This is a genomic window from Brevundimonas sp. SGAir0440, assembly GCF_005484585.1.
GTDB lineage: Bacteria > Pseudomonadota > Alphaproteobacteria > Caulobacterales > Caulobacteraceae > Brevundimonas.
Genome location: NZ_CP039435.1, coordinates 2,239,316 through 2,694,039 on the forward strand (window position 1 = coordinate 2,239,316; position 454,724 = coordinate 2,694,039).

432 protein-coding genes, 6 tRNA genes, 3 rRNA genes, 1 pseudogene and 1 riboswitch (2 of these 443 running past the window's edge) are annotated in these 454,724 nt (G+C 66.7%); of the genes and pseudogenes, 179 read left to right on the plus strand and 263 right to left on the minus strand.

Going from position 1 to position 454,724, the window contains the following annotated elements; translation table 11 throughout:
• Nucleotides 1-68: the end of a hypothetical protein gene (locus E7T10_RS11070; protein ID WP_137721839.1), read on the plus strand. It extends 385 nt beyond the left edge of the window; the window shows 68 of its 453 coding nt (coding positions 386-453); its start codon lies off the left edge, out of view; it ends in the stop codon at nt 66-68.
• Between the two features lie 71 nt (nt 69-139).
• Here the strand turns inward: E7T10_RS11070 and rsmD are convergent, their stop codons facing one another.
• The 4 genes from rsmD to E7T10_RS11090 are packed head-to-tail and all read right to left on the minus strand — an operon-like array spanning nt 140 to nt 3,379.
• A complete protein-coding gene (gene rsmD / locus E7T10_RS11075) occupies nt 140-715 on the minus strand; it encodes a 16S rRNA (guanine(966)-N(2))-methyltransferase RsmD (RefSeq protein WP_137721840.1) in 576 nt (191 codons plus the stop codon).
• Nucleotides 715-1,362: a TMEM175 family protein gene (locus tag E7T10_RS11080; RefSeq protein WP_168189936.1), complete on the minus strand. Its 648-nt coding sequence runs from the start codon at nt 1,360-1,362 to the stop codon at nt 715-717. The genes rsmD and E7T10_RS11080 overlap by 1 nt, the downstream gene beginning before the upstream one ends.
• 29 nt (nt 1,363-1,391) lie before the next feature.
• The gene (locus E7T10_RS11085) at nt 1,392-1,802 is read right to left on the minus strand and encodes a GFA family protein (RefSeq protein WP_246845991.1); all 411 of its coding nucleotides are present in this window, start codon (nt 1,800-1,802) and stop codon (nt 1,392-1,394) included.
• A 23-nt stretch (nt 1,803-1,825) separates the two neighbouring features.
• On the minus strand, nt 1,826-3,379 hold the full coding sequence (locus E7T10_RS11090; protein WP_137721842.1) for a pseudouridine synthase: 1,554 nt from the start codon (nt 3,377-3,379) through the stop codon (nt 1,826-1,828).
• A 12-nt stretch (nt 3,380-3,391) separates the two neighbouring features.
• Between E7T10_RS11090 and tadA the strand changes: the two genes are divergently transcribed.
• Together tadA and E7T10_RS11100 are read left to right on the plus strand one after the other, a co-directional pair.
• Entirely contained in the window at nt 3,392-3,850 is a 459-nt protein-coding gene (tadA, locus tag E7T10_RS11095; RefSeq protein WP_168189937.1) for a tRNA adenosine(34) deaminase TadA, read from the plus strand.
• A gap of 50 nt (nt 3,851-3,900) precedes the next feature.
• A complete protein-coding gene (locus E7T10_RS11100) occupies nt 3,901-4,326 on the plus strand; it encodes an MliC family protein (protein WP_246845992.1) in 426 nt (141 codons plus the stop codon).
• Here the strand turns inward: E7T10_RS11100 and E7T10_RS11105 are convergent.
• The 3 genes from E7T10_RS11105 to E7T10_RS11115 are packed head-to-tail and all read right to left on the minus strand — an operon-like array spanning nt 4,323 to nt 6,579.
• Nucleotides 4,323-4,910 carry a GNAT family N-acetyltransferase gene (locus E7T10_RS11105; RefSeq protein WP_137722618.1) on the minus strand — a complete coding sequence of 196 codons (588 nt, stop codon included), beginning with the start codon at nt 4,908-4,910 and terminating at the stop codon, nt 4,323-4,325. The two genes, E7T10_RS11100 and E7T10_RS11105, sit on opposite strands and share 4 nt — an antisense overlap.
• Nucleotides 4,910-6,016, minus strand: a complete 1,107-nt coding sequence (aroB, locus tag E7T10_RS11110; protein ID WP_137721844.1) for a 3-dehydroquinate synthase — start codon at nt 6,014-6,016, stop codon at nt 4,910-4,912. The genes E7T10_RS11105 and aroB overlap by 1 nt, the downstream gene beginning before the upstream one ends.
• Complete coding sequence (locus E7T10_RS11115; protein ID WP_137721845.1) at nt 6,013-6,579, minus strand: shikimate kinase; 567 nt, start codon at nt 6,577-6,579, stop codon at nt 6,013-6,015. The genes aroB and E7T10_RS11115 overlap by 4 nt, the downstream gene beginning before the upstream one ends.
• 125 nt (nt 6,580-6,704) lie before the next feature.
• Here E7T10_RS11115 and E7T10_RS11120 point away from each other — a divergent pair, with 125 nt between their 5' ends.
• From E7T10_RS11120 to E7T10_RS11145, 6 genes are all read left to right on the plus strand, one after another.
• Nucleotides 6,705-7,607 (plus strand): site-specific tyrosine recombinase XerD, encoded by a 903-nt coding sequence (locus E7T10_RS11120; RefSeq protein ID WP_137721846.1) that lies wholly within the window; start codon nt 6,705-6,707, stop codon nt 7,605-7,607.
• On the plus strand, nt 7,607-7,849 hold the full coding sequence (locus E7T10_RS11125) for a DUF1902 domain-containing protein (protein WP_246845993.1): 243 nt from the start codon (nt 7,607-7,609) through the stop codon (nt 7,847-7,849). Before E7T10_RS11120 ends, E7T10_RS11125 begins: the two co-directional genes overlap by 1 nt.
• Before the next feature lie 63 nt (nt 7,850-7,912).
• Entirely contained in the window at nt 7,913-8,107 is a 195-nt protein-coding gene (locus E7T10_RS11130) for a type II toxin-antitoxin system HicA family toxin (RefSeq protein WP_137721847.1), read from the plus strand.
• Nucleotides 8,108-8,197: 90 nt separating this feature from the next.
• On the plus strand, nt 8,198-9,145 hold the full coding sequence (locus tag E7T10_RS11135) for an acetyl-CoA carboxylase carboxyltransferase subunit alpha (RefSeq protein ID WP_039247728.1): 948 nt from the start codon (nt 8,198-8,200) through the stop codon (nt 9,143-9,145).
• A 134-nt stretch (nt 9,146-9,279) separates the two neighbouring features.
• Entirely contained in the window at nt 9,280-9,831 is a 552-nt protein-coding gene (locus E7T10_RS11140) for a PleD family two-component system response regulator (RefSeq protein ID WP_137721848.1), read from the plus strand.
• Nucleotides 9,828-10,307, plus strand: a complete 480-nt coding sequence (locus tag E7T10_RS11145; protein ID WP_137721849.1) for a chemotaxis protein CheE — start codon at nt 9,828-9,830, stop codon at nt 10,305-10,307. The genes E7T10_RS11140 and E7T10_RS11145 overlap by 4 nt, the downstream gene beginning before the upstream one ends.
• Here E7T10_RS11145 and E7T10_RS11150 read toward each other — a convergent pair.
• The 7 genes from E7T10_RS11150 to E7T10_RS11180 form a co-directional block, all read right to left on the minus strand.
• Entirely contained in the window at nt 10,292-12,178 is a 1,887-nt protein-coding gene (locus tag E7T10_RS11150; RefSeq protein ID WP_137721850.1) for an ABC transporter ATP-binding protein/permease, read from the minus strand. The genes E7T10_RS11145 and E7T10_RS11150 overlap by 16 nt on opposite strands.
• A 74-nt stretch (nt 12,179-12,252) precedes the next feature.
• A complete protein-coding gene (locus tag E7T10_RS11155; RefSeq protein WP_137721851.1) occupies nt 12,253-13,269 on the minus strand; it encodes a low specificity L-threonine aldolase in 1,017 nt (338 codons plus the stop codon).
• Nucleotides 13,269-14,222: a mechanosensitive ion channel family protein gene (locus E7T10_RS11160; RefSeq protein WP_137721852.1), complete on the minus strand. Its 954-nt coding sequence runs from the start codon at nt 14,220-14,222 to the stop codon at nt 13,269-13,271. The genes E7T10_RS11155 and E7T10_RS11160 overlap by 1 nt, the downstream gene beginning before the upstream one ends.
• A gap of 52 nt (nt 14,223-14,274) precedes the next feature.
• Nucleotides 14,275-15,963, minus strand: a complete 1,689-nt coding sequence (locus tag E7T10_RS11165; protein WP_137721853.1) for a cisplatin damage response ATP-dependent DNA ligase — start codon at nt 15,961-15,963, stop codon at nt 14,275-14,277.
• Nucleotides 15,964-16,061: 98 nt separating this feature from the next.
• Nucleotides 16,062-16,556, minus strand: coding sequence for an RcnB family protein (locus E7T10_RS11170; protein WP_137721854.1), 495 nt, complete (start codon nt 16,554-16,556; stop codon nt 16,062-16,064).
• 124 nt (nt 16,557-16,680) lie between these two features.
• A complete protein-coding gene (locus tag E7T10_RS11175; RefSeq protein WP_137721855.1) occupies nt 16,681-18,498 on the minus strand; it encodes a response regulator in 1,818 nt (605 codons plus the stop codon).
• An 80-nt stretch (nt 18,499-18,578) separates the two neighbouring features.
• Complete coding sequence (locus E7T10_RS11180; protein WP_039247647.1) at nt 18,579-18,875, minus strand: BolA family transcriptional regulator; 297 nt, start codon at nt 18,873-18,875, stop codon at nt 18,579-18,581.
• Between the two features lie 45 nt (nt 18,876-18,920).
• Between E7T10_RS11180 and E7T10_RS11185 the strand changes: the two genes are divergently transcribed.
• The gene (locus tag E7T10_RS11185; protein WP_039247646.1) at nt 18,921-19,589 is read left to right on the plus strand and encodes a J domain-containing protein; all 669 of its coding nucleotides are present in this window, start codon (nt 18,921-18,923) and stop codon (nt 19,587-19,589) included.
• A gap of 4 nt (nt 19,590-19,593) precedes the next feature.
• Here the strand turns inward: E7T10_RS11185 and E7T10_RS11190 are convergent, their stop codons facing one another.
• Nucleotides 19,594-20,271, minus strand: a complete 678-nt coding sequence (locus tag E7T10_RS11190) for an SDR family oxidoreductase (RefSeq protein WP_137721856.1) — start codon at nt 20,269-20,271, stop codon at nt 19,594-19,596.
• Nucleotides 20,272-20,310: 39 nt separating this feature from the next.
• A complete protein-coding gene (locus tag E7T10_RS11195) occupies nt 20,311-21,513 on the minus strand; it encodes an N-acetylmuramoyl-L-alanine amidase (RefSeq protein WP_246845994.1) in 1,203 nt (400 codons plus the stop codon).
• A 481-nt stretch (nt 21,514-21,994) separates the two neighbouring features.
• Here E7T10_RS11195 and E7T10_RS11200 point away from each other — a divergent pair, with 481 nt between their 5' ends.
• From E7T10_RS11200 to E7T10_RS11210, 3 genes are read left to right on the plus strand one after another with little or no spacing between them, the layout of a single operon-like run.
• Nucleotides 21,995-24,709 (plus strand): ribonuclease E/G, encoded by a 2,715-nt coding sequence (locus E7T10_RS11200; RefSeq protein WP_168189938.1) that lies wholly within the window; start codon nt 21,995-21,997, stop codon nt 24,707-24,709.
• Nucleotides 24,710-24,768: 59 nt separating this feature from the next.
• Entirely contained in the window at nt 24,769-26,169 is a 1,401-nt protein-coding gene (locus E7T10_RS11205; protein WP_137721858.1) for a M48 family metalloprotease, read from the plus strand.
• Nucleotides 26,170-26,195: 26 nt separating this feature from the next.
• On the plus strand, nt 26,196-26,975 hold the full coding sequence (locus E7T10_RS11210; protein ID WP_137721859.1) for a thioredoxin domain-containing protein: 780 nt from the start codon (nt 26,196-26,198) through the stop codon (nt 26,973-26,975).
• A 19-nt stretch (nt 26,976-26,994) separates the two neighbouring features.
• On the opposite strand, the gene E7T10_RS11215 is transcribed toward E7T10_RS11210, so the two are convergent.
• Nucleotides 26,995-28,716 (minus strand): hypothetical protein, encoded by a 1,722-nt coding sequence (locus tag E7T10_RS11215; RefSeq protein WP_137721860.1) that lies wholly within the window; start codon nt 28,714-28,716, stop codon nt 26,995-26,997.
• A 60-nt stretch (nt 28,717-28,776) separates the two neighbouring features.
• Entirely contained in the window at nt 28,777-30,015 is a 1,239-nt protein-coding gene (locus E7T10_RS11220) for an ectonucleotide pyrophosphatase/phosphodiesterase (protein WP_137721861.1), read from the minus strand.
• 99 nt (nt 30,016-30,114) lie between these two features.
• On the opposite strand from E7T10_RS11220, the gene E7T10_RS11225 reads away from it, so the two are divergent.
• Nucleotides 30,115-31,026: an ABC transporter ATP-binding protein gene (locus E7T10_RS11225; RefSeq protein WP_137721862.1), complete on the plus strand. Its 912-nt coding sequence runs from the start codon at nt 30,115-30,117 to the stop codon at nt 31,024-31,026.
• Nucleotides 31,016-31,873 (plus strand): ABC transporter permease subunit, encoded by an 858-nt coding sequence (locus E7T10_RS11230; protein ID WP_137721863.1) that lies wholly within the window; start codon nt 31,016-31,018, stop codon nt 31,871-31,873. The genes E7T10_RS11225 and E7T10_RS11230 overlap by 11 nt, the downstream gene beginning before the upstream one ends.
• On the opposite strand, the gene E7T10_RS11235 is transcribed toward E7T10_RS11230, so the two are convergent.
• The 30 genes from E7T10_RS11235 to rpsJ all read right to left on the minus strand — a co-directional run bounded on the left by E7T10_RS11235 (nt 31,845) and on the right by rpsJ (nt 48,519).
• On the minus strand, nt 31,845-32,762 hold the full coding sequence (locus E7T10_RS11235; protein WP_137721864.1) for a LysR substrate-binding domain-containing protein: 918 nt from the start codon (nt 32,760-32,762) through the stop codon (nt 31,845-31,847). The two genes, E7T10_RS11230 and E7T10_RS11235, sit on opposite strands and share 29 nt — an antisense overlap.
• Before the next feature lie 189 nt (nt 32,763-32,951).
• Entirely contained in the window at nt 32,952-33,410 is a 459-nt protein-coding gene (locus E7T10_RS11240; RefSeq protein ID WP_137721865.1) for a GNAT family N-acetyltransferase, read from the minus strand.
• A gap of 89 nt (nt 33,411-33,499) precedes the next feature.
• Nucleotides 33,500-33,919, minus strand: a complete 420-nt coding sequence (rplQ, locus tag E7T10_RS11245) for a 50S ribosomal protein L17 (RefSeq protein ID WP_017506039.1) — start codon at nt 33,917-33,919, stop codon at nt 33,500-33,502.
• A gap of 104 nt (nt 33,920-34,023) precedes the next feature.
• Nucleotides 34,024-35,043, minus strand: a complete 1,020-nt coding sequence (locus E7T10_RS11250) for a DNA-directed RNA polymerase subunit alpha (protein ID WP_039248576.1) — start codon at nt 35,041-35,043, stop codon at nt 34,024-34,026.
• Between the two features lie 93 nt (nt 35,044-35,136).
• Nucleotides 35,137-35,526, minus strand: coding sequence for a 30S ribosomal protein S11 (gene rpsK, locus E7T10_RS11255; protein ID WP_013268944.1), 390 nt, complete (start codon nt 35,524-35,526; stop codon nt 35,137-35,139).
• Between the two features lie 9 nt (nt 35,527-35,535).
• A complete protein-coding gene (gene rpsM / locus E7T10_RS11260; protein ID WP_026108555.1) occupies nt 35,536-35,904 on the minus strand; it encodes a 30S ribosomal protein S13 in 369 nt (122 codons plus the stop codon).
• 138 nt (nt 35,905-36,042) lie between these two features.
• Nucleotides 36,043-36,774: an energy transducer TonB gene (locus tag E7T10_RS11265; protein ID WP_137721866.1), complete on the minus strand. Its 732-nt coding sequence runs from the start codon at nt 36,772-36,774 to the stop codon at nt 36,043-36,045.
• A 27-nt stretch (nt 36,775-36,801) separates the two neighbouring features.
• Nucleotides 36,802-37,362 carry an adenylate kinase gene (locus E7T10_RS11270; RefSeq protein WP_017506042.1) on the minus strand — a complete coding sequence of 187 codons (561 nt, stop codon included), beginning with the start codon at nt 37,360-37,362 and terminating at the stop codon, nt 36,802-36,804.
• Between the two features lie 37 nt (nt 37,363-37,399).
• Nucleotides 37,400-38,779: a preprotein translocase subunit SecY gene (gene secY, locus E7T10_RS11275; RefSeq protein WP_017506043.1), complete on the minus strand. Its 1,380-nt coding sequence runs from the start codon at nt 38,777-38,779 to the stop codon at nt 37,400-37,402.
• 128 nt (nt 38,780-38,907) lie between these two features.
• Nucleotides 38,908-39,501, minus strand: a complete 594-nt coding sequence (gene rplO, locus E7T10_RS11280; protein WP_017506044.1) for a 50S ribosomal protein L15 — start codon at nt 39,499-39,501, stop codon at nt 38,908-38,910.
• 142 nt (nt 39,502-39,643) lie between these two features.
• Nucleotides 39,644-39,832 (minus strand): 50S ribosomal protein L30, encoded by a 189-nt coding sequence (rpmD, locus tag E7T10_RS11285; protein WP_017506045.1) that lies wholly within the window; start codon nt 39,830-39,832, stop codon nt 39,644-39,646.
• Nucleotides 39,833-39,835: 3 nt separating this feature from the next.
• On the minus strand, nt 39,836-40,444 hold the full coding sequence (gene rpsE, locus E7T10_RS11290; protein WP_017506046.1) for a 30S ribosomal protein S5: 609 nt from the start codon (nt 40,442-40,444) through the stop codon (nt 39,836-39,838).
• A gap of 12 nt (nt 40,445-40,456) precedes the next feature.
• Entirely contained in the window at nt 40,457-40,813 is a 357-nt protein-coding gene (rplR, locus tag E7T10_RS11295; RefSeq protein ID WP_008259637.1) for a 50S ribosomal protein L18, read from the minus strand.
• Between the two features lie 3 nt (nt 40,814-40,816).
• On the minus strand, nt 40,817-41,350 hold the full coding sequence (gene rplF, locus E7T10_RS11300) for a 50S ribosomal protein L6 (RefSeq protein ID WP_137721867.1): 534 nt from the start codon (nt 41,348-41,350) through the stop codon (nt 40,817-40,819).
• Nucleotide 41,351: 1 nt separating this feature from the next.
• On the minus strand, nt 41,352-41,750 hold the full coding sequence (gene rpsH / locus E7T10_RS11305) for a 30S ribosomal protein S8 (protein ID WP_008262310.1): 399 nt from the start codon (nt 41,748-41,750) through the stop codon (nt 41,352-41,354).
• 15 nt (nt 41,751-41,765) lie between these two features.
• Nucleotides 41,766-42,071: a 30S ribosomal protein S14 gene (gene rpsN / locus E7T10_RS11310; RefSeq protein ID WP_017506048.1), complete on the minus strand. Its 306-nt coding sequence runs from the start codon at nt 42,069-42,071 to the stop codon at nt 41,766-41,768.
• 19 nt (nt 42,072-42,090) lie between these two features.
• Nucleotides 42,091-42,651, minus strand: a complete 561-nt coding sequence (gene rplE, locus E7T10_RS11315) for a 50S ribosomal protein L5 (RefSeq protein WP_017506049.1) — start codon at nt 42,649-42,651, stop codon at nt 42,091-42,093.
• Nucleotides 42,651-42,959 carry a 50S ribosomal protein L24 gene (rplX, locus tag E7T10_RS11320; RefSeq protein WP_039248554.1) on the minus strand — a complete coding sequence of 103 codons (309 nt, stop codon included), beginning with the start codon at nt 42,957-42,959 and terminating at the stop codon, nt 42,651-42,653. The genes rplE and rplX overlap by 1 nt, the downstream gene beginning before the upstream one ends.
• A 1-nt stretch (nt 42,960) precedes the next feature.
• Nucleotides 42,961-43,329, minus strand: a complete 369-nt coding sequence (gene rplN / locus E7T10_RS11325; protein WP_003164378.1) for a 50S ribosomal protein L14 — start codon at nt 43,327-43,329, stop codon at nt 42,961-42,963.
• Nucleotides 43,330-43,347: 18 nt separating this feature from the next.
• Entirely contained in the window at nt 43,348-43,590 is a 243-nt protein-coding gene (rpsQ, locus tag E7T10_RS11330; RefSeq protein WP_017506051.1) for a 30S ribosomal protein S17, read from the minus strand.
• A 10-nt stretch (nt 43,591-43,600) separates the two neighbouring features.
• The gene (gene rpmC / locus E7T10_RS11335; RefSeq protein ID WP_008263673.1) at nt 43,601-43,798 is read right to left on the minus strand and encodes a 50S ribosomal protein L29; all 198 of its coding nucleotides are present in this window, start codon (nt 43,796-43,798) and stop codon (nt 43,601-43,603) included.
• Complete coding sequence (gene rplP / locus E7T10_RS11340) at nt 43,798-44,238, minus strand: 50S ribosomal protein L16 (RefSeq protein WP_017506052.1); 441 nt, start codon at nt 44,236-44,238, stop codon at nt 43,798-43,800. The genes rpmC and rplP overlap by 1 nt, the downstream gene beginning before the upstream one ends.
• Nucleotides 44,239-44,241: 3 nt before the next feature.
• Nucleotides 44,242-44,997 carry a 30S ribosomal protein S3 gene (gene rpsC / locus E7T10_RS11345; RefSeq protein ID WP_017506053.1) on the minus strand — a complete coding sequence of 252 codons (756 nt, stop codon included), beginning with the start codon at nt 44,995-44,997 and terminating at the stop codon, nt 44,242-44,244.
• On the minus strand, nt 44,997-45,377 hold the full coding sequence (gene rplV, locus E7T10_RS11350) for a 50S ribosomal protein L22 (protein ID WP_017506054.1): 381 nt from the start codon (nt 45,375-45,377) through the stop codon (nt 44,997-44,999). Before rplV ends, rpsC begins: the two co-directional genes overlap by 1 nt.
• A 3-nt stretch (nt 45,378-45,380) precedes the next feature.
• A complete protein-coding gene (gene rpsS / locus E7T10_RS11355; RefSeq protein WP_017506055.1) occupies nt 45,381-45,659 on the minus strand; it encodes a 30S ribosomal protein S19 in 279 nt (92 codons plus the stop codon).
• Between the two features lie 2 nt (nt 45,660-45,661).
• Nucleotides 45,662-46,498 (minus strand): 50S ribosomal protein L2, encoded by an 837-nt coding sequence (gene rplB / locus E7T10_RS11360; protein ID WP_017506056.1) that lies wholly within the window; start codon nt 46,496-46,498, stop codon nt 45,662-45,664.
• A 4-nt stretch (nt 46,499-46,502) separates the two neighbouring features.
• Nucleotides 46,503-46,805, minus strand: a complete 303-nt coding sequence (locus tag E7T10_RS11365; RefSeq protein ID WP_017506057.1) for a 50S ribosomal protein L23 — start codon at nt 46,803-46,805, stop codon at nt 46,503-46,505.
• The gene (gene rplD / locus E7T10_RS11370; RefSeq protein WP_017506058.1) at nt 46,805-47,443 is read right to left on the minus strand and encodes a 50S ribosomal protein L4; all 639 of its coding nucleotides are present in this window, start codon (nt 47,441-47,443) and stop codon (nt 46,805-46,807) included. Before rplD ends, E7T10_RS11365 begins: the two co-directional genes overlap by 1 nt.
• A complete protein-coding gene (gene rplC / locus E7T10_RS11375; RefSeq protein WP_039248546.1) occupies nt 47,443-48,192 on the minus strand; it encodes a 50S ribosomal protein L3 in 750 nt (249 codons plus the stop codon). The genes rplD and rplC overlap by 1 nt, the downstream gene beginning before the upstream one ends.
• Nucleotides 48,193-48,213: 21 nt before the next feature.
• Nucleotides 48,214-48,519 (minus strand): 30S ribosomal protein S10, encoded by a 306-nt coding sequence (gene rpsJ / locus E7T10_RS11380; protein ID WP_003164367.1) that lies wholly within the window; start codon nt 48,517-48,519, stop codon nt 48,214-48,216.
• Between the two features lie 589 nt (nt 48,520-49,108).
• On the opposite strand from rpsJ, the gene E7T10_RS11385 reads away from it, so the two are divergent.
• Nucleotides 49,109-49,861 carry a porin gene (locus tag E7T10_RS11385; RefSeq protein ID WP_137721868.1) on the plus strand — a complete coding sequence of 251 codons (753 nt, stop codon included), beginning with the start codon at nt 49,109-49,111 and terminating at the stop codon, nt 49,859-49,861.
• 117 nt (nt 49,862-49,978) lie between these two features.
• Here the strand turns inward: E7T10_RS11385 and E7T10_RS11390 are convergent, their stop codons facing one another.
• The 3 genes from E7T10_RS11390 to E7T10_RS11400 all read right to left on the minus strand — a co-directional run bounded on the left by E7T10_RS11390 (nt 49,979) and on the right by E7T10_RS11400 (nt 53,050).
• Nucleotides 49,979-50,866 (minus strand): GIN domain-containing protein, encoded by an 888-nt coding sequence (locus E7T10_RS11390; RefSeq protein ID WP_137721869.1) that lies wholly within the window; start codon nt 50,864-50,866, stop codon nt 49,979-49,981.
• A gap of 71 nt (nt 50,867-50,937) precedes the next feature.
• On the minus strand, nt 50,938-51,879 hold the full coding sequence (locus E7T10_RS11395) for a transcriptional regulator (protein ID WP_137721870.1): 942 nt from the start codon (nt 51,877-51,879) through the stop codon (nt 50,938-50,940).
• A gap of 10 nt (nt 51,880-51,889) precedes the next feature.
• Nucleotides 51,890-53,050: a GNAT family N-acetyltransferase gene (locus E7T10_RS11400; protein ID WP_137721871.1), complete on the minus strand. Its 1,161-nt coding sequence runs from the start codon at nt 53,048-53,050 to the stop codon at nt 51,890-51,892.
• A gap of 149 nt (nt 53,051-53,199) precedes the next feature.
• Between E7T10_RS11400 and E7T10_RS15770 the strand changes: the two genes are divergently transcribed.
• Entirely contained in the window at nt 53,200-53,361 is a 162-nt protein-coding gene (locus E7T10_RS15770) for a hypothetical protein (RefSeq protein ID WP_168189939.1), read from the plus strand.
• 38 nt (nt 53,362-53,399) lie between these two features.
• On the plus strand, nt 53,400-54,467 hold the full coding sequence (locus E7T10_RS11405; RefSeq protein WP_137721872.1) for a L,D-transpeptidase family protein: 1,068 nt from the start codon (nt 53,400-53,402) through the stop codon (nt 54,465-54,467).
• Here the strand turns inward: E7T10_RS11405 and E7T10_RS11410 are convergent.
• The 4 genes from E7T10_RS11410 to E7T10_RS11425 all read right to left on the minus strand — a co-directional run bounded on the left by E7T10_RS11410 (nt 54,464) and on the right by E7T10_RS11425 (nt 57,734).
• Nucleotides 54,464-56,059: a carboxylesterase/lipase family protein gene (locus tag E7T10_RS11410; protein ID WP_137721873.1), complete on the minus strand. Its 1,596-nt coding sequence runs from the start codon at nt 56,057-56,059 to the stop codon at nt 54,464-54,466. The two genes, E7T10_RS11405 and E7T10_RS11410, sit on opposite strands and share 4 nt — an antisense overlap.
• Nucleotides 56,060-56,240: 181 nt before the next feature.
• Nucleotides 56,241-57,431 (minus strand): elongation factor Tu, encoded by a 1,191-nt coding sequence (gene tuf / locus E7T10_RS11415; RefSeq protein WP_017506879.1) that lies wholly within the window; start codon nt 57,429-57,431, stop codon nt 56,241-56,243.
• 64 nt (nt 57,432-57,495) lie between these two features.
• A tRNA-Gly gene (locus tag E7T10_RS11420) sits at nt 57,496-57,569 on the minus strand.
• 81 nt (nt 57,570-57,650) lie between these two features.
• Nucleotides 57,651-57,734, minus strand: a tRNA-Tyr gene (locus E7T10_RS11425).
• A gap of 149 nt (nt 57,735-57,883) precedes the next feature.
• Here E7T10_RS11425 and rlmB point away from each other — a divergent pair.
• From rlmB to E7T10_RS11440, 3 genes are read left to right on the plus strand one after another with little or no spacing between them, the layout of a single operon-like run.
• Nucleotides 57,884-58,768, plus strand: coding sequence for a 23S rRNA (guanosine(2251)-2'-O)-methyltransferase RlmB (gene rlmB, locus E7T10_RS11430; RefSeq protein ID WP_137721874.1), 885 nt, complete (start codon nt 57,884-57,886; stop codon nt 58,766-58,768).
• A gap of 31 nt (nt 58,769-58,799) precedes the next feature.
• Nucleotides 58,800-59,606 carry a TerC family protein gene (locus E7T10_RS11435; RefSeq protein ID WP_137721875.1) on the plus strand — a complete coding sequence of 269 codons (807 nt, stop codon included), beginning with the start codon at nt 58,800-58,802 and terminating at the stop codon, nt 59,604-59,606.
• Nucleotides 59,603-59,941: a rhodanese-like domain-containing protein gene (locus E7T10_RS11440; RefSeq protein WP_137721876.1), complete on the plus strand. Its 339-nt coding sequence runs from the start codon at nt 59,603-59,605 to the stop codon at nt 59,939-59,941. Before E7T10_RS11435 ends, E7T10_RS11440 begins: the two co-directional genes overlap by 4 nt.
• On the opposite strand, the gene E7T10_RS11445 is transcribed toward E7T10_RS11440, so the two are convergent.
• The 4 genes from E7T10_RS11445 to E7T10_RS11460 form a co-directional block, all read right to left on the minus strand.
• Nucleotides 59,942-60,655 carry a 2OG-Fe(II) oxygenase family protein gene (locus E7T10_RS11445; protein WP_137721877.1) on the minus strand — a complete coding sequence of 238 codons (714 nt, stop codon included), beginning with the start codon at nt 60,653-60,655 and terminating at the stop codon, nt 59,942-59,944.
• Nucleotides 60,656-60,673: 18 nt separating this feature from the next.
• A complete protein-coding gene (gene metG, locus E7T10_RS11450) occupies nt 60,674-62,377 on the minus strand; it encodes a methionine--tRNA ligase (protein WP_137721878.1) in 1,704 nt (567 codons plus the stop codon).
• A 54-nt stretch (nt 62,378-62,431) separates the two neighbouring features.
• The gene (locus E7T10_RS11455; RefSeq protein ID WP_137722621.1) at nt 62,432-63,778 is read right to left on the minus strand and encodes an MATE family efflux transporter; all 1,347 of its coding nucleotides are present in this window, start codon (nt 63,776-63,778) and stop codon (nt 62,432-62,434) included.
• A gap of 63 nt (nt 63,779-63,841) precedes the next feature.
• Nucleotides 63,842-64,240 (minus strand): DUF1489 family protein, encoded by a 399-nt coding sequence (locus E7T10_RS11460; RefSeq protein ID WP_210416085.1) that lies wholly within the window; start codon nt 64,238-64,240, stop codon nt 63,842-63,844.
• 104 nt (nt 64,241-64,344) lie between these two features.
• Between E7T10_RS11460 and E7T10_RS11465 the strand changes: the two genes are divergently transcribed.
• Entirely contained in the window at nt 64,345-64,635 is a 291-nt protein-coding gene (locus E7T10_RS11465) for an antibiotic biosynthesis monooxygenase family protein (RefSeq protein WP_137721880.1), read from the plus strand.
• Here E7T10_RS11465 and E7T10_RS11470 read toward each other — a convergent pair.
• On the minus strand, nt 64,632-66,593 hold the full coding sequence (locus E7T10_RS11470; RefSeq protein ID WP_137721881.1) for an acetyl/propionyl/methylcrotonyl-CoA carboxylase subunit alpha: 1,962 nt from the start codon (nt 66,591-66,593) through the stop codon (nt 64,632-64,634). The genes E7T10_RS11465 and E7T10_RS11470 overlap by 4 nt on opposite strands.
• An 87-nt stretch (nt 66,594-66,680) precedes the next feature.
• Here E7T10_RS11470 and E7T10_RS11475 point away from each other — a divergent pair, with 87 nt between their 5' ends.
• Nucleotides 66,681-67,292 (plus strand): TIGR02466 family protein, encoded by a 612-nt coding sequence (locus E7T10_RS11475; RefSeq protein WP_137721882.1) that lies wholly within the window; start codon nt 66,681-66,683, stop codon nt 67,290-67,292.
• Nucleotides 67,293-67,327: 35 nt separating this feature from the next.
• Here the strand turns inward: E7T10_RS11475 and E7T10_RS11480 are convergent, their stop codons facing one another.
• Both E7T10_RS11480 and E7T10_RS11485 read right to left on the minus strand, forming a co-directional pair.
• Nucleotides 67,328-68,227 (minus strand): enoyl-CoA hydratase-related protein, encoded by a 900-nt coding sequence (locus tag E7T10_RS11480; protein ID WP_091746162.1) that lies wholly within the window; start codon nt 68,225-68,227, stop codon nt 67,328-67,330.
• Nucleotides 68,228-68,277: 50 nt separating this feature from the next.
• Nucleotides 68,278-69,870: a carboxyl transferase domain-containing protein gene (locus E7T10_RS11485; RefSeq protein ID WP_137721883.1), complete on the minus strand. Its 1,593-nt coding sequence runs from the start codon at nt 69,868-69,870 to the stop codon at nt 68,278-68,280.
• Nucleotides 69,871-70,089: 219 nt separating this feature from the next.
• Between E7T10_RS11485 and rpsF the strand changes: the two genes are divergently transcribed.
• The 8 genes from rpsF (at nt 70,090) to alr (ending at nt 80,120) form a co-directional block, all read left to right on the plus strand.
• Entirely contained in the window at nt 70,090-70,476 is a 387-nt protein-coding gene (gene rpsF / locus E7T10_RS11490; protein WP_026108635.1) for a 30S ribosomal protein S6, read from the plus strand.
• 12 nt (nt 70,477-70,488) lie between these two features.
• On the plus strand, nt 70,489-70,767 hold the full coding sequence (gene rpsR, locus E7T10_RS11495) for a 30S ribosomal protein S18 (protein ID WP_008259463.1): 279 nt from the start codon (nt 70,489-70,491) through the stop codon (nt 70,765-70,767).
• A gap of 1 nt (nt 70,768) precedes the next feature.
• Complete coding sequence (gene rplI, locus E7T10_RS11500) at nt 70,769-71,353, plus strand: 50S ribosomal protein L9 (protein ID WP_017506581.1); 585 nt, start codon at nt 70,769-70,771, stop codon at nt 71,351-71,353.
• A gap of 332 nt (nt 71,354-71,685) precedes the next feature.
• Nucleotides 71,686-74,142, plus strand: a complete 2,457-nt coding sequence (locus tag E7T10_RS11505) for a TonB-dependent siderophore receptor (RefSeq protein ID WP_137721884.1) — start codon at nt 71,686-71,688, stop codon at nt 74,140-74,142.
• Nucleotides 74,143-74,483: 341 nt separating this feature from the next.
• Nucleotides 74,484-76,907 (plus strand): TonB-dependent siderophore receptor, encoded by a 2,424-nt coding sequence (locus E7T10_RS11510; protein ID WP_137721885.1) that lies wholly within the window; start codon nt 74,484-74,486, stop codon nt 76,905-76,907.
• Between the two features lie 160 nt (nt 76,908-77,067).
• Nucleotides 77,068-77,433 (plus strand): hypothetical protein, encoded by a 366-nt coding sequence (locus tag E7T10_RS11515; RefSeq protein WP_137721886.1) that lies wholly within the window; start codon nt 77,068-77,070, stop codon nt 77,431-77,433.
• Nucleotides 77,434-77,544: 111 nt separating this feature from the next.
• Nucleotides 77,545-79,035: a replicative DNA helicase gene (locus E7T10_RS11520; RefSeq protein ID WP_137721887.1), complete on the plus strand. Its 1,491-nt coding sequence runs from the start codon at nt 77,545-77,547 to the stop codon at nt 79,033-79,035.
• Between the two features lie 38 nt (nt 79,036-79,073).
• Entirely contained in the window at nt 79,074-80,120 is a 1,047-nt protein-coding gene (gene alr / locus E7T10_RS11525) for an alanine racemase (protein ID WP_137721888.1), read from the plus strand.
• On the opposite strand, the gene E7T10_RS11530 is transcribed toward alr, so the two are convergent.
• Nucleotides 80,114-80,761 (minus strand): Yip1 family protein, encoded by a 648-nt coding sequence (locus E7T10_RS11530; protein WP_137721889.1) that lies wholly within the window; start codon nt 80,759-80,761, stop codon nt 80,114-80,116. The genes alr and E7T10_RS11530 overlap by 7 nt on opposite strands.
• Nucleotides 80,762-80,933: 172 nt before the next feature.
• Between E7T10_RS11530 and radA the strand changes: the two genes are divergently transcribed.
• The 4 genes from radA to E7T10_RS11550 are packed head-to-tail and all read left to right on the plus strand — an operon-like array spanning nt 80,934 to nt 85,276.
• A complete protein-coding gene (radA, locus tag E7T10_RS11535; RefSeq protein WP_137721890.1) occupies nt 80,934-82,304 on the plus strand; it encodes a DNA repair protein RadA in 1,371 nt (456 codons plus the stop codon).
• A 31-nt stretch (nt 82,305-82,335) separates the two neighbouring features.
• Nucleotides 82,336-82,932, plus strand: a complete 597-nt coding sequence (locus tag E7T10_RS11540) for a CvpA family protein (RefSeq protein ID WP_137721891.1) — start codon at nt 82,336-82,338, stop codon at nt 82,930-82,932.
• Nucleotides 82,933-82,960: 28 nt separating this feature from the next.
• Complete coding sequence (gene purF / locus E7T10_RS11545) at nt 82,961-84,466, plus strand: amidophosphoribosyltransferase (RefSeq protein ID WP_137721892.1); 1,506 nt, start codon at nt 82,961-82,963, stop codon at nt 84,464-84,466.
• Nucleotides 84,467-84,523: 57 nt separating this feature from the next.
• Complete coding sequence (locus tag E7T10_RS11550; protein WP_137721893.1) at nt 84,524-85,276, plus strand: SDR family NAD(P)-dependent oxidoreductase; 753 nt, start codon at nt 84,524-84,526, stop codon at nt 85,274-85,276.
• On the opposite strand, the gene E7T10_RS11555 is transcribed toward E7T10_RS11550, so the two are convergent.
• The 8 genes from E7T10_RS11555 to E7T10_RS11590 form a co-directional block, all read right to left on the minus strand.
• Entirely contained in the window at nt 85,273-85,758 is a 486-nt protein-coding gene (locus tag E7T10_RS11555; protein ID WP_137721894.1) for an NUDIX hydrolase, read from the minus strand. The two genes, E7T10_RS11550 and E7T10_RS11555, sit on opposite strands and share 4 nt — an antisense overlap.
• 4 nt (nt 85,759-85,762) lie before the next feature.
• Complete coding sequence (gene der / locus E7T10_RS11560) at nt 85,763-87,382, minus strand: ribosome biogenesis GTPase Der (RefSeq protein ID WP_045810560.1); 1,620 nt, start codon at nt 87,380-87,382, stop codon at nt 85,763-85,765.
• 31 nt (nt 87,383-87,413) lie between these two features.
• On the minus strand, nt 87,414-88,796 hold the full coding sequence (locus E7T10_RS11565; RefSeq protein ID WP_088582173.1) for a PQQ-binding-like beta-propeller repeat protein: 1,383 nt from the start codon (nt 88,794-88,796) through the stop codon (nt 87,414-87,416).
• Between the two features lie 26 nt (nt 88,797-88,822).
• Entirely contained in the window at nt 88,823-89,653 is an 831-nt protein-coding gene (locus E7T10_RS11570) for a tetratricopeptide repeat protein (RefSeq protein WP_137721895.1), read from the minus strand.
• Nucleotides 89,654-89,732: 79 nt separating this feature from the next.
• A complete protein-coding gene (panB, locus tag E7T10_RS11575) occupies nt 89,733-90,569 on the minus strand; it encodes a 3-methyl-2-oxobutanoate hydroxymethyltransferase (RefSeq protein WP_137721896.1) in 837 nt (278 codons plus the stop codon).
• Nucleotides 90,570-90,638: 69 nt separating this feature from the next.
• Nucleotides 90,639-91,055: a hypothetical protein gene (locus tag E7T10_RS11580; protein ID WP_137721897.1), complete on the minus strand. Its 417-nt coding sequence runs from the start codon at nt 91,053-91,055 to the stop codon at nt 90,639-90,641.
• Nucleotides 91,045-91,602 (minus strand): RNA polymerase sigma factor, encoded by a 558-nt coding sequence (locus E7T10_RS11585; protein WP_039245240.1) that lies wholly within the window; start codon nt 91,600-91,602, stop codon nt 91,045-91,047. The genes E7T10_RS11580 and E7T10_RS11585 overlap by 11 nt, the downstream gene beginning before the upstream one ends.
• Nucleotides 91,603-91,626: 24 nt before the next feature.
• Nucleotides 91,627-92,022 (minus strand): DUF6249 domain-containing protein, encoded by a 396-nt coding sequence (locus tag E7T10_RS11590; RefSeq protein WP_137721898.1) that lies wholly within the window; start codon nt 92,020-92,022, stop codon nt 91,627-91,629.
• A gap of 176 nt (nt 92,023-92,198) precedes the next feature.
• Between E7T10_RS11590 and E7T10_RS11595 the strand changes: the two genes are divergently transcribed.
• Entirely contained in the window at nt 92,199-92,438 is a 240-nt protein-coding gene (locus E7T10_RS11595; RefSeq protein WP_017506104.1) for a DUF2188 domain-containing protein, read from the plus strand.
• A gap of 7 nt (nt 92,439-92,445) precedes the next feature.
• The gene (locus E7T10_RS11600; protein ID WP_137721899.1) at nt 92,446-93,255 is read left to right on the plus strand and encodes an endonuclease/exonuclease/phosphatase family protein; all 810 of its coding nucleotides are present in this window, start codon (nt 92,446-92,448) and stop codon (nt 93,253-93,255) included.
• Here the strand turns inward: E7T10_RS11600 and E7T10_RS11605 are convergent.
• The 5 genes from E7T10_RS11605 to E7T10_RS11625 form a co-directional block, all read right to left on the minus strand.
• Complete coding sequence (locus tag E7T10_RS11605) at nt 93,248-93,595, minus strand: ArsC family reductase (RefSeq protein WP_137721900.1); 348 nt, start codon at nt 93,593-93,595, stop codon at nt 93,248-93,250. The two genes, E7T10_RS11600 and E7T10_RS11605, sit on opposite strands and share 8 nt — an antisense overlap.
• Before the next feature lie 62 nt (nt 93,596-93,657).
• Nucleotides 93,658-94,665 (minus strand): sensor histidine kinase, encoded by a 1,008-nt coding sequence (locus E7T10_RS11610; protein WP_168189940.1) that lies wholly within the window; start codon nt 94,663-94,665, stop codon nt 93,658-93,660.
• A gap of 91 nt (nt 94,666-94,756) precedes the next feature.
• A complete protein-coding gene (locus E7T10_RS11615; protein ID WP_168189941.1) occupies nt 94,757-95,695 on the minus strand; it encodes a hypothetical protein in 939 nt (312 codons plus the stop codon).
• 373 nt (nt 95,696-96,068) lie between these two features.
• On the minus strand, nt 96,069-96,785 hold the full coding sequence (locus tag E7T10_RS11620) for a hypothetical protein (RefSeq protein ID WP_137721903.1): 717 nt from the start codon (nt 96,783-96,785) through the stop codon (nt 96,069-96,071).
• Between the two features lie 68 nt (nt 96,786-96,853).
• Nucleotides 96,854-99,472, minus strand: coding sequence for a TonB-dependent siderophore receptor (locus E7T10_RS11625; protein ID WP_137721904.1), 2,619 nt, complete (start codon nt 99,470-99,472; stop codon nt 96,854-96,856).
• A 173-nt stretch (nt 99,473-99,645) separates the two neighbouring features.
• Here E7T10_RS11625 and E7T10_RS11630 point away from each other — a divergent pair, with 173 nt between their 5' ends.
• Nucleotides 99,646-100,734 carry an ABC transporter ATP-binding protein gene (locus tag E7T10_RS11630; protein WP_137721905.1) on the plus strand — a complete coding sequence of 363 codons (1,089 nt, stop codon included), beginning with the start codon at nt 99,646-99,648 and terminating at the stop codon, nt 100,732-100,734.
• A gap of 24 nt (nt 100,735-100,758) precedes the next feature.
• On the opposite strand, the gene E7T10_RS11635 is transcribed toward E7T10_RS11630, so the two are convergent.
• The 11 genes from E7T10_RS11635 to E7T10_RS11685 all read right to left on the minus strand — a co-directional run bounded on the left by E7T10_RS11635 (nt 100,759) and on the right by E7T10_RS11685 (nt 117,694).
• Nucleotides 100,759-103,974 carry a discoidin domain-containing protein gene (locus E7T10_RS11635; RefSeq protein ID WP_137721906.1) on the minus strand — a complete coding sequence of 1,072 codons (3,216 nt, stop codon included), beginning with the start codon at nt 103,972-103,974 and terminating at the stop codon, nt 100,759-100,761.
• Nucleotides 103,975-103,992: 18 nt separating this feature from the next.
• Nucleotides 103,993-104,808: a carbohydrate ABC transporter permease gene (locus tag E7T10_RS11640; protein WP_017506094.1), complete on the minus strand. Its 816-nt coding sequence runs from the start codon at nt 104,806-104,808 to the stop codon at nt 103,993-103,995.
• On the minus strand, nt 104,805-105,749 hold the full coding sequence (locus E7T10_RS11645) for a carbohydrate ABC transporter permease (protein WP_246845996.1): 945 nt from the start codon (nt 105,747-105,749) through the stop codon (nt 104,805-104,807). Before E7T10_RS11645 ends, E7T10_RS11640 begins: the two co-directional genes overlap by 4 nt.
• Nucleotides 105,746-107,029, minus strand: coding sequence for a sugar ABC transporter substrate-binding protein (locus E7T10_RS11650; RefSeq protein WP_210416086.1), 1,284 nt, complete (start codon nt 107,027-107,029; stop codon nt 105,746-105,748). The genes E7T10_RS11645 and E7T10_RS11650 overlap by 4 nt, the downstream gene beginning before the upstream one ends.
• Complete coding sequence (locus E7T10_RS11655) at nt 107,026-108,492, minus strand: glucoamylase family protein (protein WP_137721907.1); 1,467 nt, start codon at nt 108,490-108,492, stop codon at nt 107,026-107,028. The genes E7T10_RS11650 and E7T10_RS11655 overlap by 4 nt, the downstream gene beginning before the upstream one ends.
• 75 nt (nt 108,493-108,567) lie before the next feature.
• Nucleotides 108,568-111,570, minus strand: coding sequence for a TonB-dependent receptor (locus tag E7T10_RS11660; protein WP_137721908.1), 3,003 nt, complete (start codon nt 111,568-111,570; stop codon nt 108,568-108,570).
• A gap of 49 nt (nt 111,571-111,619) precedes the next feature.
• The gene (locus tag E7T10_RS11665) at nt 111,620-112,690 is read right to left on the minus strand and encodes a LacI family DNA-binding transcriptional regulator (RefSeq protein WP_210416087.1); all 1,071 of its coding nucleotides are present in this window, start codon (nt 112,688-112,690) and stop codon (nt 111,620-111,622) included.
• Between the two features lie 356 nt (nt 112,691-113,046).
• Entirely contained in the window at nt 113,047-113,949 is a 903-nt protein-coding gene (gene mmsB, locus E7T10_RS11670) for a 3-hydroxyisobutyrate dehydrogenase (protein ID WP_137721909.1), read from the minus strand.
• Nucleotides 113,950-114,001: 52 nt separating this feature from the next.
• The gene (locus tag E7T10_RS11675; protein WP_137721910.1) at nt 114,002-115,051 is read right to left on the minus strand and encodes an enoyl-CoA hydratase/isomerase family protein; all 1,050 of its coding nucleotides are present in this window, start codon (nt 115,049-115,051) and stop codon (nt 114,002-114,004) included.
• Nucleotides 115,048-116,184, minus strand: a complete 1,137-nt coding sequence (locus E7T10_RS11680) for an isobutyryl-CoA dehydrogenase (protein WP_137721911.1) — start codon at nt 116,182-116,184, stop codon at nt 115,048-115,050. Before E7T10_RS11680 ends, E7T10_RS11675 begins: the two co-directional genes overlap by 4 nt.
• Nucleotides 116,185-116,191: 7 nt before the next feature.
• On the minus strand, nt 116,192-117,694 hold the full coding sequence (locus E7T10_RS11685) for a CoA-acylating methylmalonate-semialdehyde dehydrogenase (protein ID WP_039245273.1): 1,503 nt from the start codon (nt 117,692-117,694) through the stop codon (nt 116,192-116,194).
• 117 nt (nt 117,695-117,811) lie between these two features.
• Here E7T10_RS11685 and E7T10_RS11690 point away from each other — a divergent pair, with 117 nt between their 5' ends.
• Both E7T10_RS11690 and E7T10_RS11695 read left to right on the plus strand, forming a co-directional pair.
• Nucleotides 117,812-118,687, plus strand: a complete 876-nt coding sequence (locus E7T10_RS11690) for a LysR family transcriptional regulator (protein ID WP_137721912.1) — start codon at nt 117,812-117,814, stop codon at nt 118,685-118,687.
• 110 nt (nt 118,688-118,797) lie between these two features.
• A complete protein-coding gene (locus E7T10_RS11695) occupies nt 118,798-119,139 on the plus strand; it encodes a TonB family protein (protein WP_137721913.1) in 342 nt (113 codons plus the stop codon).
• A gap of 123 nt (nt 119,140-119,262) precedes the next feature.
• Here E7T10_RS11695 and E7T10_RS11700 read toward each other — a convergent pair whose 3' ends face one another.
• From E7T10_RS11700 to E7T10_RS11715, 4 genes are all read right to left on the minus strand, one after another.
• A complete protein-coding gene (locus E7T10_RS11700; protein WP_137721914.1) occupies nt 119,263-120,570 on the minus strand; it encodes a sorbosone dehydrogenase family protein in 1,308 nt (435 codons plus the stop codon).
• Nucleotides 120,567-120,992: a DUF2231 domain-containing protein gene (locus tag E7T10_RS11705; protein WP_137721915.1), complete on the minus strand. Its 426-nt coding sequence runs from the start codon at nt 120,990-120,992 to the stop codon at nt 120,567-120,569. Before E7T10_RS11705 ends, E7T10_RS11700 begins: the two co-directional genes overlap by 4 nt.
• A gap of 184 nt (nt 120,993-121,176) precedes the next feature.
• Nucleotides 121,177-122,484, minus strand: a complete 1,308-nt coding sequence (gene pelA, locus E7T10_RS11710) for a pectate lyase (RefSeq protein ID WP_168189942.1) — start codon at nt 122,482-122,484, stop codon at nt 121,177-121,179.
• A gap of 29 nt (nt 122,485-122,513) precedes the next feature.
• Complete coding sequence (locus tag E7T10_RS11715; protein ID WP_305781733.1) at nt 122,514-123,818, minus strand: glycoside hydrolase family 28 protein; 1,305 nt, start codon at nt 123,816-123,818, stop codon at nt 122,514-122,516.
• 261 nt (nt 123,819-124,079) lie between these two features.
• On the opposite strand from E7T10_RS11715, the gene E7T10_RS11720 reads away from it, so the two are divergent.
• Entirely contained in the window at nt 124,080-126,332 is a 2,253-nt protein-coding gene (locus E7T10_RS11720; RefSeq protein WP_137721918.1) for a glycoside hydrolase family 88 protein, read from the plus strand.
• A 108-nt stretch (nt 126,333-126,440) separates the two neighbouring features.
• Here the strand turns inward: E7T10_RS11720 and E7T10_RS11725 are convergent, their stop codons facing one another.
• The 3 genes from E7T10_RS11725 to E7T10_RS11735 all read right to left on the minus strand — a co-directional run bounded on the left by E7T10_RS11725 (nt 126,441) and on the right by E7T10_RS11735 (nt 131,857).
• Nucleotides 126,441-129,302, minus strand: coding sequence for a TonB-dependent receptor (locus tag E7T10_RS11725; RefSeq protein ID WP_137721919.1), 2,862 nt, complete (start codon nt 129,300-129,302; stop codon nt 126,441-126,443).
• A 573-nt stretch (nt 129,303-129,875) separates the two neighbouring features.
• The gene (locus E7T10_RS11730) at nt 129,876-131,207 is read right to left on the minus strand and encodes an ATP-binding protein (RefSeq protein WP_137721920.1); all 1,332 of its coding nucleotides are present in this window, start codon (nt 131,205-131,207) and stop codon (nt 129,876-129,878) included.
• Nucleotides 131,204-131,857: a response regulator transcription factor gene (locus E7T10_RS11735; protein WP_137721921.1), complete on the minus strand. Its 654-nt coding sequence runs from the start codon at nt 131,855-131,857 to the stop codon at nt 131,204-131,206. Before E7T10_RS11735 ends, E7T10_RS11730 begins: the two co-directional genes overlap by 4 nt.
• Nucleotides 131,858-131,919: 62 nt before the next feature.
• Here E7T10_RS11735 and dsbD point away from each other — a divergent pair, with 62 nt between their 5' ends.
• The 10 genes from dsbD (at nt 131,920) to E7T10_RS11785 (ending at nt 141,935) form a co-directional block, all read left to right on the plus strand.
• The gene (gene dsbD, locus E7T10_RS11740; RefSeq protein WP_246845997.1) at nt 131,920-133,812 is read left to right on the plus strand and encodes a protein-disulfide reductase DsbD; all 1,893 of its coding nucleotides are present in this window, start codon (nt 131,920-131,922) and stop codon (nt 133,810-133,812) included.
• On the plus strand, nt 133,809-134,603 hold the full coding sequence (locus tag E7T10_RS11745; RefSeq protein ID WP_137721923.1) for a TlpA disulfide reductase family protein: 795 nt from the start codon (nt 133,809-133,811) through the stop codon (nt 134,601-134,603). Before dsbD ends, E7T10_RS11745 begins: the two co-directional genes overlap by 4 nt.
• Nucleotides 134,604-134,625: 22 nt before the next feature.
• Nucleotides 134,626-135,300, plus strand: a complete 675-nt coding sequence (locus E7T10_RS11750) for a DsbA family protein (protein ID WP_137721924.1) — start codon at nt 134,626-134,628, stop codon at nt 135,298-135,300.
• A gap of 8 nt (nt 135,301-135,308) precedes the next feature.
• Entirely contained in the window at nt 135,309-136,736 is a 1,428-nt protein-coding gene (locus E7T10_RS11755; protein WP_137721925.1) for a bifunctional UDP-sugar hydrolase/5'-nucleotidase, read from the plus strand.
• Between the two features lie 11 nt (nt 136,737-136,747).
• Complete coding sequence (locus E7T10_RS11760) at nt 136,748-137,365, plus strand: cyclopropane-fatty-acyl-phospholipid synthase family protein (protein ID WP_137721926.1); 618 nt, start codon at nt 136,748-136,750, stop codon at nt 137,363-137,365.
• Between the two features lie 29 nt (nt 137,366-137,394).
• Complete coding sequence (locus E7T10_RS11765; RefSeq protein WP_137721927.1) at nt 137,395-137,919, plus strand: DsrE family protein; 525 nt, start codon at nt 137,395-137,397, stop codon at nt 137,917-137,919.
• Between the two features lie 99 nt (nt 137,920-138,018).
• Nucleotides 138,019-138,669 (plus strand): peroxiredoxin, encoded by a 651-nt coding sequence (locus E7T10_RS11770; RefSeq protein WP_119412811.1) that lies wholly within the window; start codon nt 138,019-138,021, stop codon nt 138,667-138,669.
• A 64-nt stretch (nt 138,670-138,733) separates the two neighbouring features.
• Complete coding sequence (locus E7T10_RS11775) at nt 138,734-139,633, plus strand: MBL fold metallo-hydrolase (RefSeq protein ID WP_137721928.1); 900 nt, start codon at nt 138,734-138,736, stop codon at nt 139,631-139,633.
• Complete coding sequence (locus E7T10_RS11780; protein ID WP_137721929.1) at nt 139,633-140,406, plus strand: substrate-binding domain-containing protein; 774 nt, start codon at nt 139,633-139,635, stop codon at nt 140,404-140,406. The genes E7T10_RS11775 and E7T10_RS11780 overlap by 1 nt, the downstream gene beginning before the upstream one ends.
• A gap of 35 nt (nt 140,407-140,441) precedes the next feature.
• Nucleotides 140,442-141,935, plus strand: coding sequence for a murein L,D-transpeptidase (locus E7T10_RS11785; protein ID WP_137721930.1), 1,494 nt, complete (start codon nt 140,442-140,444; stop codon nt 141,933-141,935).
• Between the two features lie 3 nt (nt 141,936-141,938).
• Here the strand turns inward: E7T10_RS11785 and E7T10_RS11790 are convergent, their stop codons facing one another.
• Genes E7T10_RS11790 through E7T10_RS11800 form a run of 3 tightly spaced genes read right to left on the minus strand, consistent with a single transcriptional unit; the run spans nt 141,939 to nt 143,436 of the window.
• Nucleotides 141,939-142,334: a cupin domain-containing protein gene (locus tag E7T10_RS11790; protein WP_137721931.1), complete on the minus strand. Its 396-nt coding sequence runs from the start codon at nt 142,332-142,334 to the stop codon at nt 141,939-141,941.
• Nucleotides 142,335-142,360: 26 nt separating this feature from the next.
• Entirely contained in the window at nt 142,361-142,780 is a 420-nt protein-coding gene (locus E7T10_RS11795; RefSeq protein WP_137721932.1) for a metalloregulator ArsR/SmtB family transcription factor, read from the minus strand.
• Entirely contained in the window at nt 142,777-143,436 is a 660-nt protein-coding gene (locus E7T10_RS11800) for a peroxiredoxin (protein WP_246845998.1), read from the minus strand. The genes E7T10_RS11795 and E7T10_RS11800 overlap by 4 nt, the downstream gene beginning before the upstream one ends.
• A 104-nt stretch (nt 143,437-143,540) precedes the next feature.
• On the opposite strand from E7T10_RS11800, the gene E7T10_RS11805 reads away from it, so the two are divergent.
• From E7T10_RS11805 to E7T10_RS11850, 10 genes are all read left to right on the plus strand, one after another.
• A complete protein-coding gene (locus E7T10_RS11805; protein WP_137721933.1) occupies nt 143,541-144,482 on the plus strand; it encodes an MBL fold metallo-hydrolase in 942 nt (313 codons plus the stop codon).
• A gap of 12 nt (nt 144,483-144,494) precedes the next feature.
• Nucleotides 144,495-144,929, plus strand: a complete 435-nt coding sequence (locus tag E7T10_RS11810; RefSeq protein ID WP_137721934.1) for a YeeE/YedE family protein — start codon at nt 144,495-144,497, stop codon at nt 144,927-144,929.
• The gene (locus tag E7T10_RS11815) at nt 144,926-145,345 is read left to right on the plus strand and encodes a DUF6691 family protein (RefSeq protein WP_137721935.1); all 420 of its coding nucleotides are present in this window, start codon (nt 144,926-144,928) and stop codon (nt 145,343-145,345) included. The genes E7T10_RS11810 and E7T10_RS11815 overlap by 4 nt, the downstream gene beginning before the upstream one ends.
• Nucleotides 145,346-145,374: 29 nt before the next feature.
• A complete protein-coding gene (locus tag E7T10_RS11820; protein WP_137721936.1) occupies nt 145,375-145,797 on the plus strand; it encodes a TIGR01244 family sulfur transferase in 423 nt (140 codons plus the stop codon).
• Nucleotides 145,794-147,071 carry an FAD/NAD(P)-binding oxidoreductase gene (locus E7T10_RS11825; RefSeq protein ID WP_137721937.1) on the plus strand — a complete coding sequence of 426 codons (1,278 nt, stop codon included), beginning with the start codon at nt 145,794-145,796 and terminating at the stop codon, nt 147,069-147,071. Before E7T10_RS11820 ends, E7T10_RS11825 begins: the two co-directional genes overlap by 4 nt.
• Before the next feature lie 8 nt (nt 147,072-147,079).
• Nucleotides 147,080-147,874 (plus strand): sulfite exporter TauE/SafE family protein, encoded by a 795-nt coding sequence (locus E7T10_RS11830; RefSeq protein WP_137721938.1) that lies wholly within the window; start codon nt 147,080-147,082, stop codon nt 147,872-147,874.
• Nucleotides 147,875-147,883: 9 nt separating this feature from the next.
• A complete protein-coding gene (locus E7T10_RS11835) occupies nt 147,884-149,311 on the plus strand; it encodes a cytochrome ubiquinol oxidase subunit I (protein WP_137721939.1) in 1,428 nt (475 codons plus the stop codon).
• On the plus strand, nt 149,301-150,302 hold the full coding sequence (cydB, locus tag E7T10_RS11840; protein ID WP_137721940.1) for a cytochrome d ubiquinol oxidase subunit II: 1,002 nt from the start codon (nt 149,301-149,303) through the stop codon (nt 150,300-150,302). The genes E7T10_RS11835 and cydB overlap by 11 nt, the downstream gene beginning before the upstream one ends.
• The gene (locus tag E7T10_RS11845; protein WP_137721941.1) at nt 150,302-150,430 is read left to right on the plus strand and encodes a DUF2474 family protein; all 129 of its coding nucleotides are present in this window, start codon (nt 150,302-150,304) and stop codon (nt 150,428-150,430) included. Before cydB ends, E7T10_RS11845 begins: the two co-directional genes overlap by 1 nt.
• A gap of 71 nt (nt 150,431-150,501) precedes the next feature.
• Nucleotides 150,502-150,903 (plus strand): isoprenylcysteine carboxylmethyltransferase family protein, encoded by a 402-nt coding sequence (locus tag E7T10_RS11850; protein ID WP_246845999.1) that lies wholly within the window; start codon nt 150,502-150,504, stop codon nt 150,901-150,903.
• A gap of 393 nt (nt 150,904-151,296) precedes the next feature.
• Here E7T10_RS11850 and E7T10_RS11855 read toward each other — a convergent pair whose 3' ends face one another.
• Nucleotides 151,297-152,061 carry a glutaredoxin family protein gene (locus tag E7T10_RS11855; protein WP_137721943.1) on the minus strand — a complete coding sequence of 255 codons (765 nt, stop codon included), beginning with the start codon at nt 152,059-152,061 and terminating at the stop codon, nt 151,297-151,299.
• A 92-nt stretch (nt 152,062-152,153) separates the two neighbouring features.
• Here E7T10_RS11855 and E7T10_RS11860 point away from each other — a divergent pair, with 92 nt between their 5' ends.
• From E7T10_RS11860 to copD, 5 genes are all read left to right on the plus strand, one after another.
• The gene (locus E7T10_RS11860; protein ID WP_246846001.1) at nt 152,154-152,543 is read left to right on the plus strand and encodes a MerR family DNA-binding protein; all 390 of its coding nucleotides are present in this window, start codon (nt 152,154-152,156) and stop codon (nt 152,541-152,543) included.
• Nucleotides 152,544-152,691: 148 nt separating this feature from the next.
• A complete protein-coding gene (locus E7T10_RS11865; RefSeq protein ID WP_137721945.1) occupies nt 152,692-153,135 on the plus strand; it encodes a DUF305 domain-containing protein in 444 nt (147 codons plus the stop codon).
• Between the two features lie 95 nt (nt 153,136-153,230).
• On the plus strand, nt 153,231-153,677 hold the full coding sequence (locus E7T10_RS11870; protein ID WP_137721946.1) for a DUF305 domain-containing protein: 447 nt from the start codon (nt 153,231-153,233) through the stop codon (nt 153,675-153,677).
• A gap of 199 nt (nt 153,678-153,876) precedes the next feature.
• Nucleotides 153,877-154,239, plus strand: a complete 363-nt coding sequence (gene copC, locus E7T10_RS11875; RefSeq protein WP_137721947.1) for a copper homeostasis periplasmic binding protein CopC — start codon at nt 153,877-153,879, stop codon at nt 154,237-154,239.
• Nucleotides 154,240-154,243: 4 nt separating this feature from the next.
• On the plus strand, nt 154,244-155,158 hold the full coding sequence (gene copD, locus E7T10_RS11880) for a copper homeostasis membrane protein CopD (RefSeq protein WP_137721948.1): 915 nt from the start codon (nt 154,244-154,246) through the stop codon (nt 155,156-155,158).
• A gap of 171 nt (nt 155,159-155,329) precedes the next feature.
• Here copD and E7T10_RS11885 read toward each other — a convergent pair whose 3' ends face one another.
• From E7T10_RS11885 to E7T10_RS11895, 3 genes are read right to left on the minus strand one after another with little or no spacing between them, the layout of a single operon-like run.
• Nucleotides 155,330-155,821 (minus strand): nuclear transport factor 2 family protein, encoded by a 492-nt coding sequence (locus E7T10_RS11885; RefSeq protein ID WP_137721949.1) that lies wholly within the window; start codon nt 155,819-155,821, stop codon nt 155,330-155,332.
• 40 nt (nt 155,822-155,861) lie between these two features.
• On the minus strand, nt 155,862-156,338 hold the full coding sequence (locus E7T10_RS11890) for a DUF411 domain-containing protein (protein ID WP_137721950.1): 477 nt from the start codon (nt 156,336-156,338) through the stop codon (nt 155,862-155,864).
• Nucleotides 156,335-157,486 carry an acyltransferase gene (locus tag E7T10_RS11895; protein ID WP_210416088.1) on the minus strand — a complete coding sequence of 384 codons (1,152 nt, stop codon included), beginning with the start codon at nt 157,484-157,486 and terminating at the stop codon, nt 156,335-156,337. The genes E7T10_RS11890 and E7T10_RS11895 overlap by 4 nt, the downstream gene beginning before the upstream one ends.
• A 128-nt stretch (nt 157,487-157,614) precedes the next feature.
• Here E7T10_RS11895 and E7T10_RS11900 point away from each other — a divergent pair, with 128 nt between their 5' ends.
• From E7T10_RS11900 to E7T10_RS11930, 7 genes are all read left to right on the plus strand, one after another.
• Nucleotides 157,615-157,896: a hypothetical protein gene (locus tag E7T10_RS11900; protein WP_137721951.1), complete on the plus strand. Its 282-nt coding sequence runs from the start codon at nt 157,615-157,617 to the stop codon at nt 157,894-157,896.
• A complete protein-coding gene (locus tag E7T10_RS11905; RefSeq protein ID WP_137721952.1) occupies nt 157,893-158,333 on the plus strand; it encodes a Spy/CpxP family protein refolding chaperone in 441 nt (146 codons plus the stop codon). The genes E7T10_RS11900 and E7T10_RS11905 overlap by 4 nt, the downstream gene beginning before the upstream one ends.
• Before the next feature lie 9 nt (nt 158,334-158,342).
• Entirely contained in the window at nt 158,343-158,903 is a 561-nt protein-coding gene (locus E7T10_RS11910) for an RNA polymerase sigma factor (RefSeq protein ID WP_137721953.1), read from the plus strand.
• A gap of 126 nt (nt 158,904-159,029) precedes the next feature.
• A complete protein-coding gene (locus E7T10_RS11915) occupies nt 159,030-160,832 on the plus strand; it encodes a copper resistance system multicopper oxidase (RefSeq protein WP_137721954.1) in 1,803 nt (600 codons plus the stop codon).
• Nucleotides 160,829-162,025, plus strand: a complete 1,197-nt coding sequence (locus tag E7T10_RS11920; protein ID WP_137721955.1) for a copper resistance protein B — start codon at nt 160,829-160,831, stop codon at nt 162,023-162,025. The genes E7T10_RS11915 and E7T10_RS11920 overlap by 4 nt, the downstream gene beginning before the upstream one ends.
• Before the next feature lie 17 nt (nt 162,026-162,042).
• Nucleotides 162,043-162,432, plus strand: a complete 390-nt coding sequence (locus E7T10_RS11925) for a copper resistance CopC family protein (RefSeq protein WP_137721956.1) — start codon at nt 162,043-162,045, stop codon at nt 162,430-162,432.
• A 10-nt stretch (nt 162,433-162,442) separates the two neighbouring features.
• Entirely contained in the window at nt 162,443-162,670 is a 228-nt protein-coding gene (locus E7T10_RS11930; protein ID WP_017505554.1) for a hypothetical protein, read from the plus strand.
• A 67-nt stretch (nt 162,671-162,737) separates the two neighbouring features.
• Here the strand turns inward: E7T10_RS11930 and E7T10_RS11935 are convergent, their stop codons facing one another.
• Both E7T10_RS11935 and E7T10_RS11940 read right to left on the minus strand, forming a co-directional pair.
• Nucleotides 162,738-163,037, minus strand: coding sequence for a toxin-antitoxin system, antitoxin component (locus tag E7T10_RS11935; RefSeq protein ID WP_137721957.1), 300 nt, complete (start codon nt 163,035-163,037; stop codon nt 162,738-162,740).
• 194 nt (nt 163,038-163,231) lie between these two features.
• Entirely contained in the window at nt 163,232-163,474 is a 243-nt protein-coding gene (locus E7T10_RS11940) for a response regulator transcription factor (protein WP_137721958.1), read from the minus strand.
• A 477-nt stretch (nt 163,475-163,951) separates the two neighbouring features.
• Here E7T10_RS11940 and E7T10_RS11945 point away from each other — a divergent pair, with 477 nt between their 5' ends.
• From E7T10_RS11945 to E7T10_RS11960, 4 genes are all read left to right on the plus strand, one after another.
• Entirely contained in the window at nt 163,952-164,440 is a 489-nt protein-coding gene (locus tag E7T10_RS11945) for an RNA polymerase sigma factor (protein ID WP_066625047.1), read from the plus strand.
• A gap of 10 nt (nt 164,441-164,450) precedes the next feature.
• Entirely contained in the window at nt 164,451-165,440 is a 990-nt protein-coding gene (locus E7T10_RS11950; RefSeq protein ID WP_246846002.1) for a FecR domain-containing protein, read from the plus strand.
• A gap of 91 nt (nt 165,441-165,531) precedes the next feature.
• The gene (locus E7T10_RS11955; protein WP_137721960.1) at nt 165,532-168,483 is read left to right on the plus strand and encodes a TonB-dependent receptor; all 2,952 of its coding nucleotides are present in this window, start codon (nt 165,532-165,534) and stop codon (nt 168,481-168,483) included.
• 6 nt (nt 168,484-168,489) lie between these two features.
• A complete protein-coding gene (locus E7T10_RS11960; RefSeq protein ID WP_137721961.1) occupies nt 168,490-170,871 on the plus strand; it encodes a prolyl oligopeptidase family serine peptidase in 2,382 nt (793 codons plus the stop codon).
• Here E7T10_RS11960 and E7T10_RS11965 read toward each other — a convergent pair.
• From E7T10_RS11965 to E7T10_RS11975, 5 genes are all read right to left on the minus strand, one after another.
• On the minus strand, nt 170,804-172,519 hold the full coding sequence (locus tag E7T10_RS11965) for an asparagine synthase-related protein (protein ID WP_137721962.1): 1,716 nt from the start codon (nt 172,517-172,519) through the stop codon (nt 170,804-170,806). The two genes, E7T10_RS11960 and E7T10_RS11965, sit on opposite strands and share 68 nt — an antisense overlap.
• A 1-nt stretch (nt 172,520) precedes the next feature.
• Nucleotides 172,521-173,177, minus strand: coding sequence for a lasso peptide biosynthesis B2 protein (locus E7T10_RS11970; RefSeq protein WP_137721963.1), 657 nt, complete (start codon nt 173,175-173,177; stop codon nt 172,521-172,523).
• A gap of 91 nt (nt 173,178-173,268) precedes the next feature.
• Nucleotides 173,269-173,394: a hypothetical protein gene (locus E7T10_RS16040; protein WP_256371839.1), complete on the minus strand. Its 126-nt coding sequence runs from the start codon at nt 173,392-173,394 to the stop codon at nt 173,269-173,271.
• Nucleotides 173,395-173,486: 92 nt separating this feature from the next.
• Entirely contained in the window at nt 173,487-173,612 is a 126-nt protein-coding gene (locus tag E7T10_RS16045) for a hypothetical protein (RefSeq protein ID WP_256371840.1), read from the minus strand.
• A 69-nt stretch (nt 173,613-173,681) separates the two neighbouring features.
• On the minus strand, nt 173,682-174,248 hold the full coding sequence (locus E7T10_RS11975) for a GntR family transcriptional regulator (RefSeq protein ID WP_137721964.1): 567 nt from the start codon (nt 174,246-174,248) through the stop codon (nt 173,682-173,684).
• A 235-nt stretch (nt 174,249-174,483) separates the two neighbouring features.
• Here E7T10_RS11975 and E7T10_RS11980 point away from each other — a divergent pair, with 235 nt between their 5' ends.
• The 17 genes from E7T10_RS11980 to E7T10_RS12060 all read left to right on the plus strand — a co-directional run bounded on the left by E7T10_RS11980 (nt 174,484) and on the right by E7T10_RS12060 (nt 187,291).
• On the plus strand, nt 174,484-174,978 hold the full coding sequence (locus tag E7T10_RS11980; RefSeq protein WP_210416089.1) for a helix-turn-helix transcriptional regulator: 495 nt from the start codon (nt 174,484-174,486) through the stop codon (nt 174,976-174,978).
• 82 nt (nt 174,979-175,060) lie between these two features.
• Nucleotides 175,061-175,324 carry a helix-turn-helix transcriptional regulator gene (locus E7T10_RS11985; RefSeq protein WP_137721965.1) on the plus strand — a complete coding sequence of 88 codons (264 nt, stop codon included), beginning with the start codon at nt 175,061-175,063 and terminating at the stop codon, nt 175,322-175,324.
• Between the two features lie 76 nt (nt 175,325-175,400).
• Nucleotides 175,401-176,012, plus strand: a complete 612-nt coding sequence (locus tag E7T10_RS11990; protein ID WP_137721966.1) for a lytic transglycosylase domain-containing protein — start codon at nt 175,401-175,403, stop codon at nt 176,010-176,012.
• Nucleotide 176,013: 1 nt separating this feature from the next.
• Entirely contained in the window at nt 176,014-176,313 is a 300-nt protein-coding gene (locus tag E7T10_RS11995; RefSeq protein ID WP_066624959.1) for a TrbC/VirB2 family protein, read from the plus strand.
• A complete protein-coding gene (locus E7T10_RS12000; protein WP_137721967.1) occupies nt 176,313-176,495 on the plus strand; it encodes a hypothetical protein in 183 nt (60 codons plus the stop codon). The genes E7T10_RS11995 and E7T10_RS12000 overlap by 1 nt, the downstream gene beginning before the upstream one ends.
• The gene (locus E7T10_RS12005; RefSeq protein WP_137721968.1) at nt 176,488-176,823 is read left to right on the plus strand and encodes a type IV secretion system protein VirB3; all 336 of its coding nucleotides are present in this window, start codon (nt 176,488-176,490) and stop codon (nt 176,821-176,823) included. The genes E7T10_RS12000 and E7T10_RS12005 overlap by 8 nt, the downstream gene beginning before the upstream one ends.
• Nucleotides 176,816-179,191, plus strand: coding sequence for a VirB4 family type IV secretion/conjugal transfer ATPase (locus E7T10_RS12010; protein ID WP_137721969.1), 2,376 nt, complete (start codon nt 176,816-176,818; stop codon nt 179,189-179,191). Before E7T10_RS12005 ends, E7T10_RS12010 begins: the two co-directional genes overlap by 8 nt.
• Nucleotides 179,188-179,916, plus strand: a complete 729-nt coding sequence (locus E7T10_RS12015) for a type IV secretion system protein (RefSeq protein WP_246846004.1) — start codon at nt 179,188-179,190, stop codon at nt 179,914-179,916. Before E7T10_RS12010 ends, E7T10_RS12015 begins: the two co-directional genes overlap by 4 nt.
• Nucleotides 179,913-180,128: an EexN family lipoprotein gene (locus E7T10_RS12020; RefSeq protein WP_137721970.1), complete on the plus strand. Its 216-nt coding sequence runs from the start codon at nt 179,913-179,915 to the stop codon at nt 180,126-180,128. Before E7T10_RS12015 ends, E7T10_RS12020 begins: the two co-directional genes overlap by 4 nt.
• Before the next feature lie 11 nt (nt 180,129-180,139).
• Entirely contained in the window at nt 180,140-181,060 is a 921-nt protein-coding gene (locus tag E7T10_RS12025) for a type IV secretion system protein (RefSeq protein WP_137721971.1), read from the plus strand.
• Between the two features lies 1 nt (nt 181,061).
• Nucleotides 181,062-181,280, plus strand: a complete 219-nt coding sequence (locus tag E7T10_RS12030; RefSeq protein WP_137721972.1) for a hypothetical protein — start codon at nt 181,062-181,064, stop codon at nt 181,278-181,280.
• On the plus strand, nt 181,277-181,960 hold the full coding sequence (locus tag E7T10_RS12035; protein ID WP_137721973.1) for a virB8 family protein: 684 nt from the start codon (nt 181,277-181,279) through the stop codon (nt 181,958-181,960). Before E7T10_RS12030 ends, E7T10_RS12035 begins: the two co-directional genes overlap by 4 nt.
• The gene (locus E7T10_RS12040; protein ID WP_137721974.1) at nt 181,957-182,784 is read left to right on the plus strand and encodes a TrbG/VirB9 family P-type conjugative transfer protein; all 828 of its coding nucleotides are present in this window, start codon (nt 181,957-181,959) and stop codon (nt 182,782-182,784) included. The genes E7T10_RS12035 and E7T10_RS12040 overlap by 4 nt, the downstream gene beginning before the upstream one ends.
• Nucleotides 182,781-183,902, plus strand: a complete 1,122-nt coding sequence (gene virB10, locus E7T10_RS12045; RefSeq protein WP_137721975.1) for a type IV secretion system protein VirB10 — start codon at nt 182,781-182,783, stop codon at nt 183,900-183,902. Before E7T10_RS12040 ends, virB10 begins: the two co-directional genes overlap by 4 nt.
• Nucleotides 183,902-184,909 carry a P-type DNA transfer ATPase VirB11 gene (gene virB11 / locus E7T10_RS12050; RefSeq protein WP_137721976.1) on the plus strand — a complete coding sequence of 336 codons (1,008 nt, stop codon included), beginning with the start codon at nt 183,902-183,904 and terminating at the stop codon, nt 184,907-184,909. The genes virB10 and virB11 overlap by 1 nt, the downstream gene beginning before the upstream one ends.
• Nucleotides 184,875-186,692: a type IV secretory system conjugative DNA transfer family protein gene (locus tag E7T10_RS12055; protein WP_137721977.1), complete on the plus strand. Its 1,818-nt coding sequence runs from the start codon at nt 184,875-184,877 to the stop codon at nt 186,690-186,692. Before virB11 ends, E7T10_RS12055 begins: the two co-directional genes overlap by 35 nt.
• Nucleotides 186,689-187,291 carry an LPD7 domain-containing protein gene (locus tag E7T10_RS12060; protein ID WP_137721978.1) on the plus strand — a complete coding sequence of 201 codons (603 nt, stop codon included), beginning with the start codon at nt 186,689-186,691 and terminating at the stop codon, nt 187,289-187,291. The genes E7T10_RS12055 and E7T10_RS12060 overlap by 4 nt, the downstream gene beginning before the upstream one ends.
• A gap of 11 nt (nt 187,292-187,302) precedes the next feature.
• Here E7T10_RS12060 and E7T10_RS12065 read toward each other — a convergent pair whose 3' ends face one another.
• The 7 genes from E7T10_RS12065 to E7T10_RS12090 all read right to left on the minus strand — a co-directional run bounded on the left by E7T10_RS12065 (nt 187,303) and on the right by E7T10_RS12090 (nt 192,071).
• Nucleotides 187,303-188,145 (minus strand): hypothetical protein, encoded by an 843-nt coding sequence (locus tag E7T10_RS12065; protein ID WP_137721979.1) that lies wholly within the window; start codon nt 188,143-188,145, stop codon nt 187,303-187,305.
• Between the two features lie 2 nt (nt 188,146-188,147).
• Nucleotides 188,148-188,876 carry a nucleotidyl transferase AbiEii/AbiGii toxin family protein gene (locus tag E7T10_RS12070; RefSeq protein WP_210416090.1) on the minus strand — a complete coding sequence of 243 codons (729 nt, stop codon included), beginning with the start codon at nt 188,874-188,876 and terminating at the stop codon, nt 188,148-188,150.
• Nucleotides 188,877-188,929: 53 nt separating this feature from the next.
• Complete coding sequence (locus tag E7T10_RS16050) at nt 188,930-189,160, minus strand: nucleotidyl transferase AbiEii/AbiGii toxin family protein (RefSeq protein ID WP_210416091.1); 231 nt, start codon at nt 189,158-189,160, stop codon at nt 188,930-188,932.
• Nucleotides 189,153-189,746 (minus strand): DUF6088 family protein, encoded by a 594-nt coding sequence (locus E7T10_RS12075; RefSeq protein WP_210416092.1) that lies wholly within the window; start codon nt 189,744-189,746, stop codon nt 189,153-189,155. Before E7T10_RS12075 ends, E7T10_RS16050 begins: the two co-directional genes overlap by 8 nt.
• A gap of 75 nt (nt 189,747-189,821) precedes the next feature.
• Nucleotides 189,822-190,817 carry a relaxase/mobilization nuclease domain-containing protein gene (locus tag E7T10_RS12080; RefSeq protein ID WP_246846006.1) on the minus strand — a complete coding sequence of 332 codons (996 nt, stop codon included), beginning with the start codon at nt 190,815-190,817 and terminating at the stop codon, nt 189,822-189,824.
• On the minus strand, nt 190,814-191,335 hold the full coding sequence (locus tag E7T10_RS12085) for a MobC family plasmid mobilization relaxosome protein (protein ID WP_137721982.1): 522 nt from the start codon (nt 191,333-191,335) through the stop codon (nt 190,814-190,816). The genes E7T10_RS12080 and E7T10_RS12085 overlap by 4 nt, the downstream gene beginning before the upstream one ends.
• A gap of 175 nt (nt 191,336-191,510) precedes the next feature.
• A complete protein-coding gene (locus E7T10_RS12090; RefSeq protein WP_137721983.1) occupies nt 191,511-192,071 on the minus strand; it encodes a hypothetical protein in 561 nt (186 codons plus the stop codon).
• Between the two features lie 199 nt (nt 192,072-192,270).
• Between E7T10_RS12090 and E7T10_RS12095 the strand changes: the two genes are divergently transcribed.
• Nucleotides 192,271-193,173, plus strand: coding sequence for a hypothetical protein (locus tag E7T10_RS12095; protein ID WP_210416093.1), 903 nt, complete (start codon nt 192,271-192,273; stop codon nt 193,171-193,173).
• Here E7T10_RS12095 and E7T10_RS12100 read toward each other — a convergent pair.
• The 4 genes from E7T10_RS12100 to E7T10_RS12115 all read right to left on the minus strand — a co-directional run bounded on the left by E7T10_RS12100 (nt 193,170) and on the right by E7T10_RS12115 (nt 197,950).
• Nucleotides 193,170-193,466, minus strand: a complete 297-nt coding sequence (locus tag E7T10_RS12100) for a DUF736 domain-containing protein (protein WP_017505563.1) — start codon at nt 193,464-193,466, stop codon at nt 193,170-193,172. The two genes, E7T10_RS12095 and E7T10_RS12100, sit on opposite strands and share 4 nt — an antisense overlap.
• A 1,027-nt stretch (nt 193,467-194,493) precedes the next feature.
• Complete coding sequence (locus E7T10_RS12105) at nt 194,494-195,927, minus strand: HEPN domain-containing protein (protein WP_137721985.1); 1,434 nt, start codon at nt 195,925-195,927, stop codon at nt 194,494-194,496.
• A 99-nt stretch (nt 195,928-196,026) separates the two neighbouring features.
• Nucleotides 196,027-197,073: a hypothetical protein gene (locus E7T10_RS12110; protein ID WP_017505566.1), complete on the minus strand. Its 1,047-nt coding sequence runs from the start codon at nt 197,071-197,073 to the stop codon at nt 196,027-196,029.
• Between the two features lie 16 nt (nt 197,074-197,089).
• Nucleotides 197,090-197,950, minus strand: a complete 861-nt coding sequence (locus E7T10_RS12115) for a nucleotidyltransferase and HEPN domain-containing protein (protein WP_246846008.1) — start codon at nt 197,948-197,950, stop codon at nt 197,090-197,092.
• A 322-nt stretch (nt 197,951-198,272) separates the two neighbouring features.
• Between E7T10_RS12115 and E7T10_RS12120 the strand changes: the two genes are divergently transcribed.
• Entirely contained in the window at nt 198,273-200,003 is a 1,731-nt protein-coding gene (locus E7T10_RS12120) for an SIR2 family protein (protein ID WP_137721986.1), read from the plus strand.
• Entirely contained in the window at nt 200,000-201,421 is a 1,422-nt protein-coding gene (locus tag E7T10_RS12125) for a Piwi domain-containing protein (protein WP_137721987.1), read from the plus strand. Before E7T10_RS12120 ends, E7T10_RS12125 begins: the two co-directional genes overlap by 4 nt.
• 67 nt (nt 201,422-201,488) lie before the next feature.
• Here the strand turns inward: E7T10_RS12125 and E7T10_RS12130 are convergent, their stop codons facing one another.
• The 5 genes from E7T10_RS12130 to E7T10_RS12150 all read right to left on the minus strand — a co-directional run bounded on the left by E7T10_RS12130 (nt 201,489) and on the right by E7T10_RS12150 (nt 207,851).
• A complete protein-coding gene (locus E7T10_RS12130) occupies nt 201,489-202,292 on the minus strand; it encodes a hypothetical protein (protein ID WP_137721988.1) in 804 nt (267 codons plus the stop codon).
• A gap of 1 nt (nt 202,293) precedes the next feature.
• Entirely contained in the window at nt 202,294-202,809 is a 516-nt protein-coding gene (locus tag E7T10_RS12135) for a helix-turn-helix domain-containing protein (RefSeq protein ID WP_137721989.1), read from the minus strand.
• Nucleotides 202,810-203,122: 313 nt separating this feature from the next.
• On the minus strand, nt 203,123-205,132 hold the full coding sequence (locus E7T10_RS12140; protein ID WP_137721990.1) for a ParB/RepB/Spo0J family partition protein: 2,010 nt from the start codon (nt 205,130-205,132) through the stop codon (nt 203,123-203,125).
• 236 nt (nt 205,133-205,368) lie between these two features.
• The gene (locus tag E7T10_RS12145; protein WP_017505573.1) at nt 205,369-206,346 is read right to left on the minus strand and encodes an SEC-C domain-containing protein; all 978 of its coding nucleotides are present in this window, start codon (nt 206,344-206,346) and stop codon (nt 205,369-205,371) included.
• On the minus strand, nt 206,346-207,851 hold the full coding sequence (locus E7T10_RS12150) for a hypothetical protein (protein ID WP_137721991.1): 1,506 nt from the start codon (nt 207,849-207,851) through the stop codon (nt 206,346-206,348). The genes E7T10_RS12145 and E7T10_RS12150 overlap by 1 nt, the downstream gene beginning before the upstream one ends.
• A gap of 81 nt (nt 207,852-207,932) precedes the next feature.
• On the opposite strand from E7T10_RS12150, the gene E7T10_RS12155 reads away from it, so the two are divergent.
• Nucleotides 207,933-209,084 carry a hypothetical protein gene (locus E7T10_RS12155; protein ID WP_017505575.1) on the plus strand — a complete coding sequence of 384 codons (1,152 nt, stop codon included), beginning with the start codon at nt 207,933-207,935 and terminating at the stop codon, nt 209,082-209,084.
• Nucleotides 209,085-209,276: 192 nt separating this feature from the next.
• Here E7T10_RS12155 and E7T10_RS12160 read toward each other — a convergent pair whose 3' ends face one another.
• The 10 genes from E7T10_RS12160 to E7T10_RS12205 form a co-directional block, all read right to left on the minus strand.
• A complete protein-coding gene (locus E7T10_RS12160; protein WP_210416094.1) occupies nt 209,277-210,407 on the minus strand; it encodes an acyltransferase in 1,131 nt (376 codons plus the stop codon).
• Nucleotides 210,404-210,814 carry a hypothetical protein gene (locus E7T10_RS12165; protein WP_137721992.1) on the minus strand — a complete coding sequence of 137 codons (411 nt, stop codon included), beginning with the start codon at nt 210,812-210,814 and terminating at the stop codon, nt 210,404-210,406. Before E7T10_RS12165 ends, E7T10_RS12160 begins: the two co-directional genes overlap by 4 nt.
• Nucleotides 210,815-210,818: 4 nt before the next feature.
• Nucleotides 210,819-211,262 carry a DUF305 domain-containing protein gene (locus E7T10_RS12170; RefSeq protein WP_017505578.1) on the minus strand — a complete coding sequence of 148 codons (444 nt, stop codon included), beginning with the start codon at nt 211,260-211,262 and terminating at the stop codon, nt 210,819-210,821.
• Nucleotides 211,263-211,344: 82 nt separating this feature from the next.
• Nucleotides 211,345-212,256, minus strand: coding sequence for a cation diffusion facilitator family transporter (locus E7T10_RS12175; RefSeq protein WP_137721993.1), 912 nt, complete (start codon nt 212,254-212,256; stop codon nt 211,345-211,347).
• The gene (locus E7T10_RS12180) at nt 212,253-212,855 is read right to left on the minus strand and encodes a cation transporter (RefSeq protein ID WP_137721994.1); all 603 of its coding nucleotides are present in this window, start codon (nt 212,853-212,855) and stop codon (nt 212,253-212,255) included. Before E7T10_RS12180 ends, E7T10_RS12175 begins: the two co-directional genes overlap by 4 nt.
• A complete protein-coding gene (locus E7T10_RS12185; protein ID WP_137721995.1) occupies nt 212,855-216,076 on the minus strand; it encodes an efflux RND transporter permease subunit in 3,222 nt (1,073 codons plus the stop codon). The genes E7T10_RS12180 and E7T10_RS12185 overlap by 1 nt, the downstream gene beginning before the upstream one ends.
• 12 nt (nt 216,077-216,088) lie before the next feature.
• Entirely contained in the window at nt 216,089-217,288 is a 1,200-nt protein-coding gene (locus E7T10_RS12190) for an efflux RND transporter periplasmic adaptor subunit (protein ID WP_137721996.1), read from the minus strand.
• Complete coding sequence (locus tag E7T10_RS12195) at nt 217,288-218,541, minus strand: TolC family protein (RefSeq protein WP_137721997.1); 1,254 nt, start codon at nt 218,539-218,541, stop codon at nt 217,288-217,290. Before E7T10_RS12195 ends, E7T10_RS12190 begins: the two co-directional genes overlap by 1 nt.
• A 58-nt stretch (nt 218,542-218,599) precedes the next feature.
• Nucleotides 218,600-218,953, minus strand: coding sequence for a hypothetical protein (locus E7T10_RS12200; RefSeq protein WP_137721998.1), 354 nt, complete (start codon nt 218,951-218,953; stop codon nt 218,600-218,602).
• Between the two features lie 130 nt (nt 218,954-219,083).
• Nucleotides 219,084-219,761, minus strand: coding sequence for a cation transporter (locus E7T10_RS12205; protein ID WP_137721999.1), 678 nt, complete (start codon nt 219,759-219,761; stop codon nt 219,084-219,086).
• Between the two features lie 54 nt (nt 219,762-219,815).
• Here E7T10_RS12205 and E7T10_RS12210 point away from each other — a divergent pair, with 54 nt between their 5' ends.
• The gene (locus tag E7T10_RS12210; RefSeq protein WP_137722000.1) at nt 219,816-220,241 is read left to right on the plus strand and encodes a helix-turn-helix domain-containing protein; all 426 of its coding nucleotides are present in this window, start codon (nt 219,816-219,818) and stop codon (nt 220,239-220,241) included.
• A gap of 12 nt (nt 220,242-220,253) precedes the next feature.
• Here E7T10_RS12210 and arsH read toward each other — a convergent pair whose 3' ends face one another.
• From arsH to E7T10_RS12235, 5 genes are read right to left on the minus strand one after another with little or no spacing between them, the layout of a single operon-like run.
• On the minus strand, nt 220,254-221,021 hold the full coding sequence (arsH, locus tag E7T10_RS12215; protein WP_137722001.1) for an arsenical resistance protein ArsH: 768 nt from the start codon (nt 221,019-221,021) through the stop codon (nt 220,254-220,256).
• Nucleotides 221,021-221,428, minus strand: a complete 408-nt coding sequence (locus tag E7T10_RS12220) for a GNAT family N-acetyltransferase (RefSeq protein WP_246846010.1) — start codon at nt 221,426-221,428, stop codon at nt 221,021-221,023. Before E7T10_RS12220 ends, arsH begins: the two co-directional genes overlap by 1 nt.
• An 8-nt stretch (nt 221,429-221,436) precedes the next feature.
• Nucleotides 221,437-222,516 carry an ACR3 family arsenite efflux transporter gene (arsB, locus tag E7T10_RS12225; RefSeq protein WP_137722003.1) on the minus strand — a complete coding sequence of 360 codons (1,080 nt, stop codon included), beginning with the start codon at nt 222,514-222,516 and terminating at the stop codon, nt 221,437-221,439.
• Entirely contained in the window at nt 222,513-222,938 is a 426-nt protein-coding gene (arsC, locus tag E7T10_RS12230; protein ID WP_137722004.1) for an arsenate reductase (glutaredoxin), read from the minus strand. The genes arsB and arsC (E7T10_RS12230) overlap by 4 nt, the downstream gene beginning before the upstream one ends.
• A 7-nt stretch (nt 222,939-222,945) precedes the next feature.
• Nucleotides 222,946-223,281, minus strand: coding sequence for a helix-turn-helix transcriptional regulator (locus E7T10_RS12235; RefSeq protein WP_137722005.1), 336 nt, complete (start codon nt 223,279-223,281; stop codon nt 222,946-222,948).
• 136 nt (nt 223,282-223,417) lie between these two features.
• On the opposite strand from E7T10_RS12235, the gene E7T10_RS12240 reads away from it, so the two are divergent.
• Nucleotides 223,418-223,708 carry an AlpA family transcriptional regulator gene (locus tag E7T10_RS12240; protein ID WP_137722006.1) on the plus strand — a complete coding sequence of 97 codons (291 nt, stop codon included), beginning with the start codon at nt 223,418-223,420 and terminating at the stop codon, nt 223,706-223,708.
• Here the strand turns inward: E7T10_RS12240 and E7T10_RS12245 are convergent.
• From E7T10_RS12245 to guaB, 6 genes are all read right to left on the minus strand, one after another.
• Nucleotides 223,665-224,918, minus strand: coding sequence for a tyrosine-type recombinase/integrase (locus E7T10_RS12245; protein WP_137722007.1), 1,254 nt, complete (start codon nt 224,916-224,918; stop codon nt 223,665-223,667). The genes E7T10_RS12240 and E7T10_RS12245 overlap by 44 nt on opposite strands.
• Before the next feature lie 289 nt (nt 224,919-225,207).
• Nucleotides 225,208-226,770 (minus strand): glutamine-hydrolyzing GMP synthase, encoded by a 1,563-nt coding sequence (gene guaA, locus E7T10_RS12250; protein WP_137722008.1) that lies wholly within the window; start codon nt 226,768-226,770, stop codon nt 225,208-225,210.
• The gene (locus tag E7T10_RS12255; RefSeq protein ID WP_137722009.1) at nt 226,767-227,480 is read right to left on the minus strand and encodes a 5'-methylthioadenosine/S-adenosylhomocysteine nucleosidase; all 714 of its coding nucleotides are present in this window, start codon (nt 227,478-227,480) and stop codon (nt 226,767-226,769) included. The genes guaA and E7T10_RS12255 overlap by 4 nt, the downstream gene beginning before the upstream one ends.
• Nucleotides 227,477-228,778, minus strand: coding sequence for an RsmB/NOP family class I SAM-dependent RNA methyltransferase (locus E7T10_RS12260; protein WP_137722010.1), 1,302 nt, complete (start codon nt 228,776-228,778; stop codon nt 227,477-227,479). Before E7T10_RS12260 ends, E7T10_RS12255 begins: the two co-directional genes overlap by 4 nt.
• A gap of 9 nt (nt 228,779-228,787) precedes the next feature.
• Nucleotides 228,788-229,183, minus strand: coding sequence for an MAPEG family protein (locus E7T10_RS12265; RefSeq protein WP_137722011.1), 396 nt, complete (start codon nt 229,181-229,183; stop codon nt 228,788-228,790).
• A 6-nt stretch (nt 229,184-229,189) separates the two neighbouring features.
• The gene (gene guaB / locus E7T10_RS12270) at nt 229,190-230,647 is read right to left on the minus strand and encodes an IMP dehydrogenase (RefSeq protein ID WP_137722012.1); all 1,458 of its coding nucleotides are present in this window, start codon (nt 230,645-230,647) and stop codon (nt 229,190-229,192) included.
• Between the two features lie 127 nt (nt 230,648-230,774).
• On the opposite strand from guaB, the gene E7T10_RS12275 reads away from it, so the two are divergent.
• Complete coding sequence (locus E7T10_RS12275; protein ID WP_137722013.1) at nt 230,775-231,320, plus strand: DUF2061 domain-containing protein; 546 nt, start codon at nt 230,775-230,777, stop codon at nt 231,318-231,320.
• Between the two features lie 4 nt (nt 231,321-231,324).
• On the opposite strand, the gene E7T10_RS12280 is transcribed toward E7T10_RS12275, so the two are convergent.
• The gene (locus E7T10_RS12280; protein WP_137722014.1) at nt 231,325-232,050 is read right to left on the minus strand and encodes an RlmE family RNA methyltransferase; all 726 of its coding nucleotides are present in this window, start codon (nt 232,048-232,050) and stop codon (nt 231,325-231,327) included.
• A gap of 72 nt (nt 232,051-232,122) precedes the next feature.
• On the opposite strand from E7T10_RS12280, the gene E7T10_RS12285 reads away from it, so the two are divergent.
• From E7T10_RS12285 to E7T10_RS12295, 3 genes are all read left to right on the plus strand, one after another.
• Nucleotides 232,123-232,584, plus strand: a complete 462-nt coding sequence (locus tag E7T10_RS12285) for a peptidylprolyl isomerase (protein WP_137722015.1) — start codon at nt 232,123-232,125, stop codon at nt 232,582-232,584.
• Nucleotides 232,585-232,712: 128 nt separating this feature from the next.
• Nucleotides 232,713-233,810 carry a glycosyltransferase family 4 protein gene (locus tag E7T10_RS12290; RefSeq protein WP_137722016.1) on the plus strand — a complete coding sequence of 366 codons (1,098 nt, stop codon included), beginning with the start codon at nt 232,713-232,715 and terminating at the stop codon, nt 233,808-233,810.
• The gene (locus E7T10_RS12295) at nt 233,803-234,858 is read left to right on the plus strand and encodes a glycosyltransferase family 1 protein (protein WP_210416095.1); all 1,056 of its coding nucleotides are present in this window, start codon (nt 233,803-233,805) and stop codon (nt 234,856-234,858) included. Before E7T10_RS12290 ends, E7T10_RS12295 begins: the two co-directional genes overlap by 8 nt.
• Here E7T10_RS12295 and E7T10_RS12300 read toward each other — a convergent pair.
• From E7T10_RS12300 to E7T10_RS12330, 7 genes are all read right to left on the minus strand, one after another.
• Nucleotides 234,804-236,015, minus strand: coding sequence for a glycosyltransferase (locus E7T10_RS12300; protein ID WP_168189944.1), 1,212 nt, complete (start codon nt 236,013-236,015; stop codon nt 234,804-234,806). The genes E7T10_RS12295 and E7T10_RS12300 overlap by 55 nt on opposite strands.
• Nucleotides 236,012-237,172 carry an O-antigen ligase gene (locus E7T10_RS12305; protein ID WP_137722018.1) on the minus strand — a complete coding sequence of 387 codons (1,161 nt, stop codon included), beginning with the start codon at nt 237,170-237,172 and terminating at the stop codon, nt 236,012-236,014. Before E7T10_RS12305 ends, E7T10_RS12300 begins: the two co-directional genes overlap by 4 nt.
• Nucleotides 237,173-237,234: 62 nt before the next feature.
• Complete coding sequence (locus E7T10_RS12310) at nt 237,235-238,149, minus strand: glycosyltransferase (protein ID WP_137722019.1); 915 nt, start codon at nt 238,147-238,149, stop codon at nt 237,235-237,237.
• Nucleotides 238,146-239,294 carry a UDP-galactopyranose mutase gene (glf, locus tag E7T10_RS12315; protein WP_137722020.1) on the minus strand — a complete coding sequence of 383 codons (1,149 nt, stop codon included), beginning with the start codon at nt 239,292-239,294 and terminating at the stop codon, nt 238,146-238,148. The genes E7T10_RS12310 and glf overlap by 4 nt, the downstream gene beginning before the upstream one ends.
• Nucleotides 239,278-240,531 carry an oligosaccharide flippase family protein gene (locus E7T10_RS12320; protein WP_210416096.1) on the minus strand — a complete coding sequence of 418 codons (1,254 nt, stop codon included), beginning with the start codon at nt 240,529-240,531 and terminating at the stop codon, nt 239,278-239,280. The genes glf and E7T10_RS12320 overlap by 17 nt, the downstream gene beginning before the upstream one ends.
• A gap of 101 nt (nt 240,532-240,632) precedes the next feature.
• Complete coding sequence (locus E7T10_RS12325) at nt 240,633-241,046, minus strand: DUF2177 family protein (protein WP_066626091.1); 414 nt, start codon at nt 241,044-241,046, stop codon at nt 240,633-240,635.
• A gap of 11 nt (nt 241,047-241,057) precedes the next feature.
• Complete coding sequence (locus E7T10_RS12330) at nt 241,058-242,083, minus strand: cyclopropane-fatty-acyl-phospholipid synthase family protein (RefSeq protein WP_137722022.1); 1,026 nt, start codon at nt 242,081-242,083, stop codon at nt 241,058-241,060.
• 343 nt (nt 242,084-242,426) lie between these two features.
• Here E7T10_RS12330 and E7T10_RS12335 point away from each other — a divergent pair, with 343 nt between their 5' ends.
• Nucleotides 242,427-243,152, plus strand: a complete 726-nt coding sequence (locus E7T10_RS12335; RefSeq protein ID WP_137722023.1) for a CoA transferase subunit A — start codon at nt 242,427-242,429, stop codon at nt 243,150-243,152.
• Between the two features lie 2 nt (nt 243,153-243,154).
• Complete coding sequence (locus tag E7T10_RS12340) at nt 243,155-243,811, plus strand: 3-oxoacid CoA-transferase subunit B (protein ID WP_137722024.1); 657 nt, start codon at nt 243,155-243,157, stop codon at nt 243,809-243,811.
• Here the strand turns inward: E7T10_RS12340 and E7T10_RS12345 are convergent.
• Both E7T10_RS12345 and E7T10_RS12350 read right to left on the minus strand, forming a co-directional pair.
• Nucleotides 243,798-244,385: a hypothetical protein gene (locus E7T10_RS12345; RefSeq protein WP_137722025.1), complete on the minus strand. Its 588-nt coding sequence runs from the start codon at nt 244,383-244,385 to the stop codon at nt 243,798-243,800. The two genes, E7T10_RS12340 and E7T10_RS12345, sit on opposite strands and share 14 nt — an antisense overlap.
• Nucleotides 244,386-244,478: 93 nt before the next feature.
• Complete coding sequence (locus tag E7T10_RS12350) at nt 244,479-245,246, minus strand: hypothetical protein (RefSeq protein ID WP_137722026.1); 768 nt, start codon at nt 245,244-245,246, stop codon at nt 244,479-244,481.
• Nucleotides 245,247-245,322: 76 nt separating this feature from the next.
• Here E7T10_RS12350 and trmFO point away from each other — a divergent pair, with 76 nt between their 5' ends.
• A complete protein-coding gene (gene trmFO / locus E7T10_RS12355) occupies nt 245,323-246,717 on the plus strand; it encodes a methylenetetrahydrofolate--tRNA-(uracil(54)-C(5))-methyltransferase (FADH(2)-oxidizing) TrmFO (RefSeq protein ID WP_137722027.1) in 1,395 nt (464 codons plus the stop codon).
• An 18-nt stretch (nt 246,718-246,735) separates the two neighbouring features.
• On the opposite strand, the gene E7T10_RS12360 is transcribed toward trmFO, so the two are convergent.
• Entirely contained in the window at nt 246,736-247,941 is a 1,206-nt protein-coding gene (locus E7T10_RS12360) for an MFS transporter (RefSeq protein ID WP_137722028.1), read from the minus strand.
• 66 nt (nt 247,942-248,007) lie between these two features.
• On the opposite strand from E7T10_RS12360, the gene E7T10_RS12365 reads away from it, so the two are divergent.
• Nucleotides 248,008-248,499 (plus strand): MarR family winged helix-turn-helix transcriptional regulator, encoded by a 492-nt coding sequence (locus E7T10_RS12365; protein ID WP_137722029.1) that lies wholly within the window; start codon nt 248,008-248,010, stop codon nt 248,497-248,499.
• 1 nt (nt 248,500) lies between these two features.
• On the opposite strand, the gene E7T10_RS12370 is transcribed toward E7T10_RS12365, so the two are convergent.
• A complete protein-coding gene (locus E7T10_RS12370) occupies nt 248,501-249,136 on the minus strand; it encodes a squalene/phytoene synthase family protein (RefSeq protein WP_137722030.1) in 636 nt (211 codons plus the stop codon).
• Nucleotides 249,133-250,074 (minus strand): polyprenyl synthetase family protein, encoded by a 942-nt coding sequence (locus tag E7T10_RS12375; protein WP_055753370.1) that lies wholly within the window; start codon nt 250,072-250,074, stop codon nt 249,133-249,135. Before E7T10_RS12375 ends, E7T10_RS12370 begins: the two co-directional genes overlap by 4 nt.
• A 198-nt stretch (nt 250,075-250,272) precedes the next feature.
• Here E7T10_RS12375 and E7T10_RS12380 point away from each other — a divergent pair, with 198 nt between their 5' ends.
• The 3 genes from E7T10_RS12380 to tgt all read left to right on the plus strand — a co-directional run bounded on the left by E7T10_RS12380 (nt 250,273) and on the right by tgt (nt 252,681).
• The gene (locus E7T10_RS12380) at nt 250,273-251,031 is read left to right on the plus strand and encodes a tRNA1(Val) (adenine(37)-N6)-methyltransferase (RefSeq protein WP_137722031.1); all 759 of its coding nucleotides are present in this window, start codon (nt 250,273-250,275) and stop codon (nt 251,029-251,031) included.
• Between the two features lie 63 nt (nt 251,032-251,094).
• On the plus strand, nt 251,095-251,568 hold the full coding sequence (locus tag E7T10_RS12385) for a hypothetical protein (protein WP_137722032.1): 474 nt from the start codon (nt 251,095-251,097) through the stop codon (nt 251,566-251,568).
• Entirely contained in the window at nt 251,569-252,681 is a 1,113-nt protein-coding gene (tgt, locus tag E7T10_RS12390) for a tRNA guanosine(34) transglycosylase Tgt (protein ID WP_137722033.1), read from the plus strand.
• 3 nt (nt 252,682-252,684) lie between these two features.
• On the opposite strand, the gene E7T10_RS12395 is transcribed toward tgt, so the two are convergent.
• Nucleotides 252,685-253,224 carry a hypothetical protein gene (locus E7T10_RS12395; RefSeq protein ID WP_137722034.1) on the minus strand — a complete coding sequence of 180 codons (540 nt, stop codon included), beginning with the start codon at nt 253,222-253,224 and terminating at the stop codon, nt 252,685-252,687.
• Between the two features lie 112 nt (nt 253,225-253,336).
• On the opposite strand from E7T10_RS12395, the gene E7T10_RS12400 reads away from it, so the two are divergent.
• On the plus strand, nt 253,337-255,766 hold the full coding sequence (locus E7T10_RS12400) for a PAS domain-containing protein (protein WP_137722035.1): 2,430 nt from the start codon (nt 253,337-253,339) through the stop codon (nt 255,764-255,766).
• Nucleotides 255,767-255,811: 45 nt separating this feature from the next.
• Here E7T10_RS12400 and E7T10_RS12405 read toward each other — a convergent pair.
• Nucleotides 255,812-255,888 (minus strand) — tRNA-Lys (locus tag E7T10_RS12405).
• Nucleotides 255,889-255,976: 88 nt separating this feature from the next.
• On the opposite strand from E7T10_RS12405, the gene E7T10_RS12410 reads away from it, so the two are divergent.
• From E7T10_RS12410 to E7T10_RS12425, 4 genes are all read left to right on the plus strand, one after another.
• A complete protein-coding gene (locus E7T10_RS12410; protein ID WP_210416097.1) occupies nt 255,977-257,065 on the plus strand; it encodes a CaiB/BaiF CoA-transferase family protein in 1,089 nt (362 codons plus the stop codon).
• A gap of 94 nt (nt 257,066-257,159) precedes the next feature.
• Nucleotides 257,160-257,402 carry a hypothetical protein gene (locus tag E7T10_RS12415; RefSeq protein WP_246846011.1) on the plus strand — a complete coding sequence of 81 codons (243 nt, stop codon included), beginning with the start codon at nt 257,160-257,162 and terminating at the stop codon, nt 257,400-257,402.
• Nucleotides 257,403-257,452: 50 nt separating this feature from the next.
• Entirely contained in the window at nt 257,453-259,243 is a 1,791-nt protein-coding gene (locus E7T10_RS12420) for an autotransporter assembly complex family protein (protein ID WP_137722038.1), read from the plus strand.
• Nucleotides 259,240-263,478, plus strand: a complete 4,239-nt coding sequence (locus E7T10_RS12425; RefSeq protein ID WP_137722039.1) for a translocation/assembly module TamB domain-containing protein — start codon at nt 259,240-259,242, stop codon at nt 263,476-263,478. The genes E7T10_RS12420 and E7T10_RS12425 overlap by 4 nt, the downstream gene beginning before the upstream one ends.
• Before the next feature lie 21 nt (nt 263,479-263,499).
• Here E7T10_RS12425 and arsC (E7T10_RS12430) read toward each other — a convergent pair whose 3' ends face one another.
• Both arsC (E7T10_RS12430) and E7T10_RS12435 read right to left on the minus strand, forming a co-directional pair.
• Complete coding sequence (gene arsC, locus E7T10_RS12430) at nt 263,500-263,841, minus strand: arsenate reductase (glutaredoxin) (RefSeq protein WP_137722040.1); 342 nt, start codon at nt 263,839-263,841, stop codon at nt 263,500-263,502.
• A complete protein-coding gene (locus E7T10_RS12435; RefSeq protein ID WP_137722041.1) occupies nt 263,841-264,383 on the minus strand; it encodes a hypothetical protein in 543 nt (180 codons plus the stop codon). Before E7T10_RS12435 ends, arsC (E7T10_RS12430) begins: the two co-directional genes overlap by 1 nt.
• Before the next feature lie 97 nt (nt 264,384-264,480).
• On the opposite strand from E7T10_RS12435, the gene E7T10_RS12440 reads away from it, so the two are divergent.
• Genes E7T10_RS12440 through E7T10_RS12460 form a run of 5 tightly spaced genes read left to right on the plus strand, consistent with a single transcriptional unit; the run spans nt 264,481 to nt 270,780 of the window.
• Nucleotides 264,481-265,731, plus strand: coding sequence for a hydrolase (locus tag E7T10_RS12440; RefSeq protein WP_137722042.1), 1,251 nt, complete (start codon nt 264,481-264,483; stop codon nt 265,729-265,731).
• Nucleotide 265,732: 1 nt separating this feature from the next.
• Nucleotides 265,733-266,740 (plus strand): arginine N-succinyltransferase, encoded by a 1,008-nt coding sequence (locus tag E7T10_RS12445; protein WP_137722043.1) that lies wholly within the window; start codon nt 265,733-265,735, stop codon nt 266,738-266,740.
• On the plus strand, nt 266,737-268,152 hold the full coding sequence (gene astD / locus E7T10_RS12450; RefSeq protein ID WP_137722044.1) for a succinylglutamate-semialdehyde dehydrogenase: 1,416 nt from the start codon (nt 266,737-266,739) through the stop codon (nt 268,150-268,152). The genes E7T10_RS12445 and astD overlap by 4 nt, the downstream gene beginning before the upstream one ends.
• The gene (gene astB, locus E7T10_RS12455) at nt 268,149-269,486 is read left to right on the plus strand and encodes an N-succinylarginine dihydrolase (RefSeq protein ID WP_137722045.1); all 1,338 of its coding nucleotides are present in this window, start codon (nt 268,149-268,151) and stop codon (nt 269,484-269,486) included. Before astD ends, astB begins: the two co-directional genes overlap by 4 nt.
• A gap of 7 nt (nt 269,487-269,493) precedes the next feature.
• Nucleotides 269,494-270,780, plus strand: a complete 1,287-nt coding sequence (locus E7T10_RS12460) for an MFS transporter (RefSeq protein ID WP_137722046.1) — start codon at nt 269,494-269,496, stop codon at nt 270,778-270,780.
• Nucleotides 270,781-270,786: 6 nt separating this feature from the next.
• Here E7T10_RS12460 and phhA read toward each other — a convergent pair whose 3' ends face one another.
• A complete protein-coding gene (phhA, locus tag E7T10_RS12465; protein WP_137722047.1) occupies nt 270,787-271,662 on the minus strand; it encodes a phenylalanine 4-monooxygenase in 876 nt (291 codons plus the stop codon).
• 55 nt (nt 271,663-271,717) lie between these two features.
• On the minus strand, nt 271,718-272,026 hold the full coding sequence (gene hspQ / locus E7T10_RS12470; RefSeq protein WP_137722048.1) for a heat shock protein HspQ: 309 nt from the start codon (nt 272,024-272,026) through the stop codon (nt 271,718-271,720).
• Between the two features lie 145 nt (nt 272,027-272,171).
• On the opposite strand from hspQ, the gene E7T10_RS12475 reads away from it, so the two are divergent.
• Nucleotides 272,172-273,272 carry a Ppx/GppA phosphatase family protein gene (locus tag E7T10_RS12475; RefSeq protein ID WP_137722049.1) on the plus strand — a complete coding sequence of 367 codons (1,101 nt, stop codon included), beginning with the start codon at nt 272,172-272,174 and terminating at the stop codon, nt 273,270-273,272.
• Here the strand turns inward: E7T10_RS12475 and E7T10_RS12480 are convergent, their stop codons facing one another.
• The 5 genes from E7T10_RS12480 to gyrA all read right to left on the minus strand — a co-directional run bounded on the left by E7T10_RS12480 (nt 273,273) and on the right by gyrA (nt 279,335).
• The gene (locus E7T10_RS12480) at nt 273,273-274,148 is read right to left on the minus strand and encodes a peptidylprolyl isomerase (protein ID WP_210416098.1); all 876 of its coding nucleotides are present in this window, start codon (nt 274,146-274,148) and stop codon (nt 273,273-273,275) included. It abuts the gene before it with no gap.
• A gap of 26 nt (nt 274,149-274,174) precedes the next feature.
• Nucleotides 274,175-275,038, minus strand: a complete 864-nt coding sequence (locus tag E7T10_RS12485) for a peptidylprolyl isomerase (protein WP_137722050.1) — start codon at nt 275,036-275,038, stop codon at nt 274,175-274,177.
• 13 nt (nt 275,039-275,051) lie between these two features.
• The gene (gene coaD / locus E7T10_RS12490) at nt 275,052-275,537 is read right to left on the minus strand and encodes a pantetheine-phosphate adenylyltransferase (RefSeq protein ID WP_137722051.1); all 486 of its coding nucleotides are present in this window, start codon (nt 275,535-275,537) and stop codon (nt 275,052-275,054) included.
• Nucleotides 275,538-275,590: 53 nt separating this feature from the next.
• Nucleotides 275,591-276,424, minus strand: a complete 834-nt coding sequence (locus E7T10_RS12495; RefSeq protein ID WP_246846155.1) for an aminotransferase class IV — start codon at nt 276,422-276,424, stop codon at nt 275,591-275,593.
• Between the two features lie 136 nt (nt 276,425-276,560).
• Nucleotides 276,561-279,335: a DNA gyrase subunit A gene (gene gyrA, locus E7T10_RS12500; RefSeq protein WP_137722053.1), complete on the minus strand. Its 2,775-nt coding sequence runs from the start codon at nt 279,333-279,335 to the stop codon at nt 276,561-276,563.
• 122 nt (nt 279,336-279,457) lie between these two features.
• Between gyrA and E7T10_RS12505 the strand changes: the two genes are divergently transcribed.
• The gene (locus tag E7T10_RS12505; protein ID WP_137722054.1) at nt 279,458-280,033 is read left to right on the plus strand and encodes a superoxide dismutase family protein; all 576 of its coding nucleotides are present in this window, start codon (nt 279,458-279,460) and stop codon (nt 280,031-280,033) included.
• A gap of 39 nt (nt 280,034-280,072) precedes the next feature.
• Here E7T10_RS12505 and E7T10_RS12510 read toward each other — a convergent pair whose 3' ends face one another.
• From E7T10_RS12510 to E7T10_RS12590, 18 genes are all read right to left on the minus strand, one after another.
• Complete coding sequence (locus E7T10_RS12510; RefSeq protein ID WP_137722055.1) at nt 280,073-280,606, minus strand: DUF1003 domain-containing protein; 534 nt, start codon at nt 280,604-280,606, stop codon at nt 280,073-280,075.
• Nucleotides 280,607-280,635: 29 nt separating this feature from the next.
• Nucleotides 280,636-281,574 carry a DMT family transporter gene (locus tag E7T10_RS12515; protein WP_137722056.1) on the minus strand — a complete coding sequence of 313 codons (939 nt, stop codon included), beginning with the start codon at nt 281,572-281,574 and terminating at the stop codon, nt 280,636-280,638.
• Between the two features lie 114 nt (nt 281,575-281,688).
• Complete coding sequence (ssb, locus tag E7T10_RS12520; RefSeq protein WP_137722057.1) at nt 281,689-282,201, minus strand: single-stranded DNA-binding protein; 513 nt, start codon at nt 282,199-282,201, stop codon at nt 281,689-281,691.
• Nucleotides 282,202-282,369: 168 nt separating this feature from the next.
• A complete protein-coding gene (locus E7T10_RS12525; protein WP_137722058.1) occupies nt 282,370-282,792 on the minus strand; it encodes a hypothetical protein in 423 nt (140 codons plus the stop codon).
• Nucleotides 282,792-283,463 carry a hypothetical protein gene (locus tag E7T10_RS12530; protein WP_137722059.1) on the minus strand — a complete coding sequence of 224 codons (672 nt, stop codon included), beginning with the start codon at nt 283,461-283,463 and terminating at the stop codon, nt 282,792-282,794. Before E7T10_RS12530 ends, E7T10_RS12525 begins: the two co-directional genes overlap by 1 nt.
• An 81-nt stretch (nt 283,464-283,544) precedes the next feature.
• The gene (locus tag E7T10_RS12535; RefSeq protein WP_137722060.1) at nt 283,545-286,253 is read right to left on the minus strand and encodes a transcriptional regulator; all 2,709 of its coding nucleotides are present in this window, start codon (nt 286,251-286,253) and stop codon (nt 283,545-283,547) included.
• Nucleotides 286,254-286,313: 60 nt separating this feature from the next.
• Complete coding sequence (locus tag E7T10_RS12540) at nt 286,314-287,192, minus strand: flagellin (protein WP_137722061.1); 879 nt, start codon at nt 287,190-287,192, stop codon at nt 286,314-286,316.
• 135 nt (nt 287,193-287,327) lie between these two features.
• Entirely contained in the window at nt 287,328-287,609 is a 282-nt protein-coding gene (locus tag E7T10_RS12545) for a hypothetical protein (RefSeq protein ID WP_210416099.1), read from the minus strand.
• 84 nt (nt 287,610-287,693) lie between these two features.
• Nucleotides 287,694-288,515, minus strand: coding sequence for a flagellin (locus E7T10_RS12550; RefSeq protein ID WP_137722062.1), 822 nt, complete (start codon nt 288,513-288,515; stop codon nt 287,694-287,696).
• Between the two features lie 106 nt (nt 288,516-288,621).
• On the minus strand, nt 288,622-289,515 hold the full coding sequence (locus E7T10_RS12555; protein ID WP_137722063.1) for a flagellin: 894 nt from the start codon (nt 289,513-289,515) through the stop codon (nt 288,622-288,624).
• Between the two features lie 236 nt (nt 289,516-289,751).
• On the minus strand, nt 289,752-290,687 hold the full coding sequence (locus E7T10_RS12560; protein WP_137722064.1) for a flagellin: 936 nt from the start codon (nt 290,685-290,687) through the stop codon (nt 289,752-289,754).
• Between the two features lie 218 nt (nt 290,688-290,905).
• Complete coding sequence (locus tag E7T10_RS12565) at nt 290,906-291,064, minus strand: hypothetical protein (protein ID WP_210416262.1); 159 nt, start codon at nt 291,062-291,064, stop codon at nt 290,906-290,908.
• A complete protein-coding gene (locus E7T10_RS12570; RefSeq protein WP_137722066.1) occupies nt 291,048-291,527 on the minus strand; it encodes a hypothetical protein in 480 nt (159 codons plus the stop codon). Before E7T10_RS12570 ends, E7T10_RS12565 begins: the two co-directional genes overlap by 17 nt.
• Nucleotides 291,524-291,907 carry a M15 family metallopeptidase gene (locus E7T10_RS12575; RefSeq protein WP_137722067.1) on the minus strand — a complete coding sequence of 128 codons (384 nt, stop codon included), beginning with the start codon at nt 291,905-291,907 and terminating at the stop codon, nt 291,524-291,526. The genes E7T10_RS12570 and E7T10_RS12575 overlap by 4 nt, the downstream gene beginning before the upstream one ends.
• Nucleotides 291,904-292,173 (minus strand): hypothetical protein, encoded by a 270-nt coding sequence (locus E7T10_RS12580; RefSeq protein WP_168189945.1) that lies wholly within the window; start codon nt 292,171-292,173, stop codon nt 291,904-291,906. Before E7T10_RS12580 ends, E7T10_RS12575 begins: the two co-directional genes overlap by 4 nt.
• Nucleotides 292,170-292,325 (minus strand): hypothetical protein, encoded by a 156-nt coding sequence (locus E7T10_RS15775; RefSeq protein ID WP_017504138.1) that lies wholly within the window; start codon nt 292,323-292,325, stop codon nt 292,170-292,172. The genes E7T10_RS12580 and E7T10_RS15775 overlap by 4 nt, the downstream gene beginning before the upstream one ends.
• Nucleotides 292,322-293,758: a DUF2793 domain-containing protein gene (locus tag E7T10_RS16080; protein WP_137722068.1), complete on the minus strand. Its 1,437-nt coding sequence runs from the start codon at nt 293,756-293,758 to the stop codon at nt 292,322-292,324. The genes E7T10_RS15775 and E7T10_RS16080 overlap by 4 nt, the downstream gene beginning before the upstream one ends.
• A 143-nt stretch (nt 293,759-293,901) precedes the next feature.
• Nucleotides 293,902-294,363: a DUF4112 domain-containing protein gene (locus E7T10_RS12590; RefSeq protein ID WP_137722069.1), complete on the minus strand. Its 462-nt coding sequence runs from the start codon at nt 294,361-294,363 to the stop codon at nt 293,902-293,904.
• Between the two features lie 68 nt (nt 294,364-294,431).
• Here E7T10_RS12590 and E7T10_RS12595 point away from each other — a divergent pair, with 68 nt between their 5' ends.
• A complete protein-coding gene (locus E7T10_RS12595; RefSeq protein ID WP_137722070.1) occupies nt 294,432-295,388 on the plus strand; it encodes an endonuclease/exonuclease/phosphatase family protein in 957 nt (318 codons plus the stop codon).
• Here the strand turns inward: E7T10_RS12595 and E7T10_RS12600 are convergent.
• From E7T10_RS12600 to E7T10_RS12625, 6 genes are read right to left on the minus strand one after another with little or no spacing between them, the layout of a single operon-like run.
• Nucleotides 295,363-296,577, minus strand: a complete 1,215-nt coding sequence (locus tag E7T10_RS12600) for a CCA tRNA nucleotidyltransferase (RefSeq protein WP_137722071.1) — start codon at nt 296,575-296,577, stop codon at nt 295,363-295,365. The genes E7T10_RS12595 and E7T10_RS12600 overlap by 26 nt on opposite strands.
• Nucleotides 296,562-297,236 (minus strand): CoA pyrophosphatase, encoded by a 675-nt coding sequence (locus E7T10_RS12605; RefSeq protein ID WP_137722072.1) that lies wholly within the window; start codon nt 297,234-297,236, stop codon nt 296,562-296,564. The genes E7T10_RS12600 and E7T10_RS12605 overlap by 16 nt, the downstream gene beginning before the upstream one ends.
• The gene (locus E7T10_RS12610; protein WP_137722073.1) at nt 297,233-297,778 is read right to left on the minus strand and encodes a DUF1285 domain-containing protein; all 546 of its coding nucleotides are present in this window, start codon (nt 297,776-297,778) and stop codon (nt 297,233-297,235) included. Before E7T10_RS12610 ends, E7T10_RS12605 begins: the two co-directional genes overlap by 4 nt.
• Before the next feature lie 38 nt (nt 297,779-297,816).
• Entirely contained in the window at nt 297,817-298,311 is a 495-nt protein-coding gene (locus E7T10_RS12615) for a GNAT family N-acetyltransferase (protein ID WP_137722074.1), read from the minus strand.
• A 60-nt stretch (nt 298,312-298,371) separates the two neighbouring features.
• Nucleotides 298,372-299,145, minus strand: a complete 774-nt coding sequence (locus E7T10_RS12620; protein WP_137722075.1) for an enoyl-CoA hydratase — start codon at nt 299,143-299,145, stop codon at nt 298,372-298,374.
• Nucleotides 299,142-300,227, minus strand: coding sequence for an MBL fold metallo-hydrolase (locus E7T10_RS12625; protein ID WP_137722076.1), 1,086 nt, complete (start codon nt 300,225-300,227; stop codon nt 299,142-299,144). The genes E7T10_RS12620 and E7T10_RS12625 overlap by 4 nt, the downstream gene beginning before the upstream one ends.
• A gap of 126 nt (nt 300,228-300,353) precedes the next feature.
• Between E7T10_RS12625 and E7T10_RS12630 the strand changes: the two genes are divergently transcribed.
• The 4 genes from E7T10_RS12630 (at nt 300,354) to E7T10_RS12645 (ending at nt 303,695) form a co-directional block, all read left to right on the plus strand.
• Nucleotides 300,354-301,292: a hypothetical protein gene (locus E7T10_RS12630; protein ID WP_210416101.1), complete on the plus strand. Its 939-nt coding sequence runs from the start codon at nt 300,354-300,356 to the stop codon at nt 301,290-301,292.
• Nucleotides 301,293-301,394: 102 nt separating this feature from the next.
• The gene (gene xth / locus E7T10_RS12635) at nt 301,395-302,180 is read left to right on the plus strand and encodes an exodeoxyribonuclease III (protein ID WP_137722077.1); all 786 of its coding nucleotides are present in this window, start codon (nt 301,395-301,397) and stop codon (nt 302,178-302,180) included.
• Nucleotides 302,181-302,185: 5 nt separating this feature from the next.
• On the plus strand, nt 302,186-302,701 hold the full coding sequence (locus E7T10_RS12640) for a hypothetical protein (protein ID WP_137722078.1): 516 nt from the start codon (nt 302,186-302,188) through the stop codon (nt 302,699-302,701).
• A gap of 88 nt (nt 302,702-302,789) precedes the next feature.
• Nucleotides 302,790-303,695, plus strand: coding sequence for a cobalamin biosynthesis protein CbiG (locus E7T10_RS12645; protein WP_137722079.1), 906 nt, complete (start codon nt 302,790-302,792; stop codon nt 303,693-303,695).
• Between the two features lie 9 nt (nt 303,696-303,704).
• Here the strand turns inward: E7T10_RS12645 and recN are convergent, their stop codons facing one another.
• Both recN and E7T10_RS12655 read right to left on the minus strand, forming a co-directional pair.
• Nucleotides 303,705-305,402 (minus strand): DNA repair protein RecN, encoded by a 1,698-nt coding sequence (gene recN, locus E7T10_RS12650; RefSeq protein WP_137722080.1) that lies wholly within the window; start codon nt 305,400-305,402, stop codon nt 303,705-303,707.
• A gap of 76 nt (nt 305,403-305,478) precedes the next feature.
• Nucleotides 305,479-306,333 (minus strand): outer membrane protein assembly factor BamD, encoded by an 855-nt coding sequence (locus E7T10_RS12655; protein ID WP_137722081.1) that lies wholly within the window; start codon nt 306,331-306,333, stop codon nt 305,479-305,481.
• Nucleotides 306,334-306,523: 190 nt separating this feature from the next.
• On the opposite strand from E7T10_RS12655, the gene E7T10_RS12660 reads away from it, so the two are divergent.
• The gene (locus E7T10_RS12660; protein WP_017504159.1) at nt 306,524-307,459 is read left to right on the plus strand and encodes a ribose-phosphate pyrophosphokinase; all 936 of its coding nucleotides are present in this window, start codon (nt 306,524-306,526) and stop codon (nt 307,457-307,459) included.
• 82 nt (nt 307,460-307,541) lie between these two features.
• Nucleotides 307,542-308,675: a hypothetical protein gene (locus E7T10_RS12665; protein ID WP_137722082.1), complete on the plus strand. Its 1,134-nt coding sequence runs from the start codon at nt 307,542-307,544 to the stop codon at nt 308,673-308,675.
• A gap of 71 nt (nt 308,676-308,746) precedes the next feature.
• Here E7T10_RS12665 and E7T10_RS12670 read toward each other — a convergent pair whose 3' ends face one another.
• Both E7T10_RS12670 and aceA read right to left on the minus strand, forming a co-directional pair.
• Complete coding sequence (locus E7T10_RS12670) at nt 308,747-308,956, minus strand: hypothetical protein (protein ID WP_137722083.1); 210 nt, start codon at nt 308,954-308,956, stop codon at nt 308,747-308,749.
• Between the two features lie 19 nt (nt 308,957-308,975).
• Nucleotides 308,976-310,256 (minus strand): isocitrate lyase, encoded by a 1,281-nt coding sequence (gene aceA, locus E7T10_RS12675; RefSeq protein ID WP_137722084.1) that lies wholly within the window; start codon nt 310,254-310,256, stop codon nt 308,976-308,978.
• 156 nt (nt 310,257-310,412) lie between these two features.
• On the opposite strand from aceA, the gene E7T10_RS12680 reads away from it, so the two are divergent.
• Nucleotides 310,413-311,843 carry a short-chain fatty acyl-CoA regulator family protein gene (locus tag E7T10_RS12680; protein WP_137722085.1) on the plus strand — a complete coding sequence of 477 codons (1,431 nt, stop codon included), beginning with the start codon at nt 310,413-310,415 and terminating at the stop codon, nt 311,841-311,843.
• 3 nt (nt 311,844-311,846) lie between these two features.
• Here the strand turns inward: E7T10_RS12680 and E7T10_RS12685 are convergent, their stop codons facing one another.
• The 5 genes from E7T10_RS12685 to petA all read right to left on the minus strand — a co-directional run bounded on the left by E7T10_RS12685 (nt 311,847) and on the right by petA (nt 318,143).
• Nucleotides 311,847-313,490, minus strand: a complete 1,644-nt coding sequence (locus E7T10_RS12685; RefSeq protein ID WP_137722086.1) for a M28 family peptidase — start codon at nt 313,488-313,490, stop codon at nt 311,847-311,849.
• 73 nt (nt 313,491-313,563) lie between these two features.
• Nucleotides 313,564-315,231, minus strand: coding sequence for a M28 family metallopeptidase (locus E7T10_RS12690; protein ID WP_137722087.1), 1,668 nt, complete (start codon nt 315,229-315,231; stop codon nt 313,564-313,566).
• 152 nt (nt 315,232-315,383) lie between these two features.
• Nucleotides 315,384-316,247: a cytochrome c1 gene (locus tag E7T10_RS12695; protein ID WP_210416102.1), complete on the minus strand. Its 864-nt coding sequence runs from the start codon at nt 316,245-316,247 to the stop codon at nt 315,384-315,386.
• 17 nt (nt 316,248-316,264) lie between these two features.
• The gene (locus E7T10_RS12700; RefSeq protein ID WP_039245598.1) at nt 316,265-317,569 is read right to left on the minus strand and encodes a cytochrome b N-terminal domain-containing protein; all 1,305 of its coding nucleotides are present in this window, start codon (nt 317,567-317,569) and stop codon (nt 316,265-316,267) included.
• 16 nt (nt 317,570-317,585) lie between these two features.
• Nucleotides 317,586-318,143 (minus strand): ubiquinol-cytochrome c reductase iron-sulfur subunit, encoded by a 558-nt coding sequence (gene petA / locus E7T10_RS12705; protein WP_137722088.1) that lies wholly within the window; start codon nt 318,141-318,143, stop codon nt 317,586-317,588.
• 194 nt (nt 318,144-318,337) lie between these two features.
• On the opposite strand from petA, the gene E7T10_RS12710 reads away from it, so the two are divergent.
• A complete protein-coding gene (locus tag E7T10_RS12710) occupies nt 318,338-318,793 on the plus strand; it encodes a tRNA (cytidine(34)-2'-O)-methyltransferase (protein WP_137722089.1) in 456 nt (151 codons plus the stop codon).
• On the opposite strand, the gene E7T10_RS12715 is transcribed toward E7T10_RS12710, so the two are convergent.
• The gene (locus E7T10_RS12715; RefSeq protein WP_137722090.1) at nt 318,784-320,043 is read right to left on the minus strand and encodes a dipeptidase; all 1,260 of its coding nucleotides are present in this window, start codon (nt 320,041-320,043) and stop codon (nt 318,784-318,786) included. The genes E7T10_RS12710 and E7T10_RS12715 overlap by 10 nt on opposite strands.
• Before the next feature lie 103 nt (nt 320,044-320,146).
• Between E7T10_RS12715 and hemF the strand changes: the two genes are divergently transcribed.
• On the plus strand, nt 320,147-321,028 hold the full coding sequence (hemF, locus tag E7T10_RS12720) for an oxygen-dependent coproporphyrinogen oxidase (protein ID WP_137722635.1): 882 nt from the start codon (nt 320,147-320,149) through the stop codon (nt 321,026-321,028).
• Here hemF and E7T10_RS12725 read toward each other — a convergent pair.
• On the minus strand, nt 321,025-321,900 hold the full coding sequence (locus E7T10_RS12725; protein ID WP_137722091.1) for a LysR family transcriptional regulator: 876 nt from the start codon (nt 321,898-321,900) through the stop codon (nt 321,025-321,027). The genes hemF and E7T10_RS12725 overlap by 4 nt on opposite strands.
• 79 nt (nt 321,901-321,979) lie before the next feature.
• On the opposite strand from E7T10_RS12725, the gene E7T10_RS12730 reads away from it, so the two are divergent.
• Nucleotides 321,980-323,038 carry a YeiH family protein gene (locus E7T10_RS12730; RefSeq protein WP_246846156.1) on the plus strand — a complete coding sequence of 353 codons (1,059 nt, stop codon included), beginning with the start codon at nt 321,980-321,982 and terminating at the stop codon, nt 323,036-323,038.
• On the opposite strand, the gene E7T10_RS12735 is transcribed toward E7T10_RS12730, so the two are convergent.
• Nucleotides 323,035-323,766, minus strand: a complete 732-nt coding sequence (locus E7T10_RS12735; protein ID WP_137722092.1) for a type 1 glutamine amidotransferase — start codon at nt 323,764-323,766, stop codon at nt 323,035-323,037. The two genes, E7T10_RS12730 and E7T10_RS12735, sit on opposite strands and share 4 nt — an antisense overlap.
• A gap of 22 nt (nt 323,767-323,788) precedes the next feature.
• Nucleotides 323,789-324,604, minus strand: a complete 816-nt coding sequence (rlmJ, locus tag E7T10_RS12740) for a 23S rRNA (adenine(2030)-N(6))-methyltransferase RlmJ (RefSeq protein WP_137722093.1) — start codon at nt 324,602-324,604, stop codon at nt 323,789-323,791.
• Nucleotides 324,605-324,695: 91 nt separating this feature from the next.
• Here rlmJ and E7T10_RS12745 point away from each other — a divergent pair, with 91 nt between their 5' ends.
• The gene (locus tag E7T10_RS12745; protein ID WP_137722094.1) at nt 324,696-325,040 is read left to right on the plus strand and encodes a hypothetical protein; all 345 of its coding nucleotides are present in this window, start codon (nt 324,696-324,698) and stop codon (nt 325,038-325,040) included.
• Nucleotides 325,040-326,062, plus strand: a complete 1,023-nt coding sequence (locus tag E7T10_RS12750; protein ID WP_137722095.1) for a DNA topoisomerase IB — start codon at nt 325,040-325,042, stop codon at nt 326,060-326,062. Before E7T10_RS12745 ends, E7T10_RS12750 begins: the two co-directional genes overlap by 1 nt.
• Nucleotides 326,063-326,079: 17 nt before the next feature.
• On the opposite strand, the gene tdh is transcribed toward E7T10_RS12750, so the two are convergent.
• The 8 genes from tdh to E7T10_RS12790 all read right to left on the minus strand — a co-directional run bounded on the left by tdh (nt 326,080) and on the right by E7T10_RS12790 (nt 336,918).
• Nucleotides 326,080-327,120, minus strand: a complete 1,041-nt coding sequence (tdh, locus tag E7T10_RS12755; RefSeq protein WP_205196164.1) for an L-threonine 3-dehydrogenase — start codon at nt 327,118-327,120, stop codon at nt 326,080-326,082.
• Between the two features lie 117 nt (nt 327,121-327,237).
• Complete coding sequence (locus tag E7T10_RS12760) at nt 327,238-328,428, minus strand: glycine C-acetyltransferase (protein WP_137722096.1); 1,191 nt, start codon at nt 328,426-328,428, stop codon at nt 327,238-327,240.
• Nucleotides 328,429-328,470: 42 nt separating this feature from the next.
• The gene (locus E7T10_RS12765) at nt 328,471-329,385 is read right to left on the minus strand and encodes a DUF4232 domain-containing protein (RefSeq protein ID WP_137722097.1); all 915 of its coding nucleotides are present in this window, start codon (nt 329,383-329,385) and stop codon (nt 328,471-328,473) included.
• A gap of 52 nt (nt 329,386-329,437) precedes the next feature.
• Nucleotides 329,438-329,860 carry a methylmalonyl-CoA epimerase gene (mce, locus tag E7T10_RS12770; RefSeq protein WP_137722098.1) on the minus strand — a complete coding sequence of 141 codons (423 nt, stop codon included), beginning with the start codon at nt 329,858-329,860 and terminating at the stop codon, nt 329,438-329,440.
• The gene (gene scpA / locus E7T10_RS12775; RefSeq protein WP_137722099.1) at nt 329,857-332,016 is read right to left on the minus strand and encodes a methylmalonyl-CoA mutase; all 2,160 of its coding nucleotides are present in this window, start codon (nt 332,014-332,016) and stop codon (nt 329,857-329,859) included. Before scpA ends, mce begins: the two co-directional genes overlap by 4 nt.
• Nucleotides 332,013-333,395 (minus strand): methylmalonyl-CoA mutase family protein, encoded by a 1,383-nt coding sequence (locus tag E7T10_RS12780; RefSeq protein ID WP_137722100.1) that lies wholly within the window; start codon nt 333,393-333,395, stop codon nt 332,013-332,015. The genes scpA and E7T10_RS12780 overlap by 4 nt, the downstream gene beginning before the upstream one ends.
• Nucleotides 333,395-335,374 carry an acetyl/propionyl/methylcrotonyl-CoA carboxylase subunit alpha gene (locus E7T10_RS12785; RefSeq protein ID WP_137722101.1) on the minus strand — a complete coding sequence of 660 codons (1,980 nt, stop codon included), beginning with the start codon at nt 335,372-335,374 and terminating at the stop codon, nt 333,395-333,397. The genes E7T10_RS12780 and E7T10_RS12785 overlap by 1 nt, the downstream gene beginning before the upstream one ends.
• 8 nt (nt 335,375-335,382) lie before the next feature.
• Complete coding sequence (locus tag E7T10_RS12790) at nt 335,383-336,918, minus strand: acyl-CoA carboxylase subunit beta (RefSeq protein WP_137722102.1); 1,536 nt, start codon at nt 336,916-336,918, stop codon at nt 335,383-335,385.
• Between E7T10_RS12790 and E7T10_RS15780 the strand changes: the two genes are divergently transcribed.
• Genes E7T10_RS15780 through E7T10_RS12800 form a run of 3 tightly spaced genes read left to right on the plus strand, consistent with a single transcriptional unit; the run spans nt 336,917 to nt 339,516 of the window.
• Nucleotides 336,917-337,054, plus strand: a complete 138-nt coding sequence (locus E7T10_RS15780) for a hypothetical protein (RefSeq protein WP_153923009.1) — start codon at nt 336,917-336,919, stop codon at nt 337,052-337,054. The genes E7T10_RS12790 and E7T10_RS15780 overlap by 2 nt on opposite strands.
• Nucleotides 337,047-338,471: a short-chain fatty acyl-CoA regulator family protein gene (locus E7T10_RS12795; protein ID WP_137722103.1), complete on the plus strand. Its 1,425-nt coding sequence runs from the start codon at nt 337,047-337,049 to the stop codon at nt 338,469-338,471. The genes E7T10_RS15780 and E7T10_RS12795 overlap by 8 nt, the downstream gene beginning before the upstream one ends.
• Before the next feature lie 7 nt (nt 338,472-338,478).
• Nucleotides 338,479-339,516: an oxidoreductase gene (locus tag E7T10_RS12800; protein ID WP_137722104.1), complete on the plus strand. Its 1,038-nt coding sequence runs from the start codon at nt 338,479-338,481 to the stop codon at nt 339,514-339,516.
• On the opposite strand, the gene pyk is transcribed toward E7T10_RS12800, so the two are convergent.
• From pyk to E7T10_RS12825, 5 genes are all read right to left on the minus strand, one after another.
• Nucleotides 339,513-340,958 (minus strand): pyruvate kinase, encoded by a 1,446-nt coding sequence (pyk, locus tag E7T10_RS12805; protein ID WP_137722105.1) that lies wholly within the window; start codon nt 340,956-340,958, stop codon nt 339,513-339,515. The genes E7T10_RS12800 and pyk overlap by 4 nt on opposite strands.
• A 136-nt stretch (nt 340,959-341,094) precedes the next feature.
• Complete coding sequence (locus E7T10_RS12810; protein ID WP_137722106.1) at nt 341,095-342,798, minus strand: alkaline phosphatase family protein; 1,704 nt, start codon at nt 342,796-342,798, stop codon at nt 341,095-341,097.
• 72 nt (nt 342,799-342,870) lie between these two features.
• A complete protein-coding gene (locus tag E7T10_RS12815) occupies nt 342,871-343,815 on the minus strand; it encodes a DUF808 domain-containing protein (protein ID WP_137722107.1) in 945 nt (314 codons plus the stop codon).
• A 2-nt stretch (nt 343,816-343,817) separates the two neighbouring features.
• On the minus strand, nt 343,818-345,026 hold the full coding sequence (locus E7T10_RS12820) for an LL-diaminopimelate aminotransferase (RefSeq protein ID WP_137722108.1): 1,209 nt from the start codon (nt 345,024-345,026) through the stop codon (nt 343,818-343,820).
• A gap of 163 nt (nt 345,027-345,189) precedes the next feature.
• The gene (locus E7T10_RS12825) at nt 345,190-347,223 is read right to left on the minus strand and encodes a TonB-dependent receptor (protein WP_137722109.1); all 2,034 of its coding nucleotides are present in this window, start codon (nt 347,221-347,223) and stop codon (nt 345,190-345,192) included.
• Between the two features lie 124 nt (nt 347,224-347,347).
• Here E7T10_RS12825 and E7T10_RS12830 point away from each other — a divergent pair, with 124 nt between their 5' ends.
• The gene (locus tag E7T10_RS12830; RefSeq protein WP_246846013.1) at nt 347,348-347,938 is read left to right on the plus strand and encodes a bifunctional 2-polyprenyl-6-hydroxyphenol methylase/3-demethylubiquinol 3-O-methyltransferase UbiG; all 591 of its coding nucleotides are present in this window, start codon (nt 347,348-347,350) and stop codon (nt 347,936-347,938) included.
• 16 nt (nt 347,939-347,954) lie between these two features.
• Here E7T10_RS12830 and E7T10_RS12835 read toward each other — a convergent pair whose 3' ends face one another.
• On the minus strand, nt 347,955-349,106 hold the full coding sequence (locus tag E7T10_RS12835; RefSeq protein WP_137722110.1) for a glycosyltransferase family 4 protein: 1,152 nt from the start codon (nt 349,104-349,106) through the stop codon (nt 347,955-347,957).
• Between the two features lie 3 nt (nt 349,107-349,109).
• Nucleotides 349,110-350,075 carry a hypothetical protein gene (locus tag E7T10_RS12840; RefSeq protein ID WP_137722111.1) on the minus strand — a complete coding sequence of 322 codons (966 nt, stop codon included), beginning with the start codon at nt 350,073-350,075 and terminating at the stop codon, nt 349,110-349,112.
• 198 nt (nt 350,076-350,273) lie between these two features.
• On the opposite strand from E7T10_RS12840, the gene E7T10_RS12845 reads away from it, so the two are divergent.
• The 3 genes from E7T10_RS12845 (at nt 350,274) to E7T10_RS12855 (ending at nt 354,328) form a co-directional block, all read left to right on the plus strand.
• On the plus strand, nt 350,274-350,801 hold the full coding sequence (locus E7T10_RS12845) for an RNA polymerase sigma factor (RefSeq protein ID WP_246846014.1): 528 nt from the start codon (nt 350,274-350,276) through the stop codon (nt 350,799-350,801).
• Between the two features lie 109 nt (nt 350,802-350,910).
• A complete protein-coding gene (locus E7T10_RS12850) occupies nt 350,911-351,867 on the plus strand; it encodes a FecR domain-containing protein (RefSeq protein ID WP_137722112.1) in 957 nt (318 codons plus the stop codon).
• A complete protein-coding gene (locus tag E7T10_RS12855; protein WP_137722113.1) occupies nt 351,854-354,328 on the plus strand; it encodes a TonB-dependent receptor in 2,475 nt (824 codons plus the stop codon). The genes E7T10_RS12850 and E7T10_RS12855 overlap by 14 nt, the downstream gene beginning before the upstream one ends.
• 30 nt (nt 354,329-354,358) lie before the next feature.
• Here E7T10_RS12855 and E7T10_RS12860 read toward each other — a convergent pair whose 3' ends face one another.
• From E7T10_RS12860 to E7T10_RS12870, 3 genes are read right to left on the minus strand one after another with little or no spacing between them, the layout of a single operon-like run.
• Nucleotides 354,359-356,686, minus strand: a complete 2,328-nt coding sequence (locus E7T10_RS12860; protein WP_246846016.1) for an ABC transporter permease — start codon at nt 356,684-356,686, stop codon at nt 354,359-354,361.
• On the minus strand, nt 356,671-357,732 hold the full coding sequence (locus E7T10_RS12865; RefSeq protein ID WP_246846017.1) for an HlyD family secretion protein: 1,062 nt from the start codon (nt 357,730-357,732) through the stop codon (nt 356,671-356,673). The genes E7T10_RS12860 and E7T10_RS12865 overlap by 16 nt, the downstream gene beginning before the upstream one ends.
• Nucleotides 357,729-359,252: a TolC family protein gene (locus E7T10_RS12870; protein WP_137722114.1), complete on the minus strand. Its 1,524-nt coding sequence runs from the start codon at nt 359,250-359,252 to the stop codon at nt 357,729-357,731. The genes E7T10_RS12865 and E7T10_RS12870 overlap by 4 nt, the downstream gene beginning before the upstream one ends.
• A 94-nt stretch (nt 359,253-359,346) precedes the next feature.
• On the opposite strand from E7T10_RS12870, the gene E7T10_RS12875 reads away from it, so the two are divergent.
• From E7T10_RS12875 to E7T10_RS12885, 3 genes are read left to right on the plus strand one after another with little or no spacing between them, the layout of a single operon-like run.
• Nucleotides 359,347-360,537 carry an SDR family oxidoreductase gene (locus E7T10_RS12875; protein ID WP_210416105.1) on the plus strand — a complete coding sequence of 397 codons (1,191 nt, stop codon included), beginning with the start codon at nt 359,347-359,349 and terminating at the stop codon, nt 360,535-360,537.
• Nucleotides 360,534-362,381, plus strand: a complete 1,848-nt coding sequence (locus E7T10_RS12880; RefSeq protein WP_137722116.1) for a glycoside hydrolase family 15 protein — start codon at nt 360,534-360,536, stop codon at nt 362,379-362,381. The genes E7T10_RS12875 and E7T10_RS12880 overlap by 4 nt, the downstream gene beginning before the upstream one ends.
• Nucleotides 362,374-363,267, plus strand: a complete 894-nt coding sequence (locus E7T10_RS12885; protein ID WP_137722117.1) for an SDR family oxidoreductase — start codon at nt 362,374-362,376, stop codon at nt 363,265-363,267. The genes E7T10_RS12880 and E7T10_RS12885 overlap by 8 nt, the downstream gene beginning before the upstream one ends.
• Before the next feature lie 59 nt (nt 363,268-363,326).
• Here E7T10_RS12885 and E7T10_RS12890 read toward each other — a convergent pair whose 3' ends face one another.
• The 4 genes from E7T10_RS12890 to E7T10_RS12905 form a co-directional block, all read right to left on the minus strand.
• On the minus strand, nt 363,327-364,130 hold the full coding sequence (locus tag E7T10_RS12890) for an SDR family NAD(P)-dependent oxidoreductase (protein ID WP_137722118.1): 804 nt from the start codon (nt 364,128-364,130) through the stop codon (nt 363,327-363,329).
• Nucleotides 364,130-365,674: a GMC family oxidoreductase gene (locus E7T10_RS12895; protein WP_137722119.1), complete on the minus strand. Its 1,545-nt coding sequence runs from the start codon at nt 365,672-365,674 to the stop codon at nt 364,130-364,132. The genes E7T10_RS12890 and E7T10_RS12895 overlap by 1 nt, the downstream gene beginning before the upstream one ends.
• On the minus strand, nt 365,671-367,029 hold the full coding sequence (locus E7T10_RS12900; RefSeq protein WP_137722120.1) for an alpha/beta hydrolase: 1,359 nt from the start codon (nt 367,027-367,029) through the stop codon (nt 365,671-365,673). The genes E7T10_RS12895 and E7T10_RS12900 overlap by 4 nt, the downstream gene beginning before the upstream one ends.
• Before the next feature lie 134 nt (nt 367,030-367,163).
• Entirely contained in the window at nt 367,164-370,469 is a 3,306-nt protein-coding gene (locus tag E7T10_RS12905) for a helicase-related protein (RefSeq protein WP_137722121.1), read from the minus strand.
• A gap of 914 nt (nt 370,470-371,383) precedes the next feature.
• Nucleotides 371,384-371,592: riboswitch (cobalamin riboswitch) on the plus strand.
• 107 nt (nt 371,593-371,699) lie between these two features.
• Between E7T10_RS12905 and E7T10_RS12915 the strand changes: the two genes are divergently transcribed.
• The 7 genes from E7T10_RS12915 to E7T10_RS12945 all read left to right on the plus strand — a co-directional run bounded on the left by E7T10_RS12915 (nt 371,700) and on the right by E7T10_RS12945 (nt 381,276).
• Nucleotides 371,700-372,686 carry a DUF1852 domain-containing protein gene (locus tag E7T10_RS12915; RefSeq protein WP_137722122.1) on the plus strand — a complete coding sequence of 329 codons (987 nt, stop codon included), beginning with the start codon at nt 371,700-371,702 and terminating at the stop codon, nt 372,684-372,686.
• Nucleotides 372,687-372,715: 29 nt separating this feature from the next.
• Entirely contained in the window at nt 372,716-373,777 is a 1,062-nt protein-coding gene (locus E7T10_RS12920) for a methionine synthase (RefSeq protein ID WP_137722123.1), read from the plus strand.
• Nucleotides 373,774-374,565, plus strand: coding sequence for an acyl-CoA thioesterase (locus tag E7T10_RS12925; protein ID WP_246846019.1), 792 nt, complete (start codon nt 373,774-373,776; stop codon nt 374,563-374,565). The genes E7T10_RS12920 and E7T10_RS12925 overlap by 4 nt, the downstream gene beginning before the upstream one ends.
• A 298-nt stretch (nt 374,566-374,863) precedes the next feature.
• Nucleotides 374,864-378,481 carry a hydantoinase B/oxoprolinase family protein gene (locus E7T10_RS12930; RefSeq protein WP_137722124.1) on the plus strand — a complete coding sequence of 1,206 codons (3,618 nt, stop codon included), beginning with the start codon at nt 374,864-374,866 and terminating at the stop codon, nt 378,479-378,481.
• A gap of 52 nt (nt 378,482-378,533) precedes the next feature.
• Complete coding sequence (locus E7T10_RS12935; protein ID WP_137722125.1) at nt 378,534-379,268, plus strand: DUF969 domain-containing protein; 735 nt, start codon at nt 378,534-378,536, stop codon at nt 379,266-379,268.
• Nucleotides 379,265-380,230, plus strand: a complete 966-nt coding sequence (locus E7T10_RS12940) for a DUF979 domain-containing protein (protein WP_137722126.1) — start codon at nt 379,265-379,267, stop codon at nt 380,228-380,230. Before E7T10_RS12935 ends, E7T10_RS12940 begins: the two co-directional genes overlap by 4 nt.
• Nucleotides 380,231-380,232: 2 nt before the next feature.
• Nucleotides 380,233-381,276 (plus strand): DUF2891 domain-containing protein, encoded by a 1,044-nt coding sequence (locus tag E7T10_RS12945; protein WP_137722127.1) that lies wholly within the window; start codon nt 380,233-380,235, stop codon nt 381,274-381,276.
• Nucleotides 381,277-381,464: 188 nt separating this feature from the next.
• Here the strand turns inward: E7T10_RS12945 and E7T10_RS12950 are convergent, their stop codons facing one another.
• The 4 genes from E7T10_RS12950 to E7T10_RS12965 form a co-directional block, all read right to left on the minus strand.
• Nucleotides 381,465-381,845 carry a hypothetical protein gene (locus E7T10_RS12950; RefSeq protein ID WP_137722128.1) on the minus strand — a complete coding sequence of 127 codons (381 nt, stop codon included), beginning with the start codon at nt 381,843-381,845 and terminating at the stop codon, nt 381,465-381,467.
• Between the two features lie 78 nt (nt 381,846-381,923).
• The gene (locus E7T10_RS12955; RefSeq protein WP_246846021.1) at nt 381,924-382,118 is read right to left on the minus strand and encodes an integrase; all 195 of its coding nucleotides are present in this window, start codon (nt 382,116-382,118) and stop codon (nt 381,924-381,926) included.
• A 360-nt stretch (nt 382,119-382,478) separates the two neighbouring features.
• Nucleotides 382,479-382,754, minus strand: a complete 276-nt coding sequence (locus tag E7T10_RS12960; protein WP_246846023.1) for a hypothetical protein — start codon at nt 382,752-382,754, stop codon at nt 382,479-382,481.
• 42 nt (nt 382,755-382,796) lie between these two features.
• A complete protein-coding gene (locus E7T10_RS12965; RefSeq protein WP_246846025.1) occupies nt 382,797-383,381 on the minus strand; it encodes an arylesterase in 585 nt (194 codons plus the stop codon).
• 192 nt (nt 383,382-383,573) lie between these two features.
• Between E7T10_RS12965 and E7T10_RS12970 the strand changes: the two genes are divergently transcribed.
• Together E7T10_RS12970 and E7T10_RS12975 are read left to right on the plus strand one after the other, a co-directional pair.
• Nucleotides 383,574-384,266, plus strand: coding sequence for an ABC transporter ATP-binding protein (locus E7T10_RS12970; protein ID WP_137722130.1), 693 nt, complete (start codon nt 383,574-383,576; stop codon nt 384,264-384,266).
• Nucleotides 384,263-386,776 (plus strand): ABC transporter permease, encoded by a 2,514-nt coding sequence (locus E7T10_RS12975; protein WP_137722131.1) that lies wholly within the window; start codon nt 384,263-384,265, stop codon nt 386,774-386,776. Before E7T10_RS12970 ends, E7T10_RS12975 begins: the two co-directional genes overlap by 4 nt.
• A 64-nt stretch (nt 386,777-386,840) precedes the next feature.
• On the opposite strand, the gene E7T10_RS12980 is transcribed toward E7T10_RS12975, so the two are convergent.
• From E7T10_RS12980 to E7T10_RS13000, 5 genes are all read right to left on the minus strand, one after another.
• Complete coding sequence (locus E7T10_RS12980; RefSeq protein WP_137722132.1) at nt 386,841-387,953, minus strand: pectinesterase family protein; 1,113 nt, start codon at nt 387,951-387,953, stop codon at nt 386,841-386,843.
• 78 nt (nt 387,954-388,031) lie between these two features.
• A complete protein-coding gene (locus E7T10_RS12985; protein ID WP_246846027.1) occupies nt 388,032-391,022 on the minus strand; it encodes a TonB-dependent receptor in 2,991 nt (996 codons plus the stop codon).
• 145 nt (nt 391,023-391,167) lie between these two features.
• Entirely contained in the window at nt 391,168-392,112 is a 945-nt protein-coding gene (locus E7T10_RS12990) for a FecR family protein (protein WP_137722134.1), read from the minus strand.
• On the minus strand, nt 392,109-392,681 hold the full coding sequence (locus E7T10_RS12995) for an RNA polymerase sigma factor (RefSeq protein ID WP_137722643.1): 573 nt from the start codon (nt 392,679-392,681) through the stop codon (nt 392,109-392,111). Before E7T10_RS12995 ends, E7T10_RS12990 begins: the two co-directional genes overlap by 4 nt.
• Nucleotides 392,682-392,959: 278 nt before the next feature.
• On the minus strand, nt 392,960-394,204 hold the full coding sequence (locus E7T10_RS13000) for an MFS transporter (protein WP_137722135.1): 1,245 nt from the start codon (nt 394,202-394,204) through the stop codon (nt 392,960-392,962).
• A gap of 207 nt (nt 394,205-394,411) precedes the next feature.
• Here E7T10_RS13000 and E7T10_RS13005 point away from each other — a divergent pair, with 207 nt between their 5' ends.
• Nucleotides 394,412-396,268, plus strand: coding sequence for a glycoside hydrolase family 9 protein (locus tag E7T10_RS13005; RefSeq protein ID WP_210416106.1), 1,857 nt, complete (start codon nt 394,412-394,414; stop codon nt 396,266-396,268).
• A gap of 62 nt (nt 396,269-396,330) precedes the next feature.
• Here the strand turns inward: E7T10_RS13005 and E7T10_RS13010 are convergent, their stop codons facing one another.
• From E7T10_RS13010 to E7T10_RS13025, 4 genes are all read right to left on the minus strand, one after another.
• Nucleotides 396,331-397,761 (minus strand): sugar porter family MFS transporter, encoded by a 1,431-nt coding sequence (locus E7T10_RS13010; protein WP_137722136.1) that lies wholly within the window; start codon nt 397,759-397,761, stop codon nt 396,331-396,333.
• Between the two features lie 47 nt (nt 397,762-397,808).
• A complete protein-coding gene (locus E7T10_RS13015; RefSeq protein ID WP_137722137.1) occupies nt 397,809-399,122 on the minus strand; it encodes a cation:proton antiporter in 1,314 nt (437 codons plus the stop codon).
• A 32-nt stretch (nt 399,123-399,154) separates the two neighbouring features.
• A complete protein-coding gene (locus E7T10_RS13020; RefSeq protein WP_137722138.1) occupies nt 399,155-401,680 on the minus strand; it encodes an exo 1,3/1,4-beta-D-glucan glucohydrolase in 2,526 nt (841 codons plus the stop codon).
• A 152-nt stretch (nt 401,681-401,832) separates the two neighbouring features.
• The gene (locus E7T10_RS13025; RefSeq protein WP_246846158.1) at nt 401,833-402,876 is read right to left on the minus strand and encodes a LacI family DNA-binding transcriptional regulator; all 1,044 of its coding nucleotides are present in this window, start codon (nt 402,874-402,876) and stop codon (nt 401,833-401,835) included.
• Nucleotides 402,877-403,013: 137 nt separating this feature from the next.
• Between E7T10_RS13025 and E7T10_RS13030 the strand changes: the two genes are divergently transcribed.
• Nucleotides 403,014-404,540, plus strand: coding sequence for a tryptophan halogenase family protein (locus E7T10_RS13030; RefSeq protein WP_137722140.1), 1,527 nt, complete (start codon nt 403,014-403,016; stop codon nt 404,538-404,540).
• Nucleotides 404,537-405,943 carry a tryptophan 7-halogenase gene (locus E7T10_RS13035; protein ID WP_137722141.1) on the plus strand — a complete coding sequence of 469 codons (1,407 nt, stop codon included), beginning with the start codon at nt 404,537-404,539 and terminating at the stop codon, nt 405,941-405,943. Before E7T10_RS13030 ends, E7T10_RS13035 begins: the two co-directional genes overlap by 4 nt.
• 64 nt (nt 405,944-406,007) lie before the next feature.
• On the opposite strand, the gene E7T10_RS13040 is transcribed toward E7T10_RS13035, so the two are convergent.
• The 3 genes from E7T10_RS13040 to E7T10_RS13050 all read right to left on the minus strand — a co-directional run bounded on the left by E7T10_RS13040 (nt 406,008) and on the right by E7T10_RS13050 (nt 411,365).
• Nucleotides 406,008-409,091, minus strand: a complete 3,084-nt coding sequence (locus tag E7T10_RS13040; RefSeq protein ID WP_137722142.1) for a TonB-dependent receptor — start codon at nt 409,089-409,091, stop codon at nt 406,008-406,010.
• Nucleotides 409,092-409,315: 224 nt separating this feature from the next.
• Nucleotides 409,316-410,812 (minus strand): tryptophan halogenase family protein, encoded by a 1,497-nt coding sequence (locus E7T10_RS13045; RefSeq protein WP_137722143.1) that lies wholly within the window; start codon nt 410,810-410,812, stop codon nt 409,316-409,318.
• Between the two features lie 313 nt (nt 410,813-411,125).
• The gene (locus tag E7T10_RS13050) at nt 411,126-411,365 is read right to left on the minus strand and encodes a hypothetical protein (RefSeq protein WP_137722144.1); all 240 of its coding nucleotides are present in this window, start codon (nt 411,363-411,365) and stop codon (nt 411,126-411,128) included.
• A 544-nt stretch (nt 411,366-411,909) separates the two neighbouring features.
• On the opposite strand from E7T10_RS13050, the gene E7T10_RS13055 reads away from it, so the two are divergent.
• Nucleotides 411,910-412,311, plus strand: a complete 402-nt coding sequence (locus E7T10_RS13055) for a hypothetical protein (protein ID WP_137722145.1) — start codon at nt 411,910-411,912, stop codon at nt 412,309-412,311.
• A gap of 1,005 nt (nt 412,312-413,316) precedes the next feature.
• Here E7T10_RS13055 and E7T10_RS13060 read toward each other — a convergent pair.
• The 8 genes from E7T10_RS13060 to E7T10_RS13095 form a co-directional block, all read right to left on the minus strand.
• A tRNA-Met gene (locus tag E7T10_RS13060) sits at nt 413,317-413,393 on the minus strand.
• An 87-nt stretch (nt 413,394-413,480) separates the two neighbouring features.
• Nucleotides 413,481-413,595 (minus strand): 5S ribosomal RNA (gene rrf / locus E7T10_RS13065).
• Between the two features lie 85 nt (nt 413,596-413,680).
• Nucleotides 413,681-416,459, minus strand: a 23S ribosomal RNA gene (locus tag E7T10_RS13070).
• A gap of 200 nt (nt 416,460-416,659) precedes the next feature.
• A tRNA-Ala gene (locus E7T10_RS13075) sits at nt 416,660-416,735 on the minus strand.
• A 62-nt stretch (nt 416,736-416,797) separates the two neighbouring features.
• Nucleotides 416,798-416,874, minus strand: a tRNA-Ile gene (locus E7T10_RS13080).
• A gap of 181 nt (nt 416,875-417,055) precedes the next feature.
• Nucleotides 417,056-418,516: ribosomal RNA gene (locus E7T10_RS13085) — 16S ribosomal RNA — on the minus strand.
• Together the 16S, 23S and 5S rRNA genes with 3 tRNA genes alongside form the textbook arrangement of a ribosomal RNA operon.
• 630 nt (nt 418,517-419,146) lie before the next feature.
• Complete coding sequence (locus E7T10_RS13090; RefSeq protein WP_137722146.1) at nt 419,147-419,572, minus strand: CBS domain-containing protein; 426 nt, start codon at nt 419,570-419,572, stop codon at nt 419,147-419,149.
• Between the two features lie 102 nt (nt 419,573-419,674).
• On the minus strand, nt 419,675-420,346 hold the full coding sequence (locus tag E7T10_RS13095) for a rhomboid family intramembrane serine protease (protein WP_210416107.1): 672 nt from the start codon (nt 420,344-420,346) through the stop codon (nt 419,675-419,677).
• 119 nt (nt 420,347-420,465) lie between these two features.
• Here E7T10_RS13095 and hfaA point away from each other — a divergent pair, with 119 nt between their 5' ends.
• The 4 genes from hfaA to E7T10_RS13115 all read left to right on the plus strand — a co-directional run bounded on the left by hfaA (nt 420,466) and on the right by E7T10_RS13115 (nt 426,101).
• A complete protein-coding gene (hfaA, locus tag E7T10_RS13100; RefSeq protein ID WP_039247052.1) occupies nt 420,466-420,906 on the plus strand; it encodes a holdfast anchoring protein HfaA in 441 nt (146 codons plus the stop codon).
• Complete coding sequence (gene hfaB, locus E7T10_RS13105) at nt 420,903-421,919, plus strand: holdfast anchoring protein HfaB (protein WP_039247049.1); 1,017 nt, start codon at nt 420,903-420,905, stop codon at nt 421,917-421,919. The genes hfaA and hfaB overlap by 4 nt, the downstream gene beginning before the upstream one ends.
• On the plus strand, nt 421,846-423,105 hold the full coding sequence (gene hfaD, locus E7T10_RS13110; RefSeq protein ID WP_246846029.1) for a holdfast anchor protein HfaD: 1,260 nt from the start codon (nt 421,846-421,848) through the stop codon (nt 423,103-423,105). The genes hfaB and hfaD overlap by 74 nt, the downstream gene beginning before the upstream one ends.
• Before the next feature lie 110 nt (nt 423,106-423,215).
• A complete protein-coding gene (locus E7T10_RS13115; RefSeq protein ID WP_137722147.1) occupies nt 423,216-426,101 on the plus strand; it encodes a pitrilysin family protein in 2,886 nt (961 codons plus the stop codon).
• Nucleotides 426,102-426,230: 129 nt separating this feature from the next.
• Here E7T10_RS13115 and E7T10_RS13120 read toward each other — a convergent pair whose 3' ends face one another.
• Nucleotides 426,231-427,139, minus strand: coding sequence for a hypothetical protein (locus tag E7T10_RS13120; RefSeq protein ID WP_246846030.1), 909 nt, complete (start codon nt 427,137-427,139; stop codon nt 426,231-426,233).
• Between the two features lie 315 nt (nt 427,140-427,454).
• On the opposite strand from E7T10_RS13120, the gene ileS reads away from it, so the two are divergent.
• The 5 genes from ileS to E7T10_RS13145 all read left to right on the plus strand — a co-directional run bounded on the left by ileS (nt 427,455) and on the right by E7T10_RS13145 (nt 434,076).
• Nucleotides 427,455-430,397, plus strand: a complete 2,943-nt coding sequence (gene ileS, locus E7T10_RS13125; protein ID WP_137722148.1) for an isoleucine--tRNA ligase — start codon at nt 427,455-427,457, stop codon at nt 430,395-430,397.
• Nucleotides 430,398-431,154: 757 nt separating this feature from the next.
• Nucleotides 431,155-432,408, plus strand: coding sequence for a cation:proton antiporter (locus E7T10_RS13130; protein WP_137722149.1), 1,254 nt, complete (start codon nt 431,155-431,157; stop codon nt 432,406-432,408).
• Between the two features lie 40 nt (nt 432,409-432,448).
• Nucleotides 432,449-432,649, plus strand: a complete 201-nt coding sequence (locus E7T10_RS13135) for a DUF2093 domain-containing protein (RefSeq protein WP_039247108.1) — start codon at nt 432,449-432,451, stop codon at nt 432,647-432,649.
• Entirely contained in the window at nt 432,646-433,503 is an 858-nt protein-coding gene (locus E7T10_RS13140) for a M23 family metallopeptidase (RefSeq protein WP_137722150.1), read from the plus strand. Before E7T10_RS13135 ends, E7T10_RS13140 begins: the two co-directional genes overlap by 4 nt.
• 66 nt (nt 433,504-433,569) lie before the next feature.
• Nucleotides 433,570-434,076: a response regulator gene (locus E7T10_RS13145; protein WP_055805557.1), complete on the plus strand. Its 507-nt coding sequence runs from the start codon at nt 433,570-433,572 to the stop codon at nt 434,074-434,076.
• Here E7T10_RS13145 and E7T10_RS13150 read toward each other — a convergent pair.
• Nucleotides 434,034-434,948 (minus strand): lysophospholipid acyltransferase family protein, encoded by a 915-nt coding sequence (locus E7T10_RS13150; RefSeq protein ID WP_137722151.1) that lies wholly within the window; start codon nt 434,946-434,948, stop codon nt 434,034-434,036. The genes E7T10_RS13145 and E7T10_RS13150 overlap by 43 nt on opposite strands.
• Nucleotides 434,949-434,991: 43 nt before the next feature.
• Nucleotides 434,992-435,762: an SDR family NAD(P)-dependent oxidoreductase gene (locus E7T10_RS13155; RefSeq protein ID WP_137722152.1), complete on the minus strand. Its 771-nt coding sequence runs from the start codon at nt 435,760-435,762 to the stop codon at nt 434,992-434,994.
• A gap of 109 nt (nt 435,763-435,871) precedes the next feature.
• Between E7T10_RS13155 and E7T10_RS13160 the strand changes: the two genes are divergently transcribed.
• The 4 genes from E7T10_RS13160 to E7T10_RS13175 are packed head-to-tail and all read left to right on the plus strand — an operon-like array spanning nt 435,872 to nt 439,488.
• Nucleotides 435,872-437,146 (plus strand): EAL domain-containing protein, encoded by a 1,275-nt coding sequence (locus E7T10_RS13160; RefSeq protein WP_137722153.1) that lies wholly within the window; start codon nt 435,872-435,874, stop codon nt 437,144-437,146.
• A gap of 39 nt (nt 437,147-437,185) precedes the next feature.
• On the plus strand, nt 437,186-438,055 hold the full coding sequence (locus E7T10_RS13165; protein WP_137722154.1) for a TIGR01459 family HAD-type hydrolase: 870 nt from the start codon (nt 437,186-437,188) through the stop codon (nt 438,053-438,055).
• Between the two features lie 39 nt (nt 438,056-438,094).
• Nucleotides 438,095-438,556 carry a MaoC family dehydratase gene (locus E7T10_RS13170; protein ID WP_017506733.1) on the plus strand — a complete coding sequence of 154 codons (462 nt, stop codon included), beginning with the start codon at nt 438,095-438,097 and terminating at the stop codon, nt 438,554-438,556.
• Nucleotides 438,556-439,488, plus strand: a complete 933-nt coding sequence (locus E7T10_RS13175; RefSeq protein WP_137722155.1) for a bifunctional riboflavin kinase/FAD synthetase — start codon at nt 438,556-438,558, stop codon at nt 439,486-439,488. Before E7T10_RS13170 ends, E7T10_RS13175 begins: the two co-directional genes overlap by 1 nt.
• Here the strand turns inward: E7T10_RS13175 and E7T10_RS13180 are convergent.
• On the minus strand, nt 439,483-440,010 hold the full coding sequence (locus tag E7T10_RS13180; RefSeq protein ID WP_137722156.1) for a gamma carbonic anhydrase family protein: 528 nt from the start codon (nt 440,008-440,010) through the stop codon (nt 439,483-439,485). The two genes, E7T10_RS13175 and E7T10_RS13180, sit on opposite strands and share 6 nt — an antisense overlap.
• Before the next feature lie 310 nt (nt 440,011-440,320).
• Between E7T10_RS13180 and E7T10_RS13185 the strand changes: the two genes are divergently transcribed.
• The 5 genes from E7T10_RS13185 to E7T10_RS13205 all read left to right on the plus strand — a co-directional run bounded on the left by E7T10_RS13185 (nt 440,321) and on the right by E7T10_RS13205 (nt 447,113).
• Nucleotides 440,321-441,112, plus strand: coding sequence for a PhoH family protein (locus E7T10_RS13185; RefSeq protein WP_137722648.1), 792 nt, complete (start codon nt 440,321-440,323; stop codon nt 441,110-441,112).
• 125 nt (nt 441,113-441,237) lie between these two features.
• Nucleotides 441,238-442,560, plus strand: coding sequence for a UDP-glucose/GDP-mannose dehydrogenase family protein (locus tag E7T10_RS13190; protein WP_137722157.1), 1,323 nt, complete (start codon nt 441,238-441,240; stop codon nt 442,558-442,560).
• A complete protein-coding gene (locus tag E7T10_RS13195) occupies nt 442,557-443,534 on the plus strand; it encodes an SDR family NAD(P)-dependent oxidoreductase (protein WP_137722649.1) in 978 nt (325 codons plus the stop codon). The genes E7T10_RS13190 and E7T10_RS13195 overlap by 4 nt, the downstream gene beginning before the upstream one ends.
• Nucleotides 443,535-443,555: 21 nt before the next feature.
• On the plus strand, nt 443,556-444,839 hold the full coding sequence (locus E7T10_RS13200) for an outer membrane beta-barrel protein (protein WP_137722158.1): 1,284 nt from the start codon (nt 443,556-443,558) through the stop codon (nt 444,837-444,839).
• An 81-nt stretch (nt 444,840-444,920) separates the two neighbouring features.
• On the plus strand, nt 444,921-447,113 hold the full coding sequence (locus E7T10_RS13205) for a polysaccharide biosynthesis tyrosine autokinase (protein WP_137722159.1): 2,193 nt from the start codon (nt 444,921-444,923) through the stop codon (nt 447,111-447,113).
• A 32-nt stretch (nt 447,114-447,145) separates the two neighbouring features.
• On the opposite strand, the gene E7T10_RS13210 is transcribed toward E7T10_RS13205, so the two are convergent.
• From E7T10_RS13210 to E7T10_RS13225, 4 genes are read right to left on the minus strand one after another with little or no spacing between them, the layout of a single operon-like run.
• Complete coding sequence (locus E7T10_RS13210) at nt 447,146-447,457, minus strand: hypothetical protein (protein ID WP_137722160.1); 312 nt, start codon at nt 447,455-447,457, stop codon at nt 447,146-447,148.
• On the minus strand, nt 447,454-450,000 hold the full coding sequence (locus E7T10_RS13215) for a cbb3-type cytochrome c oxidase subunit I (RefSeq protein ID WP_137722161.1): 2,547 nt from the start codon (nt 449,998-450,000) through the stop codon (nt 447,454-447,456). Before E7T10_RS13215 ends, E7T10_RS13210 begins: the two co-directional genes overlap by 4 nt.
• Nucleotides 449,997-450,974, minus strand: coding sequence for a cytochrome c oxidase subunit II (gene coxB, locus E7T10_RS13220; protein WP_137722162.1), 978 nt, complete (start codon nt 450,972-450,974; stop codon nt 449,997-449,999). Before coxB ends, E7T10_RS13215 begins: the two co-directional genes overlap by 4 nt.
• On the minus strand, nt 450,964-451,362 hold the full coding sequence (locus tag E7T10_RS13225) for a cytochrome c family protein (RefSeq protein ID WP_137722163.1): 399 nt from the start codon (nt 451,360-451,362) through the stop codon (nt 450,964-450,966). The genes coxB and E7T10_RS13225 overlap by 11 nt, the downstream gene beginning before the upstream one ends.
• Nucleotides 451,363-451,588: 226 nt before the next feature.
• On the opposite strand from E7T10_RS13225, the pseudogene E7T10_RS15965 reads away from it, so the two are divergent.
• A pseudogene (locus tag E7T10_RS15965) lies at nt 451,589-452,053 on the plus strand (cytochrome c); the annotation flags it as partial.
• A gap of 7 nt (nt 452,054-452,060) precedes the next feature.
• On the opposite strand, the gene E7T10_RS15970 reads toward E7T10_RS15965, so the two are convergent.
• The 3 genes from E7T10_RS15970 to E7T10_RS13245 all read right to left on the minus strand — a co-directional run bounded on the left by E7T10_RS15970 (nt 452,061) and on the right by E7T10_RS13245 (nt 454,556).
• Nucleotides 452,061-452,780, minus strand: a complete 720-nt coding sequence (locus E7T10_RS15970; protein WP_137722165.1) for a cytochrome b — start codon at nt 452,778-452,780, stop codon at nt 452,061-452,063.
• The gene (locus tag E7T10_RS13240) at nt 452,777-453,418 is read right to left on the minus strand and encodes a cytochrome c oxidase assembly protein (protein ID WP_246846032.1); all 642 of its coding nucleotides are present in this window, start codon (nt 453,416-453,418) and stop codon (nt 452,777-452,779) included. Before E7T10_RS13240 ends, E7T10_RS15970 begins: the two co-directional genes overlap by 4 nt.
• A gap of 175 nt (nt 453,419-453,593) precedes the next feature.
• On the minus strand, nt 453,594-454,556 hold the full coding sequence (locus E7T10_RS13245; RefSeq protein WP_137722166.1) for a LysR substrate-binding domain-containing protein: 963 nt from the start codon (nt 454,554-454,556) through the stop codon (nt 453,594-453,596).
• Between the two features lie 92 nt (nt 454,557-454,648).
• Here E7T10_RS13245 and E7T10_RS13250 point away from each other — a divergent pair, with 92 nt between their 5' ends.
• Nucleotides 454,649-454,724 carry the 5' end (the start) of an MFS transporter gene (locus E7T10_RS13250; RefSeq protein WP_137722167.1) on the plus strand. 1,088 nt of this gene lie beyond the right edge of the window, so only the first 76 of its 1,164 coding nucleotides appear in the window; it begins with the start codon at nt 454,649-454,651; its stop codon lies off the right edge, out of view.

The window sequence follows — 454,724 nt, forward strand, 5'->3', positions numbered from 1 at the left end:
TGGAGAACATGCGGCGCGAGATCGAGGATGAAGACGAGGCCCTGCTGGGGCCGCCGCCCGAGGACTGAGACGGTTGCGACCCGCTCGCAAAAATCTGCACGAAAGTGCACTGTAAAAACGCGCAGTAGACATTTTCCGCTCAGGCGGCGGAGTCCGCCACCTTCAGGAACAGCACCCTGGCTGCGCCATAATCGCGCGCATCCAGACGCTGATAGCCGGGGGTGTCGATCTCCGGCTCGTCCGACCCGCGCTCGAACACCACCAGGGCGCCGGGCTTGAGCCAGCTTCCATCGATCAGCCGCGCCAGCGTCTGTTCCCCCAGCCCCTTGCCATAGGGCGGGTCCAGAAACGCCAGGTCAAACGCCTCGGCGATCGGGCCGGGCCGCACGCCCAGGTCCGTCGCGCTTCGGCGATGCACCCGCGTGCGTCCCATCAGCCCATAGGCGTCGGCGTTCTCGCGGATCGCGCCGCGCGCCCCGTCGTCCGTCTCGACGAACAGGCAGAAGCCCGCGCCCCGGCTGACCGCCTCGAACCCCAGGGCGCCCGAACCGGCGTACAGGTCGATGACCCGCAGGTCTTGCAGGCTCTCGCCCCAGGCGGCGTGCTCCAGCACGTTGAACACGGCCTGGCGCGCGCGGTCCGAGGTCGGGCGCGTGCCCTGCCCCTCCGGCGCGACGATGGCCCGCCCCTTCAGGCTTCCGGCGACGATCCGCATCAGGCGGCTCCGCCGAAGCGGCGTCCGACCCACACCCGGCCGGCGATCAGCAGCCCCAGCGCCAGCGCCGTCACGGCCGCCAGCAGCCCGACGCCTCTCGCCATCAGGAAGAAGCTCAGCGCGCAGGCCAGCCCCGGCATCAGGGCATGGGTCACGACCACCGTGGCGCGCACCGCCCAATGCGGCCGCGGCCGGATCGCATCGGTGACGAAGGCGGCCCAGCCATAGGCGCCGGCGTGCATCACGCCGACCAGGGCCACCAGGCTCAGATAGATCCAGGCCCCCTCTCCGTTGCGCGGCTGTTCGTAGAGCAGGGTCGTGGCGAACGGCATCAGCACCACCCCGGCCAGGGCCAACATGTTGAAGATCATGACCCCGTTGCTGAAGCCGATCATGCGGGCGAACACTCGCCGGTGCGTGTTCCAGAAGACGCCGATGATGGCGAAGCTCAGCGCAAAGGCCGTGAACATCGGCCACCGCTCGGCCCACAGGCTGGCCCACTGTCCGTTCCAGCCTTCGGGCACATGCAGTTCGATGGCCAGCAGGGTGATGGCGATGGCGAACACCCCGTCCGAGAACAGCAGCAGCCGCTCCAGGCTGTGATCGCCCTTCGCCGGGCTCAGGTCCGCTGTCGTCGTCGTCGTCATCGCCATTCCCCCTGTCGCAACCCTTGCCGTCAATCCCGCGACGGCGCGAACTGCGCCCATAGCTCGTCCGTCGTCAGGCGCGGCCGTTCGCCCGCCAGCGCATAGGTCGCCGGCTTGCTCTCGATGCAGAACTCGTCCTCAAGGACAAAGGCCGCCGGATCGTCGAACGCCTGGGCCGAGACCATGGTGATCGCCCCGTCGTTTGAGCGCCAGAACAGGCCGGTCCCGCAGGCGGGGCAGAACTGCCGCGTCGCCCACTCGGACGAGACATAGGTCGCCACCTCGCCCGTGACCGCGACGCTGTCGCCGCAGTCGACGCTGAACAGGATGCCGCCCGACTGCCGCCGGCAGGTCGGGCAGTGGCAGGCGTGCATCCCGCCGTTCGGCGTCGCAGTGAAGGTGACGGCGCCGCACAGGCACCGCCCTGTCGAAATCGTCATCGCTCAGTCCCCGGCGGCGATCCTCAGCGCGGCGTGCGCGGCTTGCCGCCGGGTCCGCGTCCGCTGGTTCCAGACGGACCGGCCGGCTTGCCGCCGCCCGTGCGAGGCTTGAAGTCGCGGCCGCCGCTCGGCTTGCCGCCAAGGCCCCCGGCGCGAGGGCCGGAACCGGCGCGTCCCGTCGGCTTGGCGCCGGGCTTGCCGCGCCGATCGTCGATGAACTGGTCTTCGCGCGGCTTGAAGGCGCGCTTGGGCCGATCTCCATCCCTCACGGAGTTGGCCTCACGCGCCGGGCGGTCGCCGGCGGGCGCGGTGCGTTCGCGCGGCTTGAAGGTCTTGGAATGCTCGAACTTGGGCGCGGCCTTGGCCCAGCCTTCCTTCTTGGGAGGACGCTCGCGGCGCTCGACCGCAACCGCCTGGGCCGTCTCGGCGGCGCGGACGCGGCTAGGCTTGCGCGACGGATCCGACATGGCCGAACCCGACCGGCCCTTGACGATGGGCGTCGAGACCCGACGGCCGGGGATGGGCGCGGGCGTCTCGACCGTATTGCCGGTCGGCAGGTTCTCGGGCCGGATGTAGTCGGCCAGCAGCTCGCGGATCACGCGCGGCCCGACCTCTTCCACCGACCCGACCGGCAGCACGTCCAGGCGGAATGGGCCGTAGGCAAGGCGGATCAGCCGGTTGACCGTCAGGCCGACGGACTCCAGCACCTTCCTGACCTCGCGGTTCTTGCCCTCGGTGATCGACACCGAGATCCACAGGTTCGCCGGCGCCTTGCCGTCTTCGGACTTGGACTCCTTGGCCTTGTCCAGCTTGGCCTCGATGGGGCCATAGGAGACGCCGTCCACGACCACGCCGTCCTTCAGCGCGTCCAACTGCTCCTGGGTGATCTTGCCCCGCGCCCGCGCCCGGTACTGACGCACCAGCGAGGTCGAGGGCAGCTCAAGCGCCCGGCTCAGCTCGCCGTCGTTGGTCAGCAGCAGCAGGCCTTCGGTCGCCAGGTCCAGCCGCCCGACCGAAATCACGCGCGGCAGACCGGCCGGCAGGGCGTCGAACACCGTCGGGCGACCCGTCGGATCGCTGTGGCTGGTCAACAGGCCCGCCGGCTTGTGATAGCGCCAGACACGCGTCGCCTGCGCCCCGCCGATCGGCTTGCCGTCCACGGTGATGACGTCGTCGCGCGTCACCAGCGTCGCGGGCGTATCCAGGATGCGGCCGTTGACCGCCACCTTGCCCAGACCGATCAGCCGTTCGACCTCGCGGCGCGAGGCGATGCCGGCGCGGGCCATGGTCTTGGCGATTCGCTCGGCGCGCAGAGGCGTCTCAGGCGTCTTGGACTTGCCGTCCTTGCCGCCCTTATCGGTGCGGGGCCGGTCGCTGCGCGGCTTGTCGCTGCGGGGGCGGTCGGCCTTGTCGCCGAACCGCTTGGCGCCGTCTTCGCGAGGGCCGCGCGGCTTGTCGCCGAATGATCTCGTCCCGTCGCCGCTCTTGCGGGGACCGGAGGATTTAAAGGGCCGGGGCGACCGTTCGTCTTGACGGGCGCGGGGCTTCTTGTCGTTGTCGTCTGTATGGCGGACCATGATGAGCGGTTCATGCGCATGGCGCTGGACCAAGCGCAAGCGGCGGCGGACGCAGGAGAGGTGCCCGTGGGCGCAATTCTTGTCGATCCTGCCTCAGGTAAGGTAATTTCGACCGGCGCGAACGGTCCGATTGCGGCTCGCGACCCCACCGCCCATGCCGAGATCGTCGCCATGCGGCGCGCGGCGACGGCGCTGGACAACTACCGCCTGACCGGCCTGACCCTGTATGTGACGCTGGAGCCCTGCGCCATGTGCGCCGGCGCCATCAGCCACGCCCGCATCGGCCGCGTCGTCTGGGCCGCCGACGATCCCAAGGGCGGCGCCGTCATCCATGGCCCGCGCCTGTTCGAACAACCCACCTGCCACTGGCGTCCCAGCACGGACTCAGGCCTTCTGGCGGACGAGGCGTCGTCGCTGCTGAAATCCTTCTTCCGTCAAAGACGGGGAACGGCGACAGGCGGCGCACGTTAAAACGCCGCGAAAAGCTGCGCCGTTGGGCGGGGCCGTGGAGGGAGAAGACCTTGTTCAAGCCGGATCTGCCGCAGCCGATCGTGTTCAGCGGCCTGGCCGCCCTGGCCCTCCTCACCGCCTGCGGCGCCGACCCCGACAAGGCGCCGCGCACCGGCGACGAGGTCAAAGAACGCGCCATCCAGGCCCAGTCCGCCCGCCAGCGCACCGGCGCCGAAATCCAGGACCGCACCCTGAACCGCGTCGTCCACACCGTCTATCTTTGCGACAACGGCGAGCGCCTGTCGGTCGACTTCGACAACCCGCGCCAGATGGCCACCATCCGCAACTCGTCCGGCGAGGCCATCGACCTGTATCAGGAGCGCGCCGCCGACGGCATCTGGTACCGCGCCTCCAACGTCGAGCTGCGCGGCAAGGGCGTCCTCGCCACCTGGTCGGTCGAAGGCCGTCAGCCAACGGAATGCCGGGCGGTAGACTAAGCGAAGGCCGCTAATCGGCGGTCCAGTCTCTCGCGCACCTCGGCCCAGTCGTCGTCGATGACGGCGAACATGGCGGTGTCGCGCGCCCGGCCGGTCCAGGTGATCTTGTGCTTCCTCAGCACGCCTTCGGCCTTGGCGCCCAGCTTCAGGATGGCGGCCTGGCTGTGGGGGTTGACGGCGTCGGTGATGATCTCGACCCGCACAGCGCCCGCGTCGAAGGCATGCCCCAGCAACAGCCGCTTGCAGGCCGGGTTGATCACCCCGCCCCGCGCCTCGGGCCGATAGAAGGTCGAGCCGATCTCGCAGCGGCGATAGGCCGGGTTGATCTCATACAGGCTGGTCGTCCCGACCACCGCCCCGTCCGAGCGTCGCCGCACCGCATAGGCGATCCGCGTCTGCGCCTGCATCGCCGCCAGCGCAGCCTTCCACCAGGCCTCGAAATGATCGCCATGGGCAGGGGCGACCATGATATCCCAGGCCTCGGGATCGCAATCCAGCGCGGCCTTGACGTCGGCTTCCAGTCCTTCCTCGAACGGCTCCAGCCGCACGAAGCGATCCTCCAGAGCAACCGAGGCGATTCGCATCACGCGGTCGCGCCTTCCTTGGTCAGGAAGGCCCGCACCTTGGCCGCATCGACGCCCTTGGCGACGAAGGCCTGGCCGATGCCGCGCGTCAGGATCAGGGTCAGCGCCCCGCCCTCGGCCTTTTTGTCGCCCGCCATCAGGGCCAGCAGACGGTCGGCCGAGAACGATCCCGCCTGATCCAGCCGGGTGGGCAGCCCAGCCGCCGCGACCACCGCCTCGACCCGTTCGACATCGTCTGCCGAACACAGCTCCTCGGCCGCCGAATATCGGAAGGCCATGCAGCAGCCGAGCGCCACCGCCTCGCCGTGCGCCAGCGCCCCTTCGTCGAAGCCGACCTCGGTCTCGATCGCATGGCCGAAGGTGTGACCCAGGTTCAGCAGGGCGCGCAGCCCCGCCTCCTTCTCGTCCTCGCCGACCACCGCGCTCTTGATCTCGACCGAGCGGATCACCGCCCGTTCCAGCGCAGCCGGATCGCCTTTGGCGCCCGCAGCCCCCTCGCCCGCCAGCCAATCGAAGAAGGCCGCGTCGCAGATCAGCCCGTGTTTCAGCACCTCGGCCCAGCCGGACCTCACCTGACGTTCCGGCAGCGTCGCCAGCACGTCGATATCCGCCAGCACCAGACGCGGCTGATGAAAGGCGCCGACCAAGTTCTTGCCACGCGGCGTATCGATGGCCGTCTTGCCGCCGACGGACGAGTCGACCTGGGCCAGCAGGGTCGTCGGAATCTGCACGAAGTCTATGCCGCGCATGAACAGGGCCGCCGCCAGACCGGCCAGATCGCCGACGACCCCGCCGCCCAAGGCGATGACCACATCCTTGCGATCCAGACCGATCTCCAGCAGCCGGTCCAGCACGCGTTCCAGCTCGGCGAAGGACTTGGAGCCCTCGCCCGCCGGCACCGCCACGATTTCGCTGGTCACGCCCGCCGCCGTCAGCGACGCGGTCAGGGTATCGGCGTGGATGCCCGCAACCGTCTCGTCGGTGACGATGACCGTCCGCCCGTTGGCCAACGGCGTGATGTGTGCGCCAGCCTGCGCCAGCAGCCCGCGTCTCACAACGACGTCATAGGCGGCAAAGGCCCCGCCGCTGACCGGAATGATCGTCATTGCGGGGTCTCCGTGCGTCGTCTTTGGCGCCAGTGTCGGCGCAGGTTCTTGTGAATGGCGTCCACTGCCTGGCCGTGCGAGCCCTGCCCGACGTCCACGGCAACATCGGCCTCGCCATAGATGGGATAGCGCGCCTCGGCCAAGCCGGTCAGCACCTCCAGCGGATCCTTGCCGCGCAGCAGGGGCCGCGTGTCGCGGCGCGCCACCCGTTCCGCGATGACCGCCAGATCGGCCCTCAGCCAGACGGTGTCGGCCTTGGACTTCAGCAGCGCCCGCGTCTCCGGGTTCATCATCGCCCCGCCGCCGGTCGCCAGCACGATGGGCGGCCCCTCCAGCAGCCGGCGGATCACCCGCGCCTCGCCCGCGCGGAACTCGGCCTCGCCCAGGGCGGCGAAGATTTCTGACACCGTCATCCCGGCCGCCGCCTCGATCTCTACATCCCCGTCCGCAAACGGCAGTCGCAGCCGATTGGCCAGCCGACGACCGACCGACGATTTGCCCACCCCCATCAGGCCGACCAGGGCTATGGTGCGGGTCGGACCCGGATTCGCGCGCCGCCTCATCCGGCGGCTCCGGCGGAACTGTCGGTCGAGAGGAAGGCGAAGGCAGCGGCGCGGGCAGGCATGATCCAGAAAACCTCTACACCAAGCCTGACCCTGCGCCAGTCGTTCAGGCTGCGGATCGCCGCATGACGCCCCAGATCGAGGCCTTTCTGGAGATGATGGCGGTCGAACGCGACGCCTCGCCCCATACGCTGTCCGCCTATGGCCGCGATCTGGCGGACGCGGAGATGGCGCTGTCGGACGCCGGCGGACTGATGAAGGCCGACGCCGAAGCGGTCGAGGCTTGGTTCGCGGACCTGTCGCGGCGCGGTCTATCCGCCGCCACCGCCGCCCGTCGCCGCTCCTCCGCGCGCCAGTTCTACCGCTTCGCCCTGGCCGAGGGGTGGCGCACCGACGACCCTTCGCGCCGCCTCGACGCCCCCAAACAGGGCCGGTCCCTGCCCAAGGTGTTGAGCCGCGCCGAGATCGGCGCCCTGCTGGCCGCCTCGGCCGCCCGTGACGCGGCGGCGGGCCTGCGCCTGGTCGCCCTGGTCGAGATGGCCTACGCCTCCGGCCTGCGCGTGTCCGAACTGCTGGGGCTGAAAGTCGAGGCCGTTCGGCGCGACCCCGCCTATCTGATCGTGCGCGGCAAGGGCGGCAAGGATCGGCTCGCCCCCCTCAACGCCGCCGCCCGCGAAGCGATCAAGGCCTGGCTCGTCGCGCGCGACGCCAGACGCAAGCCTGAGGCCCCCGACAGTCCCTGGCTGTTCCCCTCCTCCGGCCGCACGGGCCACTTAACCCCACGCCGTTTCGCTCAACTGCTGGACGAGGCGGCGATCACGGCCGGCATCGACCCCGCCCGCGTCAGCCCCCACGTCCTGCGCCACGCCTTCGCCACCCACCTGCTTGAAGGCGGCGCCGACCTACGCGTCGTCCAGACCCTGCTGGGCCACGTCGATATCGCCACGACCCAGATCTACACCCACGTCGCCACCGACCGCCTGGCTCAGGTCGTCCACCAAAACCACCCCTTGGCGCGCGACGACTGATGGCGCATATTCCGGCTATGGCTGAAGAGTTCTACGTCAAGGCGATCTGGGATCCCGAGGCAGGAGTCTGGTGCAGCGAGTCGAATATCGTCGGGCTGGTGCTGGAAACGGCGACACTCGGTGAGTTCGAGAACCTCGCTCGCCATTTCGCGCCTGAGCTTCTGGCGGAAAATCTCGGCATTCATGGCGCTGTCCCAGTGCGGTTCGAAGCGGCTGGTGGATTTGACGTGATCGCTGCGTGACCGTGCGTTGAGCCGGAAATGTCGGCGGCGATGATGCGCGATCTGCCCTGATCGGAAGCCGCCATGCCGAAAGACTTCTACCCCGAACTGACCGCCCTTCTCTTCGCCGCCGGCTGGCATCGTGTCGTGAACGCCAAGGGCAGCCATGAGAAATGGCGGCATCCCGACCGACCGCATGCCGTCATCGTGCCGCGCTCGAAGAGCCGCCACACCGCCAACTCAGTCCTTAAACAGGCTGGTTTACCCAAGGCCTTCTGAACCCCCGCTTGCCCGGCGGCGTTGACCTCTCTAGGTTCGCGCGCCTTCCCCAAGGGCGCTTTCGCCCGTTTGCAGTTCCCGGACGCCTTGATGGCCACGCACTATCTCGACTTCGAAAAGCCGATCGCCGATCTGGAAGCCAAGATCGAGGAGCTGTCGCTGCTGGCCGACACCTCGGGCGACATCGACCATGAGATCGAGGGCCTGCGCAAAAAGGCCGACCAACTGCGCAAGAAGACCTACGCCGGCCTCGACCCCTGGATGAAGACCCAGGTCGCGCGTCATCCGCAGCGCCCGCACTTCATCGATTATGTCCAGAGCCTGTTCACCGACTGGAACGAGCTGCACGGCGACCGTCAGTTCGGCGACGACCAGGCCATCCTGGGCGGTCTGGCCCGGTTCCGCGGCCGGCCCGTCGTCATCATGGGCCACGAAAAGGGCCACGACACCGCGACCCGCATCACCCACAACTTCGGCATGGCGCGACCCGAGGGCTATCGCAAGGCTGTGCGCCTGATGGACATGGCCGAGCAGTTCGGCCTGCCGGTCCTCAGCTTCATCGACACCGCCGGCGCCTATCCGGGCCTGGGCGCCGAGGAGCGCGGCCAGGCCGAGGCCATCGCCCGCTCGACCGAGCGCTGCCTGACCCTGGGCGTGCCCTCCATCGCCACCATCACGGGCGAAGGCGGCTCGGGCGGCGCCATCGCCATCGCCGCAGCCAGCCGCGTGCTGATGCTGGAACACTCCATCTATTCGGTCATCTCGCCCGAGGGCGCCGCCGGCATCCTGTGGCGCGACGGCGCGCGGGCCAAGGACGCGGCCATGGCGATGAAGATCACCGGCCCGGACCTGATGCAGCTGAAGATCGTTGACCGCCTGATCGACGAGCCTGTCGGCGGGGCCCATACCGATCGCGACACGGCCATGGCCAATGTCGGCGACGTGCTGGCCGAAGAGCTGAAGGGCTTCGACGGCCTGACGCCGCAGCAGATCAAGAAGCGTCGCGCGGATCGCTTCTACGCCATCGGCGCCCTCTGACGCCCGGTCGCTCCGGCGACCAGCGTTAACGCAGCATCCACCCTCGTCTGCCAAGCTCGGCGCTTCGTTCAGGGGCATCGGGGTTTGCGACCGGCCATGAGTTCAGCGGCGCGACAGACGGGGGCCTTTGCGCCATGAGCGGCGGCGAGTCCCTGCGTGAAAGCGCCGTCTTCAACCTGGCCGGGGCGATCACGATGATCGTCGACGATTCGCCGTTCTCCCTGACCCTGACGTCCAACGCCCTGACCGGTTTCGGCATCCGACCCACCTATGCGTGCGGCACGGGTATGGAAGCCAAGAAGCTGCTGACCGACAAGCCCGTCGATCTGCTGGTCGTCGATACCGACATGCCCGACATCGACGGGTTCGAACTGGTGCGCTGGCTGCGCCGCTCCGGCCCCAATCCCAACGCCTTCACCCCCGTCATCATGACCGCCAGCCACATTCGTCGCGGGCGCGTCGCCGAGGCGCGAGACTGCGGCGCCAACTTCGTCGTCACCAAGCCCTTCAGCCCGGCGCTTCTGCTGGAGCGCATCCTGTGGGTGGCGCGCGACAGCCGGCCCTTCCTGGAGGTCGGCGACTATCTGGGGCCGGATCGCCGGTTCCGACACACCGGCTATGAAGGCGTGGAACGCCGCGCCGACATGATACGCAAGGCGAAGGGGATGGAGAGTCTGACCCTATGACCGTCATCACCCACACTCAGCGCAAGTCGCGTCTGGCAGAGATGCTGGATCGCCCCGGCGGCGTCAGCGTCGGGGTCGCCCTGGCCCATGCCCGCGCCAATCTGGACGGACTTCAGGATCAGGCCCGCGCCATCATCGGCGACAATATCGCGGCTCTGCTGGCCAAGCCCGACCCGAACCTGATTGAGCCGATGCGGCTGGACCTGGCCTATTCCGCCTCCAGCCAGATCATCGATGCGGCCAGCCCGTTCGAGATGGACGACCTGTGCACGGCGGCCAAGGGCCTGTGCGACCTGCTGGACGCCGCGCCGCGTCAGGGCGGTTTCGACTGGCGCATCGCCACGGTCCATGCCCAGGCGATGAAGCTGTTGCTGGCGCTGCCGCCGCAAGAGCAGGCCGCGCGGACCGCCATCCTGACGAACCTGCACGAGGTTCTGAGAAAGAAGCTCCCGACCGCCGATCAGTCGGCCATCTGAGGCGTCTTGCCGCCGCGCGTCTGTTTGCGCCACAGCGCCGCGTATTCCCCGCCTTGTCGGGCCACCAGTTCGTGGTGACCGCCGCGTTCGACGATCCGCCCGGCCTTCAGCACCAGAATCTGGTCCGCGTCCGCCACGGTCGACAGCCGGTGTGCGACCACTAGGGTCGTGCGGCCGTTCCTGGCCTTGCGCAGGGTCTTCTGGATCGCCGCCTCGGTTCGGCTGTCCAGCGCGCTGGTCGCCTCGTCCAGGATCAGGATGCACGGATCGGCCAGCAGGGCCCGGGCGATGCCCACCCGCTGACGTTCGCCGCCCGACAGCTTCAGCCCCCGTTCGCCGACCTTGGTCTGCATCCCGTCCGGCAAGCCGCGAATGAAGTCGGCCAGTTCCGCCGCCTCCGCGGCCGCCCATACCTGCGCCTCATCCGCCTCGGGCCGGGCGAAGGCGATATTGGCGGCCAGGGTGTCGTTGAACAGCGCCACATCCTGAGGAACCAACGCCACCGCCGATCGCAGCGAGGCCTGGGTCACCTCGCGCGCATCATGGCCGTCGATCAGCACGCGCCCTTCCTGCGGATCGAGCAGGCGTAGCGCCAGTTTGACGATGGTGGACTTGCCAGCGCCGGAGGGCCCGACCAGCGCCGTCGTCGTGCCCGGCGCGGCGTAGAAGCTGACGTCCTCCAGCCCATTGGCCCGCGCGTCGTGGCGAAAGCCGACGGCCTCGAACGCCACCGACGCCCCGCGCGCATCGACCGGCCGCGGCAGGGCGACGGCGTTCGGCGCATCCGCGACCTGCGGCGTCTGTCGCGTCACCTTCAGCATCTCCTCCATGTCGATGAAGGACTGACGAATTTCCCGATAGGCGAAGCCCAGGATGTTCAGCGGCGCATACAGCGAGATCATGATCAGCACCGCCGCCGTCACGTCGCCCGGCCCCATCCGTCCGGCCGCCGCCTCGAAGCCGGCCATCACCGCCATGACGCCCAGGCCCAGGTTCATCACCAGGGCCTGCATCCCGTTCAGCATGTTCAGCGAACTGTTGGCCTTCAGCGACGCCTCGGCATAATCGCCCAGCGCGCGGTCATAGGTCTGGGCCGCGCGCGTCTCGGCCCCGAACGACTTGACCGTCTCATAGTTCAGCAAGGCGTCGATCGAGACGCCGGCGGCCTCGGAGTCGGCCGCATTCATGATCCGGCGATGCTCCAGCCGCCAGTTGGACATGGCGAAGGTGGCGGCGGTGTAGATGACGACCACGACCACCGCGACGGCGGCGAAACGCCAGTCGTATTTGGCGCCCAGCACGCCGGCCGCCAGCACCAGCTCCACCCCGGTCGGAACCAGGTTGAAGGCCAGGATGCGCAGCAGGAAGTCCACCGCGCGCGATCCCCGGTCCATCGTCCGCGACAGGGCGCCCGAGCGTTTGGTCTGGTGGAAGTCCAGCGACAGGCTCAGCGCATGAGCGAAGGCCTCGGCCGCCGTCGCGCGCTGGGCGGCGGCGCGGACGGGCGCGAACACCACGTCCGACACCAGTGGCGAGGCCGCCGACAGAAACCGCACGAGGGCCCAGCCGATGGCGAAGGCTGCAAAGCCCAGGCCGACGGCGGTCGCCGCACCCTGCCCCGCCGCCAGACGGTTGACCGCCGCGCCCAGCACCAGCGGCGCCAGAACGCCCAGCCCCTTGCCCGCCAGCGTCAGCAGGATGGCCGAGATCAGCCGCAGTTTCAGGTGCGGCGCGCCCGATCGGGCCACCAGCCGCGCAAGGTCCGCCAGCGCCGTCAGCGTCGGGGGTCCGTCCGTCTTGTCCTGTGGGCTCCCTGCCTGCTGCGCCTTGACCATCGGGTCACGCCTGCCGCCGGAGCGTTCGCCTCGCATCGCCATGATCCGCATATGGAAAGCCAATGCGACCGGGGAAAGGCCACGCTGGCGCGCAAGCAGGGATTAATGGCTCAGCCCAGACCGGCGACCGCCTCGATCAGCTCGTCCACGGCCGCTTCCTGCGTCGCCCACGAACAGACGAAGCGCACCGAACCGTCATCGAAGGCGTAGCAGGCCCAGCCCATTTCGTTCAGGCGGGCGTGCGCCTCTGGCGGCATCCGCACGAAGACGGCGTTCGCCTCCACCGGATGGGCCAGGACGAAGGGCGACCGCCCCGCAATGCCGGCCGCCAAGCGCTGCGCCATCAGATTGGCGTGGGCGCCGCCCGATTCCCAATCGCCGCTTTCCAGCAAGCCCAGCATCGGACCCGACAACAAACGCGTCTTGGACGACGTCTGGCCCGCCTGTTTCAGACGGTTGTCCAGTCGCCGCGCCAGGCTCTTGTCGAACAGCACGATCGCCTCGGCGCAGTTGGCGCCCGCCTTGGCCCCGCCGAACACCAGCACGTCCACGCCCAAGCGCGGAATGTCCTTCAGGTCGAAACCGGCGGCGACCGCATTGGTCAGGCGCGCGCCGTCCATGTGAACGCCGTAGCGCAGCGCCTTGGCCGGTTCGATCAGATGGCGCAGTTCTTCCTCGGTATAGACCGAGCCATATTCGGTGGCCTGTGTCAGCGACAGGGCGGCGGGCGGCTGACGATGCCCGACTTCGGGTTCGCCCAACTGCGCCTGCAGCGCCAATGGATCGATCTTGCCCGAGAAGCCCGGCAGCCCGATCAGGCCGACGCCGTGACCGAAGAAGCCCGGCGCCCCCGTCTCGTCGGTGCAGATGTGCGCCGCATGGTGAGCCAGCACAGCCTCATAGGGTTGGGCCAGCATCGACAGGGCGATGGCGTTGGCCGCCGTCCCACTGAATACAAAACGCACCTCGGCGTCGGCGTCCAGACGCTGACGAATCTGGTCGGCGGCGCGGGCTGTGACCTCGTCTGCGCCATAGGCGCGGGCGAATCCCTTGTTGGCGCGCACCAGGCCTTCGATGGCGCTCAGCGCCATGCCGGCGGTGTTGTCGGAGCCGAAATCGTAACGCATCAACGGTTCGTCGCCTTCAAGTCGGCAGTATCGTCATCGACCGTGCGAACGCGCACGACCGGGACCACATCCTCATCGCCATAGGGCACGGCAACCTGATGCGGGAACGGAATCTCGATCCCGGCGGCGTCCAGCGCCTCCTTGCCGCCCTGCATCAGATCGGCCTGGGTCTGCCACCAGTCGCCGACCTTCACCCAGGCGTGCAGCGTCACCTGCACCGAACTGTCCAGCAGGCCCGTCACGCCGGTCCACGGATGGGGATCGTGCAGCACCTTGTCGTGTGCGGCGGCCATATCCGCCAGCACGCAGCGCGCCTGGTTCAGATCGTCGCCATAGCCGACCGTGAAGTTGATTTCGATCCGGCGCGTCTGCTGGCCGGTCAGATTGGTCAGCGGATCGCTCAGCACCTTGGAGTTCGGAATGACGATCTTGTGGTTGTTGGCGTTGGACAGCTGGGTCGTGAACAGGTCCAGTCGCTGCACCGTGCCGCTCATCCCGCCGACATCGACCACGTCGCCGACCCGGTAGGGCCGCAGCACCAGCAGCATGATCCCCGACGCCACGTTCGACAGCGTGCCCTGCAACGCCAGGCCCACCGCCAAGGACGCGGCACCCAGCACGGCGATGATCGAGGTCGTCTGAACGCCCAGCCGCTGCAGCACGGCGATCATGCCGATGATGATCACCACAACCCGCACCACCTGCACCGCAAAACTCAGGACGGTCGGGTCATGTCGGAAGCCGCGCACTCGCGACAGGGTTCTGCGTGCTGCGCCCGCCGCCCACTTCGCCACAAACAGAGTGGCGACGAAGATCAGGATGGCGATGGTCAGGTTGATCGCGAAATCGCCCGCCATGTCGGTCAGCTTGGCGATCATGGCGGCGTCGATCGAAACGGCCTTACGGCCTGCGGCCACCGCGTCGGCGACTTCGTTGGAAAGAGGCAGAGACATGAGGTCGGGTCTAACGCCTGACGCGACGATTGGAACCCCCGAGTGCCCGATTTCAGGCCTTTGCGATCCGCCCGCCGCCGCTTTCAATGGCGTCCAGCAGGTCCATCACATCGTCGATGGTGTTGGCCTCTCGCGCCGGCTTGTCCCAGCGAATGCGGCTGACGCGCGGGAAGCGCATGGCCACGCCCGACTTGTGCCGCGTCGAGCGGTTCAGCCCCTCGAAGGCGATCTCCAGCACCAGGCCGAAATCCCGCTCGGCCCGCACCGAACGCACCGGCCCGAACCGGTCGATGGTGTGATCGCGCACGAACTTGTCGAGCTGCTTCAACTCTTCGTCGGTGAAGCCGAAATAGGCCTTGCCTACCGGCGTCAGCGCCCCTTCCGGCGTCCAGACGCCGAAGGTGTAGTCGGAATAGAAGCTGGAGCGTTTGCCGTGCCCCCGCTGAGCGTACATCAGGACGGCGTCGATGACGTGCGGGTCACGCTTCCATTTGAACCACGGCCCCTTGGGTCGCCCCGCCAGATAGGGGCTGTCCCAGCGTTTCAGCATCAGCCCCTCTGCCGCCGCACCAACCGGCGGGTCGGCGCGCAACCGCGCCAACTGATCCCAATCGGCGTAATCGACCACCGGCGACAGGTGCAGTTGCTCGCCGGTATGACCATTGACCAGGGCCTCCAGGCGCGCCCGACGCTCTCGCAGCGGCAGGCTGCGCAGGTCCTCGCCGTCCTGGGCCAGCAGGTCATAGGCGACGACCGCCGCCGGAAAGGCCTGCATCGCCTTGGCGTCGACCGACTTTCGGTTCAGCCGCTGCTGAAGCTCCCCGAACGGCGCGACCGCCCCGTCGCGCCAGACAATCAGCTCGCCATCGATCGCGCCTTCGAACGCCAGGGCGTCCATCACATCGGGAAAGGAGCCCGAAATCTCGTCGCCGGTGCGCGAATAGAGTTTGCGGACCTCGCCCTCCAGCACCGCCTGAACCCGGATGCCGTCCCATTTCCACTCGGCGGCGTAGTCGGCGGGCGACAGTTTGGGCAGATCGACCGCTTCATCGATGGCGACGGCCAGCATCACGGGTCGGAACCGGCCGGGCGCATCCGGGCTGGGCCGCTCCGCCCTGCCCTCCAGCCAGGCGAACAGATCGGCGTAGGGCGGCTCGACCGCGTGCCAGACCTCCTCGATGGCCGAGGCGTCGAGCGCCTCCAGCGTCGTCTGCGCCTCGTCTCCGTCCGGCGAAGGCGGCGCCATCACCGCATCTGGGCGCATCATCGCCGCCGCCGTCTTGGCCAGCCGCGCCGACAAGCCGACGCGCAAGGCCCCGGTCATCAGCTTCAGCAGCGCCCAGCGCCCCTTCGGCTCCAGCGCATCCAGCCAGCCTTCCAGAAGGCCGCGCACCTCGGTCCGCGTGGCGGTTCTCAACGCCTCGACCACCTCGGCCAGTTCGGGCTCTCGGTTCGGCCGGTGGTCCGGCGTCACCGGCCAGATCAGGGCCACCGTCTCCGCCAGATCGCCCACATAGTCGTAGGACCAGCCGAACAGCACGCTGTCGACCCGGCCTTCGACCGCCTTTCGGATCATGGCCGGCTTGGCCGCGTCGAACGTCAGGTCGCCGGTCAGGGCCGCCAGCGCCCAACCCCGATCCGGATCGGGCGTCGCTCTCAGATAGTCGCGCACCAGCACCAGCTTCGCATTGCGCGAAGCCGTCAGGGACAGGCGGTCCAGAAGCTCGGCGAAGGCGCGCATCGTGATCCATCTTGGGCGCCGGAAGCGTCGCCGTCCTCTTTAGAACGAAAAACGCCCCGGAGGTTTCCCTCCGGGGCGCATCTCAAATCCTTGACGGATCAGTTGAACAGGCCGGCGATCACGGCGGTGATCAAACCACCGGCGACGGCGGCGAGCACCACGTCATTGCCGCTGCGGACATATTGATAGCCACGGGGCGGCGCGCGCAGGCCATAGCGGCTATAGTCGTTCACCACATAGGCATTGGTGCGGTAATAGGACGGCATCCGTTGACCATAGCTCCAGGTCCGAACCGCATAGCCGCGCGGCGGGACATAGCGCGGGGCGTTGTAACGACGTTCCGCACGCTGCCAGCGTTCATAGGCCCGTTGCTGCTGGCGATAGTCGCGACGATCCTCGCGCAGCTCGCGGCGATAGTCGCGGCGATCCTGGCGGTAGTCCCGACGATCGTAGTGGTCAGGACCCGGACCGTGACGAGCGGCGGGACCATGCGGGCCGTGCGGCGGTACGGGCTGAGCCGAGGCTGCGCCAGCGGCGCCCAGCGCGCCGGCGGCCATGACCGAAGCGATTGCGGTGGTCAGGATCTTTTTCATGATCGTGTCTCCATCTGCGCCGAAGATCATCGGCTTGGAGGCGGTTATGGAGCACGGCGACTGAGGCGCGCCTGAACCGGCGTCCTCGGGCTAGGTTCATGTCGGGAACACAGGATCGCCGCAATCAGGCGGCGACGGAAGCCTCAGACGACGGCAGCGCCATCTGCGCGACCGCGTGGCGACCGCCGCTGACGCGCCCCATCAGAGCGGCCAAAGCGCCGAAATCGATCGGCTTGTTCAGATAGGCGTCGGCGCCCGCCTGAAGACCGGCTTCGTGATCCTCATGACGCGCCGAGGCCGACAGGACCACGATCGGGGTGCCGGCGTTCTGGCCGCCCTCGCGGATCATGCGGGTCGCGGTCAGTCCGTCCATCACCGGCATGTTCACATCCATGATGATCAGGTCGAACTGTTGATCCTTGGCAATATCCACCGCGACCTGACCGTTCTCGGCCGTCGAGGTGATGTGGCTGGCCGAGCTCATCCAGGCCTCCAGGATCATGCGGTTCACCGGGTGGTCCTCGACCACCAGGACACGCAGCGATTCGCCGCCTTCGATCTCGGCATGAACCTCGGCCGCCGCGACGGGCTTGGCCCACTCCACGACCTCGGCCTCGATTTCCAGGGTGAAGCACGAGCCCTCGGCGAGCTTGGACGTCACGGTGATGTCGCCGCCCATGATGTTGGCCATGCGCCGCGCGATGGTCAGGCCCAGACCCGTCCCGCCAAAGCGCCGCGTCGACGAGGTGTCGACTTGGGTGAAGGGCATGAACAGCCGCTCCAGATCGGCCGCCGCAATCCCTGCGCCGCTGTCCTGGACCACGAATTCGAACCGCACGCGCTGATCCGATACGCGGTGTCCGCGCACAAGATAGTGGATCTCGCCGGCCTCGGTGAACTTGACCGCATTGGACAGCAGGTTCTGTACGACCTGACAGACGCGCAGCGGATCGCCGCGCACCACCGTCGGAATCTCGCCCTCCACGGTCGTAACGAACGTCAGGCCCTTGGCTTCGGCCTGCGCTTCGAAGGGACCGGTGATGCGCTTGTTCAAACCGTCGATGACGATGTCGACGACCTCGAAGTTCATCTTGCCGGCCTCGATCTTGGTCATGTCGAGGATGTCGTTCAGCAGCGACAACAGATTGTCGCCGGAGTTGCGGATGATCGACAGATACTCGCGCTGCGTCGTCTCCAGTCGCGTTGCGCTGAGCAGTTGGGCCGCGCCCAATACGCCGTTCATGGGCGTGCGCAGTTCGTGCGAGATCACGCCCAGGAAGTTCGACTTGGCATCATTGGCGGCGTTGGCCTTGTCGCGGGCCGCTTCCAGCTCCTCGATCAGATGCGCCTGATGCGACTGGAAGGCCCGAATGCGGTCTTCGCGCAGCAGGGTCATGGTCACCAGCACGAACAGACCCGCCGCCGTGAACGGCAGGACCGCGAGCATCGACCAGAAGGCGTTTGTGCCCCACAGGCTAAACAGAATGATCGTCGCGGCCGCGCCGTAGGGCGAAGAGATGATCAGGGCCTGACGCGGCGAGCTGCGAAGCTGGGCGAACACCAGCACATAGCCGGAAATCAGCAGGGCGAGGGCCAGGGGCCGTCCGAACTCGGTGGGGGAGAACCACGCCATCAGAGGCGCGACGGCCCAGGCGCCGGTCGTCACCGTGGCCACGATCGGGAAGATTACGCCCCAGTTGGTGCCGACGCGATGACTCAGGCGATGTTCGACGATTCCCCGCAGCGACCCGGCCGCCAGGGTGCCGCCGAACCACAGAAGCGCGGGCCATAAGCCGACAGTGCCCAGAAGACCCACGCCCCACGAGGCGATGATCATGTAGCGGAGATACTGCGTCTGCAGGATGGCGGTCAGCGCCTGGGCCGCGTCTCCGGCGCGTTGCTCGCCTTCGAGCGCCTTCGCGACGCCGTCTGATTCCACCATAAGCCCAGATCCCCACGTTCTGTTTGGTCGCATGACGCTAAGACGAAGGTTCTAAGACGATGTGAACGCAGTTCTTTCGCTCAGCCAGCCTCCTCCGGCGTCAGCGCCTTGATCGAAAGGGCGTGGACCGGTCCGGCCATCTCGTCCTTCAACAAGGCGTTGACCGCGCGCTGTCGCGCCAGCCGCGATTGCCCCTGGAAAGCAGCGGACACGATCACCAAATTGAAGTGGCTTTCGCCGCCAGGCTTGGCGTCCATTCCGCCTTCATGATGATGACCGGCGTGGCGCCAGCTGTCGTCCTCGACCTCCAGACGCAGGGGCGACAGCCCTGCCGTCAGTTTTGCACGAATAATCGTCGCCACCGGGCCTTCAGACATGATCGATTCCTTGATGCTGTCCCAATCGGGCTTACACTTCGGCTGATGTCCGCCTCCTTTCAATACAAGCCGCGCTTCACCGACATTAGGGTGAAGCCGCCCAAGCCCGAGGAAGAGGCGGCGAAAGCCGACGTCCTGCACCTGAAGCCGGGCGAAAAGCCGTGCCAGTGGCCCGACTGCCGCCGGGCCGCCGCGGCCAAGGCGCCCAAGTCGCGCGAACGGCTGAACGACTTCTACGAATTCTGCCAGCCGCACGCCGGCGAATACAACAAGGGCTGGAACTTCTACGCGGGCATGACCGAGGGTGAGATTCGCGCCGCCCAAGAAAACGAGGCCATGACCGGCGGCCGCCCGACCTGGGAGATGCAGGCCGGCAAGTTCACGCGCGAAGCCGCCGCCTTCGCCGCCAAGATGGGCACGTCCAACACCACCGGCGCCGGCTCATGGCGCGACAGCTTCGGCCTGTTCGGGCGCAAGGGCGATCAAGCGCCGCAGTCCGCGACCGAAGACCGCCGCATCGGCAAGCTGGAACGCGCCGCCCTCGCCGACCTCGATCTGGATCCGGGCGCCGACAAGGCGAAGATCAAGGCCCAATATCACGAGTTGCTGAAGCGGTTTCACCCCGACACCAACAGCGGCGACCGCAGCGCCGAGGCCAAGCTGCAGCGCGTCATCAAGGCCTGGAAGACGCTGAAGAAGGCCGGCCTGGCCTGACGGTCTAGTCGGCGTAGATCATCTTGCGCGTCATGCCGCCGTCCACGGTCAGCACCTGGCCCGTGACGAAGCCCGCTTCGGCGAGATAGAGCACGGCCCCGGCGATGTCCTCGGCGCGGCCGACGCGGCCGACCGGATGCTGTTCGTGATCGACAGGACGCAGATCCTCGCCGTCCGAAATCCAGCCGGGCGCGATGGCGTTGACCCGGATCCGGGGGCCTTCGCTGATCGCGAGGGCGTGGGTCAGGGCGAACAGCGCGCCCTTGGACGCCGCATAGGCCTCGGTGTGCGGCTCGGACATGAAGGCGCGCGTTGAGATCATGTTCACGATAGCGCTGCCATCGTTCAGCAGCGGAATGGCCGCGCGGCTCATCAGAAACGCGCCGGTCAGATGGCTGTCGATGGTCTTGCGCCAGTCCGCCAGCGACAGCTCAGCCAGCGGGCCGTTCACCGGATCGGCGATGCCGCCGTTGTTGACCAGCAGGTCCAGCGACGACCAGCCCAGCCTCTCGAACGCCTGTTTGACCGAGTCCTCATCACCCAGATCACAGTCGATGTGACGGGCCTCGCCCTCGCCCGGTTTCAGGTCGAAGGAGGCGACCTCCCATCCCTTGGCCAACAGGGCCTTACAGACGCCCGTTCCGATCAGGCCCGATCCGCCCGTGACAATCGCTTTTTTCATGGTCCGAGAACCGGCGACGGCCGGCTTGGTTGCGCCGGATCAGGGCTGGCCGGCGGCCTGGCTGTTCGCGGCGGCCATCATCGGGCTCGACGGCTCGCGGAAATAGCGATCGATCCCGTCCGCGACTGACTTCATCAGGCGACGGCGCGCGCGCTCGTCGGTCAGAAGTCGCTCGTCCTCGGGATTAGTGATGAAGCCCATTTCCAGCAGCACGGCAGGCACGTCGGGCGCCAACAGGACAGCCAGACCCGCATCGCGATGACTGCGGCGCAAGAGGGGATGGTCCGAGCCTTCCAGGTGGGTCAGCAAGACGCGCGCGAACTGGGCGGAGCGGTTCTGGGTCGCGCGCTGGGTCATGTCAAGCAGGATGCGATCCACCGACGGATCGCGCCCCGGCAGATGCAGTTCGCGGTGCCAGTTGTCGCCTCGCGTGAACTCACGCACCGCCCGGCCCGCGCCCTGCTCCGACAAGGTATACACGCTGGCCCCGCGCAGCGCCGGATCGGCGCCGGCGTCGGCGTGCAAGGAAATGAACAGGTCGGCGTCGGCCTGACGCGCGATGGAGACGCGGCGATAGAGGTCGACGTATCGGTCGTCGGTCCGAGTCAGGCGCACGCGATAGCGGCCGTTCTTCTCAAGCTCGGCCTTCAAGGCCAGAGCGGCGGCCAAAGTAACCTGCTTTTCCTGGGCGCTTGTGCCGCTGGCGCCCGGATCATTGCCGCCATGGCCGGCGTCGATGACGATCAGGGGACGTTCAGCGCGGCGCGGCGGCGCGCTGGCGCGCGGCGCCGGCGTGGTCGAGGCGCGCGCGGCGGCCCCGGTCGCCTTCAAGTCCACGACATAACGATAATGGCTGACACCGTCGCCGGGCGGCAGCAGGAAGCGCCGTTCGATCTCGCTGCCGCGCGCCAGTTCCAGTTGAACCCGCGACGAACCGCCGGACGAAGTGACCTCATAGGAGCGCACCAGACCCGAACCGCCGCCGTTCAGGCCGCGTCCGGGCGCGACGCCGCTGAGGGCCAGGACCACACGGCCTTCGCCGCCCGCGTCGATGACGCGTCCCTGCGCCGTCTTGTCCAGATCGATGACGACGCGGGTCCGATCGCCGTCGGCGCCGAAGCGCACCGCCAGCACATCGCCCTGCGCGCCCCAGGCGAAACCGCGCGTCGCAGACAGACCGACCATGCAGATGACCACGAAGGCCAGGGCGGTCATCGCCCACTCCTTGGCGCCCCAGCGCATCAGACCTGTCAAAACGCGACCGCTCATCTGCGTCGGCGAACCCGGTTTAAGCCTACTTGAACCTCATCATGACAGAGGCTCGTATTCAGGGGGTTAAGGCGAGCGCCTTTTAATTCTCCCGTTGCATGACTATGCTGTGACCGCTCGCGAACCGATCGCGCCGATTTCGCCTTTGCGGATCTTGGCGCGCCCTCCTCGCGGCGTTGACTTTCACCAATCCTAGAACCGCCCCGGCCTGGCCGATGGTTCGAAGAGCGGACCAGGGACGCGGCCTTCCCAAGGGATTGGCGCGCCCGGTTCAGGACCGACGACTTAATGGGCCTTTCCGCCTGCGTTCCCCAACGGCTTGATCAAGCCTTCTTCGCCGTTCTCGGCGAGGGGATGTCGCGCGCGCCGGCCCTCACCTTCATTCGGCGAGCCGCCATGACCCTGTCCGGAGATCCGGGACGGTCGGCCTGCGCGCGCCAGAGAGAGACTTTCCATGTCAAAGACAATGCTGATCGATGCGGCGCATCCCGAGGAGACCCGGGTCGCCATCGTGGACGGGCGCAAGATTGAGGAATTTGATTTCGAATCCCGTGCGAAGCGCCAGCTTCGCGGCAACATCTACCTCGCCAAGGTCACCCGCGTAGAGCCCAGCCTCCAGGCCGCCTTCATCGAATATGGCGGCAACCGCCACGGCTTCCTCGCCTTCAACGAAATCCACCCCGACTATTATCAGATCCCCGTCGCCGACCGTGAAGCCATCATGGCCGAGGCGCACGACGACGAGGACGAGGACGATCTCGACCGCGAATCGACCGGCGACGACGTCGATCCCGAATCGGCGCTGGCCGACGAAGAGCGGCTGAAGCGCCGCCTGATGCGTCGCTACAAGATCCAGGACGTCATCAAGCGCCGCCAGATCCTGCTGGTCCAGGTCGTCAAGGACGAGCGCGGCGCCAAGGGCGCGGCCCTGACCACCTGGCTCTCGCTGGCCGGCCGCTATTGCGTGCTGATGCCCAACACCGGCAAGGGCGGCGGCATTTCGCGCAAGATCACCAACACCTCGGACCGTCGTCGCCTGAAGAGCGCCGTCTCGGCCCTGGAAGTGCCCAAGGGCATGGGCCTGATCATCCGCACGGCGGGCGCCAAGCGCACCAAGGCCGAGATCAAGCGCGACTATCAATATCTGCTGCGTCTTTGGGAGACGATCCGCGAGACCACGCTCGCCTCTCACGCCCCCTCGGTGATCTACGAGGAAGAGAACCTGGTCCGCCGCGCCGTGCGCGACATGTTCGACAAGGACTTCGACGGCATCCAGGTCGAGGGCGTCGAGGGCTTCAAGGAGGCGCGCGACTTCATGCGCGTGCTGATGCCGGCCCAGGCCAAGAAGGTTCACCTGTATCGCGGCTCGCGCCCCCTGTTCGCGGCCAACGGCATCGAGGAACTGCTGACGCAGATCCATCAGCCGGTCGTGCCGCTGAAGTCCGGCGGCTATCTGGTCATCAACCAGACCGAGGCCCTGGTGGCCATCGACGTCAACTCGGGCCGCGCCACCAAGGAACGCAACGTCGAGCAGACGGCGTTCAAGACCAATATGGAAGCGGCCGAGGAAGCCGCCCGCCAGCTGCGCCTGCGCGACCTCGCCGGCCTGGTCGTCATCGACTTCATCGACATGGATGAGGGCAAGAACAACCGCGCCGTCGAGCGCGTGCTGAAGGAGGCCCTGTCCTCCGACCGCGCCCGCATCCAGATGGGCCGTATCTCGCCCTTCGGCCTGATGGAGATCAGCCGCCAGCGTCGTCGTCTGGGCGTGATCGAGGGTGCGACCGAAGCCTGCCCGCACTGCCAGGGCACGGGCCGCATTCGCTCGGCCGAATCCGCGGCTCTGATGACCTTGCGCGCGGTCGACATCGAGGCCGGCAAGAACGGCGCGGGCGTCGTGGTGCTGAAGGTCTGCACCGCCGTCGGCCTGTACATCCTGAACCACAAGCGCGCCTATCTGCAGGCGCTGCTGGAACGTCGCGGCCTGAACGTCATCGTCCAGATCGACGACAGCCTGGGTCAGGGCGAACACAATATCGAGCGCACCGAGACCAACGAGGACTTCGTCGCGCCCGAGATCGAGATGCCCAACCTCGACGACGACTTCGACGCCTCGCTCTACGAAGACGAGGATGAGGACGACGACGAGGAGATCATCGCCGACGACGATGACGACACGGTCGAATCCCTGGATCGCGAAGACAGCGACGACGACGAACCGCGCGAACGCTCGGAGCGTCACGACGGTGGTCGCGATCGCGGTCGTGGACGCAACCGTCGCCGTCGCGGCGGTCGTCGCGACGAGGAAACCTCCGACGTCGAGGCCGTCGATACGGTCAGCGCGGACGACGCTTCGGACGATGAGGATGACGAAAACGGCCGCCGCCGTCGCCGTGGCCGCCGTGGCGGTCGCCGCGTGCGCGAGGATGGCGAGCGCGACGTCTACACCTGGGTTCGCGGCCGCACGCCGTCGCTGGACGACCCCTATGTCTGGTTCGATCCGCTGAACCCCGGTCGTTCGGAAGGTCGCCCGGAACGCGGCGAGCGCCATGAGCGGTCTGAACGCCCCGCCTTCGCTCAGTCCGAGGGCGAAGGCCTGGATGTCGTCGCCAATAGCGGCGCCGGCGAAGGCTCAGGCGAGGAAGGCGGCCGTTCGCGCCGTCGTCGCCGTCGTGGTCGCGGCCGTGGCGACGGTTCCGTCAGCCACGAGATCAAGGTCGAGAACCGCGCCACCAACGAAGGCATGCCGCCCGACGGCTCGCCCGAAACGCCCATGGCCGTCATGGTCGAGCCGACCGGGGCCGTCGAGACGGCCACCCCGGCCATCGCGCCTGAGCCTCAGCGTCGTCGCGTGCGCCGCAAGTCGGCCAGCGCCAATGTCGAGATCGCGACCGAACCGCATCCCGACACCGCCATCGAGCCGAACGAGGCGACCGTCGAAGGCGCGCCGGTCGAACTGGACGTGACCCCGCACGAGGCGCTGGCCGCCGAACCGGCCGAGGTCGCCCCGGTCGCCGCCCCGACGGCGGTTCCGGTGACCGAGGCCGTTCTGGCCGAGCGCTTCGTCGCCCCCACGCCGGAAATCGACGTTCAGGCCATCATCGCCGAAGACCCGAACCAGATCGTCGCACCGCCCGAAAAGCCCAAGCGCGGGTGGTGGCGCCGCTGATCGGTCACGATTAGACTGTCTGGATACAGGCGGGGGCCGGTCGTTGTTGGAGTAGAGCCATGAGGTGGCTTCCCCGATCTGCATCCCGCGTTCTGGCGGCGGCGGCGACGGCCTTGATGGCTGTTTCCGTCGCCGGCCAGGCCTCCGCACAAAGCCTGATCCGCGACACCGAGGTCGAGGGCATCGTGCGCGAATGGGCCGACCCGGTCTTCGTGGCCATGGGGCTGAACCCGAACGACATCGAAGTTCTGCTGGTCAACGACAACGACCTGAACGCCTTTGCGACACGCGGGCGGATCATGGGCGTCAACACCGGCCTGATCCTGCGCACCAAGACCCCCGGCGAACTGCTGGGCGTGATGGCGCACGAGGCGGGCCACATCAAGAACCGCCACACCCTGCGCGACGGGGCCGAGAACGCCGGCAAACAGCCAATGTTCATGACCATGGCGCTGGGCGCCTTGGCGATCGCCGCCGGCGCGCCGGACGCAGGCGTGGCCCTGCTGGGCTCCAGCCAGTATTTCGGCGCTCTGGGCGCGCTGCATTACATGCAGAGCCAGGAAGGCGAGGCCGATATCTCGGGGGCGCGGGCGCTGGAGGCGGCCGGCGAATCCGGCGCGGGGCTGGTGTCCTTCTTCGAGAACTTCCGCTCACAGGAGGTCTTCTCCGACGCCCGCCGCTATCCCTATTTCCGCAGCCACCCCCTGTCGTCGAACCGGATCGAGAGCCTGCGCCGCTATGTGCAGGAACAGCCGCACTACGACCATCGCGACAGCCCCGAGCGTATGGCGCAGCACGCCCTGATCCTGGCCAAGATCCACGCCTTCATGGCTCCGCCGAACGCCACCCTGCGCGACTATCCGTCGACGGATGCGTCCCTGCCCGGTCGCTATGCGCGGGCCATCGCCTGGTATCGCGACGGCCAGACGGACAAGGCGCTGACGGCGGTGGACGCACTGATCGCCGGCGACGTGAACAACCCCTATTTCCAGGAACTGAAGGGCCAGATCCTGTTCGAGGAAGGCCGCCCGGCCGAGGCCGTCGCCGCCCACCGCGAGGCGGTCCGCCTGAAGCCCGACGCCCCCCTCCTGCGCGTCAACCTGGCCCACGCCCTGATCGAAACCAATGACAAGGCCAAGCTGGACGAGGCCATCGACCAGCTGAAACACGCCGTCGTCGCCGAGAAGGACAACACCATGGCCTGGCGACTGCTGGCCCAGGCCTACGCCTCACAGGGCAAGGAGGGCCAGGCGCGCCTGGCCTCGGCGGAATACTATTTCGCCGGCGGAGACGAGAAACAGGCCACCCAGTTCGCCCTGCGCGCCCGCTCCATGCTGGATCCCGGCTCGATCGAATGGCGCCGCGCTGTCGATATCGTCCTGGCCTCGGGCGCCACGCCCGACGATCTCAACGACCTGGACCGCCGCGACGCCGCGCGCCGGCCCGCCACCCTCAACTGATCCCTTACCGCCGACTGCGAGCCTGAATGACCGACGACGCCCCCACGCCTGCGCCCGAACCCAAGACCGCCAAGCCGGGATGGCTCAGCGGCGGCCGCGCCGGCTATCTGGCCTTGGGCCTGTCGGTCATCGCGCTGGGCTTTTCAGCCGCGCCCTATCTGACCGGCGGATCGAACGTGCGTGCGTATCTGCTGGAGCATCCCGAGGTCTTGCAGGAGGCGCAGATGGCGCTTCAGACCAAGGACGCCGAGGCCGCCGTCGAGGAGACGAACCTGGCCGCCGCGGCCAACGCCGGCCTCCTGGCGCCCGACGCCCGCGATCCGGCCTTCGGTCCAGCGAACGCCAAGGTCACGGTGATCGAATTCTTCGACTTCCGCTGCCCCGGCTGCAAGGCCGTGGCCCACGACTATCGCGCCCTGATGGCCGCCCATCCGGAGGTCCGCTTCGTCTTTAAGGACTGGCCCATTCTGGACCGCGGCGACGACATCACCTCGCAATACGCCGCCCGCGCCGCCCTGGCCGCGCACCAGCAGGGCAAGTATCTGGAGGTCTATGACGCGCTGATGACCGAGCGGGCGCTGTCGATAGAAGCGATCGACGCCATCCTGGCGGCGCATGGCGTGGACATGGCCCGCGCCAAGGCCGCGATCGCCGCGCCCGACACCACGCGCCACATCGCCGACATCCACACCACGGCCGCCGCCCTGCGTCTGCGCGGCACGCCGACCTTCTTCGTCAACGGCAAGGCCAGCCCCGGCATCGACCCGGCCGAAATCGGCAAACTGATCGAAGCGGCGAAGCGCTGACCAACCTACGGCCGAGGCTTCAGGCCTCGGCCAGACTCATCTGTCCGCCGATCCATTCGACGCCGGCGTGGCGCAGGGCGTCATTGGCCGCGGCTTCGTCGTCCAGCGCCTGTTCGGTGCGGTAGAGGACGTAGTAGCTGTAGGGATCGTTCGGCCAATCCTTCAGCAGTTCGCCGATCTTGGCCTTGGCCCCCGCCGCATCGCCGGACGCCAGCAAGGCGGCGGCCAGGCTACGACGTGTCGGATACCAGATCATCGGCGGATCGCCGCCCTCGGGCGCCATGGCCTGGATCGCCGCCGCCCGGCCATAGGCGGCGATGGCGGCGAGATAGTCCCGATCGATCATGGCCGCGCGGCCTTCCAGCACCTTCTGGAACAGTTCGGCGAAACCGGTCTGACGTTCCGCCATAGGACCCTTGAACGCCTTGTCCGCCAGCAGGGCGGCGATGGCCTGGGCCTCGACCCGAACCGCCGCCGCATCGCCGCGCCGCGCCGCCGCCTCACCCCGCGCATAGCGCCAACCGACCCGCATCAGCGGACGGCCTGCGTCCGGTTCGGCCAGCGCCGCGACCTGGGCGTCCGATCCGAACCGGCCGTAGAGCGCATAAGCGTCCGCCGCCATCACCTGACGATAGACGACATAGCCGTCCTCGCCCGCCTCGGGCGGTCCCGCCAGCTGCGGATAGGTCGCCATATACCAGTCGGCCAGCTCCAGCCCCCACTCGGCCCCGCCCGCCATAAGGGCGCCGCCCATGCCGAAATGGATGTTGTGGGCGTGCAGCCTCATGCCGCGAATGCCGCCCGGGGGTGCGACCAGCCGATCGTAATTCTTGTCCAGCGCCACGGCGTTGACGTTGGACATCATCGCGTCCTTGTACCGCCCGACCCGATAGAAGGTGTGCGACGGCATGTGCACCAGATGGCTGGCGCCCGGCGCCAACAGGGCCAGCCGCTCGCCATAGGCCAGCGCCCTGTGTGGATCGTCCGACCATTCGGTCAGGTGGATATACAGGTGAATGGCGCCCGGATCGTTCGGCTTGACCGTCAGGGCGTGCTCCAGGATCGCCATGGCGCGTGTGACGGCCGGATCGGTCGCCTTGCCGTCCTTGTCCCACCATTCGCCCTCGGGCTGGAGCATCCAGGCGTCGGCGGTGATCGAGGCGACCGACACGTCGTCGGCGTGACGCTTTGCGATCCGGCCCATGGCGCGGGCGAAGCGTAGCGCGCGGGTCTTCTCCTTGCCGGAATAGCGCTGGATCAGGGCGTCGATCATCTGGCGCTGCATCGGCGTGGCGTCGCGGGCCAGACGCCGCGCGTCACGCGCGACGCGGAGGCCTGTGGCGATCGATTCGGGATCGCCGCCGCCGCCATTCAGGTTCGGCCCGATCGCCCAGGCCTCGCCCCAGGCGCACATGCCGCACGACGGGTCCAACTGCCTCGCCTTCCTGAACGCCCGCACCGATTCCGAATGCTCGAACGCCCAGCGCAGTCGAACCCCGTGGTCGAACCAGGCCTGGGCCTCGGGGTTCTTCGTATCGACCGCGAAACCCTCGTCGCCGAAGCCCGGAGCCATGACCATGTCGCGTGTCGGCTGGACATCGCCGACGGCCTCGACCCGGCCGCAGACCTGCGGATTGGTGATCAGTGCCAAGGTCGCCGCCGTCGCTGTGGCGTCGGCGACCGCCACGGGCGCAATCAGACAGGCGACTGAAACCGTCGCGACCCACAGACTCTTGCGCATCTTCGCCTACCCATCTGGCGATCAGTGTGCGCCCAAATCGTCGGCTCGCCAATCACCCCGTCAGGGCATGGTGACGGGCAAGGTGTCTTTCGCCCGCCCGTCGCCGGCCGGCGCCGCGATCCCGAGCATCCGCGCCAGGAAGGGCTGCACATCGACACTGTCCAGATCGGTCAGCCGACGCCCGGCGACCACGCCCGGCCCATGGGCGATGAAGATCGCCGCCATCTCCGGCGCCTGATTGTCATACCCGTGGGCGCCCCCCGCCCGCGTCACCGGCCGATCCCGCGTCGCCGTCAGCCAGCCGGTTTCGACCAGACAGACGATCTGCGCCACGCGTGGATTGGAGCCATAGACCAGCCGCGCCGGCACATCGGCCTTGTTCCAGCATTCCATATGCGGATGGCGTCCGACCAGCTTCTGCTGCACCTCGGCCTCGCGGCCCGGCGCCGGATCGGCGGTCAGGACCGCTCCGCCATAGCCGATCTTCAGCGCCGCCGGATCGATGATGTCGTCGATCCACACGACCCGGTCCGGCGAGGTCGCGGCCATGCCGTGATCCGACATCACGACCAGCATCGTGCGATCATAAAGCCCTTTCGCCTTCAGCCCCTCGATCAACCGTCCGATCGAGGCGTCGACCGATGCGGCGGCGGCGCGCGTTTCGGGCGCATCGGGGCCGTTGCGGTGACCGGCGGTGTCGACGATGTCGAAATAGAGCGTCTCCAGCTTCGGTCGCTGATCCATCGGCAGGTCCAGCCAAGACAGCAGATGATCCACGCGCGCATCGCCCGGCATTCCCTGGTCGAACGGCGCCCACTGGCTGGGCCTTACGCCGTGGATCTCGACCTCCGATCCCGGCCAGAACATGGTACCGGTGCGCACGCCCGCCTTTTCGGCCGTGACCCAGATCGGCTCGCCCTGATCCCAGAAGCCGCTTTCCTTGCTGGCCATGGTGAAGGCGCCCAGTTGCGCGTCGGTGAACCGGTTGCCGACGACGCCGTGGTGGTCCGGGTGCAGCCCCGTCACCAGCGTATAGTGATTGGGGAAGGTCACGCTGGGGAACGACGGCCGCATCGGTCCGAACGCGCCGCCGGCGACCAGTCCGTCCAGCACTGGCGTCTGCCCCTTGCCCAGATAGTCCGGCGAGAAGCCGTCGATCGACACCAGGATGACCAGATCGGGACGGGTCGTCTGCGCGGCCTGCTCGACAACCGACGATGTATGGGCGGGCTGAGGGGCGCAGGACGCGACGGCGAAGGCGGCGGCCACGGCCAGGCTGGCGGCGACGAAACGAGACATGAACTTACTCCAAGGCGACACTGAACCATTGCCTAAACTTAATGGACGACAGCTACGCGACGGCTTGTGCGACCGGCGTTCACTCGCCAAGCTTGGCGTATGGAAACCGTCATCGATATTCGCGGCCTGACCAAGACCTACGGGACGGTAAAGGCCTTGGACGGCCTGACCTTGTCGATCCCGCGCGGCGGGGTCTACGGCATTCTGGGTCCCAATGGGGCGGGCAAATCGACGCTGTTTCGCACCCTGCTGGGTCTGATTCGGCCGACCGAGGGCGAGGCGACGGTGATGGGCGGTCGGATCGGCGATCCGGCCTCGATGCGGCGCATGGGGTCGATGATCGAGACGCCGCGCTTTCCGCCCTTTATGACCGCCCGCCAGGTGCTGGAATGGCTGGCCCGCGCCCATGGCGGCGTGTCCTCGGCCGAGATCGACAATTGGCTGCAACGCGTCGGTCTGACTGAGGCGGCCAACCGCCGCGTGAAGGGCTTTTCGGTCGGCATGTTGCAACGCCTGGGCGTCGCCGCCGCCCTGATGACCAAGCCGGACCTCGTCATTCTGGATGAACCGACCAGCGGCATGGATCCGCCCGGCATCCAGGAGATGCGCGCCCTGATCCGCAGCCTGGCCGACCACGACGGCGTCACCGTCATATTGGCCAGCCACCAGCTTCAGGAGGTCCAGCGCGTCTGCGACCGCGTCGCCATCTTCAACAAGGGTAAGGTCATCACCGAGGGCCGGGTCTCCGACCTGACCGCCTCGGGCGAGCGTCTGCGCCTGTCCGTCACGCCTCTGGCCAAGGCCCTGTCGCTGCTGGGCGAGCGCGCGACGCTTGAGGGCGATGCGATCGTGGCCGCCGTGCCGCGCGCCGAGGCCGCCGCCGCCATCAAGGCCCTGGTCGAGGGCGGCGTCGATATCGAAGAGGCGCGCTGGATCGGCGCGGACCTGGAAGACGTCTTCATGAGCGAAACCGGCTGGACCGGCGTGCAGGAGCAAAACCGTGCTGGCTGACGCGATCCGTTCCGAAACCTACCGCCTGTCCAAGAACCGCACCGCCCTGTTCTGGAGCGTGCTGTTCATCCCGATCATGGGCGTGATCCTGGCCACCCTGGGCTTCGTGGTCGCCAAGGCCAATGAGGCCAAACTGGCGGGCAAGCTGCCGCCGGACATGATGAAGGGCGGCCCGCTCGATCTGGGGATGACCCTGGTCAAGAGCGCGGGCGATTTCGCCAATCCGGCCATCCTGATGTTCGTGCTGATCGGCGCGGCGACCATCTACGCCGGCGACTATCGCTGGGAGACTTGGCGGCTGATCAGCGCGCGCAACACTCGGCCGAACCTGCTGACCGGCAAGGTCGCGGTCGTTGGTCTGGTGATTGTGCTGGCGACTTTCGCCGCCCTGATCTCCGACGTGATCGCCAGTGTGATCCAGGCGGCGGTGTTCGGCCGTCCCCTCGCCTTCTCGATGACTGGCGCCGCAGCGGCGGACTTCGGCCTTTTGACCCTGACCTCCTGGGCGCGCCTTCTGCAGTTCACCATGCTCGGCCTTCTGGCGGCCGTGGTGACGCGCTCGTTGCTGGCGGCCCTGTTCGCGCCGCTGGTGATCGGCGTGGCCCAGTTCTTCCTGCCCCAACTGCTGCTGCCGATGGGCGTGACGCCGGACGGCTGGCTTCTGCCGCTGCTGTCACCCGGCATGGCCACCGACCTGCTGAAGGCCGCCATCGCGGGCGGCGCCTCGACGGCGCAACTGCCCGACCACGCCCTGCTGAAAGGCGTCCTCAGCCTGGCCCTGTGGATCGGCGTCACCTTCGGCGCCGCCGTCGCCTGGTTCAACCGCCAGGACCTGTCGAAGGAATAGGCGGCGACGGACTGCGCGCGCCTTCCGCAACCAGCCAGTCGCGGAAGGCGTCCACCGCCGCGTCCTTGCGACCTTGCGGCCGCAGAAAGACGAACCGGGACGGTCGCTCGACGAAACCGAACGGCGCGGCCAACCGGCCGGCCATGACATCCGGCGCCACAAAGGCCCAAGGCGCGATGGCGACGCCCAGTCCAGCGATCGCCGCCTCCACCAGCGAATGATTGTGCGCGAACTCCCGCTCCATCGTCGCTGCCGGCAGGGTCACGCCGGCCAGTTCGGCCCAGACCGACCACGCCCGACGGAAGGTCGCCGAATGCAGCCGCGGCGCGCCAGCTAAGGCGTCTATCGTCGGCAGCTGGGCCATCATGGATGGCGATCCGACAGGCCCCTGATGTTGGCTCAGAAAGGGCGTCGCTTCGGTTCTCACATGAACCTGATCCGGCTCCACGATGCGGATGGCGCCGTCGAAACGGTCGCGCCGATAGTCGACCGGCACATAGGATTCCGACAGCTTCACGCGCACCTCAGGATGGGCCTCCAGGAAGGACGGTAGACGTGGGATCAGCCATTTCAGGGCGAAGGTGCCCAGACAGGAGATCTCGATCTCCCGCACCGCGCCCTGCCGCGCCCCATCGACCGCGCCCATGATCGCGCCGAACGCCGGCGTCAGGCCCTCGGCCAGCTTGGCGCCAGTCTGGGTCAGCGTCAGCGCATGGCGTGGCCCGGCCACCAGAGCCACGCCCAGTGAGGCCTGCAGCGCCGCGATCTGACGGCTCACCGCGCCGTGGGTGACACACAACTCGGCCGCTGCACGGGTCATGCTGCCGTGCCGAGCGAACACCTCGAAGGTTCGCAGCGCATTCAGTGGCGGCGGGGCCCGACCCGACATGTGACCTCCCCTCACAGAGCTTCACCCGCTTAATCGATTTCGCTGTCGTCGCCTATCGGCTTCAAGCTTGGCGATGCCGCTTCCGAACCCACCGCCCAAGCCGCCCCACCGCTCGCCTCAGGATCAGATCGCCTATGGCCTGTGCATTCTGCTCATATGGAGCATGGCGATCGCCGCGTTTTGGGACGGCTAAAGCCGCTTTTCCATGAAGACGTCGGCGCGCGCATAGGGCGTGGGCCGTGGCGGCAGGTGAACGAAGCCGGTGCTTTCATACAGGGCGATCGCGGGCTTCAGGGCGCTGTTCGTTTCCAGATAGAGACGGTCAGAGCCCGCTTGTCGCGCCGCCGCTTCGCAGGCCTCGAGCAGGCGTCGCGCCAGCCCCAGGCCGCGCGCGGCGGGCGTGACGGTCATCTTGCAGACCTCCACCCCGTCATCGGTCTGGACCATGGCGCAGCAGCCCACGGCCTCTCCATCCCTCTGCGCGATGAAGATGCGCCCGCCCTTGTCCAGGAACACGCCCTGCGGATCGTCGATCGCCAGCCGATCCTTCGCTTCGATGGCGAAGCCGCCCTCGATCAGCCAGGCGGTGTTCAACTGCGCCCAGGCGGCGGCGTGATCGGGACGGAAATCGACGATGGCGGCGGTCATTCACCCCTCATGTCCGGTTTGCACGCAAAGCAAAAGGGCGGTCGGATCGCTCCGACCGCCCTTCCGGCGTTTGGTCAAACGACCAAATCTTAGTCTTCGTCGTTGCCTTCGAAGGCCAGGACCGGACCGGAGTCCTTGCCCTTGGCTTCGACGTCGCGGTCGACGAACTCAATGACGGCCATCGGGGCGTTGTCGCCGTGGCGGAAGCCGGCCTTCATGATGCGGATATAGCCGCCGTTACGCTCGCTGTAGCGCGGGCCCAGCGTTTCGAACAGCTTGCCGACTTGCGGCACGTCGCGAACCTGACTGATGGCCTGACGACGCGCGTGCAGGTCGCCCTTCTTGGCCAGGGTGACCAGCTTCTCGACGAAGGGACGCAGTTCCTTCGCCTTGGGCAGGGTCGTGGTGATCTGCTCGTGCTTGATCAGCGAGGCGGCCATGTTGGCGAACATGGCGGTGCGGTGGCTGGTCGTGCGACCGAGTTTACGATGGGCGGCGCCGTGGCGCATCTGGGTCTCTCCTACACCGGAACCGGTATCCCGACAGGGACCTGGAACCGTAATCTTCTAACCGCCCCGACATTCTCCCGAAGGAGACGGGCGGAGGGTTGAACTTAGATCTGGTCGTCGAACTTCTTGGCCAGATCTTCGATGTTTTCGGGCGGCCAGTTCGGCACGTCCATGCCGAGGCTGAGGCCCATCGTCGTGAGAACTTCCTTGATCTCGTTCAACGACTTGCGGCCGAAGTTCGGGGTGCGAAGCATTTCGCCCTCGGTCTTCTGGATCAGGTCGCCGATGTAGACGATGTTGTCGTTCTTCAGGCAGTTGGCCGAACGAACAGACAGTTCCAGCTCGTCCACCTTCTTCAGCAGCGCCGGGTTGAAGGGCAGGTCGGGCTTGCCGTCCGACTGCTCGACAGCCTTCTTGGGCTCTTCGAAGGTGATGAAGATCTGGAGCTGGTCCTGCAGGATGCGCGCGGCGTAAGCCACGGCGTCAACCGGCGTGACCGCACCGTTGGTTTCGACTTCCAGCAGCAGCTTGTCGTAGTCCAGCGACTGACCCTGACGGGTAGGCTCGACGCGGTAAGCCACCTTTTTGACCGGCGAATACAGGGCGTCGACGGCGATCAGCCCGATCGGCGCATCTTCCGGACGGTTCAGCTCAGCGGCGACATAGCCCTTGCCGTTCTGGACGGTCAGTTCCATGCGCACCGATGCGCCATCGTCCAGCGTGCAGATGACGTGATCGGGGTTCAGAACCTCGATGTCCGCCGGCACGTCGATCTGGCCGGCCGTCACCGGGCCAGGACCCGTGGCGCGCAGCGTCATGCGCTTGGGGCCTTCGGCGTGCATACGCAGCGCCAGTTGCTTGATGTTCAGGACGATATCGACCACGTCTTCGCGCACGCCTTCCAGCGACGAGAACTCATGGACCACGCCGTCGATCTGGATGGCCGTGACGGCCGCGCCTTGCAGCGAGGACAGCAGAACGCGACGAAGCGCGTTGCCGAGCGTCACGCCGAAGCCACGCTCGAGGGGTTCGGCGACCAGGCGCGCCTTGCGCTGGGCATCGGAACCGGTCTCGATCTGCGGCTTCTCGGGACGGATCAGCTCTTGCCAGTTTCTTTCGATCATTTTGTCCCTCGAACGGGTTTCGCCTGCTCCGGCCTTGTCGACGAGGCCATGATGGAGCGGACGGAGATTGGGGGTGCCTTAAAACGCTATCGCTTAGACGCGACGACGCTTGGGCGGACGGCAACCATTGTGCGGCATCGGCGTGACGTCGCGGATCGTCGTGATCGTCAGACCGACCGACTGCAGCGCGCGCAGGGCCGATTCACGGCCGGAGCCCGGACCCGAAACGTTCACTTCCAGCGTCTTCACGCCGTGTTCCTGGGCCTTCTTGCCAGCGTCTTCCGCAGCCATCTGAGCGGCGTAAGGAGTCGACTTACGCGAACCCTTGAAGCCCATGTGACCCGCCGAAGACCACGAGATCGCGTTGCCTTGGGCATCGGTGATCGTGATCATGGTGTTGTTGAACGAAGCATTCACGTGGGCGACGCCCGAGGTGATGTTCTTGCGCTCGCGCTTCTTTACGCGACCCGGTTCCTTGGCCATGTGTCTGTCTTACTTCTTCTTGCCGGCGATCGGCTTGGCGGGACCCTTGCGGGTGCGGGCGTTCGTGTGGGTGCGCTGACCGCGGACCGGCAGGCCCTTGCGGTGACGCAGGCCGCGATAGCAGGCCAGATCCATCAGACGCTTGATGTTCATCGACGTCTCGCGGCGCAGGTCGCCCTCGACGGTGTGATCCTTGTCGATCGTTTCGCGGATCGACAGGACTTCGGCGTCCGTCAGCTGGTTCACCCGGCGGGCGGGCTCGATGCCCACCTTTTCGGTGATGTCCTTGGCGGCGGCCGGGCCGATGCCATGGATATACTGAAGCGCGATCTCTACGCGCTTGTTGGTCGGGATGTTGACGCCAGCAATACGGGCCACGAAATTCTCCAGATACGCGTTAGTCAGACGCAACAAACGCTCCGGTTAACAAACCAGGAGCGTGGCGCCCTTCGCGGGAAGGCGCCCTTATACAGATGATTCACCGGGCGTCAACATCCGCTCCCGCGCAGGGCCGCTTCAGCGTGGCGGGCGGCCGAAATCGACGCCGACCGTGACCCGCTGGCCCTCGACCGGTCGACCGTCTTCGGTCGGCGGCTGGAAGCGGAAATAGCCCGACACCTGCAAGCCGGCCGCGCCGAAGCCCAGGCCGGGGGGCGTCTCTTGAACCACGCGACAACCGTCCAGCCGGCTGTCCAGGCGAATGACGCAGGACAGTTCGACCCGGCCGTAACGGCTGCGGGCGCCGGGCGGGTGGTTGGCGCGAATCTGGCCGATGGTGGGGCCTGTAACCAGCCGCGGTCCGGTCGAGCCGCTGCCGGGGCCGGCCCCAGAGCCGACGCCGGATCCGCTGCCTGTCCCCTGCCCGCCCTGACCGAAGCCGGGTTGCGGTGACGGCGCCGGCGCGACCCCGACAACGGGCGCAGGCTCCGGCGCCTTGACGGGCAGCGCCGGAACTTCGCGCGGGCGTTCCTTCGGCGGAGGCGGCGGCGTGTGAATGACGGATGGCGCAGCGGGGGCGCCGCCGCCGGTCTCGGGCGCCGGGGGTTCGTTGGAAATCGGGGGCGGCGGATCGTAGAGGACGACCTCGAACGGAGGCGGCTCCACCACAGGCGCCGGGGCCGGTGCCCTCACCTGCCCCAGCAACAGGAACAGGCCGATCTCGGCGACCGCGACGGCGACGAATATGGCCGCCATGCGCCAGCGACGCAGGCGGGTCTTTTCGGGTTTAGGATCGTCCAACTGGGTCATCAGGCGATCAACGCCCGAAAACGCAAATCAGGCCAGGGCCTCGTCGATCGCCTTGGCGACGGACTCGATCGAGCCCATGCCGTCGGCCTCGGTCAATTTGCCTTGGGCTTCGTAGTAGGGAAGCAGAGGTGCGGTGTTGCGGTTGTAGGCCTCGAGCCGGACCTTAAAGGATTCCGGATTGTCGTCCGGACGGCCCTGTTCAGCGAAGCGCTTGGCGATCCGTTCGGTCAGGGCGGCGTCGTCAACCTTCAGGCGAACGACGGCGTCGATCTGAACACCGCGCTTGGCCAGCATCTCGTCCAGCGCCTCGGCCTGGGCCACGGTGCGGGGGAAGCCGTCGAAGATGGCGCCGCCAGCAGCCTCAGCCTCCGTCAGACGATCTTCGATCAGGGCGATGACGATCTCGTCGGTGACCAGATCGCCGCGCGCCAGCACGTCCTTGACCTTGAGCCCCAGCTCCGAGCCCGAGGCGATGGCTGCGCGCAGCATGTCGCCGGTGGAGAGCTGGACCATGCCCTTCTCTTCCACCAGCCGCTTGGCCTGGGTGCCCTTGCCCGCCGCCGGCGGTCCGAACAGGATCAAGTTCATGCTTCAGCCCTCCCCTGGGCGTCTGACAACCTAAGACTTAGCGGCGAACGGGCGTGGGAGCGCCGCGACCGCCACGACCGCGCAGCTTGGCCTTCTTGATCAGGCCTTCATACTGGTGCGCCAGCAGTTGGGACTGGATCTGGGCCACAGTGTCCATGGTGACCGAGACCACGATCAAGATAGACGTTCCGCCAAAGTACAGGCTGTTGCCGAACTGGCTGACGATGAACTCCGGCAGCAGGCAGACGGCGGTGATGTAGGCGGCGCCGATCACGGTCAGGCGGGTCAGTACATAGTCCAGATATTCAGCCGTGCGCTTGCCCGGACGGATGCCCGGCAGAAAGCCGCCGTATTTCCGCAGGTTCTCGGCCGTGTCTTCGGGATTGAAGGTGATCGAGGTGTAGAAGAAGCAGAAGAAGACGATCAGGGCAGCATACAACGCCATGAACAGCGGCTGGCCGTGCGTCAGCTGCGCCGTCACCAGCGGCAGCCAGCTCATCCAGCTGGGCAGGTCGGCGTTGGCCGTCATGGTCGCAACCGTCGTCGGCAGCATCAGCAGCGACGAGGCGAAGATCGGCGGGATCACGCCGGCGGTGTTGACCTTCAGCGGCAGGAACGAACGCTCGCCGCCAGCCATGCGGTTGCCTTCCTGGCGCTTCGGATACTGGATCAGAAGACGGCGCTGGGCGCGTTCCATGAAGACGATGAAGACCACGGTGGCCACGGCCAGGATGGCGATGAACAGCAGGGCGAAGGCCGACATCTGGCCCTGCTGGGCCAGGCCCAGCAGGCGGGCGATGGTGGACGGCAGAACGGCCACGATACCGGCGAAGATGATCAGCGAGATGCCGTTGCCGACGCCGCGCGCCGTCACCTGCTCGCCCAGCCACATCAGGAACATGGTGCCGCCGGTCAGGGTCACGACCGTCGAGATGATGAAGAAGATGCCAGGGTTGTCGACCAGGCCGGCCGTGCTGTTCAGGCCCGCCGCGATGCCGAAGGACTGCGCCAGCGCCAGGAACACCGTCAGATAGCGGGTGTATTGGTTCAGCTGCTTGCGGCCGCTTTCGCCGCCTTCCTTCTTCAGCTTCTCCCAGGGCGGATACACCGTGCCCATCAGCTGCACGATGATCGAGGCCGAGATGTAGGGCATCACGTTCAGGGCGAAGATGGCCATACGCTCGACCGCGCCGCCCGAGAACATGTTGAACATGTCCAGGATGCCGCGCTGACCGTCCGGGTTCTGGAAGAACTGCAGGAAGGCCTGTGAGTTGATGCCCGGGATCGGCACATAGGTGCCGATGCGATAGACCAGAAGCGCGCCCAGCGTGAACAGCAGGCGTTTATGCAGCTCGGTCGCTTTCGCGAACGAGCCCATGTTCATATTGGCGGCGAGTTGTTCTGCGGCCGAAGCCATTATGCGTCCCCACGACTGATTGAGTCGTCAGATAGGCGGAAAGCGGCCCTCATGCGAGGGCCGCTTCCGTTCTTTCGTCGTCGCAGATGTAATCAGGTCACGACCTAATCGCCGCGACGACGCGTGACTTAGGCTTTGGCGGCGGTGCGCTTGGTGCGGGCCGAGATCTTGTTCTCGTCGCCGCGCGGTGCCTTGGCGGCCGGAGCCTTGCCCTTGGCGGCGTTGCGCTTCTCGACGCGCGCGGCGGCCTTGGCTTCGGCTTCGATGCGTTGCTCGACGACCGAGCCGCCAGCGGCCTCGATGGCCTTCTTGGCGCCGGCGGTGGCCGACCAGACGACCAGGTTCAACGCTTGCTTCAGCTCGCCGGTGCCCAGCAGACGCACGCCGTCCTTGACGCGACGGATCACGCCGGCGGCGACCAGGGCATCGCCCTTCAGTTCGGACTTGGCGTCCAGCTTGCCGGCGTCCACGGCGTCCTGCAGGCGCCACAGGTTCACTTCAGCCAGCTTCAGAGCATTGGCGTTGTTGAAGCCGCGCTTGGGCATACGCATGTACAGCGGCATTTGGCCGCCTTCGAAGCCGCCGATGGCGACGCCCGAACGCGACTTCTGACCCTTGACGCCACGGCCAGCGGTCTTGCCCTTGCCCGAACCGGGGCCACGGCCGACGCGCATGCGCTTCTTGTGGGCGCCTTCGTTGTCGCGGATTTCGTTCAGTTTCATGTGCCTGATCCTTTCGGGTTCTAGCGCCCGGACATTGTCCGGACTCGGCTTGGAAAAAATGAAGGGCCGCTGATAAGCGACCCCTTGGGTATTCGCAAGTGCAGAAACGCCCTCCCCCGGGTTCGGGAGAGGGCGAAACGGCTTACTTTTCGACGATCTCGGTCAGGTGGGCGACCTTGGCGATCATCCCGCGAACCGAAGGCGTGTCTTCCAGGGTCGATTCACGACCTAGGCGGTTCAGACCCAGACCCACCAGAGTGGCGCGTTGGTCGCTCTTGCGGCGGATCGGCGAACCGGTCTGCTTGACGGTGAGGGTTTTCTTCTCAGCCATGACTTAGGACTCCACGGCTTCGGGCGCCGAGGCGCCGTCGTTGCGGCGGCCCATCAGATCCGCGACCTTCTTGCCGCGCTTGGACGCGACTTGACGGGGCGAGGACTGGACCTTCAGCGCTTCGAACGTCGCGCGGATCATGTTGTAGGGGTTCGACGAACCGGTCGACTTGCCCACGACGTCCTGGACGCCGAGGGTTTCGAGCACGGCGCGCATCGGACCGCCCGCGATGACGCCGGTCCCGGGAGGGGCGGCGCGCATCATGATCTTGCCGGCGCCCCAACGGCCGTTGCCGTCGTGATGCAGCGTGCGGTTCTCGCGCAGCGGAACGCGGATCATCGTCTTCTTGGCTTCTTCGGTCGCCTTGCGGATGGCTTCCGGCACTTCGCGCGCCTTGCCGTGACCGAAGCCGACGCGACCCTTGCCGTCGCCGACGACCATCAGGGCTGCGAAGCTGAAGCGACGGCCGCCTTTGACGGTGGCGGCGACGCGGTTGATGTGAACCAGCTTCTCGACGATGTCGGAATCCGGACCATCGACAGCGGGACCGTTGCGGTTGTCACGACGGTTGCGATCGTTGCCGCCGCCGCCGCGTTGGGGTTGTTGCGCCATCTGTCGCGTCCCTTAGAAGTTCAGGCCGGCTTCACGCGCGGCTTCCGCCAGCGCCTTCACCCGTCCATGATAGATGTACTCGCCACGGTCGAAGACGACGTCCTTGACGCCCTTCTCGATGGCGCGTTCGGCGATCAGCTTGCCGATCGCGGCGGCCGCAGCCGTGTCCGAACCGCGCTTGCCCTTGCCGCCTTCCAGCGACGAGGCAGCCACGACGGTCACGCCCTGGGCGTCGTCGATGATCTGGGCCGAGATGTTCTTGTCCGAACGGTAGACCGACAGGCGCAGACGACCGTTGGCGACAGCCTTCAGGCGGCGACGCGTGCGCTCCGAGCGACGCTTGGCTTGTTGTCGAAGAGAAAGAGCCATGACTTACTTCTTCTTGCCTTCCTTGCGACGGACGGTCTCGCCCGCATAACGGACGCCCTTGCCCTTATAGGGCTCAGGCGGACGCAGCTTGCGGATGACCGCGGCGATCTGACCGACGGCTTGCTTGTCAGCGCCCGAGATCTTGATCTCGGTCTGCTTCGGCACGGCGAAGCTGACGCCCGACGGCGGAGCGATGTCGACTTCGTGCGAGAAGCCGAGTTGCAGCGACAGGGCGTCGCCCTTCATCGCGGCGCGGTAACCCACGCCGACCAGCTCCAGCGACTTCTCGAAGCCCGAGGTGACGCCCGTGATCATGTTGTCGACCAGGGTGCGCGACAGACCCCACATCGCGCGAGCGCGAGGCGTGTCCGAACGCGGGGTCAGCGAGACTTCGTCGCCTTCCTGCTTGACTTCGATCTCGTCGGCGACGGTCCAGGCGCGTTCGCCCTTGGGTCCCTTGACGGTGATGTTCTGGCCGTCGAGCGTGACAGTCACGCCCTTCGGCACGGCGATGGTTTTCTTGCCAATACGGGACATATCAGTAGACCCTGCAGAGGACTTCGCCGCCGACGTTAGCGTCGCGGGCGGAAGCGTCGGACATGACGCCCTTCGAAGTCGAGAGGATCGAGATGCCGAGGCCGTTCTTGACGGGCTTCAGATCGCCGATCGCCGAATAGACGCGGCGGCCCGGCTTGGACACGCGCGCGATCTCGGCGATGACGGGCTGACCGTCGAAGTACTTCAGCTCGATCTCGAACTGCGGAAACTCACCCGGGTTCTGAACCAGGTTGTAGCCGCGGATGTAGCCTTCGTCCTGCAGCACGTCGAGGACGCGCTGGCGCAGACGCGAGGCCGGGGTCAGCACCTTGGAACGCTTGCGGGTCGCCGCGTTCTTGATGCGAGCGATCATGTCGCTCAGGGGATCGTTGATCATCATGTCTGTTCGCTCCCCTTACCAGCTGGACTTCGTCAGGCCGGGAATCTGGCCCAGGTTGCCCAGTTCACGCAGCGCAATACGGCTCATCTTGAGCTTGCGGTAGAACGCCCGCGGACGACCCGTCACTTCGCAGCGGTTGCGAATGCGGCTCGGCGCGGAGTTGCGCGGCAGGGCGGCCAGTTGCAGGCGCGCCTCGAAGCGCTCCTCCAGCGGCAGGTTTTCGTCGTTGGCGGTCGCCTTCAGGGCGGCCCGCTTCGCGGCATACTTCGCAACCAGGGCCTTGACGGCTTCGTTGCGGTTTACGGCGCTTTTCTTAGCCATTGTGCTCTTCCCTTCCCGCTCAGTTCTTCACGAACGGGAACTTGAACTCGGTGAGGAGAGCCTTGGCTTCCTCATCGGTCTTGGCCGTGGTGCAGACGACAATGTCCATGCCCCACATCTGATCGATCTGGTCGTAGTTGATCTCCGGGAACACGATGTGCTCCTTCAGACCCGTGGCGTAGTTGCCGCGACCATCGAAGGACGTGCCCTTCAGACCACGGAAATCTTTCACGCGCGGCAGCGCGATCGTGATGAACCGGTCCAGGAACTCGTACATCTGGTCGCCGCGCAGGGTGACCTTGCCGCCGATGACCATGCCTTCGCGCAGCTTGAAGCCGGCGATGGAGTTACGGGCCTTGGTGGCGACGGCCTTCTGACCGGCGATGGCGGTCAGATCCTTGAGGGCGGTGTTCGCCTTCTTGGAGTCCGCGACGGCTTCGCCGATGCCCATGTTCAGGACGATCTTGTCCAGCTTGGGCACCTGCATTTCGTTCGTGTAGCCGAACTTTTCCTTCATCACCTGGCGGATGCGAGCGTGATACTCGTCCTTGAGGCGCGGGGTGTACTTCTCGGTAGCCATCAGATGACGTCTCCCGTCGTCTTGGCGATGCGGACCTTCTTGTCCCCATCGATCTTGAAGCCGACGCGGGTCGCCTTGCCGTTGGCGTCGGCGATCGCGACGTTCGACAGGTGAAGCGAGGCTTCCTTGTTCTTGATGCCGCCCTGCGGGTCAGCTTGGCTCGGCCGCGTGTGGCGCTGAACCATGTTGACGCCTTCGACGAGGACGCGGTTTTCGGTGGGCAGGACCTTCAGCACGTTACCCGTGCGGCCCTTGTCCTTGCCGGTGAGGACGACGACGCGGTCGCCCTTCTTGATCTTGGCGGCCATGTTACAGGACCTCCGGAGCCAGCGAGATGATCTTCATGTGGTTCTTGGCGCGCAGTTCGCGAGGAACCGGCCCGAAGATCCGCGTGCCGACAGGCTCGTTCTGCTTGTTGACGATGACGGCGGCCGACTTGTCAAAGCGGATGACCGAGCCGTCCTTGCGTTGGATGTCCTTGGCGGTGCGCACGACGATGGCGCGAACGACGTCGCCCTTCTTCACACGGCCGCGCGGAATGGCTTCCTTCACGGAGGCGACGATTGTGTCGCCGATCGAGGCGTAGCGGCGCTTGGAGCCGCCCAACACCTTGATGCACATGACCCGGCGGGCGCCCGAATTATCGGCCACTTCCAGGTTAGTTTGCATCTGGATCATAAGATCAGATCCTTCTGATTACGAGGCGGAGGCGTTGGAAAGAACTTCCCAGCGCTTCAGTTTGGACTTGGGGGCGCACTCGACGATGCGAGCGATGTCGCCGACCTTGAGCGCGTTGGCTTCGTCGTGCGCGTGGTACTTCTTGGACGACCGGACGGTCTTCTTCAGAAGCGGGTGAAGCAGGGTGCGCTCCACCTTCACAACGACAGTCTTCTCGCCCTTGTCGGACACGACCACGCCTTCAAGAATTCGCTTGGGCATATTCGTTTCCTTACGAGGCCGCACGCTTCTCGCGCAGAAGCGTCGAGATGCGAGCGATGTCTTTGCGGACTTCACCAACGCGGTGAGTCTTTTCCATTTGGCCGGTGGCCGCCTGGAAGCGCAGGTTGAACTGTTCCTTCTTGAGCTTCAGCAGCTCGTCGGACAGTTGGTCGGTCGTTTGCGACCGCAGATCGGCGATCTTGGTCATTAGGCGGCAGCCTCCACATGCGCGACGCCGGCGTCGATACGGGTCACGACCTTGGTGCGGACCGGCAGCTTGGCGGCGCCGAGACGGAGTGCTTCGCGGGCGACATCGTCCGGCACGCCGTCGATTTCAAACAGGATGCGGCCCGGGTGGCAACGCGCGGCCCAGTGGTCCACGGCGCCCTTGCCCTTACCCATCCGGACTTCGGCCGGCTTGCCCGTGACGGGCAGGTCGGGGAAGACGCGGATCCAGACGCGGCCCTGACGCTTCATCTGGCGAGTGATCGCGCGGCGAGCCGCTTCGATCTGACGCGCGGTGATGCGTTCCGGCTCCAGCGTCTTCAGGCCATACGACCCGAAGTTCAGCGAGAAACCGCCCTTGGCCGAGCCATGGATCCGGCCCTTGAAGGCCTTGCGGTATTTGGTCTTCTTCGGTTGCAACATGACTTAGTTCTCACGTCCCCGGTCGCGACGCGGACCGCGGTCGCCACGGGGGCCGCCGCGTTCGCGGCCTTCGTTCGAGGACGGACCCGACGCTTCCTGGGCCCAACGCTTGTCCTGCGCCATGGGATCGTGCTCCAGCACTTCACCCTTAAAGACCCAGACCTTCACGCCGATGATGCCGTAGGTCGTCTTGGCTTCGTAGAAGCCATAGTCGATGTCGGCGCGCAGCGTGTGAAGCGGCACGCGACCTTCGCGGTACCATTCCATACGCGCGATTTCGGCGCCGCCCAGACGACCCGAGACATTCATACGAATGCCCTTGGCGCCCAGACGCATGGCCGACTGCATCGAACGCTTCATGGCGCGACGGAAGGCCACGCGGCGCTCCAGCTGTTGCGCGATGTTCTCGGCGATCAGCTGCGCATCGGTTTCCGGCTTGCGGACTTCGATGATGTTCAGGTGAACTTCACCCTCGGTGCGCGCCGAGATGTCCTTGCGGAGCTTCTCGATGTCAGCGCCCTTCTTGCCGATCACGACGCCCGGACGGGCGGCGTAGATGGTGATGCGGCACTTCTTGTGCGGGCGCTCAATGATGATGCGCGACACGCCGGCGGCGGCCAGGCGTTCCCGCAGCCACTCGCGCAGCTTCAGGTCCTGGTGCAGCAGGCGGGAATAGTCGGCGCCGGCGGCGAACCAGCGGCTGTCCCACGTGCGGTTCACGCCGAGGCGCAGACCGACCGGATTGATTTTCTGTCCCATCAGGCGGCCTCGCCGGCTTCACGGACCACGATGGTGATCTCGCTGAACGGTTTCAGGATGCGCGACGAACGACCGCGAGCACGGCTCGCGAAACGCTTCATCACCAGGTTCTTGCCCACAAAGGCCTCGGCGACGACCAGATTGTCGATGTCGAGGTTGTGGTTGTTCTCGGCGTTCGAGATCGCCGAATACAGGACCTTGCGGACGTCGCCGGCGATGCGCTTACGGCTGAATTCCAGCTCGTTCAGCGCCTTCTGGACCGGCATGCCGCGGATCGAAGCGGCGACCAGGTTCAGCTTTTGCGGGCTGATGCGCACGTTGACCAGCTTGGCGCGGGCCTCGGTCGGGGCGACCCGACGCTCGTTTTTTGTCTGGGCCATCGGTTACTTCCTTTTGGCCTTCTTGTCCGCCGCGTGACCCGGGAAGTTCCGGGTCGGGGCGAACTCGCCGAGCTTCATTCCGACCATCTCTTCCGAGACCGACACGGGCACGTGCTTCTGACCGTTATGGACGCCGAACGTCAGACCGACGAACTGCGGCAGGATGGTGGAGCGGCGCGACCAGGTCTTGATCACGTCCTTGCGGCCCGACGATTGAACGGCGTCGGCCTTCTTGAGCAGATACCCGTCGACAAACGGGCCTTTCCAGGAGGAGCGGGCCATTCTTAGCGAGCCTTCTTAACGTGGCGGGTACGGATGATGTACTTGTCCGTAGCCTTGTTCTTGCGGGTACGAGTGCCCTTGGTGTCCTTACCCCACGGCGTGACGGGGGTGCGACCACCAGAGGTCCGGCCTTCACCACCACCATGCGGGTGGTCGATCGGGTTCATGGCGACGCCGCGAACGTGCGGACGCCAGCCCATGTGACGCTTGCGACCGGCCTTGCCCAGGTTCTGGTTCATGTGGTCGGGGTTCGAAACCGCGCCCACCGTGGCGATGCAGCCGTCCAGGACCATGCGCAGTTCGCCCGAGCCGAGACGGATCTGGGCGTAGCCCTGATCGCGACCGACCAACTGGGCGTAGGCGCCGGCCGAACGGGCCAACTGGGCGCCCTTGCCCGGCTTCATTTCAATGTTGTGGATGATCGTACCCACCGGCATCGAACGAAGCGGCATGGCGTTGCCCGGCTTCACGTCGGTCTTTTCGCCCGCGACGATCGTGTCGCCCGCCTTAAGGCGTTGCGGCGCGATGATGTAGGTCTTCTCGCCGTCGGCATAGGTGACCAGGGCGATGAAGGCCGTGCGGTTCGGGTCGTATTCCAGACGCTCGACCGTGCCGACCATGTCCCACTTGCGACGCTTGAAGTCGATCTTGCGGTACAGGGTCTTGGCGCCGCCGCCGCGGAAGCGGACCGCGATGCGACCGCCCTGCCCGCGTCCGCCCGACTTGGTCAGGCCTTCGGTCAGCGACTTTTCCGGACGGCCCTTGTGGAGTTCCGAACGGTCGACCAGCACGAGGGCGCGACGGCCCGGCGAAGTCGGATTGTAGGTTTTCAAGGCCATCTGATCAGAGCCCCGTGGTGACGTCGATCGACTGGCCGTCGGCCAGCGTCACGATCGCTTTTTTGATGTCGACGCGACGACCCAGGATGCCCCGGAAGCGCTTGGTCTTGCCCTTTTGAACCAGGGTGTTGACCTTGACGACGTTGACTTTGAACAGGCTTTCGACCGCAGCGGCGATCTCGTCCTTGGACGCCGTGTCGGCGACGCGGAAGACGACCTTGTTCTGCTCGGACAGGATCGTGGCCTTTTCGGTGATCACCGGGGCCAGGATGGTGTCGTAGTGCTTGGCGGTAGGTTGAGCGGCCATTACGCGGCTTCCTTATCGCTGAAGCGGGCTTCGATGGCCTCGATGGCGGCCTTCGTCAGCACCAGCTTGTCAGCCCGCAGGATGTCATAGACGTTCAGGCCGGCGTTCGGCAGCACGTCGATGTGCGGGATGTTGCGTGCGGCCAGGCCGAAGTTCGTGTCGACTTCGGGACCCGCGATGATGAGAGCCTTGGTCCAGCCCAGCTTGCCGAGCGTTTCGCGCAGCGAAGCGGTCTTGGCTTCCTTGACCGAGACGGTGTCGACCACGATCAGGTCGCCCGACTTGGCCTTGGAGGACAGGGCGTGACGCAGAGCCAGGGCGCGGATCTTCTTCGGCAGCGAGAAGCCGTGATCGCGAACGATCGGGCCGAAGGCGCGCGAACCGCCGACGAACTGCGGTGCACGGCGCGAACCGTGACGAGCGCCGCCGGTGCCCTTTTGCTTGTACATCTTCTTACCCGTACGAGAGTTCTCGTTGCGGGTTTGAACCTTGTGCGTACCGGCGCGGCGCTTGGCCAGTTGCCAGTTGACGGTGCGGGCCAGAATGTCGCCGCGGATGTCGGAGATGCCGAAGACGGCGTCCGACAGTTCCACGTCGCCAGCAGCCTTGCCGTCGAGTTGGATGACAGAGAGTTTCATTACGCTTCACCGCCTTCGGTCGCTTCGACGGGGGCTTCTTCAGCCGGGGTCGAGGCGGGTTGAGCAGCAGACTTGCTCGACTTCAGCGCGCCGGGGAACGGAGCGTCGGCCGGGCGAGCCTTCTTGATGGCGTCGCGAACCTTGACGTAGCTGCCGTCGTGACCGGGGACGGCGCCCTTGATCAGGATCAGGCCACGCTCGGCGTCCACGCGGACGACGGTCAGGTTCTGGGTGGTGACGGTTTCGGCGCCGTAGTGGCCGGCCATCTTCTTGCCGGGGAACGTGCGACCCGGGTCCTGACGGTTACCCGTCGAACCGTGCGAACGGTGCGAGACCGAAACGCCGTGGGTGGCGCGAAGGCCGCCGAAGTTCCAGCGCTTCATGGCGCCGGCGAAGCCCTTACCGATGGTCTCGCCTTGGATGTCGACCTTCTGGCCCACCAGGAAGTGTTCGGCCGACAGTTCGGCGCCCACGTCCAGCAGACCGTCCGCATCGACGCGGAACTCGGTCACATAGGCTTTCGGTTCGACTTCCGCCTTGGCGAAGGTCTCGCGTTGAGCCTTGTTGGTGTTCTTAGCCTTCTTCGTGCCAGCGCCCAGCTGGAGCGCGACGTAGCCGTCACGCTCCTGGGTACGTTGGCCGACGACTTGGCAGCCGTCGAGCTGCAGCACAGTGACCGGTACGTGCGCGCCGTCATCGGCGAACACGCGGGTCATGCCCAGCTTCTTGGCGATCACGCCCGTGCGCATCGGATCCCGCCTCTTTCTACTTTAAATCTTGATCTCGACGTCCACGCCGGCGGACAGGTCGAGCTTCATGAGCGCGTCCACGGTCTGCGGGGTGGGGTCGACGATGTCGAGCACGCGTTTGTGCGTGCGGATTTCAAACTGCTCACGCGACTTCTTATCGACGTGCGGAGAGCGGTTCACGGTGAACTTCTCGATCAGGGTCGGCAGCGGAATCGGACCGCGAACGGTCGCGCCGGTGCGCTTGGCGGTATTAACGATCTCGCGCGTCGAAAAATCGAGGACGCGGTGATCAAAGGCCTTGAGCCTGATGCGGATGCTTTGATCCATATCGGTGCTTACTTCCAATGCGGTCGGAGGACCGCGTCCCTGTGAACCATTTCAAAGACCGAAGGCCTTCGGGCAAAAAGCCCTCAGGGAACGCAAATCCGCAAAAACGATCGGCCCACGCAGTTGCCCGCGAAGGCCGTTGATATCCCAAGAAGCTGCAAAGAACAGTGACTTAGGTCGTTCTTGCGAACCGCGTTTGCAGCGAACTGCACAGCCGGTCCAACAAGAGTGGTGGCTTATGCCTATCGATTCTGATTTCGTCAAGCGCGCAAACCCGGGCTGAGACAGGATTTCGACGCGGTCTTCCCCGAGGGCTGCGCACGGCGCGACGACACATTCGGCGGCGACGTCGGCGCGTTGCACGCCCTCTTTATAGTGGATGAGCGCGGCTGCGGCGCGCGATTAACGACTTGCCCCACAGATCCCCAAGTCGTGACACATTCTGGCCGCAACGCGTGGCTGTTGCGCAACAACCTTGCCATCCCAAGCCAATCGAACGTCGGTTTATTGCTCCGCTTCGTCTTAGCCTGATAGCAGCGCCCCTCCCCGGACCCCCATCCGGGTGCAGACTGCTAAGGACAAAAGAAAAATGAAGACGATCCTCCTCGCCACGGCCGCCGCCGCCCTGTTCGCCGCCCCGGCCTTCGCCCAAGACGCCATCGGTTCGGTCGGCGTGACCTATTCCAACCCGTCGATCGAAGTCGCCGGCGACGACGTCGACGCCGACGTCTGGACCGTTGACGGCTCGGTCGCCCTGCCGGCCCAGGACTGGACCGTGACCCTGAACGGCGCGATCGACTACACCAAGGCCTTTGGCGAAGAAGACGTCACCGGCGCCGCCGCCGCTCACCTGACCAAGATGTGGTCCTCCGACGTCCGCGCCGGCGCCTTCGTCGCCGCCAACGGCATCGGCAGCGGCAACGAGCCGATCTGGACGGTCGGCGCCGAAGCGCAGAAGTATCTGTCGAACGCCACCCTGACCGGCCAAATCGCCTACACGACCGCCGACAACGTGGACGCCGACATCTGGACCGTCGGCGCCGACGCCGCCTTCTACGTCATGCCGAACCTGCGCCTGAACGCCGGCGTCGCCTACAACAACGTCGATTTCTCGGGCGGCGACACCGACGCCTGGACCTACGGCGTGGGCGCCGAATACGAGTTCGAGAACACCCCGTTCTCGCTGGGCGCCGCCTACACCCGCGCCGACATCGATTCGCTGGACGTCGACACTTGGTCGGTCGGCCTGCGCTACTCGTTCGGCGGCGGTCTGCAAGCGCGTGACCGCGCCGGCGCCAACCTGGGCGTCTCGGCCATCTCCAGCGTCCTGAGCGTCTTCTAAGCGTCTCGGACCTGATCCATGCGAAGAGCCCCGGCGGAGCAATCCGCCGGGGCTTTTTGTTTGGCCGGAAAAGACCCCCGGGGTTCCACGACCGGGGGCCTTCTCGTCGCTCGGGTCTTACCGCCCGATCTGCAGAGTTCCCGATCCGACGACGGAGCGAGAGACCGATCCCGTGGCCGAGGCGACGCGGACGCTGCCCGATCCGGCGATCGCCACGTCCAGATCGCGCGTTGCGCCGCCGTAGCGCACATCGCCGGAACCGCCGATGGCGACCGACAGCTTGTCCATTCGGCCCTGCCGCACATTCACACCGCCCGAGCCGCCGATGGACAGTTCGCTGCGTCCGCCGGCGCTGGCCACCTCGACATTGCCCGATCCGCCGACAGCCGCCTTCAGGGCTCCGGTCGCTCCGGCCGAGATGGAGCCAGACCCGCCGACGCTGGCGTTCAGCGATCGAGACGTGCCCGCACGGATCGCGCCCGAGCCCCCGAGGCCCAGTTCCAGATCGCCGTCCACATTGGCCACGTTCCAGTTGCCGCAGCCGCCATTGTCCAACTCGACCGATCGCGCGCCGCGTCCGACCGAGCCGAAGACCGCGCCGCTGGCGCTGACATCCACGACGCGCGGCGTGCGCAAGACGATCAGCGGCGCGTCTTCCAGACGGATGCGGCCCAGGTCGCGCACCTCGACGGTCGCGCCCTGCCCCGGCTGGCCCGCATCGCTGCGACCGGAGTTGCAGCCGCGAATGGCGCTGTTGCCGCCCCACATGCCGTTGCGGCGCAGGCCGCCGTCGATCTTGACGTCATTTCCTTCGCGGCGAACCTGGATGGCCGGCAAGCGCGTCTGGCCTTGCGTGACCTCGACGCCGATATCCTGACGATCCTCGACGATGACCACCACGCGGGCGACGGCGTTGCGGATCTCGACCTCGGCGGCCGAAGCGGGCGCGGCGACGAACCCGGTCAGGGCGGCGACGGCGGCGGCGGCGATCAGTGCGGTTTTCATAAGCGGTGTTCCCTTCCCGAATGTGAGGAGAAGGTGCGCGCCGCCCGCGCCCAAGTCATTTTAACTCGAGGTCATGAACTCGAATTAACGCCCCGAGCCCATGACGTCGCGTTCAGCGCGCCCGCGCCGTCCGCCGCGCCGATCTCCGGCTCGAAGTCGCGCTCGAAGTTGGCGATCTTGCTCTTCATCGCGCCCGCCTTCTTCAGCGCCAGCGACGCGGCCCAGCGCGCCGCCAGCTCCGGCGTCGTCATGCGGTCGGTGAAGCGCGGCCGCCCGCCCCGGCTGCGGATCACCGCATTGGTGAACAGCGCCCCGTTTCGGAACCGCGACGGCCAGGTCTGGAAATCCATCGACAGGCTGACGCAGAAACGGTCCAGATTCTCCACCCGGTGCGGCGCATACAGCGGCCAGGTCAGGGCGCGGCCTGGCTCCAGGTCCATGACCTGCGCGTCCTGTTCGAACGCCAGCGTGTATGGCAGTTCCTCGGTCGTCTGACGCGCGACCACCTGTTCCATATTCCGCTCGGGCAGATGCCCCTCGTCGCCGGGATAGACGAACAGCCGCTTGCGCCCACGCAGGTGAAACAGCACCACGCCCGCCGCGTCGAAATGATAGGGCACCCGCGCCTTGGGCGACGACAGGATCAGTTGCCCCGCGTTCCGCACCGCCCGCATTCCCAGATAGGTCGCCTGGATCGCGGCGAAATCCTTCATCGCCGCCGCCCACAGCTCGGGCCAACCCGTCTCGACCCCACGCAGATTGACCCACAACCGACCCTGTTTGATCGCCTCCAGCAGCTCCTCGCCCGACAGCCGCCCGCGCGCGCCGGTGCGCAAGGACACCTGCCCCTCCTCGTCGTAGTCATACAGGTTGATGTCGAAAAGCTCCGCCGGATAGCGATCCAGCACGGCGGCCAGCGCCGCATCCTCGGCGAACCCTTGCTCGATCAGGGTGTGGGCGTGGGTCTTGGCCTCGGCGATCGGGCCCGGATAGCGTGTGCGACGTTGGGTCATGCCGATATCCTCAAACGTGGGCGACGCGCGCTGGCGTCTTCTTCTTGGCGGCCGCCTTCTGGACAGCCGAACGTGCGGCCACCGCCGCCCCCCTCAGCCGCCCGACCGGCGTCGGCTCGCAGGCTTCGATCGTGGCCCAGCGCCGACGCAGCGACGCCCGCACCGCCTCGCCGCGCCCGCCCGCCCTGTTCAACGCCGCCACCGTGATGTCGCCCAGCGCCCGGCCCACGCCGGGCTGCATCACCACGGCTTCGCGCACCGTCTGGCGCGCATTGACGAAGTACTTCTTGTAGGTCTCGCCCTCGAAGCCGAAGTCGAACACCCGGAAGCCCTCGGCCGCCGCCAGCCGCATTGTGTCCATGCTCAGCAGTATGCCCGGCGAACACCGCGCCAGCCTCGGCTCATAGGCCGGGAACCAGAAATGGTAATGCCGCCCGGCGTGCAGCGAGAACTCGATCGCCACCAGCTTGTCGCCCGCATGCATGGCCGCCATCGAGGCGCCGAAGTCTTCTCGCGGCTCGCTCATCAGCGCGTGCAGCAGATCCCGCGTCCAGCCGCAGGCGAAGATGTCGTGCAGGCCCGAGCGCCGATACTGCGCCGCCTTCAGCGCGATCAGATGATCCAGCAGCGCCGGGTCTCTGAGACCCCGCTCCACCTGGATAGGCCCCAGTTCCGCCTCCAGGCTGCGACGCGCCCGCTCCTTGTCCTTGAAGTATTTGCCGAAGGTCTTGCGACGCTCGGCGTACCAGTCGTCATAGCCCGCCTCGGGCATGGCCACCTGCACGGTCTCACGCGCCTGGCCCGTTTCGCCCGCGCCGATCCAGCCGGGCACGTTCAGCCGCTTGGCTTTCAACAGCCGCGCCACCTCTTCCAACGTAATGGTCTCGTCCGCCGGGGCGATGACGCCGTGATAGTCGTTCATGGGCGCGCCCAGCGGCTGCACCGCTCCGCCGCGTCGCTGATGCGGGAAGAAGCCGACGATCTCGCCATCTCGCCGGAACACGGCGATCGCCGCGCCGGGGCAGACTCGCGAGGCGATCTCGGCATAGTCCCAGCGGAAATACGGGCTGCCCAGATCGGGATTGCCAGCCGTCAACGCACGCCACAGGGCAACCGCGGCGGCGTCCATCGCCGCCGCGTCCATGATCTCGACCTGCAGCATTCCGGCCATACGCATCCTCTCGGGGCCCTGCGCAGCAAGGTCCATTCCACATCGCACCCTGCCCCATGCGCGTTTCGTCAGGGTTCACCGGCATGGTGAACGCGCGTTGACGGAGCCGCGGTCGCCCTGGCGCGTTTGAGTGACCCAAGGAGAAGACCATGACCGATCAACGCCCTGACAGCCAAGCCGTCGAAAACGAAAACCTGCGACCGGACGGCGAAGGCCAGCCGCCGCGCCCGGCGACCGAGCCCAAGGGTTCGAAGGATTCGTCCAACTCCGGCGAAACCGAAACCGACCCCGCGACCGGCGAACCGAACTGAACACCGACCACCTGCACTCACCGTCTCGAAAGTCTCTTATGAACCGTCCCGCCTACCTCGCCGCACTCGCTGTTCTTTCTCTGGGCGCCTGTTCGCCGAAGGAAGAGAACACAGCCGCCCCAGCGGCGCAGAAGGCCGAGGCCGCGCAAGTGGGCCAGACCGGCCCGCTCTCTCGAGACGCCATCGAAAACACCGCCTATGCGCCGCCGCCTAGCGCGCAAGAGGGCCAGCCCGCTGCTCCGAATGCCGCCCAGCAGCAGCCGCAACCCGCCCTGATCCGCGCCCAGGTGCTGCTGGAACGCGCCCGCTTCTCGCCCGGCGCGATCGACGGACTGGCGGGGTCGAACATGCGTCAGGCGATCTCGGCGTTTCAGGAGGCCAACGGCATGACGGTGAACGGCCAGTTGAACGCCGACGTGATGGGCCGACTGCGCGCCGCCGCCGGACCGGGCGCTGTGACCACCACCTACACCATCACCCAGCAGGACATCGCCGGCCCCTACCTCGGCATCGTTCCCACGGAGTTGGAAGCTCAGGGTCAGGCGGCCCACATGGGCTACGCCAATATCGTCGAGGCCTTGGCCGAGCGCTTCCACGTCACCGAGGCCTTGCTGCGCGCCATGAACCCCGGCGCCGACTTCAATCGCGTGGGCCAGGGCCTGCTTGTCCCCGCCGTCAACACCGCCCCCCTGCCCGCCGACGTGGACCACATCGACGTCGATAAGAGCGAAGGCTCGGTCAAGGCGTTCGACGCCGACGGCAAGCTGATCGCCTACTTCCCCGCCACCATCGGCAGCGGCGACAACCCGACGCCAACCGGCACGGTCAAGGTCAACGGCGTGGCGCGGAACCCGGACTACACCTACGACCCGTCGAAACTCAGCTATGGCGACGGCAAGAAGAAGGTCGTCGTCAAACCCGGTCCGAACAATCCGGTCGGCGTCGTCTGGATCGACCTGAACAAGCCCAGCTACGGCATCCACGGCACGCCGGACCCGCATCTGGTCGGCAAGACGGCCTCGCACGGCTGCGTGCGCCTGACCAACTGGGACGCCTGGATGCTGGCCGACAAGGTCAAGCCGGGCGTCACCGTCCGCTTTATCTAGTGGACGGCGCCGAACGGCGTCCCGTCCCAGAAGTCGCAGTGATGGCGTTCGAAGAAGCCGTCGTCCATGACATCGCCCTCCGGCTTGAACACCCGCACCGGCCCCGCACCCTCGACGCGGGGCCATTCGGCGGCGAAGGCCGAACGGCCGAACGTGGCCCACATCTTCTGCATCCGTTCCGACAGCGCCTTCTGTTCAGGCGTGAACCGCTTGGGATCAGCAAACACCCAGCGCGTTCCGAACACATAGGCCAGCTCGCTGGCGTGATAGGCGCCCAGGTCCAGACCGACGATCCGATCCGGCAAGACGAACGGCGCCCCGCGATCGGCGAACTCATAGCCCCACACCGGCACATGCTGGGCCAAAAGGCGTCGCAAGGCCTGTGACGGACAGGCGAACCTCTGGTCCGTGAAGTTCGCAGCGATGGCATAGGCGGGCCCGTCCTCACCCACCGGATAGCGCGCCAGCACTCGCTCGCCCTGATCGCCGTACATCCAGATCGTCTCCTTCTGATAGCGATCCATATCCTGCACCTCGTTGGCGAACAGCCGCCCCTCATCGAGGTTCGTCCCGACGAGGACGGGCACGCGCGTGAACCGCCCCTCGCGGATCGCGACCGCCGGACTTTCCGGCACAGTGGCGTCGGTGTGCACCGGCCCCCATGATCCCGGCCCGTTGATGCCCGCTCTCAATGACGCCGCGCGCGACAGCCGCCAGGCCGGCAGCGCCTTCAGGCACGCGATCTGATCCTCGCCCGTGCAGCCCAGCCTTTCGGCGAACATCGGCCCCGACTGGGCCGCGTCCTGCGCCCTGACCAGGGACGACGGCTCCAGGCACCCGCCGCTCTGCATGATGACCCGTTGATACAGCCCCTCCGATTGCGGCGACGCCATCAGATAACAGGCCGTCCAGGCCCCCGCGCTCTCGGCGAACAGGGTGACGTCGCCCGGATCGCCGCCGAAGGCTGCAATGTTCCGATGCACCCACTTCAGCGCCGCCTGCTGATCCATCAGGCCGAAATTGCCGCCGAAGCCTTCGCCGGTCGCCTGAAACCCCGGATGCGCCAGCCAGCCCAGCGCGCCGAGCCGATAGTTCATAGTCACGACTACGCGACCCTGCTCGCGCGCCAGTTTCGACGGGTCGTAGTTGGCGCCCGCCCCCACGGTGAAGGCGCCGCCGGGAATATAGACCATCACCGGCCGCGCCTCGGCCGCCTCCCCGCCCGGCGCATAGATGTTCAGATACAGACAGTCCTCTGACCCGACGACGATGCCGCCGCCGCCGCCCAGGATCGAACGACGCCCGATCGCCTGGGTGCAGTCCGCACCGATCCGCGTCGCATCCCGAACGCCCTGCCAGGCCTCGACCGGCTGCGGCGCACGCCAACGCAGATCGCCGACCGGCGGCGCCGCGAACGGCACGCCGAGGAACGCGCGCGTCCCCGCCCCCTCGACGCCGCGCACCGTCCCGGCTTCGGTCGTCGCCAATATCGGCTCGGCGTCCTTGGCGAACCGGACCTGATCGACCTTGCCGGGATGGGTGGCGCAGGCCGACAGGGCGACAAGACACGCAAGCAACGAGATCAGACGCATCTTGAACCTTGGCTGTTGGGCAGACGGTCCTAACGCCTGAACGTCCGGCCCGTTGCGGGCGCCGATCGCCCAAACAGCAAAACGGCCCCCGGATGGCTCCGGGGGCCGCTCTGTTACGCGACTTTGTATCCAACCGGCCTCAAGCAGCGCGTGAGCGCGTCAGGCCGAAAGGGATGTCGGCTTAGGCGATGATCTTGGCCACGACGCCGGCGCCGACGGTGCGGCCGCCTTCACGGATGGCGAAGCGCAGGCCCTGGTCCATCGCGATCGGGGTGATCAGCTCGACGTTCAGCTCGGCGTTGTCGCCCGGCATGATCATCTCGACGCCTTCCTTCAGCTGAACGATGCCGGTCACGTCCGTCGTGCGGAAGTAGAACTGCGGGCGATAGTTCGTGAAGAACGGGGTGTGACGACCGCCTTCTTCCTTGGTCAGGATGTAGGCTTCGGCCAGGAACTTGGTGTGCGGGGTGATGGAGCCCGGCTTGCACAGCACCTGGCCGCGCTCGACGTCTTCACGCTTGGTGCCGCGCAGCAGCACGCCGACGTTGTCGCCCGCTTGACCTTGGTCCAGCAGCTTGCGGAACATTTCCACGCCCGTGCAGGTCGTCTTCTGGACCGGACGGATGCCGACAATCTCGACTTCCTCACCGACCTTGATGATGCCCTTCTCGACGCGGCCCGTGACCACGGTGCCGCGGCCCGAGATCGAGAACACGTCTTCGACCGGCATCAGGAACGGCAGGTCGACCGGACGCTCCGGCTGCGGGATGTAGGCGTCGACGGTTTCCATCAGGGCCAGAACGCGCTGTTCGCCGATTTCCGGGTTCACGCCGTCGGTCGCGGCCTTGGCCGAACCCTTGGTGATCGGAATGTCGTCGCCGGGGAACTGGTACGACGAAAGCAGCTCGCGCACTTCCATCTCGACCAGCTCGAGCAGCTCTTCGTCGTCGACCAGGTCGACCTTGTTCATGAAGACCACCAGGGCCGGCACGCCGACCTGACGGGCCAGCAGGATGTGCTCGCGGGTCTGCGGCATCGGGCCGTCGGCGGCCGACACCACCAGGATCGCGCCGTCCATCTGCGCGGCGCCGGTGATCATGTTCTTCACATAGTCGGCGTGGCCGGGGCAGTCGACGTGGGCGTAGTGACGGTTGGCCGTCTCATATTCCACGTGCGCGGTGTTGATCGTGATGCCGCGGGCCTTCTCTTCCGGCGCAGCGTCGATGTCGGCGTAGTTCATCGCCTTCGCGCCGCCGGCCTTCGCCAGCGTCATCGTGATCGCTGCCGTCAACGTCGTCTTGCCGTGGTCAACGTGACCAATCGTGCCGATGTTGCAGTGCGGCTTCGTCCGTTCGAACTTTTCCTTGGCCATGGCCAAACTCCTGATGGCCCGGGTCCGTCAGCGGAGGGGCGCGATGCTGATCTTTTCAAAAACCTGGAGCGGGTAGACGGGATCGAACCGACATCCTCAGCTTGGAAGGCTGCTGCACTACCATTGTGCTATACCCGCGCGGAGACTGCGGAAGTTCTTTCGGAACGCCGCAGCCGGTTCCTCTCCGTCGTCCTGATCCGTCGTATCCGTCAAGGCGCGTGGTGGGGGAAGAAGGACTCGAACCTTCGAAGCTTACGCAGGGGATTTACAGTCCCCCCCCTTTGCCGCTCGGGACATTCCCCCAGCGCGCCTTGTCGAACCGTCGGACCCCTCGTTTCCGCCCATAAAGAAGCGGGACGAAACAAAAGCCTTCGGCTTGTCGCCTCCTCTAGGATAGAGGGGGCGCCCAGACCCGAAAGCCCTTGGGGCTCCAAATCGGAGGGCGTCTTATAGTGTCGTCGAAATCAGAACGCAACGACCGTAAAAGCGGTAAAAAATCGGTCCTCGGAAACCGTCCCGACGGCCCCCGCGACAAGGGTCAAAAGCCCGCTGCGCAAGGGTTTGGCCGGCGCGAGGAAACCCCTCGTCAGCCCCGTTCGCCCGATCGGAGCAAGTCGGACGCCGATAATTTTCTGTGGGGGCGCCACCCGGTTCTGGCCGCTCTGGCGAATCCCGCCCGTCGCGGCATGGGTCGTCTGCTGGCCACGGCCGAGCGCGCCGCCGAAATCGAGAACACTGCTCTCGCAAACGGCCACAAGATCGAGGTGGTCGAAATCCAGGCCCTGACCCGGATGCTGCCCCCCGGCGCCGTGCATCAGGGACTGGCCTTCAAGGTCCAGCCGCTGGAAGGCGTGTCGCTGGACGAGCTGGCCGAGCCGGCTGAGGGCGTCATCGTCATGCTGGATCAGCTGACCGACCCTCAGAACGTCGGCGCCATCTTCCGATCGGCCCTGGCGTTCGGCGCGCGGGGAATCATCGTTCAGGACCGTCACGCTCCGGCCCTCGCCGGCGCCCTGGCCAAGGCGGCCGTCGGCGCCACCGAACGCCTGCCCCATGCGCGCGTCACGAATCTGTCCCGTGCGCTGGAGCGGCTGGCTGATCTGGGCTGGCGCGCCGTCGGCCTGGATGGAACGGGCGAACAGACGCTGGAAGAGGCGCTGGATCATCAGCCGACCGTTCTGGTCATGGGGTCCGAAGGCGACGGCATCCGTCGCCTGGTCGCCGAACATTGCGACGTCCTGGCCAAAATCCCCATGCCGGGCGGATTCGAGAGCCTGAACGTGTCCAATGCGGCGGCGATCGCGCTTTATGAGGCGGCGCGCGCGCAACGCGGCTGACAGAAGGCCGCCCCGAGGCTAAGGAGCGGAAATGGAATTCCTCTCGTCTCCCGAACTCGCCAGCCAGGCCACAGCCCTCGGCCAGGTCCTGCTGATGGATCTGGTCCTGGCCGGCGACAACGCCGTCGCCGTGGGCCTGGCCGCCGCCGCCCTGCCCCAGGACCAGCGCAAGAAGGCCATTCTGATCGGCCTGGCCGCCGCCGTCGTCATGCGAATCGGCTTTGCGCTGATCACCGTGCAGCTTCTGGCCCTGGTCGGCCTGCTGCTGGCCGGCGGCCTGCTGCTGCTTTGGGTGTGCTGGAAGATGTGGCGCGAACTGCGCGAGCAGGCGACCCACGACCAGGCCGAGGCCGAGAAGGAACTCGAACTGGCCATGAGCATCGAGCACGGCTCTGGTCCGTCGCCCGAGGAACTGGGCATCAAGCGCAAGAGCTTCGGCGCCGCCCTGATTCAGATCATGGTCGCCGACATCACCATGTCGCTGGACAATGTGCTGGCCGTCGCCGGCGCCGCGCACGAACACCCCTGGATCATGGTCTTCGGTCTGATGCTGTCGATCGCCCTGATGGGCGTCGCCGCCACCTATATCGCCAAGCTGCTGCACCGCTTCAGCTGGATCGGCTATATCGGTCTCGTCGTCGTGCTCTATGTCGCCCTGCATATGATCTGGGACGGCGCCCGTCAGGTGGTGGTCCGCACCGGCCATATGGACGAGTTCAACGCCTCGGCCCCGGCCATCCTTGAGATCGGTCCCGAGGAAGCGGCCAAACACCTGGGCCAGAAGCGCACCGAGGACAGCCCGACGCCGGCGCCCGCCGAACCGACGGTCGCGCCATGACCGTCGCCACCGTCACCGTCGAAGAGGCCTCCGCCTGGCTGCAGGCCGGCGAAGCGGTGCTGATCGATGTGCGCGAGCCGGACGAGTTCGCCGCCGCCCGCATCGACGGCGCGATCCTGGCCCCGCTCAGCCAGATGCCCGCCGCCTGGGAGGCGCTGGACCTTCCGGCCGACAAGAAGATCATCGTCCAATGCCTGAAGGGCGGCCGCAGCCATCAGGTCTGCGCCTTCGTCGGCCCGACGGGCCCTGAGGGCCAGCCGCTGTTCAACCTGACCGGCGGCATCCAGGCTTGGAACGCGGCGGGGCTTCCCGTCGTGTTCGCCGAACAGGACTGATCAGCGACCGCGCAGCCAGCCGGTGACCGAAATCCGGTCCGCCGCCGCCGACAGTGCGACCTGCGTCACCGAATGGGGCGTCGGCACCTTCAGCAGATTCAGGGTGTTGAAGCGCGGCGTAAAGGCCTCCGCCACATTGCCGTCGGCGCCATGGAAGGCCAGCAGACCGCCCCACTCGATCCGCCAGGCCGGGGTCAGGTTCAGCACATAGGCGAAGAAGCGATTCTTGCCCTCGGCGTGATCGTCATGCTCGGTCAGGAAATGACCGGCGCGATAGCGGGTCAGTTGCGCATCGGCCAAGGCGAGCCGCGACTCGCCCGTCACGTCCCGCATCAGGCCCAGGAAGGCCTCGCCGTTCAGGAAGGCCAACAGATCGGCCCATATCGGCGCCGCCTGCCCCGCCTGGACCAGATCGTAGATCGGGTGATTGTCGTACAGATATTGGAAGTCGGTCTGGGCCGAGACCTGCACCGCCTGACCCAAGGCCTGTTTCTGATCCGGCGTCAGAGAAGCCAGCCAGGCGGCGGGCAGATCGACATGGCCCGTCCCGCGTCGCGTGACGACATTGTAGTCGACGCGCGTCGCCGCGTCGTAGAGCGCCTGCGCGTCCGCAGGGGCCAGGACGCCGTCGATCTGCGTCCGCCCCGTGCGCGCCAACCGTTCGCGAATGGCGGCGCGCGCTGCCTCGGTTAGGGGCGTCAGGGTCGGCGTCATCGCTTATCCCCTTTCAGATCAGGCGTCCGCGCCGCCGAAGCGTTCGGACCATTCGGCGACCTGGGCGTCCTCGATCTTGGCGAAAAGCACGCCCTGAGCTTCCACCTTGCCGCCCACAGGCAGACGGTTCAGCAGATCCTCGTCGGCGGCAGGCCAGCTCAGGTCCTCCACCCCAACCGAGGCCGCGATCTTGGGCGCGGTGAAGGGCAGGATCGGCGCGGCCAGACGCGCGAACAGAGCCACCAGATTCAGCCCCGTGCGCACCCCCACCGCCGCGCGGTCGCGATCGGTCTTCAGCGCCGTCCAGGGCGCCGCGACCTGCAGATACTCGTTGCCCAGCACCCAAGCGGCGCGGATGGCGACGGCGGCCTTTCTGAACTCCATCGCCTCCAGCTGTTCGGTCGCCTCGGCGACGGCGGCCTTGATGTCGGCCTCCAGCTGGATTTCGACCGGTCCGGCCTCGCCGCCCTCCGGCACGACGCCGTCGAACTTGGATTCGGCAAACTTGACGATGCGGTTGACGAAGTTCCCCAGCACATCTGCCAGGTCCTTGTTGGTCGAGGCCTGGAAGTCCTCCCAGGTGAAGGCCGAATCCGCGTGCTCCGGCCCGTAGGCCGTCAGGCGCCAGCGCCAGTAATCGGCCGGCAGAAGCTCTAGCGCCTGATCCATGAAGACCCCGCGCTTCTGGCTGGTGGAGAACTTGCCCCCGTACCAGTTCAGCCAGTTGAAGGCCTTCAGCTGGTCCACCGTCTTCCACGGCTCGCCCGAGCCGATGATGGTCGCGGGGAAGCTGACGGTGTGGAAGGCGACGTTGTCCTTGCCCATGAACTGGACATAGCGAACGTCCTCAGCCCCCTCGTCCAGACGCCACCAGTCACGCCATGACCCGCCCGTCGCCTCGGCCCATTCCTCGGTCGCGGCGATGTATTCGATGGGGGCGTCGAACCAGACGTAGAAGACCTTGTCCTCCATGCCCGGGCGCGGGAAGCCATCCTTGGTCACCGGCACGCCCCAGGCCAGGTCGCGGGTGATGCCCCGGTCGATCAGCCCCTCGTCCAGATGTTTGTAGGCGATGGACTTGGCCAGCTGTTGCCAGCCGGTCTTGCCGTCGACCCAGGCGCGGATCTCCGGCTCGATCTTGGTCTGGAGCAGATAGAGGTGACGCGTGTCGCGCACCTCCAGGTTCTTGGAGCCCGACACCGACGAATAGGGATCGATCAGGTCGGTCGGGTCCAGCAGGCGTCCGCAGTTGTCGCACTGATCGCCGCGCGCGCCGACATGGCCGCAGTGGGGGCAGGTTCCCTCGACATAGCGGTCGGGCAGGAAGCGGGCGTCGTCGATCGAATAGATCATCCGATCCACCCGCTCCTCGATCAGGCCGTTCTTCTCCAGCGCCTCGGCGAAATGCTGGGTCAACCGATGGTTCTGCGGGTTAGACGACCGGCCAAACCAGTCGTAGCTGAGGCCGAAGGCCTGGCCCGCGGCCTTCTGGATTTCGTGCTGCTCGTCGCAATAGGTGCGCACATCCTGGCCGGCGGCGGCGGCGGCCAGCTCGGCCGGGGTGCCGTGCTCGTCGGTGGCGCAGATATAGAGGACCTCATGCCCCTGCGCCCGCTTGAACCGCGCCCAGACGTCGGCCGGCAACATCGAGCCCGCCAGATTCCCAAGGTGCTTGATGCCGTTGATGTAGGGCAGCGCCGAGGTGATGAGGATACGGGCCATGATCGTCCAGGTGTTCGGGGAAGCGCAGGGATATAGAGCGGCGGCGCGGTTTCCTCAAACGCCTTGCGGCAGACGGCGCGCAATACGGATGAAACGCCCGGTCAGCAGGGTCGAGGACGCCAGGCTGGCGATCACCACCGCCCAGACCAGGCCGTTGACGCCCATCTGGTGCGCCAGCACCCAGCCCAGCGGCATCATCACCGCGCCGTAGGCGGCGAAATGCATGATGGTGGGCCACCAGACGTCGCCCGCCGCGCGGTTGGCCTGGGCCGCCACGACCTGGATGCCGTCCGCAACGAAGAACAGCGTCGCCAGCACCAGGGCCGGCGCCGCGATGGCCAGCAGGGCCGGATCGCGATTATAGGCGCCGACGATCAGATGGGCGCTGGGCCAGACCAGCAAGGCGACCACCAATGTCAGGGCCGTCACGACGCCCAGCCCCACTAGCCCGGCGCGCATCAGCCCTCGACCATCGCCGGCGCCATAGCTGCGGCCCACCAGCACCGCCGTCGCCGACGACAGACCCATGGGCAGCATGAAGACGATCGCCGAGACGTTCAGCACTACCGCCCAAGCCGCCGTCTCGGCCGTGCCGATCTGGCCGGCGAAGAAGGTGAAGCCCGAGAAGGCCCCGACCTCGATGAAGTAGGAGGCCCCGGCGCCCAGGCCGACCTTGACCTGCTCGCGCGCAGCCTCGGGATCGCGCTCGGGCTTGTCGAAGATGCCCAGCGCTCGCGCCTCGGGCAGACGCAGGATGTAGATCACCAGAAAGATCGCCAGCGCCGCCCGCGCCCCGAACGTCGCCCAGGCCGAGGCGAAGGCGCCGTCGAAGCCGAAACCCAGCAGGTCCGGCACCAGCACGATGTTCAGCACCAGATTGACCCCGTTCGCCACCCACATGGCGACCATGCCGGGCTTGGGCCGGCCCAGAGCCTCCAGGAAGAACTGGCCCGTCACCGAGATCAGATAGAAGGGCATGGACAACGCAAAGACGATCAGCGCCGGCCCGGCGCCCTCCGCCAGACCATCCTCCAGCCCCAGCTTACCCAGCCCCCACGGGCCGATGGCGATCAGTGCGATCATCGACACCACCCCGATCTGCAACGAATAGGTCAGGCCGCGACGCAGCACCGAGCCGACCGCGTGCCGACGCCCCTCCCCCAGCATCCGCGCCGTCATCACCTGCACGCCCAGCATCAGCCCGACCGCCGTCGTCACAACGATGGACGTCGGCGCCCAGGCCAACGAATGGAACGCCAGTTCCCGGCTGGAATAGTTGCCCACCACGATGGCGTCGGTCAGCCCCATGGTCATGATGCCGATACGCGCCAGGATCACCGGCCATGCCAGGTTCAGCAGGTCGTGGAAGGCGGTACGGGTCTGGGAGCTGAGCGCGATCATCGGACGCGGCACAGGCCACGCCGACCCGCCGGGGTCAACTCCCAAAAACTTTGAGGGATTGGCCTACCAGGCGCCCAGTTCGCGAAGCTGACGCACCAGTTCCTCCGGGGCCTCGCCGACGTCGAAGTCGGTCAGATCGACCGGCGCATCCTTGGGCTCGAAATATCGCCAGCCTTGGAAGGGTCGCCGGGCCATGGGCGCGGTACGGATGACCTTGGGTTCGAGCGTGATCTCGCATCGGCTCTGCTTGCCCTCGCCCAAAGTGGCGATGTCCAGCACCGGTTGGCGACAGACGATCGTCCCCTTCACCACCCAGTAGAGCGAGCCGCCGTCCTCGATCTCGGTCGCCCGTTTCGGCGTCATGCGTGTGTGGACGACGAGCGGTCCGCCCCGGGCGGCGCGGGCCTCCAGCCATTCGACGTCCGGCACCCCGACGCCCAGCTTGATCATGTGAAGCGGCATGGCGCCCACGTAGTGCCCCTTGGCCGCATTGGCCAGATTCTTAATCTTAGGCCCCTAACCATTCTCCGGCGCAGTTCACTTCGCCTAGCGCGCTTAGGACCAGTATGTACGGATTGATTACCCGCCTGACGGCCCATGCCGGCCGCCGCGACGAACTGGGCCTTTGCCTGCTGGACCCCAATGTGAAGCGACCAGGCTGCCACAGCTATGTGCTGGCGCAAGATCCGAAAGACGCCGACGCCCTGTGGGTGACCGAGGTGTGGATGAGCAAGGCGACGCATGACGCCTGGTCGGCCAGCATGCGCGAGACAGGCGTCATGCGACCCGCCTTGGCTCTGATCGCCACCTTTGGCGACACCATCTTCACCCGCCCTATCGGCGGCGTGGGACTTTAGTCCGCCTTCACCACCGCCAGCACGGCCGCCTCGACGACCTGGTCGCCAAGAGACGCGACGCTTTCCACCACGCCGTCGAAGGGCGCGGTCAGGGCATGCTCCATCTTCATGGCTTCCAGCACCACGACCGGCTGCCCCTTCGTCACCGCATCGCCGGCCTTGACCGGCGTAGCCACGATCTTGCCCGGCATGGGCGCGCGCAAGGAGCCGTCCGACACCGCGCCCGCGCCCGACCCCACGGCGGCGCGATAGGGCGTGACGCGACGCGCCTCGCCATCGACGAACAGGACGAAACCGTCGTCGACGGCCTGATAGCCGAACAGGCGATCCCCGGCCTGAACCTGGTCAAACCCGACATGAGCCACTTCGCCCTGAGAACCGCGCCAGCCAGTTTCGACCGGCGTTACCGCAGCGGACACGCCCTGACCGTCGACATGGGCCCAGACAGTTGTCTGCGCCGGCGCATTCAGGCGCACGCCATAGGACAGACCCGGCTGGCCGCCCCAGGGGCTGAACCGGTCCGAACGCGCCTCGACCGCATCCGCCGCCGCTTCTGCAATCAGGGTCAGGGCCGCCAGCGTTGCTTCGTCGGACGGCTGCGGCTGCAACGCCGCCTCCTCCGCCGCGATGAAGCCCGTGTCCACGTCGCCTGCGACGAAGCGCGGGTGCTCCAGACAGCGTTTCAGGAAGCCGGCGTTGGCCTTGACCGGCCACACCTCGACCTCGCCCGCCGCTTCGGCCAGCCGCGCCGCCGCCGCCTCGCGCGTGTCCTCGTGCACGATCAGCTTGGCGATCATGGGATCGTAGAACTGGCTGACCTCGCCGCCCTGTTCCACGCCTGTGTCGACGCGGATGCCTGCGGGCATGACGAAATGCTCCAACTTGCCAATGGAGGGCAGGAAGCCGTTGGCCGGATCCTCGGCATACAGCCGCGCCTCCATGGCCCAGCCGTTCAGCTGAATCTCATCCTGCTTCAGAGGGATCGGCTCGCCCGCCGCGACGCGGAACTGCCATTCGACCAGATCGACGCCCGTCACGCTCTCTGTCACGGGATGCTCGACCTGCAGCCGGGTGTTCATTTCCATGAACCAGACGCCGTCCGCCTTCAGCCCGTCCGAGGCATCGGCGATGAACTCGATGGTCCCGGCCCCGACATAGTTGACCGCCCGGGCCGCCTTGATCGCAGCCCCGGTCACGGCGGCGCGCACAGCCTCGCTCATACCCGGCGCGGGCGCCTCTTCAATCACCTTCTGGTGGCGGCGTTGCAGCGAACAGTCACGCTCATAAAGGTGGACGACCTCGCCGTGCTTGTCGCCGAACACCTGCACCTCGATATGGCGTGGGCGGGTGATATAGCGTTCGATCAGAACCCGGTCGTCGCCGAAGGCCGCCGCCCCCTCGCGCTTGGCGCTGGCCAGACCGGCGGCGAAATCGGCCGGATCATCGACCCGTTTCATCCCCTTGCCGCCGCCGCCCGCGACCGCCTTGATCAGCACCGGATAGCCGATCCGCGCCGCCTCGGCCGTCAGGGTTTCCTCCGACTGATCGGCGCCCTGATAGCCCGGCGTCACCGGCACGCCCGCCTGGATCATCAGCGCCTTGGCCGCGTCCTTCAGGCCCATGGCGCGAATCGAGGACGGGTCCGGCCCGATCCAGATCAGGCCCGCCGCCGCGACAGCCTCGGCGAAGTCGGCGTTCTCGCTCAGGAAGCCATATCCGGGGTGGATCGCCTCTGCGCCGGTCGTCTTGGCCGCCGCGAGCACCTTGGCGCCGTCCAGATAGGATTCGCGCGCCGCCGCCGGGCCGATCAGCACCGCCTCGTCGGCCTCGCGCACATGCAGGGCGTTGGCGTCCGCCTCGGAATAGACGGCGATGGTGCGAATCCCCACCCGCTTGGCGGTGCGGAAGACACGGCAGGCGATTTCGCCGCGATTGGCGACAAGGACGGACTTGAACATGAAGCGGTCTTAACCGGATCGTGCGCATCAGGCGAGAGGCAGAGCACGACCCTTCTCACGCGACGCGGCAGGCGTTAAGCCCCTTCCATGTCCCTGCGCCCCCTCTTCGTCACCCAGGTCTATGAAGCCTCCCTTGCCGCCGGCCGCGGCTGGTCCGACTTCAACGCACAGCTGATCGACGTCATCCGGATGATGGCCGAGGAGGACGAGGCCGGCCGCCGGTGGTGCAAGGCCAACGCCTATCGCGGCTACACCTCCTACGGATCGCTGAACGACCTGCCCCAGCGGTTCCCGGAGTTCGCCGAGCTGAAGCGGCATCTGGATCGCCACGCCGTCGCCTACGCCAAGGCGCTGAACTTCGACCTGGCGCGCAAACCCCGCCTCGACAATCTGTGGGTCAACATCCTGAAGCCCGGCGGCGGCCATACGGGTCACATCCACCCGCACGCCTTCCTGTCGGGCACGGTCTATGTCGACGTGCCAGACGGGGCCTCATCGCTGAAGCTGGAAGACCCCCGCCTGCCCTTCATGATGGCCCGCCCGTCGGTGACTGATGACGCGAGCGAGGCCGAGCGGCCGTTCGTCTATCTGCAGCCTCAGGCCGGCACGGTGCTGATGTGGGAAAGCTGGCTGCGCCACGAGGTGCCGACCAATCTGGCGAAAGCCGATCGGATTTCGATCAGCTTCAACTACGCCTGAAGCCGACCGCCGTTTCCGGCGGCCGATCAGCGCAATCAGACCGTCCAGCTAGCCTTGCGCTTTTCCAGGAAGGCGGCGACGCCCTCGCGGCCTTCGTCCGACACGCGGGCGCGGGCGATGCGTTTGGCGGTTTCGTCCATCAGACCGTTGTCGATCTTGTGGTGGGCGATGTCGTTGACCAGACGCTTGGCCTCGCCCATCGCGCCCGGCGCATTGTTGGTCAGGCTGTCGCTCAGCATCGAGATGAACTCGTCCACCGATCCCTCGGGCAGGACCAGATCGATCAGACCGGCATGGGCGGCGTAGTCGGCGTCGAAGGCGTTGGCGGTCAGGAACAGTTGGCGGGCGCGGCGCGCGCCGACAGCTTCGATCACATAGGGGGCGATGGTCGCCGGGATCAGGCCCAGCTTGACTTCGGAGAAGGCGAATCGCGCCCCCTCGACCGCCACGGCCATGTCGCAGGCGGCGACGATGCCCGCTCCGCCGCCCATGGCGTTGCCCTCGACCACCGCCACCGTCAGGGCGGGAATGTCGTGCAGGGCCTTCAGCATTTTCGCCAGGCCCATGGCGTCATCGCGGTTGTCGCTCTCGGACCAGCCGGCGGCGTCGCGCATCCAGTTCAGATCGGCCCCGGCGCTGAAGGTGCCGCCCGCGCCCCGAATGAAGACGGCCCGCACCCGGTCCGCGCCATGCAGCGTTTCGAACGCCTCATGCAGGGCCGCGATGGTCGCAGCGTCGAAGGCGTTCTTCTTGGCCGGCCGGTTGATGGTGACGAAGACGACGCCATCGGTGGTCGAATCGATCTGCACCAGATCGTCATCGGCGTCCGGCGCCGCATCGGGCACCAGCGGCTGGGCGATGCTGTTGATCTCGGCCGCCTCGGCGTCGGTGACGTCCAGGGCGTTCAGGTCGGCTTCGGTCGGTTGATCGGCCATGGGGGTCTCCAAACTGCGTGTCCGCTCACAACGAGGCGCGGACCAATAGGTTACATCCGGAACAGGCCGAACGTCGTCTCCGGGATCGGGGCGTTCAGGCTGGCGCTGATGGCCAGGCCCAGCACATCGCGCGTCTGGGCCGGGTCGATGACGCCGTCGTCCCACAGGCGGGCGGTGGCGTAATAGGGATTGCCCTCGTCCTCATACTTCTGACGGATCGGCGCCTTGAAGGCCTCGGCGTCGTCCGCGCTCCAGGTCTCGGCGTCGCGGTGCACGGTGGCCAGGACGCTGGCGGCCTGTTCGCCGCCCATGACCCCGATCCGGCTGTTGGGCCAGGTGAACAGAAAGCGCGGCGAATAGGCCCGGCCGCACATGCCGTAGTTTCCGGCTCCGAAACTGCCGCCGATCAGGACGGTGAACTTGGGCACCTCGGCCGAGGCCACGGCCGTCACCAGCTTGGCGCCGTCCTTGGCGATGCCGCCCGCCTCATATTTGCCGCCGACCATGAAGCCACTGATGTTCTGCAGGAACAGCAGCGGAATCTTGCGCTTGCAGGCCAGTTCGATGAAGTGCGCGCCCTTCTGGGCGCTTTCGGAAAAGATCACGCCGTTGTTGGCCAGGATGGCGACCGGATAGCCCCAGATGCGCGCAAACCCGCACACCAGGGTCGAGCCATACAGGCTCTTGAACTCGTCGAACTCCGACCCGTCCACCAGCCGGGCGATGACCTCGCGCACATCATAGGGCGCGCGCACGTCGTCGGGGATCAGGCCGTACAGCTCCTCCGCGTCGAAGGCCGGCGCGCGCGGTTCACGCACATCCATCTCGACGGCCTTGGTCGTGTTCAGATTGGCGACGATGGAGCGCACGATCTCCAGCGCATGCTCATCGTTCTCGGCGACATGATCGACCACGCCCGAGCGACGACCGTGGGTTTCGGCCCCGCCCAGTTCCTCCGCCGAGATGACCTCGCCCGTCGCCGCCTTCACCAGCGGCGGCCCGGCCAGGAAGATGGCGCCCTGGTTCCTGACGATGATCGTCTCGTCCGACATGGCCGGCACATAGGCCCCGCCGGCGGTGGACAGGCCCATGACGCAGGCGATCTGGGCGATGCCCTTGGCGCTCATCCGGGCCTGGTTGAAGAAGATGCGGCCGAAATGGTCGCGGTCGGGAAACACCTCGGCCTGGTGAGGCAGATTGGCACCGCCGCTGTCGACCAGATAGACGCACGGCAAGCGGTTCTGCTCGGCGATTTCCTGGGCGCGCAGGTGCTTCTTCACCGTCATGGGGAAATAGGCGCCGCCCTTCACCGTGGGATCGTTGCAGACGATCATGACCTCGCGGCCCGACACCCGACCGATGCCGGCGATGACGCCGGCGGCCGGGGCCTCGCCGTCATACATGTCGTGCGCGGCCAGCTGCCCGATCTCCAGGAAGGGCGAGCCGGGGTCCAGCAGCCGCTCGACCCGGTCGCGCGGCAACAGCTTGCCGCGAGCGACGTGACGCTCGCGCGACTTGTCGGACCCGCCGCGCGCGGCCTTGGCCACATGGTCACGCAACTCGGCGACCAGGGCGCTGTTGTGCGCGTGCAGGGACTTGTACTTTTGGCTTTGCGGATCGACCGCGGACGTCAGCTTCGGCATGGGGCTGGTTTAGGCGGGGTCGCGGGGCGCCACAAGCGTCTGCCGCCATCCTTGCCTCCTCGCCCCTTTTCCCCTATACGCGCCCGCTTTCCAGGGCTTCGGTCCTGTCGCGGAGCACCAAAGGGTTGGACGTTCGGTCCGGCCGCCGCGCCAGGAGCCATCGTGGAGACCGACTTACCCGGTCGTTTCCGCGCCGACGCCCACAAGGGAGATTACCGCATGGCTCTTTACGAGCACACGGTCATGACGCGCCAAGACATCTCGGCGCAACAGGCCGAAGCGCTGAATGACACCATCAAGGATCTGATCGTCGCCGGTGGCGGCTCGGTCGCCAAGATCGAATACTGGGGTCTGCGCAACCTGACCTACCGCGTGAAGAAGAACCGCAAGGCTCACTATTCGCTGCTGGCCGTCGACGCCCCTCCGGCCGCCATGGCCGAAGTCGAGCGTCAGCTGTCGATCAACGAAGACGTGCTGCGCTGGCTGACCGTCCGCGTCGAGGAACTCGACCTGGAACTGTCGCCGCTGCTGGCCCGCCGCGAGCGTGAACGCGAGCGTGAGCGCGAGCGCACCCCGCGCGACGACGCCGCCGCCGACGCCGAATAAGGAACCCGGAACATGACCGATACCACCGCCCCGACCCCGGGCGCACCGGCGGGCTCCGGCGCCGCCGGCCGCCGCCCCTTCTATCGTCGCCGCAAGGTCTGCCCGTTCTCGGGCGCCAATGCGCCGAAGATCGACTACAAGGACGTCAAGCTGCTGCAGCGTTACGTCTCCGAACGCGGCAAGATCGTGCCTTCGCGCATCACCGCCGTCTCCCAGAAGAAGCAGCGCGAACTGGCCAAGGCCATCAAGCGCGCTCGCTATCTGGCCCTCCTGCCTTACGTGGTGAAGTGAGATGAAGGTCGTTCTGCTGGAACGCGTCGATAACCTCGGCGCCATCGGCGACGTCGTCACTGTCAAGGACGGCTTCGCTCGCAACTTCCTTCTGCCGCGCGACAAGGCCCGCCGGGCCACCGCCGCCAACCTGAAGGCGTTCGAACTCGACCGCGCCGCCATCGAGCAGCGCAACGAGAAGAACAAGGCCGACGCTCAGAAGGTCGCCGACAAGATCGACGGCCAGACCTACGTCATGATCCGTCAGGCCGGTGAAACCGGTCACCTGTACGGCTCGGTCGCCGGTCGCGACGTCGCCGAGGCCATCCAGGCCGAAGGCGGCAAGGTCGAGCGCTCGCAGGTCGTCCTGAACACGGCGATCAAGAGCCTGGGCGTCCACGAAGTGCCGGTTCGCCTGCACGCCGAGGTCCGCGCCACGGTCAAGATCAACATCGCCCGCTCGATGGACGAGGCCGAGCGCCAAGCCAAGGGCGAGGATGTGATCCGCAGCCAGTTCGACGATGAGCGCCAGGCCGCCGAGCAATCGGCCCAGGAACTGATCGAAGGCGGCGCCGGTCAACAAGAAGGCTTCGGCGACGAAGCCTGATCCGACCGGATCCCCAACGACATCAAGGGCGCGTCTCGCAAGGGACGCGCCCTTTTTGCTGCGTGGCAGACGGTCGCCAACCGCACGGCCGATCGTCACCCTGGCCTATGACAAGATTACAACAAAGCCAGATCATTGATCTTCGAAACGGGCATCTAGACATTAAGCTTGCTTGACGTCGTCACATTGAGGTCACAGCCTGCAATTGCGGCCTGCGTTTCGATTATCCGCGCAAGATTATTGCGCTTTTCGAGAAGCCGACCGAGGGCGACGGCATGGCGGCCTGCCGAGCGCCGACACAGAGGGCTGCCGTGCATCGTCGGGGACTATCAATGAAAATCAGATACGGTCGTCAGGCCCTGTTGGCCTTTGCCTCCACCAGCGCGCTCTTCATCGCCTCATCGGCGCTCGCCCAGACAACCCCTCCGCCAAGTGAAGCCACCGATGTCGATGAGATCGTCGTCACCGGCACGCGCACCGTCGGGCGCAGCCGGCTCGACAGCGTCGCGCCCGTCGATGTCATCACCGGCGAAACTCTGGCGAAACAGGGCACTGGCACAGAGCTGGCCGCCGCCCTCGCCGCCACCGCCCCGTCCATCAACTTCCCTCGTCCCGCCATTTCCGACGGCTCGGATCACGTTCGTCCGGCGACCCTGCGCGGTCTGGCTCCTGACCAGACCCTAGTCCTGATCAACGGTCAGCGCGGCCATGTCGGCGCCTTGGTCAACGTCAACGGCGCGCTTGGCCGTGGCTCCACCGCCTTCGATCTAAATACGATTCCGTCGATCAGCCTCGGCTCGGTCGAAGTCCTGCGTGACGGCGCTTCGGCGCAGTACGGCGCCGACGCCATCGCCGGCGTCATCAATCTGCGTCTGCGCCAGGCATCGAGCGGCGGCGGCATCACCGCCAACTACGGCATCTACGACACCGACTTCACGACCGCGCGTGGCGAGCACAGCCGCCGCGACGGCGAACAGACCTCGCTCGCCGGCTGGATCGGCCTGCCCCTGTTTGGCGACGGCTTTTTGACCCTTTCGGGCGAAGTTCAGAAACGCCAGCCCACCAATCGCTCCGACTACGCCGCGACCACCGCCGTCAACGGAGGCAGTGCGACCACCGTCATCGGTCGCTTCGGCGATCCCTATACCGAAGCCTACACCGGCTATCTCAACGCCGGCAAACCGCTTGGCGGCGAATGGGAAGCCTACGCCTTCGGCGGCTATCAGAAGCGCAAGTCCGAGGCGGCGGCGACCGCCCGCGCCTTCAACAACTCCAACAACGTCACCGCCATCTATCCCAATGGCTTCCTGCCGATCATCGCCGCCGACATCGATGACTATAACATCTACGGCGGCTTGAAAGGCCCCGCCGCCGGCTTCGACTGGGACATCTCGGTCGGATACGGCCGAAACGAGTTGGACTATCGCGTCCTGAATTCCCTGAATGCCTCCTATGGCGCCGCGTCTCAGACCCAGTTCGACGCCGGCGGCCTCAGCTACGGTCAACTGACCATCGGCGTGGATGCGGTGAAACAGATCGAAGCGAACCTGTACGAACCGCTCAACGTCGCCTTCGGCGTCGAATACCGACGCGAGGACTTCAACGTCACCGCAGGCGAGCCGACATCCTACAACAAGGGCCCCGTCACGGCCGGCGGCGCCGGATCGCAGGGCTTCCCTGGCTTTGCGCCATCCAATGCGGTCGATGTCGATCGCAACAACATCAGCGCCTACATCGATCTGGAAGGCAAATTCTCCGAGCAGTTCAGCGTCGGCCTGGCCGGGCGCTACGAGGACTATTCCGATTTCGGCGATCAATTCACGGGCAAGATTTCGGGACGCTACGACTTCACCGAGGCCTTCGCCCTGCGTGGCGCCATTTCGACGGGCTTCAAATCGCCAGCCCTTCAGCAACAGTACTTCAGCTACATCGCCACCAACCTTGTCGCCACAGCGGGCGGCGTGGTGCTGCAGCAGAACGGCTCGTACCGGGTCGATGATCCTATCGCGATCGCCCTGGGCTCAAAGCCGCTGGAGCCCGAGACCTCGACCAACTACTCGCTCGGCGCGGTCTTCCGACATGAGGGCTTTGAGCTGACGGTCGACACCTACCGCATCGATGTCGCTGACCGGATCATCTATTCCGAGACGCTCGGCGTGTCGCGACCCAGCCAGACGGCGCAATCCACGGCTGCCATTCAGGCGCTGCTCGCTCCGTTCGGCGTCACCGGCGCGCGGTTCTTCCTGAACGGTGTCGACACCTCGACCAGCGGCGTCGATGTCGTGGCGCGCTATCGGACACAGCAGGATTTCGGGCGGTTCGATTTCACACTGGCGGGCAACTTCAACTCCACCGAGGTGACCAGGACGCCAGCCGTTCCCAGCAACCTGGCCATTGCCCCGTCCGACGCCTTCCTGTTCGACCGCTCTTCCAAACTGTCGTTTGAGCAGGGCACGCCGGAACAGAAGATCGTCGCCAGCGTGGACTGGTCGCTGGGCGACTTCGGGGCGACCTTGAAGGGCACAAGCTACGACAGCGTTCTGGTCGCCAACAACAACGCCACCCTGGACTACGAAACGGGCGACGCGCTGCTGGTGGATCTGGAGGGCCGCTACACCCTGCCCTTCGGCGTCTCGCTCGCTGTCGGCGTGAACAACCTGACCGACGAATATCCAACCGCCACGCCGACCAACATCAACGGCGCGACCGGTTCGGTGGGCTACCCGAGCTACTCGCCTTATGGCTTCAACGGCCGCTTCTTCTACGGCCGTCTGAGCTACAACTTCTAAGCCAACCGATATCACACCCCAATGGGGCGCTCTTCGGAGTGCCCCATTTTACATGGCGATAGATTTCCTACCGACTGCTGCAACAAAACATGGTCGTCTGCGTCGATTGACCCGCCGCACCTTCGCCCTGATATGGCCATGACCGCCGGGACCTCCCCGACCTTGCGGTTGGAGAGACCATGAAGATTACCCCCCATATCCTGGCGACGCCGGCCGCCATCGCGCGATATTGCGGCTGAGACCGCACGCCATACCCAATCCAAGCCGAACATAAAAAGCCCGTCGCGCTCAGCGACGGCGATGCGCGCTCGCGCCAAAAACAGACTTTAGGAAATCTCTCAATGCGCTCTCTTTCTCGTCGGGCCGCCGCACCGGCTCTGCTCGCCACCGTCTCGACCTTCGCCGTGCTGAGCGCCGCCCCGGCCTTTGCTCAAAACGCCGAACCCGTCGCCGATGAGGCGGCGCAGGTGGACGACATCGTCGTGACCGGCACGCGGGTCCAGAACCGGTCGCGCCTCGACACCCTGGCGCCCGTCGATGTTGTCACGTCCGAGGCGTTGCAGACGCGAGGCACGACCGAGTTCGCCACCGCCCTGGCCCAGGCCGTGCCGTCGCTGACCTTCCAGCGGCCGTCCGCCAACGATGGCTCTGACTCGATCCGCCCAATCACCTTGCGCGGCCTGTCGCCGGATCAGACGCTGGTGCTGGTCAACGGCACGCGTCGCCATGCGTCGGCCCTGGTCAACGTCAACGGCGTGGTGGGGCGCGGGTCGGCCGCCGTCGATCTGAACACCATTCCGACCGGCGCTCTGGACCGGGTTGAGGTGCTGCGCGATGGCGCCTCGGCGCAATACGGCTCGGACGCCATCGCCGGCGTGGTGAACCTGCGCCTGAAGCAGGCCTCCAGCGGCGGCGGCGCCAGCGTGACCTACGGCCAGTATTTCACCACGGTGAAAACCGCGCGCGGCGAACGTGACGAAAACGATGGCGGCACCGTCACGGCCTCGGCCTGGCAAGGGTTCTCGCTGGGCGACGACGGCTTTCTGACCTTGTCGGCCGAGTATCTGAACCGCGAAGCGACCAATCGCTCGGACTATGACCCCCGCACGGCGGCGAACGGCGCGATCACCGCCCGCTTCGGCGACCCGGACGTTGAGCAATGGACCGTCTTCGCCAACGCCGGCAAGGGTTTGGGCAATGGTTGGGAGGCCTATGGCTGGGCCGGCTATCAGGACCGCGACAGCGAAGGCGCCGCCTTCCCTCGCCTGTCCGACAACGTCAACAATGTCGCCTCCATCTACCCGAACGGCTTCCTGCCGAAGGTCGCCATCAATTCGAAGGACGCTTCGCTGGCAGGAGGCCTGCGCGGCGAACTGGCGGGCTGGAATACGGACATCAGCCTGACCTATGGCCACAACGCCCTGGACTTCCGCACCGAGGATTCGCTGAACTCCACCTACGGCGCGACTTCGCCGACCAGCTTCGATTCCGGCAGCCTGATCTACCACCAGTTGGTGCTGGGCGCCGACTTCAGCCGTGAGTTCGAGGTCGGTCTGTCCGGCGGCCCGCTGAACTTCGCCTGGGGCCTGGAGCAGCGCTGGGAAAACTACAAGATCGAGGCCGGTCAGCCCGAGAGCTACAACCGCGGCCCCCTGGGCGCCAACACGGCCCTGACCGGCGGCGCCCAGGGCTTCGTCGGCTTCCAGCCCTCGAACGCCGTGGATGTCGATCGCGACAACTTCGCCGCCTACGCCGACGTTGAAATCCCCCTGACCGACAAGCTGCGCGTCGAAGGCGCCGTGCGGTTCGAAGACTATTCCGACTTCGGCGACACCCAGACGGGCAAGCTGTCGGCCCGCTATGACTTCACCCCCAGCTTCGCCCTGCGGGGTTCAGTCTCGACCGCCTTCCGCGCGCCATCGTTGCAGCAGTCGTATTTCACCTCCACCGCCTCGGTGATCCAGAACGGCGCCGTGGTCGAGACCGGCACCTTCCCGGCCACCAGCACCGTCGCAGCGGCCCTTGGCGCGCGTCCGCTGAAGGCCGAGACCTCGACCAACTATTCGGTCGGCGCTGTAGTGCGACTGGGCCGTTTCGATCTGACGGTTGACGCCTACAAGATCGACATCGACGATCAGATCGTTCTGTCCGAACTGATCAACCGAACGTTCTCGGGCCAAGTCGCCGGCCTGCTGGATCCGCAAGGCGTCCAGGCCGCGCGCTTCTTCCTGAACGGCGTCTCGACCTCTACCGAAGGCGTGGATGTCGTCGGCCGGTATCGCCTGCCGACCGACACGCTCGGCGATTTCGATTTCACTGTCGCGGCCAACTTCAACGATGTGTCGGTCAACAGCGTGCCGACGTCGTCATCGGTGCTGAACCCGGTGCCGACCCTGTTCGCCCGCCAACGCATCCTGACCATCGAAGACGGCACGCCCGACACCAAGGTCTCGGCGTCGGCGGACTGGAGCCGGGACAAGTGGGGCGCCACGGTTCGCGCCACCTACTATGGCGACGTGCTGCAACCCGGCTCGACGGCGGCGAATGACTACAGCACCGGGGCCAAGACGGTCGTGGATCTGGAAGGTCGGTTCCAGCTGACCGAACGCGTGGGCGTGGCGATCGGCGTGGATAACGTGTTCGACGAATATCCGGACTTCGTGCCGGCGTCGCTGAACTCCAACGGCGTTCTGGGCTTCCCCTACTATTCGCCCTTCGGTTTCAACGGCCGCTACGGCTATGCGCGCCTCAGCCTGAAATGGTGAGGTCGGGCTGAACGCCAGCCGGCGAAGGGCGCTCCTCGGAGCGCCCTTTGCCTTGTTCGCATTACGAAATCTTCAGCTTGACCGTTCTGCTTCGCCGCAGTTGCGACACATATCGGCGTTCAATCTGCGCCCTGCCAGAGGGGGCTTTGGAGGGGACCAAATGAAGACCAGATCGATCGCAGCCGGCGTCCTGGCGCTGACCCTTTTCGCCGGCGCGGCCAACGCCATGACGGTTCAGGAATTCCTGACCACCGCCAACGCCATCCCGCAGAACCCCACCGCCCTGCTGCGCTCGGACACCCGTCGCCTGATGGCCGAGTTCCGAACCGCCGTTCGCACCGTGCGCGCCGAACAGACCCAGGCCAAGGCGGCCGGCCGTCAGCCCGCAACCTGCATGCCCGACAAGGTTAGCGTCTCACCCAACGCCATCCTGAGCCGTTTCAACGCCATTCCGCAGAGCCGTCGCAACATCAGCGTGACCCAAGCTTTCCGCGAATGGATGGCGCACGACTATCCGTGCGCCTGACGCGCCCCGATTGAGGAATTCCGGTTCGTCCCCAAGGCGGCGCGATCTGTCCACGGTCCAGGCGGCGTCCGCGTCTGACGCAGGGGCGTGAGAGGGCTAAAGCGTTAATCGATGAACGCCTTCGCCCCCATGCCCTTTTCGTCGTCTCCGCTGGACTCCGGCGGCGTCACTTCGATGCCGCACAATCTGGAGGCCGAACAGGCGCTGCTGGGCTCGCTGATGTTCGACAACGCCGTGTTCGAGCGGTTGAACGACCGGCTGCGCGGCTCGCACTTCTACGAACCCTTCCACCAGCGGCTGTTCGACGCGATCGAGGATCATATCCGCCAGGGCCTGCTGGCCGAGCCCACCATCCTGATGGAGCGGTTCAAGCAGGATCCGGCGTTCCAGGAGTTCGGGGGCCTGCGCTACCTCGCCGACCTGGTGGACCGCGCGCCGCCGGCCGCCAACGCGCCCGACTATGCGCGCGTCGTCTATGACCTGGCGCTGCGCCGCGATCTGATCCGCATCGGCGGCGACATGATCAAGGAGGCGCCCAATCCGGAGACGCCCGCCGACGAGCAGATCGAACAGGCCGAACAGACCCTGTATTCGCTGGCCGAGACGGGCAAGCCCTCGTCCGGTTTCGTCAGTTTCTCCAATGCCTTGTCCGGCGCCGTTCAGATGGCGGCCGAAGCGTATCAGCGCGAGGGCAAGCTGGCCGGCCTCGCCACCGGCCTGAACGATCTGGACCGGAAACTGGGCGGCCTGCACCCGTCCGACCTGCTGATCCTGGCCGGCCGTCCGTCGATGGGCAAGACGGCGCTGGCGACCAACATAGCCTTCAACGTGGCGCGCGCCTATCAATGGGAGCCAACGCCGGAGGGCCGCAAGACGGTCAACGGCGGCGTTGTCGCCTTCTATTCGCTGGAAATGAGCGCCGAACAGCTGGCGATGCGTATTCTGGCCGATGCGTCCGGCGTGTCGTCGGACAAGCTGCGCAAGGGCGAGATCGACGCCGCAGACTTCGGCAAGCTGCGCGACGCGGCGGTCGAGATCGGCGAAAGCCCCCTCTACATCGACGCCACCGGCGGCCTGTCCATCTCCAAGCTGGCGGCCCGCGCGCGCCGTCTGAAGCGCATGGAACATGGGCTGGACCTGATCATCGTCGACTATCTGCAACTGGTCACGACCGGCAACAGCGGGGGCCAGAAGAACCGCGTGCAGGAAGTGTCTGAAATCACCGGCGGACTGAAGGCCCTGGCCAAGGAACTCTCGGTGCCGATCATCGCCCTGTCGCAGCTGTCGCGTCAGGTCGAGCAGCGCGACGACAAACGCCCGCAACTGTCGGACCTTCGGGAATCCGGCTCAATCGAGCAGGACGCCGACTGCGTGATGTTCGTCTATCGCGAAAGCTATTATCTTGGCCGCGCCGAGCCGCGCGAGGGGACCGAGGAACACCTGCAATGGCAGCAGGACATGGACCGCCTGCAAGGCCAGGCCGAGGTCGTCATCGGCAAGCAGCGCCACGGCCCCATCGGCATCGTCAAACTGGCCTTTGACGCCGACACCGTCCGCTTCGGCAACCTGGCGCACGGCTATGAAGAGGTCAGCTACGAGTAGCCTCTTCCATCGGAGCGGTGTTGGCGCATAAGGACGCCATGACCGCATCGACCCCCGCCGTCCTCTCCGTCGATCTGAACGCCCTGGCGCGCAACTATCACACGCTGGAGGCCGTCAGCGGCCAGCCGGTGCATCCGGTGGTCAAGGCGGACGGCTATGGGCTGGGTGCGCAGGCCGTGGCGACGCGGCTGATGGCCGAGGGGGCGCGGACCTTCTTCGTAGCGCGAGCGGCCGAGGGCGTGCGACTGCGTGCAGCCTTGGGCGCCGACGGCCCTGTCATCTACGTGCTCGACGGCTGTCACAGCGACGATGCGGCGATGCTGAAGGCGTCGGACCTGCGGCCCGTGCTGAACCATCCGGCGCAGATCCAGGCCTGGCGGGCGGCGGGCGGCGGGACCTGCGGCCTGCAGATCGACACCGGCATGAACCGGTTGGGTATTCGCCCCGAGGACGCGCCCGAGGCGTTCGACGGCCTGGCCCTGGTCCTGACCCACCTCGCCTGCGCCGACGAACCGGCCAATCCGATGAACCGGCGTCAGCGCGACGCCTTTGCGGGTGTGCTGGATCGCTATCCGGGAGTGATCCGGTCGTTCGCCAACTCCAGCGGCTGTTTCCTGGGCCCGGACTTCGCCTTCGACACGGTGCGCCCGGGCATCTGTCTTTACGGCGGCGGCCCAGAGGGGCGGCCCGATCCCCGCATCGCACCCGTGGCGACCCTGACGGCCGAGGTGCTTCAGGTCCGCGACGTGCCGGCGGGCGAGAGCGTCGGCTATTCACGCGGCTATATCGCCGAACGCCCGATCAAGGTTGCGACCGTAGCGGCCGGCTATGCGGATGGATTGCTGCGATCCTATTCGCCCAAGGGCGCGGTCTGGATCGCCAATGAGACCCGTCCGCTGCTGGGTCGGGTCTCGATGGATGTCTGCGCGGTGGACATCACCGGCCTGGACGTCGCGGTCGGCGATCCGGTCGAACTGTTCGGCCCGAACCGCCTGTTGGACGACGCCGCGGCCGCGGCGGGGACTATCAGCTACGAGTTGCTGACCTCGATCACCCCCCGCGTGCCGCGCGTCTATTCTCAGTAGCCGGCGCCCATTCCCGCCAGGCCAGCCATGCCGACCGACGCGGCGACGAAGCTCATCGAAATGGCTCCGACGATCGCCGAGATGATGAAATACATCACGACGCCGGCGATCACCGTCACGATGAAATAGCCGACCTTCTTGTCCTCCGGCACCTTCATCAGGATCGGCAGGCCGACGAACAGCAGATAGAAGCTGTACAGGCCCAAGATGGCCAGGATGCCCAGCATCGGGATCAGGCCGAACACGCCCGCCAGCCAGGCGGCGGTCCAGGAATAGACGGCCAGCTTCATGGCCTGGACCTTGTTGGCCGTCCCGCCGAAGTTCGGCGCCAGCGCATTGATGATCAGACCCACCAAGAAGACCCCCAGCAAGGACATGCCGTAGCTGACGAGCGCCACGACGATCGCGCCGACGATCGACAGCTTCATGCCCATGATCGGCATCAACTGACCGCCGAGCAGCGAACAGACCGGGCCGATCGCCGCCAGGATCATCGCATAGCGGGTGAACAGGCTTTTGGTCGTGGCGAACTCGCCGTCGATCTTCAGCCATTCGGACTTGGATTGCAGCAGTATGCCCTTGACCCGCGCGACCAAGGCCGGATCGACAGCGGGTTGGGAATGGGTCGTCGGATCGGTCATGACAGGCCTCGGCGAGAGAAGATGGGCGGATGTTGACGTTGCGTCGCTTCAAGAAGCAAGGGTGTGCGACACATTCTCAATCCTTCAGTATGGCAAAGGTTGCGACTGCGACCGAAACTGTCGTGAGCCGACGCCATGTCCGGCGCGACCGTTCGATCTGCTAAGGAAGCCCATGGCTCGCGATTCCGCCCTCTACGTCTGTCAGTCATGCGGCTCGGTCCACAGCAAGTGGTCAGGCCAATGCGGCTCCTGCGGCCAGTGGAACACGTTGAGCGAAGAGAGCCGCTCGGCTCCGCCGGGCGCGATCAAGCCGTCGGCGGCGGCTTCGGCCCGGATGCGCGGCATTCAGTTCGAAACGCTTCAGTCCGACACGCCAGAGCCGCCGCGCATCACGACGGGCGTGGCCGAGTTCGACCGTGTCTGCGGCGGCGGCGTCGTGCCCGGCTCGGCCATCCTGCTCAGCGGCGATCCGGGCGTCGGCAAGTCGACCCTGTTGCTGGAGGTCGCGGCCAAGGCGGCGCTTCGCGGTTCGCGCGTGGCCTATATTTCGGGCGAGGAAGCGGTCGAGCAGATCCGCGCCCGCGCCAAACGGATGGGCCTGGCCGATGCGCCGGTCAATCTGGCGGCCGCGACGGCGCTGCGCGACATCCTGGGCACGCTGAAACGCGAGAAGTTCGACATCGTCATCATCGATTCGGTTCAGACCCTTTGGTCCGACGTGCATGACAGCGGCCCCGGCTCGATCACCCAGGTCAGGGCTTGCGCGGGCGAACTGGTGCGTCTGGCCAAAAGCGACGGCCCCGCCATCGTCCTGGTCGGCCACGTCACCAAGGACGGCCAGGTCGCCGGCCCCCGCGTCGTCGAACACCTGGTCGACGCGGTCATGACCTTCGAGGGCGAGCGCGGCTATCCGTTCCGCATCCTGCGCGCCGGCAAAAACCGCTTCGGCGCCACTGACGAGATCGGCGTGTTCGAAATGAGCGACGCCGGCCTGCGCGAGGTCGCCAACCCCTCCGCCCTCTTTCTGGGCGAGGGCAAGGAGCGCGCACCGGGCGCCGCCGTCTTCGCCGGGATCGAAGGCTCGCGCCCCGTCTTGGTCGAGATGCAGGCCCTGGTGTCCAAGTCCGCCTATGGCACGCCGCGTCGCGCCGTCATCGGCTGGGAGACGGGGCGTCTGGCCATGGTGCTGGCCGTGCTGGAGGCCCGCTGCGGCTTCGGCTTCGGCGATCAGGACGTCTATCTGAACGTCGCCGGGGGCTTGCGCATCAACGAACCGGCGGCCGATCTCGCAGCGGCGGCGGCGCTGATCAGCTCGGCGACCGGCGTATCCCTGCCCCAGGGCTGCGTCGTCTTCGGCGAAATCGGCCTGTCGGGCGAGGTTCGCAGCGTCGGCCGCGCCGAGGCCCGCCTGCGCGAAGCGCAAAAACTGGGCTTCGATCAGGTGCTCAGCCCGACTTTGACCGCCAAGACCAAGGGGGTGAAGGTGACATCCGTCACGCGCCTGACGGATGTGGTCGAACGAATCTCGCAGAACCGCTATTAGACCCTCGTAGCAACTGCAGGATCCCCCACGCGTGACCGGATACGACGTCTTCGCCATCGTGGTGATCCTGTTTTCCGTCGCCGCCGGCTGGGTGCGCGGCGGGGTGCGCGAGGTCATTACGCTGCTCAGCGCGACCTTAGCGGCCCTGGTCGCCCTGATCGCCCTGCCCTGGACCGCCGGCGTCACGCGCGCCTTCGTCGATCCTGAATGGGCCGGGTCGATCCTGGCCGCCGTCCTGACCTTCTTTGTCGTCTATTTCGGCCTGCGCCTGGTCGGTTCGATGATGTCCAAGAGCGCCAAGGACCATCCGCATCTCGGCGTCGTCGACCGCATCTTTGGCCTGTTCATCGGCGGCGTCCGCGCGCTGGTCCTGATCGGCGCGGTGCATCTGGTCATCGTCGCAGCCCTGCCGGGCGAGCGTACACCGCTCTGGCTCGGAAAGCCGACCCTCTATCCAGTCAGCGCCATGGGCGCGCGGATGATCCAGATCGTCCTGCCCAGCATCGGACGCGGCGCCGACGCCATCACGCCGGTCGTGGATTCGTCCGTACGCCGGGGGTTTTCGGACGACGAAACCTTGCCCCCGACGCAATCACAGCCTAACTCGCGCCGCGAAGCCGCCCGTTAAGTTCCCCCCCGGTCATCGGAGCCCCACGATGCGCCACCATATCGCCGATCCCGTCGTTCACCGCGAGCACTGGCGCGAGCCGGAGGATGACCAGCTCCGTCTGGAATGCGGCGTCTGTGGCGTCTGGGGCGCGGACGAGGACGAAGGCTCTTCCGTCGTCGCGCTGGGCCTTCACGCCCTTCAGCATCGCGGCCAGGAAGCCTGCGGCATCGCCAGCGTCAAGGACGAGCGTTTCTACACCGAACGCCACCAGGGCCTGGTGGGCGAGTCCTTCGGCGGCGCCGACCTGATGACGCGGATGCCCGGCCGCGCGGCCGTGGGCCACACCCGCTACTCTACCGCCGGCGGCAGCTTCCTGCGCAACATCCAGCCGATGTTCGCCGATCTGGACCAGGGCGGCATCGCCATCGCCCACAACGGCAACCTGACCAACTTCAAATTCCTGCACGCCCAGCTGGTCAGCGAGGGCGCCATTTTCCAGTCGACCTCGGATTCCGAAGTCATCCTCCACCTGATCGCGCGCAGCCGCAAAGCCAAGATCGTTGATCGGTTCACCGACGCCCTGGCTCGGATCGAGGGCGGCTACGCCCTGGTGGCCCAGACCCGCACCAAGATGATCGGCGCGCGCGACCCGCTGGGCATTCGTCCGCTGGTCCTGGGCCAGTTGGGCGACGGTTGGGTTCTGGCCTCCGAAACCTGCGCCCTGGACATGATGGGCGCCACCTTCGTGCGCGATGTCGAACACGGCGAGATCGTCGTCATCGACGACAGCGGCCTGCGCTCGCTCAAGCCCTTCCCCGCCCGCGCGGCGCGTCCCTGCCTGTTCGAATACGTCTATTTCTCGCGCCCGGATTCGGTCGTGAACGGCCGCTCCGTCTATGAGGTCCGCAAGGAAATGGGTCGCGGCCTCGCCCGCGAACTGGGCGTCGAAGCCGACATCGTCGTGCCCGTGCCCGACTCCGGCGTACCCGCCGCCCTCGGCTACGCCCAGGAAAGCGGCATCCCCTACGAAATGGGCATCATCCGCAGCCACTATCTGGGCCGCACCTTCATCCAGCCCAGCCAGGGCGCCCGTCAAAAGGGCGTGCGCATGAAGCACAGCCCCAACAAGTCGGCCCTGGCCGGCAAGCGCGTCGTCCTGATCGACGATTCCATCGTGCGCGGCACCACCTCGCTGAAACTGGTCCGCGCCGTGCGCGCCGCCGGCGCCACCGAGGTCCACCTGCGTTCGGCCAGCCCGCAGATCCTCTTCCCCGACTTCTACGGCATCGATATGCCCGAGCGCGCGCAGCTGCTGGCCGCCAACAAGACGCTGGAAGAGATGCGCGACATGCTGGAGGTCGATTCGCTGGGCTTCCTGTCCATCGACGGCCTGTATCGCGCGATGGGTGAGACGGGCCGCAACGCCGCCGCCCCGCAGTTCACCGACCACTATTTCACCGGCGACTATCCCACTCGCCTCTTGGATCGCGAGATCGAGGAAGGCGGCCGCGAGTTCGGGGCCAAACAGCTGTCCTTGCTGGTCAGCGCCTGATCGAAAGCCGAGCGCGCAGGCCTTGGCTTGAGGGCCGAGGCCGCGCTATCAGCGGCCATGTCCGAACTTCCCCTGAACGACCGTATCGCCCTCGTCGTCGGCGCCTCGCGCGGCATCGGTTATGAGAGCGCCCTGGCCCTGGCCAAGGCCGGCGCCCACGTCATCGCGACGGCGCGCACCCAAGGCGGTCTGGAAGAGCTGGACGACGCCATCTTCGCCGCCACCGGCCGCCATGCGACCCTGATTCCGTTCGATCTGGTGGACGGCGGGGCCATCGACCGGCTGGGCGGCGCCATCTTCGAACGGTTCAAGAAGCTGGATATCTGGGTCCACTGCGCCGCCACCATGGGCCCGTCGGGCCTGACGCCGGTGTCGCACGCCGACCCGCGCGAATTCGCCAAGGTTGAAAAGACCAACTTCACCGCCGTCTATCGCCTGATCCGCTCGCTGGAGCCGCTGCTGCGCGCCTCAGACACCGGCCGCGCCATCCACTTCACCACCAGCGTCGCGACGGCGCCCAAGGCCTTCTGGGGCATGTACGCCGCGACCAAGGCGGGCGCCGAGGCCTTGGTGAAGGCCTGGGCCGACGAAATCGAGAGCACGCCTGTGCGCGTCAGCATCGTCGATCCCGGCCGCATGCGAACCGCCATGCGCGCCCAAGCCTATCCGGGCGAAGACCCATCCGTCCTGCCCCACCCCTCCGAAATCGGCCCCCTGGTCGTCGAACTGTCGAACGCCGCCGCCACGCCGCCGTTGACCGTCAAGTTCCGCGACTGGGCAGCCGGCCCCTCGGTCGACGCCTTGATCTAACGATCGCCGATCAGCGGCAGGCGGAGCGAAGTCAGAATTTCCGCTAGTTCCGCCGGCCAGATCGTCTCCTTGGAATCGCGGATGTCGTCGAGGCTCCACCAGCGGTGTTCGGTCAGAACCCGCTGCTCCTCGTCCGTCCAACCCTTGGGCGACGGGACGAAGTCGTCGGTGCGCAGCAGGAAGAACCTCTGATCCACATCCGCCATCCGGCCGTCGGGCAGGCGGAAGCTGACGCGCACTTGGGCGACCTGCGGGCCGGGGTCTTCGACGACCAACCCGGTCTCTTCGAACAGTTCGCGGCGCGCGGCGTCCTCGAAGGTTTCGCCGGCCTCACACCCGCCGCCGGGCGTCGCCCAGAAGGCCGTGCCGGCGAGAGGTCCTTCGGCGAACACGAAGTGGAACAGCAGCACCCGCCCCTGCCCGTCCAGGATCAGCCAACGCGAGGTGGGCCGGGCGGGAAGCGCGCTCTCGGCCTCGCTCACGCCGTCACTTCTTGGCGCCGCCCTTTTGGCCCGTGCGGATCCGCCCTGAACGCGACACCTGGCGGGCGCCGCCGCGCGCGCCCTTCTGGACCGCCACGGACGAGCCGGCCTTCTTCGACGCGCTGGACTTCAAACCGCCCAGAATCTTGGGCTGGGCCTTCCGGGTCTTCTTCTGCTCCAGCGCCTTGCCGGGCAGTTTGGACAGGGCCTCTTCCTTCTCGGCCTTCTTGACGCGGCGCGGCGCGGTCTTGGCGTCGCCCTTGTAGCGTTCCGGCCCGGACTTGGCGCCGCCCTCCGCATAGGGGTTCACGCCGCTGGACTTGACATTCAGGCGGATCGGCGTGCCCGGCAGGTCGAAGCTCTCGCGGATCGAGTTGACCAGATAGCGCTTGTAATGCTCCGGCATCGACTCGGCGCGGTTGGCCATGAGCACGAAGGTCGGCGGGCGGGCCTTGGTCTGGGCGATGTATTTCGGCTTGATCCGCTTGCCGTCCACGGCGGGAGGCGGGTGCCGCTGGGTCGCCATGGACAGCCAGGTGTTCAGGTCCTTGGTCTTCACCTTGACCGACCAGGTGTCATAGGCCTGAAGCACCGCCGGCATCAACCGCTCGACGCCGCGCCCGCTGTGCGACGACAGGGCTACGAAGGGCGAACCCTTCAGTTGCGGCAGCTTGTCCTCGGCCATGCCCTTCAGCTTGGCCATGCGGGACTGGGGTTCGTCCTCCAGGTCCCACTTCGATGCGACATAGACCAGGGCGCGGCCCTCGCGCTCGACCAGATCGGCCAGTTGCAGGTCCTGGGTGTCGAAGGCGTCGTCCTTGTCCATCATCAGGATGACGACTTCGGCGAAGGTGATGGCCCGGATGGTGTCGGCGACCGACAGCTTCTCCAGCTTCTCCTGCACCCGCGCCTTGCGACGCATCCCCGCCGTATCGACCAGCCGGATGTTCTTGCCCTCGAACTGCCAGTCGACCGAGATGGAGTCGCGGGTGATGCCCGCTTCCGGCCCGGTCAGCAGCCGATCGTCGCCGATCAGGCGGTTGATCAGCGTGGACTTGCCCGCATTGGGCCGGCCGATGACGGCGATGCGGATCGGCTTGTCCGGCTCGTCGATCTCCTCGACGAAGATGTCCTGCGAGGCCGCGACGATGGCGGCATACAGATCGGCCATCCCCTCGCCGTGCTCGGCCGAGATGGCGACGGGCTCGCCAAAGCCCAAGGCGTGCGCCTCGCCGACGCCGCCGCCGCTCTCGCGGCTCTCGGACTTGTTGGCCAACAGGATGACCGGCTTGTGCACCCGGCGCAGGCGCTCGGCGAAGATCCGGTCCAGCGACGTCACACCCTCGCGCGCATCCATCATGAACATGACCAGTTCGGCGTCGTCCAGCGCGGCCTCGGTCTGCTCGCGCATCCGGGCTTCCAGGCTGTCGTCGGTGACGTCCTCGTATCCCGCCGTGTCGATCAGCGTCAGATCCATGTCGCCGATGTTGCCGTCGGCGTAGCGTCTGTCGCGGGTCACGCCGGGGCGATCGTCGACGAGCGCCAGGCGCTTGCCGACGAGGCGGTTGAACAGTGTCGATTTGCCCACATTGGGGCGGCCGACGATGGCGACCTTCAGAGCCATGTCGGCCTTCTAGCTTAGTTTGAGCTGAAAATCAGCGGATGCAGATCAGTTGGCCGTTGTCGGTCAGCACATACAGCGCGCCGTTATAGGCGGCCGGGGCGATATAGGCGGGCGCGCCCAGCTTCAGCGTCGTCTGCGCCACGCCGGTCTTGGGATCGAAGGCGACGGCTTCGCCGAACGAATTGACCATCACCAGGCGGTTGGAGGCCAGCAGCGGTCCCGACCATTGCGGGCGGATGGTGCGACGGCCGAAGGTCAGGAAGCCGCCCTCACGGCGCTCGCGGCCCTCGTTCAGTTCGCGCGTCCAGTAGATCTGGCCCGTGTCGCGGTTGGCCGTGATCAGCTGACCCGACTTGGACACCACGAAGACGGCGTCGCCGACCGGCAGCGGCGCATTCACGCCCGTCACCGGCAGTTGCCACTTGGGCTGGCCCGAACGCAGGTCCAGCGCCGACATCACGCCCGAGTGGCTGACGCCATAGACCATGCCGCGGCTGATGACCGGACGGCCCGCCACGTCGCGAACTTCCGACAGGGCGCTGGTGCGGCTGGTGCGCGACAGGGTTTCTTCCCACACCGCCTGGCCGTTCAGCGCGCTCAGCGCGACCAGCTGGCCCGAGGCGAACGGGGCGACGACGGTCGTGCCGCTGACGGCGGGGCTGGAGGCGCGCATGACGCGCGCCGGCTCGGCGATGCCGCGATAGGTCCAGTCCTGGGCGCCGGTGTTGGCGTCGAAGGCGAACAGCTGGCTGTCGACGTCCACGACGAAGACCCGGTTGCCCGAGACGGTCGGGGCGCCGTGGATCGGGGCGTCCACCTGCTGGGTCCAGACCACCGCGCCGGTGTTGGCGTCCAGCGCCGTCATCGAGCGATAGCCGGACGAGACGAAGACCTTGCCGCCGCCGACGGCGACGCCGCCGCCGAAGCCGCCGTTGCGGTCACGATCGGCGTTCTTGACGTTGGCCTTCCACAGGATCGCGCCGGTATCGGCCGAAACCGCCGAAACGGTCGATTCGCCATCCAGCACGAAGATCTTGCCGTCGGCGGCCACGATCGGCGCCATGACATTGCCGACGTGGGCCGATCCCGAGCCGACGCCCCGCTTCCAGGCGATCTGGAAGTTCGGCGCCGCGATGACGTGCTCGACCAGGTTCTCGGACGTGCCGCCGGGCTGAGTCCAGGCCGTCACGGCCTGCGGACCCGGCAGGAAGAAGTCGCGGCCCGACAGGGCGGCCGACGGCGACAGGCTCTGTTCGAACTCCAGCACCGAGATGCGCTGGCCGGCCGAGGCGGTCGCGCCGGCGTCTTCCTTGCCGCCGCCCAGACCGAACGGCAGATTGCGGCGCACGGTGCCGCAGGACGCCATCGTTGCGGCGACGCCGCAGATCAGCGCGACTTTCAGAACTCGGTTCATCGGGGGCGTCCTGTAAAGGGTCGTCACTATTGGGCGGCCGGCGCGGCGGCGGGCGCCGCCTGGGCAGGGGCGGCCTGAGCCGGGGCAGCTTGGGCCGGAGCAGCCTGAGCCGGTGCAGCCTGGGCGGCCGAGGGCGTCATCGCGTTCGCAGCGCCGGCGGCCGGCGGCGTCGCCTTGGCGGCGGCGTCGATGATGGGTTTGATGGCGGTTGCGGTGCCGGCGTCGATGGATTCCACGGCGATCTGGGCGCGCTGACGGATCGAGTCCGGCACGTCCTGACCCAGTTGCAGCAGCACGAACGCCTCACGCGCTTCCTTGGTCTTGCCGTGTTGCAGCCGCGCCAGGGCCAGGGCTTCCTGGGCGAAGGCGTGCAGCGGGCGCTTGTCTTCGGCCAGCGGCGTCAGGCGCTTTTCGATCTCGGCCAGCGGCGCGGTGTCCATGATCAGGAAGGCGGCCTTCAGGGCGGGCGGGTCCGACAGGATCGGATCGCTGGACGCCTTGGCGGCTTCGTCGAACAGGCGGACAGCCTCGGGGAACTTGTTGGCGCTGACGGCCAGGCCGGCCTGCTGCTGCAGGGCCAGGACCTTGTAGGCGCCATTGCCTTCCTTGATCGCTTCCTCAAAGGCGGCGCGGGCGTCCATCGGCTTGTCGGCGCGAAGGGCCTCCATGCCGCGATCATAGGCCTCGGCGGCCTTGGCGGACTTGTTGGAGTTCAGGCTGTCCCAGCCCCACCAGCCCAGGGCGCCGATCAGGGCGACGACCAGCACCACGCCGAAAACGGGCAGCCAGGTCTTGGCCAGGCGCTTCAACTTGTCGGAGCGAAGCTCCTCCTCGACCTGCTCGAAGACATCAACCACTGAAACGTCGCCCCAAAATCGCGAAATGCAAACCGGCGCGGACCCTAGAAGGTCGGCTCCCCGCCCGCAACGTCGTCCGTTACTGCGAAGCCGGCTTTTTCGAGAAGTAGGTCTCGACTTCGGCAGGAAAACGGCGGGTTTTCACATCGCTGGCGAAAGCGGCGGCCGCGCGGTCGATCTCGGTGCGCAGATCGGCGTATTTGCGCACGAACTTCGGGGTCCAGTCGAACATGCCGAGCATGTCGTTGACCACCAGCACCTGACCGTCGCAGGCGGCCGAGGCGCCGATGCCGATGGTGGGCGCGTCGATCGTCTCGGTGATCTCGCGCGCCAGCGATTCGGCGACGCCCTCGATGACGATGCAGAAGGCGCCGGCCTCGGCGACGGCCTTGGCCTCGGCCAGCACCCGGTCGCGCTCGCTGTCGGTCCGCCCCTTGGCCTTGAACCCGCCCTCGGCCAGGATCGCCTGGGGTCGCAGGCCGACATGGCCCATGACCGGAATGCCGCGCTTGACCAGGAAGGCGACGATCTCGGCCATATCGATGCTGGTTTCCAGCTTCACCGCCTGGGTGCCCGTCTCCTTCATCACCCGCACGCAGTTGGCGTAGGCGACCTCCTTGCCGCCCTCGTAGGAGCCGAACGGCATATCCACGACCACCATGGCCCGCTTGGCGCCGCGCATGACGGCCTGCCCGTGCAGGATCATCATCTCCAGCGTCACGCCCACGGTATTGGGCAGGCCGTGAACCGCCATCCCCAGGCTGTCTCCGACCAGCAGCACGTCGCAGTGCGGATCCAGCAGGGCCGCCATCGGCGCGTCATATGCCGTCAGGCAGACGATCGGCTCGCCGCCCTTGCGCCCCGCGATATCGGGCACGGTGATGCGTTTGACGCTCTCTTGGGTATGGACGGACATCGCCGGGCCTCCTGACGTGAAGGGGTCAGATAGGCCCCTGCCCCGCCGGTGTCACCCTTGCAGCCGCGCTCACACGTCCTGCGACAACTTCGCCACGCCCGCCGCCATCAGGGCGACCAGGGCCCCGGCGACGATCCAGAAGGTCATCATGCCTGAGCCGTTCATCAGGTCCAGCGACCCGACGCCCAGACCTTGCAGGCCCAATCCGTCCAGGCCCGATTGCGCTGCGCCCTGCGCCGTGGCGGCCGCCGCCCTGAGGCCTTGCGCCAGGGTCGTATCGCCGTCGGCGGTGAAGTTGATGTTCACCCCCTCGCGCACCGCCAGCACCCCGCCGATCAGTCCGGCCGCCGTCAGGGTCAGAGCGCGCCAGCGCGACCGCGTCTCCATGCGCGCCTTGACTGTCGCCAGGAACAGGGCCTCGTCCGGCAGGCTCGGCGCCTGGGCGAACAGCCTTTCGATCATCGGATCGAATTCGTCAGCCGACATGGACCGACCTCCCGCCTGAGCCGTGCGCCGGTTGAAGCCGCGCACGGAGTTTATCCAGACCACGTTTGACATGCGATTTCACCGTGCCAAGCGGCAAATTCATGGCTGCCGCGATTTCCGGATGCGACATCCCCGCGCCGTGGCACAGGGAGACGCAGACACGCTCGGTCTCGCTGAGCGTCTTCAACGCCTCGTCCAGGTCCATCAGACCGCCGCGGTCGACGACCACATCCGCCTGATCGGCCTCGATCTCCGCGACGTAGCGCGCCTCCTTGGCCACCCGCTTCAGATAAAGCCGCGCCGCGATCTTCTTGATCCAGCCCGCAAACGTCCCCTGCCCGCGAAACTCCGCGCACCGCTGGAACCCTTGCAAGAAGGCGTCCTGCGCCACGTCGTCTGACAGGGACGGCGTCGCCCCCATCCGGCGCAGCAGCCCCCGCACCGCCGACCCGTGCCGACGCACCAGCTCGCCATACTCCCGCCGACCGCCGGCCGCCGCCTGGGCGGCCAGCTCCACATCGTGGAAGTCGCGTAGAGACTTGCTCATCAGAGCTTCCCCCGCCCGCCGTGCTCAGTCCGCGCCCTTGTTGAAGAAGCTCAGAACGATGAAGGCCAGACCGATCGTGACGGGAATGCAGGAGATGCCCAGCAGACCGCTGTCCAGATTGCCGTTGAAGTTCCCACCCAGCTCGCTGACGACCGAGAAGGCGGCGATGCCGATGCCGGACGCCAGCCAGATGACGCCGCGCCGGATGTCCTTCGTGCGCGACGGCAGGCTCTTCTGCACATCCTTGGTCATAACGTCGATCAGTTCGGGCGGCAGTTGCTGGCCCTTGTCCACCGCATGGCGGATGGTTTCCTGCATGTCGCGCTTTTCGCGATACTTCAGCACCTGCGGGCCGAAGACGATGGCGGTGATCGAACCGAAGACGGCGAACATCGCAAAGATCGGAATGAAGTCTTGCATGACGAGTACCCCTTGAACCGTTGCAGCAGCCTGATGCGGCGGCCTTCTGATCACAAGAGGCTGGCCGACGCCTCAACGGATGCGCGGCGTTACGTGAAATCTTCGTAAGGTCGCCGTTTCGGCCGCCGCCAGTTCGGTCTAGGGTCCGGTTTCATCAATCTCAGGAGCGCGTCCCCATGGCCCATGTCACCTATCGCATCGTCGAACATGACGGCGGCTGGGCCTACAAGTCCGGCGACACCTATTCCGAAACCTTCGCCAGCCATGACGACGCCAAGGCCGCCGCCGTGCGCGCCGCGCGCGAGCAGCGCGTGCCGGACCAGACCGCCGCGATTGAATACGAGACCGCCGCCGGCGAATGGGTCACCGAAAGCGCCGACGGCCACGACCGCCCCTCGACGGACGTCGAGGGCTGAGGCCGAGATGATCCCCCGTCGCACCCTGCTGGCCGCCGCCGCGCTGGCGCCGCTGGCAGGCTGCGCCACGGCCCCGAAGGCCAAGACGCCCACCGAACTGAAGCTCGTCACCTTCAACATCTGGCACAACATGGGTGACTGGGCCGCCCGTCGTCCGCTGCTGATCGCCGCTCTGAAGGCCCAGGACGCCGACGTCATCGCCCTTCAGGAGGTGCTGGAGGACGCTAATGTCGGGCTGGAGAACCAGGCCCGGATGCTGGCGCGCGAACTGGGCGGCTATCATGTCGCCTTCGTCTCGACCGACGCCGAAGGCGCCCCGCGTCGCTATGGCAACGCCCTGCTGACCCGCCTGCCGGTTCTGGCCGAGGCCTCAGCCAGGCTTGAGCCGCTCGACGATTTCCGCACCGCGCTTCGGCTTCGCGTCGCGGTCCAGGGTCGCCCGGTCGATGTCGTCGTCACCCATCTGGCGTGGCAACAGGACGCCGGCCCGGTCCGCGCCCGCCAGATCGCCTCCCTGCTCGGCTGGCTGCCGCAGGACGGCACCCCCTTGATCGTCATGGGCGATTTCAATGCGACGCAGGAGGATTCCGGCCTGACGACCCTGACCGGCCCCCGTTTCTTCAGCGCCCTGCCGCGCGGTGCGGTCACGACCACCCTGAACCCGGCCAAGGGTCACCCTGAACGCGTCATCGACCACATCTTCGTCGAACAGGCCGCCTTCATCCCCGGCGAGGCCCGCCGCTTTGGCGACACGCCGACCAACGGTGAATATCCGTCCGACCACTTCGGCGTCGTCGCGACCGTCCGTCTCAGGTAAGCGCTGAGGTGTAGGCCTCGGGCTTGAACCCCACCAGCCGCCGATCCCCCAGATCCAGCACCGGCCGTTTGATCATCGACGGCTGGGCCGTCATCAGCGCGATCGCCTTCGACTCGTCGATGTCCGCCTTGTCGGCTTCGGGCAGCTTCTTGAACGTCGTCCCGGCCCGGTTCAGCACCGTCTCCCAACCGTGCTCGTCGACCCACTGGCCCAGCCGCCCCGCATCCACCCCGGCCTTCTTGTAGTCGTGGAACACATAGTCGACCCCGTTCTGCTCCAGCCAGACCCGGGCCTTCTTCACCGTGTCGCAGTTGGGAATGCCGTACAGGGTGTAGGTCATGGGTCTCTCGAAGGTTGAGGATCAAGCGGATGCAGCCGCTTTCGCCCCCTCGTCGAGCATCGTCAACTGTCGGTCAGACGCGACGCCGGCGCTGTGAACGTCGCCGAGAACCCCTCTACGCCGTAACGAAGATCCGCGCCGCCGCACCCCAACAGCCCTCTTGCGAGCAACTTGGCGCCAAATCCGGTCTTGAGCGGCGGATGGGCCGGCGCGCCCCCGCCTTCGATCCACGTCAGAACCAGTTCACCCTCATCCAGCCGCCAATCGACCGAGACGCGGCCGCCGGGCTTGGCGAGGGCGCCATGCTTGAACGCGTTCGTCGTCAGTTCGTGGATGATCAAGGCGACCGTCTGCGCCACACGCGGCGACAGGTGCACCGACGGCCCCGAGATGGAAACCGGCCTGCGCACCAGATTACCCACCGCTTCGCGAACGATCTCGCCGAGGTCGCCGCCATTCCAAGCCTTCTCATCCAGCATCTGCTGGGTCCGGGCGATGGCGTTCAGTCGCTCGTCAAAACGCTCCAGCACGTCACGATCGACGCCCGACAAGGTGCTGCGGGCGACCGCTTGAACCAGGGCGAGGGTGTTCTTCACCCGGTGGCCGCATTCGTCGACCAGCATCTGCCGGTGTTGCTCGCCCCGTACCCGTTCGGTCGTTTCGATGGCGATATTCAGAATGCCGACGATCGCGTCGCCGTTCCGTACGGGGCTGTAGGACAGGACCCAGCAGGTGTCTTCCGAATAGCCTTTTCGAACCATCGTCAGCGGCAGGTCTTCCAGAAAAACCGTTTCGCCTGCCAGCGCGCGCTCCGTCAGGGGGCGCAACACGTCCCAAACCTCATGCCAGACCTGGTCCAGCGGACGGCCCAGAGCGTTCGGATGCTTTTGTCCGAGCAGCGGAATATAGGCGCCGTTATAGAGCAAGGTGCGCTCCGGGCCCCACATGACGCTGGCCGCGAACCCCATCCCCATCATCATGTCATAGGTGATGCTCAGCGCGGGCGACCAATCGCGCCTTGGCCCCAGGGGCGTCGTCGCCCAGTCAAACGCGTCAATAAGGGCCGGCATCGGCGCGCCCCCTGTTGATGGCGCCATTGGACGCGCCAGCGACCAAGCCAGCCTCAGCATCGCTCTGTGATGCGAACCTCATCATCGTCGTTCAGAATAATCGAATGGTTTCGCTCGGCCGATCGACGATCACGCCCGCGACATAGAGTTTGCGCACCAGCTGCTGCGTGCCGAGGATCGTCCGGCTTTGGAAATCGAGCCAGTTCGCGACCAGGGTCCGATCCGGCAGATTGATGTCTCTCTTACCCGCGACCCGGATCACCAGGCCTGTTTTTTCAAGCTGACCCAGGTGCCGGCGAACCGTTTCGTCGTCCATTCTGGCGGCCTTGGCGACCTCGATCACGCTCACCGGCCCGAACGGCGGGTTCAGCAGGGCAAGACGGCCGGCGTCCGGCTCGCCATGACCAACGCGCAAAGCGCTGCCGGTGAGATGCGAAAGCCAGAGCAGGACGTAGTGCGTCGTCAGGCTGATTTCGGGCTTCAGCGACCGGGCGTGCTGGATGCCTTTCAGGACGTGGGCCGTCATCAGCCGCGTGGCCAAACCTGCGACTGGCCAAGCTGGCGTGACGACCCGGTCGCCGTCCCGGGCGCCGCATGCATTCAGCATCGCCAGCCCATCGACGAACTCCACCGTGGCCAGAAGGAAGGCTTCCATCGCAGACTTGAACGGTTTCGACTGCGACACCTCGGCGCGCAAGACGAAGCCGCCGTCGGTCCGCGCCAGCACGCCCCGCTCCACCAGGCCTGCCAGTTTTGTGCGCGCGCTCTCGCGCGGCACGCCCAGAGACATGGCGATGCTGATGGCATTCACAGGCCGCCGCAGGGCGTTCGGCAAAATGCCGGCTCCAATGGAAGGGTCGCGTGCCGCACCTTCGTCATCGGCGCCTCTGACGTTCGCATCCACGACGCCCGCGGTCAGCAGGGCGGATATCAGATCCTCGTCGATCCAGGTGCGGGATGCGGCGATGAAATCGAGCGTCAGCTTCGTATTCAGCCAAGCGACCTGAGCGGCTTGTAAACGCAGAGACATTGCAGACCATCAGAGGCTTCAGCGAACACTGTCGTCCTCGCTCGCGCCCCTGTCGACAAGACAACTACCGAAAATGAGGTTTCGGGACAGAGGCGGAGCGACGACCGATCCACGCTCAGCGGCGCCCCCCCTTGCCGTCATTGTTCGCCGACAAATCCGCTTTAGTATCGGGCGTTTAGAGACGGCCTTCGTCAATCGACCGTACGTATCCCCGAACGGGATTATGATGTCGACGGGTCTTTGAAAACAGCAGCGCTCAGCAATTGCACCATCTTGCATTTTGCACGCCCTTTTTCGGCGCCGTGCAATTTCGCTCTGTCGCTGAATTCAGACGAATTAGACGAATTAGACGGTGTTTTTGTCAGGCGACCGTCTAGGCCGCGAACCCGGCGAAGACGCCGATGACCATCACGATGAAGGTCGCAACGACGCTGGACAGCCCGATGGCGAGCATCACGATCAGGCCCTTGGCCAAGCCGGGGACCACGCCCCGATACCACCGTCCCCTCCCCATCCGCATGAAGGCCACGATGCCCAGCGCCAGCATCAAAAGGCTGCACGCCGCGGCCAGAGGGCCCGGGCTGAACATGAACCAGGCCAGCGGCAGCAACGGCACGGTCCAGGCGTTCAGATAGGCGAAGGCCGCGCGAAACCCGCATCTCAGGCCCAGGTCCTCGGCGTCCCACAGGCGAAACAGCGGCATGGCCGCCAGGGCATAGAGGGGCGCCATGATCGGCACGGCCACCAGCGACATCCAGCCGTCCGCGTCCGACATGAAGGCGTCGCGCGACTTGCCCGCTTCCTGAAGCAGGGGGTTCAGCACTTCGGCCGGCATACCTTCCAGGTAGAAACTCAAGCCCCCGCGCAGAAAGACGATCAGCATCAGGATCGCGTTCAGCGCCAGATACAGCTTCAACGGCTTGGCGTAACGCCCGCCCCCGGTCGGCCCCTCGATCATCCAGGCCTGGAGCACCAGTCGGGGCCGCACCAGCAGGTCGCGCGCGGTCCGCACCTCCGCGCCGCCGAAGCCCAGCGCGTCCTCGGACAGGTCCTTGAACGCCTGTTTGCGCGTCGTCTCGCCGTCGGTCATCGGATTCTCCCCTGGGGGATGCATACACCGCCCGGTTGACCGCGCAACCGCCGATCAGAACCGCTTGGTCAGAACCGTTTGCTCAGGCCGATGCTGATCACCCGCCCGCGCGGATCGGCCACGACCGGGTCATAGCCCAGGGCGAACTGCGCCAGCGGCGGCGCCTTGTCCGCGACATTGACCACCCCGACCGACAGATCCAGGTCGGCGCCGATCGTGCGGCTGTAGAGCAGATCGACCGTCGTCTGGCTGGCGATGCTGGCGTCGGTGATGCCGCTACGATCGTTGGCGTAGCCGTCGGTATAGTGGACCAGGGCCGTCACCGCATTCGTCTCGTCGCTCCAGCCCAAAGCGAACTCCCCGCGATTGCGCGGGAGGGACCGGCCGATGTTGTTCAGGTTGGTCGAACCGACCCCCGACACCTTTGCGGCCGACGCGTCCAGCCGGATGTCATAGGCGTCCACATAGGTCCAGGTCGCCGAGGCCGTCGCCTCCCCGCCCCACAGGCCGCGTTGATAGCGGGCCGACAGGTCGATCCCTTGGGTCTCGATGGACGAGGCGTTGATGAAATAGAGCTGCACGAAGGTCAGGGCGCCGCTGGCCGAGCGGGTGATGCGGCTCTGCGCCTCCGTGCCGGTCCGCCCCGCGGCCGTATCGGCCGCCGCCTGGTTTATGATGCCTTGCGCCGACTCCTTGACCACCTGATCGGCATAGTCGAACCGCCAGGCGTCCACGCCTAGCTCCAGCCCGTCGATCGGCGTCCAGACTGCGCCCAGGTTCAGGCTCTCGGACTTCTCGGGCTTCAGGTCGGCCCGGCCAGAGGTCAGTGTGTTGACGAAGACGAACGCCCCCCGATCGAACACCGACGGCTGCGACGCCTGCGCTCCCGACTGGGCATAGACCGACGGCGCCCGGAACCCCTGCCCCCACGACGCGCGCAGGGCCAGGGCGTCGGTGACGTCCCACCGGATCGCGGCCTTGGGGCTGAACCGGCCCTCGCTGCCGTCGTAGGATTCATAGCGCCCGGCCAACTGCGCCTCGATCCGGTCGCCAAGATGAAGGCGGGCTTCGGCGAAGGCGGCCAGGGCTTCCTGATCGCCGTCGAAGTCCGGCGACACGCCCGCCGTCAGCAGATCGCCCCGGTTCACCAGATCGCTCCAGTCGTGACGGAAGCCGCTGCGGCGATATTGGGCGCCGACGGCGACATCGACCGACCCGCCGGCCCAGGCCAGGGCCTCGCCGCTGGTCGAGGCGTCCGCGGTCGTCAGGGTCGCCGCGCCCCGCAGGCCGGTCGAGCCGATCAAACTGTCGACCAGGGCGGCGCTGTTCGTCGTCCCTGTCCCCAGATAGGCGCTGCCGAACGGGTTGAAATACTGGCAGGCGCCGACGCCGGGCGCCCCCGTCGCGGGATTGCAGCCCGCCCCGCCTAGGCCGTTCAGCGCATTCTGCAAGGCGCTGCCGATGGTGTCAGGCTTGTCATAGGCCACGTGCTGGCGGCTGCTGGTCGCCGACAGGTTCCAGGTCCAGCCATTGCCGAAGCGCCCATCCAGCCCGGCCGCCAGACGCCAGGTGCGATAGTCGAACTCCGCCTGCGACGCGCCGGCCTCCGCCCCCAGCAGCCGCCCCCGGAACAGCACCGCCTCGCCGAACGGATTGTCGGGATGACTCGCCGGGACCGTCAGCGACCGCGCCAGGATCGGCAGCGACGGCGACTGGCGCGCGATGGTGTTCGTCGCCGACCACGCCCCTTGCAGCGACAGGGTCATGTCGCCCACAGGCCGCCGGTAGTCCGCGAACAGCTGCGTGCGGGTCTCCTCCGGGGCCAGGTCGAAGAAGTCGGAATAGTCCAGCCGACAGAAGCTGTCGGTCGGCGTGTTCAGATAGGCGCTGCCGAACGCCGGATCGCCGCACGCCGGATCGGGCGAAAATCCATTCCGGCTGGGTCGGAAATAGGAGCCCGGCTGGCCATAGCTGGTCACGGCCGTCCAGGCCGCGCGGCCATAGCGTTCGGCCTGGGTGAAGTCCCGCTCGTCCGACCCCAGGGCCGAACGATGGAAATGCGAGGCCGCCAGCGTCAGGTCGCCGCCCAGCAGGCGAAGCCCGCCGAGCGCCTCGATCACGCTCTCTTGCGACCCGTCGGCGCCGGCGTATTTGGCGCTGACCTCGGGGCGCTCCACGCCCCGCCGGGTGATGAAGTTGACCACGCCCGCCACCGCGTCCGAGCCATAGACCGCCGAGGCGCCGTCCTCGACCACCTCGACCCGCTGAAGTGTGATCATCGGAACCAGCGAGTTGATGTCGACGAAGCCCGAACCGTCCGTCGCCACCACGGCGCTGTTGGTCCAGCGCTGGCCGTCCACCAGGACCAGGGTCGAGCCGAGGCCGAGATTGCGCAGGTTGAACTGGGCTGTGCCCGAACTCTGCGGCTGGTTCAGCTGATCGACCTGGGCCTCCGAGCCCGAGTTGGCCGTGACCAGCCGGACCAGCTGAGAGGCATCGGCGATACCGGCGGCGGCGATGGTTTCGCGGGCCACAGTCTCTACCGGGGCGATCCGCTCACTGCCCGCTATTCGGGAGCCGGTGACGACCACATCGTCCACGCGCGACGCCTCCTGGGCCTGGGCGGCCGCAGCCGTCGCCAGCCAGACGATCGAGGCTGTCGTCATCAAGAAGTTGCGCTGCGTCATTCGGATATTCCCCCGCGATTGGCAGCGGGCTTCTATCCAGCGCTTCGATTTTGCGAAAGCTTAATTTTGCAGTTTTGCAATTTCAATCGTCGGCGAGACATCGTGCGCCATTGATCCCGCCATGTAACCGGTTACGCTGCGGCAAAACAAAACGGGTCAGGAAAGCAGGAAGAATGGCGAACGTCCATCTGGTCGACGTTAAGAAGGCGTTCGGCGCCGTCGAGGTGCTGAAAGGCGTCGATCTGGAGATCGCCGACGGCGAGTTCGTGGTCTTCGTCGGTCCCTCGGGCTGCGGCAAGTCCACCCTGCTGCGCACCATCGCCGGGCTGGAAGAGGCGACGACGGGCCAGGTTCTGATCGGCGACCGCGTGGTCAACGACCTGTCGCCATCGGACCGGGGCATCGCCATGGTGTTCCAGTCCTATGCGCTCTACCCGCACATGACCGCCTACGAGAACATGGCCTTCGGCCTGAAGCTGGCCAAGACGGACAAGGGCGAGATCGATCGCCGCGTCCGCGCCGCCGCCGAGGCGCTCAGCATCACCGACTACCTGGATCGCAAGCCCAAGGCGATGTCCGGCGGCCAGCGCCAGCGCGTCGCCATCGGCCGCGCCATCGTGCGCGAGCCCGAGGTCTTCCTGTTCGACGAGCCCCTGTCGAACCTGGACGCCGCCCTGCGCGTGCGGATGCGCTATGAGTTCGCACGGCTGCATGCCGACCTGAAGACCACCATGATCTACGTCACCCACGACCAGGTCGAGGCCATGACCCTGGCCGACCGGATCGTGGTGCTGAACGGCGGCCGCATCGAACAGGTCGGTGCGCCGATGGACCTGTACGAGCACCCCGCCAATCTGTTCGTCGCCGGCTTCATCGGCAGCCCGAAGATGAACTTGCTGACCGCCGAGATCGTGGAGGCCTCGGCGACCGGCGCGACGGTGAAGACGACGGCCAGCGAGACGATCCGGATCGCCGTGGACGCCGCCTCGGCCAAGGCCGGCGACGCCGTCACCCTGGGCGTTCGCCCCGAGCATCTGACCCTCAACGACGCCGGCGACGCCCTGAGCGCCGAGGTCATGTTCGTCGAGACCCTGGGCGCAACGACCATGGCGCACCTGAAACATCCGGCGACGCCGGATACGCTGACGGTTCAACTGGCGGGCGAATTGCGGGCCAAGGCGGGCGAGCGACTGACGCTGCATGCGCCCGCAAACCAGGCGCATCTGTTCGACGCGGACGGGAAAGCCTTCAGGCGGCTCTAACCCCTCCGTTTCAAGAGAGAAGGCTCAGTTCAGAACAACCCGCCGCGCCCCTGCCGGAATGACCAACTCGTCGCTCGACCACGTCGCTGAGCGGCCGTCGATCCGAACGCGCTCTGGCCGCCCCTCCCCCGCCGGCCATCGCAGGACGAAGCCGCCCGGCGGCGTCGCGCCGTCGCCCAGGGTGAGGACGTAGCCCTGGCCTTCCTTGCGATAGGCGTAGGTCAGCGGCCCATAGGCGGTGCGCAGATTCCGCACGCCGACCCCCTCGGCGGTGTCCAGCCACGCCTCCGGCACGCCCGCCGCCAGCACCAGGGCGTGATCGCGGTCCCGCTCATAGGCGAACAGATCCAGCGCGGAACGGATATAGTCCGAGCTGATCCAGGCGTGTGGCATGTCGCCGATGAAGCGCGCCTCGCGCTTTTCACGCCCCACCACCTCGGCCCAGCCGTTCCAGGCCTCGGGCCGACGGTCAGCCATCAGGAAGTCCAGCACATCCAGCGCCCGGTCCTTCCGACCCAACCGCACATAGGCGCCGACCAGCCGCCACTCATAGGGAGTGTAGTCCTTCCACGCCGTGCGGTTGGTCAGGCGGTTTCGGAAGTTTTCCCAGTAGCGATCGAAGGTTCGCGCCAGAAGCTCGGGCGGCAGATGATCCTGTTCGCCGGCCGGCGACAGGGCGATGGTGGTCGAGGTGGCGTCGAAATCGCCCCGGTCCGCCGCGCCGGCGATCCAGTCGATGCCATGATGGGCCGCCGTCGCCGTGATCGACGCGCGAATGTCGGCGGCGAACTGATCCCGCGCCGCCGCATAGCGAGCCGCGGCCTCCGCATCGCCCAGGGTTTCGGCGATGAAGACCGCGTCCTTGTAGCCCAGCAGGCCCCAGAAATCGTCCCAGTAGGAATAGGCCGCCTTGTCCGAATAGCCCTCGTGGCTGATCGTCGGCGGCAGCAGGCCGTACAGATGACGCTGGTCCGGCGTTTGGAAGGCCGTCGTCCGGGTCGAGGCGCGCAGCTCGTCCATATAGGCGATCGCCCTTTGCACTTGCGGCCAGACCTGACGCAGCAGGGCCTCGTCCTTGGTGTAGCGATAGGTTTCGGCGGCCAGGAAGACGAACTCGCCGTGGCTGTCGTTCTCGGGCACCGGATCGGCGCCGCGCGCATCGACGCAGCACGGGACCTTGCCGTTCTCAAACACATAGGGGGCGTACCAGCGCAGATAGTCGGCCGAATGCTCGGCCATGCCCAGCCGGTTCAGCCCCTCGGCCATCATGGCCCCGTCGCGGATCCAGGAGCGATTGTAGCTGCGTGTGCCCGGTTGGAGGATCGGCCCCTGACGCGACATCAGCATATGGGCCAGCGAGGATTTCAGCGCGTCCTCAATGCGCTGGGCGGCGGGCGGCAACGTCAGTTCGACCCGGTCTAGCTTCGCGCGCCATTCAGCCGCCAACCGGGTCTCGACCGCGTCCAGCACCGCCGCCGCCTGCCCCACGGGCTCGGGCGCCAGCGCGTCGCCGGACAGTTGCGACACCCAGCCGACCGTGCGGATCTCGCCGGGCTGCAGCGTCATCTCGTAGGTTAGGGCGCCGGCGGCCAGACCTGTGGCGTCGGTCGTCGTCATGACCTCGGCGGCCGGCCACCGGGCAGACGGGAGGATCAGGGACTGCGGATCGCTGCCGGCGTCGAAGGTCGCCAGCGCGACCTGATCCGGGGCCGCCAGCGGCTGCACCCGCACCGTATCATTCAGCTTCAGTTCGGCGCCGTCCCAGCCGATCGTCTCCACCGGGCTGACGCCGCCGGGAATGGCCAGGAACTGACGCGGCGCATTGACCTGCATCGGCCGGGCGGCCAGGGCCAGGGTCAGGGTGCGCGGCCGGCTGGAGGTGTTGGTCAGGTCGTAACGGCCCCAGAGCTGCGCCTGATCGGCCTGCCCGTCGGCGAAGCTGGTGATCTTCAGCGTCCAGTCGTTGGCGGTCCAGGTCACCGACGGGATCGGCAGGTCGACGTCCTTCAGCCCCTGTTCGACATTGACGTCGGCCCAGGTGATCAGCCGCCCGTTGTCCACCACGAAGGGTTCGATACTGGGTCCGGCGCGGCGCAGCTCGATGGCGCCGTCCTCGCCGATCAGGCCGCTCTCCCCGCCCCCGTCGACCCCGACCAGGGTCCAGTAGGACTGCTCGCCTGAGAAGCCGCGCGGATAGAGGCCGCGCCGGTTCTCCTTGGCGACGGCTTCCAGAAACACCGTGCGGTCCGCGCCGAAGGCCAGCGGCTCGACCTCGATCTCGTTCAGCGCATAGGTCGTGGCCTGAGCCGCGCCCAGCCGCTGGCCCGCGCCGGACGAGCCGACCACATCGGAGGCGGAAACGGGCTTCAGCGGTTCCAGTCTCAGCCAGCGCGCCGTCGCCTCGGGCGTCCTCAGCCAGTCGACGCCGCCGTTGCCGCTCGTGACCGTCGCCAGTTCGCGCCAGTCGCGCCCGTCCATCGAGGCGGAAACGCGATAGTCGCTCGCCGCGCCCCGCTCGCCCCAGCGCAGGGTCAGGCCGCCGAACTCGCGCTCATAGCTCAGGTCCAATGTCAGGGCCGACGCCTCGCCCACCGGCGCGGTCCAGGCTGTCTTCGGGTCCAGATCGACGGCGTTGGCGGCGGTCGATGCCGTTCGTCCATCGCTGGCGATCGGCTGGGGCGGGACGGGCGGATCGACCGGCAGGGCGCGCAGGGTCAGTTGGTCGATCTCGACCGAGCCCTTGCCGCCTTCCGCCGCGACCACGACGAACTCCACCCTCTCCGCGCGACGCAGGATGGTTTCAAGGCTTGGCCCCCAAGCTTTGGAGACCTGACGGCGTTTAATCACGAACCGGGTCCAGCCGTCGGGGAAGTCGTAGCGCGCCGTCTGCTTCCACCAGACATTGTCGGCCGAGGCGTCGGTCAGCTTGACCTCGAAGGTGTTGGTCGGCCCGGCGCCCCGCACCCAGAAGCTGATCTCGTAGTTGTCGGGCAGGTCGAACGGCAGCGGCCGGCTGAGCACCGCATAGCCCGCCTTGCCGTCGAAGTCGTAATCGAGCCGGACCGCTTTCCCGTTATAGCCGGCGACGGCGGAGACGGCGGCGTGAACGTCGGTCGAGGCTGTGGCCTCCCACCGCGTCGCGTCGTCCATGCTGTCGAGAACGCGTGTTTCCTGGGCGACTGCGGGCGCGGCCAGAGCGAGGGTCAGGACCGAGGCGGCGGCCAACAGGAGGTTACGCATCGAAACTCGCAGTTCTGGTCAGCCCTTCACGCTGCCCGCGAGCATGCCGCGGATGTAGTAGCGTTGCAGGGCGAGGAAGAGGATCAGCACGGGCGCGACCGTGACGACGGCGCCGGCCATCATCAGTTCGATGTCCTGCACATGCTCGCGCGACAAAGCCGCCAGGGCGACCGGCAGGGTATAGTTTGACTGGTCCGTCAGAATGATCAGCGGCCACAGGAAGTCATTCCAGCTGCCCAGGAATACGAACAGGCCAAGCGTCACGATGATCGGCTGCAAGGTCGGCAGAACCACGCGGCGAAAGATCTGCCCTTCGCTGGCGCCGTCGATGCGGGCGGCCTCCAGCATTTCGTCTGGAATGCTCAGCGCATACTGGCGAACCAGGAACAGGCCGAAGATGGACGCCAGCCACGGCACGAGCGCCCCGGCATAGGTGTTCACCAGCCCCATCGACTTCAGCATCAGAAACAGCGGCAGAGTGCCGATCTGGGCCGGCACCACCAGGGCGGCGACCAGGAACTGGAACAGCCGCTCGCGCCCAGCGAACTTCAGCTTGGCGAAGGCGTAGCCGGCCGGGACCGTGAAGCCCAGCGCCAGGATCGTCGCCAGGGTCGCCAGGGCGAAGCTGTTCCACAGATACCGACCCATGCCCTGATTCAGGAACAGGTCGCGGTAATGCTCCAGCGTCCAGTGCGAGGGCAGCAGCGGCGGCGGGAAGACCGCCGCCTCGCCGGTCGCCATGAAGCTGACCGACACCATCCAGACCAGCGGGAACAGGACGATCAGGGCGATGAGGCCGACGGCCAGATTGAGCAGTATGGCGCGGAGTTTCATTGATACGCCCCCACCCGCTTGGCGACCGCCAGTTGGACCAGGGTGATGGCCAGGATGCACAGAAACAGGACGAAGGCGACGGCGCTGGCGGACCCTAGGTTCCACCATTTGAAGCCCTCTTCGTACATGAAGTACAGCACCGTCACCGTGCTCTGGGCCGGTCCGCCCTGCGTCATCACATAGGGTTCGGCGAACAGCTGGAAGAAGCTGGCGACCGAGATGATCGAGACCAACAGCATGGTCGGCGCGATGGCCGGCAGGGTCACATGGCGGAACTGTTTCCAAGGCCCCGCGCCGTCGATGCGGGCCGCCTCATAGAGGTCGTCCGGCACGGTCTGAAGCACCGCCAAGAAGATCAGCATATTGTAGCCGAAGATTTTCCAGACCACGAACATCAGAATGGCGGGGATCGAGGTCGACGGGTCGCCCAGCCAATCCACGGCAGGCAGGCCGATGCTTTCCAGCCCCCAGTTGATGACGCCGTAGCGGGTGTGCAGCAGATAACGCCACACCACCGCCGTCGCGACGAGCGTCGTGACGTAAGGGGCGAAGAACATCACCCGCCAGATCGGCCGCCACTTCACCACCCGCGCATTCAGGATCACCGCCGCCGCCAGTGACGCGGCGATGGACAGGGGCACGCCCAGCACGGCGAAGGTCAGGGTGTTCTTCATCGCCCCCCAGAACAGGGGATTGGTCAGCAGCCGCTCATAGTTCTGCAGGCCGACGAAACGCAGATTGTCCAGGTTCGCCAGGGCGTAGATGTCGAAGTCGGTCAGGCTGAGCAGCAGGGCCGCGATCACCGGAATGGCGAAGAACAGGCCGATGGCGAGCATGGCCGGGGCGACGAAGGCCCAGGCCGCCCGCTCGCGCGCGCCGCGTCCCCGCGACGGCTTCACCTTCGCCCCCGCCTTGGTCAAAGTGGGATCGACGACGGTCATAAGGCCCTGCCCTGTTCCATCATCCAGCGGCGCTTTTCCAGCAGTCGGTCGGCGCGGCGGTCGATCTCGGCAGCGGCGGCCTCAGGCGTGTATTCGCCGCGCACCATCCGTTCGGCGACGATCTGCATCTCGGTCACGATCCGCTCCCATTCCGGCACCTTGGGCACCGCCTTGGCGCGCGCCAGCTGCCCCCGGAACGGCGCCAGCATCGGATCGCGCTCGACGCCTGCGATGTCCCAGGCGCTCTGACGCGCAGGCAGATCGCCGACGATGGCGTTGAATCGGGCCTGCACGGTCGACTCGGACAGGTAGCGGACCAGGGCCCAGGCCGCCTCCTGATGCGGAGAGGATTTGAACACCGCCAGGCTGGACCCGCCCGGCGCCGAGGCGCCCAGGCCCTTCGGCCCCGGCACGCCGGTCGTGGCCCAGTTCGGCTGGAACGACGCGGGCAGCTTGCTGCGGAAATCGCCGACGCTCCACGGGCCGGAGAAGTAGAAGCTGAAATAGCCCTTGGCGAACTCGGTCCAGACGTTGGAAATCTGCGTCGATGACGCCAGGGGCGCCAACTGCTCGTCGAACAGGCTCTTGTAGAAGGCCAGGGCCGCGACGAAGCCGGGGTTGGAGAAGTTTCCGCGCGTATCCCGATCGCGCAACAGCGGCTCATCGATCTGAAGCCCGAAGGTCAGTAGTTGCTCGAACTCGTTCAGCGGCAGCAGGATGGCGTAGTTGTCGCCGCCGGCCACACGCTTGATCGCATGCATGGCCCGCTTCCATTCGGCCCAGTCTTCGGGCGGGGCGTCGAAGCCGGCCCATACCAGCAAATCCTTGCGATAGAACAGCAGCCGCGTGTCCACATACCAGGGCGTGGTCATGGCGCGGCCGGCGATCTCGTTCGTCTCCAGCACAGCCGGAAATTGATCGGTCAGCAGGTTCGCGGCCTCGGGCGGGGTCGGCGACAAGGCGCCGATGGCCGTCAGCTCCGCCACCCAGGTATTGCCGATCTGGCTGACGTCCGGCAGCGAGGCCCCGGCGTAGGCCGTCAGCAGCTTCTCATGCGCCGCCGTCCACGGCAAAGGCTGGACCGAGACGCGGACGCCGGGGTTGCGTCGCTCGAACTCGGGCATCAACTGCCCGACCGTCCCGCCCTCATTGCCCATGGCCCAGAAGCGCAGCACGGTCTCGCCGTCGCGGCGCGGGGTGCAGGCCGCAGCCGCCCCTCCCGCCATCAGGGCCAGAGCGGCTCGCCGATCAAGATGGGGCCTGTGGGCCGTCAAACTCATCCGTTCATCCAGCCGCCGGTGAAGCCCGCGATATCGAGCGCGCGGCGGATGTTGGGCTCGCCGCGCATATGGCGCCAGACGAACTCGGACCTGTGGTTCTCGGTCATGATGACGATCGGCCCCTGGTCGATGCCCAGATAGTCGCCGTCCACCCAGCCCACGCCGTCCACGATCTTGCCGTGCTGCAGCGGCCCGTCGCGCACCGTCAGGGTCGGGTTGAAGCTGTCGAGGAACCCCCACTCGGTATAGACGCCCGCACCGTAGCGCGCCTTCATCGTCTTGACGCAGGGCACGACGATTTCGGGTGCGAAGGCGATGGAGCTGGCCGCCGCGGTCGGCGCGATGGTGCCGTCGTCACGCTCGCCGGGCCCGCGCGCGGAATAGCTGAAGAACTCGCTTTCCTTGCCGTCGATGATCTGTTTGAAGTCGCCCGGCCCGTCACAGGCCGTCAGGCCCCAGACCTCGGACGAATAGCCCGCCCAGCCGCCCGGATTGTCATGGGCGTATTTCTGCTGCGCGTAGACGGCGCGGCGGCTGTTTTCGAAATAGTCGAGGTATTCGCCTAGTTGGGCAGACTGCCCGCGCATCCAGGCGTCCTGAATGCCGCGGAAGTCGATGAACATATGGCTGTACTGGTGCCCGAAGATGGGCGCGAAATTCAGGTGCCAGCTGCCCCAGCGATCGGTCCAGCTTTCGTCGTAGCTGGCCGCCCATTCGTGCCAGACATTGACCGACACCGGATGGGTCGGGCTGCCGATGGCCAGCAGCAGCACCAGCATCCCCTCGTTATAGACGTGCCAGTCGGAAGGAATGAAGCCGCTCTCGGGGTGCCAGCCCATGGTGATGCGGTTGTCGCGGATAACGGCCCACGGCCATTCGATCCGTTCGTAGATAGCCTGGGCCTTCTGACGGATTTCCGCCTCGTCGGCATGACGGCCGTCGAAGTAGCGGGCGGCGAACAGCATGCCGCCGATCAACAGAGCCGTATCGACCGTCGACAGTTCGTTGGTCCGGTAACGAAGCCCCGTCTCCATATCCAAAAAGTGGTAGAAGAAGCCCTTGTACCCCGCCGTGCCGCTGGCCTCTGGACCCTGCGGCAGGTCGTGGAAGAAGCGCAGCGTCGTCAGGGTCCGTTCACGCGCCTCGGCCCGGCTCATCCAGCCGCGCTCGACGCCCACCGGCCAGCAGGTCAGGGCGAAGCCGACCGCCGCCACCGAACAGAAGGACGGCGTCGGCCAGCGATCCGGCGTCAGGCCGGTCTTGCGATCCGTGACCTTCTCGAACCAGCGAAAGGTCCGCTCCTGAAGTTCCTCGATCTCCTGATCCAGCCGCATCGGCCTTCTCTGCGTCCCATTGACCGCCCCCGTCGCCGCCGCCTGCTGCGCCGCCGCCATCACCGGAAATCCTACGGCCAGAGCCGCCGCGCCTGTGGTGGTCCGCATCAGGAAGTTTCGACGATTCATGGGCACGCTCACTGGGTCTCAATCGAAAAAGAAAGGCCGCCTCGCAACAAGCACGAGGCGGCCCAGGCTCGGGATTTAGAAGGAGTAACGCAGGCCGACCTGGAAGCTGCGGGTCGGCAGATACTGTTCCGTCCCCATGCCGAAGCGCGGGCTGTTGAAGCCCTGATCGAAGGACTTGTAGTTGGTGAAGTTGAAGATGTTGATCGCATCCACGATGAACTCCACCTTCTGACCGCCATAGACTTCGAAGCCCTTCGTCAGACGCAAGTCGATCTGGCGATAGGCGAAGTTCAGACCAGGCAAGAAGGCGCGCTTGTCAGGACGACCGCCGTTCCAGCAAATGTTCGGGCCGCCGGCAGGAGCGTTCGGGCAGTCGAACACAGTGTAGGGCAAGCCCGAACCCAAGGTCACGATGCCTGAAAGCAGGAAGTCCGCCGGCAGACCGATGGTGCCGGACGCCACGATACGATGCGTTTCGTCGGTGTTCGACGGGAACTCAGGCGACTGCCCGGGCACATTGTAATCGAAGTCGAAGGCGCCGTAGCCGGAGTCGCGGCTGCCATTCTGGGTGGCGTCCATATAGGTGTAGGCGATGTTCACGCCCCAACGATCTTCGGCATTATAGGGCTTGTCGGCCGTGAAGTAGATCGCCTTGTAGTCGCGCTCCTTATCCGTGTTCTGGAAGAAGATCAGGTTGCGGAACTGCGGGAAGCCTACCGATCCCGGCGTCGGACCGTTGAACCGTCCGCCCGTCTCCGTCAGGGCATTGGCGATATACCAGCTGGATTCGCCTCTCGTCTTGCCGGCTGCAAGCGTCAGCGCCGTCTGGAACATGCCGATCTTCTGGCGCACGCCCAGGCTGAACTGATCGGTGCGCGGCGGCTCGAAGTCGTTTTGCACCAGGAAGACTTCGCCGGCGCCCGGGCTGGCCGCCAGCAGGGGATCAAGACCCTGCGGCGTCAGATAGCTCGGGTTCCAGGCGATGGTTTGGACACCGCCACGAGGCCCGCCCGTGTTCGAGAAGTAGATCGTCTTGTTGAACTGGAAGGGCTTGAACCGCTCGTCGAACGCGAAGTTGAAGCCGATACGATCGTAGTAGCGGCCGGCACCGCCGAAGATGACCGTCCGCTCATCGTCGAAGACGTCGTAGGAGAAGCCGAAGCGCGGTTGGAACGCGCCCTTGAAGGCCTTGCGATCACCATCGGAAATATAATCCGCCGGGTTGAAATACGACGGGAAGTCGTAGTTCGGCAGGTTCTGGATCGCGGCCAGCATGTTGCGAATGGAATCAGGCGTGCGGTAGTCGTTGTTGACCGCATTGTCCTCGTAATCCCAGCGAATGCCGAGGTTCAGCTCCAGCTTGGAGGTGATCTGCCAGTCGTCCTGAATGTATAGGCCTAGAACATTGTTATCGACGTCCGCAGGCGGAACGGCGACTCCCAGGTCAACCGAGACGGGGATATCGCGGCTGCCATTGATCTCGGGGCGGGCTTCGATGTCGTACGTAAAGGTGGGGTTACGCCCGAAATCCTTCTGAACGAAGTAGTTCTGCATTGAGTATTTCGCACCGATCTTGATCGTGTGCGTACCCATCCACTCCAGATCCGGAATCGTCAGATCGTTACGGATCGTGGTGCTTTTCTGCTCGAGGAACTGAGCATCAGCCCGGCCGCCGGCCGTGAACACGGTGGAGTCACGGTTGTTGAAGTTATACTGGAACCCCGGCGTCGCTGCGCTGTCGTCGCGGAAGATGACGTACTGGCGGCCATAGTCGGATCCATTGATCACCGACTGTTCATAGCTTGACGTGAAGTAATCGATCGCGAACTCGTTCAGGAAGCGATCGCCCTGATATTGATGGCGCAGGTTGAAGGCGATGTTTTCGCCGTTGTTACGCGCCGCGCGGCTGGGCGCATTCTGGCCGCTGGCTCCACGGATATCTTCTTCCGTCTTGTACTCGCTGCTCAGCTCAAGCCGTTGGCGGTCGTTGATCTGCCAGGACAGTTTGCCGAAGAAGACGTCCTGCTCATAAGGCGTCGAGGTCGTGCCCAGGTCGTTTGCGAAGAAACTGGTGTATTCGGTGCGGTTGAGGAAGGACTGCGAAATGCGCTCTTCGTCCTTGCGCTCATAGGCGCCGAAGAAGTGCAGCCGGTCCTGGATGATCGGGCCGCCCAGGCTGGCGCCGTACTGGATACGCTTCAGAGGCGCCTTGGCGTCGCCGCGACGCTCCGAGATCACGTCCTGAGCGATCCAACCGGGATCCTGATAGTAGGCGAAGACGTCGCCGTGAAACTCGTTCGTGCCCGAGCGCGTGACGGCGGTGATGATGGCCGAACCGGCTTGTTCGTACTCGGCCTTGAAGTTCTGGCTAATAACGCGGAACTCTTGCACAGCCCCCTGCGGGAAGGGGGTGCCGCGACTGTCGTCCTGACCGGCGACACCGCCGTCGTTGATCAGCGACTTACGGTTCTGGCCGTCGATGAAGACGTTGATCGCCTGAGCGGTCTGACCGCCGGCCGAGATCGTCCGCTCGGTGTCGTCCTCGGTCACGCGAAGACCGGGTGCGAGGGCGGCGAAGTTTAGGAAGTTCCGGCTGATCTGCGGCAGGTTGTTGATCTGCTGCTGGGTCACGTTGGTCGCAACTTCAGGCGTGCGCACCTCGAAGACGCGGCGGCCGGTGACGACGATGTCGCCCAGCTCGGTCGCGCCGTCGGTGGCGGCCGTCGTCGTCGCTCCGGCGACATCCAGGTTCAACGTGCCGACCTGACCCAGGGACAGGGTCACGGTTTCTTCCGCCGTCTGGCCGTCCGCGCTGGTGACCTGGACGCGATAGGTGCCCGGGCGCAGGCCGGACAGGACGTAGCGACCATCGGCGCCGACGCGCGCACGTGACGCATATCCGGTGGAGACTTCGGTCGCGACGACCGTCGCGCCCGTCTCGACGGTCTGGCCGTCATAGACGGCGCCGCGCAGGGTCGTCGTTGCGTTCTGCGCCTGCGCCCCGCCGACGACCGCCATGCTGATGGCTAGCGCCGATGCGGCGGCCAAAGCGGCCTTTCGCGTGTTGAACTGGGTCATCCTGAGCTCTCCCCTCCTGATGGGATCGGTTTTCAGCGACATGGCTGGCCTACCCTTTGTTGAACCTGGCGAACGAAGCCGCCGCGGTGGACTGGCGTTCGACCAGGATCGGCCGAACGATTTCGCAAGCGGTGTCCGTGGCGTCGGCGGTCGCGCCGGCCTGAACCAGGCCGATCAGGCGTTCGACGCCCCTTCGGCCGATTTCCGCGATGTTGACGCGCATGGTGGTCAGCGCAGGCCGCATCAGGGCCGCGATCGGCACGTCGTCGAAGCCGACGACGGCGATGTCTTCGGGGCAGCGCACGCCGGCCTCCTGGAAGGCCAGAAGCGCGCCCACGGCCATCATGTCGTTGGCGGCGAAGACGGCGTCGGGCCGCTCTATCATGGCCAGCAACTGGGTCGCGGCGCGGTGGCCCGAGGCCTGAGAGAAGTCGCCCTCGACGATGATCGGGTCATGGCCGTCGAGCGCCGCCGTGTATCCAGCCGCACGCGTGTCCGCCTCGATGTTGCCGGCGGCGCCGCGAATGTGAGCGATTCGCCTGCGACCGGTGGACCGCAGATGCTGGACCGCGCCGACAGCGCCGCCGTGGTTATCGATCATGATGGACGCCCGGCCCGGCTCGGCCGCGCCGCCGTTCATCAGCAGGACCGGCATCCGACCGGCGAACTCGGACGACAGGTTTGCGGCGCCCAGATGAGGCGACAGCACGATCATGCCGTCGACCCGCCCGCGCATCGAGCGCACGGCGGCCAGGGTGTCTTCGGCGCCGTCATGCGAACTGGAGACGATCAGATGCTTGCCGTGGGCGCGGGCGGCCAGATCCATGCCCCGGATCAGCTCGGAGAAGAACTCGCCGAACAGGTCGGGCAGGATGACGCCGATCGTGTCGTTCTTGCTCGTCGACAGGCTGCGGGCGCCGAAATGCGGGACGTAGCGAAGGTCTTCGACCGCATCGAGCACGCGCTGGCGCGTCGCGTCCGACGTCACGCCCAAGCCGTTCAACACACGAGAGACAGAAGCCACCGACACATTGGCGCGTTCAGCCACGTCGCGCATGGTGGCGGCCTTGGCGAAGGGCTGGCCCTCCTGCCGTGCAGACGCAGCGCTAGGCGCGGCCATGTCCAATCGAATTCTCCCTGCTCCCTATCGTCCCGGCCCCCTTTTCGAAGATCCGTCGATAAGCGATGTAAGCGGTTACATGACACAGGAGTAATGCACGCCGCAAGCGCCGTTCGGCCACATTTCAGGCGATTTTGAGGCTCTGCTGGAGCCGTGCCAACGTGCAAGAAAAGCTAAGTCGCTGCTTTGACTGCGCTCTTTACAGGCTCGTCCGGCGGAGGAGACAAGGCGAATGCGGCAGGCGCGCGCCTTGGTCGCACTATCAGCTGGCAATCCGCGTCGCGGCTGCGGCTGCATACGAAAAGGCCCGCGCCGCCGAAGCTGCACGGGCCGCAATCACGATGCGAAAGACGAATCTATGCCAGCTTAAGCTCATCCAGCTTGCCGCGCAGCATCTGCAACATGGCGGAGAAATCGCGGCCGCCGTGCCCGATCCCGTCGAACAGGGCGTAAAGCGCCTCGGCCTGCGCGCCCAACGGCGTCGAGGCGCCGGATTTCGCCGCTGCGTCCTGGGCCAGCTTCAGGTCCTTCAACATCATGGCCGTGGCGAACCCGCCCTGATAGTCGCGGTTGGACGGCGCGGTCGGCACCGGACCCGGCCAGGGATAGTAGCTGGTAACGCTCCAGCACTGACCCGACGACTTGGACGCGATCTCGAAGAACCGTTCGGGATCCAGGCCCAGCTTTTCGGCCAGGGCGATGGCCTCGCACGTGCCCAGCATGGAGATGCCGAGCAGCATGTTGTTGCAGATCTTGGCCGCCTGCCCTGCGCCATGATCGCCAGCGCGGATGGTGATGCGGCTCATGGGTTCCAGCGCCGCCTCGACGCGGGCGAAGTCGCCCTCATCGCAGCCGACCATGAATGCTAGCGTACCCGCATCCGCCGCCGCGGTGCCGCCTGAGACGGGCGCGTCGGCAAAGGCGTAACCGGCCGATTTGGCAAGACCGGCGACCTTGCGCGCGGTTTCGACGTCGATGGTCGAACAGTCGAGCAGCAGGGCGGTCGACGGCGCCGCGCCGACGATCTGTTCGGAATAGACCTTCAGCACGTGCGGCCCGGCCGGCAGCATGGTGATGACGACTTCGGCGTCCTTGACCGCCTCGGCGACCGATCCGACCGCGACGCAACCTGCCGCTCCGGCCCGTTCCAGCGCCTGCGCCGACAAATCGAAGGCGGCGACTGCATGGCCCGCCTTGGCCTGGTTCGCGGCCATGCCGCCGCCCATATTGCCCAGGCCGATGAAGGCGATCTTGGTCATGGTCTCTCTCCCTTTTTGTCGTCCGCTCATCCCCGCGAAAGCGGGGACGTGGTCAGGCCAGCGGCGTCCATTTTTCATTGTCCGGCAGCGGCGCGAACAGCGCATCCAGCGTCTCGTTGGTAACGCCCGACAGGTCCGCCGGGGACCATTTCGGCGCATTATCCTTGTCCACGATCACTGCCCGCACGCCTTCCTGGAAGTCGTGGGTGCGCACCACGCGGCCGCCCAGGGCGTATTCCATCGTCATATTATCGGCGAAGCTGTTCAGCGTTGCGCCCGTCCGGATCTGGCGCAGCGAGACCTTCAGCGACTGTGGCGACTTGGTCTTCAGCGTTTCCAACTGCTGCAGCGCCCAGTCCGAGCCGTCCGCCTCAAGCGCCTGGAAAATTTCCTCAACCGTGTCGAAGGCGAACAGCCGGTCGATGGCCTCGCGGTGGGCCGACAGCGGTGCAGGCCCCGCGTCCCCGGCGTGGCGCGCCACGACCGACGACGGATCGGCGGCCTCGCCCATCAGATCGGCCTTCAGCGCCTCGACGCGATCTGCGGGCACGAAGTGCGTGTGGATGCCCAGGGCCACCGTATCCGCCGCCTTAAGCCGCGCGCCCGTCAGCGCCAGCCAGACGCCGGTCTGGCCCGGCAGGCGCGGCAGGAACCAGCCGCCGCCCACGTCGGGGAACAGGCCGATCCCGGTCTCGGGCATGGCGTAGGTGGTGCGCTCGGTCGCCACACGAAGGTTGGCCGGCTCGGAAATGCCGACCCCGCCGCCCATGACGATGCCGTCCACGATGGCGACGATCGGCTTGGGATAGTCGAACATCAGGTGGTTCAACCGATATTCGGCCAGGAAGAAGGCCTTGGCCTCCGACGCATCGCCCGCACCGCTTTCGGCGATCATGCGAATGTCGCCGCCCGCGCAAAAACCCCGCTCGCCGGCGTGGTCTATAAGTATGGAGGAGACGGAGGGATTTGAACGCCAGGCCAGCAGCGCCTCCGTCAACGTCTCGCACATCGCCCGGTTCAGCGCGTGGATCGCCTTGGGTCGGTTCAGGGTGATGCGACCGATGCCATTTTCGATGCGGGTGACAACCTCGGCCTCGCTCACTTGGTCATCTCCCGCGCAATGATCACCCGCATGATCTCGTTGGTGCCTTCCAGAATGCGATGAACCCTCAGGTCGCGCACGATCCGTTCCAGCGGATAGTCCTTCAGATAGCCATAGCCGCCGTGCAGTTGCAGAGCCTCGTCGGCGATCTGGAAACAGGCGTCCGTGGCCAGCCGCTTGGCCATGGCGCACCATTTGGTCTTTTCCGGGTGGTCGGTGTCGATGGCCCAGGCGCCGCGCAACACCATCAGACGCGCCGCCTCCAGGTCCGTGGCCATGTCCGCCAGGCGGAACTGCAGCGCCTGGAACTCGCCGATCGGACGGCCGAACTGTTTGCGGGTGGCGACGTACGCCTGCGCCGTCTCCAGCGCCAGCCGCGCCCCGCCCAGCGAACAGGCGGCGATATTCAGGCGCCCGCCGTCCAGACCGGCCATGGCGTAGCGGAAGCCCGCCCCCTCTTCGCCCAGCAGGTTGGCGACCGGCACGCGACAGTCGTCGAACTGGACGATGGCGGTCGGTTGGGCGTTCCAGCCCATCTTCTTTTCCTGCGCGCCGAACGACAGGCCGGGCGTGCCAGCCTCGACCACGATCGCGCTGACGCCCTTCGGACCCTCGCCGCCCGTGCGGACCATGACGACATAGACGTCGGACGTGCCTGCGCCGGAGATGAAGGCCTTGGACCCGTTCAGCACATAGTGGTCGCCGTCGCGCACGGCCGTGGTCCGCAGCGCCGCCGCATCCGACCCCGAGCCCGGCTCGGTCAAGCAATAGGAGGCGATCTTCTCCATCCCCACCAGCGACGGCACGAACCGGCCGCGCAGATCGTCCGACCCGAACCGATCGATCATCCACGTCGCCATATTGTGGATCGAGATGAAGGCCGCCGTCGCCACGTCGCCGCGCGACAGCTCTTCGAAAATCACCGCCGCCTCGACCCGGCCCAGGGCCATGCCGCCGTGCTCCTCAGCCGTATAGATGCCGCAGAAGCCCATTTCGGCCGCCTGTTTCATCACCTCGACGGGGAAATGCTTGTCCTCGTCCCAGCGCGCCGAATGGGGCGCCAGTTCAGCCTCGGCGAAGGCGCGAGCGGCGTCCTGAATGGCGCGCTGATCGTCGTTGAGAGCGAAATCCATGACGGCCTCAGCGCATCGTCGGAATGACGAACGAGCTGTCCGAATGCTCCAGCGCCGAGTCCGGCCAGCGGGCCGTCACGGTCTTGGTCTTGGTCCAGAAGCGGACGCCCTCCATGCCGTGCTGGTTGATGTCGCCAAAGGCCGAACGCTTCCAGCCGCCAAAGGTATGATAGGCGACCGGCACCGGGATCGGCACATTGATCCCGACCATGCCGACATTGACCCGGGCGGCGAAGTCGCGCGCCGCGCGGCCGTTCTGGGTGAAGATGGCGACGCCGTTGCCGTATTGGTGGTTCGACGGCAGGGCCAGCGCCTCCTCGAACGTCTCGGCGCGCACGATCTGCAGCACCGGACCGAAGATTTCCTCCTGATAGGACGACATCTCGGGCTTCACATGGTCGAACAGCGACGGACCGATGAAATAGCCCTTCTCGTGACCTTGCAGGCTGAAGTCGCGACCGTCGACGACCAGTTCGGCGCCTTCCTGCACGCCTTTTTCGATCCAGCCCGCGACACGCTCGCGATGCTGGGCCGTGACGACGGGGCCATAGTGGGCGCCCGCATCGGTCGAGACGCCGACCCGCATCGAGGGGATTTCTGCGACCATCCGCTCGCGCAGTTCGTCGGCGGTCTTCTTGCCGACCGGCACCACGACCGGCAGCGCCATGCAGCGTTCGCCCGCCGAACCATAGGCCGCGCCCGACAGATCCTTGATGACCTGATCCATGTCGGCGTCGGGCAGGACGATGCCGTGGTTCTTGGCGCCGCCCATCGCCTGGACGCGCTTATGGTTGGCGGCGCCCGTCTGATAGACATAGTGGGCGATGTCGGACGAACCGACGAAGCTGACGGCGTGAACCAGCGGATGGGTCAGGATGGCGTCGACCGCCGTCTTGTCGCCATGCACCACGTTCAGCACGCCGTTCGGCGCCCCGGCTTCCAGCATCAGTTCGGCCAGACGCACCGGCACCGACGGATCGCGCTCGGACGGCTTCAGGACAAAGGTGTTGCCCACCGCGATGGCCACGCCGAACATCCACATCGGGATCATGGCCGGGAAGTTGAACGGGGTGATGCCCGCCACAACGCCCAGCGGCTGACGCATCGAATAGACGTCGATGCCGGGGCCGGCGCCTTGAGTATATTCGCCCTTCAGCGCGTGCGGGATGCCGCAGGCGAACTCGATCACTTCCAGGCCGCGTTGAATGTCGCCCTTGGAATCGGCGATGACCTTGCCGTGTTCGCTGGACAGCAGTTCGGCCAGTTCGTCCATTCGCGCCTCGACCAGGCGTTTGAAGTCGAACATGACGCGGGCGCGGCGCTGGGGATTGGTCGAAGCCCAACCGTCAAACGCGTTCTGCGCCGCCTGGACCGCTCGATCGACCTCGCCCGTGGTCGCCAGTTGCACGCGAGCCTGCACATCCCCGGTGTTGGGATTGAACACGTCGCTGAATCGTCCGGACGCGCCGTCGAAAGCCGCACCGTCGATGAAGTGGCGAATGTCGCGCATGGCCTGGGTGTCCCTGTTGGTTCTTTTGTTGCGGCTATGGCTATCACCCCAGCGCGCGGGTCGATAATGCAAAGTTGCAGGCAACATTCTGCGTTTTTGCAAGCTAGCTAGACGGCCATGTACGACTGGGACGATCTGCGCATCTTCATCGCTGCGGCGCGCGCAGGCTCGCTGGGCGGTGCGGCGCAGCGGTTGGGCGTCGACGCCGCCACGGTCGGGCGTCGGGTCGCCCGGCTGGAAAGCGCGCTGAAATCCACCCTGGTCGTCCGCTCGACCACCGGGCTTCAGCTGACCGCCGCCGGCGCCCAACTGCTCGATATCGGTCTGGAGGCCGAAAGCGCGATGGAGGCCGCCGGCCGCGTGACCCAGCCCGACGCGCCCGCCGGTGTGGTGCGCGTCAGCGCGTCCGAAGGGTTTGGCGTCACCCTGATGGCGCCCGCCCTGCCCGCGCTGCGTCTGGCGCATCCGGGTCTGAGGATCGAGCTGGCGGCCACCTCCGGCTTCCTATCCCCGACGCGCCGAGAGGTCGATATGGCCATCACCCTGGCCGCGCCGCATGCCGCACGCCTGATCGTCGAGCCGCTGACGCCGTATCAACTGGCCCTCTACGCCTCGCCCGATCATCTGAACCGCAACGGCGTTCCGAACACTGTCGATGACCTGAGCCGCTTCGACATCGTCGGCTATATCGACGATCTGATCTATGCGCCCGAGCTGCGCTATCTCGACGAAGTCCAGCCGGGCCTCGCCCCCCACGTCGCCTCGTCGTCGATCCGGGCGCAGCGTGAAATCATCGCCGCCGGGGGCGGCGTCGGGGTCCTGCCGTGCTTTCTGGCCGAGGGTCTGGTGCGCGTGCTGCCGTCGATCCTGATCGAACGTCGCTTCTGGCTAGCCACCCACCGCGACGTCCACGACACCGCGCGTCTGCGCACCGTGCGTTCGTGGCTGAAGACCCTGTGCCAAGAACAACAGTCCAGCTTGAGGCCATTCTGACTTCGGCAGAGACATCGAAGTGTGGTGCGTCGCACACACCCACCCGTTTTTGAAAGTTCGGGGAACGGAGGTCTCGTTCAAATCTTAATAGAAGACGAACGAGGCCTGCCATGACACTGACCTTCAGCCTGACATTGATGACGGCCCTGATGGGCGCCCCGACCGGACCGCTGCTGAAGGATGCGGTCCTGTACAGCGCGCCTCAACCCGCCATCGAACGCGCCGTCGCGCCCAAGGCCCAGAGCACCGACCGCTTCAGCGTGCGCCTGCGTTGCACCGCCTTGGCGTCAGGCCACGTCACCGATTGCGTCGTGCTGGAAGAAAGCCGTCCGGGCATGGGCTTTGGCGAAGCGGCCCTGGCCCTGATGAATGGCGCCGAGGTCACGCCGATCATGGATCGCGGCCGCCCTGTCGACGCGCCGTTCGAACGCACCATCGACTTCACGCCGTAGGCCACAGCTCAGCCCCGTATGAAAAGTCCCCGGTTGCTCGCAGCCGGGGACTTTTCTTATTCGGCTATGTGTCGAGGACATTAGCGACTTCCCTCGCCCTTGCCGGGCGAGGGAAAAGCCGGCCTATCGCGCAGGCGCGATGCGCCACACCGTGTTCGACAGGTCGTCGGCGACAAACAGCACACGTTTGTTTCCATCGAACGCGACGCCGACAGGACGCCCGCGCGCCTTGCCGTCCTTCAGGAAGCCTGTGGCGAAGTCGACGGGCTGACCCGCCGGACGGCCGGCGTTGAACGGCACCCAGACGACCTTGTAGCCGGACGGATCCTGCCGGTTCCAACTGCCGTGCATGCCGATGAAGGCGCCATTGGCGAACGACCCGCCAAAACCACCATTGCGGGCGAAGTCCAGGCCCAGGGCGGCGACGTGCGATCCCAGGGCGTAGTCCGGCCGGATGGCCTTGGCGACCATCTCGGGGTTCTGCGGCATCACGCGCGGATCGCGATTCTGGCCCCAGTAGCTGTAGGGCCAGCCGTAGAAAGCCCCGTCCCGCACCTGGGTCAGATAATCTGGGACCAGTTGCGGCCCCAGTTCGTCCCGCTCATTGACCACCGACCACAACAGATTGGTCGTGGGCTCGATGGCCAGGGCCGTTGGATTGCGAATGCCGGTTGCGATCGTGCGCCGTGCGCCGGTCGTCCGGTCGATCTCCCACACTGTGGCGCGCTCTTCTTCGACGGCCATGCCGCGCTCGCCGATATTGGAGTTCGAGCCGGTGCCGACATACAGCTTCGACCCGTCCGCGCTGGCGGTCAGGGACTTGGTCCAGTGGTGGTTGATGCGCGAGGGCAGTTCCGTCACCCGCTCGGCGGGCGTGGCGATGCCGGTCTGGCCCGGCTGGAAGGCGAAGCGAACCAGCGCCCCCTGTTCGGCGACATAGAGATAGCCGTCGACGTAGGCCAGGCCGTAGGGCGCATCGAGGTTGTCCACCAGAACGGTCCGCAGTTCGGGCGTGCCGTCATTGTTCGCGTCGCGCACCAGGGTGATGCGATTGCCGCCTTTGATCTTGGTGTTGCCCTGCTTCTTGATGACGCCGGCGATCACATCCTTGGGCCGCATGGCGGGCGCATGGCCGCCGCGCCCCTCGGCGATCAGGACGTCGCCGTTGGGCAGGACCAACATCTGACGCGGAATCTTGAGATCCGTGGCGAAGGCGCTGATCGTAAAGCCCTGCGGCACCGTCGGCGTCTCGCCGTTCCAGCCTGCCGGCGGGCTGATCTTCATCGGCGGCACCAGCGTCTCGTTGACCTTTGGCAGGTCGGGCGTCGCGCCGGTCTGATTCAGTTTCGGATCGCTGGCGTTGCCGCAGGATGCGACCGTCAGGGCCATGGCCAGGGTGGCGGCGCTGGCGGCGAGCAGGTTCTTGTTCATCGGACGCTCTCCCGCGCGGCATAGGCGGTCCAGCCGGCGACCAGGACCAGGATTGTGCAGAGGATCGACAGGATCAGACCAAAGGCTCCGACAGAGCTCCAGGCGTCCTGGCTGTGTTTGAAGGCGTTCACCAGCCCCAGCACCCAGGCCAGCGCAAGCGCGACCAAATGCACCGTCGCCCGACGTGAACACCCGTGGCGCAGGCCGACGACGAAATCAAAGATCGAAAACAGCCCGGCGAACCCGCCGAACACCAGCGCGCCGGTGATCAGCCAGGCCGAGAAGTTCGTCCATTGGACCTCCGCCGTCTTTAGATAGGCGATGTCGGTGAACAGGGCGAAGGTGAACAGCGCGATCGGAAACGCCAGCAATAGCCAATGCAACGGTCGAACGACCGCATCCTTCAGTCCATGGGTGCTCATGCCAGCCCTCTCCGTAAAGTCTGGCTTGGCTAACCGTCGGAACGGAAAATGGTTCACATCGGCTTTTGCCGCGCCGATCTTGTAGCGTTGAAGTTAGGGGCGCGCTCTCGCCTTTGGTAGCTCACAAACTGCGTCGCGGATGCGCCGTCAGACCGCATCGACAATGCCGATCAGCGTCTCGGATTTACCCGACCCGATTGGACCAATCGGCGTAAAGGTCCAGCGCCTTCTGCGGCGATGAAATCCACCAGGAATAGCCGTTGCGCCTTCCGACAGAGATTTCATTGACGTCGTTGTGGATGGTCTGATCCTTGTCGCCGAAGATGGGACGCCCGGTCACCAGATCGTAATTGCGAGACCAGATCGGACCCGCCCCGGCCTTGTCGATCAGCTTGCGTCCGTCGTCGGTCATTTCGAAAGACTTGTCATAGACACGCATCGCCTGAAGCCATTCAGCGGCGCCGCGAACGGCGGCCTTGATCTCCGGCGACGGGTTCTCCTCGCCCATGAGGAAGATCAGGATATCGGTTGTTTCGCCGCTTGCGATAGATCGCGGCTCGTAGTTCCGGGCGCTGGTTGGCACCAGTCGCATGGGCTCGACCTGCTGCGGCCAGCCCAGCAGTCGATCCCCCTGACGCACCTGTGCCGCGAGGATCACGTCGATCGCCTTCCGGGTCGCCTCGGCCGCCTGTGTCTCCAAGTCAGCCGGCACGAAGTCGAAGCCCTCAGCGCCATGGGCGACATCACGAAGCAGCATGGCCGCGTTCGCCACCGCATTGTCATTGAAGGTGATGGAGTCGTGGAAGCCGCCTTCGAGCGGCCAGATCTGAGGCCAGCCGCCATTGGGATATTGCGCGTTCAGAAGATACCGCACGCCTCGGATGACGCTGGCGCGCCAGGCGTCGCCGTCGCGTCCGGGCGCGTGCGCGGCGACCTTGGCCAGGAAACGCATTTCCGACCACGTCGCCTCGTTGTCCAACGTGCCAACGAAGGTCCAGAAGCGATCCGCCGGCGCATCAAAGTTCGCCGGGTTCTGCTCCATGGTTTCGGCATCGTTGGAGAACCGCTGACCCGGCAGGCGCGCAATGCTGCGATCCTGGTTTTTGCTCCATCCGCCGGCTGGCGTCTGGAAACTGACGATCGCATCCGCGACGGCCCGGGCGTCGGCCGTGGCGTACCAGTCGGCAGGCCGATCCAGCGGCATGTTGTAGTGGGCGGGTCCGACGGCCTTGGGCGGCGGCGGCGGAGCCACTCCGGCGGGAAGCTCGGCCGCGAGCGCAGCGCGGTCGGCCAGATGCTGGGCTTGGGAGCGTGCCAGATACTCGGCCCACGGACCACGCTCCGCGTCGGGCAAGGCGCCAATCCTGTCGCTGGTCAGGCCCACCGCCGGCGTGTTCAGCCGCAGGACTTCAGCCTGAGCAACGCCGCAAACGCCCGCCACAAGCGCGACCGCGCCAAATGCCAGGATCGAACAGGCGGATAGGATTTTCATCGCGCTAACTCCCACAACTTTTTGGTTTTTCATGCTTGTCTGGATCGCAGGCCAGTGACGCCGGACGACTTGGTCACCTTGAGGCCTTGGCCGTCCAGGGTGTCGATGTTGCAGTCGCGGAAGCGCCAGTTCTCGGCATTGGCGATGGCGCCCGCATCCTGCACGTCCCAGTCCAACCGTTCGAAAATGAAGTCTTTCAGCGGCGCTTCAGGATAGGCGGCGGCGGCGAATCCGACTTTGCCGCCGACGGCCTTGATGTTCGACAGCCGAACATCGTGGATACGGGGAATGCCCTGTTCACGCGGCACCGGCGTGGCGAGCGCGCGCCAGTAATCCGGCACGTCCGCAATGCCGTCCGGAATCTGGGCGTAGCTGTAGTTTGGGTACCAGTTCAGATTCACCTGCATCAAGGTGCGCACGTCCTGCAGATGGATGTCGCGCAGGCGGATGTTGGAAATCACGCCGCCGCGTGTGTGGCCTGATTTGAAGAAGATCCCCAGCGGCACCGGATACTCGATCCTCAGCCCAGAGACTTCGATGTCGTCAAATCCGCCAGATGTCTCCGATCCGAAGGTCATCCCGGCCAAGGCGTCACGGACGATGCAGTCGCGAATCTTCACCTGACGGCATGGCCGTGCCACGCGCAGCCCGTCCCAGTCGCGTCCGGCCTTTATACACATCGCGTCGTCGTTGACCGACAGGTCGCATCTCTCGACCAGCACCCGCTCCGATGAGTCGATATCGATGCCGTCCGTCGAGGGGCCGCGTCCGCCGATGTTATTCCTGATGATCAGGTCGGCGACCTTCACATCCCGCGAATAGCAGACGTGGACGGTCCAGAACCCCGATCGCGCTAGGTTCAGACCGGAAACCTCGACCTGCTGTGAATCGTAAACGTGGATCAGACGCGGACGGCGGCAGTCGTAGTCGGCCGCCCATCGCAGGTCGCGCGGATCATAATCGCGTCGCAGCGCCCAATAGGAGTCCCAGAAGACCTTTCCGTCTCCATCGACCAGACCCTCGCCCGTGATCTTGGCGTTCTGTTGCTGATAGACATTCAGCAAGCCGGCGGGCCAGTCCATCTCAACGCCTGCAACACGCGTGCGAACCATCGGATAGGCGGTCAGATCCTGAACGCCACGCAGAGTGGCGCCGCGTTCGATCGACAAGGTCACCCCCGACTTCACGAATAACGAGCCTGACAGGTACAGACCGGGCTTCAGGACCACGACCCCTCCGCCCTGCCCTGCCGCTGCGTCGATGGCGGCTTGGATAGGACGCGTGTTGATGGCGACCCCGTCACCCACCGCGCCATAGTCAGACGCGTCGAACATGCGCAAATGGCTCGCCTGTGCAAACGCCGACGTCGCTCGCGTAAAGGCGCTCACGACACCCAGTTGCAGAAGCGTGCGGCGATCGGCGCGCATCTAGATTTCCCACATTCTGTTCTTTCGTCTCACAATAGTGGACGATATAAGGCTGGCAAGAGATACCGATAGTTGATCGTCAGAAATTGACACCGGTTACGTTGCGGCTCGCTGTCCAGGTGGGCCACCAACCATCATGCGCCGCCCGGAGCAGCGCCGGAGGAAAACATGGCCCTGCCAACCCGACCCTGCCTTGGCCTGATTGCAGTTTTGATGAGCTCGGCCGCCCTGTCCGGCCCCGTTCTAGCGCAAACGGTCGCAGTCTTGCCGCCGGGCGTCGAGGCTGAATGGCTGGCTGACCGCGATCGCCCCGCCCTCTACACCGACGTGGCAGGCGTGCCGTCTCGCGAGAGCACGATGGCGGCTGTCGAATATGTCGCCTCCTCGCAAATCGCCGCCATGGCCGCCGAGCCGCTCGCTCTATCGACTGGCAGCAACCTGACGCAGATGTCATCGAACTGGGTCGCAGCCACCTTTTACGTCGGCGCCTCGCGACTTGCGCGCGTCTCGGACGACAGGAGAACCCTGCGCTTTTTGAGCGCCGTGGCCGATCACTACAACTACAGTGTACGTGGCGCGCGCTCGGGCAAGACGATGCTGAACGCCGACGATATCGCGATCGGCGATCTTTACGAAGAACTCTACGCGCGTCGTGGACAGGAGGGCGTGCTGATGCCCCTGCGTCAGCGGCTGGACTGGCAGGTCCCCTATCTAGCCAGGGCGGAAGACACACCGGCGCTGGTCTGGTGGTGGGCCGACGCTCTCTATATGGCGCCCCCGGTCTTCGCCCGGATGACCGCGATCACGGGCGATCCGAAATATCTGAACGCCGCAGACAAGGAATGGCGACGCACAGCGGCGCGGCTGTGGGTCGAGGACGAAAAACTCTTTCTGCGCGACGAACGGTTCAAGGACGAGAACCATCGTGACGCTGATGGCGACCGCATCTACTGGTCGCGGGCCAATGGCTGGGTCATGGGTGGTTTGGTGCGATGGCTGGAGTCCGTGCCTACCGATTTCGCCGGGCGCGGCTTCTATGTCGACCTCTTCCAGAAGATGGCCGGCAGGATCGCAGGTCTCCAGCAAGAGGACGGACTGTGGCGCGCCAGCCTGCTGGATCCCGAAGCCTATCCCGAGGCTGAAACCTCAGGCTCGGTCTTCTATGTCTACGCCCTGGCCTGGGGCATCAATCACGGCCTTTTGGATCGCGACACCTACCTGCCGCATGTGTTGAAAGGGTGGGCCGGCCTGAACCGCCATGTCCTTGCGAACGGCCTGGTGGGCGCGGCGCAGAAGACCGGCGATCAGCCCGTGTCAACCGACCCTGAGGACGTCGGCCTCTATGCTTCAGGAACCTATATTCTGGCCGGGCTGGAAGTCGCGTCTCTGAATGACCCAGTTCGCTCTCTGCCATTAGCGGAACCCACGCGCGACACGGCCGCAGTGATCGCCGCGACCACCCCTGTCCCACCCGCCCCTGTGACGGTCGTCGGCGCAGAAGAAATCCGCCGTCGAGACGCCGAGATGCGTGCGACCTCGGCGCTCTCCTACGATCCATCCGCTCTGAATCGACCCTCGAGCATCGAACCGCTGGAGCCGCCGCCGGAGGATCAGCAGCGACCGCGCGCCGTCGCCCGCTTCGCGCCAGATCGTTTGGATGACCTGCTATGGGAAAACGATCGCGTCGCTCACCGCATTTACGGTCCCACGCTTGAAGCGCGCGAGGCGCCCTCTGGCTCGGGCATCGATGTGTGGGCCAAACGGGTCCGCTATCCGTTTATGGACCGCCAGCTGAAGTTCCCGAACTATCACGTCGATCGCGGTGAAGGCCTGGATTATTACGATGTGGGACGCGGCAGAGGCGCCGGGGGTCTGGGCATCTGGTACGACAACAAGCTCTGGACCAGTCGCAACTTCTCCACCTACCAGATCGACAAAACCGGCGGCGACGAGGCGCGGTTCAGCGTGACCTACCGGCCTTGGCCTGTCGACGTCGTGCGCACGGTTTCAGAAAGGCGTGAGTTTAGCCTTCCGTTAGGCTCCAACTTTACGCGAATGACCTCCACTCTGACCTCGAACTCCGACGCACCGCTGATCGTCGCGATCGGCATTTCGAAGCGCAGCAACGCCAACGGACGAGGCTTCGTCACGCGCGACGCCGCACACGGGCGTCTGATGTTCTGGGAGCCTGAAAACCCCGAGCATGGCTCGCTCGGCATCGCCCTGGCGGTTGATCCCGCAACGGTCGAAGGCTTCACCGAAGACGCTGACAACTATCTGATCCTGGTGCGGGTCACGCCGGGTCAGTCGTTCACCTACTACATGGGATCGGCGTGGGATCGCGGCCTGGACTTCGCCACGCGCAGCGCCTGGGAAGATTTCGTCGCAAACCAGAGGTTCGATTTCCGCCAAGGCGACTAGCCGGCAAGCGAAATTCTGTCGCCGCGTCGCGCGGTTCGGCCGATGTCAAAAGAAGGGCGGCGCCGGTTATACCGACGCCGCCTGTCTTATCTCGCCGATCTGTTGGGATCAGAAGCGATACCGCGCGCCGATGTAAACCTGGCGGCCAGTGTGGTGATAGACATAGGTGCTGTCACGCGGCAGGCCGATGTCGCCGTGGTTCTGACGATTGGCTTCGTCGGTCAGATTCAGCCCCTCGACAGAAACACTGAGGTTATCGGTCAGGTTATACGATGCTGAAGCGTCGATCGTCGTGGTTTCGGTCTTGCCCTGATACGGGATCAGGCCCGTGGCGCCGTTTGAACCCGGCACGTTCTGGAAGTAGGTGTCGCGATAGGCCGCCGACACACGCGCATTGAACTTGCCGTCGTCATAATACAGCGTCGCGTTCCAGGCGTTTGGCGACAGGTTGACCAGGTCCGCCGTCACGAAGGCCGCGCAAGTTGCGGTGACGCAATATTGAATCTCGGATTCAACGTGCGTGTAGTTCAGCTGCGTACCGATATTCGACAGCAGGCTGGGCAGGAAGGAGAAGGTCTGCTGATAGCTGATCTCGAAGCCTTTCAGCGGGCCGCCCGGCGTGTTGGCGGGCGTACTGAACTGATAGATGTCGCCGGCAGGACGACCGCCCGCCGGGAAGGCCACAGGGTTCAAGGCTGTCAGTTGGCTGTACGACAGCGGTTCGGTGGTCGTCTGCACATAGGTCGAGATGTCCTTGTAGAAGTAGGCGAAGGACAGCAGAGCTTCAGGCGCGAAGTAATATTCAACCGACAGGTCGTAGGTCGTCGCCCGGTAGGGTTCCAGCTCGACATTGCCCAGCGAGGCCGTGTTCGTGGCCGCTCCGGCCGCGCTCAGCGTGAAGACTGGAACCAGACTGGTGACAGGCGGTCGCGCCATGACCTTGGCGGCGCCCACGCGCACGATCAGATCCTTCATCGGCTCGATCGACACGTTTAGCGACGGAAGGGTGTCGTCATATTCGTTCTCGCCCCGGACCGGCGTCGCAACACCACCGACGTTGGAATAACCCAAGGCGTCGACCTCGGTCTTGACCTGACGCACGCCGACGTTGCCTCGGAAGGGCACACCCATGATTTCCGTGTCCCAGTCGGCCTGCACATAGGCGCCGGTGTCGGTCTCGGTCACGTCACGCCAGTTGCCATAGGTGGACGGATTGCCGTTCAGGCCGATCAGTCGGAAATCACCGCCTGCTACGCCCGTGTCGCAGTTGCAGTTGTAGTTCCAGACTGTTTGCAAGGCAGCCAAATCCGGCCGAACCCAGCTGGTCGCAGCGCCTGACGGTAGATCGAGATTGCGACCGAAGCCGCTCAGCAGATTGGTGACCGAAGCCATGCTCGTGCCCGCCGGCAGCGCTGGCGAACCGTTGGCGTTGTTCGGGCGCGCGAAGGCGCGGCTGCTCGACTCGTATTCCTTACGGCTGACGCCCGCTTTCAGTGTGAGCCAATCGCTTACGTCAAAGGCGAGGTTGGCCTCACCCGTCGTATAGACGTTTTCCTGGAAGTTCGAACTGATGCGCAGCTCCGAGCGGGGCTGGGCGCCGGTCGGTCCGACGACGCTCCACTGCGTGGGGTCGGCGACGTTGAAGCCCCAGTTGATCGCCGGCAGATTGCGGTTCTGACGGAAATCATAGGAATAGCCATCGACGTTCTGGCGATCGATGATGGCGCTAACCTGGACCGGGTTGGCGAAGCTGGATTCCGCGCGACCGATCAGGCCGTCGAACCGCAGCCGATCCGAAAACTCGTGCTCGACCCCGAAGGTCATCTGCTTGAATTCGGTTTCCAGCTCGTCAAACCGCTGCTCGCTGCGGATGTCCATGTCGTCGAGCTGGGCGTAGATCATCTCGCCAGTGTCGGGATCGATCTCGAAGCTCATGATGTCGACCTGCGGCTTGCCGCCCTGATCGGCGCCACGGCTGAGCGACCACGCTTGCAGGAAGTTTTCGCTGCGCGTCGAATCCAGCTTCGAGTACAGCATGTCCATCGTGAACAGGGTCGGACCATTGCCGGGCCGGGCTTGCACCGACAGCGTCGCGCCCAGACGTTCCTGGCTGTGCTCCAGGCTGCCATAGCGCGGGATGCGAGGGTGGTAGGTGCGCGCGGCGTTCGGCAGGACAGCGCCATTCTGGAAACCGCCGTCGGCGCTGGCAGGTCCCCAGCGCACCGAGCTGAAACCTTCCTCCAGACTGTCGCGCTCGCTGTAGGCGATCGAGAACAGAGCGCCGATCTGGTCATCCGCCCAGGTGTTCGAAATCAGACCGGCGAAGCGCGGGCTCCAGTCCTGCGACAGATCGTTGTAGCCGTACTGGCCAGACAGCGCGCCCTGGAAGCCCATCTTGTCGAATGGACGGCTGGTGCGCAGATCGACGGTCGCCCCCAGCGACCCCTCTTCCGTCTCGGCCGAGGCGGTCTTGCGCACCGTGATATTGTTGAAGAGCTCTGAGGCGAAGACATTGAAGTCGAAGCCACGACCGCGATTCACCCCGCCCGACGAGTCGGTGGCGCCGGTCGATGCCTGGGCCTCGATGCCGTTGATCCGCGTGCGGGTGAACTCCGAACTCAGACCGCGGACGGTGATCGACCGGCCCTCGCCCGCATCGCGGTCGATCGAGACGCCGGGAATGCGCTGGATCGACTCAGCCAGATTGGTGTCCGGGAAATCCGCGATGTCCTCAGCAGAAATGGCGTCGACGACGCCGGCTTCGCGGCGTTTGATGTTCAAGGAATTCTGAAGGCTGGCCCGGAAGCCCGTGACGACGATGTCATCGACTTCTGCAGCGTCATCCGTCTGAGGCGCAGCGACCTCGGCCGTTTGGGCGGCGGCGTCATGCGCCATCATGGCGAGAGCTAGCGCGCCCAGCGACGCGGTGGCGACCAGGGCGTGGCGCGCGAATTTGTGGCGTTGGATCATTCTAGTTTCTCCTCCCAAGTGGTGCGCTTCAAGGATCGAACGCCCTCGTTCACGCCTCCCGCTGCTGACGGGAGACACCGGTGTCAAAGCGAGTTGGCCGCCTGACTGCTACCGGTGTCATTCATGTTTAGTCATATTCCGCCGCGACTCGCAAGCAGGTGACGATCCTGATGGCGGATTTGTAATCTCGTTGAAGCGCGCGGGTTAAGCGGGAAAGCAGTTGCAACCTGCACGCCGGCGCATTGTGCGGGTTCGAAGAATACCTGCCACTTGAAAGAACCGAAGGACGCCTCTCCCTATTCCCACTCGATTCTTCATTAGACCAGAAGGCGCTGATTTATCAGCGCCTTTTCTCTCATCCGCGCACCAGACCGCGCGAGCTACCGTCACTTGGACAGCGCTTTTGAATTCATTGGTGAAATTCGACGTAATAAAATTCTAGTGATGTCGCCATCAATCGGCAGGCAACTCTGCTTCAAGACCAACCAGCACCGCTATGACAAGCGAATAGGCAGTTGGACTATACCGTATCATCAAACCGACAACAGACGCCACTGAAGCCGGTTGATACCGTCAGTCTCGCTTGGTCGAGTTGCTCAAAGACTCCGACGCCTGCTCCGGAATTGTCACCTCAACACGAAGACCGCCTCCTGGTGAGCGCAAGAACTGCACCTGTCCCCCATGGGCCTTCACAGTGGCGAGGACGATAGAGAGGCCCAGACCGCTCCCTCCGGTAGGGGCATTCGACGCGCGGAAAAAGCGCCGTCCCAAACGATGCAGATCCGAGAAGGCCACGCCCGGTCCGTCGTCCTCGACGATCAAGCGTCCGGAAGTCGGGTCGTAGCTGATCAGGATTGAAGACTCTGCGTGTGCCTGTGCGTTGGCGAGAAGATTGGCGGCCGCTGCCCCGAAGCGATCTGGATCCACGTTGAGCAGAGCGTCACCATCGACAAACGAGACCCGACCATCGCCTTCCGCTCCTGCAAACAGCGCTCGGAGCGTCACCCAGCGGCGATCCTCGTCGCTAACCGGCATCTCGTCCTCGCGCGCCAGGGCGAGAAGCCCCGTGACGAGGCGGGCGGTGCGATCGACGGAAGTCTGCATCTGCTCCAGCGCGCGGCTTCGAACGGCAGGATCCGAAGACGACGCCGCAATCTGCGCCTGGACACGCAGCCCTGCCAGAGGCGTACGCAACTCGTGCGCGGCGGCGGCCGTGAACTCGGCCTCGCGACGCCGCGCTGCGCCAAGGCGTGACATCAGGTCGTTCAGCGCCAGGGCGAAGGGACGGAGTTCGCGGGCGTCCGGCGATACGTCCAACGCCGTCAGATCTTCCGCATCCCGTACCGCAAGGCTGCGGGTCATTTGTCGAATAGGGGCCAGCCCCCGCCCGACCGACCACCAGATCAGCACGCCCAGCGCCAGCAGACCGAGGACCGCCGGACCGATCAAGGCGGTGACGACATTGCCGACCAGGTGTTCGCGAACGGCCAGATTGTCCCCGACCATAACCCGGAAACCGGCGTCACGATCATGCACAGTATAGACGCGCCAGCGCTCGCCCCGGATCGTACGTTCAGAAAATCCGTCGTCGCCTCCTTCCGACAATCGCTCCGCAGGCGCGCTTTGGGAACGGCCGATCAGATCGCCTTCAAGCGACCAGATCTGGCAGGAGAGCTGACGGTCGTAGACATCGGCGGCCCCGGTGTCTGGAGCTTGGATCGCCGGGCGCACGCTGCCGGCCTGCACCAAGGACGACACCATGCGGGCCGACTCCATCAGGCGCCGGTCCAGCACTCGTTGCACTTCGGCCCGGGTCTGGATTTCGACCCAGACGACCGCGCCGCCCCAGACCAGGGCGGTCACGAGCGCCAGAGTTACGAATAGACGCAGGCGAATGGAGCTCATTGCAGGGTGTATCCTACGCCGCGCACGGTGCGGATGAAGCCGGCTCCCAACTTGGCCCGCAAATAGTGGATGTGCACTTCCACGGCGTTGGAGCCGATCTCCTCCTGCCAGCCGTACAGGCGTTCTTCCAGCTGACTGCGCGAGAGGACCTGTGCCGGCCGTTCCATCAGCGCCTCCAGGATGGCGAACTCACGTCTCGAAAGGGGCAGGTCCCCCTCTTCGCGCCAGGCCAGACGCGACTTGGGATCGAGGGTCACCCCGCCGTGACGCAAGGCGGGGGTCGAACGTCCGAGCAGGCGACGCCGCACCGCGCGCAATCGCGCGGCCAGCTCGTCGAGATCGAACGGTTTGCCGACATAATCGTCCGCGCCGGCGTCCAGACCCACAATGCGGTCCCGACTGTCATCGCGCGCCGACAAGACCACCACGCCGACATCCATGTCGCGCTCTCGAACGAAACGCAGCACCGAAAGGCCGTCGCCGTCAGGAAGACCCAGGTCCAGCACGACCGCATCGAACGCCGAGCTTTCCAGCGCCGCGAGGGCGTCCTCGACCCGCCCGACGACCTCGACCGTCCAGCCACAGGCGCTGAGCCCAACCTGGAGGCCGTCGGCGAGAACGGGATCGTCTTCTATGGCGAGCAATCTCATGCGGCGTGACGTGGAAGTTCCGGCTTAAGCCTGACTTAAGCTCGCTTGCCGACGAGATGGCCATGAGGTTTTTCCGCCGACTGCTGCCCGCCGCTCTCGCAATCCTGTCCTTCGCCCTGCCGGGTTCGGCTCTGGGTCAGGCTCCGCTTTCGCCCGACAAGGCCTTCGCCCTGACGGTGACGCGCGAGGCCGACGGCGACCTGGCCTTCGCCTGGAACATTGCGCCTGGCCATTATCTCTATCGTGACCACACCGTCGCCAGCACGCCGGGCGGGAAGGAGTCTCTGCCGCTGGAACTGGCCGGCGGCGAAACCAAGGACGATCCGGGCTTCGGCGTCGTCGACGTCTGGCATGACGCGGGCCGCGCGACCTTGTCAGCGCAGACGTTGACGCAGGCGGGCGAGCCGACGTCGGTCAACATCACCTATCAGGGCTGCCTCGAAGACTCGATCTGCTACCCGCCGATGACGCGCACAATCGACGTGCCGACCCGGCCGCAGGCTGACGTGACCGCGCGGGAGGCCGATGCGCAGACCGCACAGGCCGCGGCCATGCTGGCGATCCAGGCGCCGGGCGCTACACCCGCGCCCGAGAACGACGAGGGAGGAGCGGCGCCTTCGCCGGTCGCGTCATCGCCGGCGGTCACTCTGGACGCCAACCCGGGCTTCGTCGATCGCCTGGCGCTGCAGGGCGGGGCGACCTGGGTCCTGCTCGCCTTCTTCGGCTTTGGCGTGCTGCTGGCCTTCACGCCCTGCGTCTTTCCCATGTATCCGATCCTGGCCGGCGTCATCGGACGCGGCGTGGACGGGCGCGGTACGCGCCGAGGCCTGATGCTCTCGGTCGCCTATGTGCTGGGCCTTTCCATCGCCTTCGCCCTCCTGGGCGTCGCGGCCGCCTGGTCCGGACAGAACCTGCAGATGGCGCTCCAGTCGGTTTGGGCCGTGGGCGCTCTGGCTGTCGTCTTCGTCATCCTCGCCGCCTCCATGTTCGGCGGCTTCGAGCTGCAACTGCCCTCGGCCTGGACCAGCCGCCTCTCCCGCGACGGCGGCGAGGGCCGGCGGTCCCTTCCCTCAGCCGCAGGTCTGGGCTTCGTCTCCGCCCTTATCGTGGGCCCTTGCGTGACCGCGCCCCTGGCGGGCGCCCTGCTCTATATCGCCCAGACCGGCGACGTTGGGCTGGGCGCGGCGGCCCTGTTCTTCCTGGGCCTGGGCAAGGGGGTGCCCTTGATCGTGTTCGGCACGGTCGGCGCGCGCTTCCTGCCCAAGGCCGGGCCGTGGATGGACCGGGTGAAAATGCTGTTCAGCTTCATCTTCCTGGGCATGGCCTGGTGGCTGGCCGGCCGCATCCTGCCGCCGACGGCGACGCTGGCTTTCGGCGCGGCGCTGGCGCTCGGTCTGGCGGCCGCGCTCGGCCTGTTCCAGCCGCTCAGCCCGAACCTGAGAAACGGCGTCGCCCGTGTCGCCGGCCTGGCGGCCGCGACCTGGGGCCTGTTGCTGCTCGTCGGACTCAGTCTCGGGGCGGACGACCCTTGGCGTCCGCTTGAGCCCCTGGCGCGTCCCGCCGGAGTTGCAGCCGCCGCGCCGGTCGAAACCGCAGCGGTCGTGCTGGATCAGACGGCGCTGGACCGCGCCGTCGCCGATGCCGGCGCGCGCGAACGTCCCGCCCTGGTCTATTTCACCGCCGACTGGTGCGTCAGCTGCAGGGTGATCGAGCGGACCGTGTTCGAGGACCCCGCCGTCATCGCCGGCCTTTCGAACACCGACCTCATCAAGGTCGACGTCACGCGCAGCACGCCCGAGGCCCGCGCGCTTCTTGAGCGGCACGGGGTGGTCGGGCCGCCGACGATGATCTTCCTGTCGCCCTCGGCGACCGAGGCGCCGGGCAGCCGACTGATCGGAGAGATGTCGGCCCAAGACGTCGCCTCCGCCCTGCATATCGCCGGAGCCGCCGCATGAACGCCATCACCCTGGGCCCGCTCGTCCTGTCGGGAGAGCGGTTCGCCATAATCGCCGGCGTGTTCGTCTTCATGATCGGCGCCGGACTGCTGGCCAGCCGGGTCAGCCCGCGCTTCAACCTGTGGAGCACGGTCCTGGTCTTCGGCGGTCTGGCCGCCGCCCGCCTCGGTCACGTGGCGACGCACTGGGAGTATTTCGGGGCCGACCCGTGGCGAGCGCTCGCGATCTGGCAGGGCGGGTTCAGCTGGATCTGGGTCGCGCCGGTCGTGATCCTGACCACGACCCTGCTGCTGCGCACGACGCGCGAACGCGCCTGGGCCATTGCGCCTGTGCTGGCCAGCGCCCTGGTTTGGACCACCGCCCATCAGTTGGCCTCGGCGACGCAGCCCATGGCGCCGCCCGCCCTGACGCTGGCCGCGATGGACGCCCCGCCCATCAATCTATCCGCTCCGGGCGACCGGCCCACGGTCATCAATCTCTGGGCCACCTGGTGCCCGCCCTGCCGGCGCGAGATGCCGGCTTTGGCCCAGGCCGAAAAAGCCCATCCGAATGTGCGCTTCCTCTTCGTCAACCAAGGCGAGGGCGAAGCCGGCGTTCGCGCCTTTCTGCAGAGCCAGGGGCTGGCCCTCGACCATGTCCTGTTCGACGAGGCCATGGCGGTGCCGCGCCACTACGGCACGGCCGGCATTCCGGTGACCCTGTTCCTCCACGCCGACGGCCGTCTGGCCAAGGCCCACATGGGGGAAATCGCCCCCGAACAGATCGCGACCGAAATCGCGCGTCTGCACTGATCTCTCGCCTCACGGAGCTTTCATGAACCGCACCTTCGCCCCTGCCCTCGCCGCCGTTCTGGCGCTCGCCGCCTGCGGCCCCGCCGACGCCGATAACGGCGCGGCGCCCGCCAATCCCTCCGCCGCCTCTGGACAGGACATGCCGCCCATCGCCCAGGTCGGCTTCAACGACCTGCTTCGCGATCCAGCCGCGCCCTTCATCGGCGCCGAGAACGCCGATGTGACCCTTATCGGCTTCGTCGATTACAACTGCCCCTACTGCAAGAAGATGCAGCCTGAGATCGACGGCCTGCTGAAGGCGGACCCCAAGGTGCGCGTCCTGTACAAGGACTGGCCGATCTTCGGCGACGTCTCGGAGACCGCCGCCCGGACCGCCCTCGCCGCCGCCTATCAGGGCAAGTACGAGGCCGTCCATAACGCCTTCATGCTGTCGCCGTCGCGCATCGGCGACCAGGCGGACATCACGCGTCTGGTCCAGTCGGCCGGCGTGGACATGGCGCGCCTGAATCAGGACCTGGCCGATCACCGCGCAGACATCGACGCGGTGCTGGACCGAAACGGCCGAGAAGCGGCGGCCCTGGCCCTGCAGGGCACGCCCGCCTTCATCATCAACGGCAATCTGATCCCCGGCGGCATGCCCCAGGCGCAACTCGAAGCGGTGATCGGTCGTATCCGCTCCGGACAACCGCTGCGCTGAGGCCGACCATGATCACCTTGACCCTGCTCCAGCTGAACGACCTGCACGGCTATCTCGAGCCGCATCCCGAACTGGTGCGCACCGAAGGCGGCTGGCGGTTCGAACGGCTGGGCGGGGTCGCCCGCATCGCGCGCCTCTTCGAAGAGGCGCGCGCCGAAGGTCCATGCCTGACCCTGGATAACGGCGACACCTTCCATGGCACGCGGGTCGCCGTCGCCAGCCGGGGCGAGGCCTTGGTCCCGATCATGAACGCTCTGAAGATCGACGCCATGACGGCGCACTGGGAGTTCGCCTATGGCCCGGCGGGGTTCAAGGCGTTGGCGGCGCGACTGGAGTACCCCGTCCTGGCCGCCAACGTCTTTCGCAAGGACGACGGCGCGCCGGTGTTCGACGGGCGATGGGTGTTCGAGCGCGGCGGTCTGAGGATCGGCGTGATCGGCCTGGCCTGCCCCATCATCGACAAGACGATGCCCCCTGCCTTCTCCGAAGGCGTGCGGTTTGAAATGGGTGTGGCCGAAGCCCGCGAGCAACTGCACCAGCTCCGCGAGGAAAAGGTCGATCTGGTCGTCCTGCTGTCGCACCTCGGCTTTCCGCAGGATCTCAAGCTGGCCGCCGAGACCCCGGGCATCGACGTGATCCTGAGCGGCCACACCCATAACCGCCTGCACGAGCCGGCCCGCGTCGGCGACACCCTGATCATTCAGTCCGGCTGCCACGGCGCCTATATCGGCCGGCTGGACCTGGAGATCGCAGACGGCCGCGTGTCCCTGCGCCGCCATCGGCTCATAGCCGTGGACGCCGGCCCCGAAGACGATCAAGTCGCCGGCCTGGTGGAGACGGCCCTGGCGCCCGAGCGGGAAGGTCTGGCCCGCATCGTCGGCCGCACGGCCATCCCCCTTCACCGCTACGCCATGGCCAGCGCGCCGATGGACGACGTCCTGCTGGCGGCGGCGGCGCAGGCGGCGGGCGTGGACATCGCCTTCTCCAACGGCTGGCGCTACGGCGCGCCCGTCGCGCCGGGACCGGTCACTCTGGGCGACCTCTACAATATGGCGCCGATGAACCCGCCCATCTCGCGCACGACGCTGACCGGGGCCGAGTTGAAAGCGATGCTGGAAGAGAATCTGGAGCGCACCTTCGCCGCCGATCCGTATGAGCAGATGGGCGGCTACATCAAACGCTGCCGGGGCCTCACGGCCTTTGTGAAGCTGGAGAATCCCAAGGGGCAGCGCCTCGACCGCCTACTGGTCGGGGACCGCCCTGTCGAGCCGGAGGCGGACTATCCGGTGGCCTTCGTCACCGCCCAGGGGGTGCCCGAACATTACGGGCGAGACCGCCGGACGCTCGACATCGACACTGTGGGCGCGCTTGAATCCTGGTTCGCCGACCATACGCCCGGCGAGACTGATCTGCCTGCCAGCGTCCTTGTCATCTGAAGGAACACCCTATGGACTCCGTCGCCGCCCGCGACTTCTGGAACAGCCGCTATGACCGCCAGGACTATCTGTTCGGCGAGGCGCCCAACGCCTTCCTGGCCGCTCAAGCCGAACGGCTCAAGCCCGGCATGACCGCCCTGGCCATCGCCGACGGCGAGGGACGAAACGGCGTTTGGCTCGCCGAACAGGGCCTGACTGTCACCACCACGGACATCGCCCCACGCGCGATCGAGAAGGCCCTCGCCTTGGCCGAGCGACGCGGCGTCACACTGGACGCCCGGTTGGCGGACCTCGAGACCTGGACCTGGCCGCACGACGCCTTCGACGTCGTGGTCGCCGTCTTCATTCAGTTCGCCCCGCCTCCCCTGCGCGACCGCATTTTCGAGCGTATGAAGGCGGCCGTGAAGACTGGCGGCCTGATCCTGCTGGAGGGCTATCGGCCGGAACAGATCGCCTATGGAACGGGCGGTCCGGGGCAGGTCGAGAACCTCTACACCGAGGCGCTGCTCCGCGACGCCTTCGCCGACTTCGACATCCTGCAGCTGAAAAGCCACGACAGCGACGTCTCCGAAGGCGCCGGCCATAGCGGCCGGTCCGCCCTGATCGATCTCGTCGCCCGCCGTCCCTGACCCCGACCGCCCGCACACCGGAACCCGCCATGAAGACCCTCCTAATCGCCCTGTCCCTCGCCACCTCCCTGGCGGCCTCCCCGAGCCTTGCCCAGGCTGTTTCAGGCTTCGGCGGCTTCAAGCCCCTGCCCGAGGCCGGCGAACAGCCGGATCCGTCGCGCGTCTATCGCGTCATCTTCGACGTCTCCCAGGGCGGCCCGGACGACAAGCCGCTGAAGGGGCTGGATCGCGTCGCGCGGCTGGCGAATATGCTGGCGGCGGGCGGCGTGGACGCCGACCACCGTCAGATCGTCGTCGTGCTACACGGCGCCGCCACCCCTGCGGTCCTGTCCGACGCCGCCTGGGCCGCGCGCGGCAAGGGCGACGCCAATCCCAACAGCGCCCTGATCCGCGCCCTCATCGCCGCCGGCGTCCAGGTTCGGCTGTGCGGCCAGGCCATGGCGGGGAACGGCATCGCGCAAGCCGACCTCGCACCGGGCGTGAGCGTCGATCTCGCCGCCCTGATGACGGTCATCCACTTTCAACAGGCCGGATATGCCCTGGTTGTGAACTGACGGCTCGGCATAGTCGGAACCTTCCCTCGCCATAAGAACTATTAGTTTGTGTAAGTGTGTATGTAAGTGTTCAATGGGGCGTCTGAAGGAGACATCGACATGACCGGACTGCCCCGCCTCAACGAACCCGCCCCCGACTTTCACGCCCGCACCACGCACGGGGATCGCAGCTTGGCCGATTACCGCGGCAAATGGCTGATCCTCTTCTCCCACCCGTCGGACTTCACCCCGGTCTGCACGACCGAGTTCATCGGCTTCGCCAAGCACGCGGATGAATTCGCTGCGATGAACTGCGAGCTCCTGGGGCTCTCGATCGACAGCATCTTCTCGCACCTGGCCTGGACCCGGAACATCAAGGAGAAGTTCGGCGTCGAAATCCCCTTCCCCATCATCGAGGATCTGAAGATGGAGGTGGCCCAGGCCTACGGGATGATTCACCCCGGAGCGGCCGACACCTCGGCTGTCCGCGCTACCTTCCTGATCGATCCGGAAGGCAAGCTGCGCGCCATGGTCTACTATCCCATGAGCAATGGCCGCAGCATCGAAGAGTTCGTTCGGCTGCTCACCGCGCTCCAGGCGTCCGACGCCAACGGGGTCGCGACGCCTGAGAACTGGCGCCCTGGCCAACCGGCCATCGTCCCTCCGCCCAAGACCGCCGAGGCGGCCGAGGCTCGCGCCTCCGAGGGTTACGTCTACACCGACTGGTATTTCTCGACGCGCGACCTCCCCGACGCCCCGAAAGCCGCCTGATCGGACGCTGGCCGGACCTCGCAAGCGGTCCGGCCCTTTTCTTCTCAAACCAAACGGAGCCTTCATGCAGATCATCGACCACGGCGGAGCGCGCATCGCGGCGCTCCACGACAAGAAGACCGGCAGTTGGCAATATGTCGTCTCCGACCCGGTCAGCCGCAAATGCGCGATCATCGATCCGGTCTGGGATTTCGACGAGAAGGCGGCGGCGACCTCGACCCGCAACGCCGACGCCATCCTGGACTACGTCAAGGCGGAAGGCCTGACGGTCGAATGGCTGCTGGACACCCATCCCCACGCCGACCACTTTTCGGCCGCGCCCTACCTCAAAGAGAGACTCGGTGCGCCGACCGCCATCGGCGAGAAGGTCATCGGGGTCCAACGCCTCTGGAAGGACATCTACGGCCTTGACGACGACTTCCCGGCCGACGGTCGCCAGTGGGACCGTCTCTTCAAGGCCGGTGATACGTTTGCTGTCGGCGGCCTGTCGGGGCGGGTCATCTTCTCCCCAGGCCACACCCTGGCGTCCATCACCTATGTGATCGGCGGCAACGCCTTCGTCCACGACACCCTGATGATGCCCTATGCCGGCACTTCGCGCGCCGACTTTCCGGGCGGCGACTCCAAGGCCCTCTATCGAAGCATCCAAGACATCCTGGCCCTGCCCGAGGAGACCGGCGTCTTCGTCGGCCACGACTACGGTCCCGATGGCCGCGAGCCCGCCTGCTTCAGCACCGTGAGAGAGCAGAAGGCGGACAACATCCATGTCGGCGGCGGACGCGGAGAGGCGGATTTCGTGCGGCTTCGCGACGGGCGGGATGCCACCCTGCCCTTGCCGAACCTGATGCTCTACGCGCTTCAGGTGAACATCCGCGGCGGGGTGCTGCCGCCGCCCGCGCCAGATGGGCGGGTCTATTTCAAGATCCCCGCCAATCACTTCGCCCCGCCCCAGGAGAACTCTTGATGCGTCTTTCCACCCTGGCCCTAGCCGCCCTTTTGAGCGCGACGGCCCTGGCCACCCACGCCCAGACGCCCGCCGAACCTCTTCATGTCTACGGTCCAGGCGGCCCCGCCCCCGCCATGCGCGACGCGGCGAAGGCTTATGAGGCGCGCACCGGTCGCGCCGTGGCCGTCGTCGCCGGACCTACGCCCCAATGGCTGGACCAGGCCAAGGCGGACGGCGACCTGATCTTCTCAGGCTCCGAGACGATGATGACCGACTTCGTCAGCGCTCTGGAGGGCCGCATCCGCGCCGAGGCGGTCGAGCCGCTCTATCTGCGCACCGCCTCCGTCCTCGTTCGGCCGGGAAATCCGAACGGCATCGGCGGCCTGGAGGATCTTTTCCAGCCGGGTCGCCGTGTCTTGGTCGTCAACGGTGCGGGCCAGAACGGCCTGTGGGAGGACATGGCCGGTCGCACCGGCGACATCGCCAAGGTGCGCGCGCTGCGTCGCAACATCGTCGTCTACGCCCGCAACAGCGCCGAGGCCCGACAGGCCTGGATCGACGACCCGACGCTGGACGCCTGGATCATCTGGGGCATCTGGCAGGTCGCCAATCCGGACCTCGCTGATGTGGTCGAGGTCGAAGAGCCCTATCGCATCTACCGCGACGCCGGCGCTGTTGTGACCGAGACCGGCCGCCAGGACGCCGACGCCCAGCCGTTCCTCGACTTTTTGAAGTCCGACGAGGGGGCCGCCATCTTCGCGCGTTGGGGCTGGCGGACCGGCCAACCTTAAGCCTGCCTTAAGGTGAACCCTGCCGTGTCGGCGGCATGGCCGACCGTCGCTCCTTCACCCTGAACCGCCGACACCTGCTCGCGGCGGCCGCGGCGCCGCTCTGGCTCTCGACGACCGCGCGAGCCGTATCGGCGCCCGCCGCGTTGAACATCTCCGCCCTGACCGCAGCCTTCTACGCCGCCCGCGGCGGACGCCCGGCCTGGGCGGGGCCAGCGCGCCGGCAAGCCATGGACGCCTTGGCCCTGGCGGACCGCCACGGCCTATCAGCGCCCGACGGTCTGGCCCTAAGTGAAGCCGAACTGACCCAGGCCGTCCTGACCCTGGCCGAGGCGCTCGCTCATGGCCGGGTCGACCCGGCATCCGTCGAGACCCTTTGGGAGATGGGTCGCAACCAGGTCGATACGCCGCCGCTGCTGGCGACGGCGGTCGACGACGGAACGTTGGCCGAGACGATGGCGGGCCTTGCGCCTCAGGACCGCGGCTATCAGGGCCTGTGCGACGGCTTCCTCCGCTATCGCGCCATCGCCGACCGCGGCGGCTGGCCGCCCTTCGCCCTGGGCGCGACGATCGAACCGTTTGCGTCCGACCCCCGTCTTCCCGCCCTCCTGCCGCGCCTTCGGGTGGAAGGTGATCTCAGCGACGCCGCCGCCTCCATGATCGGCCCGTCTGGCGGTGACTACGGCTCTGTTCTGCAAGAGGCCGTTCGGGCGTTCCAGGTGCGCCACGGTCTGGAGGCGGACGCCCGCATCGGCCCGGCGACCCAGCGGGCGCTGTCGATTTCGGCCGAGGCCCGCGCTCGCCAGATCGCGCTGAATCTGGAACGCCGCCGTTGGCTAAAGAGAGACGTCGCGCCGGAACGGATCGAGGTGAACACCGCCGCCTCCATCATGGTCTACTGGAAGGACGGACGCCCCGTGCATTCGATGCGGGTCGTGACGGGTGACGCCGACAATGCGACCCCCAGCCTAGAACGGCCCTTCGCCTCGGTCGTCGCCAATCCGCCCTGGACGGTGCCGACTTCCATCGCCCAGCGCGAGATCCTGCCGCGTGGCGCCGCCTATATGCGGGCGAACAACATGACGATCCAGAACGGCATGGTGGTTCAGCGCGCCGGCCCGAACGCCGCCCTGGGCCAGGTCAAGTTCGAGCTTCAGGACAGCTACGCCATCTTCCTGCACGACACCCCGTCGCGGGGCGCGTTCAATCAAAGCTTCCGCCATCTCAGTCACGGCTGCGTGCGCGTGCAGGACGCGGTCGGCTTCGCCCGCCTTCTGCTGGCGCCGGACCCCGAAAGGCTCGCCCGCTTCGACGCCGCGCTGGACAGCGGCCAGACCGTCCGGGTGGCGACCGGTCGGCCGATCGACGTGCGCCTGCTGTACTGGACCGCCTTCCTGGACGGCCAGGGCCGCGTCGCCTTTCGCGATGACATCTATCGTCGCGACACCCGTCTGGCGGAGGCGTTGGGTATCGCCCTGCACCTGCCGCGGCCCGACGACCGGCGCGCCGATGCGGACGACGTCGGCCCATGACGGTTATTCGGTCGTGCGGCCGTCGAAATGCTCGTGGTCGGCGGAGGCCTCTTCCACCGTGGCGTGAACCGTACCGTCGCGATGCTCGGGCGGACCATAAAGGGTGTAGAGCCGAAGCGGTTCGGACCCCGTGCTGACCACATTGTGGCGAGCACCCTGAGGGACGATGACCCCGTCGTCCGCCTTCACGGCATGACGAACGCCGTCGATCCAGATTTCGCCCTCGCCCGCCTCGATGCGGAAGAACTGGTCGCGGTCGTCGTGGACCTCTTCGCCGATCTCCTGACCGGGCGGAATGGCCATGAGGACGAGCTGCAGATTGTGGCCGGTGTAGAGAACGCGGCGAAAGTCTGTGTTCTCTTCCGTCAGACGTTCAATATTGTCGATGAAGCCCTTCACGAGAGTCTCCCTGTGCGGGTTTGCCGTCAGCGACGTGCGACGGCGGTGATGCGCGCGAACTGAGCCGTGTCGCCGCGCGCCGGCGTTGATGTGCGGGGCGCCGGGGCGGCGGCTCGCGCGCCGACCGCCTTCGCATCGCCGCAGAAGATTTCGTAGAGCATGCCCATGACCGCCTGGGCCCGGTCGTCGGCGATCGAATAGAAGATCGAGCGGGACTGACGGCGGGTCTTGACCAGGCCATACTGGCGCAGCTCAGCCAGTTGTTGGGATAGCGCCGGCTGCTTGATGCCGAGGTCCGCCTCGAGCTGGCCCACCGAGCGCTCCTCTTCGGCGATGTGACACAGGATCAGCAGCCGGTTGGCGTTGGCCAGCTGGCGTAACAGCTCTGCGGCCTCCGGCGCCTTTTCCTTCAACCGCTCCATGGCGGCCGCTTGATCGTTGGTCATGCGCGGCGCTCGCGATAGTACCAGGGCGCATCGCCGTCACCATCGGCGATGGCGGCGTCCAGAGTGGTGGCGGCCGGCTCCAGCAGGGCGTCGCCGGGCGTCCAGCCCGCCGGCGTGGAGGCCGCCTCACGGTCAGACGTCTGCAAGGCGGTGACGAGACGCAGCAGCTCATCAACCGAGCGGCCGATGTTCATCGGGTACCAGCTGATGGCGCGCACCACGCCTTCGGGATCGATCACGAAAGTGGCGCGCACCGTCGCGCTGTCGCTTGAGCCGGCGTCCACCATGCCGAAGGCGTGGCCGATGGCCATGGAGGGATCTTCGATGATCGGGAACGGCACCTTCACGCCGAAGCGGCGGTAGATGTCCTTCAGCCAGGCCAAGTGCGAATACAGACTGTCGACCGACAGGGCCATAAGATCGCAGTCGATCGCCGCGAAGGCGTCGGCCTGTCGGGCCAAGGCCACGAACTCGCTGGTGCAGACCGGCGTGAAATCCGCCGGATGCGAGAACAGCACCAGCCAGCGTCCACGGTAGTCGCTCAGGCGCTTTTCGCCCTGGGTCGTGCGCGCGGTGAAGTCCGGCGCTGTGTCGTTGATGCGCAGGGCGCGCATTGCGGGGGGATAGACGGCTGGCCCGGTGTCGATCGTTTCCATAGCCGCAAGCTAAGCGCTTCCCACCGTTTCCGCTACATTAAAATACATACTTGCCCGAACTATGAATGTGTATATGTGTTGAGTCACCGAAACGGAGACACGCCATGTCCTCGACCACCCCCGATCCCGCCCGCGACCACGCCGCCGACCTCGTGCGCGCTGCGCTTGCCGATCCCGCTCAACGGCCCTTGGTCAAATCATTCTTTGACGAGGCCACCTTCACCGTCAGCCATGTCGTGCGCGATCCTGGCTCCAACGTCTGCGCCATCATCGACAGCGTGCTGGACTACGATGCGGCGTCCGGCCGCACCGCCCACGCCTCGGCCGACGCCCTCATTGATTACGTAAAATCCGAAGGTCTCACGGTTCAGTGGCTGCTCGAGACGCACGCCCATGCCGATCACCTGTCGGCGGCGCCCTATCTCCAGGAAAACCTCGGAGGTCAGCTGGCGATTGGCCATGAGATCCTCACCGTCCAGGCCGTCTTCGGCAAGATCTTCAACGAGGGGACCGACTTCCGCCGCGACGGCAGCCAGTTCGACCAGTTGTTCAACGACGGCGACCAGTTCGAGATCGGCGGGCTAAAGGCCACGGTGCTGCATGTGCCCGGCCATACCCCGGCCTGTCTGGCCTATGTCATCGGCGACGCTGTCTTTCCCGGCGACACCATGTTCATGCCCGACTACGGCACGGCCCGCTGCGACTTCCCCGGCGGCGACGCCGGGACCCTGTATCGCTCGATCCATCGCCTGACCTCCCTGCCGGACGAGGCGCGGGTCTTCCTGTGCCACGACTACAAGGCGCCCCCGGGCCGGACCGAATTCGCCTGGGAGACCACCATCGGCGCCCAGCGCACTGGCAACATCCATATTCGCGACGGCGTCAGCGAGGACGAGTTCGTCGCCATGCGCACCCAGCGCGACGCGACCCTGCCGATGCCCAAGCTGATCCTGCCGTCGGTCCAAGTGAACATGAACGGCGGCCGGCCGCCCGAGCCCGAGGACAATGGGGTGCGCTACCTCAAGGTCCCGCTGAACGCGCTGTGAGGCGAGCCCCCCATGCTTGAACCCATTTCCTTCGTCTGGCCGCTGGCCGGCGGCCTGCTGGTCGGCCTGTCCGCCGGCCTTTATCTGTTGCTGAATGGGCGCGTGGCCGGGATCTCCGGCCTGACCGCCGCGGCGACCGGCCTGTCGAAAGGCGCGCCGCGCACCCTGGGCCTGCTTTTCATCGCCGGCCTGCTGGGCGGTGCGGCCCTGGCCTCGGCGCTGATCCGCAGGCCCGAGGTGCAGATCACCTCGGACATCTGGCTGCTGGTGCTCGGCGGCCTGATCGTCGGTTTCGGCACCCGCTGGGGCTCGGGCTGCACCAGCGGCCACGGCGTCTGCGGCCTGGCCCGCCTGTCGCCCCGCTCCATCGTCGCCACCGGCGTCTTCATGGCCGTCGCGGCCCTGACCGTCTTCGTCACCCGCCACCTGTTGGGAGGCTTGGCATGAACCGGCTGATCGTCGCCGTCCTGTGCGGCCTGCTGTTCGGCGCCGGCATGGTGGTGTCCGATATGATCAACCCGGCCCGCGTCCTGGCCTTCCTGGATGTGACGGGCGCCTGGGACCCCTCGCTAGCGTTCGTCATGGGCGGGGCGCTGATCCCCTCCGCCATCGCCTATCTGATCCGCCGGCGCATGGAGGCTCCGGTCGCGGCCGACACCTTCCATGTGCCCGAGGGCCGGACCATCGACACCCCTCTGGTCGGCGGGGCCGTCCTGTTCGGCCTGGGCTGGGGCCTGGTCGGCCTGTGCCCCGGCCCGGCGCTGGCGGCGCTGACGACCGGCGCCTGGCAGGCCTTCGTCTTCGTCGGCGCCCTCGTGGCCGGCATGGCGCTGTTCCGCCTGACCCTCGACCGAAACGCTTGAACCAGAAAAGACCCTAGGGAGACAAAGCCATGGATATTCGCCCCCTGGACGAGGCCCTGTCCGCCTCGCCCCAGATCGCCCCCACAGACCTGCCCGCCATCGCGGCCCAGGGTTTCCGGTCGGTGATGTCTAACCGACCCAACGGCGAAGAGCCCGGCCAGCCCAGCGCCGAAGATCTGCGCCAGGCCGCCGAGGCTGCGGGACTGGCTTTCGCCCATGTCCCCGTGGTCGGCGGCGCCATCTCCGACAAGGACGTGGCGGACTTCCGCGAGGCTCTGGCCAACCTGCCCCAGCCTGTTTTCGGCTTCTGCCGCACGGGCACGCGCACGACCACCCTGTGGGCGCTGGCGAACGCCGGCGCACAAACTCCTGATCATCTGATCGCTCGCGCCATGAGCGCCGGCTACGACCTCGGCGCCCTGCGTCCCCGTCTTGAAGGGCCCGCGTCATGAGCGCCCAGTACGCCCCTCTGGAGTCCTGCGATGTCCTGATCGTCGGCGGCGGATCCGCCGGCATCGCCACCGCCGCCAGCCTCCTGCGCCGTCGCCCGGACCTCGACGTCCGCATCGTCGAGCCATCCGAACATCACTACTATCAGCCCGGCTGGACCATGGTCGGCGCCGGCGTCTTCACGCCCGAGCGGACCCGGCGCCGCTCCGAGGACCTGATCCCCCAAGGCGCCCAGTGGGTGCGGGGTTCGGTCGCGGCTTTCGACCCCATCCATGATCGCGTCGAACTGACCGACGGCCGCTGGATCGGCTATCGCATGCTGGTCGCGGCGCCGGGACTGAAGCTGGACTGGGGCGCCATTCCGGGCCTGGCGGAAACGCTCGGGCGCAACAACGTCACCTCCAACTACGGCTATGAGACCGCGCCCTACACCTGGAATCTGGTGAAGGCGATGCAGAGCGGCCGAGCGATCTTCACCCAGCCGCCCATGCCGATCAAATGCGCCGGCGCCCCGCAGAAGGCCATGTATCTGTCGGCCGATCACTGGCGCGACCACGGCCGAAACGACATCGAGATCGAATTCCACAACGCCGGGCCCGTGCTGTTCGGGGTCAAAGACTACGTCCCGGCCCTGATGGAATATGTCCGCAAATACCGCATCGACCTGAACTTCGGATCGAAACTGGTCGCGGTAGATGGTCCTGCTAGGACGGCGACCTTCGCCGTGACGAACGCGGACGGCGGGGTCAGTCAGGTTCGGCGCGAGTTCGACTTCCTGCACGTCTGCCCGCCGCAGACCGCGCCGGACTTCATCCGCGAAAGTCCGCTGGCCGCCGAAAGCGGCTGGATCGAGGTGGATGACGCCACCTTGCGTCACAAGCGGTTCGAAAACGTCTTCGGTCTGGGCGACGCCTGTTCGGCGCCCAACGCCAAGACCGCTGCGGCCGCCCGCAAACAGGCGCCCGTGGTGGCCGAGAACGTGCTGTCGCTGCTGGACGGCCAGCCGATGCGGGCGGTATATGACGGCTATGGCTCATGTCCGCTCACGGTCGAGCGCGGCAAGATCGTGCTGGCCGAGTTCGGCTATGGCGGCAAGCTCCTGCCCAGCTTCCCGAAATGGATGCTCGACGGCACGAAGCCGACACGTCTGGCCTGGCATCTGAAGGCCCAGGCCCTGCCCGAAATCTACTGGCTTGGGATGTTGCGCGGTCGCGAATGGCTGGCCGGCCCCCACCACATCGAACCCGCCCCCCAGCTTCGCCCTGCTGTCGCCTGAGCCTGATCATGGACCTGTCTCCGCTGCAGTACGGCCTCGGCGCCGGCGCCGGCTCGCTCGTCGGCTTCACCCTGGGCCTGGTCGGCGGCGGCGGGTCCATCCTGGCCGTGCCGCTGATCGTCTATCTGGTGGGGATCAAGGATCCGCATCTGGCGATCAGCACCAGCGCCTTCGCCGTGGCCGCCAACGCCTTCGCCAATGTGATCAATCATGCCCGCCACGGCACGGTGAAATGGAAGATCGCCAGTCTGTTCGCGGTCGCCGGGGTGCTCGGCGCCTTTCTGGGTTCGAGCCTGGGTAAGGCCGTGGACGGGCAGAAGCTGCTGGCCCTGTTCGCCGTCCTGATGCTGGTCGTGGGCGTACTGATGTTGCGGGGCCGTTCCGCCGGCGGCGACCCGAACGTTCAGCTTGATCGCCGCAATGCACCCAAGCTCGTCGCCACAGGCCTGGCCACGGGCGTGATGTCGGGCTTCTTCGGCATCGGCGGCGGCTTCCTGATCGTGCCCAGCCTGATGGTCTCGACCCGGATGCCGATCTACTATGCCGTCGGCTCGTCGCTGGTCGGCGTCACCGCCTTCGGCCTGACCACGGCCTTCAACTACGCCCTGGACGGCTGGGTCGACTGGCCCCTGGCGGCGGTGTTCATTGGCGGCGGCGTACTGGGCGGTTTGGTCGGCGCGCGATTGGCCAAAGCCCTGTCGGGACAAAAAGGCGTCTTGAACACCGTCTTCGCCGGGCTGATCTTCGTCGTCGCCTTCTATATGCTTTACCGCAGCGCCGGCGCGCTCGGCCTGATTGGTTGAGACATCACCATGGACTTTGACGCCCTGATCCTGGCGCGGATGCAGTTCGCCTTCACCGTCGCCTTCCACATCGTCTTCCCGGCCTTCTCCATCGGCCTGGCCAGCTATCTGGCCGTACTGGAGGCCCTGTGGCTGAAGACGGGGCGCGAGCTCTATCTGAACCTGTTCAAATACTGGCTGAAGATCTTCGCCGTCGCCTTCGGCATGGGCGTCGTCTCGGGTCTGGTGATGTCCTATCAGTTCGGCACCAACTGGTCGGTCTTCTCCGACAAGGCCGGACCCGTCATCGGCCCCCTGATGGCCTATGAGGTGCTCAGCGCCTTCTTCCTCGAGGCCGGCTTCCTGGGCGTGATGCTGTTCGGCCTGAACCGGGTCGGCAAGAAGCTGCACTTCCTGGCCACCCTGATGGTCGCCATCGGCACCTTCGCCTCGGCCTTCTGGATCCTGTCGGTCAACAGCTGGATGCAGACGCCACAAGGCTACGCCATCAACGAGGTGGGGCAGTTCATCCCGGCCGACTGGTTCAAGATCGTCTTCAACCCGTCCTTCCCCTATCGCCTCGCCCACATGCTGCTGGCGGCCTATCTGACGACCGGTCTGGTGGTCGGCGCGGTCGGCGCCTGGCACCTGATGAAGGAGCGGACCAACAAGGGCGCGCGCAAGATGTTCGCCATGGCCATGGGCATGATCCTGGTCGCCGCTCCGGTGCAGATCTTCATTGGCGATATGCACGGGTTGAACACCCTGGAGCACCAGCCCGCCAAGGTCATGGCGATGGAAGGCCACTTCGAAAGCCACCCGGACGGGGCGCCGCTGATCCTGTTCGGCCTGCCCGATCGCGAGGCCGCCACCGTCCATGGCGCGGTCGAGGTTCCGAAGCTGTCGTCCCTGATCCTGAAGCACGATCCGAACGCTCCGCTGGCCGGTCTCGACACCATCGCCCGCGCCGACTGGCCTCCGGTGGAGATCGTCTTCTGGTCCTTCCGCGTCATGGTGGGATTAGGCATGGCCATGCTGCTGCTGGGGCTGTGGGGGCTGTACGCCCGGCTCCGCAAACGCCTTTACGACGCCCCCTGGCTGCACCGCTTCGCCCTGATCATGGGACCGATGGGGTTCGTCGCCGTGCTGGCGGGCTGGATCACCACGGAGGTCGGGCGCCAACCCTGGACCGTCTATGGCCTGCTGCGCACCGCCGACAGCGCAGCGCCCCTGGCGGCGCCCGCCGTTGCCAGCTCCCTCGCCGCTTTCGCCGTGGTCTATTTCACGGTCTTCGGCGCCGGGGTCTTCTACATCCTGCGTCTGATGAGCCACGCGCCTCATCGCGGCGAGCCGGGCGTGGCGGAAACCCCGATCCGCACGGCGGGCATCACCCCCGCCCCCGCCATCGACCCCGACCGTCCCATCCCGACCGGCGAGGAGACCGATCATGAGCGTTGATCTGACCCTGGTCTGGGCCGGCCTGCTGGCCTTCGCCGTCTTCGCCTATATCGTCATGGACGGGTTTGACCTGGGCGTCGGCATCCTGTTCCCGACGCTGAAGGCCGGCGATCAGCGCGACAAGGCGATGAACTCGATCGCCCCGGTGTGGGACGGCAACGAGACCTGGCTGATCCTGGGCGTTGGCGGCCTGTTCGCCGCCTTTCCCCTCGCCTACGCCGTGTTGATGCCGGCGGTCTATACGCCGATCATCGCCATGTTGCTGGGGCTGGTCTTCCGCGGCGTCGCCTTTGAATACCGCTGGCGCACGGTGCGGGCCAAGCCCGTCTGGGACGTCGCCTTCTTCGGCGGCTCCCTGCTGGCCGCCTTCTCCCAGGGCGTCACCCTGGGGGCCATCCTGCAGGGGGTCGAGGTGTCCGGCCGCGCCTACGGCGGCGGCTGGTGGGACTGGCTCAGCCCCTTCAGCCTGCTGACCGGCGCCGCCGTCGTCGTCGGCTACGCCCTTCTGGGCGCCACTTGGCTGAACATGAAGACGGAAGGCGCGCTTCAGGCCCACGCCCGCGCCCAGGCCTGGAAGCTCGGTCCGGCGACCCTGCTGATGATCGGCGCCGTCAGCCTGGCCACGCCCTTCCTCGACGGCGAATACGCCCGCCGTTGGTTCGACTGGCCCGGCGTGCTTCTGACGGCCCAGGTGCCGTTGCTCGTTCTGATCGTCGCGGCCGCCTTCTTCTGGACCATGCGTCAGAAGCGTGAGGTCTGGCCCTTCCTGCTGTCGCTCGGCCTGTTCGCCGTGACCTTCGCAGGGCTGGGTGTGAGCGTCTTCCCCTACGCCGTGCCCGACGAGATCACCCTGTGGCAGGCCGCAGCTCCCGCCTCCAGCCAGTTGTTCATGCTGGTGGGCGCCCTGATCCTGATCCCGATCATCCTGGCCTACACCGCCTATGCCTACTGGGTGTTCCGCGGCAAGGTCGGCGACGACGGTTACCACTGATGCGTCGCGGCTCCACAAACGGGCTCCGGCAGGGCCTCTGGTTCGTCGCGCTCTGGGCGCTGGGCGTGGGCGTCCTGGGCATCGTCGCCTATCTTCTGCGCGGCGTTCTCAAGCTGGCCGGGGGGTGAGCCCGCAGGCGCCGAACCGCTGGCCCTGGCCGCCGCTCATCACGGGCGGCGCCATCCTTGTCGCGCTCATCATGGCGCGTCTATGGGCCCCGCCCGCCCTCTCCACAGGCGCCTTCGCCGCTGGCGGCCTCCTGGTCGGGCTCGCCCTTGGTTTGGACCTCTGGGCCATGCTGGAGATGCGGCGGCGGCGCGCCAACATCCTGCCGCACCGGGCGGCGACCGCTCTGGTCACGACCGGTCCGTTCGCCTGGAGCCGCAACCCGATCTATCTCGCTAACGGCCTGCTGCTGCTCGGCCTCGGCGGCCTGTTCGACAACGCCTGGTTCTTCGTGGCCGCCCCCGTCGCCGCCTTCGCCACCGACCGCCTCGCCATCCGGCGCGAGGAACGACACCTGGCGGCCCTCTTCGGCGCGGCGTGGTCCGTGTACGTCGGCCGGGTGCGCCGCTGGCTGGGCCGGCGGATGACGTCGTGATCCCCTTTCGCCCGGCCCACAGACGCCTCCTATCCCGTCGCTTCGTCACTACCGTGAGGTTACGGGGCGCGGCATGTGAACCAAGCAGCTATGCTCCGCTCATTACTCCGCAATCATCTCGTCAGGGGCCGCCTTATGACTGCCCCTCACTCCCACTCGATTGCTCTAAGCTGGACAAAATTATGAATTAGTTGGTTTTTTCGCGGCTCGTCTACTTTAACACCGGCTCGCCGCCCGACTGTTCGGTTTGGTTTTGAAAACATTGGATAAATAGACCGATGTAAAAACCGCGTGATCGCGCAATCTTTCGAGACGTATTGACAATCTCAAATTCGAATTAACGATCGATTCTTGCGCATTCACTTGCCGCCGCTAGACTAGCATGAGCAGAACCTACATCGCCATCGCTGACGCCGGCAGAGCGTAGTCCATAACCAGCATCCAGATCGCCATGGCGATCATCATCAGGTTCTCGGTCAGGGATAGGAAGCCAAGCGGCACATTGCTGTCTCCACCGACGCAGGCGCATTTCAGTTCGCGCTTGTCGATGTAGACGGCCTTGAAGACCGAGGCCGCGCCAATGCCGCCGATGAACAGGGCCACCGGGACCGATAACCAGGTCAGGACGCCCGCGACCATCAACGCGCCTGCCCCGAACTCGGCGAACGGATAGACCTTGCCGTACGGCACCCACCGCTTGGCCAGCAGGTCGTAGTTCAGGAACATGGATGAGAAGCTCTCGATGTTCTGGAGCTTCAGCATGGCCAGGGCCATCATCGACAGGGCGATAAACCACTCCCCTGCCCGCACGGTGAACGGCGTGCCAAAAATCGTCAGGCTGAGCATCGTCGCCATCACGGCCGTGGTCAGGAAGACGACGAGGACCGGCGTGTAGGTGGTCGCCTTGGGATCGCGGACCTTGAGACCGAGATAGCGGCGCAGGTCGTCGTGGCCGCCGACACGCTGGCCGTCGATGAAGACCTGAGGCGTGGTCTTGACGCCGTGCTCGGCCTTGAAGGCGTCGGTCTGCTCGCGAGTGGTGAGCCAGTGGTCCTCGACCTTGTAGCCCCGGCTCTTGAGCAGATGCCGGGCCTTGAGCCCCCACGGACAGGTGTGGTCAGGCATCACCATCCGATAGATGACAGCGGTCTTGGTCATTGCAGGCTCCTTGATCTTCTAATCCGAGCTGCAGCTCTTAAGTTCCGTACCTAGATACGGAGTCAAGCATGAACGTTCGGACGATCGCAGGGTTGGCGCGAGACGGCGGCGTCGGGGTGGAGACTGTCCGCTTTTATCAGCGTCGCGGATTGCTTTCGACGCCCGACAGATGGTCGCGTGATGGCGCCGGCGCGGGCGTTCGACGCTATGGCGAGGAGGACGTGCGCCAGCTGAGGTTCATTCGCTCCGCACAGACGGCGGGCTTCACCCTCGAGCAGATCAAAGAGTTGTTATCGCTCGACGCTGGCGAAGATCGCACGCGCGCCCGTGCGTTGGCCGCGGAGAGGCTGGAGGCGCTGGATCGAACCATCTCCGATCTTGAGGGGGCGAGAGCGGCGTTGCGCCGACTGGCGAGCGCTTGCGCGGCGAACGACAGCGGACCGTGTCCGATCATTTCGGCCTTTCAGGGTGAAGAGGTTTGAAATCCTGCCCTGTCTTGGCGAACGGGGTGAGAGGGTTGGCAGCCGTCCCGCCTGGGAAAAACAACCCGACTGCGTAGCCGCGAAGCGGGAGGACCGGAACGTCCCGTTTCCAGAACTGTTCGTTGATCATCACTTCCGGAGAACGAAGATGTCGATCAAGCTGAACGCCGGTCTGGCCACCGCCGCCCTGTCAGTGCTCCTGACCGCGTGCAATCCTGCGGGACAGGCCGATAAAACCGCGACGGCCGACTCGGGGTCGGCGGCCGAACACAGCGCTCCGGCGGTCCAGCCGATGGCGGGGCCCGAGACGCCCTATTCCGCCTCCGAACAGCAGATGCATCAGGCCATGATGCAGGCGCACGGCGCGGACCCGCAGGAGACCTATGCCCTGAAGATGATCGAGCACCACCGGGGCGCCATCGCCATGTCGGAGGTCCTGATGCGCGAAAACCCGGACGCTGCGCTCCGCGAGATGGCCGAAAAGACGATTACGATGCAGCGCCAGGAGATTACGGCACTGGAGCAGTGGGTCGCGCAACATCGGTCCGCCGCAGCAACCCCCGCTTCGGGTTCGGTCCAGCCCGGAGCCTGATGCGGCACGATTGCGCGCGGGGACTGGTCCGCCCGCGCGTATCTGCTTTTGAACGGCGTCGATCGTCGGCGTCTGTCCGCCGGCGGGAGTCCCTCATGCACGACAAGAGCTATCGCAACCTCGCGATTGAACTCATCGTCCACTTCATCATCATGTATTTGGTGATGTTCACGATGATCGCGACGCTTGATCACTTCAACTTCAATCTGAACAATCTCTACATGACGCTGATGATGGTCGCGCCGATGGCTGTCCTCATGCTGGTTCTGATGCGCGAGATGTACCCGAACAATCGGCTCAACCTCGCCATTGGGCTGGCCTCGGTGGTCATCTTCGCGGGCAGCTTCTACGCCATGCGCACCCAGGCGGCGATCGGCGACAAGGAACTCATTCGAGGAATGATCCCCCACCACTCCGGCGCGATCCTGATGTGCGGCAAGGCCAAGCTGAGCGACCCGGAACTGGTCGCGCTGTGCGCAGAGATCGTCGAGGCCCAGAAGCGCGAGATCCGACAGATGCAGGCCATTCAGGATCGGCTTTGACGGCCTTTCCGGCGGGACGCGTCCGCTGGCCTCGCCAACTCGCCATTCCCGTTCGACGAGGCTTCCCACGCCGCCCCAGTGTTGTCGTCGGTTTCAAGGCGTGAGGTCGGCCAGCGTCGGCCGCCGTTGACGAGGGGAAAGTCGACGCGCCGCGTAGACTAGTCGAAAGCCGGACCGGCCAATCGCCAGGAGACCCAGTATGCGTGCGTTTAACCCCGTTCCCTATGTCGCCCTGGCGGCCGCGGTCGTCCTCGCCGCAGGACCTGCAGCAGCTCACGCTCGTCTTGTCAGCGCCACGCCCGCGCCGAACGCCACAGTCGGTGCGACCCGCACGCTGACCTTGACCTTCAGCGAGCGCTCTGTGCCTGCGTTCTCCGGTTTCGACGTGGTCAACTCGGCCGGCGAGAAGCTCGCGATCCGCACTTCGGTCGCTGAAGACGGCAAGACCCTGACCGGGACTCTGACGCGACCGCTGACTGCCGGCGCCTATCGCATCGACTGGCGCATCGCCTCGAGCGACGGTCACCGCATGACCGGCTCGTACACCTTCACGGTGCGCTGACGCCGTGCTCGAGATCGCGGTCGTCGCGCTCCGGTGGCTCCAGTACGCCGGGGCCGTCGTCCTTCTCGGGACGCCGTTGTTCCTGCTCTACACCTTCAGGCCCGCCGACGGCGTTGATCTCACCTGGTCGCGAGGGCTCCTGATAGGGTCAGGTTTGGTGGTCGTCGCGAGCGCGCTCCTGGCGCTACTTGCACAGACAGCGGTCATGGCGGGCTCGCTGGCGGAAGCCACCAAGCCTGCGTCGCTGTCTTTCATGGTCACCGGCACGGCCTTGGGGAAGGCCATGGTCGCCCGAGCCGCCCTCGCCCTCGCGGCCGTCGTCGCGGTCCTGGCCTTGAGACCGGGCAAGACGGCCTGGAGCCTCTCGCTAGGCCTCGGGCTCATCGTGGTCGCGAGCTTCGCTTGGACAGGCCACGGCGCGGCGACAGAAGGCTCCGAGGGCCTGGTCCACCTCGCCTCTGACATCGTCCATTCCGTCGGTGCTGCCCTTTGGCTTGGCGCTCTGGTGGCGCTGACGATCCTGTTGCGGCGCCGCCCGGGGGTCGACGACGAAATCCTCCACCGCGCCCTGTATGGGTTCTCGGGCCTCGGCACGCTCGCCGTAGCCCTGCTCGTGGCCACCGGTCTCGCGAACAGCTGGTTCCTCATCGGACCGGAGCGTATCTGGAACCTTGGCGAAAGCCTCTACGGACAGCTTCTGATCGCCAAGCTGGCGCTCTTCGTGCTGATGCTGGGCCTGGCGGCGGACAACCGTTTCCGCCTGACACCCTCCCTACGTCTGGAGCTGGAGCACCCGGGACAGTCGATCTCGGCGGTTCGACGGCTGCGGCGCAGTATCGTCACGGAGACGGCCCTCGGGCTCGTCGTCCTCGCCGTCGTCGCGCTTATGGGCACCCTCCCTCCGCCGATCGCGACGTGAGCCGACGATCAAGGGGCCCGCGGAGCGGAGCGCCGCTGCGGTCGCGGCGCCCTTCTCCGAGAGAGCTTGTCACGTCCGACCCTCGGGCGTCCCGGATCCCGGCTTAAGCGAACATATACGGTCTGAACGCCACGCGCTTTCCCACTGATGCGTTCAAACCGGAGAGGCGGCCTACCGCGGAGCGCGCGAGGACCAGTGAATGTGATGGATGCGCCAGCCGTCCGCGTGGCGCTTCAGCACCATGGTTTCCGTTGTCAGACGGTCCACGGCGCGTCCGTTGAACTGACCGGTGGTGCGGCCTTCGCTGGTGATCCAGGCCACATCGCCGTCCGCCCAGCCGGATCTGCGGCTTACGGTAGCGTCCGACGCGGCCGCAAAGGCGGCGTCCGACGCAAGATGGTGGGAGGCGTATTCGTCGCGCGAGCGCTCCGCTCCGCCCTCTTCAAAGATCATCACGTCCGGGGCCAGAAGCGACAGGGCGGCGGAGGTGTCGCCGGCCTTGAGCGCGGCATGGAAGGCATCGACGGTCGTGGCCGCGTCCGTCGCTTCCGCGCTGATCGACCCCGCGGTCTGGGCATGGCCGTGGGAATGGTCCTGCGCGACGGCGGGCGTCACCGACAGGACGGCGAGAGAGAGGGCGAGAACGAGAGGTTTGGGGGACATGATGGGCTCCGGCTTATGAATCAGGTGAGACAGGGTCAGGTCAGGTGGGCGGGTTGTGACGGGCGAACACCCGCGTCGCGCCGGAGCGAAGCACCAGCAGCGTGTCGTAAGGGTCCTTGTGTCCCTGCGGCGTCTCCATGCCGGGCGAACCAAGGGGCATGGCCGGCACCGCGAGACCGAGCGCTGCCGGCCGCTCGGCGAGCAACCGTATGACGTCCCCTGCCGGGACATGGCCCTCTACGACATAGCCATCAACCAACCCGGTGTGGCAGGAGGCCAGACTGTCCGGAAGCCCCCGGCTGCTGCGGACGGATTGGAGGCTCGGCAGAACGGTGATGGTCGTGGTGAAGCCGGCCTCCCGCATGTGCGAGATCCAGGCGTCGCAGCACGCACAGGTCGGCGTCTTGAAGACCGTGAGGGTTCTCGACGACTGGGTCTGGGCGCACGCGGTTCCGGTCAGTGCGACACTGACGGCGGCGCCGAGAAAGAGCCTTCGGTGGAGGTAGGCGGTGGTCAAAAGGGCTCTCCCTGATCGCTGTGAACGGTGCGGTTGGCTTCGACGACCGGCGCCCGGCCGAAGGTCCTCCGCCTCAGCCACTGGCGGCTCGGTCGCTCGACCAGACCATAGATGGCCGCCGCCGCTGCGAGGGTGACCGCCAGCATCGCCGCCAGTTCCAGAAGCCCCATTCGATAGTCGGCCGGCCAGCCCCCGATGGCCTGGGCGGCATTGCGCCAGACCATCAGGATCGGAATATGGACGAGGTAGAGGGCGAACGAGGCCTCACCGGCGAAGATTATGATCGGGTGCGACAGGAAGGTCCTGACACCGGCCTTGGTGAGCAGCGCCAGGGCGAGAACGAAAGGTCCCGCAGCGGCTACGATAAGACGATCGTCGGCCCCGATCTGCATGGCGAGCAAGAGCAGCGCGGTGGCTCCGACGGCGCCGACGATCGCGACGCGCGGGGACGGCGTCCAGCGCGTTCCGAGATAATAGAGACCAATCCCGAGCAGGAACTCCGGAATAATGCGCAAGACGCCCATATTGTCTTCCGCCCGAGGCAAAACCGAGCCGAACCACTGCCGGTAGATTGCATCCAGCAGGATGAACAGGCCTGTCGCCCCCGCCAAGAGCATCCATGGCCGCTCTCGAAATCGCAGGGCGACCGCAGCGTAGGCCGGAAAGGCGAGATAGACGAACCATTCGGCCGACAGCGACCAGGCGGGACCGTTCCACAGGACCATCCCGTCTCGGGGGAACCAGGCCTGCACCAGAAAGAGGGTGGTCAGGAAATCCCCAGCGTTGAACCGCCCGGGCTCCAGGCCGATGCCCAACACCGGCGCGGCGAGCACGAGCAACAGCATCGCCAACAGGATGAAAAGGTGCGCCGGGTAGATGCGCGCGAACCGCGCCGCGATGAACCGCCTGTAGTTCACCGGCTGATCACCTTGCAGGTAAACATGGGTGAGGATGAACCCCGACAGGATGAAGAAGATATCGACCGCGAGACGGGCCCGATTCAACAGTCCGGCGGCACCTTCGGGCAACGTCCATTGCAGCTGGTAGTGAAACAGGACCACGCCGAGCGCGAGGAAGAACCGCACCCCCGTCAGCGGATCGAGCCGGTCCGGGAACGGACCCGCGGCCGGATCTGTCCTTTCGCTCACAGCGCCTCCCCGACACGAGCGGGTCCTCCCGGACGTTCTCTGGTATCTACGCGGCGGACCTCTCGTCCCCTCGCAAGGGGCCGGACGATTTGGCGCGTATGGCAAAGGGGGCGTGACGCAGGTACGCAATGACTGATGAGATCGAACGACTGATAGCGGCGGAGGGGCCTGACGACGCGGGGCGGCTGGACGGCCTGGAAGAGGTTGTCTGGGCACGGATCGCCATGCGCCGGGAATCGGCGTCAATGGGACAGGTCCGGGTCGCCGCCGTGGGGCTGGCGCTCGTGCTCGGCGTGGCCAACGGTGGATTACTCCTCCTGGCGTCGCCCAGGCCTGAGCCCTCTGAGCTACGCATCTTCACCGTCTCGGCGGGCCTGTCGCCGCTTGGTCCACTGGATGCCCGGGGATGAGAGCGCGCTGGAAATCGATCGCCCTGACAGCCGTGCTGGCGGCGCTCGCCAGCGGCGCGGCGACCTGGGTGAGCGCAACCTGGGTCATGCGCGAGCGTCAGCCGCCGAGCCTGCATAGCGTCGTCCATGAGCAGTTGAACCTGAGCGCCGAACAGGATGGTCGTCTGGACGCGATCGAAGCGCGCTTCGCCGCGCGTCGCCCCGGGCTGGAAGCGGAGGTGCGAGCCGCCAACCGCGAGCTCGCCGCCGCCATCGCCGCAAGCGACGGGAACACGCCCCAGGTGCAGGCGGCGGTGGATCACTTCCACGTGGCCATGGGCGATCTGCAGAAGGCGACCATCGCCCACGTCTTCGAGATGCGGTCGGTGCTCACCCCGGCGCAGGCCGAGGTCTTCGACGCCGCGGTGGTGGACGCCCTGCGTGCCGACGCCGGCTAGGCGCGGCGCGTGGAGGGCGACAGCATTGAAGCGCGCGCGGCGGGCGGGGACAGGGGCGCCTTCAGCGCCTTGATGGCGGCGACCAAGGGCGATCTCTACAGGTTCGTTAGGCGCTATGTCGGCGACGAAGCGGAGGCGCATGACCTGCTCCAGGAAACGTACACGGCCGCCTGGCTTGCCCTGCGGCGGTACGATCCGGCTCGCCCATTCGACGTGTGGCTCCGGTCGATCGCCCTCAACAAATGCCGGGACTGGAGCCGTCGGCGTGCGGTGCGTCGGGTCGTGCGCGGCGTGATGGGCCTCGACGCCCCCGAAGCGTCAGCGGTTCGGATAGAAGCGCCGTCTCCCGAAACCCGACTGGACGATCGCCGTCGCGCCGAGGCGCTGCGTAGCGCGCTGACCCGCCTGCCTGACGGCCTCAAGGCCCCTCTCCTGCTCGCCACGCTCGAAGGTCGCTCGCACGGCGAAATCGCGACGATCCTGGGCGTCACGACCAAGGCCGTGGAGACGCGGATCGCCCGCGCCCGCAAGCGACTTGCCGAGGACATGGCCGTTCCTGACGGCGCTTGACCTCACAATCTCGACCGATGGCGAAGGGCATTATTTCCGAGGTGTGGCGACCTGCCGCAAGGGCGTTGGCGCCGACGTGCGTATGTCAACCAGAAGCCGCCACGCGTTCGAGGAAGACCCGCGCCTATGCCCATGCCAAATCTCGATCGCCGAATGCTTCTCAGGAGCGCCGCCGTTGGCGGCGGGCTGCTTGGCCTGCAGGGACTTCTGCCGGCGTGGGCGCAGACCGGATCGGCGGGGCTAAGAGCGGACTTGCCGGCGCTGAGCGGGCCCAACATCGACCTGACGGTCGGTCACTCGCCTTTCACGGTCGGAGGCCGGACCGGTCATGCCGTGACGATCAACGGGGTGCTTCCGGCGCCCTTGCTGCGCCTGCGCGAGGGACAGAACGTGCGACTCTCCGTGACCAACGGGCTGGATGAGGACACTTCGATCCATTGGCATGGCCTGTTGCTGCCGTTCCAGATGGACGGCGTCCCGGGCATCAGCTTCCCGGGCATCAAGCCGCGGGAAACCTTCGTCTATGAGTTCCCGATCAAGCAGTCGGGCACCTTCTGGTACCACAGCCACTCCAATCTCCAGGAGGCGATGGGCCACTACGGTCCGATCGTCATCGACCCGGCGGGCGCCGATCCCGTCGGCTACGACCGCGAGCATGTGCTGGTCCTGTCGGACTGGAGCTTCATGCACCCGCACGAGATCCTGGAGAAGCTGAAGAAGAGCCCCGGCTATTTCAATCAGCAGCGCACCACCCTGGCCGGCCTCATGGACGGCAGCGACCGCATGAGCCTGGAGGAGCGGCGCATGTGGGGCGAGATGCGGATGGACCCGCGCGACATCCTCGACGTCAACGGCTCGACCTACACCTATCTGATCAACGGCCACGGCCCGCAGGAGAATTGGACCGGCCTGTTCCGGCCGGGCGAGCGGGTGAGGCTGCGCATCATCAACGCCTCGGCCATGTCGATCTTCAACGTCCGCATCCCCGGCTTGCCGATGACCGTTGTGCAGGCCGACGGCGAGAACGTCCGCCCGGTCGAGACCGACGAATTCCAGATCTCGGTCGCCGAAACCTACGACGTCATCGTCCGGCCGACCGAAGATCGCGCCTACACCATCGTGTCCGAAGCGATCGACCGGTCCGGCATGGGCCGCGCGACCTTGGCCCCACGCCTTGGAATGACGGCCGAAGTCCCGCCGCTGCGCGAGGTCCCGAACCTGACCATGCGAGACATGGGCATGGGCGGCATGGACCATGGAAGCATGGCCGGCATGGATCATGGCGCGATGGCCGGCATGGACCACGGCGCCCCAGCCCAAGGCGCGGCGCCAGCGGGCGAGATGGGCGGAATGTCCATGGCCGGAATGAACATGCGCGATCCCGAGAACGCGCCCCCGGACATGGCGGTCGGCGTGGGCGTCGACGCGATCGCCATGGCCCCCGCCAACCGTCTCGGCGAGCGGCCGATCGGCCTGACCGACGTCGATCACCGCGTTCTCGTCTACACCGACCTGGTGTCGCTGCAGCCGAACAAGGACCAGCGCCCGCCGTCGCGGACCATGGAAATCCACCTGACCGGCAATATGGAGCGGTTCATGTGGGGCTTCGACGGCCGCAAGTTCAGCGAACTGGTCGAGCCGATCCGCTTCGAGCGGAATGAGCGGGTGCGCGTGACCCTGGTGAACGACACCATGATGGCCCACCCCATCCACCTGCATGGCCACTTCTTCGAATTGGTGACCGGCGGTCCCCCGGGGCATCAGCCGCTGAAGCACACGGTCAACGTCGCGCCCGGTGGCAAGGTGACGTTCGACCTGACCGCCGACGCGCCTGGCGACTGGGCCTTCCACTGCCACATGCTGATGCACATGCACGCCGGCATGTTCAATGTCGTGACGGTCCGGCCCATGGACGGAGTCGCATCATGAACCGCCTCGCCGTCGCCCTCGCGCCGCTAATTCTCGCCGCCAGCGCCTTTAGCGCCCAGGCGCAGGACCCGCACGCGGGCCATGTCATGCCGGCGACCCCGGCGCCGCGACCCGCGCCTGAACCGGTCGTCCGGTCTCAGACGCCCGCCCCGCCGCCCGCTCAGGACCCGCATGCCGGTCATGTCATGCCGCCCGCGCAAACACCGCCGGCGGTCGACCCTCACGCCGGCCATCAGGTGCCGGCCGAGTCCCCGGTCGTTGGTCCGCATGCGGGTCACGACATGTCGACCATGGCGCCGACGGCGCAGCCCGATCCGCACGCGGGCCACGACATGTCCGCCATGCCCTCCGCCCAGGCCGATCCCCATGCCGGTCATGACATGTCGACCATGAGCATGGGACCGCCGGACGTGCCGACCAGCGCCGACAATCCCGGCCGCCCTCCGGAGGATCCACTCCCGGCCGCCGCCCTGAGCGGTCCCGCGCACGCCGCCGATCTGGTCTTCGGCGCCGAGGCGATGGCCGCCGCCCGTGAGACCCTGGTTCGCGAAAACGGCGACGTCCGCACCACCGCCGTCATCATCGACCGTCTCGAAGCCGGCTTCGGCGATGCCGAAGAGACGTATCTCTGGGACGTTCAGGGCTGGAGCGGCGGAGACATCAATCGTTTCTGGTGGAAGTCCGAGGGCGAAGGCGACATTGGCGGCGAGTTGGAAGAGGCCGAGGTCCAGGCGCTTTACAGCCGCGCGATATCGCCGTTCTGGGATGTGCAGGCCGGCGTGCGCCAGGACTTCCGCGCCGACGGGGAGGACACGACGCACCTCGTCCTCGGCCTCCAAGGCCTTGCGCCCTATTGGTGGGAGATCGACGCCGCCGCCTTCCTGTCGACCGAGGGCGATCTGACTGCCCGCGTCGAGGCCGAATACGACCAGCGCATCACCCAGCGCCTGATCCTCCAGCCGCGCCTCGAAATCGACGCTTCGGCCAGCGACATTCCGGAGCTGGAGATCGGCTCGGGCTTGTCGTCCATCGAGGCGGGCCTGCGCCTGCGCTACGAGTTCCGCAAGGAGTTCGCCCCCTATGTCGGCGTTGAGTGGAGCCGGGCGCTCGGAAACACCGCCGACTACATCGAAGCCCGAGGCGGTGAGGCTGATGACACCCGCTTCGTCGTCGGCCTCAAGGCCTGGTTCTGACCCAAGGAGACCACCCCATGATCCGCATTCTCACCCTCACGGCCGCCCTGGCCTTCGCCGGCGCCGCCGCCGCCGCCGCCCAGGATCCGCACGCCGGGCACAATATGCAGACGCAGGCCGCCGAGCCTCAATCGGCCGTCACCACGGTTCCGGCAAACGGGGCCATGACCCACGGATCGCCAGAACGCTTCAGCGTCACCTTCCCCCATGCGATGGTCCTGAAGACGGTGACCCTGAGCGCCGAGGGGCAGGCCCCGGTGGTCGTGAATGCCCCCGCCGCACCGGCCGCCGCGACCGTCAGCGTGGCCCTTCCCCGGCTTGCCCCGGGAACCTACACCGCCGCCTGGACCGCCGAAGGGCCGGACGGTCACAAGATGTCCGGCTCTGTCAGCTTCATGGTTCACTAGGAGAACGACGATGCGAGTTTCCAACCTGCTGGCCGCCGCCGGCGCGATTCTGGCCCTGAGCGCTGGAGCGGCCCTGGCCGCCGAAGGCTGCGAATGCTGCAAGGACATGGCAGCTGACGCCGCCATGAGCTGCTGCGACAAGATGAAGTCCGACGCTCCGCCGCCCGCCGAACCCGCGCCGCCCGCGCCGGCGCCCTCGGATGCTCCGGCTCCCCAGGGTCACGCCGACCATAACTGACCGCCCGATCTGAACCACTCCGGCAGGCGCTCCGACGGATCGGAGGTCTGTCCGGAGCAGACAGGCGTCAACTCTCGGTCTTCGCCGCGCTGAGCCGCGCCGCGCTCCCTGTGACGCCCACTCCCGCAACCCGGATGAAACGGACGGTTTCGGCCCGCGTCCGCGGTTCGGCGACGAAGCCCGCGTCGGCGAAGGCGAGGTGCTGGGGCATTTGCTCCCTCGCCGGATTCGCGCGCCACCAGTCCTCCAGCGACGCCGCCTTGGGCAAGATGCCGCCGACGATCCGCTCGATGTCCCGAAACGACAGGTCCACCTCGGTGCCCTTCTGACGTCTGAGAAAGGCTGCGAGCGGCGTGTATTTAGCCATCTGGGTGTCTTGCTCCGCTGATGCCGGGGGTCAAGCCCGGCTGGCGCGCTTGCGCTGCCCGATCTAGACTTACCGGCGGCGGGTTCCGGGAACGATAGGCGCCGATCGAGAGCCAGGGGACGTGCAAACGTCGGCGGCGATCGGCGGCGAAACGCCGGGCTTCATCACAGAAGTTCCTGGCCCGCCCCCTTCCCTCATCCCGGGTCGATCAGACCGTGCCGGACCGCTGAGGCGACCGCTTCGATCCGGGTCCGGACCCGGAGTTTGGAACAGACCTTTTCAAGATAGCTGTCCACGGTGCGGGGCGACAGGGACAGTATGATCCCGATGTCGGATGAGCTCTTTCCGCGACAGACCCATTCCAGGCATTCCTGTTCGCGCGGGCTCAGGGTGACAGCGGGCGATCCACGGTCCGGATCTTCGGAGACAGCTTGCATTACTACACCACCGGTTGTCCGACCCCTTCCGTACACGGCAGGTTCGGACGTGAGCAACGTCGATCAATTGCGGGCCGCCCGCAGGTTTCTTGCGGTCCGACGGCGCCGGTTGAACCGTAGAAGGGTCGCGCCTACAGCGGAGCCGTCGGGCGCCGCGAGATAGGCGCACAGCCGGAGCCGGGGTTCGTCGCTGACGGAGGCGGCGCTGCGCGCTGAAGTAACGGGCCTCGTTCGCAGAGGATTCCAACGCCCGACCCCTCTCGCTTGCGTCGGGATTCCGTTTGATTCATGCTTCGATGTCGGCGTTCGCGCCGATAGGGGCCTGGAATCCCCTGTGCGATATCAAATCATCGACGGCTGCCGCTCTGTGCGTCGGCCGGTTGCCGCCATCTGAGCGCGCGCGTCGGCGCGCCTGCCCGGAATCGCGCGGCCACGCCGGGATTCCCGCCCCTCTCGTCGAGAGGTCGGAGATCCGTGGTGACCGATACGAAGCAGCTGGGGGTGGAGGCGCAGGACGGGATCAACCGTCTCTACCGGCGATACGCCGTCTGGCTGGATCGCCGGTTGCGCCCTCACATCGGCGCCGACGCTGCGGCGGATGTCGTCCAGGAGACCTACCTCAGGGCGGCGCCTTACGCCGTGTCGGACATCCGCCATCCAAAAGCGTTCCTGCTGCAGATCGCCCTCAATCTGGTCCGCGATGAAAGCCGAAGAGAGGGCCGACGCCGCCAGAGCCAGGCGCTTCAAAGACCTGCCGAGGCCGAGGCCGCGCCGCAGTTCGACCAAGTCCTTCTCGAACAGGTTATCCGGTCCATGCCGCAACTCTACCGCGACGTCTTCGTCTTGAACCGCTTTGGCGGTATGACTTATCCCGAGATCTCCGTGTCGCTCGAGATCAGCGTGAAAACGGTGGAATGGCGAATGTCCAGGGCGCTTCAGTACTGCGCGTCTCGGCTGGACCTGTAGGCAACGGATGATGATCGAGGCTGAAGCCGACATCAGGCGCAAGGAAGCCGCCGACTGGTTCAGCAAGTTGAACCAGCGCAAGGTCACGACCGCCGACGTGAAGGCGTTCAGCGCGTGGCGGCGAGACCCGGAGAACGCGCGCGCTTTCAGCCGTCTCGAAGCCATGTGGGACGCGGCAGGGACGCTGGCGCAAAGCCCCGGGGTGGCGGGGCTCGCCGACGAGGCCTTGAGTCGGGTCGAAAAGGCGCGCCCGCGCCGTCGGATGCGGGACGCCGGCCGTCTGATCCCGCTCGGCGTCGCGGGCGCCATGGCGCTTGTGATCGGAGCCGGGAGCCTGACCTGGTGGTCCCTGCAGCGGCCGGACGCCTACGCCACGGCCATCGGCGAGCAACGCACCGTGCGGCTGGAAGACGGTTCCCGCATCGTCCTCGACACGGACTCGCGGGTCACCGTTCGCTTCACCGACGCCCGTCGCGTGGTCACGCTCGCAGCAGGACGCGCCATGTTTGAGGTCGAGGTCGAGGGCGACGCCGCGCGGCCTTTCTTCGTCCAGGCGGGCGACACGGAGGTCACCGCCGTCGGCACGCGCTTTGACGTTCGGCGATCTGGCTCCGGGGCGCGTGTCGTCCTGGTCGAAGGGCGCGTCGACGTTCACAAGCCGTCCTCGAGGACGGCCCAATGGACCCTGGAGCCCGGCCAGCAGGTCACCACCTCGGGTCCAACGCCCCGGGTCGTCGCGGTCAATGTCCCGGCCGAAACCAGTTGGACAGTCGGCCGGCTGACCTTTGAGAACACGCCGATCGCTGCGGCCGTGACGGAGGTGAACCGCTACACCTCCAAACCGATCGAGCTTCGCGACGAACGCATCTCGTCGATCCGGGTCAGCGGCGTTTTCAACGCCGGGGACATCGACGGCTTCGTCGCCGCCCTGCGCGACCTCTATCACCTTGAAGCCGCCACGGCGGCCGACGGCCATCTGATCCTTTCGGGGCCGGCATGAAAATAATCTGCGTCCGGACTTAGGGGACGCCCCGCGACCCAACGTCTCCTCCCCGCCCCGCAAAGCCGCGGGTAGAAAAGAGGGGGAGATCATGGGTCACAGGTTCACTTCAACCGCGCTCGCTGCGCTCATGCTGGGTGTCGCGACGCCGGTCATCGCGCAATCGACCGAGGCCGTCCGGACGTTCAGCATCGGCGCCGGGCCGCTTGAGCGCAGCCTGCCGGTGTTCGCCCAGCAGAGCGGCCTGCAGATCCTCTATCCCAGCGCGCTGGTAGCCGGCCGACAGGCTCGCGCTCTCACCGGCGAATACACTCCTGAGGCCGCGCTCGCGGAGCTCCTGCGCGGGACGGGCCTGGCCTATCGCCAGAGCCGCCCGACGGTCTTCGTACTCGTTGATCCCTCAGCCCGCGCCGAGGCCGAACCGCAGGCCACCCAGCTTGAAGAAATCGTGGTCACGGGGACCTATCTGCGGGGCGCGGACAGTCCGTCGCCGGTCACCGTCATTACCCAGGACGACATCGCCCGGCAAGGCCGCGCGACGGTCGCCGAGACCCTCGCCGCCTTGCCGCAGAACTTCACCGGGGCGGCCTATGAGGGGTCTGCCGGGACAGGCGCAGACCGCACGAGCCGAAACTCGGCTTATGCGACCGGGGTGAACCTGCGGGGTCTGGGCGCGGATGCAACCCTCGTCCTGGTCAACGGCCGGCGGATCGCGGGCACGGGCAGCGCCGGCGACTTCTCGGACATCTCCAATCTTCCCAGCAGCGCCATTGCCCGAGCGGATGTGCTGCTCGACGGCGCGTCGGCCCTCTACGGCGCAGACGCGGTCGGCGGTGTAGTCAACATCATCCTGAAGTCACGGTTCGACGGCGCCGAAACCCGGCTACGTGTTGGCGGCACCAGCGACGGCGGGGCCGAGGAGACTCTCCTGTCTCACAGCGGCGGTTTCAACTGGTCCAACGGCGGCCTCCTCGCCGCTTACGAATTCCACGACCGCGGCGAGTTGCGCGCCGCCGACCGTCGCGCAACCGCGAATGCGGACCTGCGCCCGCTGGGCGGCTCGGACTGGCGCTTCACCTACGCGGCCCCGGGCAACCTCATGGCGTTCGATCCGGTCAGCGGATCCTATGAACCGGTCTACGCCATCCCACGCAATCAGAACGGCGTGGGCCTCACGCCTGGAGACTTTCGCCCGGGCGAAGTCAATCTGACCAATCAGATGGAGGGCCTGTGGAGCCTGCCGCACCAGCGCCGGCACAGCCTTTTCGTGGCGGGCCGGCAGGACCTTCCGGGCGGTTTCAGTCTGGACGGCGACCTTCGCTACACCGACCGGACCTACATCCAGGAGTCGGTGGCCGACATCGGCATCCTGTTCGTGACGCCGGACAATCCCTTCTTCGTGCCGGTGGCGGGCGAGCCCTATCAGGAGATCGCCTATTCCTTCATCAACGACCTGGGGCCGGGCCGTGACGAAGGCTTCTCCCGCAGCGTCGGCGGCGCCGTCGGGGTCACGGGTGAACTCGCCGGATGGAACCTCGCGGCCTATCTGAGCGGAGGTCGGGAGACTACCGGGCTTATGGCCTCGAACCGGGTCCAGACGACCCGGCTCGACGAAGCCCTCGGCTCTACGCCGAACAATCCGGGAACCACCTTCAACCCGGCCGTCGACGGCTACTTCAATCCCTATGGCGCTCCCGCCGCCCATAGCCCGGCCCTGTTGGCCTTCATCGGGTCCGGCTACCTTCGGTCCGAGAACATCAGCACGGTCGGCTCCTTCAACCTCAAGGCCGACGGCGTCCTCTTCGCCCTGCCAGGCGGGGACCTGCGCATGGCCGTCGGTGTCGACTATCGCCAGGAGCGCTTCGAAACCTCCGGCGAGAATTTCATCTCCGGCGCAGCGCCGCGCATCGCCGCCCCGACGGCGTTCGAGCGCGACGTCTCGGCCGCCTTCGTCGAACTGCGCGCGCCGCTCGTGGGGCCCGACAACGCCCGGCCCGGCCTCGAACGGTTGGAGCTGTCCCTTGCCGGTCGTGTCGAGGACCATGAGGGGATCGGCCAGACCAGCAATCCCAAGTTCGGCGTCCTCTACAACCCGACCCCCGACCTGCTCCTGCGCGCCAGCTACGGCACCTCGTTCCGCGCCCCTTCGCTGAGGGAGTTGAACAGCGCCTACCGGCTCGGCCCGGTGTTCCTGGACCGCGCCGGCGCCAATGTGATCAGCATCGTCCAGTACGGGGGCAACCCGAATCTCATCCCGGAGACCGCGGAATCTTGGACGGCGGGCTTCGTCTGGACGCCCGCCGCCGCCGAAGGTCTCCGGATCGAGGGCGGCTGGTTCCGGACGACCTTCGAGGACCGGATCGCGACCCCGGTCGCGGAGAACCTGATCAATGCGCTCAATGATCCGACCCTGGCCCCTTTCATCCGCTATGTGAGCCCCGGCTCAAACGCGGACGACCGGGCCTATGTCCAGTCCCTGCTCAGCCACCCGGGCAACTTCAATCCGAACGTCTTCCCGGCGACCGCCTACGGCGCCGTCATCGACAACCGCTACGTCAACGCCTCGGCGGTAGAGGTCGAGGGGCTCGACCTTTCGACGCGCTATCGCTTCACCCTGGGGTCGGACGACATCTCGCTCGACGCGACCGTGACCCATCTGCTGACCAACGACCGGGCGGTCACGGCGACCTCTCCCACCGAGGACATGCTCGGCGCCCCGAACTTTCCCGCGCGGTGGCGGGGCCGCTTCGGCGCGCAGTGGCTGCGCGGCCCGCTCACACTAGGCGGCGCCCTCAATCACGTCAGCGGAGGACGCGATCGGGTCAACGGACGCGGAATCGACGACTGGATCACTCTGGACGGTCAGATCCGCTACGACCTTCAGAGCGGATGGGGAGAAGGTCTTTCGCTCACCCTCAATGTGCTCAATCTGACCAATGAGGAGCCGCCCTTCTACGATGCGCCGGCGGGGATCGGTTACGACGCCGCCAACACCAATGTGCTGGGCCGGCAGATTTCCCTTCAGCTCGTCAAGCGCTGGTGATCGTCCATGCGCATGGTCGCTCTCGCCCTCGCGGGCCTGCTCGCGACGGCGTGCCCGGCGTTGGCGAGGCAAGAGCCGCTCACGGTGGATGTCATTCTGGGACTCGAAAGCTTCGGACGGGTCGCGATCGATCCGTCCGGCGCGGTCGCCGTCTTCGAGGAGCGGCGCGCCCGAGGCGATCTCCCCCGCCATGATCTGGAGGCCGAAGGCGCCAACCGGTACGCCCGGCTGTACCGCATCGACCTCGACGCCCCCGACCATCCGCGACCGCTCCTGACGATGGACGAAGACGCCGGCTATTCCGTCGGCGCCTTCTCGCCCAGCGGTCGGCGTCTGGCCGTGTTTCGGCTCCGGAACGACGAATGGCGGCTGGGAATCGTCGAGATCGCCGCGGGGGAGGTGGTGTGGACCGATGTGGCGCCGGAGCTTGGCCTATGGGGCCGGTCCCTGGAATGGCTCACGGACGACACCCTCGTCGTGCTTGGCATGCCGGACGGGGCGCTTCCTCCAAGACTGGCGGGCCCCCGCGCCGAACAGGCACGCCTGCTGGCGCTGAGGGCGGCGGCGACGGCCGGGTCGCCGGCTGCGATCACGGTGGGCGAAGACGGCCCGCCGGAAGCCTTGCCGCCGCGACGTCTCTGGCGGATCGACGCCGTCACCGGAGAGGCCGCGGCGATCGCCGACGGTCCCTTCCTCGACCTCGAGGTCTCTCCGGACGGACGATACGCCGCGCTTCTGCTGGACGGCCCCCTCCTGCCGCCGCCCTCCGCCGATACCGCGAGCGAGGTGCGCCGCGCCCGGGGGCTGGAGCTCGTCGAGCTGACCACCGGGGCCGCCGTCCGGCCGCCCGAAGCCGGCAACATCTCTACGAGCCTGCTCGCCTGGTCGCCAGCCTCCGACGCGCTTCTCGTGGCCACGATCGGCGACAAGCCGGCCCGGCTCCTGACCGTCGCTCCGGACGGCGCGGCGCGGGACGTGACCCCGGCCGGAGCGCACCCGACCACGCCGATCGACTTCCAGGGCATGGCGACGGCCGAGGGCGGCTGGCTGGGCGAGACCCCGATCTTCAAGGGCCGCTCCGGATCCCGCGAGGGCTGGTTCGTCGCCGGCGCCGACGCCCTGCCGCTCTTGGGCCTGTCTCCGGACGCCGGGCTCGTCGCCGAGGGTCGGTCCTCGGTTCTGTTTACCAGCGGCGGGCGCGTCGTGCGCCTTGGTGCAGACGGCGAGCTCCCCGATCTCGGGGCCGTCGCGTCGGCGGTGAACCCCCGCGGTCCTTTCGGATTACGGGCGCAGAGCGGTCCGCTGAAGGCGGCCTTCGCCGTGGCCGAGCGTCCCGATGGGCGACTGTGCCAAGTCTGGGCCGATCCCGGAGCCGAGTCTCGATGCGTCGCAGCGACGCCAGGGGCCGCGATCAGCTGGAGCCGGGAGATCGGCCTCGACCGGAGCGGGCCGGAGGCGGAATCCAATACGCTTCGCCTACAGAGTGGTCCTCGCCGGGAGGTGGTCTGGCGGCTGAACCCCGAACTCGACCGGATCGCGGTCGCGGCGCCCCGGCGGGTCACCGGCGTCGGCGGCGCGGGCGGCTGGCTCTATCCGCCGTCAAACCCGACAGCGGCGCCGCCCGTGATCGTGGTGCCCTATCAGGGCGAGGCCTACCCCGCCCCGCCGTGGTGGATGCGGCGGGAGTCCACCAGCCTGTCGCTGGCGCCGCAGCTGATGGTCACGGCGGGCTACGCCATCCTCATCCCGGACCTTCCCGCGACCCCGGAACCGGCTGACGGCCTCGCCCAACGCATCCTGTCGGTCGTCGACGCCGCGGCGGCGGAAGGGTTGGTCGATGCAGACCGGATCGGCTTGTGGGGCTGGAGCTTCGGCGCCTGGTCCGCCGTGATGAGCGCGGCCCAGTCTCCCCGCTTCGACGCCGTGGTGGCGTTGAACGGGCCGATGAATTTCTCGACGGTCATCGGGGACGTCGGTTCGACCCTGCGGCTGGAGGGCGGGCATGCGCTCGCCGCGACAGCTGGGGCCCGCTGGCTGGAGTCCGGCCAGGCCGAGATGCGCGACGCCTACTGGCGTGCGCCCGACCGGTATCGGCGCAACAGTCCGTTCGAGCAGGCGGACCGCATCACCGCGCCGACGCTTCTGGTGGTGGGAGAATACGACCTTATGCTGAGCCAGTCGGAGCAGCTCTACGGGGCGCTGCACCGTCTGAACCGCCCGGTGGCCCTGACTCTCCTCATCGGCGAGGACCACGGCGTTCAGAGCCCGGGCAACATCCGGCTCTACTACGACCAGGTGCGCGACTGGTTCGGCCGGCATCTCATGGGACCCGGCGGTCCAGCCGCTCCCGCCAGCGGCGCACCCAGGCCTCCGTCAGCGCCAGACTGAGCAGGTGGGAATGACCACCGCGCCACAGCAGGGCGTCCCGGGTGAGGCGGTCCTCCAGTCCGGGATCGATCAACCCCGCCTCCGCCAGTGCGCCGCCGAGCAGATAGTCGCGCAGGAAGTCCAGGTGCGCGGCGACGGCGCCGCCGTAATAGGCGCCCAGTTCGCCCTTGGAGCGGCGATCCAGGATCGAGGGCGGCAAGACATCCGCGAAGGCGGCGCGCGCGGCGGCGCGGTCACGCCCGCCCCAGGTCAGATCGACCGCCGACAGGGCCAACCCCGCCTCCACCACCGGCTGGCTGAGCAGCGGATTGACGCAGGGGCCCAGACGGCTGCGCACCGCCGGCCCCTGAAACGTCTGGCAGAAGGCCAAGGCGGACATCTGCAAGGCTTTGGCAGGCGGGACGCCGCGCAGATCGTCGAGCCAGGGGTGGTCCCAGCCGGCGCGATGGCAGACCTCCTCGCGCCAGTCCCGGGCGAGCGCCGTGGGCCACAGGGGGCGCCGCAGCCAGCGCGAGAGGCGATGCAGGACCACCAACCGCGCGCGACCGCGCCGCTCCCAGATCTCGTCCAGCCCGATCAGCAGGCTGGGCATCTGAAAGAAGACCGCGTCGCCGCCCTGCCCCGTCAGCGAGCCCCAGCCGCCCGTCGCCTCGATCCGGTCGGCGATGTCGTCGTTGTAGTCGGGATCGATGTCGTTGGCCGCTGGCCGGAAGGTCTCGGCGCACGCGGCCAGGCGGGCGGCGTCGAGCCTGAGGCCGTCGCGACGGACTTCCGTCAGCGTAAAGCCATGCCGTCCCGCGACCGCCCGGGCGTAATCCCGTTCGTCACCCTCCGGCTGGTCGACGTAGTGGTTGACCCAGGCGGCGACGCTTCGGCGCTGATCTGTGGTCAGGACGCCCGCCACGATGGCGGAGTCCAGTCCGCCGCTGACCTCGGCGATCCAGCGCCTGTCGCCCGCCAGCGCCCGCACCGACCGTTCCACCGCCCCTCGGAGATCGGTCGCCGGACGCGAGGCCCGGTCCCGATACACCTCCGCGGGCCGCCAGATCTGCCGCCCCTGGTTGACGCCCTCCCCGGTCACCCGCAGCTCGCCGCCGGCGACGGCCTGTAGTCCGGTCAGGGCCAGTCGATGCCGGTGTTCGCCGGGGCGGCCCACCAGGGCGGCGACCGCGTTCCAATCCAGCCCGATCCCCTCGGGCAGCCAGGGATCGATGACCGCCGCCGCGCTCGTGGAGATCAGCGTCACGCCGGCCTTGCGCCAGACGACGCAGTCCAGGGCACCAGACGGGTCGCGGAGCACGGCGACGTCGCCCTCGACCCGCCGAACCAGCAGGTAGCGCCCCCAGTGGTCCGAACAGACCATGCGGGCCTGCGCCGCGTCCAGCCGTCGGCATCCCAGGGCGCCGCGCGCCCGCAGCGACAGCGCCTGGCCCTCGCGGTCGTAGATCTCGCCGATGACCACGCCGTGCCCATCGAGTCCCCGGGCGACCTCGAGCCGTCCGCCGGTCGGGGCGAACACCTGGATGAAGGGATCGTGCGATTTGCGCGACCAGCCGGCCCGGCTCAGGCGCTGTCGAACGGGCGCGACCAAGGCGTCGACCGCGGCCGGATTGTCGCCGACGAGAATGATCGCGCAATCCGCCCCCACCTCAGATCACCAGGATCGGTCGATAGACGGTCAGGGTTTCCGGGGCCTCGCTGATGCACCGGTCGCCGCTCTGGAGCCAGCAATGAGCGAGAAACGGGAAGGTGCGGACCCCGAAGACCCAGTCCGCGTCCAAATCCGCGGCATTGACGAAGCGCAGGAGCAGTTCCGCCTGGAGCAGGCAGGCGCCGGTCCAGGGCGCCAGCGGCAGCAACTGGCGGAACACCTCGACCCGCGCGGCGAGCGCTTCGGGATCAGACCGACGACCGCGACGCCGGGCGTATCGCCGGCTGAGGTCCAGAAGTGTCGGCCGACGCCGCACCGCTTCGACCCAGATGACGCCGAAGGTAACGAGGTCCCGCAGCGTCGGCCGGATCGGCGGCGCAGGCGGAAGGCGCGCCGACGGCAGGGCCGGCGGCGGGGTGCGATCGTCCCGCGCTGACGTGGGATGCAGCAACTCCTCGGCGGCCAGGCGAAGAAGATCGTTCATCGATCCCAAAGCCCGCCGTCCCTCAATCCGAAGATCGCCGCACTCCGGCAGGCAGAGATAGTCGTCTGCGGCGAGATCGAGCAGGATCAGATCGTCGCCGACGCGGACTGCGTGAACGCCCTCTGCGAGCCAGCCGCAGTGACCGTCCTCGGCGGGAAGCGCTTCGGCCATTCCCAGACCTCTCTCTGTTACAGCTGAACTTGGCTGGTCCGCCCTGCGGCAGGACCCGGCGGGGCCGTCCGAAACGGACGGCCCCCTGGGCTCATTCCGGCGGCATGGTCCAGTGGCGGGCCGGGTTCAGTTCGGTGAACGGCCCCATCAGGATCGCCCGGGTCAGCCGACGGGCGGCTCCCAGACGCAGGACGCGCGTCTCGTTCTGGATCTTCATGGATCCCTCTCCTGTGTCAGGATTGCCTCTGGTCGAGGCGTCCGGGGCGAGGCCGGGCCCGGACGTCCGGGCCGCCGAAGCGGCCCGTCCGGTCATTCGCTGGGCGGAATGGTGTACTTCAGCACCGGATTCAGCTCGTCGAATTCGCCGCGCGAGACCGCGCGGGTCAGGGTGCGGGCGGACCCGAGGCGCACGAGGCGCGAGGTGCTCTTGGTCATGGTCGTCTCCTGTTTTGAAGGCCGACAAAACGTCGACGACGAACCATCAGCGCCGGAAAGCAAATCGATTCAAACTATATTTCGCGTATACTTCGATTGATCTGGATCGATCCGCCGAACACGGGATGCGAGACCCGTCGCGGCGATCCGCCAGCGCGCATAGTAGGCCTCGACCTTGCTCGCCGGCGCGGGACCGTCGGCTGCTTCGGTCGGGCCGTTCAGCCGTCGGAGCGGCGCCAGGCGACGGCGCACGCGAACGAGGCTCTCGATCAGGGGTTGGTTGTCGCAGGCGTCAACCAGGTCGTCGATCCACGCCTCGACGGACGCGTCCGTAGCGTCGCAGGGCTGGGCGACCCGGGTGTAGAGCGCCGCAAGACCGACATGGGCGGCCTCCAGATCGAGCAAGCCCAGAACATCCTCAAGCGGGGCCGCGCGGGTGAAATAACCCAAACCGCGGCGATCCTCGACGAGACCCTCGCCGCACAGGCGGGACAGGGCTTCGCGCACCGGGCTGGTGCTTAGGCCGAGCGAGGCGGCGATATCCACCACGGACAGATGCTGTCCGGGGGCCAGGGCGTCCTCCAGCGCGGCGCGCAGACTGCCGAGCGCCAAGCCGAAGGGATCGCGCTGCCTCATGACCGCCCCCGGGCCGCTCCGGGACGCAGATCGACGACCGGCAGGCTTCGGGGCGATCGGGTCATGCGGCGCTCCTATACTGATGTCCGCAAGAAAATTGCGTCGTATCCGCAGCTTTTATGCTGTTGATCTTTCTAGGCTTTCATTTGACGCATCGCTGAGGCATTTTTCAACCTGTAGGGGTGCATTCGCTTCGTAGTCGCGTGGCGCCGGAGGCGAGGGAGTAACAGGAGACATGGACGCCCGGCACACCCAGACGGCGAACGCGGTGCTCTCCTCCAGCCTGCGCCTGATCCGGTCTCATCGGCGGATGCGGGCCGCGGACGTCGCCCAAGGCATGAATATGGCGCTGCGGTCCTATGAGCATTTCGAGTCCGGCGCCGGTCGCATCAACATCGAGCGCATTCACCGCTTCGCGGAGGTCACCGACAGCGATCCGCACGGGATTCTCGCTGCTCTTGCTCTGGGGTCGCCCGCCTTCGCCTTGCGGTGCGCCGACAACAAATTGGCGACCATCCTCGCCGTGGCGCTGCAGGAGTTCGACGAAGAAGCCGGGGACGCCATCGGCGATCTGGACGCTCGCACCATTATCAACGCCTTCACCAAGAGCCTGAAGGACCTCGCCGATCAGTCCGTCCGACGCGACGCCGAGGCCGAGGCCTGGCTCGAACAGCGCCGGGGACGGTTGATAGCCCCCGCCCGGGAGGATGGGACCGGCGACGGCGCGTAACGCCCCCTCGCCACGGTCGTAGACTTGCGGTCCGAAACTCCCGGACTGGCGCACGGGGTCGGCTGCACGGTTGGATTCGGGCATGAAAGTCCTTTCCCCTCATCCCCCCGCCCCATCTGCTTCACCCTGCGACCACCTGTCGGATCGCCAGCGGGAATGTCTGGACCTGGCGGCCCTCGGTCTGACCTCCGCCCGGATCGGCGATCGTCTCGGCCTGTCGCCCCGAACGGTCGATGAGCATCTCATGACCGCTTGCCGCGTCCTGGGCGTCCGCACCCGCATCCAGGCCGTCGCCCGCCTCGCTGCGGTTCAGCGGCCGCTCGAACCCCGGACCTTCCTACCGTAAATCTCCGGCGGGGAGCTCGCGGGTCGCGGGGCCCGCTCCCGATCGGGTTTGCTTGGGGCTCACGCTGGAGCCCGCCTTGCTGGACCTCAATCTGATCCTCGCCCTGTCCCAGGCCTGCGCACCGCAGGTGGCCCCGGAAACCCTGGCGGCCATCGCCTATGCGGAGAGTCGGTTCAATCCGATCGCGATCGGCGTCAATCGGGGTCCCCGCCCGGCCCGTCCAGCGCGCGACGCCGCCGATGCCGCGCGCATCGCCCGCGGATTGCTGGCGCGGGGCGCGAACCTCGATCTCGGCGTGGCCCAGATCAACAGCGACAATCTGGACTGGCTCGGCCTGTCCGTTGAGGCGGCCTTCGACCCCTGCCGCAACCTCGCCGCCGCCGGCGTCGTCCTGCGCGCGGGCTATCGCCCGGCCAAGGGCGTCGACCGCCAGACGACCCTCAGGGTCGCGCTGTCCCGATACAACACCGGCCATCCGGAGCGCGGTTTCCGCAACGGCTACGTCGCCCGCGTCGAGGCGGCCGCCGCGACCCTTGGCGTTCTGCCGCTCGCCGCCGTTCGACCCGTCGCGGACGACCGATCCGCACCGCCGGTCCCGACGGAGCCCCCGGCCGCCTGGGACGTCTTCGGGCGGGCCCAGGCCAGCATCGTCCTCACCTTCACCGCTGCCCCAGACACGGAGTTCTGAGATGACCGCATCCGCGACCGTCCGCAGGGCCGGCGCCGCCGGCGCCATCGCCCTCGCCGCCAGCCTCGTCCTGGTCCAGCCGGCATTCGCCTCGGCCAATGTCGAAGGCCTGCTGCAGAACGTCGTCGACATGCTCACCGGCAACACCGCCCGACTGCTGGCCGTGCTGGCGGTCGTGGTCGTCGGCATCCTGTGGATGTTCGGCCTGTTCGACCTGCGGCGGGCGGCGATCGTCGTGCTCGGCATCGTCGTGGTCTTCGGCGCGGCCGAGATCGTCAACCTGATCACAGGCGGTGCGTGATGGAGGTGACCCTGCCCTGGCTGGCGGCCGCTTCGGCCGCGATCGTCCTGGTCCTGTGCCTGATGCTCGGCCTGAAGCTGATCTCGCCCACGCGGTTCGCCCAGATCCTCGCCGGCCTCGCCTCCGGGGTCGCCCTCGCCCTGACCCTGTCGCGGCTGTCCGCCGGAGGTCATCATGGCTGACGAACGCCTGACCGAAGACCCCTTGTTCCTGGCCTGCACCCGACCGGCCATGATCCTGGGCGTCCCCATGGAAGCCATGGGCGTCAACGTCATCCTCTCGGGGGTCGTCTTTCTGGTCGGCGGCAGCCTGCTCTATCTGCTTGTCGCGCCGGTACTGCATCTGGTGTTCCGGGCGATCTGCCGGGCGGATCACAACGCCTTTCGGCTGCTGTTCGTCTATGTCGACACCAAGGGTCGGTCGCGGAATGCGGCCCTCTGGGGCGGAAGTTCGGCGACGCCTCTCCCTCTGGTTCGCCGCTATCGTCTGACGGAGCTGTCCCGTGGCTGAGGGCGGCGTCCATCCGGCGCGCCTGCGGCGGGAGGCCGACGCCCGGCCGCACCTGCCCTATGCGCGTCACGTCTCGGACCATGTAGTCGCACTCGACAGCGGCGCCCTGATGATGGTGTTCCAGATCGACGGAGCCAGCTTCGAGACCGCCGACGCCCGGGACCTCAACGACTGGCACGTCAAGCTCAACCAGGCCTGGCGCAATCTCGCCGACGACCGCCTGGCGGTCTGGCATCATGTGGTCCGGCGTCCGGTGGAGCTGGAAGGCTCCTCCGGGTTTCGATCGACCTTCGCCGGCGAACTCGGCGCCCTCTACGACCATCGGGTCGCGCGCCGGCAGCTCTGGATCAACGAGCTGTTCGTCACCCTCGTCCTGCATCCGGGTCGCGACGCGGGCGACCGGGCCGCGGCGCTCGCGAAACGCCTGAAGGCGGCGCGCCGCAGCGACGGCGAGGTCGAGGTCGCCCATATCCGGCGCCTCGAGGAGGCCGGGCGCGACCTGGCCCAGTACCTTGGGCGGTACGCGCCGCGCCGGCTCGGTCTCTACGAACGCGACGGCCTGTGGTTCTCCGAGCCGATGGAGGTCATGCGGCTCGTCCTGACCGGACGCCGGTCGCCGGTCCCGATCGTGTTCGGCCACCTCGGCTCGGCGGTCTACACCGTGCGCGCCATCTTCGGTCGCGAGACCCTTGAGCTGCGGGACGCGGCCGATGCGCGATACGGCGGCGTCTTGGCTATCAAGGAGTATCCGGCGACGACGCGGCCCGGGCTGTGGGACGACCTGTTGAGCGTCCGCTTCGGCTTCGTGATCAGCCAGTCCTTCGCCTTCCTGTCCAAGGCCTCGGCCCGGGCGGTGATGGAGCGCAAGCAGAACCAGATGGTCTCGGCGCGCGACCGCGCCGCCTCCCAGATCACCGGCCTGTCCGACGCGCTGGACGATCTCGTCAGCAACCGCTTCGTCATGGGCGAGCACCAGGCCTCGATCCTCGTGCACGGCGACACGCCGACCCTACTGGCCGATCACCTGTCCAAGGCCCGCGCCATCCTCGCGGACTCCGGCCTCGTGGTGGCCCGCGAAGATCTGGGCCTGGAAGCGGCCTTCTGGTCCCAGTTCCCCGGAGCCTTCGCCCGCCGCACCCGGCCCGCCGCCATCACCTCGCGCAATTTCGCGGCCCTGGCGCCGTTCCACGCCCATCCCGTCGGCAAGGCCCGCGGCGCCCACTGGGGCGAGGCCGTCTCGGTGCTCCGCACCACGGCCGGTTCGCCCTTCTGGTTCAACTTCCATGTCGGCGATCTCGGCCACACCTTCATCTGCGGACCGTCCGGATCGGGCAAGACCGTGGTCCAGAACTTCATGCTGGCGCAGTTGGAGCGTTTCGACGCCCAGCAGCTGTTCATCGATAAGGATCGGGGCGCCGAGATCTTCGTCCGCGCCTGCGGCGGGACCTACCTCGCCCTGCGCAACGGCGAGCCGACCGGCTTCGCCCCGTTCAAGGCGCTCGACCCCGGCCCCGCCAACCGCGCCTTCCTGGTCCGGCTCGTCCGGGCCCTCGTCGCCCGCCCGAACGAGACCCTGACCGTGCCCGAGGCCCGCGCCATAGACCAGGGCGTCGCCGCTCTGGAGGCCTTGCCGCGCGAGCGTCGCTCCATCGCCGCCCTGCGCAGCCTCCTCGGTCAGGGCGACGCCGGCGGCGTGGGCGCTCGGCTGGAGCGCTGGCAAAGGGGCGGCCCGCTCGGCTGGGTGCTCGACAACGATGAGGACGCCCTCAGTCTGGAGGCCCGCTTCGCCGGTTTCGACATCACCCAGGTGCTGGACCACGACGAGGTTCGCACGCCGGCCATGCTGTACCTGTTCCATCGCATCGCCGAGCGGGTCGACGGTCGCCGCCTCGTCCTCGACATCGACGAGTTCTGGAAGGTGCTGGGCGACCCGGCCTTCACCGATCTCGCCCAGGACGGGCTCAAGACCTGGCGCAAGCAGAACGCCTTCATGGTGTTCGGCACCCAGTCGCCCGCCGACGTCCTGCGCTCCCCGATCGCCCACGCCATCCTCGAGAAGTGCGCGACCAAGATCTTCCTGCCCAACGCCCACGGTCAGGCGCGCGACTATGTCGACGGCTTCGGCCTGACCCAGGAGGAGTTCCGTCTCGTCCGCGAGGTCCTCACCCCGGAGTCGCACCGCTTCCTGGTCAAGCAGGGCCACGACAGCGTGGTCGTCGAGTTGGACCTCGGCGGCATGGACGACACCCTGTCGATCCTGTCCGGCCGCACCGAGACCACCGCCCTGCTTGACCGGCTGCGCGCCGAGGTCGGCGACGACTACGCGCGCTGGCGCGATCCCTTCCATGACCAGAGGAGGTTCCTGTGAGAGCCGGCATTCCCTTCGCCGCGGCGGCGGGCGCATTCGCCCTCGCCGTCGCCCCGACGGTCCAGGCACAGCAGATCGTCCACGATCCCCGGGCCCTGGCCCAGATGATCGAGGAGGCGCGCACGACGCTGGACCAGCTGAGGGCGCTGCAGACCCAGGTCGAACAGGGCCGGCAGCTGTTCGACAGCCTGAACGACCTGTCCGGCGTCAACGCCCTGGCCGGCGAGCTCGGCTTGCCGACGGTGCGCAATCCGCTGCCGGACATGCGCGCCCTTCGCGCCGCGGCCGACGGCGACCTGTCGACTCTCGGCGACCTGGCCGACCGCGCCGACGCCATCCGCCGCGACACCCGGCTCTACACGCCGCCGGCGGGCGACCTCGACCCGGCCGAGGCCTATTACCGCGACAGCCTCGAACGCGCCGGCGCCCGCACCGCGCGGGACCTCGCCGTCGGTGAGGCGGTGGCCGGCGCCGCGGACCGGCGTCTGCAGGGTCTGGAGACGCTCCGGTCCGCTCTCGACACCGCGCCCAACGCCCGCGCCGTCCTGGATCTCGAAGCCCGCCTCGCGGCCGAGCAGGCGATGATCCAGAACGAACAGGTCCGGCTGCAGGGTCTCGCTCTGACCCAGGCGGCCGAGGCGCGTCTGGAGGAGCAGCGCGCCCGCGAACGGGCCGAAGCCGCCCGGACGGCGCGCATGGACGTCTATGAAAGGGCGTTCCGGTGAAACGGTCCGCCCTGCTCGTCGCCCTCGGACTCGTCGGTTGCGGGGCGCCCGAGCGGACCGCTGAAGACTTCGCCGCCGATCCCGACGCGGCCGAGGCGGTCGTGGCGGCGTGCGGCGCCGGTCGAGTCGAGCGCGAATGCGAAGCGGCGCGTCAGGGCCTGGCCGAAGCGCGTCGGCAGGCGCGGATGCGCGTCTATGAGCGGGCCTTCTGAGGATCCCGACGATGAGCTTTCGCGTCTTCGAACCCAGCTACGACTTCATCGACGAACGGCTCAACGTCTTCCTCGGCGACCGCCTGTCGTCGGTGATCGCCGAGGTCGAGGGCCCGCTGCGCATCGCCCTGGTCCTCTATGTAGTGCTCTACGGCGTCGCCATCCTCAGGGGGGCGATCAGCGAGCCGGTGATGGACTTCGCGGTCCGCTCGCTGAAGCTCGCCTTCCTCTATCTGCTGGCGACCACGGCCGCCTATTCCACCTTCGTCACCGAACCGCTGTTCACCGGCCTGCCCAACGCCCTGACCCGGGCGGTCAGCGGCGCGGACACCCCCAGCGTCGGCGCGGCCTTCGACCAGTTCTTCGCCTATGCGGCTTGGCTGGGCGAGGACATCTCGCGTGAGGGCTCCGCCTTCAATCCGGGCCCTTGGGTGGTCTCGGCCGCCGTCTTCATCATCGGCGCCCTGGCCGCCGCCCTCGGCTTCGGCGTGGTGCTGGTGGCCAAGCTGGCCCTGGCCCTGCTCGTCACCCTCGGCCCCATCTTCATCGCCTGCGCCCTGTTCGATGCGACCCGCCGCTTCTTCTTCGGCTGGCTCAGCCAGGCGGTGAACTATCTCGTCCTGTTCGCCCTGATCATCGTCATCTTCCAGCTCGTCCTGTCGCTCGTCCGCGACCAGTGGGGCGCGATCCAGGGGGCCGACCCGATGATCGGCGGGCTGATCTTCATCGCCCTGTGCCTGCTGGGGGCGATCTTCTTCCTTCAGACCCCGGCCATCGCCGCCGGCATCGCGGGCGGCGCCAGCGCCGGCCTCGCCGACTTCGCCAACGCCGCGGCCCTGGGCGGGAGCGGCTCGGGCCGCACCCAGGGTCCGCAAGAAGCCAGCCGCCAACCGCCCAGGGGCGGCGGCTCCATCCGACCGAGAGGCGCCTGACATGACCCACCGCTCCCTTCTGCTCGCCGGCCTGATCCTGCTGGGCGCCTGCGCCCACCGGGGCGATCCGGCCCTGCCGACCTGCGACGGCACCGCCCGGCGGCCCGCAAATCCCCACGGCTCGGTGCTCACGCCCCGGGCCGAACCGCGACCGGCCGAAGCCGCCGTCGATGTCGGCCCCAACACCGGCCCCGACGCCGGAACGGGAGGCTGCGCATGAGCGGCGTCCCCTCCTCCGAGCTGAAGCGCTATTTCACCGAGGCGCGGCGCTGGGACCAGGACCGTCTGGCCGCGGCGCTGCGGTCCCGCCATCTCGCCTGGTCGGCGGCCGCCCTGGCCACGGGTCTGGCGGTGATCGCGACCGGCGCGGTGGCGATGCTGACGCCGCTGAAGTCCACCGAACCCTTCGTCATCCGGGTGGACCGGACGACTGGCGCGGTCGATGTCGTGCGCGGCCTCTCGGCCGAGGACGGGCCAGTCCGCTACGACGAGGCCGTCAGCAAGTACTTCCTCGGTCAGTATGTGCGCCAGCGCGAGGGCTACCTCGACCCGGCCGCCGAGGACGCCTTCCGTCTGGTCTCCATCTTGTCGGCGCCGGCTGAACAGCGGCGCTGGGCCGATCTGTTCCGCGGCTCCAATCCCGACAGTCCGCAGAACCTCTATGGCCGCGACGGCGAGGCCGTCATCTCGATCCGCGCCATCGGCTTCATCAACGACGGCGTCGCCAACGTCCGCTTCCACCGCACGGTCCGCCAGGCCCAGCAGACGGTGGAGAGCGACTGGATCGCCACCATCGCCTTTACCTACACCCGCGCGCCGATGTCGGAACCGGACCGGCTGAGGAACCCCCTCGGCTTCCAGGTGACCTCCTACCGCGCCGATCCGGAGGTCATCCGATGAGACGCCCCCTGTCCCTGCTGGCCCTGGCCGCCGGCCTCACCCTCGCATCCCCGGTCGCGGCGCAGGCTCCTCTGGACCCGCGCATTCGCGAACTCGCCTATGATCCGGCGGCCGTCTACCGGATCGCCGGAGCGTTCCGGACGGCGACCCAGGTCGTCTTCTCGCCGGACGAGACCATCCGACACGCCGCGATCGGCGACAGCGTCGCCTGGGAGGTGGCCGCGGAAGGGTCAGTGCTGTTCCTCAAGCCTCGCGAGCGCCATCAGGCGACCAACCTGCTGGTCGTCACCGAGCGCGCCGGCGTGATCCGCCACTACGCCTTCGAGCTCGTCGCCCGCGAGCCCGGCGACCGGTCCGCGATCGCCTATCAGGTCCGGTTCCGCTACCCGGCCGACGATCAGGCCGAGGCGGCCCGGGCGCTGGCCGTCCAGGCCGAGGCGGTGGAGCAGCGTCTCATCGGACTGGAGCTGGAACGCGGCGTGGTCGACGGGACCCGCAATCTGGCCTGGTCGGCCCAGGGCGACGCCGCCCTGCAGCCGAGCGAGGTCAGCGACAACGGCCGTTTCACCGTGCTGCGCTTTCCCGGCGTCCAACCCCTGCCGGCCGTGTTCGAGGTCGGGGAGGACGGGGCGGAACGCCTCATCCCCTATGACGTGCGCGGCGAGTTCGTCGTCATCCACGGCGTGACGCGCGGTCTGCGGCTGCGGCGGGGGCAGTCGGTGCTGTGCCTGTTCAACGACGCCTATGACGCCCGCGGCGTCGCGGTGGGCACAGGCACGGCCTCACCGACCGTCGACCGCGGGTCCCTCGGAGGCCGGTCATGACCGCGCCCGATCCCCTGCCGCCCGCTGACGCGCCGCCTCCACCCGCCGCGCCCGGCGATCGCGGCGTCTCACCGATCGCCGGCCGGTTCGGCGGACGGCAGGGCAGGCTCTTCACCCTGGCCGCCCTGGCCGTCGGCTGCGGCGTCTTTCTGATCGCCAGCTGGGATCGCGGCGACGCCGAACGCGGCGAGCCGTCCCGTCGCGACGAACCGGCCCGGCAAACGACACCCTTCGAGCCTGCCCGCCGTGAAGCGCCGCCTCTGCTCAGCGAGGCCGCCTTCGATCCGAACGCGCCGAGCCTGGCCGACGACGACGCCATCCCGCCTCTGGAAGCCGCGCCCCGGGGCGAACCCCCACACCGATCCGGCCCCAGTCCGGCGGAACAGCGGCTAGCCCTTGCCGAGAGCGCCCGGCGCGCCCCCGTGCTCGCCTACAGCCGGGCCGGCGGCCAATCTGGCCCGCCGCCGATCCCGACGACGGCGACGCCTCCCGGCGAACCCACGTCGCTAGACCAGCTCCGTCAGCTCACGCCCGTGGGCCAGACCCGCGCCGGCCGCCTGCCCGACCGCAACCTGCTGGTCACGGCGGGGACCAGCGTGCCCTGCGTCCTGCAGACGGCCCTGGACAGCACCACGCCCGGCTATGTGACCTGCGTCCTGTCGCGCGACGTCTGGTCCGACAACGGCGCCGTGGTGTTGATGGAGCGCGGCACCCGGGTTCTGGGCGAGTATCGCGGCGGTCTCCAACAGGGCCGCCGCCGGCTGTTCGTGCTCTGGACCCGGGCGGTGACGCCGACCGGGGTCGCCGTCGCCCTCGCCTCGCCGGCCGCCGACGCCCTCGGCCGGTCAGGGTTCGACGGCATGGTCGACACCCATTTCTGGGACCGGTTCGGCGCCGCGCTGCTGCTCTCCATCGTCGACGACGGCGTCCATGCCGCCGCGGGTCGGGACGACGGCGCAGCCTCCACCGCCCGCCTGCCGTCCGATGCCGCCAGCGTCGCCCTGCAGGGCTCGGTCGAGATCCCGCCGACGCTGCGCAAGGGCCAGGGCGCGGAGGTGTCGATCTTCGTCGCCCAGGACCTGGATTTCGCCGGGGTCTATCGGCTGCGGCCCCGCTGATGGACGACACCTCGGTCCTGGATCACTACCTCGCGCCGCTGCGCCCCTTCCTGGAGCCGGCGGCCGTGACCGAGGTTGTCATCAACCGACCCGGCGAGGTCGGGGTCGAAGCGGACGGGACCTGGCGCTGGACCGAGGCGCCTGAACTGACGGAGGCCTGGCTGCGAACTCTCGCCGTGGCCGCTGCGGCCTACACCCGTCAGGACGTCGGCCCCGAACAGCCGATCTGCTCAACCACCCTGCCCGGCGAGGTGCGCTGCCAGATCGTCCTGCCGCCGGTGGCGGCGGACGGGGGTCTTTCCCTGACCCTGAGAAAGCCGTCGCGGCGACGTCTGGGACTGAAGGAGTTCGCGGCGGCCGGCTTGTTCGACGAGGTCGCCGACGCCCAGACGGACGCCACGGATCTCGTAGACGCCGAACTGGTCCGTTTGCGGCAGGCGGGCGACTGGCCCGGCTTTCTGACCCTGGCGGTCACCGCCCGGCGCAACATCCTGATCTCCGGCGCGACCGGCTCGGGCAAGACGACCCTGGCCAAGGGGCTGATCGAGCTGATCCCGGACCACGAGCGGCTGCTGACCATCGAGGACACTCGCGAGTTCGTGGTGCCGCACCGCAACGTCGTCCATCTGGTCTATTCCAAGGACGGTCAGGGCCTGGCCCGGATCGGCCCGAAACAGCTTCTGGAAAGCGCCCTGCGCATGCGGCCGGACCGCATCCTGCTTCAGGAGCTCCGCGACGGCACGGCCTTCTTCTATCTGCGCAACGTCAACTCGGGACACCCGGGCTCGATCACCACGGTGCACGCGGATTCCGCCGCCCTGGCCTTCGAACAGCTCACCCTGCTGGTGCGGGAATCCGAAGGCGGGCGCGACCTGCCGCGCGAGGACATCCGCGCCCTGCTGCATCTGCTCGTCGACGTCGTCATCCAGATGAAGAAGGTCGACGGGCGCTTTCGGATGACGGAGGTCTGGCATGACCCGGTTCGCAAGCGCCAGCCCGGGGGCTAGGGCGGCGGTCGCCGCCCTCGGCGGCCTGGCCGCCTTGAGTCTGCTGGCCGCCCTCGCCGCCCTCATTGCCCTGATCGGTCTGGGCCAGGTCTCCGGCGACCTCGACCCCGCCCGTGTCCCCGGCTGGTTCTGGTACTACCGACAGGACCCGGAGGTGCGGCGCTGGCTGACCGTCGGCGTCTCGGTCTCGGCTCTGCTCGGCGGGGTTCTCGTCGCGGCGATCCTGCTCTCCCGACGCCGCCCCCTGCACGGCGCCGCCCGCTGGGCCTCCGGGTCCGAACAGCGGCGCGCGGGTCTGCGGGCCGACCGCGGCGTCCTCCTCGGCCGGGCCGACGGCGGCTTCCTCATCGCCGATGGGCCCGAGCACGTCATGCTCTACGCGCCCACCCGCACCGGCAAGGGGGTCGGCGTGGTCATCCCCAACCTCCTGGCCTGGCCGGACTCCGTGGTCGTGCTGGATATCAAGCGTGAGAACTTCCTCGCCACGGCGGGCTATCGCGCCGAGGCCGGCCAGATCGTACACCTGTTCGATCCTCTGGCGCGGGACGGCCGCACGGCGCGGTTCAATCCGCTCGGCCATGTCGATCGCGCCGACCCGATCGCGGTACTGGACGAGCTGCAGCGCATGGCGGTGATGCTGTTTCCGGTTCACGAGCGGGCCGATCCCTTCTGGGCGGAGGCGGCCCGGACGGGGTTCATCGGCGTCGGCGGCTATGTCGCGGCCACGCCCGAACGGCCCTTCACCCTGGGTGAAATCTTCCGCCAGCTGACCGCCGGAGACGCCCGCGGCCGCCTGCCCCGGATCATCGCGGCCCGGGAACAAGAGGGCCGCCCCCTGCCCGGCCCGGTCGTGGCGGCGCTCACCGACTTCACCGGCTCCAGCGAGAACACCTTCGCTTCGGTGCGCCAGTCGATCACGACCCGGATGGGGCTCTGGCTCAATCCCCGGGTCGACGCCGCCACCTCCGCCTCGGACTTCGACCTGCGCGACCTGCGCGGCGGCCGGCTCTCCCTCTATCTGGGCGCCACGCCGGACAACATGCTGCGCATCCAGCCGCTCTATGCGCTGCTCTTCCAGCAGCTGGTCGACCTGAACAGCCGCGCCCTGCCCGGCCCCGCCGACCGACCCGCCCTGATCGTGCTCGACGAGTTCGCCCGTCTCGGACCCGCGCCGGTGCTGGCACACGCCTTCGCCTGGGTCGCCGGCTACGGTCTGCGGCTGCTCGCGGTGCTTCAGAGCCCGTCCCAGCTGAGGGCCATCTACGGCCCGGACGTGGCCGAGGAGGTGATGACCAACTGCGGGGTCGAGATCGTCTTCGCGCCCAAGGAGCTGAAGATCGCCCAGGAGCTCAGCGATCGGCTGGGCGCCTATACGACGGACGGCCGCAGCCGCAGCCGGCCGACGGGACTGAGCCAGGGTCACCGCAGCACGACCGTGTCCGACCAGCGCCGGGCGCTGATGCTGCCCCAGGAGCTGATGCAGCTCCCGCAATCGGCCCTGATCGTGCTGAAGGCCGGCCTGCCGCCGGTGCGGGGCCGGAAGATCGCCTACTTCCGGGAGCGCGTCTTCCAGCGCCGGCTGCGGCCCGCCCCCGACCTGGCTCCCATCGCCGCGCCGAACGAGCCTCCTGTTCCAGAGGAGGATCCGATGGATTTCGACGTCATCGCCCGGGCCTTCGCCGCCGAAGGCCTGCCGCCGCCTCCAGCCGGGGCGGATGAGAGCGCCGTCGGCGCCTGGCTGGATCGGGTCGTCGATACGGCCGTGCTGGAGCGCGAGCCATGAAGACGCCCGACGCCGCCCCGTCCAACCGCCTCGGTCCCGCGCCGGGCCCGACCGGGTCGCGGCGTTCGACCGCCAAGGGCGATGTGCCGGAGGCGGTGCTCGATCGCTATCTGGTCGAGCGCGACCTGCGGGGCCGACCGGAACGCTTCTTCCGCGATCATCGCGCGTCCGAGCCGATGTTCCGCGATCAAGGCAGGTCGCTCGTCTCCAGCCAGGCCTATCCGGACGCGGTCGTCGACATGCTCAAGATCGCCCGCCACCGCGGCTGGGATAAGGTTCGGGTGTCCGGCGACCCGGCCTTCCGGCGCGAGGTCTGGATCCAGGCCCAGGCCTTGGGGCTGGAGGTGCAGGGCCATCGACCGCGAGAGCGGGATCGCCAGGCCGCCGGCCTCGACCGTCCGTCGCCCCGGCGAGACGCCGAAACCGCGAAGGCGCACGACGCGCTCGGCGAGCGTTTGGCGAAGGCCGCCATCGTCGTGGCGCGCCTGGTCCCTGACGCCGCAATCCAGACACGCCTGCTCGAGGCCGCCTGGGCGCGCGCAGGCCGCTCCCGCCCGACGGAGCGGGAACCGGCGCGTGGACGCGACCGGCAGCGTTAGCGGCGTCCCGTCTAGAACTGGTTCTTTAGGTAGGGCGAGACCTTGAAGGCCGGAAACGCAAGGCCGCCCCGCTTCAGGTTCATCAGGTCCCAGTACATGCCGAGCGCCAGAGGATCGCGGATCTCCGTCGGGACGTCGAAGCTGTAGTCGCCGTCGAACCGATCGCCGCGCCGCCAGGCCCGCGCATATTCCGGCGACAGATAGTCGAACAGGGCCCGCCGGATCTGGTCCAGGAACTCCGCGATGGTACTGGCGTGATAGGAGAAGACGTCCCTGTAGAACCAGTGGTGGAAGTCAGGAAGGGTGCGGTAGACCCTGCCCTCATCGATATCGTGGCCGTGCCGGGCGAGCATCTTGCGGATCTGTTTCACCCGCTCGCCCAGCCGTGAAAAGTTGTGCTTGTTGGCGTCCCCGACCACCTTCAGCAGCCAGATCCGTGAGACGCGCAGGTCCAGGGACAGATCCAGTTCGGAAAGCCAGACGGCCGGACAGTAGCACTCGGCGTTCAGCCAGTCGGCGAAGGCCGAGGCCGCCGCCGCCAGCCCCGAGGCGTCGGGACCGAGTTGCGGCTGGCGGCCGATGGCCTCGAGGTAGAAGAGATAGGTCCGGTCGGTTTCGCGCGAAGCTTGGCCCGACGGCGCGAAGGCGAACGGCAGGGCCGAGGGTTTCGGCTGGGCCAGAAAGTCCGCCAGAAGGATCGCGAAGACCCGTTTGTGCGAGCCGGACTCGAACACCAGATTGGTCGGCCGGGAGGTCACCGGGTACTGGAAGATCTCGAAATTGACCATGTCGTCGATCATGTCCCAGACGGCCTTCAGCAGGATCGCCTCCTGCTCGATGGCGGCATAGGTCATGGTCAGGCCGCCGCGGCGTTGGCGCGCCGGGCGAGATCCGCACAGGTCTCCATCAAGGCCTCGAACGGTTCGGCGTCCACCTCCAGCAGACCGTCCTCGACCATCCGGCGATAGTCCTCGCCCAGGGCCTCCAGGGACGCGCCTCCCGGCTTCAACTGAAGACCGCCGGCGGCCGCCCGACCGTAGTCGATCTCCACCCCGTCGGCGGTCTCGCGGAAGAACATCGCCTTGTGCCGCGCGACCGCCTCGGCGACCGCGCGATCGGTGATCGCCGTCGCCGCGAAACCGGCGGCGTCCAGACGGGCGAGATCGTGCCAGTGACGCGAGAAGCGATCCCCGCGCAGGCGACCCTGGACGCAATAGACATGGGCCGCGGTGGCCTTCTCCCAGAAGGTTCGTTCGGCGGCCATCACCCGCGGCGTGGTGATCGGGAACGCCACCCCCGGCAGATGAGCGGCCGCATCGCAGACCACCGGACGCGGCGCGCTCGGTTCGCCGGTCGCGCGGGCCCCGAACTCGAGCATCACGCTGGGCGAGACATAGCCCGTGCCGGTGCTGGTCGGGGCATAGTCCACGAAGGCCTTGGCGCCCTCGATCCGTACCCCGGCGGCGACGCCGTCAGCGGCCAGGCGCGCCTCGAGCATCGGCCGGACCTCGCCCTCGACCCAGAGCGGCAACAGCCGCTGAACGTCGCGCGACCAACGCCGCTCCTCGGCGCGGGTTTCCGGCACGGGGTCTTCGGGCGCATCGGCCAGGTCCGGAAGGAGCCGACGGATGTCATAGGTCAGTCGATGTCTTCGGAGAAGCGCTGGATGACGTCATAGGCCTTGGACAGGGACGTGCCGCCCTTGAAGACCAGCGCCTCGCCCAGCGGCGCCTCGAACAGGGCCCGAAGCGCCCACACGACCCAGACGTCCTTCTCCAGCAGGTGCGCGGGACGGCCCGACTCGGCCGCCGCCGTCGCGAGCGCCTCGATCCGGTCCTCGGCGGACAGCTGCAGGAAGACATCAGACATGCGCCGCCTGGCTCACCGAACGCGCCAGCCACGTCGGCAGACGTGGCCCGACGGACACCAGCTCTCCGAACGCCGAAGGGCCCAGCTTGCGCTTCAGGGTTTCGAGCGCTGTTCCGGCCTTCTCCGGCCCGAGCCAGGCCAGGGCGCGAACCGCCTCGCCGGCGGGACGATCGGCCAGGAGCAGCTGCCATGCGGGCGCGTGCTGGAACTCCACCGTCTGCTTGCCGACGCTGAAGATACGGCTCTTGCCGTTGGTCAGATAGACCATGCGGATAGGCACCTGGGTGGTCAGGCCGAGGGCATTGGCCGCCGCCGCCCCGTTGGAGGCGACGACCTCGCCACGCTGCTCGCTGACGGCGCGCACCACCTTTTCGATCGAGGGCGTGCGGGCGCCGAACCGGCTTTCCAACGGGCGCATGTAGACGCCGCGACTGGCGCGCAGCAGCCGCCCCCGGCGCACCAGCCGCGACAGGGCCTGGTCCACCGCGGCGCGGCTGCCCAGATGCAGCAACGCCTTGGCGGCGATCGGCGCGCCTTCCGGCAGCGTCGAGGCGCGCTCCATGATCTGATCGGCGAGTGTTTGCATCATAACCTCTGCGTCAGAAATATAGGTCAACTTCTGACACTTCGCAAACGCGACGCCCCACCTGCAATGTCCGACCTATCGGTCACGCGTCCGGCCGACATCGCGCCAAGCCTCCCGTCCCTGTCGCAGCGCCTGATCCCGAGTCATCGGCGCCGGCCGTTCCCGCACGAACCGCTCCACCAGAGCCGCGAGCGCGCGATCCCGGGGCTGCTCCGATCGCGACAAACGCAGGGCCTCGGCCACCAGGGTCCGCCGGATGGCCAGCTCGCGTATCCGGATCGCGTCCAGCCAGGGCGCTTCGCCGCCGCCTGCCGTGAGCGCGGCCCGATAGGCGGCGGCGAGCACTTCGGGCAATGGCCCCTGCCCCGCCGCGAACCGCTCTCGCATCTTGCGCACCGGGATGCGCTCGGCCTTGCGAGTGACGCCCCGCGTCCGGCGCGGCGTCGCCTCGGCCTCGACCGACCGGTCGCGAAGGGCGCGCGCGAAGTCTTCCCGCCAAACCTGCAGGTCGGCCTTGCGGGGATTCAACCGCTCGCCGTCCCGCCCCAATCTTCGCACCGTCAGATGGACGTGCGGATGTCGGCCTTCATCATGCAGAGCGAAGACGTATGAAAAGCGCTCGCCGAACGTCCCGGCCGCAAAGGCCCTCGCCGCGTCCTGCAGACGGGCGGCGTCGGTCCCGGCCGGCATGCTCAGCACGATCGACAGGGTGATCGACGCATCCCGCCGGCGTCCAGGCTCGAGGGCGAACTCCTCGGCCCAGTCGCGCGCCAGCTCTCGCACCTGCCCACGGCCTTCCAGTCGCTCTCCATCGGGCCCTTCCAGCGTCAGGGCGCCGTTGCGACTGATGTAATCCAGGTGCGCCTTCAGATGAGCGCCGTCCCGGGTTCGTCCGGTGATCTTCACCATCACCTCGGGTACGCGGCGCGCCACCCGCGCGAACCGGACGGACGGATTTCCGCCGTCCCCGCGAGACGGACGCAGCACCGCAGGCGTGATCCGGGCGCGCCGGATCTCGACGGGCGGACGCAGCACCTCCTCGAAACCACGCGATGACCGGAAGTCGGTCACGACGCCGGCGCCCAATAGGCGAGATTGCCCTCGAAGGCCTCGCCGAGCGCTTCGACCCAGGCCGAGATTTCGGCCTGGAAGGCCCCCAACTGAGCCACCTCCAGATCCAGCACCATGCCGTCCATCACGGCGGTGTTCAGCGCGCGGGCGATCTGGTTGATGTTCACGCCGATCCGCCTGAGCTCGCGGCGCGCCTCGATCAGGGCCAGAGCGTCCGGCCGGCTGAACTGCGGCCGATCATGCAGGCGGCGACGGATGAGCGCCACGCTCCATTGGGTTCGCGACAGGCCCGTCGCCGCCGCCTCGCGCTCCAGGAGACGCAGGTCCGCTTCGCCCAGACGCAGGGTCAGCTTGCCCGACCGCACAGCCACCGGCGCGTCCTCCGGCGCCGAAAGATCCGCTTGGGCGGCGCCGTCCATGAGCCGCCGGAGAAGCCGCGAGCGTCCGCCCTGACCAATCGCCGCGGCGTCGAACCGGCGGATCAGATCGGGCGAAACGCGGAGGGTGAGGCGGTCCATGGGAGAGCGGGTCTGTCAGACATTGCCGGCGCAAAGCCTATCCTGCCCTAGACCGTCACCTCCCTCGCCCCGCAGGCCTACGGGGCTGCCGCCCTCCCCTCGGCGACCGAAGCCGGCCGCTCGCCCCCCGCCCTGAAGGGCGCCCCAGCCGGGCGGGAAGCGTCGGAAGCCAGTCTCATGGATCGCCGAGGTTCGTGACCTCGCGCGTCAGAAATTCCAATCCATGCCGGGCCAAAGCAACGGCGGGAAAAACCTCCCCGACCTCGTAGTCATATCCCGGTGGCACAGGAATGATCCGTGCGCGCTCGACGATGGGTTCCAGACGCAGATGCTCCGGCAGAAAGGCCAGGAACGGTGGAGGATCGTCGGTGGTCGGCGTGAAGGTGTAGATAACCTCGCCCGACTCGCCCGTTCTCACTCCGGGTTCATAACCACCGAAGCCGCCGATCGAGATCGCGGCCTCCTGTACCGTCGCAACAGAAGCGAGGCCGTGTTCGTCGGCGTTTCGCGCCGCCCAGAGGTAGGTCACCGCAGCGTCAGTTTTCACGCGATTGATCGAGCGGACGTAATGGGCGTCGCTTCGGCTTCCTAGCGCATCGCACCGGTTGAGCCCTCGGCGCCAGTGGATTAGAAAATCTTCCCAGGCCGCCTTAGCCGCCGGGTAGGACTCGGCTGCCGCCAACGCGTCATAGGCCTGAAGCGCACGGTCGGCCGAATGCTTCGCGGCCTTTGACATGTCTTGGATCGCCCCCTCCGTCTCCATGAACTACACCTTTCAAGCGTAACGGCGACCCGAGGTTGGGACGACAATGACAGGAACAGGCGGCGAGCCACCCGACGACATCGAGCGGCTGATCCAGGAGGTTCTAGCCGAGCTGGGCTATAGCGGCGATGCGGCCGTCGTCGCGCGCAAGGTGAAGCGACTGAACCTGGGTTTGCCGGCCGAGGACGAGTTCTCGGTCATCTGCGCCTGGCTCGGACGATGTCGTCTGGTTCACAAGCTGGACCAGGCCCAGGCGCCGCTGTCGTCTCGGGACACATTCCAGGTTCCGGACCTCCTTGCCGCCTTCGACACGGGAGGGCCGGTTCTCATCGAGGTGAAGTCCAAGAAGAGCCCGACACTGTCGCTGAGGCCGGACTACCTAGGCCGTCTGCAAGCCTACGCGGATCTCGTAGGGCGGCCACTGCTTATCGCCTGGAAGTTCCACAGCATCTGGACGCTGTTCGACGCGCGGCACCTCCAGCTCGCCAGGACGAGCTTCAATATCAGCCATGAGCGCGCGATGAAGGAGAATTTGCTCGGACTGCTGGCAGGCGACGTCGCCTATGTGTTGAGGCCCGGCGCAGGCGTGCATTTCGACCTCGCGAAGGAAGAGCTCATCGGCGTCGAGGGCGACGCGGCGAATTTCACCGAAACCTGGAAGATGCGTGTTTCGGAGGTGTTCTTCACCGATGGAGACGGCGCCCGGCGAAGCGACCTGCATGGTGAAACGCAACAGCTTCTCGCGACATGGAACCTGGAGACGGTCGAGGACCATTCCCCGACCAGCATACGCAACAGCTTCATCGTCGGGGACGGGGGCGTGCAGTTCGCCCACGTCGCCCTGGTTCATCTTCTCACCTGGGAGGGCGGTCGAACCGGCCCGCCGCCTTGGCGTCAGTTGCTTCAAGCCCCGAAGATCACGCGCACCATCGACGACTTCGGTCGCGCCCTCGATCGCGCGCTCGGCGAGAAGGTCGTTCGCTACGTCTTCCACCAGCAGCCTCAAACCACCCCGGACTTTATCCTGTCGAAAGACGAGGCGGCGGCGCCGGGAGGCGCCGCCGCGACGGCCTAGCGGGACCAGATCAGGCTGTGCCCGCCCTCCACCTCGACCAGTGAGGCGTAGATCGGGGCCGGGAAGCTGGGATCGTCGAGCTTGACCGACAGATACTCGCGGTTCTGCTGGCTCGTCTTCTTCCAGGCGGCGCCGAACTCGGTCTGGCCGGAGAAGATGCGGAAGTCGGGGGCCTTGTCGTCGCTCTTCTCGTTGGCCCGCAGCTGGGCCGTCTTGACGTTGAGGGTCAGGGTCTTGATCGAACCGCTGTAGCTGCCGTCCGCTTGCTGGGTGAAGGTGCCGATAGTGGCCATGGAAGTCTCTCCTTGTTGATGTCGGGCCACGCCTGCCGCGGCCTCGATGGCGATCGCCGGACCGGAGGCCGGACGGCCCGCAGGACGAGCACAGCGAGACCCCGCAACGCAGCGGAGGACCGGGAGAGCGGCTTTCTTGCCTCGCGAGGAAGGCCGGCAGGCCGGGGAAGAAAGCCGAACGACCGGTTGCGGAAGCCGGACGGGCTTCGGTCAGATCAGGCCATTGAGAGGCCGCGCAAGGCTTGCCTGCTGCACGGGAGACGGCTGGTCACCCACGCCTGAACCACGCGGGCCAGTCACGCCGGTCGTAAGGATCATGTCGCCAATGTCGACGCAGCCTTTCAGCCACGAAGGGTTCGCCAAGGCCCCATCGCTCCAGCGTCTTCTGCACCTGCCCCCGTTCGATCAGTTCAAGCCTGGACGCCGGCCGCCCGCAGGTCGCACACCGGAAGCGCCCAGCGAACCACAGCTCACCCACGGCGACAGCGCGCGGGATCACGGGCAAGGCGGCCCCCTCGATCGACTCGGTCCTGCCGCAAGGTTCGCAGGCGATGCGCAACAGCAGCCCATGCCGCCGCGCGGCCTGCATCGTCACGAGACGCGGCGGAGCCGGCGGCCCAAACGGTCTGTGCATCCTAGAACCAGAGCTTGAGCGCGGCCGGCGAAATCGGTCCCTCGGCCTGATCCGCATTGTCGGTATAGGAGACGCACGCCACCCGATGCCCGCACCGGCATCGGAACCGATACGACGGCCCACTCGCCGGCCAGTATCGCGGCGCGCCGAAGACCGGACGGGGATCCATCAAGACCGCATGATCACAGAGCGGACTATCGCACCGCACCACCAAGCGTCGCCCGATCTCGGGAGCCATGTCTTCTCGCGACCTTCGCCGCTCACCCTGTATCATCACGGTCCGCTCCAACCAGCCAACCGACCCGGGTCCGCTCTATGAGCGGCAGCCGATTGAGACAAGCTGGAAGTTCTCGTTATGTTCCACAATCTGTGGACGGGTCTGCTCCGTGCTCATCAGCCATAGCTGAATGCGCGCCAAGCCTTGGCAAGCCGTTCCCACAGCTTTGGTCTGACCGGTCTGACGTCACCGAGAAGGTCTCTGACCGCCGTCGTCGTATTCTCCTGTACCCGCCCGAGCCGCTCAAGCAGGTGCACTAGGCAAACCGCATAGGCTTTGCGCGCCAAGGGCAGATCAAGCTTTGATGACGTGGAGCCGGAATGAACCACGTCCCCCCGGGCGCTGAACAATTTCCGCACAATCTCGACCACAGGGTCCGGCTGCCCCTCTGCAGTCAGGATGTGAGCTGCCCGATCCACAATACGGGCCGTAACGCCTCCGGCGTAGCTGTCGATCAGCAGTGACTCGAACGAGACAGCCAAACTGACGATCGCCTCGTGATCCGTTCCACTGCCGGTAAAGGATCGTCGGAACCAATAGACGGAATCGCTGACCTTGGCAGCAAAACGGGTCCGAGCTGTCTTGGGCCGCGCGGGCCCAACATTGGCTCGATGGAAATCTCCCAAAGCCGTCACGGCAGCCTCTACCCTGTCCTTCACAGCTTGGGAGGCGGCCATTGCCTCGAGCTGCAGATCCACGTTCAGGTCAGAGAGTTGCGCTAACCCGGTCGCAGAGAGGTTCATCGGAACGCGACGGTACGACAGATCACGCCCCCCGCCGGCATTCTCGAAGACGAGGTAGTGCCTGATATCCAGCGTCTCTCCGCTGGAGCGCGAGCTGCTGTATCGCCCGCTGGACTGCGGATCGATCAGAACCGAAAGCAGCATGACGAGCGCGGCGCCGAGCCCGAGCTTGCGCATATATTCGGATTGGTTCTCGTAGGCCCCAACCGCATACGACCGCACGCGGATCATCATGAGTGGATTCTCGGATAACCACTTGAGCCGCGGATTGGCGTGTTCCTGAAGAAGCGCGTGGGTCGGAATGGGCGACGAGATCCCAAGAGCCGAGGCCGCTCGCTCAACGAATTCGACGGTCTTTTGGATCGACTGGGTTTGCGGCACTACGGCGATGCCCAACGCCGCGAAGGCGACATCTTCGATCTCGGGCGCCCCGAGTCGAAACCGCCGCATCACGCCATAGCCGTGGAGCGGGTAAAGAACGAACCCGGGTTCATGGAATGACTGCTGGTTCAGTTCAGCCACGGCATCGCCGACCGGATCGACAGATCCGCCGCGGATCAGCCGGAAAATCAGAGGATCGATGATCTCGATACCGACGTGCACGTCCTGTTGATTTAGCAGTGCGTGAAGCTCGAGGCGCAAGGGCTTGATAGCCGCCTCGACCTGTTTGAACTCCCGCGTATCCTCACCGAAATTATAGACGAACTCATCAAGGCTTTCGGAACCCCGAAGCCGGTTCAGCAGAGTGGTCGTCGCGACAACCTGCTTTCGTCGTGTGGTCGTGATCGGCGCGGGACTGGGGATCATCAAACACTCTCGGGCCCGGGGGTCATGACAGCATGCCTAATGGCGAGCGACCTCCAGACCAACACCTTTGCACCAGCGTCCGCCGCCGCTCTGACCAGGTCACTGAAGGGCCTGCAGCACCAGTTCGACAGCCGCCTTCAGGTCGCGAACGATGAGAGCCCCGGGCACGCGGACCGACCGCATGCCAGCCGCTTCCAAGCGCTGGCTGATCGCCTCATCTTTCCGAGCGGCCTTGCCGCCACGGTGATGGCGGGTCGAGTCGCAGAAGACCGCCAATCGCTGCTCGGGAAAGAACATATCGGCTTCGGTGATCAGCCCTGGGAGATCACTCAGATCCTGGGCCCAAAGATCGTAGAGGGACGGATAGGCCGAGCCGTCGTCGAAAAGCAGCATTTGCAGGATCGGCGTCAGGTTCTCCCGCAGCAGCCCCTGCAGGAGGAAGAGTTCGATCGGGGATTCAGCGCCCCAGACGCGACGTGCTCGGAACGTCTCGAACGGCGAGAACATCAGCCTGGTCCGGTGCCGGTGATATTTGCGGAAGGGTTTGCCCTCCCCCATGCCCATGTTGACCACGCCCACGGTCTCGGGATCGAAGCCGAGTTGAAGGTAGTACATGTCCGTCACAAGACCGAGCCCGTCCGGGAACGCGTTCCGCGGCTGATCACCCAGAAACACGGTGATGTTGCCCCAACCGCCCCAGTGACCCGTGAACGGATTGAAATCGACGTAGCAAGGCTCCTGCTGCTGGAGCACTGCATTTAGATCGATCTGTCGGACGTACTCTGCATCGACATTCGACAGGACCGTCCCGCGCTTGTTCGCCGGGACCAGTGAGATCGCATACGGCACCCCCATCATGACGCCGTCGATTTCGCGGAAGGCGGCGATGCTGGTCACCACCGAGACCATCTGAAACCGTGTGCCCTTTCGGCGATAAAGCTCGATTTCTCCGTCCGAGGGTCGGTCCTCGAGGACGAAGCCGGCGGCTTCCATCATCTCGCCCGTGATCGGCTGGACGCCGCCAAGGTGAAGCATGCTGAGCTTGACCCAGTCCGGTACTGTGCCGAGTTCCAGACCGATGGGCAGCGCCGGAATGACCGCGTAGTTGGGATCCTCAAGGAGATAGGCCGGCCGGTTGTCGATCACGGCGTAAACCGTCGGATCACGCGTCGTCCGTCCCGGCCTCTTGCCGCAACTGAACGAGCCGTTCTTCGCACACGGTCCTGACCAGGCCTCGCAGCACCTCGACGCGTTCCGTCAGCCAAGCCAATTCTTCGCTGCTGATCTTGTAGTGCTTGGAGTAGCGAGCCTTCACATATGCCTCGCGCAGCAGTTCGAAACAGCGGCGTTCGAACTTGGTCTCGCGAGGCCAGGCCTCCGACAGGCGCGGGTCGATGGCCTCGGTCTTCTTTCGCAGGAAGGCCAAGTTGTGGGCCTTGCCGCTGTAGAGCGTCACCACCAGCAGGATGCAGTGGTAGAGATGCTCGCTGGCCTGATGAAGATTGAAGGCGGCGAGCTTAGGCTCATCCGTGGCGACGCAGAACGCTGCGACTTTCGAAAAGCTCGCGGAGCTGGCCATCCAGTCTTGAAAGAACCCTTCCGCCTCCGCGAGAGCCGCCTGCGCTTTGATATCCGCCGGCTTGTGCATCTTGGCGCCCGGCGTGTCGTAGAGGACCACGCCATCGCGAACGATGTCGGCGAAGAAGTAGCGGCCGCGATCGAGTTGCTCGTTCACGTCGTCGAGGCTGTGAACGATGATGCTCACCGGCGTTCGGATTTCGCCCTCCCCCGGCATCGTGCGGTTCTCGGCGTCATGCCAGAATTCGCCGTCCGTCAGGTCTTCATGGTCTACGACGACCAGTAGGTCGAAGTCGGAGAAGTACCGTCCGACCGGGTCGTGGACCCAGTCGCCACGCGCGTACGATCCGTAAAGGATGATCTTGAGGATCTTGCCGTTCTTCAGTCGTTCGGCGCGCCGCGTCGCGACGGCCTCTGCGAACGATTCTTGGATCACCTCGACCACGCGGCGCAGCTCCGCCTGCTTCCGCGCCGGCAAATGATCGAGGCTTCTCTTCATGAGTTGAGTCTCTCCGAAGGCACGCCAAACGGCAAGTGTCCCCCACCGACCTCTCAAGTGGCGGTATAAGACACCCAAGATGTGGATTGGTTAACACCCACTTGCCCCAACATCTGGTGTCGAGTAGCGTACGAGGCCGCGCAGGGCTGTTGGGTGCAAGCTTGTCGCGCGACGGACCTAGGAAGGGAGCGTCGTGGCGTTATCGACACTTAGTGAAGCGAGTCGGCCGGATGGCCAAGCGTGCGCTTCCATCTCGACCGTGCCGACGATGGACGTCGCACGGTTCATGCGGCTTTTTCAGATGCGGGCCACCCAGGTCATGTGGCTACTTGGCGCGGGCACCTCTCGTACGGCCGGCGTCAAAACGGCTTGGGACGTCATCTGGGATCTCAAGCACAAGCTCTATTGCTCGCAGAAGAAGCTCGCGCTCTCCGCGATCACCGATCTCAGCGATGTGGTGGTGCAGAGGAAGATACAGGAACACTTCGACAGCCTGGGATCATTCCCGTCAGCGGGCGCTGAGGACGAGTACTCCGCCTATTTCGAGGCCGCCTATCCGTCTGCGCGTGACCGCCGACAGTATCTCGACGGAATTATCGAAGAGGCGAAGCCTTCGTTCGGTCATCGGGCTCTCGCCCTGCTGATGCGCGAGAACCTTACTCGCACGGTCTGGACAACCAATTTCGACAAACTGGTCGAGGACAGCGCCGCCAAAATCTATGAAAGCACCGGCAGGCTGACGGTGGCCGACCTGGGCGAGCCCTCAAAACTGCAGCGCGCCATGCAGGAAAACCGCTGGCCGATACTCGGCAAGCTTCACGGCGACTTCCATTCTGATCGCCTCAAGAACACCACCGAAGAACTTCGAGACCAAGACGCCGCCATGCGGCAGGCCTTCGTTGCGGCTTGCCAAGGCAACGGCCTTGCCTTGGTCGGCTACAGCGGCCGCGACGCCTCGATCATCGCGGCTCTGACTGACGCCATAAATGGAGGCGCGGGGTTCCCGGGCGGCCTGTTCTGGTTCAAGCGATCCACTGAAACGCCGTTCGAGGGCGTCACCTCTCTCATGAAAGCGGCTACGGACGCCGGCATCGAAGCCTTCTTCGTCGAGGTCGAAACGTTCGACGAGTTGATGTCTGACCTCGTGCGGTTTCTCCCGACGACCACCGGCAAGGTCGACGCCATCGGCGAAGCCGACCGGCCACGGCTGGGCAAGGCGCCGTTGCGCGCCGTCGGCACGAAGTTTCCCGTGGTCCGGACCAACGCGCTCCCGATCGTCTCATGGCCCACGTCCTGCCGACTGGTGGTCTGCACCATCGGCGGCGTTTCGGAGGTCGTTGCGGCAGTCAAGGAGGCCGGCGTCGATCTCGACGTCAATCGTGTCCGCGCCGGTGTACTAGCCTTCGGCAAAGATGTTGACCTTCGCACGGCCCTCGCTGATCGCGATATCACCAGCTTGGAGACTTACGCCATTTCTCCCGCGCGCTTGCGGTATGAGAGTGGCGAGCGGACACTCATTCGAGACGCCCTTGTCCGGTCGCTTGGCAAGCGCGAGACGCTTGCGGTCGACCGCCGTGGCCGCCGCATCCTGCTGCGGCCCGCCGCCGGAGTCGGCACGGCGCCGTTCAACAGGACGGTCGCTTGCGTTGAAACCCTGACAGGTGCCGTTCCCGGGACGACCATCCCATGGAGCGAGGCCTGCGAAATCAGGCTGGACTGGAAGCTCGACGGCCTTTGGCTCCTTTTGGAACCGCGCGTTGTCCTGGAGCTTGAGGACGGCACGGCCGAAGCCATGGTGGCGAAAGCGAAAGATTGGGTGCGAGAGCGCCGGGCGCAGCGACGCAATAAGCACGCAAACAGCATGCTGGATGGCTGGATTGAATTGATCGTGGGCACTTCAGACTCACTTCGTCTCCGCGCGTTCGGGATTTCCGACGGCGCGGACGCTGACTTTGAAATAGCCCGGACAACCGGTTTCAGCGGGAGGGCTCCGCAATGACCGTCGCCTACAAGCTTCCGGGCCACACTCAGTTTCCCGAACCCGCTCTACGGTTTGGCGGAGCGTCCGACCGAAACACAGACCTACATCCGCTGCTGGGTCTCTCCCGATTTGGTCCATACAGCCGTGACAGGCTTTCGGGCGTGGCTAACCCCATCCGGATCGCGATGATCGCACCTGCAGGGGGCGTTGATCCTTTGAACCGGTTGATGCAGGAGTTGGAGCACCCGCATCGGCCGAAAGAGCGGAAGGCCTATCTCCCAGACTATCCCGGCTTCTCGAAGCTGTTCGGCGTCAGCCTCGCCAAGGCGGTGGGGCCAACCGCCATCGAACTCCCTGCGGACCTGCAAAAGCAAATGGCAGCCTCGCGTCGTCCGCACCAGGTGCTGGCCGACGCGATCACCCGGGCCCTTTTTGCGCTGCGCAATGTCCGAACAGAGTTCGATATCGTCTTGATCCATGTCGATCGAAGCTGGTCGGACGGATTTCGGACCACCGACGGCGAAGACTTCGACCTGCGGCACCACCTCAAGGCGATCGCTGCATCAGAAGGCATCTGCATCCAGATCGTGCGGGACGAAGGCGCCTTGGGCTACTATTGCCGGTGCAGTGTCGCCTGGCGCCTCGGCGTGGCCCTGTACACCAAGGCCGGCGGCACGCCTTGGGTGCTAGCTGATGTCGAGCCGGGGACCGCCTTTATCGGCATCGATTACGCGATGCGCTCGGACGCGGGCCCGGCGTCGCGTTACGCAATCTGCTGCAGTCAGGTTTTCGATGCGGAGGGCTCCGGCATGGAGTTCGTCGCCTATGAAGCAAGCGACGTGCGCATGTTCGGCAAGAATCCCTTCCTGCGCCGCGATCAGATGTTGAAGGTCATATCCAGGAGCCTTCTGATCTATCAACGCAAGCACGCGGGCCAATCCCCGCGTCGCATCGTCGTCCACAAGAACACCGAGTTTAAACCCGAAGAGGCTGAGGGCTGTTTCGATGCGCTTCCGCGCACGGACGCAATCGACCTTGTGCATGTCCAGCAAAGCAGCGGCTGGCGAGGTATGCATATCCCGGAGCCCAGAAAGCCGCACGGCTATCCAGTCCATCGCGGTACGGCGCTGCAACTGGGCGCCTATGAGACGCTGCTCTGGACCCAAGGCAACCTGCCCGTGGTCGCCAATGATCGTGACTACTTCAAGGAAGGCAAAGGAATCCCGGAGCCCCTGATGCTGGTGCGATACGCGGGCAACGGATCGATGGACGATCTATGCCGCCAGACCTTGGGGCTCACGAAAATGGATTGGAACAATGACGGTCCGTATGATCGGCTCCCGGTGACCCTCAACTTCGCCCAGACCTTGGCGAAGGTCGTGGTCCGAATGCCGACCCTTGAACCTCGGTCCTATCCCTTCCGGCTGTTCATGTAGGCGCCACTATGGGCGCGTGATCGGCTGGTCTGTTGCCATTCCTTGCGTAACTCGAACGCAGCCGCCGTCACGCGTGCCCGCTGAACAAACCCCACAGCTTTACAGCCCCGAGCACGGCGCCGAACACGGGCGCGGCGGCGGCGCACGCCGCGACCACCGGGTGCTCCTTGATCCATGCGATCGCGCCGCCAAGGCCACCCAACCCATCGAACGCGCCCGCGTGGGTTTTGAGGGTGCCCTCATTGGCCTTGGTGGCGATCGCATACATGAGATCGACCCGGTTCAGCAGGGACCGGTCCACGGCCGCGAAGTCGCGGCGCTCGAGCGCCGCGGCCTGGTCCGCGCCGTCGATCAGGTGGTTCATCGCCAGACCGTTCCGCGACGCCACGGACCGGAGCCGGTTGTCGATCGCGGCGTAGCCGTCGCCATAGAGATCGACCATGCGCGCCGCGAGATCGACGCGCTGGGCGTCGGGGATGGTCAGAGGTCGGCCTCCGAGAAGGCGATGACGGTTCTCGAGCGCGAGGAAGCCGAAGGTGGCGTTGCGCATGTTCCAGTGCAGCCAGTAGGTGCCATTCAAATTGTGCGCCACGAAGTCATAGAAGCCGTCGAGGACAGCCTTTTCCGCCTTGTCGAGGTCCGTCGCCGTGGCCTGCGCCGGGTCACAGCCCGCCCGACGTAGGGCAGTGTCCAGTTCGAAGCTCTGCGTCACGCCGGTGCCGAGATTACGCGCCGCGATGGCGGTAATCCGTCGTTGCGGCGTTTCGAAGCCTTCACAGGCGTAGTGAAGCACATACGCATGCGTCCGGGATTGCATAGCCCGCCCGATCTCTTCGCGGGCGGCTTTCCGGCGCGTGGGGGTGGTGGTCATTTCAGCTGGCCTTCCCACTCGGGCGCTTGAGGCGCCGGGGGGCGCTCTTGTGCACGGCGATGCCGCGAGCTTTCTCCGCCTCGGCCTCGGCGTCTTTCAGATCCTTGGTGATCGCTTCCAGACGGGCCACGAGCGGCGTCATATCGTAGCGGTTCGACGTCTGGCCGCCGTGCGCCCGGTGGCGCGCTTCCGAGATGATCAGGCCCCGCGCCTCCAGCCGACGGATCGCGCGCTGGATGGTCTTGTCGGAAACCCCGAGCAGGCCGGCCAGCCTGGCCTTGGAGGGCCAAGGCATGTCATCCGGCTTCCACCAGGCGTCGATCAAGCAGACGAGCACGGCGAGCTCGGATGCGCGGATGCCCAGAGCCGGAAGGGTCTGCAACAGGACCGACGGCACGACGGTGAAGCCGCCGTCGAGGCTGGACTTCCACTTCTGCCGCAGCACCTTGTCGGTTTCGGGCTTGCCCCGACGATCCGACAGCCGGATCACCTTGGCCTCTTCCTCTTCGTCACTCATTTTATTGCTCCCGGACGACGTGTCCGTGGCAGAAGATGCGGTCGATGACCGTGGAATTCCAGCAATCGACGCGTAAAGGGCCAGGTCATTTGGGTCTAGGGGGCCGGGACATATCCGTCTCTCCGGCCACCCCATGAATGTCCCCCGATTCATGATCCGTGGCCCAGCAACCGGGTCGAACGACGCCCATGACTCCGGGACCCCCGGTCAGATTGACCCGGGGATAGCCTATGAAATCGGTTTTAGTCTTCGCGAAACGAAAAAGCCGCGCGCCCCCAAAGGGCGCGCGGCGAGTTTTTCGTCCCGGACGGCGCTATTCGGCGGCGAACGAATAGGCGTCGTCATCGCGGAACGTTTCGGCACCCGGCTCTTCCGGCTCTGCCGCGTCCGACACCGTCCGCAGCGGAACCGGCAGCCACCCCTTACCGTCGACCAGCCGTTCGGCGGCCTCAGCCATGTCCGCCTTCTTGAACCCGGCGATCCGCGCAGCCTCTTGGGCGCCCGCCGCCTCCGTCACCGCCTCAAGCACCTTGGGTTTGGCGACGCGGCTGAAGTAGCTGGCCGCTGTCGCCGTCCACGTCCCGGCCATGTCGAGCCCGACCGCCGTCGCCAGCGTCTCGGCCTGCGCCAAGGCGCCGGGCCTGCGGTCGTGCGGATCGCGCACGGCGTAGAGGCCGACCCCCGCGCAGCAGGCCATCAGGTCCAGTTGGTCCGACGGCGCCAGACCGGCCACCACGCCCCAGAGGTCTTCCGGACGCTCGGGAAGGCGCGCGCCCCACGCCTCGCACCGGTCGCGGACGCGCCGACCGGCGGGGCCGTCGTCCACCCCCGGCGCCAGCCGCTCCAGTCCGGTGGCCGTCAGCCGAAGCTGCAACGGCGTCCAGACGCCGTAGCCCGGATAAAAGACCTGCAGGACGAGGGCGTGGACCACGGTCGCCAAGGCCGCGTTGACGTCGGCCTGCACCGCATCGCGCAAGCCCATGGTCTTGTGCGCCGTCAGATCGATCAGCAGACGATCCGACAAGGCCGAAGGCGTCTCGCCTTCGGGCGCGTCCGCGCCTGCCTGCGTCCCATCCTCGGCATCGTCGTCCGCCGCCCCTTCCTCCGGCCACGGCGACGGCGGATCGGCGGGCACGTCCTCGGCCCGGACCAGACCGCGCTCGAAGCGGGCGAGGCCGTCGTGGCCGAGCATCACCATGACCCCGGCGCGCGCCCTGGCCTCGGGCGCATAGGCGAAGTCCGGGCCGAAGGCCTGCAAGGCCTTGTCGATCTCCTCCAGCCGCGCGTCCGCCTCGGGCGACAGGCCGTCGTCGCCCGCCTCCGAAACGATGCCGTCGTACTCCTCGGACAGGGCCGCGATCTCGGCGGCGTCCGCCTCCGACCGCTCGACGGCGACCGGATAGACCCGCCCGAACGCGGACAGGTCGGGATACTCCAGCCCCGCCTCGGCCCACTTCCAGCCTTCCCGCTCGCGCGCCTCGTCGGCCAAGCCGGTCAGCTTGTCGGCTACCAGCCGATCTAGCAGGACCACGTCCTCCAGCCAGCCTCCGCCGTCCTCGGTGAACAAATCCCGGAGGATTCCGCCGCCCGCTTCGACGTAGGCCTCGACGCCGACGAAGCGGACGCGCCGGTCGCCCACCGCCACCTTGGCCTCGGTCATGGCCCGACGAATGGCGTGGACGGGACGGTATTCGCCCAACTGCTCGAACACCTGCCGCTGCCGGTCCTCATCCGCGCTCACGCAGAAGGCCATCAACTGGTCCAAGGCCAGCGCCCCGTCCCGATAGGCCGCCATCAGTTCGGGCGCGGCCGCGCCCAGCCGGAGCCGCTGGCGCACCACATGAGCCGACACGCCGAACCGGGCGCCGATCTCCTCGGGGCCATACCCCTTTTCGACCGCCAGCCGCTGGAAGGCCTCGAACTGATCGGCGGGATGCATGGCCTCGCGGGTCATGTTCTCGTCGAGGCTGATCTCATGAGCGTCGTTCTCGGCGTCCACGATGCAGCGCACCGGGTGAGTCCGCTTGATCGCCTTGCGCTTGGCCAGCAGTCGAAGCCCCTGACGGCGGCCCTCGCCGATGGTGACGAGGTAGTTCCCGGTCGGGGCGCCCTCCCCGTCCCGCTCGATATCGACCACAGGCGGCTGCAACACCCCTTTGGCCTTGATGGAGGCCGCGAAGGCCTCGATGGTCGCCGGGCTGTGCGGGGTCTTCCTCGCATTCTTCGGCGAGGCCTTGAGCCGGTTCAGCGGCACGATCACCTCCGCGCCGTGCTGCGGCGCGGTCGCTTCGGTCGGGACGGTTTGGGTGGATTGAGCAGTCATGTCTGCCTCCTTTGGGCAAGGGTTGCAGGCACGCGAACTGCGCGCCTGAAACCCTGCCCGTCGGCGAGACCGGGGTAGCAAGGGCCAGGGCGGACCGGCCGGAGGGGGATCGCCCGACCTGCACAAGCCTGACCCTGATGATTGTCATGACGCCCGTCGCTAGCGCGGAAGGTCGGGGAGACCGGCCGGTCCGGCGGCGAAGCCGCTTCACCCTGGCCCGCGCGAGGGCGGAGCCCTTAGCCCTGGTGCGAGGCGCGCCAGGCGTCCTTCTGACGCGGCGTCGCGGGCTTCAGCTTGAGGAAGACGATTTGACCGGGCCTCGCGTCGCCCCAGCTGACGTAGATCCGGCTGCTCCGGTCCGGCCCCACCACATCGATCATATGGGGTCGAAGCCCCCTCGGGTCAGGCGGCGTCGGCGCCCCCTCGTCGAGGTGGAACTTCAATCCCAGCCCTTGCAGGCGGAAGATGACCGCGACCAGCCGACCCTGATCCTCGTCGATGACCGGAAGGGTCGAGACGGCCGAGCGGCCGAGGGACGCCTCGTGCGCGTCCGGATCCGTCGGCACCTCCAGACGCATGAGGCTTCGGGGCGAAGTCGCCGTCAGGGCGTCGGCGATGTTCGCCATCGGCGGCGGATAGTCGCGGAATCGGTAGGGCCCGACCTTGAAGTCCATGCCCGTCGCATAGAGACCGGCCAGGGTCTTCATCGCCCAGAGTTCGAGCGCCTCGCCGGAGATGAGGGTCGAAAACCGCTTGCGCGACAGGGACGCCTTTGTGGCGTGCATCTGCGCGGCCTCCAGAGCCAGGAACGCCCGCTGCGCATGGGCGTCCAGGGGCGACAGCGCGGAGTTATGGCGCTGACACAGGATCTTGGATGTCAGGGCGTCGGCGGACGTCGCCATGACCGGCTCCGCCTGCCACGGCATGCCCCTGACCTTGAGGCCCGGCCGGCTGATCAGGCCCCGGCTGATGTAGTGCTCCCGGCTGATGGTGCGTGAGCAGTCGCATGACCGGTTGAGATAGCATCTGGGGTGGGCATAGCCGGTGGCCGGCGGCGTCGGATGGATCGGACCGAGCTTCAGAAGGGGCCGCCCGTCGGGGCTCAGACAACAGTCGCCGAACGGCTTCCCGCTTTCGCAGGGACAGCGGTCGCCGCGCGTCCAGGGGAAATCCCATTGATCCTGGGGCGGAACGACCCAACGCCGGGACGCCATCAGACCTCCGGCGGCGGATAGGTCGTCAGATGATAGCCGCCGATCCAGCCGATCCGCTGGCCGTCATAAGCGATCATCGCGAACACGATCCGGGCGATGAACTCCCGGACGAACTGCACGTGAGGCCAAAGGCCCGATCCTGTCGAGGATCGCGGCTCGTCGGCGCGATAGTGGCCGCGGTGCACGATCTCGTTTCGGACGTTCACCGCACGATCCAGCGCCTCAAGATTGAGATCGGCGACCGGGACATTCCACTGCTTCATAAGCAGTCTGACCTTGTCTTTCAGCGGCCGGCGATTCAGGTCCGCCATCTTGCCCGGCAGGGCCGTCAACAGCGCTTCAAGGTCAGGATCGCCTTGAGCGGCCGGCGCCGCCGCCCGCATCGCGGTCGGGAGCCGTTTGAACCGCGCCGGCGAGAGAAAATGGCTCTGGCGAGACGTCAGGTTGGCGTGGCTCAGGTTCTCGAGAACGGTCATGGCCTGAACCAGCCGCATCTCCGTGTACCCCGCGGCCATCACATACCACTCGAGGGCGAACATCAGCTGCTCGACCTTGAATACTGGTTCAAACCAGGCGTCGACGGCCGCGCGGACGAAGGGCTGCTGGTTGAGGAAATGGATGACGGGCTGATGGGTGTCGCCCCCGCCGGCCTGCTCGAGGACTTCGAGCGCCCACTCCGTGCCGCTCGCGTATTCCAGGGTCGGGCCCTTGAGGTTCCGACCGGCCGCGAAGCTCGTCATGAGCCTGAGATACTCCAGCAGCCGTCCCGCCTCCGTCCGCCAGGCCGGCAGGTCTGCGACAGCGGACGGCGCGACCAGGGTTATGAATCCCGAGATCGTGTCATCGACGGACTTGGACGAGCCGCCGCCGACATAGATCGTTCCGAGGGCCGTCTCGACCTGATACCGGCCGAAGCCCCGAAACCCCCGCAGCCCCATGCGCAGGAACGGCTCTTCATCCGTGCGCGCGGCTGTCAGGGTCGCCAGTTGGGCCTGCCCCTTCAAGGCGAGATAAGACCCCTCCTGATCGTCATGGACTGGCGCGTTGAGGTGCAGATGATCCGTCGTCAGCGTCACCTCGCCCGACTGCGCGACGAGGCTGAAGTAGGACACCCTCTCACCGGGGTCGTCGAGGCCGCGCAGCCAGGCGGTCGCCCTGCTGAAGGGCAGTTCCTCGAAGTCGAAGACGAGCGATCCGGACGGGGTCAGGGTGAGTTTGAACGCCACATCATGATGGTCACCGCCCCTTGAGAGGCGGCCCGAGAACGCCTGCGGCTTCCGGAAATCCAGCATGAGACGACGGTAGTCGTTTCGGACGCCTGCCGAAACCGATGAGCTCTGTCCCAAAGACGCAGAGCCAAATCCTCGACCATTCGATCCGGCGCAGGTGGACGGACCAACAGCAGCGCTTGCTTTTCCGCGGCGTCGGCGTAGCCTTCCTTCAACGCCGTCAACGTCGGCGTGGCCGCTGCCCTGGCGAAGGACCCTTGGTCCAACGAGACGCACCCCACCCTTTCACGACCGCATCCTCCTGTCGGCCGCGAGAGACGAGCAGCAGTTTCGACTTGGCCGAGAGAGAAGGATCAAATGTACTCCACCCTCGACGGCGCGAAGGCTCGCGCCAAAGAGCTCAAGCGGTTGTTCGACGACAGCGGCTTTCATGTTCCGCTGCACCGGTGTCAGACCGCGGTTGCGAACGCCGGCGGATTTCAGGACTGGCATGACCTCCAAGCCAATCTCCGGACCGGCAGTCGCCCGCAAGACGGCGACGCCTACCGCAGACGACTTCTGGCGGCGCTGCCGCCAGCCTGTCGCGGTCCGCTCGCTGAAGCCTGGAGCCCCGACCCGGACGCCGAGGATCCTCCCGGCGACGGCATACCGCCGAACTTCTTCCGGGACGTCATGCCGTATGTGTTCGCGACCGAGGTTCTGCACCGCACCAAGACACCGCTGATCCGCCCGGGCTCCGGCGCCGGCCAAAGGCTGCGGCAGGCCATGGTCTGCGGCGTGCTCATGAACATCCACGGCGGGCACCAGCGGACCCCCACTCTGGACCCTGAGACGCTGGCCTTGGACTATCCCGGCGACATCGCGTCGGTCTTTCGGAGCGAGGCCAAACATCCCCGATTTGCACGGGAGCTCGCCGTGCTCACAGAGGCGGGCGTGCTTGAAGTGATCGATGATCGCCAGCGCGGACCCGCGATCCGGGTTCTGGCGCCGGTCGGACTTCCGGACGAACTCGCCCGGCAGGCCGTCCTCGACGTGGAGTACGCCGTCCAGGTGAATGACTTCGAGTCCGACGATTACACCGACGGGCGCGTCACGCGCACGATCCACGAGGCCCTGCTCGCTCTCGGCGTCGACGACACGGTCAAGGTCGCCGAAGCCATCCGGGCCCAGCACGCGCCGGAGTACGTCACGCCGTCCGGGGCCATGCTCGAGCTTCTACGCGGCTTCGCCCTGGAGGGGCGGGTCCGGGCCTTCGCCCACGGTTATCGGATGTTCAGCGTCATTCACCGACTGAACGCCACCTTCGTGGCGGCTCAGGCGCCGGCGATGATCGGACACTATCTGGCCGCTCATCACGGGGTCTCGGACCAGGCCTGGGCCCAGTGGTTGAAGCGCCATCCAGACTGGGGCGGCCAGTTGCGTGAGGCACTGGCAGACCCCGCGCGGTTTGAGGGTTTCGTTTCCACGACCGCGGCTACGCTTGAGGCTGGCGAGAGCGAAGCCGCCTGATCGATCGACAAAGCCTGGCCGCCGTCGACAGCGACGCGGCCAGGCTCGGGGGCGCTGAGCTTGCCCGGCATGCCGGCAGGTCGCTGGGCACGGAAGCCACCGGATGCGAACCCTACCAACCCTTGCCGCCGATCGCCGCCAGCTCGCTTGGCGTCTGGGGTCGGCACAACGGCGCCGAGATCCGCAGCCGCGTCAGGCCACCGGCCGATCCGCGCTGACCCCCGGCGCTGGCGTCGCGGACCTCGGCGGATTCAGCCGATCCTGGACCGGCCGGTCGAACCCATACCGGAACGCCGCCGCCCCCATGAACGCCGCCGCCAGACCCGCGGCCCAGACGCCCCACCGCGTCCCGATGGCCCAATCCGATTGACCGACGGCGTCGAAGACGCCGAACCAGACGATGCGGGTCACCTCATTGGTGAGGAACATCGCGAACGACATCAGGCCGAGGTGTTCTATCAGGCGCGACGGGCGCACCATGGGCAAGGCTCCGGCCGCCCAGATGATGAGGGTCATCAGAAGAAGGGAGGCCAAGCCGAAGGGCCCCGCCGACTGCAGGAGCGCCAGTGCGCCGAAGGCGCCGAGCCCAAGGACTGCCGCAACGGACGGGCGCACGTAGACGCGCGCACCGACCACGGCGGCGGCCACGCCCAGCAGGAAGAGCGGAATGGCGCGGAGGAACCCGAACCGCAGCGGCAGGCGATAGACCGGATCGCCCAGCCAGACGCGGCTGGCGACGTCGGCGGCGAAAAGCAGGGCGATCGCGACCGCGGCCGTGGCCCAGGGCCGGCCCCAGAGCGCTCGGCAGACCCATGGCAGGAGCAGATAGCAGCCGATCAGAGCCGACAGCGTCCAGGTCGGCGCGTTCCAGCCGACACCGCCCGGCACGCCATAGGCCTGCACGAGCAAGGCCTGGGCGGGCAGCTGGCTCCAGTCGAACCATTGGGTATTGCTCGGTCGGACCCCGGCCAACGCGGCGGCCGCGACGAGGGCCGCGAAACCGGCGATCACGGCCAGATGGGCCGGGAACACGCGCAGCAGCCGCTGCCGGGCGTAGGTCCTGACGTCCATCCCGCCCGAGGCAAGGCGCTCGCCGTAGATCCGGGCCAGCACATAGCCGGAGTCGATGATGAAGAAGTCGGTGAGCAGGAACCCCCGGTCGAACACCGGATGGATCTGTCCGAGCGGCAGCGGGGCCGCTTCCCGGAAGTGGTAGAGGATGATCAGCGATCCGGCGGCGAACCGCAGCACGTCCAGCCAGCCGCCGCGTGCGATGCGCGCGGGGCGGCGGGCCTGACCTTCCACACCGGAGCTGATCGTCATTCGCGCTTCCCTGTGGCGGCGGGGCGTTCGTTGGCGTGCGGATGGTAGTGCACGTCCGCCCGCACCCCGTACAGGATGAGGGTTCCGGCGACGCAGAGCACGCCGAGCCCGCCGGCGATCATCAACCCCGCCCGGTCGCGGGGACCGAACACCAGACAGCCGCCCGTCACCAGGCTCATCATCACGCCGTAGCCGATGTAGAGCGGCGTGCCGTAGGCGCCGAGCAGGGAGAAGGCCATGCACAGGACGAAGAAGGCCGCGACCAGGCTGGCGCCGACGGCGATCACGACATCGAGCACCGGCCGGGGTTTCGACGGCGGGCGCGGGCTCGAGCCGGGGCGGCCCTTGCAGCGCCCTTCGCGCCAGCGGATGCTGCGGCTGCGGACCGTGAAGCGCTTGCCGGCCATGAGGTCAGGGCCGTGCAGGTTCGACCGGCGCGTCTTCGTGCCGCGCCAGCATGATCCGCATCCGCAGGATTTCGGCTTCCTGGGCGCGGATGATCTCCTGCGCGAGGCCGCGCACGTCGTCCGCCTCGCCCTCCTCCACGGCGATCCTGGCCATGGCGATTGCGCCCTCGTGGTGGGCGATCATGCCGCGCAAGAAGTCGATGTCGGCATCGCCGGAGTAGTCGATGTTCATCGCCTGGTGCATGCGGTCAGCGGCCTCCCGGTAGGCGCGCGTCGACGGCGTATCCGAGGGCGCGTCGTCGTGACCGGCGTGCGCATCGATCGCTCGCGCCTCGACCGGCGGCGGGGCCGAGGCGTCGGGGGCGCCTCGACGGGACAGAATGCCGAAGGCGAAGGCGGCGACGGCGAGGAAGACCGCGATCACCGAGATCCAACCGGTGCGCTTCATGGCGTTTTCCTTTGAGTTTGAAAAAGGGTCCGGCTCTCGTCGCCCGTCATGGCGGCGGACCGGGCTGGGTCGTCGCTTCGGGTCATACGTGCAGACCTCCGGCGTCGCCGCAGGGCTCGAGCTCGGTCTGGACGGTCGTGTGATGCAGGTCGAAGCGCTCTTCGAGCATGTCGCCGACGGCCTGTCGGACGGCGTCGGCGTCGGCGCCCTCCGCCAGCACGACGTGAACCGTGCAGCTCGCCTGATCCGCGCCCGAGACCCAGACGTGGAGGTCGTGAAGGCTGGCGACCCCGGGGGTGGCGAGGATGGCGGCCCGCACGTCCGACAGGGCCACGCCGCGCGGGGCGCCCTCCAGCAGGATGTGGGTGGTGTCGCGCAACAGAATCCAGGTCCGGGGCAGGACCCAGAGGCCTATGGCGATCGCGACGATCGGATCGACCCAGCGCCAGTCCGTCACGGTGATGACGACGGCGGCGACGAGGACGCCGAGCGATCCGAGCATGTCCGCCCAGACCTCCAGATAGGCGCCCTTGACGTTGAGGCTGCGATCCTTGCCGCTCGACAGGATGCGCATGGAGATCAGATTGATCACCAGGCCGGCGGCGGCGACGATCAGCATGCCGATCGAGCCGACGGGCTCGGGATCCAGAATGCGCTTGATCCCCTCGTAGAGGACGTAGCCGGCGACGACGAAAAGCAGCACGGCGTTGAACGCCGCCGCCAGGATCTCGAACCGCCGATAACCGAAGGTGCGTTTCTCATCCGCTGGCCGCTGGCCGATCTTGATCGCCAGCAGCGCAATGGCGAGGGCCGCCGCGTCGGTGAACATATGCGCGGCGTCCGACAGCAGGGCGAGGCTGTTGGACACCAGGCCGCCGATGACCTCAACGATCAGGAAGGTCCCGGTCAGCGCCAGGGCGATGCTGAGCTGCCGGGCGTTGGCCCCGGCGGTGTGGTCGTGAGCGTGGCCGCTGGAGTGGTCGTGGCTGGTCATGAGGCGCGTTCCTGTGGGTGGTCGGAGGCGGCGTTGGCGTCGCGGAGAATCTCGACGCCGCCCTTGATCGCGATCGCCGCGACGAGGACGCCGACGACGAGGTCGGGCCAGGCCTGGTCGAGCCAGAGGACCAGACCGCCGGCGACGAGGATGCCGCCGTTGGACGCGAAGTCGTTGAAGCTGAAGGTCTCGGCCGCCTTCATGTTGACGTCGATGCTGTGCTGGCGGCGGATGAGCTGCAGGCAGATCAGATTGACCACGGCGGCGACCAGGGCGAGCGCCATCATGGTCGGACCGATCGGCTCGGTTCCGGTGATCACCCGCCGCACGGCGTCGACGAGGACGCCGACGGCGAAGACCAGCAGCATGATCCCCGACGCCCTCGCGGCGCCTCGTTTCCAACTTCCTGCCCGACCGATGGCCAGGAAGCTGATCAGATAGACCGCCGCGTCCGAGGCGTTATCCAGCGCATTGGCCAGCAAGGCGCTGGAATCGGCGGACACGCCGCCGATTCCTAGCGCCGCCGCCAGGCCGGCGTTGAGGCCGAGAACCGTCAGCAGCGTCCGGCGCTGCCGACGGTCATCCTGGGGCCGGGCCATCAGTCTTCGATCCCCTCGTCCTTGCGATGACGCACCGCCTTGGCCGCAAAGGTCGGGAGCACCAGCAGGGTCAGGGCGGTGGCGGTGATCAGGCCGCCGATGACGACGGTCGCCAGCGGCTTCTGAACCTCGGCTCCCGCGCCGTGGGCGATGGCCATCGGAATGAAGCCGACGATCGCCACCATGGCGGTGGTGAGCACCGCCCGCAGGCGGCTGGACGCACCCTCGATGGCCGCGTCACGGGGCGGCAATCCCGCCTGAAGCCGCTCGCGGATCGCCTGCATCAGCACCAGGCCGTTGAGCGTCGCCACGCCGGAGACGGCGATGAAACCGACGGCCGCCGAGACGGAGAACGGCATGCCGCGCAAGAGCAGCGCCAGCGCCCCGCCCACCAGGGCGAGCGGCACGCAGGCGAACACCAGACCCGCCTCGGCGAAGGAGCCCAGCGCCATGAACAGCAACACGCCGATCAGGACGAAGACGATCGGAATGACCAGGCCCAGCCGCTGTTCGGCGCGCTTTAGGTTCTCGAACTGGCCGCCCCAATCCAGGCGGACGCCCGGCGGGAGCTGAACCTGATCCACCGACCTCTGGGCGTCGGTGACGAAGCCGCCCAGATCGCGCCCCCGCACATTGGCCTGGACGACCATGCGGCGGCTGCCGTCGTTGCGGCTGATCTGGTTCGGTCCCTCCGCGCTCTGGATGCGCGCGACCGAGGACAGGGGCACGGTCACGCCGGTCGATGACACGATCGGCAAGGCCGCCAGCGCCGCCGGATCGTTACGCGCAGCGTCCGGCAGACGGACCACGACGTCGAAACGTCGGTCGCCCTCGAAGATGCGGCCGGCCTCGGCGCCGCCGATCGCGGCCGAAACCGCTTCGGAGACGTCCGCCGCCGACAGGCCGTAGTTGGCCGCGGCGAACCGGTCCACGCTGATCGTCAGGGTCGGCAGGCCGGAGGCCTGTTCCACCCTCACGTCGGCCGCCCCGTTCGTCTGGCGCAGGGCGTTGGCCACCTGGTCGGCGACCCGCTGCATGGTGGCGAAATCGTCGCCATAGACCATGACCGCCAGATCGGTCCGCACCCCCGAGATCAGCTCGTTGAAGCGGAGCTCGATCGGCTGGCTGAATTCGAAGTTGTTGCCGATCTGCCGCGACGCGACTTCCTCGAAGCGGGCGATCAGCTCTTCCTTCTCCAGACCCGGGTTGGGCCAGTCCTTGCGGTCCTTCAGAACGATGACGCTGTCGGAGATGTTGGGCGGCATGGGGTCCACCGCCGCTTCGGCGGTGCCGGTCCGCGAGAACATGGTCTCCACTTCCGGCTGGGCCTTGATCGCCCGCTCGATCGCCATCTGCATGGCGAGCGACTGCTCGAGCGACGCCGACGGGACCCGCAGCGCCTGCATGGCGATGTCGCCCTCGTCCAGGGTCGGGATGAACTCCCGGCCGAGGGCGGTGAAGGTGACGCCGCCGATGACCAGGGCGCCGAGCGCGGAGAGCAGGACGATCTTCGGACGATCGACGGCCGTGCGAATGGCCGGAGCGATCCAGCGGCGCGCGTGGCGCAGCAGGAAGGTCTCGTGCTCGTGGGCGTGGCCGTGTTCGTCGACCTCGACCTTCTTGGGATCCCGCACCAGAAGCGCCGTCATCGCCGGCACGAAGGTGAAGGAGAAGATGAAGGCGCCGACCAGGGCCAGCATGACCGTCGCGCCCATCGGGATGAAGGTCTTGCCTTCGACCCCTTCCAGCATCAGCAGGGGGGTGAACACCAGCAGGATGATCAGCTGACCGAAGGCGGCCGGCTTGACCATCTGGCGCCCCGCCGCGGCGGCGACGCCGAGACGCTCGTGCCGCGTCAGCATGCGCCCGGCCTCGGCGCGCTTCTGACTGAGCATCAGCAGGGTGTTCTCGACAACGACCACGGCGCCGTCGACAAGGAGACCGAAGTCCAGCGCGCCGAGGCTCATCAGATTGCCGCTGATGCCAAACCGGTTCATGCCGATAACGGCGAACAGGAAGCTGATCGGGATCATCAACGCCGTGATGCTCGCCGCCCGGATATTGCCGAGCAGCAGGAAGAGCACGACGATGACCAGGAGCGCGCCTTCGGTCAGATTGCGCGCCACCGTGGCGATGGTGGAGTTCACCAAGGCGCTTCGATCCAGCACCGTCACGGCCTCGATGCCGGGCGGCAGGGTCTTCTGCACTTCCTCGAGCCGGTCGCCGGCGGCCTGGGCCACGGTGCGGCTGTTGCCGCCCGCGATCATCAGGGCGGTGCCGAGGACCGCTTCGTGTCCGTCGCGGCTGGCGCCGCCCAGACGCGGGGCCTGGCCGACCTCGACGGTGGCGACGTCGGCGACGCGGACCACAAGGCCGCTTCGATTGACGACAGGCGCCTGGGCGAGGTCCTCGACGGTCGAGGCCAGGGCGTCCGTGCGGACCGTCAGGGCCTCGCCCGCACGCTGGACATAGCCGGCTCCGGCCTGGGTGTTGGCCCGGTCGAGCGCCTGGATGAGGTCGCCCATGCCGAGCCCGTAGGCCGACAGACGCGCGGTATCCGGACGAACTGCGTATTCCTTCACATAACCGCCGACCGTATCGACGCCGGCCAGGCCGGGCGCCGTCCGCATCTGCGGAGCGATGATCCAGTCCTGCACGGTACGCAGATAGGTGGCGCGCTGTTGCGGGGTGGTGAGGAGATCGCCTTCAGGTGTCAGATAGGCGCCGCCGGCCTGCCAGCCGGTCTGGCCCGGCTTGGCCAGGTTGGCGCTGTTGAACGGCTTGTAGTCCACCGTCCACATCAGCACCTCGCCCAGGCCGGTCGTGATCGGGGCCAGCGCCGGTTCGACGCCTTCGGGCATCGTTTCGCGCGCCTGCGCCAATCGTTCGGCGACCTGCTGACGGGCGAAATAGATGTCCGTCTGGTCGGTGAAGATGACGGTCACCTGGCTGAAGCCGTTGCGGCTCAGCGACCGGGTCGAGGTCAGGCCGGGGATGCCGGCCATGGCGGTCTCGATCGGATAGGTGACCTGACGTTCGATCTGTTCGGGGGCCAGGGCCGGGGCGACGGTGGTCACCTGCACCTGACGGTTGGTGATGTCCGGCACGGCGTCGATCGGCAACCGTGTCAGTTCGAGGAGGCCGTAGGCAGCGACGAGCGCCGTGGCCAAGACGATGAACCATCGGAATTTGACCGACAGCTCGATGATGAATTTGAACATGCGCCCGTTCCCCTAGTGGCCGTGCTCGGCCTCGCCCTTGGCGAGTTCGGCTTTGAGGAGGAAGGCGTTGGTTCCGGCGACCCGCTCGGACCCGTCGAGGCCGCGCAGGATTTCCGTGCGTCCCCCGGCCTGGCGACCGACGAGCACGGGGCGAAGCTGGAAGCCGTTCGGGACCTGGATGAAGACGACGCTGGCGCCGTCGACGGTCTGAATGGCTTCCGTCGGCACGGTCAGGCCGCCGGCGGCTTCACCCGTCACGATCGCGCCGGTGACGGCGGAACCGGCCGGCGGCAGGGTCGCTCCCGTCGGACGCGCCCGGATCACGGTGGCGCCGCTTTCCGCGCCCGCCCCGGCGGCGACGCCGGTGACGACGGCGTCGAAGTCGCCCGCGGGGCTGGAGACCCGCAAGGTCGATCCCGCGCGAACAAGCGCCGCAAGGTGCGGCGGCGCGTTGAACACGAGTTCGACGCGGGCGGGGTTGGTCACTTCGGCGATCACACCGCCCTGCGGGACGAAGCCGCCAGGGCCGACCTGAACGCTGGTGACCACGCCGGCGATCGGGCTGTTCACGCTCAGCCGTCCGGCGGCGTTGGGCGATCCGGCCGCGCTCGACCGCGCGCGCGCCGCCCGGGCCGCCGCCTCGGCGCTCAGCAGCTGCGCCCGGGACGCCTCGACCTCTTGCCGGGCGACGACGCCCTGGTCGGCGAGGTTGCTGTTGCGCTGATAGGCCTGGCGCGCGGCCTCGGACTGGGCCGCGGCCGCGTCCGCGTCGGCGCGGAAGGTGGCCGCGTCGCCGCTCACGAGGCTGGCCAGGGGCTGGCCGATCCGAACGGACTGGCCGGGCGCCACCAGCACCCGTTCCACCCGTCCGCCGACGGACGCGGCGACGGCGGCGCGGGCGTCGATCATGGGTTCGACGCGACCGGAGAGCCGGGTCTCGGCGCCCCCGCCCCGGCCGACGCCGACGACGACCAGATTGGCGGCCTGGGCCTGGGCCGCGCTGAGAGCGACGAAGCCCTCGGGAGCTTCGGCCTCGCCTTCGGCGTGACCGCCCTCCTCTTCGGCGTGGCCGGCTTCGCCTTCAGCCGCCGCGCCTTCGCCGGCGGGCGGATCCGACCGCCCCATGGCGAGGTAAAGACCCCCGGCCCCGAGGATGACGAGGGCGGCGACCCCGCCGATCAGCAAGGTCTTGTTGGAAGTGCGCTTGCGCATCATTGGGCTCCTTGGAAGGGGGCGCGGCCGTCCTGGCGCGCGAGATCGATTTCCGCGCGGACCCGGGCGAGGCGGGCGTCCACGGCGGCGGTTCTGGCGTTGACCAGGGCGGTGCGGGTCGCGCGAAGCTCGAGCTGCGAGATCCGGCCCGCCTCGAAGCCGATCCGCGAGAGGCGGTAGGCTTCTTCCGCGGAGGTCACCCCGGCGTCGGCGGCGTTGACGCGGCTCACCGAGGCGCGGAGGCGCGCCTGTGCTGCGGCCCGGTCCGCCTGGGCTTCCTGACGGGCGGTTATCAGCCGGGCGTCGGCCGCCCTGAAGTCCGCCTGGGCGGCTTCGATGTTGCCGCGGTTCCGATCGAACAGCGGCAGGGGCAGGCTGAGGCCGAAGGTCAGCGCCGTCGCGTCTTCCGCCTCGTAGCGGCGAAGTCCGACGCTGGCGCTGACGTCCGGTCGCGACCGGGTGCGTTCGACCGCGATGCGGCTTTCGGCGGCCGAGCGCTCAGCCTCGGCCACGCGCACGGTCGGCGTCTGGTCCGTCGGCGAAAGGGCGGTCGCTGGCGCGAGGTCCAGCAAGCTGACGTCGATCGTCGTCACCGGCTCGGCGAGCATGGCCACCGCCGTGAGCCGGGCGAAGGCCGCGTCCCGTTCGGCGATGGCTTCATCGAGACCGGCGCGCGCGGCGGCGGCTTCGCTCTCGCCCTGGATGCCGCGCAGAAGCGGCTCGCGCCCCTCCTCCACCAGCACCAGGGCCGCGCGGGCGTCGGCGAGGGTGAGGCTCAGTTTCTCCTCGGCCAAGGTCGCGCGACGCTCGGCCGCCTCGGCGTCGGCGTAGACCAGCGCCAACCGTCCGGCGGCGTCGACCACGGCCAGGTCTCGTCGGAGCGAGGCGGTCCCGGCATCGGCGCGGGCCGCGTTGATGCGAGCCGTGCGTCGACCCCAGAGCTCAAGATCCTGAGTGATCGAGAGCGTGGTCTCGGCATTGCCGTAGCCAGAGAAGGGCCCGCTCCCGAACGCGTTCTCGGCGTCGAGGGCGAGGGTCGGGTTGGGGCGGACACGCGCCTGGCGCGCCCGGGCTTCAGCGGCGTCCAGAAGCGCGCCGGCTTCCAGGGTGGCCGGGGTCTGGTCTAGCCGGGCGAGGAGCTCGGCGAACGAAGGCGCAGGGTCAGCCCACGCGGGGCTGGCCAGCACAGCCGCGATAGCGGCGAGCGCGCAGCCGACCGCGAAACGCGGCGGCCGGCGATATGAGGCAGGCATGATTCATCTTCCAGAGGGAGTGACACGAGAGAGCCCGCGCGGAAGCGCGGTCGTCGTGTCAGGCTCTGGGAGGGCGTTTCAGTCCGTCGGGCGCGATGGAGCCGAAGAGATCGCTCAGGGGCAAGGCGTGGAGCGGCCGGTCGAAGGCTTGCAGAGGCAGGTCCTCGCCGACCGTCGTGCGAGCGGCGGCGGTATGATGGCAATGGCCGTGCGAGCAGATGCCGTGGTCCTTGCCGCCGGTGTGGTCGCCTTCGGCCGGATCGTGATCGACCAGGGCGTGGGCGGCGGGCGGTTCGGGCTGGCAGGTCGCTGCGTCAGCGATGGGCGCGACGAAGAAGGCGGCGGCGACGAAGGTCACCGCCAGAATCAACTTCGCCCATGTCACCATCGACCAGGTCATCGGCGGCTGCATACTTTCGTTCGCCCGTATCGGCAATCTGTTACACAGTACGCTGCTCCGGCGGCCCCGGCCTTGCGCGACGGGCAGGCGCTCCGACCCGCCCTGCTGCGACGACCGGTCACGCCGGATCGGGCCCGGCGGATCAAGCGCCCGCTCCAGGCAGGGCGGCGGACGAGCGAGCGGCCTCGCGGGTCTCGACCAGCGCCTGACGGGTGATCGACCAGGCGGATTGCAGGAAGATGAAGGCCAGCAGGGCGCCGGCGGCGAGATCGGGCCAGCGCGATCCCGTCAGCCAGACCAGACCCCCCGCCGCGGCGACGCCGAGGCTGTGGGCCAGGTCGTTGCGCGTACAGAGCCAGACCGATCGAACATTGGCGTCTCCGTCCCTGAAGCGCAGCAGCAAGGCGGCGGCGACCAGGTTGGCGGCGAAGCCGAATAGACCCAGGCCCGTGATCACGAAGCCCTCCGGGGCTGCCCCGGTCATGGCCCGCCAGACCGCGAAGCCGAGGACAGACAGCCCCAGCACGACCAGGCTGGCGCTCTTGGCGAGCGCCGCTCCCGCGCGCAGGCGCATCGATCGCCCGATGACCCAGAGGCTGACGGCGTAGGTGACGCTGTCGGCGAGGAAGTCGAGCGCATTGGCGGCGAGCGCGGCCGACCCCTGCGCGACGCTGCCGGCCAACACCGCAGCGAAGCCGACGAGGTTGATGGCGATCACGGCCACCAGCACGCGGCGATAGGCCGGCGTGGCGCCGTCGAACTTTACGTCATGACCACAGCAGCCGGAGGTCGGGCGGCAGGAGGTTTCGGTCTGGTCCATGACCTCGGTCTACATCCTCTAGTCACTAGAGGATCAAGCGCCTATTTTCAGCCGATGACGCTCCCTTCCGCTCCGCATCTGACCATCGGCAAGCTCTCCGCCGCGACCGGCGTGAAGGTGCCGACCATCCGCTTCTACGAGCAGGCCGGGCTCCTGCCCGAGCCGCCGCGTACCGCCAGCGATCGTCGGCTCTACGACGAACCCGCACTGCGCCGGCTCGGCTTTATCCGGCACGCCCGCCAGTTGGGCTTCGACCTGGACGCTATCCGCTCGCTCCTCGACCTTGCCGATCACCCCGACCGCACCTGCAGTGACGCAAACGCCATCGCGGAACGGCACCTGGCCGATATCACGGAGAAGATTCGGCAGTTACAGGCGCTTCAGACTGAACTTTCACGGATGACCACCGACTGTGCCGGCGGGCGAGTCTCGGCCTGCAAGGTCATCGAAGTCCTTCAGGACCGCGACTGCCGACACTAGGCAGACCGACAGTCAGGCGTTTGGTCGGGATTGGGGCGCAATCGCGATAGACGAGAGATCGTCCGCGGCGTCGATCGGAACCCCGGCCGCCTTGCGCTCGGAATAGCGGTCGACCAGCCGGGCGGCGTGAGGCCGGGTCAGGATCGTGAAGCGGACCAGCTCCTCCATCACGTCGACGATGCGCTCGTAGTAGGCGGACGGCTTCATCCGCCCGGCGTCGTCGAACTCCTGGAAGGCCTTGGCCACGCTCGATTGGTTGGGGATGGTGATCATCCGCATCCAGCGACCGAGCAGCCGCAGGGTGTTGATGGCGTTGAAGCTCTGCGACCCGCCGGAGACCTGCATGACGGCCAGGGTCCGGCCCTGGGTCGGGCGCACGCCGCCCATGCTCAGGGGCAGATGGTCGATCTGCAGCTTCATCAGGCCCGAGACCTGGCCGTGCCGCTCCGGACTGCACCAGACCATGCCCTCGGACCACAGGGCGTGCTGGCGCAGTTCGCGCACCGCCGGGTGGTCGTCGTCGCCGGGCGACCCCGGAAGGGGCAGGTCCGACGGATCGAAGATGCGGGTTTCGCAGCCCATCCACTGCAGCAGGCGAGCCGCCTCCTCGACGCAGAAGCGCGAATAGGACCGTTCGCGCAGCGAACCGTACAGGAGCAGGATCCGGGGCGGAGGGTCGTGCGGCCCCAGACCGCGGGCCGGATCGACCGCGAGATAGGTCTTGTCCAGGGCCGGCAGATGATCCGGATCGGGCAGCGCTCGCAGGCGGGTGAAGGTCATCAGAGGTCCTTGGTCAGATAGGCCGCCGACGCCGGGCAGAGCCCCGCGAACTCGCGGGTCCGCCGGATCGTCTCCGGCGCCGTCTCGCGGTTCGCCGCCCGATAGCCCTTCCGGGCGAAGAAGGGCTCGGCCGTCGTGGTGAGCAGATGCAGGCTTGCGGCACCCAGGTCGCCGGCGACGATCTCCGCGGCGGCCAGCACCCGGGCTCCCAGGCCGCGCGCCTTCCGGTCGGCGAGGACGACCAGGGAACGCAGCAACAGGTCGCGCCCCTCCCCTTCCAGTCCGACGTAGCCGACGACGGCGCCGCAGTGATCGGCGCTGAAGTAGCGGCCGGCGTCGGGCGCGGGCAGGCCTTCGGCCCGCAGCGCGGCGATCAGGCCGGCGTCGGTCGGCTCGATCAGATACATGACCACCATCACCCGGCGTCCGCCGGCGGGACGGTGTCCGGGAACCAGCGCCGGCCCATCCAGAGGGCGACCGACACCAGCAGGATCAGCACCGGCACCTCCACCAGCGGGCCGATGACGGCGGCGAAGGCGACCGGCGAGGCCAGGCCGAACGCCGCGATGGCGACCGCGATGGCCAGCTCGAAATTGTTCGAGGCCGCGGTCAAGGCCAAGGCCGTGGTGCGCGGGTAGTCGGCCTCGATCAGCTTGCCCATCAGGAAGCTGACGACGAACATGACGAGGAAGTAGATCGTCAGGGGAATGGCGATGCGCAGGGCGTCGAGCGGCAGGGCCACGACCTCTCCGCCCTTGAGGCTGAACATGGCCACGATGGTGCAGAGCAGCGCGATCAGGGTGATCGGCCCGATTCGCGGCAGGAAGCGGCGCTCGTACCAGTCGGCGCCCTTGCGGGCGATCAAACTGCGGCGGGTCAGGAACCCCGCCAGGAACGGCACGCCGAGATAGACCAGCACGGCTCCGGCGATGGTCCAGACGCTGACGTCCACCACGCTGCCCTGCAGGCCGAACAACGGCGGCAGGACGGTGAGGAAGACCCAGGCGTAGAGGCTGAAGAACAGGATCTGGAAGATCGAGTTGAAGGCCACGAGACCGGCCACATACTGGTTGTCGCCGCGCGCCAGCTGGTTCCAGACCAGCACCATGGCGATGCAGCGCGCCAGGCCGATCAGGATCACGCCGGTCATGTACTCCGGCTGATCGCGCAGGAAGATCACCGCCAGGGCGAACATCAGCACCGGACCGAGAACCCAGTTCTGGATCAGGGACAGAGCCAGCACCCGCTTGTCGGCGAACACGCGCGGCAGGGCCTCGTAGCGGACCTTGGCCAGCGGCGGGTACATCATCAGGATCAGGCCGATGGCGATCGGGATGTTGGTGGTCCCGACCGACAGGCTGTCGACCCAGGCGGGCAGGCCCGGCACCACGGTTCCGAGCAGGACGCCCAGCGCCATGGCGGCGAAGATCCATACCGTCAGCCAGCGGTCGAGGAACGACAGGCGGCGCGGCGGAGCGGCGGGCGCGTCGGTCATCTCGCCACCCGCTGGCCGTCCGCGTCGATTACGACCTCCCCGTCTTCCTTGGTGAAGGGCTTCAGGTTCTCGGCCGGCAGCAGGTCCAGCACGGCCTCCGACGGGCGGCACAGGCGGACCGCAAGGGGGCTGACCACGATCGGACGGTTGAGCAGGATCGGATGGGCCTCGATCGCATCGAGCAACTGGTCATCCGTCAGGGCGGGATTCTCGAGACCCAGTTCGGCGAAGGGCGTGCCCTTCTCGCGCAGCAGGCCCCGAAGCGTCGCGCCGGTGCGCTCGGCCAGCCAGGCGATCATGGCGCGCGACGGCGGGGATTTCAGATACTCGATGACGTGAGGCTCCACGCCCACGTGGCGGATCAGCTCGAGGGCGTTGCGCGACGTCCCGCAGGCGGGGTTGTGATAGATGACGATGTCCACGGGATCCTCAGGGGCAGCAGGGCGCGAGTTCGGCCAGCAAGGGCTCGCAGAGGTCCGCCCTGCCCCCGCAGCAGTCCTTGAGCAGGAACAGGACCAGGTCGCGAAACCGGTCCAGGTCGGCTCGATAGATGATCGAACGGCTGCGCCGCTCCGACTTGATCAGACCCGCACGGGTCAGGACGCCGAGATGAGACGACAGGGTGTTGGCCGGAGTCGCCAGGTGGTTGGAGATGTCACCGGCCGGCAGACCGTCGGGTTCGTGACGCACGAGGAGACGAAACGCCTCCAGCCGCGTCGATTGCGCCAAGGCGGCGAGAGCGAGAATCGAGGCTTTGGTTTCCATAGTTCCGAGATAGTCGAATTATGGAAATGTTCAAGCCCCTCGCCCGTTCGCGCCGCAAGCCTACGGTGGGGAGGTTGCGGCTAGGCCTTCCGCAGTCTTTCGAGTTCGATTCCCCACAGCAATGTGGAGATGTCCGATGGCCCAGGCCGACCCGCCGCTGAGGCGCACGATCAAGAAGCCGCAGCTCCGTCAGATGGTGCCGTTGGCCGACAGCACCATCTGGGAGATGGAACAGCGCGGCCAGTTCCCGAGGCGGTTCCTGCTGACGCCCCGATGCGTCGTCTGGGACCTGGCCGAGATCGAGGCCTGGCTGGTGCTGCGCCGCGCCAAGCCGATCAAGCGGGCTCCCGCGCCTGACGTCCGCAAGCGGATCTCACGGCCGGTCAGAGCCGGGGATCGAAGCGAGGACCGGCTGTTTCCGGGATGACGAGCACGGGCGTGAACGCCCGCCCGGCCTCCCAAGCGTCGACCGCGTCCGACCACTGCTGCGCCATGTGACGCCGCTGCGTCTCGAACTCGGCCTTGTTGTAGACTCCGCGCGAAGACCGCTCCTCGTGGGCGAGGCCCTTCTCGATCCAGTCCGAGTTGAAACCCATCTCGTGCAGCAGGGTCGAGGCGGTCCGGCGCAGGTCGTGGACCGTGAACGGCTCCAAGGGCAGATCGCGCTCCCGGGCGCGCTCGGCGATGGCGCTGGTCACCCGATTGAAGGTGGCCCGCGACATCGGGGCGTCGGCGTCGTAGCGGGACGGCAGGATGTAGCGGGAGTTTCCGGCGCAGGTCTTCAGCGCGATCAGGATGTCGAGCATCTGGGTCGAGAGGTAGACGTTGTGCGGCCGGGACCGCTTCATCCGCTCCTTCGGGATCGACCAGACGGCGTTCTCGAAATCGACCTCGCTCCAGACGCCGTCTTGGAGCTCGCTCTTGCGGACCATGCTCAACAGGATGAACTTCAGGCCGAGGCGGATGGTCGGCAGCGTCGCCACCTCGCCGAGCAGCCCCAGCATGATCCGGATCTCCGTCGGCGACAGCGCACGGTCCCGCGGGCGGAAGGTGGCGATCGAGGCTGGGCCGACCCCGTCCGCCGGATTGTCGATCTTCTCTCCGTGCAGGATGGCGAAGGCGTAGATCTGTTTGACGATGTCGCGGACGTGGATCGCCGTCGCCGGCGCGCCGCGCTCGACGATCGTCTGGCAGTGGGCTCTCAGGTCGCCGGGCGTGATCTCGTTCAGCAACCGGTTCTCCCAGTGGGGCAGAACCTCCCGTTTGAAGATGGACCGCCGCATGTTGCGGGTACTGTCCGCCATGGGCGCGTGGTCCATCCATCGCTGGGCGACGTGGCCGAAGCTCCGGGCCTCTTTCAGCCGCCGCTTGGCCCGCTGCTTCTCCAAAGCCGGCGAGACGCCTTCCGCGATCATGCGCTTTGCGTCGAGGACCTTCTCACGGGCCTTGGCCAGCGACATGCCGGCCGGCCCGTAGGCGCCAAGGGTCACCGACTCGCGCCGCCCGTTGAAGCGGTAGTCGTACTTGAACGCGATGCCGCCCTTCGGTGAGATGAGCAGATACAGACCGTCCCTGTCGGTCATTTTATAAGACTTTGATTTCGGGCGAATATTTCGCAATGCGGCGTCGGTTAGCATGCCGTTTTGACTCCAAAAGACCGTCAGGCGCTTTCGGGGTCTTTCGGGATCATTTTTCTCAGACAAGTCAGCAACTTGGCCCAAGAAAAGACCGTCAGGACCCTTCTGGCCCTCTGACGGTATGGAGCGGAGTCTCGTGAGGCAACGGCGACGGGACCGTCAGACCGACCGACACAGCCGTACGCAGCCCCTCGAAAGGTATCGAGAGACTGCGAGAACATTTTTCTTACAAGTCAGTGTTTTGGTGAGGGTTTCGGAAGCGATCTGGAAACTTTCAGAAGGCCTCAAATTATTCCCACTCGATCGTCCCGGGCGGCTTGGACGTCACGTCATAGACGACGCGGTTGACGCCGCGGACCTCGTTGATGATGCGGGTGGCGGTCTTGGCCAGGACATCCCACGGGAACTGGTAGAAGTCAGCGGTCATGCCGTCGGTGGAGGAGACGGCGCGCAGGGCCAGGACCTTTTCATAGGTGCGGGCGTCGCCCATGACGCCGACGGTCTTGACCGGCAGCAGGACGGCGAAGGCCTGCCAGATCTTGTCGTAGAGACCGGCCTTGCGGATTTCGTCCAGATAGATGGCGTCGGCCTGTTGCAGGGTCTCGACGGCGTCCGGCGTGATCTCGCCGGGGATGCGGATGGCTAGGCCCGGTCCGGGGAACGGATGGCGGCCGACAAAGGCGTCGCTGAGCCCCAGTTCGCGGCCCAGGGCGCGGACCTCGTCCTTGAACAGCTCGCGTAGAGGCTCGACCAGTTTCAGCTTCATATAGTCGGGCAGGCCGCCGACATTGTGATGGCTCTTGATGACGTGGGCCTTACCGCTGGACGAGGAGACGCTCTCGATCACGTCCGGATAGAGCGTGCCCTGAGCCAGGAATTCGGCGCCCTCGATCTTGGCGGACTCACGATCGAACACCTCGATGAACAGCCGGCCGATGGTCTTGCGCTTGGTCTCGGGGTCGGAAATCCCGGCCAGCTCGCCCAGGAATTCCTTCGATGCATCAACATGCACCAGCGGGATGTTGTAGTGCTCGCGGAACAGGGTGGTTACCTGTTTCGCCTCGTCCTTCCTCAACAGGCCGGTGTCGACGAAGACGCAGGTCAGTTGATCCCCGATGGCCTCATGGATCAGGACGGCGGCGACCGAGCTGTCGACACCGCCAGACAGGCCGCAGATCACCTTGGCGTCGCCGACCTGTTCGCGGATCTGGGCGATCTTTTCGTCGCGATAGGCGGCCATGGTCCAGTCGCCCTTCAAGCCCGCGATGCCGTGGGTGAAGTTCTTCAGCATCTGATGTCCGCGCGGCGTGTGCATCACCTCGGGGTGGAACTGCACGCCATAGAAGCGACGGGTCTCGTCGGCGATCACCGCATAGGGCGACCCCTCGGACGAGGCGACCACGTCAAAGCCTTGCGGAATGGCGACGATCTTGTCGCCGTGGCTCATCCAGACCTCTTCGTTCTCGCCGACGGGGGCCAGGTCGGCCAGAAGGGGCGAGGTCTTCTGGACGGTGATCTTGGCGCGGCCGAACTCGCGCGTGTGGCCGCCCTCGACCTTGCCGCCCAGCTGCTCGCACATCGTCATCTCGCCATAGCAGATGCCCAGAACCGGCACGCCGGCCTCGAACACGCCCTGCGGCGCGCGGGGACTGCCCTCTTCATGCACGCTCTCGGGACCGCCCGACAGGATGATGGCCGCCGGCTTCATGGCCGTAAGGGCCGCTTCGGCCTTCTGGAACGGATGGATCTCGCAGTAGACGCTGGCCTCGCGCAGTCGGCGCGCGATCAGCTGCGTCACCTGGCTGCCGAAGTCGACGATGAGGACCTTCTGGTGGTCTTGAGGCGTGGTCATGGCGTGATCGAATCCGGGGCGGGAGGATGGGCGGGGTCTTGGCCGGGCGGGGCCGATATTTCAAGGGCGCGAAGCTCAAGGGCGGCGGGGCCGTCGGCCTCCAGCACGGCGATCAGCCGATCCAGGGCGACGGCCAGGTTTTCGTCCACATGATGCAGGGTCGAGCTCCAGTCCTCCAACGCCTTCAACTCGGCGCGACCGTCCGACACGCCGCGCAGGGCGATCACGGGCACGCCGAAGGTCTGGGCGGCGCGGACCAGGGCCCAGGTCTCCATGTCCACCATCTCGGCGTCGATGGCGTCATAGGCGGCGCCGGAGACGACGTTCGCCCCCGTCGACAGGGTCGCCGTCGGCACGCCGGGGATCGGGCACGGCAAAGACAGGACGGCGGGCTGGTCCAGCAAGGGCGTCACGCCCTTCGGAAAACCGAGCGGGCTGGCGTCCATGTCGCGATAGCCGACGGACGATACCTGGTAGACCGCCGCATGCTCCAGCACCCGTGACCCGCACGAGCCCAGCGATACGATCAGATCCGGCAGATCGCCCGCCGCCTCCAGCCGCGCCAGGGCGGCGCTCAGGCTCACGGCGGCCTCGACCGGACCGACGCCGGTCATCAGCGGCGCGATCCGGGCCTGAAGGTGCGGGCCGTATTCAGCAGGCGCGGCCATGACGTAGAGCAGCGAGACCCCGCCATGCCGCGCCAGCTTCATGCCGCGCGCTCGTAAACGGCGGCGAAGAATCCGTCGGTGTCGGCCGAGGCCGGCGACAGGCGCAGCCGCGCCCCGGACGCCAGCTCGGCGAACTTCGCCTGCGCCGCCTCGCTCAGTTGCGGCGCCGACAGGACATCGGTGACGGCGACCGGGCGGAAGTCGGGATTGGCGGCCTCGAAGGCGTCCACGCTGGCCTCGTTCTCGCGCACCAGCATCGAACAGGTGACATAGACCAGACGGCCGCCCGGCTTCACCAGCTTGGTCGCCTGGCTCAAAATCCGCACCTGCAGGCCGTGCAGCTTTTCGACCTCCTCGGCGGTCAGACGCCAGGCGTCCTCGGGCCGACGACGCCAGGTGCCGGACCCCGAACAGGGCGCATCGACGAAGACCAGATCGGCCTGCCCGTTCAGATCTTCCAGGCCCCCGCCGTTCTGGCCGATCAGGACCAGCTCCGCCTCGACGCCAGCGCGGTGCAGGCGAGGACGAATGTTCTCCAAGCGTTTGTTGACGACGTCGGAGGCGACCAGCTTGCCTTGCGCCTTCATCGCCTGGGCCAGACCCAACGTCTTGCCGCCCCCGCCGGCGCAGTAGTCCACCACCGTCATGCCGGGCGCGGCCCCCGCCAGCCAGCAGACGACCTGGCTGCCTTCGTCCTGGATTTCGAACCGGCCGGCCTTGAAGCCGTCCAGCGCCTGGATGTTGGGCGGCGGTTCCGACGGCACGCGCAGGCCGACGGCTGACCAGGGCGTGCGCGACACGTCCAGCCCTGCGGCCTTCAGTTCGGCCTCGACCTCATCGACCGTGGCGGCCGCATCATTGACGCGCAGGTCGATCGGCGCGCGCGGCGCCATCAGGGCGTGGGCTTCCTCGGCCCAGCGGTCGCCGAAGGTGGCCTTGAAATCCTCGACCACGAACTCGGGCAGGCCCGCGGCCACCCAGCCCGGCAGTTCGCCCTGCCCCGCCGTGATGCGGCTGCGCTCCTGTTTCGACAGCGGACGCGGGCCATAGCCATCGCCCGAATGCAGGGCCTCGATCTCTTCCAGCGACAGGCCGTCGATGGCGTGCAGCGAACCGATGACCAGAGCCCGACCGTCTTCACGCCCGCCCATGATCCACGACAGGCGGCCGCGCGCGCGCAGCACCTTATAGACCCGGTCGGCGATGGCGCGCCGGTCCTTGGACCCGGCGTAGCGGTTGGCCGTGCCCCAGGCCTTCATGACGGCCTCGGCCGGTTGGCGGCCCTGGGCGATGGAGTCCAGGACGGAGGCGGCGGCGGCGAGGCGAGCGGCTGGGGTCAATTCAGGCTTTCAAACGAAGAACAGGGACGCCAGGACCATGACCAGCCCCGCAAGCGAGACCACCCAGACCAGCGACCGGATATAGGGAACACCGAAGGCGTAGAGCGGCACATAGACCACCCGCCCCCAGAAATAGAGCGCCGCGCCCCACACCGTAAGCGCGCTGGACGCGCCGATGACATGGGCGATCAGCAGCGCGCCGATGAACAGCGGCAGGGTCTCGTACAGATTGGCCTGGGCGCGTTCGAGACGGCCGGTCAGCGGCTTCTTCGCCTCCGGCGTCTCGTCGCGCGGACCCGCATTCCATTTCGAGCCGAACTCGGCCGTCCGCGCCCCGGCGGGCAGGAAGATCTGAACCAGGGCCAAGATCAGCGTCAGGGCCAGATAGGTGAGTTCGGTCGTCATGGTCGCCTACCCCTGCCGATAGTTGGGCGCTTCACGCGTGATCATCACGTCGTGGACGTGGCTTTCACGCAGACCCGCGCCGGTGATGCGCACGAAGCGGGCGCGTTCCTGGAACTCCGGGATCGTGCCGGCGCCGACATAGCCCATGGAGGCGCGAAGCCCGCCGACCATCTGGTGCAGGACCGGGCTGATCGGCCCCTTGTAGGGGGTCTGACCCTCGATGCCCTCGGGCACCAGCTTCTCGGACGAAACTTCCTTCTGGAAGTAGCGGTCCGCCGAGCCGCGCGCCATGGCCCCGACCGAGCCCATGCCGCGATACGACTTGTAGCTGCGGCCCTGGTACAGGAAGACCTCGCCGGGGCTTTCGTCGGTGCCGGCGAACATCGAGCCCATCATGGCCACGTTGGCGCCGGCCGCGATGGCCTTGGCCAGGTCGCCCGAATATTTGATGCCGCCGTCGGCGATGACCGAGACGCCCGTGCCCTTGGCCGCCCGCGCGGAGTCCATCACCGCCGTCAGCTGCGGCACGCCCACGCCGGCGACGATGCGGGTGGTGCAGATGGAGCCGGGACCGATGCCCACCTTCACCGCATCCGCGCCTGCGTCGATCAGAGCCCGCGTCGCATCATAGGTGGCGACATTGCCGGCGATGATCTGCAGCCGGTTGTTCTCGCGCTTGATCCGCTCGACCACTTGGGCGACCGAGGCCGAGTGCCCATGGGCGGTGTCGATCACCACCACGTCGCAACCCGCTTCGGCCAGCGCCATCGCGCGCTCGTACCCGGCGTCCCCGACGGTGGAGGCGGCGCCGACCAACAGGCGGCCCTGCTCGTCCTTGGCGGCGTTGGGGAAGGCCTGGGCCTTCTCAATGTCCTTCATGGTGATCAGGCCGACGGCCCGATAATCCTCGTCCACCACGATGACGCGTTCGATCTTGCGGGTCTTCAGCAACTCGCGCGCCTCGTCGCGGCTGGCGCCTTCGCGCACCGTGATCAGGTCGCCGGTGGTCATCAGCGAGGCGGCCGTGACGTTGAGGTCGCTCTCGAAGCGCATGTCGCGGTGGGTCAGCATGCCGACCAGCTTGCCCGACGCCGGATCCACGACGGGAAAGCCGGTGATCTTCTTGCGCGCCACGATCTCGCGCACTTCGCCCAGCGTCGTCTGCGGGCCGACCGTCACCGGATTGACGACCATCCCGCTCTCATAGCGTTTGACGGCGCGGACCTCGTCGGCCTGCTCCTCGATGGTCATGTTGCGGTGCAGCACGCCCAGACCGCCCGACTGTGCCATGGCGATCGCCAGTCGGCTTTCCGTCACCGTGTCCATGGCGGACGACAGCAGCGGGATGTTCAGTTTGATGTCGCGCGTCAGCTGGGTCGAGACATCGACCATCGCCGGCATGAACTCGGATGCGCCGGGTTCCAGCAAAACATCGTCGAAGGTCAGTCCTTCGCGTATCTCCATAGGGAGTCTCCGTTTTGCGGGCCGCGTATAACGGGATGCAGGGGTCGGGGGCAAGGCCGATTGCGGTTATAGGCCCGATAGATTTTATTGCTTTGCAACCCGCAGGGCCGCTCACCATTCTCTCCACATGGTCGGCGTCATCCTCAGCACCGCGCGCAAACTGGCTCTGAAGATCGCCAGCTATGGCGTCATGCACCTGATTGTCGCCGTCCTGGTCGCCTTCGCCATCACCCGCGACTGGCGCATCGCCCTGGCCGTCGGCATGGTCGAGCCGATCTTCCAGACCATCGCCTACACCGTCCACGACCGCGTCTGGCACAAGGTCGAGCGCCGTCGCATGGCCTCCAATATCGAAGAGGTGACCGAAGCCTTCACCGCCCGCCTCGACATCATGTCGCCCGAGGAACAGCGCCGCTCGCACGACGCCCATCACGGCCATAGCCACGCCCTGCCCAGGTCGTTCAAACAGATCGCGCTGAAGACCGTCACCTACGGCGTCATGCATTTCGCCGTGGCGGTCGCCGTGGCCTACGCCCTGACCAACGACATCCGCACCGCGCTGACCATCGGCATGGTCGAGCCTCTGGTGCAGACGCTGTTCTTCACGCTGCACGACCGCATCTGGTCCCGCCTGGAAGACCGCCGAGCCCGCGCGAGCGCAGCCGCCGCCTGACGCGTCAGCGCTTGTTCAGCGCGACCAGAAACACCTCGGCGCTGTCCTTACGACTCGACGCCGGCTTGACGTATTTCACCGTCTCGAACTCCTCGCGAAGCCGCGCCAGAACCCCGCCGGCGTCCCCGCCCTGGAAGTTCTTGGAGACGAAGTTTCCGCCGGGCCGCAGCGTGCGGATGGCGAAGTCGGCGGCGATTTCGATCAGGGCGATGATCTTTAGGTGGTCCGTCTGGCGGTGCCCGACCGTGTTGTGCGCCATGTCCGACAGCACCAGGTCCGGCGCCCCGCCGATGGCGTCGATCAACTGCTGGTCCACGCCCGGATGGGTGAAATCGGCCTGAAGCAGCGTTGCGCCCGGGATCGGCGCGATCATCAGCAGGTCGACCCCCGCCACCGCGCCCGCACCCCGGTTCAACGCCACCTGGACCCAGCCGCCCGGCGCCGCGCCCAGGTCGATGACCTTTGACCCGCGCTTGATTAGCCGGAACTTGTCGTCGATCTCGATCAGCTTGAACGCCGCGCGCGAGCGCCAGCCCTCGGCCCGCGCCTTTTCGGACCATTTGTCCGACAGCTGGCGTTTGATCCACTGCTGGCTCGACATCGACTTGGTGTCGGCCGTCTTCATCTTGGTGCCCATGCCGCGTCCGGCGGCGGTTCCGCCGCTGGGCGGCCTCACCATCCGGCGGCGCTCCCCCGCCTGTTGATTCTGGGGCTTTTCGTCTTCGCTCATCGTTCCCACATAGCCCCGACCGGCGTTGCGGGCTATGTCCCGCCTCAAATCAACCCAAAGAGGACGACCGACATGGCCGACACCCTGACCTTCACCCTGGACACCGGCGACGGCGAAGCCCGCGACGTGGTCATCAAGCTGCGACCCGACCTGGCCCCCGGCCACGTCGAGCGTATCACCGAGCTGGCCAAGGAAGGCTTCTACGACGGCGTGGTGTTCCACCGCGTGATCCCGGGCTTCATGGCCCAGGGCGGCGATCCGACCGGCACCGGCACCTCGGGTTCCAAGAAACCGAACCTGAAGGCCGAGTTCTCGGCCGAGCCGCACGTGCGCGGCGTCTGCTCGATGGCCCGCACCTCGGACCCCAACAGCGCCAACTCGCAGTTCTTCATCGTCTTCGATGACGCCACCTTCCTGGATCGCCAGTACACCGTCTGGGGCCAGGTCGAATCGGGCATGGAACACGTCGACGCCCTGCCCAAGGGCGAGCCGCCGCGCAACCCCGGCAAGATCGTCAAGGCGACGGTGAACTAAAGCGAAAGCGGCCGAGTTGGACTTCGTCCAACTCGGATTAGATTTCGCGCAACGAGAATGTGCGCAATCTTGACGTTTCTCGATGATGGCTTTCAGTTGCAACGCTGAGCCATCGTCGGGGGACGACATTGCGCATTCTTCTGGTCATCGAGCCGTCCGGCGGCGGCTCGGGGCGTCATGTGGTCGATCTGGCCCGCGCCCTGATCGGAAGCGGCCATCAGGTGTCCCTGATCTGGTCGCCGCGCCGCGCAGAGCCTTGGTTTCAGGAAGCAGTCGCCGCTCTGCCCCTCCACGCCGATGAACGCCTGCCGATGCGACGCAGCGTCGGACCGTGGGACGTCGCCGCCCTTCACGCCCTGAACCGCCTGATCGCCCGCCTCGGCCCGTTCGAGATCGTTCACGGCCACAGCGCCAAGGCCGGCGCCCTGATCCGCTTGGCCCACGCGCCCGGCGCCGCCAAGATCTACACCCCTCACGCCCTGCCGATGATGGGCCCGGCCAGCCTGGCGACGATCATCGCCGGCGCGGCCGAGGCGCTGTTGGCCCGGTCCGGCGACGCCATCATCGCCGTCTCTGAGGAAGAGGGCGCCGTCGCTCGTCGCTGGGGGCTGGGCGGAAACCGCTTGCACGTCGTCCACAACGGCCTGGCCGCGCCACCCGCCAACGATCGTCTCGCCGCCCGACAAGCCCTCGGCGTTCCCGACGACGCTCTGGTCGTCGGCTTCGTCGGCCGGCTCTCCGCTCAGAAAGACCCCGTCCAGTTCGCCCACGCCGTCCGCCGGGCGAACGTCATCGATCCGCGCATCACCGGCGTCATGATCGGCGATGGCGATCTGTCCTCGGCGGTCAGCACCGCCGGCGGCGACGCCCTATGTCTGCTGGGTTCACGCGACGCCGGACCGTTGATGGCGGGCTTCGATCTGTTTGTCATGACCAGCCGTTACGAGGCCGATTCCTACGCCATGATCGAGGCGGCCGCCTTGGGACTGCCGATCGTCTGCACCGAAGTCGGCGGGATCGGGCGTCTGATCCAGGCCGGCGCGCGCATCGACCGCCTGCCCGTCGACGCCTCGCCCGATCATCTGGCCGAGGCGATGCGCGCCGCGCTGGCCAGCCGCGTCGTGCCCCTGCCGATCGCGCCGGGCCTGCTGTCCGCTTCACGCATGGCCGACCAGACCGTCCAGATCTACCGCGACGCCTTCGCCCGCCGACGCCTGGGTGGCTGAGCCCGTCTTCATCAACGGCCGCTTCCTGAACCAGCCGATGAGCGGGGTTCAGCGCTATGCGCGTCAGATCGTGCGCGCATTGGATCAGCGCCCCGGCGCCGCCGACCGTTACGTCCTGCTGACGCCCCCCGGCGCCGAGAACCTGAACCTGCTCCACATCCCGACCCGCACGCTCGGGCGCGCCGGCGGCCATCTTTGGGAACAGACCGCCCTGGCCAGGACCGCGCGCCACGGCCGTCTGCTGTCGTTAGGCGGTTCGGGTCCGGTGCTGCACCGGCGGCAAATCGTCGTCATCCACGACGCCGCCGTCTTTCGACATCCTGAGCATTTCCGCACAGGCTACGCCGGCTTTCACCGCACCCTGAACAAGATCCTGGCGCGCCGGGCGCGGCTGGCGACCGTCTCTGCGTTTTCCCGCCGCGAGTTGGCCTCGGCCCTGAACCTGTGGCCCGACAGCTTCGCCGTCGCCCCGAACAGCGCCGACCATCTTCGCGACATCACGCCGGACCCGACCGTCATCGAGCGCCTCGGTCTGACGACCCGCCCCTATTTCGTGGCCCTGGGTAACCTGACGCCGAACAAGAACCTCGCCGTCGCCATTCGCGCCCTCTCCCGTCTTGCAGAGCCCGCTATTCGGCTGGTCATCATCGGCGACCGGCCCGGCGCCGTGTTCGACCGTTCCGCCTTTCCGGCCGACCCGCGCCTGATCTTCGCCGGCCGTCGCTCGGACGCAGAGATCGCCGCCCTGCTCGGCGGCGCGCAGGCGCTCGTCTTTCCCAGCCTCTACGAAGGCTTCGGCATCCCGCCGCTGGAGGCGATGACCCTCGGCTGTCCGGTCATCGCCTCCGACATCCCCGCCACGCGCGAGGTCTGCGCCGACGCCGCCCTCTATTTCGATCCCGCCGACGACGCAGCCCTGGCCGCCCATATGGCTGAGTTGCTCAGCCGACCGGATGTCGCCCGTCGCGACGCCGGTCTTCGCCGCGCCGACCGTTACGCCTGGTCCCGCTCGGCCGAAGTCATCGAAGATCTTCTGCTCAGCACATGACGATAGACGGCTCTGTGGGCCTCGACGATCGACGCCTCGGTCCAGGCCGGATCACCGACCGCCGCAAAACGCCAGCGTTCCGGCTGGTCCACAGCCGCCTGCATCGCCGTCGTCAGCGCGTCTGCATCCCCCGGCTCGATCAGGGCCGACATGCCCGCCCCCTGCGCGGCTTCCGGCAGGCCGCCGATGCGCGAGGCGATCACGCCCAGCCCCTGCTGAACCGCCTCCGCGACGCTGCGTCCAAAAGGCTCGGCCCACACCGCCGGCGCGACCAGCACATCCACTCTGGGCCAGAACGCCTCCGCCTCCACCTGCCCCAGCCAGACGATGCGCGGATCATCATACGCCCGCCTCAACGCCTGCACGTAATCCGCCTCGCCCTGCCCGGCGATATTCAGCGTCCAGTCGCCGCCCAACCCTTTCGTCGCCGCCAGCAGAACCTCGATTCCCTTTTCCGGCTCGACCCGCCCCAGAAACCCGAACCGCATCGTCGGCGCCTCGACCAAGGACGGTTTCGGCGCCATCGCCGCCGCACCCGCTGCATTGCCGATCACCGACCCTGGAGTCCGCCGAAAATAGCCCGCCGCCCAATGCGTCTCCAGCAAAGGCCCGCTCAGGCCGATGACATGATTCACCCCTTGCGACCGTGATCGCTTGCCCGCCGTCAGCAGAACACATGATGCACACCGCCGCTCGCAACGCCGTCCGCGTCGAAACAGCGACGCCCGCGCGCACAGCATCGACCAGTCCCGCAGCGTCTGCACCAGCGGCAGATCCCGCCGCACCGCCGCGCGATAGACCGACAGCGAAAACCCCATCGTCAAATGCAGATGGATCAGATCCGGCCGCCCCCGCGCGACCGCCCGATCCACCGCCTGATCCATCAGCGGATTGGCCGCCTCCAGCCCATGCCAAACCGCGCGCCGAACTGCCGACCGCCGCACGCCGTCATAGGGCCAATACAGGTTTCGCAACGGCAGCCGCTGCACGGGCACGCCGTCGATCCGTTCGTTCACCGGCTCGCGCCCCGGCGTCAGCGTCAGCACCGACGCTTCCACGCCCGCCCGCCTCAACCCTTGCGCCAACTGCGCCACGCTGCGTTCCGCCCCGCCGATCTGCGCCGGCGGGTACAGGGTGTTGACGATCAGCACCCTCACGGCGCCAGCGGCCTTCGCCAGGCCAGGGCGCCCACCAGACAGCACAGGAAGACCATCCCCGCCCCCTGCGTCAGGTCCTCCCCGAACATCGCCGCCAGCACATAGACCGACAGCGGCGTCAGCGCGTCCAGCCGCGCCGCCGACGCCAGATGCAGCCCCAGCAGCACCAGCGCGATCACCACGCCCGCCGTCCGCGCCGTGAACAGATAGCCGTTGTGGCTGACCGACAGCGCCCGAAACGCCCCCATCTCGTCCGCCGACGACCACCCCGCTCCCATGGGCCGCTCCACGACCAGATCGACGGTCCGCCGCCAGGTCAGCATCCGTCCGGCCAGATTGTCCCGCAGCGCCGTCTTGTCGAATCGTCCCGCGAACCGGCCCCCGTCGAGGTCGAACCGCCCCGCCTGCAAAGCCATCGCCCCCGTGGCCAGCACACAGACCGTCAGCACCACCCCCAGCGGCCGAACCCGCTCGCGCCATCGCCAACCGACGACCATCCTCGCCAGCCCCGCCTGCACCGCCGCCATTACGCCGCCCCGCGACAGGGTGCTGACGAACCCCAGAACCGCCACGCCGACGCCGCCCCACGTGGTGCCGCGCCGCGCCCAGCGCCGTCCCGCCAGCATCACGCCGGCCGGGACCGCCAGTCCGATCATCGCCATCGCCGCATTCGGATGCTCGGCCAGGGTCGTAAGCCGCACCTGGGCGGCCGTCGTGGTCACCATCGCGCGCGGCGACGCCAGCCCCACGGCCTGCAAAGGCTCCAGCCCGACCAGCATCGCCAGCCCATAGGTCGCCAGATGACACGCCGCACCGGCCAGCACGGCCCAGAGGAATAGCCGCCGCCGTCCTTCATCCCTCAGGATCAGGCTCGCCACAGCCGGCGCCGCCAGCGCCGAGGCGATCCACCGAAACCAGAAGGCCACATCCCCGACATTCAGCCGATCGCCGCCCTGCGCGACCTGAACCAGCAGCGTCATCGCCAGAAAGCCCGCCGCGACCACGCTCGCAGCCCTCAGAACCGGCGCCATGCCTCGCCACCTCACACCTACCAGCGGCAAGGCGACGATCAGCGCCAGATCCCCCAGCCGCGGCCCGCTGACCTGCCCCGGCGTCAGAAACAGCGGCAAGGTCACGCCCAGGCCCAGCAGTCCCAATGCCAGCCACTCATACGCCGCGCGCAGCTGCGACCACCGCAGCGTTCCACGCCGAGATGCGCTCAGGACGGCCTGCAATGCTCGACCTCGGGATCGAACCGCGCGCCGTCCACTACTCCGGCGACCAGCAACCCGGCCTTTCGCCAGCGTCCGCCCAGCGCCAACCGACCCGCCAGCCTCAGCCGCGACGCGGCATAGCGCAGCGCCGAGCGCCGTCCCTCGTGCCGCCGCTTGGCCAGGATGACGTTGCGGGTCAGATAGCGATGCAGCCGTTCGCGCCGCGCATCCGGCTCGGTTTCGATGGTCAGCCGTCCCGGCGTCGCGCGCACATGCTCGACGCGGCTGGCCGCGACCAGAAAGCCCGGCCCCTCGCGCGACAGCCGCAGCGTATATTCCGTATCGTCGCCCCAGATGAACATGGGCGCCAGCGGCAGGCCGTGCCGCATCACCGCCGCCCGGCTGACCAGCACCGACACGAACGTCGCCTGCCTCACCGGCGCCATACCCTGCTCCAGCCGCTCGCCCCAGGCCGGATAACCCAGCACATTTTCGCGCCGGTCGATCTCGGGCGTATTGGTCAGATGCCCCTCAGGCGACCTGACACTGGAACACAGAAAAGCCGGTGCAATACCGTCCTCGCCCAGCCTCGCTTCGGCCGCCAGCAAGGCCTCCAGCGCATCCGGCGCCGCCAGCACGTCGTCGTCCATCAGCCAGACCCGATCGGCCCCCGCCTCGATCGCCGCGCGGATTCCGGCGTTGAAGCCGCCCGCCCCGCCCGTGTTCACCGGCATCCGCACCACCATCGCCTGCCCCGCCCAGGCGTCGGCCAGCATCTCGGCGGTGCCGTCGTCGCTGGCGTTGTCGACCACCACCACCCCGTCGCAATGCCGCGTCTGGGCGATCAGATGCGCCAGACATTGCTCCAGCAGGGCGCGCCGGTTCCACGTCACCACCACGGCCCACACCGACGCCCTCATGCCGCCATCCGGGCGATGGCCGGCGCCAGCGACTTCTCGACCAGGCTCAGCGCCCGTCCGACCGCCTGGTCCATGTTGTAGTACTGAAAATCGGCCAGCCGTCCGGCGAACCACACCTTGCCGGCCAGCGTCGCCGCCATCGCGCGATATCGCCCCGCCAACGCGCGCGAAGACTCCGTCAGGATCGGATAATAGGGGTCGTTCACGCCCGCCTCATAAGCCATCGGATATTCGGTCACCGTCGCCGTCCTCGGCCCACGCTCGCCGGTCAGGTGGCGGAAATCGGTGATGCGGGTGAAGTCGAAGTCATTGGGATAGTTGACCGTCCCGACCAGCAGGCCGTCCTCGGCATCCACGACCTGATGGTCGAACCGCACGCTGCGATAGGGCAAGGCCCCGACCGACCGGCCGAAATAGTCGTCCAGCGCGCCGCAATAGACCATCCGGTCCCACGACCCCTCCCACACCTGATCCATCGGCGTATTCAGCGACACCGCGATGTTCGAATGGTCCAGCATCCGCTCAAACAGCGCCCCATAGCCGTCGCGCGGCATGGCCTGATAGCGGTCGACGAAATAGCGGTCGTCCCGGCTGACCGCGATCGGCACCCGTGCGGTGACCGAGGCGTCCAGCGCCTCGACCGGCAGACCCCACTGTTTGGCGGTGTATCCGGCGAACACCTTGTCGAAGACATAGTCGCCCAGCCGCCTCAGATCCGGATCGTCCCCCGCCTGTCGCAGGTCATGGATGCTGGGCCGCGCCCCGAAACCGAACCGCTGGACCAGAGCGTGCGTCATCCGCTCGGCCGTTGCTGTGGGAAACAGCGTCTCGATCGAATCCAGATTGAACGGCAGCGGCACCCGCCGCCGGTCCACCTGCCCCTGGACCCGATGGGCGTATGGCCGCCAGGCCGTAAACTGGCTCAGATAGTCGAAGATGCGCCTGCTATTGGTGTGGAACACGTGCGGGCCATAGGGATGGATCAGCCGCCCGCCCGCGTCTCGCCGGTCGTGCGCATTGCCGCCGACATGGTCGCGCCGGTCGATCACCAGCACGCGCTGGTCCAGCCCGCGCGCCAGCCGTTCGGCGACCACCGCCCCGGTGAAACCGGCGCCGACGATCAGCCAGTCATATCGCCGGGACATCGCGCCTCCCGCCGGTCTGGAACAACGCGCCCCAATGCGCCCTCAACCCGATCAGACACGCCACGACCACCGCCGCCTCGCCGATGATCCGCGCGCCCGCCATGCCGACCGCGCCAAGGCCGGGCGCCAGCACCACCGCCGGCCCCAGCGTCGCGACACAGCCCAGCGCCACGATCAGCGCGAACCGTCCATCCATCCGCAGCGGGTTCATCAGATGCAGCCCCAGCACCTGGCTGACGGCCACCAGCGGCAGCACCCAGGCCAGAAGGCGCAGCACCTCAACGGCGCCCGCAAACCCCGGCCCGAACAACAGTCTGATCAGCAGCGGCGCCGCCAGCGACAGCGCCGCCGCCAGCAGCAAGAACGCCCCCGTCGATGCAGCCAGCGTCCACCGCGCCGTGCGAAACGCCGCCGCCGGATCCTGTCCCATCAGTCCGGCGATCCGGGGCGCAATCAGACCCGCCAGCGGCCGCATCAGCGACCCGGACGCCGCGACCAGTCGGTCCGCCGCCCCGTAAAGCGCCGCCTGCGCCGGCCCGGCCAGCGCCGCGACGACCAGAACGCCCGCCCCCGTATAGGCGACGATGACCGCTCGACTGGCAAACAGCGGACCGCCCTGGATCAGGGCGCGCCTCACAAAGCCCCGCTCCGGCGCCTGAACCCTCTGCCGTCGCAGCAGCAGGACGCCGGTCGCGACCAAGCCGGCCCAGACGCCGCCCGCCTGGACGGCCATCGCGCCGCCGACGCTCAAGTCGGGCAGCGCCAGAACGACGCCCGTCGCGGCCAGGGCGAAGCCGACCTCCAGCATCGCCGCCGGACCGGGATCGCGAATACCCTGAAAGAACCACAGCAGGCTGGCCCCCTGCCCGATGCCCAGCACGACCGCCATCGCCACGACGCCGCTCGCGCCTGCCAGAACCGGATTGAAGGCCGCCAAAACCACGCCGACGGCAGCGGCGGGCAGGATCAGCACGCCGCGCATCGCCAGGGCCTGACCGACCAGGACGCCGCGCCCTTCGACCGCTCCGGCGATGTCGCGCGGCCCGGACAGCGATTGCCCGTAATCGACCACCACCGACACGACCAAGGCCAGGGCGATGGCCGAGGCGAACACCCCGAACCCTTCCAGTCCCAATCGTCGCGTCAGAACCGGATAGAGCAGCAGCGGCGAGACATAGCGGGCGACGTGCGCGCCATAGACCCAGCCCGCATCGGCCGCGCCCCGCGCCGACAGCAATCGGTGCCTGCCATCCCCCAATTGTCGCCCCCGCGATCAACCCTGGCGCGAGCTTTAGACACGCAAGGTCGCAATCGCAAGCGCGGGCTCAGCCGGGCGGCTTAGCCGAAACGGCCCTCGGCCCAGCGCGCGGCGAAATAACCGCCGGTCGCCGACAGCATCGTCAGGGTCGTGCCCCAGATCAGGTCGATGATCGTCAGCTTGGTCTGCCACACCGCCAGCGTCGCCTGATTGGTCAGGTCGTAGGTGGCGTAGGCGACGAAGCCCAAGGCCGCCCCATTGATCGCCGCACGCGTCCAATTCCCTTCCTTCAGGGCCGGCGCGATCGCCAGAAACACGGTCCCGGCGATGGAGATCAGATAGAAGGCCACCGCCGCCTTCATGTCCGGCTTGTCGGCCATGATCGGCCCGATGACGGGCTTGTACAGCCGGTTCGTCATGGTGGTCAGCCAGACGAAATCGATGGCTGCAAAGGTCAGGCCGGCCCCGAGATAGGCCGCGACATATTTGATCATCCTCGTCTCCCTTAAGCCGGCTTGAGTCGATAGTGGCTGACCGCCCAGGTGCGGCCCTCGTCGTTTCCGAATAGACCCGCCGTCGCCAGATAGAAGCGCCGCCAGCGACGGGTCCAAAGTTTGGCGTCGTCGCCATAAGTCTCACGCATCAACACCGCGATCCGTGGGGCGTTCCGGTCCATGTTCGCCAGCCAGTCGTTGGCGGTCTTCGCATAGTGACCGCCGTTCCAGGTCCATTCCTGCTCGACCGCGAACAAGTCGGGAAACTGCCGGATCAGGCCGTGGCTGGGCATGACCCCGCCGGTGAAGAAGTGTTGCGCGATGAAGTCGCCGCTGTCGGTGTGATCGAACCGATAGGGCGCGTTGCGGTGCGTGAAGACGTGGATGAACATCCGCCCGTCCGGCGTCAGCCAGCGTCTCGCCTTGGTCAGCAGGGCGCGCCAGTTGGCCATATGCTCGAACATCTCGACCGAGACGATGCGGTCGAACCGCTGCTCGGTGTCGAAGGCGTTCATGTCCTGAGTGATGACCGTCAGATTGGTCAGGCCCCGCGCCGCCGCCTGGGCTTCGATATGGCCGCGCTGGCCGTGGCTGTTCGACACCGCCGTGATCTTCGAATTCGGATAGGTCTCGGCCATCCACAGCGACAGCGAGCCCCAGCCGCAGCCCATTTCCAGGATCGTCTGACCGTCATTCAAATCGGCATGGGCGCAGGTCTCGGCCAGCGCCGCCTCCTCCGCCTGGTCCAGCGTCTCGCGGCCCGTGGGATAGAGGCAGCAGGAGTATTTCAGCCGCTTGCCCAGGCACAGTTGGAAGAACTCGGGCGGCAGTTCGTAATGCTGCTGGTTCGCCGCGTCGGTATGTTCGGCGATGGCGCGCTGTGCCATTTCGCGCGCAAAGGCCGCCTCGTCATGCGGCCCGTCGCGATCCAGACGCTTTCTGGCCTCCGTGACCAGGCTGTCGATCGCCGGCCGCGTCACGAAGTCCGGGAACGGCGCGTCCTGAAGCTGGCGAATGGCGACATTGGTCAGGTTCATCGGCGTCCTCGATCGTCGGATCTTGCTGCAGGCTTGACTGCAATACGACGTCTCGGCCCCGATGGATGCCTGATGGATATCTAACCCCTTGAACACAACCCAAGCGATGCCGAAATCCGCCTCCCGCGACGACCGATTCTGTCGAAAGTGCACCAATTGCACTCTCTTTTTCGAACCCGGCTCGCCGTCGGTTCAGACGAATTAGACGAATTAGACTCTGTTTTTCGCCTTCACCGTCTGAAATCGCCGCGTCGGATCGACGCCGCGTCTTGCCCCCCGCCCGCCCCCGCGTTAGGCGTGGTCAAAAGCCGATATTCATCAGGCAGTGAAAAAAGGGAGAGCGATGGGAAAGATCTACGCTGACGTCACGTCCGCGCTGGAGGGCCTGACCTTCGACGGTATGACGGTCATGTCCGGCGGCTTCGGCCTGTGCGGCATCCCCGAGAACCTGATCGCCGCCCTGCGCGACAGCGGCGTCAAGGGCCTGACGGTCATCTCCAACAACGCCGGCGTCGACGGCTTCGGCCTGGGCCAACTGCTGGGCACCCGCCAGATCGCCAAGATGATCAGTTCTTACGTCGGTGAGAACAAGGAGTTCGAGCGCCAGTATCTCGCCGGCGAGCTTGAGCTGGAGTTCAACCCGCAAGGCACTCTGGCCGAGCGAATCCGGGCAGGCGGCGCGGGCATCCCCGCCTTCTTCACCGCCACCGGCGTCGGCACCCTGGTCGCCGAGGGCAAGGAGGTCCGCAACTTCAACGGCCGCGACTACGTCATGGAGACCGGCCTGGTCGCCGACCTGTCCATCGTCAAGGCCTGGAAGGCCGACGAGCGCGGCAACCTCGTCTTCCGCAAGACCGCCCGCAACTTCAACCCGATGATGGCCACGGCCGGCAAGGTCACGGTCGTCGAGGTCGAGGAGATCGTCCCCGTCGGCGCGCTCGATCCCGACCACATCCACACGCCCGGCGTCTATGTCGACCGCCTGGTCCAGACCGTGTCCGAAAAGCGCATCGAACAGCGCACCGTCCGTCAACGTGCCGCCGGCGCCGCCGCCGGATCGGAGGTCTGATCATGCCCCGCACCCGTGAACAACTCGCCGAACGCGCCGCCCAGGAACTGCAGGACGGCTTCTATGTGAACCTGGGCATCGGCATCCCGACCCTGGTCGCCAACTACATCCCCGTCGGCATGACCGTGACCCTGCAATCCGAGAACGGCATGCTGGGCATGGGGCCCTTCCCCTATGAGGGCGACGAGGACCCCGACCTGATCAACGCCGGCAAGCAGACGATCACCGAGATCCCGGAGTCGTCCTACTTCTCCAGCGCCGACAGCTTCGCCATGATCCGTGGCGGCCATATCAACCTGTCGATCTTGGGTGCGATGGAAGTGGCCCAGAACGGCGACATCGCCAACTGGATGATCCCCGGCAAGCTGGTGAAGGGCATGGGCGGCGCCATGGACCTGGTCGCCGGCGTCAAACGCGTGGTCGTCGTCATGGAACACGCCAACAAGCACGGCCAGTCCAAGGTGCTGAAAGCCTGCACCCTGCCCCTGACCGGCACCGGCGTCGTCAGCCGCATCATCACCGACCTCGCCACCTTCGACGTCAAGCAGGACGGCGCTGGCCTCGAGCTGATCGAACTGGCCGACGGCGTCACCCTCGACGAAGTCGCCGCCAAGACCGAGGCGGCCTATTCGGTTTCTAAGGAGCTCACGAAGGCCTGACCGATGGCGGCGATGACGACGTGCCCGATGATTGCTCGACGTGAGGAGGGCACGTCGGCACGGCGTCTGCCGAAGTCTGTAATCCGCCGACCACGATCTGGATGACGGGTTCGTTCCAACGTTCGTAGCCGACCATCCCCGAGGGCACAGTGCAGACTGAAGTTTCGGCAGGCCCCCGCGCCTGCCCGCCCACATATCTGACGATGAAACCGGAATACTTCAGCCCCTCGCCCTGACTATTCTCGACCTTCAGCACCGAACCCACATCTTGGCGCGCATGCAGTCCAAACCTGATCGTTCCGGGCGCCGCCTCATTCAGCGGGCCGCGTGAACCCTCGGCAGGCGGCAGGACATCGCCAATATCGATGCGGTCGACCTTGATTAGGTCGTAGGTTCCATTCGCATTGCGACGCAGCGTCGCCCGCTCACCTATGGCGACATTGAGCGTGCCTTGCACGAAGCCGGACCGCCGACCTTCGAACTGTTGCGGTGTAGCGGGATATGCCGGCTGGGCGTCCTGCATGAGGAACCCTGCCATCAAGGCGGCCAGTAGCATGATGATCTCCAGTTGCAAGCCAGCTAGCCTGCATCGCCTCAGATCCGTCAAGCGGCGATGATTGAGAAGATCGCGCTAGTGGCCGAGGTCGATTGGGCAGCGCCGGTGATCCTAGGCGTCTAGCCGGCGGTAGGCTGCGCCCACAAAGGCTATCGTCAGCGGGGCCTGCAAGCCTGTCAGCACGACGGCGAAGACGATCCAGCCCGCCGCCCCCGACAGCAGCCCCGCGCCCCACAGCAACACCAGCGCGATCTTCGGCGCCGCCGTCACGACAAGCCCGACCAGCAGGGGCCAGAAGCCGCCGCGCGCGATGCTCATGCTTTGCAGCGACACCATCTGCCCGCGCCCGATCGTCGCCGGCGCGAACAGGGACAGGCGCACAGCCAAGGCGATGACGGCGAACAGGGCGAAGGTCGTGACGACCGCCAGCAGGATCAGCTTCCATGCCGGCCCCACCGCGCTCCACTGGCGCATCTCGATGGCCTGGGCGTTCAACTCGGCCATGCCGAACACGGCCAGCAAGACCAGGGCCACGACCGACAAGATCATGGCGAGAAAGATCGCGCACAGCAGACCGGCGCCCAGCAGCCGCACCTCTGGCCGTCCGCACTGCAACCCGACCGGCCCCAGGCCCAGGCGTCGCGCGGCGGCCAGATCGTCGGTGATGGCGATCCGCGCCAGCGCGCCCGCCAGCACCAGGGTCGAGGCCAGGGCGCACGCCGCCCAGATCAGGCCCGCCGGGCCCGTCGCCAGCGGCTTGAGGCTCCAGACCACGGCCGCCAGCACGATCGCGCCGCAAGCCCCGCGCCACAGGCGAGGCAAGGCGCGAACCGCCGCCGACAGCGTCTCGCCCAGTCGCAAAATCCGATGCTCGCCCAATCTACGCCCCCGATGACCGGCGGCGGATATAGCAGGGGGCCATGACACCGCGCCACCCGCCCGCTAGAAGGCCGCGATGAGCGCTTCCCCCTCTCCTTCCCCCATCCACGTCATCGGCGGCGGCCTGGCCGGCTCCGAGGCCGCCTGGCAGATCGCCCAGGCCGGCGTGCCCGTCATCCTGCACGAGATGCGCGGCGTGCCCGGCGTCAAGACCGACGCCCACCACACCGATGGCCTGGCCGAGCTGGTCTGCTCCAACTCCTTCCGCTCGGACGACTGGCAGTTCAATGCGGTCGGCCTGCTGCACGCCGAGATGCGGGCGCTGGATTCGGTCATCATGGCCTGCGGCGACATCAACCAGGTGCCGGCCGGGGGCGCCCTGGCCGTGGACCGGGACGCCTTTTCCCAGGCGGTGACCGCCAGACTGACCGCCCACCCCCTGGTCACGATCGTGCGCGAAGAGATCGCCGGCCTGCCGCCGCAGGAGTGGGACAATGTCATCGTCGCCACCGGCCCCCTGACCTCCCCTGCCCTGGCCGACGCCATCCTGAAGGCGACGGGCGAGGAGTCCTTGAGCTTTTTCGACGCCATCGCCCCCATCGTTCACGCCGATTCCATCGACTTCGACATCGCCTGGCGTCAGTCGCGCTATGACAAGGAAGGTCCGGGCGGCGACGCCGCCGCCTACGTCAACTGCCCGATGGACAAGGCCCAGTACGAGGCCTTCATCGACGCCCTGCTGAGCGGTCCCAAGGCCGAGTTCAAGGACTGGGAACACGTCCCCTATTTCGACGGCTGCCTGCCCATCGAAGTCATGGCCGAGCGCGGTCGCGAGACCCTGCGGCACGGCCCGATGAAGCCGGTCGGCCTAACCAATCCGCGCGACCCGCTGGTCAAGGCCTACGCCATCGTCCAGCTGCGCCAGGACAATGCGCTCGGCACCCTGTTCAACATGGTCGGCTTCCAGACCAAGCTGAAGCACGGGGCGCAGGCCGAGATCTTCCGCATGATACCGGGGCTTCAGAACGCCCAGTTCGCGCGTCTGGGCGGCCTGCACCGCAACACCTATCTGAACAGTCCCCAGTTGCTGGACAAGCAACTGCGGCTGAAGGCCATGCCGCGCCTGCGTTTCGCGGGTCAGGTGACAGGGGTGGAGGGCTATGTCGAAAGCGCGGCCATGGGCCTGCTGACCGGCCGCCTCGCCGCCGCCCAGGCCCTGGGTCGCGACCTGGCCCCGCCGCCGCCCGAGACCGCCATGGGCGCCCTGGTCGAGCACATCACCGGCGGGCATCTGGCGGGATCGAAGTTCCAGCCGATGAACATCAACTACGGCCTGCTGCCGCCGCTCGAGGCGCCCAAGGTCGACGAGGCCGGCGTCAAGATCCCGCTGAAGAAACGCGGCCGCGCCAAGAAGCGGCTGATGAGTCTTCGGGCGATGGAAAGCCTGAAGGCCTGGCGCGACGCGGGCTGATTTCTGAGGGTCGGCCGCTCAGCGCAGTTCGGGCAAGCCCAGCCTGAACTCCAGCGTCATTGCGCCCAGCAGGATGACGCCCACGCCCATCAGCACCCAGGCCTGGGTCAGGTCGGCCATGTGGTCGCGCAGCACGCCGGCGCCCAGCGGCGACAGGCTGGCGATGATGTAGCCGCCGCCCTGAACGAAGGCGAGCAGATCGCCGGAACGGGCGGGATCGTCGATCTGGTCCATGGCCAGTATCAGGCTGAGCGGGAAGATCGCGCCGATGCCGAGGCCCAGGAGGATCACGATCGGCACGGCAAAGCTGAGGGGCGCGACCACGAGACCGGCCAGACCCGCCAGGGCGAGCAGAAGCGCCGTCAGGATCGGTCCGCGTCGATCCGGGAAGCGCCCGATGGTCAGCGACACCAGCAGGCCGGCCGTCACTTCCGCCGCCGTCATACCGCTGAGCAGATAGCCAGCGGTGGCCCTCGGCTCGCCCAGGTCGATGTAGAAGGGCGGCAGCCAGGCCAACATCAATGTATAGGCCGATGTCCCTAGCCCCATGATCAGGATCAGCCGCCACGCCCGCCCCTGACGCCAGAACGGCAGCTCGGGGTCCGTCGCCTCGACCACCGCGGCACTATCCGGCTCTTCGGCTGCGGGGTCGCGCGACGCCGCCAGCCAGACCAATGCAGCGACAAAGGCCGGCGTGCTCCACAGCGCCAGCGTCCCGGCCCAGCCGATCGTCTCGGCGAGACCTGCCGCCGTGGCCGCCGCGACGGCGGCGCCGCCCATGATGCCGGTGGTGTAGAGCGCCATGACCGTGCCGAACTGCGCCGGAAACGCTCGTTTGATGACGACGGGCGCCAAGGCCTGGATCAAGGCGACGCCGACCCCGACAACCACGGCGCTGGCGATCAGGCCGGTCGCGCCGGTCAACACCGCCCGCACCAGGCAGGCCCCGCCGATCAGCAGCGCGCCCAGCAAGATGCCGCGCCGCTCGCCCAGTCGCCGACGCAATGGGCGAATCGACAGGGCGCCCAGACCGATCATCAGCACGGGCAGAGTGGTCAGCAGGCTGGCGGCGGTCGACCCTATGCCCGTCGCGCCCTCGATCAGATCCAGCAGCGGCCCCACCGCCGCCATCGCCGGCCGCAGATTCAGCGCCAGGGCGACGATGGCCGCCAGCAACAGCAGCGAAGCGCCGCGCGCGGGCGTGGCGTCAGATCGTGCGGTCATGGTGGGGACTCCGACTGAAAATCGCGCTAGTCTCTCGACCTCAAGTATCTCGATGTCAAGATAACCATGCCAGATAGAGCTTCTCGCGCCGCCGCCCAATGGGCCGTGCAACGCCCCGACCTGGACATGTTGCCGATGGAGGTGCTGGGACGCCTAAACGAGGCGTCGCAACTGGTGATCCGCGAGCGCCAGACGCCGTTGTTCGCGCGCTATGGTTTGCAGCACGGCGAGTTCGACGTGCTGGCGACGCTGCGCCGATCCGGCGAACGCGAGGGCCTGACGCCGACGGCGCTGTTCGAGGCGGCGATGATGTCGTCCGGCGGCATGACCGCGCGGATCGACCGGCTGGAAAAGGCGGGCTGGGTCGAGCGGCGCCCGCATCCAAGCGACCGACGGGCGACCCTGGTCCGCCTGACGGACAGGGGTTTCGACCTGATCGAGACGATCATGCCCAGCCACCAGGATACAGCCAAAGAGGCCTTGAGCGGCCTGTCTCGAGAGGATCAGAAAACGCTAAACGCCCTGCTGACCCGCTTGATCGCCGGCCTGAACGGCTAGGTCAGATCCGGCCGCGCAGCACGGCCCAGAGCAGGCGCAGCCGCTTCAACGGCTCCGGCTGGTCCGGATCGGTCAGGGCGGCGTGAGCCACGGCCGGGAATCCCTCGGGCGGCAGGCGTTTCAACGCCGCATTGGCGGCGGATTTCTGGGACGCCGCCTCCTGGCGGCGGCCGGTCTGCGTCAGCCCCCAGACGCGGGCCGCATCCGCCACGGCGGCGTCATGCCCCTGCCCTGCCAGCACACGCGTCGCGACCTGCATCGGGCCGACGTAGAAGGCGTCGAGATCGTGCGGCTGTTCGCGCACGCGGCCGATGTGGGCGTCGATCAAGGCGTCGAACGGCGCGCGGTCCAGGCCGTGACGCGCGACGAGATCAGTCAGGGCTTCCAGCACCGGATGACCTTTGCGTGGCACGCCGGCGAAAACGCCGTCCATCTGTTCCGCCCACCAGGTGTAGCGCATCTCGGCCAGCAGCGGCTGGGTCACGCGCGTGGGGATGGTCATCAGCTCGGCTTCGAAGGCGTACAGCGTGATCAGGTCGGCGCGGGCGCGGTCATCCGCGACCAGGCGACCGGACAGCCAGCGGTCGAGGTCGGCGGTGCGGACCTGTTGGTCGAGCGTATCCGCAGTCTCGGTCAAGCGGCGCGCGACACCGCGAAATCGGCCAGGTCTTCCAGCGCGGCGCGCCAGTCGCTGGACGGCAGAACCGACAGGGCGGCCTTGGCCTGATCGGCATAGTCGCCGGCGAGATCCAGGGTCGCGCCGATGGCGCCCGAGCCGATGATGAGTTCGCGCGCGCGGGTGAAGTCTTCCGGCGTCCGCTCGCCCTTGGTCACGGTGCGCTCCCAGAAGGCTTCCTCGCGGCCGCGCGTGCGGGCGACCGCCAGAAGCAGCGGCAGGGTCGCTTTGCCCTCGTTGAAATCGTCGCCGGCGTTCTTGCCCAAGGCCTCGGCCGTCGCGCCGTAGTCCAGCGCGTCGTCCGCCAGTTGGAAGGCGATGCCCAACGCCATACCGTAATCGCGCAAAGCCTTGATCGCGGCCGGATCGGCGCCGGCGCCCACCGCGCCCGCCTCGGCTGCGGCGGCGAACAGTTCGGCGGTCTTGGCCGAGATGATCTGCAGATAGGTGGCCTGGTCCAGATTCAGGTCGTGGGCGCGCGTCAGCTGCAGCACCTCGCCCTCCGAGATCACGCGCGAAGCCTCGGCCAGAATGCCCAGGGCGCGCATCGAATCCGTCTCGACCATCAGTTCGAAGGCGCGGGCGAACAGGAAGTCGCCGACCAGGACGCTGGTGGGCGCGCCCCAAATCAGGTGGGCCGCGACCTTGCCGCGACGCAGTTCGGACGCATCGACGATGTCGTCATGCAGCAGGGTGGCGGTGTGGATGAACTCGACCGCAGCGGCCAGCTTGCGCGGTGCCACGATGTCGTCCGTCGCGCCCACGGCGCGCGCCGCGGCGACGGTCATCAGGGGGCGCAGACGCTTGCCGCCCGCCGACACCAGATGTTCGGCCAGTTTCGGAATGATCGGCACGTCCGACTGCATCCGATCCAGGATCAGGGCGTCCACGGCCGCCATATCGACCTCAGCCAGCCGGACAAGGGCGTTGACGTCCCCCTTCGGGCGGTGAGCGGCGGCGATGGCGACGTCCAAACGAATACTCTTTCACTGGCGCGGCGGGCCGCGGGAATGGCTTTTTGCGGCCGGGCCGGCTTGCCCCCGCGAGTTGCGGCGCACAATGATGTTCGACCCCTTGAGGGTCAAGGAGATTGAGGCTTGGAGCCGGTCGAAACCCTGCCGACGACGATCGTCGAGAACGGCCTGTTGAACGGCCGGGTGCGCTTGCGTCAACCCGCGCGCGGCTATCGCGCCGGGATGGATGCGGCTTTGCTGGCAGCGGCGGTCCCGGCCGAGGCAGGCCAGAGCGTGATCGAGGCAGGCTGCGGGGCGGGCGCGGTCCTGATGCAGATCGCGTCGCGACGACCGGGCGTGAGCCTGACGGGCGTGGAGCGCGATCCGGCGATGGCGGCGCTGGCGACCGAGAATGCGGCGCTGAACAGCACAGCTGGATCCGTCGTGATTCGTCAGGGCGACGTGGCGGCGGGATTTCGGGCCCTGGGCGTGGAGCCAGCCGACTGGGCCATATCCAATCCCCCCTTCTTCGATGACGCCACGGCTTTGCGCGCCCCTGCCGAGGGCAAGCGGGGCGCCTGGATGGCCGACGACGGGCTGAAGGCGTGGACCGATTTCCTGTTGAAGGCGGTGAAGGAAGGCGGGCGCATCGTGGTCGTTCACCGCGCCGACCGACTGGCCGATCTGCTGGCTCTGCTGGGCGAAAAGGCGGGGTCGTTCGCCGTGCGGCCCATCCATCCCTTCGCGGACGAGCCGGCCAAGCGGGTTCTGGTGCACGCCATCAAGACCGGACGCGCGCCGCTGCGTCTACTGCCGCCGCTGATCCTGCATGATCGCGATGGCGGCAAGCACACCCCCCAGGCCGAGGCCATCCTGCGCGGCGAGGCGTCGCTGGGATGGTGATCGGGTGGTCAATCGCCACCGGAACGCCTAAATGCCGCCTCCTGACGAAATCGAGCCCGCCCCGTGTCACCCGACGACCTTCCGCATGATCTTCAAGACGGCCTGATCGCCGTCGGCGAGGCCGCGCGCGACCTGCGCGAGCCGTGGTGGATCTTCGGCGGAGCGGCGATGGCGCTCTATGGCCTGACCGACATCCATGTGCCCGACATCGACGTGCTGTGCGCGCCGCGCGATGCGCGCAACCTGCTGGGCGCGCTGGGCGGCATGGTGATACCCGATCCGGGCGAAGGCCTGTTCCGCTCCGCCGTTTTCGGGCGCGCGCCGGATCAGCCGATCCTGGTCGAGGTCATGGCCGATCTGGAGACCCGCGACGGCGGCGACTGGACCCCGGTCGCCTTCGGCTCGCGCCGCCGCGTCTTCGTCGAGGACACGCCCCTGTTCGTCCCGGACATCCGGGACCACATCGCCCTGTATCGCCTGTTCGGCCGCCCCAAGGATCTGGCGCGCGTCGAACAGCTTGAACGACTGATCGCCTGAATGCCTTTCCCCTTCCAGATTTCCGCCACCGAGGGCCGCGCCCGCACCGGGGTGTTGAAGACCGCGCGCGGCGACATCCGCACCCCCGCCTTCATGCCGGTCGGCACCGCCGCCACGGTCAAGGCCATGACGGTGGATCAGGTCAAGGCGACCGGCGCCGACATCCTGCTGGGCAACACCTATCACCTGATGCTGCGCCCTGGGCCCGAGCGGATGGAGCGTCTGGGCGGGCTTCACAGGTTCATGGGCTGGGACAAGCCGATCCTGACCGACAGCGGCGGGTTCCAGGTCATGTCCCTGGCCGGCATCTCCAAGGTCAAGGAGGAGGCCGTGACCTTCTCCAGCCACATCGACGGCTCCAAACACGTCCTGACGCCCGAGCGGTCGATCGAAATCCAGGCCGACCGGATCGGCGCCGACATCTCGATGCAGCTGGACCAGTGCGTCGCCTATCCGGCCGAGAAGGACGCCGCCAGAAAGGCGATGGAGCTGTCGATCCGCTGGGGCGCGCGGTCCAAGGCCCGTTTCGGCGACCGTGAAAACCAGGCCCTGTTCGGCATCCAGCAGGGGTCGACCTTCGAGGACTTGCGCCGCCAATCATCGGAGCAACTGCAAGAGATCGGCTTCGACGGCTACGCCATCGGCGGTCTGGCGGTCGGCGAAGGCCACCAGGCCATGTGCGAGGTGCTGGACTATGCGCCGGAAATGCTGCCGGCCGACCGTCCGCGCTATCTGATGGGGGTAGGCAAGCCGGTGGATCTGGTCGAGGCGGTGTATCGCGGCGTGGACATGTTCGACTGTGTCCTGCCGACCCGCGCCGGCCGTCACGGTCAGGCCTGGACCTGGGATGGCCCGCTGAACCTGAAGAACGCCCGCTTCGCCGAGGATCAGGACCCGCTGGACCCGACCATCGATGGCCCGTCATCGTCGTATTCGAAGGCCTATCTGCACCACCTGATCCGCGCCGACGAAATCCTCGGCAAGGTGCTGCTGAGCTGGCACAACATCGCCTTTTATCAGGCGCTGACGGCGGCCATGCGTGCGGCGATTTCGGAGGGTCGGTTCGAGCAGTTCAGGCGCGACCTTCACGCCCGCCACACGTCGAACGGCTGACGCCTAAGGGTGCGGTCTGAACCAACTGGGCGCCGCCGGCGGCGCGCAGTTCCGCTGCATGCCCATGCCCTTCAGGAAGGCGCGGCGCATCCGGCCGGACTGGATGGCCGATTGAACGTGCTTTGAGTGCTGTTCGGCGCCGCTCAATCGACGAATCCAGTTTCGGCCGGGAATAAAGTCGGTCGTCGTGTCGCGAATGGCGTTCAGCGCCGCCTTGGCCGCCGCATCCGCCGCCCGCTCGCTGAGATAAGAGCCGTCCTGACGCGGCGGTTCGTCCGTGTCGGGTCCCAGCGCTTCGTCGAGCCTTGCGACCTCTGCGCCGATTGTCGTGCACTGATTCAGATTGCGCAGGTCGTAGGGATTGGCTTCGGCCTGAAGCAGCACCGTCGGGATCATCTGACGGCGCAGGTTGAAGTCTTCCAGCGGCGCCGTGGCCGCCGCCGCAAAGCCCGCCCCGACCTGTTCGGCGCCGCCCATCGCCGACCGACCGGCATTGCAACCGCAAAGCGCAACAAGACTGACTACGAGAAGAAGGCGTTTCATGGGTGGGCTTAGACCACGCCTGCGCTGGTGATTAAAGCGTAGCGGCGGAAGCGGTCGGTAACGAAGAATTCTCTGATTTCAGGTCACTTTGACCGGTCGTTGGAGTTCGGTCGTGCCTTACATCGCCAAGAGCCTGGAAGCCCTGGACGCCCCTGCCGGTCCGTTCCAACGTCTTACGGAACTGGCCTGCACGGTTTTCGATGCGCCCGCCGCCGTCGTCACCCTGGTCAGCGGCGACAACGCCGTCCTCTGGTGCAGCGATCGTGAACTGGTCCGAAGCCTGCCGCGCGAACGCACCCTCGGCGACCGTCTACTACGCCAGGGCAAGGGCGCCGTCCTGGTGGTCGAAGACGGTCTGGCGGACCCCGCAGCGCGCAATCATTTCCTGGTGGCGCCCCCCTATAATCTGCGTTTCTACGCCGGCGTAACGATCTGCGGCCCGGACGATCAGCCGCTGGGCGCGTTCGGCGTCATGGATCGCAAAGCCCGCCCCCATCCCTCCGACGCCCAGATCGCGACGCTGCGCACGCTTGGCGCCATGGCCGAAGACATCATCGCGTCGCTGGAAGTCGGTCGCGTCAGCGATGAGCGCCACGGCACGTTGGAGCTGATCGAGAATATGGCCGGGGTCGGTCATTGGCGCTTGGAACTGGCCAGCGGCAAGGTCCACTGGTCCGACGAGGTGTTCCGCATCCACGGTCTGGATCGCAAAACCTTCGATCCCCAGGTCGATTCGGCCATCGACCGTTATCACCCCGACGACAGGCCCGGATTGCTGGCGGCGATAGAACATTCGGCCGAAACCGGCGATGGCTACAAAATGCGTCTGCGGCTGATCCGCGCCGATGGCGAGGAGCGTGCGGTTCTGACCCAGGCGCGCGCCGAACGGGACGACGCCGGGGTCGTGAAGGTCCTTTATGGCGTGTTTCAGGACATCACGGACCAGCAGGCCCAGATCGCCCGCGCTCAGCGTGACGAGGCGCGCTATCGGCTGTTAGCCGAAAACGTAGGCGATGTGATCACCCGCGTTCGCCCGGACGGCACCAGCAAATACATCTCGCCGGCGATCGAAAGCCTGCTCGGCTGGACCACCGAAGAGATGAACGGCCGGCCCATGGACTATGTCCATCCCGACGATCGGGAAATGGTGACCCGGGCCGTGCTGGGCACCATCCACACCAAGGAGCCGTGCCGGCTGGAGCACCGCGCCCTTCATCGCGACGGTTCGATCGTCTGGGTCGAATGCACCTTCCGCGCCCTGGCCGCCGAGGTTGGCAAGCCGTCGGAGGTGGTGGTGGTCATCCGCGACATGACGGATCGAAAGATCCTGGCCGACGAACTGGTCACCGCACGCGACCGGGCCGAGGCGGCGGCGGCGGCCAAGAGCGAGTTCCTGGCGAACATGAGCCATGAACTGCGCACGCCTCTGACCAGCGTCATCGGCTTTTCCAACCTGCTGAAGGCCAGCGAGGCCTTGCCCGAAGCCGAGAAGGGCTATGTCGCGCGCATCGCCACGGCGAGCGAAGCCCTGCTGTCGGTCATCAACGACGTGCTGGACTATTCCAAGCTTGAAGCCGGCATGATCGAGCTGGAGCCCCAGCGCTTCGACCCGGCCGCCCTGGCGCACGAGACGGTCCAGATGATGGAGGCCCAGTGTCTGGCCAAGGGTCTGGCGCTGCACGTCGATCTGGCGCCGGACTTGCCGGATCGCCTGATGGGCGACCAGGCCCGTCTTCGGCAGATTCTGCTGAACCTGCTGGGCAATGCGGTGAAGTTCACCAGCCAGGGCTCGGTCAGCCTGTCAGTCGGCGGAGCCTTGGAGGCAGACGGCGCATGGCGGCTGACGGCGGAGGTGACCGATACCGGCATAGGCATGAGCCCTCAGACCCAGGCCCATCTGTTCGAACGTTTCTCGCAGGCGGATCGGTCGACGACCCGGCTCTACGGCGGCACCGGCCTGGGGCTGGCGATCTCGCGGCGACTGGCGCGGGCGATGGACGGCGATATCGTGGTCACGAGCCAGCCCGGCCTGGGATCGACGTTCACGGTGACCGTCCCGCTGCACATCGCCGAGGGCGGATTGGAAGACGAAGGGCCGCGCCTCAGCGTCATGCCCGAGGGACGCGTGTTGATCGCCGACGACGCACCGGCCAACCGCGAACTGATCAGCGTCATCCTGGTCGGCATGGGACTGGAGGTCGCCACCGCCAGCGATGGAGCCGAGGCGGTGCATGCGGTGCAGTCCGAAGTCTACGACCTCGTCCTGATGGATATGCAGATGCCGGTCATGGACGGCTTGACGGCCACGCGCGAGATTCGCCGGATTGAGCAGGGCAGCGGACGCCGACTGCCGATCATCGCCCTGTCCGCCAATGTTCAGCCGGACCAGATCCAGCTGTGTCGCGACGCCGGCATGGACGACCACCTGGCCAAGCCGCTGCAACTGCCCGCCCTGGTTGCGACCCTGTCGAAGTATCTCGACAAATCGAACGCTCCGATCGCGGCAGATGCGACTGCGCCCGGTCGTTTCGCGACCCACTGAAGGCAAGGCCCGGACAGCAAAAAGCCCGCCGAAGCGGGCTTTAAATGGTACGTCCTCTCGGGCTCGAACCGAGGACCCTCTGATTAAAAGTCAGATGCTCTAACCAACTGAGCTAAGGACGCACCGCGCGACGTCCGGGCTGGCCCGAACCGTCGAAGGGCGCCTTCTGTTGTAATCCGGCCTTCCGGTCAAGACCTGGTCTGCTACTCATTGGGCATGAAACCGTTAAATGGCGTCCGCATCATCGAATTCGACGGCTTGGGGCCGGTCACCTTCGCCGGAATGATGCTGGCGGACCTGGGGGCGGAGGTGGTGCGGCTGACGCGCGACGCCTCGGCCGGACCGGCGGTCTTTGACGAGGTCGGAGGCGAGGTCCTGCACCGGGGAAGAGCGGCCGTCCCGGTCGATCTGAAATCACCGGCCGATCGCAAGCGCATCCTGCAACTGATCGATGGGGCCGACGCGGTGATCGAAGGTTTTCGACCCGGCGTCATGGAGCGGCTGGGCTATGGTCCTGAGGTCCTCCGGGCGCGAAAGCCCGCGCTGGTGTTCGGACGTGTGACCGGATGGGGCCAGACGGGACCGCTGGCGAACGCGGTCGGGCATGATCTGAACTACATCGGCCTGTCGGGCGTGCTGCACGCCATGGGCGAGGTGGATCGTCCGCCCTCCCCGCCGTTGAACCTGGTCGGAGATTACGGCGGCGGGGCCATGCTGCTGGTGGTCGGGGTGCTGGCCGCGCTGGTGGAGGCCAGGACGACGGGCCAGGGACGCGTGGTGGACGCCGCCATGACGGACGGTGCGGCTCTGCTGGGCGGTCTGTTCCAGGCCTTGCGAGGTCGGGGACTGTGGAGCGACCAGCGCGGATCCAACCTGCTGGACGGGGGCGCGCCCTTCTATCGCTGCTACGCCTGTCGCGACGGTGGATTCGTGGCGGTGGCGGCGCTTGAGCCGCGCTTCTACGCTGCGCTGCTGGCCGGCTTGGCAATCGATCCGGCTGATGCGGTTCAATACGACATCGCCGCCTGGCCGGCCCTGCAGGCGCGGCTTGCGGCCTTGTTTGCGAGCCGAGACCGTGACGACTGGAGCGCCCATTTCGCCGGGACGGAAGCCTGCGTCACGCCCGTGCTGAGCCTGGACGAGGCGACGGATCATCCGCACAATCAGGCGCGTGGAACATTTCAAAGCGGCCTGCCGCAACCCGCGCCCCGCTTCGACGGCGTAGTTTATGCGCCCTCTTCCAAATCCGAACTGACCTTGGATCAAATGGTCACAAAATGGTCCGATCACGCAGGATGACCGACGCAGATTTCGGCGCTAAGGGAACAGCTTAGCGCGACAGGCGTTTCGTCGGCGGAGACCGGGGACTTTCATGACACGCTCGATTTTTGTCTTGGCCGCTGCCGCTAGCGTGCTCGCGCTGTCGGCCTGCGACGACCGTCCTTCGCGCGCTAACGACGACTATCGCGAGATGTCGGTCGAGCCGGCGCCCCCGCCGGTCAAGGAAGAAACGCCCCCGCCCGCGCCAGAGGTTCAGGACCCGACGCCCACGCCGCCGCCGTCGACGACGCTTCCGCCTGAGGAACGCACGTCTGAACAGTCTGTCCAGCCTGAGAGCGAGACGCTGTTCTACTGACGAACAGGTATGCCGGGGGGCGTCCTTTTGACGAAAGATCGAGATCGAGTTTGACGTTCAGGCCTACTCTGCTGGTCGCCCTCGCGGCGTTTTCGGCCTGCGCCCATGCAGCGGCGGCGGAACCCCGCGCGCAGATCCGGGGCGACATGGACGGCGATCTGCGGCGGGCGCTGGAGCGGGCCGTGGGCGAGGTGGACGGCGCGCCGGCCAGCCGCTTCGAGGCGCGTCGCCGCGCCGAGAGCGCCGTGACCTCGGCGACCGCCCTGCTGCGGTCCGAAGGCTACTATCAACCGGTCGTCGAAGACATCGTCGAGGGCGAGGAGACGCCGATCGCGGTGGTCTCGGTCGAACCGGGGCGCCGTTTCCTGCTGACCGATCCGACGATCCAGTGGGCTGATCCCGCGCCGGAGCCCCAAGCGGCGGACAAGGCCAAAGACGCCATTGCCCTGAAGGCCGGCGATCCGGGGCGGGCAGCGGACGTCATATCCGGCGAAGGTCGGGCCGTGGCGGCGTTGGTGCGTGACGGCTATGCCGACGCCAAGGCCAATCCGCGCCGTGTCGTGGTGGATCACGCGGCCTTCACCGTCGCGCCCGAGTATCGCATCGCCTCCGGCGCGCTGGTGCGTCTGGACGGCGTGCGTCTGACCAGCCAGGGCCGCACCAATCCCGCATGGGTCGCGGGCCTGGCGCCGTGGAACGAGGGCGATCGCTACGATCCCGAACTGGTCGCGGAGCTGGAACGCCGCCTGCTGGACACCGGCGTCTATGACGGCGTCAGCGTCGCGCTGTCGCCGCTGGACCAGATCACCGCCGACGGTCATCGCCCGGTTGTGGTCAGCCTGCAGGATCGACCGCGTCGCGTGCTGGAGGCCGGCGCCACCTGGTCGACGGCGGAGGGCGCGGGCGTGGACGTGATCCAGACCCGCTACAATCGCTTCGGCCGCGCCGATACCTTGAGGCTGGAGGCGCGACTGGCCGACATCGACAGCCGGATCGGCGCCGACCTGTCTCTGCCCCACTGGCGTCGGCCCGGCCGGACGCTGAAGCTGGGCGCGGCGGTCGTCAACGAAGACACCGACGCCTATCTGCGCACCGCCGTGGTTCTGTACGCCGACCTGCAACAGCGGATCGGCAAGACCTCCTATTTCAACTACGGGATCGGGCTGGACGCCGGGCGCTACAGCGAGACCCGCTACGACTTCACCACCCTGCCGCCGCAGCGCGTGACCTTCGACCGCGATCTGGCGATCATCACCGCGCGGACCAGCGCCTACATCGATCGCTCCAACGATCCGCTGAACCCGACCAAAGGCTGGCGGGTCAATCTGGCGGTTCAGCCGACGGCGGTGACCGGCGAGAGCAACATCCTGTTTCTGCGCACCGAAACGCAGGCCACCGCCTACTTCCCCGTCGCGGGTGATCGCACCATCCTGGCCGGGCGCATGAAGATCGGCTCCATCGTCGGCGGCAGCGAGCTGAACGTGCCGGCCGACCGTCTGTTCTATTCCGGCGGCGGGGGTTCGGTGCGGGGCTATTCGTACCAGAACGTCAATCCGCAGCTGCCGGACGGCACGCCGCGGGGCGGTCTGTCGTTGTTCGAAACCTCATTCGAGGTGCGCCAGTCGATCGGTCAGAGCTTCCAAGCCGTCGCCTTTGTCGACGCCGGCTCCGTGGGCTTCCAGGAGACGCCCAACCTGACCAACATGCGCTACGGCGCAGGCGTGGGCGTGCGCTACATGCTGCCGTTCGGACCGATCCGGGCGGATGTCGCCATGCCTCTCAACAAGCGTGAGGGCGACTCGGCCTTCCAGATCTACATCAGCATCGGGCAGGCGTTTTGACCGATACACCGCCCGAAGCCACACCTGAACACGCGACGACGCCGGCCAAGGCCGCGCGGCCCGCAAAGCCGCGTCGCGGGCTGATCAAACGTATCGCCCTGGGCGTGGGCGTCGTGCTGGCCGGACTGCTGGTGCTGATCGCCGCCGCCCTTGTCGGAGGGCGTTACTACATCGCCTCGGACGGCGGTCGCGACTTGGTGCTGCAACGGCTTCAGGACCTGAAGATCAGCCGCTACGGCCGGCTGAAGGTCTATGGGCTGAAAGGCGATCTGCTCAGCGACTTCACCATCGACCGCATCACATTGGCCGACAGTCAGGGCATCTGGCTGGAGGCGAACAACCTCAGCATGGACTGGTCTTATCTGGCCCTGCTGGGCCGCAGCTTCCATGCAAACGACATCAAGGCCGAGACCATTCGCGTCCTGCGTCGGCCCGTGGTCGAGCCGCCCACCGGCGAACCGCCCAGCCCCCAGCCGATCTCGGTTCGCATCGACAAGTTCGCGGCCAATATCGAACTGATGGAAGGTTTCTCCAAGGAATACGGCCGCTGGAGCCTGTCGGGGAACGCCAGCTTGCCGCGCGCCGGGGCCAAGAGCGCGACGGTCAACGCCGACAGCCTGAACCGACCAGGCGACTTCCTGCGTCTGGCGGCGACCTTCGGCGGCAAACTCGAAGACACGCGTCTGAACCTGCGCGCCAATGAGGCCCAGGGCGGACCGCTGGCCGGCGCCTTGGGCTATTCGCCGGATCAGCCGTTCTCGGCGGTCGCGGTTCTGAACGCGGATGTCGTCAATGCGCGGGTCCAGACGGGACAGTTCGTCCCCCTGATCGTCCAGGGCCATTTCGGCGACAAGGGCTCGCGCGTGGCGGGCTTCGCCGACTTCAGCAACTCCGATTTGCTGGCGCCCTTCGTCACAAAGATCGGTCGTACTGCACGGTTCGGCTTCGCCATGGTCCCGACGCCGGACAAGGCCAGCCAGGGCGTGGCGTGGAAGCTGATTTCCGACAACGTCCAATCAGAGGCGCGCGGCCTGATCCGCAACTCCGATCGCAGCTCACCCGACGGGATCAGCCTCAACATTCAGACGGCCTCGCTGAGCCGGCTGGTCGGGTCCGATGTGGCCGGACCAGCGGCCTATTCCGGCCTGTTCAAGGGCGACGCCCAGACCTGGACGCTGGACGGCCAGGTCACCCTGCTGAACGCCAATGTCGCCAGCTATCGCGCCACGCGCATCGCCGGACCGCTGAACGTCGCGGTCAAGCACGGCCGCATCGATCTGGACGGCGACATTCGCGCCAACGGCGGATCAGGCGAAGGCATCATCGGCGGTCTCCTGGGGCCGGCCCCGCGCGTGCAGATGAAGGCGGCGCGGATGAAGGACGGCGCCATCCTGCTGACAAAGGTTGATCTGCAGGGCCAGGGCCTGACGCTGAACGGCTCGGGCTCGCGCTATCTGCTGGGCGGGATGAACTTCCGCGGCGAGGCGCAACTGACCGACGCCAGGCGCGTGCTGCCCGACGCGCGCGGCGCCTTCGGCGGTCCGATCCGGGCCTCGTCGGCGCGGACCGGCGCGCCGTGGGTGCTGAACTTCGACGGACGGGGCCGCAATCTGACGGTGGGTCTGGACGAACTGGATCGCCTGCTCGGCAAGACGCCGCGCCTGCAACTGGCCGGCAAGCTGAACGGCGGACGCATCGAGGTCGAGCGCGGCGAACTGACCGGCGCGGCCGGGCGCGCGGGGGCCAAGGGCATCATTGAAACCGCCGGCAAGCTGAGGCTGGCGCTGGACTGGAACGCGCGCGGTCCGTTCGCGGCCGGGCCGGTCGAGATCGGCGGCGACATGAACGGACGCGGCGCCCTGACCGGCACCCTGGCCCAGCCGCGCGTCGATCTGACCGCCGGCTTCCAGCAAGTGACGGCCGGCGCTCTGACGCTGAACAACGCCGACCTGACGCTGAGCTTCCGCAAGGGCGCGGATGCGTCGGACGGCCGGATTTCGGTGGTCAGCGGCTCGAACTATGGTCCGGCGCGCGCCTCGGGCAACTTCTTCCTGGGCGGGAAGCGCATACGGCTCAGCGATCTGGACGTGGATGCCGGCGGCGTGACGGCCAGGGGCGCCATCGCCCTGTCCGACAGCATTCCCTCCAGCGCAGACCTGACCTTCTCGGCGCGCGCTGGGGCCTTCCTGGCCTCGGGCGAAGCCAACGGACGGGTGCGGCTGACCGACGGCGGCGGATCGGACAGCGCCATTCTGGACGTCAGCGGCCGCAATGTCCGGCTGGCGGGTCAGAGCTGGATCATTCGCAAGCTGGATCTGGACGGGCGCGGCACCCTCAACAACCTGCCTTTCACCCTGGCGCTGGACGTGGGCGGCCCAAACCCGGCCCAGTTTAACGGCACGGGCGTCTATTCCCGGCAGAACACGACCCACGGCCTGACGCTGCGCGGCGGCGGACGGGTGCGCGAGGTGGCGTTCACGACCCGCAGCCCGGCCTCGATCACTCTGAACGGGGCCACCCGCACTGCGCATCTGGATCTGGGCGTGGGCGGCGGCGTGCTGCTGGCCGACCTCCGTCAGGATGCGCGCGGCGCGGCGATCCAGGCCGACCTGACGCGGGTCGATCTGGGCTCGATCTCTCCCGAACTGCGCGGCAGCGTGACGGGTCAGGTCGCCCTGCGCGGCGCCGGCAGCGATCTGTCGGGCACGGCCAATATTGCGCTCCAGAACGTGCGCAGCATCGATGCGCCGCGCGGCCTGGCCGTCGATGGACGGGTGGACGCGACCCTGGCGGGCGACCGGCTGAGCATCAAGGCGACGGCGGTCGACGAGGGCGCGGTTCAGGCCTCGGCTGACGTCGTCCTGCCGGTCGAGGCCTCGGCCGCGCCGCTGCGGCTGGCCATCGCCCGGACACGCGAGATGTCGGGCCGGGTGTCGATCAACGGTCAGATTCAGCCGATCTGGGACCTATTCCTGGGCGGCGACCGCAGTCTGGCGGGTCAGGTGGCGGGTCAGGCGACGATCGGCGGGACGCTGATCGCACCGCGCCTGAATGGCCGGTTCGATCTGAGCCAAGGCTCCTATCGCGAGAATGCGGTCGGTCTGGTGCTCAGCGACCTGACACTGCGGACCCGGTTCGATGACACAGCCGCCCAGATCGAGACCTTCACGGCCAACGACGGCAAGGGCGGCACGGTGTCCGGCCAAGGCCGCATCGGTCTGCGCCAGGGCTCCGGATCGAATGCGCAACTGATGCTGAACCGCTTCCGGGTCATCGACAACGATATCGCCGAAGCGCGCGCCTCGGGCCCGGTCACCATCGTGCGCGGCGCCGACGGCAATATCCAGTTGGGCGGCCGCATCGACATCGACGAGGCCAAGATTGAGCCGGAACTGCCCGGCGCGACCGGCATCGTCTCGATGGATGTGGTCGAGATCAATCGTCCCGGCGGCGATCCGGAGGAGACCGAGCAGAAGGCGCGCGGCCCGCAGATCGGCATGGACATCGTCCTGCGTTCCAGCGGCGGCAAGGTGCGGGTCAACGGTCGCGGCCTGAACGTGATCCTGGACGTGAACGCCCGGGTGCGCGGCACCATCGCCCAGCCGCAACTGACCGGCACGGCCAATGTGGTGCGCGGGGATTATGAGTTCGCGGGCAAGCGGTTCGTGTTCGATGACACCGGACGCGTCACCCTGTCGACCGATCCCAAGCAGATCCGTCTGAACCTGGCGGCGACGCGCGAGGACGCGGCCCTGACCGCATCGATCAACGTCACCGGAACGGCCGCCGAACCCAAGATCGCCCTGACCTCGACCCCGTCCCTGCCCCAGGACGAAATCCTGTCGCAGGTGCTGTTCGGACGTTCGGCGTCACAGCTGTCGGCCTTCGAGGCGGCGCAGCTGGCGGCCGGGGTCGCGGCCCTGGCGGGCGGCGGCGGGTTCGACGTGATCGGCAACCTGCGCGAACTGGCGGGTCTGGACCGGCTGTCGTTCGGCGGCGACGCGTCTGCGGTCACCGTTGCGGGCGGTCGCTACATCACCGACGACGTCTATCTGGAGGTCATCGGCGGCGGGCAGAACGGTGCGGCGGTCAAGGTCGAATGGCAGCCTCGGCGCAACGTCGCCATCGCCTCGCAGTTCGGCGGCCAGGGCCAGACCAGCCTGTCGATCCGCTGGCGTCACGAAAGCCGCGAGGCGGGCGACCGCCGTCCGAACCGGGGTGGTCGCAACCGCTAGACCAGCCCGTCGGATCTGTCGCTAGAGGACCTCCAGCACCCGCTCCACGGGTCGGCCGATGACGGCGCCCTTATCGGTTTCGACAATCGGACGTTCGATCAGGATCGGCTGCGCGATCGCTGCGGCCAGGATGGCTTCGTCGTCTGCGCCGGCGTCCAGCAGCGCCTTGGCGTCGGCCTCCTTCTTACGCAGCAGGCCGGACAAACCGAGGCCGGTTCTGGAGGCCAATCGCTCCAGCGTTTCGCGGTCCCATCCGGTTTTCAGATATTCGACCACCGTCGGTTCGACGCCCTGTTCGCGCAACAGGGCGAGGGCGTTGCGCGACGTGCTGCATTTCGGATTGTGGTAGAGGACGACCGACATCACGCCTCCTGCTTCAGGCGATGCAGCAGCATGGCGCCCTGCAGCGACGCGACATAGATCACGCCCGACACGATCATGGCGGGCCAGGTCGTCAAGTTGATCCACAGCGGAAGATCCGGCGACGGCAGGGTCCCCAGCAGCCGCATCCCCAGATTGGCCACTACGCTGTAAGCGATCACCGCCAGCATGATGATCGGTATGGCGCGCGTCATCGTGCGCCACTGCACCACCGCCAAGACGCTGTAGAGCAGGACGGAGAAGATGGCGCTCGAGGCGATCAAGTATGGCCACATGACCTTCATGAACTCGCGTTGAATCGCAGCCTGATCCGCCGACAGCCCCATCTTGGCGTACTCCGCGCTCATCGCCGTCTCGAACCAGCCCGAGGTGAACATCCACCAGGTCGGGATCAGGCCGACGATCAGGGCGATGACCAGCCCGATCACCATCGCGCGCGCCGAACGCTGGGCCTCAGCCATGCCGCGCGGCAGCTTCATCGGGTTCATGGCGCGGAGCCAGAGGTCGATCGTTTTGCGTGTCATTTTGCGTCCCTGTTCGCGCCCGAACCTAGCGGCGATCGGCGACGACTTACAGGCCCCGACCTTCACCTTTGAGGTCGAGGCGTCTAGGGTCCGGCCGATGCGGATTCTGACCTCGGACCAGGCCGTCCTCGACCACGTCGCCGCGCGACGCGAGACGATCATCGGCCGCACCATCGACTGGGCGAACATCAACTCCGGCAGCCGCAACGCCGCCGGGCTGAATGCTGTGCTGGATGTTTTGGAAGCGGCGGCGAGCGCCCTGCCCGCCCGTGTCGAACGCCTCCCGACACAGGGCTCGACCACCGTCGCCGACGACGGATCGGTACGGACCGAGGCCCATGCCGACGCGCTGAAGATCACCGCCCGGCCGGATGCGCCCATCCAGGTCGTGCTGACCGGCCACTATGACACTGTCTTCCCCGCCGACAGCCGGTTCCAGACCGTGACCACGCGCGCCGACGGCGCCCTGAACGGGCCGGGCGTCGCCGACATGAAGGGCGGGATCAGCGTGCTTCTGGCCGCGCTGGAGGCCTTCGAGACCCATCCAGACAAACACGGCGTCGGCTGGACCGTGCTGCTGAGCCCCGACGAAGAAATCGGCTCGCCCGCGTCCGCCCCGCTGCTGGCCGAACTGGGCGCCCGCGGCCATGTCGGCCTGACCTACGAGCCGGCGCTGGCGGACGGCACGCTGGCCGGCGCGCGCAAGGGCAGCGGCAACTATCATCTGATCGTGACGGGTCGCGCCGCCCACGCCGGCCGCGCCTTCGACGAAGGCCGCAATGCGGTTGCCGGCGCCGCCATCATCGCCGCCGCCCTTCACGGACTGAACGGTCAGCACGCGGGCGTCACCGTCAACGTCGCCAAGATTTCGGGCGGGGGCGCATTGAACGTCGTCGCCGACAACGCCGTGGTGCGCTTCAACGTCCGGGTGCCGGACAAGGCGGCGGCCGACTGGATCGACGCCTCCGTGCGGGCCATCGCCGCGACGCCGCCGTTCGAGGGTCTGACGCTGGATCTGCACGGCGGCTTCACCCGTGCGCCCAAGCCGATGGACGCCGCCCAGACCGCCCTGTTCGAGGCGGTGAAGGAAGCCGGGGCCCTGCTGGGCCAGCCCATCGCCTGGAAGCCTTCGGGCGGGGTATGCGAGGGCAACAATCTGCACGCCGCCGGCCTGCCCAATATCGACACCCTGGGCGTCCGCGGCGGCGACATCCATTCGGATCAGGAGTTCGCCTGGCCCGACAGCTTCGTCGAGCGCGCCCAACTGAGCGCCCTGATCCTGTGCAAGATCGCATCGGGCGAAATCGATGCGGCCAAACTGAAATCCCTGCGGATGGAAACCCTGTAGAATGCTTGTCGTGCGTCCCGCCGGCCCAGCCGATCTCGATCATCTGCTGGAACTGGCCATCCTGTCCGGCCCCGGCTTCACCAGCCTGCCCGAAGACCCCGACGCCCTGGCCGATCGGCTGGAGCTGAGCCAGGCCAGCTTCGAAGGTCGCGTGCCCTGGCAGGAGGCCTGGTACACGCTGATGCTGGAAGACGGCGACACGGGCGACATCGACGGCGTCGGCTCGGTCAAGGCGACAGTCGGACTGAAACGACCCTTCTTCTCGTTCCGCGTCGTCAACAACACCGTCCAATCGCCCTCGCTGGGGGTGAAGCTGGACCACCAGACCCTGGTTCTGGTCAATGAATGCACGGGCTGGACCGAGGTCGGTTCGCTGTTCCTGAAGGCGGATCGGCGAAAGGGCGGCGCGGGCCGTCTGCTCAGCCAGTCGCGATACATGCTGATCGGCGCCCAGCCCGAGCTGTTCGCCGACAATGTGCTGGCAGAATTGCGCGGGGTCTTCACGCCCGACGGCGCCTGCCCGTTCTGGGACCATGTGGCGCACAAATTCTTCCCGATGGAGTTCGACCACGCCGATCGGATGACCGGCTCGACGGACAAGCAGTTCATCCTGGACCTGGCCCCGCGCCATCCGATTTACGTCGAACTGCTGCCCGAACCGGCGCGCGCGGTGATCGGCAAGGTCCATCCGCAAGGCGTGCCGGCCATGGCCCTGCTGGAAAGCGAGGGCTTTAGGCCCAATGGTCTGGTCGACATCTTCGACGCCGGTCCGACCGTCGCCTGCGGCCGCGACAATATCCGGACCGTGCGCGACGCCCGGCGTCTGACGGTTCAGATCGTCGAGGGCGTCGAGGCCGAGTTGCCGGCCCTGATCTCGACCGACAGCGTCGCCGCCTTCCGCGCCGTCCGCGCCAAGGCCGATATCGACGGCGACGTCGTTCGCCTGACCGCCGAAACCGCCGCCGCGCTCAAGGTGCGCAGCGGAGACCCTGTGCGAGTAAAATCATGACCCGTTTCACCTCCACCGATCCCGCCACTGAAGCGACCAACTGGGAGGGCGAGGCCGCCAACCCGGCCCAGGTCCAGGCCGCCGTCGACGCCGCCCGCGCCGCCTTCCCCGCCTGGGCCGATGCGCCGCGCGCCGACCGGATCGACGCGGTGAAGCGCTATCAGGCCGTCCTGAAAGACCGCGCGCCCCAGATCGCCGAAGCCATCGCGCGCGAGACCGGCAAGCCGCTTTGGGAAACCAAGACCGAGGCCGCCGCCATGATCGGCAAGGTGGACATCTCGATCCGCGCCTATGACGAGCGCACCGGCGAACGGACCAGCGACACGGCGTTCGGCCGCGCGACCCTGCGGCACCGTCCGCACGGGGTTGCGGCGGTGCTTGGCCCGTTCAACTTCCCCGGCCATCTGCCGAACGGCCATATCGTCCCCGCCCTGCTGGCGGGCGACACGGTCGTCTTCAAGCCGTCGGAGGAAACGCCCCTGGTCGGTCAGGTGATGGCCGAAGCCTTCGCCGCCGCCGATCTGCCGACCGGCGTGGTCAATGTGGTTCAGGGCGGGCGCGAGACGGGCGCGGCCCTGCTGGACGCCGGCATCGACGCCCTGATGTTCACCGGCTCGGGCGCGGCGGGCGCGCATTTCCGCAGGAAGTTCGCCGACGATCCTCATGTCATCTTGGCGCTGGAGCTGGGCGGCAATAACCCGCTGGTCGTGTGGGATGCAGCGGATGCCGAGGCCGTCGCGGGCATCGCGGTGCAGTCCGCCTTCATCACCACCGGCCAGCGTTGCTCGTGCGCGCGTCGCCTGATCTTGCCGGAAGGGCCGCAAGGCGATGCGATCATCGAAGCCATCGCCGCCCTGTCCGACCGGCTGATCTTCGGCCCGTGGGACAGCGATCCCGAACCCTATGCCGGCCCGCTGATCTCGGCGCGTGCCGCCGAGGCGGCGCTGAAGGCGTTGCAGGAACGCATCGACATGGGGGCCAAGATCATCCGCGCCTCGGGGCCGGTCGCCAACCTTCCGGGCGCCTTCGTCGAACCGGCCATCATTGATGTGACGGGGATCGACGTGCCGGACGAAGAGATGTTCGCTCCCTTCCTGTCAGTGACGCGCGTCGGCTCGTTCGACGCGGCGATCCAGGCGGCGAACGCCACCCGCTACGGCCTGTCCGCCGGTCTGGTCAGCGATGATCCGAAGAACTGGAGCCACTTCATCCGCTGCATCCGCGCCGGCGTGGTCAACTTCAACCGGCCGACAACGGGCGCCGCCGGCGACATGCCGTTCGGTGGCCTGGGGGCCAGCGGCAACCACCGCCCCAGCGCCTATTACGCCGCCGACTATTGCGCCTATCCGGTCGCCAGTTTCGAGGCCGACGCCGTCGCCAATATCGAAGGCGAGATCAAGGGATTGCGATGATCAGCGCTGTCGAGGCCAACGCCGACGGTCTGATCGGGCCGACCCATTCCTATGCGGGCCTATCGCCGGGCAATCTGGCGTCCAGCCTGAACAAAGGCGAGGCGTCCAACCCGCGCGCGGCCGTGCTTCAGGGCCTCGACAAGATGAAGACCCTGGCGGACCTGGGCCTGCCCCAGTTCGCCCTGCCGCCGCATGAGCGACCGAATATCCCCTTCCTGCGGACCCTGGGTTTCACCGGCTCGGACGCCCAGGTCCTGGAGCGGGCCTGGCGCAGCGCGCCCTCTTTCGCCGCCGCCGCCTGTTCAGCCTCGCCCATGTGGGCCGCCAACGCCGCGACCGTGACGCCCAGCGCCGACGCCGCCGACGGCCGAGTGCATTTCACGCCGGCCAATCTGCACACCAATCTGCACCGCAGCCTGGAGCACTGGCAGACCAAGCGCGCCTTGGACGCCCTGTTTCCCGACACCAGCCGGTTCGTCGTCCATGACGCCCTGCCCGCGGTCGCGCATCTGGCCGACGAAGGCGCCGCCAACCACGTTCGCCTGTGCGCCCAACATGGCGGTCGCGGCGTCAATCTGCTGGTGTGGGGTCGCGAGGCGTTCGAGCCGTGGGACGGCCCCTTCCCCGCCCGCCAGACGCGCGAAGCGTCGGAAGCTATCGTCCGCCGCCACGAAGCCGGACGGCCTGTCCTGGCTCAGCAATCCCGCGCCGCCATCGCCGGCGGCACCTTCCACAACGACGTCGTCTGCGTCGGGGCGCTGGACACCCTGTTCTTCCACGAGCTGGCGTTCGAGGACACGGCCGCAACCCAGGCCGCCATCCGCCGCGCGGCTGATGGTCTGTTCGAGCCGATCTTCGTCGAGGTCTCATCCGCCGACCTGCCGCTGGCCGATGCGATCTCGAGCTATCTGTTCAACTCCATGCTGATCCGGGTTCCGGGCGAGGATCGCCTGACCCTGATCTGTCCGACCGAGACCCGCGACAACCCGCGCAGCCATGCGGTGGCGCAGGCCCTGGCCGCCTCCAACGGTCCGATCGGCAAGGTGCAGTACGTCGATGTGCGCCAGTCGATGCGCAACGGCGGCGGACCGGCCTGCCTGCGGCTGCGCGTCGTCCTGACCGAGGCCGAGCTGGCGGCGACGAACCCGGCCATGCGCCTGAGCGACGATCTGCATGCGCGTCTGTCGGACTGGGCCGGGCGCTGGTACCGGGACGAACTGCGCCCCGCCGATCTGGCCGACCCCGACCTGCTCACGGAAAGCCGGAGCGCTCTGGACGAACTGACAACGATCCTGAACCTCGGAACCGACTTCTACCCCTTCCAAAGAGGCTGATACGGCCATGACGACCGCAGCGCCCATGAGCCCCGCCCGCCGATTGAGAAATATCGTTGGCGGATCGGCCGGCAATCTGGTGGAGTGGTTCGACTGGTACGCCTATGCGGCCTTCACCCTGTATTTCGCGCCCGTCTTCTTCCCCAGCGAAGATCCGACTGCGCAACTGCTCAGCGCCGCCGCCGTCTTTGCGGTGGGCTTCTTGATGCGGCCCATCGGGGCATGGATTATGGGGGTCTATGCCGACCGCAAAGGTCGCAAGGCGGGGTTGACCCTGTCGGTGACCCTGATGTGCACCGGTTCGCTGATCATCGGCGTGACGCCCGGCTATTCCACCATCGGCCTGGCGGCGCCGGCGCTGCTGCTGTTCGCGCGGCTGTTGCAGGGCCTGAGCGTTGGCGGAGAATACGGATCCAGCGCCACCTATCTGTCCGAAATGGCCGAGCCGCATCGCCGAGGCTTCTGGTCCAGCTTCCAGTACGTCACCCTCATCTCGGGTCAGTTGATCGCCCTGCTGCTGTTGATCGTGCTGCAAAATACGTTGAGCGAGACGGCGCTGGCCTCGTGGGGCTGGCGCATTCCCTTCTTCGTCGGCGCGGGCCTGGCGGTCGTCGTCTTCTGGCTGCGTCGCCGGCTGGACGAGACCCATAAGGCGACCGAGGCCAAGGACGCCCCGAAATCCAGCGCCGTTCAGTTGATCCTGAAACACCCGAAAGAGGCGTTCATGGTGCTGGGCCTGACGGCCGGCGGCACCTTGGCCTTCTACACCTACACGACCTATCTCCAGAAGTTCCTGGTCAATACGAGCGGTTTTTCCAAGAACACGGCGACAGAAATCAGCGCGGCGGCCCTGTTCGTCTTCATGCTGCTTCAGCCGGCGGTCGGCGCGCTTTCGGACAGGGTGGGACGGCGTCCCGTGATGATCGCTTTCGGCGTGTTGGGGGTGTTGTGCACCGTGCCGATCATGACGACCCTATCGACGGTCGAGAGCCCTTTCGTCGCCTTCCTTTTGGCGCTGGCCGGTCTGGTGATCGTGTCGGGCTACACCGCGATCAATGCGGTGGTGAAGGCCGAGCTGTTCCCCGCCCATATCCGCGCCCTCGGCGTCGCCCTGCCCTACGCCATCGCCAATGCGGTGTTCGGGGGCACGGCGGAATATGTAGCGCTGTGGCTGAAAGGCGCGGGCGTCGAGAGCGTCTTCTTCTGGTACGTGACCGGCATGATCGGGCTGTCGCTACTGACCTTCATCCGCATGCGCGACACCAAGCACAACAGCCTGATCACCCATACCTGACGCCGATCAGGCCGCGAACCGCCCGCCGCGCTGGGCGTAGGCCTGGGTGCCGCGGGTGAACACCTGGTCGGTCGGCAGGACGGTTTCGATGGCGAGGTCGTCCTTGCCTTTCAGCGCCGCATAGACCGGGCCGAAGTCCTTGAGCGTCTCGTCCTTCAGGGCTTCCAGGCTGTCGATGACGAAATAGACCTGCTGGAAGTCGTCGATCCGGTACAGGGTCCGCATCACCCGCTCCAGGTCGAAACCCAGGCGGTTGGGCGACGGATCGTCCAGAGCAAAGACGCTCTCGGTCGCCGAGGAGACGATGCCGGCGCCGTAAATGCGAAGGCCGTCGGCGTCCTTCATCAGGCCGAACTCGACCGTGTACCAGTACAGGCGCGCCAGGTTCGGCAGCATGCCCAGGCTGGCCGCCCGCTGCCCACCCTTGCCATAGGCCTCCATATAGGCGGCGAAGTCGGGGTCGGTCAGCATCGGCACATGGCCGAACACGTCGTGGAAGATGTCGGGTTCCTGCAGGTAATCCAGCTGGTCCGGCTTACGGATAAACTGGCCCGAGACGAAGCGGCGATTGGCCAGATGGTCGAAGAAGACCTCGTCCGGCACCAGACCCGGCACGCAGACAACCGTCCAGCCCGTCAGGGCCTGGAGCTTGGGATTGATCACGTCGAAGTCGGGAATGCCGCCAGCGTTCAGATCCAACGCATCCAATCCCCGCATGAAGGCGTCGCAGGCGCGACCGGGCAGGATCTTCATCTGCCGGGCGTAAAGCGTGTCCCAGGTCTGGTGCTCGACCTCGGTGTAGGCAGCCCAGTTCTGGGGAATGGTCCAGTCGGCGGCCGCGCCCTCTGGCGGCTTTTCGAAGACGTGTTCGAAGTCGGACATGGCGTATTCCTCTTTTGCCGCCATCCTAGCCCGGAGCCGCCACGGCTTCCAACCGTCAGTGCAGACGTTCGTCCAGCGGGGCGTGGTGGCCCATGCCGTCGGTGGTGAACCACCGCTCGGCGTCGTCGGGCAACAGTACGGTATCGCCGTCTTCCAAAGCGCCCTCGGCCGCATAGGCGACAAAGCCACCGTCCTCGCCCAGGGCGAAGACGCGATAAAAGGGCTGATCCGGTCTGACCAAGCCGCTTTCACCGGCCGGTCCCTCATAGGCGTGATCGACATCCATCACGACGCCACGAAAGGCGTCGTCGCGGTGGCGTACGATCTGGCCGATGGCGAAGCGTGCGGTCTGAATGCGGGTCATCGCGCTTCATACGATCCAACTCATGACCCCAATGCCTGCCGGTCTGTTCATCTTCCTGACAGAATGGCTTGGCGCGGACGATCCTGGCGGGTTAGGCTGACCAGGACGGGCGCCGCTTTGGACCGCCCACAACGGATGACGGCCCATGCCGGAGACCCACGGCGCGCCCCGACGGCGCGACGAGCGGTCCCAGCCTTCCCGTTCGCGGGATGCGTCGGGTCGAGATGCGCCGCTGTATGGCGCGCTCGATCTAGGGACCAACAATTGCCGGCTGCTGATTGCGCGGCCGTCACGCGAAGGCTTTCGCGTGGTCGACAGCTTCAGCCGCATCGTTCGGCTGGGCGAAGGCCTGTCGCGGACGGGCCTTTTGGACCCGCGCGCCATGGACCGGGCCTATGACGCCCTGGCCCTGTGCGCCGAACGGATCGTGCGCAAGGGCGTCGATTCGGCGCGATTGAGCGCCGTCGCCACCCAGGCCTGCCGCGCGGCCGAGAACGGCGCCGACTTCATCGACCGTGTACGCAAGGGCACGGGTCTGCGTTTGCGGATCATCGATCCCGCCGAAGAGGCGCGACTGGCGGTCGAGGGATGCCTGAATCTGATCGACCCCAAGGCCGAGGCGGTGCTGGTCATCGATGTCGGCGGCGGCTCGACCGAGATGTCGTGGCTGAAGCGCAGCGGAACCGACTGGACGACCACCGCCTGGATGTCGGCGCCGGTGGGGGTCGTGACCCTGGCCGAGCGGCATCCCGAGCCGCCGAACTCCGGCGAGGCCTGGTACGAGGCCATGGTCGCCGACATGGGCGCGGCCATCGCAGCGGGCGGGATCGTCGACGAACCGATGCTGGAGTTGTTCCGGCAGAACCGGGCGCATCTGGTCGGCACCTCGGGCGCGATCACCAGCCTGGCCGGCATCCACCTGAATCTGCCGCGCTACAATCGCGACCGGGTCGATGGATTGTGGATGACGCGCGCGGACTGCGAGGCGGCGGCGGATCGGCTGAAGGCGCTGGGACCGGACGGGCGAGCGCGCGAGGCCTGCATCGGTCCTGATCGGGCGGACTTGGTGCTTGCGGGCGCTGCAATCCTGGAGGCTGTCCAGCGGGCCTGGCCGTCGGAACGGGTGCGGGTCGCGGATCGGGGCCTGCGCGAAGGCCTGCTGCTGCAAAGGATGCGCGAAGACAAGAAACCGCCGAGAGGACGGCGTCGGCGGCGCGGACGGGGGCGGCCGGCCCCCGCCGCCTGATCAGGCGGCGGGCGTCACGCGCACCGGCAGTTCGATGTCGCAGACCGAGAAATCCGCGCCGCGCGCCTGACGCGCCTGCTGCGCCAGGGTCTGGAAGGTGGCGGAATTGGTGTTCAGGACGGCCGCCGTCGGACGTTCGGCGGCGGGCAGATCCGACGCCACGCGAACGCGGGTCATCTGATCCGGTCCCTGAACCAGGCCATCCGGCGTGTCGCTGGCCTTCAGCGATCGCACGACGTCCAGACCGGACACGACCCGACCCCAGACGGTGTAGCGCTTGTCCAGCGCCGGATAGGCCTGACGCATCAGGAAGAACTGGCTGTTGGCGGTGTCGTTGCCCTCGTCACGCGCCATGCCCGCGACGCCCGGGCAATACAGCGCCCAACCGTGGACCTTCTTGTCGCTGGTGCCGGACATCAGGGCGTCGGGCTGGGTCTGGACGGGGATGGAATCGACAAAGCCGACCAAGGCGCCGACCGGAGCCGCGACTGGGGTGAAGGCCATGTCCGCGCCACGCCGGAAGGTGAACTCGGCCTTCAGGTCGGGATACCAGCTCTGCCCCTCGCCCGTGCCCAGCGGATCGCCGGTCTGGGCCATGAACCAGTCGATCACCCGGTGCCAGACGAGGTTGTCGAAGAAGCCGCGCGACGCCAGCAGCTTGATGCGTTCGACGTGGGCGGGCGCGATCTCGGGCGCCAGTTCGACCAGAACCCGCCCCTTGTTGGTGTCGATGACCAGCAGGTTCTCGGGCGCGATGGTCCTCCATTCACCGGGCGGCGGTGGGGGCGCGGGAACGGCGGTCGCGTCTTGCGCCAGGGCGGCGCTCGCCGTCGCAGCCAGCACGGCCGCCGCCATCGCCATCGTTCGTATCGTCATCGTCCCCTCCCCCGTTTGCGAAAGCCTCAGCCGCCCGTCACTTCGGCGACCGGCTGAACATCGCAGACGCTGAAGGCCGCGCCGCGCGCGGCGCGCGCCGCAGCGATCCGTTCGGCGAAGGCGGCGCTGCCGGCGTTCAGGACGCGCACGATCGGACGCTCGGCTTCGGGCAGGGCCGAGGCCATGCGGACGCGGGTCATGGTGTCAGGATCGGTCACCTTGCCGTCCTCGGCGTCCGAACCCTTCTTCAGCTTGCCGACCACATCGAGGCCGGACACCACGCGACCGAAGGCGGTGTAGATGCCGTCCAGTTGTTCGCGCGCGCCCATCATCAGGAAGAACTGGCTGTTGGCGCTGTCAGGCGAACCCGAGCGGGCCATGCCCAGCACGCCGGGACAGAACAGGCCGTGGGCGTCGACCTTGAAGTCGGCGGTGACCATCATTTGGGCGTCGGGTTGGGTCTGGACCGGCAGATCGCCGACCAGGCCGCGCACGCCCGCGCCGACGCTGGGCACGGCGACAAAGCCGGCGTCGCGTCCACGACGGAAGCTGAACTCGGCCTTCAGGTCCGGCAGTTCGCTGCCCCCCTCGCCCGTGCCCTTTGGATCGCCGGTTTGCGCCATGAAATCAGGGATGACTCGGTGGAACTTCAGACCGTCGTAGAAGCCCTGGTTGGCCAGGGTGCGGATGCGTTCCGCATGATTGGGCGCGGCGACGGGGATCAGTTCGACCAGCACCCGGCCCTTCGACGTATCGATAACCAGCAGGTTTTCCGGCGCGATGGCGCGCCAGTCGGACGCCGCCGGCGCCGTTTGCGCCACAGCCGGCGCCTGGGCCGCGCCAGCCGCGAGAAGAGCGGCGACGGTCGCTGCGATGATGGCCTTACGCATGGTCTTGTCTACCCTAATCGTTCTTGACCTTGGCCCGCACGCGCTCGGCGATGGCGGGGCTGACGAAACTGTCGATCGCGCCATCCAGTCGGGCGATCTCCTTGACGAGCCGCGAGGCGATCGCCTGATGGCGCGGATCGGCCATCAGGAATACGGTCTCGATGTCCTGATTGAGGCGCTGGTTCATGGCCGTCATCTGGAACTCGTATTCGAAGTCAGCGACGGCGCGCAGCCCCCGGATGATGACGCTGGCGTCCAGCTCTTCGGCGAAATGCATCAGCAGGGTCGAAAAGGGCTGGACCACGATGTCACCGCCCAGGGGCGCCATCTCGGCCTTCAGCATCTCGACCCGTTCGGCGGTGGAGAACAGCGGCCCCTTGTCGTCGTTCTGGGCGACGCCGATGACCAGCCGGTCCACCAGCTTCAGCGCACGCTTGATGATGTCGGTATGCCCGTTCGTCACCGGGTCGAAGGTGCCCGGATAAAGTCCGATGCGCATGCGTGTCTCCCCGGCCTGTCGCGTGGCGTCAGCGTCGTTTAGCAGGTGCGAAATCAGCGGCCTAGCCGGCTGACGCCTTCGTCATCGTCATGATCCGCGATGCGTTGGGGCGCCTGGGCGGTCCAGGCCGCTTCGACCTTGGCGAGCAGGGCCGGGTCATTGGCGAACGAGACGTCATCGATGGCGATGATCGGACAGACGGGCGTGGCGCTGTTGCACAGAAACGCGGCGTCAAAGGCGTTGATCGCGTCGAGACGGATCGGCCGCGTTTCACTGGTCAGCCCGACCTGGGGCAACCCGCGCTTTATCAAGGTCTGAGTCACGCCGGCCAGCATTGGGGCCTGGGGCCAGACGATCCGGTCGCCCTGGACAAAGCCGATGTTCCACAGCGTGCCTTCGGTGACCCGCCCTTCGCCATCGACAAACAGAGCGTCGTCAAACCCCGCGGCGCGCGCGGCGCGGCGGGCCCGAATCAGGCGGAAGGTGGCGAGATGCTTCAGATGCGGCGCCTCGCGCGCGTAGGGCATGGCGGTGATCCGCATCCGGTGCGCCAGCGGCGGGGGCGCAGGGGCGACGCTGGTCATCACCTTCGGTCGGCCGACGTAGGTCGGGTTACGATGGCCGATCTCGGGCGAGAACAGGCTGACGCGCAGCCAGCAGGCCTCACGACCGGCGACGGCCAGCGCCATCAGGCGCCGAAACTCCGCCTCGCCAGGGCTTTCGCCGAACAGTTCGACGGCGGCCTGCTCCAGACGCGCGAGGTGGAGGTCGAGGCCGCGCGCGGCGCCGTGCTCGACGCGGAAGGAGGTGTAGGCGCCGTAGTTGACGAAGGCCTGATGCGCCAGGTCGTCAGGCGTGGCGGGAAGGCCGTCGATCAGGATGTCCATGCTCAAGCGATCCTCCCCCATTCATGGGGGAGGGGGACCACGCAGTGGTGGAGGGGGCGGATGCAAGGCCGGTGTCTGGGGTCGCCCCGTTCACCATGCTGCGCATGGTCCCCCTCCCCCGCTGCGCGGTGGAGGATCAGCCCTCGCCCTCTTCGCCAGCGACATCGGCATCATCTGCGCCGCCGCTTTCCGGCAGACGTTCAACCGAGACGACCTTCTCGTCCTTGCCGGTGCGGAAGATGGTAACGCCCTGGCTGGAGCGGCCGACGATGCGGACCTGATCGATGCGCGTGCGGATCATCTGACCGCCCGAGGTAACCAGCAGAAGGTCGTCCGTCTCCTCGACCGGGAAGGCCGCCGCCAGACGCGTGCCGGCGCGACCGCCCAGGCCGTGGGCCGTCAGGCCCTGGCCGCCACGACCGGTACGGCGGTATTCGTAGGCCGAGGACCGCTTGCCGAAGCCGGTTTCAGTGACCGTCAGGATGAACTGTTCGGCGGCGCCCAGTTCGGCGATTCGCTCGACCGAGAGAATGGCGTCGCCGGCGGCCTCGTCGTCGGCCTCGACAACAGGCGCTTCCTCTTCCGCATCCGCGCCGGCCAGGGCCTTACGCATCGCGTTGGCGTGCTTAACGTAGGCGGCGCGTTCTTCCGGCGTCGCGTCCACACGGCCCAGGATGGCCATGGAGATGACCTCGTCGCCGTCCTGCAGGCGCACGCCCCGAACGCCGGTCGAATCCCGCCCCTTGAAGACGCGCACGTCATCAGCCTTGAACCGGATCGCGCGGCCCAGCGCCGTCGTCAGCAGCACGTCGTCGTCGGCCGTGCACAGGCCGACGCCGACCATGCGGTCAGAGCCTTCCAGCTTCATGGCGATCTTGCCGGCGCGGTTGACCGTGGCGAAGTCCGACAGCTTGTTGCGCCGCACGTCGCCCGAGCTGGTGGCGAACATGATGTCGTAGTCGCCCCAGGTCGTCTCGTCCTCGGGCAGAGGCAGGACGTTCATGATGCTGTCGCCCGGCTCGATGGGCAGCAGATTGACGAAGGCCTTGCCCCGCGATTGCGGATTGCCCAGCGGCAGGCGCCAGGTCTTCAGCTTATAGGCCTTGCCGTTGGTGGCGAAGAAGAGGACCGGCGTGTGGGTCGAGGCGCTGAACACGCCGGTTATGGCGTCCTCGTCCTTCATCGACATGCCGCTGCGGCCCTTGCCGCCGCGATGCTGGGTCCGATAGGCGTTCAAGGCCACGCGCTTGACGTAGCCGCCGTGGGTGACGGTGACGACCATGTCCTCGCGCGGGATCAGGTCCTCGTCCTCCATCTCGCCATCGCCCTCCCCGATCAGGGTGCGGCGCGGCACGGCGAACCGATCCTTAACGTCGATCAGGTCGTCGCGGATGATGGCCAGGACGTTCTTGCGGTCAGACAGGATGGTCAGATGGCCCTGGATAGTGTCGGCCAGGCCGTGCGCCTCGCCGAAGATGTCGTCGCGGCCCAGGCCGGTCAGGCGCGACAGGGTCAGGGCCAGGATGGCGCGGGCCTGTTCGTCGGTCAGGCGGATCTTGTCGCCCTCGACGATGACCGTGCGCGGATCGGCGATCAGCTCGACCAAGGCCATCATGTCGCCGACGGGCCAGGCCTTGGCCTGCAGACGCTCACGCGCCTCGGTCGGATCGGCCGAGGAGCGGATGATGTGGATCACCTCGTCGATATTGGCGACGGCGACGGCCAGACCGACCAGGACGTGGCCGCGGTCGCGGGCCTTGTTCAGCTCGAACTTGACGCGCCGGACGACGACTTCCTCGCGGAAGTCGAGGAAGATTTGCAGCAGTTGGCGCAGGCCCATCTGCTCGGGTCGGCCGTGGTTCAACGCCAGCATGTTAACGCCGAACGAGCTCTGCATGGCGGTATAGCGCCACAGCTGGTTCAGGATCACGTCGCCGGACGCGTCGCGCTTCAGCTCGATCACGATCCGCATGCCCTGGCGGTCGGATTCGTCGCGAACGTCGGAAATGCCTTCCAGCCGCTTCTCGCGCACCATTTCGGCGATGCGCTCGATCAGAGTCTGTTTGTTGACCTGATAGGGCAGTTCGGTGACCACGATGGCCTCGCGGTCCTTGCGGATCTCTTCCACCGAGGCGCGGCCGCGCACGACGACCGAGCCGCGACCGTCGCGCAGGGCGTTGCGCGGGGCGGTGCGGCCCATGATCTCGCCGCCGGTCGGGAAATCCGGACCGGGCACGATGTCCAGCAGGGCGTCGTCGGAGACGTTGGGATCATCCAGCAGGGCCAGGGCCGCATCCACGACCTCGCCCAGATTATGCGGCGGGATGTTGGTCGCCATGCCGACGGCGATGCCGCCCGCGCCGTTGACCAGCAGGTTCGGAATCCGGCTCGGCAGAACGACCGGCTCCAGCTCCTTTTCATCGTAGTTCGGCTGGAAATCGACCGTGTCCTTGTCGATGTCGGCCATCAGGGCGACGGCGGCCGGGGCCATCCGGGCCTCGGTGTAACGCATCGAGGCGGGCATATCGCCGTCGACCGAACCGAAGTTACCCTGGCCGTCGACCAGCATCAGCCCCATCGAGAACGGCTGCGCCATCCGCACCAGGGCCATATAGACCGAGGCGTCACCGTGAGGGTGAAACCGGCCCAGCACGTCACCGACCACGCGGGCGCATTTCGAATAGCTGCGCTCGGGCGTCATGTTCAGGTCGTGCATCGAATACAGGATGCGACGGTGAACCGGCTTCAACCCGTCCCGGGCGTCGGGAAGCGCGCGCGAGACGATCACGCTCATGGCGTAGTCGAGGTACGAACGCTTCAGTTCGTCCTCGATCGTGATCGTGGAAATGTCGGAGCCGCCGCCTCCCGGAACGATCGGAGATGCGGCGTTTTCGTAGCTGTCGTCGGTCAATGAAGCGTGGCTTTATGCGGCCGGAATCGGAACGTGATCCGCTGTGACGATTTCTAGCATTCCAGGGCCTCGGTGGCAAAGCGACGTCACCGTGAAAGCCCGTCTCTGAAAGGACTTTCGACATGCGCGCCACCCGCCTCGCCGCCGCCCTTCTCCTCGCCTCCCCTTTGGCCTTGACAACCGCCTGCGCCGCGACCGGAAACGCGCCCCAGGCGTCCGTCGAACGCGCGCCCGTCGGCGCGACGGGACAGGCCGTTCTGATCAACGCCTCGGGCGCCAATATCGGCCGCGTCGACCTGCGTCAGGGGCCGACCGGCCTGCTAATGAAGATTGAGGCTTCGGGTCTGACGCCCGGCTGGCACGGCATCCACATCCATGCGACCGGCGAATGCGCCGCACCTTTCACCTCGTCCGGCGCCCACATCAACCACGGCGAGCCCAAGGCTCCGCACGGCCTGCTGAACGCCGCCGGGCCGGACGACGGCGACCTGCCCAACGTCTGGGCCGGTGCGGACGGCAAGGTGAACGCCGAACTGTTCACGACCCGCGCCCGGATCTCGTCCGAAGGCCCCGGCCAATGGCTGTGGGACGCCGACGGCTCGGCCATCATCATCCACGCCAACCCCGACGATCACTCGACCCAGCCCATCGGCGGCGCCGGCGACCGGGTGGCCTGCGCGGCGCTTAGCGCAAGCTAAGTCTTTCTCCGAAACGGAAAGTGGCCCGCTGGACAGCGTTCAGCGGGTCTCTTTTTGCTCGAGCAGACGGCGGATCAGTTCGGTCTGCTCCTCCTGCCGGGCGGTCAGGTGTTCGACCTTTTCCAGCAGGGCCATGATCTCGATCTCGGCCTTCAGATTGACCTGATAGTCGTTGCCCGCATCCAGCCGATCCTTCGCGGCCTGGCGGTTCTGGCTCATCATGATGACCGGCGCCTGGATCGCCGCCAGCATCGACAGGACCAGGTTCAGGAAGATGAAGGGATAGGGGTCGAAGGCCTCCTTGCGCAGCAGCAGGTTCAGCCCGGTCCAGATCGCCAGGAAGACGCCGAACGCGATGATGAACGGCCACGAACCGCCGAAGGCCGCCACCCTATCGGCCAGCCGCTCACCGAAGGTCTGACGGTCGTCGAAGGTCTCGTTGATGTCTTCGGAAACAGGGCGACGATCGGCGGCGCTCTGAACCACGACGGCTTCGTTCGCTGGAAGATCGTGCTTGGCCTTCCCCAGCCAGCGGCGGGAGACGTGGTCGGCGTCGAGCGGGACGTGGTGCATGACGGGCTCCTGAAACGATCAGGAACAGATCAAGCCTTGGCGGCCCCCGCACGCAAGCCCCGTTCGGCCAGGGCGACAAGGGCGACCCCGCCCATGGTGATGGCCGATCCCGTCAGAATCTGCGGCGTCAGGATGTCGCCCATGAAGCTCCAGCCGATGAACATCGACACCACGGGCGTGACCAGCAGATAGGGCGTCACCCGCCCCGCCTCGCGTCGCTGGACCAGCCAGAACAGCAGGGTGGTCGCCAGCACGGACGACACCACGCCCGCCCACAGCAATGAGGCCCAGACCATGGGCGTGGCGCGCTTCACCACCTCCCACTGGCCATGCTCGAACACCGCCGAGCCGAAGGCCATGACGGGAAATGCGCCGAGCGCCAGCAGGCCCTGCATCTTCAGCGGCGGGATGGAGGTGGTGCGGCGCGCCACCACCGTGGTCACGCCCCAGGCGGCGCCGGCCGCGATAGCGACCAGAATGGCCTTCCAGTCCTGCAGCGCATGGGCGTCCAGCGTCATCCAGGCCACGCCGACGAAGGCCACGCCCATGCCGACCAGGGCCGCCCTGGACAGACGCTCGCCCAGGATCAGAAAGGCGAACAGGGTGGTGAAGGGGATCCACAGCTGGTTGGCCACCGTCACCGGGCTGACGTCCGTCGCCAGCCAGTAGGCTGTGTAGGCCAGGCCGTACTGGATCGGCCCGCCGATGATGACGATCAGAATCAGGCTCTTCCAGTCCGGAAACGGCGGCCGCACGAAGGCGATCAGACAGGCGGTGGCGATACCGAACCGGATGGCGCCGACCAGCAGCGGCGACAGCTCCTGCGTCGCCAGCTTGGCCCCGGCGTTGTTGACGCCCCACACCACTATGATCGCCACGATGGCGGCGATCTCCAACCCTGTCAGGGCGTGAGGCCTCTTGGGCAGGGGCGCGGGCGCAGGCGCAATTTCGGGACGGACATCGGTCATGACCGCCCTATGGCACGACCCGTCCGCCGCGTCGGCTCACTTTGGATGACCTCAGGTTTCCGCTCAGAAATCCGGCTTGGCGACCGCCTGCAGCGATCGCCAAGTCAGACTGCCTCAGAACGGGATGTCGTCGTTCAGGTCGTAGCTTTCCTTGGGGCCGCTCGGCTTGTTGGCGCCGCCGGTGGAGAAGCCCGAGGAATAGTCGTCATCGCCGCGACCAGCGCCGTAGCCGCCACCGCCGCCACCATAACCGCCGCCCGACGAGCCGCCTTCCGAACGGCCGCCCAGCATGGTCAGTTCACCCTTGAAGCGGCTGACGACGATCTCGGTCGAATATTTCTCGACGCCTTGCTGGTCGGTCCATTTGCGGGTCTGGAGCGCGCCCTCAATGTAGACGGTCGAGCCCTTCTTCACATAGTTCTCGACCACCTTGACGATGTTGTCGTTGAAGATGACGACCCGGTGCCATTCGGTCTTTTCCTTGCGCTCGCCCGAGGACTTGTCGCGCCAGGTTTCCGAGGTGGCGATGGACAGATTAGCGATGCGGTCGCCATTGGGCATGGAGCGGATCTCGGGGTCGCGCCCGAGATTGCCGACCAGAATGACCTTGTTGACGCTGCCCGCCATGGAAACTTCCTTCTCGTGTGAGGCGGCGACGACTTCGCCCGCCCCGTCAATTCAGTCCGATGTCTGACCGGGGCGACGGCTCATCGCCAGCCCTTTCGACAGCAAACCCGCTAAATCAGTGGATAAGCATTAACCGAATGTTCCACTTTCGTTCCGGTCGCGCAAGTCCTACTTCGCAGCGGGGTCGGCCGCGATTGCTACGGGCCGGCCCGTTTCGTCGCGCTGGATGGCACCGGGGATGGCCAGACGGCCGTCGCCGGTGCGGGCCATGGCGAAGAAGCGGCTGCCGTTAAGGCTCTTGCCGATCTTGACCCCTTCGCGGTCCACGAAGATGAAGCGGCCCTGATAGGCGCCGGCGATTTCCTGGTTCGATCCGCCCATGCGCAGGAAGCGAAGGCGCATCTCCTCCAGCCGCGCGGCGCATTGTTCCAGCTGGGGCTGGTTGTCGGCGATTTTCTGCAGGCGCGGCGGCGCATTGTCCGGCGTCGCCACGAAGTAGCAGGCGCCCTCTGCGAACTCATATTTGGGTTCGTTGGAGCAGGCGCCCAGCAGAGCAGTCCCGGCGATGGCGGCGAGAGCGACGAAACGCATCAGTTCATTCCCGTGAATTGGCAGTTGCGATCCTGCTCGGCCAGGGTCCTGAAACGGTTGTTGTCATTGGACTGTTCCACCCGGCGCGGCACCAGACGCAGGGTCGTATCGCCCCAGCGGCCGTATTGGGCGTCGCCCGGTCCGACGCAGGTTCCGGCGTAAAGCGCCTGAACGCAGGCGTTCAGGCTCATGCTTGGCGACAGGGTGCGCCAGTCCGAGCCGGTGTGGCGCAGGCACGGGCTGCCGCTGGCCACGGGCGTGGGGCGCGGCGCAGGCGTCTGTTCGACGGAGGCCGGCGGCAGGGTTTCGGCCATCTCGACCTTCGGCAGTTCGGGCGGCGGGGCGAAGGCGGCCGTCGGCGCGGCGGCCAAGGCGCCAGTCGCGTCCAGCCCGACGTCCAGAGCGTCCGTCGCCAGACCGTTGCGCTGGGCGCAGACCGCCAGGGTCGCCATGCCGACGAACTGCCCGTCGACGAAGCAGCGCAGTTCCCGCGTCGGCTCCAGTGTGGGCGCCTCGGCCAGATTGACGACAAGGCCGCCCTTGGACGCCGGCGGTGCTTCCGTCGTCTTGTCGCCGCTGCCCGTGAAGATCAGGGCGAGAACGACGGCGATGACGATCGCCACGCCGGCGCCGACCAACAGGATGACGCGGTTGTCTTTCGGAAGGGCCATGAACGGGCTTTCGCGGATGAGGAGGTCAATAACTCCGACCCTGCCTCGGGCGTCAACCGCCTTGACCGGTCACGACCCCGATCAGGCCGTCAGGCGGCTCAGCGCAGCCTGATAGTTGGCCAGCTGCGTCTGCTGGTAGGCGGTCGAGGAACCGTTGCCGGTCTGGGTGTTGGTTATGCCGCCGGTCGATGGCGCGAGGGCGCGGTAGGAGGACCGGACCGCCGTCATCGCCTGGGCCAGCGAATCGATGGCCGCCTTGATCGAGGCCGGATCGTTCAGGTTCAGCTTGTTCGACAGGTTCAGCCCATAGGTCTTGATCGCGTCCTTGTCCGGCTTCACCGGACCGACGAAGCCGGGCGTCAGACCCAGCGCGCCCAGGGCGTCCTTGCCGATCGCCCCAGCGGAGATGACGGCGCCGTCCTTGTTGGCCGCCGTCTTGATTTCCAGGCGCTGGACAATGGGTTTGGCCTTCAGGTCGGTGATGACCTTGGCTTCCAACTGGCGTCCAGAGGCGGCGTTGATCTTCTTGGCCAGGCTTTCCAGCGTGTCCTTGGCGTCGATGGTCACAGTCACGGCGCGGCCGCCGGCGGCGGGGCTGATCGAAAACTGATCGCCGACGCGGGCCGAGGTGGCGACGGTCAGCAGCTTGGAATCCGCCTGCATGATCTGGCCCTGGGGCAGGCCGAGGCGGTCGAGCACGCTGGCCCCGCCCGCTGCGAAGCTCAGGCTGGTCGGCCTGGCCTGATCGCCGTCCGCGCGCCAGGTTCGGTTCGATTGAACCTGGCCGGTGGCCAGATCGATCTGGGCCAGATAGCCGGATGTGGGGTCGTCCTTACCGGCGCCTTCCGCCCGGTTCGTGCCGGTAATCCAGACTTTTCCGTGCTTGATGGCGACGTCGGCGGCGGAGTCCGCGCCCGCCCCGCCAAAATAGGTCAGCCGGTCGTTTGCCGAGGCCTGAAGGTCCGTCGACAAGGTGGCGATGAAGACGTCGCTGCCGCCGGCATGGGCGTTGGTCATCGTGGCGATATCGAGGGCGGTGTTCTCGGTATGGCCCGTCACGACGACCTTGCCGTTCTCGACCGATATGCCGGCGATCGCGCCGCTGGCGTAGCCAAGGTCACGCGTCGAAGCCAGGCTCGGTACGCCCTCGGCATCCAGGGTGAAGCGGCGCACGACCGCCTTCCCGTTTTCGACGCCCGCCGTGTAGAGGTCGTTTCCCGACACCGTCATGGCCTGAACGGAGTCGTCGCCGCTGGTGCCGAACTGCACGGTCGCGACGTTCACGCCCACGTCCGGGCCATTGATCTTTATCGGCTTTTCCTGGAAGGCCTGAAGATAGGAATCCCAGCCGCCCAGGGCCGCATTGCCCGGCATGGCCGATTTCGACCGGCCGGCGACATAGACCATGCCGTCGGCGCCGAAGCGAACCTCGGTCGCCTCATCGGCCGCCTTGGCGCCGCGCCGCTGGGTCCACAACTCTTGGCCCGAACTGTCGAACACAGAGACGAAACTGTCGGCCACGGCCGCGTTGTCGCCGCTCTTGCCGGGTTCCAGCGCCCCGGTCACCGATCCGGCCAGGGCGACCCGGCCGTCGTCGTCGATAGCGATGGAGAAGCCGTTGGCGCTGGAGGCGGCGCCGAGCAGCTTCGTCTGCATCAGATTGCCGGCGGAATCATATTTCATCAGGGCGACATCGCGCGCGCCCTTGATCGGTTGACTGGCGTCGCCCGCCGTCAGTTCGGCGACGACCCAGACGGAACCGTCCGGCGCCACCGCGCTGGCCTTAACCGCGGCGACCCCGTCGGGAAGGTCGGCGTGCCCCACCCTGCCCTCGACCCAGAACGGATCGTCGACGCCCTGCTGGGCGGCCGGCGCCGCGCCGCCTTCGGCCTGGAACTTCAGCAGTTGGCCCGCCGTGCCGGTCTTGCCGACCCCTTGCGTCACATAGACGGCGTCGGAGGTGTCGACGGCCTGGAAGCTGATGGCCTCGCCGGTCCCGCCATTGACCTTCAACGCCCACCGATCCGGTCCGGCCGGCAGGGTGATGGTCTTGGTTCCGCTCTTGACCGTCTTCGGCTCGGCCGGGATCAACTGAGCGCTGATGCGCGTCGCGACGCCCGCGTCCTCCAGCTTGCCGTTCATATAGGCGGTGACATTGGCCAACGATCGACCGGTCGCGCCCATCTCGGACAGGTCCATGGCGATCGCCTGCTCCCCAGCCGCCGTCTTGACGGTCACGGAGAATTTCACGTCGCCCTCGAACGCCTTGACCGAGGCGGTGGGGTCGCCGTCGTGGATGGGGGTGGTGACGAAGCTGGTCGGCGCCCGTTCCAGCGCATAGGTGCTTTTGACCGACGTCTGGGCCACGCCCTGCACCAGCCGCATGTCTTCGAAACTGGCGGTGCTCAAATAGGTCGACAGTTCGGCCAGGCCTTCGCTGAACCGCTTAGACACCAGAGCGGCTTCCGACGCGCTCAGCCCCTTGACGCCGGCACGGTCGGCCAGAGCGCCCAGCGTGTTCAGGCCCTGATACAGGGCGAACATCTTGCGGTAGTCGGTCGACGCGCCGGCCAGATCCAGGCTGACATTGCTCTCGTCGATCAGGCGGCGGCCGCCCAGAGCCGCGCGGACCAGATCGCTGGCCTTCGCCGGTGTCGCCGTGGAGGACCAGGGGGCCGTCGGCTGGGTCTTCTTGGTTTTGACGGCCGCGCTGGTGGTCGTGGCGGCGCCTGACGACGACGTCCCCGTCGTCGTTCCGAAAAGACCCAGCAGATAGCTGTTGTTGATCATTCAGACGGCTCCGACCCTATTGTGCGGCGGGCGCCGATAAGGAACCGTTAAGCTGTCGGATCAGCCCTTGAACAGCGACAGGATGACCTGCGGCGCCTGGTTGGCGATCGACAGGGCCTGAACGCCGAGTTGCTGCTGGACCTGCAGGGCCTGAAGGCGGGCGCTTTCCTTAGCCAGGTCCGCGTCGACCAGATTGCCGATGCCGGCCTCCAGCGCGTCCGACAGCTTGCCGACATAGGTGGTGTGGCGCTCGATCTGCTTGGACTGGGCGCCCAGTTCGGAAAGACGAGAACTCGAGGTTGCGATGGCGTTGTTGATCCGGTTCAGCGCGGCTTTGGCATCGGACTCAACCAATAAGCTTGGCGCGTCAACAGCGGGCGTAGCCGAAGCGTCGGCCGCAAGCCCCAAGCCTGAAAGTGTCAGGTTTTGACGCTTCAGCTGGATATTCTCCTGGCCGTCCGCACTGGCGATAAAATTCAAGTCCCCGAGCGGCGCAGGAGGTGTCGCGCCGTCCGTACGCCCTGCGAGAATGTTCTCACCATCAAAAATGGCGTTGTCTGCAAAAGACTGGATCGACAACAGAAGCGATTGAAACTCCTGGTCATACGATTTGCGAGTCGCATCGCTGGCGCTCGGGTCCGCCGCTGCGGTCGCCTTCTGCTTCAGCTCCAGAAGAATGTCCGAGATTTGCTCGCCGGCCGCCAGCGACACGTCGGCGATGGACGTCGCGCGCTTCAGGCTGGTGGTGACAGCTTCGAGCGATCCCCGGTCCGCGCGCTGCCCCTGAGCCACCGCCCAGACCGCGGCGTTGTCGCGCGCGCCCTGAACCTTCAGCCCCGTGTTCACCCGGCTCTGCGTCGCCGCCAACTGGTCGTTGGTGCGGTTCAGATTCTGCAGGGCGATCATCGCCGAGGTGTTGGTGTGGATGCTGGTGGTCATGGCTTCAAGCCCCCGGACGTTCTGTGGGCTACAGCATTAACCATGAGTCGTAATCACATGGTTAACGCGCCGGAAACCATGATTGCGCCGTCCGGCGAGCCGGCGGCGTTGAAAAGCCAGACCTGTCGCCTGTCGTCAGACGGCGGTATCGACCAGACGACCGCCGCGATAGGTCGGGTCGCTGTTCAGCTTTTCGACATCCTCGCGCGGCAACTGGCGGATCACCTCCCCCGTCACCCGGTCCAGGACCTTGTAGACGAAGCGGTTGTCGCCAACGGCCTCGATGGTGAGGCGAAAGCGGCTGGCGTCGTGGTTGTCGTTTTTCGCTACCGGCGCGGGCGTCGCCGGCTGCACGGCGATCGGAGCGACGGGAGAAATCTGAGGTACGCTTACTGATCTCGCGACATTGTCTGTCATGGCTCCACGCGCAGGTCGGCCCACGCCCTCTAGAGAAACAAGCGATCAGCCGGAGCGGTCGCAAAACCGCTCCGGCCGCGCGTCTTAGCGGAACAGCCCCAGCAAGATCTGGCTGGACGAGTTGGCGATCGACAGCGCCTGCACGCCAAGCTGTTGCTTGGTTTGCAAGGCGGTCAGTCGGGCGCTTTCCTTGGCCAGGTCGGCGTCCACCAGGTTGCCGACGCCGGTTTCCAACGAGTCTTGCAGCTTATTGACGAAGGTCATCTGACGATCCAGCGACTTCGACTTCGTGCCGAGATCGGCAAGGGTCGAAGCGAAGCTGCTGATGGCCTTATCGACGTTAGCGGCCGTGCGATCTGCCGTGGTCGCCAGATTGTAGGCGCCAGCACCCGTCGCTACCGTAGGATCGGTTGCTGCCGTGCTGATTGCTTTCAGGCTGAACTTGCCGCCAGAGGTGTTCGTCGTCACCTCGATTGCAGCGGCATTGGCGGCAAACAGATTGACGCCGTCGAACTTGGCGCCGGTAAGCGCCGAGCTGATTTCGGACAGGATCGCCGAGAAATCGGCGTTCAGCTTATTGGCCGTATCGCTGCCCGCCGTTGCATCCTGAATCGAAACAGCGAGGCTCTTCAGTTCGTTCAGGGCGCTGGTCACCGTATCGCCGGCCGCCAGAGCGACGTCGACGATGGATTGACCGCGTTGAAGCGACTGACGCACCGCATCCTGAGCGCCCATTTCTGCACGCTGGGAGGTGGCGATGGCGAAGATGGCGCCGTTGTCCTTGGCCGAAGAGACTTTCAGGCCGGTGTTTACGCGGCTTTGAGTGGTCTCCAGCGCCTTGTTGGTCGCATTCAGGGTTTGCAGCGCGACGAGGGCGCCGCCGTTGGTATTGATGCTATTAGCCATTTTGGCTGTCCTTCTTCATTTCATAAAGGGCCGACGGCGTTTTGCCGAAGGGAGCATTTTACTCGGGGATAGAAAGATGGGCGGGGCCGGAACCCCGCCGGTTTTATTAGCGGAACAGGCTCAACAGGATGGAGCTGGACGAGTTGGCGATCGACAGCGCCTGCACGCCAAGCTGTTGCTTGGTTTGCAGGGCGGTCAGCTTGGCGCTTTCCTTGGCCAGGTCGGCGTCCACCAGATTGCCCACGCCGGATTCCAGCGAGTCTTGCAGCTTGTTGACAAAGGTCATCTGACGATCCAGCGACTTCGACTTCGTACCGAGGTCGGCAAGGGTCGAAGCGAAGCTGTTGATGGCCGTCTCGACGTTGAACGCCGTGTAGGCAGCCTTTTTGTCGGCATAGTCGGCATCAGCTGTCCAGGCGCTGCCCGTTACTGCGCCGCCGAACAACAGGCTTGAACCAACCGACGCCACGGCGGCCGATCCCGTCGCGTCACCTCTCAGGAAGAACTTGCCACTGGACGTGTTCGTCGTGACCGACACGCCAGTTGCGCCTGCTGCGATGGCGTCGAAAAGATTGACACCATCGAATTTCGCTCCACCCAGAGCCGAGTGAATTTCCTTCACGACAGCTTCGAAGTCCGCGACCAGCTTTTTACCGGTTTCGCTGAAGTCGGTAGGTGTAGCCGCGTTTCCGCGATCATCTTGAATCGCGACAGCGAGGCTCTTCAGTTCGTTCAGGGCGCTGGTCACCGTATCGCCGGCCGCCAGAGCAACGTCGACGATGGATTGACCGCGTTGAAGCGACTGACGCACCGCATCCTGAGCGCCCATTTCTGCACGCTGGGAGGTGGCGATAGCGAAGATGGCGCCATTGTCCTTGGCTGAAGCGACTTTCAGGCCGGTGTTTACGCGGCTTTGAGTGGTCTCCAGCGCCTTATTGGTCGCATTCAGGGTTTGCAGCGCGACCAGGGCGCCGCCGTTGGTATTGATGCTATTAGCCATTTTGGCTGTCCTTCTTCATTTCGTAAAGGGCCGACGGCGTTTTGCCGAAGGGAGCATTTTGCTCGGTCTGATCGGAAAATTTTTCCGAGTGTCATGTTTGGACCCTAGGGGTGTCCAAATCGTTGTTCTGCATGGTTAATCGTCGATAAACCTCCTGTGCGGCTCGGCGTGGTCCGCCGACGTTTCGAAACAAGGCCTGGATTGTTGCGGCACACCCGGCAAAATCGACCCAGCGATCAGTTGCGGAACAGGCTCATCAGGATTTGGCTGGACGAGTTGGCGATCGACAAGGCCTGAACCCCCAGCTGCTGCTTGGTTTGCAACGCGGTCAGCTTGGCGCTTTCCTTGGCCAGATCGGCATCGACCAGATTGCCGATGCCGGTTTCCAAGGAATCTTGAAACTTGTTGACGAACGTCAACTGGCGATCCAGCGACTTCGACTTGGTGCCGAGATCCGCAAGCGTGGACGAGAAGGACGTTATCGCCGCCTCGACATTGGTCACAGAGTAATCATCGAGAGCAGTGGGCGCAGCGCCGGTCGTCGCGTTCGCCTTGGCCGCCCAAGCCCCCGAGGCCTGGTTGAAGGTTCCCGCCGCGCCGGTGGTTGCCGCCGTTGAGCCGAAAGCAAGGCCTGCGGCCGCCGCCGTATCCGACGTTGACTTCAGGGTAAAGGTGTTGTTGGCCGCACCCGTATTGGTCGTGACCTTGAGGTCATTGACCTGTGTCTTGAAAACATTCACGCCGTCGAAGTTGGCGTTGGCCAAGGCAGAGTGGATTTCCTTCACGATGGCTTCGAAATCGGCGACCAACTTCTTGCCGCTCTCGCCCAAGCCCGTGACGGCGCCGGCGGCGTCGTAGGTTTTCGGAGCGTCAGCCAAGGCGACGGCGATGCTCTTGAGTTCGTTCAACCCGGCCGTCACTGTATCGCCGGCTGCCAAGGCGACATCGACGATGGACTGGCCACGTTGCAGCGACTGACGCACAGCGTCTTGAGCGCCCATCTCGGCGCGTTGGCTCGTTGCGATGGCGTAGATCGCGCCGTTGTCCTTGGCCGAGGCCACTTTCAGGCCCGTCGAGACACGGTTTTGCGTGCGCTCCAACAGAGCGTTGGTCGCATTGAGATTTTGCAGCGCGACAGCGGCGCCGTAGTTCGTATTGATGCTCGTAGCCATTTTGGCTTTCCTGTTCACTTCGTGTGATGTCCGACGCCATTTTAGCGTCAGGAGCGTTTTGCTCGATCTTCAGGAGAGCAAGGGCGGGGCCAGTCCAAAATGCGACGCCGGCCAGACTTCGACACTGATTTCATTGAACTTATCTCGGCGGTTTGCGAAACGACCCGGCAAGCCTGCACACCAGGCGGCAGAAGTTGCCGAGTCGTTTTTGCAGGGCGTCAGTCGCGGCGTCGCACCTGCGCGTCCTGCATCGCGCGTTCGGCCAACAGGGTCTCGACCGCCAGCCGCCGCGCTCCGTCGCAGGCCACGATCTGGGCGCCGCGCAGCAGATAGGCTGCGTCCAGATCGCCGGCCGTAGGTTCAGCCGGCAGGATCACCAGCGCGCACGGACGTGTCGCCGCCTCGGGCAAGATCAGTCGCGCCGGCGCAACCGGCGAGATCGGGGGCGATGCGGCACAGTTCGCCGTCATGGTCGCGCAGGCGATCAGCGCGAAGGGTCTCCAATGGTTGGTCGGCATCGTCGGCGCTCCTGGCCTGGGCGACGGCGGCCGTGGTCACCCGGCGCGCCGCCCCCGTGGTGTGATAATAGTGATCGACGCGCCGGGCCTGAACCGCCGCGCCTTCGGTCTCGATGCGTCGGGCGTCAGCCTGCGCCGCCGCCACGGCCGCCGCATCTCGCGCCTGAATGCGCGCGGCCTCCAGGCGCTTGTGCTGCAGGTTCAGCGGATCCCAGCGAAAGCCGAGCCCGCCGAGCAGCACGAATCCCAGTGCCAGCGCTGTCGCAGCGGCCGCGAGCCAGCCGAGCGGTGTCAGCGCCCGCAGGACCGATCCGGCGCTCATGGAAAGGCCTTTCGATCCAGCTCGAAATGTGGACCGTCCCGCAGCGTCTTCCAGTCGCCGCCCCAGATCAGCGGCGTCTTCAGATCCAGCGCCGCCGCCTTGAACGCCTTGGCGATCCGGCCGTACAGCGGCCAGTCCCACCGCACCTGGCCTTCGACCAGGGCGGCGACGTCGACGGCATGGCCCGTCAGATGGCGCGAGCGCGTCGTGCGGCTGGCCCCGGCCTTGACCAGGGCGGCCTGACGTTCGGCCGTGCGCAGTCCCTCGGTGACCATAAAGTCCACCGGCGTGCGCGCGATCGCCGCCTCGACCACCGCAATCAGGGCCGGATGCACGCCGACGAGCCGCGTGCGCGACCGGCTGGACAGACGAAAGCTCATGGTCGGCCTCCGCTGATCCGCAGCCGCGCTGTGGCGATCGGGGTGATCAACTGCTGAGCGGTCGGCGCCACCAGATAGAGCGCCAGGATCAAGGCCAACAGGCCCATCAGCCCGTCCGTGATCCTGGGCAGCATCTCCGGCGGCATTCGGCCGACCGTACGCATCAACAGCACCCACAGCCCCGCGCTAACAGCGAAGACGTAGAGGCGACGAAACAGCCACCGCCCCTCCGCCAAGGGGATCGCACCCTGTTTGTGTCGGGTCATCGTTCGTCCTCCTCGTCATAGGTTTCGACGGCGCAGCGGCCGTCCCAGCCGGACTGGGCGCGCCATTCCCCGTCGCTGAGGCTGTCGGGCGCTTCCCACGCCTCGGCCTCCAGCACCTCGACCGGCTCGGCCGGATGTCCGCGCCGGCTCATCCGACGACCGTGATCATAACTGCGCCTGAAGCGCCCGAACCGCCCTGGCCGCCGAAGGTCAGGCCCGCGCCGCCTCCGCCGCCCCCGGCCCCGAACAGCGCGCCTGAGCCGCCGGGACCGCCCGCTCCGCTTGCTGATGCGTCGCCGCCCCCGCCGCCGCCGCCGACGATCGACAACAGCGGCTTGGGCGAGGCCTGTCCCGCAGCGCCCGCGACGCCGCCGGCCGCGCGAAGGCCTGACCAGCCGCCCACACCGCCCGCGCCTCCGGCATAGGCGACATCCGCCGCGCTCAGACCGCCGCCCGCCCCGCCTCCGCCCGGTCCGTGCGAGCAAAGGGTTTCTGCGCCCGTCGCTGCCGTTGCGCTTGTCGAAGAGCTGCCGCCGGAGTTGGCGAGCCGTTGGCCGATACCGCCTGCTCCACCGACGCCAGAGCCGCCTGCGGTCCCGCCCGTCGCGCGTAACAGGACCATGTCGCCTGTCGCCACCTCACTATCGCCGCCCGAAACGCCGCTGATCCCGCCGGCGCCGACCTTGACCGACAGGACGCCGTCCAGATCGTCCGCCGACCATCGCGCGAGGCTCAGCCCGCCGGCGCCGCCTCCGCCACCGCCGAGGCGTGCGGCGCCAGACGGACCCGTCAGCCCTTCGCCCCCGCCGCCGCCGCCGCCCACGCAGGTCGCCTCGACCCAGCACGCCCAGGCCGGCAGGGCATAGTCGTCGTCGCTGGTGAACAGCGTCGTCTCGCGCCGGACCGCCCCCTGATCGAAGGCGGCACGCCCCGTCTCGCGATCCACGCGCCACACCGATCGCCAAGTTCCGGCGTCGTCGCAGGCCTTGAGGGTCAGGTCGTCATCGCCGATCAGACCCAGCTCTGCGCGGGCCGCGTATCCGCTCTGAAACAGCAGCGACAGGACATCGCCCGCCGTCGTCTTGTTCAGCGTCAGGCGCAGGTCGCCATCACCGCCCTCCTCCACGCTGCGTGCCGTGAACAGGGCGGCGTTGATCTTGGCCGCAAGGGGATTGGCGTCGTCGGCGGTCGTCCCGATAGCCAGCCGCGTCAGGCCCTGCACCTCGCCCAGTCTCTGCGCCAGCGCGACCCAGCCCTCATCGGCCCGTACCACCACGACGCCTTCGTCCAGAACGCAGGCGATCATGCCGTCCGGCGTCGTCACGACTGTCCAGCCGCCGCCCTCGAACCGCATCAGGGCGCCGGCCGCCCGCCCGGCCCAGGCTGCGCCTTCGGCCTCTGGCGGCAGGATATAAAGATCGCCGTCCGACGCATCGTCCGGCTGGATCGCCGTCGTGCGACTGACCACCGCCGTCTGCAACAGGGCGTCCAGCCGGGTCAGGGCCGTATTCAGGGTCACATGCTTCTGCATCTGCCCCGCCGCCAGATAGGGCAGGTTCAGACGCGCGCTGAAATCGTCGCTCATTCTTCTCTCCGTTGTCGTGGAGATCAGTCTGCGCGCAGCCCTTCCTCAGGCCGGAAGACGGGCGGTCACTTGGGTCAGGTCCTTGATTTCAGGCAGATTTGTTGCGGAGAAAACGATGGCTAGGCCGCCTCAGCCAGCGTATCTCAATCGTGCAGATAGATGACCCGCTTCAGCGTCTTGTCGTTCTGCACGCGGGCCTCGTGCATCTCGTGGTCGCCGGTGGCGCGCGCATTGGCCTCGGTGTCCTCGACCCAGTGTGTGCTTTCGATATGTTTTTGCAGCGCCCGCGCCGCCATCAACTGCCCGGGAAAGAAGGTGTCGACGATGTCGCCCGCTATCGGCACCGTGCCGGTGGCGGTGTCGATGGCCATATAGGCCCCCATCCGCGCCAGGGTCGCCGGCGTCGCCTTGGCCCGCACGGCTTGAAGCATCAGCCAGCCGCCGGTCCCGACCGTATAGGCCGTGCCGACGACCGGCACCCAGGTCAGCATGGCGTCCAGCCCCATGCCGAACGGGCCGATGCCGATGACCCGGTCCGACAGATTCTTCACGCCCTCGACATTGGACCAGATGTTCTCGATATCCCGGATCGACCGTCTGGCCATGTCGCCCTCCAAAGCGTCGCCTTAACGCTGGGCGAGGCTTCCTGTTCAATCCGAGAGATACGTCTTCGATGACCCTGATCAAGCTGGCGGCGAATGTGACGGCGAGCGCCCTGCTGCTGGGCTTGGCGGCTTTCGGCGCAGCGGCGCTCAGCGGCATCGGCCATCGCTGGGTGGATATCTTGGCGCAGTTCACATCGCCGGTATTGCTGGCTGCCGTCGGCGTGACCGTGGCGTGTCTGCTCTTTCGCCTATGGCCGGCCTCGATCGTCGGTGGACTGGCGTGTGTGGTGCTGGCCCTGTCGGTCTGGCCGCAATGGACGCCGGCGAAGGGCGTGCCCGTTCCCGATCAGCCGATCGTGCGGGTCTATTCGGCCAATCTGTATGTGTTCAACACCGATGTCGCAGCCATGCGCCGGTCCATCGCGGCCGCCGACGCCGACATCCTGGTGCTGGTCGAGTTGGGGCAGGCGCCGGCGTCGCGGCTGGACCAGTTGCTGCCGGACTATCCGCATCGCGTCCTGATCGGCCAGGCGCGCGCCGGCGACCACGCGCGCTCGATCATCGCTTCGCGCTATCCGATCCTGCAAGGGCTGCCCGAGCGTCCCGACGGCCTCAGCGCCGTGGGCGCGACGGTCCAGACGCCCATCGGCCCGATCAACGTCTTCGGCGTCCACCTGACGCGGCCCTGGCCCTATCAATATCAGTGGGGTCAGATCAGCCAGGTCATGGCCTTGGCCGAGCGGATGAAGGCCGCGCCAGACCATCCCGTCATCGCCGCCGGGGATTTCAACAGCGTCTCCAGCGCCCGCATCGGCAAACAAATCCAGTCCGACCTGGGCCTGATCCCTGCGCCCGGCTGGCCCGGCACCTGGCCCAGTCAGATCCCCGCCTTCGCCGGCATCACCATCGACCAGGTCTATCGTTCGCCGGATCTGGCCCTGATCACGCGCCGCCTGGGCGAGCCGACGGGATCCGATCACCGCCCCGTCGTCACCGAGTTCACCCGCGCTCAGCCGCCGCGATAAGGGTCTTCAGCCGCCCCTCATGCCCCTCGCCAGGGAAGTCGTCAGCGACCCAACCGTCCTCGAACGCCTTCAACACCCGCCCTGTCTCCGGCCCTGGCTTCAGGCCCAGACGCGCCAGATCGCGCCCCCCGACCGGCATCTTGGGCGGCGTCCAGTCGGCAATCAGAGCCCGCAACCGCGCGCCGTCGCCCCCTCCGGCCGCCTGGGCGCGCATCAGCCGATCCTCGAACGTCCTGCGCCCCAGCCTATAGATCGCCGCGCGCGCCTCGGCGTCGCTCATGGTCGGCCAAACGGCAGGCCCATCCGCGACCGCCGCCGCCAACCGATCTCGCACCGCGTTCGACAATCTCAAACCACCTGCGAGCTCTGTCACCCCCGCCGCATCTGCGGGCAGCAAGGCCGACAACCGCATCACCGGATCGTCAGTCAGGTCACACATCGCCTTGAACAGCGCCAGCGGCTGGGCCTGCGGCAGCACCTGGGCCAGCACGCCGGTCTCGGCCATCGCCCGCACCGCCGCACGCGGGTCGGGCGCCGCCAGCAGTTTCAACACCTCCTTGGACACCCGCTCGGCCGACAGCTGCGCCATGCCGCCCTTCAGCGCCGCACACGCCGCCAGCCCGACCGCGTCCGGCTCCCCCCGCCCATACCAGGCGTAGAACCGGAAGAAGCGCAGGATGCGTAAGTAGTCCTCGCGGATGCGCGTCTCCGCCTCGCCGACGAAAACGATGCGTCCCGCCGCCGCATCCTCCAACCCGCCGCCGGTCGGATCGAACACCGTCCCTGCCGCATCGGCGTAAAGGGCGTTCAGCCGGAAATCCCGCCGCGCCGCGTCCTCGGCCCAGTCCTCGGTGAAGGCGACCACCGCGCGGCGTCCATCCGTCTCCACATCGCGACGCAGGGTCGTGATCTCATAGGGCCGCCGCTCCGACACACCCGTCACCGTGCCGTGCTCGACGCCCGTTGGCACGGCCTTCAACCCCGCCGCCTGCAGCGCCGCCATGGTCCGTTCGGGCCGCAAGCGCGTGGCGATGTCGATGTCGTCGACCGGCTGGCCCAACAGACTATTCCTCACACAGCCGCCCACGAACCGCGCGCAGCCCGCACCGCCAGCCGCTTCCAGCGCCCGCATCACCGCCCGCGTCGCCTGGCTTTCCAGCCAGGGCTGTCCCTTCACAGAGACGCCCATGCCGCGTCCTCGTCGGCCGCCGACTCTGGCGCAGCCTCGTCGCCATAAAGCCGCACGTGCAGAGCCTTCAGTATCCCCGCCGTCACGCCCCAGATGTAGCGCTCGCCCCAAGGCATGGCCCAGAACCAGCGCCGCAACCCCTCATCCAGATCGTAAAAGTCGCGACGATGGTTGGCGGCGTCCATCAGAAAGTCCCAAGGCGTCTCGAACACCTCGGCGACCTCGTCCGGCGACGGCGTGGTGACCGGCGCCTCGCGCAACCAACCGATCACCGGCGTGACCAGAAATCCGGTCCCCGTCTCATAGGCGTCCGACAGGCCCAGCACCTCGACCGCCGACGGGTCCAGCGCCACCTCTTCGTCCGCTTCGCGCAGCGCCGCCTGAACTGCGGTCTCGCCGGGGTCGAGCCGACCGCCCGGGAAGGCGATCTGCCCCGTGTGCCGCGCCAGGGTGTCCGCGCGCCGCGTGAGCAGCACCGTCGCCCCCTCGGGCCGCGCCACGATGGAGATCAGCACCGCCGCCGGCCGAAGTTCCCTAGCCGTCCGTGTCGCCTGCGGGTTCAGGTCGAAGTCCGACCGCGCCGCGACCTGTTCAGGCCGCCACGTCTCGACCGGCGCCAGCCGATCGACCAGCCGGGCCTTCAAGGTCTCCAGGCTCACGTCACCGCGCCCAGCGAGAACACCTGGCCGCCCGACCGAACGACCAGGCGTCCGTCGACCTCTTGGGCCATCTCGACCATTTCATAGAAGACCGGCCGGGCGATCCGCGCCCACAGATCACCGCGCACACGGATGCGCGGCGCTGGCTCGCCCGTCGTCGGGTCGGTTTCGACGACGATGGGATCGGCTTCGCTTGCCGTAACCTCGTCTCCGACATCGGTGGTGAAAATCAGGACGTCGCCTTCCCTGCGCATCGCGACAGCCCGGAACGGCAGATCCTCGACGGTGATCTTCAGCTTTTCGACCGGCGTGACCAGGTGATAGCCGTCCGAATCCTTTCTCAGCACCGTCGAGAACAGCCGCACCAATTCCTTACGGCCAATAGGCGAGCCTTCGTGCATCCAGACGCCGTCCGCCCGGATGACGATATCGATGTCGCCGCAATGCTCGGGATGCCACAGGTGGACCGGCGGCAACCCCTTGCCGGGCGCCTGTTTGGCCGCCTCGGCGACAGCGTTCAGTCCTGACCTGGGATTATCCATCCCCCTGACTTAGGCCCCGCGAACCGTGCGGGAAAGGGTCAGCCGATGCGAACCGAACCCGAAACCTGATCTACCCCGGTCGCCAGCCACAGGACGCGGCGGCGATCCACAGGTCCGGGCAGCGTCGCCTCCGGCGCAGGGACAAATCCGAACCGCTCGAAATAGGCCGCGTCCCCGACCAGCAGCACGCCGCCGATGTCCAGCGTCCGTGCCTGACCCACGCACGCCTGAACCAGTTCGGCGCCCAGACCTTCGCTCCGGCGGCCGGCGTCCACCGCGATCGGTCCCAAAAACAAAGCCGAGGTGTCTCCGACCACGACCGGCCATAGCCGCACCGAGCCCACCACGTCCCCGTCGCGCTTCACGACAAAGCCGGCGCTTGGTTGCGAGCCTTCACGCAGACGCTCGGCCGTCTTGGCGAACCGGCCCGGCCCGAAGGCGGCCATGACCAGCGCATCCACGCCTTCGGCGTCGGCCGGGCTCTCGGCTTCAATACGGCTTACGGCCGGAGGTATGGAAAGGGCGTGCGACATCGGCGCGCGCACCTAGAATCAAAGGTGCGCCAAATCAAGGCAAGGCCTCGTGACGGCCGTTTAACCCGCCTTGGAAAAGTCCGGCGCCCGCTTTTGCGTAAAGGCCATGAAGGCCTCGATCGCCTCGGGACTGCGCATCTGCGAGCCGAAGGCTTCGCCCTCGCGCTGCATTAGTCCCCACAGACCTTCTGCGTCACGCATCAGCCGCTTGGTCTTGCGGATCGAGTTGGGCGCTCGGGCCGCCACCTTGGCCGCCAGTTCCGCCGCGGTCGCCTCGACCTGATCGGCCGGGACCGCGCGATTGGCGATGCCCCAGGCCAGGGCCGTCCGGCCATCCAGCGGCTCGCCCAGCGCAAACAGTTCAAAGGCCCGCTGATGACCGATCACGGCCGGCAACAGCAGGCTGGACGCCGCCTCGGGCGCGAGGGCCAGATTGACGAAGGGCACGGAAAGCAGCGCGTCCTCGGCGACCACCACCAGGTCGCAGTGCAGCAGCATGGTCAGGCCGATCCCGACCGCCCGCCCCTTCACCGCCGCCACGGCCGGCTTGTCCAGATCCGCCAGCGCCTTCAGGAAACGAAACACCGGCATGTCGCCCGGCCCCGCCCCTTGCGAGCCCAAGGCGATGAAGTCCTGAATGTCGTTGCCGGCCGAGAAGCTGTCGCCCTCCGCGCGCAGCAGCAGCACCCGCACCGCATCGTCGGTCCGCGCCCGCTCCGTCGCCTCGGCCAGGGCCGAATACATGGCCTGGGTGATGGCGTTCTTCTTGTCGGCCCGTTCCAGGGTGACGGTCAGGACGCCGTCGGCCAGTTCGCTGCGGATATGTTCGCTCACGTCGTTTCCTCGTCCTGTGCGACGGCGCTCCACCAATCGACGCCGCTCTCGTCCCGCGTCCGCGTCGCGCGGCCGCGTCGTTCCAGATAGTTCAGGTGCGCCTGGGCTTCGCCCGTGGCCATGCCCAGCACCCCGTCCCCGACCGCCCGACCGAAAACGGCGGGAAAGCCGTCGATCACCCTAGACGGTTGACGCAACGTCCGCTCAAGCCGTTTCAGCGCGACCTCATGCCCCCGCTTCAGGGCGTCGAGCCGCGCATGAACGCCATAGAAGGGCTCGCCATGCGCCGGCAGGACGAACGCGCCCTCCGGCAACAGCGCCCTCAGCTTGTCCAACGAGTCCATCCAGTCGCCCAGCGGATCGGCCTCAGGCTCCGTCGGCCAGACCGAAACATTGGACGAAATGCGCGGCAGGATCTGATCCCCGGCGATGAAGACGTCGTCCGACCGCCGCCACAGGCAGACGTGCTCGGGGCTATGGCCCGACCCAACGACCACGCTCCAGTCGTCGCCGTCGATCTGAACGATGTCGCTGTCGGACAGTCGCAGATATCTACGCGGCATCGTCGCCACGCCCTTGCCGAACCCGCCGTAATCGGCCCGCCAGCGCGCGATCTGCTCATCGCTCCAGCCTGCGGCGCGATAGTATCGCTCGCCGTCCACCGGCGCATCGCCTGCCTCCTCGGCCATCAGCATCCTCGTGGTCACATACTCCAGTCGCGACATCAGCAACGGCGCGCCCGACCGCTCGCAAAGCCAGCCCGCCAGTCCGATGTGATCGGGATGCATATGGGTGCAGATCAGCCGCGTCACGGGCTTGCCGCCCAGCGCCGCATCCAACGCAGTCTCCCACGCCGCTACGGTCGCCGATGTCTTCAAACCCGTATCGACGACGACCCAGCCGTAGCCGTCCCGGATCGCATAAACATTCACATGATCCAGCTGAAACGGCAGGGCGAACCGCAGCCACAGCACGCCGCGCGCGACCTCGATCGCCTCGCCCGCACCGGGCACGGCGTCGAACGGATAGGTCAGCCCCCGCCCATCCTTCGCGGCCGTCGTCGGCGCCGTTCCATCAGCCAAGTCAGTCTCCAATCGAAACGCGCAGATACTTAGCCCGTGTCCCGTGCCGCCGTCCACACCCGCCTTGACCCCGCCCAAATACACCGCCACGAAGCAGCCATGCATTCAGAAACCCAAGGTGTTTCCATGAAGTCCCGCCTCGCCGCCGCCTTTGCGGCGCTTGTGTTCAGCGCCTTCGCCGTCGCGCCGGCCACGGCCCAAGAGCGCCAGCAACCTCGCAACAGCGGCGACGAAGCCGCCGTAACCCAGGGCACATCCCGCGCTGCCGCCGGCCGCCAACGCCGCGAACGCGCGCCTGCCCCGCCGACGCCCGAGCAAATCCTGGCTGCCGCCCAGGCGCAGATGGCTCTGACGACCACGGGCTGTCAGGTCAGCGAGGCCAAGCTCCTCGGCAAGACTGCAGCCGACACGACGGTCTATGAAGTCGCCTGCGGAACCGCACCGGGCTACATCGTCGAAACCAAGACCCCGCCCGAAGCCAGCAGCTGCATCATTCTGGCTCACTCCGCCGACGTCGCGCGCGCCGCCGATCCGACCGCATCGCCTGCCCAATGCACGCTGGCGGCCAACACAGACATTCAGAAGTTCCTTCGACAATACGCCAAGGACGCGGGCGTTGCTTGCACCGTTGATCAGGCGAAGCTGCGCGGACAGTCCAGCGACGGCGCAGTCGTCTATGAGGTGGGCTGCTCAGACGGGCCTGGCTACTGGATCAAGCAGCAGGCTGCGACCTGGACGAAAACACCCTGCATCCAGGTCCTTGCAGAGCGCGGCACTTGCGACTTCACCACGACCGCCGAGAACGCCGCCTTCGTGAAGACGCTTCTGGCCGGTTCGGAAGCCGCCTCGTGCAACGTGACCGAAGCTCGCCTGATGGGCCAGAACGCTAACGGCATGTTCTACGAAGCCAAGTGCGACGGAGCTGATGGCGTGATCGCCCGCGTGAACGCCGAAAACGCAGTCCAGCAAATCTATCCTTGCGCAACGGCGCAGCAGATCGGCGGGGGCTGCAAGCTGACGACGGCGCCGGCCGCTGCCCCCGCTCCGGCCGGCGGTCGTCCGTAAGCGACCCTTTAGACCAGACGAAGGGGCCGTCGGAGCGATCCGGCGGCCCTTTTCTCTTGCGCCCTCTTTTCCAAAACCGAGACGCAGCCTAGCGTCGCCCTCATGCGCATCGCCACTTGGAACGTGAACTCCGTCAACGCCCGCCTGCCCACCGTCCTGGCGTGGCTGGAGCAGGCCGCCCCCGACGTCGCCTGTTTCCAGGAGATCAAATGCGTGGACGAGAAGTTCCCGCGCGAGGCCTTCGAGAGCCTCGGCTACAACGTCGAGACTCACGGCCAGAAGAGCTATAACGGCGTCGCCCTGCTGTCGAAATACCCATTGTCCGACATCCGACGCGGCCTGCCTGGCGACGAGACGGACGAACAGGCGCGCTATATCGAGGCCTTGGTCGAGGCGCCCCGGCCCATTCGTGTCGGGGCCCTCTATCTGCCAAACGGCAATCCGATCGCGACCGAGAAGTTCGATTACAAGCTGGCCTGGTTCGACCGGTTGAACCGCCATGCCGAGGATCTGCTGGCGTTCGAGGAGCCGCTGGCCCTGTGCGGCGACTACAACGTCATCCCCGAGGCGGAGGACGCCAAAACCCCGGCCGCCTGGACCGACGACGCCCTGTTCCAGCCGCAGAGCCGCCAGGCATTCCGCGCGCTCAAGAACCTGGGACTGGCCGACGCGCACGAGATCGGCGGCGAACCCGCTGGCACCTACACGTTTTGGGACTATCAGGCCGGCGCCTGGCAGCGTGATCACGGAATCCGCATCGACTTCGCCCTGCTGTCGCCCCAGGCCGCGGACCGGTTACGTGGGATCGAGACCCACCGCGACGCCCGCGACATGGACAAACCCAGCGACCACGTCCCCGTGGTGGTCGATCTCGATCTGGAGGCCTGACGACCATGGCCGACGTCTTGCGGGTGGTGTTGCTGATCGCCCTCGCGGCGGCCCTGCTGACGACCCTGGCCCTGGCGCTTTCGTGGTGGATGGAGCCGCCGCGCCGCCTTCACCGCGCCATGCTCAAAACCCTGGGCGCCGCGCCGGAGGTCGAGGCCGTGTCGCCGGGCGAAGGTCGGGCCTGCGCCCTGAATTTCGACGTCGAACAGGTTGTTGTACTGTGGGCCAACGGCGCCCATGGCCTGGTCTACGCCTTCGATGAGGTGGAGGGGGGCGAGATCATCGTCGATGGCCACGTCGTCGCCCGCATCCGCCGGGGCGAGGCGCGCAAGTCGCTGGACGTGCTGGCCCCCGACGCCGAACAGGTGGTGCTGCGGCTGATGTTCGCCGACGCCCGCCACCCGGAGTTCGAACTGGCGCTGTGGGACGCCGCCCTACCCGTCGAGACCGGCTCCCCTGGCGAGGCGCTTCGTCTCGGCCGCCGCTGGTTGTCGCATCTGGAAGCCCTGCTGAAGGGCTGAGACGGCGTATGGGCCTTTCAGTCGCCGCGATGCGGCGTTAGAAGCCCGGCTCACTCCTAACCGACACGCCTTTATCAGGGAGGCCGCCTTGGCCCGCCTTTTCGACGCCTATATCGTCGCTGACTGGACCGCCGCCGAAACCAAGAAGCTCGGCGACGCCTCGCTGTGGATCGGCGTGGCCAAGCGCGACGTGCGTTTCCGCCTCTATACCGAGACACACAACGTCGCGACCCGGGCCGAGGGCGAAGCCCTGCTGGCCTCGATCCTGGCGGATCACAGAAAGCGCGGCGACCGGGTGCTGGTCGGGCTGGACTTCAATTTCGGTTATCCCGTCGGCACGGCCGCGCGGCTGAAGTTGGACGGAACCCCGTGGCAAGCCATGTGGAAGTTCATCGCCTCCAACATCGTGGACAAGGCCGACAACACCAACAACCGCTATCAAGTCGCGGCCAAGATGAACCGGCTGATGACCGACGAGGCCTGGCCTCTGTGGGGCGCGCCGGCCAAACAGGCCCAGCGCTGGTTGACCACGACCAAACCCCCGGCAGGCTCCGGCGCCGACATCCCCGAGTTCCGCGCCACAGAAAACGCAGCCCGCAAGGGCCGGCTTCAGCCCAAGAGCGTTTGGCAAATGCATGGCGCCGGCGCCGTCGGTGGCCAAACTCTGGTCGGGATCCCGGCTGTGCGGCGACTGCTGGAAAGCCTCGGCCCGTCAGGCGCCGTCTGGCCCTACGGCACCGGCTGGCGCACCCTGACCCCCGATGATGTCGAGCCGCTGTCCGCTCTCTTCGTCGAGGTCTGGCCGTCGATCTTCGAGACCAGACTGCAGCCGGGCGAGTTCAAGGACCAGGCCCAGGTCCGCTCCACGGCCGAGGCCCTCGCTCGGATGGACGAGGTCGGCGACCTAGCCAAGGCGTTCGCCCCGCCCAAGGACGCCACGCCCGAGCTGATCGCCCAGGTCGAACAGGAAGAAGGCTGGATTCTGGGCGTCTAGAAAGTTTAGTCAGCCGATCAAGGCCCGCGCCGCTGCGCGGGCTTCATCGGTGATCTCGGCTCCCGACAGCATGCGCGCAATCTCTTCCTGACGGCGCTGGTCGTCCAGGGCGACGACGGTGGTGGTGGTCAGGCCGTCGCGATCGGCCTTCATCACCTTCCAGTGGGCGTGGCCGCGGGCGGCGACTTGGGGGCTGTGGGTCACGACAAGGACCTGAGCCCCGTTCGACAGGCGTTTCAGGCGCGAACCGACGGCCTCGGCCACTGCGCCGCCGACTCCCTGGTCGACCTCGTCGAAGATCATCACGGGCTGGCGCATGTCCTCACGGCTCGCCAGAGCGGCCTTCATCGCCAGGGCGAAACGCGCCAGTTCACCGCCTGAAGCGATGGCGTCCAGAGGGCCGAAGTCGGTTCCGGCGTTGGTGGCGATCTGGAAGCGCACCGTCTCGACGCCGTCCGGCCCACGCCGGCCCTCGATCGGTTCCAGCGCCACGCGGAACCGGGCGCGCTCCAGCTTCAGCGGGCCCAACTCGCCCATGACGGCGGCGGTCAGGCGTTCGGCGGCGGCTTCCCGCGCCGAGGTCAGGAAGGTGGCCGCCAGATCATAGTCTTCCGCCGCCTCGGCTGCCTTGCGCCCGGCGTTGGCCAGCGCCTCCTCGCCATCGTCGATCAGCCGCAGCTGCTCGCGCAGACGAATGCGCAGGATCGGCAGGGCGTCGACGGTGGTGTGCAGCTTGCGGGCGGCGGCGCGCAGGGCGAACAGACGCTCCTCGGCCTTGTCCAGACGGCCGGGCTCATAATCGAAGGCGTCGGCGGCGGCGTCCACGGCGGCAAGCGCTTCCGCCGCCTCGACCATGGTGCGGTCGATCGCCTCCACGGCGGCCGACAGTTTGACGATGACCGGATGATCGCCCTCGGCGCCCGCCTGCCCGGCGCGCTGACGCGCATGTTCGACGGCCCTCAGCGCCGCGCCCAGCTTCTGGCTCAGCTTGTCGCCGCCCAGTTGGGTGCGGGCGTCGCCCAGATCCGCGATGGCCTTTTCGGCAGCGCCCAGCAGGGCGCGTTCGCCCGCCAGTTCCGTTTCTTCGTCGGCGCGCGGATCCAGCGCATCCAGTTCGGAGAGGTTCAGGCTGATCTCTTCGCGCCGCGCATCGGCGTCCGCCGCCTGCGCCTTCAGCTCGGCCAGCCTGGCCTCGGCGGCCTTGAGTTTGGCGGAGGCTGAGGCGACCGCCGACAACTGCGGCTGCAGTCCGCCGTAGGCGTCCAGCGAGGCGCGGTGCGTTCGCCAGTCCAGCAGGCCCACCGTCTCATGCTGTCCGTGCACCTCGACCAGGGCCGCGCCGATCTCTCGCACGGCGGTCACACCGGCCGGCTGATCGTTGACATAGGCTCGGCTGCGACCGCCTGCGCCCAAGACGCGCCGCAGGATCAGCTCCTCGCCCGGCTGAACCTCGAACCCCTTGCCAGCGATCAGGGCCAGCAAATCGGGATCGTCGGGAGCCGAAAACACGGCGGTGGCGACGGCCTGTTTGGCGCCATTGCGCACTAGGCCTGCGTCGCCGCGCCCGCCCAAAGCCAGGCCGAGCGCGTCCAGAATGATCGACTTGCCGGCTCCGGTTTCGCCGGTCAGCACGGTCAGGCCGTTCTCGACCTCAAGATCAAGCACGTCCACCAGGACGACGTCACGAATGGAAAGGGCGGTCAGCATCGCGTCAGGCGCCGGCGGAACGAATCATGACCGACAGAATCCCGATCCCCGCCGGATTGCACAAGCCGTCGCGTGATCAGCCCGGAATGATCCGCTGCAGCCAGCTTTCGCGCTTGCCCTCGGGCGCCTTGTCCGGCGTCTGGCCGTTTTCGGTCAGCAGCGCATAGGCCTCGGCGTACCAGGGGCTGCCCGGATAGTTGTAGCCCAGCACCGCGCCGTTACGCGTCGCCTCTTCCTTCAGACCCAGCTGAAGGTTGACCTCGACCAGACGATACAGGGCTTCAGGCGTGTGCGAGGTGCGCTGGAAGTCCGGGTTGGCGATCACGGCCTTGTAGCGGTTCAGGGCCGCCAGCGGCTGGTTGGCGCGCTGATAGTAGCGGCCGATGTTCATTTCCTTGCCGGCCAGCTGGTCGTTGACCATGTCGATCTTGACGGCGGCGTCCGACGCATAGGGCGTGCCCGGATAGCGGCGCGAGACATCCTTCAGACCGGCCAGGGCGGCGGTGGCGTAACCCTGGTCACGACCGACGTCGGTGATCTGCTCGAAGTTGCAGACCGCCTTCATGTAGAAGGCGTAGGCGGCCGACGGATTGCCGGGGAACAGCTGGATGAACCGGTCGGCCGCCGCGATGGCGTCGGCATAGGAGTTGTTCTGATAGTAGGCGTAGATCTGCATCAGGATCGAACGACGCGCCCAGTCCGAATAGGGGTGCTGGCGTTCGACTTCCTGGAAATAATCGACGGCGTCGGACCAGCGGCGCTGCTGCAGCCGATCATAGCCGGTGTTGTACAGCGCCTCGACCGGCCGTTCCTCATAGGCCAGCTTGGGACGCTTGGTGCCCGAGCAGCCTGAAATCGTCACTGCGGCGAGCGCCGCGGCCATCAGCACCATGCCGGAACGGAACTTAGAAGCGGACAAGGACGACCCCATGACGTGTGAAGGACGGCTCTGAAGCCGTTCCCCGGAAACCAACGCGGCGACCTCTAGCACCCGCGACCGAGCCGCGCCATGCCGAGGAAAACTCAGCATACGACTTGCCCTGCCCGGCTCCACTGGTAAAGAGCGCGCCAACCGACCGCCGTTCATGGGGGGCGGATGACGGCGAAAGGATGACCGGCCGATGAAGCTGCTCTCAGGCAACTCCAACCGCGCACTGTCCCAGGCGATCGCCGACCACCTGGATGCGCCCCTGACCAAGGCCCAGGTCAAGCGGTTCGCCGACAACGAGGTCTTCGCCATCATCGAGGAAAACGTCCGCGGCGAGGACGTCTTCATCCTACAGTCGACCTCCTATCCGGCCAACGACAACCTGATGGAGCTGCTGATCATCACCGACGCCCTGGTGCGGGCCTCGGCGAAGCGGATCACGGCCGTCATCCCCTATTTCGGCTATGCGCGTCAGGATCGTAAGACCGGCGGCCGCACGCCGATCTCGGCCAAGCTGGTGGCCAATCTGATCACCCGCGCCGGCGCCGACCGCGTCCTGACGATGGATTTGCACGCCGGCCAGATCCAGGGCTTCTTCGATATTCCGACCGACAATCTGGTCGCGACCCCCGTGCTGGCGCAGGACATCAAGGAAAACTACGCCCGCGGCGACGACCTGATGATCGTCTCGCCCGACGTCGGCGGCGTGGTGCGCGCCCGCGCCCTGGCCAGCCGTCTGGACGCCGATCTCGCCATCGTCGACAAGCGCCGGCCCAAGGCCGGCGAGAGCGAGGTCATGAACATCATCGGCGACGTTCAGGGCCGCCGCTGCATCCTGTTCGACGACATCGTCGATTCGGGCGGCACACTGGTCAACGCCGCCAAGGCCCTGATCGACCAGGGCGCGACGGAGGTTTCGGCCTATATCAGCCACGGCGTCCTGTCCGGCCCCGCCGTCCAGCGCATCACCGACGGCCCGCTGAAGGAGCTGGTGATCACCAACTCCATCGAGCAACCCCACGAAGTTTTGAACTGCCCGAAAATCCGAGCGGTTTCCGTGGCTCCGCTGGTCGGAGAGGCTATCCGACGGATCGCGAACGAAGAATCGGTTTCGAAACTGTTCGATTAACCTTCGGATAACCATAAGGCCCGCCTTATAAGCGCCAACAGTGTTGGCGCTTTTGCGCGCGTGATCGCCTGAGGAAGTCTCCATGAAAACGGCCCCACTGAGCCGCGGCCTGTCGGCCGCCGCCCTCGCCGCCGCTGTCCTGCTCGCCAGCTGTGAGAGCGGACCTTCGAAGGCCGAGCTGGAAGCTCAGCGTCTGGCCGCCGAACTGGCTGCCCGCAAGCCGCCCCCCGTGTCCCTCAACCAGGGCGTTGCGGACGCCGCCGCGATCTACGTCGCTTACTTGCGCGAAGCCCAGACGATCCAGCCGGGCGGCTTCCCCGATGCGGAATCGATCCAGGCCGCCCTGCGCAAGGGTTCGGCCTATGACGCCGACCAGTTGTCGCGCGGCCTGATCGCTTACGGCGCCATCATCGCCCTGCAGTCGCCAGAGTTCGTCGCCGGCGTGCAGCAGTATGCGATCGACCCGGCGCAACGTCAGCGCATGGTGGCCCAGATCGTCGCCGATCCGGCCTACGCCGCCACCCTGCCCGGCGCCGACGCGGCCGCCGGCCTGATCTCGGCGACGGTCGGCAAGGACGCCATCGCCATGCGCGCCATCGCCGAGGCGATCGAGCAGGACGCCTACACCATCCAGGGTCGCAGCGATCCTCGCCGCCGCTGGGCCATTACGCCGATCCCGAACCGCGAAGTGCGGCTGGAAAGCGCAAAGACCTTGTCCGCTGCAAAGATGCTGCCGTCGCCGGAGGAATCGAGCCGCCTGTTCGCCGCCGCCAACAGCGGCACGGGACTGGGGCTGGAGCCGTCGCGCAAGGGCCCGCCCTACACCCCCGCCGTCGTCCGCTCTCTGGCCATCGCGGCTCTGGGCGCGCTCGGCGCCGGCGGCGACGAGGCCCGGGTCAACACCGAGGCCCTGACGCACGAGCCGAACAGCGAGTTCTGCATGGATATGTCCAAGCTGATGCTGTTCCAGTGCCTGGCCGCCTCGCGCCCCAGCTATGAGGACATCTTCTGCCTGGGCCGCCACATCACCCGCGACCTGGCGACCTGCACCACCGAGGCGACGCAGATCACCACCATCGTCGTCGGCGATCCTCAAGAAACCGGCGCCGCGCCGGTGCGCACGCCCATCTCGGTCACCGTCCCGCAAGCGACGCCTATTCCGACCCCGGCGGTTGCGACCACCCATTCGCTGAACACCGGCCCGACGACGCGCTAGGTCTTTCTGCCCAGATCGACAAAAGGCCCGCTCCGAGCGATCGGAGCGGGCCCTTTTCTTGAGCGGACGGTCTATTCGTAGCCGTGCGCCGCCTCGTTGATGACCTGTAACGGCATGGACGAGAAGTCCACGGCGACGGGCGTCGCGGTCTTGGCCTGATAGGTCCGAAGCACGTGCGTCAGACGACGACGCACCTCACGTTCGGCCTCCGTGCCGGTGTCGAGCGCCAGGGGCGCCAGGCAGAAGTCGATGATGGCTTCGGTTCGGGTCAGCGGTTCCATTTGCGGGTTCCTTTCCGGGTTAAGCCGCGTGGGTGAACTGGGCGGTCTCGGTCGAGTCCTTCAGCGCCGTCGTCGAGGACGTGCCGTTGGAGATGACCGTGGCGACCTGGTCGAAATAGCCGGTGCCGACTTCGCGCTGGTGACGCGTGGCGGTGTAGCCGATGGCCTCGTTGGCGAACTCGCGCTGTTGCAGCTCCGAATAGGCCGCCATGCCGCGATCGCGATAACCGTCCGCCAGCTCGAACATGGAGTTGTTCAGGCTGTGGAAGCCGGCCAGGGTCACGAACTGGAACTTGTAGCCCATGGCCCCCAGCTCGCGCTGGAACTTGGCGATGGTGGCGTCGTCCAGCTTGGCCTTCCAGTTGAAGGACGGCGAGCAGTTATAGGCCATCAGCTTGCCCGGATGCGCCTTCTGGATGGCTTCTGCGAACTTCTTGGCGTCGTCCAGATCCGGATTCGACGTCTCCCACCACAGCAGGTCGGCGATATTGGCGTAGGACAAGCCCCGCGCGATGCAGTGGTCCAGACCCGTGCCTTCCTTCAGGCGGAAGAAGCCCTCAGGGGTGCGGTTGTCCCGGTCGATGAAGGGCTGGTCCCGCTCGTCGATGTCGGAGGTGATCAGTTGCGCGCTCTCGGCGTCGGTTCGGGCGACCGTGATGGTCGGGGTGCCCATGACGTCGGCGGCCAGACGCGCGGCGACCAGATTGCGCTCATGCGCCTGGGTCGGGATCAGAACCTTGCCGCCCAAGTGGCCGCACTTCTTCTCGGACGCCAGCTGGTCCTCGAAGTGAACGCCGGCCGCGCCCGCCTCGATGAAGGCCTTCATGATCTCGAAGCTGTTCAGCGGCCCGCCGAAACCAGCTTCCGCGTCGGCGACGATGGGAACGAACCAGTCGCGCCTGGCGCCGCCCTCGGCATGTTCGATCTGATCGGCGCGTTGCAGGGTGCGGTTGATGCGGCGGCACAGTTCCGGCGCGGCGTTGGCCGGGTACAGCGACTGGTCGGGATACATGGCGCCGGCCGTATTGGCGTCCGCCGCGACCTGCCAGCCTGACAGATAGATGGCCTTCAGGCCCGCGCGGACCATCTGCATGGCCTGGTTTCCGGTGACGGCGCCCAACGCATTGATGAAGGGCTCGTCGTGCAGCAACTGCCACAGGCGGTTGGCGCCACGCTCGGCCAGCGTATGGGTGATCGGCACCGAGCCGCGCAGGCGCAGGACGTCTTCAGGCGTGTAGGGGCGCTCGATGCCGTCGAAACGGCCGGCGGGCGAAGGCACCAGATCGGCGAAGGTGGTCATGGTCGAACTCGGTCTCTGAAGGGCGCGGCCGCAGCCGCCGTCTCAGGGACAAGAACACGCGCCGGTCAAAACTGATACAGACTCAACCCCGTCAACAAAGTCATCTTGTCACATTATGACTTTGCCTATTCAGTCACGTTGTGACATCATTCGACGATGAACGCCGCCGCTGATCGCAAACTGTTTCTGGGCGCCCGGCTCAAGCGGCTGCGGCGCGATCTCGGCCTGACTCAGACCGCCATGGCCGCCGATCTGGACGTTTCTCCAAGTTATCTCAATCACATAGAGCGTAACCAGCGCCCGGTCTCAGCCCAGCTGCTGCTGCGATTGGCGGACACCTATGACGTCGATCTGCGCGCGCTGAACCAGGGTGGCGCGGCGGACGAGGCGCGTCTCACGGAGATCCTGACCGATCCCCTGTTCAAGGGTCTGTCCGCGCCACGGCATGAACTGGTGCAATTGCTGGAAGAGGCGCCCGGCGTGGCCGACGCCCTGCTGCGCCTCTATCAGGCCTTCGACGACGGTCGCACGCGCGCCCGCGCTGCGGCCGAGACGGGCGAAAGCCCGATCGAGACCAGCCCCGCCGAATGGGTGCGCGAATACATCCAGTCGCGCGGCAACCATTTTCCCGAACTGGACCAGATGGGCGAGGCCCTGTCCGACGCCCTGTCCGCCGAGGCGCCCGCCCACGCCGACGGCTTCGAACCCGCCGCCCGCCATCGGCTGGCGGCCAAACACGATCTGGGCGTCCGCACTCTGCCGGCAGAGGTCATGGTGGAGTGGACCCGCCGCTACGACCTGCACCGCCGCCGTCTGCTGCTGTCGGAAACCCTGGGGCCGTCCTCGCGCGCCTTCGCCATCGCCTATCAACTGGCCCTGGCCGAGCAAGGGCCGGCGCTCAACGCGCTGGCGGAGACCGCCGGCGCCCCGGACGGACCGACACGCTCCCTGCTTAAGGTCGCCCTGACCAACACCCTCGCCGCCGCGACCCTGATGCCCTACGCCGCCTTCCAGCGGGCGGCGGAGGAGACCCGCTATGACCTGGCCCGGCTCCAGGCCCGGTTCGGCGTCAGCTACGAACAGGCCGCCCACCGCCTGACCACCCTGTCACGTCCCACGGCGCGCGGCGTGCCCTTCTTCCTGATGCGGGTCGATCAGGCGGGCAATATCTCCAAACGCTATGCGGCCGGCGCCTTTCCCTTCTCGCGCTTCGGCGGCGCCTGCCCGCGCTGGCGGCTGCATTCGGCCTTCCGCACGCCCGGCCGCATCGTCACCCAGATCATCGAGACTCCAGACGGCGGCCGCTGGTTCACCTTCGCCCGCACGGTCGAGCGGCAAGGCCACGACGGCTATGACGAGCGCCACGACCTCGCCGTCGGCCTGGGGTGCGAACTGCGTCATGCGCATCGTCTGGCCTACGCGCACGGCATCGACCTGCAGAACCCCGAGGTCACGCCCATCGGCCCGGCCTGCCGCCTGTGTCACCGTCACCCCTGCGCCGAACGCGCCGCCGCACCCATCGACCGCCCGCTGGCGGTCGATGACTGGTCCAAGTCCGTCAGCCCCTATCCGTTCGGCGCGGCCTGAGGCCTAGCGCCTCTGATCGGCCGTGCGGTCGCGAATGGCGTTGAACTCGGCCGTCGGCTTCCACGCGGGCCAGCTCTCGCTGTCGGCCACCGTCAGCCCCAGCCGATACAACAGGTCCAGGTTCTGCAAGGCGGCCGTGAAATCATAGTCGGCCCGCCATTCGTCGGTCAGCTTGTGATAATATTTGGCCATCGCGCCCTCGTAATAGGGCTTGCCCGCCTCGATCCCGCCCTCGACGAAATCGCGGCCCGTCCAGGGCATCAGGGCCGGCACCCCGCCGGCCGCGAAGTTGAAATGGTCGGAGCGGTAGTAGAAGCCTTCCTCCGGATAGCCGTCGCCCGTCACCACCCGTCCCTGCACGGCCGCGAATCGGCCCAGGATGTCCTCGAGCTCGGACTTGCCGACGCCGAACACCGCCACGTCGCGCGTCGCCGGCGTGATGGGCAGCATGTCGATGTTGATGTCGGCCGCCGTCTTGGCCAGCGGATAGACCGGATCGGCGGCATAGGCCTCCGACCCCAGCAGCCCCTGCTCTTCGGCCGTGACGTGCAGGAAGACCACGGTGCGCTTCGGCGCCGGTCCGGCCTTGAACGCCCGCGCCATCTCGATCAGACCGGCCGTCCCCGACGCATTGTCCCAGGCGCCGTTGAAGATGTCGTCGCCCTCGGCGTTCGGGGTCCGGGCCTTGCCGACGTGGTCCCAGTGGGCGGAATAGAAGACGTATTCGTCAGCCCGCTCGGCGCCGGGAATCTTGGCCAGCAGGTTGTTGGAGTGGATGACCTCGGTCGTCTCGGCGATATCGACGCTGAGCCGTGCGCCCAGATCGATCGCTCCGCCCAAGGCGGTTGTCTTCGCTCGCTCGACGGCGGCTTCCAGGGCCGCGCCGCCGATCGCTGTCGCCGTGGCCATGTTCATCGATCCGCTGAATCGCGGGTCCTGCGCGCCCTTGAGCGTCATCTGCGGCCGGGTCGCCCCGCCCACGGCGCGACGCCAGCGGTTGTCTTGGTCCTGAAGCGTGATGACGCCCACGGCTCCCCGCTTCAACGCCTCTTGGGTCTTGTGCGTGGTCGAGCCGTAGAAGTTCGGATCCTCGCCCATGACCGTCGGCTGGCCGCGCAGAATGACCACGACCTTGCCGGTCAGATCCGCATTGCCATAGTCGTCCCAGGTCGGCCCCGAAATGCCGTAACCGGCGAAGACCATCGGCGCACCCTCGACCTTTACAATCGGCTCGGCCGACCCGGCGCGCAGGGTGATGTCCGTCCCCGACACCAGCGTATGCGCCATGCCGTCCGCCCCGGTCCAGGCCGCCGTCGGCGCCCGCTCTGGCGTGAACCGGACCAGATCGACAGGCTGCAGCCATGATCCGTCGCGCCCGCCCGGCTCCAGTCCCATCGCCTCATACTGCGCCTGCAGATAGGCCAGGGTCAGCCGTTCGCCGATCAGGCCGGGGAACCGGCCCTCCAACTCGTCCGACGCCAGATATTTGATGTGGTCCGACAGGCGCTGGGCGCTGAACTGAGGCGTCGCGGCTGAGGCGACGGCGAAGGCGTCCAGCTTGGGCGCCGGAGATGCGACCGGCGTCGTCGCGCAGGCGGCGAGCGCTAGCGCCGCGAGGGCGACGAGGGGTGAACGGCGATGGATCATTGCATTTACTCGACAGGCGGAATGGCAAAAGGGGCGGAGATTCCTCCCCGCCCCATCTCGATATGTAAAAAGACTAGCGACGTTCGGACGCTGTCGTCGCGCGCACCGGCGCGAACTCCGAACCCGACTTCCACTGCGGCCAGTCGCGACCGTTCGCCAAGGCGCGACCGACATCGTAGAAGACGGTCAGATCCTCGATCATGCCGCTGTAGTCCCAGTCGGGCGACCACTCATCCGCCGCCTGGTGATAGCGTTTGGCGCCGTATTCCGACCGCGCCGCCTCGCGCGCGGCGATCGGTTCGTCGCGGAAATCGCCCCGGCTGCCGGCATAGGCCATCGGCACGCCACGCTTGGCCAGCGGGAAGTGGTCCGAACGGTAATAGGTGCCGGCCGCATTCTCGTAATCCGGGACCAGCGATCGCCCTTGCGGCTGGACCGCCGCCGCCAGACGTTCGTCGAAGTCCGACTGGCCATATCCGGTGACGCCCAGCCCCGTAACGCGGCCATAGACGTTCATGGAGTCCATGTTGAACCCGCCCACCGTCTTGGCCAGCGGATAGACCGGGTTCACCGCATAGTATTCCGAGCCCAGCAGGCCGCTTTCCTCGCCGGTGAAGCTGATCATCACAATCGAGCGTTCGGTGCGCGGCGCGCGACCGAACATGCGCGCCAGCTCCAGCAGACCCGCTGTGCCCGAGGCGTTGTCCACCGCCCCGTTGAAGATGCGGTCGCCGGTCGCATCCGGCTCGCCCATGCCGATGTGATCCCAGTGGGCCGTATAGAGGATCGTCTCGTCCGGATGGGTCGTGCCCGGCAGGCGGGCGATGACATTGTGGCTGGTGACCTGATTGGTGGCCACGTCGAACTCGGTCGAGAAGGATGCGCCGGGCAAGGCGACGGGCTGGAAGTCGCGGCTGCGCGCCTGGACCTTCAGCGCCTCGAAATCCAGACCCGCGCGGCGGAACAGGTCGACCGCCACGTCACGCTGGATCCAGCCCTCCATCGGCACGCGTTCGGCCGCCGCATTCTGGCGCAGGATGTCGAACTGCGGCACGCCCCAGGAGTTGGCGACCGTCTGCCAGCCGTAAGACGCCGGCGCCGTCTCGTGCACGATCAGCACGCCCGCCGCCCCCTGTTTGGCCGCCTCTTCGTATTTGTAGGTCCAGCGGCCGTAATAGGTCATGGCCTTGCCGCCGAAGGTGTTCAGCGCCGGCTCCTCGAAGTCGGCGTCATTGACCAGCACGACCAGGATCTTGCCTCGCAGGTCCTGGCCCTTGAAGTCGTTCCATTGCCGCTCGGGCGCGTTGATGCCGTAGCCGACGAAGACCAGCGGCGCGTCCTTCAGACTGACGTGTTCGGCCGGGCGGCGGGTCGAGATGGCGACCTCGCCCCCTTGCGTCATCGGCAGAGTCCAGTCGCCCAGCTTTAGCGAGGCCCGCACATTGGACTGGGTGAAGCGGTTCAGGATCACATCCTGGGTCCACTGGCCGTTCGGCCCTCCCGGCTCGAACCCGGCGGCGGCGTAGCCTTCGCTCAGATAGCGGATGACCTTGTCCTCGGCCGGGGTGGCGATGCCCCTGCCCTCGAAGCTGTCGTCCGACAGCGTCTTGATGTCCTGCGAGATCCGCGCCGCATCGAAAGTCGGGACGGTGTGAACCGCAGCGGGATTGGACGCCGTGGCGCAGGCGGACAAGGCGGCGCTCGCCAGAAGAACGGCGGCGAAAGAAGAGACAAGACGCATGAACTGAAGGCCCCACAGCCGAAAACGATACACGACCCTAGGGGGCGAACTTCGCCCTGTCGATGCTGCGACCCGGACCTTTCGTCGCAAACGAAAAAGCCCGCCAAGGCGAACCTTGGCGGGCTTAAGACTTCGATCCGGCGACGACGCCCTTAGTGGGCGACGCCCTTCCAGATGCGGCGGTAGGCGACATAGGTGATGCCGGCGAACAGCAGCAGATAGATCATCACGCCCAAACCGGCCTGTTTGCGCTCGACCATCTTCGGCTCGGACGTCCAAGCGATGAAGGCCGCGACGTCCTTGGCGTACTGATCCACCGTTTGCGGCGAACCGTCGTCATAGGTGACCAGCCCGTCCTTGAGGGGCGGCGGCATGGCGATGAAGCCGCCCGGCGGAACGTGCTTGTGATCGCCGGTCCAGAACGGCGTCAGGTCCCCGGCCATATAGGGATTGTAGTGCTGCCCGTCGCGGATCTGCAGACCGGCCGGAGCCGCCTTGTAGCCCGACAGCAGCGAATAGATATAGTTCGCGCCGTCGTGGCGGGCCTTGGCCATGACCGAAAGGTCGGGCGGGGCTGCGCCGCCGTTGCCCGCCGCAGCCGCCGTGGCGTTCGGATAGGGGGCGCGGAACTTGTCGGCCGGCGTGGCGTCGCGCTGGATCGGCTCGCCGGTCTCGCTGTCGATGTCGCCAACCTGCACTTCCTTGGCCAGAGCCTTCACGACCGGGTTGTCGTTCGGGTTCGGATACTTCGGATTCCAAAACGGCCCATGACGGTCGCCCAGGTTCCGATAGTGCATCAGGTTCATGCTGTGACAGGCCGAGCAGACCTCATGATAGACCTTGTAGCCGCGTTGCAGCTGGCCCTGGTCATAGGTGCCGAAAGGCCCCTCGAAGCTGAACCCGCCCGAGCGCGGGTGGGCGGCGGCGCCCGACGCCATGGCGGGAGCGGCCGCGCTCAACAGACCCAGCGCGACGGCGGCCGAGGCGATGATCGTCTTGAACGACACGGTCTTCATTCCAATCGTCATGATTTTCAGACCTTGTGCTCGACGGCGCCGGCGCCGGTCAGGACCGGCTCGGAGATCGTCGCCGGGATCGGCAGCGGCTGCTCCTTCAACCCGACCAACGGCATGATGATCAGGAAGAAGACGAAGTAGTAGAGGGTGAAGACCCGCGTCAGCCACAGGTAGGAGTTCAGGTCGCCGTCGATCAGGGTGAAGGTCTTGAACGACCCGATCACCGGCGCGTCAGGCAGCTGACCACCGCACCAGCCCAGGCCCACGCCCACCACCAGGAAGATGATGAAGAAGGTCCGCATCGTCGGGCGATAGCGCATCGAGCGCACCTTGGACGTATCCAGCCAGGGCAGGACGAACAGCACGCCGATGGCGCTGAACATCGCCACCACGCCGCCGAACTTGTCCGGGATGGCGCGCAGGATCGCGTAGAAGGGCAGCATATACCACTCGGGGACGATGTGCGCCGGCGTCTGCAGCGGGTTGGCCGGGATGTAGTTGTCGGCGTGGCCCAGCGCGTTCGGCTGATAGAAGACGAAGATGGCGAACAGGATCAGGAACAGGATGATCGCAAAGCCGTCCTTGACCGTGAAATACGGGTGGAACGGCAGCGTGTCCTTCTTCTCGCGATCCTTCGGGATCAGGATGCCGACCGGGTTGTTCTGACCGGCGGAGTGCAGCGCCCAAAGGTGCAGCACGACGCAGCCCAGGATCGCGAACGGCAGCAGATAGTGCAGCGAGAAGAAGCGGTTCAGCGTCGCATTGTCGATCGCCGGGCCGCCGCGCAGCCAGATCAGGATCGGCTCGCCCAGCACCGGGATGGCGCCGATCAGGTTGGTGATGACTTCCGCGCCCCAGAACGACATCTGGCCCCACGGCAGGACGTAGCCCAGGAAGGCGGTGGCGATCATCAGGAAGAAGATCACGCAGCCGATGATCCAGATCATCTCGCGCGGCGCCTTGTACGAGCCGTAGTAGAGGCCGCGCAGCATGTGCAGATAGACGGCGATGAAGAACATCGACGCGCCGTTGGCGTGGACATAGCGGATCAGCCAGCCGCCGTTGACGTCGCGCATGATGCGCTCGACCGAGGCGAAGGCCAGGTCGACGTTCGGCGTATAGTGCATAGCCAGGACGATGCCGGTGACGATCTGCGTCATCAGGCACAGGGCCAGGATGCCGCCGAAGGTCCACCAGTAGTTCAGGTTCCGCGGCGTCGGCAGGGACATGTAGTCCGCGCCGAAACGGATGATCGGCAGCCGGGTGTCCAGCCACTTCTCGACGCCCGTCTTCGGGACGTAGGTGCTCTCGTGATCGCTCATGATTCCCCCTTGGTCCTCAGCCGATCTTGACGCGGGTGTCGGACAGATAATCGTATTCCGGCACCACCAGGTTCAGAGGCGCCGGCCCCTTACGAATGCGGCCGGAGGCGTCGTAGTGCGAGCCGTGGCAGGGGCAGAACCAGCCGCCGTAATCGCCCGCGCCGAAGGTCGGCACGCAGCCCAGGTGCGTGCACGAACCGATGACGACCAGATATTTCTCGTGACCCGGCTTGGTGCGCTCGGCGTCGGTCTGGGGCTGTTTCAGGTCCGGAGCGTGATCGTCCGCGATGACCCTCTGCAGCTCGGCCGGGGTGCGGTAACGCACGAACACCGGCTTGCCCTGCCATTTGATGACGACCTGCTGGCCTTCCTGAACCTTGGTCAGGTCGAACTCGATCGACGCCAGCGCCAGCGTATCGGCCGCCGGATTCATCTGGTTGATCAGCGGCCAGGCGATCATGGCGCCCGCGCCGACCGCTGCGGCGCCCGCCGCGATGTAGATAAAGTCCCGACGATTGGGATCACCGCCCTCAGGGCTGTGACCGTCTTCCGTATGCACGACCGATTCGGCCACGTTTCCACCTCTCGAACGCCGCAGAAGACCCCCAAGGGCGTCCCCAGCCACGGCACGAACCAACAAAAGACGCCGGGAATCCCCGACGGCCCGTGACTTGCGCCGCGTTGGACGCAAGCTGCTGACGTTTCTTGCGAAACGCTCGCAAACAGACCGCGACAAACCCCCTCGCCGCGCGTATGTCAGGCCTTAGAATGCGTCTCGCCCTTTTTCAACCGGACATTCCTCAGAACGTCGGAGCCTGCATCCGATTGTCGGCCTGTTTCGGCGTCGATCTGCATGTGATCGAGCCGACGGGCTTCCGTTTCGACGACCGCGCCATGAAACGCGCGGCCCTCGACTACGGCCCGCTGTCCCACATGACCCGCCACGCCGATTGGGAGGCCTTCCAGGCGGATCGTCCGGCCGGGCGGCTGGTGCTGTTCACGACCAAGGGCGCCACGCCCCTGCCCGATTTCCTCTTCCAGCCTGACGACACCCTGCTGTTCGGCAAGGAAAGCGCCGGCGCCCCCGACTATGTCCACGCCGCCGCCGATGCGCGCGTCGTCGTGCCGCTGAGGCCCGGCGCCCGCTCGCTGAATCTGTCGGTCACCGCCGGAATCGCCCTGTGGGAGGGCCTGCGCCAGACGGGCGGGGTCGGTCAGTTCTGAGCCGAAGCGGGCTCCGGCCGCGCCATCGACGGGCGTTCGCCGGACTTTGACGCCGCGACGGCCTCGACCGACCGCATGACCCGCAGCAGATTCTCGCCGGCGATCTTGCGGATGTCGGCCTCGGTCCAGCCCGCCGCCATCAGGGCCGCCAGGATGCGCGGATAGGCGTCCACCCCGCCCATGCCTTCCGGCAGGCTGCCGATGCCGTCGAAGTCGGCGCCCAGGCCGACATGATCGATGCCCGCCACTTCGCGCACGTGCTGAATATGCGCCACCACGTCGGCCAAGGTCGCCTGAGGCGTCGGATTGGCGGCGGTCCAGGCCGTCAGCCCGGCCTCGACCGCGCCAGGATCACCGGGGTTCAGGGTCTTCAGCCGCGCCTCCTCGCCCGCCTTGGCCCCGTTCCAGGCCCGCACCGCCTCGGACACGAAGCCGGGGGCCAGGTTAATCATCACGATGCCGCCGTCGTGCGGCATCATCCGCAGCACCCGATCCGGCACGTTACGCGGATGATCCGTGACCGCCCGCGCCGACGAATGTGAGAAGATCACCGGCGCATCGGACACGCGCATGGCGTCCAGCATCGTCTCCTCGGAGACGTGGCTGAGGTCGACCATCATGCCCAGCCGGTTCATCTCCTTGACCACCGCTTCCCCGAACGGGCTGAGCCCGCCCCATTTCGGCGCGTCCGTCGCGCTGTCGGCCCAGGTCGTGGTCTTGGAGTGGGTCAGGGTCATGTAGCGTGCGCCGGCCCGGTAGAATTCCCGCAGCAGGGCCAGGGAATCGTCGATCGAATAGCCGCCCTCCATCCCGATCAGGCTGGCGATCCGGCCCGATCTGAACACCGCATCCACCTCGTCCGCCGTGGTCGCCAGGCCGAAGGTGTCGGGATGGGCGGCGATGATGCGTTTGGCCGTATCGATCTGCTCAAAGGTTTCCTCCACCGCCTCCAACGGCGTCAGGCTGGCGGGCACATAGACGGACCAGAACTGCCCTCCGACGCCGCCGGCCCGCAGGCGCGCGATGTCGGTATGCAGTTTGGTCGACGCCGCCAGATTCTTCGTCAGATCAATGGCGTAAACGTCGTTTCCGTATTGCTGTCGCAACGCCCACGGCAGGTCGTTGTGCCCGTCGATCAGGGGCGTGGTCTTCAAGATCTCCATCACTCGCGCCTCGTCGGCGTCCTGGGCCTGGACCGCCCCTCCCAGCGCGAGCGAGGCGACGGCGACGGAGACGAGACGACGGATCATGGGCGGGCTTCCTCAAAACGGCAGACGGCCATTAGCGCCCGCGATCCTGCTTATGACAACCTGTCCGGATGACGCCGCCGCCGCGACGTGGTTCAACCGCGCCATGAGCGACGCCGTCTTCTCCGATCCGCTTGACCTGAAGAAGGTCGAGACCCGCGCCTGGTTCGAACATCTGCGCGACCGCATCCATGCGGCCTTCGAGGCGCTGGAGGATGCCGCCCCCGCCGACCTGTTCCCCGGCGAGCCCGGTCGCTTCGTCCGCACCACATGGGAACGGCCAGAGGGCGGCGGTGGCGTCATGGGCATGATGCACGGCCGCCTGTTCGAAAAGGTCGGCGTCCACGTCTCGACGGTGCATGGCGCCTTTCCCGCCGACTACGCCAAGACCGTGCCCGGGGCCGACGTCGATCCGCGCTTCTTCGCGACGGGGATCAGCCTGATCTGCCACCCCGTCAGCCCGCGCATCCCCGCCGTTCACATGAACACCCGCTTCATCGCCACGACCAAGAGCTGGTTCGGCGGCGGCGGCGATCTCACGCCTGTGCTGATGGCGGATCGTCGTCAGGATCACCCCGACACCGTGGCCTTCCACGCCGCCATGCAAGCCGCCTGCGACGCCCACGACCCGACCTGGCACGCCAAATACAAGGCCTGGTGCGACGAGTATTTCTACCTGCCCCACCGCAAGGAGCCGCGCGGCACCGGCGGCGTCTTCTACGACCATCACGACAGCGGCGACTATGACCGCGACTTCGCCTTCACCCGCGACATCGGCCTGGCCTTCCTGGACGTCTATCCCCGCATCGTCGCCGGTCGCATGGCCGAGCCCTGGACGGCCGAGGAGCGCGAGGAACAGTTGATCCGCCGGGGCCGCTACGTCGAGTTCAACCTGCTCTACGACCGCGGCACCATGTTCGGCTTGAAGACGGGGGGGAACGTCGACTCGATCCTGTCGTCCATGCCGCCGGTGGTGAAGTGGCCCTAGCCCATCGCTTCGACGAACACGTCGCCGGCCCGGCTGCGATACCGTTCGCGGTGTCGTAAAAGGCGGAACGGGCGCTCCGGCAGGGTGAAGGGCACCGTCACCAACCGCCCGGCGGCCACCGACGCATAGGCCACGCTTTCCGACAGGGCCGTGGCTCCTGCCCCCGCCTCGGCAGCCGCCAGCACGGCTTCGTTCGACGGCAGGGTCATCGACACCGACAGGGTCGCGGGATCGACCCCCATGTCCCGCACCGCCGCCTCCAGCGTCGATCGCGTGCCAGAGCCGACCTCCCGCAGCACCCAGGGCTGGCCCGCCAGATCCTTCGCCTCCAGCCGACGTCGCGTCGTCCACGGATGGTCCGGCGTCACCAGCACGGCCAGCCGATCCGACCCCACCTGAACTTGAGACAGAGCCGGTTCGTCCACGGCTCCCTCGACCAGGCCGATCTCGGCGGCGCCGCTCAGCACCGCCCGTGCCGCTTCGCGCGTGTTGCCGATCTCGACGGCCAGTTCGACGCCGGGATAGGCCGTATGGAAATCCACCAGCCGCCGCGGCAGCCAGTAGCTGGCGATGGTCTGGCTGGCGAACACCGCCAGACGCCCGCGCCGCAGGGCGCTCATGTCCGCCAGCGCCGCCTCGGCCGCCGCCGCTCGCGCCAGCACCGCCATGGCCTCGGGCAGGAAGGCGCGGCCGGTTTCATTCAGCACCACGCCCCGCCCGATCCGATCGAACAGCCGCACGTCATGCTCGGCCTCCAGAGCGGCGATGGCGTTCGACACGGCCGACTGGGTCAGGTTCAGGGCCCTCGCCGCCGCCGTCACGTGGTCACGCTCGGCGACGGCGACGAAGATCCGAAGGCGTTCCAAGGTCACAATTAATCTCCAAATCGGATTGAAACGACCATAACTATCCGTTGGACCGGCGTCGAGAGCAGGCGCATCACGCTTGACGATGAAGTCCGCCGCCCTGCCCGCCCCCTTCCACGCGCCCACTTTGGCGTCGGTGACGGCGTTCGGGCGCACGATCCGGCCGGGCGTCATGCTGTGCCTGCTGGTGACTCTGGCCGCCATCGGTCTGACCAGCATCGAGCGCGACGTGATCGGCCATGTCTGGCTGGAGCCGCTGGTGCTGGCCATCCTCCTGGGCGCCGCCGTCCGCACCGCCTGGACGCCCGATGCGCGGTTCAAGGCCGGGATCGACTTCTCGGCCAAGACCCTGCTGGAGGTCGCGGTGGTTCTGCTCGGCGCCTCGGTCAGCGCCGCCACCCTGTCGTCGCTGGGCGTCGGCTTCGTCCTGGGCATCTTCGCCCTGGTCGCGCTCGCCATCATCGTCGGTTTCGGCGTCGGTCGCGTCTTGGGCCTGAACCCGCGCATGGCCCTGCTGGTCGCCTGCGGCAACGCCATCTGCGGCAACTCGGCCATCGCCGCCGTCGCCCCCGTCATCGACGCCGACGGGAAAGAGGTCGCCGCCTCCATCGCCTTCACCGCGGTGCTGGGCGTGATCGTGGTCCTGGCCCTGCCCCTGCTGGGCGGCCTGATCCATCTGAACAGCCTGCAATATGGCGCCCTGGCCGGTCTGACCGTCTATGCGGTGCCGCAGGTTCTGGCCGCCGCCGCGCCCTTCGGCGCGGTCGCCACGCAAACCGGCACGGTGGTCAAGCTGGTGCGGGTGCTGATGCTCGGTCCCGTCATCCTCGCCCTGTCGCTGATCTTCCGCGACCGCGCGCCCGGCGCCGCAAAGCCCGGTCTGTCGCGCCTGCTCCCGTGGTTCATCATCGGCTTCCTGATCATGATCGGCCTGCGCTCGTTTGACCTGATCCCGCAGGCCGCGCTCGCGCCCATGGCCGCCGCCTCGGGCCTGCTGACCGTCGTCGCCATGGCCGCTTTGGGTCTGCAGACCGACATCCGCGCCGTCGCCCGCGCCGGCGGCCGCGTCGTCGCCGCCGTCATCCTGTCGCTAGGCGCCCTGGTCGTGCTGGCGCTGGCGCTGATCCGGCTGCTGGGGCTCTAGATCCCGCTGCCGTAATCCTCGACCGGCGGCGGCGTCAGCAGCAGGAAGGCGCGGATCCAGGCGGTCAGCACCGCCCGGTCATTGGGTCGCTTCAGACTGTCGATCGCCTGATCCGCGAGATCATGCGGAATGCGCGCCCCGCGCCGTCCCTCGATCAGGGCCGCCGCATAGTCCGGCTGAAACTCCGGGTGACACTGAAACGAGATCGCATCGTCGCCCCAGGCCAGACCGGCGTAGGGCGTAAAGCCGCTGGAGGCGATCACCCGCGCATCGTCCGAAACCGCGACCACCTGATCCTGATGTGACACGGGAATGGCGATCGTCCGCGCGCGCGGATGCATCCACGTCGCATCCTCGCGCACGTCATAGCGGTGCAGCCCGACACCCCAGCCCTTGTGGGACTTCTCGACCACCCCGCCGAACGCATGGGCCAGCGCCTGATGCCCGAAACAGATGCCGACCAGCCGCGTCCGCCCCCGCGCCGCCTTCAGCCAGTCGATCAGCTGCGGGATCCACGGCAGGTCGTCATAGACCCCCGCCGCCGACCCCGTGACGATGGCTCCCTGAAAGACGGAAGGATCCTCGGGCAGATGCCCCGACTGCACGTCAAACCGCGTCGTCGGCACGCCCTCGCCCAGCAGGGCCCGAAACCGCGCCGGATAGTCGTCGAAATCGTCCTTCAGATGCTCCGGCGGGTGTCCGGTTTCCAGAATGGCGATGCGCGTCATGCCACCAACCTAGTGACTGCGGTCAGAAGGTCCAGACCTCGGCCCGTCCGCCCGCTTCGCCGAGCGCACCCGCGACCCAGCCGCAGATCTCGGTCGCGGCCGCTTCCGCGCCTGCCGGCGGATTGACCACCACCATGGCGCAGCCGTTCATCTTCATCGGATTGTTCAGCGGCCTCAGCCGCGCCTCGGCGACCAGGGTCGGCCCGGCCTTGCCCTGCAGCCGCCGGATGAAGCCGTCGAAGGTCTCCAGATCCTTCAGCGGGGCCCAGATCGCTGCCGTCGCCGTCGGATCGCGCCTCACCACCGAAATCGCGGTCTCGGCAGACCGCACATAGTCGTCAGGCTTTTCGAAAGGCGGGTCGATCAGCACTAGCGGCCCGCGCACCTTCGCCGCCTCCGCGACCACGGCCGCATAGCCGTCGCCCTCGCGCGCGTCGGCGTTCGCGCGCCCCGCCAGCGCCTCGGCCAGCATGGCCCGCACCGGCGGGTTCAGCTCGTACCCGACATAACGACCGCCGGGCGTCAGCGCGTCCGCGATCAGCAACGGCGACCCCGGATAGAACCGCGACCCGCCCTCAGGATTCAGCGCCGCGACCTCGCCTGCCAGCGCGTCCATCAGCGGCGTCCGCTCCTCCGCGGACATCAGCCGCGCCACGCCGGCCTCGGCCTCCTTGGACCGCGCGCCGTCGCCCGACAGATCGTACAGCCCCGCTCCCGCATGGGTGTCGAAGACCGTCAGCGGCCCCGCCGCCTGCCGCGCCTTCACCAGCCACAGCACCAGGGCGTGCTTGACCAGGTCGGCGAAGTTTCCGGCGTGAAAGCTGTGGCGATAGTTCATGCCGCCTCGTCCCGCGCCCGGCCCGCGCGGTCAAGCGGAACTCGCGCGCCAGACACGGCGTTCGGCCCAAGTCCTTGTACGGAAAGATGCGATGGCCGCCAAAACCACCCTCACCGACGCGCAACGCAAGCCGCCCAAGGGCGTCGCGACCCAAGCCAAGCGCGGTCTCGACCTGCGCGACAAGCACGACCGGGGCGGCACTGAGGTCGGCGTACGCCGCGCCCATCAGTTGGCGGATCAGCAGCCCGTCTCGGACAAGGACATCAAGGACATCTACAGCTACTTCGCCCGCCACACCGTCGACAAGGACGGCAAGGGCTGGGGCAGCCGCACCGATCCTTCGGCCGGCTATATCGCCTGGCTGCTGTGGGGCGGCGACCCGGCTGAGCGCTGGATCACACGGCTGCATGACCGCCTAGAAAAGGCGAACGGGTGATGGCCGACGGATCGCACGCCTTCGAAATCGCCTCCGAAGTCCCCGAAGGCCTCAGCTATTGCAGCGACGAGTTCGCGGGCCTGACCCGCCGCCGCGCCGGCAAGGGCTGGTCCTATCGCGACGCCAAGGGCAAGACCGTCACGGACGCCAAGACCCTGGACCGCATCCGCGCCCTGGCCATTCCGCCCGCCTGGACCGACGTCTGGATCTGTCCCAAGGCCAACGGCCATATCCAGGCCACCGGCCGGGACGTGAAGGGCCGCAAACAATACCGCTATCACAACGACTGGAGCACGGCCCGCTCGGAGAACAAGTTCGACAAGCTGCCCGCCTTCTCGCGCAACCTGCCGAAACTGCGCGACAAGGTCGAACATGACTTGGCCCTTCGCGGCGTCTGTCGCGACAAGGTGCTGGCCACCGCCGTGCGCCTGCTGGAGATCACCCTGATCCGGGTCGGCAACTCCATCTACGCCAAACAGAACCGCAGCTACGGTCTGACCACCCTGCACAAGCGCCACATCGATGTGGATGGCGCGGCCCTGACGTTCGAGTTTCGCGGCAAGAGCGGCAAGGATCACAGCGTCAGCGTCAAGGATCGCCGCCTGGCCAAGGTCGTGCGGCAGCTGGAAGGCCTGCCCGGCCAGCAACTGTTCAAATACCGCGCGGCCGACGGCACGCTGTGCCCGGTCGATTCCGACGATGTGAACGCCTACATCCGCGAGGCGATGGGCGAGCAGTTCTCGGCCAAGGACTTTCGCACCTGGGCCGGCACCGTCTCGGCTGCGCGGGCGCTGCGCGACGCCGAGGCCCCGACCTCGCCTACCGACGCCAAGCGAAAGATCACCGTCTGCGTGAAGGCCGTCGCCGGCCTGTTGGGCAACACCCCCACCGTCTGCCGCGCCTCCTATGTCCACCCCAAGGTCTTCGCCCTGTTCGAAAGCGGCGAAATCGGCAAGGCCTTGCCGGGGTCGGAGACCAAGGGGTTCGAAAAGGCGCTGATCAAACAGCTGCTCGCTGTCTGATCAGCGTTACGCGTCTCTCAGGCGGCCTTGTCCCAGTCCAGCACGACCTTGCCCGACTGGCCCGACTTCATGGCTTCGAAGCCTTCGCGATAGTCGGCGTAGCCCAGGCGGTGGGTGATCAGCGGGCTCAGATCAAGCCCGGCCTTCAGCAGGCCCAGCATCTTGCGCCAGGTGGTGAACATCTCGCGCCCATAGACGCCCTTGATGGTCAGGGCCTTCAGGATGATCGCGCCCCAGTCGGTTTCCATCGGCTTGCCGGGAATGCCCAGCAGCGCCATGCCGCCGCCCATGATCAGGGTGTCGATGCACTGTTTGAAGGCGATGGGCGAACCCGACATCTCCAGCGCCACGTCGAAGCCGACCTTCAGGCCCAGTTCCTTCATGACATCGTGAATGTCTTCCTTGGTCGTATTCACGGTGCGAACGCCCGGCGCGACCTTCTGCGCCAGCTCCAGCCGGAAGTCGTTGATGTCGGTCAGGACAACGGTGCGCGCGCCCGCGTGACGGGCGACAGCGGCGGCCATCATGCCGATCGGGCCGGCGCCAGTGACCAGCACGTCCTCGCCCAGCAGGTCGAACTGTTGCGCCGTGTGCACCGCATTGCCGAACGGATCCAGGATCGAGCCGATCTCATAGGGCACGTCGTCCGGCAGTTCGATGACGTTGAAGGCCGGCGCCACGACGAACTCGGCGAAGGCGCCCTGACGGTTGACGCCAATGCCGCGCGTCTTGGGGTCCAGGTGAAAATGTCCGGCGCGGGCGGCTTCCGAGTTCAGGTCGATGACGTGACCCTCGGCCGAGACGCGCTGGCCGATCCTCAGCGGACGATCCACATCCTTGCCGATGGCGACGATCTCGCCGGCGAACTCGTGGCCGGTGATCATCGGGGTCGGAACGTTCTTCTGGGACCACTCGTCCCAGTTCCAGATGTGGATGTCGGTGCCGCAGACGGCGGTGCGATGCACGCGGATCAGCACGTCCTCCGGTCCCGCCTTGGGGATCGGCGCGTCGATCAGGTCCAGGCCGACGCCAGGCGCGGTCTTGGCCAGGGCCTTCATCGTGTCGGTCATAGTCTCAACTCCCTGAAATCACGGCTACGGGTTCATCCCGAAACCCGCGGCTGAGGCCCCACGCCTCCTCGCCGCTTGGTCTTCGTCGATGGCGGGCGAAAGGGGCTAAATGACGCCCAGTTCTCGTCCCGCCTGAGTGAACACTTCGACCGTCCGGTCGATCTGATCGAAAGTATGCGCCGCCGACATCTGTGTGCGGATTCGCGCCTGGTCGCGCGGCACCACGGGGAACGAGAACCCGATCACATAGACGCCCAGCTCCAGCGCACGGGCCGCGAAATCCTGCGCCAGTTTGGCGTCGCCCAGCATGACCGGGATGATCGGATGTTCGCCGTCCAGCAGGGTAAAGCCTGCGTCCGACATGGCCCCGCGATAGCGATGGGCGTTGGCCGACAGGCGGGTGCGCAATGCATCGCCTTCCGACCCTTGGGCGATGCGGATCGCCTCCAGGCTGGACCCGCACACAGCCGGCGCCAGGGCGTTGGAGAATAGATAGGGCCGCGCCCGCTGTTTCAGCAGTTCGACCACCGACTTCTTCGCGCAGATGAAACCGCCCATGGCGCCGCCCAGGGCCTTGCCGAAGGTGCCGGTGACGAAATCCACCTCGACACCGTGATGTGCGAACGAGCCCTTGCCTTGCGGGCCCAAAAAGCCCGTCGCGTGGCAGTCGTCCACCATGATCAGGGCGTCATATTTGTCAGCCAGCGCCCGGATCTCGTCCAGCTTGGCGATATAGCCGTCCATCGAGAAGGCGCCGTCGGTGGCGATTATAATGTCGCGGGCACCGGCCGCGCGGGCCTCCTTCAGCCGGCTTTCCAACTCGTCCATGTCGGAGTTGGCGAAGCGATAGCGTTTGGCCTTGCACAGCCGCACCCCGTCGATGATCGAGGCGTGGTTCAGGCTGTCGGAGACGATGGCGTCGTTCTCGCCCAGCAGCGGCTCGAACAGACCGCCGTTGGCGTCGAAGGCGGCGGCGAACAGGATCGCGTCCTCGAAACCGAGATAGGAGGCGATGGCCGCTTCCAGTTCCTTGTGGATCTCCAGCGTGCCGCAGATGAAACGCACGGACGCGGTGCCGGCGCCCCACTTCGCTTGCGCCGACATCCCGGCTTGGGTCACGCGCTCGTCGCCGGCCAGGCCAAGATAGTTGTTGGCGCAGAAGTTCAGCACGTCGCGTCCGGCGACCTGGATCACAGGCCCTTGGCGCGAGGCGATGATGCGTTCGGGCTTGGTCAGGCCCTGGGCGTCGATCTCGGACAGTTCGCCGGCGACGCGGTCGTAGAAGCTCTGGGTCATGGGCCGCGACCTACGCCGATTTTCGATCGGTTTCCACCCGCCTCAGGTCGCCGGCGCCGGGTTGGCCTCGGCCCGGATCGGACTGACGCGAATGCGGCCGCCGCAGGGGCTGAACGAGAACGGCAGGCTGACGGTGGCCGTATCGCTGGGCGCGGTGACCTTTATCGCAGCCGCATCGGGACACGTCTTTTGCATCGCTTCATTAGGCACGACGCTCCAGGCCATTTCGAAATAGGCCTTGGCGCGGGGCGCCAGTTGCACCGGCGTCGGGGCCTGGCCTTGGCGGAAATAGCTTCCCGGGCTCTGTTCGGCGCGAATGGACGACAGGGTGCGTCCCCGCGCGTCCTGCAAGGTCACGGTCGGATAGCCGGTCAGGCTGCAAGCCTGGGTTCCGATATTCTGAAGACTGAAGTTGCTGACCCGGTTTCCGGCGCCTGCATCGCCGTCGCCCGCAGCCAGCGTCAGTTGCGGCCCCTTGCAGGGCAGCGCAGCCGGCAAAACCCCGCCGGTCGCCTCGGTCGGCGTCTGACCTGGCGTCGGCAGCGGTCCGGGCGTCGCATCCGCCCCGGGAATCGGCCGCGAGCAGCGCTCCAGCATCGCGACGCCGGTCGTGCCGTCCGGACCCAGTCGGCTCAGCGTGCCGCTCTCCTGCCCATCGCGCGTCGCCGTCCACCATTCCACGCCGCCGCCGACATAGCGCGCGCCGCTGGCGGCCTGCACCGAACGCAAGGCAAAGGTCTGGTTCTGATGGGTCAGCTTGGCGTTGTCGCTGTCGATATACTGGACCTGAAGCGTCGCGCCGCTTTCGCAGGCATAGCCGACCGAGGGCGCATTGGATGCAGGGGCGGCCGACGGTTCGACCGGGGCGGCGGGCTGTTCCGGCTCGGTGCGAGAGCAGGCTGCGGCGCCTGTCAGGGCGGCGATGGCGACGAAGGCGGTCAGGCGGTGCGACATCATGTCATGTCCTCTGGTTTCGGCTTCAACGGCCCAACCTGACCAAAGGCTCCGCTTAATGCCCCGCTTTCGGCGTCTCCATCAGTTCGATGAGCACGCCGCCCATCTCCTTGGGATGCAGGAAGACCACCGGCGTCCCATGCGCCCCGATGCGCGGTTCGCCCGTGCCCAGGATCGTCATCCCCTTGGCCCGCATCTCGGCGACGGCGGCGTCGATGTCGGCGACCTCGAAACAGACGTGATGCTGGCCGCCCTTGGGATTCTTGGCCAGGAAGCCGACGATGGGACTGGTGTCGTCATAGGGTTCGATCAGCTCGATCTGGGCCGTCGGCGTATCGACGAAACAGACCTTCACCCCCTGCGCCGGCAGGTCGAACGGCTCGCCGATCTTCGTCGCGCCCAGGATATCGCGATACAATTTGATCGAGTCGGCGACGGATGGCGTGGCGACGCCGACGTGGTTCAGGGCGCCGATCATGACTTGTCCTTGTCGGGGGCGGGCTGGGCGTAACCCAGACGCTGGTTCAGCTTCTCGATCAGGTCGACCGCCGTATCGGCGATGGCCGAACCGGGCGGATAGACGGCGGCCGCGCCCATATTGAGCAGGGGCTGCACGTCGGACGGCGGAATTACGCCCCCAACCACGATCATGATGTCGGGCCGGCCCAGCTTCTCCAGCTCGGCCTTCAGCTCCGGCACCAGCGTCAGGTGCCCGGCCGCCAGCGATGATGCGCCGACCGCGTGAACGCCCTTCTCGACCGCTTCCTGGGCCGCCTCGGACGGGGTCTGGAACAGGCTGCCGGCCGTGACGTCGAAGCCCAGATCTCCGTATCCGGTCGCGACGACCTTCTGGCCCCGGTCGTGCCCGTCCTGGCCCAGTTTGGCGATCAGGATGCGCGGCGGCCCGCCGTCGTTCTCGACGAAGGTCGCGACCATCTCGCGGGCGCGGGCGAAGCGGGCGTCCTTGCCGGCCTCCTTGGCGTATACGCCCGACACGGTCTGGACCGTCGCCACATGGCGGCCGAAGGCGGCCTCCAGCGCATCGGAGATTTCGCCCACCGTCGCCTTGGCGCGGGCGGCCTGAACCGCCAGCTCCAGCAGGTTGGCGTTCCCGCGCGCCCCCTCGGTCAGGGCGTTCAGCGCCGCATCGGTCGCCGCCTGATCCCGCTCGGCCCTCAGGCGCTTCAGCTTGTCGATCTGGGCGGCCAGCACCGCCGCATTATCCACCTTCAGCATCGGAATGTCGTCGACGACGGGGTTCAGATATTTGTTCACCCCGACCACCGTCTGCTGGCCGGTGTCGATCCGCGCCTGGGTCTTGGCGGCGGATTCCTCGATCCGCAGCTTGGGAATGCCGGCTTCGATCGCCTTGGCCATGCCGCCCAGGGCCTCGACCTCGGCCATATGGGCGCGGGCGCGTTCGGCCAGTTCGTGCGTCAGCCGTTCGACATAGAAGCTGCCGCCCCACGGATCGATGACCCGCGTCAATCCCGTCTCCTGCTGCAACAGGATCTGGGTGTTGCGCGCGATCCGGGCCGAAAAATCGGTCGGCAGGGCCAGGGCCTCGTCCAGCGCATTGGTGTGCAGGCTCTGCGTCTGGCCGCCCGCCGCCGCCATGGCCTCGACCATGGTGCGCGGCACATTGTTGAACACGTCCTGCGCCGCAAGTGACCAGCCAGAGGTCTGACAGTGGGCGCGCAGGGACAGCGACTTGGGATCGACCCCGCCCTCTTTCCTGACCGCCTCGGCCCACAGCAGGCGGCCGGCCCGCATCTTGGCCACCTCCATGAAGTAGTTCATGCCGATGGCCCAGAAGAAGCTCAGGCGCGGCGCGAACCGGTCGATCGGCATGCCCGCCGCGACGCCCGCCCGCAGATATTCGATCCCGTCCGCCAGCGTATAGGCCAGCTCGATATCCGCCGAGGCTCCCGCCTCCTGCATGTGATAGCCGCTGATCGAGATCGAGTTGAACTTCGGCGTCTCCTGCGCCGTCCAGGCGAAGATGTCCGCGATGATCCGCATCGAGGGTTCGGGCGGATAGATGTAGGTGTTGCGGACCATGAATTCCTTCAGAATGTCGTTCTGAATGGTCCCGGTCAGCTTGGCGTGCGGCACGCCCTGTTCTTCCGCCGCGACGACATAGAGGGCCAGGATCGGCAGCACCGCCCCGTTCATCGTCATCGAGACCGACATCTGATCCAGCGGGATCCCGTCGAACAGGGTTCGCATGTCATAGATGCTGTCGATGGCGACGCCCGCCATGCCGACGTCGCCCTTCACCCGCGGGTGGTCGCTGTCATAGCCGCGGTGCGTCGCCAGGTCGAAGGCGATGCTCAGCCCCTTCTGACCGGCCGCAAGGTTGCGGCGATAAAAGGCGTTGGACTCCTCGGCGGTCGAGAAACCGGCGTATTGCCGGATCGTCCAGGGATTGCCCGCATACATGGTCGGATAGGGACCACGCACAAACGGCGCGAACCCCGGCAGGCCATGCGGGTGATGCAGCGCGTCCGTGCTGTCGGGACCATAGGCGGTCTGGACCGTCAGGCCCTCAGGCGTCAGCCACGGATCGCGCGTCGGCCCCCGCCCCGTCGCATCGAGGTTCAGGGCGATCTTGCTGAAGTCGGGGAAGCTCATTGACCCGCCTCTTCGAAGGCTGCGGCGAACCGGATCGGCGTTAGTGGCTCGCAGACCCGTTCGACCGCCACGCCCGCCTTGTCGGCCGCCTCGACCGGCGCCGGCCGCACGTCCGCGTCAACATATTTGGTCACGCCGATGATCTGGGCCGCACCGTTCGTCAGAGCCGCCTCGCGAACCGCGCGAGCGCGGGCGATACGCGGCTGGATGACCGAGCCCTTGAGCGCCTCGACCAGACCGCCCTCGGCCTCGATCATCTGGAACTCGGCCCAGCCGGCCTCGGCCAGATCGCGCGTGCGGGCGTCCAGATACCAGCTCCCCGCCGCCGGATCGTCGACCCGACCCAGATTGGCCTCTTCCATCAGCACTAGCTGGGTGTTCCTCGCCTGACGCCGGGCGAAGGCGTCCGACGTCCCGGAGGCGCGGGTGAAGCCGTCCAGCACCACCACGTCCGCCCCGCCGACCGCGCCGGCGAACCCCGCCGCCGTCAGCCGCAGCAGATTGGGCCAGGGATCGCGCGCCGACAGCATCCGTCGCGACGAGCGCGCTTCGATAACCGCCGGGACATCCACGTCGAACGCCTTCGTCAGGCTGGCCCAGATCAGCCGCATGGCCCGCACCTTGGCCAGGCCGTCGAAATATTCCGCATCGACCGACAGGCCGACGACCGTGCCGCGCAAAGCCGCCTCTACCGACAGCCCGGCCTCGACCGCCGCCTTCACATGGGCCACGACGCTGGACGCCGCAAAGGCCAGTTCCTGCGCCGCTGATCCGCCCGCCTCGTGTGCGACCCGGCCGCTGGCCAGGAAAAAGGTCGCGTCGGGATAGGCGCCCGCATGGCGCGCCGCCGTATTGGCCGCCAGGCTCAGATGCTCTTCCACCGAACGCGGGGCGCCGCCCGCCTCGGCGAAGGCCGAGACCGGGTCCATATGAAACCGCAGTTGGGCGCGCGGCGAGCCCTTGGCGACGACCGCCAGCGCATTGGCCGCATCCGGCCCGTCGATCCCTGCATCCAGCGCGACCGGCGCCAGCTCCAGCGCCACGCCTTCCAGCGCCCGGCTGAGCGGGGCGGAATCCGACAGCACCCGCCCCTTCAGCACCACCGAGGCCGCGCCGTTCTCCAGATCGGTTAGGAAGGCGGCGTTGACCGCTTCGGCATCGTCGCCTTCCACCAGCGTCCGCAGATCCCAAGCCCGGCCTTCGGAGTCGGACGGGCGAGGAGCGAAGATCGGCTGCACGCCCGTCGCGCCCGCATACAACGGCCGCGTCACCAGCTGATCGGCGTCGAGATGCATCAGCGACTCGATCGGCCGATCCTTCAACGCCTTCTGGGCCACCTCGCGCCATTCCAGCGGCGTGGGCGCGGGAAAGCCCGTCATCACCCGAACTCCACCAGCACGTCGTCCGCCGCCACGGGATCGCCGTCCTTGGCGCCGACGGCCTTCACAACCCCGTCGCGCTCGGCCTTCAGGATGTTCTGCATCTTCATGGCCTCGATGATGGCCACCGTCTCGCCGGTCTTGACCTCTTGGCCCACGACCACCGGAATCGAGACCACCAGACCCGGCATCGGCGACAGCACCATTTTGGAGGTGTCCGCCGCGACCTTTTCCGGCAGGCGCGCATACAGTTCGGCGACGTGGGGCCGCAGCACCCGCACCCGCGCCTTGGCCGCACGGTGGCGGATGTCGAAGCCGTCGGCGACGCGCTTGACCTCGGCGGTGAAGGGCTCGCCGTCCAGATCGGCCTTGAACTGGGCCAAACCCGGCCGCCAGTCGATGTCCGACAGTCGGATGTCGCCCCCGCCCGTCAGGGTCAGGATCATCTCCTCGTCCTCGTCATAGGACAGGCCGACGCCGTGCGGCGTCTTGTCGATCATCACGATCCAATCGGTGCGGTCGGACGGATCGCCGTCCTGTTCGGCGATGACCTCGTGCATGGCCAGGGCCGAGGCGATCAGGATCCGCTCCTGATCCTGCGTCGGCTTCAGGCCGTGGAAGCCGTCCGGGAACTCGTCCTTGATATAGCTGGTCGACAGATTGCCCGACTTGAACCGGTCTTGATCCATCACCGCCGCCAGGAAGGGCACATTGTGGCCCAGGCCCGACAGGTGGGTGTCCTCTAGCGCGCGAGCCATGCCCTCGACCGCCGCCTCGCGCGTCTCACCCCAGGCGCACAGTTTGGCGATCATCGGGTCGTAGAACATGCTGATCTCGTCGCCCTCGCGGACGCCGGAATCGTTGCGGACGGTGTAGTCTCCCTGATCGCCTTCTTCGGGTTGCTCGTAGCGAACCAGCCGCCCGATGGAGGGCAGGAAGCCGCGATAGGGATCCTCGGCATAGATGCGGCTCTCGATGGCCCAGCCGTCGATCTTCAGGTCCTTCTGCTCGAAGGCCAGCGTCTCGCCCCAGGCCGAACGGATCATCTGTTCGACCAGATCGACGCCGGTGATCAGCTCCGTCACCGGATGCTCGACCTGAAGCCGCGTGTTCATCTCCAGGAAGTAGAAGCTCTTGTCCTGACCGGCGACGAACTCGACCGTGCCGGCCGAGTCATAGTTGACCGCCTGGGCCAGGGCGACGGCCTGCGCCCCCATCGCCATGCGGGTGGCCTCGTCCAGCAGCGGCGAGGGCGCCTCCTCGATGACCTTCTGGTTGCGGCGCTGGATCGAACATTCGCGCTCGAACAGGTGGACCACATGGCCGTGCTTGTCGCCCAGCACCTGGATCTCGATGTGGCGCGGATCGATGATGAACTTCTCCAGGAAGACCCGGTCGTCGCCGAAGGCGTTCAGCGCCTCGGCCTTCACCGCCGTAAACCCCTCGGCCATGTCAGCGTCCGAATGGGCCACGCGGATGCCCTTGCCCCCGCCCCCGGCCGAGGCCTTGATCATGATCGGATAGCCGATCTCGTTGGCGATCCTGACCGCCTCGTCCGGCGTCTCGATCAGCCCCATATGCCCCGGAACGGTCGAGACGCCCGCCTCGGCCGCCAGCTTCTTGGAGCTGATCTTGTCGCCCATGGCCTCGATGGCCTCGGGATTGGGGCCGATGAAGGCGATCCCTTCGTCCCTCAGCCGCCTGGCGAACCCGGCGTTCTCGCTCAGGAAGCCGAAGCCTGGATGCACGGCCTGCGCCCCCGTCTGGCGCACCGCCTCGACGATCTTGTCTGCCAGCAGATACGACTGCGCCGCCGGCGCCGGCCCGATCAGCACCGCCTCGTCGGCCATCTCGACCGCCAGCGACCCGGCGTCGGCCTCCGAATAGACCTGCACCGTCTTGATGCCCATCTTGCGGCAGGTCTTGATGATCCGAACCGCGATCTCGCCCCGGTTGGCGATGAGGATTTTGGAGAACATGTCTGAGCCTACAGCGGAATGTTGTCGTGCTTTTTCCAGGGGTTCTCCTGGACCTTGTTCTTCAGCGTCCGCAGCGCCTTCACCAGCCGCCGCCGCGTCCCGTGCGGCATGATCACGTCGTCGATATAACCCAGGCCCGCCGCCACGAACGGGTTGGCGAAGCGGTCCTTGTACTCGGCCTCGCGCGCCGCAAGCGCCTCGGGATCGCCGGCCTCCTTGCGGAAGATGATCTCGACCGCGCCCTTGGCGCCCATGACGGCGATCTCGGCGGTGGGCCAGGCGTAGTTGACGTCGCCGCGCAGATGTTTGGAGCTCATCACGTCATAGGCGCCGCCATAGGCCTTGCGCGTGATCAGGGTCAGTTTCGGCACGGTCGCCTCGGCATAGGCGAACAGCAGCTTGGCCCCGTGTTTGATCAGGGCGCCGTATTCCTGCTTGGTCCCCGGCATGAAGCCCGGCACGTCCACCAGCGTCACCAGCGGAATGTCGAAGGCGTCGCAGAAGCGCACGAACCGCGCGGCCTTGCGGCTTGAATCGATGTCCAGCACGCCCGCCAGCACCTGGGGCTGGTTGGCGACGATGCCGACCGTCTGTCCGTCCAGCCGGCCGAAGCCGCAGATGATGTTCCTTGCGAAGTCGGCGCCGATCTCGAAGAAGTCGGCCTCGTCGACCACCTTCAGGATCAGCTCCTTCATGTCATAGGGCTGGTTCGGGTTGGCCGGGATCAGGGTGTCCAGGCTCGGCTCGTCCCGCTCCGGCTCGTCATAGCTCTCGCGCACCGGCGGCTTTTCACGGTTCGACAGGGGCAGGAAGCCGATCAGACGGCGCACCTCCGACAGGGCCTCAAGATCGTTCTCGAACGCCCCGTCCGCCACGCCCGACTTGCCGGCATGGACGCGGGCGCCGCCCAGGTCCTCGTGGCTGACCACCTCGTTGGTGACCGTCTTCACCACGTCGGGGCCGGTCACGTACATGTAGCTCGTGTCCTTCACCATGAAGATGAAGTCGGTGATGGCCGGCGAATAGACGTCGCCGCCCGCGCACGGCCCCATGATGACGCTGATCTGAGGGATGACCCCGCTGGCCAGGGTGTTCTGCAGGAAGATGTCGGCGTAGCCCGCCAGACTTTCCACGCCTTCCTGAATCCGCGCGCCGCCCGCGTCGAACAGGCCGATGATCGGCGCGCCGGTGGTCAGGGCCATCTTCTGCAGCTTGACGATCTTGGCCGCATGGGCGCCCGACAGGCTGCCGCCGAAGACCGTGAAATCCTTGGAGAAGACATAGACCAGCCGACCGCCGATCGTGCCGCGCCCCGTCACCACCCCGTCGCCGGGGATGCGCTGGTCCTGCATGCCGAAGTCGTGGCTGCGGTGCTCGACGAACATGTCGGTCTCCTCGAAGGAGCCTTCGTCCAGCAGCACGTCGATGCGTTCGCGCGCCGTCAGCTTGCCCTTGGCGTGCTGGGCGGCGATACGCTTTTCTCCACCGCCCAGTTTGGCGGCGGCGCGACGGCGCTCCAGTTCTTCAAGGATGGCTTGAGTCATGATGGATCTTCGCCTCTCGTTCAAAGAACGCGTGGCGCCTTCATCGCAAAATGGCAAACGCAACTTTGCAAAAAGTGTGGAACTGCGCGGGCTTGCAAAGGATGGCGATATGATCTGCAAAGTTGCGAATGGCTGAGAAGCTTTTCCTGGGCGCTAAACTGCGCAAGCTGCGCGAGGCGCGCGGCTGGACGCTGGAGGCCTGCGCCGAGCGGCTGAGCCTGTCGCCCTCCTATCTGTCGCAGATCGAGACCAACCAGCGCCCGGCGACCGCGCGCGTCCTGATCGCCCTGACCCGCGCCTTTCACGTGGACGCCAGTCTTTTTGATCTGGAGGGCGACGCCCGCCTGATCGCCGACCTGCGCGAAGCCACCACCGACATTGCTGGGCAGGCGGAGCCGCCCACGGCCGCCGAACTGAAACAGGCCGTCGCCAACACCCCGCGTCTGGCCCGCCAGTTCCTGGCCCTGCATCAGACCTTCCGCCGCCTGGACGAGCGGGTGAAGGCGCTGGACGACACCCTGGGCCGGGACGAACACGGCGCCAGCGTGGCCCTGCTGCCCTACGAAGAGGTGCGCGACTTCTTCCACTATCGCGACAACTATATCGACGCGCTGGACACCGCGGCCGAGGCGCTGGCGGCCACCCTGGTGCAGGACGGCCAGATTGAGCGGGCGCTGGAGTCTGCGCTGAGCCAGGCGCACGGCGTCCGCGTCGCCTATGTCGCCGGTCAGGAGGCCCTGCGTCGCTACGACCCCGCCAGCCGCGTCCTGACGCTTGACGCCTGGCAGCCCGGCGCGACGCGGTCGTTCCAGCTGGCGCACCAGCTGGCCCTGCTGTCTTTCCGCGATTTGATCGAGGCCGAGCTGGATCAGGCCGCCTTCCGCACCGACGCCGCGCGCGACGTGGCCCGGGTCGGCCTGGCCAACTATGCGGCGGGCGCCCTGCTCTTGCCCTATCGCGCTTTCCTGGAGGCGGCGCGCGAGGAGAAGCACGACATCGACCGGCTGCGGACCCGGTTCCAGGTCAGTTTCGAACAGGTCTGCCACCGGCTCTCGACCCTGCAACGGCCCGGCTGGCGCGGCGTGCCCTTCTATTTCGCCCGCGTGGACATGGCCGGCAACATCACCAAGCGGCACAGCGCCACCCGCTTCCAGTTCGCCCGCTTCGGCGGCGCCTGCCCGCTGTGGAACGTGCACGAGGCCTTCGCGGCGCCCGACCGGATCGGGGTGCAGTTGGCCGAGATGCCCGACGGTTCGCGCTACATCTCCATCGCCCGCAGCGTGTCCAAGCCCAGCGGCTCCTACCTCGCCAACGACCGACGCTACGCCCTGTCGTTGGGATGCGAGGTCGAACATGCGGGCGCCCTGGTCTATGCCGCCGGTCTGGACCTGAACGGCCCCGCCGCCCGGATCGGCGTCAGCTGCCGCATCTGCGAGCGCACCGACTGCACCCAGCGCGCCTTCCCGCCCTTGGACCGGACCCTGCACGTGCCGGAGAATGAGCGCGGCGTGGTGCCCTATGTGCTGGATGGCCCGCGCCCCGACCGCTATTGACCGGGGCATGACCTCACACGCACCCATCGGCGTCGCCGTCGTCGGCTACGGCCTGGCGGGCCAGACCTTCCACGCCCCCCTGATCGCGGCGACCCCCGGCCTGCGCCTGGCCGCCGTCGTCTCGTCCCGACCCGAAGCGGTCCACGCCGACCTACCCGACGTGGAGGTGCTGCCGAACCTGGAAGCCGCATTGGCCCGTGACGACATCGGCCTGATCGTCGTCGCCACACCGGACGCCCTGCACGCCGAACAATCGATCGCCGCGCTGAAGGCCGGCAAGTCGGTGGTGGTGGACAAGCCCTTCGCGGCGACCCTGGCTGACGCCGAAGCCGTCGCCGCCGTCGCGGCGTCGTCGCCCGGCGTTTTCAGCGTCTTCCAGAACCGCCGTTGGGACGCCGACTTCCTGACTTTGCGCCGCTTGATCGACCAGGGCGAACTGGGCGAGATCGCCGTGTTCGAAAGCCATTTCGATCGCTTCCGCCCGACCGTCACCGACCGCTGGAAGGACAAGCGCGACGGCGGCGTCTGGGCCGACCTTGGTCCGCACCTGATCGACCAGGCGGTGCAGCTGTTCGGCGCGCCGCTGGGGGTATACGCCGACCTCCAGGCCCAGCGCGTCGGCGCCACGGCCATCGACTACGCCCACGTCCTGCTGCGCTATGACCGGCTGCGGGTCATCCTGAACATGAGCCACCTCGCCGCCGAGGCCAGTCTCCGTTACGCCGTCCACGGGACGGGCGGCAGCTTCATCAAACACGGCCTCGACGCTCAAGAAGGGCAGTCCAAGGCCGGCTTGCGCCCCGGCGATCCCGACTGGGGCCTCGATCCTTCGCCCGGCGAACTGACGAAACAGATGGACGGCGAAACGGTCCGCACCACGCCGACGCCCGCACGCGGCGATTATCCCGCCTTCTACGCCGCCATGCGCAATGCGATCCTCGGCGGGGGACCGCCGCCCGTCCCCGCCGACCAGGCCCTGACCGTCATGCGCATCCTCGACGCCGGTCTGCGCAGCGCGGCGGAGCGTCGCGAGATCGCGCTCTAGCTCTTCTTGCGGCCCTTTGACGTCGCCGCAGGCGCGTGAGCCAATCGCAGCAGGTTGGCCGCGCCGGGCGCCCCGAACGGCGTGCCCGCCAGGATCAGGATGCGCTGGCCCGGCTCGGCCAGACCATATCTGACCGCGCTGTTGACGGCGTCGTCCGTCACGGCCTCCAGCGAGTCCGGCTGCTCGCCCAGACGCGGCTCCAGCCCCCAGACCAGAGCCAGGCGGCGCGCGGTGTTGGGATTGGGCGTCAGCACCAGGATCGGCTTCAGCGGCCGCTCGCGAGCCATCCGCCGCGCCGTGCCGCCCAGGGTCGTGAACACCACCAGACAGCCCGTCGAGGGCGCATTCGCCGCCATCCGCGCCGCCCCGACCAGGGCGTCCACGTCATGCTCGTCCATGCCGGCGTGTTCGGCGCCCATCAGGCTGGGCCACATCGGATCGCGTTCGACCCGCTCGATGATCCGGCTCATGATGCCGACGGATTCCAGCGGATAGTCGCCCGACGCCGTCTCGGCCGACAGCATCAGGGCGTCCGCGCCCTCATAGACCGCATTGGCCACGTCGGTCGCCTCGGCGCGGGTCGGGGCCGGGGCGCTGGTCATGGATTCCAGCATCTGGGTCGCCACGATCACAGGCACCCCGCGATTGCGGGCTGCGCGCACGATCTGCTTTTGCGCCACCGGCACATCCTCGGGATCCAGCTCGACGCCCAGATCGCCACGCGCCACCATCACTCCGTCGCAATAGTCCAGGATGGCTTCCAGATCGGCCAGCGCCGCCGGCTTCTCGATCTTGGCGAGGCAGGCCGCCTGCCCGTTCACGATCCGCTTCAGCTCGGCCATGTCCTCGGGCTTCTGCACGAAGCTGAGCGCAACCCAGTCCACGCCCATCCGCAGGGCGAAGGCCAGATCCTCGCGGTCCTTGGGCGTCAGCGCCGAGACCGGGATCACCGCCTCCGGCACCGCCACGCCCTTGCGGTCCGACAGCTTCGAGCCGCTCTCGACCGTCACATCGGCCCACTCATCGGTCCGCTCGCCCACACGCAGACGCACCCGCCCGTCGTCCAGCAGCAGCAGCATGCCTTTGCGCAGCGCCTTGAAGATTTCGGGGTGCGGCATCTGCACCCGCGTCTCGTCACCGGGCGTCGGGTCCAGGTCGAAACGCATGGTGTGGCCCGGCTTGACCGCGATCTCGACGTCCTTGAACCGGCCCAGACGCAGCTTCGGCCCTTGAAGGTCGGCCAACACGCCCAGCGGACGCTGCAACGCCATTTCGGCGCCGCGCACCGCCTTCAATGCCGCGGCGTGATCCTCATGCGACCCGTGGCTGAAGTTCAGGCGGAACACGTCCACCCCCGCCTGGGCCAGCGCCTTGACGGTGCTGGGCGCACGGCTGGCGGGTCCCAGAGTGGCGACAATGCGCGCGCGACGGGCTCGATTCATGACGTTTCCTGTTGGCTCTCTCGGACGGCAAAACGGGGCCGCCTGGGCGATTTCGCCCTCTTCTGCCAACGAAACCCGCGCTGCGTAAGGCCGCCTTCCCCTCAGGAAACATGAGTTGACGGCCGGAAACAGGAGTTTATCTGGCCGCCGCCCCGCAAGCCGCCACGGCAAATCCGTTCAGATCGATGCAGCGGCCCTCGACCTGGGGCGCGGGGACGCCGATCACATGGGCCAGGGTCGGGGCGATATCGACGGTCCGGATCGGCAGGAACCGCTCCTCTGCCTTGGCGCCCGGCCACCAAAAGATGATCGGCACGCGACGGTCGTATTCCCACGGCGTGCCGTGTCCGGCCAGGGTCGAGCCGACGCGGCCGCCCGAGGTGGTGTTCTGGGTCCAGGCGAACTGGATGTCGGGCGATCGCTCGGCGACGGTCGACAACCGCATCCGCTCGCGCACCGTCATCATCTCGGGCTGACGGCTGTCGGGCAGGGGCTCGGCCAGCAGCCGGTCGCGCGTCTCGGCGAAGGCCACGTCCGGCAGGGCGCGCAGCATCTCGACCGCCGCCTCCGCCACCTGTGTCCGCAACGGATCGGGCAGCGAACTGTGATCCGCATCGGCGACCATCCAGCCGCTTCCGCCGGACTGCAGCGGATCGGCGTCCAGGTTGAAGCGCGCCTTCAGCGCGGCGTTGACGCCCTTGATCGCATCGGTGTCGGCGCGGTGCGCCTGCGGATAGCCATGCTCATGCAGCCGCTCGACGAAGTCCGAACCGCCGTGATCAGCCGTCAGAACCACCAGCGCGCCGCCCGGAACCTGGGCCAGCTTGTCCAGGAACGCGCCCAGCGCCGCATCCAGCCGGTGCATCTGCTCGCACATCTCCGGCCCCTGGGTGCCGTACATATGGCCGATCCGGTCGGTGGCCGACAGGCTGACGCCCAGCATGTCGGTCGCCGTCCCCTGCCCCAGCTTCTGGCTGTCCAGCAGATATTCCGCCGCCTTCAGCGTCTGCTCGTCCAGCAGCGGGGAGGTGTCGAACTTCAGCCCCGCCGGCGGCAGCACCGAATGGAAGGTCTGGCCGCGAATGGTCCAGTCGCCCGCCAGCGCTCGACAGTCCGCGTTCTGATAGTCCCAGGCTGTCGGCGTCGCCGCCGTCCAGGCGTTGAAGTCACGGTTGAACGCCGCGACCGGCGCCAGCTTCGCCTCGGCCGTCTGACCCAGCTCGACATAGGTGGTCAGTCCAAACCCGTCGGTGAACCAGAAGGCCTGCCCCTGATGACCGGCCAGATTGATCGCCCCACGATCCTTGCCGGACACCGCCATCACCTTGCTGTCCGGACTGACGGCCTTCAGCCAGTCGCCCAGCGTCGTCGCACGCAGTTGGTCCGGGCCCACCGGTCCGTTGTCGGTGTCGTCGCGCCCGTGCGCCAGATGGTTCTGCGGCGCGGCCAGGCAATAGACCTCCTTGCCGGTCTTGCCGTCGATCCAGTCGTTGGCGGGGATGCCGGTCTCGGCCGGGTGCATGCCGGTCAGAACGGTGGAATGGCCCGGGCAGGTCTCGGTCAGACCGTGGGTCTGATAGCCGTTGATGGACACCAGTCCCTGGTCGGCCAACCGGCGCAGGCCGCCGCTGTAGCGGCTGCGGTACTGGTTGAAGAGGTTGGCGCTGAACTGATCGACCACGATGGTCACGATCAGTTTGGGCGGCGTCAGGGCCGCAGCCAATGCCTGAGGCGCGGCCGCCTGAACCGGCGGCTGGGCGACCGGCGCGCCCGCACAGGCGGCGCCCGCGATCGACAAGGCGGCCAGACACGCGGCGGCGACGTAACGCGACATGGACATGAACAACTCCAACAACAGCCGTGCGGCCTCTAGCTGTTGCGGATGGCGCCCGCGTGACAGCCCGGCTCGCTCCTAGTGCGATTCCCTGGAGCGCAGGCGCGCGACCTGATGCAGGACCAGCACCACCGCGCCGCCGACGATCAGCCCGATCACGGCCGAGGCCACCGCCGTCGTCAGCCAGCTCATCACGCCGGCCAACGGCCCGAACAGTTCGCCGACGGCATGCGATAGATGCTCGACCGGCACGGCCGGCCAATGCAGCCCCAGCGTATGGGAACCATGCAACAGAATACCGCCGCCGACCCACAGCATGGCCGCCGTGCCGATCACGGACAGGGCGCTCATCACCATCGGCATGCCCTTGACCAGACCCCGCCCCAGTGCGCGAACACCGCCGTTGTCACGCTTGGCCAGGCTCAGGCCGATGTCGTCCATCTTCACGATCAGGCCGACCGCGCCATAGACGACGACGGTCATGGCTATGCCGACCACGGCCAGCACCCCGGCTTGGGTCAGGATCGGCTGCGCCGCCACATCGGCCAGGGCGATGGCCATGATCTCGGCCGACAGGATCAGGTCGGTGCGCACCGCGCCCGACACCGTCGTCTTCTCCAGCGCCGCCGCATCGCGTGCGACCGGCGCGGCATCCTCATGCCCGCCGTGCCCCATCGCCTCCAGCAGCTTCTCCGCCCCCTCGAAACACAGATAGGCCCCGCCGCACATCAGGATCGGCGTGATGGCCCAGGGCGCAAAGGCGCTGAGCACCAGGGCCACCGGCAGGATGAAGATCAGCTTGTTGCGAAAAGACCCCAGGGCGATCTTGCTGATGATCGGCAGTTCGCGGCTGGGCGACAGACCCATGACATAGCGCGGCGTCACCGCCGCATCGTCCACCACCACACCGGCGGCCTTGGTCGAGGCCTTGCCGGCTGCCGCGCCCACGTCATCCAGCGACGCGGCCGCCAGCTTTGCGATGCCGGCGACGTCGTCCAGCAGCGCGATCAGTCCAGACGGCATAGTCAGTCTTCCCGGCTGGGCGGCACATTGACGCCCTGCGATTTCAGATAGGATTTGATGTTGCGCGCGGCCTGGCGGATGCGCTGCTCGTTTTCGACCATGGCGATGCGCACGAAGCCCTCGCCGTTCTCGCCATAGCCGACGCCCGCCGCCACCGCGACCTTGGCGTGGGTAAGCAATTGCTTGGAAAACTCCAGACTGCCCAGATGCTTCAGCGCGGGCGGCAAGGGCGCCCAGGCGAACATGGACGCGGCCGGCTTGGGAATGTCCCAGCCCGCGCGGCCGAAACTCTCGACCAGCACATCACGCCGGCGGTGATAGAGTTTGCGGTTCTGCTCGACGATGTCCTGCGGCCCGTTCAGCGCCGCGCACGCCGCCGCCTGGATCGGCGTGAAGGCGCCATAGTCGAGGTAGGATTTCACCCGCGTCATCGCCGCGATCAGCGTTTTGTTGCCGACCGCAAACCCCATGCGCCAACCGGCCATGCTGTAGGTCTTGGACAGAGACGTAAACTCGATCGCCACGTCCTTGGCGCCCGGAACCTGCAGGATCGAGACCGTCGGCTTGCCGTCGTAATAGAGCTCCGAATAGGCCAGATCGCTGATGATCCAGAGATCGTTCGCCTTGGCGAAGTCCACGACGCGTTCGTAGAAGGCCAGATCGACCGTCTCCGCCGTCGGGTTCGACGGATAGTTCATCACCAGGATCTTGGGCCGGGGCACGGTGAAGGCCATGGCCCGCTCCAGCGCCTCGAAATACTTCTCGTCAGGCGTGGTCGGCACGCTGCGGATCGCAGCCCCGGCGATGATGAAGCCGAAGGTGTGGATCGGATAGGAGGGATTGGGCGCCAGGATCACGTCGCCCGGTTCGGTGATGGCTGTGGCCAGGCTGGCCAAGCCCTCCTTGGAGCCCATGGTGACGATCACCTCGGTCTCGGGATCCACATCGACGCCGAAGCGACGACCGTAGTAGTTGGCCTGGGCGCGTCGCAGCCCTGGGATGCCCTTGGACTGCGAATAGCCGTGGGCGTCGGGCTTCCTGGCCACCTCGATCAGCTTGTCGATCACATGCTGCGGCGGTGGCAGGTCGGGGTTGCCCATCCCCAGGTCGATCACGTCCTCGCCTGCCGCACGGGCCGCCGCGCGCATCGCATTGGTCTCGGCGATGACATAGGGCGGCAACCGCTTCATGCGGTAGAATTCTTCGGACATGACAGGCTCGTCGTTGGGATCAGCGGCCGTTTATCGACCGCCCTTAGCGCTTAGCGCGCCAGCGGCCTCGCGCAACAGCATTGAAGGTCATTTTCACCCGTCAGGCGGACGAAATCTGTGCGTCGCGCAAAAACCTGATCGAGAAGACCGCCGGTCAGCGCGCTCAATAGCTCAACCGCAGACCGATGCTGACCGTTCGCGGCGGGCCGTATCCGGCGACGCCCGTGCCCGTTTCCGACACCTCGACATCCTCATTGAACAGATTGTCCGCCGCCATCCAGAGGGTCGCGTTCGGCGTGAAGGCCCACTCTGCTCGTCCATCCAGCGTCACGGCGGCGTCCAGCACCCGGCTGTTCAGGTCGTCATCGAACCGGCTCGATTCGTAACGTGCCGCCAGGGCCAGGGTCAGTCGATCGGTCGCGCGCCAATCCAGCCCGGCCGTGGCGCTCCACTCCGGCGCCTGTGCGGGGCGCAGGCCGGTCAGCTGCGCGGCAGACGATCCGCCGGCGATCTCGGCGTCGGTCCAGGACGCAGCGGCGTTCAGCGACACGGCTGACGACAGGTCCAGCGCCCCCGTCAGTTCCACGCCCCAGGCGTCGATGGTCCCGGCGTTCTGGCGCTGGCGCAGCACCCCGCCCGCCGGCACGAACCCGGCGCGCGGGAAGGTCGCCGGCCCGGCCCCGAGGGTCACATTGACGATGGCGTCCTCGATCTGATTCCAGAACACCGATGCGCCCCAACGCACGCCCTCGCGGTCGAACGCCAGGCCCGTCTCCACGCCTTTCAGCGTTTCCGGCGTCAGGGCGGCGTTGGCCTCGGTGATGTCGTTGCCCACGCGGAATGGCCTATGCAGTTCGTTCAACGTGGCGGGCCGGAACCCGGAATAGGCCGCCGCCCGCGCCGCATAGCCGCCGCCCAGATCACGTCGCACGGCCAGACGCGCGCTGACCACCTCGCCTGACCGATCCGGATCGCTTTCGTTCAGCAGGACGGCGCCGGTCGCCAGGGTGTTCTCCTGACGGAATCCGCCCGTATTCTCCCATCGATCCACCCGCAGTCCGCCGGCCACCAACCATTCGGCCGCGGTCCAGGACGCATCGACATAGGCGCCGGCCACCGCCGTCTCCCCGCCAGCACGCCGAATGCGGGTGAAGCCCGCGCCGGTCGGATTGCTGAACAGTTCGTTGGTTTCGCCGTCGTTGAAGCGCGCATCGGCGCCCAGCTCCCATTCCAGCCGTCCGCCCGCGAAATCCGCCATGCGACGGCGCAGCGCCGCATTCAGCCCCCATCCCGTCGCGGGCGTCTTGAACTGATCGTTGGCCGGCGTCGTGGTCGATCGGTCGGCCGACACCGAGGCCGAACTGTTGGCCAGATTGCTGTCGATCCGCCACGCCTGTAGCCGCCATCCATAGCCATCGGCCGTCGGCGTCTGCGCCGCCGTGGCGCTCAGGCTGTGCCCGCTGGCGTTGGCGCGCGTTCCCGCCAGACCCGATCCGCGATCCTCCTCCCAGGTCGCCGCCCGGACCGACAGGTTCGCCTGTCCGAGGGCCGTATCGACCCGCAGCGCTGCACTTCGGCTGTCGAGATCCAGCGGCGTGTCCGCGGCGCCTGCCGCCGGCCCGCGCACCGGCACATAGCCGTCGCTGACTTCGCGCAAACCGCTCAACGTCACCGCCAAAGGTCCCAGTCGCGTGGACGCCGACCCGGCCGCCCGCAACCCGCCCCGCTCGGACGCGGACATATCCAGCGCGCCGCCTTTCGCGCGTTCACGCAGGGTGATCGTGCCCGTCAGCGCGCCTGCGCCATACGGGCCCGAGCCCGCCCCCCGGATCACGTCCAGACTTTCCAGGGAGTCCGGCGTCGCCTGGGACCAGATGACCCAGCCGCCGAACGGATCATTCAGCGGCACGCCGTCCAGCAGCACCAGCGTCCGTCCTGCCCCGGACGGCGCGACGGCCCTCAGCGAAATCCCTTGCGTGGTCGGATTCGCCGCCGCGCTGCTGGTGCGCCGAAACAGCGACACCGCGGGCACGGATCGCAACGCCTCGTCCAAACGCGACGACCGCGACAGCACCGACTCATCGATCCGCACCACCGAAAACGCAGCATCGGCCGCCGCCGGCGGCAGACGCGCGGCTGTGACGACGATCTCGGGCAAGGCGGTGGGCGTGACGGGGGGAGGAACGTCCTGGATCATGCGCCGTCAGTAGGCGGTCGTTCGGCCACATCAAAGCCCGGCGACCGGAAACGCACGGAAAAGCGCGAGACAGATCGCCGCCCCCTCGATAACAACCGTATCGAACGGTCCGAGGGGGAAGCACGTGGGTCTGGGAACGCTCGTCAGGGGTCTGATCTTCGGCAAGGACGCCGACCGCAGGCGACGATCCGCCAAGGCGGCGCGAATCCGCGCCTTGCCCGACCGCCGCGTGATGGCCGAGAACTATGTTCCGGCGTTGGCGGCCGACGGCGGGCGGATTCTCTGGGTCGGATGCCGCGAATACACGCTGGACGACTACGCCTTGCTGGAGGCGAAGGGCGGCGAGGTCTGGACCACAGATATCGATCCGGCGGCTGCACGCTGGGGCCGCGAGGGGCGTCATCGCACCGGCGACGTTTGCGAGGCGGATCGGCTGTTCTCGGACCTGACCTTCGACGCCGTCGTCTGCAACGGCGTGCTGGGTTATGGCGTCGACAGTCCCGCCCAGCAGCAGCGCGCTTTGAAGGCTCTGGCGGCCGTCCTACGCCCCGGCGGTCGCCTGCTGCTGGGCTGGAACACCGACAAGATCGCCGATCCCGTCGCCGCCGGATTGACTAACGCCGACTTCCAAGCCGCGCCCCTGGGCGACCAGCCGACGCGCGTGCGGTTCGACGCGGTCACCCACGTTTACGACAGCCTCATCCGAAGGGGCTGAAGCCTAGCCCAAAGCCCTAGCCCTGAAGCCGGGTCAGGGACGCCGCCGGCCCGAACAGAGGACGTCGGCGCAGCATCGGCTTCGGCGCGACGAACGCCTTGTCGACCAAGGCCTCGCGCAAGGCGTCCAGCTCGGCCGCGCGCGCGGCCGGCGAATGCACCCTCTCGACATAGGCCTGCCCGCCACGCGCCAGGGCCAGACGTTCATCGGGGTTGTCGACGAGACGCATCATGGCGCTGGTCAACGAGCCGGCCTCCTCGACGTCGACATACAGCGCATATTCGCCGCTGGCTTCGCGCAGGCCGCCGCGTCCCGACGAGATCAGCGCCGCGCCCGCCGCATGGGCCTCCAGCGCGGCCAGTCCCAAGGCCTCGCGCACCCGCGACGGCGTGACCGCGATGGCGGCGCGCTGCGTCATCGCCCGCACCGCGTCCAGCGACGCCGATTTGTGAATTTCGACCCGGTCGCCGAACCGCTCGAGCAGCCGCACCTGAGGGGCAGCCCAGTCCTGATGCTTGTCCCAGTCGCCCAGCATCAGTGCGCCGCGCCAGTCGGGATGGCGATCCAGCGTCTCGGCCAGAGCGGTGCAGAACAGGTCCAGCCCCTTGTCCTTCATCGCCCGTCCCGCAAACAGGATCAGCTTCTCGCGCTGCTCGGGCGATGCACGCCAGACGTCGCTTTCGATCGGATTGCAGACCGACGAAACACGCCCGGCCAGACGCGGATAATCCGTTGCGAACTCTTCGCCCGCCGCCCGGCTGACGAACACCAGCCGGTCGAACCGCGCGAGGCGTCGACCGTATCGCAGACGTTCGATCAGGTTGCGCGACGGCTTGATCCGCGTGTGGCGATAAAGAACGTGGATGGCGTTCGGCAACTGCCGCGCCAGCTCCGACGCCGCCTTAAGCTGTTGATGATATTCCACGATGTCCGGCGACACTTTCTTCAGAACGTCAACCACCGCCGCATTTCGCGCCTTGCGGCCCAGTCCGGCCGGCACCGTCACCATCTGCACGCCGGACGGCGTCGGGCCGCCGGCATCGGCGATCAGCGTCACCAGCCGGTTCAAACGGCTGTGCGCGGACAGCGTGCGCACCACTGTCTCCATCGAGTTGGTCTTGGCCGGACCGAAGGTACAGCCTCGCGGCAGAACGACGGCGATACGCATGGTCTAGCCTTCCTTCCGAACGGAAGCGGTCTCGAAAATCTTGGGATGGACGGCGGCGCCGGTCGCGCGGCGACCGCGCGGCCCGTTCAGGCCCAGCAGCCGACGCGCCTTGAACCCGGCCTTCAGCCAAGGCTCCGCCGATGACTGGCGGATGCTCTTCACGTCGATGAAGGTGACGTCGCCGTGACCGGACAGGGTGTGAAAACCGTCGCCGTACCCCTCCAGCAGATGCCCCGGCTCGAACCGTTTCGCGACCACCGCCGAAAACGCGTCAGGCGACAACACATCGATCCGCAGCAGATTGATCGCCGCGCCATAGGTCACAGCGCAGTCCTGCACCGGCAGATGAAGCGCGCCGTCGTGCACGAACGCTGACCCGCCCGGCCGCGAGGTCTGAAAACCGCTCAGCACCGGATTGGTCGAATGCGGCCTCCAAGGCCCCATCAGGCTGTCGGCCCAGGCGATATGCAGTTCTCGCATCGCCCGGTCGTCCGGGCCGGGCAGCGCATGGAACATCCACCACCGGCCGTCGTGCTTGACCACCGTGGCGTCGATCGCAGCCGCCTCGCCGATGCGGGCCACCGCCTCCCACTGATCCGGGAAACGGACACAGCGATACAGGATCAGCCCGCCGCTCTTGTAGCCTTCCGGCAGCATGTAGAGTTCGCCGCCGTCCTCGATCAGCGTTGGATAGGACAGGTGCCAGGGCTCGGCCAGGGCCACGCCCTGCCTCACCAGCCGGTCGTCGGCGTCATACTGTCGATACTGAATCTCGCCGCGGCGCACATGATAGTCGAACGCCTCGACGAAGACGGTCAGCACCCTGTCGCGCGTGATGCCGAACGGGTCCGCGACATAGGCATGCGGTCCGCAGTCCGGCAGCCAGACGATCTCGTCCGCGCGCGGCTCATGGTCAATGAAGCTGCTTAAAGGACGGCGGATAAAGCCCGAGCGCCAGAGATCAAACACGACGACGCCCTAGCCGACCGAAAGAACCGGGGCCGTCGTGCCGTCATGTCCTGCAAACGCGCGCATCTGGGTCCCGCTCGTCGCCGCGACACGGCGCCTTCATGACAAGGACGCCGCCGACCAACCCTTGCCTCATGAAAATCGTCACGGCATTGAAGGTCTTGGCCCCGTTTGGCTGCACGAGAGGACTTCGCCCGTTTGACCGCGCCTGCCGCGCATCCGCTGATCGCCGCCTATCTTGAGCAGCGCGAGGATCTGGCCCGGTTCTGCCGCGCGCGGCTGGGCGGCGCGTCGGGCGATGTCGATGATGTGCTGCAGGACATTTATCTGAAGGTCTCGACGCTCGATCTCGACCCGCCGCCGGACAATCCTCGCGCCTTTCTGTTTCGCCTGACCTCCAACCTGCTGATGGACCGCTGGCGATCCGGGCAACGGTCGGCGAACCGCGACGCCCAATGGCGCCAGTTGAACCACGAGACCGGCGCCGCCGAAGACCTGGACGCGGCCCCTTCGGCCGAGGCGGTCGTGGCCGGGCGCGAGAAGCTGGCGCGCCTTCTCGCCGCCCTAAACACCCTGCCGCCCAAGACGCAGACAGTCGTTCGCCTGCACAAGTTCGATGGCGTCAGCTACGCCGACGTCGCCGTCCAAATGGGCATTTCACGCAGTTCGGTCGAGAAGCACATGATGGACGCGCTGCGCGTTCTTTCCCGCAAGGTTCAACCGTGATGCCGGTTCTTTTCACGCCCTGGGGGAATTTGTCTGAAGGTGAAAGCTTGGCGGCGCCGTCTTGCTATCAGGAGGCGCGTTCCAAGGCGTTCCTCCAGGCTGGGATCGGATGACCGCACAAACCGACATCGAGGAGAAGGCGCTGCACTGGTTCGTCGTCCTGCGTGACGACGAGGCGCCCGAATCCGCCTGGCTTGAGTTCCAGGACTGGCTGGAGGCGTCGCCGACCCACGCCGCCGCCTATGACGCCGTCGAGCGTCTGTGGGTCGATCTGGACGCCCCTGCCTCGCCCGCATCAACAGAGACCCCGGTTATCGACCTCGCCGCCGCGCGTGCCCGTCGCGCCAAGACGCGTTCGCCCTGGCTAGGTGCGGCGATCGGCATCGCCGCCAGCGTGATGCTGGTTTTCGGCCTGTTCCTGTGGCTCACGCCGGGCTCGCAGGTGTACGCCACCACCGACGCGCCCCTGACGGTTGCGCTCGAGGATGGTTCGCACGTCTATCTGAACCGCCATTCCACATTGGACGTCCGGTTCGACGGCGACAAACGTTCGGTCTCGCTGACCGAGGGCGAGGCCGCCTTCGACATCGCTCACGACCCGGCCCATCCGTTCATCGTCGCCGCCAGAGATCATCAGGTCGAGGTGCTGGGCACCGCCTTCAACGTGCTGAACCATGGCGACCGTTTCGCCGTCGCCGTCGAACGGGGCGTCGTCGCCGTGACACCCGTCAATGCGCCCAAGGTCCGACTGGTCGCCGGTCAGGCGCTCGCGCAGAGCGGCGAGCAGGCCCCAGCCCTGTCGCAAGTGTCTCCGGACCAGACTTCGCCCTGGCGACAAGGAGTTCTCGTCTATCGCAACCGACCGATGACTGATGTCGCGGACGATCTTTCACGTTATCTCGACAAGCCGGTCGTGCTATCGACATCGGCTCGGGCGCTGCGGTTCACCGGCGCCCTTCGCATTGGCGACGAGGCCGTGATGTTGAAGCAGTTGCAGGATTTCGCCCCCGTCCGCGTGGACGCCTCGACGCGCGAAGTCCGCGTCAACGCCCGTGAGGCCGGTTAAGGGCGGGCGGCCCGAACGCCTCGGCCTGTCCAAGCCACACGCCGCCGCCCTTCTTCCCAGTCTCTTTCTGCTCGCCACGACGGCCCTAAGCACGCCGGCGCAGGCGGATGCGCGCCTGATCGACATCTACATCCCGCGCCAATCCGTGGACGACGCCCTGCTCGACCTGGCGCTTCAAGCCCGCGTTTCACTGGGCGGCAGCCTGACCTCGTGCGTCGGCGTCAGCCCCACGATCAGCGGCAGGATGTCGCTGGACGCGGCCCTTACGCGATTGCTGGCGGGCAGCGGATGTCGCTACGCCATCCGCCAGGATGGCGCTGTGATCATCAGCAGGCAATCGAGCACGGCGCCCGCTTCCTCTCGCCCGGTCGCCCCACGCCCGGCCGCTCCTGTGACGCCGCCCGAAGACGTGGCGCAGGTCAGCGAAGTCGTCGTGACCGCCCCGCGCCGCCCCGAACTGATCCAGTCCTCGTCATCGGCCATGACGGCGGTCGGCGCCGAACGCATCGTCCGTGCTGGGGTCACGGGCATGCAGGGACTGGACAGCCTCGTCTCCGGCATGACGGTGACTAATCTCGGCCCCGGCCGGAACAAGATCCTGCTGCGCGGCATATCGGACGGCGTCTTCACCGGCCTGACCCAATCCACCGTCGGCCTGTACCTCGACCTGACGCCGGTGACATACGCCGCCCCGGACCCGGATCTGAAACTGATCGACATCGACCGGGTCGAGGTGCTGCGCGGACCGCAAGGCACGCTGTACGGCACCGGCCCCATCGGCGGCGTCGTGCGCATCGTCACGCGCGCTCCGGCAATGGGCGAAGAATCCCTGTCGCTCTCGGCGACCCGGTCGCGCACCGACGGCGGCGGCTGGAACTCCGACTATGGCCTGGTCGCCAACCTGCCGATCGCCGGCGACCGCGCCGCGATCCGCGCGGCCCTCTATGGCGAGACCTACAGCGGCTATATCAACGACGTCGAACTGAACCTGCGGCGGGTCAACGAGGGCACGCGGCGCGGCGGCAGGCTGTCCGCTGCGCTGGAGATTTCGCCCGGCTGGACGGCGCGCGCCGGCGTCGTCCACCAATCCATTGTCACCGAGGACACCCACTACGTCTATCGCGGCCTCGGCCCGCTGAGGCGCGCTAATCTGGTCCGAGAACCGCACCAGAACCGCTTCGACCAGGGCTCGGCCTCGATCGAGGGTCGCGGAGCCTGGGGCCGGCTGAACGCGTCGGTCTCGGTCGTCGAGCACGGCTTCAAGAGCCGCTACGACGCCTCCAGCGCCCTTCGTCGCTTCGGATCGGGCTGGCGCATCGGCGCACTGGACGAAGGCAAGGACATCCATCTGGTCGTCGGCGAGGCCAACTTCGCCTCTCCCGATATCGGTCGCTGGCGCTGGTTGGCCGGCGGCCTGGTGTCGTCCAACACCACACGCACCAATCCCGTCCTGTCCGCCCTGACGCCCGAGCCTCGCGCCATCTATTCCGAGGCGCGGCGCGATCGGCTGAATGAGGCAGCCGTTTATGGCGAAGCGTCGCTGGACCTGCCCTACGACCTGACCCTGACTGCCGGGGCCCGCTACTACGCCTTGGAGTATGACACCACCTCCCTGGTTCGACAGTTCACCCGATCGCGATCCTTCGACGGCCACGGTGAATCCGCCGGCTTCACGCCCAAGATCGCCCTCGCGTGGCAGCCTAGCGATCGCCTGAACCTTTCCGCCCTTGTCAGTCGTGGCCACCGGGCCGGCGGCTTCAACACCGCAGGCGTCATCGGCCAGGACTTCAGCGGCCTGTCAGATTCACCGGCACGCCAATACAAGCCGGACAGTCTGTGGAACGCCGAGTTGGGGGCCAAGTACCGGTCGGCGGACGGTCGCGCGCGTCTTCGCGCCGCCATCTACGCCGCGCGCTGGCGCAATGTGCAGAGCGATCAGTTTCTGCCCAGCGGCCTGGCCTATGTCGTCAACGTCGGCGACGGCGCGGACAAGGGCTTCGAGGTCGAGGCCAACTGGCGTCCCTCTGAGACGCTTGAGCTGTTCGCCAACGGGCTCGTCGCCGACCCGCGCATCACCTCGCCCAGCGCGCGTTTTGATTCCCGTCGCGACGCGAGCTTGCCCGGGGTGCCTCGGGCTTCTGCGAATATCGGCTTTAGCTGGCGGCGTCCGCTGGGCGAGCGTCTTGAACTTTTGGCCGACGGCGGCCTGTCCTACGTCGGTGCGTCGCGCCTGACGTTCGATGGACGCCAGCAATATCGAATGGGCGATTACGGCACGGGAAGACTGGCCTTGGGCGTCGAAGCGTCGGCATGGACCGCGACGGTTTTCGTAGACAATCTGTTCGACACGGAAGCCAACACCTTCGCCTACAGCGACCCTTTCCGCCTCCCCGACGCCCAGGCCATCACGCCTCTGCGTCCTCGCACGATCGGCATGACCCTGAGGTGGGCGTCGCGATAGCCAAACCCACCCCTGCGCTTCAATTGGTCTCTATTCTCGCGTTGCGCTTTGCGACAATGACGCCCCCGCCGTCACGCGCAGAGAGCCGCACACCACCCACAAACCGCCATAGACGACCGCGAGGCCTGTCAAAATGGCTGCCAAACCTGAGACTTCTGAAAGGCTGGCGCCCATGGCGTTCAGGCGAACAAAGGCCTGAACGGCAGCGGTGGACGGTGAAAAATGCGCGAGCCAGACGAGACCTTCAGGCATCATGAAATGCGGCCACGCAGCGCCTGACAGGAAGAACAAGGGCGCGGAAGTGCCGACTAGAACCTGCAAGACCCGTTCGTGGCGATCGAAAAGCGCGCCTAGAAGCAGACCCACAGCGGCCACCGCCGCTGAAAATATGGGCGCCAGCAGTAGGACGCCGATCAGATTGCCTGCGCGGGGATAGTCCTGAAACCAGAACACGAAACCGAAATAGAAGAGGCTGGAGGCTGTCCCAAGCGCCGTAAGCGCCAGCCACAGACCCAAGCGCGCGCTGCGTTTCAGCCTAGGTGCGCCGGTTTCTCGACGCACGGCTGTGATCACGCCGGCTCCCAGCAATAGCGTCTGCTGCAAGATGATCAAACTGACCGCCGGCACGGCGTAACCGCCGTAGCCCTCCGTCGGGTTGAAGAGGGAAACCTGCTTCAGGGTCGGCGCCAATCTGACGGCGCGGGCGATATCAGGCAGCCCTTTCAACTGCGCCTCGGCGACCTGCGCTGTTGCGGCGGCGACGGCTTTGCCGACCGCTGTGACACGAACCAGATAGCCGCCGTTCAGCCAGATGGCCACGCCCGTCGGCGCCCCCCTGAGCAGATCGGCCTCAAAACGCTGAGGCAGGACGACGACCCCGTCGACCACGCCGCGCCGCATCAGTTCAAAGCCCTCAGCAGGGGATGAAATCACGGCGGCGACCTCGATCTCGCGCGACGCATTCAGGTCTTCGACAAGAGTGCGCGTCAGCGTTGTCTGCGTCGGTGTCGCTATGGCGATGGGCAGTCCCGTCGCGGCCTGTCCGGCATAGGCGGCCGGATAGTAAAAGGCGTAAAGGACGACGGCCAGGATCAGCAGACTGCTGACCGGCCGCGCACGCGGCAAGTTCCGGAACGTCGCGGCGAAGGCGGCGATAACGCCCTGTTGCGGGAGCGGAAAGTTCAAATTCTCCGGCTTTGGGACAAGACGCGCTCGTACTCGGATGAAAAGCGCCGAAACGATCAGACCGAGCACGGTGACGCCGCTCAGAATCATCAAGTCTCGCCATGCCGATGCGGAAGTCTCACCCGTGACCAGCTGGCCCGTCTGCAGCCGTAGATAGTGCGTATAGGGAAGGATATCGCTCCAGATCCGAGCGAAGCGCGGCCCATGGTCCAGCGGGAGAGTGCCGTTGGAAAAGGCGATAGCCGCACCCGAATAGATGGCGGTGGCCGAGAACGCCATATCCACCTCGCCAAGCGCGGCGACCAGAAAAGCCGACAAGACAACGCTCACCGCCATCAAGGCGAGTATGCCAAGGATCAGCAAAGGGAGAGAGCCTGCTACACCCCAGCCCCGGACGCCGCTGAGCCAGGCGATCCAGGCCAACCCCCACAGGCTGAAGACCACGAAGTGCGGAATGAGTCGCCCGATCAGAGCTGTTGTCGTGAAGCCGCGCGTCTCGGCCTCGAAGCGCTTGAAAGAGCCGCCTTGCATTTGCCGACCAACCGCCAACACCGCGGAACAAGCCGCCAGCAGATGAAGGACCCCCGGCGCCAGAAGTCCGCCGAGAAAAAGCTCGAAGCTGAGCTGCGGATTGCCGACGATCGACACCTGGACAGCGGGGAGTTGCAATGCGGTTTCGGGCAATCCTCTCTGGCGCGCGCGTTCTTGCAACTGCTTGCCGGCCGCTGATGCGATGGCCGCGCTCTGCCCCAAGGCCGACAAGGCGCCGACCGTCTGGAAGGCGCCATTGAACGACACGGTCACCTGTTCCGGCCGACGAAACGCCCCGTCAGAAAAATCTGCTGGAAAATGAGCGACGCTGTAAATCTCGCCCCGTCGCATCAAGGCCATGGCCTCCGTCATCGTCGCCGGAGCATGGGTCACGCGAACACCGGCGCTCGCCTCCATGTTGCGAATTGCGGCGCGGCTGAAGGCCGAATTGTCTTGATCGACCACGGCGACCGGGGCCTGACGGATCACTCCAGGGGCCAGCATCGCCGCGATGACCATCAGCAGGATCAGCGGCAGGCCAAAAGCGACGAATGCGTCCCACCGTCGGGTCACCAGGACGCGCGCCTCGTCCCGAACGGCCGATACGAAGACGGCCGCGAGGCGTCTCACCGTGCGGACCAATCGAACAGCACGCTCATGCCAGGCCTCAGGCCGCTGACAGGTCGAACAGGCTTGGCCTTGACCTGAAAGCTTCGCACGTCATAGCCGCTCGACTGCCGGGTTGAGCGCCAGGTGGCGAACTCGCCCTGAGGATTGATGGCGGTGATCCGGAAGGCGACGTCAGCGAGGCCGAGTGCGGGCACGTCGCCACGCACGATCGCGCCGATTTTCAGATCGCGAAACTGATCCTCGCGCACACTGAAGGTAACCCACGGGTCGCCGATGTCCACGATTGTGAAGACTGGCACGCCCGTGAGCACGAGTTCGCCGACATTGGCGAAACGCTCCGCAACCTCGCCGTCGTTTGGTGCAAGCAGTCGTGTCTCACCCTGGAGGCTTTGGACCTCGGCGACGGCGGCCTGCGCGCCTTGCACATTGGCGTCGGCAACGGATTTTTCCTGCGGCCGTGTCCCTGCCAACGCCTTCAGATACTGCTGGCGGGCGGCTTCGGACTGCGAGGCTGTAGCAGCGCGAGCGGCCACGGCTTCGTCACGGCGTTGGGCGGAAATCACGCCTTCGGCGAACAGGTTCTCCGCCCGCCGCGCAGTCTGGTCCGCCAAACGAGCCGTCGCCTGGGCGGCGCGCCAGACGGACTCGACCGACTGCACATCCTCGCGGCGAGCGCCTTCGAGGCTCATCGACTGAATGGCCTCACTCGACTGAAGCAGGGCCCGGGCCTGAGCCTCTTTTGCTGCAACCTCCGGGCTGCTCATCAGAGCCAACTCTTGACCTGCCTTCACCTGATCGCCCTCTGAAGCCAAGAAGCGCTCCACGCGACTGGGCACCTTGGTCGCAACAGTGAAGGTCTCCGCCTCGACCATGCCCTGAACCTGATCCCTGGCAGGACGGGCCGCGAGGAAGAGGCCCACGATGATGAAGCCGATCAGCAGCACGAGGCCGACGCCCACGATCACAGGCAGAATACGTCGCCGTGCAGACGTACGACTGGCCGCGATGGTCGGCGCACCGTTTGTCGGGGCATCGGCAAAGGGAGGCGTCTCGCTCATGGCGCGCTTATCCGGTCTTCGCGTTGCAGATAGTCGTTCAAGGTCAGATCGCTTCCCGACGCCGCCAGCAAGGCGGCCAGGCTGAGATCATATTCGTAAGCTGCTGCTGCGCGTTGCAAACGCGCGGCACCCAGAAGATTGCGGGCGTCCACGACCGAGGCGGCTGTGGCCTCGCCTTCACGGAACCCAACCTCCTGAACTCTAAGATTCTCGCTGGCGGCCTCCAGGCTGCTGTCCATGCTCAGAAACTGACGACGCGCCAACTCCGCCTGATTATAGGCTCGCGTGACCAGCAATCGGGCGTCGTCTCGGGCCTGTCGTTCCACCTCCGCAGCCGCCGAGGCCTGGGCGCGTGCGGCCCCCAACATGCGTCGTCGATCCACCGTCGAAATCAGAGTGTAACGGGCGCCGATCCCAACCGCCCAATCCGGCTCGGTCGGCAGAGCGTCGTCTGGGTTCAGGTTGTAGGTCCCGAATGCATAGACGGACGGCTTCATTCGTGACGCCGCGAGATCGGCGCCCGCCTCGGCCAGATCGCGCCCGGCTTGAGCCTGCGCAAGGCGAGCGTTCGTCTGGCTTGCCTGGTCAAGAAACACGCCGGCTGGACCGATTGGGTCACGGTTTACGAACAGGGGCGTGGTTGGAACGACGGCGCCATTGGTGTCAACGACCCTGGCGAGGGACGCCACGGCGTTGTCGTGCTCCAGTTCGGCCCTGTTGACCTGCCGCTGAGCCGCATCGCGGGCGACTTCGACCTGAAGCGTCTGGGCGTGGCTGAGCACGCCTTGCGATTCCAACAGTCGAGCGTTGCGCAAATGCAGATCGAAGCCGTCACGGGTCTCGCGTGCGATCTTCAGCGCTTCGGCGGCCAGCACCTGGCCAAAGTACGCCCGCGCCAGATTTACGTCCTCCAGACTGACCGCTTCCTGCTGCTTCGCCTGCGCCATATCCACATTGGCCGCCGCCGCTCGTCGTAAGGCCGGAATTGCGCCGCCGGTATAGATCGGCTGAAGCGCCGTCACCGTGGGGCGAAAGGTCGTGTCGTCAACCTGCAATCGGACGTCTTGCGGCAAGGCGGCGAAAATTTCGGGAAGCGCCGCTTCCAGCCGCTGGCCGACACTTTGCAACACGTCACCCGGCACACCGGGCAAGTCCGCGATGAGCCCAGGAATGGCGGCGCCGAGCTCGGCCTGTGCGCGGTCCAGCGTGTCGCCCAGCGAGAGATCGAATGTCTTGCGATAACGGATCAACTGAGCATCGAGCGCTACGGTCGGCCGATTCAGCCCGGCAGCCACATCCGCCTGGGCCCTGGCGGCCTGCATCCCATAGCCCGCAGCGCGACCGAGACTGGAGTTGGAGCGAACACGTTGTTGAGCGGCCGCATAGGTCAGAGCGACTGTAGCGTCGCCCTGGGCCGCCTCTTGGGGCGCGGCCTGAACTTGGGAGACCGCCGCAAGGGCGTTCGGCGCTGATCCGGCCAAAATGCCGACTGCAACCGCCCCGATCCAAGCTGCACGCATCGTTTCACCCCGCCTTCAGCAATGAGAAACTATCCGAAGCTTAGCCGCTCGGTCCAGCAGCACCGCACCGCTCGACGGCGAATGACGTTGCACTGTGTTTGCCGCCCTCCCGCATGCTCGTGCCCGTCCATCTCTATGGGCGAAGATTTGCGCCAGCATTAAAATGCTGACGAGCGACTTAAGCGCCGGTCGCCGGAAAGACGGCAACCTTCCTCCGGACGTGTCGTTGTCAGAGCCTCTTCCCTTCGGCCGCAACCGCGATCGTCATTCCGCAATCCAAATCAGAGAGATCGCCATGCCGGTCATCGTCGTCACAGGCGCCAGCGCCGGCATCGGTCTCGCCATCGCCGACCGGTTCGCCCGGGCCGGATGGCAGGTCGTGGTGATCGCCAGACAGGCTGAACGGCTTTCCGCCGCCGTCGAGCAACTGAAGCAGTCGGGCGCTCGCGTGATCGGCATGGCGGGCGATGTGTCCGATCCGGAGTTCGTCGAGCAGGCGGGCCGCAGTGTCGTGGATGCTTTTGGCGGCATCGATGTCTGGGTCAACAACGCGATGTCCACGGTCATCGGGCGCAATGAAGATCTGACCGACGCCGACTACCGACGCGTCGTCGAGACGACCTATCTGTCTCAAGTCTACGGAACGCGAGCGGCGCTTCGGGTCATGCGGCCGGCGGACAAGGGGGCGGTGATCCAGATTTCCTCAGGACTGGCGCTGCGCCCTGCCCCGCTGCAGGCGGCCTATTGCGGCGCCAAGGCCGCCGTCGACGGGTTTACCGAGGCCATTCGGGCAGAACTGATCGCCTCAGCCTCCAACGTCACCCTGACCACCGTCTATTTGCCGGCCGTCAACACGCCCCAGCCCCTGTGGTCGCGCAACCGGACAGATCGCGCGCAAGTCATTCCCGATCCTCTGTTCGATCCCAGGCTGTGTGCCGACGCCGTCTGGTCGGCCGTGCAGCGCCCCAGCCGCAAGGTCTTCGTGGGTCGCACGACCTGGTTGATGGCGCTGGCGCAACAGTTCACGCCGGCGCTGGCGGATCGCCAGGCGGCCAAGATGATCACAGCGCAGCAAGGCGACCCGCAACTTCCCCGCCTGGGCAATCTCGACCGCCCGGAGGAAGGCCCGGCGGCGATCGACGGCGCGGACACCGAACGGGTCGTCAGACCGTGGATCGGTTTCGTATCCAGCCGCCAGATCACAGCGCTCAAGGTCGCGGCGGTCGGCGTCCTTGCGGGCCTTGCCGTAACGGCTGGCTTTGCGATCGGATCGTCCAAACGATGACTGAAACGGCCTTCGCGCCCGATCCCGCGCGTTCATCGCAGACGCTCCGTCCCGACGGCTATGTGGCTCTCGAAGACTATGGCGTTCTGGGCGAGGGTCGGACGGTGGCTCTGTCGGCGCTGGATGGCGGCATTGACTGGTGGTGCGTGCCGGCGATCGATGCGCCGCCGCTTTTCGACCGCCTGCTGGATCCGGAGGGCGGCCGGTTTTCGATCACGCCGACCGGGTCCTTCACGACGACCCGCCGCTATCGTGCCGACAGCAATGTTCTGGAGACGGAGTTCATTACCGCCACCGGGCGCGCGCGCCTGACCGAGAGCCTGAACAGCGGCACGGCCGGTCGTTTGCCTTGGTGCGAACTGGCCCGCCGAATCGATGGCCTAGAGGGCGAGGTGACCTTCGCCCTGGACATGCGTCTGGGGCGTCGCGGCGACACGGCCAATCCGTATCATTCCAAGATCGGCGAACACACGGTCTTCCACGTCGAACGGGTGCTCGGCCTGTTCGTCCATGATCCGCGCATCTCCTGCGAGTGGTCCGACGAGGGCATTGTCGGAACCATCGTTGTCGGCGCAGGCGAGCGGCGCACGGTGGCCATCGTCGCCGGGCGGGACGAGCCGCTGGTCGTACCCTCCATCGAAGAGATCGACGCCCGCATCGACCTGTCGGATCAGGAATGGCGGGACTGGGCGGCGCGCTTGAACTGCCCCGGCCTGTATCGGGACGACTTCATCCGCAGCGCCCTGGCGTTGAAGTTGCTGCTGTACTCGCCGTCGGGCGCCATCGCCGCGGCGGCCACGACCTCCCTGCCCGAGCGTCTGGGCGGCGACAAGAACTGGGACTATCGCTACGCCTGGCTGCGCGACGCCGGCTATACGATCGAAGCCTTCCTGGCGGCCGGCGCCCAGGCGGAGGCCAAGGCCGCCTTCAGTTGGCTGCTGATGCAGCTGAAGCGCCATGGCGCCAAGGTCTGCTACAGCCTGGACGGCGCGCTCGTGCCGCCGGAAACGCATTGGGACATGCCGGGCTATCAAGGCTCGCGTCCTGTGGTCACCGGAAACCGGGCCGCAGAGCAGGCCCAGCACGGCGTATTCGGCGACATCTTCGAGACCGCCTCGCGCTTCGTCGGCTGCGGCAACATCCTCGACAGCGCCAGCGCCCAGCAGTTGTCCGAACTGGCGGACCAGTGCGCCGACGCCTGGCGACAGCCGGACGCGGGCATGTGGGAGCTGGAGGATCAGCAGCACTACACCATGTCCAAGATCAGCTGCTGGCAGGCCCTGGCCCGCGCAGTCGAACTGGCGGACGCCGGACAACTGCCGACGACATGCCGGGACCGCTGGCGGCGAGAGCGCGACCGGATTTTCGAATGGGTCGAGACGCATTGCTGGTCCGAAAGCCTTCAGGCCTTCGTCATGTATCCGGGCAGCGACAAGCTGGACGCCGCCCTGGCCTTGGCTGTGCGTTTCCGGTTCGATGGCGAGGAGCGGCTGCGTGCGACCCTAGAGGCGCTGGATCGCCATCTCGGCGCCGGCGTCTTCCACTATCGCTATTCCGGCATGCAGGCCGAGGAAGGCTGTTTCATCGCCTGTTCCTTCTGGATCGCCGAAGCCTGGGCGACGCTCGGCGAACCGGACAAGGCCCGCGCCCGCATCGACAGCCTGCGCGAAGCCCTCAGCGGCCGCTGGGGCATGCTGACCGAGATGATCGATCCGAACACCGGCGCCTATCTCGGCAACATGCCGCAGGGGCTGAGCCACCTCGCGCATCTGACCGCCCTGACCGCCGTCGGCAAGGCGCAGACCACTTCCCCCCAGCCCGAAACGGAGACGTTCCATGACTGATCGACTGACCCTTCAGGATCCGCGCGAGCAATATCCAAAGCCGCCCTTCCCGCGCCAACCGCAGCCCGTGCCCGGCGAAGCGCGCGAGATGGACCCAAAGCCCGATCATGGCGAGGACAGCTACCAGGGTTCCGGCAAGCTGAAAGGGCGCAAGGCCCTGATCACCGGCGCGGACAGCGGCATCGGCCGGGCGGCCGCCATCGCCTATGCCCGGGAAGGCGCCGATGTGGCCCTCTCCTATCTGCCGTCCGAACGCAAGGACGCCGGCGAAGTCATCGCACTGATCGAGGCTGAAGGCCGCAAGGCCATCGATCTGCCCGGAGACATCACCGACGAAAACTGGTGCCGGCAGATGGTCGAACAGGCCGTGTCCGAGCTGGGCGGACTGGACGTCCTGGTCATCAACGCCGGCCGCCAACAGTATCGTGAGGACATCTCGCAGGTGACGTCGGAAGACTTCGACAAGACCTTGAAGACCAACCTCTACGCCATGCACTGGATCGCCCAGGCGGCCGTCCCGCATCTGCCGGCGGGCGCGTCGGTCATCACCACCGCCTCGATCCAGGCCTATGAGCCTTCGGCCATCCTGCTCGACTACGCCACCACCAAGGCGGGGATCGTCGCCTATACGAAGGCCCTGTCCAAGCAGCTGATCGAAAAGGGCATACGCGCCAACGTCGTGGCGCCCGGCCCCTTCTGGACGCCGCTGCAATCGTCTGGCGGACAGCCGCAGGACGCCGTGATGAAGTTCGGCGAACAGGTGCCGCTGGGTCGTCCGGGCCAGCCTGTCGAGATCGCCCCGGTCTATGTCCTGCTGGCCTCGCAGGAAGGCAGCTACATCACCGGCGAAGTCTTCGGCGTCACCGGCGGCATGGGCGTCGCCTGACAAGACAAAACCGGCGGCGGGATCGTCCCGCCGCCGGTCTCTCTTTCTCGGCCCTACGACTAGCCGGCGATGGTGGCGACCGAGCCGGAATCCACGCGGATGCCTGCGCCGTTGATGAAGCTGGCGCGCTCCGAACACAGGAAGGCGACGGCTGCGGCCACCTCCTCCGGCTTGCCCCTGCGATCCAGGGTCATGCCGGGGCGTTCTTCCTTCAGGAAGCTCTTGATCGCCTCCTCGAAGGTTTCGCCGCGTTCCTCGGCGCGCTTCTTCATCATGGCGTCGGTCATCGGGGTGGCGATGAAGGCAGGCGAGACCGTGTTCACCAGCACATTGTCGCAGCCGTAGGCCTTGGACAGACCCTTCGCCAGGCTGAGAATGCCGGCCTTCGAGGCGCAATAGGCCAGCTCATCGACATAGGGTTGGACCGCATCCTCCGACGCGAACAGGACGATACGGCCCCAGCCCGAACGCCGCATGGCCGGAATGGCCTGACGGCACATCCGCACCGCGCCCATCAGATTGATGTCGAGCGTCTCCAGCCAACCGGCGTCACCGACATCCAGAAAATCGCCGGTCGCGCCGGTCACGCCCGCTGCGTTCACATAGATATCCGGATCGCCCATGCGGTCTCGGACCTCCGCCCACAGGCGTTCGACATCGTCGGCCTTGGTCACGTCGCCGGTCACGCCGATGCATTCGCCCAGCGCGGAAAGTTCCTGGACAGCTTCATCCAGCGTGCCGTCCGGCTTGTCGGTCAGGGCGACCCGTACGCCGGCTTCCAGCAGCAGCCGCGCCGTCTCCTTGCCCATGCCGGAATCGGCGCCGGAAATGAGGGCGATCCGCCCCTTGATCCCGAGGTCCATCACAAATCTCCTGTTCGTTGACGTTCGAGGAAGCGATCGGCCGTGCGCAGGGCGACGGCCATGAGGGTCAAGGCCGGGTTGGCCGAAAGCGCGCTGGGGAAGACGGAGTTGTCGCAGACGTACAGATTGTCGATCTCGACGCTGCACCCGTCGCCATCGACGACCGCCGCGTCCGCCTTGTCTCCCATCCGGCAGCCGCCAATGGTGTGCGCCGACCGGGCCACCGCGAAGATGTCCTCGGCGCCGGCGGCGGTCCAAATCTGCGTCATGATGCGCCGGGCATGGGCGTCCAGACGCCGCTCGTTTTCGCCATAGCTGAAGTCGATCCGCGCCTTGCGCAGCCCGACGGCATCGACCTCATCGGACAAGGTCAAGCGATTGTCGTCGTTCGGCAGACACTCTCCATTGATGCCGATCCCGGCGAGCCGGCGATAGTTGCGCAGCGTATCCACCAGCGGCGCGCCCCAGAGGCCCGCGCCGCGCGCGAACCCGCCCGCCAGGGTGACCGGCATGACGCCAAGGCTTTGGATCAGATAGCCGCCGGCGAAGTTCGCGTCTGACGGACGCACCATGTCTTCGCTGATCAGGGAAGAGGGATAGCCGCGGTTCATCGACATGTCGGCGTCGAACCGGCCCCAGACCTGGGTCGCCACATGGGTCATGAAGTTGCGGCCGACCTCGCCGCCGGCGTTGCCTAATCCCCAATTCAGCAGCAGGCGCGGCGTCTCGACACCGCCCGCACAAAGGAACAGCGCTCGACAGTTCAGCCGATGATCCTGCCCGTCGCGACGATAGATCACGCACTTGATCCGTTCACGGGCGTCACGCTCCACGCCTATGGCCCGCGCGTTGGCGATGATCCTGGCGCCGTTGGCTGAGGCCATCGGCAGAAAGCTGTTGTCCGCGCCGCCCTTGGCGCCGGTCCGGCATCCCTGGTGGCAGGCGCCGCAGTTGACGCAGGCCATGCGGTAGGGCGTCGTCCCCGCCTCGCGATCGCGGGACAGCACGGCCGCCGGCGCATCCGTAACGGTCAGCCCGACGGCCGTCGCGCCACGGGCCATCGCGTCCGCCGGGGCGTTGCGCGGGACAGGTGGATAGGTGAACTGTCGCCCGCCCCACGGATAGTCGGCCGGGCCTGAGACCCCGATCACCGTCTCTACAGTCTCGACATAGGATTTCAATTCGTCCCAGCCGAACGGCCAGTCGCGCCCGCGCCCGGTCTCCGAGGCCAGCGTCAGATCACGGGGATCGGGTCGCGGGCAGAAGGCGCCCCAGTGGAGAAGCGAGCCGCCGACGCCCTGGCCGGAGTTGTTGGCCCCAAAGGCAGTCGGGTCGCGCCCTCCGCTGAGGCGCTCCTCCATCCAATAAAGGTCTGCCGTCGTTTCGTCGGGCGTATGCTCCGCCGGATCGAAGGCCCGCCCTGCCTCCAGCACCGTGACAGATAGCCCAGCCATCGCCAGCCTGGCCGCGATCGGAGCCCCGCCGGCGCCGCTGCCGATGATGACGACATCGGTTTCACCGGCCGTCCTTGCGGGCGCGCTCAAGCTACGCCCTCCATCGGCAGACGCCAGGGTTCGGTGCGGTTTGCCGCTGTCTGGTCGTAGCCTTGGAATTGTCCTTCGCCACCCGTGGCGAAACCGTCGTAACCAATCTGGGCCCAGGTGGCCGGCAGCGACATCCACAGGCGCGCGACCTCGGAGACGACGTCCTGGAACCACAGCCTCATGGCGTCCGCCGAAAGCCGGCCAGGCTCGCCCCATTCGCCCTGTGAAATGGCGCGCAGGATGTCGTCCTGCCGATCGGGGGCCAGGGTTGCGAACTTCGGCGCCATGGCGGCGATCTCATCCAGCCCGCGTCGCCAGGCCTCGGTGTCCGACGGAAGATCGGCGAACCGCCACCCATCGCCCTGTCCGCTGGAGAGCCCCACATCCAGACGCCGCGCCAAATCATCCGGATCGCCTGTACCAAGCAGAATGCGCGCGATCATCGCCGACAGCACGGCGCGGTGGGTCGGGTTCAGGACGCCGCCGTCAGCTGGCGCCGGACCGAAGTGACGGTTCAGCATTGCGTGTCGTGTGCGATCCGACACGCGATCGGACCCGATTAGACCGACGAACCGTGGAGGCAGCGCAAAAGGACCGACCTTCTCGATGAATTCTAGGACCAAGCCGGCGAGACGGTCCGGCTGTTCTTGAGGGATCAGGTGCGCCGCATCCGGCACGACCACCACATCAGATGTGCGGTAGTGGGGGGCGTTGAACCGCCGCTGCGCCCCCTCGCCCAAATCGCCATCCTCCGCGCCGGCGATGATCAGGGCGGGGAAAGGCAGGTCGCCGACCTGACCGGACCAGTCCTCGCGCGATCCTTCGGCCAGCCATCCGCGCCAGGCTTGTGGGCTGGACCGCGTGAAATCGGCCAGCGCCTGATCGAAGGCGGCTCGCGGCAGGCCGGCGGCGGTATTAGCGTCGATGAACTGGCGTCCCCGATCCTCGATCCTTGTCGGATCGTCGAACCAGGTCAGCATATCCGCACGCCTGCTCTCGTCCATCGGCTCCGGCGAGGGTGGCGATCCAGCGACCAACACCACGCCCAGCAACCCGCTCAGACCCGCCGCCCCGTCACGCGCCCGCGCGGCGATCAAGGTCGCAAACTTGCCGCCCATGCTGTGGCCGACAAGAATCCAGCGCGCGAGAGCGAGATCGGTCAGCCGGCGGTGCAGATCGTCGAGCACGGCTTGGACATCGCCATAGCCTTCCTCCGCCCTGTCTCCGAACCCTGGAAGATCGATCGCGACCGGAAGCACTTTATCGGGAAGCCGGTCGATCACCGCGTCCCAATCGTGGCGGCTTGAGCCCAAGGAATGAAGGAAGACGACAGTGAGGCGGGTGTCTGTGGGCATGCAGGGGCTTTTCGAAAGCGAAGGCGCGAAACCCCGTCCTTGTCGGTCGGCGGTCATCGATCAGCGCGCCACCGGCGGAATTGCTCCCAACAAAACAGAACCTGGACGCCGAAACCGGCTCGCCCCCCCTGCTCTCAAGCCGCCGCCAATTCGGTCAAAAGCTTCTCGATGAAGACTGCGTCGTGCGGTTGATCGTTGGCGGCGTCGATGATCATGCGGTCCTCCGACCAGCGCCGATCATCGCGCAACGGCAAGGACGCTTCCATGCCGGGTCGACGCGCCGCTGCGATCCGCAACGCCGTCGCCTTCGGTCCCGACACGATTTCCGTGACGCCCGCATCACGGGCGAGCGCCGCCAGGCGACGGCCGGTAAACAGGTCCTCTGCCGAGTCGGGTAAAGGACCGAACCGATCTTCGGCTTCGTCTCGCAGGGCGTCGACATCTTCCGCCGTCGCAGCGCGCGCCAACCGGGCGTACAGATTGATGCGCACGGTTTCGTCGGGAATGTAGTCCGCCGGCAGATGCCCTGTCGCGCCGACGTTCAGGCTGGGAGAGGCTTGGTCTGGATCGGGATCGCCTTTTGCAGCCGCGAGCGCCCGAGCCAGGACGGCCTGATAGAGGGCCGAGCCGATCAGCCTGACATGTCCGGCCTGTTCCTCGCCCACCAGATCGCCGCCGCCGCGCAGGTCCAGATCGCGCCCGCTGATCGCGAAGCCCGCCCCCAGTCGGTCCAGCGCCTCCAGCGTCTGCAGGCGGGCTTCCGTGGCCGCCGCCATCGGCGTTTCAGGATTGGAAAGCAGATAGGTGAACCCCTGTCGCCGCCCCCGGCCGACACGCCCGCGCAGCTGGTGCAGTTGCGCCAGGCCGAACCGGTCCGGCCGCCAGATCAACATCGTATTGGCGCGTGGCACATCCAGGCCGGTCTCGATGATGTTCGTGGCCAGAAGCACGTCGCCCTCGCCGTCGGAGAACCGGCTCATAACCTCGTCGATCGCGGACGGGGACATGTCGCCGTGCGCCGAGACCACCGACAGCTCGGGCGTCAGGGTCTCCAGGCGTTCCGCCAAGGGTTCCATATCCTCGATCCGCGGCACGACCACGAAACTTTGCCCGCCCCGCGCCTTCTCGCGCATCAGCGACAGGCGAACCGCCCCGGCGTCGAACGGGGTCATGAAGGTTCGGATTGGCCGACGTCGCGCAGGCGGACTAGCGATCAGGCTGACGTCCTGAATGCCGACCATGGCGCTTTGCAAAGTCCTCGGGATCGGGGTGGCCGACATCGACAACAGATGCGGCGCCTTCTCTGCCAAGGCAGATTTCATCTGCGCGCCGAAACGGTGCTCCTCATCGATGATGACAAGCCCGAGGTCGGAAAACGCCAACCCCTCCGACGCCAGGGCCTGCGTACCCACAACGACGCGCATGGAGCCGTCCGCCAGCCCTGCCTTGACCGCCCGCGCCTCCGCGCTGTCTGCGGCGCGCGACAGGTGGCCGACCTGAATGTCCGTGTCCTTGAACCGCCTCTTAAACACCTCGAAATGCTGGCGCGCCAGAACGGTGGTCGGGGCGACGACGATGACCTGTCTGCCGGCAAGGGCCACGGCCGCCGCAGCGCGCAGGGCGACCTCAGTTTTGCCGAAACCGACATCGCCGCAGACGAGCCGGTTCATGGGCTTGCCGGACCCCAGGTCCGACAGGACCGCTTCGATGGCGCGCGCCTGATCGGCCGTTTCGGGGAAGGCGAAGCCGGCGGCGAACCGGGCCAGCGCCTGACGCGGCGCGGTGATCGGCTCGGTCCTCAGCGCTGCACGCGCTTCGGCCCGGGCGGACAGGGCCGCTGCGGCCTCGTCGATCTGCGCGCTGACCTTGGCGCGACGCTTGAGCCATCCTTGGGTGTTCAGCCGATCCAGCGACACCGCGTCCGGCTCCGAGCCGTAGCGCCAGATTTTGCCGAACTCCTCAATCGGCGCGAGAATGGTTCCTCCGCCATGATACTCGATGCGCAGAACGTCGCGCTCGACACCATCGGCTTCGACCCGCTCCAACGCCTTCAGCACGCCCAACCCGTGGTCTTCATGGATAACCACGTCGTCCAACCGCAGTTCTGTCTCTCCGAACGCATTGTTCGTGTCGCCGGATGCTCGCGCGATCCGGCCGCCGAAGATGTCCGAAGGCGTCAGGACGACAAGACCGGTCGCCGATTGCCGGAAACCTGTATCAAGATCGGCGGTTACGACCGCGATCTGCCCGGGCTCCAGTGGCGCGATCGCGCTCCAGCTCTCGAGCGTCACGGGCGTATCGATATCGTGGCGACGCAGCAGGCGTAGAATGATCCTGTGCTCATGAGGCAATCCGGTAAGCACAATGCGATCGCCCGCCTCGCGCCGCTCCGAAATGAATTGTTTCAGGGCCCGCCCCGGCGACTTCTCCAATGCGAAGGCCGGCGTCGACGCCCAACCCTCGACGCTCAGGGGTTTGGTGCCTTTCAACGCCAGCCGAACGTCCTTTTCCGTCAAATAGAGGCTGTCGGGTTTCGCAGGACGCGCGCCCTCGCTGAACCGCAGGCGCGTGTCATAGGCTTCGGCCACATGGGCGCGAATGCGTTCGAACCGATCCTGAACGTCCACGTCGGTCAGGATCATCGGCTTGTCGAGGAAATCAAACAGGGTCGTGGAGGTCTCAGGATCGATCGACGGCCCCGTGTCCTGATGGTCGGCCTCGTCATCCTCGGGCGACCGGTCGCTCCACTCAGCCGCCGGGGTCAGACAGATCGTCTCGATCTCGGCGCCCCGGCGCTGCGACACGGGATCGAAGGCGTGGATCTCGATGATCCGATCCGCCTCGTCCAGGGCGATGCGATAAGGCGTGGCGGACGCGGGCGGAAAGACGTCGACCACCGCGCCAAGCAGAGCGTACTCGCCGGGTTCATCGACCCGCTCATCCGCCGCATAGCCCGTATCGGTCAGAAACGATTCCAGGGCTTCGCGATCCAGCGCCTCGCCCGCCGAGAGCAACAAGCGGGCCTTGATCCGTTCGCGCGACGGCGTCCGCTGCACGATCGCATCGGGCGAGGCGACCAGGAACACAGGCCTTGTGCCGGCTTCGTTCAGGGCGGCCAGGACCGCCATCCGCCGCCCCATGCTCTCGCGAGACGGCTCGGCGCGGTCGTAGGGTAGGCAGTCCCAGGGCGGCAGGACCAGCACCTCGGCGTCCTTCACCATCGGTGAGAGGGCCGCCGCAATCTCATCGGCGCGACGTTCGCTGGTCGCGATGAACACCACCGTCTGCGATCGTTTTGCCTTCATCTCGGCAAGTCCAGCCGCCACGGCCGCCGCCGGCATTTTCCAACGCTTGCCGTCGTCCTGCTCGGGCGCTGGCCCTCCAACGAGGACCTGCTGGCCCGTGGCGGAAAGATCGGTTTCGGCAGGCGACGATTTCATCCTCGCTCAACCCCGTGGTCAGCCAGTAGTTGCGCCCGCTTCCGTACCCTCAGTCGTTTCGGCCGCCAGAGCGCCGGAACCGTCCTAGAAGGAAGTTGCAGGATCTTTTCGTGCGGCGGCTATTTCGGCCGTGGCCGTATCGACCGCATGGCCTCAGCCACAACAAAACGATGGAACGCTGTCATCATTCGCGCGTCTCGGACAAACCGGCGAACCAGTCCGCATATGGAGTGTTGCGCACATGCGCCGATTGAGATCCGGTGAGCCTTCGTTCCACCACACGGGCCCCCGCTCGCCCAGTCCCACCTTGGCCTTGTCTACGCTCCGCCGCGATGCGGCCAGAGCATCTGAATCCTCAGCCGCCAGGGCCGTCCGCACCGCCCGGCGCGCCGACATCAGATCATGCACCAGTTCGTCCCTCGCCGCAGCCGACAAGGCAGGATTGGCGCATCGCCAAAGCCGGCCTCGCACCACGAAGTAACGGCCGTCTGGAGTCGTAGGGTATCGGAAAGGCTTCTTCATCGTCGGGACACCGCGCAGCGCGCCCGATGGGCGCCGCCCAGAGGGTTCAAGCTCCTAAGTGATTGAGCTAGCGCGATCTGCAGGCTTGACAGAACCTCCTCGAACTAAGGCGCCTCATCTCCAACAAACCGTCGGGGATTCGTCATCGTTATCAGCGCATAAGCTAGCACCTCGTGCGCTCCGCCCGTGCCTTCGCTCAGCCTCAGTCTTGTCGGACGACGAACTTCCCAGCGGCGTCTGTGGCAGACCGATATCCAAAGAGATGCTGTTCAATGTTTGCTGGGCTCGTGGAGCCATGACCCAGAAAAGCTGAACAGCATGAGCGATGGTTGAAGCCGACAGAACCCATAAGGATATCCTTATGTGTTTCTTGACTTTGGCGTCGGGTGCGCGTCTCATGAACAGGTCGAGGTTCTGCGCGTCGCTTTCGGGCGATGCGGAGCTAAGAGGGAAGCCGGTGTAATGCCGGCGCTGCCCCCGCAACTGTGAGCGGCGAGCCGAAGGTCCATTTCGTGTCACTGACGTCTTCGGACGTTGGGAAGGCCGGACCTGAAGCCGTGACCCGTGAGCCAGGAGACCTGCCCCGACAGATAACGTCCTCCGGCGGGGTGTCCGGTCAGGCCGCATGAACGCCGCGACGGGACGACTGCGCGCGAGCGGTCGCGCGTCCCTGTCCGCTGTCTCGCCACAGCATCAACGGCAGAGACCATGGCGAGCAGCGACTTCACCTTCAGGATCAAGCGGACTGCGCTCGACGAAGACTATCGTCCCGCCGAGAAGACGCGGATCACCACCAACTTCGCCAACCTAGCGCGAGGCGAGAGCCGCCGAGACAATCTGCGCAACACCCTGCGGATGATCGACAACCGCTTCAACTCGCTGGCGCACCACGACAATCCGAGGGGCGATCGCTATGCGCTGGAGCTTCAGATCGTCTCGGTCGAGATGAGCCTTGGCTCGGAGCGCGACGACGCCTTTCCCTTGATCGAAATCCTGCAGACGACGATCATCGACAGGGAGACGCGCAGGCGGATCAATGGGATCGTGGGCAACAACTTCTCCTCCTATGTTCGTGACTACGACTTCAGCGTGGTCCTGCCCGAACACCTGAAGGCGCATCCGAAGGGTGGCGTGCCGGACGATTTCGGCGATCTGCACGGCAAGCTGTTCCGGCACTTTCTCGCGTCGGGCGCCTATCGCGACAACTTCGCCAAGCCGCCGGTCATCTGCCTCAGCGTCTCCAGCAACAAGACCTATCACCGCACCGGCGCCGAACATCCGATGCTGGGGCTGGAATACGACAACAACGCCTTCTCGCCGACCGATCGGTATTTCGCGAAGATGGGGATGAAGGTTCGCTACTTCATGCCCCCGGCCAGCGTGGCGCCGTTCGCCCTGTACCACATCGGCGACCTGACCGGCGACTACGCCGACCTCGAACTGGCCAGCACAATCGCCACGATGGAGACCTTCCAGAAGATCTATCGGCCCGAAATCTACAACGCCAACTCCCCGGCGACCGAGCAGTATCAGCCCAGCCTGACGGCGCAGAACTATTCGCTGACCCGCATCGCCTACGACCGCGACGAGCGCAGCCGGCTGGCCGTCGAACAAGGCCGTTTCGTCGAGGAGCGGTTCATCAAGCCGCACCGCGCCCGTCTCGACCAATGGTCGGCCGCCTTCGCCGCCGCCTGATCAGTTTCCAGATTTTAGAGCCTTACCTCATGAAAACCCTTCTCCCGACCTCGACCGCCGGCAGCCTGCCCAAACCCGTCTGGCTGGCCGAGCCCGAGACGCTCTGGTCGCCCTGGAAGCTGCACGGCGACGACCTGATCGAGGCCAAGCAGGACGCCCTGCGTCTGTCGCTCGACGATCAGCGCCGGGCGGGCATCGACATCGTCAGCGACGGCGAACAGACCCGCCAGCATTTCGTCACGACCTTTATCGAACACTTGGACGGCGTCGACTTCGAGAAGCGCAAGACCATGCGAATCCGCAACCGCTACGACGCCAGCGTCCCGGTGGTCGTGGGCGGAGTCAGCCGGCCGAAATCGGTCTTCGTCGAGGACGCCAACTTTCTGCGGGCTCAGACCGACCAGCCGATCAAATGGGCCCTGCCTGGGCCGATGACAATGATCGACACCCTGTATGACGACCATTACGGCAGCCGCGAAAAACTGGCCTGGGAGTTCGCCAAGATCCTGAATGAAGAGGCCCGCGAGCTGGAGGCCGCCGGCGTCGACATCGTCCAGTTCGACGAGCCCGCCTTTAACGTCTTCTTCGACGAGGTGAACGATTGGGGCGTGGCGACCCTGGAGAGGGCGGCCGAGGGGCTGGGGTGCGAAACGGCGGTCCACATCTGCTACGGCTACGGCATCAAGGCCAACACCGACTGGAAGAAGACGCTCGGCTCGGAATGGCGGCAGTACGAAGAGGCCTTCCCCAAGCTTCGGACCTCCAGCATCGACATCATCTCGCTCGAGGCCCAGAACTCCCGCGTGCCGATGGATTTGATCGAACTGATCCGGGGCAAGAAGGTGATGGTCGGCGCCATCGACGTCGCGACCGATGCGATCGAGACGCCCGAAGCGGTGGCCGACACCCTGCGCAGGGCGCTTCAGTTCGTGGACGCCGACAAACTCTATCCGGCCACCAACTGCGGCATGGCGCCCCTGTCGCGCCGCGTCGCCAACGGCAAGCTGCGCGCCTTGAGCGCCGGGGCCGACATCGTGCGCGAGGAACTGTCGCGCGACCTCTACTACGGCGCGGAAAGGTCTAAGTCGTGAGGGTTCGCCTGATCGACATGGTGTTCCCCGGCGACGCCAATCACCATGGCACCCTGTTCGGCGGTGTCGGTCTGGCCCATCTCGACAAGGTCGCCTTTCTGGCCGCGAGCCGTCATGCACGACGGTCCGTGGTGACGGCCGGATGCGAACGAATCGACTTCGCCGCCCCGGCCCGGATCGGCGAGATGGTCGAGGCGGTCGGCCGTGTCGTTCGGGTCGGGCGGTCCTCGCTGGGCGTCGAAGTCGAACTGCAAGCCGAAAGCCTGTTGACCGGCGAGCGCCGCCTGTGCACGCGCGGAGCCTTCAACATGGTCGCCCTGAGGCCGGCGGGCGATGATCGACCGTTGGCGCCCCTCGATGAGGCAGGCGAAGCGGACGACGGCTGGCTCAGGACCGCAGAGATGGTCTTTCCCGGCACGACCAACCACTACGGCACCCTGTTCGGCGGCGACGCGCTCAAGCTCATGGGCAAGGCCGCCTTCGTCACGGCGACCCGCCATGCGCGCGAAGTCATGGTCATGGCCGCGACCAACCGCATCGACTTCAAGGCCCCGATCGACGGCGGCGACATGGTCGAACTGGTCTCGCGCGTGAAGATGGTCGGGCGCAGCTCCCTCTCGGTCGAGGTGCAGCTCTGGGCCGAACGCCTCCTGACCGGAGAACGACGGCGCTCCGCCACAGCGGAGTTCGTCATGGTGGCGGTCGATGCGGCGGGCAGGCCGAAGGCAATCAAAGGCAGGCGGAATTCAGATGGAGGCTTGGGTGCGATAGATGGTGGTCTTGGGTAGGCAAGAAGCAACCTCGGCTTAGGTCCAAGTAATCGACATCGAGGCGAATTTGGGGATCCAAACGAACGTAGCGCGGGCTGCGATAGCCTCGTGAAACGACCGTCCTGACCGTTCCAGCATCCGTTTTTCCAAATGCGACACCCTATGTTCGGCGGCATCTGATCTCGCTCTGACCTCCGACTGCCATAACGGCGCACTCGATGATGTGAGGACAGGGGCAAGCATCAGGATCCGCGCAAGTCCCACGCGCCATGGGCTGGGCTGGTTTAGCTGACAGCACCGACTTAAAGTTCGGACCATGATAAAATCGAACGTGCTCTGGCAGTTCTGGATCGACCGGGGCGGCACCTTCACCGATGTCGTGGCCCGCGCCCCCGACGGCAATCTGCAGACGCGCAAGCTGCTGTCGGTCAATCCCGAGCACTATGCCGATGCGGCCGTGGAGGGCATCCGGCGGAGTCTCGGAGTGCAGAGCGGCCCGTTGCCGCCCGGTCTGGTCGGGGACGTACGGATGGGCACGACGGTGGCGACCAATGCGCTCCTGGAGCGCAAGGGCGAACCGACGCTCTTGGCCATCACCTCCGGCTTCGGCGACGCCCTCCGGATCGGGTGGCAGGCGCGCCCCGAACTGTTCGTGCGCGAGATCGTGCTGAACGACCAACTGTATGACCGGGTGGTCGAGATCGACGAACGTGTGACGGCGGACGGCCAGATCGACCGGCCGCTGGATGAAGAGAGGGTGCGCGCCGACCTGACGGCGGCCCATGCGGCGGGAATGCGCGCCGTCGCCATCGTCCTGGTCCACGGCTGGCGGTTCACCGATCACGAACGACGGCTGGCGGCGATCGCGCGCGAGGTCGGGTTCGAACAGGTGTCGGTCAGTCATGAGATCGGGGCGCTGATCAAGCTGATCGGGCGAGGCGACACCACCGTGGCCGACGCCTATCTGTCGCCGATCCTGCGCGCCTATGTGGAGCGGGTCGGGTCCGACCTCGGGCCGGACACGCCGCTTCAGTTCATGCAGTCGTCGGGCGGACTGACGGCGGCCGACGCCTTCCGGGGCAAGGACGCCATCCTGTCGGGGCCGGCGGGCGGCGTGGTGGCCATGGCCGAGACGGCCAAGGCGGCGGGCTTTGAGCGGGCCATCGGCTTTGACATGGGCGGAACCTCGACCGATGTGTCCCATTTCGCCGGCGAGTACGAACGCACGTCCGACGCCGTGGTCGCCGGGGTCAGGCTGCGGGCGCCGATGCTGAGCATCCACACCGTCGCGGCGGGCGGCGGCTCGATCTGCCGATTCGAGGGCGGACGGCTGAGGGTCGGGCCTGAATCGGCCGGTGCGGTTCCGGGCCCGGCCGCCTATCGGCGCGGCGGGCCGCTGACGGTGACGGACTGCAACGTCATGCTGGGCAAGCTGAGCCCTGACTTCTTCCCCGCCGTCTTCGGCCCTGACGCGGACCAACCGCTGGACGTCGGTGCGGTTCGGACCCGGTTCGAGGCCTTGGCCGCCGAAGTCTCGACGGCGACCGGACGCACGACGACGCCCGGCGAACTGGCCGAGGGTTTCGTAACGATCGCCGTCCAGAACATGGCCGAGGCGATCCGCAAGATCTCGATCCAGCGCGGCTATGACGTGACCCGCTATGTGCTTAACTGTTTCGGCGGCGCAGGCGGGCAACACGCCTGTCTGGTCGCCGACGCCCTGGGCATGACCAAGGTGCTGCTGCATCCGTTTGCGGGGGTGCTGTCGGCCTATGGCATGGGCCTGGCCGAGGTGCGCGCCATCCGACAGGCGACCGAGGCCGCGCCGCTGGACGCCGGACGCGACGCCGCCCTGGCCGATCGGATCGCCGAACTATCGACCGCCGCACGCGCCGATCTCGAAGCCCAGGGCTTCACAGCCGACGTCTCCATTCTCGCCCGCGCCGAGATCAAGTTCGCCGGTTCCGACACCCCCCTGGTCGTGCCTTTCGGTCCTGGCGATGCGATGGCCCAGGCCTTCGAGGATCTGCACCGCCGCCGCTTCGGCTTCTTCGCCGAGGACAAGGCCCTGGTCGTCGAGACGCTGGAGGTCGAGGCTGTCGGCCATTCGGGCCAGACGCCATCAGCCCCTTCTATCTCGTCCGCGACCGGCGCGCTTGAGACCGTCGCCGAACTGACTGTCCGCATGGCTGGTCAGGACCGCCCGACTCCCGTCTATCGCCGCGACGCCCTGACGCCCGGCGTCGATGTGGACGGCCCGACCATCCTGCTGGAGGACACCGGCACCACCGTGGTCGAGCCCGGCTGGCGCGCGACGGTGGATGACCAGGCGAACCTCCTGCTCGAACGGGTCGTGCCCCTGCCCGCCCGTGTCGCCATCGGCACCGATGTCGATCCGATCATGCTGGAGGTGTTCAACAGCCGGTTCATGGCCTGCGCCGAACAGATGGGCGAAGCCCTGCGCGCCACCGCCTATTCGGTGAACATCAAGGAGCGTCTGGACTTTTCCTGCGCCGTCTTCGACGCGACCGGCGCCCTGATCGCCAATGCGCCGCACATCCCGGTTCACCTGGGCTCAATGGGCGAGAGCATCCGCACCGTGATCGCCTCGCGTGGCGGCGGCGGCATGAACCGGGGCGACGTCTATATGTTGAACGCCCCCTACAACGGCGGCACCCACCTGCCCGACATCACCGTCATCATGCCGGTATTTCTGGAGGCGGACGATGCGCCGGCCTTCTTCGTCGCAGCGCGCGGGCACCATGCTGACGTGGGCGGCACGACGCCGGGCTCCATGCCCGCCTCCTCGCGCACGGTGGACGACGAAGGCGTTCTGATCGACGACTTCCTGCTGGTGGACGCCGGGCGGTTGCGCGACGCCGAGACCCGCGCCCTGTTCGCCTCGGGCCGTCATCCGTCCCGCAACGTCGATCAGAATATGGCCGACCTGAAGGCCCAGATCGCCTCGTGCACGCGCGGCGCCGACGAACTGATCCGCATGACGCAGGAGTTCGGCCGTCCGGTCGTCGCGGCCTATATGGGCCACATCCAAGACAATGCCGAAGAGGCCGTCCGTCGCGCCATCGCCGCCCTGAAGCCCGGCGCCTTCGCCTATGAGATGGACGACGGCGCCGTCATCCGCGTCCGCATCGACGTGGATGCGGCCAACCGCAGCGCGGTGGTCGACTTCACGGGAACCAGCGAGCAGAGGCCGACCAACTTCAACGCCCCCCTGTCGATCACGCGGGCGGCGACCCTTTATGTGTTCCGCACCCTGGTCGACGACGCCATTCCGTTGAACGAAGGCTGTCTGAAGCCGATCAAACTGATCGTACCCGAGGGGTCGATGCTGAATCCTCGCTATCCGGCCGCCGTCGTCGCCGGTAACGTCGAGAGCAGCCAGGCGGTGGTGGACACCCTGTACGGCGCCCTGGGCGTGCTGGCCGCCAGCCAGGGAACGATGAACAACTTCACCTTCGGCGACGATGCGCGCCAATACTATGAGACCATCGCCGGCGGCTCCGGCGCCGGCCTAAACTCTGATGGACGGGGCTTCGACGGAACCAGCGCGGTCCAGACCCACATGACCAACAGCCGCCTGACCGATCCTGAGGTGCTGGAAACCCGCTTCCCCGTCCTGCTGGAAGAGTTCTCGATCCGACGCGGCTCCGGCGGCGCGGGTCGCTGGACGGGCGGCGACGGGGCGGTGCGGCGGGTGCGGTTCCTGGAGCCGATGACCGCCGCCATCCTGTCCAACCACCGCCGCGTCCCGCCGTTCGGCGCCGACGGCGGAGGCCCGGGCGCGACCGGCGTCAACCGGATCGAGCGTGCGGACGGGACGGTCGAACCGCTGGCCTCGACGGCCGAGGTTTCGATGTCTCGCGGCGATGTCTTCGTCATCGAAACGCCGGGCGGCGGCGGCTTCGGCGAATGAGGCTTTGCGCGGCGGCCGAAGCGCGCGACCATCCGACCAACGGGGGATAGCCATGCTGGTGCTTGTCGGAATCGCGGTGGTGGTGGTGGGCTTCATCGCCCGCCTCAATCCGCTGGTGGTCATCCTGGTCGCGGCGATCACGACCGGGGTGCTGGCGGCGGTCGGGCCGGGCGTTGATGCGCGCACCCTGGCCGCGGCAGGGATCGATACGATCAGCCGGTTCGGCCAGGCCTTCAACGACAACCGCTACTTCCACATCACCTGGTTGGTCCTGCCGGTGATCGGCCTGCTGGAGCACGCAGGACTGCAGGAGCGGGCGCGCGATCTGGTGACACAGGTCAAGGCAGCCACCGCCGGTCGGCTGATGCTGATCTATCTGATCGTGCGCCAAGCGACTTCTGCTCTCGGTTTGACCTCGCTGGGCGGCCATCCCCAGATGGTGCGCCCCCTGATCGCGCCGATGGCCGAAGGCGCGGCCGAGACCGAACATGGCCCCCTGACCGACAGGGCCAGGTTCCGCATCCGCAGCATGGCGGCCGGCACCGACAATATCGGCCTGTTCTTCGGCGAAGACATCTTCATCGCCATCGGCTCCATCGTCCTGATCGTCGGCTTCCTCGAACAGGCCGGGGTGCGGGTCGAGGCGCTGCACGTCTCGCTGTGGGCCATCCCCACCGCCATCGTCGCCTTGCTGGTTCATGGCGCGCGCCTGCTGATGTTCGACCGTCAGGTCCGGAAGGACATGGCCGTCCCCGATATCGCTGAAGACGTGGAGGCCGGCCGATGATTACGCTGGAACACGCCTACGTCGCGACGGGCCTGATGTTCGTGGCCTTTTCGATCCTGAGCCTGCGAGATCCCTTGAATCCGACCCGGTTCCGCAGCGCCCTGTTTTGGGGCCTGATCGCCGTCTCCCTCCTGTTCGGCTCGTCGCTGGGCGGTTTCGGCAACGGTCTTCTGGTCATCGCCCTGGTCGTCATCGGGGCGATGGGCAAGCTCGGCGTCGGCAAGCCGGTCACCACGACGGGCGAGCAGCGTCAGGCCAGCGCCTCGCGATGGAAGAACGCCCTGTTCGTGCCGGCGCTTATGGTGCCCCTGGTCGCAGTCGGCGGCACGCTTCTGGCCAAATACACGCCGGCCGGGGCTTGGCTGATTTCGCCGGTGCAGACGACCCTGGTCTCTCTGGGCCTGGGCTGCGTCGTCGCCCTTGTCGTGGCCATGATCTGGTTCCGGCCGCCGGCCATGGCTCCGGTGCAAGAGGGGCGGCGCCTGATGGACTCCATCGGCTGGGCGGCGCTGTTGCCGCAGATGCTGGCCTCGCTCGGCGCCGTCTTCCTCGCCGCCGACGTGGGTCAGGTGGTCGGCGATCTGGTCGCCCAGGTCATTCCCATGACCTCGGCCTTCCTCGCCGTCTTCGCCTATTGCGCCGGCATGGCCCTGTTCACCATCATCATGGGCAACGCCTTCGCCGCCTTCCCGGTGATGACCGCCGCCGTCGGTCTGCCCATCGTGGTGCATCAGTTCGGCGGCGATCCCTCGATCGTCTGCGCCATCGGCATGCTGGCCGGCTTCTGCGGGACGCTGATGACGCCGATGGCGGCCAACTTCAACGTCGTGCCGGCCAACCTGCTGGAACTTCCCGACCGCAATGCGCCGCTGAACGGCGTCATCCGCGCCCAGTTGCCGACGGCGGCGATCATGCTCGCAGCCAACATCCTGCTGATGTATTTCCTCGCCTTCCGGTTCTGATCATGCCCACTTCTCCTGCTCCGGCGCTCAACGCCGCCCTCGCTTCGCGCTTCGCCTCCACGGCCCTGGGCCATGTGACGCGCGAATATCCCAACATCATCCAGCATGTGCTCGCCGAGCCGCAGGATGCGCGGACGCCTCGCGAGCTGCATCCGATCTTCTTCGGCAGCTTCGACTGGCATTCGTGCGTCCACGGCTGGTGGACGCTGTTCACCCTGTATCGGCTCCATCCCGAGATGCCGGAGGCCGAGGCCATCCGCGCCAAGGCCGACAGCCTGTTTACGCCCGAGAACGTCGCCGGCGAGGCCGCCTATCTAGCGCGACCGGAAGCGCGGGGGTTTGAGCGTCCCTACGGCTGGGCCTGGCTGCTGATGCTGAGCGCTGAACTGGCCCGCCACGGCACTGACGAAGGTCGCCGATGGTCTGAAACCCTGCAACCGCTGGCTCACGTTTTCGCCGAACGGTTCAAGGCCTTCCTGCCGCTGGCTGACTATCCGGTGCGGGTCGGGACGCACCCCAATACCGCTTTCGCCCTGCGTCTCACTCTGGACTACGCGGACGCCCACGACGTCGATCTGGCCTCTCTCTGTCGCAAGGTCGCCCTGCGCTGGCATGGCGACGATCGCGACTGCCAGGCCTGGGAACCGTCCCAGGATGAGTTCCTGTCCCCCGCCCTCATGGTGGCGGAGTTAATGCGGCGCATCCTGCCGTCGGACGACTTCCAGAGCTGGTTCGGCGCCTTCCTGCCCGGTCTCGCTGCGCATGAGCCGGCGACCCTGCTGTCGCCCGCCCGCGTGAGTGACCGCAGTGACGGCAAAATCGCCCATCTGGACGGACTCAATCTCAGCCGGGCTTGGTGCTGGCGCGGCATCGCCTCTGCTCTGCCTGGCGACAATCCCGTCCGCGCGATCGCCGCCGACGCGGCCGATCGCCATCTCGATGTCGCGCTTGAGCATGTCACCGGCGACTATATGGGCGAGCACTGGCTGGCCAGCTTCGCCCTCCTCGCGCTCTTGCAGGAGAAAGGGTGGGTCGTCAGCCCGTGAAGCAGAACCCCGACGCCATTCGTCCATCGCTGAAGGCGAGAGTTTGCCGCTTCAACTCATCAATGTCCGAAACGCGCCATGAGCGGCCATAACGAACGTGCCATCAACACGACGTTCTGCGTGTGAGTTGGGCGTCTGCTTTATGGCGCAATGCCAACGTCTAAAGCCGATCCATTGCGGACCTTCAGCTAGCGGCCCGGTGTGTCGAGGTATTCGTCAATCGACCGGCGGCCCCTCTGGTCGTCGACGGTGACAGTGAAATGGCCGCCGTAGCTGCTGTCGGTAGCAAAGCGAGCAGTTAGGGCGGCGAACGCTGACGCGTTTGCGCCATGGCTCGCGCAAAGTCGAGCAAGAGCATCCTGATATAGCTTCATGACTTTGGTGAGTGTCGAAGATGTTGGGCTGCCCGAACTCGTGCCAGTCACCAAGTTGACCTCTATGTATCCCACTGGCGAACCCGCTGCTTCAGCGAAGACGTCTATCTTGTAGTAGCCTACGAGCAGGCATATTCCGCTCCCGAGCGCGTCAGCGATATCATGTCCGATGGATTTGAGTTCGCCGAACTTCATCAGGTCACTGTACCAATCCAACGACCACGTTCCACCCTTAGGCGACGATGACCGGGCCCATTTTCGGGCAGTCTTAAGTCACAGATCGATCTGCTCTGACATCTTCAGTGCATCGTCCACCTCAATACCGAGGTACCTGACGGTGCTCTCCAGCTTCATGTGACCGAGCAGGAGCTGACAGGCGCGGAGGTTGCCGACCTTCTTGTAGACGAGCGAACTTTTTGTGCGCCTGAGGGTGTGGGTCCCGTAACCGTCGGGTTCTAGGTCGATCATGCAAACCCGCTGATCGACGATCCGCGCGTACTGCCGCGTTCCAGTGTGCTGGCTCAGCCGACTAACGCTTGGGAAGCCAGTCATCTTCACCTTGGCCGCGAACTCTCAGCCGAGCCCCGATCGCATCGCGCGCTGGCTCTGTGATATCGAACGGCGCCGGCCTTCCGGTCTTCTGCTGGGCAACGATTGAACGCTGGCGAAGGAGGGGCTCACTGAAAGACGCTTTGGTCTAAAGACCGTTCTAGCGGACCGCATCGATGCGTCTTGGTCGCTAATTTACAGCAGCGGTGCCGGCCAACACCGCCTGTTAGTCTGCGGCATTTAGGCATGCGATACAGAGTAACTACAATAGCGAAGTGGTCACGGTCGCGCCCGGACTTCGAAATCGAGCGTCCAACGGCCTGCTCCGGCTCGGCGAAAATCAGCGATACGGGCGGCGATCTGGCGATCCAGGCCGTCGAGCAGGGCGGTTTCATTGGCGACCGAGGCCACTGTTGCATTGGTCTGCCAGAATGGACCGGTTTCGCCCTTTAGCGTGAACCGCAGATGCACGGTGTCGTTGGATTTCGGCAGAGGACGCTCGGACCAGGATTTTTTCAAACGACAGTCAGCTCCGTCGCACAAAGCGACGAGCAATCGGGGCCTTAGTGGGATCTCATAACGTCGCCCCGTCCTTGACTACACAGACAGCGCTTTTGCGACGACCGGCGCCAAGCCGTCGGCAATGATGCGCACCCCTTCGGCGTTGGGGTGGATGCCGTCTGGCTGATTGTAGCGGCGATCCAGGGCCACCCCTTCCAACAGGAAAGGATAGGCCGGGACATCTTCCTTGCGCGCCAAGTCCGCGAAGATGCGGTCGAACTCGGCGGCATAGGCGCCATATTGAGGCGGCGCCTTCATCCCCGCCAGTAGCACGGGAATATCGCGCGCCTTCAGCGATGTGATGATGGCCTCCAGATTGGATCGGACCGTTTTGGGATCCACGCCCTGAAGCATGTCATTGCCCCCCAGGGCCACGATGCACAGGTCGGTGTCGTCCTGGACGCTGTAGCCGACCCGGGCCAGTCCTCCGCCGGTCGTGTCGCCCGAAACCCCGGCGCCGCGAACCCTCACCCGGAGCCCCTTGGCCCTCAACACCTCTTCCAGCCGCACAGGCAGAGCCTCGGCCGAAGGCAGGCCGAAGCCGGCGGTGATGGAATCGCCCAGCAGCGTCACGATCTTTTCCGGCCCGTCCGAAGTTGCAGCCGTGGGTGAAGGCGACACCGAGGGCTCAACCGGCGTCTCTGACGTCTCCTCTTTCGAGGCGCTGCATCCGGCAAGGACGAGCCCTACCCCTCCGGTCAGGAACGTGCGGCGTGGAATGGACGGTATGGGCGAGGAGGGTTTTGGAGCCATGGTCTGCGTCCCCATATAGGAACCGATTTTCCTCCTCCCAATGCAGCAGGCGACATATCGATGGCTTCAGCCGCTCCGCTCGTCCTCGACGGCGTCGTCCTCACCCTGCCCTCGGCGGCGGGCCCGGTGGAAATCCTTCGCGGCGTGGACCTGGCCGTAGCGCCGGGCGAGACGGTCGCCATCGTCGGCCCCTCCGGATCGGGCAAATCCTCGTTGATCTCCATCGCCGCAGGGCTGGAAACCCCGACCCGGGGCCGAGCCATGCTGTTCGGTCAGGATATGGCCGCGCTGGGCGAGGATGGCCGCGCCCGCCTGCGTCGGGGGCGCGCCGCTCTGGTTTTTCAAAGCTTCCACCTCCTGCCCAATATGACGGCCGAGGAGAATGTGTCCGCGCCGCTGGAGTTGGCCCACAGGCCGGGGGCTGTGGCCTTGGCGCGCAGTTGGCTGGAGCGGGTCGGCTTGGGCTCCCGACGGTCGCACTATCCTCACCAGATGTCCGGCGGCGAGCAGCAGCGTGTCGCCCTGGCCCGCGCCCTGGCGGTCGGGCCCGAACTGCTGTTCGCTGACGAACCGACCGGAAATCTGGACGGGACCAACGGCGCTCTGGTCGCCGACTTGCTGTTCGACCTCGTGCGCGACAGCGGCGCCGCCCTGGTCATGGTGACCCATGACGACCGTCTCGCCGCGCGCGCGGACCGAATTGTGACGATGCGCGACGGCCGGGTCGTCGCCCCGGCGCAGGCCTCTGCATGAGGCTCGCCTTCCGCTTCGCCCGCCGCGAACTCCGTTCCGGAATTGCGGGATTCAGAATCTTTCTGGCTTGTCTGGCGCTGGGCGTGGCGGCGATCGCCTCCTCGGGATCGACCGCAGAGGCCTTCCGCCAGGGACTTGCCAGCCAGGCGCGGGAAATCCTCGGCGGCGACGTCGTCTTCAGCCTCGACCAAGGCCGGTTCAGCCCCGACCAACGCGCAGCCTTCGCCGCCCTGGGGCCCGTCGCCTATTCGGTGCGAGCCAACGGCATGGCCGAGACCGGAACCGGTCAGCGTCGTCTGGTCGATATGCGCGGGGTCGACGCCGCCTACCCCTTGGTCGGCGCGGTCGAATTGTCGGGCGCCCCTGATCTGGCTACTGCCTTGCGCGTCGAGAACGGTTTGGCGGGGGCCGTCGTCGAACAGGGCCTGCTGGACCGATTGAATCTTAAGCTCGGCGACACCTTCACCGTCGGCGGCGCGCGGTTCGTCGCCCGCGCCGTCCTTCTGGCCGAGCCCGATCGCCTGGGTCGGGGCTTTGCGCTCGGGCCGCGCGTGGTGACGACCGTCCCCGCCGTCGAGCAGGCCGGCCTGCTCGCCCCCGGCGGCCTGTTCGGCGAGGCGGTGCGCATCACCCTTCCCGCCGACGTCGACCCCAAGGCCGCCATCGCGGGTATCGAAAAGCGGTTTCCGCAGAGCCGGCTCGAAGCCCGGGATCGGTCGGAGGCCGCCGCCGGCGCCGGACGGCTGATCGATCAGCTGGAGTATTTCCTGGGCTTCATCGGTCTGGCCTCCCTGGTGGCCGGCGGACTCGGCGTCGGGGGCGCCGTTTCGGCCTATCTGGAGGGGCGCAAACCATCGATCGCGACGCTGAAGGCGCTCGGCGCGGAGGGCGGGCTGATCCGCGACATCTATCTGATCCAGATCGGCGTGTTGGCCGCCGTCGGGGTCGCCATCGGGCTCGTGATCGGGGCCGTCGCGCCGCTCGTCATCGGCGTGCTGGCGAAGGACAGCCTGCCCATTCCCGCCCTCTTCGCGGTCTATCCGGCGCCACTGGTCAAGGCCGGAGCGTTCGGCCTTCTTGCGGCCGCCGCCTTCGCGCTCGCGCCCTTGGCCCGCGCCCGCGCCACGCCGCCTTCCGCCTTATTCCGTCGCCAGCTTACCGACCGACCGGTTCTCGGCGTCGAACTGGCCTTCGCTGTCCTGGCCGCCATCGGCCTGGCGGGTCTGGCTCTTTGGACCGCGCCGTCCAAGCTTGCAGCGGCGGCCTTGATCGGCGGCACGGTCGTCGCCTTCGCCCTTCTGTGGGCGCTCGGCCGTTCGGCGGCCTTCCTGGCCGGGCGTTTGAGACGACACGCCGGCGGGGCGGTGCGGCTGGGACTGGCCAATCTCGCCGGGCCGCGCTCGGCGGCGCGCACCGCCTCCCCCGCCATCGGCCTGGGCGTGGCGCTTCTGTCCATGGTCGTCCTGATCCAGTCCAGCCTGCTGGGCCAGATCACCGAGGTCGCGCCACGATCGGCCCCATCCGTCGTCTTCACGGAGATCCCCGCTGATCGCGGCGCGGCGTTCGATGCGGCGGTGGCGAAGGTGATGGCAACGCCCGGCCCGGATCGCTATCGGCGCCTTCCCCTGCTGACCGGGCGGATCGTGCGGTTGAAAGGTGCGCCGGTCGATGTGGACGCCCTGCCTCAGGGCGAACGCTGGGCCTTCGATCAGGACATCCTCCTCTCCGCCCTGGCCGGCGCGCCGGACGATGCGAATGTCGTGTCCGGCCAATGGTGGGCCGCCGATTACGCCGGTCCGCCTCAAATCGCACTCTCGCGGGATCTGGCAAAGGCCGCCGATCTCAAGGTCGGCGACAGCCTGACCCTGCAGCTGCTGGGCCGCGAGATGGACGTGCGCATCGCCGCCCTTCGTCGGACTGAGCCGGGCGGATTCGGGACCAACTTCCTGCTCGTCCTGAACGCCGCCGCCATCCGAGGCGCCAATCCGCGCAGCGTCGCCATCGCCCGCGCCTCCCCCGCCGAGGAACGCGCCCTGACGAAGGCGCTGGGCGCAGACTTCCGAGAGGTGAACATCATCAGCGTCCGCGAGCAGCTCGAGGCCGCCGCCACCCTGTTCGACCGCCTCGCACTGGCCATTCGCGGGGCTGCGGCCGTCGCCGGTCTCGCGGGCCTGCTCGTTCTGACCGGCGCCATTGCGGCGGGCGTGCGCGAGCGGGCGCGCGAGGCCGCCGTACTCAAGGTGCTGGGCGGCTCCCACACCCAAATCCTGACCGCCTACCTCGTTGAATACAGCCTGGTCGGCGCCATCGCCGGTCTGGCCGGACTTCTTCTCGGCGCCGCCGGCGCCTGGCCTGTCGTCACCCTCGCGTTCAAGGCGACCTGGAGCGTGGACTGGACCGGCGTCGTTCTTCTTCTCACCAGCGCCACGGGCATCGCGGCTCTGGGCGGCGGTGTGGCGGCCCTGCAAGCCCTGTCGCGTCGCCCGGCGCCGGTTCTTCGGTCGGATTGATCGGAAGGGTAACGTCCGGCTCGCCTGGATGCCGGTCCGGAAAATTGAGCACGCTACGTGGCGGCTAGAGTCGTCCTATGACGGCAGCTCTATCGATCCGCCTCGCCTGCTCAATCGTCAAACGCTTGCCACGCGAGAACTCGGCGCGGCCAGGCCCCCTCGAGCCAAAGGTGGCGAAACGGGCGTCTTCGGGCTGAAGCATGGTGCGGGGATTGCCATCGCGGCCGGTGTACCACATCTCGGTCCAGCCCGCCGGCGCGATATGATCGTCCATCCAGCAATCGAGGAAGGTCGCTGCGCCGACAAATTTCGGATCGCCGTACCGACCATCAGGGAAGGTGCTGGACGGTCGCCAAGGCCGTCCCAAAAACACGGAATGCCGCAGCACGCCGGCGTCCCTGGTGAGACGGCAGTCGTGGAAGACAAAGCCGTAGTCTTGGTCAATCGGCGTGCTTGGAGCGGCGATATAGCCTTCGACCGGATCGGCGGGACGCAGTCGCGATCGGATTTCGCAACGTTCGAACCAGGCGCGCCCTCCGCCGAAGATGAAGTCATAGCTGCCCGTGATCAGGCAGTTTTCGACCAGCGTCGCGCCCGCATCGGGGAACAGGGTGTCCTGATAGCTGAGAATATCGCAGTTGCGGACGACCGCGCGATCCGCCCCCTTGTCCATCATCAAAGCCACGGCCTGGGGCCCTGCGCCATTGTGAGAGTGCAAGCCGTTCGGCTTTGTCATTTCCGCCAGACCGTCGAAGGCGTTGTTGATCGTCAAGTTCTCGGCGCGAAAATCGGGCGCGCGAACGAAAAGGGTCGGGGTGCGGAATGTGCCCCACATCCGCCCATCCGGCGCCGCCAATCCCGATGCCGCCAGATGATTGATCACCGAGCCTGAGCGATCCTCGCCGATCAGGTGAATGAAGGGCTTATCCACCACAACCTGCTCGGTCCAGATCCCGCGCGTGATCAGAATGCGAAAAGGCTTTCGCCCGTCCGCCGGTGCGGCGGCGATGGCGGCGGACAGCGTCGGATAGACTGGCGCACCAAAGCGACGGCCGGCGTCGTCGCTCCCGACCACAGCGTCGTATCCAGCCGCAGCAGCCCAGGATCGGCCGGACGCCATGATCCGTAGAGCGACGGCGGCAGCGAACGTCTGGCGGCGCGAAAGGGACGAAAGCATGCTGGCTCCGAATGGAAAAAGAGGGCGCTGACTGGCGAACCGTTCAGCGCCCAGTCTCCCGGGGGAGGTGGGAGTGTCTTAGAAGGTGTAGCGGACGCCGAAGTTGTACTGCCTTCCGGTATGCGAATAGACGTAGATGCTGTCGCGACGGCTATCGGTGTACTGCTCATTGAAGGCGTCGGTCAGGTTCAGGCCTTCGAACGTCACCTTGATGCGGTCCGTCAAAGCGTAGGAGGCCGAGGCGTCCACCGTCACGATGTCACGCACGCCATCGATGTCATTGGTGCTGGTGCCGCTAGGGACCGCGGTCAGATAGCGATCACGATAGGCGGCGGAGACGCGGGCGCTGAACCGATCGTCTTCGTAATAGAGGGTGGCGTTGTAGGCGGTCTTCGAAAGGCCGAGCAGATCGTTTTCAACAAAGCCCGTCGGCGATCGCGAGGAAATATAGCTGATCTTGGAGTCCACCAGCGTAACGTTGAAGATGGCGCCGAGATTGTCGAACGGTCCGGGCAGGAAGGTGAAGGGCTGCTGATAGCTGACCTCGATCCCCTTCAGCGGGCCGCCCTCGGTGTTCACCGGCTGGCTGAACAGGAAGACGTCGCTGGGCGAAACACCCAGGCCGTTCAGCAACTCCAGCGGCAAGCCGGATTGATTGAAAGGCTGGGAGGTTCGAGAGGTTTGAATGTAGCTTTCGATGTCCTTGTAGAACAGGCCGACGGACAGCAGGGCGTCAGGCGCGAAATACCATTCCGCCGACAAGTCGTAGGTCGTGGCGCGGATGGGATCCAGGTACGGATTGCCCGAACTGACGCTGAACACGCCGACCGTGCTGAGGCTGCCGCCCGGCGTTACACTGCCCAGGTTTGGACGGGTCATGACCTTGGCCGCGCCGAACCGCACCAGAAAGTCTGGCGTCACTTCGGCCGTCAGATTCAGCGCCGGCAGAACGTCGTCATAGTCGCGATCGACGGTCGTCTGCTGCGCCGCGCCTGCGACCAGTTGATAGCCGGTCGAGCTCTGCTTCGTCTTGACGTAGCGCACACCGATGTCGCCGCGTACCGGCATGCCGCCGAGCTCGGTGTCGAAGTCGAGCTGCAGGTAGGCCGCCGAGTCTTTCTCGGTGACATTGCGGATGTTGCCGCGGGCATTGGCGTTGGAGGCGCCGCTGAGTTCAAACAAGCCCGTGCCGCTGTAGATGTTGAACAGGTCGGCAAAGGCGTTGAGATTCGGCGCGATCCAGTTCGTGACCGTGCCGTTCGGCGCGCCAAGATTGCGACCAAAACCACTGACCAGCTCGGTCAGGCTGGCCAGCGTCACGCCGGCGGGCAGTTGCGGCACCACGCCCTCGTTGACCCGCGCCAGCGCCCAGGAGTCGAACTCATATTCCTTGTAGTTCACCCCGGCCTTCAGGGTCAGCGACGGCGTCAGATCGTAGCCGCCGTCAAGTTGCGCCGTCTTGATCGTATTGGTGACGCCCTGCGGTCGCAGGCGGATTTCCGAGCGCGCCGCTCCGAAATTATAGGCCAGCGGGTCGGTCACGTCATAACCGAACCGGATCAGTGGCGCGTTTCGGTTTTCGCGATAGTCGTATGAATAGTTGTCCGAATTTTCGCGGTTCAGAATGACCGTCGTCTGGATCGGATTGTCGAAATCAGACTTGGAATAGCCCACCAAGCCCTTGATCCTGAACCGGTCGCTGAACGCGTGCTCCAGGCTCAGCGTCCCTTGCGTGTATTTGGTGTCGAGCTCGTCGTAGCGGGTTTCCGTCTCCACATCGACGTCGTCGAACAGGCCGTAGACCATGTCGCCGTTGGCATCGACGACGCCGTCGCGCACGATGATTTCTGGTCGGCCGCCCTGCGACGCGTTGCGCGCGAAGGACAGGGCTTCCAGCCAGTTTTCCTGACGCGTGGCCTTGAAGTCGGAGTAGAGCAGATCGAGATTGATCAGCGTCTGTTCCTGCGGCCGGAACTGCACCGATCCCGTCAAGCCTAAGCGCTCCTGATCGTGCGTCAGGCGTCCGTAGCGCGGAAAACGAGGCGTATAGACATCGGCCCGCCTCGCATCGGCAAAGGGTGATGCGGGGTTATAGCCCCCAGCCTCGGTCCCGTTTAGCCAGCCGCCGGAACCATGGCCTTCTTCCAGTAGACGGCGCTTGGTGTAGGCGACCGAGACGAGGGCTCCCAGACGTCCATCCATCCAGGTGTTGCTGGCCAAAGCGGCGAACCGAGGGTCCCATTCCTGCGACAAGTCGTTGTAGCCGTATTGGCCCGACAGCACGAGGTTGGCGCCGGCGTAGTCGAACGGGCGACCGGTTTGCAGATCGACCGTCGCGCCCAACGATCCCTCTTCCGTTTCGGCCGAGGCGGTCTTGCGGACCGTGATGCTGTTGAAAAGCTCAGACGCGAAGACGTTGAAGTCGAAGGCGCGGTTGCGGTTGGCGCCGCCTGAGCTGTCGGTGCCCGACGCGGTGCTCTGGCCCTCTACGCCGTTAATGCGGACGCGCGTGAACTGCGGCCCCAGGCCCCGCACCGTGATCTGACGGCCTTCGCCCGCATCGCGTGCGATGGAGACGCCAGGCACCCGTTGGATGGACTCCGCAAGGTTGGCGTCGGGGAAATCGGCCATGTCCTCGGCCTTGATCACGTCGACGACGCCATTGGCTCGTCGCTTGGCCGTCAGCGCGCTGCCCAATGACGCACGGAAACCGGTTACCACGATAGTTTCAACTTCGTCCGCCTGGTCTTCGAGCTCGCTCCCCTGGGCGACGGTCTGGGGCGCGACGCTCGCGCCGGCGAGCACTGCCGTTCGGCCGTTGTTGGAAGCCACCACCAGATTGCTGCCCTGCAGGAGCCGGCCCAAGCCCTGATCAACCGAATAGACGCCCTGCACAGCGGCGGTTCGCTGTCCTGCGACCGCGTCGGTCGACGCCAGGATTTGAAGATCCGCTTGCCGTGCGAAGGCCGGCACACCGGTCGAGGCTGGCTGCGCAGGGACATTGAACTGTCTGGCCTGAGCCTGAACGGCGCCGGCGCCGGCCAGCGCCATCGTGCTGACAGCGATCATCAGCGACGCCTTCGCGCCTTGGTTTCGCGACATGGCCATGCGTCGGCCCTCCCTTTTTCTGTTTCCTGGTTCCCGGACCCTTCTTCGAGGGTTCCGAGAGTCTCGATGTTCGACGATCGACTTTCCGTCGCCGGACAGAAAAGATTTATCCGGCGCCACCCAGCATGATGACATCTGCGCCCAGTTTCACGCTCGCGTCATGGGCGACGCCCACCGCCTGGGCGAAGCTTTCCGGTTCATTGGTGCGGAACCATCCGACCACGGTACGGCCTTCCAGATCCGGATCGACGATCACGATCTTGCGGTTGTTGTAGCGGTTGAACTCAGCCGCCGCTGCGCCGATCGTGTCGCCATCCAGAACAATCTGCCCTTCTCGCCACGACAGAGCCCGGTCCATTTCTAGCGGACGCTTCACCGGGCTGGACGCGCCGGCCTGGTCGCTGACGAACACCTGTTCACCGGCGCCGACGCGTCGGCGCATTTTTCCAGCGCCCTTGTCGCTCCAGACCTCCACGACGCCTTCCGTCACGCGAACTTCGGCCCCGCCGGACTTGCGGCGAACGGAGAAGGCAGTGCCGACCGCTTGGACGCGGACATCGCCCGCCGCCACAACAAAAGGCCGCGCTCGATCTTTTGCGACTTGAAACCACGCCTCTCCTTGATCAAGGGTCACAGCGCGTTCGGCCTTCTGAAAGCGGATGTCCAAAGTCGTGTCGGTGTTTATCGCCGCCATCGACCCGTCGGCCAGAGGCACGCGGCGGATTTCTCCCACTAAAGTCCGGTAGCGCTGACGCGACAAGATCGGCGTCAGGACGACCCCGGCCGCGACAGCCGCCGCCAATCCCATTCCCCCGAGAAGCACGCGGCGGTCGGGCCTCGCCGGCGCACGGTGCATTTGGGTCTGAGGCATAGGCTTGACCATCAAGGCCATGACCGCTCGCGCCCGCCATAAAGCGCCCTCACGACGGCTGTCGCCAGCTAGCCAGTCGTCCAAAGCGGCTTGATCGGATGCGCTCATCGCATTTGCGTCCAGTCGAGCGGCCCATTTGGCCGCCGCCGCGTCGATCTCCGTGGAGGCTTCACGGCTCATGCGCGGCGCTCCCCGGTCGATGAGAGGCCGAGATCGGCGTCAGCCTTGGCCAAGCCTGCCAGGACCGCTTTCAGCCCGCGCGCCGCTTCGTTCTCGACCACGTTCTCCGACACGCCCAGTTGGCGCGCGATCTCCTTTTGCGACAACCCCACCACGCGGCGCATCTCGAAGATGCGGCGGCTGCGTTCGGGCAATGTGGCGACGATCTTCATTACGCGTTCGAGTTCCTTGCGTCCCCCGGCGATACGCTCTGGCGACGGTTCGTCCCACTCGATGCGCAGCGCGTCGATTTCCGTCACGGCGTCGATCCGGACAATCCGGGCGCGGCGCATCTGCTCAAGCACGACGGACCGCGCAGTCTGGAAGAAATAGGCGCGAGGGCTCTCGATCTGCTCCACCGCCTTCAGATTAGCTAATCGGCAATACGATTCCTGAATGACATCATCGACATCATTGGAGGTCACAAGCGATCGTCGAAGCCAAGCGCGAACGTCCTGCTCGTGGGGCAGGATTTCATACCCCAACCAGCGAACCCGTTCTTGTTCTGATTTCCCACCGCCTTGAGCCAATTCCACCCTCCCTCAGAGGTACGATGCGCGGCGGCGGTGTTTCCGTCAAAACTCGGCATTCGGAAGGTGGTGCACGTTAAAGAGATAACTGCGCGTAGTGCCTGACGTTGTAAGGATGGCGCTGACAGCATTCATTGATTTGCAAGACGAGATCAAAGCCACGCTCAGGGCGCGCAGGTGACGGCCTTAGCCTGATATTTCGGCGGTTTGGGCAACTTGCTTGTTGCACGGGGCAAACTGACAGCACCATTCAGTGCGCGCAGTTAATTCAACAACGTTCACGTCCGGGCTGATCGAAATAGGGTCATAACAACCGCAGCAGCAGCGAAACACGCTGCTGCTGCGACGTAGAGCCCTCGGATATCGAAACCTACACGTTCCAGAATAAGGGCAGCGATCGGGGCCATCGCCTGCGGTAAGGCCACTGCCAGGTTGTTGAGGCCCATATCCCGACCACGATTGTCTTGGGTGGGAAGGGCGTCCGCCATCAAGCCCATTTCCACGGATCCATAGGCCCCCTGCCCCACTCCATAGAGCGCGAAGGCGAGGATCACGACTGTCCATGATGGCGTGATCGCCAAGGCGAGGGCCCCGATGCTAAGGGCCACTGCTCCTATGAAAGCAATGGGTTGACGCCGCGTAATGCGCGCCCCGAACAGCGCCATTGTCATAGTAATGATTACGACGCTCGCAAACGCTACGCCCGTCAGCACGGCATGTGACCGTTCCGGACTGCGCCCGGGCCATCCAACGGCATCGCTGACGAAATACAGCAGGTAAGTGCTGACGAGAGCATAACCGGTCGCAATCAGGAGACGAGCAGTCCAGACCGTTGCGAAATTGCGGGATTCGAACGGGGCTAGCAGATGTCCGGTCCTGCCAGAGTAGGCTGACGGCGCCCTGCCTTGTCGTTCCGAAGACGGCTCATCGAAAACGATGAGGAAGAAGGCGGCTGCACCGATAAGAATACCCGCCAGAAGCGCTAATCTGCCGGGCTCGTGCTGCGGACCGAGCGCCATCAGACTGGAGCCCAGGGCCACAGCGAGTGGATACGACAGTCCCAGCATCGCCGAAACCGTACTTCTCAGCAAAATCGGCACGCGATCCGCAAACACAGCTGAGAGCGGAGCCATGAGCACGTTGAACGCAAGTTGAAATCCAACCAAGGCCCATACGAATTCGCCCGGCGTCGACGACCGCCATATGCCAACGTAGCTCAAAACCGTCAGCACCGCTCCGAGCGCAATCCAAGGCCGGCGCCGCCCAAACCGCGAACGTGTCCGATCGCTGATCGCGCCCATGGCGATATTGGCCACGGCGGCCGTGATCGCGCCCCAGACCATGGCCCGGCTAAGGATTTCCGTTTTACTCCGGGCGTCAAGAACGGCGGCGTGGAGCGGAGCGACGATTTGGAACAGGGGCGCTAGACCGATGAAGGCGGCAAGGAACAGCACCAGATACGCCGCCAAGACCAGGGACGTGCGGCAGGTTTGAGAACGGTTGGAAACTTCACCCTCCTCCATCGAGCGGCCCCCGCCTCTATGGCACGTGGCCCGAAGCGCTTGCTAGCGCGATCATGGCGTCCTCCGGTGTGAATAGCTGCAACAGAATGCGATCAGCAAATCACTTGTGACAACGCTGTCAGCTGCTAGGGTTTTCGCGAGGATCGTGCGCCACGTCGGCGTATCGGCGTCGCTCATGGAAGAACACAGGCCTTGAGGGAGGTTGGGGTGAGAAAGAGATGGAGCGCGAGCGTCGCGGCCGTGGCTTTGGCGGCCGCCTTCGGTGCGGCACAGGCGGAGACGGAGACCAGCGCCGTCCGGATGAGCCAGGTCGGGTTCGAAACCCAAGGGCCGAAGACGGCAACGGTCGAGGATCGCGCCACCCGCCCCCTGCCTTGGCGCGTGGTGGACCGGGCGGGCGCTAACGTGGCCCAAGGCACGTCCAAGGTCTTCGGCCGGGACGCCGCCTCGGGCCAAGCCGTGCATACGGTCGATTTTCAGTCGCTGCAGACCAACGGCGAAGGCTATCGGCTGATCGTGGGATCGCACGAAAGCCGCCCCTTCTCGATCCATCAGCATCCTCACGCCCGGCTGAAGTACGACGCCCTGGCCTATTTCTATCAAAACCGGGCCGGCGTGCCGATCCTGGCGGATCACGTCGCGCGGCCGGATCTGGCGCGTGCGGCCGGGCACCCGCACGAGGTCGCGGCCTGCTTCTCAGGCGCGGACACGGCTGGCGTCGCCTGGCCCGGGTGCGACTATACTCTGGATGTCACCGGTGGCTGGTACGACGCCGGCGACCACGGCAAATACGTCGTCAACGGCGGCATCTCGGTCTGGATGCTGCTGAATGCCTATGAGCGTACCGTGGCCAAGGGCGGTCCCGGCGCAAGCGCCTTTGCGGACGGCAAGGTCGACATTCCCGAGGCCGGAAACGGCGTCAACGATCTGCTGGACGAGGCGCGTTACGAGATCGAGTTCCTGTTGAAGATGCAGATCGCCGACGGCGTGAAGCTGAAGGTCCCGGTCGGCGCCCAAGCGGCGGGTCAGCCGCTGACCCTGACCGAGATCGACGCCGGCGGCATGGTCCACCACAAGGTGCATGATGCACAGTGGACGGGCCTGCCGATGGCCCCGGCGGACGATCCCCAGCCCCGCCTTGTCTATCCGCCCACCACGGCCGCGACGCTCAATCTGGCCGCAGTCGGCGCCCAGTGCGCGCGGATCTGGCGTGACATCGATCCGACCTTCGCGCGCCAATGTCTGACGGCGTCCCAGCGCGCCTTCCGCGCCGCGCTGCGTAATCGCGACGTTCGAGCCGGAGAGAATTTCGCCGGCGGCGGCGCCTATGGCGACACTGACTTTTCGGACGAATTCTATTGGGCCACGGCCGAGCTTTTGGCCACGACCCGCAATCCCGCCTATCTGACCGCGCTGAAGACCTCGCCCTACTATCTGGGCGGACCGCTGTCGGGCAAAAGCGCGACCGGCGATCCGGGCTTTTCCTGGACGGCGTCGCTAGGATCGCTGACGCTGGCGACCGTGCCGGACGTTCTGCCGCCCGAGGATCTGGTCACCGTGCGCGCCAACATCGTGGCGGCGGCACGCGCCTATGTCGACGCCGGCTATGGTCAGGGCTACGGCCTGCCGGTCGCGGGCGAGAAATACGAGTGGGGTTCGAACGGCGCTTTGATGAGCCGGGCGGTGATCCTGGGTTCCGCCTTCGACTACACCGGCGACTGGAATTTCCGCAACGCGGTGATCTGGTCCCTGGACTATGTCCTCGGCCGTAATCCGATGGATCGGTCCTATGTGACCGGCTACGGCGACCGGCCGGTCCAGAACCCGCACCATCGCTTTTGGGCGCATCAGGCTGACCCGGCCTATCCCTTGCCGCCGGCGGGCGCCCTGTCCGGCGGGCCGAACAATCAGGCCATGGTTGATGACGTCGCCAAGACCCTGGTCGGCAAATGCGCGGCCCAGACCTGCTGGGCCGACGACATCAACGCCTATGCCCTGAACGAAGTGGCCATCAACTGGAACGCGCCCCTGGTCTGGGTCGCCGCCTTCATCGACGACCATTGAGGTCGTTGCGAGCCTGAGACTTCCGCCGTTCTTCGGACGGCGGAAGCTAGCGTGTGAGACGCCTAGGCCATCTCTTCCAGTTCGCGACCGCGCGTCTCCTTCACCCAGGCCTGGACCAGGAAGAAGGAGATTAGGGCGCTGATCGCGTAGAAGCCGTAGGTGACGACCAAGCCGAGCGTCGCGGCCATCCAGGGGAAGCTGACCGAGATGGCGAAGTTGGCGATCCACTGGGCGAAGCCGGCGACGGCCAGGGCCGAACCGCGCATCTGGTTGGGGAACATCTCGCCCAGCATGACCCACATGACCGGGCCCCAGCTGAAGTTAAAGAAGACCACATAGGCGTTGGCCGCGATCAGGGCGATCAGGCCGGTTTGGTCGTCCAGGTGCAGCGATCCGTCGATCAGGGCGGCCTTGGAGAAGCACCAGGCGACGACAGCCAGGGTCACGAACATCCCGGCCGAACCGATCAGGAGCAGAGGCTTTCTGCCGATTTTGTCGATGACGGCGATGGCGGCCAGACAAGCGGCGATCGACAGGACGCCGGACAGGATGTTGATCTGAAGGGCGTCGTTTTCGGAGAAGCCGACCGACTGCCACAGCACCGCGCCGTAGTAGAAGACGATGTTGATGCCGACCAACTGCTGGAACACGGCTAGAATCAGGCCGGCCCAGACGATGGGGCGCACCTTCCTCGTCGCGGGGTCCAGCAGATCGGCGAACTTGGGCTTGTGATCGGCCGCCAGCGAGGCGCGGATTTCCTGGACCTTGCGCGCACCGGCGTCGGCGCCGAACAGCTTGGACAGGACTGTCGCGGCCTGGGCGTCCTTCTTCTTGACGACCAGGAAGCGCGGGCTTTCCGGGATGACCAGCAGGGCGATCAGATAGACGGCGGCGGGGATGACCTGCAGCCAGAACATCCAGCGCCAGGCGGGGAAGCCCAGCCAGAACTCCGCCGTCGATCCGCCGGCGGTCTTGGCCAGGGCGTAATTGGCCACGAACGCGCCGGTCAGGCCGGTGATGATCATGATCTGTTGCACCGACGACAGCCGGCCACGGATTGAGGCTGGCGTCACTTCGGAGATATAGGCCGGCGACAGAACCGAGGCCGCGCCCACGCCCAGGCCGCCGATGAACCGGGCGATGATGAAGTGGGCCGAGCTGTCGGCCGCGCCCGCCCAGAAGGCCGAGACGATGAACAGGGCGGCGGCGATCTGCATCACCGTGCGGCGGCCGATGGCGTCGGCCAGACGTCCCGCGATAAAGGCGCCGACGGCGCAGCCGAGCAGGATGGCGCCGACGTTGAAACCGGTGCCCAGGGCCGACAGGTTGAAGGCGGCCTCCAGCCCGTCCTGGGTGCCGTTGATGACGCCGGAATCATAACCGAACATGAAGCCGCCGATGGTGGCGACCGCCACGATCAGGGCGATGAAGGCCATGTTGACGCGGTCGTCGCCCGCGATGTCGGGGCCCGTGCCCCCCGTCGGTCCTGCCATCTCGATATTCCCTCCGAAAGCCCGAAAAATGGTTCGGGCGTTTATTGCTAAGCCCGCTGGCGTTCCGTGATACCCGGCATGTCGGGATCAGACTCGTTCAACTTGTTCAACCCGTCCAGCTCGCCCCGCGCCCTCGCTTTCCGGCCGTAAACCCATTCGAACAGGGGTGAGGCCATTAGCGTGGTGATGATGGCCATCAGCACCAGGATGGAGAACAGGGCCGGGCCGATGACGCCCTTTTGCAGGCCGATGTTGATGATGATCAGCTCCATCAGGCCGCGCGCGTTCATCAGGGCGCCGATGCCCATGGCCGTGGCGTTGTCCTGACCCGTCAGGCGGGCGGCGGCCCAGCAGGCGCCGCCCTTGGCCAGGATAGAGCCCAGCAGGATGACGACGGTCACGGCCAGCAGCCCCAGGCTGTTGACCATGGTCAGCTGTGTGTTCAGCCCCGAGAAGGTGAAGAACATCGGCAGCAGCACCAGCACGGCGAACGGCTCCAGCTGACGCTTCACCTCGTCGCTCAAGAGACCGCGCGGCATGGCGACACCTAGGATGAAGCCGCCGAAGACGGCGTGAATGCCCACCGCGTCCATGGCCCAGGCGCTGAGCATGAACAGGATCAGCACGATCCCCAGCACGGTCGGGCTGAGCCGCCGTTCCCGCTCCACGATCCGGCCCAGCGGCGCCAGCAGCTTCGGCCCCAGCGTCAGCATGAACAGGGCGAAGGCCCCGCCCCCCGCGATGGCTGTCACCGCCACCATCGGCCCAGCGCCGAAGCTGGCCAGGACGATGGCCAGGACGCACCAGGCGCCGGCGTCGTCGATGGCGCCGGCCGCCAGCGACAGCGAACCCAGCCGTGTGCCGCTGAGCCCCCTTTCATGAATGATGCGCGCCAGCATGGGGAAGGCCGTGATCGAGATGGCCGCGCCCATGAACAGCATGGCCTGCCAGGTCTGGATGCCCTGCCCGAACAGACCCTCAGCGACCAGCCAGGGCGCAAGGGCGACGGCGACCACGAAGGGCGCCGCCATGCCCGCGAGCGACACGGCGGCCGCACTTTTCGCATTGGCCCTGAAGTGGTCGCGACGGAAGCCCAGCCCGACCAGGAACATATAGAGGCCGACGCCCAACTGGGCGCCGACGAACAGGATCGACCGCGACTCCCTGGGGAACAGGGCCGCCTGAAAATCGGGCGCCAGCAGGCCGAACAGCGACGGGCCAAGGATCACCCCGGCGATCATTTCGCCCACCACCTGCGGCTGGCCGAGGTAGCGTTTGGCCAGCCAGCCCACGATGCGGCAGGCGGCGATGATGATCGCCATCTGCAGGAAGAAGGCCACGCTCAGTTCAGCATTGGTCATGCGGCCAGTTCCCCCCTTTGCCGAGCGCCAGCCTACTGCGTCGGACAGACGGCGTCGCCCTCGTTCGACGCCAGGCGGATATCCTCGACCGTGACCGCGAAGTCGGCGTTGGTGCGCAGGCCCCAGGGTTGGTCGACGGCGGCGATGTCGGCGCCGCGATCACGCAAGCACGAGAGCCGCACCTTCAACGTACGCCATTCGCCGACGGGGGCTGCGCCGATCAGGCCGGAGATATCGACCGAACCGGCGCCGAGCGTCAGGAAGACGGGCCCCTTGGGCCGGGCGTCCACGCGGTAGCGGAAGGCAATGGCCATTTCGCCGTTCGATTGACGCGTCAGATCGACCGGCTGCGCCACGATCATCGCCTGACCGCCGCCCTGCGAGAAGGTCAGGGCGCGGGCCGATTCCTGGCCTGCGCCGTCGGTGGCGCGCGCGGACACGCCGCCGCGCGGACTAGCGCCGCTCTTTTCAGCGCCGAGGCGAAAATCCCCACCCGCATCGCGCAGCATCAGCGACCAAGGCGCGACGAAGCGGCCATCGACGAAATAGCGATCCAGGCTGCCGCCGGCATTGGCGACGCCGCTGTCTTCCGACAGCAGACCGACGTGGGCGGTGCGCGCATAGGTCAGGCCGTAACCATAGGCGAATTGCGGGTCATAACCCGGCTGGCCCACGTTCAGCGGCTCACCCTTGGCCGTCTTGGGCCAGCTGAAGGACAGGGTTCCGGTAAAGTCGTTGCGGGGCTTGCCCGCCGCATCGCCGACCAGCACATCGGCGATCCCGCCGCCTTCCGTGCCCGGCAGCCATGCGGCCACAAAGGCATCGGACGCATTGATCTCGGGATTGGTCCACATCGGGCGGCCCGATAGGAAGACCGACACGGTCGGAATGCCCGCCGCCTTCAGGCGCTTCAACGTCTCAAGCGGTTCGGTCGGCAGGAAGTCCAGCGTGTCCACATCGCCCTGGAACTCGGCATAGGGCGTTTCGCCGAAGACGACGATGGCCACGTCGGGTTTCTGGGTGAAGGAGCCATCGGCGCTGAGCGTCGCTTGGCCGCCGCCGGCGGCGACCGCCTCGCGGATGCCGCCCCAGATCGACTGGCCGTTGGGGAAGTCGGCGTTCGAGTTGCCCGTGCCCTGCCATGTCAGGGTCCAGCCGCCCGAGGCCTGGCCGATATCGTCGGCGTGGCCGGCGACCAGCACCCGTGCACCGGCGTGGATCGGCAGCACCGAGCCTTCGTTCTTCAGCAACACCAGGGACTTGCGCACCGCTTCACGCGCCAGGGCGCGGTGGGCCGGCGAGCCCAGCTCGTTCAGATGTCCTTCGACCGGGCGGCTGTCGTTGAACAGGCCGGTCTTGACCTTGACGCGCAGGATGCGACGCACCGCCTCGTCCAGGCGCGCCATCGGGATTTCGCCCGACTTCACCTGGGCCAGGGTCGAGGCGTAGAGCGGCTTCCAGCTGTCGGGCGCCATGAACATGTCGATGCCGGCGTTGAAGGCCAGCGCGCAGCTTTCGTTCGAACATCCCGGCAGCTGGCCATGGGCGTTCCAATCCGACACCACGAAGCCGTCGAAGCCCAGCGGGCCGCGCAGCACGTCGGTCAGAATGGTCTCGTTGCCCGAGTGTTTGACGCCGTTCCAGCTGGAGAAGCTGGCCATGATCGACAGCACGCCGGCGTCGATGGCCTGGGGATAGCCGGACAGATGGGTGCGGATCAGCTCCTGTTCGGACCCGGCGAAGTCGCCTTGGTCCTTGCCGCCCGTGGTGCCGCCGTCGGCAAGGAAGTGTTTGGCCGAGCCGGCGATGTGGCCCGCCGCCAACGGACGATCAGCCGACAACGCGCCTTGCAGGCCGAGCGTCATCGGACCAGCGTAGCTTTTGGCGACCTCGGGGTTCTCGGCATAGCCTTCATACGTCCGGCCCCAGCGGTCGTCCTGGGGCACGGCCAGGGTCGGGCCAAAGGTCCAGTCGGCGCCGGTCACCGCCACTTCCAGCGCCGTCGCTTCACCGATGCGGCGGATCAGGTCGGGATCGCGCGCGGCGCCCAGGCCGATGTTGTGCGGAAAGATGGTGGCGCCGACGATGTTGTTGTGCCCATGCACCGCGTCGATGCCGTAGATCAGGGGCACCTTGGCGCCCGGTCGCTGGGCCGCAGCCGCACGGAAGGCTCGGGCCAGTTCGACCCATTTCTGCGCCGAGGCGCGCTCGTCGCCGCCAGGCGAGGAGTTGCCGCCCGCCAGGATCGAGCCCAGCGGATAGGTCAGCAGATCCTCAGGCTTGATCGAACCGATGTCGGCCTGGATCGTCTGCCCGACCTTCTCCTCCACCGTCATCCGGCTCATCAGCTCAGTGACGAAGGCTTCCGTCGCCGCATCCGTCACCGCCGCCGGCGAGGCCGCTCGGGGCCAAAGCGCCGGATGGGCGCGGGCCGCGTCTGTGACGATGGACGCCTGGGGCGCGACGGCCTGAACGGGACCTGCCCGAGCCATGCCGGGGTCGATCGCGCAGGCGCTCGACATGAGGGTGATCACCAGGGCGGTGGCGGCCTTGCGCATGGAGAGAGACCTGATCGCTGGGGCCACCGCGCCGCCCAAGCCAACCCCGGAGACGCGCCTTCAGGCCGATATGGACGTCCAAAGCACCGTTGGACAACGTCCACTGTGCCAAAGGCCTGACAGCGCTGTCAACACTTGTCAGATCGCTGACTTCAAAGCGCGATGCGAGCCGTGGACTGACGCGCAATCAGATCGTGCGCAACGATGACGCGCGCATGGGCGTCGCCGTTCAAAAGGCGGCGTAGCGGCGGGATCAGACGCTGAGCCGCAGCGGCCGCCATCTCCGCCACCGGCTGACGGATGGTGCTTAAATCCGGCGTGCTGAAACCCGCGCCAGGCGAATCGTCGAAACCGGCCACCGACAGATCGCCGGGCACCGACAGCCCCAGCTTCGCCGCACATTGCAGGACGCCGAGGGCCGTATCGTCGTTACTGGCGAAGATCGCCGTGATGTCGGGCGAGGTCTGGTGCAGTTTCTCCATCGCCAGCGCGCCGGAGTTGAAGGTGAAGTCGCCCTCCACCACCCAGGTCGGCGCCACATCCAGGCCCGCCTCTGCCATGGCGTCCCTGTAACCGGCCAGACGGCGCCGGCTGGCGCCATAGGCGACCGGCCCGGTCACGAAGGCGATCCGCGTGTGGCCGAGGTCGATAAGATGGCGGGTCATCTCCAATGCGGCGCGCCGTTCGTCCATCTCGATGCAGAAGCCCCGATCGAACGCCGCTTCCGCACCGATGCGGGCATAGGGCGTGCCGGCCGCGTCGAGAGCATCCATCACCACCGTATTGTCCGAGTTCGGCGGGGTCAGAATGACGCCTTCGGGACGGATGGAGTTCAACAGCGCCGCCAGATCGCGTTCGAGATCAGGCGAGTTATGATCCACCAGCTCGATCATCAGATGATAATCGACCTGGCGCGCCTCCATCAGGGCGCCGAACTCCAGACGCCCCAGATAGTCGCTTCCGCGCCCGCTCTTCCAATGTTCGATGGTCAGATCCGCGTCCACAAGGACCGCGATCAACGACGACGACGCCCCCGCCAGACTGCGCGCAGACAGGCTGCGTCGATAACCCAGAGACGCAGCCGCCTCCTCCACCTTGGTTCGCAGCGTGGGGCTGACGTTCGGCTCGTTGTTGAGCACACGCGACACGGACTTGATGGACACGCCCGCCTTCGCGGCCACGTCATAGATCGTCACCGTCGCCAAAATCCGTCCCCCTGCACGTCGCTCGAACCGCTTCTAACATCCCCGTTCGAAAAGGCGATGCCGACACAGCTTATGGTCAGGCTTGTCCATCGCTGTCATGCCAAAAAATGGTCTGCTAGACAGTCGATATGATGACCCAAACCGATGCCGGTCCGATCCGAAAAGTCGTCATCCTGGGCGGCGGGACGGCCGGCTGGATGACGGCCGCCGCCCTGTCTCATCGTCTGGCGGGCAGCCCCGTGTCGATCGAACTGGTCGAGTCCGACGAGATCGGCATCGTCGGCGTAGGCGAGGCCACCCTGCCCCACATCCGCGCCTTCAACACGGCCATGGGCATCGACGAGCAGACGTTGATCGACCAGACGCAGGCGACCTTCAAACTGGGCATCCAGTTCGTGGATTGGGGACGGCCCGGCGACAGCTACATCCATCCGTTCGGCGCCTATGGCGAACCGATCGAGGGGATCGATTTCCACCATGTCTGGGCCGCGCGCCGCGCCATGGGCGACGCCGCCGACATCAGCGATTACAGCTATCCGGTCAGGGCGGCCGAGGCGAACCGCTTCCAGCGGCCGGTTTCCGCCCCTGGCTCGATGCTCTCCACCTTCAGCTACGCCTTTCAGTTCGACGCCAGCCTCTACGCCGCCTTCCTGCGCCGGGTGTCGTGCGGGCGCGGCGTGCTCCGCACAGAGGGGAAGGTGGTCGATCATGTCCTGAATGGCGCGACGGGCGATGTCGACGCTATCGTCCTGTCGGACGGGCGCCGCATCACGGGCGACCTGTTCGTCGATTGCTCGGGCTTTCGCGGTCGGCTGATCAATCAGGCGCTGGAGACGACGTTCGAGGACTGGAGCCATTGGCTCCCCTGCGACAGCGCCTTCGCCGTGCCATGCCAGACGACGGCGCCGGTCGGCCCCTATACCCGCGCGACGGCCCGTGTGGCGGGGTGGCAATGGCGCATTCCGCTGCAACACCGCACCGGCAACGGCCACGTCTTCTCATCGGCCCATACTTCGGACGAGGACGCCGTGGCGACCCTAATGTCCAATCTGGAAGGCCCCGCGCTGGCCGAGCCGCGCCGACTGAGCTTCAAGACCGGGCGACGACACAAGCTGTGGAACCGAAACGTCGTCGCCATCGGCCTGTCCGGCGGCTTCTTGGAGCCGCTGGAATCTACCAGCATCTATCTGATTCAGTTGGGGATCACGACCTTTCTGGATCTGTTCCCCGACAGGGTCGGGATGGCGGCGGACGCCGAGGAATACAATCGGATCATGGCGCTAGAGTTCGACCGGATTCGTGACTTCCTCGTGCTGCACTATGTCGCCAACCAACGTGACGAGCCGTTCTGGCGCGAGATGCGAACCATGGCCTGGCCCGACAGCCTTTCGGCCAAGGTCGAGGCCTTCAAGTCGCGCGGCCTGCTGCCCGACTACGATATCGGCGTCTTCCTGCCACCCAGCTGGCTCGCCGTACTGGTGGGGCAGAACATCGTCCCGAACGGCTGGGATCCGCGCGTCGATCGGCTGGAACCACACGTCCTGTCCGACAAGCTGGCAGCCCTGCGCGACGACGTCCGATCAACCGTCGATCGAACGCCCGATCACATGACCTTCATCAGCGATGCGGCTGCGCGCGCAGGTAGCCTCCGATGAGCGGAACCGAAAAAATTTGGGTCATTCAGGGCGCCGGCTTAGCGGCTTGGGCGGCGGCCGCGCTGCTGGCCCGCCACCTGCCGTCTGGTAATTCGGTCCTGATCGAAGACGCTGTTTCCCCCGCACTCGGCGAAGAGTCTGAGGTCGTGATCGCCGAACCCGACGGCGTGCTCGTCCAGTTGTCGGACGGCGCCGACCTGTTGGCGCATGGCCACGGCGGCTTCTTCCTTGGCTCGCTGCTGCAAAACTGGCGCGAGGGGCGAGACGTCGCCGTCGCCGAGCAGGAGCCTCTGCCCGGGATCGATGGGGTCGCGCTGACGGACGTGGTGTTGCGCGCCTCACGTCAGTCGCCCGTCGCCCCCGACTATGCCGCGCTTCTGGCGCCGTTGCAGTTCCAGGCGCGCGTGATGGCGGCCGGTCGTTACGCCCATCCCAGCCCGGATAGGCAGTCGCCGCGCTCCCTTCTTCGCCCCAGACTGATGCTGGACGCGCGCGTTCTGACGGCGCGACTGCGGGACATCGCCCTGCGCGCTGGCGTGCGGGAGACGCCTGAAGATGGCCGTGAAGTCGAGGCCTTCATGACCCTGGAAACGCGAGCGAACGGAGTTTTCAGCGGCGACGGCGACTGGACCGCGCGCCTGGGCTACGACCGCTGTCTGACCATGCGCTACGTGGGCGGCGATCACACGCCGCGTCTGGACATGGCCAATCTGGTCGAAGGGCTGGCCAGTCGCAGCCCCCTGCCCGGCGGCGGCTTCGCCAGCCTGGCCTATGCCGCAGATCGCACGACCGCTGACGGCGCGAAGGCGGCGCTGGCGGCCTGGTTGGGCGACGTTGATGTCGCCACCCAGTCCGACGTCGTCCTCGCTCCCGGCCTGAACACGCATCCCTGGAGCGGCCGTCGTCTTGCTCTTGGTCCGGCGGCGGCGCGCTTTGGCGACGCTTTGAGCCTGGATAGCGCCGCGCTGGAGCGACAGCTCACACAACTGGTCGCATCGCTGCCGGGCACGTCCGAGCAGATTTCAGCCTGCGCCGAGGCCTACAATGAGGCGGTGGTTCGCGACATCGCGCACCGCGCGGACCAACTCCATCTTATCCTTCTGAACGGATCGCAAGGCCAGCGACTGGCCCCGGCTGGCGACGACCTGGCGCGTCGCATCGCTCAGTTCACGTCTCGCAACGCCGGCGTCGGCCTGGATGGCGATCCTTATGATGCTCAGCACTGGATAATGCTGATGGCTAGTCTGGGCCTGATGCCGCGCCGTTACGACATCCAGGCCGACCGTCTGGACATCAAGGCCGCCATGGCGTCGCTGGGACGAATGGTCATCGCTTTCGACCAGACCTTGGCCGCCCTGCCCGCCCATTCTCAGTTCATCGACCGGCTGCGCGAAGGCGGCTGATCCAGAACGAAAAAAGGGGCGTCGATCAAATCGACGCCCCAAGTCTTCGCTCAGACAAGAAGTCTTAGAAGGTGTAGCGCAGGCTGAACGTCACGCGGCGGTCGCTGCGGAAGTAGGATCGCGGCGCCAGCGGACCGGCCTGGTTTGCGCCGTTCAGGTTGTAGGACGTCTGCTGCTGCGTGACGGTGACCTCGTCCAGCAGGTTCGCGCCATACAGGCCGATCTTCCAGTTGTCGTTCAGCGTGTAGAAGATCGAACCGTCAAGCTGCCCCGTCGAGTCGTTAAAGATCGGCGAGAACGGGTTCACATCGTCGCGCGGCGTCAGCAGGAAGCCATTGCGCCAGTTGTAGGCCAGGCGCGCCGACAGACGATCCTTCTCGTAGAAGACCGAGAAGTTGTAGGTGTGTTTCGACAGTTGCTGCAGCGGCAGTTCCAGACCCACATAGCGCGGCTCGGTCACGGCATTGGGGAAGGTCGAAGGCTCGACGTAGGTGTAGTTCGCCTCGATCCCCAGCCCGCTCCACAGACCTGGCAGGAAGCTGTATGTCTGCTGATAACCGACTTCGAAGCCCTTGATCCAGCCTGAGCCGATATTGACCTGCTGGTTGACCTGGACGTCGGTGGAGACGCCCTGCGCGTTGCTGAACTGCTGGACGGTCGAGCCGCTGGCCAGAATGTCCGACAGGTCCTTGTAGAAGGCGTTGAAGGTCAGCGAGCTGCCCGGCTTGAAATACCATTCCACGCCAAGGTCGTAGTTCCACGAGCGCACGCCCGTCAGCTGCGATCCGCCAGTGAAGGTCGTCAGCAACGGGGCGGTGTTGACGTCGCCGCCGTTGTCCCGAACCTGATTCATGTCGGTGTAGAACAGGGTGGCGGCGAAGGCCGTCACGCCGAAGTCCGGGCGCGTCATGGCGCGCGACACCGCGCCGCGGAACACCCACTCCTTGTACTTCAGGTTGACGTTCAGGCTGGGCAGCCAGTCGTCATAGCTGTTGCCGCGCTCGATCTCTTGGAAGCTGCCGTCGCTGAACGCAACCAGCTGATTCAGACGGTCGTTCGACAGCAAACAGTAGCCCGGCGCCGACTGCCCCGGCTGGACGGTCGAGCACCGGAAACGGGCGATGGCCGCCGCATTGGCCTGTGTCACCGGAATGTTCTGACCCGGGAAGCGCGGATCGTTGCCGTTCGCATCACCGAAGTTCTGCGCGATGTTGGGGCTCGAGATGAAGCCGCGCGTCTGGAAGTCCGTCTTGGCGTAGCGAACACCCAGGTTGCCGGTGATGGCGGTGTCCGCGCCGAAGATGTCATCCCAACCGAAGTCGAACCGGACATAGGCCGATGTGGTCTGTTCGGCCGAGTTGTTGATATCCCCTGGCAGGAAGGGCGTGCCGGCGATGGCGCCCGGACGCTGATCCAGCGCACGCCAAGTCGAGCCCGAGCTGCTGGCTGCAGCCAGGGCCGCCTGCAGCGTGCCGTCCCGATAGGCCGCAATCAGATCGGCTGTCGGATAGAAGCCGTTCATCGGCGTCGGATTGTGACCGCGCTGGAAGTTGGGGAAGTCATAGGCTTCGACGGCCAACGGACCTGTGGTCTGGAACGGCGTGACACCGCCAGCCCAGCTTTCAGAAATCGCACCCCAGTTATAGGCGGTGTAGCGGCGGGTCTGCTCGCGGTCCGAATAGCGCGCACCCATGCGAATGGCGCGCAGCGGCGAGTTGTCGAAGTCGTATTTGACGTCGGCCTTAAACGCGGTCTGATCGCCGTCCGACTGCTCGATGTGATCCATGGCCGAACGATAATAGAAGTTCGACGGGCTGTTTGTGCTGGCCGACGGCTGGCCCGAGGCGTCAACGAACTGGATGTCCGGCACGCCGTGACGCCCCTCGCCGATCAGGGTGTAGAGCGGCGTGATGGCGCCATAGACGCTCATGTCCAGATCGTCGGCGCTGGCCTTGCTGTACTGCGCATCCAGCCAGATCGACAGACGATCCGTCGGATGGAATTCGGCGGCCAGAGAGAAGTCTTCGGTCAGGGTTTGCAGATCGCGCTGGCGCTTGGGCAGAACCTGTAGGTTCGGCGCATTGCTGACCAGCAGACCGCTCGTGAAGACGCCGTTGGAATCATAGGTGAACGACTGGCCCGGCAAGGGGGTCGGGTTGCCGCCGCTGCCCAGATCCACTTCGACCACGCGCTCGCCCCAGGCCGAGGTCGAGTCGGCGCGAATGTATTCGCCGGTCAGCTTGGCGCGGCCGTCGGTCGATTCCCATTGCAGCGAGCCATCCAAGGTCGAACGCGAACGGTCGAACTGCTGGGTCCGCACCGCGCCGCCGCGCGGGACGTATCGGCGATCCTCGCCGTTCGACAGATCGGACCGATAGGTGAAATCTGTCAGGTGGCTGCCGTAAGCTTCGGAATACAGGTCGGATTCGCCATAGCTCAGCAGGGCGCCGAACGAGCCGTACTGGGTGTCCCAGACGTTGCTGATCAGGGACGAGAAGCCCAGGCCCGGCTTTTCACGCAAATCGCCATAAGAGCCTTCCGCCGTCGCGCCGAAGACGAACTTGCGGCTGTCGAACGGCTTGCGGGTGCGCAGATCCACCACGCCGGCAATGCCGCCTTCGATCCGGTCGGCCGTGGCGTTCTTGAACACCTGAACACTGGACAGCAGTTCCGGCGACACGTCGTTGAAGCCCAGGGCGCGACCCGTGTTCACGCTGAAGGCGTCGCGGCCGTTGAACTCCGAGCGGACGTAAGAAAGGCCGCGAATGATGACGTTGGAGCCTTCGACCGAGAAGTGGTCGGGGTCGGTCGGGCCCTGGAAGCGGTTGATATTCACGCCGGGGATGCGCTGCAGCACCTCGTTGACCGACTTGTCCGGCAGGGCGCCGATGTCGTCGGCGGTCACGGCATCGACGAAGGTGTCGGAGTCGCGCTTGATCGCCTGCGATGAGGCGATCCGCGCGCGGATGCCGGTGACGACCACGTCGTCGACCTGCGCCGCATCGTCCGTGGCCGGGGCCGTCGTCTGCGGCGCCGGCGTCGATTGCGCGTGGGCGGCGGTGGCGCCGACCACGGCGACGGTCAACGCCAGGGCGGACACGGAACGGCGCAGCCCGCGCGCGGCGGGCGCATAGCCGGCTTGGAACATTTCTGACTTCACTTCTGATCCCCCCGAGGACGGTTCAGCCCGTCGCAATCGTTTCGACAGCCTTTATCGGCCGTCCGCGAGCGTGTTGGACTACCGATTGACAGCGATGTCAACGGCTCGCGACAAACTAGGCGCGTTTCTGTCGGCGACTTCAAAAGCGGTGCCCCGCACCTATGCAACGGACAACAGTCTGCTGACACGGCCTTAAGGCGCCAGCCGCGGCCTCAAAACGCCTTGCGATTCATCGTCGTCGCCAGAACATCTTCGTGCGTCGGCAAAGCGTCGGCCGTGCGCCAGATGCTGTCTCGGATCGCCGCCAGTCGGCTTAGATTGGCGTCGCGACTGATCACGTCGGAAATCGGGTGACGCCCGTGCGGCGTCAGCCCCTGCCCCACTGCGACCGCCAGCCAGCTCGATTCGGAAAAGATGTCATGGTCGCGCCTGACGATCCGACCCGTCTCCTCGAACAGGGCGATCTTGGCCACCAGCCGGTCCGGGATCGGCATGTCGCGCACCTGCTGCCAGAAAGCCCCTTCCCGCTGCGTAATCTTGTAGTGCAGGATCAAGAAGTCGCGGACAGTGACGAATTCCTCCTCCATCAGCGCGTTGAACTCGCGGCGAAGGCCCTCGCTGTCTTTGCGCGACGGAAACAGGGTGATCAGCTTGGTGATGGCGCTCTGGATCAGGTGAATGCTGGTCGATTCTAGCGGCTCGAGGAATCCGCTCGACAATCCAACCGCCACGCAGTTGCGCTTCCAGCAGTCCTTGCGCCTGCCCGTGGTGAACCGCAGGCGACGCGGCTCGGCCAGAGCCTTGCCCTCCAGCCGCGACATCAGCGCGTCCTCGGCGGCCTGATGCGAGAGATGCGCCGAGGAATAGACGTAGCCGTTGCCCACACGGTGTTGCAGCGGGATGCGCCATTGCCATCCTGCCTCGCGCGCCGTCGACCGCGTGTAGGGCGATAAGGGCTCCTCGCGCTCGCACGGCACGGCGACAGCGCTGTCACACGGGAGCCAAGAACTCCAGTCCTCATAGCCGGACTTCAACGCCTGCTCGATCAGAAGGCCGACGAAACCGGTGCAATCGATGAAGAAGTCGCCTTCGACGATGCGGCCGTCGTCCAGCTTGACGCCGGCGATATCTCCATCCGCCGCCTGCTGGACCTCGACCACCCGCCCCTCGTGGCGGACGACGCCCAGACCCTCCGCAAAGCGGCGCAGGAAGCCCGCATAGAGCGCCGCATCGAAATGATAGGCGTAGCCCAGGCTGGACAACGGCGACTGCGGCCCGCCCTGCGGATGAACGAAACGGCCACGGCGCGCGGCCTGCCAGGCCATGGAATAGGTTTCCAGCGGCTCCGACCTGCCTTCGGCGCAGGCTTTCAACCAGAAATGATGAAAGGCGATGCCTTCCATATCCAGCCCGAAGGCGCCGAACGGATGGAAATAGCGCTCGCCCTCGCGTCGCCAGCCGTCGAACTCGATCCCCAGCTTGAACGTCGCCTTGGTCTCCCGCAGGAAGTCCGCCTCGTCGATCCCCAGGCGCGCGTTGAACTTCAGGATTTCCGGGATCGTCGCCTCGCCCACGCCGATAATGCCGATGGCCTCAGATTCGACCAGGATCACGGTCTTGCCCGCGCCCTCGAACGAATGCGCCAGCGCCGCCGCCGCCATCCACCCCGCCGTCCCGCCGCCGACGATGACGATGCGATCTATGATCATGGATGGGTCAGCCAAGTTGCACCTCGGTCATGATTGTTGGGCTCGATCGCGGATTCACCGATGGCACTAGCTTGTTCCTTGATCGAAGTGGCGCGAAATCGACCATCACACTTGTTGGATCTATGTGGTCGGCCATTTCTAGAATGTCGCCAAGCGTAACGACGTACCCGTCATCACTCAGCAATTTCGGCAATGAGTGAGTAGCAGACAGGAGCACAGCGCCGGTGAGCGAGCGCAAGAACGTCGTCGATTAGGCCAACATTGCAGCCGCCAGCAAGGCGCAAACATCGACGGCCTTGCAGCCTCACAAGACCTAAACGACGCTGCGGCCATCTGAAGACCGCAGGCCGTCGCCATCGACGGTGACGCGGCTGTCCAACGGCGCGATCAAATGAGCTGAGATGTCGCCAAGCACTCGGGTGAACGGCTGGACAAAGCCAGCCGCCGCCCAAGGTGTCACCAGCACATAGAAGATGGCCAGGGCGATCAGGCCGGACAGTCCAAGGAACTGCGCGGCCGGGCTTCGAAGCGTCGCAAAGCGTTGTTTAGGCACCAAATCATTCTACGACGTTGAAAGTAGAGTGCGGCACCGCCGGCCAAGAAACTGCCGGACAGTATCATAGCCCACTCGCTCATCGTCAGGATTGCTGCCGGCGCGGCAGCAGCGGGCGCGCCAACGACAAGGGCCATGGCAGAGGCCAGAAACTTCTTATTCATGACATTCCCCATTTCGAGTTCGACGCCGTAGCGAGCCATCGGGCAGGGCTTGTAATCAAAAAGCGCCAGACATTCCGGCAACCTGTACAAGGACGAACACCGTTGGATGACGGCCGTTCTGACAGCGATGGCGACCCGTCCGATGATCTCCGCGCCCGGCCGAGCCAGACGTTGCAGCTCGGGTACGAGCCGCGACGCTTGCGGCTCAGCTCAGACGTCGAAGGCCAAGCAGGTTGAGACCTTTAGTCAGGAGTTGGCATGTCTGGCACAATCGTGTCGCCGTGCGTTCTGATCCAGCGGCCCAATCGGCAAGCATGCCTCCCGTCACGAGACTCAAATGTAACCCTTGCACCGCGCGGGATTTCGTATCGGACCACGGGATGTTCGCCCTGCTGCACTGTGAGTACACGCGCCCGCGGGAAGGTGCAGTACATGCTTCCAACGTATTGCTGGCTGCAGTTCACGGACCCCTGGTCCGTTTCGATGAAGACATCGCCCACGCTAATCCGATTGAAGTGGCGGCCATGCACAAGTTCCTGCTGCACCGCAGCCAGCGGGCAAGGGACAGTCTCGGGCGGATGTGGGGGGACGTAGACATGGCCGAGATACTGGCCCATCACAGCGATCGCGATCAGCGACATTTCAAAACTTTAATCTTGACGAGTGTTGACTTTCAACAGGCGCGCGCGCCCTCGCAGCTAGCAGAAATAGGCCGTCGCCTTTGCGCAACCGCCGACGGATCGGCATGTTCAGCGACCAGCCGAAAGGCTAGCGTCGATTGAGCGTTCGCCATTACGCACATCCGAACTGACGGTGGGAAAGCGTTCGGAGTGCACCCTGCATCGGACCTTCGTCCGATTGAGGTGATCCCTGTACGCGCGTCGAACCTCAGAGCGCGTTAGTCCGTCGAGGTCAAAGAGAAGTTTGAAGTCTGCGCGCTCTAACTCTCTCCCTTGATTGTAAGCGGCTTGGAGATTTTCGGACGTCCATCCTTCTGTTAAGGCTCTCGCTTCGAAGCCATCGACGATGCCGCGGGCGGCTGTCTGGTTCACCCCATAGCCGTAGTCACGGCAGATCGCGACGGCGGTTGAGAGCCGACCCAGCCAAACGCCTTCCTCGGCCAAAGCGGGAGCTTGTGACGCAACTTGGGCGGCTGCGAACATGGCGGCGAAAAACAAGACAATTCTCCTTTGGTCACCTAGATGATCACGCGAGGTTGCGAATGTCGAGCATTCAGCCCTCGACTAGAAACCGATTTCGGTCCAACCCTTCGCCGCCGATAGGCGCGTATCTAAGTGGGCTGCGGCTGCGGCCAATGTCCGCAACGGGTCGATTTCGGTCACAGGCTTTGGCGCCAAAAGTGGTCGTCAATTTTCTAGCCTATATGCGGTTGTTGGCGACCGGCGATGAAGGGCGAACCGCTTCGCTTCGGATAAGTTTTGCAGACCACACCACGTTTTTCTCGGGCCTGAAAATCACGAGATGCCCACCGGCCTCATCGATCTGCAAGCGGGCGTCGAGCTACTGCCCGGACGTTCGGTAGAGACGCCTATCTCACTCTGGTCATGGCCACGCCTTGCCGTTGAGATCTATGCTGGCAGTGAGTGGACCATCCACGAGGGCCCATCGACCGCATGGATTTCTATCTGTTGGAAGGTCTAGACAAGCTCGACCTGCAGATGCATGGAAGCTTGGCGTGTTGCTGGTTCTGAATGAAGCCCGGACAGCAAAAAGCCCCGCCGGTTTGGGCGGGGCTTCTGGGATCCCCACAGGGTGTGAGGTTGATCTGGGTGCGGGAGTAGGATTTGAACCTACGACCTTCAGGTTATGAGCCTGACGAGCTACCGGGCTGCTCCATCCCGCGGCAAACGGTAGTGTATCGTGAAGGAAGAGCGGTTCGAGAAGGACCGCGACTGCGGTTTTTGTTCATCATCGGCTGTCCGCCTGGTAGACCCGGCGGCGACCTACTCTCCCGCGCCTTGAGACGAAGTACCATTGGCTCTGGAGGGCTTAACGACCGAGTTCGGAATGGGATCGGGTGGGGAACCTCCGACATAGCCACCAGGTCAACCAGGGGGACAGCGGATGATGAGAAGACATTGTCTGCGATCGTTCTGGTCTGAACGATCATCGAATGAGTTTTGCTGAGAAACGATCAAACCGATCGGATTATTAGTACCAGTAAGCTTCATGGGTCGCCCCACTTCCACACCTGGCCTATCAACGTGGTAGTCTTCCACGATCCTCAGCGAAGCCTTGTTTTGAGGTTAGTTTCCCGCTTAGATGCTTTCAGCGGTTATCTATTCCATACTTAGCTACCCTGCTGCACAGCTGGCGCCATGACAGGTACACCAGAGGTATGTCCATCCCGGTCCTCTCGTACTAGGGACAGATCCTCTCAAGCTTCGAACACCCACGGCAGATAGGGACCAAACTGTCTCACGACGTTCTGAACCCAGCTCACGTACCACTTTAAATGGCGAACAGCCATACCCTTGGGACCTGCTCCAGCCCCAGGATGTGATGAGCCGACATCGAGGTGCCAAACTTTGCCGTCGATATGGACTCTTGGGCAAAATCAGCCTGTTATCCCTAGAGTACCTTTTATCCGTTGAGCGATGGCCCTTCCACTCGGGACCACCGGATCACTATGGCCGACTTTCGTCTCTGCTCGACTTGTCAGTCTCGCAGTCAGGCGGGCTTATGCCATTGCACTCGACGACCGATTTCCGACCGGTCTGAGCCCACCATCGCGCGCCTCCGTTACACTTTAGGAGGCGACCGCCCCAGTCAAACTACCCACCACGCCATGTCCCGGGACCGGATAACGGCCCTCGGTTAGACGTCAACGACAGTAAGGGTGGTATTTCAAGGACGACTCCACCAGAGCTGGCGCCCCGGTTTCATAGTCTCCCACCTATCCTACACATACGGTCGCTAACGCCAAGGCGAAGCTATAGTAAAGGTTCATAGGGTCTTTCCGTCTGACCGCGGGAACCCCGCATCTTCACGGGGAATTCAATTTCACTGAGCCTATGCTGGAGACAGTGGGGAAGTCGTTACGCCATTCGTGCAGGTCGGAACTTACCCGACAAGGAATTTCGCTACCTTAGGACCGTTATAGTTACGGCCGCCGTTTACCTGGGCTTCAGTTCGACGCTTTCACATCTCCCTTTAACCTTCAGGCACCGGGCAGGCGTCAGACCCTATACGTCGCATTGCTGCTTCGCAGAGCCCTGTGTTTTTGCTAAACAGTCGCTACCCCCTGGCTTGTGCCACTCAGTCCTGCTTGCGCAAGGTGAGTCACGCTTATTCCGAAGTTACGCGTGCAATTTGCCGAGTTCCTTCAGCATAGTTCTCTCAAACGCCTTGGTATGCTCTACCTGACCACCTGTGTCGGTTTCGGGTACGGTCTCTGCTGGAGTTATTTCCTGGGACAACGCCCCCGCACACACAATCCAATAAGTGGGTACGAGTTAAGCCATCCGTCACTTCCAGCTGGTGCAGGAATATTTACCTGCTTCCCATCGACTACGCTTTTCAGCCTCGCCTTAGGGGCCGACTAACCCTGCGCAGATTAGCTTTACGCAGGAACCCTTGGTCTTTCGGCGAGAGTGTCTCTCACACTCTTATCGTTACTCATGTCAGCATTCTCACTTCCGATACCTCCAGCCAGGCTCACGCCTGACCTTCACCGGCCTACGGAACGCTCCGCTACCGCTTGCAGTAAACTGCAAACCCATATCTTCGGCGCACGGCTTGAGCCCCGTTACATTTTCCGCGCAGGATCGCTTGATCAGTGAGCTGTTACGCTTTCTTTAAAGGATGGCTGCTTCTAAGCCAACCTCCTGATTGTCAAAGCAATCCCACATCGTTTCCCACTTAGCCGTGACTTGGGGGCCTTAGATGATGGTTAGGGTTGTTTCCCTTTTCACGACGGACGTTAGCACCCGCCGTGTGTCTGCCCGATAGTTCTCTTGGGTATTCGGAGTTTGGTTAGTATTGGTACCGCTCGCGCAGCCCGCAACCATCCAGTGCTCTACCCCCCAAGGAATTCGTCGGACGCTCTACCTAAATAGATTTCGCGGAGAACCAGCTATGTCCAGGTTTGATTGGCCTTTCACCCCTATCCACAAGTCATCCCAGAATTTTTCAACATTCACGGGTTCGGTCCTCCAGTTGGTGTTACCCAACCTTCAACCTGCTCATGGATAGATCACCTGGTTTCGGGTCGTCATACGTCGAACTTAGCGCCCTATTCAGACTCGCTTTCGCTGCGCCTACACCTAACGGCTTAAGCTTGCTCGACACATGAAGTCGCTGACCCATTATACAAAAGGTACGCCGTCACCGCGCTTGGCGGCTCCGACTGCTTGTAGGCTTCCGATTTCAGGATCTGTTTCACTCCCCTTGTCGGGGTGCTTTTCACCTTTCCCTCACGGTACTTGTTCACTATCGGTCGTAGAGGAGTACTTAGGCTTGGAGGGTGGTCCCCCCATGTTCAGACAGGATTTCACGTGTCCCGCCCTACTCGAGTCTCTTGCTGTTTGATGACTACGGGGCTTTCACCCACTATGGCCGACCTTTCCAGATCGTTCGTCTTTATTTCACAAGAGCACTGGCCTGGTCCCGGTTCGCTCGCCACTACTACGGGAGTCTCGGTTGATGTCCTTTCCTCCGGGTACTGAGATGTTTCAGTTCCCCGGGTTCGCTTAATGAAGCCTATGTATTCAGCTCATTATACCTTTCAACAATCCGCCAATCGCTGCCCCGAAGAGCAGAGTTGGAAGACTGTAAAGGTGGGTTTCCCCATTCGGAAATAACCGGATCAAAGGGTGCTAGCGCCTCCCCGGTTCTTATCGCAGCTTGCCACGTCCTTCATCGCCTCTCTACGCCAAGGCATCCGTCAGAAGCCCTTCAACGTTTGATCGTTTCTCAGCAAAACTCATGCTTGGTTTATTCCGCCCGACTGGAAAGATGCCGGGGGACCAAGCCTGATTTTTGTCAGACAATGTCTTCTTCTCGAACAGGACCTAAAAGCTCAGGGGAGCCGGTCACGTTCTTCCTTTACGATATCAATGCACGCCAACCCGAAGGCCGACGGCAAACTTGAATGCGATCACAAGATCCTGGTGGAGCCAGACGGAGTCGAACCGACGACATCCTGCTTGCAAAGCAGGCGCTCTACCAACTGAGCTATGGCCCCTTCTCAGGGTGTAGCCAGGAGAGCTGTCGACGATACTGCCATGAGCTGGAGTCCAGCAGGGCTGGTAGGCCCGGGCAGACTCGAACTGCCGACCTTACGCTTATCAGGCGTACGCTCTAACCACCTGAGCTACGGGCCTATGGCAGCGACAGCCGGGTCATAAACACCCAGGCTCGCGATCGCGTCACCAACTCAACGACCCGTATGGTCGAGGCGTCGATGACGAAAGTGGAAAGAGAAACGGAGACGGCGGCGTTCCGCCGTTTAGTGGAGCCTCAATAGACAGTCTCGTGAGAGACGGCCTGGAGAAGCATCCTTAGAAAGGAGGTGATCCAGCCGCAGGTTCCCCTACGGCTACCTTGTTACGACTTCACCCCAGTCGCTGACCCTACCGTGGTCGCCTGCCTCCTTGCGGTCAGCGCAGCGCCTTCGGGTAGAACCAACTCCCATGGTGTGACGGGCGGTGTGTACAAGGCCCGGGAACGTATTCACCGCGGCATGCTGATCCGCGATTACTAGCGATTCCAACTTCATGCCCTCGAGTTGCAGAGGACAATCCGAACTGAGACGACTTTTAAGGATTAACCCTCTGTAGTCGCCATTGTAGCACGTGTGTAGCCCACCCTGTAAGGGCCATGAGGACTTGACGTCATCCCCACCTTCCTCCGGCTTAGCACCGGCAGTCCCATTAGAGTTCCCAACTAAATGATGGCAACTAATGGCGAGGGTTGCGCTCGTTGCGGGACTTAACCCAACATCTCACGACACGAGCTGACGACAGCCATGCAGCACCTGTGTCCTAGTCCCCGAAGGGAAAGCCACGTCTCCGTGGCGGTCCAGGCATGTCAAAAGGTGGTAAGGTTCTGCGCGTTGCTTCGAATTAAACCACATGCTCCACCGCTTGTGCGGGCCCCCGTCAATTCCTTTGAGTTTTAATCTTGCGACCGTACTCCCCAGGCGGATTGCTTAATGCGTTAGCTGCGTCACCGAAATGCATGCATCCCGACAACTAGCAATCATCGTTTACGGCGTGGACTACCAGGGTATCTAATCCTGTTTGCTCCCCACGCTTTCGAGCCTCAGCGTCAGTAATGAGCCAGTGTGTCGCCTTCGCCACTGGTGTTCTTCCGAATATCTACGAATTTCACCTCTACACTCGGAGTTCCACACACCTCTCTCATACTCAAGACACCCAGTATCAAAGGCAATTCCGAGGTTGAGCCCCGGGATTTCACCCCTGACTTAAATGTCCGCCTACGCTCCCTTTACGCCCAGTAATTCCGAGCAACGCTAGCCCCCTTCGTATTACCGCGGCTGCTGGCACGAAGTTAGCCGGGGCTTCTTCTCCGGGTACCGTCATTATCGTCCCCGGTGAAAGAATTTTACAATCCTAAGACCTTCATCATTCACGCGGCATGGCTGCGTCAGGCTTTCGCCCATTGCGCAAGATTCCCCACTGCTGCCTCCCGTAGGAGTTTGGGCCGTGTCTCAGTCCCAATGTGGCTGATCATCCTCTCAGACCAGCTACTGATCGTCGCCTTGGTGAGCCTTTACCTCACCAACTAGCTAATCAGACGCGGGCCGCTCTAAAGGCGATAAATCTTTCCCCCGAAGGGCACATTCGGTATTAGCACAAGTTTCCCTGAGTTATTCCGAACCTAAAGGCACGTTCCCACGTGTTACTCACCCGTCCGCCACTAACTCCGAAGAGTTCGTTCGACTTGCATGTGTTAGGCCTGCCGCCAGCGTTCGCTCTGAGCCAGGATCAAACTCTCAGGTTGAGTTGACTTCTGACCTAAGCATCGGACCGACCGAAGTCGTCCTTGGCATTAGTTCTACGTATTTTATTGACGAGTTCCCACGTCATCGATCCGAAGACCGACGCATGGTATCTTTTCAAAAAGACCGCAGATAGTCAGTGTCGTATGATAGTCTCTGAGGACTATCGCAAGAACACCGCCGCCTGCGTTTCTCTTTCCAAATCAACAATGTCAAAGACCCTGGAACCTCCGAAGAGGCCCGACCGTTTAACGCCGTGTCGTCGGCGGAGGCGGCGATTTAGAGAACCGCAAACCCCGTGTCAACCGCTCTTTTCAGAGATCTTTCGGAGAGAAGAGCGAACCCTTCAGACCGCAAGAAACCACCGGAGGAAAGCGAGGCTTACCTCTAAAAACCCGTCGGCGATTCGATTGGAGCGCGGAACCTAGTGAAACCAACCGATGAAAGCAAGAAGTTTTTCGCTTCTTTCTTCCGTGGGACCTAGGAGATCTTCACCCCCGCGGCCCCGCCGGCCAGCCCGTTTCCGAGCGAGGCGGCTCTATACGGAGAGGCGGATTTGTCAGCAAGCGGATTCTGACAGGAGAAGGGAAGTTTCTCGCAAAACCGGGATCGGCAAACGGCGCGCGCCCCGCTCAGCCTGCAATATAGGTTCGCAAGCTTTCGGCCTCATGAGCGTGTTCGGCGATCTGGCACTTCACCACGTCGCCAATGGAGATGACGCCGACCAGACGATCCGCCTGCATCACCGGCAGATGCCGGATGCGCCGATCGGTCATGCGGGTCATCAAGGCCGACATCTCCTCGGCCGGTTCGGCATAGATCACCTTGGCCGTCATATAGTTGGCGGCCGGACGAGCCAGCGCATCGGCGCCATCGGCCGCCAACGCCTTCACCACATCGCGTTCGGAAAACACCCCGACCACCTTGTCGCCGTCACAGACGACCAGCGCCCCGACCCGCTTCTGCTCCAGTTCTTCGCAAGCCTGCGTCACCGTCAGATCCGGCGCGATGGAGAAGACGGCGTTTCCCTTGGTCTTGAGGATTTCGGCGACGAACATCGCGGTCCCTTCTCTCTATAAGAGACGACCGCAGGGCCGGAATGGCGACAGGGCCGCTCAGGGAGCGATGATCGCTCAGCCCCCGTCCGGAATCAACGCGCCTCAGCGATGAGGCGCGGCCCCGCTTCCGAACATCCGCCCCAAGGGACCGATGGCCAGAAAGCCGACGACGAAGCCGACCGCGTGAGCCTCCCAGGCGATCCTGGCCCCTTCGGCGCCGGGTAGTCCGCCGATCAAGCCGGTCACGGCGTTGACCGCCATCCAGGTGATGGCTGCGCCGATCACGCGGCGATCGCCGATCGGCAGCACCCTGCCCTGTCCGCCCAGCAGCCGTGTCGCGGCGCCGATCAGGCCGAAGACGGCGCCGGACGCGCCGACCATCGGCTCGCTGGATCCCCAGTGGATCAGTCCATAGCCCAACGACGCCAACACGCCGCAGACCAGATAGAAAAGCAGAAAGACCGTCGGACCGATCCTGGTCCCGAACAGCCGCGCCACCGGCGTCCCGAACGCCAGCGCCGCCACCGCATTCATGATCGCGTGGGTCCAGCCGCCGTGCAGCAGCATGGCCGTCAGCAGCCCGCCCCACCGCCCCTGCTCCAGATCAATGGGCGCGAAGGCCATGCTCATGCCCATGTCGGGCAGGTCGCGCTGGAAGAAAAAGAGCGTCGGCATCGACGCCGCGATCAGCAGCACGACCAGCGGCACGTTGAACATCGGCTCTCGCGCCGGGCGGCTGTTCGGCGGATCGAATCGACCGGATGCGTCTGACATGACGCCACAAATGCTCAGTGACCTGCGTCACATCAAGCGCTTCTTAATAACCTTAATGCAGGTTGGGGTGCGGATCACGCTCGTGGTCCGGCGTCCGTTTGTGCGCGAGGAACCCCGGAATGCCCGCCAAGAGGCTGTTTGTATCCACCGCCGTCATGGCCTTCGCCGCCGCTGCGAGCGTGCCGGCGATCGCGCAGTCGACGGGTTCGGGCGGCGCTGCGCGCTTCCAGCAGGGCTATGGCGGCGCGCGAACGGCCGCCAATACGGCCGCGACCGGCTATACGCGTGACGCCAACGGCAATCGTCTGATCGTCAACGGCATCATCCAGTCCGGCGCCTCATCTTATTCCAGCCAGTCCGGCGGCGCGGCCTCGGCCTATGCCGGCGCAGGCGCGTCCAGCAACGGCGGCACGACCATCGGCGGCTCCACCGCCATCGGCAATCAGCTGAACGTGGTGGTCCAGGGCAGCCGCAACACCGTCATCGTCAACTCGACCCAGACCAACACCGGCGCCATCAACGCCGGTACGGCCCTGAACGGGAACATCAACCTGCCATGAGCCGCCGTCATCTCATCAAGGGGTCCGCCGCCGTCTCGGCCGTCGCCCTTCTGCTCGCCGGCTGCGTCAGCCCGGTCGCGGGTCCGTCGGGACAATATGCGACGCCGATCGGCAATGCGCCGGTGACCGCAAACCCCACGCCCTATTCCGCCGCGCTGTATTGCCTGGCCGACTACGCCCGTCGCTACAACCTGCCCTCGCCGCGCATGGCGGTGGGCCGGATCAGCGACTACACCGGCACGGTGTCGTCCGACGGCGGCCGCCAGATCACCGGCGGCGCCTCCCTGATGGCCAACTCGGCGCTGGCCAAGGCCGGCGCCCGCATCGTCGAACGCTACGACACCTCGGTGTCCGAGCTTGAGCTGCGCTACGCCAACAACAAGCTGATCGGCGATCAGGCTCCCGACGCCAAGGGGCCGGAGGACACCCAGTACCGCCGCATCCTGGCGGGTCAGGTGCCGGGTTCCGACTTCTATGTCGTCGGCGGCATCACCGAGGTGAACTACAACATCCGCTCCGGCGGCTTCGATATCGCTGGCGGCGAGGTCGACAGCAACCGCCCCGGCTCGGGCATCGTCAATCACCGCGTCTATGTGATGAACATCGCCATGGACCTGCGCCTAGTCCAGACGACCACGCTGGAGGTCGTCGATGTCGTCTCCTATCAGAAGCAGATCATCGGCCGCGAAATCTCGGCCGGCGTGTTCGACTTCCTGAACGGCAACGTCTTCGACATCTCGGCCGGCACGGGCGGGATGGAGCCGACGCAGCTGGCCGTCCGCGCCCTGGTCGAACGGGCCACGGTCGAGTTCATGGCCAACCTCTATGGCGCGCCTGGCCCCGAAATCTGCCTGAACCCCGCCAACGACCCGCTCGGCGATTCCACGGTCGGCCCGACCGGCGGCTATTATCCGGCCTATCCCACTCAGGACACCAACAATGGCCAGACCCGCGCCGATCCGTCTCGTTGGCATGATGGCCGCGACGGCGACGTTCGCCGCACTCGCCACTGAGGCGAGCGCCCAGCAGACGCCGGCCTGCGATCCGCAAGCCGGCGAAACCTGCTCCAGCACCCAGACCCAAACCGGCGACGTCACCGGCCTGGTGAACATCGACCTGTCCGTCGATCAGGTGACCGTCAGCAACAGCGCCCAGGGCAATGCGCTCGCGGGCGGGGTCACGGCCGCCTCCGCCGGCTTGGTCTCGCGCCAGTCGATGACGGGCGCCACGGTGGCCCGCAGCAATGTGGTCGTGAGCGGCGAGGCCGACGGCCAGCTCAGCGTTGATACGACCGCGCGCGGCAACTACCTGGGCGTCACCACCGATCGCGCGACCTTCGCCGTGGACTCCAGCCAGTCCGTGACCGGCGATCGGGTCGAGGCGGGCACCTATGTCCAGGCGCCGGACGGCCGCGTGCTGCAAGGCGGTTTCGCCACCAGCACCGCCGTCGCCAACACCGTCGCCCTGGGCGGCCCCTCGTCGTCCCTGACCGGCGTCATCGACCAGCGGGCCCAGACCACCGTCTTCGCCGAGACCGTCGCCGACGTTCAATACATTCCGGCGCCCGCGACCTTCTCGTCCCAGGCCGTCGCCAATGCGGTCCAGACCAATACGACGGGCGCCTCCCACCAGGATCTGGCCATCCGCCAGTCGAACGCCGCCTCGACGACCGAGGCGCGCACCGATGTCTATGTCGATAACGGCTGGGACCTGACGGTCGGCGCCAACGCCGGGGCCAACCAGGCGATCACCGCCAACGCCGGCGGCTCCATGCTGATCCAGACGGACCAGGCCAACGCCGGCCGCGTCCGCGCCGACGCCCGCGTCCAGACCAATCTCCAGGGCCAGACGGTTCTGGCGGCCCGCAGCGTCGCCAACGAGACGGTCGCCGGCAACAACGACATCTATCTGAAGCTGGACAACACTCAGCTGAACACCGGCGGGGTCGAGGCCAACGCGACCTATGTCGGCGTCAACGGCTATGACGCCTATGTCGGCTCCGACGCGGTCGGCAATGCGGTGACGGGCTATGCCTGTTCTCAGTGCGGCGGCGACGTCAACGTCAACAACACCCAGACCAACAGCGGCAATGTCACCGCGACAACCAACGCCACGGTTTCGTCCGGACGCACCGCCGTGGTCGGCGCCAACGCCGTCGGCAACAGCGCCAGCTTTTACATCAGCCGCCCCGGCGGCTGATCTGAACATGACAAGTCGGTAAGGTTCGCCGGCCGCGCTTGTGGCGAAGGCAAGCACCCTTTACACATCCGGCATCGCGCCATCGGGGGTTGCGGTTTCGGAGTGATATTATGCGTTCTGCGCGTCATCTGCTGCTTGTCGCCGTCTCGGGACTGGCCCTGACCACCGGGGCTTTCGCCGCCCCTGCTCTCGCCCAGACCGCGCCGCCCGCTGCGGCCGCCGCCAGTCAGGTCGCGCCGTCAGCCCCCTGGGCCCAGGCCGCCAGCGACATTCCCGCCGATCCGGCCGTCCGTTACGGCCTGCTGCCCAACGGCATGCGCTACGCCCTGCTGCACAATGCGACGCCTCCGGGCCAGGCCTCATTCCGCCTGCGCATCGACGCCGGCTCGCTGATGGAGCGCGACGACCAGAAGGGTCTGGCACACTTCATGGAGCACATGGCCTTCAACGGCACCAAGGACGTGCCGGAAAACGAGATGCTGCGCATCCTCGAACGCCTGGGTCTGGCCTTCGGCGCCGACACCAACGCCTTCACAAGCTTCGACCAGACCGCCTATATGCTGGAGCTGCCCAACACCAAGGACGAGACGGTCGATCCCAGCCTGCACATCCTGCGCGAGATGATGTCTGCGGCCCTGATGGCGCCGGACGCCATCGATTCCGAGCGCGGCGTCATCGTCGGCGAGGAACGCACCCGCGACACGCCGCAACTGCGCGTGCTGAAGACCCAGCTCGGCCTTCTGGCCCCCGGCCAGCGTCTGTCGGAACGCCTTCCGATCGGCGACCTCGACATCATCCGCACTGCACCGCGCCAGCGCTTCGTCGACTTCTACGACGCCTACTATCGCCCCTCGCGCGCCACCTTCATCGCCGTGGGCGACTTCGACGTGGATGCGATGGAGGCCAAGGTCCGCGCGGCCTTCGGCGACTGGAAGCCGACTGCCGCCGATGGTCCGGAGCCCGACCTGGGAACCGTCGCCCCGCGTCAGCCGCAGACCAGCATCCTGGTCGAACCGGGAATCCAGTCCTCCATCCAGATCAACTGGATCAAGGCCCCGGACCTTAGCCCCGACACGGCCGCCGAACGCGCCGCCGACGTCCGTCGCGGCCTGGGTCTGGCCGTGCTGAACCGTCGTCTGGGCGAGATCGCCCGCGCGGACAACCCGCCCTTCATCGGCGCCGGCGCCGGTTATCAGTCGCTGTTCGACAGCCTGGACGCCGGCACCCTGTCGGTCGCCTTCAATCCGGGCGGCTGGCAGCGCGCGCTGGAAAGCGTCGAGCAGGAAAGCCGTCGCCTGGCCGAATACGGCGTCAGCGACGCCGAGCTTCAGCGCGAAATCGTCAACACCCGCACCGCGCTTCAGAACGCCGTCGCCTCGGCCGCGACCCGTTCGACCCCGGCTCTGGCGACCGGTCTCCTGGGCGCCGTCAATGACGACCAGGTCTTCAGCTCGCCCCAGACCAACCTCGATCTGTTCAACAAGGCCGTCGAAGGCCTGACCGTCGATCAGGTCAATCAGGCGACCAAGGCGGTGTTCGAGGGCCAGGGCCCGCTGCTGCTGTTCAGCTCCCCTGTCCCGGTCGAGGGCGGCGAGGCCGCCGTCACCGCTGCGCTGGAGGCCTCGCGCAATACGCCGGTTCAGGCCCGCGCCGCCGAGGCCGAGTTGAAATGGCCTTATGACAACTTCGGCGCCCCGGCGGTCCCCGCCTCCCGTTCCGAAGTCGCAGATCTGGGCGCGACCCTGGTCCGCTTCCCGAACGGCACCTTGCTGAACATCAAGAAGACCGACTTCCGCGCCGATCAGATTCTGGTCAGCGCCCGCACCGGTCTTGGCGAACTGGGCCTGCCTGCCGACACCCTGTCGCCGCTGTCAATGGCCAGCACCGTCCTGGCCCCCGGCGGTCTGGGCAAGCTCAGCCTGGACGAGATGAATCGCGTGCTCAGCGGACGCACCTATAGCGCCGCCGTCAATCAGGCCGGCGACGCCTATATCTTCGCCGGCGCCACCAAGCCCGCCGATCTCCAACTGGAGCTGCAGGTCCTGGCCGCCTATCTCACCGATCCGGGCCTGCGCGGCGCCACGTTCGAGCAGACCAAGGCCATGTTCCCGCAGATCCTGGCTCAGTTGGGCGCGACGCCGCGCGGCGTCTTCCAACGCGACGCCTCGGGCCTGCTGGCCAGCGGCGACGCGCGTGAGACGACCCCGACCGCGGAACAGATCGCTGCGATTCAGATCGACGACATCCGCTCGGGCGTTCGCTCGGCCCTGGCGCAGGGTCCGGTCGAGATCACCGTCGTCGGCGACGTCGACGTCGGCGCGGTCATCGCCGCCGTCGGCTCGACGTTCGGCGCCCTGCCCTCGCGCGGTGCGGCGCCGACGCCGCCCGCCGGCTCGACGGTGCGCAAGTTCCCGGCCCCGACCGCCACGCCGGTCCAGCTCTATCACACCGGACCCGCCGAACAGGCATTGGGCTTCGTCGCCTGGCCGACCACCGACCAGGTCGAAGATCGCAAGACCGCGCGTCAGCTTTCGATCCTGTCGGACGTTCTTCAGCTGCGCCTGAACGACGAAATCCGTGAGAAGCAGGGTCTGGCCTATTCGCCCAGCGCCGGCTCGACCGCCTCGGACACCTATCCGGGCTACGGCTTCATCTCGGTGACCGCGGAAACCCCGCCAGCCGCCCTGCCCAAGCTGTTCGAGACGGTGGACGCCATCGCCGCCGACCTGCGTGACAACCCGATCAGCGAGGACGAACTGAACCGCGCCCGTCGCCCGGCGGTCGAGCGCATCCGTCGCAGCATGGCCGACAACGGCTATTGGCTGACCCAACTGTCGCAGGCCCAGAGCGATCCGGCGACGCTGGACCAGACCCGCAACCAGATCGCCACCCTGGAAGCCGTCACCGCCGCCGACCTTCAGGCCCTGGCTCGCCAGTATCTGAAGTCCGACAGCGCCTGGCGCGCCACCGTCACCGCTCAATCGGCGGCCCAGTAGGCGCCTATGAAAAAGGCCCCGGTTCTTGCGAACCGGGGCCAGTCGTCAGGATCGTCGACGGAGAGCCGACGGTCGCCTTATTTCATGTCTCGCCTGATCGGCGGCTGAACGGGCGTGTTTAGGTCCGGTTCAGAAGACCCGGCCGCCGACGCCGCCGTCCAGGGTGATCACCCCGGTCAGCACGGTCGCGCTCTCGACCTGTTCCTCGCGGTATTCCGTGTATTCCTCTTCGCGGTACATCGTCAGGATCTTGATCCCGGCGCCATAGCGACGCAGCAGCGAACGCTCGTTGCAATCCCGCTCGGGCTTCTCGGGCCGGCATTCCAGCTTGCCGCCCGTCCCGTACCACAGCGCCTCATGCTTGCGGCAGGTCAAGGTCGTGCCGTGATCGAAGCTGACGTCGCCGTTGTAGTCGGCGATGGTGGCCTGCAGCCAGGTCCCCGACAGACAGCGATACAGCTCGCCTTCGAACCCTTCGGCGATCTCGCGATCCGGCCGCACCTGCGAGGCGGGGTGCGGCACCTGGCGGTCGTCGATGCAGACGGCCTGGATGACGACCCGCTTCATCATGCTGCGGAAGGCGCTGTAGGGGGTGCGCACGGTCTGGGCGATCACGCCCTCGACGGCCAGGCCCTGGATGGTGGTCGGATAGGGCTGATCGACGCTGACATAGGCCGCGCCGCCGCCTCCGCCGAAGCTGCCCGAGAACCCGCCGGCCCGCGCATTGACATAGGACCGCGCGCCCGAGTTGGCGTTCGAGTTGGCCCCGGCGCCCGCGTTTGCATTGGCGCTCGCGCCAAGGTTCACGTTCACATTGACGTTGGTGTTGATGTTGCCGTTCCAGTTTCCACCGCCGCCGGGACCGCAGTTTCCGCCGCCGTTGCAGGGCGGCGGCTCGGGCGGAGGCGGCGGCTCGCACGAGGTGCAGGGCGGCGGCTGACAGCCGGACGTGCATTGCGCCAGCGCGGCTCCGGCGCCCGCCGAAACGGCGAGACCGGCCGCCAGGCCCAGCATCCAATTCGTGATCCGCAGCCGCATCGGCGGGAACTCCCAAGCGAATATCGTGTCGGCCGAACAAGATTCCGGCCGATCCTCCCGTCACAAAATCGCAAAAGCCTTTCGTTTCCGTTGATGAGGCCTGCGCTTCGGGATGGCGCAACGCCGCATCCGTCTGCTAGACCGCCCGCACAATGACCGTCCGCGTCTCCATTCGCCTGATTTCGATTAGCCGCCCGGCGTAGCGCTCCTGGGCCGCTTGGCCCCGTGCACGCCGGGATCGAAAGCCCTCAAGCAGCGCGAAGCGCGATAGGGCGAAGAGAACAGCGACCTAATTCCAAGACGCCGAGACGACCCATGGCCGACGCCCCCGAAAACACCTCCGAATCCCCCGCTCATCCCCGCGAAGGCGGGGACCGCGACTATCGCGACACCGTCTTCCTGCCCGAGACGCCCTTCCCCATGCGCGGCGGCCTGCCCCAGAAGGAGCCCCTGATCCTGGAGCAGTGGGGCGACCTCTACGGGACCCTGCGCGCCGAGCGTCAGAAGCAGAACGCCCCCCTCTACGTCCTTCACGACGGCCCGCCTTACGCCAACGGCGACATCCACATCGGCCATGCGTTGAACAAGACGCTGAAGGACTTCGTGGTCCGCAGCCGGTTCCTCCTGGGCTACGACGTCGACTACGTCCCCGGCTGGGACTGCCACGGCCTGCCGATCGAGTGGAAGATCGAGGAGCAGTTCCGCGCCAAGGGTCGCCGCAAGGACGAGGTGTCCAAGGACGAGTTCCGCCGCGCCTGCCGCGAATACGCCGGCAAATACATCGACCTGCAAAAGGATCAGTTCCACCGGCTGGGCATCGTCGGCGACTTCGCCAACCGCTACGCCACCATGGACTTCACCTCCGAGGCGGCCATCGTCGCCGAGTTCCACAAGTTCAAGAACTCGGGCCAGCTGTATCGCGGTTCCAAACCCGTCATGTGGTCGCCCGTCGAGCGCACAGCCCTGGCCGACGCCGAGATCGAATATCACGACCACGTCAGCCCAACGATCTGGGTCAAGTTCCCGGTCACGGCCATGTCGGACGACCATCCCGATGACCTCCTGGCCTTCCGCTCCAGCACCCCGTCCATCGTCATCTGGACCACCACGCCCTGGACCATCCCGGCCAACCGCGCCATCAGCTACGGCCCCGAGATCGCCTATGGCCTGTATGAGGTCACGGCCATGGAGGAAGGTCTGGAGTTCGCGCCCTGGGCCAAGCCGGGCGATCGCCTGATCCTGGCCGACAAGCTGGCCGAAGAGGTGTTCAAGGCCGCCAAGATCGCCGCCTGGACCCGCGTCTACGACATCAATCCGTCGGGCCTGGAGACCGCGCACCCGCTGGCTGCGCTCGACAGCGGCTACGGCTTCTCCGTGCCCCTGCTGGCCGGCGACCACGTCACCGACGACGCCGGCACCGGCTTCGTCCACACCGCGCCCGGCCACGGCGCCGACGACTTCGAGGTCTGGAAGGCCCACGGTCATCACGAGGTGCCCGACACCGTCGATCCCGACGGCGCCTACTATGCGCACGTCCCCCTGTTCGCGGGCCTGAAGGTGCTGGAGACCGAGGGCAAGAAGACCGGCAAGTTCGGTCCCGCCAACGGCGCGGTGATGGAAAAGCTGATCGAGGCCGGCGCCCTGTTGGCGCGCGGGCGGCTGGAGCACTCCTATCCGCACAGCTGGCGCTCCAAGGCGCCGATCATCTTCCGCAACACCCCCCAGTGGTTCATCCGCATGGATCAGCCCTTGAAGAGCGGCGACACCCTGCGCGAGACGGCGCTGAACGCCATCGACGCCACCGCCTTCCATCCCGTCGCCGGCAAGAACCGTATCCGCTCGATGGTCGAGGGCCGTCCCGACTGGCTGGTCAGCCGCCAGCGCGCCTGGGGCACGCCGCTCGCCATGTTCATCGACAAACTGACGGGCCAGCCCCTGCATGACCCCGAGGTCGACGCCCGCATCGTCGCGGCCGTCGCCGAACACGGCGCCGACATCTGGTTCACTGCGCCCGACAGCGATTTCCTGGGCGCCTACGACCCGGCCCGCTACGAAAAGGTCGAGGACATTCTGGACGTCTGGTTCGATTCCGGCTCGACCCACGCCTTCACGCTCGACCCGCGCCTGCCGGAAAACGGCTATGCCGGCGACCGTCCCGCCCACTGGCCCGCCGACCTCTATCTGGAAGGCTCCGACCAGCACCGCGGCTGGTTCCAGTCGTCCCTGCTGGAAGGTTGCGGCACCCGTGGCCGCGCCCCATTCAAGGCGGTCCTGACCCACGGCTTCACCCTCGACGAGAAGGGGGAGAAGATGTCCAAGTCCAAGGGCAATACGACCGACCCCCTGACCATCATCAAGGAATCCGGCGCCGACATCCTGCGTCTGTGGGTGGCCCTGGTCGACTATTCGGACGACCAGCGGATCGGCAAACAGATCCTGCAGACCACGGTCGACGCCTATCGCAAGCTCAGGAACACCGTCCGCTACCTGCTGGGCGCCCTGGCCGATTTCGACGAGGCCGAACGCCTGCCGCTGGACCAGATGCCGCCACTGGAGCGGTTCGTCCTGCACCGTCTGCACGAACTCGACGCCCAGGTCCGCGCCGCCTACGCCGAATACCGCTTCCAGGACGTCGTCCGCCCGGTGCTGGAGTTCTGCGCCGGCGACCTGTCGGCCCTTTATTTCGATATCCGCAAGGACGCCCTCTACTGCGACCGCCCCGACAGCCAGCGTCGCCGCGCCGCCCGCACGGTGATGGACGAGGTCTTCATGCGCCTGACCGCCTGGCTGGCCCCGCTGACGCCCTTCACCATGGAAGAGGCCTGGACGACGCGCTTCCCGGACGCGGGCTCCAACTGCGCCCGCGTGATCCCCGACACTCCGGCGGAATGGAGCAACCCCGCCGAGGCCGAGCGTTGGGCGGCGATCAATACGGTTCTCGAAGTGGTCAATGAATCGCTTGAGGCCGCCCGCCGCGAGAAACTGATCGGCGGCGCCCTGGACGCTTGGCCGACCGTCACCGCCCCGGCCTCCGCCTTCGCTCCGTTTGAAGGCCTCGATGCGGCCGAGATCTTCCGCACCTCGGGCGCCGATCTTGTCGAAGGCGAGACCATCTCGGTCACGGTCGCTGTCGCCGACCACCCCAAATGCGCCCGCTCCTGGCGGCGCGTCCCCGACGTCGGCTCCGACCCCGCCTACCCCGACCTCTCGGCCCGCGACGCCGATGCGGTTCGGCACTGGGACCAGACGCACGCCTGATCGCACCAAAGTCTCCTCCCCACAGCGTGGGGAGGGGGACCGCGAAGCGGTGGAGGGGCTCTTGACGCTGCTTAGGCGCCGGGGATGCGGTGAAGAGCCCCTTCGTCACGGCGCGAAGGCGCGCCGCGCCACCTCCCCATGAAATGGGGAGGAGACGATGCGCAGCCATCGCAATGCCGCTGGCCCATCCGCAGCGATTTCAACCGCTTGCCGATTTATATCCTCCGTCTCCCATCCACGGGGTCAAACGGCCGCATAATGCGCCCGTCTCGTCGCATGGAGGGCTCGCCTGGCCTGCGACCTTGCGGCGGCGGGAGCGGGGGAAACGGGTGCGATGGTGAAATCCCATCGCGGCGCCGGGGCTGATCGGCCGGGGAATCGCTCCGGCGCCGGCAGTCGCGTCGCAGGGTCGAGGGGGATACTCGGCCGCACCGGGGATCGGGGATCGCTGCTCCGACCTGCCCGTCGCAGGCTTATGGGGTTAGGCGATAAGACCGCCACCGCTCGGCGCCCCGAGCTTGCAGGCCAACCTTCCGCGCGGAGCGTCATACCCTTCGTCGAAACGGTAACTCAAACCACAGACCTCCGGGCGAAGGCCCGGCGCTCCGCCCAGCCCTCCAGACTTCGCAGGCCGAACGCCGCGAAGACGAAGCCGTTTTCCGTCCCGCGCGACACCGCGTCATCTTGTCAAACCGCCCCGCGCGCCCCAACTGCAAAGCCTACCCAAATCCCACCTTCGCTCGCGACAGGAGCCCTGATGCCGCATGCCGACAGCCTGATTCTCACCCTGGTCGGGGGCTTCGTCCTCGCCTTCGTGTTCGGCATGCTGGCGCATCGGCTGAAACTGTCGCCCCTGGTGGGTTATCTCGTCGCGGGCGTGATCGTCGGCCCGTATACGGGCGGCTTCGTCGCCGACACCGAACTGGCCCCGCAACTGGCCGAGATCGGCGTCATACTGCTGATGTTTGGCGTCGGCCTGCACTTCTCGCCCAAGGATCTGATGCAGGTCCGAAAGGTCGCCATTCCCGGCGCCCTGGTTCAGATCGGCGTCGCCACCGTGCTGGGCTGGGGGCTGGGCCGGTTCGTGCTGGGCCTGGGCGATATCGAGGCCCTGCTGATGGGCTTTGCCCTGTCCGTCGCCTCGACCGTCGTCCTGCTGCGCGCGCTTGAGGAGCGCAGACAGGTCAAGGGCGAGATCGGCCGCATCGCCGTTGGCTGGCTGATCGTCGAGGATCTGGTCATCGTCATCGCCCTGGTCATGCTGCCCATGGTGCTGGTCCCTGCCGGAACCCAGACGGACTTCGCCGCCTTGGGAACCGACGTCGGCCTGACCCTGCTCAAGGTCGTGCTGTTCGTCGTCGGCATGCTGGTCGTCGGCGGCAAGGTCATTCCCTGGCTGCTGATCCGCATCGCCCACACCAAGTCGCGCGAGCTCTTCACCCTGGGCGTCCTCGCCATCGCCCTGGGCATCGCCTGGCTGGCCTATTTCCTGTTCCACTCCTTCGCGCTGGGCGCCTTCCTGGCCGGTCTGGTGATGAACGCCTCGCCCTTGGGTCACAATGCGGCCGAGCGGTCCTTGCCCCTGCGCGACGCATTCGCGGTGCTGTTCTTCGTTTCGGTCGGCATGCTGTTCGACCCGATGATCGTGGTGCGCCAGCCGTGGGCGGTCCTGGGCGTGCTGGGCATCGTCATCGTTGGCAAGTCGGTCGCGGCCCTGGTCATCACCCAGACCTTCAAACTGGATCGGCCGACCGGCTTCACCGTCGCGGCGTCCCTGGCCCAGATCGGCGAATTCTCCTTCATCCTGGCCGCGCTCGGCGTGTCGCTGGGCGCCATGAGCCGCGAGACCCACGACCTGATCCTGGCCGCCGCCCTGCTGTCGATCTCGCTGAACCCCTTCGTCTTCCTGTTCACCGACCGGATGGGCGGCAAGCCGAAGCCGCCCGCCACCGGCGCGATCCGACCCGCAGCGGCAGACGGCCCGATCACGGATGCGGTCGCGGCGCCCTGAGCCCCTTTCCGCGCCGCGCGCCGCCCGCTATCGTCTGCTCATGGACAAAATCGCCGCAGATCAGGCCGTGCTTCACTATGGCGACGGCGAGTTCGCCGTCTTGAAGCCCGGCCGCTTCGTGCGCTGCGCCGTGACGGACAAACCGATCCCGCTGGAAGTCCTCCGCTACTGGAGCCCCAGCCGTCAGCAGCCCTATTTCGGCCCGGCCGAATTCATCGCGGCCCAGCAAGGCGATCAATGATCCCGTCGCGCCGCGCCCTGCTGACCGGCGCGGGCGCCAGCCTGATCGCCGCGCCGCTGGAGGCTGAAGACCGCAACGCCCTGCCGCTGGCCTTGAACGGCGCCTGGCGTCAGGGCGGCTATGGCTTGGGTCGCACCGCACCGCGCGCCCTGATCTTCGTCGACGGCGAGGCTCTGACCACCGCCTCGGCCGCCGGCCTCTTCGTGATCGGCTTTGATCGCGACGCCGGTCCAACCACCCAGGTCGAGGCCCGGGCCGGTGACCGGTCCGCCCGTCGCACGCTCGACATCGCCCCCTACGCCTTCCCCTCGACCACCGTGGACGGTCTGCCGCCCTCGACCGTCGAGCCCAGCGATCCCGTCCTCTTGGCCCGCATCCAGCAGGAGATCGCGCTGAAGACCGAGGGTTTCGCCAGCCGCATCGACGCCGATGACTTCAAGGACGGTTTCGTCTGGCCGCTGGAGAGCTACCGGGTCTCCAGCGCCTGGGGCGCCCAACGCGTCCTGAACGGCACGCCCGCCCGGCCGCACTATGGCATCGACTTGGCCGCCCCTCAGGGAAGCGTGATCCGCGCCCCCGCCGACGGCCGCATCGCCTTCGTCCGCCCGGACATGCATTTCGAGGGCGGCCTGACCCTGATCGACCACGGCCAGGGCCTGATCAGCTGCTATCTGCATCAGTCGCGGCTGGATGTGGCGCTGGGCCAGCGCGTCCGGCGCGGCGATCCGCTGGGCCGTGTCGGCATGACCGGCCGCGCCACCGGTCCGCACCTGTGCTGGCGCATGAAATGGCGCGATCGCAACCTGGATCCTTCCCTCATGATCGGGGCGCGTGTTCCAGAAAGTCTAGCCTGATCAAAGGCTCCTCTTGCGAGACTACGCATATCCACCTAGCCTCGATCCGAGATCTGGCGGGGCCCGATGTTTTCTCTGAAATCGCTGAACGTCCTGCTCGTGGACGACAATCAGAACATGCGCGCCATCGCGTCGGCCGTGCTGCATTCGGCCGACATCCGCAACGTCTATGAGGCGTCGGAAGGGGCCACGGCTTTCGATCTGCTGCGTCGCCACGCGATCGATCTGGCCATCGTCGATTTCAACATGTTTCCGCTGGACGGGGTCGAGTTCACACGGCTGGTCCGCACCAGCCCCGACAGCCCCAATCCGTTTTTGCCGATCATCATGATGACCGGCCATTCCGAACGCAGCCGCGTCTATGAGGCCCGCGACGCCGGGGTGACCGAGTTCATCGTCAAGCCGATCACCGCCAAGGCCGTGCTGGATCGGCTGAACGCCGTCATCATGCGGCCCCGCCCCTTCATCAAGGCCGACGGCTATATCGGCCCCTGCCGTCGGCGCCGCGAGACGCCCGACTATGCCGGGCCTTACCGTCGAGGATCGGACGCCTCGCGGTCCAACGCCGCGTAGACCTTGTCAGGCCAGCGCTTGTGGACCCAGAACCAGTCCACGGGATGCTCTTTCACCCGGTCCTCGACGAAACGATTGGCGGCCTGGATGCCGGCCAGGGTATCGGCCGCCTTGTCCTCGCTCTGATTGACCACGATCGGCTCGTGCGCCGTCACCCGGAATCGCACGCCCGGCAGGCGGACCACCGACAGCGGCAGCATGACCGTGTCGAACTTCAACGCCAGTCTGGCCGCTCCAGGGGAGGCGTTCACCGGCTGACCGAAGAATTCCACCTCTGGCCCCTGATTGTATTTCTGATCGACCAGCAGAGCGATGGAATCGCCGCGCTTCATCCCCGCCATCAGTTCGCGCGTCCCGTCGCCCTTGGGCGCGAACAGGCGGATGCCGTACCGCTCACGGCTCTGGCGGATCAGGGCGTCGACATACGGATTGTTGGCGGCACGATAGGTCACCTGACACGGCACGCCCGAGGCCATGATCACCGCCGCCATCACCTCGAAGTTGGCCAGATGGCCCGAGATGAGCACGGCCGGCTTGCCGCTGTCGCGCAGGGCGTGCAGTCGTTCCATGCCCACCACCTCGACCCGCCCGCCTTCGGGCGTCAGATGATCCATGACCGCCAGCTCGGCGAAGGTCCGACCCGTCTGGTCCCACTGCGCCAGAGCCAGCACCTCGCGCTCTGCCTCGCCCATTTCGGGAAAGGCGATGCGGAGGTTTCGCATCACCGTCTTCTGCGTGCCGGTCAGCGGCCCCAGGGTGCGCAGCAGCCAGCCGCCCAACCCCGACGCCCGCTCGACGCCCAACAGGCGCAGAAAGCCGAACAGCGCCTGAAAGCCGAAGGCCTCCAGGCGCCAGATCAGATCCTGCTTCACGCTTGTCGCGCTACCGCCCGTCGGGCGGCTTGAGCGCGTGTCTTCACCAGGCAATCGTCAATCCACCGTCCACCACAAGGGTCTGGCCGGTCACATAGGCCGACGCAGAGCTGCACAGATAGACCGCCGTGCCCGCGATTTCATCGGGCTGGCCGATCCTTTTCAGCGGCGCCGGCTCGGTGACCTGTTTCAGCAGCTCCGGATTCTCCCACAGATATTTGGCGAAATCGGTCTGAACCAGCCCGGGCGCGATGCAGTTGACCCGCACGTTCGACGGTCCCCACTCCACCGCCAGATTGCGCACCAGCTGCATGTCCGCCGCCTTGGAGATATTGTAAGCGCCGATCAGGGCGTTGCCGCGAAGCCCGCCGATGGACGAGATCACCAGGATCGCGCCGTCCTTGCGCTCCACCATCTGCGGCGCGACCATCTGGATCAGCCAGTGGTTCGAGATGACGTTATTCTGCAGGATCTTTTCGAACTGGTCGTCGGCGATGCCCGCCATCGGCCCGGCGTAGGGATTGGTGGCGGCGTTGCAGACCAGGATGTCGATCTGGCCGAAGGCGGCGTTGGTCTCGTCGACCAGCCGCTGCAAATCCTCCTTCGAGGCGATGTTGGCCGGCACCGCGATGGCCTGACCCTCGCCATACTTGCTGTTGATCTCGGCGGCGACCTCGTCGCACGGCCCGGCCTTGCGCGACGAGATGACGACCTTGGCCCCGTGTTCGGCCAGCCGTTCGGCGATGGCCTTGCCGATTCCCCGCGATGAGCCGGTGATGATTGCGACCTTGCCGGTCAGATCGAACAGTTCCATTGCGTTTCCCGTAGGTTTGGCGGGGATATTTGCAGCCCCGCTCTAGCCGAATGACATTGATAGCCTGATACTCAGGCGATTCCATCCGGGAGTGGCCGACCGCCAGCCGATGCGCAACGTAACAACGGGCTTTCTCTACTTCGCCTATCTGTTCCTCGGCATGACCGTGGGCGCCTTCCTGTGGCGCGCGGGCCTGGGGATCGGCGCTGGCGTGGCCGGGACGCTCGGCGCGCTGGGTCTGCTGGGCGCCTTCCACGGCATCGTCACCGGCATCGCCGAGCGCCGCGTCCTGAAAAAGGAGATCGGCCAGGTCCGCGAGGCGCACCGCCTGCTCGCCGATGCGATGGAATCGACCCAGGGTGCCCTGACCGAATTGGCGCACGCCATCGAGACCGGCGTCCTGTCCGACACCGACGCCCTGACCGGCGAGGTCCGCATGCTAGAATCCCTGGTCCAGCAGATGAGCGAAAGCATCGACGAGCGCCTGGCCGCCGCCCCCCATGTCGGCGTCGAAACCTTTGAGGGCCGTCGCATGGCGCAGTCGAACGTCCTGCTGCGCACCATTCACGAAGCGCTCAGCGAAGGCCGCGTCGATCTGTATCTTCAGCCGGTCGTCTCCCTGCCCCAGCGCCGGACGATCTTCTACGAGAGCTTCACCCGGCTGCGCGACGCCACCGACCGCGTGATGATGCCGGCGGAATATCTGTCCCTGGCCGAGGGCGAGGGCCTGGTGCCGGCGATCGACAATCTGCTGCTGTTCCGCTGCGCCCAGATCGTGCGGCGCCTGGCGCGTCAGGATCGCAAGGTCGGCGTCTTCTGCAACGTGGCCCTCACCTCGCTGGGCGACGAGACCTTCTTCCCACAGTTCCTGGACTTCCTCAGCGAGAACCGTGACCTGAACCAGGCGCTGATCTTCGAACTGGGTCAGGCGACGTTCGACGCGCGCGGCGCCATCGAGGCGCGCAACATGGCCAAGCTGGCCGACCTGGGCTTCCGCTTCTCGCTGGATAAGGTGCAGACGCTGGACCTCGACTTCGCCGACCTGCAACGCTCGGACGTCAAGTTCATCAAGGTCGCGGCCGACCTGATGATCGAACAGCTGCTGGATCTGGACGGCGGCGCACCCCTGCGCTCCATGCCCGACATTCAGGCCGCCGACTTCGCCGCCCTGACCCGCCGCTACGGCGTCGAAGTCATCGCTGAAAAGGTCGAGAACGAGCGCCAGGTCGTCGACATTCTCGAACTGGACGTCGGCATGGGCCAGGGTCACCTGTTTGGCGAACCCCGCGCCATCAAGGAACAGGTGCTGGCCGAGACCGACCCCCCGGCCGAGTTCCTGCGCTCCACCCTGCGCAGCGCCGAGCAACGTCGCCGGTTCAGCTAGACCTTCCGTAGCGGCGGCCAAGCCGCTACTGACGGCGCCATGACACTCCCCCACGCCCTGCCCCACCTCGGCGCCGTCGCCGACGATTATGACATCCTGCTCTGCGACGTCTGGGGCGTGATCCATAATGGCCGCGAAAGCTGGGCTGGCCCGTGCGAGGCGCTGACGCGATTCAACCGTGAGGGCGGCCACGTCGTTCTGATCTCCAACTCGCCCCGCCCGGCGTCCGACGTGATCGCTCAGTTGGACGGGCTGGGCGTGCCGCACGAGGCGTGGAAGGCCTTTGTCACCTCGGGCGACGCGACCCGCGCCGAACTGGCCAAGCGCGCGCCCGGTCCGGCCTGGATCGTCGGCCCCGAGCGTGACGCGCCGCTGTACGCCGGCCTTGGCCTCGAGCGCGCCGCGTCGCCAGAGCACGCCGCCTTCATCTCCGTCACCGGCCCGGTCGACGACACGGTCGAGACGCCCGAAGACTACCGTGAGCGGTTCGCCGTCGGCGCGGCGCAGGACATCGAACTGATCTGCGCCAATCCCGACCGCGTCGTCCAACGCGGCGACCAGTTGATCTACTGCGGCGGAGCGCTGGCCGACCTTTATGAATCGCAGGGCGGCCGGGTCGTCATGGCTGGCAAGCCCTTCGCCCCGATCTACGATCTGGCGATCAAGGAGGCGGAAGGCCTGCTGGGCCGCCCCGTCGATCGCTCGCGCGTCCTGTGCATCGGCGACGGCGTCGTCACCGACGTGATGGGCGCGAACGCGCAAGGGCTCGACTGCCTGTTCATCGCCCAGGGCATCCACGGCGACCAGGCCAAGGGCGAAGACGGCGCGCTCGACCCGGCCCGCGCCGCCGCCCTGCTGAAGGCGGAAACGACCTATGCGCGATACGCCGCGCTCGAACTGAACTGGTAAGGCTCGCCATTTTGTCGCACCGCCGCTAAAGCCTCATCCATGGTCGAATTGGTTCAGCAGCATCCGTCCGGTGGTTACATCCTGGACGAACTTCACGTCGGCATGGCGGCCGAGAAAATCGTCGTCGCGACGGAGGACCGCATTCGGCTGTTCGCCGAAGCGTCCGACGACTTCAACCCGGTCCATCTGGACGAGGCCTTCGCCTCCAAGACCGCCTATCGCGGCCGGATCGCCCACGGCCTGCTCAGCGCCTCGTTCGGCTCGGCCGTGGTCGGCACCATCCTGCCGGGCGCCGGCTCGATCTATATCTCCCAGACACTTGCCTTCCATCAGCCGGTGCGGATCGACGACGTCGTGCGCATCCTGATCACCGTGATCGAGGTCGAGCCCGAGAGCGCGCGGGTCAAGCTCAGCTGCGAAGGCTTCGTCGGCGAGACCATGATCATGGACGGCGTCGCCGTCGTCCGCGTCCCCCGCCGGCGCAAACCGTCCCAACGTTGATGCAGATTGTCCGCGACTGGCGCGACCTGCCGGACGCGCTGAAAGGCGCGGCGGTCGCCGTCGGCGCCTTCGACGGCGTGCATCGCGGGCATCAGGCCGTCATCGCCGGCGCACGTGACGCCGCCGATCGGCTGGGCGCGCCGCTGGGCGTCGTCAGCTTCGATCCTCATCCCCGCCGCTGGTTCCAGAAGGACGCCGCGCCCTTTCGGCTGATGACGGCCGACCAGATGGCCGAGGCCTTGGCGCCGCTGGGTGTGGACATCCTTTATCTGCTGCCCTTCGACGCCGAGATGGCCGGCATGAGCGACTCCGCCTTCGCCGAGCGGGTACTGGCCGGGGGTCTGGGCATCCGCCACGCCGCCGTCGGGTTCGACTTCACCTTCGGCAAGGGCCGCTCCGGCTCGCCCGAGGCCTTGCGCGCCTACGGCGAACGGCTGGGCTTCACCGTCTCCGTCACCGAACGGCTGGATGACGCGGACGGGCTGAAACTGTCGTCCAGCGCCGTGCGCGAGGCGCTGAAGGCCGGCGACATGGCCCGCGCCGCCGCCATCCTGGGCCGCCCCTTCGTTATTCGCGGCGAGGTCATCCACGGCGACAAGCGCGGCCGCAGCATCGGCGTGCCGACGGCCAATATCGCGCTCGGCGACTATATGCGCCCCGCCTACGGCGTCTATGCGACCCGCAGCCGATTGCCGGACGGGCGGGTGATCGACGGCGTCGCCAGCCTGGGCGTGCGTCCCATGTATGCGCTGGAAACCCCGCTGATGGAGGTCTGGCTGTTCGACTTCGACGGCGACCTCTACGGCCAGACGTTGGACACCGAACTGGTCGCCTGGCTGCGCGGCGAGGAGACCTTCGACGGTCTCGACGCCCTGAAGACCCAGATCGACGCCGATGCGGCGGCGGCGCGGGCCGTTCTCAGCCGATCATAGAGGCCGAAGCTCCGCCGCGAACCGCTTCCAGTTCTGCACATAGTGTTCGGCCGACATCTGAAGGACGGCGATGTGTTCGGGATCACGTTCGCGCACGACCTTGCCGGGTTGTCCGACCACCAGGCTGTTGTCGGGAATGACCTTGCCCTCGGTGATCAGGGCGTTGGCGCCGATGATGCAGTTGCGGCCGATCTTGACGCCGTTCAGCACCACCGCCCCGATGCCGATCAGGCTGTAGTCCCCGACCTCGCAGCCATGCAGCATGGCCTTGTGGCCCACCGTCACCCCGCGCCCCAGCGTCAGCGGCGATCCCAGATCGGTGTGCAGCACGCTGCCGTCCTGAATGTTGCTGTCAGGACCCACTGTGATCGGATCGTTGTCCCCGCGCAGCACGGCGCCGAACCAGACGCTGGCGTTGGAATGCAGAATCACATTCCCTATCACCGATGCGCTTGGCGCCACCCAGTATTCGCCCTGCGGCGGAAACTGCGGTTTGCTGTCTCCCAAGGCGTAAATGGTCATCTGTACACCGCCTAATCTTTGAAAAACGAGGGCTTTAACGGATCGCTAACCACGATAGCATCATTCTGTTGATGCGATTCGCGGGTCGTCATTTCGGCCCCGGATCCGAAACCGGATCAAGCCCGATCCGGTCATCAAGTCGGGGCTTTCGCGTGGCGCGTTGGGATCCTGGTTCGGTTGTTCGGCGGCGGGCGCACCCCGTTGCGGACGGCCCTGCTGTCGATCCAGGCCGCTGCTGTGCAGGCCGCGACCTCTTCCTCCCCAAGACCATCCAAGGCGGCGCCCGTTCGGGTCCGCCTTTTTTCATGCCCTGGAGGCGTCCATGACCAAGCGTGCTGCAACCAAGCGTCAAACGCGTGAACACGGAATCCTGGATTCGCGTGATTTCATGGAGGAGTCGAAAGTTCGTCGGCTTCACGCGCCCCACAATGAACGATCGGGTTGGTCGCCCTATCCTTCGAACGATGACCGCGACCAGGGCTATCTGAAGACGCTGAAGCCCAAGTCCGAGGGCCAGGGCGAGCTGATGGAGGCCATCGACCACCACAACCTGATCATGGCGCTGGGTCCTGCGGGCACCGGCAAGACCTACCTCGCCGTCGCCAAGGCGGTCGAGGCGCTGGAGGCGGGCAAGGTCGGCCGCATCGTCCTCAGCCGACCTGCTGTCGAGGCCGGCGAATCCATCGGCTTCCTGCCCGGCGACATGGAAGACAAGCTGGCCCCCTATCTGCGTCCGCTCTACGACGCCCTCTCCGATCGTCTGTCGATGAAGCGGGTCAAGGCGCTGATGGCCGAAGGTCTGATCGAGATCGCCCCGGTCGGCTATATGCGCGGCCGCACGTTGAATAACGCCTTCATCGTCGTCGACGAGGCGCAGAACTGCACCTACGTCCAGCTCAAGATGCTGCTGACACGCCTGGGCTGGCATTCGACCATGGTGGTGACGGGCGACCCGCAGCAGTCGGACCTGCTGCCCGGCATCTCGGGCCTGTCGGACATCTCGGCGCGACTGGAGGCCGTACCCGACATCGCCGTGGTGCGTCTGGCCGAGCGCGACATCGTCCGTCACCCGCTGGTCGCCTCGATGATCGGCGTCCTCTAGCTCTGATCCTGCAGCCGACGCTGGATGGCGTCGGCTGCAGACCCGTTGCACCGCGAAACCAAAAGCCATTGTCCCCGGGCGCACCGCACCGCTAAAGGTCGGCTCGCGGCTGATGAGGGATTTCGATGCGCGTAGCGATGATTGGGACGGGCTATGTGGGCCTGGTTTCCGGCGCCTGTTTCGCCGACTTCGGCCATGTCGTCACCTGCATCGACAAGGACCCGTCCAAGATCGAGCGGCTGGAGCGGGGCGAAATCCCGATCTATGAGCCGGGGCTGGATGATCTGGTCGCCGCCAATGTGCGCGAAGGCCGACTGTTCTTCACCCTGGACGGCGCCGAGGCCATTCGCCGGGCCGACGCCGTCTTCATCGCTGTGGGCACGCCGACGCGGCGCGGCGACGGTCATGCCGACCTGTCCTACGTCCACGCCGCCGCTGAAGAAATCGCCGGCCTGATCGAAGGCTTCACGGTCGTCGTCACCAAATCGACCGTTCCGGTCGGCACGGGCGACGAAGTCGAAGCCATCATCAAGAAGACCAATCCGAACGCCGACTTCGCCGTCGTCTCCAACCCCGAGTTCCTGCGTGAAGGCGCCGCCATCGGCGACTTCAAACGTCCCGACCGCGTGGTCATCGGCATCGACGACATAACCGGCGACGCCGGCGGCCGCGCGCAGAAGGTCATGAGCGAACTTTACCGTCCGCTGAACCTGAACGAGAGCCCGCTGCTGTTCGTGGGCCGTCGCACGTCCGAGCTGATCAAATACGCCGCCAACGCCTTCCTGGCGATGAAGATCACCTTCATCAACGAGATGGCCGACCTGTGCGAAGCCGTCGGCGCCGACGTTCAGCAGGTCGCACGCGGCATCGGCCTGGACAAGCGCATCGGCTCGAAATTCCTGCACGCCGGACCGGGCTATGGCGGCTCGTGCTTCCCCAAGGACACGATCGCCCTGGTCCGCACCGCCCAGCAATATGGGGCCCCGACAAAGCTGATCGAGGCCACGGTCGAGGTCAACGACGCCCGCAAGAAGGCCATGGCCGACCGCGTCGCCGCGACCCTGGGCACGAGCGTCCAGGGCAAGACGATCGCCCTCCTGGGCCTGACGTTCAAGCCCAACACCGACGACATGCGTGACGCCCCGTCGCTGGACATCGCGCCTGCCCTGATCGCCGCCGGCGCGACCGTCCAGGCCTTCGATCCCGAAGGCATGCATGAGGCCGCCAAGCTGTTGCCGGACATCCAGATGAAGGACAGCGCCTATGACGCCGTCGTCGGCGCCGACGCCGTCGTCCTCGTCACCGAATGGGATCAGTTCCGCGCCCTGGATCTGGACCGCATCAAGCTGCTGATGAAACAGCCGGTCCTGGTCGATCTGCGCAACATCTATCGGCCCGAGGACATGAAGCATCGCGGCTTCCGCTACATGGGCATCGGGCGCGGCTGATGGGCGCGCCGATCCTCGTCACGGGCGCGGCCGGCTTCATCGGCATGCACGTCACCGAGCGTCTGCTGGACCGGGGCGAGCAGGTGATCGGCGTCGATGTCTTCAACGAATACTATGATCCGCGCCTGAAGGCCGCCCGCGCCGCCCGCCTGGAAGGGCGAGACGGCTTCAAGATGGTCCGCGCCGATATCGCCGACCACGCGCAGATGCGCGCGCTGGTCGCGGATGCCGGGGTCAAGCGGATCGTCCACCTCGCGGCCCAGGCCGGGGTCCGCTATTCGCTCGAAAACCCCTTCGCCTATGAGCGGTCCAACCTGGCCGGCCATCTGTCGATGCTGGAGGCCGCGCGGCACAACGACGTGACCCATCTGGTCTATGCCTCGTCCAGTTCGGTCTACGGCGACCGGCCGCTGGAAGGTTCGGGCTTTCGAGAAGACGACCCGACGGTCAATCCTGTCTCGCTCTACGCCGCGACCAAACGCTCGTGCGAACTGATGAGCCAGAGCTACGCCAAGCTTTATGGCTTTCCGCAATCGGGCCTGCGGTTCTTCACCGTCTATGGCCCCTGGGGCCGGCCCGACATGGCCTATTTCAGCTTCACCCAGAAGATCGTGCTCGGCGAGCCAATCGAGGTCTATGGCGAAGGCAAGATGGCGCGCGACTTCACCTATATCGACGACATCGTCGACGGCGTGGTCGCCGTTCTGGACCGTCCCCCCGCGCGGGGCGCCCATGAGGTCTACAACATCGGCGACAGCCAGCCCGTCGGCCTGATGGAGATGATCTCCACGCTGGAAACCGCGTTGGGCGTCAGCGCGAACAAGATCATGCGGCCGATGCAGCCCGGCGACGTCACCGCCACCTATGCCGACATTTCAAAGTTGAACGCCCTGTGCGGTTACCAGCCCAGAATCCCGCTGAAGTTCGGACTGGAAAAGTTCGTCGCCTGGTGGCGTCAATACGAGAACGGCTGACGCACGAAGGCTGGGGGGCCGATGCGACGCGAAATCCTGTCGGCGGGCGTCGCCCTGATGCTGTTCGGCGCAACCGACGCCTCGGCCCAGGCTTTGCGCTCGCCTCAGGACGCACAAATCGACCTCTTCGTTCGCAACCACGCGGTCGCCGTGCGTGATCGGCCGCAACCCGCCTATGACCCGCTCGGCATACGGGCCGGCGGCTTCACGGCCTTTCCCCGGCTTCAGTCGGGCGTCGTTCATGACGACAATGTCTTTGCGGCCGAAGACAACCGTCAGCCTGCAACCACATTGCGCGTGACGCCTGAGGTCCTTATCCGATCGAACTGGTCGCGCCACGCGCTTGAAACCCACGCCCGCGCCGAGATCGACCGCAACCTCGACTTCGACAGCGAGAACACGACCGACTGGAGCCTGGGCGGCGCCGGCCGTCTCGACATCGTTCGTGGCGTCGACATCAACTTGGCCGCCGACTATGCCCACGACCACGAGGCCCGCACCGCCGCCGGGGCCGGCCCCGTTGCTCGCCGCCCGATCACCTTCGATCTGGCCTCCGCCTCGCTCGCGGCGACGCGCACGCGGGGTCGATTGCGGCTGTCGGCCAAGGCCGCCGTTCTTCGCTACGATTACCGAGATGGATTGAGCGACGCCGGCGCCGTCATCGAACAGGACGACCGGGATCGCACCGTCGCCCGGCTAACCGGCCGCGTCGACCACGCCCTCTCTCCCGCGACGGCCCTGTTCGTCCAGGTCGCCCGCGATGATCGCGACTATCGCACGGTGGCAGGGTCGCCGGAACGATCCTCGTCGGGCCACGAAGCCCTCGCTGGCGTGGACTTCGAGTTAAGCGCGCTGATCCGAGGCGAGGTCGCCGCTGGATACATCCGCCAGGATTTCCAGGATACAGCCTATGGCGATCTCGACGGCTTCAGCGGTCGTGCGCGCCTGTCGTGGTTTCCGACGCAACTGACGACCCTGACCGCCACCGCCGCGCGCAGCGTCGAGGACACCGGCGTGATCGGCTCTGCCGGCGCCCTGCGGACCGACCTGTCGATCAGCATGGATCACGAACTGCTGCGCAACCTGATCCTGACGGCGGAAACGGCGTGGAGCGAAGACGACTACAATGGCCTCGACCGCACCGACACCCGCCTTGCCGCCAGCTTCAGCGCCATCTATCGCCTCGACCGTCGCTACGGCCTGACCGCCGGTCTGACCTATCTCGACCAATCCTTGTCCGGCGCGGCTGCGGAGCGCACATATCGCTCGACGCGCCTATCCATCTCTATCGTCTCGCAGTTCTGAGCGCACGGCCTCAGCGCGAAGATTGACAACCTGAAGGCATCATCGCAACACTTGGCGGGACGATCACCGTTCGATGGCGCGATGACCCACCACGACCCCGCGATCGGCGGTCTCGGCCAGCCGGCGGACGACGCCATCGACCTCCATGCCTTGATCGCCGCCTTCCGCCGTCGTCTCGGTCTGTTCACCGCTGTCGCAGCGGTCGTCTGTCTGATCGTTCTGGCTTTGATGCTGGGCCAGCCGCCGGTCTATACCGCGACCGCCAGCCTCCAGATCAATACGCGCAAGGAACAGGTCGTGGCGGGACAGGCCGTACTGTCGGCGCTCGACGCCGAGGCGGCCATCGTGGACACCGAGGTCGAGGTTCTGAAGTCACCCCAGCTTGCCGCCCAGGTCGTGCAGACGCTGGGTCTGATCCGCGATCCCGAGTTCAACGCTCGCCTGCGATCCTCGCCCCTCACCCAACACCTGTCGCGCGCCACGCCTGCGTCGACCGATGCTGAGATCGAGCGCCAACAGGTGATCGACGCCGTCCGTCGGCGCCTGACCGTGCGCCGCGTCGGCCTGACCTATTCGATGGCGATCAGCTTTACCTCCGAAGACCCGACCAAGGCGGCCCGCATCGCCAACGCCTTCGCCGACGCCTATCTCCAGTCTCAACTGACCGCCAAGTTCGACGCCAACGCCCAGGCCAACACCTTCCTGGGCGCTCGGCTGGAAGACCTGCGCCGCCAGGTCGAGGCCGCCGACGCCGCCGTCTCCGCCTACCGGATCGAAAACGGCCTGCTCAGCGCCCAGGGCGCCACACTGACGGAGCAGGAGATCTCGGCCTACAACCAGCAACTCGCGTCCGCCCGCGCACAGCAGGCCGAACAGGACGCCCGCCTGCGCACCGCCCGCGCCCAGATGGCGGCCGGCTCCAACGGCGACGATGTCGGCGAGGCCCTGTCCTCTCCCGTCGTCCAGAATCTTCGCGCCCAGCGCGCGGCGATCAGCACCCGCGTCGCGGACCTGTCGGTCCGTTATGGCCCGCTACACCCCGACATGATCCGCGCTCGTCAGGAGTTGTCCGACATCGACGCCCAGATCCAGGCCGAGATCCGCCGTGTCGTCTCGAACCTGGACGCCCAAGCCCAGGTCGCCCGCCAACGCGCCGCCTCGGTCCAGTCCAGCCTGGACGCCGCGCGCGGCGCCCTGGCCGAGAACAACGCCGCCTCGGTGCGTCTGCGCGAACTGGAGGGCGAGGCCGAGGCCGCCCGCGCCATCTACCGCGCCTTCCTGGATCGCTATCGCGAGACCAGCGCCCAGACCGGCGTCGAACAGGCCGACGCCCGCATCGTCTCGCGCGCCACGCCCCCGACGACGCAAAGCGCGCCGAACCTGATGATCAGCCTTGCACTCGGCCTGATGCTCGGCGCGGCGGCGGGAACCGGCGCCGTCATCATCGCCAATGCCATGCAGACAGGCCTCAGCGGCCCCGATGACATCGAGCGCAGGCTGGGCGTCGGCGCCGTCGGCGCCGTTCCCCTCGCCTCATCGGTGGCGACGGCGGAGGATCAGACGTTGCACCCGATCGATCTCGTCGTCCAACGCCCCCTGTCGGTCTTCGCCGAGGCTTTCCGGGCGCTGCGCACGTCAATCACCCCCATCGTCAGCGTCGTGGGCGAGCCGTCGGCGCGCATCGTCGCCGTCACCTCCGCCCTGCCCGGCGAAGGCAAGACCACCACAGCTGTCTGTCTGGCCCGCGTCGCCGCGCGCTCCGGCGGACGGGTTCTGTTGATCGACGGCGACCCACGTCGGCGCGGCGTGACGCGAATGCTGGGCCTGCACCCCGACCATGGCCTGGCCGAGGTCCTGCATGGCGCAGCGGCCTGGCGAAACGTCCTGGTGCTGGACCCGGCCTCTGGCGCACAGGTCTTGCCCCTGTCGGGATCAGGCCTGTCGGCCGATGACCTGTTCGGCGCCCCGCCGATGACTGCCCTGCTCGACGAACTGCGTCAGGCCTTCGACCTGATCGTCATCGACACCGCGCCCGTCCTGGTCCTCGCCGACGCCCGTATCCTGGCGGCCAAGGCCGACAGCGTCGTCCTGCTCGCCCGCTGGCGAAAGACCCCCGCGCGCGCCGTCGCCGCCGCCTTGCGCATCCTGCATCAATCCGGCGCCCGCCCCCTCGGCGTCACCCTGAGCCAGGTCGATGTCCGGGCGGAGTCGGGCCTAAGTTATGGCCAGGCCGACTATGATTACCGGGCCTACAGAAAATACTATGCGGCCTGATTGTCGGTAGAGATCAGGCCGCACAATCACCTTCAAATTCTACCACTGACAACGAGCACCAGAGTTTGAAACACAACTCCGATTGCACCGAGCAGGCCCCCGGCGATCGCCAGGCGCAAGCCGAAGGACCGTGTCGCTTCCGGCTTTGCACGCAAGGCGATCAGGCACTTCCAACATAGGCCGCCAATAGCTGCCAGACAGAGGGCACTGAAAATTAGCCCGGAAATGTTCCAGGCGCCGGCGTCGCCACGCGCCACGTCGGCGGCGCTGGATAGCAGATACAGGCCCAGGAAATGGGCGGCCCAGATCAGGAGGCCGCCCAGCATCAGCAGCCAGAACCTCATGCGCCGACGCCCGGGAACAGGCGGATCAGAAGGCTCGTCGCCACGCCCTGAACCGCCGTGAAGGCCACGAACAGGGCGACCACTTCGAACGTCGCCGGATAGCGCGGCGACACCAGGCCGCAAAGCCAGCGCAGCAGGACGAACGGTCCCATCAACAACGAAATGCCGACGAATGTCCCCTGCCAGGCCAACAGCGCATAGACGGTCGCGCCCTGGCTGGAGACGTCGGGACGCAGGCCCGAGTTCCACCAGGCCGAGGCCTCGGCCGCAAAGGCGCCGCCCGCCGCCAGGGTGGCGACCAGCATCAGGACAGAGGCGATGCCGGCGCTGCGCGGCCGGTCCAGCTTCAGCGCGCCTTGCGAAGCCCAGGCGCCGAGTCCGGCGGCCGCCAGCAAACTCAGGGTCAAAGGCAGGGAGCCGATCTCGGGCGGCGCCTGCCAAAGGTCCGGTCGGCGGCTCCACAGGAAGACGTAGGAGAAGCAGGCCATGATCGCGACCATGCCCGACACGATCAGGGTGATGACCATCGCCCACCAGCCGTGGCTGCTGGGGCCGGACACATAGGTCGGCAGTCGAACGCCGCCGCCGACATCCACCGTCGCTGGACCGCTGGGGCGATCCAGTCCCCAGCACCATTTGAGGATGCAGTAGACGGCCAGCACGCCGCTAACCAAGGAGGCGACATAGGCCTGGATCGTCAGGATCAAAAAGAAGCCGGCGGTGAATATCGCCCCCCAGACGTACCAGCTGGACGGCCGGGGCATCCGCTGGAGATATTGGGGCTCGGCGTTGATCGGACTGGTGATCATGGTCTCGCGCTGCCCGCGCGGCGCGCCGGGCAGAAAGTAGCGGCCGGCCTCGACGTCGCGCGCCAGATTCGGCTGGTCCCACACCGGATAAAGGCTCTTGATCACCGGGACGGACCGCAGCGAGTATCGGCCGGCGGGTAGCCACTCCAACCCCGGCCCGCCAAAGACATTGCCCGCGTCCTTCTCTCCGAAGGGCCGGAAGTTGCGGATCATGTCGATCATCCACAACACCACCGCCAGGCCGAACATGAAGGAGCCGACGGTCGAGATCATATTGGGCAGGTCCCAGCCCCGATCCGGCAGATAGGTATAGACCCGGCGCGGCATGCCCATCAGCCCGGTCAGGTGCATGGGCATGAAGGTCACGTTGTGACCGACGAACATTAGCCAGAAGATCCACTTGCCCCACCGCTCGCTCAGCGCCCGGCTGCTGGACATCGGCGTCCAGTAGTAGATGGCCGCGAAGAGCGGGAAGACCATCCCGCCAATCAGGACGTAATGCAGGTGGGCGACGATGAAGTAGCTGTCGTGGGCCTGCCAGTCGAACGGCACCATGGCGACCATCACCCCGGTCAGCCCGCCCATGACAAAGATCACCAGTCCCCCGACTGCGAACAGGCCGGGCGTGTTGAACCGCATCTTGCCCGCCGCCAGGGTGGCGATCCAGGCAAAGACCTGCACCCCCGCCGGCACGCTGACGGCCATGGAGGCGGCGCTGAAATAGTTGATCGAGATCTGCGGCATGCCCGTGGTGAACATGTGGTGCGCCCAGACGCCGAAGCTGATGAAGCCGGTCGCCAGCATGGCCAGGACTACCAGCCGATAACCGACCAGCTTGGTCTGGGCGACAGCCGGGATCAGGGTCGACATCGCCCCCGCCGCCGGCAGGAAGATGATGTAGACCTCGGGGTGGCCGAAGAACCAGAAAAGGTGTTGCCACAGCATGGGGTCGCCGCCCTTGGCCGCATCGAAGAAGGGCCAGCCCAGCGCGCGTTCCAGCTCCAGCAGCAGGGTCGACAGAATGATCGACGGGAAGGCGATGATGATCATGCAGGCGAAGATCAGCATGGCCCAGGCGAAGATCGGCAACTTGTCCAACGTCATGCCCGGCGCGCGCGTCTTCAGCACCCCGACGATAATCTCGATGGCGCCGGCGATGGCCGAAATCTCGATGAAACCGATGCCCAGGAGCCAGAAGTCGGCGTTGATCCCCGGCGAATAGGTCATCGACGTCAGGGGCGGATACATGAACCAGCCCCCGTTCGGCGCTAGGCCGAAGAACAACGAGGCGAAGAAGCACAGCCCCCCGACCAGATAGGCCCAGAAGGCATAGGCGCTCAGCCTCGGGAACGGCAGATCGCGCGCCCCCAGCATCTGCGGCAGCAACAGCACGCCCAGCGCCTCGACTGCGGGCACGGCGAACAGGAACATCATCACCGTGCCGTGCATGGTGAAGATTTGGTTGTAGGTTTCCTGCGCCAGGAAGCCCGTCATCGGCAGGGCCAGCTGCGTGCGCATCAACAGCGCCAGCACGCCCGCCAGCACGAAGAACAGCATGGCCGCGCCGACGTAATAGACGCCGATGTAGTTGTTGTTGATCGCCGTGATCCACTCCCACGGCCGCCGCGGGCCGCACCAGACCTCGTCGAGCTGCTCCAGCTCGCCCTCGGGCCGGGCTTCGGTGGTGGGGAAGCGTTTGTAGAGTTCGGGATCGAACCCGGTTTCCGAACTCATTTCAGACTTTCCAGATAGGCGGCGACGGCGCGCACGTCCTGGCCCGACAGGACCGCATAGGACGGCATCCGATTGCCGGGCTTCAGGCTCTGGCTGTCCGAAATCCAGCCGGCCATCGTCCCCTGATTGTTCGGCAGGATGCCGGCGCCCAGCGTCTGGCGAGAGCCGACGTGGGTCAGGTCCGGTCCCGCCAGACCGTTCGCCTCGGTCCCGCGAATGGTGTGACAGGCGGCGCAGCCCGAGGCGGCGAAGACGTTACGCCCCTGGTCGATCAAGGCGAGCGGCCCCTGGGCCGAGGGCACGACGGCGGCCGGCCGCGACTGACGCGCCAACCAGGCGACATAGTCGTCCGGCGCATGGGCCACGACCACCAGCCCCATTAGGGCGTGAGGACCGCCGCAGTATTCGGCGCATTGGCCGCCGTAGGTCCCAGGCGCATCGGCTTGCAGCCGCATGAAGTTGCGGCGGCCGGGGATCATGTCGGTCTTTCCGCCCAGGCGCGGCACCCAGAAGCTGTGGATCACGTCCGCGCTTTCCAGCTCGAACACGACAGGCTGGCCGGCCGGGATGTGGACCTCGTTGGCGTCCTGGACGATTTCTCGCCCCTGACCGTCCAGATAGGCGACGCGCCACCACCACATTTCGCCGGTAACGCGCACCCGCATTTCGCCGGGCTTGGGCGCATCGGCCACCCGCGCGGTCGTGGTCAGCCCATAGACCAGCAGTCCGGTCAGAACGACCACCGGGAAGACCAGTCCCGCAATCCAGATCATTCGCTCGCCGCCGACCCGCCGCTTCCACTTGCGCGGCCCGAACAGGGCGATGCCGAGCGCCACGGCCACAACGACCATCACCACCGCCGCCATGATGAACAGCACCCAGGCGACGGTCTGGATCGGTCCGGCGAACGGCCCGGCCGGATCCAGCACGGGCGGCGGCCAGCCGGCGATTCCGGGAGGGGCGTCAGTCTTCATCGAGCGTATACAGATAGGCCGCGACGTCGCGGGCTTGGTCTTGCGTCAGGGGCATGGGCGGCATGGCGGTTCCGGGATCCATCGACGGCGCGTCGATCAGCCAGCGGATCAGGGTATCGGGCTGGTTCGGCAGACGTCCGGCGATCAGGGGACGCGCGCCAAACCCCGCAAGGTTCGAGCCGGACCGGCCCTCGGGCCAGGCGACGCCGGGTATCCGGTGACAGGCGGCGCAACCGACCTCTCTGATCACGGCCAGTCCGGCGGCCGGATCGGCCTGAACCACCGGCCGGGGCAGGTCGGACTTGTCCACGCAGGCGCACAGGGCGAGCGCCAGCGCACAGGCCGCCGCCCGTCGTCCCATCACCTCGCCCGTTGTCCGAAAACCCATCCGCCCCCCAAAGCTTCGCCAGAGCAATCCTCTTGTCGGACGGAGGTTCCCGACTGCGACATGGAGCCTCGGCGCATCGCCACAAGGAACCTTCGCCATAAGCAGGTGTTGCACCGCCGTGCGCGCCTCCCTTTCCGTCCTTGCTCTGCTGACCGGCCTGGCCGCCTGCGACTCCACGCCGGGCCAGACGGATCGCACCTTCACGGCGAATGGTCAGGTCATCGCGATGAGCGGCGGCGCGGGCGGGGCGGCAAACGCCTGCTTTACCTGTCACGGCCTGGACGGCGGCGGGGACGGGGTCGCCGCCCCTCGCCTGGCGGGTCTGGACGCCGGCTATCTGCAAAAGCAGTTGGAAGACTATGCATCGGGCCTGCGTCCCGACGACGCCATGACCCGCATCGCCAAGGCCTTGGACCAACAGGGCCGACGCGAGGTCGCCGCCTACTACGCCGCCCTGCCCGCGCCGCCGACGCAAACGCCCGCGTCGATGGCGCCTGCGCCCGCCATCTATCTGAACGGCGACCCTTCGCGCGGCATCGTCGCCTGCGCCTCGTGTCACGGCGACCGGGGGCAAGGCTCGGGCCAAGGCGGCAATCCTCAGATCGCCGGTCAGCCCGCCGCCTACACGCTGGAACAGATCGACCGCTGGAAAGCGGGTAAACGCCGCAACGACCCGCGCGGCGTCATGGCCGCCGCCGTCAAATCGCTTTCGGACCCAGAAGCCCGCGCCATAGCGTCCTGGCTGTCGACGCAACCCGCTTCTCCAGCGCGCGCCAGCGCCGCTGCCACCGGGTCCGCTTCGGTCGAAGCTGCGGCACGACCGGCAGCATCGCGTGAAACACGTCGTCCCTATCGATCAGATGGTGCTTGAGCGCGGCGCCGGCGTGGATCGGGATCATCAGCAGCAGGGTGACGACCAGTCCCCAGTGCATCCATTCCGCCGCCGCCTCGATCGCCCATAGCTGGGTGTTGGACAGATCCTGCAGCGGCAGCAGCGGCCATTTGATGAAGCCCAACGTCTCCAGCTGACGTGTCCGATCCGTCGCCGAAATCATGGCCCAGCCCGACAGCGGCAGGCCGAACAGGCAGATATAGAAGACATAGTGGGTCACATGGGCGGCCATGCTCTCCCAACCCGGCTTGTCCGCATCGTTGATCAGGTCGGGCGCCAGCAAACGCCACGACAGCCGGCCGATCACCAGGATCAGCATCAGCACGCCGATCGCGAAATGCAGGTCGTAGGCGGCCATCATGGCGCCGCCCACCGGCTGGCGCCCCATCCACCAACCCCAACCGAGCTGGAAGATCACCAGCCCCGCCATCACCCAATGAAAGCCGATGCCGACGGGCGAATAGCGACCCTCGTCGTGGTGACCCGCCGCCCATTCCAGCAGCTGCCTGAACAGTCTTTCGATCATGCCGGATGCGCCTCGGCGTCGGGGCCGATCATCCGCCCCAGCCGCCACAGGGCCGCGAACAGATACAGCGCCGCCGCCGGCGCCCACATGATCAGCCCGGCCGCCTGCTGATCCTCAAGCGGCGTCAGGCCCCAGGCCAAGGTCGAATAGGCATGGGGCGCATAGACCGCCTGCCCCGCAAAGGTCAGCACCGCCCCGAGCAACCCCATCGCCAGCATGGCCGCCAACAGGGCGATGACCGCCGCCGGCGCAGACGCCGACCGCGCCGCGCACCAGAACCAGACGGCGCTCGCCAGCAGACTGATCTGCATCACCCAATAGACCGCATCGTTCGACAGGGCGGCGCCATAGGCGTCAGGCGCGTGCCAGGCCCAGAACACCACCGCCTGCACCGCCGTCGCCAGGATCAGCGACCCGTAACGTCTCATGGGCATTGCGGCCGCCAGCAAGGGCGCGGCGAGGCCGACCAACAGCACATGATGCACCGTCCGCGCCGAGAACAGCGCCGAACTGAGGGCGCACAGGGGGGACACAAATCCAACGGCCAATACCGCGACCGCCGCTAGGCCATAACCGCGCCGCCGCCCTTCCAGCCGCCACACGACCAGGCCCGCGGCTGCAACGAGGATGGCCAGCAAGATCGGATCAAGATTCCAGCGCCACTCGCCAAAGGCTGGCGCGGGTCCGCAATACGGCATCCAACTCAAACCTGCACCCTCGCCCCTTGCCGGATCTCCTGATCCCCGTGAAAGGGAAAAGCCAAGCCAGCTGTGACGGTTCCGCAGGGTTCATTTCTACGACGAATTGCCGCGATCACCCCGTTCCAGCACTGGGGGCGACTTCGGCCGTGTCTGTTGTAACCGACCGTGGCCGCAACTGATCGACCAAGAAGTCGACGAATACCCGGATGCGAGCGGGCACGCTCGCGCCGCCGACAAAGACGGCATGGATGGGCTCACGATCACCAGGATTGAAATCCTCGAGCAGCGGCACGAGCTCTCCCTTCGCGATGGCGTCGGCGACGCTGAAGTTGCCCACGCGCGTTACGCCGACGCCGGCCAGCGCAAGCTGCGTCAGGCTCTCGCCATTGTTTGCTTCCACGGGGCCGCGAACCGTGAGCGCATAGTCACGACCGTCCCGTCGGAAAGGCCACACGGGCTCCAACCTTCGGAAGTTGAAGTTCAGACAGTCATGTTGGTGCAGGTCCTCTGGCACGTGCGGCACGCCGCGACGCGCGAGATAGGCTGGCGACGCCACGATCGTTCGCCCTGTCTCACCCAGCCGTCGCGCCGTCAGCGGACTGTCCAGCAGCGGTCCGAAGCGAATGGCGACATCGGCCTGTCCGGCCGCGACATCCACGACCGTATCCGTCAGATTGATATCGACGAGGATTTGCGGGTAGCGCGCCACGAACGCGCCGATCAGCGGCACGACCACCTGCCGACCGTGCGCCAGGGATGCGCTGACCCTTAGGCGTCCCTGCGGCGCGCCCTGGTCCGAGATGGACTGCTCGGCCTCATCCAGGTCGGCGACAATTCTCCGTGCGGCGCTCAGATAGGCCTGGCCCTCGACCGTCAACGTCAAGGCGCGGGTTGTCCGCAGGACGAGCCGCACACCCAGTCGCGCCTCGATCCGATCGATCGTTCGGCTTACCGCCGATGGCGTCAGCCCAAGAACCCGACCGGCCGCTGAAAAGCTGCCGGCCGCAGCCACAGCCGCGAACACCTCCATGTCGCGGGCGCGATCCGCGCCCGCTGACGGCGCCTTTGCGTGCATTTCAAAAATCCTTCGCTTCCGAAAGGCCTAACCGCTGGGCACGACCGCGTCCATCTGTGCGCAAGTCTTATTGGTCTGCGGATTTCCATCCTATGAAACTCAACCCTCCCCTGCTGGCGCTCGCCGCCGGCGCGTTCGGTATCGGCGTGACCGAGTTCGCCCCGATGG

Coding starts and splice junctions, on each gene's coding strand:
- rsmD (WP_137721840.1), bottom strand. CDS start 715: ATGCGGATCGTCGCCGGAAGCCTGAAGGGGCGGGCCATCGTCGCGCCG.
- E7T10_RS11080 (WP_168189936.1), bottom strand. CDS start 1,362: ATGACGACGACGACGACAGCGGACCTGAGCCCGGCGAAGGGCGATCAC.
- E7T10_RS11085 (WP_246845991.1), bottom strand. CDS start 1,802: ATGACGATTTCGACAGGGCGGTGCCTGTGCGGCGCCGTCACCTTCACT.
- E7T10_RS11090 (WP_137721842.1), bottom strand. CDS start 3,379: ATGGTCCGCCATACAGACGACAACGACAAGAAGCCCCGCGCCCGTCAA.
- tadA (WP_168189937.1), top strand. CDS start 3,392: ATGCGCATGGCGCTGGACCAAGCGCAAGCGGCGGCGGACGCAGGAGAG.
- E7T10_RS11105 (WP_137722618.1), bottom strand. CDS start 4,910: ATGCGAATCGCCTCGGTTGCTCTGGAGGATCGCTTCGTGCGGCTGGAG.
- aroB (WP_137721844.1), bottom strand. CDS start 6,016: ATGACGATCATTCCGGTCAGCGGCGGGGCCTTTGCCGCCTATGACGTC.
- E7T10_RS11115 (WP_137721845.1), bottom strand. CDS start 6,579: ATGAGGCGGCGCGCGAATCCGGGTCCGACCCGCACCATAGCCCTGGTC.
- E7T10_RS11120 (WP_137721846.1), top strand. CDS start 6,705: ATGACGCCCCAGATCGAGGCCTTTCTGGAGATGATGGCGGTCGAACGC.
- E7T10_RS11125 (WP_246845993.1), top strand. CDS start 7,607: ATGGCGCATATTCCGGCTATGGCTGAAGAGTTCTACGTCAAGGCGATC.
- E7T10_RS11130 (WP_137721847.1), top strand. CDS start 7,913: ATGCCGAAAGACTTCTACCCCGAACTGACCGCCCTTCTCTTCGCCGCC.
- E7T10_RS11135 (WP_039247728.1), top strand. CDS start 8,198: ATGGCCACGCACTATCTCGACTTCGAAAAGCCGATCGCCGATCTGGAA.
- E7T10_RS11140 (WP_137721848.1), top strand. CDS start 9,280: ATGAGCGGCGGCGAGTCCCTGCGTGAAAGCGCCGTCTTCAACCTGGCC.
- E7T10_RS11145 (WP_137721849.1), top strand. CDS start 9,828: ATGACCGTCATCACCCACACTCAGCGCAAGTCGCGTCTGGCAGAGATG.
- E7T10_RS11150 (WP_137721850.1), bottom strand. CDS start 12,178: ATGCGAGGCGAACGCTCCGGCGGCAGGCGTGACCCGATGGTCAAGGCG.
- E7T10_RS11155 (WP_137721851.1), bottom strand. CDS start 13,269: ATGCGTTACGATTTCGGCTCCGACAACACCGCCGGCATGGCGCTGAGC.
- E7T10_RS11160 (WP_137721852.1), bottom strand. CDS start 14,222: ATGTCTCTGCCTCTTTCCAACGAAGTCGCCGACGCGGTGGCCGCAGGC.
- E7T10_RS11165 (WP_137721853.1), bottom strand. CDS start 15,963: ATGCGCGCCTTCGCCGAGCTTCTGGACCGCCTGTCCCTGACGGCTTCG.
- E7T10_RS11170 (WP_137721854.1), bottom strand. CDS start 16,556: ATGAAAAAGATCCTGACCACCGCAATCGCTTCGGTCATGGCCGCCGGC.
- E7T10_RS11175 (WP_137721855.1), bottom strand. CDS start 18,498: ATGGTGGAATCAGACGGCGTCGCGAAGGCGCTCGAAGGCGAGCAACGC.
- E7T10_RS11180 (WP_039247647.1), bottom strand. CDS start 18,875: ATGTCTGAAGGCCCGGTGGCGACGATTATTCGTGCAAAACTGACGGCA.
- E7T10_RS11185 (WP_039247646.1), top strand. CDS start 18,921: ATGTCCGCCTCCTTTCAATACAAGCCGCGCTTCACCGACATTAGGGTG.
- E7T10_RS11190 (WP_137721856.1), bottom strand. CDS start 20,271: ATGAAAAAAGCGATTGTCACGGGCGGATCGGGCCTGATCGGAACGGGC.
- E7T10_RS11195 (WP_246845994.1), bottom strand. CDS start 21,513: ATGCGCTGGGGCGCCAAGGAGTGGGCGATGACCGCCCTGGCCTTCGTG.
- E7T10_RS11200 (WP_168189938.1), top strand. CDS start 21,995: ATGTCAAAGACAATGCTGATCGATGCGGCGCATCCCGAGGAGACCCGG.
- E7T10_RS11205 (WP_137721858.1), top strand. CDS start 24,769: ATGAGGTGGCTTCCCCGATCTGCATCCCGCGTTCTGGCGGCGGCGGCG.
- E7T10_RS11210 (WP_137721859.1), top strand. CDS start 26,196: ATGACCGACGACGCCCCCACGCCTGCGCCCGAACCCAAGACCGCCAAG.
- E7T10_RS11215 (WP_137721860.1), bottom strand. CDS start 28,716: ATGCGCAAGAGTCTGTGGGTCGCGACGGTTTCAGTCGCCTGTCTGATT.
- E7T10_RS11220 (WP_137721861.1), bottom strand. CDS start 30,015: ATGTCTCGTTTCGTCGCCGCCAGCCTGGCCGTGGCCGCCGCCTTCGCC.
- E7T10_RS11225 (WP_137721862.1), top strand. CDS start 30,115: ATGGAAACCGTCATCGATATTCGCGGCCTGACCAAGACCTACGGGACG.
- E7T10_RS11235 (WP_137721864.1), bottom strand. CDS start 32,762: ATGTCGGGTCGGGCCCCGCCGCCACTGAATGCGCTGCGAACCTTCGAG.
- E7T10_RS11240 (WP_137721865.1), bottom strand. CDS start 33,410: ATGACCGCCGCCATCGTCGATTTCCGTCCCGATCACGCCGCCGCCTGG.
- rplQ (WP_017506039.1), bottom strand. CDS start 33,919: ATGCGCCACGGCGCCGCCCATCGTAAACTCGGTCGCACGACCAGCCAC.
- E7T10_RS11250 (WP_039248576.1), bottom strand. CDS start 35,043: ATGATCGAAAGAAACTGGCAAGAGCTGATCCGTCCCGAGAAGCCGCAG.
- rpsK (WP_013268944.1), bottom strand. CDS start 35,526: ATGGCCAAGGAACCGGGTCGCGTAAAGAAGCGCGAGCGCAAGAACATC.
- E7T10_RS11265 (WP_137721866.1), bottom strand. CDS start 36,774: ATGACCCAGTTGGACGATCCTAAACCCGAAAAGACCCGCCTGCGTCGC.
- E7T10_RS11270 (WP_017506042.1), bottom strand. CDS start 37,362: ATGAACTTGATCCTGTTCGGACCGCCGGCGGCGGGCAAGGGCACCCAG.
- secY (WP_017506043.1), bottom strand. CDS start 38,779: ATGGCTTCGGCCGCAGAACAACTCGCCGCCAATATGAACATGGGCTCG.
- rplO (WP_017506044.1), bottom strand. CDS start 39,501: ATGAAACTGAACGAAATCCGCGACAACGAAGGCGCCCACAAGAAGCGC.
- rpmD (WP_017506045.1), bottom strand. CDS start 39,832: ATGGCTGAGAAGAAAACCCTCACCGTCAAGCAGACCGGTTCGCCGATC.
- rpsE (WP_017506046.1), bottom strand. CDS start 40,444: ATGGCGCAACAACCCCAACGCGGCGGCGGCGGCAACGATCGCAACCGT.
- rplR (WP_008259637.1), bottom strand. CDS start 40,813: ATGGCTCTTTCTCTTCGACAACAAGCCAAGCGTCGCTCGGAGCGCACG.
- rplF (WP_137721867.1), bottom strand. CDS start 41,350: ATGTCCCGTATTGGCAAGAAAACCATCGCCGTGCCGAAGGGCGTGACT.
- rpsH (WP_008262310.1), bottom strand. CDS start 41,750: ATGATGATCAACGATCCCCTGAGCGACATGATCGCTCGCATCAAGAAC.
- rpsN (WP_017506048.1), bottom strand. CDS start 42,071: ATGGCTAAGAAAAGCGCCGTAAACCGCAACGAAGCCGTCAAGGCCCTG.
- rplE (WP_017506049.1), bottom strand. CDS start 42,651: ATGGCTACCGAGAAGTACACCCCGCGCCTCAAGGACGAGTATCACGCT.
- rplX (WP_039248554.1), bottom strand. CDS start 42,959: ATGGCCGCCAAGATCAAGAAGGGCGACCGCGTCGTCGTCCTCACCGGC.
- rplN (WP_003164378.1), bottom strand. CDS start 43,329: ATGATCCAGATGCAAACTAACCTGGAAGTGGCCGATAATTCGGGCGCC.
- rpsQ (WP_017506051.1), bottom strand. CDS start 43,590: ATGCCCAAGCGAATTCTTGAAGGCGTGGTCGTGTCCGACAAGGGCGAG.
- rpmC (WP_008263673.1), bottom strand. CDS start 43,798: ATGACCAAGATCGCCGATCTGCGGTCGCAAACGACCGACCAACTGTCC.
- rplP (WP_017506052.1), bottom strand. CDS start 44,238: ATGTTGCAACCGAAGAAGACCAAATACCGCAAGGCCTTCAAGGGCCGG.
- rpsC (WP_017506053.1), bottom strand. CDS start 44,997: ATGGGACAGAAAATCAATCCGGTCGGTCTGCGCCTCGGCGTGAACCGC.
- rplV (WP_017506054.1), bottom strand. CDS start 45,377: ATGGCCCAGACAAAAAACGAGCGTCGGGTCGCCCCGACCGAGGCCCGC.
- rpsS (WP_017506055.1), bottom strand. CDS start 45,659: ATGGCCCGCTCCTCCTGGAAAGGCCCGTTTGTCGACGGGTATCTGCTC.
- rplB (WP_017506056.1), bottom strand. CDS start 46,498: ATGGCCTTGAAAACCTACAATCCGACTTCGCCGGGCCGTCGCGCCCTC.
- E7T10_RS11365 (WP_017506057.1), bottom strand. CDS start 46,805: ATGGCCGCTCAACCTACCGCCAAGCACTACGACACCATCCTGGCCCCG.
- rplD (WP_017506058.1), bottom strand. CDS start 47,443: ATGAAACTCTCTGTCATCCAACTCGACGGCAAGGCTGCTGGCGACGTG.
- rplC (WP_039248546.1), bottom strand. CDS start 48,192: ATGCGCACGGGCGTGATCGCCAAGAAGCTGGGCATGACCCGCGTGTTC.
- rpsJ (WP_003164367.1), bottom strand. CDS start 48,519: ATGGATCAAAGCATCCGCATCAGGCTCAAGGCCTTTGATCACCGCGTC.
- E7T10_RS11385 (WP_137721868.1), top strand. CDS start 49,109: ATGAAGACGATCCTCCTCGCCACGGCCGCCGCCGCCCTGTTCGCCGCC.
- E7T10_RS11390 (WP_137721869.1), bottom strand. CDS start 50,866: ATGAAAACCGCACTGATCGCCGCCGCCGCCGTCGCCGCCCTGACCGGG.
- E7T10_RS11395 (WP_137721870.1), bottom strand. CDS start 51,879: ATGACCCAACGTCGCACACGCTATCCGGGCCCGATCGCCGAGGCCAAG.
- E7T10_RS11400 (WP_137721871.1), bottom strand. CDS start 53,050: ATGGCCGGAATGCTGCAGGTCGAGATCATGGACGCGGCGGCGATGGAC.
- E7T10_RS15770 (WP_168189939.1), top strand. CDS start 53,200: ATGACCGATCAACGCCCTGACAGCCAAGCCGTCGAAAACGAAAACCTG.
- E7T10_RS11405 (WP_137721872.1), top strand. CDS start 53,400: ATGAACCGTCCCGCCTACCTCGCCGCACTCGCTGTTCTTTCTCTGGGC.
- E7T10_RS11410 (WP_137721873.1), bottom strand. CDS start 56,059: ATGCGTCTGATCTCGTTGCTTGCGTGTCTTGTCGCCCTGTCGGCCTGC.
- tuf (WP_017506879.1), bottom strand. CDS start 57,431: ATGGCCAAGGAAAAGTTCGAACGGACGAAGCCGCACTGCAACATCGGC.
- E7T10_RS11435 (WP_137721875.1), top strand. CDS start 58,800: ATGGAATTCCTCTCGTCTCCCGAACTCGCCAGCCAGGCCACAGCCCTC.
- E7T10_RS11440 (WP_137721876.1), top strand. CDS start 59,603: ATGACCGTCGCCACCGTCACCGTCGAAGAGGCCTCCGCCTGGCTGCAG.
- E7T10_RS11445 (WP_137721877.1), bottom strand. CDS start 60,655: ATGACGCCGACCCTGACGCCCCTAACCGAGGCAGCGCGCGCCGCCATT.
- metG (WP_137721878.1), bottom strand. CDS start 62,377: ATGGCCCGTATCCTCATCACCTCGGCGCTGCCCTACATCAACGGCATC.
- E7T10_RS11455 (WP_137722621.1), bottom strand. CDS start 63,778: ATGATCGCGCTCAGCTCCCAGACCCGTACCGCCTTCCACGACCTGCTG.
- E7T10_RS11460 (WP_210416085.1), bottom strand. CDS start 64,240: ATGCCGCTTCACATGATCAAGCTGGGCGTCGGGGTGCCGGACGTCGAA.
- E7T10_RS11465 (WP_137721880.1), top strand. CDS start 64,345: ATGTACGGATTGATTACCCGCCTGACGGCCCATGCCGGCCGCCGCGAC.
- E7T10_RS11470 (WP_137721881.1), bottom strand. CDS start 66,593: ATGTTCAAGTCCGTCCTTGTCGCCAATCGCGGCGAAATCGCCTGCCGT.
- E7T10_RS11475 (WP_137721882.1), top strand. CDS start 66,681: ATGTCCCTGCGCCCCCTCTTCGTCACCCAGGTCTATGAAGCCTCCCTT.
- E7T10_RS11480 (WP_091746162.1), bottom strand. CDS start 68,227: ATGGCCGATCAACCGACCGAAGCCGACCTGAACGCCCTGGACGTCACC.
- E7T10_RS11485 (WP_137721883.1), bottom strand. CDS start 69,870: ATGCCGAAGCTGACGTCCGCGGTCGATCCGCAAAGCCAAAAGTACAAG.
- rpsF (WP_026108635.1), top strand. CDS start 70,090: ATGGCTCTTTACGAGCACACGGTCATGACGCGCCAAGACATCTCGGCG.
- rpsR (WP_008259463.1), top strand. CDS start 70,489: ATGACCGATACCACCGCCCCGACCCCGGGCGCACCGGCGGGCTCCGGC.
- rplI (WP_017506581.1), top strand. CDS start 70,769: ATGAAGGTCGTTCTGCTGGAACGCGTCGATAACCTCGGCGCCATCGGC.
- E7T10_RS11505 (WP_137721884.1), top strand. CDS start 71,686: ATGAAAATCAGATACGGTCGTCAGGCCCTGTTGGCCTTTGCCTCCACC.
- E7T10_RS11510 (WP_137721885.1), top strand. CDS start 74,484: ATGCGCTCTCTTTCTCGTCGGGCCGCCGCACCGGCTCTGCTCGCCACC.
- E7T10_RS11515 (WP_137721886.1), top strand. CDS start 77,068: ATGAAGACCAGATCGATCGCAGCCGGCGTCCTGGCGCTGACCCTTTTC.
- E7T10_RS11520 (WP_137721887.1), top strand. CDS start 77,545: ATGAACGCCTTCGCCCCCATGCCCTTTTCGTCGTCTCCGCTGGACTCC.
- alr (WP_137721888.1), top strand. CDS start 79,074: ATGACCGCATCGACCCCCGCCGTCCTCTCCGTCGATCTGAACGCCCTG.
- E7T10_RS11530 (WP_137721889.1), bottom strand. CDS start 80,761: ATGACCGATCCGACGACCCATTCCCAACCCGCTGTCGATCCGGCCTTG.
- radA (WP_137721890.1), top strand. CDS start 80,934: ATGGCTCGCGATTCCGCCCTCTACGTCTGTCAGTCATGCGGCTCGGTC.
- purF (WP_137721892.1), top strand. CDS start 82,961: ATGCGCCACCATATCGCCGATCCCGTCGTTCACCGCGAGCACTGGCGC.
- E7T10_RS11550 (WP_137721893.1), top strand. CDS start 84,524: ATGTCCGAACTTCCCCTGAACGACCGTATCGCCCTCGTCGTCGGCGCC.
- der (WP_045810560.1), bottom strand. CDS start 87,382: ATGGCTCTGAAGGTCGCCATCGTCGGCCGCCCCAATGTGGGCAAATCG.
- E7T10_RS11565 (WP_088582173.1), bottom strand. CDS start 88,796: ATGAACCGAGTTCTGAAAGTCGCGCTGATCTGCGGCGTCGCCGCAACG.
- panB (WP_137721896.1), bottom strand. CDS start 90,569: ATGTCCGTCCATACCCAAGAGAGCGTCAAACGCATCACCGTGCCCGAT.
- E7T10_RS11580 (WP_137721897.1), bottom strand. CDS start 91,055: ATGTCGGCTGACGAATTCGATCCGATGATCGAAAGGCTGTTCGCCCAG.
- E7T10_RS11585 (WP_039245240.1), bottom strand. CDS start 91,602: ATGAGCAAGTCTCTACGCGACTTCCACGATGTGGAGCTGGCCGCCCAG.
- E7T10_RS11590 (WP_137721898.1), bottom strand. CDS start 92,022: ATGCAAGACTTCATTCCGATCTTTGCGATGTTCGCCGTCTTCGGTTCG.
- E7T10_RS11595 (WP_017506104.1), top strand. CDS start 92,199: ATGGCCCATGTCACCTATCGCATCGTCGAACATGACGGCGGCTGGGCC.
- E7T10_RS11600 (WP_137721899.1), top strand. CDS start 92,446: ATGATCCCCCGTCGCACCCTGCTGGCCGCCGCCGCGCTGGCGCCGCTG.
- E7T10_RS11605 (WP_137721900.1), bottom strand. CDS start 93,595: ATGACCTACACCCTGTACGGCATTCCCAACTGCGACACGGTGAAGAAG.
- E7T10_RS11610 (WP_168189940.1), bottom strand. CDS start 94,665: ATGCCGGCCCTTATTGACGCGTTTGACTGGGCGACGACGCCCCTGGGG.
- E7T10_RS11615 (WP_168189941.1), bottom strand. CDS start 95,695: ATGTCTCTGCGTTTACAAGCCGCTCAGGTCGCTTGGCTGAATACGAAG.
- E7T10_RS11620 (WP_137721903.1), bottom strand. CDS start 96,785: ATGACCGACGGCGAGACGACGCGCAAACAGGCGTTCAAGGACCTGTCC.
- E7T10_RS11625 (WP_137721904.1), bottom strand. CDS start 99,472: ATGACGCAGCGCAACTTCTTGATGACGACAGCCTCGATCGTCTGGCTG.
- E7T10_RS11630 (WP_137721905.1), top strand. CDS start 99,646: ATGGCGAACGTCCATCTGGTCGACGTTAAGAAGGCGTTCGGCGCCGTC.
- E7T10_RS11635 (WP_137721906.1), bottom strand. CDS start 103,974: ATGCGTAACCTCCTGTTGGCCGCCGCCTCGGTCCTGACCCTCGCTCTG.
- E7T10_RS11640 (WP_017506094.1), bottom strand. CDS start 104,808: ATGAAACTCCGCGCCATACTGCTCAATCTGGCCGTCGGCCTCATCGCC.
- E7T10_RS11645 (WP_246845996.1), bottom strand. CDS start 105,749: ATGACCGTCGTCGATCCCACTTTGACCAAGGCGGGGGCGAAGGTGAAG.
- E7T10_RS11650 (WP_210416086.1), bottom strand. CDS start 107,029: ATGAGTTTGACGGCCCACAGGCCCCATCTTGATCGGCGAGCCGCTCTG.
- E7T10_RS11655 (WP_137721907.1), bottom strand. CDS start 108,492: ATGAATCGTCGAAACTTCCTGATGCGGACCACCACAGGCGCGGCGGCT.
- E7T10_RS11660 (WP_137721908.1), bottom strand. CDS start 111,570: ATGACCCAGTTCAACACGCGAAAGGCCGCTTTGGCCGCCGCATCGGCG.
- E7T10_RS11665 (WP_210416087.1), bottom strand. CDS start 112,690: ATGGCCGCGCCTAGCGCTGCGTCTGCACGGCAGGAGGGCCAGCCCTTC.
- mmsB (WP_137721909.1), bottom strand. CDS start 113,949: ATGACCAAGATCGCCTTCATCGGCCTGGGCAATATGGGCGGCGGCATG.
- E7T10_RS11680 (WP_137721911.1), bottom strand. CDS start 116,184: ATGGATTTCGCTCTCAACGACGATCAGCGCGCCATTCAGGACGCCGCT.
- E7T10_RS11685 (WP_039245273.1), bottom strand. CDS start 117,694: ATGCGCGACATTCGCCACTTCATCGACGGTGCGGCTTTCGACGGCGCG.
- E7T10_RS11690 (WP_137721912.1), top strand. CDS start 117,812: ATGTACGACTGGGACGATCTGCGCATCTTCATCGCTGCGGCGCGCGCA.
- E7T10_RS11695 (WP_137721913.1), top strand. CDS start 118,798: ATGACACTGACCTTCAGCCTGACATTGATGACGGCCCTGATGGGCGCC.
- E7T10_RS11700 (WP_137721914.1), bottom strand. CDS start 120,570: ATGAACAAGAACCTGCTCGCCGCCAGCGCCGCCACCCTGGCCATGGCC.
- E7T10_RS11705 (WP_137721915.1), bottom strand. CDS start 120,992: ATGAGCACCCATGGACTGAAGGATGCGGTCGTTCGACCGTTGCATTGG.
- pelA (WP_168189942.1), bottom strand. CDS start 122,484: ATGAAAATCCTATCCGCCTGTTCGATCCTGGCATTTGGCGCGGTCGCG.
- E7T10_RS11715 (WP_305781733.1), bottom strand. CDS start 123,818: ATGTTCGACGCGTCTGACTATGGCGCGGTGGGTGACGGGGTCGCCATC.
- E7T10_RS11720 (WP_137721918.1), top strand. CDS start 124,080: ATGGCCCTGCCAACCCGACCCTGCCTTGGCCTGATTGCAGTTTTGATG.
- E7T10_RS11725 (WP_137721919.1), bottom strand. CDS start 129,302: ATGATCCAACGCCACAAATTCGCGCGCCACGCCCTGGTCGCCACCGCG.
- E7T10_RS11730 (WP_137721920.1), bottom strand. CDS start 131,207: ATGAGCTCCATTCGCCTGCGTCTATTCGTAACTCTGGCGCTCGTGACC.
- E7T10_RS11735 (WP_137721921.1), bottom strand. CDS start 131,857: ATGAGATTGCTCGCCATAGAAGACGATCCCGTTCTCGCCGACGGCCTC.
- dsbD (WP_246845997.1), top strand. CDS start 131,920: ATGAGGTTTTTCCGCCGACTGCTGCCCGCCGCTCTCGCAATCCTGTCC.
- E7T10_RS11745 (WP_137721923.1), top strand. CDS start 133,809: ATGAACGCCATCACCCTGGGCCCGCTCGTCCTGTCGGGAGAGCGGTTC.
- E7T10_RS11750 (WP_137721924.1), top strand. CDS start 134,626: ATGAACCGCACCTTCGCCCCTGCCCTCGCCGCCGTTCTGGCGCTCGCC.
- E7T10_RS11755 (WP_137721925.1), top strand. CDS start 135,309: ATGATCACCTTGACCCTGCTCCAGCTGAACGACCTGCACGGCTATCTC.
- E7T10_RS11760 (WP_137721926.1), top strand. CDS start 136,748: ATGGACTCCGTCGCCGCCCGCGACTTCTGGAACAGCCGCTATGACCGC.
- E7T10_RS11765 (WP_137721927.1), top strand. CDS start 137,395: ATGAAGACCCTCCTAATCGCCCTGTCCCTCGCCACCTCCCTGGCGGCC.
- E7T10_RS11770 (WP_119412811.1), top strand. CDS start 138,019: ATGACCGGACTGCCCCGCCTCAACGAACCCGCCCCCGACTTTCACGCC.
- E7T10_RS11775 (WP_137721928.1), top strand. CDS start 138,734: ATGCAGATCATCGACCACGGCGGAGCGCGCATCGCGGCGCTCCACGAC.
- E7T10_RS11780 (WP_137721929.1), top strand. CDS start 139,633: ATGCGTCTTTCCACCCTGGCCCTAGCCGCCCTTTTGAGCGCGACGGCC.
- E7T10_RS11785 (WP_137721930.1), top strand. CDS start 140,442: ATGGCCGACCGTCGCTCCTTCACCCTGAACCGCCGACACCTGCTCGCG.
- E7T10_RS11795 (WP_137721932.1), bottom strand. CDS start 142,780: ATGACCAACGATCAAGCGGCCGCCATGGAGCGGTTGAAGGAAAAGGCG.
- E7T10_RS11800 (WP_246845998.1), bottom strand. CDS start 143,436: ATGGAAACGATCGACACCGGGCCAGCCGTCTATCCCCCCGCAATGCGC.
- E7T10_RS11805 (WP_137721933.1), top strand. CDS start 143,541: ATGTCCTCGACCACCCCCGATCCCGCCCGCGACCACGCCGCCGACCTC.
- E7T10_RS11810 (WP_137721934.1), top strand. CDS start 144,495: ATGCTTGAACCCATTTCCTTCGTCTGGCCGCTGGCCGGCGGCCTGCTG.
- E7T10_RS11815 (WP_137721935.1), top strand. CDS start 144,926: ATGAACCGGCTGATCGTCGCCGTCCTGTGCGGCCTGCTGTTCGGCGCC.
- E7T10_RS11820 (WP_137721936.1), top strand. CDS start 145,375: ATGGATATTCGCCCCCTGGACGAGGCCCTGTCCGCCTCGCCCCAGATC.
- E7T10_RS11825 (WP_137721937.1), top strand. CDS start 145,794: ATGAGCGCCCAGTACGCCCCTCTGGAGTCCTGCGATGTCCTGATCGTC.
- E7T10_RS11830 (WP_137721938.1), top strand. CDS start 147,080: ATGGACCTGTCTCCGCTGCAGTACGGCCTCGGCGCCGGCGCCGGCTCG.
- E7T10_RS11835 (WP_137721939.1), top strand. CDS start 147,884: ATGGACTTTGACGCCCTGATCCTGGCGCGGATGCAGTTCGCCTTCACC.
- cydB (WP_137721940.1), top strand. CDS start 149,301: ATGAGCGTTGATCTGACCCTGGTCTGGGCCGGCCTGCTGGCCTTCGCC.
- E7T10_RS11845 (WP_137721941.1), top strand. CDS start 150,302: ATGCGTCGCGGCTCCACAAACGGGCTCCGGCAGGGCCTCTGGTTCGTC.
- E7T10_RS11850 (WP_246845999.1), top strand. CDS start 150,502: ATGGCGCGTCTATGGGCCCCGCCCGCCCTCTCCACAGGCGCCTTCGCC.
- E7T10_RS11855 (WP_137721943.1), bottom strand. CDS start 152,061: ATGACCAAGACCGCTGTCATCTATCGGATGGTGATGCCTGACCACACC.
- E7T10_RS11865 (WP_137721945.1), top strand. CDS start 152,692: ATGTCGATCAAGCTGAACGCCGGTCTGGCCACCGCCGCCCTGTCAGTG.
- E7T10_RS11870 (WP_137721946.1), top strand. CDS start 153,231: ATGCACGACAAGAGCTATCGCAACCTCGCGATTGAACTCATCGTCCAC.
- copC (WP_137721947.1), top strand. CDS start 153,877: ATGCGTGCGTTTAACCCCGTTCCCTATGTCGCCCTGGCGGCCGCGGTC.
- E7T10_RS11885 (WP_137721949.1), bottom strand. CDS start 155,821: ATGTCCCCCAAACCTCTCGTTCTCGCCCTCTCTCTCGCCGTCCTGTCG.
- E7T10_RS11900 (WP_137721951.1), top strand. CDS start 157,615: ATGACTGATGAGATCGAACGACTGATAGCGGCGGAGGGGCCTGACGAC.
- E7T10_RS11905 (WP_137721952.1), top strand. CDS start 157,893: ATGAGAGCGCGCTGGAAATCGATCGCCCTGACAGCCGTGCTGGCGGCG.
- E7T10_RS11915 (WP_137721954.1), top strand. CDS start 159,030: ATGCCCATGCCAAATCTCGATCGCCGAATGCTTCTCAGGAGCGCCGCC.
- E7T10_RS11920 (WP_137721955.1), top strand. CDS start 160,829: ATGAACCGCCTCGCCGTCGCCCTCGCGCCGCTAATTCTCGCCGCCAGC.
- E7T10_RS11925 (WP_137721956.1), top strand. CDS start 162,043: ATGATCCGCATTCTCACCCTCACGGCCGCCCTGGCCTTCGCCGGCGCC.
- E7T10_RS11930 (WP_017505554.1), top strand. CDS start 162,443: ATGCGAGTTTCCAACCTGCTGGCCGCCGCCGGCGCGATTCTGGCCCTG.
- E7T10_RS11935 (WP_137721957.1), bottom strand. CDS start 163,037: ATGGCTAAATACACGCCGCTCGCAGCCTTTCTCAGACGTCAGAAGGGC.
- E7T10_RS11940 (WP_137721958.1), bottom strand. CDS start 163,474: ATGCAAGCTGTCTCCGAAGATCCGGACCGTGGATCGCCCGCTGTCACC.
- E7T10_RS11950 (WP_246846002.1), top strand. CDS start 164,451: ATGATCGAGGCTGAAGCCGACATCAGGCGCAAGGAAGCCGCCGACTGG.
- E7T10_RS11955 (WP_137721960.1), top strand. CDS start 165,532: ATGGGTCACAGGTTCACTTCAACCGCGCTCGCTGCGCTCATGCTGGGT.
- E7T10_RS11960 (WP_137721961.1), top strand. CDS start 168,490: ATGCGCATGGTCGCTCTCGCCCTCGCGGGCCTGCTCGCGACGGCGTGC.
- E7T10_RS11970 (WP_137721963.1), bottom strand. CDS start 173,177: ATGGCCGAAGCGCTTCCCGCCGAGGACGGTCACTGCGGCTGGCTCGCA.
- E7T10_RS16040 (WP_256371839.1), bottom strand. CDS start 173,394: ATGAAGATCCAGAACGAGACGCGCGTCCTGCGTCTGGGAGCCGCCCGT.
- E7T10_RS16045 (WP_256371840.1), bottom strand. CDS start 173,612: ATGACCAAGAGCACCTCGCGCCTCGTGCGCCTCGGGTCCGCCCGCACC.
- E7T10_RS11975 (WP_137721964.1), bottom strand. CDS start 174,248: ATGAGGCAGCGCGATCCCTTCGGCTTGGCGCTCGGCAGTCTGCGCGCC.
- E7T10_RS11980 (WP_210416089.1), top strand. CDS start 174,484: ATGGACGCCCGGCACACCCAGACGGCGAACGCGGTGCTCTCCTCCAGC.
- E7T10_RS11985 (WP_137721965.1), top strand. CDS start 175,061: ATGAAAGTCCTTTCCCCTCATCCCCCCGCCCCATCTGCTTCACCCTGC.
- E7T10_RS11995 (WP_066624959.1), top strand. CDS start 176,014: ATGACCGCATCCGCGACCGTCCGCAGGGCCGGCGCCGCCGGCGCCATC.
- E7T10_RS12000 (WP_137721967.1), top strand. CDS start 176,313: ATGGAGGTGACCCTGCCCTGGCTGGCGGCCGCTTCGGCCGCGATCGTC.
- E7T10_RS12005 (WP_137721968.1), top strand. CDS start 176,488: ATGGCTGACGAACGCCTGACCGAAGACCCCTTGTTCCTGGCCTGCACC.
- E7T10_RS12025 (WP_137721971.1), top strand. CDS start 180,140: ATGAGCTTTCGCGTCTTCGAACCCAGCTACGACTTCATCGACGAACGG.
- E7T10_RS12030 (WP_137721972.1), top strand. CDS start 181,062: ATGACCCACCGCTCCCTTCTGCTCGCCGGCCTGATCCTGCTGGGCGCC.
- E7T10_RS12035 (WP_137721973.1), top strand. CDS start 181,277: ATGAGCGGCGTCCCCTCCTCCGAGCTGAAGCGCTATTTCACCGAGGCG.
- E7T10_RS12040 (WP_137721974.1), top strand. CDS start 181,957: ATGAGACGCCCCCTGTCCCTGCTGGCCCTGGCCGCCGGCCTCACCCTC.
- virB10 (WP_137721975.1), top strand. CDS start 182,781: ATGACCGCGCCCGATCCCCTGCCGCCCGCTGACGCGCCGCCTCCACCC.
- virB11 (WP_137721976.1), top strand. CDS start 183,902: ATGGACGACACCTCGGTCCTGGATCACTACCTCGCGCCGCTGCGCCCC.
- E7T10_RS12055 (WP_137721977.1), top strand. CDS start 184,875: ATGACCCGGTTCGCAAGCGCCAGCCCGGGGGCTAGGGCGGCGGTCGCC.
- E7T10_RS12060 (WP_137721978.1), top strand. CDS start 186,689: ATGAAGACGCCCGACGCCGCCCCGTCCAACCGCCTCGGTCCCGCGCCG.
- E7T10_RS12065 (WP_137721979.1), bottom strand. CDS start 188,145: ATGACCTATGCCGCCATCGAGCAGGAGGCGATCCTGCTGAAGGCCGTC.
- E7T10_RS16050 (WP_210416091.1), bottom strand. CDS start 189,160: ATGTCTGATGTCTTCCTGCAGCTGTCCGCCGAGGACCGGATCGAGGCG.
- E7T10_RS12075 (WP_210416092.1), bottom strand. CDS start 189,746: ATGCAAACACTCGCCGATCAGATCATGGAGCGCGCCTCGACGCTGCCG.
- E7T10_RS12085 (WP_137721982.1), bottom strand. CDS start 191,335: ATGGACCGCCTCACCCTCCGCGTTTCGCCCGATCTGATCCGCCGGTTC.
- E7T10_RS12090 (WP_137721983.1), bottom strand. CDS start 192,071: ATGTCAAAGGCCGCGAAGCATTCGGCCGACCGTGCGCTTCAGGCCTAT.
- E7T10_RS12100 (WP_017505563.1), bottom strand. CDS start 193,466: ATGGCCACTATCGGCACCTTCACCCAGCAAGCGGACGGCAGCTACAGC.
- E7T10_RS12105 (WP_137721985.1), bottom strand. CDS start 195,927: ATGATCCCCAGTCCCGCGCCGATCACGACCACACGACGAAAGCAGGTT.
- E7T10_RS12120 (WP_137721986.1), top strand. CDS start 198,273: ATGGACGTCGCACGGTTCATGCGGCTTTTTCAGATGCGGGCCACCCAG.
- E7T10_RS12125 (WP_137721987.1), top strand. CDS start 200,000: ATGACCGTCGCCTACAAGCTTCCGGGCCACACTCAGTTTCCCGAACCC.
- E7T10_RS12130 (WP_137721988.1), bottom strand. CDS start 202,292: ATGACCACCACCCCCACGCGCCGGAAAGCCGCCCGCGAAGAGATCGGG.
- E7T10_RS12135 (WP_137721989.1), bottom strand. CDS start 202,809: ATGAGTGACGAAGAGGAAGAGGCCAAGGTGATCCGGCTGTCGGATCGT.
- E7T10_RS12140 (WP_137721990.1), bottom strand. CDS start 205,132: ATGACTGCTCAATCCACCCAAACCGTCCCGACCGAAGCGACCGCGCCG.
- E7T10_RS12145 (WP_017505573.1), bottom strand. CDS start 206,346: ATGGCGTCCCGGCGTTGGGTCGTTCCGCCCCAGGATCAATGGGATTTC.
- E7T10_RS12155 (WP_017505575.1), top strand. CDS start 207,933: ATGTACTCCACCCTCGACGGCGCGAAGGCTCGCGCCAAAGAGCTCAAG.
- E7T10_RS12160 (WP_210416094.1), bottom strand. CDS start 210,407: ATGACGATCAGCTCCGGTGTGGAAGGTCAGGCCCGCCGCCCCGCGCGC.
- E7T10_RS12165 (WP_137721992.1), bottom strand. CDS start 210,814: ATGGCCGGCAAGCGCTTCACGGTCCGCAGCCGCAGCATCCGCTGGCGC.
- E7T10_RS12170 (WP_017505578.1), bottom strand. CDS start 211,262: ATGAAGCGCACCGGTTGGATCTCGGTGATCGCGGTCTTCCTCGCCGTC.
- E7T10_RS12175 (WP_137721993.1), bottom strand. CDS start 212,256: ATGACCAGCCACGACCACTCCAGCGGCCACGCTCACGACCACACCGCC.
- E7T10_RS12180 (WP_137721994.1), bottom strand. CDS start 212,855: ATGGCCCGGCCCCAGGATGACCGTCGGCAGCGCCGGACGCTGCTGACG.
- E7T10_RS12185 (WP_137721995.1), bottom strand. CDS start 216,076: ATGTTCAAATTCATCATCGAGCTGTCGGTCAAATTCCGATGGTTCATC.
- E7T10_RS12190 (WP_137721996.1), bottom strand. CDS start 217,288: ATGCGCAAGCGCACTTCCAACAAGACCTTGCTGATCGGCGGGGTCGCC.
- E7T10_RS12195 (WP_137721997.1), bottom strand. CDS start 218,541: ATGCCTGCCTCATATCGCCGGCCGCCGCGTTTCGCGGTCGGCTGCGCG.
- E7T10_RS12200 (WP_137721998.1), bottom strand. CDS start 218,953: ATGCAGCCGCCGATGACCTGGTCGATGGTGACATGGGCGAAGTTGATT.
- E7T10_RS12205 (WP_137721999.1), bottom strand. CDS start 219,761: ATGGACCAGACCGAAACCTCCTGCCGCCCGACCTCCGGCTGCTGTGGT.
- E7T10_RS12210 (WP_137722000.1), top strand. CDS start 219,816: ATGACGCTCCCTTCCGCTCCGCATCTGACCATCGGCAAGCTCTCCGCC.
- arsH (WP_137722001.1), bottom strand. CDS start 221,021: ATGACCTTCACCCGCCTGCGAGCGCTGCCCGATCCGGATCATCTGCCG.
- E7T10_RS12220 (WP_246846010.1), bottom strand. CDS start 221,428: ATGTATCTGATCGAGCCGACCGACGCCGGCCTGATCGCCGCGCTGCGG.
- arsB (WP_137722003.1), bottom strand. CDS start 222,516: ATGACCGACGCGCCCGCCGCTCCGCCGCGCCGCCTGTCGTTCCTCGAC.
- E7T10_RS12235 (WP_137722005.1), bottom strand. CDS start 223,281: ATGGAAACCAAAGCCTCGATTCTCGCTCTCGCCGCCTTGGCGCAATCG.
- E7T10_RS12240 (WP_137722006.1), top strand. CDS start 223,418: ATGGCCCAGGCCGACCCGCCGCTGAGGCGCACGATCAAGAAGCCGCAG.
- E7T10_RS12245 (WP_137722007.1), bottom strand. CDS start 224,918: ATGCTAACCGACGCCGCATTGCGAAATATTCGCCCGAAATCAAAGTCT.
- guaA (WP_137722008.1), bottom strand. CDS start 226,770: ATGACCACGCCTCAAGACCACCAGAAGGTCCTCATCGTCGACTTCGGC.
- E7T10_RS12255 (WP_137722009.1), bottom strand. CDS start 227,480: ATGAAGCTGGCGCGGCATGGCGGGGTCTCGCTGCTCTACGTCATGGCC.
- E7T10_RS12265 (WP_137722011.1), bottom strand. CDS start 229,183: ATGACGACCGAACTCACCTATCTGGCCCTGACGCTGATCTTGGCCCTG.
- guaB (WP_137722012.1), bottom strand. CDS start 230,647: ATGGAGATACGCGAAGGACTGACCTTCGACGATGTTTTGCTGGAACCC.
- E7T10_RS12275 (WP_137722013.1), top strand. CDS start 230,775: ATGGTCGGCGTCATCCTCAGCACCGCGCGCAAACTGGCTCTGAAGATC.
- E7T10_RS12280 (WP_137722014.1), bottom strand. CDS start 232,050: ATGAGCGAAGACGAAAAGCCCCAGAATCAACAGGCGGGGGAGCGCCGC.
- E7T10_RS12285 (WP_137722015.1), top strand. CDS start 232,123: ATGGCCGACACCCTGACCTTCACCCTGGACACCGGCGACGGCGAAGCC.
- E7T10_RS12310 (WP_137722019.1), bottom strand. CDS start 238,149: ATGAGGGCGTCGGTGTGGGCCGTGGTGGTGACGTGGAACCGGCGCGCC.
- glf (WP_137722020.1), bottom strand. CDS start 239,294: ATGTCCCGGCGATATGACTGGCTGATCGTCGGCGCCGGTTTCACCGGG.
- E7T10_RS12325 (WP_066626091.1), bottom strand. CDS start 241,046: ATGATCAAATATGTCGCGGCCTATCTCGGGGCCGGCCTGACCTTTGCA.
- E7T10_RS12330 (WP_137722022.1), bottom strand. CDS start 242,083: ATGAACCTGACCAATGTCGCCATTCGCCAGCTTCAGGACGCGCCGTTC.
- E7T10_RS12335 (WP_137722023.1), top strand. CDS start 242,427: ATGGGAAAGATCTACGCTGACGTCACGTCCGCGCTGGAGGGCCTGACC.
- E7T10_RS12340 (WP_137722024.1), top strand. CDS start 243,155: ATGCCCCGCACCCGTGAACAACTCGCCGAACGCGCCGCCCAGGAACTG.
- trmFO (WP_137722027.1), top strand. CDS start 245,323: ATGAGCGCTTCCCCCTCTCCTTCCCCCATCCACGTCATCGGCGGCGGC.
- E7T10_RS12360 (WP_137722028.1), bottom strand. CDS start 247,941: ATGACCGCACGATCTGACGCCACGCCCGCGCGCGGCGCTTCGCTGCTG.
- E7T10_RS12365 (WP_137722029.1), top strand. CDS start 248,008: ATGCCAGATAGAGCTTCTCGCGCCGCCGCCCAATGGGCCGTGCAACGC.
- E7T10_RS12375 (WP_055753370.1), bottom strand. CDS start 250,074: ATGGCGGCCGTGGACGCCCTGATCCTGGATCGGATGCAGTCGGACGTG.
- tgt (WP_137722033.1), top strand. CDS start 251,569: ATGCCTTTCCCCTTCCAGATTTCCGCCACCGAGGGCCGCGCCCGCACC.
- E7T10_RS12395 (WP_137722034.1), bottom strand. CDS start 253,224: ATGAAACGCCTTCTTCTCGTAGTCAGTCTTGTTGCGCTTTGCGGTTGC.
- arsC (WP_137722040.1), bottom strand. CDS start 263,841: ATGTCGGTCGTCCTCTACCACAATCCGAAATGCAGCACGTCGCGCAAC.
- E7T10_RS12435 (WP_137722041.1), bottom strand. CDS start 264,383: ATGACACGCAAAACGATCGACCTCTGGCTCCGCGCCATGAACCCGATG.
- E7T10_RS12440 (WP_137722042.1), top strand. CDS start 264,481: ATGCGGATTCTGACCTCGGACCAGGCCGTCCTCGACCACGTCGCCGCG.
- E7T10_RS12445 (WP_137722043.1), top strand. CDS start 265,733: ATGCTTGTCGTGCGTCCCGCCGGCCCAGCCGATCTCGATCATCTGCTG.
- astD (WP_137722044.1), top strand. CDS start 266,737: ATGACCCGTTTCACCTCCACCGATCCCGCCACTGAAGCGACCAACTGG.
- astB (WP_137722045.1), top strand. CDS start 268,149: ATGATCAGCGCTGTCGAGGCCAACGCCGACGGTCTGATCGGGCCGACC.
- E7T10_RS12460 (WP_137722046.1), top strand. CDS start 269,494: ATGACGACCGCAGCGCCCATGAGCCCCGCCCGCCGATTGAGAAATATC.
- phhA (WP_137722047.1), bottom strand. CDS start 271,662: ATGTCCGACTTCGAACACGTCTTCGAAAAGCCGCCAGAGGGCGCGGCC.
- hspQ (WP_137722048.1), bottom strand. CDS start 272,026: ATGACCCGCATTCAGACCGCACGCTTCGCCATCGGCCAGATCGTACGC.
- E7T10_RS12475 (WP_137722049.1), top strand. CDS start 272,172: ATGCCGGAGACCCACGGCGCGCCCCGACGGCGCGACGAGCGGTCCCAG.
- E7T10_RS12480 (WP_210416098.1), bottom strand. CDS start 274,148: ATGACGATACGAACGATGGCGATGGCGGCGGCCGTGCTGGCTGCGACG.
- E7T10_RS12485 (WP_137722050.1), bottom strand. CDS start 275,038: ATGCGTAAGGCCATCATCGCAGCGACCGTCGCCGCTCTTCTCGCGGCT.
- coaD (WP_137722051.1), bottom strand. CDS start 275,537: ATGCGCATCGGACTTTATCCGGGCACCTTCGACCCGGTGACGAACGGG.
- E7T10_RS12495 (WP_246846155.1), bottom strand. CDS start 276,424: ATGGACATCCTGATCGACGGCCTTCCCGCCACGCCTGACGACCTGGCG.
- E7T10_RS12505 (WP_137722054.1), top strand. CDS start 279,458: ATGCGCGCCACCCGCCTCGCCGCCGCCCTTCTCCTCGCCTCCCCTTTG.
- E7T10_RS12510 (WP_137722055.1), bottom strand. CDS start 280,606: ATGCACCACGTCCCGCTCGACGCCGACCACGTCTCCCGCCGCTGGCTG.
- E7T10_RS12515 (WP_137722056.1), bottom strand. CDS start 281,574: ATGACCGATGTCCGTCCCGAAATTGCGCCTGCGCCCGCGCCCCTGCCC.
- ssb (WP_137722057.1), bottom strand. CDS start 282,201: ATGGCGGGCAGCGTCAACAAGGTCATTCTGGTCGGCAATCTCGGGCGC.
- E7T10_RS12525 (WP_137722058.1), bottom strand. CDS start 282,792: ATGCGTTTCGTCGCTCTCGCCGCCATCGCCGGGACTGCTCTGCTGGGC.
- E7T10_RS12530 (WP_137722059.1), bottom strand. CDS start 283,463: ATGGCCCTTCCGAAAGACAACCGCGTCATCCTGTTGGTCGGCGCCGGC.
- E7T10_RS12535 (WP_137722060.1), bottom strand. CDS start 286,253: ATGATCAACAACAGCTATCTGCTGGGTCTTTTCGGAACGACGACGGGG.
- E7T10_RS12540 (WP_137722061.1), bottom strand. CDS start 287,192: ATGACCACCAGCATCCACACCAACACCTCGGCGATGATCGCCCTGCAG.
- E7T10_RS12545 (WP_210416099.1), bottom strand. CDS start 287,609: ATGACAGACAATGTCGCGAGATCAGTAAGCGTACCTCAGATTTCTCCC.
- E7T10_RS12550 (WP_137722062.1), bottom strand. CDS start 288,515: ATGGCTAATAGCATCAATACCAACGGCGGCGCCCTCGTCGCGCTGCAA.
- E7T10_RS12555 (WP_137722063.1), bottom strand. CDS start 289,515: ATGGCTAATAGCATCAATACCAACGGCGGCGCCCTGGTCGCGCTGCAA.
- E7T10_RS12560 (WP_137722064.1), bottom strand. CDS start 290,687: ATGGCTACGAGCATCAATACGAACTACGGCGCCGCTGTCGCGCTGCAA.
- E7T10_RS12570 (WP_137722066.1), bottom strand. CDS start 291,527: ATGAGCGCCGGATCGGTCCTGCGGGCGCTGACACCGCTCGGCTGGCTC.
- E7T10_RS12575 (WP_137722067.1), bottom strand. CDS start 291,907: ATGAGCTTTCGTCTGTCCAGCCGGTCGCGCACGCGGCTCGTCGGCGTG.
- E7T10_RS12580 (WP_168189945.1), bottom strand. CDS start 292,173: ATGACCCGACACAAACAGGGTGCGATCCCCTTGGCGGAGGGGCGGTGG.
- E7T10_RS15775 (WP_017504138.1), bottom strand. CDS start 292,325: ATGAGCCGGCGCGGACATCCGGCCGAGCCGGTCGAGGTGCTGGAGGCC.
- E7T10_RS16080 (WP_137722068.1), bottom strand. CDS start 293,758: ATGAGCGACGATTTCAGCGCGCGTCTGAACCTGCCCTATCTGGCGGCG.
- E7T10_RS12590 (WP_137722069.1), bottom strand. CDS start 294,363: ATGGCCAGACGGTCGATCCGGGATATCGAGAACATCTGGTCCAATGTC.
- E7T10_RS12595 (WP_137722070.1), top strand. CDS start 294,432: ATGACCCTGATCAAGCTGGCGGCGAATGTGACGGCGAGCGCCCTGCTG.
- E7T10_RS12600 (WP_137722071.1), bottom strand. CDS start 296,577: ATGGGCGTCTCTGTGAAGGGACAGCCCTGGCTGGAAAGCCAGGCGACG.
- E7T10_RS12610 (WP_137722073.1), bottom strand. CDS start 297,778: ATGGATAATCCCAGGTCAGGACTGAACGCTGTCGCCGAGGCGGCCAAA.
- E7T10_RS12615 (WP_137722074.1), bottom strand. CDS start 298,311: ATGTCGCACGCCCTTTCCATACCTCCGGCCGTAAGCCGTATTGAAGCC.
- E7T10_RS12630 (WP_210416101.1), top strand. CDS start 300,354: ATGAAGTCCCGCCTCGCCGCCGCCTTTGCGGCGCTTGTGTTCAGCGCC.
- xth (WP_137722077.1), top strand. CDS start 301,395: ATGCGCATCGCCACTTGGAACGTGAACTCCGTCAACGCCCGCCTGCCC.
- E7T10_RS12640 (WP_137722078.1), top strand. CDS start 302,186: ATGGCCGACGTCTTGCGGGTGGTGTTGCTGATCGCCCTCGCGGCGGCC.
- recN (WP_137722080.1), bottom strand. CDS start 305,402: ATGCTGACCGCCCTTTCCATTCGTGACGTCGTCCTGGTGGACGTGCTT.
- E7T10_RS12655 (WP_137722081.1), bottom strand. CDS start 306,333: ATGGGGTCGTCCTTGTCCGCTTCTAAGTTCCGTTCCGGCATGGTGCTG.
- E7T10_RS12660 (WP_017504159.1), top strand. CDS start 306,524: ATGAAGCTGCTCTCAGGCAACTCCAACCGCGCACTGTCCCAGGCGATC.
- E7T10_RS12665 (WP_137722082.1), top strand. CDS start 307,542: ATGAAAACGGCCCCACTGAGCCGCGGCCTGTCGGCCGCCGCCCTCGCC.
- E7T10_RS12670 (WP_137722083.1), bottom strand. CDS start 308,956: ATGGAACCGCTGACCCGAACCGAAGCCATCATCGACTTCTGCCTGGCG.
- aceA (WP_137722084.1), bottom strand. CDS start 310,256: ATGACCACCTTCGCCGATCTGGTGCCTTCGCCCGCCGGCCGTTTCGAC.
- E7T10_RS12680 (WP_137722085.1), top strand. CDS start 310,413: ATGAACGCCGCCGCTGATCGCAAACTGTTTCTGGGCGCCCGGCTCAAG.
- E7T10_RS12685 (WP_137722086.1), bottom strand. CDS start 313,490: ATGATCCATCGCCGTTCACCCCTCGTCGCCCTCGCGGCGCTAGCGCTC.
- E7T10_RS12690 (WP_137722087.1), bottom strand. CDS start 315,231: ATGCGTCTTGTCTCTTCTTTCGCCGCCGTTCTTCTGGCGAGCGCCGCC.
- E7T10_RS12695 (WP_210416102.1), bottom strand. CDS start 316,247: ATGAAGACCGTGTCGTTCAAGACGATCATCGCCTCGGCCGCCGTCGCG.
- E7T10_RS12700 (WP_039245598.1), bottom strand. CDS start 317,569: ATGAGCGATCACGAGAGCACCTACGTCCCGAAGACGGGCGTCGAGAAG.
- E7T10_RS12710 (WP_137722089.1), top strand. CDS start 318,338: ATGCGTCTCGCCCTTTTTCAACCGGACATTCCTCAGAACGTCGGAGCC.
- E7T10_RS12715 (WP_137722090.1), bottom strand. CDS start 320,043: ATGATCCGTCGTCTCGTCTCCGTCGCCGTCGCCTCGCTCGCGCTGGGA.
- hemF (WP_137722635.1), top strand. CDS start 320,147: ATGAGCGACGCCGTCTTCTCCGATCCGCTTGACCTGAAGAAGGTCGAG.
- E7T10_RS12730 (WP_246846156.1), top strand. CDS start 321,980: ATGAAGTCCGCCGCCCTGCCCGCCCCCTTCCACGCGCCCACTTTGGCG.
- E7T10_RS12735 (WP_137722092.1), bottom strand. CDS start 323,766: ATGACGCGCATCGCCATTCTGGAAACCGGACACCCGCCGGAGCATCTG.
- rlmJ (WP_137722093.1), bottom strand. CDS start 324,604: ATGAACTATCGCCACAGCTTTCACGCCGGAAACTTCGCCGACCTGGTC.
- E7T10_RS12745 (WP_137722094.1), top strand. CDS start 324,696: ATGGCCGCCAAAACCACCCTCACCGACGCGCAACGCAAGCCGCCCAAG.
- E7T10_RS12750 (WP_137722095.1), top strand. CDS start 325,040: ATGGCCGACGGATCGCACGCCTTCGAAATCGCCTCCGAAGTCCCCGAA.
- tdh (WP_205196164.1), bottom strand. CDS start 327,120: ATGAAGGCCCTGGCCAAGACCGCGCCTGGCGTCGGCCTGGACCTGATC.
- E7T10_RS12760 (WP_137722096.1), bottom strand. CDS start 328,428: ATGACCCAGAGCTTCTACGACCGCGTCGCCGGCGAACTGTCCGAGATC.
- E7T10_RS12765 (WP_137722097.1), bottom strand. CDS start 329,385: ATGATGTCGCACCGCCTGACCGCCTTCGTCGCCATCGCCGCCCTGACA.
- mce (WP_137722098.1), bottom strand. CDS start 329,860: ATGATCGGCGCCCTGAACCACGTCGGCGTCGCCACGCCATCCGTCGCC.
- scpA (WP_137722099.1), bottom strand. CDS start 332,016: ATGAGCTTCCCCGACTTCAGCAAGATCGCCCTGAACCTCGATGCGACG.
- E7T10_RS12780 (WP_137722100.1), bottom strand. CDS start 333,395: ATGACGGGCTTTCCCGCGCCCACGCCGCTGGAATGGCGCGAGGTGGCC.
- E7T10_RS12785 (WP_137722101.1), bottom strand. CDS start 335,374: ATGTTCTCCAAAATCCTCATCGCCAACCGGGGCGAGATCGCGGTTCGG.
- E7T10_RS15780 (WP_153923009.1), top strand. CDS start 336,917: ATGATGGATCTTCGCCTCTCGTTCAAAGAACGCGTGGCGCCTTCATCG.
- E7T10_RS12790 (WP_137722102.1), bottom strand. CDS start 336,918: ATGACTCAAGCCATCCTTGAAGAACTGGAGCGCCGTCGCGCCGCCGCC.
- E7T10_RS12795 (WP_137722103.1), top strand. CDS start 337,047: ATGGCTGAGAAGCTTTTCCTGGGCGCTAAACTGCGCAAGCTGCGCGAG.
- E7T10_RS12800 (WP_137722104.1), top strand. CDS start 338,479: ATGACCTCACACGCACCCATCGGCGTCGCCGTCGTCGGCTACGGCCTG.
- pyk (WP_137722105.1), bottom strand. CDS start 340,958: ATGAATCGAGCCCGTCGCGCGCGCATTGTCGCCACTCTGGGACCCGCC.
- E7T10_RS12810 (WP_137722106.1), bottom strand. CDS start 342,798: ATGTCCATGTCGCGTTACGTCGCCGCCGCGTGTCTGGCCGCCTTGTCG.
- E7T10_RS12815 (WP_137722107.1), bottom strand. CDS start 343,815: ATGCCGTCTGGACTGATCGCGCTGCTGGACGACGTCGCCGGCATCGCA.
- E7T10_RS12820 (WP_137722108.1), bottom strand. CDS start 345,026: ATGTCCGAAGAATTCTACCGCATGAAGCGGTTGCCGCCCTATGTCATC.
- E7T10_RS12825 (WP_137722109.1), bottom strand. CDS start 347,223: ATGATCCAGGACGTTCCTCCCCCCGTCACGCCCACCGCCTTGCCCGAG.
- E7T10_RS12835 (WP_137722110.1), bottom strand. CDS start 349,106: ATGCGTATCGCCGTCGTTCTGCCGCGAGGCTGTACCTTCGGTCCGGCC.
- E7T10_RS12850 (WP_137722112.1), top strand. CDS start 350,911: ATGACCGCACAAACCGACATCGAGGAGAAGGCGCTGCACTGGTTCGTC.
- E7T10_RS12865 (WP_246846017.1), bottom strand. CDS start 357,732: ATGAGCGAGACGCCTCCCTTTGCCGATGCCCCGACAAACGGTGCGCCG.
- E7T10_RS12870 (WP_137722114.1), bottom strand. CDS start 359,252: ATGCGTGCAGCTTGGATCGGGGCGGTTGCAGTCGGCATTTTGGCCGGA.
- E7T10_RS12880 (WP_137722116.1), top strand. CDS start 360,534: ATGACTGAAACGGCCTTCGCGCCCGATCCCGCGCGTTCATCGCAGACG.
- E7T10_RS12885 (WP_137722117.1), top strand. CDS start 362,374: ATGACTGATCGACTGACCCTTCAGGATCCGCGCGAGCAATATCCAAAG.
- E7T10_RS12890 (WP_137722118.1), bottom strand. CDS start 364,130: ATGGACCTCGGGATCAAGGGGCGGATCGCCCTCATTTCCGGCGCCGAT.
- E7T10_RS12900 (WP_137722120.1), bottom strand. CDS start 367,029: ATGCCCACAGACACCCGCCTCACTGTCGTCTTCCTTCATTCCTTGGGC.
- E7T10_RS12905 (WP_137722121.1), bottom strand. CDS start 370,469: ATGAAATCGTCGCCTGCCGAAACCGATCTTTCCGCCACGGGCCAGCAG.
- E7T10_RS12915 (WP_137722122.1), top strand. CDS start 371,700: ATGGCGAGCAGCGACTTCACCTTCAGGATCAAGCGGACTGCGCTCGAC.
- E7T10_RS12920 (WP_137722123.1), top strand. CDS start 372,716: ATGAAAACCCTTCTCCCGACCTCGACCGCCGGCAGCCTGCCCAAACCC.
- E7T10_RS12930 (WP_137722124.1), top strand. CDS start 374,864: ATGATAAAATCGAACGTGCTCTGGCAGTTCTGGATCGACCGGGGCGGC.
- E7T10_RS12935 (WP_137722125.1), top strand. CDS start 378,534: ATGCTGGTGCTTGTCGGAATCGCGGTGGTGGTGGTGGGCTTCATCGCC.
- E7T10_RS12940 (WP_137722126.1), top strand. CDS start 379,265: ATGATTACGCTGGAACACGCCTACGTCGCGACGGGCCTGATGTTCGTG.
- E7T10_RS12945 (WP_137722127.1), top strand. CDS start 380,233: ATGCCCACTTCTCCTGCTCCGGCGCTCAACGCCGCCCTCGCTTCGCGC.
- E7T10_RS12950 (WP_137722128.1), bottom strand. CDS start 381,845: ATGAAGTTCGGCGAACTCAAATCCATCGGACATGATATCGCTGACGCG.
- E7T10_RS12955 (WP_246846021.1), bottom strand. CDS start 382,118: ATGATCGACCTAGAACCCGACGGTTACGGGACCCACACCCTCAGGCGC.
- E7T10_RS12970 (WP_137722130.1), top strand. CDS start 383,574: ATGGCTTCAGCCGCTCCGCTCGTCCTCGACGGCGTCGTCCTCACCCTG.
- E7T10_RS12975 (WP_137722131.1), top strand. CDS start 384,263: ATGAGGCTCGCCTTCCGCTTCGCCCGCCGCGAACTCCGTTCCGGAATT.
- E7T10_RS12980 (WP_137722132.1), bottom strand. CDS start 387,953: ATGCTTTCGTCCCTTTCGCGCCGCCAGACGTTCGCTGCCGCCGTCGCT.
- E7T10_RS12985 (WP_246846027.1), bottom strand. CDS start 391,022: ATGATCGCTGTCAGCACGATGGCGCTGGCCGGCGCCGGCGCCGTTCAG.
- E7T10_RS12990 (WP_137722134.1), bottom strand. CDS start 392,112: ATGAGCCGTGAAGCCTCCACGGAGATCGACGCGGCGGCGGCCAAATGG.
- E7T10_RS13000 (WP_137722135.1), bottom strand. CDS start 394,204: ATGGAGGAGGGTGAAGTTTCCAACCGTTCTCAAACCTGCCGCACGTCC.
- E7T10_RS13010 (WP_137722136.1), bottom strand. CDS start 397,761: ATGGCAGGACCGACGGGGGGCACGGGCCCCGACATCGCGGGCGACGAC.
- E7T10_RS13015 (WP_137722137.1), bottom strand. CDS start 399,122: ATGACCAATGCTGAACTGAGCGTGGCCTTCTTCCTGCAGATGGCGATC.
- E7T10_RS13020 (WP_137722138.1), bottom strand. CDS start 401,680: ATGCGCAAGGCCGCCACCGCCCTGGTGATCACCCTCATGTCGAGCGCC.
- E7T10_RS13030 (WP_137722140.1), top strand. CDS start 403,014: ATGATGACCCAAACCGATGCCGGTCCGATCCGAAAAGTCGTCATCCTG.
- E7T10_RS13035 (WP_137722141.1), top strand. CDS start 404,537: ATGAGCGGAACCGAAAAAATTTGGGTCATTCAGGGCGCCGGCTTAGCG.
- E7T10_RS13040 (WP_137722142.1), bottom strand. CDS start 409,091: ATGTTCCAAGCCGGCTATGCGCCCGCCGCGCGCGGGCTGCGCCGTTCC.
- E7T10_RS13045 (WP_137722143.1), bottom strand. CDS start 410,812: ATGATCATAGATCGCATCGTCATCGTCGGCGGCGGGACGGCGGGGTGG.
- E7T10_RS13055 (WP_137722145.1), top strand. CDS start 411,910: ATGTTCGCCCTGCTGCACTGTGAGTACACGCGCCCGCGGGAAGGTGCA.
- E7T10_RS13090 (WP_137722146.1), bottom strand. CDS start 419,572: ATGTTCGTCGCCGAAATCCTCAAGACCAAGGGAAACGCCGTCTTCTCC.
- E7T10_RS13095 (WP_210416107.1), bottom strand. CDS start 420,346: ATGTCAGACGCATCCGGTCGATTCGATCCGCCGAACAGCCGCCCGGCG.
- hfaA (WP_039247052.1), top strand. CDS start 420,466: ATGCCCGCCAAGAGGCTGTTTGTATCCACCGCCGTCATGGCCTTCGCC.
- hfaB (WP_039247049.1), top strand. CDS start 420,903: ATGAGCCGCCGTCATCTCATCAAGGGGTCCGCCGCCGTCTCGGCCGTC.
- hfaD (WP_246846029.1), top strand. CDS start 421,846: ATGGCCAGACCCGCGCCGATCCGTCTCGTTGGCATGATGGCCGCGACG.
- E7T10_RS13115 (WP_137722147.1), top strand. CDS start 423,216: ATGCGTTCTGCGCGTCATCTGCTGCTTGTCGCCGTCTCGGGACTGGCC.
- E7T10_RS13120 (WP_246846030.1), bottom strand. CDS start 427,139: ATGCGGCTGCGGATCACGAATTGGATGCTGGGCCTGGCGGCCGGTCTC.
- ileS (WP_137722148.1), top strand. CDS start 427,455: ATGGCCGACGCCCCCGAAAACACCTCCGAATCCCCCGCTCATCCCCGC.
- E7T10_RS13130 (WP_137722149.1), top strand. CDS start 431,155: ATGCCGCATGCCGACAGCCTGATTCTCACCCTGGTCGGGGGCTTCGTC.
- E7T10_RS13135 (WP_039247108.1), top strand. CDS start 432,449: ATGGACAAAATCGCCGCAGATCAGGCCGTGCTTCACTATGGCGACGGC.
- E7T10_RS13140 (WP_137722150.1), top strand. CDS start 432,646: ATGATCCCGTCGCGCCGCGCCCTGCTGACCGGCGCGGGCGCCAGCCTG.
- E7T10_RS13145 (WP_055805557.1), top strand. CDS start 433,570: ATGTTTTCTCTGAAATCGCTGAACGTCCTGCTCGTGGACGACAATCAG.
- E7T10_RS13155 (WP_137722152.1), bottom strand. CDS start 435,762: ATGGAACTGTTCGATCTGACCGGCAAGGTCGCAATCATCACCGGCTCA.
- E7T10_RS13160 (WP_137722153.1), top strand. CDS start 435,872: ATGCGCAACGTAACAACGGGCTTTCTCTACTTCGCCTATCTGTTCCTC.
- E7T10_RS13165 (WP_137722154.1), top strand. CDS start 437,186: ATGACACTCCCCCACGCCCTGCCCCACCTCGGCGCCGTCGCCGACGAT.
- E7T10_RS13170 (WP_017506733.1), top strand. CDS start 438,095: ATGGTCGAATTGGTTCAGCAGCATCCGTCCGGTGGTTACATCCTGGAC.
- E7T10_RS13175 (WP_137722155.1), top strand. CDS start 438,556: ATGCAGATTGTCCGCGACTGGCGCGACCTGCCGGACGCGCTGAAAGGC.
- E7T10_RS13180 (WP_137722156.1), bottom strand. CDS start 440,010: ATGACCATTTACGCCTTGGGAGACAGCAAACCGCAGTTTCCGCCGCAG.
- E7T10_RS13190 (WP_137722157.1), top strand. CDS start 441,238: ATGCGCGTAGCGATGATTGGGACGGGCTATGTGGGCCTGGTTTCCGGC.
- E7T10_RS13200 (WP_137722158.1), top strand. CDS start 443,556: ATGCGACGCGAAATCCTGTCGGCGGGCGTCGCCCTGATGCTGTTCGGC.
- E7T10_RS13205 (WP_137722159.1), top strand. CDS start 444,921: ATGACCCACCACGACCCCGCGATCGGCGGTCTCGGCCAGCCGGCGGAC.
- E7T10_RS13210 (WP_137722160.1), bottom strand. CDS start 447,457: ATGAGGTTCTGGCTGCTGATGCTGGGCGGCCTCCTGATCTGGGCCGCC.
- E7T10_RS13215 (WP_137722161.1), bottom strand. CDS start 450,000: ATGAGTTCGGAAACCGGGTTCGATCCCGAACTCTACAAACGCTTCCCC.
- coxB (WP_137722162.1), bottom strand. CDS start 450,974: ATGAAGACTGACGCCCCTCCCGGAATCGCCGGCTGGCCGCCGCCCGTG.
- E7T10_RS13225 (WP_137722163.1), bottom strand. CDS start 451,362: ATGGGTTTTCGGACAACGGGCGAGGTGATGGGACGACGGGCGGCGGCC.
- E7T10_RS15970 (WP_137722165.1), bottom strand. CDS start 452,780: ATGATCGAAAGACTGTTCAGGCAGCTGCTGGAATGGGCGGCGGGTCAC.
- E7T10_RS13245 (WP_137722166.1), bottom strand. CDS start 454,556: ATGCACGCAAAGGCGCCGTCAGCGGGCGCGGATCGCGCCCGCGACATG.